At 59.3% G+C, this 456,561-nt stretch carries 418 protein-coding genes, 1 tRNA gene, 1 other RNA gene, 7 pseudogenes and 1 riboswitch (1 of these 428 cut by a window edge); of the genes and pseudogenes, 227 read left to right on the top strand and 200 right to left on the bottom strand.

Annotated elements, in window-relative coordinates:
* From AB7M29_RS02405 to AB7M29_RS02370, 8 genes are all read left to right on the top strand, one after another.
* Positions 1-1,023 carry the 3' portion of a serine/threonine-protein kinase gene (locus tag AB7M29_RS02405; RefSeq protein WP_454246250.1) on the top strand. 9 nt of this gene lie to the left of the window's left edge, so the window shows 1,023 of its 1,032 coding nt (coding positions 10-1,032); its start codon lies beyond the left edge, outside the window; its stop codon occupies positions 1,021-1,023.
* 28 nt (positions 1,024-1,051) lie between these two features.
* Positions 1,052-3,088, top strand: a complete 2,037-nt coding sequence (locus tag AB7M29_RS02400) for a type VI secretion system Vgr family protein (protein ID WP_454246249.1) — start codon at positions 1,052-1,054, stop codon at positions 3,086-3,088.
* Between the two features lie 40 nt (positions 3,089-3,128).
* A complete protein-coding gene (locus tag AB7M29_RS02395) occupies positions 3,129-3,872 on the top strand; it encodes a M23 family metallopeptidase (RefSeq protein WP_454246248.1) in 744 nt (247 codons plus the stop codon).
* 43 nt (positions 3,873-3,915) lie between these two features.
* Positions 3,916-5,502, top strand: coding sequence for a hypothetical protein (locus AB7M29_RS02390; protein WP_454246247.1), 1,587 nt, complete (start codon positions 3,916-3,918; stop codon positions 5,500-5,502).
* On the top strand, positions 5,489-6,106 hold the full coding sequence (locus AB7M29_RS02385) for a hypothetical protein (protein WP_454246246.1): 618 nt from the start codon (positions 5,489-5,491) through the stop codon (positions 6,104-6,106). The genes AB7M29_RS02390 and AB7M29_RS02385 overlap by 14 nt, the downstream gene beginning before the upstream one ends.
* A gap of 397 nt (positions 6,107-6,503) precedes the next feature.
* Positions 6,504-7,052 carry a hypothetical protein gene (locus AB7M29_RS02380; RefSeq protein WP_454246245.1) on the top strand — a complete coding sequence of 183 codons (549 nt, stop codon included), beginning with the start codon at positions 6,504-6,506 and terminating at the stop codon, positions 7,050-7,052.
* Between the two features lie 55 nt (positions 7,053-7,107).
* Positions 7,108-8,100: a hypothetical protein gene (locus tag AB7M29_RS02375; protein ID WP_454246244.1), complete on the top strand. Its 993-nt coding sequence runs from the start codon at positions 7,108-7,110 to the stop codon at positions 8,098-8,100.
* 56 nt (positions 8,101-8,156) lie between these two features.
* Positions 8,157-8,579 (top strand): hypothetical protein, encoded by a 423-nt coding sequence (locus tag AB7M29_RS02370; protein ID WP_454246243.1) that lies wholly within the window; start codon positions 8,157-8,159, stop codon positions 8,577-8,579.
* Between the two features lie 55 nt (positions 8,580-8,634).
* On the opposite strand, the gene AB7M29_RS02365 is transcribed toward AB7M29_RS02370, so the two are convergent.
* Positions 8,635-9,015 (bottom strand): DUF6124 family protein, encoded by a 381-nt coding sequence (locus AB7M29_RS02365; RefSeq protein ID WP_217856875.1) that lies wholly within the window; start codon positions 9,013-9,015, stop codon positions 8,635-8,637.
* 587 nt (positions 9,016-9,602) lie between these two features.
* Between AB7M29_RS02365 and AB7M29_RS02360 the strand changes: the two genes are divergently transcribed.
* Complete coding sequence (locus AB7M29_RS02360; RefSeq protein ID WP_217856874.1) at positions 9,603-9,986, top strand: helicase; 384 nt, start codon at positions 9,603-9,605, stop codon at positions 9,984-9,986.
* A 47-nt stretch (positions 9,987-10,033) separates the two neighbouring features.
* On the opposite strand, the gene AB7M29_RS02355 is transcribed toward AB7M29_RS02360, so the two are convergent.
* The 8 genes from AB7M29_RS02355 to exbB form a co-directional block, all read right to left on the bottom strand.
* A complete protein-coding gene (locus AB7M29_RS02355) occupies positions 10,034-10,798 on the bottom strand; it encodes a Fic family protein (protein WP_217856873.1) in 765 nt (254 codons plus the stop codon).
* On the bottom strand, positions 10,795-11,052 hold the full coding sequence (locus AB7M29_RS02350; protein ID WP_217856872.1) for a hypothetical protein: 258 nt from the start codon (positions 11,050-11,052) through the stop codon (positions 10,795-10,797). Before AB7M29_RS02350 ends, AB7M29_RS02355 begins: the two co-directional genes overlap by 4 nt.
* A gap of 214 nt (positions 11,053-11,266) precedes the next feature.
* Positions 11,267-12,667, bottom strand: a complete 1,401-nt coding sequence (locus tag AB7M29_RS02345; protein ID WP_454246242.1) for an aminoacyl-tRNA deacylase and HDOD domain-containing protein — start codon at positions 12,665-12,667, stop codon at positions 11,267-11,269.
* Between the two features lie 78 nt (positions 12,668-12,745).
* Complete coding sequence (recG, locus tag AB7M29_RS02340) at positions 12,746-14,821, bottom strand: ATP-dependent DNA helicase RecG (RefSeq protein WP_217856870.1); 2,076 nt, start codon at positions 14,819-14,821, stop codon at positions 12,746-12,748.
* Positions 14,822-14,830: 9 nt separating this feature from the next.
* Positions 14,831-15,760, bottom strand: coding sequence for a hydrogen peroxide-inducible genes activator (locus AB7M29_RS02335; protein WP_008007618.1), 930 nt, complete (start codon positions 15,758-15,760; stop codon positions 14,831-14,833).
* 266 nt (positions 15,761-16,026) lie between these two features.
* On the bottom strand, positions 16,027-16,773 hold the full coding sequence (locus AB7M29_RS02330; RefSeq protein WP_008007617.1) for an energy transducer TonB family protein: 747 nt from the start codon (positions 16,771-16,773) through the stop codon (positions 16,027-16,029).
* The gene (gene exbD / locus AB7M29_RS02325) at positions 16,770-17,198 is read right to left on the bottom strand and encodes a TonB system transport protein ExbD (protein ID WP_454246241.1); all 429 of its coding nucleotides are present in this window, start codon (positions 17,196-17,198) and stop codon (positions 16,770-16,772) included. Before exbD ends, AB7M29_RS02330 begins: the two co-directional genes overlap by 4 nt.
* A 6-nt stretch (positions 17,199-17,204) precedes the next feature.
* A complete protein-coding gene (gene exbB, locus AB7M29_RS02320; protein ID WP_217856869.1) occupies positions 17,205-18,158 on the bottom strand; it encodes a tonB-system energizer ExbB in 954 nt (317 codons plus the stop codon).
* A 190-nt stretch (positions 18,159-18,348) separates the two neighbouring features.
* Here exbB and AB7M29_RS02315 point away from each other — a divergent pair, with 190 nt between their 5' ends.
* Positions 18,349-19,206 carry an SDR family oxidoreductase gene (locus tag AB7M29_RS02315; protein WP_454246240.1) on the top strand — a complete coding sequence of 286 codons (858 nt, stop codon included), beginning with the start codon at positions 18,349-18,351 and terminating at the stop codon, positions 19,204-19,206.
* Between the two features lie 137 nt (positions 19,207-19,343).
* Here the strand turns inward: AB7M29_RS02315 and AB7M29_RS02310 are convergent, their stop codons facing one another.
* The 6 genes from AB7M29_RS02310 to AB7M29_RS02285 all read right to left on the bottom strand — a co-directional run bounded on the left by AB7M29_RS02310 (position 19,344) and on the right by AB7M29_RS02285 (position 24,634).
* The gene (locus AB7M29_RS02310) at positions 19,344-20,084 is read right to left on the bottom strand and encodes a hypothetical protein (protein ID WP_048396255.1); all 741 of its coding nucleotides are present in this window, start codon (positions 20,082-20,084) and stop codon (positions 19,344-19,346) included.
* Positions 20,085-20,139: 55 nt separating this feature from the next.
* Complete coding sequence (locus tag AB7M29_RS02305; RefSeq protein ID WP_003177257.1) at positions 20,140-20,520, bottom strand: RidA family protein; 381 nt, start codon at positions 20,518-20,520, stop codon at positions 20,140-20,142.
* 24 nt (positions 20,521-20,544) lie between these two features.
* Positions 20,545-22,650, bottom strand: coding sequence for a bifunctional GTP diphosphokinase/guanosine-3',5'-bis pyrophosphate 3'-pyrophosphohydrolase (spoT, locus tag AB7M29_RS02300; RefSeq protein WP_038980727.1), 2,106 nt, complete (start codon positions 22,648-22,650; stop codon positions 20,545-20,547).
* A 57-nt stretch (positions 22,651-22,707) separates the two neighbouring features.
* The gene (rpoZ, locus tag AB7M29_RS02295) at positions 22,708-22,971 is read right to left on the bottom strand and encodes a DNA-directed RNA polymerase subunit omega (RefSeq protein WP_007894670.1); all 264 of its coding nucleotides are present in this window, start codon (positions 22,969-22,971) and stop codon (positions 22,708-22,710) included.
* 167 nt (positions 22,972-23,138) lie between these two features.
* Complete coding sequence (gene gmk, locus AB7M29_RS02290; protein ID WP_052964483.1) at positions 23,139-23,759, bottom strand: guanylate kinase; 621 nt, start codon at positions 23,757-23,759, stop codon at positions 23,139-23,141.
* 11 nt (positions 23,760-23,770) lie between these two features.
* The gene (locus AB7M29_RS02285; RefSeq protein WP_454246239.1) at positions 23,771-24,634 is read right to left on the bottom strand and encodes a YicC/YloC family endoribonuclease; all 864 of its coding nucleotides are present in this window, start codon (positions 24,632-24,634) and stop codon (positions 23,771-23,773) included.
* A 269-nt stretch (positions 24,635-24,903) separates the two neighbouring features.
* Between AB7M29_RS02285 and rph the strand changes: the two genes are divergently transcribed.
* Positions 24,904-25,626, top strand: coding sequence for a ribonuclease PH (gene rph / locus AB7M29_RS02280; RefSeq protein ID WP_123720220.1), 723 nt, complete (start codon positions 24,904-24,906; stop codon positions 25,624-25,626).
* A gap of 29 nt (positions 25,627-25,655) precedes the next feature.
* Positions 25,656-26,024, top strand: coding sequence for a DUF4870 domain-containing protein (locus AB7M29_RS02275; RefSeq protein WP_217856866.1), 369 nt, complete (start codon positions 25,656-25,658; stop codon positions 26,022-26,024).
* 176 nt (positions 26,025-26,200) lie between these two features.
* Here the strand turns inward: AB7M29_RS02275 and AB7M29_RS02270 are convergent, their stop codons facing one another.
* Positions 26,201-26,980, bottom strand: coding sequence for an exodeoxyribonuclease III (locus tag AB7M29_RS02270; protein ID WP_007934608.1), 780 nt, complete (start codon positions 26,978-26,980; stop codon positions 26,201-26,203).
* 82 nt (positions 26,981-27,062) lie between these two features.
* On the opposite strand from AB7M29_RS02270, the gene pyrE reads away from it, so the two are divergent.
* Positions 27,063-27,707 (top strand): orotate phosphoribosyltransferase, encoded by a 645-nt coding sequence (gene pyrE, locus AB7M29_RS02265; RefSeq protein ID WP_007894680.1) that lies wholly within the window; start codon positions 27,063-27,065, stop codon positions 27,705-27,707.
* Between the two features lie 42 nt (positions 27,708-27,749).
* Here pyrE and AB7M29_RS02260 read toward each other — a convergent pair whose 3' ends face one another.
* The 7 genes and pseudogenes from AB7M29_RS02260 to coaBC all read right to left on the bottom strand — a co-directional run bounded on the left by AB7M29_RS02260 (position 27,750) and on the right by coaBC (position 33,501).
* Positions 27,750-28,133: a hypothetical protein gene (locus AB7M29_RS02260; RefSeq protein ID WP_217856865.1), complete on the bottom strand. Its 384-nt coding sequence runs from the start codon at positions 28,131-28,133 to the stop codon at positions 27,750-27,752.
* Complete coding sequence (locus AB7M29_RS02255) at positions 28,120-28,692, bottom strand: hypothetical protein (protein ID WP_038980739.1); 573 nt, start codon at positions 28,690-28,692, stop codon at positions 28,120-28,122. The genes AB7M29_RS02260 and AB7M29_RS02255 overlap by 14 nt, the downstream gene beginning before the upstream one ends.
* Before the next feature lie 17 nt (positions 28,693-28,709).
* On the bottom strand, positions 28,710-28,970 hold the full coding sequence (locus tag AB7M29_RS02250) for a zinc ribbon-containing protein (RefSeq protein WP_217856864.1): 261 nt from the start codon (positions 28,968-28,970) through the stop codon (positions 28,710-28,712).
* 203 nt (positions 28,971-29,173) lie between these two features.
* Positions 29,174-30,079 carry an acetylglutamate kinase gene (argB, locus tag AB7M29_RS02245; RefSeq protein WP_008007602.1) on the bottom strand — a complete coding sequence of 302 codons (906 nt, stop codon included), beginning with the start codon at positions 30,077-30,079 and terminating at the stop codon, positions 29,174-29,176.
* Between the two features lie 25 nt (positions 30,080-30,104).
* Positions 30,105-31,481, bottom strand: a pseudogene (locus AB7M29_RS02240) (phosphomannomutase/phosphoglucomutase); the annotation flags it as partial.
* A gap of 350 nt (positions 31,482-31,831) precedes the next feature.
* Complete coding sequence (gene dut / locus AB7M29_RS02235) at positions 31,832-32,287, bottom strand: dUTP diphosphatase (RefSeq protein WP_007894692.1); 456 nt, start codon at positions 32,285-32,287, stop codon at positions 31,832-31,834.
* Positions 32,288-32,292: 5 nt separating this feature from the next.
* Complete coding sequence (coaBC, locus tag AB7M29_RS02230; protein WP_007894693.1) at positions 32,293-33,501, bottom strand: bifunctional phosphopantothenoylcysteine decarboxylase/phosphopantothenate--cysteine ligase CoaBC; 1,209 nt, start codon at positions 33,499-33,501, stop codon at positions 32,293-32,295.
* Positions 33,502-33,636: 135 nt separating this feature from the next.
* Between coaBC and radC the strand changes: the two genes are divergently transcribed.
* Positions 33,637-34,311: a RadC family protein gene (gene radC / locus AB7M29_RS02225; protein ID WP_038980746.1), complete on the top strand. Its 675-nt coding sequence runs from the start codon at positions 33,637-33,639 to the stop codon at positions 34,309-34,311.
* 132 nt (positions 34,312-34,443) lie between these two features.
* On the opposite strand, the gene AB7M29_RS02220 is transcribed toward radC, so the two are convergent.
* Positions 34,444-36,030 (bottom strand): ABC transporter substrate-binding protein, encoded by a 1,587-nt coding sequence (locus AB7M29_RS02220; protein WP_454246238.1) that lies wholly within the window; start codon positions 36,028-36,030, stop codon positions 34,444-34,446.
* A 445-nt stretch (positions 36,031-36,475) separates the two neighbouring features.
* Here AB7M29_RS02220 and rpmB point away from each other — a divergent pair, with 445 nt between their 5' ends.
* Entirely contained in the window at positions 36,476-36,709 is a 234-nt protein-coding gene (rpmB, locus tag AB7M29_RS02215; RefSeq protein ID WP_007894701.1) for a 50S ribosomal protein L28, read from the top strand.
* Between the two features lie 11 nt (positions 36,710-36,720).
* Positions 36,721-36,876: a 50S ribosomal protein L33 gene (gene rpmG, locus AB7M29_RS02210; protein ID WP_007894709.1), complete on the top strand. Its 156-nt coding sequence runs from the start codon at positions 36,721-36,723 to the stop codon at positions 36,874-36,876.
* Positions 36,877-37,012: 136 nt separating this feature from the next.
* Here the strand turns inward: rpmG and AB7M29_RS02205 are convergent, their stop codons facing one another.
* Positions 37,013-37,375: a cupin domain-containing protein gene (locus AB7M29_RS02205; RefSeq protein ID WP_217856861.1), complete on the bottom strand. Its 363-nt coding sequence runs from the start codon at positions 37,373-37,375 to the stop codon at positions 37,013-37,015.
* A gap of 227 nt (positions 37,376-37,602) precedes the next feature.
* On the opposite strand from AB7M29_RS02205, the gene AB7M29_RS02200 reads away from it, so the two are divergent.
* Both AB7M29_RS02200 and AB7M29_RS02195 read left to right on the top strand, forming a co-directional pair.
* Positions 37,603-39,096 (top strand): aldehyde dehydrogenase, encoded by a 1,494-nt coding sequence (locus tag AB7M29_RS02200; RefSeq protein WP_454246237.1) that lies wholly within the window; start codon positions 37,603-37,605, stop codon positions 39,094-39,096.
* A gap of 186 nt (positions 39,097-39,282) precedes the next feature.
* On the top strand, positions 39,283-40,425 hold the full coding sequence (locus tag AB7M29_RS02195) for an MFS transporter (protein WP_217856860.1): 1,143 nt from the start codon (positions 39,283-39,285) through the stop codon (positions 40,423-40,425).
* An 88-nt stretch (positions 40,426-40,513) separates the two neighbouring features.
* On the opposite strand, the gene AB7M29_RS02190 is transcribed toward AB7M29_RS02195, so the two are convergent.
* A complete protein-coding gene (locus tag AB7M29_RS02190; RefSeq protein ID WP_454246236.1) occupies positions 40,514-42,097 on the bottom strand; it encodes a phospholipase D family protein in 1,584 nt (527 codons plus the stop codon).
* A 56-nt stretch (positions 42,098-42,153) separates the two neighbouring features.
* A complete protein-coding gene (locus tag AB7M29_RS02185) occupies positions 42,154-43,575 on the bottom strand; it encodes an aminotransferase-like domain-containing protein (protein ID WP_217856859.1) in 1,422 nt (473 codons plus the stop codon).
* Between the two features lie 179 nt (positions 43,576-43,754).
* Here AB7M29_RS02185 and AB7M29_RS02180 point away from each other — a divergent pair, with 179 nt between their 5' ends.
* A complete protein-coding gene (locus tag AB7M29_RS02180; protein WP_123720232.1) occupies positions 43,755-44,000 on the top strand; it encodes a DUF1127 domain-containing protein in 246 nt (81 codons plus the stop codon).
* Positions 44,001-44,144: 144 nt separating this feature from the next.
* Here the strand turns inward: AB7M29_RS02180 and AB7M29_RS02175 are convergent, their stop codons facing one another.
* Positions 44,145-45,458, bottom strand: coding sequence for an NAD(P)/FAD-dependent oxidoreductase (locus AB7M29_RS02175; RefSeq protein WP_454246235.1), 1,314 nt, complete (start codon positions 45,456-45,458; stop codon positions 44,145-44,147).
* A 148-nt stretch (positions 45,459-45,606) separates the two neighbouring features.
* Here AB7M29_RS02175 and AB7M29_RS02170 point away from each other — a divergent pair, with 148 nt between their 5' ends.
* On the top strand, positions 45,607-45,960 hold the full coding sequence (locus AB7M29_RS02170; RefSeq protein ID WP_007894729.1) for a YkgJ family cysteine cluster protein: 354 nt from the start codon (positions 45,607-45,609) through the stop codon (positions 45,958-45,960).
* 148 nt (positions 45,961-46,108) lie between these two features.
* Here AB7M29_RS02170 and AB7M29_RS02165 read toward each other — a convergent pair whose 3' ends face one another.
* The gene (locus tag AB7M29_RS02165; protein WP_003206849.1) at positions 46,109-46,597 is read right to left on the bottom strand and encodes an Lrp/AsnC ligand binding domain-containing protein; all 489 of its coding nucleotides are present in this window, start codon (positions 46,595-46,597) and stop codon (positions 46,109-46,111) included.
* 156 nt (positions 46,598-46,753) lie between these two features.
* Between AB7M29_RS02165 and dadA the strand changes: the two genes are divergently transcribed.
* The 7 genes and pseudogenes from dadA (at position 46,754) to AB7M29_RS02130 (ending at position 53,647) form a co-directional block, all read left to right on the top strand.
* Positions 46,754-48,058, top strand: a complete 1,305-nt coding sequence (gene dadA, locus AB7M29_RS02160; RefSeq protein WP_454246234.1) for a D-amino acid dehydrogenase — start codon at positions 46,754-46,756, stop codon at positions 48,056-48,058.
* Positions 48,030-48,383 (top strand): RidA family protein, encoded by a 354-nt coding sequence (locus AB7M29_RS02155; RefSeq protein ID WP_217856856.1) that lies wholly within the window; start codon positions 48,030-48,032, stop codon positions 48,381-48,383. Before dadA ends, AB7M29_RS02155 begins: the two co-directional genes overlap by 29 nt.
* A 98-nt stretch (positions 48,384-48,481) precedes the next feature.
* A complete protein-coding gene (alr, locus tag AB7M29_RS02150; RefSeq protein ID WP_217856855.1) occupies positions 48,482-49,555 on the top strand; it encodes an alanine racemase in 1,074 nt (357 codons plus the stop codon).
* A gap of 128 nt (positions 49,556-49,683) precedes the next feature.
* A complete protein-coding gene (locus tag AB7M29_RS02145) occupies positions 49,684-50,232 on the top strand; it encodes a cupin domain-containing protein (RefSeq protein WP_007894746.1) in 549 nt (182 codons plus the stop codon).
* A gap of 182 nt (positions 50,233-50,414) precedes the next feature.
* Positions 50,415-50,828 (top strand): c-type cytochrome, encoded by a 414-nt coding sequence (locus tag AB7M29_RS02140; RefSeq protein WP_367616756.1) that lies wholly within the window; start codon positions 50,415-50,417, stop codon positions 50,826-50,828.
* Between the two features lie 132 nt (positions 50,829-50,960).
* Positions 50,961-52,883 carry an acetyl-CoA hydrolase/transferase C-terminal domain-containing protein gene (locus AB7M29_RS02135; RefSeq protein WP_454246233.1) on the top strand — a complete coding sequence of 641 codons (1,923 nt, stop codon included), beginning with the start codon at positions 50,961-50,963 and terminating at the stop codon, positions 52,881-52,883.
* A 402-nt stretch (positions 52,884-53,285) separates the two neighbouring features.
* A pseudogene (locus tag AB7M29_RS02130) lies at positions 53,286-53,647 on the top strand (DUF6124 family protein).
* Positions 53,648-53,867: 220 nt separating this feature from the next.
* Here the strand turns inward: AB7M29_RS02130 and AB7M29_RS02125 are convergent.
* On the bottom strand, positions 53,868-54,791 hold the full coding sequence (locus AB7M29_RS02125; protein WP_454246232.1) for a hypothetical protein: 924 nt from the start codon (positions 54,789-54,791) through the stop codon (positions 53,868-53,870).
* A gap of 458 nt (positions 54,792-55,249) precedes the next feature.
* On the opposite strand from AB7M29_RS02125, the gene srmL reads away from it, so the two are divergent.
* A complete protein-coding gene (gene srmL / locus AB7M29_RS02120; RefSeq protein ID WP_454248691.1) occupies positions 55,250-56,398 on the top strand; it encodes a PheS-related mystery ligase SrmL in 1,149 nt (382 codons plus the stop codon).
* A 150-nt stretch (positions 56,399-56,548) separates the two neighbouring features.
* Here srmL and AB7M29_RS02115 read toward each other — a convergent pair whose 3' ends face one another.
* Positions 56,549-57,121 (bottom strand): xanthine phosphoribosyltransferase, encoded by a 573-nt coding sequence (locus AB7M29_RS02115; protein WP_095052388.1) that lies wholly within the window; start codon positions 57,119-57,121, stop codon positions 56,549-56,551.
* A gap of 69 nt (positions 57,122-57,190) precedes the next feature.
* Complete coding sequence (gene rep, locus AB7M29_RS02110) at positions 57,191-59,200, bottom strand: DNA helicase Rep (RefSeq protein WP_007894754.1); 2,010 nt, start codon at positions 59,198-59,200, stop codon at positions 57,191-57,193.
* Between the two features lie 263 nt (positions 59,201-59,463).
* On the opposite strand from rep, the gene AB7M29_RS02105 reads away from it, so the two are divergent.
* Entirely contained in the window at positions 59,464-61,137 is a 1,674-nt protein-coding gene (locus AB7M29_RS02105) for a putative bifunctional diguanylate cyclase/phosphodiesterase (protein WP_217856853.1), read from the top strand.
* 108 nt (positions 61,138-61,245) lie between these two features.
* On the opposite strand, the gene AB7M29_RS02100 is transcribed toward AB7M29_RS02105, so the two are convergent.
* Positions 61,246-62,643, bottom strand: coding sequence for a NorM family multidrug efflux MATE transporter (locus AB7M29_RS02100; RefSeq protein WP_454246231.1), 1,398 nt, complete (start codon positions 62,641-62,643; stop codon positions 61,246-61,248).
* Positions 62,644-62,800: 157 nt separating this feature from the next.
* On the opposite strand from AB7M29_RS02100, the gene AB7M29_RS02095 reads away from it, so the two are divergent.
* The 3 genes from AB7M29_RS02095 (at position 62,801) to AB7M29_RS02085 (ending at position 67,364) form a co-directional block, all read left to right on the top strand.
* A complete protein-coding gene (locus AB7M29_RS02095) occupies positions 62,801-63,721 on the top strand; it encodes a LysR substrate-binding domain-containing protein (RefSeq protein ID WP_048396276.1) in 921 nt (306 codons plus the stop codon).
* 185 nt (positions 63,722-63,906) lie between these two features.
* The gene (locus AB7M29_RS02090; RefSeq protein ID WP_454246230.1) at positions 63,907-65,883 is read left to right on the top strand and encodes a methyl-accepting chemotaxis protein; all 1,977 of its coding nucleotides are present in this window, start codon (positions 63,907-63,909) and stop codon (positions 65,881-65,883) included.
* 266 nt (positions 65,884-66,149) lie between these two features.
* Entirely contained in the window at positions 66,150-67,364 is a 1,215-nt protein-coding gene (locus AB7M29_RS02085; protein WP_454246229.1) for an aldose 1-epimerase family protein, read from the top strand.
* 6 nt (positions 67,365-67,370) lie between these two features.
* On the opposite strand, the pseudogene AB7M29_RS02080 reads toward AB7M29_RS02085, so the two are convergent.
* Positions 67,371-67,541 (bottom strand): annotated as a pseudogene (locus tag AB7M29_RS02080) (magnesium chelatase subunit ChlI family protein); the annotation flags it as partial.
* Between the two features lie 32 nt (positions 67,542-67,573).
* A complete protein-coding gene (gene pdxR / locus AB7M29_RS02075) occupies positions 67,574-69,073 on the bottom strand; it encodes a MocR-like pyridoxine biosynthesis transcription factor PdxR (protein ID WP_454246228.1) in 1,500 nt (499 codons plus the stop codon).
* 287 nt (positions 69,074-69,360) lie between these two features.
* Here pdxR and AB7M29_RS02070 point away from each other — a divergent pair, with 287 nt between their 5' ends.
* From AB7M29_RS02070 to glyA (AB7M29_RS02060), 3 genes are read left to right on the top strand one after another with little or no spacing between them, the layout of a single operon-like run.
* Complete coding sequence (locus AB7M29_RS02070; protein ID WP_454246227.1) at positions 69,361-70,611, top strand: benzoate/H(+) symporter BenE family transporter; 1,251 nt, start codon at positions 69,361-69,363, stop codon at positions 70,609-70,611.
* Positions 70,611-71,429: a YggS family pyridoxal phosphate-dependent enzyme gene (locus AB7M29_RS02065; protein ID WP_217856848.1), complete on the top strand. Its 819-nt coding sequence runs from the start codon at positions 70,611-70,613 to the stop codon at positions 71,427-71,429. Before AB7M29_RS02070 ends, AB7M29_RS02065 begins: the two co-directional genes overlap by 1 nt.
* A gap of 55 nt (positions 71,430-71,484) precedes the next feature.
* A complete protein-coding gene (glyA, locus tag AB7M29_RS02060) occupies positions 71,485-72,750 on the top strand; it encodes a serine hydroxymethyltransferase (RefSeq protein WP_217856847.1) in 1,266 nt (421 codons plus the stop codon).
* Positions 72,751-72,861: 111 nt separating this feature from the next.
* Here glyA (AB7M29_RS02060) and AB7M29_RS02055 read toward each other — a convergent pair whose 3' ends face one another.
* Positions 72,862-74,355: a YifB family Mg chelatase-like AAA ATPase gene (locus AB7M29_RS02055; RefSeq protein ID WP_217856846.1), complete on the bottom strand. Its 1,494-nt coding sequence runs from the start codon at positions 74,353-74,355 to the stop codon at positions 72,862-72,864.
* Positions 74,356-74,478: 123 nt separating this feature from the next.
* On the bottom strand, positions 74,479-74,664 hold the full coding sequence (locus AB7M29_RS02050) for a hypothetical protein (protein WP_454246226.1): 186 nt from the start codon (positions 74,662-74,664) through the stop codon (positions 74,479-74,481).
* Positions 74,665-74,914: 250 nt separating this feature from the next.
* Here AB7M29_RS02050 and AB7M29_RS02045 point away from each other — a divergent pair, with 250 nt between their 5' ends.
* Both AB7M29_RS02045 and AB7M29_RS02040 read left to right on the top strand, forming a co-directional pair.
* A complete protein-coding gene (locus AB7M29_RS02045; RefSeq protein WP_123499512.1) occupies positions 74,915-75,193 on the top strand; it encodes a type II toxin-antitoxin system RelE/ParE family toxin in 279 nt (92 codons plus the stop codon).
* A gap of 8 nt (positions 75,194-75,201) precedes the next feature.
* Complete coding sequence (locus AB7M29_RS02040) at positions 75,202-75,507, top strand: HigA family addiction module antitoxin (protein ID WP_030129123.1); 306 nt, start codon at positions 75,202-75,204, stop codon at positions 75,505-75,507.
* A 52-nt stretch (positions 75,508-75,559) separates the two neighbouring features.
* Here AB7M29_RS02040 and AB7M29_RS02035 read toward each other — a convergent pair whose 3' ends face one another.
* Both AB7M29_RS02035 and AB7M29_RS02030 read right to left on the bottom strand, forming a co-directional pair.
* Positions 75,560-76,087 (bottom strand): BRO-N domain-containing protein, encoded by a 528-nt coding sequence (locus tag AB7M29_RS02035; protein WP_217856845.1) that lies wholly within the window; start codon positions 76,085-76,087, stop codon positions 75,560-75,562.
* A gap of 450 nt (positions 76,088-76,537) precedes the next feature.
* Positions 76,538-76,798: an accessory factor UbiK family protein gene (locus tag AB7M29_RS02030; protein WP_008007559.1), complete on the bottom strand. Its 261-nt coding sequence runs from the start codon at positions 76,796-76,798 to the stop codon at positions 76,538-76,540.
* Positions 76,799-77,213: 415 nt separating this feature from the next.
* Here AB7M29_RS02030 and glnK point away from each other — a divergent pair, with 415 nt between their 5' ends.
* The 4 genes from glnK to sutA all read left to right on the top strand — a co-directional run bounded on the left by glnK (position 77,214) and on the right by sutA (position 79,993).
* A complete protein-coding gene (gene glnK / locus AB7M29_RS02025) occupies positions 77,214-77,552 on the top strand; it encodes a P-II family nitrogen regulator (protein WP_002555808.1) in 339 nt (112 codons plus the stop codon).
* 35 nt (positions 77,553-77,587) lie between these two features.
* Positions 77,588-78,925: an ammonium transporter gene (locus tag AB7M29_RS02020; RefSeq protein ID WP_454246225.1), complete on the top strand. Its 1,338-nt coding sequence runs from the start codon at positions 77,588-77,590 to the stop codon at positions 78,923-78,925.
* A gap of 214 nt (positions 78,926-79,139) precedes the next feature.
* Positions 79,140-79,565, top strand: coding sequence for a secondary thiamine-phosphate synthase enzyme YjbQ (locus AB7M29_RS02015; RefSeq protein WP_217856843.1), 426 nt, complete (start codon positions 79,140-79,142; stop codon positions 79,563-79,565).
* A gap of 104 nt (positions 79,566-79,669) precedes the next feature.
* Positions 79,670-79,993 carry a transcriptional regulator SutA gene (gene sutA, locus AB7M29_RS02010; RefSeq protein WP_030129119.1) on the top strand — a complete coding sequence of 108 codons (324 nt, stop codon included), beginning with the start codon at positions 79,670-79,672 and terminating at the stop codon, positions 79,991-79,993.
* Positions 79,994-80,196: 203 nt separating this feature from the next.
* On the opposite strand, the gene AB7M29_RS02005 is transcribed toward sutA, so the two are convergent.
* Genes AB7M29_RS02005 through lptM form a run of 6 tightly spaced genes read right to left on the bottom strand, consistent with a single transcriptional unit; the run spans position 80,197 to position 84,804 of the window.
* The gene (locus tag AB7M29_RS02005; RefSeq protein WP_454246224.1) at positions 80,197-80,901 is read right to left on the bottom strand and encodes an HAD family hydrolase; all 705 of its coding nucleotides are present in this window, start codon (positions 80,899-80,901) and stop codon (positions 80,197-80,199) included.
* Positions 80,898-81,797, bottom strand: coding sequence for a tyrosine recombinase XerC (xerC, locus tag AB7M29_RS02000; protein ID WP_217856841.1), 900 nt, complete (start codon positions 81,795-81,797; stop codon positions 80,898-80,900). The genes AB7M29_RS02005 and xerC overlap by 4 nt, the downstream gene beginning before the upstream one ends.
* A gap of 2 nt (positions 81,798-81,799) precedes the next feature.
* Complete coding sequence (locus tag AB7M29_RS01995; protein WP_123360915.1) at positions 81,800-82,525, bottom strand: DUF484 family protein; 726 nt, start codon at positions 82,523-82,525, stop codon at positions 81,800-81,802.
* A gap of 13 nt (positions 82,526-82,538) precedes the next feature.
* Complete coding sequence (gene dapF, locus AB7M29_RS01990) at positions 82,539-83,369, bottom strand: diaminopimelate epimerase (RefSeq protein ID WP_038980780.1); 831 nt, start codon at positions 83,367-83,369, stop codon at positions 82,539-82,541.
* 4 nt (positions 83,370-83,373) lie between these two features.
* On the bottom strand, positions 83,374-84,621 hold the full coding sequence (gene lysA, locus AB7M29_RS01985) for a diaminopimelate decarboxylase (RefSeq protein WP_454246223.1): 1,248 nt from the start codon (positions 84,619-84,621) through the stop codon (positions 83,374-83,376).
* A 9-nt stretch (positions 84,622-84,630) separates the two neighbouring features.
* Positions 84,631-84,804 (bottom strand): LPS translocon maturation chaperone LptM, encoded by a 174-nt coding sequence (lptM, locus tag AB7M29_RS01980; protein WP_123720251.1) that lies wholly within the window; start codon positions 84,802-84,804, stop codon positions 84,631-84,633.
* Positions 84,805-85,119: 315 nt separating this feature from the next.
* On the opposite strand from lptM, the gene cyaY reads away from it, so the two are divergent.
* From cyaY to rnk, 3 genes are all read left to right on the top strand, one after another.
* On the top strand, positions 85,120-85,452 hold the full coding sequence (gene cyaY / locus AB7M29_RS01975; protein ID WP_217856837.1) for an iron donor protein CyaY: 333 nt from the start codon (positions 85,120-85,122) through the stop codon (positions 85,450-85,452).
* Positions 85,453-85,456: 4 nt separating this feature from the next.
* Complete coding sequence (locus tag AB7M29_RS01970) at positions 85,457-85,675, top strand: DUF1289 domain-containing protein (RefSeq protein WP_052964523.1); 219 nt, start codon at positions 85,457-85,459, stop codon at positions 85,673-85,675.
* 304 nt (positions 85,676-85,979) lie between these two features.
* Positions 85,980-86,390 (top strand): nucleoside diphosphate kinase regulator, encoded by a 411-nt coding sequence (rnk, locus tag AB7M29_RS01965; protein WP_454246222.1) that lies wholly within the window; start codon positions 85,980-85,982, stop codon positions 86,388-86,390.
* 7 nt (positions 86,391-86,397) lie between these two features.
* Here the strand turns inward: rnk and AB7M29_RS01960 are convergent, their stop codons facing one another.
* From AB7M29_RS01960 to AB7M29_RS01950, 3 genes are all read right to left on the bottom strand, one after another.
* Positions 86,398-89,244: a class I adenylate cyclase gene (locus tag AB7M29_RS01960; RefSeq protein ID WP_217856836.1), complete on the bottom strand. Its 2,847-nt coding sequence runs from the start codon at positions 89,242-89,244 to the stop codon at positions 86,398-86,400.
* 194 nt (positions 89,245-89,438) lie between these two features.
* Positions 89,439-89,684: a TIGR02647 family protein gene (locus AB7M29_RS01955; protein WP_007894898.1), complete on the bottom strand. Its 246-nt coding sequence runs from the start codon at positions 89,682-89,684 to the stop codon at positions 89,439-89,441.
* Positions 89,685-89,993: 309 nt separating this feature from the next.
* A complete protein-coding gene (locus tag AB7M29_RS01950) occupies positions 89,994-90,278 on the bottom strand; it encodes a hypothetical protein (RefSeq protein ID WP_052964526.1) in 285 nt (94 codons plus the stop codon).
* A gap of 125 nt (positions 90,279-90,403) precedes the next feature.
* Here AB7M29_RS01950 and AB7M29_RS01945 point away from each other — a divergent pair, with 125 nt between their 5' ends.
* Positions 90,404-91,063 carry a glutathione S-transferase family protein gene (locus tag AB7M29_RS01945; RefSeq protein ID WP_217856835.1) on the top strand — a complete coding sequence of 220 codons (660 nt, stop codon included), beginning with the start codon at positions 90,404-90,406 and terminating at the stop codon, positions 91,061-91,063.
* Positions 91,064-91,156: 93 nt separating this feature from the next.
* Here AB7M29_RS01945 and argH read toward each other — a convergent pair whose 3' ends face one another.
* A complete protein-coding gene (gene argH / locus AB7M29_RS01940; RefSeq protein ID WP_454246221.1) occupies positions 91,157-92,551 on the bottom strand; it encodes an argininosuccinate lyase in 1,395 nt (464 codons plus the stop codon).
* A gap of 461 nt (positions 92,552-93,012) precedes the next feature.
* On the opposite strand from argH, the gene AB7M29_RS01935 reads away from it, so the two are divergent.
* The 7 genes from AB7M29_RS01935 (at position 93,013) to AB7M29_RS01905 (ending at position 99,439) form a co-directional block, all read left to right on the top strand.
* Positions 93,013-93,759 (top strand): LytR/AlgR family response regulator transcription factor, encoded by a 747-nt coding sequence (locus AB7M29_RS01935; protein ID WP_007899317.1) that lies wholly within the window; start codon positions 93,013-93,015, stop codon positions 93,757-93,759.
* Between the two features lie 136 nt (positions 93,760-93,895).
* Positions 93,896-94,837, top strand: a complete 942-nt coding sequence (gene hemC / locus AB7M29_RS01930) for a hydroxymethylbilane synthase (RefSeq protein WP_448094258.1) — start codon at positions 93,896-93,898, stop codon at positions 94,835-94,837.
* On the top strand, positions 94,834-95,601 hold the full coding sequence (locus AB7M29_RS01925) for a uroporphyrinogen-III synthase (protein ID WP_454246220.1): 768 nt from the start codon (positions 94,834-94,836) through the stop codon (positions 95,599-95,601). Before hemC ends, AB7M29_RS01925 begins: the two co-directional genes overlap by 4 nt.
* A 16-nt stretch (positions 95,602-95,617) precedes the next feature.
* The gene (locus AB7M29_RS01920) at positions 95,618-96,772 is read left to right on the top strand and encodes a uroporphyrinogen-III C-methyltransferase (RefSeq protein WP_217856832.1); all 1,155 of its coding nucleotides are present in this window, start codon (positions 95,618-95,620) and stop codon (positions 96,770-96,772) included.
* Positions 96,769-98,007, top strand: coding sequence for a heme biosynthesis HemY N-terminal domain-containing protein (locus AB7M29_RS01915; protein ID WP_454246219.1), 1,239 nt, complete (start codon positions 96,769-96,771; stop codon positions 98,005-98,007). Before AB7M29_RS01920 ends, AB7M29_RS01915 begins: the two co-directional genes overlap by 4 nt.
* A 242-nt stretch (positions 98,008-98,249) precedes the next feature.
* A complete protein-coding gene (locus AB7M29_RS01910; protein ID WP_052964532.1) occupies positions 98,250-98,801 on the top strand; it encodes a disulfide bond formation protein B in 552 nt (183 codons plus the stop codon).
* Positions 98,802-98,980: 179 nt separating this feature from the next.
* Positions 98,981-99,439 carry an Rsd/AlgQ family anti-sigma factor gene (locus AB7M29_RS01905; protein ID WP_007899333.1) on the top strand — a complete coding sequence of 153 codons (459 nt, stop codon included), beginning with the start codon at positions 98,981-98,983 and terminating at the stop codon, positions 99,437-99,439.
* 63 nt (positions 99,440-99,502) lie between these two features.
* Here the strand turns inward: AB7M29_RS01905 and AB7M29_RS01900 are convergent, their stop codons facing one another.
* A complete protein-coding gene (locus tag AB7M29_RS01900; protein WP_217856830.1) occupies positions 99,503-100,168 on the bottom strand; it encodes an FKBP-type peptidyl-prolyl cis-trans isomerase in 666 nt (221 codons plus the stop codon).
* Positions 100,169-100,360: 192 nt separating this feature from the next.
* Here AB7M29_RS01900 and AB7M29_RS01895 point away from each other — a divergent pair, with 192 nt between their 5' ends.
* The gene (locus AB7M29_RS01895; RefSeq protein ID WP_454246218.1) at positions 100,361-101,494 is read left to right on the top strand and encodes an AlgP family protein; all 1,134 of its coding nucleotides are present in this window, start codon (positions 100,361-100,363) and stop codon (positions 101,492-101,494) included.
* On the opposite strand, the gene AB7M29_RS01890 is transcribed toward AB7M29_RS01895, so the two are convergent.
* Positions 101,491-101,955: a TIGR02444 family protein gene (locus AB7M29_RS01890; RefSeq protein WP_217856828.1), complete on the bottom strand. Its 465-nt coding sequence runs from the start codon at positions 101,953-101,955 to the stop codon at positions 101,491-101,493. The two genes, AB7M29_RS01895 and AB7M29_RS01890, sit on opposite strands and share 4 nt — an antisense overlap.
* 50 nt (positions 101,956-102,005) lie before the next feature.
* Between AB7M29_RS01890 and AB7M29_RS01885 the strand changes: the two genes are divergently transcribed.
* The 3 genes from AB7M29_RS01885 (at position 102,006) to AB7M29_RS01875 (ending at position 105,381) form a co-directional block, all read left to right on the top strand.
* Positions 102,006-103,916 carry an ATP-binding cassette domain-containing protein gene (locus tag AB7M29_RS01885; RefSeq protein ID WP_123360932.1) on the top strand — a complete coding sequence of 637 codons (1,911 nt, stop codon included), beginning with the start codon at positions 102,006-102,008 and terminating at the stop codon, positions 103,914-103,916.
* Positions 103,916-104,497, top strand: coding sequence for a mechanosensitive ion channel family protein (locus AB7M29_RS01880; protein WP_052964537.1), 582 nt, complete (start codon positions 103,916-103,918; stop codon positions 104,495-104,497). Before AB7M29_RS01885 ends, AB7M29_RS01880 begins: the two co-directional genes overlap by 1 nt.
* Positions 104,498-104,748: 251 nt before the next feature.
* Complete coding sequence (locus AB7M29_RS01875; RefSeq protein WP_007899339.1) at positions 104,749-105,381, top strand: LysE family transporter; 633 nt, start codon at positions 104,749-104,751, stop codon at positions 105,379-105,381.
* 161 nt (positions 105,382-105,542) lie between these two features.
* Here AB7M29_RS01875 and AB7M29_RS01870 read toward each other — a convergent pair whose 3' ends face one another.
* From AB7M29_RS01870 to AB7M29_RS01855, 4 genes are read right to left on the bottom strand one after another with little or no spacing between them, the layout of a single operon-like run.
* Entirely contained in the window at positions 105,543-106,286 is a 744-nt protein-coding gene (locus AB7M29_RS01870; protein WP_217856827.1) for a penicillin-binding protein activator LpoB, read from the bottom strand.
* Positions 106,287-106,289: 3 nt separating this feature from the next.
* Complete coding sequence (gene lpoB, locus AB7M29_RS01865; RefSeq protein WP_008012492.1) at positions 106,290-106,877, bottom strand: penicillin-binding protein activator LpoB; 588 nt, start codon at positions 106,875-106,877, stop codon at positions 106,290-106,292.
* 37 nt (positions 106,878-106,914) lie between these two features.
* Positions 106,915-107,286 (bottom strand): YcfL family protein, encoded by a 372-nt coding sequence (locus AB7M29_RS01860; RefSeq protein WP_217856826.1) that lies wholly within the window; start codon positions 107,284-107,286, stop codon positions 106,915-106,917.
* 16 nt (positions 107,287-107,302) lie between these two features.
* Entirely contained in the window at positions 107,303-108,697 is a 1,395-nt protein-coding gene (locus AB7M29_RS01855) for a COG3014 family protein (protein WP_217856825.1), read from the bottom strand.
* A 318-nt stretch (positions 108,698-109,015) separates the two neighbouring features.
* Between AB7M29_RS01855 and AB7M29_RS01850 the strand changes: the two genes are divergently transcribed.
* Complete coding sequence (locus tag AB7M29_RS01850; RefSeq protein ID WP_454246217.1) at positions 109,016-110,914, top strand: FTR1 family protein; 1,899 nt, start codon at positions 109,016-109,018, stop codon at positions 110,912-110,914.
* Between the two features lie 105 nt (positions 110,915-111,019).
* Positions 111,020-111,475: a YaiI/YqxD family protein gene (locus AB7M29_RS01845; protein WP_008076086.1), complete on the top strand. Its 456-nt coding sequence runs from the start codon at positions 111,020-111,022 to the stop codon at positions 111,473-111,475.
* Between the two features lie 112 nt (positions 111,476-111,587).
* Here the strand turns inward: AB7M29_RS01845 and elbB are convergent, their stop codons facing one another.
* Positions 111,588-112,256, bottom strand: coding sequence for an isoprenoid biosynthesis glyoxalase ElbB (gene elbB, locus AB7M29_RS01840; RefSeq protein WP_052964543.1), 669 nt, complete (start codon positions 112,254-112,256; stop codon positions 111,588-111,590).
* Positions 112,257-112,370: 114 nt separating this feature from the next.
* Here elbB and AB7M29_RS01835 point away from each other — a divergent pair, with 114 nt between their 5' ends.
* Positions 112,371-113,606, top strand: coding sequence for a sterol desaturase family protein (locus AB7M29_RS01835; protein WP_217856823.1), 1,236 nt, complete (start codon positions 112,371-112,373; stop codon positions 113,604-113,606).
* On the opposite strand, the gene AB7M29_RS01830 is transcribed toward AB7M29_RS01835, so the two are convergent.
* Positions 113,587-114,219, bottom strand: coding sequence for a DedA family protein (locus tag AB7M29_RS01830; RefSeq protein WP_007899360.1), 633 nt, complete (start codon positions 114,217-114,219; stop codon positions 113,587-113,589). The genes AB7M29_RS01835 and AB7M29_RS01830 overlap by 20 nt on opposite strands.
* 474 nt (positions 114,220-114,693) lie before the next feature.
* On the opposite strand from AB7M29_RS01830, the gene hemB reads away from it, so the two are divergent.
* Positions 114,694-115,707 carry a porphobilinogen synthase gene (hemB, locus tag AB7M29_RS01825; protein WP_008076082.1) on the top strand — a complete coding sequence of 338 codons (1,014 nt, stop codon included), beginning with the start codon at positions 114,694-114,696 and terminating at the stop codon, positions 115,705-115,707.
* An 18-nt stretch (positions 115,708-115,725) separates the two neighbouring features.
* Positions 115,726-117,948, top strand: a complete 2,223-nt coding sequence (gene ppk1, locus AB7M29_RS01820) for a polyphosphate kinase 1 (protein ID WP_217856822.1) — start codon at positions 115,726-115,728, stop codon at positions 117,946-117,948.
* Between the two features lie 168 nt (positions 117,949-118,116).
* Here ppk1 and ppx read toward each other — a convergent pair whose 3' ends face one another.
* The 5 genes from ppx to AB7M29_RS01795 all read right to left on the bottom strand — a co-directional run bounded on the left by ppx (position 118,117) and on the right by AB7M29_RS01795 (position 122,714).
* Positions 118,117-119,619 (bottom strand): exopolyphosphatase, encoded by a 1,503-nt coding sequence (gene ppx, locus AB7M29_RS01815; protein WP_454246216.1) that lies wholly within the window; start codon positions 119,617-119,619, stop codon positions 118,117-118,119.
* A 244-nt stretch (positions 119,620-119,863) separates the two neighbouring features.
* Positions 119,864-120,601: an amino acid ABC transporter ATP-binding protein gene (locus AB7M29_RS01810; protein ID WP_008076079.1), complete on the bottom strand. Its 738-nt coding sequence runs from the start codon at positions 120,599-120,601 to the stop codon at positions 119,864-119,866.
* The gene (locus AB7M29_RS01805) at positions 120,588-121,238 is read right to left on the bottom strand and encodes an amino acid ABC transporter permease (protein WP_007899375.1); all 651 of its coding nucleotides are present in this window, start codon (positions 121,236-121,238) and stop codon (positions 120,588-120,590) included. Before AB7M29_RS01805 ends, AB7M29_RS01810 begins: the two co-directional genes overlap by 14 nt.
* The gene (locus AB7M29_RS01800; RefSeq protein ID WP_454246215.1) at positions 121,235-121,906 is read right to left on the bottom strand and encodes an amino acid ABC transporter permease; all 672 of its coding nucleotides are present in this window, start codon (positions 121,904-121,906) and stop codon (positions 121,235-121,237) included. The genes AB7M29_RS01805 and AB7M29_RS01800 overlap by 4 nt, the downstream gene beginning before the upstream one ends.
* A 22-nt stretch (positions 121,907-121,928) precedes the next feature.
* Complete coding sequence (locus tag AB7M29_RS01795) at positions 121,929-122,714, bottom strand: transporter substrate-binding domain-containing protein (RefSeq protein ID WP_454246214.1); 786 nt, start codon at positions 122,712-122,714, stop codon at positions 121,929-121,931.
* Positions 122,715-122,973: 259 nt separating this feature from the next.
* Between AB7M29_RS01795 and AB7M29_RS01790 the strand changes: the two genes are divergently transcribed.
* The 6 genes from AB7M29_RS01790 to AB7M29_RS01765 all read left to right on the top strand — a co-directional run bounded on the left by AB7M29_RS01790 (position 122,974) and on the right by AB7M29_RS01765 (position 129,098).
* Positions 122,974-123,681 (top strand): FadR/GntR family transcriptional regulator, encoded by a 708-nt coding sequence (locus AB7M29_RS01790; RefSeq protein WP_201061322.1) that lies wholly within the window; start codon positions 122,974-122,976, stop codon positions 123,679-123,681.
* 122 nt (positions 123,682-123,803) lie between these two features.
* Positions 123,804-124,133: a thioredoxin TrxA gene (gene trxA, locus AB7M29_RS01785; protein WP_007899382.1), complete on the top strand. Its 330-nt coding sequence runs from the start codon at positions 123,804-123,806 to the stop codon at positions 124,131-124,133.
* Positions 124,134-124,380: 247 nt separating this feature from the next.
* Positions 124,381-125,640 carry a transcription termination factor Rho gene (gene rho, locus AB7M29_RS01780; RefSeq protein ID WP_007899384.1) on the top strand — a complete coding sequence of 420 codons (1,260 nt, stop codon included), beginning with the start codon at positions 124,381-124,383 and terminating at the stop codon, positions 125,638-125,640.
* A gap of 142 nt (positions 125,641-125,782) precedes the next feature.
* Positions 125,783-127,249: a 4-hydroxy-3-polyprenylbenzoate decarboxylase gene (gene ubiD / locus AB7M29_RS01775; RefSeq protein ID WP_217856819.1), complete on the top strand. Its 1,467-nt coding sequence runs from the start codon at positions 125,783-125,785 to the stop codon at positions 127,247-127,249.
* Complete coding sequence (locus AB7M29_RS01770) at positions 127,249-128,217, top strand: CDP-6-deoxy-delta-3,4-glucoseen reductase (protein WP_217856818.1); 969 nt, start codon at positions 127,249-127,251, stop codon at positions 128,215-128,217. The genes ubiD and AB7M29_RS01770 overlap by 1 nt, the downstream gene beginning before the upstream one ends.
* Before the next feature lie 212 nt (positions 128,218-128,429).
* Positions 128,430-129,098, top strand: a complete 669-nt coding sequence (locus AB7M29_RS01765) for a gamma-glutamylcyclotransferase (RefSeq protein WP_038980835.1) — start codon at positions 128,430-128,432, stop codon at positions 129,096-129,098.
* On the opposite strand, the gene glpT is transcribed toward AB7M29_RS01765, so the two are convergent.
* Positions 129,074-130,423 (bottom strand): glycerol-3-phosphate transporter, encoded by a 1,350-nt coding sequence (gene glpT, locus AB7M29_RS01760; RefSeq protein ID WP_052964553.1) that lies wholly within the window; start codon positions 130,421-130,423, stop codon positions 129,074-129,076. The two genes, AB7M29_RS01765 and glpT, sit on opposite strands and share 25 nt — an antisense overlap.
* 219 nt (positions 130,424-130,642) lie before the next feature.
* Positions 130,643-131,620 (bottom strand): NADPH:quinone oxidoreductase family protein, encoded by a 978-nt coding sequence (locus tag AB7M29_RS01755; RefSeq protein WP_454246213.1) that lies wholly within the window; start codon positions 131,618-131,620, stop codon positions 130,643-130,645.
* Between the two features lie 150 nt (positions 131,621-131,770).
* On the opposite strand from AB7M29_RS01755, the gene AB7M29_RS01750 reads away from it, so the two are divergent.
* Entirely contained in the window at positions 131,771-132,178 is a 408-nt protein-coding gene (locus AB7M29_RS01750) for a flagellar basal body-associated protein FliL (protein WP_038980837.1), read from the top strand.
* Between the two features lie 132 nt (positions 132,179-132,310).
* Here the strand turns inward: AB7M29_RS01750 and AB7M29_RS01745 are convergent, their stop codons facing one another.
* Entirely contained in the window at positions 132,311-132,763 is a 453-nt protein-coding gene (locus AB7M29_RS01745; RefSeq protein WP_454246212.1) for an EVE domain-containing protein, read from the bottom strand.
* A gap of 200 nt (positions 132,764-132,963) precedes the next feature.
* Between AB7M29_RS01745 and AB7M29_RS01740 the strand changes: the two genes are divergently transcribed.
* Positions 132,964-133,113 carry a hypothetical protein gene (locus AB7M29_RS01740; protein WP_018927582.1) on the top strand — a complete coding sequence of 50 codons (150 nt, stop codon included), beginning with the start codon at positions 132,964-132,966 and terminating at the stop codon, positions 133,111-133,113.
* Between the two features lie 34 nt (positions 133,114-133,147).
* Here AB7M29_RS01740 and AB7M29_RS01735 read toward each other — a convergent pair whose 3' ends face one another.
* The 4 genes from AB7M29_RS01735 to AB7M29_RS01720 all read right to left on the bottom strand — a co-directional run bounded on the left by AB7M29_RS01735 (position 133,148) and on the right by AB7M29_RS01720 (position 134,571).
* Complete coding sequence (locus AB7M29_RS01735; RefSeq protein ID WP_217856816.1) at positions 133,148-133,753, bottom strand: 5-formyltetrahydrofolate cyclo-ligase; 606 nt, start codon at positions 133,751-133,753, stop codon at positions 133,148-133,150.
* Between the two features lie 85 nt (positions 133,754-133,838).
* A non-coding RNA gene (gene ssrS / locus AB7M29_RS01730) (6S RNA) lies at positions 133,839-134,017 on the bottom strand.
* Between the two features lie 30 nt (positions 134,018-134,047).
* The gene (locus AB7M29_RS01725; RefSeq protein WP_007942435.1) at positions 134,048-134,365 is read right to left on the bottom strand and encodes a cell division protein ZapA; all 318 of its coding nucleotides are present in this window, start codon (positions 134,363-134,365) and stop codon (positions 134,048-134,050) included.
* Positions 134,362-134,571: a TIGR02449 family protein gene (locus tag AB7M29_RS01720; protein ID WP_007899405.1), complete on the bottom strand. Its 210-nt coding sequence runs from the start codon at positions 134,569-134,571 to the stop codon at positions 134,362-134,364. The genes AB7M29_RS01725 and AB7M29_RS01720 overlap by 4 nt, the downstream gene beginning before the upstream one ends.
* A gap of 267 nt (positions 134,572-134,838) precedes the next feature.
* Between AB7M29_RS01720 and AB7M29_RS01715 the strand changes: the two genes are divergently transcribed.
* The 10 genes and pseudogenes from AB7M29_RS01715 (at position 134,839) to gcvP (ending at position 147,119) form a co-directional block, all read left to right on the top strand.
* Positions 134,839-135,393, top strand: coding sequence for a YecA/YgfB family protein (locus AB7M29_RS01715; protein ID WP_454246211.1), 555 nt, complete (start codon positions 134,839-134,841; stop codon positions 135,391-135,393).
* A 27-nt stretch (positions 135,394-135,420) separates the two neighbouring features.
* Positions 135,421-136,755 (top strand): Xaa-Pro aminopeptidase, encoded by a 1,335-nt coding sequence (gene pepP / locus AB7M29_RS01710; RefSeq protein WP_217856815.1) that lies wholly within the window; start codon positions 135,421-135,423, stop codon positions 136,753-136,755.
* Positions 136,752-137,939 carry a 2-octaprenyl-6-methoxyphenyl hydroxylase gene (gene ubiH, locus AB7M29_RS01705; RefSeq protein ID WP_217856814.1) on the top strand — a complete coding sequence of 396 codons (1,188 nt, stop codon included), beginning with the start codon at positions 136,752-136,754 and terminating at the stop codon, positions 137,937-137,939. Before pepP ends, ubiH begins: the two co-directional genes overlap by 4 nt.
* A 22-nt stretch (positions 137,940-137,961) precedes the next feature.
* A pseudogene (locus AB7M29_RS01700) lies at positions 137,962-138,057 on the top strand (tetrameric acyl-CoA thioesterase); the annotation flags it as partial.
* A gap of 9 nt (positions 138,058-138,066) precedes the next feature.
* Positions 138,067-139,284, top strand: coding sequence for a 2-octaprenyl-3-methyl-6-methoxy-1,4-benzoquinol hydroxylase (locus AB7M29_RS01695; RefSeq protein WP_454248690.1), 1,218 nt, complete (start codon positions 138,067-138,069; stop codon positions 139,282-139,284).
* Between the two features lie 221 nt (positions 139,285-139,505).
* Complete coding sequence (locus AB7M29_RS01690; RefSeq protein WP_123360961.1) at positions 139,506-140,510, top strand: extracellular solute-binding protein; 1,005 nt, start codon at positions 139,506-139,508, stop codon at positions 140,508-140,510.
* A gap of 177 nt (positions 140,511-140,687) precedes the next feature.
* The gene (locus AB7M29_RS01685; RefSeq protein WP_454246210.1) at positions 140,688-142,304 is read left to right on the top strand and encodes an ABC transporter permease; all 1,617 of its coding nucleotides are present in this window, start codon (positions 140,688-140,690) and stop codon (positions 142,302-142,304) included.
* 156 nt (positions 142,305-142,460) lie between these two features.
* Complete coding sequence (gene gcvT, locus AB7M29_RS01680; protein ID WP_217856812.1) at positions 142,461-143,543, top strand: glycine cleavage system aminomethyltransferase GcvT; 1,083 nt, start codon at positions 142,461-142,463, stop codon at positions 143,541-143,543.
* Positions 143,544-143,592: 49 nt separating this feature from the next.
* The gene (gene gcvH / locus AB7M29_RS01675; protein WP_454246209.1) at positions 143,593-143,976 is read left to right on the top strand and encodes a glycine cleavage system protein GcvH; all 384 of its coding nucleotides are present in this window, start codon (positions 143,593-143,595) and stop codon (positions 143,974-143,976) included.
* A 269-nt stretch (positions 143,977-144,245) separates the two neighbouring features.
* Positions 144,246-147,119, top strand: coding sequence for an aminomethyl-transferring glycine dehydrogenase (gcvP, locus tag AB7M29_RS01670; protein ID WP_454246208.1), 2,874 nt, complete (start codon positions 144,246-144,248; stop codon positions 147,117-147,119).
* A gap of 178 nt (positions 147,120-147,297) precedes the next feature.
* On the opposite strand, the gene AB7M29_RS01665 is transcribed toward gcvP, so the two are convergent.
* The 3 genes from AB7M29_RS01665 to AB7M29_RS01655 form a co-directional block, all read right to left on the bottom strand.
* Positions 147,298-147,618, bottom strand: coding sequence for a DUF2388 domain-containing protein (locus AB7M29_RS01665; protein ID WP_217857536.1), 321 nt, complete (start codon positions 147,616-147,618; stop codon positions 147,298-147,300).
* A gap of 101 nt (positions 147,619-147,719) precedes the next feature.
* Entirely contained in the window at positions 147,720-149,504 is a 1,785-nt protein-coding gene (locus AB7M29_RS01660; RefSeq protein WP_454246207.1) for a GspE/PulE family protein, read from the bottom strand.
* Between the two features lie 101 nt (positions 149,505-149,605).
* Positions 149,606-149,944 (bottom strand): hypothetical protein, encoded by a 339-nt coding sequence (locus AB7M29_RS01655; RefSeq protein ID WP_454246206.1) that lies wholly within the window; start codon positions 149,942-149,944, stop codon positions 149,606-149,608.
* A 126-nt stretch (positions 149,945-150,070) separates the two neighbouring features.
* Here AB7M29_RS01655 and AB7M29_RS01650 point away from each other — a divergent pair, with 126 nt between their 5' ends.
* Positions 150,071-150,535, top strand: coding sequence for an Lrp/AsnC family transcriptional regulator (locus AB7M29_RS01650; RefSeq protein ID WP_046045137.1), 465 nt, complete (start codon positions 150,071-150,073; stop codon positions 150,533-150,535).
* Positions 150,536-150,654: 119 nt separating this feature from the next.
* On the opposite strand, the gene AB7M29_RS01645 is transcribed toward AB7M29_RS01650, so the two are convergent.
* The gene (locus AB7M29_RS01645) at positions 150,655-152,022 is read right to left on the bottom strand and encodes a CYTH domain-containing protein (protein WP_454246205.1); all 1,368 of its coding nucleotides are present in this window, start codon (positions 152,020-152,022) and stop codon (positions 150,655-150,657) included.
* A 159-nt stretch (positions 152,023-152,181) separates the two neighbouring features.
* Here AB7M29_RS01645 and argE point away from each other — a divergent pair, with 159 nt between their 5' ends.
* Together argE and argA are read left to right on the top strand one after the other, a co-directional pair.
* Positions 152,182-153,351, top strand: a complete 1,170-nt coding sequence (argE, locus tag AB7M29_RS01640) for an acetylornithine deacetylase (protein WP_454246204.1) — start codon at positions 152,182-152,184, stop codon at positions 153,349-153,351.
* A 265-nt stretch (positions 153,352-153,616) separates the two neighbouring features.
* Complete coding sequence (argA, locus tag AB7M29_RS01635; RefSeq protein ID WP_217857531.1) at positions 153,617-154,915, top strand: amino-acid N-acetyltransferase; 1,299 nt, start codon at positions 153,617-153,619, stop codon at positions 154,913-154,915.
* 117 nt (positions 154,916-155,032) lie between these two features.
* Here the strand turns inward: argA and tauA are convergent, their stop codons facing one another.
* Positions 155,033-156,019 carry a taurine ABC transporter substrate-binding protein gene (gene tauA, locus AB7M29_RS01630; RefSeq protein WP_454248689.1) on the bottom strand — a complete coding sequence of 329 codons (987 nt, stop codon included), beginning with the start codon at positions 156,017-156,019 and terminating at the stop codon, positions 155,033-155,035.
* A 368-nt stretch (positions 156,020-156,387) separates the two neighbouring features.
* Here tauA and AB7M29_RS01625 point away from each other — a divergent pair, with 368 nt between their 5' ends.
* The 7 genes from AB7M29_RS01625 (at position 156,388) to AB7M29_RS01595 (ending at position 162,548) form a co-directional block, all read left to right on the top strand.
* Complete coding sequence (locus AB7M29_RS01625) at positions 156,388-157,746, top strand: OprD family porin (RefSeq protein ID WP_454246203.1); 1,359 nt, start codon at positions 156,388-156,390, stop codon at positions 157,744-157,746.
* Positions 157,747-158,040: 294 nt separating this feature from the next.
* Entirely contained in the window at positions 158,041-158,679 is a 639-nt protein-coding gene (locus tag AB7M29_RS01620; protein WP_454246202.1) for a peroxiredoxin, read from the top strand.
* A 351-nt stretch (positions 158,680-159,030) separates the two neighbouring features.
* Entirely contained in the window at positions 159,031-159,624 is a 594-nt protein-coding gene (gene ssuE, locus AB7M29_RS01615) for an NADPH-dependent FMN reductase (protein WP_217857527.1), read from the top strand.
* Positions 159,625-159,725: 101 nt separating this feature from the next.
* Positions 159,726-160,706, top strand: coding sequence for a sulfonate ABC transporter substrate-binding protein (locus AB7M29_RS01610; protein WP_454246201.1), 981 nt, complete (start codon positions 159,726-159,728; stop codon positions 160,704-160,706).
* Positions 160,707-160,712: 6 nt separating this feature from the next.
* Positions 160,713-161,495 carry an aliphatic sulfonate ABC transporter permease SsuC gene (gene ssuC / locus AB7M29_RS01605; RefSeq protein WP_454246200.1) on the top strand — a complete coding sequence of 261 codons (783 nt, stop codon included), beginning with the start codon at positions 160,713-160,715 and terminating at the stop codon, positions 161,493-161,495.
* Entirely contained in the window at positions 161,492-162,298 is an 807-nt protein-coding gene (ssuB, locus tag AB7M29_RS01600) for an aliphatic sulfonates ABC transporter ATP-binding protein (RefSeq protein ID WP_454246199.1), read from the top strand. The genes ssuC and ssuB overlap by 4 nt, the downstream gene beginning before the upstream one ends.
* A 34-nt stretch (positions 162,299-162,332) precedes the next feature.
* The gene (locus AB7M29_RS01595) at positions 162,333-162,548 is read left to right on the top strand and encodes a TOBE domain-containing protein (protein WP_003229256.1); all 216 of its coding nucleotides are present in this window, start codon (positions 162,333-162,335) and stop codon (positions 162,546-162,548) included.
* A 203-nt stretch (positions 162,549-162,751) separates the two neighbouring features.
* On the opposite strand, the gene AB7M29_RS01590 is transcribed toward AB7M29_RS01595, so the two are convergent.
* Together AB7M29_RS01590 and AB7M29_RS01585 are read right to left on the bottom strand one after the other, a co-directional pair.
* Complete coding sequence (locus AB7M29_RS01590) at positions 162,752-163,390, bottom strand: TetR/AcrR family transcriptional regulator (protein ID WP_217857523.1); 639 nt, start codon at positions 163,388-163,390, stop codon at positions 162,752-162,754.
* A gap of 241 nt (positions 163,391-163,631) precedes the next feature.
* Positions 163,632-165,008 (bottom strand): glutamine synthetase family protein, encoded by a 1,377-nt coding sequence (locus tag AB7M29_RS01585; RefSeq protein ID WP_007897683.1) that lies wholly within the window; start codon positions 165,006-165,008, stop codon positions 163,632-163,634.
* A 278-nt stretch (positions 165,009-165,286) separates the two neighbouring features.
* Between AB7M29_RS01585 and AB7M29_RS01580 the strand changes: the two genes are divergently transcribed.
* From AB7M29_RS01580 to AB7M29_RS01545, 8 genes are all read left to right on the top strand, one after another.
* The gene (locus tag AB7M29_RS01580; protein ID WP_217857522.1) at positions 165,287-166,063 is read left to right on the top strand and encodes a gamma-glutamyl-gamma-aminobutyrate hydrolase family protein; all 777 of its coding nucleotides are present in this window, start codon (positions 165,287-165,289) and stop codon (positions 166,061-166,063) included.
* A 37-nt stretch (positions 166,064-166,100) separates the two neighbouring features.
* On the top strand, positions 166,101-167,459 hold the full coding sequence (locus AB7M29_RS01575; RefSeq protein WP_217857521.1) for a glutamine synthetase family protein: 1,359 nt from the start codon (positions 166,101-166,103) through the stop codon (positions 167,457-167,459).
* A gap of 58 nt (positions 167,460-167,517) precedes the next feature.
* Positions 167,518-168,882 carry an aspartate aminotransferase family protein gene (locus AB7M29_RS01570; protein ID WP_217857520.1) on the top strand — a complete coding sequence of 455 codons (1,365 nt, stop codon included), beginning with the start codon at positions 167,518-167,520 and terminating at the stop codon, positions 168,880-168,882.
* A 182-nt stretch (positions 168,883-169,064) separates the two neighbouring features.
* A complete protein-coding gene (locus AB7M29_RS01565; RefSeq protein ID WP_217857542.1) occupies positions 169,065-170,162 on the top strand; it encodes a polyamine ABC transporter substrate-binding protein in 1,098 nt (365 codons plus the stop codon).
* A gap of 187 nt (positions 170,163-170,349) precedes the next feature.
* On the top strand, positions 170,350-171,447 hold the full coding sequence (locus AB7M29_RS01560; protein ID WP_050682232.1) for a polyamine ABC transporter substrate-binding protein: 1,098 nt from the start codon (positions 170,350-170,352) through the stop codon (positions 171,445-171,447).
* A gap of 61 nt (positions 171,448-171,508) precedes the next feature.
* The gene (locus AB7M29_RS01555) at positions 171,509-172,651 is read left to right on the top strand and encodes an ABC transporter ATP-binding protein (RefSeq protein WP_123720303.1); all 1,143 of its coding nucleotides are present in this window, start codon (positions 171,509-171,511) and stop codon (positions 172,649-172,651) included.
* A gap of 35 nt (positions 172,652-172,686) precedes the next feature.
* The gene (locus tag AB7M29_RS01550; RefSeq protein WP_177318856.1) at positions 172,687-173,568 is read left to right on the top strand and encodes an ABC transporter permease subunit; all 882 of its coding nucleotides are present in this window, start codon (positions 172,687-172,689) and stop codon (positions 173,566-173,568) included.
* Positions 173,565-174,455, top strand: coding sequence for an ABC transporter permease subunit (locus tag AB7M29_RS01545; protein ID WP_007897694.1), 891 nt, complete (start codon positions 173,565-173,567; stop codon positions 174,453-174,455). Before AB7M29_RS01550 ends, AB7M29_RS01545 begins: the two co-directional genes overlap by 4 nt.
* Positions 174,456-174,596: 141 nt before the next feature.
* Here AB7M29_RS01545 and AB7M29_RS01540 read toward each other — a convergent pair whose 3' ends face one another.
* A complete protein-coding gene (locus tag AB7M29_RS01540) occupies positions 174,597-175,238 on the bottom strand; it encodes an HD domain-containing protein (RefSeq protein WP_454246198.1) in 642 nt (213 codons plus the stop codon).
* Between the two features lie 267 nt (positions 175,239-175,505).
* Here AB7M29_RS01540 and AB7M29_RS01535 point away from each other — a divergent pair, with 267 nt between their 5' ends.
* Complete coding sequence (locus AB7M29_RS01535) at positions 175,506-176,471, top strand: GlxA family transcriptional regulator (protein ID WP_217857518.1); 966 nt, start codon at positions 175,506-175,508, stop codon at positions 176,469-176,471.
* A 135-nt stretch (positions 176,472-176,606) separates the two neighbouring features.
* On the opposite strand, the gene AB7M29_RS01530 is transcribed toward AB7M29_RS01535, so the two are convergent.
* Positions 176,607-179,018 carry a penicillin acylase family protein gene (locus tag AB7M29_RS01530; protein WP_454246197.1) on the bottom strand — a complete coding sequence of 804 codons (2,412 nt, stop codon included), beginning with the start codon at positions 179,016-179,018 and terminating at the stop codon, positions 176,607-176,609.
* A 103-nt stretch (positions 179,019-179,121) separates the two neighbouring features.
* The gene (locus AB7M29_RS01525) at positions 179,122-179,700 is read right to left on the bottom strand and encodes a DUF6436 domain-containing protein (RefSeq protein ID WP_038980891.1); all 579 of its coding nucleotides are present in this window, start codon (positions 179,698-179,700) and stop codon (positions 179,122-179,124) included.
* Positions 179,701-179,797: 97 nt separating this feature from the next.
* Between AB7M29_RS01525 and AB7M29_RS01520 the strand changes: the two genes are divergently transcribed.
* Positions 179,798-180,745 carry an alpha/beta hydrolase gene (locus AB7M29_RS01520; RefSeq protein ID WP_217857516.1) on the top strand — a complete coding sequence of 316 codons (948 nt, stop codon included), beginning with the start codon at positions 179,798-179,800 and terminating at the stop codon, positions 180,743-180,745.
* Positions 180,746-180,877: 132 nt separating this feature from the next.
* On the opposite strand, the gene AB7M29_RS01515 is transcribed toward AB7M29_RS01520, so the two are convergent.
* Positions 180,878-181,630 (bottom strand): DUF2059 domain-containing protein, encoded by a 753-nt coding sequence (locus AB7M29_RS01515; RefSeq protein WP_454246196.1) that lies wholly within the window; start codon positions 181,628-181,630, stop codon positions 180,878-180,880.
* A 133-nt stretch (positions 181,631-181,763) separates the two neighbouring features.
* On the opposite strand from AB7M29_RS01515, the gene AB7M29_RS01510 reads away from it, so the two are divergent.
* Both AB7M29_RS01510 and AB7M29_RS01505 read left to right on the top strand, forming a co-directional pair.
* On the top strand, positions 181,764-182,396 hold the full coding sequence (locus tag AB7M29_RS01510; protein WP_217857514.1) for a 2OG-Fe(II) oxygenase: 633 nt from the start codon (positions 181,764-181,766) through the stop codon (positions 182,394-182,396).
* A gap of 2 nt (positions 182,397-182,398) precedes the next feature.
* The gene (locus AB7M29_RS01505; RefSeq protein ID WP_454246195.1) at positions 182,399-182,884 is read left to right on the top strand and encodes a DUF523 domain-containing protein; all 486 of its coding nucleotides are present in this window, start codon (positions 182,399-182,401) and stop codon (positions 182,882-182,884) included.
* Between the two features lie 124 nt (positions 182,885-183,008).
* Here the strand turns inward: AB7M29_RS01505 and AB7M29_RS01500 are convergent, their stop codons facing one another.
* A complete protein-coding gene (locus AB7M29_RS01500) occupies positions 183,009-183,596 on the bottom strand; it encodes a transporter substrate-binding domain-containing protein (RefSeq protein ID WP_217857512.1) in 588 nt (195 codons plus the stop codon).
* A gap of 135 nt (positions 183,597-183,731) precedes the next feature.
* On the opposite strand from AB7M29_RS01500, the gene AB7M29_RS01495 reads away from it, so the two are divergent.
* A complete protein-coding gene (locus tag AB7M29_RS01495) occupies positions 183,732-184,157 on the top strand; it encodes a DUF4399 domain-containing protein (RefSeq protein WP_052964596.1) in 426 nt (141 codons plus the stop codon).
* A 77-nt stretch (positions 184,158-184,234) separates the two neighbouring features.
* Here AB7M29_RS01495 and serA read toward each other — a convergent pair whose 3' ends face one another.
* On the bottom strand, positions 184,235-185,464 hold the full coding sequence (gene serA, locus AB7M29_RS01490) for a phosphoglycerate dehydrogenase (protein ID WP_052964597.1): 1,230 nt from the start codon (positions 185,462-185,464) through the stop codon (positions 184,235-184,237).
* Positions 185,465-185,668: 204 nt separating this feature from the next.
* On the opposite strand from serA, the gene AB7M29_RS01485 reads away from it, so the two are divergent.
* The 4 genes from AB7M29_RS01485 to AB7M29_RS01470 all read left to right on the top strand — a co-directional run bounded on the left by AB7M29_RS01485 (position 185,669) and on the right by AB7M29_RS01470 (position 190,082).
* Positions 185,669-187,063: an FAD-binding oxidoreductase gene (locus AB7M29_RS01485; RefSeq protein WP_052964598.1), complete on the top strand. Its 1,395-nt coding sequence runs from the start codon at positions 185,669-185,671 to the stop codon at positions 187,061-187,063.
* 38 nt (positions 187,064-187,101) lie between these two features.
* Positions 187,102-187,767: a fumarylacetoacetate hydrolase family protein gene (locus AB7M29_RS01480; RefSeq protein ID WP_454246194.1), complete on the top strand. Its 666-nt coding sequence runs from the start codon at positions 187,102-187,104 to the stop codon at positions 187,765-187,767.
* A 269-nt stretch (positions 187,768-188,036) separates the two neighbouring features.
* Positions 188,037-188,966, top strand: coding sequence for an SdiA-regulated domain-containing protein (locus AB7M29_RS01475; RefSeq protein ID WP_454246193.1), 930 nt, complete (start codon positions 188,037-188,039; stop codon positions 188,964-188,966).
* 198 nt (positions 188,967-189,164) lie between these two features.
* On the top strand, positions 189,165-190,082 hold the full coding sequence (locus tag AB7M29_RS01470; protein ID WP_454246192.1) for an SdiA-regulated domain-containing protein: 918 nt from the start codon (positions 189,165-189,167) through the stop codon (positions 190,080-190,082).
* Positions 190,083-190,206: 124 nt separating this feature from the next.
* Here AB7M29_RS01470 and rpiA read toward each other — a convergent pair whose 3' ends face one another.
* On the bottom strand, positions 190,207-190,881 hold the full coding sequence (rpiA, locus tag AB7M29_RS01465) for a ribose-5-phosphate isomerase RpiA (protein ID WP_052964602.1): 675 nt from the start codon (positions 190,879-190,881) through the stop codon (positions 190,207-190,209).
* Positions 190,882-191,181: 300 nt separating this feature from the next.
* Here rpiA and ilvA point away from each other — a divergent pair, with 300 nt between their 5' ends.
* Both ilvA and AB7M29_RS01455 read left to right on the top strand, forming a co-directional pair.
* A complete protein-coding gene (gene ilvA / locus AB7M29_RS01460; protein ID WP_052964603.1) occupies positions 191,182-192,696 on the top strand; it encodes a threonine ammonia-lyase, biosynthetic in 1,515 nt (504 codons plus the stop codon).
* Positions 192,697-192,735: 39 nt separating this feature from the next.
* The gene (locus tag AB7M29_RS01455) at positions 192,736-193,161 is read left to right on the top strand and encodes a DUF2269 domain-containing protein (protein WP_454246191.1); all 426 of its coding nucleotides are present in this window, start codon (positions 192,736-192,738) and stop codon (positions 193,159-193,161) included.
* Positions 193,162-193,283: 122 nt separating this feature from the next.
* Here the strand turns inward: AB7M29_RS01455 and AB7M29_RS01450 are convergent, their stop codons facing one another.
* Entirely contained in the window at positions 193,284-193,940 is a 657-nt protein-coding gene (locus AB7M29_RS01450) for a histidinol-phosphatase (RefSeq protein ID WP_217857508.1), read from the bottom strand.
* Positions 193,941-194,083: 143 nt separating this feature from the next.
* Between AB7M29_RS01450 and AB7M29_RS01445 the strand changes: the two genes are divergently transcribed.
* Together AB7M29_RS01445 and ptsP are read left to right on the top strand one after the other, a co-directional pair.
* Positions 194,084-194,563, top strand: coding sequence for an RNA pyrophosphohydrolase (locus AB7M29_RS01445; RefSeq protein WP_007897732.1), 480 nt, complete (start codon positions 194,084-194,086; stop codon positions 194,561-194,563).
* 22 nt (positions 194,564-194,585) lie between these two features.
* Positions 194,586-196,865 (top strand): phosphoenolpyruvate--protein phosphotransferase, encoded by a 2,280-nt coding sequence (gene ptsP, locus AB7M29_RS01440; RefSeq protein WP_052964606.1) that lies wholly within the window; start codon positions 194,586-194,588, stop codon positions 196,863-196,865.
* Positions 196,866-196,997: 132 nt separating this feature from the next.
* Here ptsP and AB7M29_RS01435 read toward each other — a convergent pair whose 3' ends face one another.
* Complete coding sequence (locus AB7M29_RS01435; protein ID WP_217857507.1) at positions 196,998-197,744, bottom strand: NRDE family protein; 747 nt, start codon at positions 197,742-197,744, stop codon at positions 196,998-197,000.
* 134 nt (positions 197,745-197,878) lie between these two features.
* Between AB7M29_RS01435 and AB7M29_RS01430 the strand changes: the two genes are divergently transcribed.
* The 3 genes from AB7M29_RS01430 (at position 197,879) to AB7M29_RS01420 (ending at position 200,587) form a co-directional block, all read left to right on the top strand.
* Positions 197,879-198,661: a sulfite exporter TauE/SafE family protein gene (locus tag AB7M29_RS01430; RefSeq protein WP_217857506.1), complete on the top strand. Its 783-nt coding sequence runs from the start codon at positions 197,879-197,881 to the stop codon at positions 198,659-198,661.
* An 82-nt stretch (positions 198,662-198,743) separates the two neighbouring features.
* Positions 198,744-199,550, top strand: a complete 807-nt coding sequence (gene lgt / locus AB7M29_RS01425) for a prolipoprotein diacylglyceryl transferase (RefSeq protein WP_123500313.1) — start codon at positions 198,744-198,746, stop codon at positions 199,548-199,550.
* Between the two features lie 65 nt (positions 199,551-199,615).
* Entirely contained in the window at positions 199,616-200,587 is a 972-nt protein-coding gene (locus AB7M29_RS01420) for a thymidylate synthase (RefSeq protein WP_454246190.1), read from the top strand.
* 169 nt (positions 200,588-200,756) lie between these two features.
* On the opposite strand, the gene cadR is transcribed toward AB7M29_RS01420, so the two are convergent.
* Positions 200,757-201,206 (bottom strand): Cd(II)/Pb(II)-responsive transcriptional regulator, encoded by a 450-nt coding sequence (cadR, locus tag AB7M29_RS01415; RefSeq protein WP_217857504.1) that lies wholly within the window; start codon positions 201,204-201,206, stop codon positions 200,757-200,759.
* 85 nt (positions 201,207-201,291) lie between these two features.
* On the opposite strand from cadR, the gene AB7M29_RS01410 reads away from it, so the two are divergent.
* The 7 genes from AB7M29_RS01410 (at position 201,292) to AB7M29_RS01380 (ending at position 210,403) form a co-directional block, all read left to right on the top strand.
* Complete coding sequence (locus AB7M29_RS01410) at positions 201,292-203,571, top strand: heavy metal translocating P-type ATPase (RefSeq protein WP_454246189.1); 2,280 nt, start codon at positions 201,292-201,294, stop codon at positions 203,569-203,571.
* Between the two features lie 16 nt (positions 203,572-203,587).
* Entirely contained in the window at positions 203,588-204,451 is an 864-nt protein-coding gene (locus AB7M29_RS01405) for a LysR family transcriptional regulator (RefSeq protein WP_217857502.1), read from the top strand.
* Between the two features lie 240 nt (positions 204,452-204,691).
* A complete protein-coding gene (locus AB7M29_RS01400) occupies positions 204,692-205,768 on the top strand; it encodes a putative 2-aminoethylphosphonate ABC transporter ATP-binding protein (RefSeq protein WP_454246188.1) in 1,077 nt (358 codons plus the stop codon).
* Positions 205,768-207,492 carry a putative 2-aminoethylphosphonate ABC transporter permease subunit gene (locus AB7M29_RS01395; RefSeq protein ID WP_217857500.1) on the top strand — a complete coding sequence of 575 codons (1,725 nt, stop codon included), beginning with the start codon at positions 205,768-205,770 and terminating at the stop codon, positions 207,490-207,492. Before AB7M29_RS01400 ends, AB7M29_RS01395 begins: the two co-directional genes overlap by 1 nt.
* Positions 207,493-207,541: 49 nt before the next feature.
* Positions 207,542-208,567, top strand: coding sequence for a putative 2-aminoethylphosphonate ABC transporter substrate-binding protein (locus AB7M29_RS01390; RefSeq protein ID WP_038980913.1), 1,026 nt, complete (start codon positions 207,542-207,544; stop codon positions 208,565-208,567).
* 145 nt (positions 208,568-208,712) lie between these two features.
* Positions 208,713-209,867 carry a TIGR03364 family FAD-dependent oxidoreductase gene (locus tag AB7M29_RS01385; protein ID WP_454246187.1) on the top strand — a complete coding sequence of 385 codons (1,155 nt, stop codon included), beginning with the start codon at positions 208,713-208,715 and terminating at the stop codon, positions 209,865-209,867.
* The gene (locus tag AB7M29_RS01380; RefSeq protein WP_217857498.1) at positions 209,846-210,403 is read left to right on the top strand and encodes a phosphonate degradation HD-domain oxygenase; all 558 of its coding nucleotides are present in this window, start codon (positions 209,846-209,848) and stop codon (positions 210,401-210,403) included. The genes AB7M29_RS01385 and AB7M29_RS01380 overlap by 22 nt, the downstream gene beginning before the upstream one ends.
* A 148-nt stretch (positions 210,404-210,551) precedes the next feature.
* Here AB7M29_RS01380 and AB7M29_RS01375 read toward each other — a convergent pair whose 3' ends face one another.
* Positions 210,552-211,928, bottom strand: coding sequence for a GTPase/DUF3482 domain-containing protein (locus AB7M29_RS01375; RefSeq protein ID WP_217857497.1), 1,377 nt, complete (start codon positions 211,926-211,928; stop codon positions 210,552-210,554).
* On the bottom strand, positions 211,921-213,300 hold the full coding sequence (locus tag AB7M29_RS01370; protein WP_217857496.1) for a DUF2868 domain-containing protein: 1,380 nt from the start codon (positions 213,298-213,300) through the stop codon (positions 211,921-211,923). The genes AB7M29_RS01375 and AB7M29_RS01370 overlap by 8 nt, the downstream gene beginning before the upstream one ends.
* An 85-nt stretch (positions 213,301-213,385) precedes the next feature.
* Between AB7M29_RS01370 and AB7M29_RS01365 the strand changes: the two genes are divergently transcribed.
* Complete coding sequence (locus AB7M29_RS01365) at positions 213,386-213,898, top strand: dihydrofolate reductase (protein WP_454246186.1); 513 nt, start codon at positions 213,386-213,388, stop codon at positions 213,896-213,898.
* Positions 213,899-214,015: 117 nt separating this feature from the next.
* Here the strand turns inward: AB7M29_RS01365 and AB7M29_RS01360 are convergent, their stop codons facing one another.
* Complete coding sequence (locus AB7M29_RS01360) at positions 214,016-215,407, bottom strand: L-cystine transporter (protein WP_454246185.1); 1,392 nt, start codon at positions 215,405-215,407, stop codon at positions 214,016-214,018.
* A gap of 238 nt (positions 215,408-215,645) precedes the next feature.
* Between AB7M29_RS01360 and AB7M29_RS01355 the strand changes: the two genes are divergently transcribed.
* A complete protein-coding gene (locus tag AB7M29_RS01355; RefSeq protein ID WP_217857494.1) occupies positions 215,646-216,701 on the top strand; it encodes an HAD family hydrolase in 1,056 nt (351 codons plus the stop codon).
* 240 nt (positions 216,702-216,941) lie between these two features.
* Here AB7M29_RS01355 and ilvD read toward each other — a convergent pair whose 3' ends face one another.
* The 5 genes from ilvD to AB7M29_RS01330 form a co-directional block, all read right to left on the bottom strand.
* Positions 216,942-218,783, bottom strand: coding sequence for a dihydroxy-acid dehydratase (ilvD, locus tag AB7M29_RS01350; protein ID WP_217857493.1), 1,842 nt, complete (start codon positions 218,781-218,783; stop codon positions 216,942-216,944).
* 256 nt (positions 218,784-219,039) lie between these two features.
* On the bottom strand, positions 219,040-220,260 hold the full coding sequence (locus tag AB7M29_RS01345; protein WP_454246184.1) for an MFS transporter: 1,221 nt from the start codon (positions 220,258-220,260) through the stop codon (positions 219,040-219,042).
* Entirely contained in the window at positions 220,253-221,230 is a 978-nt protein-coding gene (locus AB7M29_RS01340) for a diiron oxygenase (RefSeq protein ID WP_217857491.1), read from the bottom strand. Before AB7M29_RS01340 ends, AB7M29_RS01345 begins: the two co-directional genes overlap by 8 nt.
* Positions 221,227-222,306, bottom strand: a complete 1,080-nt coding sequence (locus tag AB7M29_RS01335) for a SagB family peptide dehydrogenase (protein WP_454246183.1) — start codon at positions 222,304-222,306, stop codon at positions 221,227-221,229. Before AB7M29_RS01335 ends, AB7M29_RS01340 begins: the two co-directional genes overlap by 4 nt.
* Positions 222,307-222,741: 435 nt before the next feature.
* Complete coding sequence (locus AB7M29_RS01330; RefSeq protein WP_007897847.1) at positions 222,742-223,938, bottom strand: class I SAM-dependent rRNA methyltransferase; 1,197 nt, start codon at positions 223,936-223,938, stop codon at positions 222,742-222,744.
* A 321-nt stretch (positions 223,939-224,259) separates the two neighbouring features.
* Here AB7M29_RS01330 and AB7M29_RS01325 point away from each other — a divergent pair, with 321 nt between their 5' ends.
* The 3 genes from AB7M29_RS01325 to AB7M29_RS01315 are packed head-to-tail and all read left to right on the top strand — an operon-like array spanning position 224,260 to position 226,293.
* Positions 224,260-225,072, top strand: coding sequence for an HDOD domain-containing protein (locus AB7M29_RS01325; protein WP_217857541.1), 813 nt, complete (start codon positions 224,260-224,262; stop codon positions 225,070-225,072).
* Positions 225,073-225,102: 30 nt separating this feature from the next.
* The gene (gene mutM, locus AB7M29_RS01320; protein ID WP_454246182.1) at positions 225,103-225,915 is read left to right on the top strand and encodes a bifunctional DNA-formamidopyrimidine glycosylase/DNA-(apurinic or apyrimidinic site) lyase; all 813 of its coding nucleotides are present in this window, start codon (positions 225,103-225,105) and stop codon (positions 225,913-225,915) included.
* A 54-nt stretch (positions 225,916-225,969) separates the two neighbouring features.
* Positions 225,970-226,293, top strand: coding sequence for a multidrug transporter (locus AB7M29_RS01315; RefSeq protein ID WP_123361031.1), 324 nt, complete (start codon positions 225,970-225,972; stop codon positions 226,291-226,293).
* Positions 226,294-226,434: 141 nt separating this feature from the next.
* On the opposite strand, the gene AB7M29_RS01310 is transcribed toward AB7M29_RS01315, so the two are convergent.
* The 5 genes from AB7M29_RS01310 to AB7M29_RS01290 all read right to left on the bottom strand — a co-directional run bounded on the left by AB7M29_RS01310 (position 226,435) and on the right by AB7M29_RS01290 (position 231,095).
* Positions 226,435-226,686 (bottom strand): YfhL family 4Fe-4S dicluster ferredoxin, encoded by a 252-nt coding sequence (locus AB7M29_RS01310; protein ID WP_003195146.1) that lies wholly within the window; start codon positions 226,684-226,686, stop codon positions 226,435-226,437.
* Positions 226,687-226,834: 148 nt separating this feature from the next.
* Positions 226,835-227,314: a pantetheine-phosphate adenylyltransferase gene (gene coaD, locus AB7M29_RS01305; RefSeq protein WP_038980940.1), complete on the bottom strand. Its 480-nt coding sequence runs from the start codon at positions 227,312-227,314 to the stop codon at positions 226,835-226,837.
* Positions 227,315-227,429: 115 nt separating this feature from the next.
* A complete protein-coding gene (locus AB7M29_RS01300; RefSeq protein ID WP_454246181.1) occupies positions 227,430-229,025 on the bottom strand; it encodes a GMC family oxidoreductase N-terminal domain-containing protein in 1,596 nt (531 codons plus the stop codon).
* A gap of 65 nt (positions 229,026-229,090) precedes the next feature.
* Positions 229,091-229,636, bottom strand: a complete 546-nt coding sequence (locus tag AB7M29_RS01295; RefSeq protein ID WP_454246180.1) for a twin-arginine translocation pathway signal protein — start codon at positions 229,634-229,636, stop codon at positions 229,091-229,093.
* Between the two features lie 28 nt (positions 229,637-229,664).
* On the bottom strand, positions 229,665-231,095 hold the full coding sequence (locus AB7M29_RS01290) for a coniferyl aldehyde dehydrogenase (RefSeq protein ID WP_201061719.1): 1,431 nt from the start codon (positions 231,093-231,095) through the stop codon (positions 229,665-229,667).
* 146 nt (positions 231,096-231,241) lie between these two features.
* On the opposite strand from AB7M29_RS01290, the gene AB7M29_RS01285 reads away from it, so the two are divergent.
* Positions 231,242-231,913: a TetR/AcrR family transcriptional regulator gene (locus AB7M29_RS01285; RefSeq protein ID WP_008007386.1), complete on the top strand. Its 672-nt coding sequence runs from the start codon at positions 231,242-231,244 to the stop codon at positions 231,911-231,913.
* 45 nt (positions 231,914-231,958) lie between these two features.
* A complete protein-coding gene (locus AB7M29_RS01280) occupies positions 231,959-232,813 on the top strand; it encodes a sulfurtransferase (protein WP_217857486.1) in 855 nt (284 codons plus the stop codon).
* Positions 232,814-232,865: 52 nt separating this feature from the next.
* On the opposite strand, the gene AB7M29_RS01275 is transcribed toward AB7M29_RS01280, so the two are convergent.
* The 5 genes from AB7M29_RS01275 to AB7M29_RS01255 all read right to left on the bottom strand — a co-directional run bounded on the left by AB7M29_RS01275 (position 232,866) and on the right by AB7M29_RS01255 (position 238,251).
* Positions 232,866-233,708 carry an AraC family ligand binding domain-containing protein gene (locus AB7M29_RS01275; protein ID WP_454246179.1) on the bottom strand — a complete coding sequence of 281 codons (843 nt, stop codon included), beginning with the start codon at positions 233,706-233,708 and terminating at the stop codon, positions 232,866-232,868.
* 3 nt (positions 233,709-233,711) lie between these two features.
* Positions 233,712-234,722, bottom strand: a complete 1,011-nt coding sequence (locus tag AB7M29_RS01270; RefSeq protein ID WP_448725491.1) for a hydrolase — start codon at positions 234,720-234,722, stop codon at positions 233,712-233,714.
* 73 nt (positions 234,723-234,795) lie between these two features.
* Positions 234,796-235,413 (bottom strand): 16S rRNA (guanine(966)-N(2))-methyltransferase RsmD, encoded by a 618-nt coding sequence (gene rsmD, locus AB7M29_RS01265; RefSeq protein WP_063342248.1) that lies wholly within the window; start codon positions 235,411-235,413, stop codon positions 234,796-234,798.
* Entirely contained in the window at positions 235,413-236,903 is a 1,491-nt protein-coding gene (locus AB7M29_RS01260) for a M16 family metallopeptidase (RefSeq protein ID WP_217857483.1), read from the bottom strand. The genes rsmD and AB7M29_RS01260 overlap by 1 nt, the downstream gene beginning before the upstream one ends.
* On the bottom strand, positions 236,896-238,251 hold the full coding sequence (locus tag AB7M29_RS01255) for a M16 family metallopeptidase (protein WP_454246178.1): 1,356 nt from the start codon (positions 238,249-238,251) through the stop codon (positions 236,896-236,898). The genes AB7M29_RS01260 and AB7M29_RS01255 overlap by 8 nt, the downstream gene beginning before the upstream one ends.
* A gap of 344 nt (positions 238,252-238,595) precedes the next feature.
* Between AB7M29_RS01255 and ftsY the strand changes: the two genes are divergently transcribed.
* The 4 genes from ftsY to rpoH all read left to right on the top strand — a co-directional run bounded on the left by ftsY (position 238,596) and on the right by rpoH (position 242,777).
* The gene (gene ftsY / locus AB7M29_RS01250; protein ID WP_454246177.1) at positions 238,596-240,122 is read left to right on the top strand and encodes a signal recognition particle-docking protein FtsY; all 1,527 of its coding nucleotides are present in this window, start codon (positions 238,596-238,598) and stop codon (positions 240,120-240,122) included.
* Complete coding sequence (gene ftsE, locus AB7M29_RS01245) at positions 240,119-240,790, top strand: cell division ATP-binding protein FtsE (RefSeq protein ID WP_007897888.1); 672 nt, start codon at positions 240,119-240,121, stop codon at positions 240,788-240,790. Before ftsY ends, ftsE begins: the two co-directional genes overlap by 4 nt.
* A complete protein-coding gene (gene ftsX, locus AB7M29_RS01240; RefSeq protein WP_217857480.1) occupies positions 240,787-241,809 on the top strand; it encodes a permease-like cell division protein FtsX in 1,023 nt (340 codons plus the stop codon). The genes ftsE and ftsX overlap by 4 nt, the downstream gene beginning before the upstream one ends.
* A gap of 113 nt (positions 241,810-241,922) precedes the next feature.
* Entirely contained in the window at positions 241,923-242,777 is an 855-nt protein-coding gene (gene rpoH / locus AB7M29_RS01235) for an RNA polymerase sigma factor RpoH (protein WP_007897890.1), read from the top strand.
* Between the two features lie 106 nt (positions 242,778-242,883).
* On the opposite strand, the gene mtgA is transcribed toward rpoH, so the two are convergent.
* Positions 242,884-243,606: a monofunctional biosynthetic peptidoglycan transglycosylase gene (gene mtgA / locus AB7M29_RS01230; RefSeq protein WP_217857479.1), complete on the bottom strand. Its 723-nt coding sequence runs from the start codon at positions 243,604-243,606 to the stop codon at positions 242,884-242,886.
* Positions 243,607-243,680: 74 nt separating this feature from the next.
* Here mtgA and AB7M29_RS01225 point away from each other — a divergent pair, with 74 nt between their 5' ends.
* From AB7M29_RS01225 to trmB, 4 genes are all read left to right on the top strand, one after another.
* The gene (locus tag AB7M29_RS01225; protein ID WP_038980963.1) at positions 243,681-244,052 is read left to right on the top strand and encodes a DUF423 domain-containing protein; all 372 of its coding nucleotides are present in this window, start codon (positions 243,681-243,683) and stop codon (positions 244,050-244,052) included.
* Between the two features lie 90 nt (positions 244,053-244,142).
* Positions 244,143-244,343 carry a sulfur carrier protein ThiS gene (gene thiS, locus AB7M29_RS01220; RefSeq protein WP_454246176.1) on the top strand — a complete coding sequence of 67 codons (201 nt, stop codon included), beginning with the start codon at positions 244,143-244,145 and terminating at the stop codon, positions 244,341-244,343.
* 60 nt (positions 244,344-244,403) lie between these two features.
* Complete coding sequence (locus AB7M29_RS01215) at positions 244,404-245,198, top strand: thiazole synthase (protein WP_454246175.1); 795 nt, start codon at positions 244,404-244,406, stop codon at positions 245,196-245,198.
* Between the two features lie 9 nt (positions 245,199-245,207).
* Positions 245,208-245,933, top strand: coding sequence for a tRNA (guanosine(46)-N7)-methyltransferase TrmB (trmB, locus tag AB7M29_RS01210; protein ID WP_052964985.1), 726 nt, complete (start codon positions 245,208-245,210; stop codon positions 245,931-245,933).
* Positions 245,934-246,065: 132 nt separating this feature from the next.
* Here the strand turns inward: trmB and AB7M29_RS01205 are convergent, their stop codons facing one another.
* The 10 genes from AB7M29_RS01205 to AB7M29_RS01160 all read right to left on the bottom strand — a co-directional run bounded on the left by AB7M29_RS01205 (position 246,066) and on the right by AB7M29_RS01160 (position 253,063).
* The gene (locus tag AB7M29_RS01205) at positions 246,066-246,389 is read right to left on the bottom strand and encodes a DUF3392 domain-containing protein (RefSeq protein WP_217857476.1); all 324 of its coding nucleotides are present in this window, start codon (positions 246,387-246,389) and stop codon (positions 246,066-246,068) included.
* 9 nt (positions 246,390-246,398) lie between these two features.
* Positions 246,399-247,604: a radical SAM family heme chaperone HemW gene (gene hemW / locus AB7M29_RS01200; RefSeq protein WP_454246174.1), complete on the bottom strand. Its 1,206-nt coding sequence runs from the start codon at positions 247,602-247,604 to the stop codon at positions 246,399-246,401.
* The gene (rdgB, locus tag AB7M29_RS01195; RefSeq protein ID WP_454246173.1) at positions 247,601-248,197 is read right to left on the bottom strand and encodes an RdgB/HAM1 family non-canonical purine NTP pyrophosphatase; all 597 of its coding nucleotides are present in this window, start codon (positions 248,195-248,197) and stop codon (positions 247,601-247,603) included. Before rdgB ends, hemW begins: the two co-directional genes overlap by 4 nt.
* On the bottom strand, positions 248,194-248,628 hold the full coding sequence (locus AB7M29_RS01190; RefSeq protein WP_052964987.1) for a DUF4426 domain-containing protein: 435 nt from the start codon (positions 248,626-248,628) through the stop codon (positions 248,194-248,196). The genes rdgB and AB7M29_RS01190 overlap by 4 nt, the downstream gene beginning before the upstream one ends.
* Positions 248,629-248,654: 26 nt before the next feature.
* Positions 248,655-249,275, bottom strand: coding sequence for a methionine biosynthesis protein MetW (gene metW, locus AB7M29_RS01185; protein WP_052964988.1), 621 nt, complete (start codon positions 249,273-249,275; stop codon positions 248,655-248,657).
* Positions 249,276-249,282: 7 nt separating this feature from the next.
* The gene (metX, locus tag AB7M29_RS01180) at positions 249,283-250,422 is read right to left on the bottom strand and encodes a homoserine O-succinyltransferase MetX (protein ID WP_217857473.1); all 1,140 of its coding nucleotides are present in this window, start codon (positions 250,420-250,422) and stop codon (positions 249,283-249,285) included.
* Positions 250,423-250,602: 180 nt separating this feature from the next.
* The gene (locus tag AB7M29_RS01175) at positions 250,603-250,899 is read right to left on the bottom strand and encodes a DUF167 domain-containing protein (RefSeq protein ID WP_217857472.1); all 297 of its coding nucleotides are present in this window, start codon (positions 250,897-250,899) and stop codon (positions 250,603-250,605) included.
* Positions 250,899-251,486 carry a YggT family protein gene (locus AB7M29_RS01170; RefSeq protein ID WP_052964991.1) on the bottom strand — a complete coding sequence of 196 codons (588 nt, stop codon included), beginning with the start codon at positions 251,484-251,486 and terminating at the stop codon, positions 250,899-250,901. Before AB7M29_RS01170 ends, AB7M29_RS01175 begins: the two co-directional genes overlap by 1 nt.
* Positions 251,487-251,510: 24 nt before the next feature.
* A complete protein-coding gene (proC, locus tag AB7M29_RS01165) occupies positions 251,511-252,329 on the bottom strand; it encodes a pyrroline-5-carboxylate reductase (protein WP_217857471.1) in 819 nt (272 codons plus the stop codon).
* Between the two features lie 26 nt (positions 252,330-252,355).
* Positions 252,356-253,063, bottom strand: a complete 708-nt coding sequence (locus AB7M29_RS01160) for a YggS family pyridoxal phosphate-dependent enzyme (RefSeq protein ID WP_217857470.1) — start codon at positions 253,061-253,063, stop codon at positions 252,356-252,358.
* A gap of 56 nt (positions 253,064-253,119) precedes the next feature.
* Between AB7M29_RS01160 and AB7M29_RS01155 the strand changes: the two genes are divergently transcribed.
* Entirely contained in the window at positions 253,120-254,154 is a 1,035-nt protein-coding gene (locus AB7M29_RS01155; RefSeq protein WP_123500239.1) for a type IV pilus twitching motility protein PilT, read from the top strand.
* Between the two features lie 143 nt (positions 254,155-254,297).
* Here AB7M29_RS01155 and AB7M29_RS01150 read toward each other — a convergent pair whose 3' ends face one another.
* Positions 254,298-254,918, bottom strand: coding sequence for a C40 family peptidase (locus AB7M29_RS01150; RefSeq protein WP_217857469.1), 621 nt, complete (start codon positions 254,916-254,918; stop codon positions 254,298-254,300).
* 250 nt (positions 254,919-255,168) lie between these two features.
* On the opposite strand from AB7M29_RS01150, the gene AB7M29_RS01145 reads away from it, so the two are divergent.
* Entirely contained in the window at positions 255,169-255,600 is a 432-nt protein-coding gene (locus AB7M29_RS01145) for an NINE protein (protein ID WP_052964996.1), read from the top strand.
* 81 nt (positions 255,601-255,681) lie between these two features.
* On the opposite strand, the gene AB7M29_RS01140 is transcribed toward AB7M29_RS01145, so the two are convergent.
* From AB7M29_RS01140 to gshB, 7 genes are all read right to left on the bottom strand, one after another.
* Entirely contained in the window at positions 255,682-256,953 is a 1,272-nt protein-coding gene (locus AB7M29_RS01140; RefSeq protein WP_008007433.1) for a dihydroorotase, read from the bottom strand.
* Complete coding sequence (locus tag AB7M29_RS01135; protein WP_007897943.1) at positions 256,950-257,954, bottom strand: aspartate carbamoyltransferase catalytic subunit; 1,005 nt, start codon at positions 257,952-257,954, stop codon at positions 256,950-256,952. The genes AB7M29_RS01140 and AB7M29_RS01135 overlap by 4 nt, the downstream gene beginning before the upstream one ends.
* A gap of 27 nt (positions 257,955-257,981) precedes the next feature.
* Positions 257,982-258,485, bottom strand: coding sequence for a bifunctional pyr operon transcriptional regulator/uracil phosphoribosyltransferase PyrR (pyrR, locus tag AB7M29_RS01130; protein ID WP_052964999.1), 504 nt, complete (start codon positions 258,483-258,485; stop codon positions 257,982-257,984).
* A 99-nt stretch (positions 258,486-258,584) separates the two neighbouring features.
* On the bottom strand, positions 258,585-259,022 hold the full coding sequence (gene ruvX / locus AB7M29_RS01125) for a Holliday junction resolvase RuvX (RefSeq protein ID WP_007897947.1): 438 nt from the start codon (positions 259,020-259,022) through the stop codon (positions 258,585-258,587).
* Entirely contained in the window at positions 259,022-259,594 is a 573-nt protein-coding gene (locus AB7M29_RS01120) for a YqgE/AlgH family protein (RefSeq protein WP_052965000.1), read from the bottom strand. Before AB7M29_RS01120 ends, ruvX begins: the two co-directional genes overlap by 1 nt.
* Before the next feature lie 180 nt (positions 259,595-259,774).
* Positions 259,775-260,674 (bottom strand): TonB family protein, encoded by a 900-nt coding sequence (locus tag AB7M29_RS01115; protein ID WP_454246172.1) that lies wholly within the window; start codon positions 260,672-260,674, stop codon positions 259,775-259,777.
* A 342-nt stretch (positions 260,675-261,016) separates the two neighbouring features.
* Positions 261,017-261,970, bottom strand: coding sequence for a glutathione synthase (gene gshB / locus AB7M29_RS01110; RefSeq protein WP_454246171.1), 954 nt, complete (start codon positions 261,968-261,970; stop codon positions 261,017-261,019).
* A gap of 221 nt (positions 261,971-262,191) precedes the next feature.
* Between gshB and pilG the strand changes: the two genes are divergently transcribed.
* From pilG to AB7M29_RS01080, 6 genes are all read left to right on the top strand, one after another.
* Positions 262,192-262,596, top strand: a complete 405-nt coding sequence (gene pilG / locus AB7M29_RS01105) for a twitching motility response regulator PilG (RefSeq protein WP_038980984.1) — start codon at positions 262,192-262,194, stop codon at positions 262,594-262,596.
* 57 nt (positions 262,597-262,653) lie between these two features.
* A complete protein-coding gene (gene pilH, locus AB7M29_RS01100) occupies positions 262,654-263,019 on the top strand; it encodes a twitching motility response regulator PilH (protein WP_007897961.1) in 366 nt (121 codons plus the stop codon).
* A gap of 10 nt (positions 263,020-263,029) precedes the next feature.
* The gene (locus AB7M29_RS01095; protein WP_454246170.1) at positions 263,030-263,584 is read left to right on the top strand and encodes a chemotaxis protein CheW; all 555 of its coding nucleotides are present in this window, start codon (positions 263,030-263,032) and stop codon (positions 263,582-263,584) included.
* Between the two features lie 157 nt (positions 263,585-263,741).
* A complete protein-coding gene (locus AB7M29_RS01090) occupies positions 263,742-265,799 on the top strand; it encodes a methyl-accepting chemotaxis protein (protein ID WP_217857465.1) in 2,058 nt (685 codons plus the stop codon).
* Between the two features lie 51 nt (positions 265,800-265,850).
* Positions 265,851-271,754, top strand: coding sequence for an Hpt domain-containing protein (locus AB7M29_RS01085; protein ID WP_454246169.1), 5,904 nt, complete (start codon positions 265,851-265,853; stop codon positions 271,752-271,754).
* Positions 271,747-272,202 carry a chemotaxis protein CheW gene (locus AB7M29_RS01080; RefSeq protein WP_253546493.1) on the top strand — a complete coding sequence of 152 codons (456 nt, stop codon included), beginning with the start codon at positions 271,747-271,749 and terminating at the stop codon, positions 272,200-272,202. Before AB7M29_RS01085 ends, AB7M29_RS01080 begins: the two co-directional genes overlap by 8 nt.
* Positions 272,203-272,356: 154 nt before the next feature.
* Here AB7M29_RS01080 and AB7M29_RS01075 read toward each other — a convergent pair whose 3' ends face one another.
* Complete coding sequence (locus tag AB7M29_RS01075) at positions 272,357-272,734, bottom strand: DUF6124 family protein (protein ID WP_454246168.1); 378 nt, start codon at positions 272,732-272,734, stop codon at positions 272,357-272,359.
* Positions 272,735-273,219: 485 nt separating this feature from the next.
* Between AB7M29_RS01075 and AB7M29_RS01070 the strand changes: the two genes are divergently transcribed.
* From AB7M29_RS01070 to madM, 11 genes are all read left to right on the top strand, one after another.
* Positions 273,220-273,849: a nucleotidyltransferase domain-containing protein gene (locus tag AB7M29_RS01070; RefSeq protein ID WP_454246167.1), complete on the top strand. Its 630-nt coding sequence runs from the start codon at positions 273,220-273,222 to the stop codon at positions 273,847-273,849.
* Positions 273,812-274,237, top strand: coding sequence for a hypothetical protein (locus AB7M29_RS01065; RefSeq protein WP_454246166.1), 426 nt, complete (start codon positions 273,812-273,814; stop codon positions 274,235-274,237). Before AB7M29_RS01070 ends, AB7M29_RS01065 begins: the two co-directional genes overlap by 38 nt.
* A gap of 263 nt (positions 274,238-274,500) precedes the next feature.
* Positions 274,501-276,171, top strand: coding sequence for a malonate decarboxylase subunit alpha (gene mdcA, locus AB7M29_RS01060; RefSeq protein ID WP_217857460.1), 1,671 nt, complete (start codon positions 274,501-274,503; stop codon positions 276,169-276,171).
* Positions 276,171-277,046: a triphosphoribosyl-dephospho-CoA synthase gene (locus AB7M29_RS01055; RefSeq protein ID WP_454246165.1), complete on the top strand. Its 876-nt coding sequence runs from the start codon at positions 276,171-276,173 to the stop codon at positions 277,044-277,046. Before mdcA ends, AB7M29_RS01055 begins: the two co-directional genes overlap by 1 nt.
* Positions 277,046-277,345, top strand: coding sequence for a malonate decarboxylase subunit delta (locus AB7M29_RS01050; protein ID WP_454246164.1), 300 nt, complete (start codon positions 277,046-277,048; stop codon positions 277,343-277,345). Before AB7M29_RS01055 ends, AB7M29_RS01050 begins: the two co-directional genes overlap by 1 nt.
* Positions 277,338-278,201, top strand: coding sequence for a biotin-independent malonate decarboxylase subunit beta (locus AB7M29_RS01045; protein ID WP_454246163.1), 864 nt, complete (start codon positions 277,338-277,340; stop codon positions 278,199-278,201). The genes AB7M29_RS01050 and AB7M29_RS01045 overlap by 8 nt, the downstream gene beginning before the upstream one ends.
* On the top strand, positions 278,198-279,001 hold the full coding sequence (mdcE, locus tag AB7M29_RS01040; protein WP_454246162.1) for a biotin-independent malonate decarboxylase subunit gamma: 804 nt from the start codon (positions 278,198-278,200) through the stop codon (positions 278,999-279,001). The genes AB7M29_RS01045 and mdcE overlap by 4 nt, the downstream gene beginning before the upstream one ends.
* On the top strand, positions 278,995-279,615 hold the full coding sequence (locus AB7M29_RS01035) for a malonate decarboxylase holo-ACP synthase (RefSeq protein ID WP_454246161.1): 621 nt from the start codon (positions 278,995-278,997) through the stop codon (positions 279,613-279,615). Before mdcE ends, AB7M29_RS01035 begins: the two co-directional genes overlap by 7 nt.
* Positions 279,612-280,523, top strand: a complete 912-nt coding sequence (gene mdcH / locus AB7M29_RS01030) for a malonate decarboxylase subunit epsilon (RefSeq protein ID WP_454246160.1) — start codon at positions 279,612-279,614, stop codon at positions 280,521-280,523. The genes AB7M29_RS01035 and mdcH overlap by 4 nt, the downstream gene beginning before the upstream one ends.
* A gap of 66 nt (positions 280,524-280,589) precedes the next feature.
* Entirely contained in the window at positions 280,590-281,006 is a 417-nt protein-coding gene (gene madL, locus AB7M29_RS01025; protein ID WP_007897996.1) for a malonate transporter subunit MadL, read from the top strand.
* Position 281,007: 1 nt separating this feature from the next.
* Complete coding sequence (gene madM / locus AB7M29_RS01020; RefSeq protein ID WP_454246159.1) at positions 281,008-281,772, top strand: malonate transporter subunit MadM; 765 nt, start codon at positions 281,008-281,010, stop codon at positions 281,770-281,772.
* 108 nt (positions 281,773-281,880) lie between these two features.
* Here the strand turns inward: madM and AB7M29_RS01015 are convergent, their stop codons facing one another.
* On the bottom strand, positions 281,881-282,795 hold the full coding sequence (locus AB7M29_RS01015) for a LysR family transcriptional regulator (RefSeq protein WP_217857453.1): 915 nt from the start codon (positions 282,793-282,795) through the stop codon (positions 281,881-281,883).
* 157 nt (positions 282,796-282,952) lie between these two features.
* On the opposite strand from AB7M29_RS01015, the gene trhA reads away from it, so the two are divergent.
* Positions 282,953-283,570 carry a PAQR family membrane homeostasis protein TrhA gene (gene trhA / locus AB7M29_RS01010; protein ID WP_217857452.1) on the top strand — a complete coding sequence of 206 codons (618 nt, stop codon included), beginning with the start codon at positions 282,953-282,955 and terminating at the stop codon, positions 283,568-283,570.
* A 59-nt stretch (positions 283,571-283,629) separates the two neighbouring features.
* Here the strand turns inward: trhA and AB7M29_RS01005 are convergent, their stop codons facing one another.
* Complete coding sequence (locus AB7M29_RS01005) at positions 283,630-284,592, bottom strand: LysR family transcriptional regulator (RefSeq protein ID WP_454246158.1); 963 nt, start codon at positions 284,590-284,592, stop codon at positions 283,630-283,632.
* Between the two features lie 107 nt (positions 284,593-284,699).
* Here AB7M29_RS01005 and AB7M29_RS01000 point away from each other — a divergent pair, with 107 nt between their 5' ends.
* Genes AB7M29_RS01000 through AB7M29_RS00990 form a run of 3 tightly spaced genes read left to right on the top strand, consistent with a single transcriptional unit; the run spans position 284,700 to position 287,240 of the window.
* Positions 284,700-285,941, top strand: coding sequence for a D-amino acid dehydrogenase (locus tag AB7M29_RS01000; protein ID WP_454246157.1), 1,242 nt, complete (start codon positions 284,700-284,702; stop codon positions 285,939-285,941).
* A gap of 18 nt (positions 285,942-285,959) precedes the next feature.
* Positions 285,960-286,310 (top strand): RidA family protein, encoded by a 351-nt coding sequence (locus AB7M29_RS00995; RefSeq protein ID WP_038981012.1) that lies wholly within the window; start codon positions 285,960-285,962, stop codon positions 286,308-286,310.
* Between the two features lie 27 nt (positions 286,311-286,337).
* Entirely contained in the window at positions 286,338-287,240 is a 903-nt protein-coding gene (locus AB7M29_RS00990; RefSeq protein WP_401173673.1) for a transporter substrate-binding domain-containing protein, read from the top strand.
* Positions 287,241-287,372: 132 nt separating this feature from the next.
* Here the strand turns inward: AB7M29_RS00990 and AB7M29_RS00985 are convergent, their stop codons facing one another.
* Both AB7M29_RS00985 and AB7M29_RS00980 read right to left on the bottom strand, forming a co-directional pair.
* Positions 287,373-288,092, bottom strand: coding sequence for a 16S rRNA (uracil(1498)-N(3))-methyltransferase (locus AB7M29_RS00985; RefSeq protein ID WP_217857448.1), 720 nt, complete (start codon positions 288,090-288,092; stop codon positions 287,373-287,375).
* A 138-nt stretch (positions 288,093-288,230) separates the two neighbouring features.
* On the bottom strand, positions 288,231-289,637 hold the full coding sequence (locus AB7M29_RS00980) for an adenosylmethionine--8-amino-7-oxononanoate transaminase (protein ID WP_454246156.1): 1,407 nt from the start codon (positions 289,635-289,637) through the stop codon (positions 288,231-288,233).
* Positions 289,638-289,859: 222 nt separating this feature from the next.
* Between AB7M29_RS00980 and AB7M29_RS00975 the strand changes: the two genes are divergently transcribed.
* A complete protein-coding gene (locus tag AB7M29_RS00975; protein WP_217857446.1) occupies positions 289,860-291,635 on the top strand; it encodes a flavin monoamine oxidase family protein in 1,776 nt (591 codons plus the stop codon).
* A 97-nt stretch (positions 291,636-291,732) separates the two neighbouring features.
* On the opposite strand, the gene AB7M29_RS00970 is transcribed toward AB7M29_RS00975, so the two are convergent.
* Positions 291,733-292,662: a YncE family protein gene (locus AB7M29_RS00970; RefSeq protein ID WP_217857445.1), complete on the bottom strand. Its 930-nt coding sequence runs from the start codon at positions 292,660-292,662 to the stop codon at positions 291,733-291,735.
* A gap of 284 nt (positions 292,663-292,946) precedes the next feature.
* On the opposite strand from AB7M29_RS00970, the gene AB7M29_RS00965 reads away from it, so the two are divergent.
* Together AB7M29_RS00965 and AB7M29_RS00960 are read left to right on the top strand one after the other, a co-directional pair.
* A complete protein-coding gene (locus AB7M29_RS00965; protein ID WP_008007496.1) occupies positions 292,947-293,498 on the top strand; it encodes a cytochrome b in 552 nt (183 codons plus the stop codon).
* Positions 293,499-293,530: 32 nt separating this feature from the next.
* Positions 293,531-294,124, top strand: coding sequence for a YceI family protein (locus AB7M29_RS00960; protein WP_123719661.1), 594 nt, complete (start codon positions 293,531-293,533; stop codon positions 294,122-294,124).
* A gap of 251 nt (positions 294,125-294,375) precedes the next feature.
* On the opposite strand, the gene AB7M29_RS00955 is transcribed toward AB7M29_RS00960, so the two are convergent.
* The 4 genes from AB7M29_RS00955 to ahcY all read right to left on the bottom strand — a co-directional run bounded on the left by AB7M29_RS00955 (position 294,376) and on the right by ahcY (position 299,887).
* The gene (locus tag AB7M29_RS00955) at positions 294,376-296,241 is read right to left on the bottom strand and encodes a DEAD/DEAH box helicase (protein WP_454246155.1); all 1,866 of its coding nucleotides are present in this window, start codon (positions 296,239-296,241) and stop codon (positions 294,376-294,378) included.
* Between the two features lie 222 nt (positions 296,242-296,463).
* Positions 296,464-297,279: a substrate-binding periplasmic protein gene (locus AB7M29_RS00950; protein ID WP_217857442.1), complete on the bottom strand. Its 816-nt coding sequence runs from the start codon at positions 297,277-297,279 to the stop codon at positions 296,464-296,466.
* A 192-nt stretch (positions 297,280-297,471) separates the two neighbouring features.
* Positions 297,472-298,317, bottom strand: a complete 846-nt coding sequence (gene metF / locus AB7M29_RS00945) for a methylenetetrahydrofolate reductase [NAD(P)H] (RefSeq protein ID WP_038981031.1) — start codon at positions 298,315-298,317, stop codon at positions 297,472-297,474.
* A gap of 160 nt (positions 298,318-298,477) precedes the next feature.
* The gene (gene ahcY, locus AB7M29_RS00940) at positions 298,478-299,887 is read right to left on the bottom strand and encodes an adenosylhomocysteinase (RefSeq protein ID WP_007898042.1); all 1,410 of its coding nucleotides are present in this window, start codon (positions 299,885-299,887) and stop codon (positions 298,478-298,480) included.
* Positions 299,888-299,910: 23 nt separating this feature from the next.
* A riboswitch (S-adenosyl-L-homocysteine riboswitch) is annotated at positions 299,911-300,009 on the bottom strand.
* Positions 300,010-300,207: 198 nt separating this feature from the next.
* Here ahcY and AB7M29_RS00935 point away from each other — a divergent pair.
* Together AB7M29_RS00935 and AB7M29_RS00930 are read left to right on the top strand one after the other, a co-directional pair.
* Entirely contained in the window at positions 300,208-300,612 is a 405-nt protein-coding gene (locus AB7M29_RS00935) for an acyl-CoA thioesterase (RefSeq protein WP_030130199.1), read from the top strand.
* A 205-nt stretch (positions 300,613-300,817) separates the two neighbouring features.
* The gene (locus AB7M29_RS00930; RefSeq protein WP_454246154.1) at positions 300,818-301,702 is read left to right on the top strand and encodes a formate/nitrite transporter family protein; all 885 of its coding nucleotides are present in this window, start codon (positions 300,818-300,820) and stop codon (positions 301,700-301,702) included.
* A 114-nt stretch (positions 301,703-301,816) separates the two neighbouring features.
* On the opposite strand, the gene AB7M29_RS00925 is transcribed toward AB7M29_RS00930, so the two are convergent.
* Positions 301,817-302,986, bottom strand: a complete 1,170-nt coding sequence (locus AB7M29_RS00925; protein ID WP_008071958.1) for an MFS transporter — start codon at positions 302,984-302,986, stop codon at positions 301,817-301,819.
* Positions 302,987-303,282: 296 nt separating this feature from the next.
* Here AB7M29_RS00925 and AB7M29_RS00920 point away from each other — a divergent pair, with 296 nt between their 5' ends.
* Together AB7M29_RS00920 and AB7M29_RS00915 are read left to right on the top strand one after the other, a co-directional pair.
* A complete protein-coding gene (locus AB7M29_RS00920; RefSeq protein WP_454246153.1) occupies positions 303,283-304,116 on the top strand; it encodes an EamA family transporter in 834 nt (277 codons plus the stop codon).
* A gap of 49 nt (positions 304,117-304,165) precedes the next feature.
* Positions 304,166-304,552 (top strand): MAPEG family protein, encoded by a 387-nt coding sequence (locus AB7M29_RS00915; protein WP_217857438.1) that lies wholly within the window; start codon positions 304,166-304,168, stop codon positions 304,550-304,552.
* Positions 304,553-304,668: 116 nt separating this feature from the next.
* On the opposite strand, the gene mltA is transcribed toward AB7M29_RS00915, so the two are convergent.
* Positions 304,669-305,841 carry a murein transglycosylase A gene (gene mltA / locus AB7M29_RS00910; RefSeq protein WP_454246152.1) on the bottom strand — a complete coding sequence of 391 codons (1,173 nt, stop codon included), beginning with the start codon at positions 305,839-305,841 and terminating at the stop codon, positions 304,669-304,671.
* A 128-nt stretch (positions 305,842-305,969) separates the two neighbouring features.
* On the opposite strand from mltA, the gene AB7M29_RS00905 reads away from it, so the two are divergent.
* Positions 305,970-306,419, top strand: a complete 450-nt coding sequence (locus tag AB7M29_RS00905; RefSeq protein WP_052965033.1) for a c-type cytochrome — start codon at positions 305,970-305,972, stop codon at positions 306,417-306,419.
* Positions 306,420-306,484: 65 nt separating this feature from the next.
* Here AB7M29_RS00905 and AB7M29_RS00900 read toward each other — a convergent pair whose 3' ends face one another.
* The 4 genes from AB7M29_RS00900 to AB7M29_RS00885 all read right to left on the bottom strand — a co-directional run bounded on the left by AB7M29_RS00900 (position 306,485) and on the right by AB7M29_RS00885 (position 311,017).
* Positions 306,485-306,889 carry a DUF1090 domain-containing protein gene (locus tag AB7M29_RS00900; RefSeq protein WP_217857436.1) on the bottom strand — a complete coding sequence of 135 codons (405 nt, stop codon included), beginning with the start codon at positions 306,887-306,889 and terminating at the stop codon, positions 306,485-306,487.
* A gap of 90 nt (positions 306,890-306,979) precedes the next feature.
* Positions 306,980-308,659: an NAD-dependent DNA ligase LigB gene (ligB, locus tag AB7M29_RS00895; protein WP_454246151.1), complete on the bottom strand. Its 1,680-nt coding sequence runs from the start codon at positions 308,657-308,659 to the stop codon at positions 306,980-306,982.
* A gap of 153 nt (positions 308,660-308,812) precedes the next feature.
* On the bottom strand, positions 308,813-310,003 hold the full coding sequence (metK, locus tag AB7M29_RS00890; protein WP_217857434.1) for a methionine adenosyltransferase: 1,191 nt from the start codon (positions 310,001-310,003) through the stop codon (positions 308,813-308,815).
* Between the two features lie 18 nt (positions 310,004-310,021).
* Positions 310,022-311,017, bottom strand: a complete 996-nt coding sequence (locus AB7M29_RS00885) for an ArsR/SmtB family transcription factor (RefSeq protein WP_052965037.1) — start codon at positions 311,015-311,017, stop codon at positions 310,022-310,024.
* A 273-nt stretch (positions 311,018-311,290) separates the two neighbouring features.
* On the opposite strand from AB7M29_RS00885, the gene tkt reads away from it, so the two are divergent.
* From tkt to fba, 6 genes are all read left to right on the top strand, one after another.
* Positions 311,291-313,288 (top strand): transketolase, encoded by a 1,998-nt coding sequence (gene tkt, locus AB7M29_RS00880; protein WP_052965038.1) that lies wholly within the window; start codon positions 311,291-311,293, stop codon positions 313,286-313,288.
* A 150-nt stretch (positions 313,289-313,438) separates the two neighbouring features.
* A complete protein-coding gene (gene epd / locus AB7M29_RS00875; protein ID WP_217857432.1) occupies positions 313,439-314,497 on the top strand; it encodes an erythrose-4-phosphate dehydrogenase in 1,059 nt (352 codons plus the stop codon).
* Positions 314,498-314,522: 25 nt separating this feature from the next.
* Positions 314,523-315,686, top strand: a complete 1,164-nt coding sequence (locus AB7M29_RS00870) for a phosphoglycerate kinase (RefSeq protein ID WP_052965040.1) — start codon at positions 314,523-314,525, stop codon at positions 315,684-315,686.
* 34 nt (positions 315,687-315,720) lie between these two features.
* Complete coding sequence (locus tag AB7M29_RS00865) at positions 315,721-315,942, top strand: hypothetical protein (protein ID WP_454246150.1); 222 nt, start codon at positions 315,721-315,723, stop codon at positions 315,940-315,942.
* Positions 315,943-315,998: 56 nt separating this feature from the next.
* Positions 315,999-316,331: an MliC family protein gene (locus AB7M29_RS00860; protein ID WP_038981062.1), complete on the top strand. Its 333-nt coding sequence runs from the start codon at positions 315,999-316,001 to the stop codon at positions 316,329-316,331.
* 261 nt (positions 316,332-316,592) lie between these two features.
* A complete protein-coding gene (gene fba / locus AB7M29_RS00855; RefSeq protein WP_052965043.1) occupies positions 316,593-317,657 on the top strand; it encodes a class II fructose-bisphosphate aldolase in 1,065 nt (354 codons plus the stop codon).
* Between the two features lie 88 nt (positions 317,658-317,745).
* Here the strand turns inward: fba and AB7M29_RS00850 are convergent, their stop codons facing one another.
* Positions 317,746-318,216: a hypothetical protein gene (locus AB7M29_RS00850; protein WP_217857430.1), complete on the bottom strand. Its 471-nt coding sequence runs from the start codon at positions 318,214-318,216 to the stop codon at positions 317,746-317,748.
* Positions 318,217-318,565: 349 nt separating this feature from the next.
* Here AB7M29_RS00850 and AB7M29_RS00845 point away from each other — a divergent pair, with 349 nt between their 5' ends.
* A complete protein-coding gene (locus AB7M29_RS00845) occupies positions 318,566-318,703 on the top strand; it encodes a hypothetical protein (protein WP_217857429.1) in 138 nt (45 codons plus the stop codon).
* A 53-nt stretch (positions 318,704-318,756) separates the two neighbouring features.
* Here AB7M29_RS00845 and AB7M29_RS00840 read toward each other — a convergent pair.
* Both AB7M29_RS00840 and AB7M29_RS00835 read right to left on the bottom strand, forming a co-directional pair.
* A pseudogene (locus tag AB7M29_RS00840) lies at positions 318,757-318,957 on the bottom strand (fructose-bisphosphate aldolase); the annotation flags it as partial.
* A 255-nt stretch (positions 318,958-319,212) separates the two neighbouring features.
* On the bottom strand, positions 319,213-319,881 hold the full coding sequence (locus AB7M29_RS00835; protein WP_217857428.1) for a polysaccharide lyase family 7 protein: 669 nt from the start codon (positions 319,879-319,881) through the stop codon (positions 319,213-319,215).
* Between the two features lie 317 nt (positions 319,882-320,198).
* Here AB7M29_RS00835 and AB7M29_RS00830 point away from each other — a divergent pair, with 317 nt between their 5' ends.
* From AB7M29_RS00830 to AB7M29_RS00815, 4 genes are all read left to right on the top strand, one after another.
* Positions 320,199-322,322 (top strand): putative bifunctional diguanylate cyclase/phosphodiesterase, encoded by a 2,124-nt coding sequence (locus AB7M29_RS00830; protein ID WP_454246149.1) that lies wholly within the window; start codon positions 320,199-320,201, stop codon positions 322,320-322,322.
* Between the two features lie 45 nt (positions 322,323-322,367).
* Entirely contained in the window at positions 322,368-322,859 is a 492-nt protein-coding gene (locus AB7M29_RS00825; protein ID WP_454248688.1) for a M48 metallopeptidase family protein, read from the top strand.
* 251 nt (positions 322,860-323,110) lie between these two features.
* The gene (locus tag AB7M29_RS00820) at positions 323,111-324,037 is read left to right on the top strand and encodes a DMT family transporter (RefSeq protein WP_454246148.1); all 927 of its coding nucleotides are present in this window, start codon (positions 323,111-323,113) and stop codon (positions 324,035-324,037) included.
* Between the two features lie 124 nt (positions 324,038-324,161).
* Positions 324,162-325,832, top strand: coding sequence for a B12-binding domain-containing radical SAM protein (locus AB7M29_RS00815; protein WP_454246147.1), 1,671 nt, complete (start codon positions 324,162-324,164; stop codon positions 325,830-325,832).
* Between the two features lie 84 nt (positions 325,833-325,916).
* Here AB7M29_RS00815 and AB7M29_RS00810 read toward each other — a convergent pair whose 3' ends face one another.
* A complete protein-coding gene (locus AB7M29_RS00810) occupies positions 325,917-326,861 on the bottom strand; it encodes a class I SAM-dependent methyltransferase (RefSeq protein ID WP_217857424.1) in 945 nt (314 codons plus the stop codon).
* Positions 326,862-327,212: 351 nt separating this feature from the next.
* On the opposite strand from AB7M29_RS00810, the gene AB7M29_RS00805 reads away from it, so the two are divergent.
* The 3 genes from AB7M29_RS00805 (at position 327,213) to AB7M29_RS00795 (ending at position 329,427) form a co-directional block, all read left to right on the top strand.
* The gene (locus AB7M29_RS00805; RefSeq protein WP_454246146.1) at positions 327,213-327,929 is read left to right on the top strand and encodes a helix-turn-helix transcriptional regulator; all 717 of its coding nucleotides are present in this window, start codon (positions 327,213-327,215) and stop codon (positions 327,927-327,929) included.
* Between the two features lie 128 nt (positions 327,930-328,057).
* Complete coding sequence (locus AB7M29_RS00800) at positions 328,058-328,648, top strand: acyl-homoserine-lactone synthase (protein ID WP_217857422.1); 591 nt, start codon at positions 328,058-328,060, stop codon at positions 328,646-328,648.
* A 482-nt stretch (positions 328,649-329,130) separates the two neighbouring features.
* A complete protein-coding gene (locus AB7M29_RS00795; protein ID WP_090178776.1) occupies positions 329,131-329,427 on the top strand; it encodes a winged helix-turn-helix domain-containing protein in 297 nt (98 codons plus the stop codon).
* 121 nt (positions 329,428-329,548) lie between these two features.
* Here AB7M29_RS00795 and AB7M29_RS00790 read toward each other — a convergent pair whose 3' ends face one another.
* On the bottom strand, positions 329,549-330,001 hold the full coding sequence (locus AB7M29_RS00790) for a GNAT family N-acetyltransferase (protein ID WP_217857421.1): 453 nt from the start codon (positions 329,999-330,001) through the stop codon (positions 329,549-329,551).
* Between the two features lie 258 nt (positions 330,002-330,259).
* On the opposite strand from AB7M29_RS00790, the gene AB7M29_RS00785 reads away from it, so the two are divergent.
* Positions 330,260-330,997 carry a substrate-binding periplasmic protein gene (locus tag AB7M29_RS00785; protein WP_217857420.1) on the top strand — a complete coding sequence of 246 codons (738 nt, stop codon included), beginning with the start codon at positions 330,260-330,262 and terminating at the stop codon, positions 330,995-330,997.
* Positions 330,998-331,146: 149 nt separating this feature from the next.
* Here AB7M29_RS00785 and yccS read toward each other — a convergent pair whose 3' ends face one another.
* The 9 genes from yccS to betI all read right to left on the bottom strand — a co-directional run bounded on the left by yccS (position 331,147) and on the right by betI (position 345,205).
* The gene (yccS, locus tag AB7M29_RS00780; protein ID WP_052966700.1) at positions 331,147-333,330 is read right to left on the bottom strand and encodes a YccS family putative transporter; all 2,184 of its coding nucleotides are present in this window, start codon (positions 333,328-333,330) and stop codon (positions 331,147-331,149) included.
* Positions 333,331-333,553: 223 nt separating this feature from the next.
* Positions 333,554-334,732 (bottom strand): BaiN/RdsA family NAD(P)/FAD-dependent oxidoreductase, encoded by a 1,179-nt coding sequence (locus AB7M29_RS00775; RefSeq protein WP_123719641.1) that lies wholly within the window; start codon positions 334,730-334,732, stop codon positions 333,554-333,556.
* 159 nt (positions 334,733-334,891) lie between these two features.
* Positions 334,892-336,229 (bottom strand): ATP-dependent RNA helicase DbpA, encoded by a 1,338-nt coding sequence (gene dbpA, locus AB7M29_RS00770; RefSeq protein WP_454248687.1) that lies wholly within the window; start codon positions 336,227-336,229, stop codon positions 334,892-334,894.
* 248 nt (positions 336,230-336,477) lie between these two features.
* Positions 336,478-337,905 carry a multidrug transporter subunit MdtD gene (mdtD, locus tag AB7M29_RS00765; protein ID WP_217857417.1) on the bottom strand — a complete coding sequence of 476 codons (1,428 nt, stop codon included), beginning with the start codon at positions 337,903-337,905 and terminating at the stop codon, positions 336,478-336,480.
* Between the two features lie 174 nt (positions 337,906-338,079).
* Positions 338,080-339,429, bottom strand: a complete 1,350-nt coding sequence (locus AB7M29_RS00760; RefSeq protein WP_454246145.1) for a TldD/PmbA family protein — start codon at positions 339,427-339,429, stop codon at positions 338,080-338,082.
* Complete coding sequence (locus tag AB7M29_RS00755; RefSeq protein ID WP_454246144.1) at positions 339,429-340,871, bottom strand: TldD/PmbA family protein; 1,443 nt, start codon at positions 340,869-340,871, stop codon at positions 339,429-339,431. The genes AB7M29_RS00760 and AB7M29_RS00755 overlap by 1 nt, the downstream gene beginning before the upstream one ends.
* Positions 340,872-341,154: 283 nt before the next feature.
* The gene (betA, locus tag AB7M29_RS00750; RefSeq protein WP_454246143.1) at positions 341,155-342,858 is read right to left on the bottom strand and encodes a choline dehydrogenase; all 1,704 of its coding nucleotides are present in this window, start codon (positions 342,856-342,858) and stop codon (positions 341,155-341,157) included.
* 171 nt (positions 342,859-343,029) lie between these two features.
* Positions 343,030-344,502, bottom strand: coding sequence for a betaine-aldehyde dehydrogenase (betB, locus tag AB7M29_RS00745; protein WP_217857415.1), 1,473 nt, complete (start codon positions 344,500-344,502; stop codon positions 343,030-343,032).
* Between the two features lie 109 nt (positions 344,503-344,611).
* Entirely contained in the window at positions 344,612-345,205 is a 594-nt protein-coding gene (gene betI / locus AB7M29_RS00740; protein WP_454246142.1) for a transcriptional regulator BetI, read from the bottom strand.
* Positions 345,206-345,585: 380 nt separating this feature from the next.
* Between betI and AB7M29_RS00735 the strand changes: the two genes are divergently transcribed.
* Complete coding sequence (locus AB7M29_RS00735) at positions 345,586-347,535, top strand: BCCT family transporter (protein ID WP_454248686.1); 1,950 nt, start codon at positions 345,586-345,588, stop codon at positions 347,533-347,535.
* Positions 347,536-347,747: 212 nt separating this feature from the next.
* Here AB7M29_RS00735 and choV read toward each other — a convergent pair whose 3' ends face one another.
* The 3 genes from choV to AB7M29_RS00720 form a co-directional block, all read right to left on the bottom strand.
* Positions 347,748-348,926: a choline ABC transporter ATP-binding protein gene (gene choV, locus AB7M29_RS00730; protein ID WP_454246141.1), complete on the bottom strand. Its 1,179-nt coding sequence runs from the start codon at positions 348,924-348,926 to the stop codon at positions 347,748-347,750.
* The gene (gene choW, locus AB7M29_RS00725; RefSeq protein ID WP_030128579.1) at positions 348,923-349,768 is read right to left on the bottom strand and encodes a choline ABC transporter permease subunit; all 846 of its coding nucleotides are present in this window, start codon (positions 349,766-349,768) and stop codon (positions 348,923-348,925) included. The genes choV and choW overlap by 4 nt, the downstream gene beginning before the upstream one ends.
* 77 nt (positions 349,769-349,845) lie before the next feature.
* On the bottom strand, positions 349,846-350,796 hold the full coding sequence (locus tag AB7M29_RS00720) for a choline ABC transporter substrate-binding protein (RefSeq protein ID WP_007907523.1): 951 nt from the start codon (positions 350,794-350,796) through the stop codon (positions 349,846-349,848).
* Between the two features lie 437 nt (positions 350,797-351,233).
* On the opposite strand from AB7M29_RS00720, the gene AB7M29_RS00715 reads away from it, so the two are divergent.
* Both AB7M29_RS00715 and gbdR read left to right on the top strand, forming a co-directional pair.
* Positions 351,234-352,610: an L-serine ammonia-lyase gene (locus tag AB7M29_RS00715; protein ID WP_454246140.1), complete on the top strand. Its 1,377-nt coding sequence runs from the start codon at positions 351,234-351,236 to the stop codon at positions 352,608-352,610.
* Positions 352,611-353,142: 532 nt separating this feature from the next.
* Positions 353,143-354,246: a choline metabolism transcriptional regulator GbdR gene (gene gbdR / locus AB7M29_RS00710; RefSeq protein WP_007937970.1), complete on the top strand. Its 1,104-nt coding sequence runs from the start codon at positions 353,143-353,145 to the stop codon at positions 354,244-354,246.
* A gap of 125 nt (positions 354,247-354,371) precedes the next feature.
* Here gbdR and AB7M29_RS00705 read toward each other — a convergent pair whose 3' ends face one another.
* From AB7M29_RS00705 to AB7M29_RS00680, 6 genes and pseudogenes are all read right to left on the bottom strand, one after another.
* A complete protein-coding gene (locus tag AB7M29_RS00705; protein WP_017341203.1) occupies positions 354,372-354,635 on the bottom strand; it encodes a hypothetical protein in 264 nt (87 codons plus the stop codon).
* Between the two features lie 380 nt (positions 354,636-355,015).
* Positions 355,016-356,176, bottom strand: coding sequence for a gamma-butyrobetaine dioxygenase (locus tag AB7M29_RS00700; RefSeq protein ID WP_454246139.1), 1,161 nt, complete (start codon positions 356,174-356,176; stop codon positions 355,016-355,018).
* A 13-nt stretch (positions 356,177-356,189) separates the two neighbouring features.
* Positions 356,190-356,667: pseudogene (locus AB7M29_RS00695) on the bottom strand (thioesterase family protein).
* 165 nt (positions 356,668-356,832) lie between these two features.
* Complete coding sequence (locus AB7M29_RS00690) at positions 356,833-357,798, bottom strand: L-carnitine dehydrogenase (protein ID WP_454246138.1); 966 nt, start codon at positions 357,796-357,798, stop codon at positions 356,833-356,835.
* Between the two features lie 140 nt (positions 357,799-357,938).
* On the bottom strand, positions 357,939-358,826 hold the full coding sequence (locus tag AB7M29_RS00685; RefSeq protein ID WP_217857407.1) for a BKACE family enzyme: 888 nt from the start codon (positions 358,824-358,826) through the stop codon (positions 357,939-357,941).
* A 99-nt stretch (positions 358,827-358,925) separates the two neighbouring features.
* Positions 358,926-359,870 (bottom strand): choline ABC transporter substrate-binding protein, encoded by a 945-nt coding sequence (locus AB7M29_RS00680; RefSeq protein WP_454246137.1) that lies wholly within the window; start codon positions 359,868-359,870, stop codon positions 358,926-358,928.
* Positions 359,871-360,077: 207 nt separating this feature from the next.
* Here AB7M29_RS00680 and AB7M29_RS00675 point away from each other — a divergent pair, with 207 nt between their 5' ends.
* The gene (locus AB7M29_RS00675; RefSeq protein WP_217857405.1) at positions 360,078-361,022 is read left to right on the top strand and encodes a GlxA family transcriptional regulator; all 945 of its coding nucleotides are present in this window, start codon (positions 360,078-360,080) and stop codon (positions 361,020-361,022) included.
* Between the two features lie 138 nt (positions 361,023-361,160).
* Here AB7M29_RS00675 and AB7M29_RS00670 read toward each other — a convergent pair whose 3' ends face one another.
* From AB7M29_RS00670 to AB7M29_RS00660, 3 genes and pseudogenes are all read right to left on the bottom strand, one after another.
* Complete coding sequence (locus AB7M29_RS00670; RefSeq protein ID WP_217857404.1) at positions 361,161-361,577, bottom strand: DUF3010 family protein; 417 nt, start codon at positions 361,575-361,577, stop codon at positions 361,161-361,163.
* A 33-nt stretch (positions 361,578-361,610) separates the two neighbouring features.
* A pseudogene (locus AB7M29_RS00665) lies at positions 361,611-361,844 on the bottom strand (helix-turn-helix domain-containing protein); the annotation flags it as partial.
* 7 nt (positions 361,845-361,851) lie between these two features.
* Entirely contained in the window at positions 361,852-362,253 is a 402-nt protein-coding gene (locus AB7M29_RS00660) for a lysozyme inhibitor LprI family protein (RefSeq protein WP_038981114.1), read from the bottom strand.
* 247 nt (positions 362,254-362,500) lie between these two features.
* Here AB7M29_RS00660 and AB7M29_RS00655 point away from each other — a divergent pair, with 247 nt between their 5' ends.
* From AB7M29_RS00655 to AB7M29_RS00625, 7 genes are all read left to right on the top strand, one after another.
* Complete coding sequence (locus tag AB7M29_RS00655; protein ID WP_007907542.1) at positions 362,501-363,478, top strand: dipeptidase; 978 nt, start codon at positions 362,501-362,503, stop codon at positions 363,476-363,478.
* 78 nt (positions 363,479-363,556) lie between these two features.
* Positions 363,557-364,087, top strand: a complete 531-nt coding sequence (locus AB7M29_RS00650) for a DUF5943 domain-containing protein (RefSeq protein ID WP_052967365.1) — start codon at positions 363,557-363,559, stop codon at positions 364,085-364,087.
* 15 nt (positions 364,088-364,102) lie between these two features.
* On the top strand, positions 364,103-366,163 hold the full coding sequence (dgcA, locus tag AB7M29_RS00645) for a dimethylglycine demethylation protein DgcA (protein WP_217857403.1): 2,061 nt from the start codon (positions 364,103-364,105) through the stop codon (positions 366,161-366,163).
* 170 nt (positions 366,164-366,333) lie between these two features.
* Positions 366,334-368,283 carry a dimethylglycine demethylation protein DgcB gene (gene dgcB / locus AB7M29_RS00640; protein WP_123719625.1) on the top strand — a complete coding sequence of 650 codons (1,950 nt, stop codon included), beginning with the start codon at positions 366,334-366,336 and terminating at the stop codon, positions 368,281-368,283.
* The gene (gene etfA, locus AB7M29_RS00635; protein ID WP_038981121.1) at positions 368,283-369,503 is read left to right on the top strand and encodes an electron transfer flavoprotein subunit alpha; all 1,221 of its coding nucleotides are present in this window, start codon (positions 368,283-368,285) and stop codon (positions 369,501-369,503) included. The genes dgcB and etfA overlap by 1 nt, the downstream gene beginning before the upstream one ends.
* 15 nt (positions 369,504-369,518) lie before the next feature.
* Positions 369,519-370,289 carry an electron transfer flavoprotein subunit beta gene (gene etfB, locus AB7M29_RS00630; protein ID WP_030128552.1) on the top strand — a complete coding sequence of 257 codons (771 nt, stop codon included), beginning with the start codon at positions 369,519-369,521 and terminating at the stop codon, positions 370,287-370,289.
* Between the two features lie 21 nt (positions 370,290-370,310).
* On the top strand, positions 370,311-370,877 hold the full coding sequence (locus AB7M29_RS00625) for an N-acetyltransferase family protein (RefSeq protein WP_454246136.1): 567 nt from the start codon (positions 370,311-370,313) through the stop codon (positions 370,875-370,877).
* A 311-nt stretch (positions 370,878-371,188) separates the two neighbouring features.
* On the opposite strand, the gene AB7M29_RS00620 is transcribed toward AB7M29_RS00625, so the two are convergent.
* On the bottom strand, positions 371,189-371,419 hold the full coding sequence (locus tag AB7M29_RS00620) for a hypothetical protein (RefSeq protein WP_454246135.1): 231 nt from the start codon (positions 371,417-371,419) through the stop codon (positions 371,189-371,191).
* A gap of 513 nt (positions 371,420-371,932) precedes the next feature.
* Here AB7M29_RS00620 and AB7M29_RS00615 point away from each other — a divergent pair.
* The 3 genes from AB7M29_RS00615 to AB7M29_RS00605 all read left to right on the top strand — a co-directional run bounded on the left by AB7M29_RS00615 (position 371,933) and on the right by AB7M29_RS00605 (position 378,764).
* Positions 371,933-375,391 carry an alpha/beta fold hydrolase gene (locus tag AB7M29_RS00615; protein WP_217857401.1) on the top strand — a complete coding sequence of 1,153 codons (3,459 nt, stop codon included), beginning with the start codon at positions 371,933-371,935 and terminating at the stop codon, positions 375,389-375,391.
* Positions 375,392-375,624: 233 nt separating this feature from the next.
* Positions 375,625-377,493: a c-type cytochrome gene (locus AB7M29_RS00610; protein WP_454246134.1), complete on the top strand. Its 1,869-nt coding sequence runs from the start codon at positions 375,625-375,627 to the stop codon at positions 377,491-377,493.
* Positions 377,494-377,519: 26 nt separating this feature from the next.
* Positions 377,520-378,764, top strand: a complete 1,245-nt coding sequence (locus tag AB7M29_RS00605; protein ID WP_217857399.1) for a metallophosphoesterase family protein — start codon at positions 377,520-377,522, stop codon at positions 378,762-378,764.
* 123 nt (positions 378,765-378,887) lie between these two features.
* Here AB7M29_RS00605 and gbcA read toward each other — a convergent pair whose 3' ends face one another.
* Positions 378,888-380,183 (bottom strand): glycine-betaine demethylase subunit GbcA, encoded by a 1,296-nt coding sequence (gene gbcA, locus AB7M29_RS00600; protein WP_217857398.1) that lies wholly within the window; start codon positions 380,181-380,183, stop codon positions 378,888-378,890.
* Between the two features lie 286 nt (positions 380,184-380,469).
* On the opposite strand from gbcA, the gene gbcB reads away from it, so the two are divergent.
* The gene (gbcB, locus tag AB7M29_RS00595) at positions 380,470-381,570 is read left to right on the top strand and encodes a glycine-betaine demethylase subunit GbcB (RefSeq protein ID WP_123719621.1); all 1,101 of its coding nucleotides are present in this window, start codon (positions 380,470-380,472) and stop codon (positions 381,568-381,570) included.
* A 104-nt stretch (positions 381,571-381,674) separates the two neighbouring features.
* Here the strand turns inward: gbcB and AB7M29_RS00590 are convergent, their stop codons facing one another.
* Together AB7M29_RS00590 and AB7M29_RS00585 are read right to left on the bottom strand one after the other, a co-directional pair.
* Positions 381,675-382,499: an SDR family oxidoreductase gene (locus AB7M29_RS00590; RefSeq protein WP_052967375.1), complete on the bottom strand. Its 825-nt coding sequence runs from the start codon at positions 382,497-382,499 to the stop codon at positions 381,675-381,677.
* Positions 382,500-382,619: 120 nt separating this feature from the next.
* Positions 382,620-383,660 (bottom strand): threonine aldolase family protein, encoded by a 1,041-nt coding sequence (locus tag AB7M29_RS00585; protein WP_217857396.1) that lies wholly within the window; start codon positions 383,658-383,660, stop codon positions 382,620-382,622.
* Between the two features lie 131 nt (positions 383,661-383,791).
* Between AB7M29_RS00585 and AB7M29_RS00580 the strand changes: the two genes are divergently transcribed.
* The 9 genes from AB7M29_RS00580 (at position 383,792) to AB7M29_RS00540 (ending at position 394,736) form a co-directional block, all read left to right on the top strand.
* Positions 383,792-384,508 carry a TraX family protein gene (locus AB7M29_RS00580; RefSeq protein WP_454246133.1) on the top strand — a complete coding sequence of 239 codons (717 nt, stop codon included), beginning with the start codon at positions 383,792-383,794 and terminating at the stop codon, positions 384,506-384,508.
* Between the two features lie 307 nt (positions 384,509-384,815).
* Complete coding sequence (gene glyA, locus AB7M29_RS00575; protein WP_052967379.1) at positions 384,816-386,069, top strand: serine hydroxymethyltransferase; 1,254 nt, start codon at positions 384,816-384,818, stop codon at positions 386,067-386,069.
* A gap of 23 nt (positions 386,070-386,092) precedes the next feature.
* A complete protein-coding gene (locus AB7M29_RS00570; RefSeq protein ID WP_007947735.1) occupies positions 386,093-387,343 on the top strand; it encodes a sarcosine oxidase subunit beta in 1,251 nt (416 codons plus the stop codon).
* A 14-nt stretch (positions 387,344-387,357) separates the two neighbouring features.
* Positions 387,358-387,687, top strand: coding sequence for a sarcosine oxidase subunit delta (locus AB7M29_RS00565; RefSeq protein ID WP_007907563.1), 330 nt, complete (start codon positions 387,358-387,360; stop codon positions 387,685-387,687).
* A complete protein-coding gene (locus AB7M29_RS00560; RefSeq protein ID WP_454246132.1) occupies positions 387,684-390,701 on the top strand; it encodes a sarcosine oxidase subunit alpha in 3,018 nt (1,005 codons plus the stop codon). The genes AB7M29_RS00565 and AB7M29_RS00560 overlap by 4 nt, the downstream gene beginning before the upstream one ends.
* A gap of 166 nt (positions 390,702-390,867) precedes the next feature.
* A complete protein-coding gene (locus AB7M29_RS00555) occupies positions 390,868-391,500 on the top strand; it encodes a sarcosine oxidase subunit gamma (protein WP_454246131.1) in 633 nt (210 codons plus the stop codon).
* 110 nt (positions 391,501-391,610) lie between these two features.
* Positions 391,611-392,468, top strand: a complete 858-nt coding sequence (gene purU / locus AB7M29_RS00550; protein WP_007907570.1) for a formyltetrahydrofolate deformylase — start codon at positions 391,611-391,613, stop codon at positions 392,466-392,468.
* Positions 392,469-392,694: 226 nt separating this feature from the next.
* Complete coding sequence (gene fdhA, locus AB7M29_RS00545; RefSeq protein ID WP_052967383.1) at positions 392,695-393,894, top strand: formaldehyde dehydrogenase, glutathione-independent; 1,200 nt, start codon at positions 392,695-392,697, stop codon at positions 393,892-393,894.
* 236 nt (positions 393,895-394,130) lie between these two features.
* Entirely contained in the window at positions 394,131-394,736 is a 606-nt protein-coding gene (locus AB7M29_RS00540; RefSeq protein WP_217857392.1) for a DUF2780 domain-containing protein, read from the top strand.
* Position 394,737: 1 nt separating this feature from the next.
* Here AB7M29_RS00540 and AB7M29_RS00535 read toward each other — a convergent pair whose 3' ends face one another.
* Positions 394,738-395,622, bottom strand: a complete 885-nt coding sequence (locus AB7M29_RS00535; RefSeq protein ID WP_217857391.1) for an acyltransferase — start codon at positions 395,620-395,622, stop codon at positions 394,738-394,740.
* A gap of 271 nt (positions 395,623-395,893) precedes the next feature.
* Here AB7M29_RS00535 and rloA2 point away from each other — a divergent pair, with 271 nt between their 5' ends.
* The 5 genes from rloA2 (at position 395,894) to AB7M29_RS00510 (ending at position 400,299) form a co-directional block, all read left to right on the top strand.
* Positions 395,894-396,400: a retropepsin-like aspartic peptidase RloA2 gene (gene rloA2, locus AB7M29_RS00530; protein ID WP_454246130.1), complete on the top strand. Its 507-nt coding sequence runs from the start codon at positions 395,894-395,896 to the stop codon at positions 396,398-396,400.
* A gap of 59 nt (positions 396,401-396,459) precedes the next feature.
* On the top strand, positions 396,460-397,140 hold the full coding sequence (gene creB / locus AB7M29_RS00525) for a two-component system response regulator CreB (RefSeq protein ID WP_217857390.1): 681 nt from the start codon (positions 396,460-396,462) through the stop codon (positions 397,138-397,140).
* Positions 397,140-398,558, top strand: a complete 1,419-nt coding sequence (creC, locus tag AB7M29_RS00520; RefSeq protein ID WP_454246129.1) for a two-component system sensor histidine kinase CreC — start codon at positions 397,140-397,142, stop codon at positions 398,556-398,558. Before creB ends, creC begins: the two co-directional genes overlap by 1 nt.
* A gap of 203 nt (positions 398,559-398,761) precedes the next feature.
* Positions 398,762-400,138, top strand: coding sequence for a cell envelope integrity protein CreD (gene creD / locus AB7M29_RS00515; protein ID WP_454246128.1), 1,377 nt, complete (start codon positions 398,762-398,764; stop codon positions 400,136-400,138).
* Positions 400,135-400,299, top strand: coding sequence for a hypothetical protein (locus AB7M29_RS00510; RefSeq protein WP_454246127.1), 165 nt, complete (start codon positions 400,135-400,137; stop codon positions 400,297-400,299). Before creD ends, AB7M29_RS00510 begins: the two co-directional genes overlap by 4 nt.
* Positions 400,300-400,348: 49 nt before the next feature.
* On the opposite strand, the gene AB7M29_RS00505 is transcribed toward AB7M29_RS00510, so the two are convergent.
* From AB7M29_RS00505 to AB7M29_RS00470, 8 genes are all read right to left on the bottom strand, one after another.
* A complete protein-coding gene (locus AB7M29_RS00505) occupies positions 400,349-400,978 on the bottom strand; it encodes a glutathione S-transferase (RefSeq protein WP_217857386.1) in 630 nt (209 codons plus the stop codon).
* Between the two features lie 198 nt (positions 400,979-401,176).
* Positions 401,177-401,356: a hypothetical protein gene (locus tag AB7M29_RS00500; protein WP_123719606.1), complete on the bottom strand. Its 180-nt coding sequence runs from the start codon at positions 401,354-401,356 to the stop codon at positions 401,177-401,179.
* On the bottom strand, positions 401,353-402,483 hold the full coding sequence (locus tag AB7M29_RS00495; RefSeq protein ID WP_454246126.1) for a PepSY-associated TM helix domain-containing protein: 1,131 nt from the start codon (positions 402,481-402,483) through the stop codon (positions 401,353-401,355). Before AB7M29_RS00495 ends, AB7M29_RS00500 begins: the two co-directional genes overlap by 4 nt.
* Before the next feature lie 72 nt (positions 402,484-402,555).
* Positions 402,556-404,985: a TonB-dependent siderophore receptor gene (locus AB7M29_RS00490; RefSeq protein ID WP_454246125.1), complete on the bottom strand. Its 2,430-nt coding sequence runs from the start codon at positions 404,983-404,985 to the stop codon at positions 402,556-402,558.
* 272 nt (positions 404,986-405,257) lie between these two features.
* On the bottom strand, positions 405,258-406,229 hold the full coding sequence (locus AB7M29_RS00485; protein ID WP_217857383.1) for a FecR domain-containing protein: 972 nt from the start codon (positions 406,227-406,229) through the stop codon (positions 405,258-405,260).
* Positions 406,226-406,744, bottom strand: a complete 519-nt coding sequence (locus tag AB7M29_RS00480) for an RNA polymerase sigma factor (protein WP_038981164.1) — start codon at positions 406,742-406,744, stop codon at positions 406,226-406,228. Before AB7M29_RS00480 ends, AB7M29_RS00485 begins: the two co-directional genes overlap by 4 nt.
* A gap of 249 nt (positions 406,745-406,993) precedes the next feature.
* Positions 406,994-407,701 carry a 3'-5' exonuclease gene (locus tag AB7M29_RS00475; RefSeq protein ID WP_217857382.1) on the bottom strand — a complete coding sequence of 236 codons (708 nt, stop codon included), beginning with the start codon at positions 407,699-407,701 and terminating at the stop codon, positions 406,994-406,996.
* Complete coding sequence (locus AB7M29_RS00470) at positions 407,698-409,638, bottom strand: putative nucleotidyltransferase substrate binding domain-containing protein (RefSeq protein WP_050682164.1); 1,941 nt, start codon at positions 409,636-409,638, stop codon at positions 407,698-407,700. The genes AB7M29_RS00475 and AB7M29_RS00470 overlap by 4 nt, the downstream gene beginning before the upstream one ends.
* 264 nt (positions 409,639-409,902) lie before the next feature.
* On the opposite strand from AB7M29_RS00470, the gene AB7M29_RS00465 reads away from it, so the two are divergent.
* On the top strand, positions 409,903-410,349 hold the full coding sequence (locus AB7M29_RS00465; protein ID WP_052967397.1) for a response regulator: 447 nt from the start codon (positions 409,903-409,905) through the stop codon (positions 410,347-410,349).
* A 221-nt stretch (positions 410,350-410,570) separates the two neighbouring features.
* Here AB7M29_RS00465 and AB7M29_RS00460 read toward each other — a convergent pair whose 3' ends face one another.
* Positions 410,571-412,748 (bottom strand): malate synthase G, encoded by a 2,178-nt coding sequence (locus tag AB7M29_RS00460; RefSeq protein WP_454246124.1) that lies wholly within the window; start codon positions 412,746-412,748, stop codon positions 410,571-410,573.
* On the opposite strand from AB7M29_RS00460, the gene AB7M29_RS00455 reads away from it, so the two are divergent.
* Together AB7M29_RS00455 and AB7M29_RS00450 are read left to right on the top strand one after the other, a co-directional pair.
* Positions 412,731-412,997 (top strand): hypothetical protein, encoded by a 267-nt coding sequence (locus AB7M29_RS00455; protein WP_148710183.1) that lies wholly within the window; start codon positions 412,731-412,733, stop codon positions 412,995-412,997. The two genes, AB7M29_RS00460 and AB7M29_RS00455, sit on opposite strands and share 18 nt — an antisense overlap.
* Positions 412,998-413,235: 238 nt before the next feature.
* Positions 413,236-413,754 carry a glycine cleavage system protein R gene (locus tag AB7M29_RS00450; RefSeq protein ID WP_052967399.1) on the top strand — a complete coding sequence of 173 codons (519 nt, stop codon included), beginning with the start codon at positions 413,236-413,238 and terminating at the stop codon, positions 413,752-413,754.
* Positions 413,755-413,968: 214 nt separating this feature from the next.
* On the opposite strand, the gene rarD is transcribed toward AB7M29_RS00450, so the two are convergent.
* From rarD to AB7M29_RS00425, 5 genes are all read right to left on the bottom strand, one after another.
* Positions 413,969-414,856 (bottom strand): EamA family transporter RarD, encoded by an 888-nt coding sequence (gene rarD / locus AB7M29_RS00445; RefSeq protein ID WP_052967400.1) that lies wholly within the window; start codon positions 414,854-414,856, stop codon positions 413,969-413,971.
* A gap of 187 nt (positions 414,857-415,043) precedes the next feature.
* Positions 415,044-416,018 (bottom strand): serine/threonine protein kinase, encoded by a 975-nt coding sequence (locus AB7M29_RS00440; protein ID WP_217857378.1) that lies wholly within the window; start codon positions 416,016-416,018, stop codon positions 415,044-415,046.
* A gap of 210 nt (positions 416,019-416,228) precedes the next feature.
* Positions 416,229-418,130 (bottom strand): PhoX family protein, encoded by a 1,902-nt coding sequence (locus AB7M29_RS00435; RefSeq protein WP_217857377.1) that lies wholly within the window; start codon positions 418,128-418,130, stop codon positions 416,229-416,231.
* A gap of 68 nt (positions 418,131-418,198) precedes the next feature.
* Entirely contained in the window at positions 418,199-418,963 is a 765-nt protein-coding gene (locus tag AB7M29_RS00430) for a TOBE domain-containing protein (RefSeq protein WP_217857376.1), read from the bottom strand.
* A 63-nt stretch (positions 418,964-419,026) separates the two neighbouring features.
* On the bottom strand, positions 419,027-419,767 hold the full coding sequence (locus AB7M29_RS00425; protein ID WP_454246123.1) for a ComF family protein: 741 nt from the start codon (positions 419,765-419,767) through the stop codon (positions 419,027-419,029).
* A gap of 90 nt (positions 419,768-419,857) precedes the next feature.
* Here AB7M29_RS00425 and bioB point away from each other — a divergent pair, with 90 nt between their 5' ends.
* The 11 genes from bioB (at position 419,858) to AB7M29_RS00370 (ending at position 432,978) form a co-directional block, all read left to right on the top strand.
* Positions 419,858-420,913, top strand: coding sequence for a biotin synthase BioB (gene bioB / locus AB7M29_RS00420; protein WP_038981183.1), 1,056 nt, complete (start codon positions 419,858-419,860; stop codon positions 420,911-420,913).
* Between the two features lie 209 nt (positions 420,914-421,122).
* Positions 421,123-422,301 carry an 8-amino-7-oxononanoate synthase gene (gene bioF, locus AB7M29_RS00415; RefSeq protein WP_217857374.1) on the top strand — a complete coding sequence of 393 codons (1,179 nt, stop codon included), beginning with the start codon at positions 421,123-421,125 and terminating at the stop codon, positions 422,299-422,301.
* Positions 422,294-423,025: an alpha/beta fold hydrolase gene (locus tag AB7M29_RS00410; RefSeq protein ID WP_217857373.1), complete on the top strand. Its 732-nt coding sequence runs from the start codon at positions 422,294-422,296 to the stop codon at positions 423,023-423,025. Before bioF ends, AB7M29_RS00410 begins: the two co-directional genes overlap by 8 nt.
* Positions 423,018-423,830 carry a malonyl-ACP O-methyltransferase BioC gene (bioC, locus tag AB7M29_RS00405; protein WP_217857372.1) on the top strand — a complete coding sequence of 271 codons (813 nt, stop codon included), beginning with the start codon at positions 423,018-423,020 and terminating at the stop codon, positions 423,828-423,830. Before AB7M29_RS00410 ends, bioC begins: the two co-directional genes overlap by 8 nt.
* Positions 423,827-424,507, top strand: a complete 681-nt coding sequence (gene bioD / locus AB7M29_RS00400) for a dethiobiotin synthase (RefSeq protein WP_038981192.1) — start codon at positions 423,827-423,829, stop codon at positions 424,505-424,507. Before bioC ends, bioD begins: the two co-directional genes overlap by 4 nt.
* A gap of 120 nt (positions 424,508-424,627) precedes the next feature.
* Positions 424,628-424,924: a hypothetical protein gene (locus AB7M29_RS00395; protein ID WP_007904188.1), complete on the top strand. Its 297-nt coding sequence runs from the start codon at positions 424,628-424,630 to the stop codon at positions 424,922-424,924.
* A gap of 277 nt (positions 424,925-425,201) precedes the next feature.
* Positions 425,202-427,007, top strand: a complete 1,806-nt coding sequence (locus AB7M29_RS00390; RefSeq protein WP_454246122.1) for a phenylacyl-CoA dehydrogenase — start codon at positions 425,202-425,204, stop codon at positions 427,005-427,007.
* A 227-nt stretch (positions 427,008-427,234) separates the two neighbouring features.
* The gene (locus AB7M29_RS00385; protein ID WP_217857371.1) at positions 427,235-428,524 is read left to right on the top strand and encodes a GGDEF domain-containing protein; all 1,290 of its coding nucleotides are present in this window, start codon (positions 427,235-427,237) and stop codon (positions 428,522-428,524) included.
* Positions 428,525-428,614: 90 nt separating this feature from the next.
* Positions 428,615-430,411 carry an acyl-CoA dehydrogenase C-terminal domain-containing protein gene (locus AB7M29_RS00380; protein WP_454246121.1) on the top strand — a complete coding sequence of 599 codons (1,797 nt, stop codon included), beginning with the start codon at positions 428,615-428,617 and terminating at the stop codon, positions 430,409-430,411.
* A 265-nt stretch (positions 430,412-430,676) separates the two neighbouring features.
* The gene (locus AB7M29_RS00375; RefSeq protein WP_454246120.1) at positions 430,677-432,455 is read left to right on the top strand and encodes an acyl-CoA dehydrogenase C-terminal domain-containing protein; all 1,779 of its coding nucleotides are present in this window, start codon (positions 430,677-430,679) and stop codon (positions 432,453-432,455) included.
* Positions 432,456-432,819: 364 nt separating this feature from the next.
* Positions 432,820-432,978 carry a YqaE/Pmp3 family membrane protein gene (locus AB7M29_RS00370; RefSeq protein WP_007904205.1) on the top strand — a complete coding sequence of 53 codons (159 nt, stop codon included), beginning with the start codon at positions 432,820-432,822 and terminating at the stop codon, positions 432,976-432,978.
* A 106-nt stretch (positions 432,979-433,084) separates the two neighbouring features.
* Here AB7M29_RS00370 and AB7M29_RS00365 read toward each other — a convergent pair whose 3' ends face one another.
* The 10 genes from AB7M29_RS00365 to AB7M29_RS00320 form a co-directional block, all read right to left on the bottom strand.
* Entirely contained in the window at positions 433,085-434,917 is a 1,833-nt protein-coding gene (locus AB7M29_RS00365; RefSeq protein WP_454246119.1) for a S9 family peptidase, read from the bottom strand.
* Positions 434,883-436,025 (bottom strand): pyrroloquinoline quinone biosynthesis protein PqqE, encoded by a 1,143-nt coding sequence (gene pqqE / locus AB7M29_RS00360; protein ID WP_454248685.1) that lies wholly within the window; start codon positions 436,023-436,025, stop codon positions 434,883-434,885. The genes AB7M29_RS00365 and pqqE overlap by 35 nt, the downstream gene beginning before the upstream one ends.
* 4 nt (positions 436,026-436,029) lie before the next feature.
* Positions 436,030-436,305, bottom strand: coding sequence for a pyrroloquinoline quinone biosynthesis peptide chaperone PqqD (gene pqqD, locus AB7M29_RS00355; RefSeq protein WP_052967135.1), 276 nt, complete (start codon positions 436,303-436,305; stop codon positions 436,030-436,032).
* On the bottom strand, positions 436,302-437,054 hold the full coding sequence (gene pqqC / locus AB7M29_RS00350) for a pyrroloquinoline-quinone synthase PqqC (RefSeq protein WP_063342344.1): 753 nt from the start codon (positions 437,052-437,054) through the stop codon (positions 436,302-436,304). Before pqqC ends, pqqD begins: the two co-directional genes overlap by 4 nt.
* Before the next feature lie 147 nt (positions 437,055-437,201).
* Positions 437,202-438,113, bottom strand: coding sequence for a pyrroloquinoline quinone biosynthesis protein PqqB (pqqB, locus tag AB7M29_RS00345; RefSeq protein ID WP_048397792.1), 912 nt, complete (start codon positions 438,111-438,113; stop codon positions 437,202-437,204).
* 84 nt (positions 438,114-438,197) lie between these two features.
* Positions 438,198-438,272 (bottom strand): pyrroloquinoline quinone precursor peptide PqqA, encoded by a 75-nt coding sequence (gene pqqA, locus AB7M29_RS00340; RefSeq protein WP_009045898.1) that lies wholly within the window; start codon positions 438,270-438,272, stop codon positions 438,198-438,200.
* Positions 438,273-438,428: 156 nt separating this feature from the next.
* Positions 438,429-440,867 carry a pyrroloquinoline quinone biosynthesis protein PqqF gene (pqqF, locus tag AB7M29_RS00335; RefSeq protein ID WP_454246118.1) on the bottom strand — a complete coding sequence of 813 codons (2,439 nt, stop codon included), beginning with the start codon at positions 440,865-440,867 and terminating at the stop codon, positions 438,429-438,431.
* A gap of 38 nt (positions 440,868-440,905) precedes the next feature.
* Positions 440,906-441,700 (bottom strand): carbon-nitrogen hydrolase family protein, encoded by a 795-nt coding sequence (locus tag AB7M29_RS00330; protein WP_217857365.1) that lies wholly within the window; start codon positions 441,698-441,700, stop codon positions 440,906-440,908.
* 12 nt (positions 441,701-441,712) lie between these two features.
* A complete protein-coding gene (locus tag AB7M29_RS00325; protein ID WP_095052657.1) occupies positions 441,713-443,395 on the bottom strand; it encodes a flavin monoamine oxidase family protein in 1,683 nt (560 codons plus the stop codon).
* A gap of 221 nt (positions 443,396-443,616) precedes the next feature.
* Positions 443,617-444,078 carry an Lrp/AsnC family transcriptional regulator gene (locus tag AB7M29_RS00320; protein ID WP_007980298.1) on the bottom strand — a complete coding sequence of 154 codons (462 nt, stop codon included), beginning with the start codon at positions 444,076-444,078 and terminating at the stop codon, positions 443,617-443,619.
* Between the two features lie 350 nt (positions 444,079-444,428).
* On the opposite strand from AB7M29_RS00320, the gene AB7M29_RS00315 reads away from it, so the two are divergent.
* Complete coding sequence (locus AB7M29_RS00315; RefSeq protein ID WP_217857364.1) at positions 444,429-445,076, top strand: peptidase M41; 648 nt, start codon at positions 444,429-444,431, stop codon at positions 445,074-445,076.
* A 19-nt stretch (positions 445,077-445,095) separates the two neighbouring features.
* On the opposite strand, the gene AB7M29_RS00310 is transcribed toward AB7M29_RS00315, so the two are convergent.
* Positions 445,096-445,887 carry a helix-turn-helix transcriptional regulator gene (locus AB7M29_RS00310; protein WP_217857363.1) on the bottom strand — a complete coding sequence of 264 codons (792 nt, stop codon included), beginning with the start codon at positions 445,885-445,887 and terminating at the stop codon, positions 445,096-445,098.
* A gap of 139 nt (positions 445,888-446,026) precedes the next feature.
* Between AB7M29_RS00310 and AB7M29_RS00305 the strand changes: the two genes are divergently transcribed.
* Both AB7M29_RS00305 and AB7M29_RS00300 read left to right on the top strand, forming a co-directional pair.
* The gene (locus AB7M29_RS00305; RefSeq protein WP_217857362.1) at positions 446,027-447,130 is read left to right on the top strand and encodes a polyamine ABC transporter substrate-binding protein; all 1,104 of its coding nucleotides are present in this window, start codon (positions 446,027-446,029) and stop codon (positions 447,128-447,130) included.
* A 361-nt stretch (positions 447,131-447,491) separates the two neighbouring features.
* Complete coding sequence (locus AB7M29_RS00300; RefSeq protein WP_052967143.1) at positions 447,492-447,737, top strand: hypothetical protein; 246 nt, start codon at positions 447,492-447,494, stop codon at positions 447,735-447,737.
* A gap of 124 nt (positions 447,738-447,861) precedes the next feature.
* Here the strand turns inward: AB7M29_RS00300 and AB7M29_RS00295 are convergent.
* From AB7M29_RS00295 to rpsU, 5 genes are all read right to left on the bottom strand, one after another.
* Positions 447,862-447,938, bottom strand: a tRNA-Ile gene (locus AB7M29_RS00295).
* Between the two features lie 15 nt (positions 447,939-447,953).
* The gene (locus AB7M29_RS00290) at positions 447,954-451,700 is read right to left on the bottom strand and encodes a bifunctional diguanylate cyclase/phosphodiesterase (protein ID WP_454246117.1); all 3,747 of its coding nucleotides are present in this window, start codon (positions 451,698-451,700) and stop codon (positions 447,954-447,956) included.
* Between the two features lie 123 nt (positions 451,701-451,823).
* On the bottom strand, positions 451,824-453,671 hold the full coding sequence (rpoD, locus tag AB7M29_RS00285; RefSeq protein WP_123719577.1) for an RNA polymerase sigma factor RpoD: 1,848 nt from the start codon (positions 453,669-453,671) through the stop codon (positions 451,824-451,826).
* 67 nt (positions 453,672-453,738) lie between these two features.
* Positions 453,739-455,712, bottom strand: a complete 1,974-nt coding sequence (gene dnaG / locus AB7M29_RS00280) for a DNA primase (RefSeq protein ID WP_454246116.1) — start codon at positions 455,710-455,712, stop codon at positions 453,739-453,741.
* Between the two features lie 481 nt (positions 455,713-456,193).
* On the bottom strand, positions 456,194-456,409 hold the full coding sequence (gene rpsU / locus AB7M29_RS00275; protein ID WP_002551877.1) for a 30S ribosomal protein S21: 216 nt from the start codon (positions 456,407-456,409) through the stop codon (positions 456,194-456,196).
* Between the last annotated feature and the right edge of the window lie 152 nt (positions 456,410-456,561).

Raw genomic sequence — 456,561 nt, 5'->3', positions numbered from 1 at the left:
TTCATGCCACTGATCGACGACCTGCTGGTGACTGAGGAAGAAGCCAATAACCTGACTTACTTCGCCTTCGCCAAGCCTTTAAACGGAAAGCCTCTAAACGGAAAGCCGCGTAAGGCTGAGCCTGCGCTGGCGCCGACCCGGGCCAGCATCGGTGAACTGCCCGACGTGCTGGCGGGGCGTTACCGCATCGAGCGCCTGCTCGGTGCCGGTGGCATGGGCGCGGTTTACCGTGCACGGGATCTGCTGAGTGAGCAGTTCGGCGATCCCGACCCTTACATCGCGCTGAAAATCCTCAGCGAAGAATTTGCCGAATCGCCGGACGCCAGTGCCTTGCTCTACAGCGAGTTCGCCCTGACCCGACGACTGCGCCACGACAACGTGCTGCGACCGCACACCTTTGAAGTGGACACCGACTGCCAGCGCGCCTTCATCACCATGGAACTCATGCGTGGGCTGACCCTGGACAAATTACTCTGCGAGCGGCCCCTGGGCCTGCCGTGGAAAGAACTGCGTGACATTGCGCTGCCGCTGCTCGACGCGCTGGCCTACGCCCACGCTCGCGGCGTGCTGCACGGCGATATAAAGCCAAGCAACGTGATGCTCAGCGAAGAGGGCGTGCGCCTGTTTGACTTCGGCCTCGGCCAGGCGGAAGAGGGCATCTTGCCCGGCCTGCCGCACCTGAGCCGCAACCGCTTCAACGCCTGGACCCCCGGCTACGCCGCCCCCGAACTGCTCGAAGGCCAGACGCTGTCGGCCAGCGCGGACGTGTACGGCGTGGCCTGTGTGATCTACGAACTGGCGGGCGGCAAACACCCGTTCCGCCGCTTGCCCTCGACCGAGGCCCGCGCCGGGTACCTCGACCGAGAGCTGCACCCACCAAAGAATCTACCGAAACACTGCTGGCCAGCCCTGCACAAGGCGCTGGCTTTCGATGCGGCAGATCGAACGATCACTGCCGCCCAACTGCGTGACGCTATGGGCGCCACATCGTCTTGGCTGCAACGTCTGCGACTCCGGGCGTAACGGATGACTACCGAACAGGGAGCAAGCAATGTTCAACTCAGCTAACGAAACGCATTTCAGCCTCACAGTCGAAGACTATGCCGGCGACCTGCAAGTTCTGTCGTTCGCCGGCACTGAAGGCATCAGCCAGCCGTATCGCTTCGACCTGGAACTGGTCAGCGAAAATCCGGACCTGGACCTGGAAAAGCTCCTGCACAAACAGGCGTTCCTCGCATTCGACCCGAAGGGTTCCGGCATCCACGGCCAGATCTACCGCGTCGCCCAAGGCGATACCGGCAAACGCCTGACCCGCTACAAAGTCTCCCTGGTGCCGCAGCTGCAGTACCTGCATTACCGCACCAACCAGCGCATCTACCAGCAGATGTCGGCGCCGAAAATCATCGCGCTGATCCTCGAAGAACACGGCATCAAAGGCAACGCCTACAAATTCCAGTTGAGCCAGCCGTGCCCGGACCGCGACTACTGCGTGCAATACGACGAAACCGACCTGCACTTCGTCCAGCGCCTGTGCGAAGAAGAAGGCATTCACTACCACTTCCAGCACACCTCCAAAGGTCATTTATTGGTATTCGGTGACGATCAAACGGTGTTCCCGAAACTCGGCCAGCCCACCGCCTACGTCCAAGGCAGCGGCATGGTCGCCGACGAACCCGTGATCAAAGGCTTCAAACTGCGTCTGGAAACCCGCACCAGTCGGACTACTCGCCGCGACTACGACTTTGAAAAACCGCGTCTGCAACTGGAAGCTGCCTATAAACCTGATGTTCAGAGCGAAGAGCCGGACCTCGAAGACTACGACTACCCCGGCCGCTTCCTCGACCGCGCACGCGGCAAATTCCTCAGCCAGCGCGCCTTGGAACGCCACCGCGCCGACTACCAGCAAGCCGAAGGCCACGGCGACCAGACCACCCTCGTCAGCGGTCACTTCCTGGAAATCTCCGACCACCCGCGCACCGAGTGGAACGACCTCTGGCTGCTCACCGAAGTCGTCCACGAAGGCAAACAGCCGCAAGTGCTCGAAGAAGGCGTGACCAGCGACACCACCGACAACAAAGACGACTTCCACCAGGGCTACCGCAACCGCTTCCTCGCCACCCCATGGGCCGTGTTCTACCGCCCGGCCCTGGAACACCCCAAACCCCGCGTGCTCGGTAGCCAGACCGCCATGGTCACCGGCCCCAAAGGCGAAGAAATCCACTGCGACCAATACGGCCGCATCAAAGTGCAATTTCACTGGGACCGCGAAGGTTTGGCTGATGACAAAACCAGCTGCTGGATGCGCGTTTCTTCGAGTTGGGCGGGTGATCGATATGGCGCCGTCGCCATTCCGCGTATCGGTATGGAAGTGCTCGTCACCTTCCTCGAAGGCGACCCCGACCAGCCGTTGGTAACCGGGTGCCTGTATCACAAGGAAAACCTCGTTCCCTACGACCTGCCGGCGAACAAGACTCGCACCGTGTTCAAAACCCTCAGCTCACCGGGAGGCGGTGGGTACAACGAGCTGCGGATTGAAGACAAGAAAGGGGCGGAGCAAATCTTTATTCATGCCCAGCGGGATTGGGATGAAAACATTGAGCATGACCAGAGGATTCGGGTGGGGAATGAACGCCACGATACCGTGGAGAAGAACACCTACACCGAGCTGAAGGCTGAAGAACACCACACCACCATCGCCGACCGCAAGACTGAAGTGCGGATGGATGATCACCTGACCATTGGGCAGAACCAGCATGTGAAGTTGGGGACTGCGCAGTTGACCAGTGCGGGGAAAGAGATTCACCTCAAGGCTGGGGACAAGATTGTTATCGAAGCTGGAATGGAGCTCACGGTCAAGGCCGGTGGGAGCTTTATCAAGCTCGATGCCGGTGGTGTGACGGTTGTTGGGCCGGTGGTGAAGATTAATGCGGGTGGGTCGGCGGGGAATGGGACCGGGATTGGGATTAAGCCACCAGTGCTGCCGGGGGCGGCGGATAAGGATAAGGCGGGGAGTTTGATGGATCAGGCGTTGGGGAATGCGTCGCCTGAGAAGGTTAAGCCAACTATCGATTACCCGTTCTCGTTATGAATGGACGTATAAGCATCAATATGAACAAGGATTTTTCAGAATGATCATTAGCCCTCCCTTTATTCCAGCTCCAGTTGCGGGAGAGACCGACGAGGCCTTCCTGGCGCGCGCCATGGTGGGTGGTGTTCCTGGTGATGGTGGTTATCCGCTGAGTTTTGACCTGAATTGGCATGGCGGCATCCATTTGACTGCTCCCCAAGAGGGGGGGCGAGTATTGCCTGTGAGAGCAATATGCGATGGGACATTGGTGTATTTCCGCGACTCGGTTCCTGAGAGCGCAGACTCGGCTCATCCGCTAAATTTCCGTGGGGGATGGACTGATAAAGGTTGTGTGGTCCTGCGTCATGAGACTGAAATTGGCGAGGAAGAACAGTCGAAAGTAGTCTTCTATTCGATCTATATGCACCTATCGAAGATCAGTCTGAATGGCCCACAGATAGGAAAAGTGATCAGCAGAAAAGACGCCATTGGTGAAGCAGGCAGTATTTACGGAAGCAAGGGGCGGATTCATTTTGAAGTTATTGCGGATCAAAGTCAGATAGCCAATTTGACGGGTAGGGATACTCTCGACCTCAAATATCAAGCACAAAATGGGCGAAAAAATAGCTGCTGGGGGGATATGTACTTTTTCGTACCACCGGAAGTTTTGCTTTACAGCGCCCCTCCTAATGACCGCCGACAACCACTAAACAATGCTGCGGTAGCCTATCGGCCTCCGGTCATGCCCGTGACCGTGCCGCACAGCATCGTCTTCAGATTCTTCCGCTACAGTGGACGGATATGAACCTGCAGTAGCATCCATGCTTCAAGAAGGTATCTACGTGCGCATGCGTTACGAAAAAGGCGAATGCAAATTGACTTCCTTTTATTTGAGTGGACAGGAAATTGGCACTCAACCGGAGGATGCTGAGTATGCGTACAAACTTTACGACAAGGCTAAGCAGTACTACCCACAGTCTCCTAGTGCGGGGTATGAGTTGCTACGGTTTGGGCGTGTACTAGGACCTGATACTCTCCAGCCTGTTGATGCCGCACATTGGCGCCAAATCAAGTTTCCTGGGAAGGCAGGAGAACAGAGTAAGGCAGGTTGGGTAAACTTGAATGCCGACAGCGTGACTAAATTCAGCGATGCAGATTTCCCTCATTGGCAGGGGTGGCGCTTGGTTGATGACGATATGGATACAGATAGTCATTGCCAGTCGGATTTCATTAAGAGCCTCTTTGGTTTGGGGACAGAGACGGTTAAACATGACGCTGGTGATGCTGTTAGCATTGCGAACTCACCGGGTTACGCAGTTCTTTCAGCTGAAGAAAAACAAAATTTGTCAGAGCGTTACACAAATGAGCGTCAGTTGAGTATGTCTCGATTACGCTCGGATGATACACAGCAACTTCTAAAGCGCCTTATATGCAAGTTTCCAACCGAATGGACGGCGAACGACTTTGATACCCGTTATGGCTGGTTGCTGAAAGTAGCAGATGGTGGGCCGATGCCTCAGGAGCAATATGAAAAAATCAAAAGCCACCAGAAAGAATTAGCATTCTGGGAGCTAGCTAATTTGACTGGTATCGAAAGTAAACACTGGCACTTTCCTCCGCTTGAATTTGTTCGCGTATTCAGATCGTGCGGTTGGCTTAGTAGTGATGAACTGGCAAATGTTCTCAAGCCTTCTGATGCACTTGGAAGGCAACGCGCTGCTGGTTTAAGAGTTCAAATGAATAGGATGCTTTCGAAATACTTGATCAGCAGTTCAAAACTTAGAATGACTCATTTTTTCTCTCAAGTCGGAATAGAAACAGGGTGGTGGAGGTATCGAGAGGAAATCGGCGGCACACGATACTTCCGAACAATGTATGAGGTTATTACGCCAGCTGAAGCTGGAGAAGATTATGATAACGCTGTTACTAGAGTGCGTAATCTACCATCCGGTCGTCGGCCAGTAGAACTTCCCAACCCTGGACCAAATCCAAAGCCAACAATTAACCGAGCTGGTTATATGGCAGCGCGTCCTGGCCAAGTATTAACTAAGGCTGCTGGGATGGGCAATGGAGTGGCAAACGCCGCGAATGGTGGTATGGCAGGTGATGGTGACAGATTTCATGGTCGTGGCTTTCTGCAAATTACGGGAAGAAAAAACTATACGAGCTATGAAAAATACCGAGGGAAAGATTTCACAACTGATCCCCATTCGGCACTTCTCGCCACAGATGATTACAATGCTTGCGATGCATCTGGTTTCTTTTGGGTGAGGGAGAAAATCAGTAAACACGCGGATGGTGGCCCAAGCTCATCTGTTTCAACTGTAGTTGGCTCCGTCATTAATAGAGGTAACCCCAATAGTACTCCAGAACACAATGCCGAAAGGCAAAATGCACTTGTACCTATGTGGAGCGTGTTAAGTGACAAAATATAGAATCAACTTCTCTGTGTTAGGGGTGTTCTGCGTCGCGCTTGTTTCAACTTCAGTATTTGCTGAAGCGCAGCATTGTGCATTTGATGATTTGAGATTTAAGCTTGAGGTAGTTAGTTGTGCGTCGAAGGATAGTCTGAGTATATTGAAATTGGCGCCATCCGGTCAGCCTTCTTATGAAGCAAATCTTGAAAATCTTCCAACATATATTGTAAGTGGCAGTGACCTGGGTTTGGTGTTGAAGGCTGTGGGGAATGGCGCACAGTCACGATACAATAACTTGATTGAGTTACCCTATCCAGAAGCGATTTTGCACTACAATGATGCGTCCGCTGCGGCGAAACTGAAGTTGTCGGAAACTGGTTGGAAGTTGTTGGATATGAAGGATTTCGTATATGAGGGGCAGGGTGGGGAGGAAGGAGCAGGCGTAGTTTGCAGTACTCTTGAAAAACAGATGGACTCAAAGTATGTAGTTGTTTCGCAGTGTAATGCGTTTTATGAGGCTGATATATCGGATTTTAAAGTGTTGCTTGGATTGATAGAAGAAAAATGGGACAGGTTTATTTATGATTGGATTTGTTGCTTGTGTGGATGTGGTCGCCAATAAATAAATTAGCCCGCCTTGTAGTCTTTTTTGCGGGTTTTCCTCTTTCTGATGGGTGGGTCGTGCGCGTTCTAAATTTATTTTATGTTTTTGCCCTAGTGTTGACTTCAGTCTCTGCTCGAGCAGAGGGCACTATGGTCGCAACTGTACTCCAGGCTGATTTTGCTCGTGATCCTGAAGTCCGGTTGCTAGTAAGGGTTGCGGATGTCGGTGGAGGCGAAGTTTCGGCGCCAATGGCGAGCTGTAGCAATAAAATGAAATGGGGACAGACCACGTTTCAATAATGATCTGAAAAACGTGGTCTGTCTCCGTTCCCTCCCCCGCGACGCTCGCTTTGTCGAAGGCTACGCACAGTGCCTGGCAGGACAACAGGCCGGTTAACGGCGACAAGGAATACTCAATGAATCAGCTTTTTTTCGCTGGCGGCCTGTCATTGCTGCTCTCGTCCCCGGCTTTCGCTGCGCCAGCGGATGCTTATACCCAGCGCGATGTCATGCAGTGTGGCGGCGTCGAAGTGGTGCTGGTCTCGTCTTGCCGAACAGTAACGGTGGAAGACACGGAAACCAATGTCATCCCGGTCTGTTCCGACCAGACAATCAACATCGGCGGCAAAGTACTTCGGCGTGATATCGGCAAAGTTTTACAGCGCACGTCCGACGGTGCGAAGACGAAGATGTTGAACAACGTGGTGGTGGCGATGGATTGCGTGAAAGGAACCAAGGGCAGCCTGGTTTCAATTGGCGGTTATGGCGGATGCGGATCCTGCCCTGAATGGCGCGGGTACTACTCGACGACCGGACGGTTAGAGCATTACAGCTACAGCAATAGCTATCGGTCGTTTGGTTCGAAAGGCTCCTGGGAAGAGCTTATCAAGGCTTACGGTGTCACAAAGAGACAGCTGCAGGAAGAAAGTCCTGCGGTTAAAAGGATCAACTATGAGCGGCCTTAAGTCGGCGGCGCAAGTCTTTGAAGAATGATCAGCTCGTGGATCAACAGGGAAGTGAATGGAAGTGGCCAGGTTTTTTAGTTGTGTGTGCGTACTTGTATCAATCATCGGTTTTGCATCACAACCGGTGTCAGCCAATGACCTACAAACCATCGATCAAATGCATCCATCGGTGGTGGCTTCGGTGGGTGAGCAGAAAATCACGGTATTTTTCTTGCAGAACACGCTCAAAGGTCAGACGACAGGCGCGTACGTACCCAATGGTGAAGTTTTCTACGCAACGATGAGTGCTACAAAACCAGAACTCACTTATGTAGCGCCGGTCATTGGCGAACAGATAGTGTCGGTGTTCTTCTTCGAGCGTAAATTTCCTGAGCGAGCGGGGAAGTCCCTGTATGTGCTCACGAAAAACAAGGAGTCGGCCCGTTTCGAGGGCTACTCCTATTCGACGCTGGAGTTACCACTGATTAAGGACGGGGATCAGTTGTCGTTGCGGTTTTTTCGCGGTGACCCGCCAGATCCCGAATTGCAGGACTGTCGCGATGGGCGAGACCTGGAAGCGGGCGTAGATGTTGAATGTGCTTACAAGGATGCGGCGAGTATTAAAAAGCGTCTGGCAGACTTGGATGCAAAGATTATTGCGGATTCAAAAGTGGGACATGGCATCAACCAGGATCCGCGCAACATGAGTAATTCGGCCAATGTCACTTGTCCTTCGACCGAGTTCTCAACATTCCTCACAGCCTTTTCCGAACGTGCAGACGTGCAAAAAGCGTTCGTCCAACAGCCTCTGCAACTGGCCACGACCGTGGCAGGTGATCCGGAGCCCGAGTTGCAAAAAAGCAGCGTCAGCGGTGACCAGATCAAGTTTCCACTCATTCCGGATCGCGTGAAACGCGAAGCCCAAGGGCTGACGTTGACCGTCAAGCAGGAGCAGGGCAACCAGGCCACGGCGATTCTGCAGAAGCCGGATACCGATTATGTATTCGAGTATCGGTTTGTTCGTGGGCAGTGTTGGCGTCTTGAAGAGGTGACGGATTATTCGCTTTAGAAACGCCCGGGCGCATGGGTATGGACGTTTTCAACAGAGCGAGATCAGAGAGATTTGTGAAGAAGTTATTTTTGATGCTGTTGTTGGTGTTGCCGTTGACGGCCCGCAGTGAGGTCACAACACAGGTTTCTTGTTTCCGTTCGCTGGAAGGCAAAAACATCAATTTCGAATTCAGAACCTATTACGACTCGATCACCCAATGGAGCGGCGCGAGGGTTAGGTATAGCAAGTCGAAGAAGGCCATTCCTCTCGTCTATCGGAACACTGAGGAAGAAGTCATGACGGAGGGCGGGCCTTATCAGTTCACGACGACTTGGGTGGAGGTTTCTGACGGTGTGGTGACGGGGGAGTATGAAAGGGCGACTCAGGGGGCTCGGGTAAACTCGATGTACTACACGAATTACAAATCCGGTAAGAGGTATTCGTTCGATCAAGATATCAGCATGGAGGCGTCACCAGAGACAGGCTGTCAGTGGTGAGTCGAGATCATTGAGAAAGGGGACTCAACGTCCCCTTTTTCTTTCTGTGGTCCCTTTATGCCTTCGCCCGATACTCCGCTGGATTCGGCGAATCAATATGATCCAGTGCTCTCTCCACCAACAACTGCACCCCATCCGCCATTCTGCTGAGCGCCAGGGCGACTGAGCGGCGGGTGCCGTCGATGTCATCAGCTAGGTCGGCAGCGATGGCGCTGATGGACTTCAGGTCTTCGGAGGCGTTGGCCAGGAGGGCTTCGGTGTCGATATCGGGGGAGACTGTGAAGAGTTTGCCTTTACGCTTGGGTTTTTCGTTAGGCGGTGGGGCGAAATGGTGGTCGAGGGCGCGTTCGGCGGCTTCGTGGAGTTTTTTCGAATCGAAGGATTCGTAGGGGGATGTGGCTGGGTTTTCGGGAGGATTCGGTGTTGGCTTGATCATTAAGTGTTACTCCATGATTTAAGGAGCTGACACCATTTCGCGTGCACTTCGAAAGAGGTGGCAGCTGTGCATAGGTGTGCAAGACCGGTGGAGTCACCCGGCAGACCCGAAGGTCTCCCATACACAGCCGCCATAACGATTCGCGAGCATAGGAAAACGCTCGATGAATTGCCATAACCGAATGTGTACTCCACCGGACTTGCACGTCCGAATCACCGATTTTGCGGTGACGAACAGAGGTTATCGGTGATGGCCCAAGCCGCCTAGTTCATGAACAGCCCGGCGTTTTGAAGGAAATTTCCCAGAGATTTGAGGGCATCAAGATCAAAAGATCGCAGCCTTCGGCAGCTCCTACAGAATGTGTTTCTTCAGGTGTAGGGCGGGTGTTGGGTGTGACGCGGAGCGCCACGGGATGCAATCCCACGCAGGAGCGTGGGAACGATTAAGGTAGAGGCGGGAAAGCGTGACTTGGCGGTCATCATGCGGGAAAAGCGGTTCATCTTCTTCTAACGCAACCCGACAGTGGCGTTCTGGCTTGAAGCCGCTACACTGCGCCGGCCGTTCATTTTTCTCTTGAGGCTGTGCGCATGAAATTTCGTTTTCTTCTGTGGATGCTGGGTTTGTTGATGGGTAAGGCCAGTCGGACTAATCCTGCGTTTCAGCAGCAGTTGGGTGACAAGGAGCTTGTATTCCAATTACAGACCCTGGACGGGAAAGTGGCGCGGCATTTCTTTGTGAAGGACCAGCGCATTACCAGCAAGTCGGGCGTGTATGCCGAGCCGACGTTTGCGATTGCATTTAAGGACGCGGCGTATGGCTTTGCCACGATGCAGGCGAAGAACAAGCAGTTGGCGTTTATGACGGGGATCCAAGACAAGTCGATTCAGATCAAGGGCAACCCGGCATTGGTGATCTGGTTTCAGGGGTTGACCAAGTATTTGAAGCCGCGGAAGGCCAAGCCTAAGGCATAAGTCTTTGAGGTGGCTCGCCGGGATTTTTCGAGAGCAAGCTAGCCTCTTCAGCCATCCGACTCAGGAGGCCCGTGGGCGTCGAGTGGCTGGGTCCGGTATGTCTTGTAGATCTGCTGGACTTGCGGGTTGTCCAGGTTCTCGTAGGTGATGTCTTCCTTGTCCAGGCCATCCAGGCCTCTGATACCACCGATGGTCTCTGGCCACTCGTCACGACTGGATATATCGACTACGAACGGGTTGAGGTAGTTATCGAGATGCCTCTCGCGAGGCTCTCGGATCTCATCGCTGAGTGCCCGCAGGTAGTCGTCTTTGCTTGTCCTTGACCAATCGATGGCGAACTCGGCTCGATAACAGAGTTCCATGAAGACTAATAGAATCGTGCGCCCATTGCCGTCCAGGAAGGGGTGTGCGAAAGCCAGCTGACCCATCACTCCGCCGGGATGGGCTCTAAAGCGTTTCTTGTCTGCTGCTAGCTTTAGCGCATAGTCGATAGACATTTTGATGGAGTCCGGGCGCTCGAAGATGGTGCTGTGGGGATCGTCGAGGGAACCTTTGAAGACTGCCAGGTGAGGGACAAGCTCGTTCCGGTCTTTTCCTGCCCAGTGATAGAAGCCGGAGAACAGGATTTCGTGAACTTTGAGTACAGTCTTGTAATCGATTGGCTTTTTTTTAGCCAAATAGGCAAGCGCATCTTCGATACTCAATTCGAACGAAAGATGCTCTGACTCTTTTACTTCAGTGGGATCTTTCAGTTGCAGCGAGTTTTGAAGATATCCAGCAGTTTCGAAGTCGCCGAACGGATCAAAAGTCATGCGCTACGTTTCTGTGCACGCCTTTCCTGAAGATAGCGCCCTTGAAGCGCCAGGATTTCAGACTTGCTCAGAACGCCTTTTCTCTTGAGATTGACGAGCAACTGTTCGATGCCATCCAACTCGACGACATCGCCAGCCAAACGGGTAATGCTCACGGCCATACGACTCATGCCGTCACGTTCAGCAGTGACCTTGTTTTCTTTCGCAAGCTTACGAACTTGGCTTGCAACACTGACAGCAGCTGTTTGGGTCATCGGAAAGCCCTCTATTTGCCGTCAAATCATAGCAGGGCGCTTGCTTCCTGTCGTCGTTGGCTCAAAGGCCAAAATCTGTGGAAACAGGGCAATATTTGCAACCGAACAGGCCCAGAGTGGTGTATCTGGCTTACTTTTGGGTTGAAACAAGGGTTGCTGCGTGCTACAGGGATTTAGGTGATCCCTGTAGCAGCGTGGCTTGCCCGCGATGCTTTTAGGCCTGGCTGAATTGTGAGGCAAGTTCGCGAAGCAGCACTTCAGCCTCAAGCACTTTGCTGACCACATCGTTGGCTTTGTCGCGAGTCAGGCCTACGCGCTCCAGTAGGGCGTCGGGAATGTCTTCATCCGGACCAGAGCCAATCCCGCGACTACGCAGCAGGCGCACGGCCAGGCAGACGAGGTTCGGGTATTCGGCGTAGTCGCCGTCGTAGCTTGGGTCGTGCTGGAAGCGCAAGGAGGTGGCCAGTTCTTCTGGCATGTCCCAGTAGCGCATCAGCCATGAGCCGATCTGTTCGCGGCTGATGCCGAGCAGGTGTTGCTCGACGTAGCTGTGGCACAGGTGCGGGTTGACCTCCAGGTGGCGGCAGATCAGCGAGAAGTGCGGCGGGAATACGTGGGCCAACAGCAAGTAGCCGAAGTTGTGCAGCAGGCCGGCGAGGTAGGTCAGGCCGGCTTCCGGGCGCTGGGCGCGGGGCATGGCGCGGGTCAGGCCTTCGATGACGGCGGCGGTGTAGATCGATTGCTGCCAGTACGGCGTGGTGTGTTGCGGGTGGTCTTTGGGCAGGCTCAGGGTTTTGCCCAGGGCCAGGCCCAGCGCCAGATTGATCACCAGGTCGAAACCCAGTACCCGGACGATGGCGTCTTCCACTGAACGAATCTTGCCCGGCGAGGCGTAGTACGGCGACGCTGCCCAGCTGACGACTTGCGCGGCCAGGGCCGGGTCGGTTTCAACCACGCCGGTGATGTCGTCGATGGTGGCGTTGGGGTCGACGCGCAGTTTGATGATTTTCTGCGCGGTTTCGGCCAGCGGCGGAATCTCGATGGTCTCTTCCAGACGTTGCTGGATCCGCCGCGCGGTGAACGCTTGCACGGCCTGGGTGATTTCCTCGCGGTCATCGTTGGGGCGGTCGAGGTTTGGGCGGATGCGGTTCACGGCTTCGCCGAAGTTACCGGCGCTGGCCTTGGTCAGCATGGTTTTGAAAGCGTCGCTGGAGATTTCCAGCAGCACCCCCGGCTCGCCCGAGTTGATCAGCAACGTCGGTTCGCGCAGCAGGTTTTCTTCATACAGGCACGGCGAGCTGGTAAGTGCCGGCAGGCCGGGCAGCAGGCTCAGGCTGTGTTTGCCGAGCATTTTTACCAGACGTTCGGTGGATACAGCAGTCAACCGGCGGCCAGTGAGTTCGGCGAGGCGGTTGAGGTCCAGCAATTGGCTCTGGGGGAACAGCACCATGAGCGTGCCGACGGCATCGTCCAGCAAAACTGCCTGCACTTTACGCGCGGCATTCAGGCCGTGATGGTCGAGGACTTCTTCGTAGGCGATGTCCAGCTTGCCGAGCATCAGCCGAATAACAGACGGAGCGTGCGGGGTTTCGGGGGCGAGGGCAGCTTCTGTCATGGTCTGTATCCGTTTGCAAACAATTGCAGGAGTATAACCAGCTTGTTTAAAGCCAGGGTCCAGAAACTGCGGCAGTGCTCACACTTGGCCGTATTGCTGCCCATGGCGTAGCCAGCGGTCGAGCAGCGGGCTGACGTGATCCGGCCAACGCTCGAGCAAGGCCTGAGCAGCGTCGCGCACAGCGGGTAATAAATCGGCGTCGCGCATCAGGTCCGCGACCTTGAATTGCAGCAGACCGGTCTGGCGCGTGCCGAGCATTTCGCCGGGGCCGCGCAGTTCGAGGTCTTTTTCGGCGATGACAAAACCGTCGTTGGTTTCGCGCATGATGCCCAGCCGCTGACGGCCGATCTGCGACAGCGGCGGATGGTAAAGCAGCACGCAATGGCTGACGGCGCTGCCCCGACCGACACGGCCACGCAGTTGGTGCAACTGTGCGAGCCCGAGACGTTCAGGGTTTTCGATGATCATCAGACTGGCGTTGGGCACGTCGACGCCGACTTCGATCACGGTGGTGGCGACCAGCAGTTGCAGGTTGCCGGCCTTGAACTCGGCCATCACCGCGGCTTTCTCGGCGGGCTTCATGCGGCCGTGGATCAGCCCGACCTTCAACTCGCCGAGGGCGGCGGTGAGGTCTTCAAAAGTGGTTTCGGCAGCCTGACAGGTCAGCTCTTCAGACTCTTCGATCAGCGTGCACACCCAATAAGCCTGACGCCCTTCGGCACAAGCGCCGCGCACGCGTTCGATCACTTCGACGCGCCGGGTGTCGGTGACCAGCACCGTGTTTACGGGCGTACGGCCGGGCGGCAGTTCGTCGAGGATCGAGGTGTCGAGGTCGGCGTAGGCGCTCATGGCCAGCGTCCGGGGAATCGGTGTGGCGGTCATGATCAGCTGATGTGGACACATCCGCCCGCCGACGCCTTTCTGCCGTAATGCCAGGCGCTGCTGCACGCCGAAGCGGTGTTGTTCGTCGATGATCGCCAGCGCCAGGTTCTTGAACTGCACCTCTTCCTGAAACAGCGCGTGGGTGCCGACCACCATCGGCGTACCGCTGGCGATTTGCTCCAGCGCGGCGACGCGGTTTTTGCCCTTGAGCTTGCCGGCCAGCCACGCGACTTCAATGCCCAGCGGTTCGAGCCAGCGCTTGAAGGTGATGAAGTGCTGCTCGGCGAGAATCTCGGTGGGCGCCATTAATGCGACCTGATAACCGGCCTCCAGCGCTTGCAGCGCGGCGAGGGCAGCGACCACGGTTTTGCCGGCGCCCACATCGCCCTGAATCAGCCGCAACATGGGCTCATGCTGACTGAGGTCGTAAGCGATTTCGTTGCCGACCCGTTGCTGGGCGCCGGTCGGCGTGAAGCCGAGGTTGGCCAAATACTGAACGGGTAGCTTCGTGGCTTTTGGCATTGCCGGGGCACGCAGGGCACGCATGCTCTCGCGCAGGCGCTGCTGGGACAGTTGATGGGTCAGCAGTTCTTCGAAGGCCAGCCGATGCTGCGCCCAGTGATGACCGAGGGCGAGTTCGTCGACGTCGGCATCGGCGGGCGGGTGATGCAGGTAACGGATCGCATCGGCCAGCGGCGCCAGTTGATAGTCCCGGGCCAGTTCGGTCGGCAGCCAGTCGGGCAGGCTGCTGGGGCCGAGCAGGGTCAGGGTTTGCATGCACAACTGGCGCAAGCGCTGCTGGGTCAGGCCTTCGGTGAGCGGGTAGACCGGGGTCAGGGTTTCATCCACCGGCGGCGGCTCGTCGCCGGTGATGGCGCGGTATTCCGGGTGGTAGATCTCCAGCCCCGACGCACCGGGCCGCGCTTCGCCGTAGCAACGAATGCGCGTGCCGCGTTTGAGGCCTTCTTTCTGGGCGTTGCTGAAATGATAGAAGCGCAGGCTGAGCCCGCCGGTGCCGTCCTGCAGACGGACAACCAGGCTGCGGCGTCGGCCCATGACCACGTCGGCGCCGCTGATGGTGCCTTCGATCACGGCGTCTTGCCCGGGTCGCAAATGGCCGATCGGGACCACGCGGGTGCGGTCCTGATAACGCAGCGGCAGGTGGAACAGCACGTCCTGGAGATTCTCCAGACCGACCTTGGCCAGTTTCTCGGCCATGGCTTCGCCGACACCCTTGAGTGCCGTCACCGACACTTGCGACAACTCGGTCATGGCAGCGACTTAACCGGCCACCACCGGCGCTGGCGGCTTGGCCACCGAGCACAGGCGAATGGAGTCGGCGAGAATTTCAATCGCCTTCGGCCGCGGGAAGCTCGCGCGCCAGGCGATGGCCACGGTGCGGAACGGCACGGGCGCGCTCAATGGGCGCACTTCGATCACGCCGGGAGCGTAGTGGTGGCTGTCGACCGCCGACAGCGGCAGGATCGAAATGCCCAGGCCGGACGCGACCATGTGGCGAATGGTTTCCAGCGAGCTGGATTCCACCGTGGTGTGTTTGGCGCCGTCGTTGCCTTTGGCCAGGGTCGGGCAGGCTTCCAGCACTTGATCGCGGAAGCAGTGGCCTTCGCCGAGCAGCAGCAGGCTCTTGTCGTTGAGCAGGGCGGCGTCGATGGATTCTTTTTGGGTCCACGGGTGCTGGGCCGGCATCAAGACGTAGAACGGCTCGTCGTAGAGCTGCAAGGTCAGCACGTCGGCTTCGTTGAACGGCAGGGCGATGATGATCGCGTCGAGTTCGCCGTTGCGTAGTTTGTCGCGCAGCACGTGGGTGAAGTTTTCTTCGATGTACAACGGCATCTGCGGGGCGACCCGGTGCAGTTGTGGAATCAGGTGCGGGAACAGGTACGGGCCGACGGTGTAGATCGCGCCGACTTTCAGCGGGGCAGTCAGCTGGTTCTTGCCGGCTTGGGCCAGTTCACGGATGCCTTGGGCCTGCTCCAGGACTTTCTGTGCCTGGGCGACAATGCCTTCGCCGACCGGGGTCAGGCGCACGGCGCTCTTGCTGCGCTCGAAAATCAGCACACCGAGTTCGTCTTCAAGCTTTTTCACGCCCACCGACAGGGTCGGCTGGCTGACGTGGCAACGCTCGGCCGCGTGGCCGAAGTGCTGCTCTTGGGCGAGGGTAACGATGTAGCGTAATTCTGTGAGAGTCATAGCAAGCGTCCATGAAGTTGCGGGCCAAGCATACCGGCTGCAATCGATAGACGCACGTTATCAGACTGAGTGTGCTGAGTGACACAGGGCAATGCGTTTCCAGACATGCAAAAAGGCACCTTTCGGTGCCTTTCATGGATTTTGTAGCCGCCGAAGAACCTGTGGGAGCGGGCTTGCTCGCGAAGGCGGTGTGTCAGGCAGCATTAATGTCGACTGACACTCCCTCTTCGCGAGCAAGCCCGCTCCCACATTGGTTCGGCGGTGTCTTAGCGTCGGCGTTCCAGCGAGTAAACAAACGGTGCAACGATTTCGATGGAGCCGTTATTCAGCATGTCGGCCGGTGGCTTGGGCAGCGGTTGGGCGCGGCGGATCATTTCCAGGGTGGCCCGGTCCAGATCGGCGTTGCCGGAGCGACCCACCAGTTCGAACGACAACACGTTACCTTCCGCATCCACCACGAAGCGCAGACGGTTCAAGCCTTCCTTGCCCCGCTGCTGTGCACTGGCCGGGTACTTTTTGTACTTGGCCAGGTGCGCGAGCAGGGTGCCTTGCCAACTGGCCTTGGCCGCTTGCTGCGCCGGCGATGGACCGGGTGCCGGCTGAGCGGATTTCTCCGTCGGTGCCTGGGTCGGTTGCGCGTCGCTCGGTTTTTCCTCGGAAGGCTTTTCCTTCGGCGGTTCCGGCTTTTTCTCCACAGGCTTGGGCGGTTGAGGCTTCGGCTTGGGTTTGACCGGTTTCGGCACGGCAATCTCGGCCTTCGGCGCTTCAGCGAGTTTCGGCAGCGGCAGTTCTTCCACCGGAGCCGGAGGCTGTGGCGGCGTGATCACCTTTGGCGGTGCGGGCGGTGGCGGGGCCGGAACCGGCGCCAGCTCGACCATCATCGCTTGCGGCGGCAGCTCGATCGGCGGGCGCGACGTCCAGTTCAGCGCCAGCGCAATGGCCAGCGCATGGACGCCCAGCACCACGGCCAGGCTCCCGCTGTAACGCGTCAGCTTTTGGCGCGTGTTGATCATTTCTTGGCTGCCGTCTCAAGTCCGACCAGGCCGACCTTCAGATAACCGGCGGCGCGCAGGGCGTCCATCACGCTCATCAGGTCACCGTAGTCCACGCCTTTATCGGCCTGGAAGAAGATCGTCGTGTTTTTCTTGCCCTTCGTCTTGGCGTCGAGTGTGGCGCCGAGGGTTTCGGCCTTCACTTCGTCTTCGCCGAGGAACAGGCGCTGGTCAGCTTTCACGCTGAGGAACACCGGTTTCTCTGGCCGCGGCGCCGGTTTGGCGGTGGAAGCGGGCAGGTCGACCTTGATGTCCACGGTGGCCAGCGGGGCCGCCACCATGAAGATGATCAACAGCACCAGCATCACGTCGATGAACGGCGTGACGTTGATTTCGTGGTTCTCGGCGAGATCGTCGTCTGCGCCTTCTTTCAAATGCAGGCCCATGGCCGATTACCCCACTTTCACCATGTGCGGTTGCGAGCTGCGCTCGGTCGGCAGGTGGTCGAGATCACGGCTGACCAGCAGCAGGACTTCTGCCGAGGCATCGGACACTTGCGCCTTGTAACCGGCGATGGAGCGGGCGAAGACGTTATAGATGACCACTGCAGGAATCGCTGCAACCAGCCCCAGCGCGGTTGCCAGCAGGGCTTCGGCGATACCGGGAGCTACGACGGCGAGGTTGGTGGTCTGGGTTTTGGCGATGCCGATGAAGCTGTTCATGATGCCCCATACGGTGCCGAACAGGCCGACGAACGGCGCAGTGGAACCGATGGTGGCGAGTACGCCGGTGCCACTGCTCATGTTGCGACCGCATGCAGCGACGAGGCGCTCGAGGCGGAAGCTTACACGTTCCTTGATGCCTTCTTTTTCGCGGCTGTTGGCCGACAGGCGCATTTCTTCCAGCGCGTCGTGGACCAGCAGGTTGGCGAGAGTGCCTTCCTTGGCCGCCGTGGCGCTGGCTTCTTTAAGGGTGGCGGCTTTTTTCAGGTGGACGATTTCAGTGCGCAGACGACGCTTGGCGCCCATCAGCTCGAAGCCCTTGGCGATCCAGATGGTCCAGGTGATGATCGAGGCGATGGCCAGGCCGATCATCACGATCTTCACAATGATGTCGGCGTTCTGGTACATGCCCCACGGCGACAAGTCATGGGCCATGCCCAGCGTGTTGTCGGCTTCGAGGACTTCCGGCACGTCAGCGGCGTCTACGGCCTGGACCGGATCGGTCGCGGCAGGTGTCACAGCAGGCGCGGCGGGTGTTTGAGCGGCAGCAGGCTGTGTGGCCGGCGCTTGTGCGTCGGCGAAGGCGGCGGTCGGCGCCAGCATCAGGCTGAGCAGCAGGGCGGCCACCGCGCTCCAGGCGCGAGGTCGTTTGGTTGGCGAAGCGGGGAATTGATTGCGTGTCATGCTGGCCGGACCTGAAAGGAAAAAAACGGTAAATGTTCTTCCAGGCCTCGTGAGGCCGAGAACAAAAGTGACCCGCATTATTGCAAGTAATTCTTGTTAACAAAAGTAATAGAGTATCTTTTTTTCCTTCATTGCTAGCCGCGTGTGCTTTGCCGACGCTAGTCTGTAGCTTTGCGATAGGAGTTTTCTGATGTCCGCGCCTTCTGTTTTGATCGCCGGCTGCGGTGATGTCGGCAGTCGTCTGGCCACGCAATTGCTGAATTCAGGGTGGGAGGTTCACGGCTTGCGGCGTGACGTCTCACGCCTGCCCCAAGGGGTGATTGGCGTTGCCGGTGACTTGTTCAATAAAGACTGCCCGCCGACCTGGCCAATCGGAGCGGTGGATTACCTGATGTATTGCGCGGCGGCTACCGATCACGATGAGGCCGGATACCGCGCCGCTTATATTCAGGGTTTGCAGCACGTGCTGGAATGGCTGGGGGACTACGGGCAAGTGCCTAATCGGCTGCTATTCGTTTCCAGCAGCAGCGTTTACGGCCAGCAAGAGGGCGAGTGGATCGACGAGAACTCGCCGACCGTGGCGGCTGGCTATTCAGGGCGTGTGATGCTGGAGGCCGAGCAAGTGGTGCGTGATAGCGGCATCCCGGCGAGCATCCTGCGCTTGACCGGGATCTACGGTCCGGGCCGAGAGTTTCTGCTGACCCAGGTCCGTCGCGGTTATCGCGTGGCGATCGATCCACCGTTGTACGCCAACCGCATTCACGTCGATGACGCGGCGGGGTTGCTGGCGTTTCTGCTTGAGGCGGATTGGCGTGGCGTGGCGCTGGATGATGTCTATATAGGCGTCGACGATGCGCCCGCGTCATTGGCGGAGGTGGTGGGCTGGTTGCGTGAGTATCTGGGCGTGACCGAATGGGCCGAGGATGCCAGTGTGCGTCGTGCCGGCAGCAAGCGCTGCAGCAATGCCCGGGCGAAGGCGTTGGGTTGGGTGCCGAAGTATCCGAGTTTCCGCGAAGGCTACGCTGCGATCCTCGAAGGTCGCTGCTGATTTCCAGTCACAAACCAAATGTGGGAGCGGGCTTGCTCGCGAAGGGGTCATAACATTCAACATCATCGTTGACTGTTACACCGCTTTCGCGAGCAAGCCCGCTCCCACATGGATTCTGCGTTGGCCTTAGGGCCGGGTTACTGCTTTTCCAGCAACCATTTGCGATCACCCGGCGTAAACGAAGGCATCTCGTCCGCCAGTGCGGTATTCACGGTCTGGAAAATCTCCAGTTCCTTGCCCTTGCGCGCAAAGATCCAGGTATTGCCCTGGCCGTTTGCCTGCAGCCAGATGTTATCGTTGCCGCCGCTCATCGACGCGCAATCGCCCGCCAGGCACAGGGCATAACGATCCGCACCGGGCAGGCCGGCAACCTGGCCATCGGCCTGGAATTGCACGGTGTTGCCTTCGCCCGGGCCGCTGAGAATTTTCCAGCTGCCGCCCATATAGGCCGAATACAGTGCCCGCTCGAAACTCGCGCCAATCGGTGCGCCTTCCGGCACCGGGACCGCTGCACGGTCGAAGACTTGCTCCGGCTCGTTGTCGTTGGCGGCCTGGCTCAGTTGCTTGCCATCACGCTTCAGCTCGCTGGCGGAGCTGCCATAAAAGTCGACTTTCCAGGCGCCGGACTCTTCGCCCAGCAGCTTGCCTTCGACATTTTCAAAACCATTGGTGTAACGGGCCTGACCGGCCCTGGTGTTGACGTCCCATTCCAGATTCGGGCCATAGGCCTGGAGCGCTTCGCGCAGGGGGCCGCCTTTGGATGCAGCATCGATCGCCGACTGATTGATCCAGGTGCCGCTGATATCACGGTCGGCAGGGTCGCTGGCACAACCGCCCAAGAGAAGGGCGACCAGCGAGAGAGCTAGCGCTTGGCGCATGGTGGAATCCTTTCAGAACGAAATCGGCGCAACCTCTGGGGTTGCGCCGGACACATTACTCGATGACCAGAATGGCATCCATTTCAACCTGCGAACCCTTTGGCAGGGCTGCTACGCCGATGGCGGCGCGGGCTGGGTAAGGCTGGTCGAAGTACTTGCCCATGATCTCGTTGACCTTGGCGAAGTGGCTCAGATCGGTGAGGAAGATGTTCAGTTTGACGATGTCCTTGAACGAACCACCGGCCGCTTCAGCCACGGCTTTGAGGTTCTCGAACACCTGGACGGTCTGGGCTTCGAAGCCTTCGACCAGTTCCATGGTTTTTGGGTCCAGAGGAATCTGACCCGACATGTAAACGGTGTTGCCAGCCTTGATCGCCTGGGAATAAGTACCGATGGCGGCCGGGGCCTTGTCGCTGTTGATAACGGTCTTGGTCATGTATGACTCCTTGTGAAGGGTGGGCTACGCGCGCATGCGGGTGATGCGGATGACCCCGGTCAGGGCGCGCAGTTTCTTGATCACGCGGGCCAGGTGCACGCGGTCGTGCACACTGACCACCAGTTGGACCACGCTGATACGACCGTCGCGTTCGTCCATGCTGATTTTTTCGATATTGCCGTCGGCCGCGTTGACGCTGCTGGCCAGCAAGGCGATCAGGCCGCGCTGGTGTTCCAGTTCGACGCGCAGCTCGACGTTGAATTCGCCGGTGACATCCTTGGCCCACGAGAGCTGGATGCATTTTTCCGGGTTGTGGCGGATTTCGCTGATGTTGCGGCAGTTGTCCAGGTGCACCACCATGCCTTTGCCCGCGGAGAGGTGCCCGACAATCGGGTCGCCCGGGATCGGCGTGCAGCACTTGGCGTAACTGAGCACCAGGCCTTCGGTGCCACGAATCGCCAGCGGACCTTCCGGGCTCGGCAGCTGTTCGCCTTCGCCGAGCAGGCGGCGGGCAACCACGTAAGCCATGCGATTGCCCAGGCCGATGTCTTCGAGCAAGTCTTCGATGAGTTCGAGGCGATATTCGTGAAGCATCAACTGCACGCGCTCGACCGGGACTTTTTCCAGGGAGCTGTCGAAGCCGTTGAGCACCTTGTTCAGCAGGCGTTCGCCGAGGCTGATGGACTCGGAACGGCGTTGCAGTTTCAGCGCATGGCGGATGTGGGTTCGCGCCTTGCCGGTGACCACGAAGTTGAGCCAGGCCGGGTTCGGCCGCGCGCCGGGGGCGCTGACGATCTCGACCGTGGAGCCGCTTTGCAGCGGTTCGGACAGCGGCGCGAGACGACGATTGATCCGGCAAGCAATGCAGCTGTTACCCACGTCGGTGTGCACCGCGTAAGCGAAGTCGACCGCCGTGGAGCCTTTTGGCAGCTCCATGATCCGGCCTTTGGGCGTGAACACGTAGACCTCGTCCGGGAACAGGTCGATCTTCACGCTTTCGATGAATTCAAGCGAATTGCCGGCCCGTTGCTGCATTTCCAGCACGCCTTTGACCCACTGGCGGGCGCGGGCGTGAGTGCCTTTGGGCTGCTCGTCGCCGCTGGATTTGTACAGCCAATGGGCGGCGATGCCGTTGTTGGCCATCTCTTCCATTTCACGGGTGCGGATCTGGATCTCGATCGGTACACCGTGCATGCCGAACAGCGTGGTGTGCAACGACTGGTAGCCGTTGGCCTTGGGGATCGCGATGTAATCCTTGAAGCGACCCGGCAACGGTTTGTACAAATTATGTACAGCGCCTAGCACGCGGTAGCAGGTATCGACCTTGTCGACGATGATCCGGAACGCGTAGACGTCCATGATCTCGTTGAAGGCCCGACGCTTGCCGCGCATTTTCTTGTAGATGCCGTAGAGGTGTTTCTGACGACCGCTGACCTCACCCTGAATGCCGTCGATGGCCAGGCAGTGGCTGAGGGATTCTTCGATCTTGTTGACGATTTCCTTGCGGTTGCCCCGGGCGCGTTTGACCGCCTGGTTGATCCGAGCGGAACGCATCGGGTGCATGGCCTTGAAGCCGAGGTCTTCGAACTCTATGCGGATGGCGTGCATGCCCAGGCGGTTGGCGATGGGTGCATAGATTTCCAGGGTTTCCTTGGCAATCCGCCGGCGTTTTTCGCCGGACAGCACTTCCAGGGTGCGCATGTTGTGCAGGCGGTCGGCCAGCTTGACCAGGATCACGCGAATATCGCGCGCCATGGCCATGGCCATTTTCTGGAAGTTTTCGGCCTGGGCTTCGGCTTTGGTCTCGAAGTTCATCTGGGTCAGTTTGCTGACCCCGTCGACCAGTTCGGCCACGGTTTCGCCGAACTGCGCTTGCAGCGCTTCCTTGGCAATACCGGTGTCTTCGATCACGTCATGCAGCATGGCCGCCATCAGGCTCTGATGGTCCATATGCATGTCGGCAAGAATATTCGCAACCGCGAGTGGGTGCGTGACGTACGCCTCACCGCTGCGGCGGCGTTGGCCATCGTGGGCTTGTTCGGCGTAGAAGTACGCTCGGCGGACCAGATTGACCTGGTCCTTGCCGAGGTAGGTCGATAAGCGATCGGCGAGGGCGTCTATGCTCGGCATGATAATTCCTGCCGTTCGTTGTGACCCCGCGCCGTGCTACGTCGACCAGGCATGGACTTATACTGCCTCGTTGGACTCGTCCTCGAACGCTGCGAACAGCGGTTCGTCTTCGACGATTTCTGCGTTGGCGATGAACTCGTAGCTCATCAGGCCTTCGGCGATTTCACGCAGCGCTACAACAGTAGGCTTGTCGTTTTCCCACTGAACCAGGGGCTCTTTGCCGCCGGTGGCCAGTTGACGGGCACGCTTGGTGGACAGCATGACCAGTTCAAAACGGTTTTCCACGTGGTTCAGGCAGTCTTCAACGGTTACGCGGGCCATGGTATTCCTCGGAGCGAATGCAATATGCGCGCTGCCCGGGTGGGCGAGCGGACTCAACAGTTTAAAAAATCACCAGCGATTAGGGAAGCGCTGATTTTTTGACCAGGCTCTTCGACGCGCTATAAGTGCCAATGTAAAGCCCTTGCAGCGGTTTTGGGAAGAGCTGTTTAGTCGAGCAATTCAGCCAATAATTTGCCATGACGCTGCTGCTGACGCTTCTGATGCAGCTGATTGGCGCGGAAAATCGCCTTCAGATCGTCCAGTGCATGGGCGAAATCGTCGTTGATTATCAGGTAGTCGTAGTCGACGTAGTGGCTCATCTCGCTGACGGCTTCGCGCATCCGGCCTTCGATGATCTCGTCGCTGTCCTGGCCACGATTGGTCAGGCGCTGGTGCAAGGCCTGCAAAGACGGCGGCAGGATGAAGATCGAGCGCGCCTGGGGCATCAACTTGCGCACCTGCTCGGCACCCTGCCAGTCGATTTCCAGAATCAGGTCGTGGCCTTCATCCAGGGTCTGCTGCAGGTGGCTTTGCGAGGTACCGTAGAGATTGCCGAACACTTCGGCGCGCTCGAGGAAATCCCCGTGCTCGATCATCTTCACGAACTCGCTGCGTTCGACGAAGTGATAGTTCACGCCGTTCACTTCGCCGGGGCGCATGGCGCGGGTGGTGTGGGAGACCGAGACACGGATCTCCTGATCAGCGTCGGTCAGGGCCTTGACCAGGCTGCTCTTGCCCGCGCCCGAAGGGGCGGAAATGATGTACAGGGTGCCGGTGCTGTGGGTCATGTCAGGTTGCCTTACTCAATATTCTGCACTTGTTCGCGCATCTGCTCGATCAACACTTTGAGGTTGACCGCCGCTTGGGTGCTGCGCGGGTCGAAGGCTTTGGAGCCCAGTGTGTTGGCTTCGCGATTGAGTTCCTGCATCAGGAAGTCGAGGCGCCGACCGGCAGCGCCGCCGGATTTGAGCACCCGGCGAACTTCGATGATGTGAGTGCTCAGGCGATCCAGTTCTTCGGCGACGTCGCTCTTTTGCGCGAGCATGACCATTTCCTGTTCCAGTCGCTGCGGGTCGAGGTCGGCCTTCATGTCGGTGAAGCGGTCGAGAACTTTCTGGCGTTGGGTGGCGAGCATCTGCGGAACCAGCTCGCGCAGGATCACCACATCCCCTTCAATAGAGGTCAGGCGCTCGTTGATCAATCGCGCCAGCTCAGTGCCTTCGCGCTCGCGACCGGCCTTGAGTTCTTTCAGGCCCTGATGGAACAGCGCCAGGGCTTCGGCATTCAGCGCTTGCGGGTCGGCGGCATCGGCCACCAGCACGCCGGGCCAGGCCAGGACTTCCAGCGGGTTCAGTGCGGCCGGGTTCTTGATCAGGCTGGCGACCGTCTCGGCGGCAGCGACCAGTTGCGCGGCGCGCTCGCGGTCCATTTGCAGCGGTTTGCCGGTGCTTTCTTCGGTAAAGCGCAGGGTGCATTCGAGCTTGCCCCGGGACAGTTCCTGGCGCAGGGCTTCGCGGACCGCGCCTTCGAGGTCGCGGAAAGATTCCGGCAGACGCAGGTGGGGTTCCAGGTAGCGGCTGTTGACCGAGCGCAATTCCCAGCTCAGGGTGCCCTGGACGCCGGCTTTCTCGACGCGGGCGAAGGCGGTCATGCTGTGCACCATGGAGGTACCTCGCAATGCAGGTCGGCGCGTAACCCATGGTTCCGCGGACCCGCTATCTGTGAATTAAAGCCGACAGGCAGCAAAGGCGCAGGATTGTAGCGCAGTGGGGCGGATGCGCCCAAACACACGCTGTGACAAAGAGCTGCAGGCCGTCGGCTAAGCTCTATTCAGGGGCTTCAATCGTCGGGCGATTTTTTTAGAAGTGCCCACTCGCGGCCCGCGGCTCTATAATGCTCGGCAGTTTTCCGTCCTCCGTACAGGTAATCCCTATGAAACGTCCAAGTGGTCGCGCTGCCGATCAGCTCCGCTCGATCCGCATTACCCGCAACTACACCAAACACGCCGAGGGTTCTGTGCTGGTCGAGTTCGGTGATACCAAAGTCATCTGCACCGTCAGCGTCGAGAACGGCGTGCCGCGTTTCCTGAAAGGTCAGGGCCAGGGTTGGTTGACCGCCGAATACGGCATGCTGCCGCGCGCCACTGGCGAACGTAACCAGCGTGAAGCGAGCCGCGGCAAACAAGGCGGCCGTACTCTGGAAATCCAGCGTTTGATCGGCCGTTCCCTGCGCGCGGCGCTGGACATGACCAAGCTGGGCGACGTCACCCTGTACGTCGACTGCGACGTGATCCAGGCTGACGGCGGCACCCGCACCGCGTCCATCACCGGTGCGATGGTTGCACTGATCGACGCCTTGAAAGTGATCAAGAAGCGCGGCGGCCTCAAAGGCGGCGACCCGCTCAAGCAAATGATCGCTGCCGTTTCGGTGGGCATGTACCAGGGCGAGCCTGTGCTTGACCTCGATTACCTGGAAGATTCGGCTGCCGAGACTGACCTCAACGTGGTGATGACCAGCACTGGCGGCTTCATCGAAGTTCAGGGCACTGCCGAAGGCGCGCCGTTCCAGCCTGAAGAGCTGAACGCGATGCTGGCGCTGGCGAAGAAAGGCATGAACGAGATTTTCGAACTGCAGAAGGCTGCACTGGCCGACTGACCGGACCCGCTCCACGCAAGGAGGACGCCATGAGTGACGAGCAACTGCCGCTACCCACACCGAGCCGAGAGGTTCGTCAGTGGGCGATGTTTTGTCACCTGTCCGCCTTGCTGGGGATCTGGCTGCCGTTCGGCACGCTGATCGGGCCGCTGATTCTCTGGCAGATGAAGCGCGAGTCAGACCCGTTCATCGACGCGCAAGGCAAGGAAGCGCTGAACTTTCAAATCACCGTCGCCATTGCTTCCGCCATCTGCTTCCTGCTGATGGTGGTGATCATCGGGTTCTTCCTGTTTGGTCTGGTCGCGATCGGTGCACTGGTGTTGACGATCATTGCCGGCGTGAAAGCCAATGAAGGGTTCCCGTACCGGTATCCGTTTACTTGGCGCCTGGTGAAATAATAGCCAGCAAAGATTTCCTGTGGGAGCGGGCTTGCCCGCGATAGCGATCTGGCAGGCAACACATCTGTTGACTGTGACGGCCTCATCGCGGGCAAGCCCGCTCCCACAGAAAGCAAATCATTGCCCACAAAAAAGCCGACAGTGATGTCGGCTTTTTTGCATCTGCGAAAAGACGCTTAGATAGTCAGCGTCCAGTCGTAGTCCACGATCAGCGGTGCGTGCTGCGAGAACCGTGGCTGACGTGGCAGGCGTGCGCTGCGTACGAAGCGGCGCAGGCCCGGGGTCAGCAACTGGTAGTCGAAACGCCAGCCCAGGTTGAGCATCTCGGCCTGTTCGTTGTCCGGCCACCAGCTGTACTGGTCGCCTTCACGGCTGACTTCGCGCAGGGCATCGACATAACCCATGTTGCCGACAATCTCGTCCATCCAGGCACGCTCAGGTGCCAGGAAGCCCGGGGATTGCTGGCTGTCGCGCCAGTTCTTGATATCCAGCTTCTGTTGCGCCACGTACAGCGAGCCACAATAAATGTACTCGCGACGCTTGCGTCGCTGTTTATCCAGATAACGGGCGAAGTCGTCCATTAGCTTGAACTTCTGGTTCAAATCTTCATCGCCGTTCTGCCCCGAAGGGAGCAGCAAGGTCGCGATGCTGACCTTGTCGAAATCGGCTTGCAGGTAACGCCCGTAGCGGTCGGCCGTCTCGAAGCCGAGACCGCTGATGACTGCCTTCGGTTGCAACCGCGAATACAAAGCCACGCCACCTTGGGCGGGAACTTCGGCTTCGCAGGCATAAAGGAAGTAGCCATCCAGTTGGAAGGCTGGATCGTCCAGTTCAAAGGCGGAGGCGCGGGTGTCCTGCAGGCAGATGACGTCGGCATTCTGTGCTTGCAGCCAACTGAGCAAACCACGCTCGACTGCAGCCTGAATACCATTGACGTTCACACTGATGATCCGCATAAGTGGCCCCAAAAATCGCGTGCGGGTATGATACACGGCGTCTACCTAATTAGCTAAATCCGTGGTATTTGGGGTTTTTTTCATGCAAGCGTATCAACGCGACTTCATTCGTTTTGCCATTGATCGTGGCGTTTTGCGCTTCGGTGAGTTCACCCTGAAGTCCGGGCGCACCAGTCCTTACTTCTTCAATGCCGGCCTGTTCAACTCGGGTTCCGCCCTGGCGCAGCTGGGTCGTTTCTATGCGGCAGCCATCGTCGAGAGCGGTATTTCGTTCGATGTGCTGTTCGGCCCGGCCTACAAAGGCATCCCGTTGGCGGCGACTACTGCCGTGGCGCTGGCCGAACATCATGGTCGTGATCTGCCATGGTGCTTCAACCGCAAGGAAGCCAAGGCCCACGGCGAAGGCGGCAGCCTGGTCGGCGCGCCATTGACTGGCGACGTGCTGATCATCGACGACGTGATCACCGCAGGCACCGCCATCCGGGAAGTGATGCAGATCATCGCTTCCCAGGACGGCGCCAAGGCCGCGGGCGTGTTGATCGCCCTGAACCGTCAGGAGCGGGGCAACGGCGAATTGTCGGCCATTCAGGAAGTGGAGCGTGACTTCGGCATCCCGGTGATCAGCATTGTTTCGCTGAACCAGGTTCTCGAATTCCTGGCGGATGACCCGCAGCTCAAGCAACACCTGCCGGCAGTTGAAGCCTACCGCGCCCAATTCGGCGTCTAATAGAAAAGGCCCTGTTTACAGGGCCTTTTCTTTGGGTGGTACCTAGCGCAGGTGGCACCATTTGGCGATGAGCCGCACAGTCAGCCAAACGTTGAGCGCCGCAAACGCCAGAAGCGCGCAGGCCACAAGTACATAAAGCGTACGACCCACATCGAAATCCCACAGATCCAGCGTGCTGCTACGCGTGATCCGCACGGCGGCCGGCAAATTGACGTAAAACAGCGCCACGAAAGTGCAGGTCAGCGGTAATGCACAGCTGAAGAAAACACTTATGACCTGTTCCCGGCTGCGTTTTCTCGCCTGCGGACCTGATTGTTTTTCATCCAGTTCCAACGCTTCATGTAGCCTGGGCCACGCCAGATTGAACATGAAAGTGGTCAGGGTCAGCAGCAAACCGCTGACCGCGACGATGTCACTGAACGGCATTCAGACCAAGCGTCCTGCACAGCAAGTCGTGAGAGTCTTCGCTGATTTCGAACAGCCCGGCGCTGCCTTTGCGTTTGGTGATGGGCTTGAAGGTCGGCTCGTTCTGGGTGATCAGCATGTTCAGTTCATCACGAATGACGTCGGAGCTGATGACGACCAGGTAAACCGTCTGCGCATGGTCTGCGGTTTCGATCACGGCCCGCATGCTGTTCTGCAGGATGTCGTCGAGTTGATTGCGAAACCGCGAGACCGTGTTCTTCAGGAGCGTTTTGCTTTGGCTCTGGGTCAGTTGGAAGATCGTTGATATCTGCGATTCGGTCGGCAGCGTTTGCCCGAAGTAACTCTGAATCAGATACAGCAGACGATCCTGTTTCGCCTCATCGGCCCTGCTTGGCATGCCGCCTTCGACCAGCATTTTCAGGTATTCGGTCAGGCTCGCCTTGGCTATTCGCTGTAGGGCATGAGCGATTTCGTGGTCGGAAATCCTCAGCGTCTTTTTGACCGGTTCCTTTTGTTCCAGGTCGAAGGCCTGGGCGTCGATCGTGAACGAGATCTGCATGGCTCAGTCCTCCAGGATTATTCTTTGCTGGTGCTGCTGAGCGTCTCGGCCTTTTTGATCCTGACGGGTTTACTGGCTTTCTCTGGGTACGGATCACTAGCGGCATCGCCCTGACCGGTAAGAATTTTCCAGCCATGGCGGGTGTGTGGGGTTTTCCGGAGTTGCGGGCACGGCGGCATTGAGGTTTTGGCCTGGTTCGAATACTCATGACCGCAATCAACGCAGGCATAGGTGCCAGGTGAAACATCGCTGCCGTATGGGACATAGTCTTTTTGCATGAGGTAGATCTCCTGTGGGTTCAGGGAAAATCCTATGCAGATTGCATACTTCGCGATGTCAGACGTTTCGCTTAGTCAGGTCAGGCATTTCCTGCACGCATAAAAAAGATCGCAGACTTCGTCAGTTCCTACGGGGTTTTCGTACATCCGAAAATCCGCTTTTGTAGGAGCTGCCGAAGGCTGCGATCGTTTTAAGGCTTGAATCAGTGACGCTTGCGATTGCTGATCAAGGTGCCCACACCGGTGTCGGTGAAGATTTCCAGCAGAATCGCGTTCGGCACCCGACCATCGATGATCAACGAGCTACCCACGCCGCCCTGTACCGCTTCCAGTGCGCAACGAATCTTCGGCAGCATGCCGCCGTAGATAGTGCCGTCGGCGATCAGGTCGTCGACCTGCTGGGTCGTCAGGCCGGTCAGAACCGTGCCCGACTTGTCCATCAGGCCGGCGATGTTGGTCAGCAGCATCAGCTTCTCGGCTTTCAGTGCCTCGGCCACTTTACCGGCCACCAGATCGGCGTTGATGTTGTACGACTCGCCGTTGGCGCCGACGCCGATTGGCGCGATCACCGGAATGAAATCGCCTTTGACCAGCAGGTTCAGCAGGTCGGTGTTGATGCCGACCACTTCGCCCACTTGGCCAATATCGATGATTTCCGGCTGGGTCATTTCCGGCGTCTGACGGGTAACAGTGAGCTTTTTCGCGCGAATCAGCTCGGCGTCTTTACCGGTCAGGCCGATGGCGCTGCCGCCATGACGGTTGATCAGGTTGACGATGTCCTTGTTGACCTGGCCGCCGAGGACCATTTCCACCACGTCCATGGTCTGCGCGTCAGTCACGCGCATGCCATCGATGAAGTGGCTCTCGATCGACAGACGCTTGAGCAGGTCGCCGATTTGCGGGCCGCCACCGTGAACCACCACCGGATTGATGCCCACGGCTTTCATCAGCACGATGTCGCGGGCGAAGCCGGTTTTCAGCTCCTCGCTTTCCATCGCGTTGCCGCCGTATTTGATCACCAGCGTCTTGCCGACATAGCGGCGAATATAAGGCAGCGCTTCGGACAGGACCTTGGCGGTGTTGGCGGCGGCTTCGCGTTCGAGGGTCATTCAGGGCTCCGGGTACTTCAGAAGATCAAAACGGTAATTGGAGATCAGGTGCAACGCGTTTCAGCTGGACGTGGAACACATCCTTGATGCGCTGCAATTCAGCCTCGTCATCGGCCTCGAAGCGCAGCACCAGCACCGGTGTGGTGTTGGAGGCGCGAACCAGGCCCCAGCCTTTGGCATAGTCGACTCGCACGCCGTCAATGGTGGTCAGGTCGGCGCCTTCACCCCATTGCGCATCGTGCAGTGCGTCAATGATGCTGAATTTGCTCTCTTCGGTCACATGGATATTGATCTCTGGCGTAGAAATATCGTTCGGGAAGGTCGCGAACAGCTCTTCCGCGGTGGATTTTTCCTTGCTGAGGATCTCCAGCAGCCGCGCGGCGCTGTAAATACCATCGTCGAAACCGAACCAGCGTTCCTTGAAGAAGATATGCCCGCTCATTTCGCCGGCCAACAGGGCACCGGATTGTTTCATTTTCTTTTTGATCAACGAGTGACCGGTCTTCCACATCAGCGGCCGACCGCCGTATTCCTTGATCAGCGGGATCAGGCGACGGGTGCATTTGACGTCGAAGATGATTTCCGCGTTCGGGTTGCGCGCCACGACGTCGCGGGCGAACAGCATCAACAGGCGATCAGGGAAAACAATGCTGCCGGTATTGGTAACAACGCCTACACGGTCGCCGTCGCCGTCGAAAGCCAGGCCCAGGTCGGCGTTGGTTTCCTTGACCTTGGCGATCAGGTCCACCAGGTTTTCAGGCTTGCCCGGGTCCGGGTGGTGGTTCGGGAAGTTGCCATCGACTTCGCAGAACAGCGGGATGACTTCGCAGTTCAGGGCTTCGATCAGCTGCGGGGCGATCACGCCGGCCGCGCCGTTGCCGCAATCGACCACCACTTTCAGGCGGCGGGCGAGTTTGATGTCCTGGACGATTTCAGTGTTGTAGCGGTCGAGGATCTCGACCTTGGTGATGCTGCCCTTGCCGCTGCTCAGATTGTTGGTCTTGAGGCGTTCGTGCAGGGCCTGGATCTGTTCGTTGGCCAGGGTGTCGCCGGCAATGACGATCTTGAAGCCGTTGTAGTTCGACGGGTTGTGGCTACCGGTGAGCATCACGCCGGATTTGCCGGCCAGAACGTTGGCGGCGTAGTACAGCGCAGGCGTTGGCACCAGGCCGACGTCGCTGACGTGGCAACCGCTGTCGGCCAGGCCCTTGATCAGTTGCTCGACCAGTTCCGGGCCGGACAGGCGACCGTCGCGGCCGACTGAAACGTTCGGTTCATCCTGGGCCAGGCTCTGGGAGCCGATGGCGCGACCAAGCCAATAAGCTGTTTCAGCGTTCAAGAATTCCGGGACGGTGCCGCGAATGTCGTAGGCGCGGAAGATGCTGTCGGGGAACTTGGGTGCGACTTGGGCTGGGGTGCTCATCTGTAGGAATGCTCCATCTTGAAAGTGGCTGGACAAGCCTGCGAAAAATTCGTGGGCTGGCTCAAACTGAAGGGTATGACGGTGTTTTCCACCGAGAGTTCGTGGTGTGAAAAGGCCATGCCATCAGCATCAGCGAGCAATTGCCGTTCAATGCCTTGATTTTCAGTGGTAAACCTTCCTGATGACGACTGTGCAATTTTTGGTGAGGGAGCTTGCTCCCGCTTGAGTGCGTAGCACTCACAAAAATCGGTAATGACTCACAGAGTTTGGGGCCGCTTCGCTGCCCAACGGGGGCAAGCCCCCTCGCCACAAGGTTGCCATCTTTCGGATCAGTGGCTGCCGGAGTGGCCGAAGCCGCCGGTGCCGCGCTGGGTTTCGACGAACTCTTCGACCATTTCAAAATGGGCTTGAACTACCGGTACCAACACCAACTGGGCCAGGCGTTCGCCTACCACCATGTTGAAATCGGTCTGGCCACGGTTCCAGCACGACACCATCAACGGGCCTTGGTAATCGGAGTCGATCAGGCCGACCAGGTTGCCCAGCACGATGCCGTGCTTATGGCCCAGGCCGGAGCGCGGCAGAATCAAGGCCGCCAAGCCCGGATCGCCGATGTACACCGATAGGCCGGTAGGGATCAGCAGGGTTTCGCCCGGCTTGATGACGGTATCTTTTTCCAGCATGGCGCGCAGGTCGAGGCCGGCGGAGCCTGGCGTGGCGTACTGTGGCAGCGGGAATTCGGTACCGATGCGTGGGTCGAGGATCTTGGCTTGCAAAGCGTGCATGTAAATTAAACCTGGTTCAGACGTTCGGCGATAAAAGTGATCAGCTGGCGAGCGATTTTGCTCTTGCTGGTCTGGGCGAAGAGTGTGGCGTGCAGCTCACGGTCAATCACGCTGCAGGCGTTTTCTTCGCTGTTGAAGCCAATACTCGGGTTCGCGACGTCGTTGGCGACGATCAGATCGAGGTTCTTGTCTTTCAACTTGCGAGCAGCGTAATCGAGCAGGTGTTCGGTTTCGGCAGCGAAGCCGACACTGAACGGACGGTCGGGACGGGTGGCGATGGTGGCCAGGATGTCTGGGTTACGCACCATCTGTAGCAACAAGCCGTCGCCGTTCGTAGGGTCTTTCTTGAGTTTCTGTGGGGCGACGACTTCCGGGCGGTAGTCCGCGACCGCGGCCGAGGCGATGAACAGGTCGCAAGGGATCGCCGCTTCACAGGCAGCGAGCATGTCGCGGGCACTCACCACGTCGATGCGCGTGACGCGATCCGGGGTCGGCAGGTGCACGGGACCTGTGATCAGGGTCACGCGGGCGCCAGCTTCTACCGCGGCTTCGGCCAGGGCAAAGCCCATTTTTCCGGAGCTGTGGTTGGTGATGTAGCGCACCGGGTCGATGTTTTCCTGGGTCGGGCCGGCGGTGATCAGCACGTGTTTGCCGGTCAGCGCCTGGCGCTGGAAGCAGTCTGCCGCGCACTGGGCGAGGTCGGTGGCTTCGAGCATGCGACCCATGCCGACGTCGCCGCAGGCCTGGCTGCCGGAGGCTGGGCCGAAGACTTTGAGGTCGCGGCTTTCGAGGGTTTGCAGGTTGGCCTGGGTCGCCGGGTCGCGCCACATGGCCTGGTTCATCGCCGGGGCAACCGCGACCACCGCGTCGGTGGCCAGCACCAGCGTGGTCAGCAGGTCGTCGGCAATGCCTTGGGCCAGGCGGGCGATCAGGTCCGCGGTGGCGGGAGCGATCAGCACCAGGTCGGCCCATTTGGCCAGCTCGATGTGGCCCATCGCGGCTTCGGCCGCCGGGTCCAGCAAATCGAGATGGACCGGATGCCCGGACAACGCCTGCATGGTCAGCGGGGTAATGAATTCGCTGCCGCCACGGGTCATGACCACGCGCACTTCGGCGCCCTGGTCGATCAGGCGGCGAACCAGCTCGGCGCTCTTGTAAGCAGCAATGCCGCCGCCGACGCCCAGAACGATGCGTTTCCGATACAGCCGCTGCATAGGTCTGCCTTTCATTTCGTTGATGACTGCTTGGCGATACCCCCTCCCCAGGGATGAATTCGCCAGCAAAAAAGATGGGCTACGATATCACAGCGACCGCTATGGAACAGCGGCGCCCACATACATGGAGGTGCTATGAGCATTCGCGATTGGCCGGCGGCGGAGCGACCGCGGGAGAAGCTACTTGAGCAGGGATCGGCAAGTCTTTCAGACGCCGAGTTGCTGGCAATCTTTCTACGAACCGGCGTGTCCGGTAAAAGCGCGGTCGATCTGGCGCGACACCTGCTGCATCAATTTGGCAGCCTGCGCACCTTGCTGGAGGCCGATCAGCCGACCTTCAGCGGTCAGCTTGGCCTTGGGCCGGCAAAGTTCGCCCAGTTGCAGGCAGTGCTGGAAATGGCCCGGCGGCATCTGGCCGAGCGCTTGCGTCACAACTCGGTGCTGGAGAATCCATTGGCGGTGCGTGACTACCTCAAGTCGATGCTGCGCCATGAGCCTCACGAGGTGTTTGGTTGCCTGTTTCTCGATTCCAAGCACCGGGTGCTGGCCTTTGAGGCGCTGTTTCGCGGCTCCATCGACAGCACCAGCGTTTATCCGCGGCAGGTGGTCAAGCGCGCCCTGGCTCACAACGCCGCAGCGCTGATCCTGTGTCACAACCATCCGTCGGGTAACCCAGACCCCAGTCAAGCCGACCGAATGCTGACCAAGCGCCTGCAAGAGGCCCTGGATCTGATCGATGTGCGGGTGCTCGACCATTTCATAGTTGGTGACGGCGATCCGCTGTCCATGGCCGAGTATGGGTGGATGTAAGAGGCTAGAGGTAAGCAACCCCTGTGGGAGCGGGCTTGCTCGCGAAGGCGTCGTGTCAGTCGATATCAATGTCTACTGACAGACCGCTTTCGCGAGCAAGCCCGCTCCCACAGGGTTTTGTGGCGAGGCGGATTACTTGAGGCTGACCTTCGAGTAATCCTGACGACCGAACGGGCTGACCTGATAACCCTGCACATCCTTGCGTGTCAGCGCAAAGGCCGTCGGGTGCGCCAGTGGCAGCCACAACGCCTGTTGCTGGATCTGCGCCTGGGCCTGTTCGTAGAGCTTGGTGCGTACACCTTGCTCGCCGGTGGTCTTGCCGGCGCTGATCAGCTTGTCCAGGTCCTGGTTGCAGTAGCGGGCGAAGTTGGTGCCGGATTTGACCCCCGCGCAAGAAAACTGCGGCGTGAGGAAGTTGTCCGGGTCACCGTTATCGCCGGCCCAGCCCATGAACAACAGGTCGTGCTCGCCGGCCTTGGCGCGGCGAATTAGCTCGCCCCATTCGATCACGCGAATCTCTGCCTGGATGCCGATTTCCGCCAGGTCGGACTGCAGCAATTGCGCACCGAGGCTCGGATTGGGGTTCAGCAGGCTGCCGGAAGGGCGGGTCCAGATGGTGGTCTGGAAACCACTCTTGAGTCCCGCCTTCGCCATCAAAGCGCGGGCTTTCTCGACATCATGGGGATAGCCCGAGAGGTTTTTGGCGTAGCTCCAGGTGTTGGGCGGATATGGGCCATTGGCGGGTTCGGCGGTGTCTTCGAACACGGCTTTGACGTAGTTGGCCTTGTCGAACGCGAGATTGATCGCCTGGCGTACTTCAGGCTTGTCCAGCGGCGGATGTTGGCTGTTGATGCCAACGAAGGCGGTCATGAAGGCGTCCATCTTTTCGACTTTCAGGGTCGATTCTTTCTGCGCCGCCTGTACGTCCAGCGGTTTGGGCGACAGGGCGATCTGGCACTCGTTGCGGCGCAACTTCTGCAAACGCACGTTGGCATCGGGGGTGATGGCGAAGATCAGCGGGTCAACCGACGGCTTGCCACGGAAGTAATCCGGGTTGGCCTTGTAGCGAATCGAGGCGTCTTTCTGGAAGCGCGTGAAGATGAACGGGCCGCTGCCGATCGGCTGGCTGTTGAGTTTCTCCGGGGTGCCAGCCTTCAGCAGTTTGTCCGCGTACTCAGCCGAATAGATCGAGGCGAAACCCATGGTCAGGGTTGGCAGGAAAGTCGAGTCCGGGTGATCAAGGGTGAAGCGGATGGTAAGCGGGTCCAATGCGTCGATCTTCTTGATCAACGCCGGTAACTGCATCGACTGGGCGTGCGGGAAGCCGCTCTGGGCGACTTTGTGCCACGGGTTCGCCGGGTCGAGCATGCGGTCGAAGCTGAACTTCACGTCTTCGGCGGTCAGGTCGCGCGTCGGGTTGAAGTATTCGGTACGGTGAAATTTCACCTGCGGGTGCAATTTGAAGACGTAGGTCAGGCCGTCGGGCGTGACTTCCCAGCTGTCCGCCAGGCTGGCGACCACTTTGCCGCTGGCCGTGTCGAAGTCCACCAGGCGGTCCATCAGCACATCGGCCGAGGCATTGGTGGTGGTCAGCGAGTTGTATTGCACCACATCGAACCCTTCCGGGCTGGCTTCGGTGCAGACGCTCAAGGCGGCAGCATGGGCCAGGGGGCTCAGTAGAAGCGGGGCGAGCAGCAGCGGTAGGGCAGCGAGGCGCATGGTCGGATTCCTTTACAGATCGAAGGCCCATCTGCAAGTGCAGTCTGGAAAAGGCTTACCCTAGTGGGCTCTTTTGCAAATGACTATCCCCTTTTTCGTTTTAAGGGGACTATGTGCGCTTGTTTTCGGTGATGCGGGCCGAGGAAAACCCGGAATCGGTCGGTTTGCCGATTCTCTGCGACGAGCGGTCTTAATCGTCGACAGCCTTTATCCAAGGCGCCCGGCGCCAGGAAAAGGGGGAATTTATCAAGTTCGCGCACACGGAATGTTGTTGCTCTCCAGTCTTTCTGGTATAAAGCAGCGCTCTTTTCTAGGGGCCCGGTTCCTTCACTGTAGGTGTAGCCGGTAAGACCTCTAAAGAAACGCGGCGCCTGGCGCCAAATGACTGAGAGATTAAGCGGCCAACCCATGCCGGGTTGGGCATGTGGTTTTAGAGGGCTGAGGCATGTCGAGAGTATGTCAAGTTACCGGTAAGGGTCCGGTGACTGGGAATAACATTTCCCACGCAAACAACAAAACCCGTCGTCGTTTCCTGCCGAACCTGCAGCATCACCGCTTCTGGGTTGAAGAAGAGAAACGTTTCGTGCGTCTGCGCGTATCTGCCAAAGGCATGCGTATCATCGACAAGCGTGGCATCACTGTCGTGCTGGCCGAAATCCGCAAAGCCGGCAAGATCTAAGGGAGCTAATCATGCGTGAATTGATTCGTTTGATTTCGAGCGCCGGTACTGGTCACTTCTACACTACCGACAAGAACAAGCGCACTACTCCGGACAAAATCGAGATCAAGAAATTTGATCCGGTTGTTCGTAAGCACGTGATCTACAAAGAAGGCAAAATCAAGTAATTGATTTTTCCCTCTTACGAAAAAGGCCCGTATCGCGAGATACGGGCCTTTTTTGTTGCCTATGGGTTTAGTGTTGTCTGGCAGGGCCTCATCGCGAGCCTGCTCGCGATGAGGTTGGTGAGGGCAACACAAATCCTCAAGCCTTCTGTTCAAACACCACATAGATCTTGCGGCACGGCTCCAGCACTTCCCAGGTGCCTTTGAAACCGGCCGGAATCACGAAGCGATCGCCCACACGCAGAGTCTTGGCGTTGCCATCGGCGTCGCGCAGCACTGAAACCCCCTGAACGATTTCGCAGTATTCGTGCTCGGTGTAGTTCACTAGCCACTGGCCGACTTCGCCTTCCCAGACACCTGCACTCATCTGGCCGCACGGGCTGTTGTAGTGGTTGTACACCGCTTGCTCGGGGTCACCCTTGAGGACTTTTGCAGGGTCGGGCCGATAACGATCGGGCTGGGTGTTGGCCTGGCTGAAATCGACGATATCCTGAATGCTCATGCTGGTATTCCCCCGTGATTGCGCTGGAAAGTTGAAAGTCTATGTTTATTAAAATGAACATCGCAAGGCCGTTTGCCAGCCTTGTGTCAAATATATTGAAACATTACCGGCCGCTGGTTTAGGGTAACGGTTGCCTTGAGCCGAAAAGCAGGCTGGCCGGGCAGAATTCCTGACAGCACCCGCATAGAACGCGGGGCAGTCGTATTCAATAAGAGGAGGACACTCGAATGACCACCCTGACTCGTGCCGACTGGGAACAACGGGCTCGCGATCTGAAGATCGAAGGCCGCGCCTACATCAATGGCGAATACACCGATGCCGTCTCCGGTGAGACCTTCGAGTGCATCAGTCCCGTCGATGGCCGTCTGCTGGGCAAGATTGCCAGCTGTGACGCCGCCGATGCCCAGCGTGCCGTGGACAACGCCCGCGCCACTTTCAATTCCGGCGCCTGGTCGCGCCTGGCGCCGACCAAACGCAAAGCCACCATGATCCGTTTTGCCGGGCTGCTGAAACAGCACGCCGAAGAGCTGGCCCTGCTCGAAACCCTGGACATGGGCAAGCCGATCAGCGATTCCCTGTACATCGACGTTCCCGGCGCGGCGCAAGCCCTGAGCTGGAGCGGTGAAGCCATCGACAAGATTTACGACGAAGTCGCTGCCACCCCACACGATCAGCTGGGTCTGGTGACTCGTGAGCCGGTCGGCGTGGTCGGCGCGATCGTGCCATGGAACTTCCCGTTGATGATGGCCTGCTGGAAACTCGGCCCGGCGCTGTCCACCGGTAACTCGGTGATCCTCAAGCCTTCCGAAAAGTCGCCGCTGACTGCCATTCGCCTTGCAGCGCTGGCCGTTGAAGCCGGCATCCCGAAAGGCGTGTTGAACGTGCTGCCGGGTTACGGTCACACCGTCGGCAAGGCCTTGGCCCTGCATAACGACGTCGACACCCTGGTGTTCACCGGTTCTACCAAGATTGCCAAGCAACTGCTGATCTACTCCGGTGAGTCGAACATGAAGCGTGTCTGGCTCGAAGCTGGCGGCAAGAGCCCGAACATCGTGTTTGCCGATGCGCCGGACCTGCAAGCCGCCGCCGAAGCCGCTGCCGGTGCCATCGCCTTCAACCAGGGCGAAGTCTGCACTGCTGGTTCGCGCCTGTTGGTCGAGCGTTCGATCAAGGACAAATTCCTGCCGCTGGTGATCGAAGCCCTGAAAACCTGGAAGCCTGGCAATCCGCTGGACCCTGGGACCAACGTCGGTGCACTGGTGGACACCCAGCAGATGAACACTGTGTTGTCCTACATCGAATCCGGTCACACCGATGGCGCCAAACTGGTGGCTGGCGGTAAGCGCATTCTTCAGGAAACCGGTGGCACCTACGTCGAGCCGACGATTTTCGATGGCGTGAGCAATGCGATGAAAATCGCTCAGGAAGAAATCTTCGGTCCGGTGTTGTCGGTCATCACCTTCGACAGCGCTGAAGAAGCCATCCAGATCGCCAACGACACGCCATACGGTTTGGCTGCTGCAGTCTGGACTGCCGACATCTCCAAGGCTCACCTGACCGCCAAGGCTTTGCGTGCCGGTAGCGTGTGGGTCAACCAGTACGATGGCGGCGACATGACCGCGCCGTTCGGTGGCTTCAAACAGTCCGGCAATGGTCGCGACAAATCGCTGCACGCGTTCGACAAGTACACCGAGCTGAAGGCGACCTGGATCAAGTTGTAAAGTGAAGGGGCCCGGTAGTAAGTCGGGCTCCTGAACGACACAGATCCCCTGTGGGAGCGGGCTTGCTCGCGAAGGCGGTGTAACAGCCAACATCAATGTTGGATGTGATGGCCTCTTCGCGAGCAAGCCCGCTCCCACATTGCTTTGCGTGGTGCCTGAAAATAATAATCCACAGGAGTGTGGAACATGCGTTGGGCGACGTATTTCGCCGTTTTGGCGTCTGTCTTGAGTGTCGGCCTGGCCCTGGGTGTCAGCATGCCGTTGGTATCGCTGCGTCTGGAAGGCTGGGGTTACGGCTCGTTCGCGATCGGCGTGATGGCGGCGATGCCGGCCATTGGCGTACTGCTGGGGGCGAAAATTTCCAGCCACCTCGCAGCCCGTCTTGGCACGGCTAATCTGATGCGCCTTTGCCTGTGGGCCGGGGCGGTCTCCATCGGCTTGCTTGCGCTGTGGCCGAGCTATCCGATCTGGCTGGTGCTGCGGTTGATGATCGGGGTGATCCTGACCCTCGTCTTCATCCTCGGCGAAAGCTGGATCAACCAACTGGTGGTCGAGCAATGGCGCGGTCGGCTGGTGGCGCTGTATGGCAGTAGCTATGCGCTGAGTCAGTTGGCCGGGCCGTTGCTGTTGGGCGCATTGGGCACCGAGCACGATTACGGCTTCTGGGTTGGTGTCGGTTTACTGATGACGTCACCGCTCCTGCTGCTGGGTCGCGGCGGAGCACCCACCAGCGAAGCCTGCAGCGTAACCCTCGGTGACTTGTTGACCTTCTGCCGCGGCTTGCCGGCAATTGCCTGGGCGGTATCGCTGTTCGCGGCGTTTGAAGCGATGATCCTGACTTTGCTGCCGGTTTACTGCCTGCGCCAGGGCTTCACCACGGAAATCGCCTTGGCGATGGTCAGCACGGTGGTGGTGGGTGATGCCTTGCTGCAGTTGCCGATTGGTGCGCTGGCCGATCGCTTGTCGCGGCGTACATTGTTTACCGGTTGCGCGATGCTCTTGCTGCTGTCGAGCCTGGCGATTCCATTGCTGATCGACACGCTACTGATCTGGCCGCTGTGGGTGTTGTTTGGCGCCAGTGCCGGCGGGTTATTCACCTTGTCGCTGATCCTGATCGGCGAACGTTATCGCGACGATGCGCTGGTGCGGGCCAATGCTCATATCGCACAGTTGTGGGGAATTGGTTGCTTGATCGGGCCCTTGGCGGCCGGTGCCGGGAGCCAGTGGATCAGCGGGCATGCCTTGCCGTTGCTGATGGCGGCGGGCGCGTTGGGGCTGGTGATTCTGGTGTCGCGGCAAGGGGCGTTTGGTGTGGTGCAGCCGGCATAGATCAAAAGATCGCAGCCTTCGGCAGCTCCTACATTTGAAATGCGATCCCTGTAGGAGCTGCCGAAGGCTGCGATCCTGGCAATTTAAGCTACAACATCCGCTCCAGCCCAACCATGCTGCTGAGCCATGAATTGAAGTGTCTCCACCAACCTCCCGGTTCTTCGGTCAATGTGTGCTGCTTGCCGTCATCTTCGGTGACCCAGACGATCTGACCCTTTTCCAGTCGGGCATGATAGCTGAGGGCAGGCGCCATGCCCTCCAGTGCCAGTTCGCGCACCCGCCCGGCTAGTTGCGGGTTGTCCACCAATACCCCGACTTCGGTGTTCCACAGTACCGAGCGTGGGTCGAAATTGAACGAGCCGATGAAGGCTTTCTGTCGGTCGAAAATCATCGCCTTGCTGTGCAGGCTCGAGTCGGAACTACGGTAGGAGCTGCTCCCGCTGTGAAACAGGCTCGGTCCGCTGCCGCCATTGTCTCCATTGTCGCCGGGCTGGCGGCGTAATTCGAACAGCTGCACGCCATGCTCCAGTAAGGCTTTGCGATAAGGTGCGTAACCACCGTGCGTGGCCGGTACATCGGTGGCTTCCAGTGAATTGGTCAGCAAACTCACCGACACGCCTGCATCAGCGCGACCGGCCAGGTACACCAGCCCCGATTGGCCGGGCACGATGTAAGCCGAAACCATGATCAGCTCCTTGCTGACCCCATTGAGTTCGGGCGCCAACTGGGTGGTCAGCAACAAGTGCGGATCCGGCTCGCCCTTGGACAATACCTTGCTCGGTGCGTCCCACAACGCCTGGTTCCAGGCCCAGATCAGCTCCCGGCGCCAGACATCCAGGCGCGGGTGAGTGGTGTAGGCCATTAGCTGCTGATAAAGCGCGTGGTTCTGTTTGCGCGTTTCCTCCAGGGATTCGTCCAGCCGGGTCCGGGTGTTTTTCAGATCCCTGGCTGTCGGCTTGGTCGAGAGAAACTGCTCGATCGGCTTGCTCAGGGCGCTGTTCCAGTACTGGTCGAAGCTGTGCCCCAACTGCTCTGCAACCGGGCCGACACTGAGCATGTCGATGTCGGTGAAATTGAGGTTGGGTTCGGCATCGAAATATTCGTCCCCCAGGTTGCGTCCACCAACGATCGCCGCGCTGTTGTCCGCCACCCACAGTTTGTTATGCATGCGCCGATGTTGCTGCGACAGGTTGAAGAACCGGCCCATGGTTCGCGTAACGACGGTGCTGCGGCCAAGATGCAGCGGGTTGAACACGCGGATCTGAATCTTCGGATGTGCGGCGAGGGTCGCGATGATCCGGTCCAGACCATCGCTGGTGGTGTCGTCGAGCAGAATCCGCACCCGTACTCCGCGGTCAGCGGCCTTAAGCAGCTCGCTCACCAGTATTCGTGTGCTGATGCCGTCATGGACGATGTAGTACTGCAGATCGAGGCTGCTTTGGGCGTTGCGAATCAGCTCGGCGCGGGCGGTGAAGGCTTCGGCGCTATCGGAGAGTAAGCGAAAACCCGATTGGCCCTGATGGGGGGCGGCCTGGGCCTGGATCGAGCGGCCGAACGCCGAATCGGCCGCTGGCAGGGCCTGACTCGGTTCGCGAGGAACGTTGAGTGTTGTACAGCCACCAAAGAGCGAGGCGAGTAACAGAAGAGCAAGCAGGGGCTGTCTGATTCTCACGGAGCGTATTCCGGGTGGTGGCAGTTAGCATATGGACGCCGCTTCCCGAAGAAAGGTCAGTCAGTTTCCGCCAGCAGTTTGATCGCTGTCGCACCGACCTTGCGTACTGCTTCTTCGATCTGCGGGGTTGTTTTGGCAGCGTAGTTCATCCGCAGGCAATTACGGTATTTGCCCGAGGCGGAAAAGATACTGCCGACAGCAATCTGTACGCCTTGATCATGCAGCGCCCGATTGAGTTTCAGGGTATCGAAGCCCTCGGGCAGTTCGACCCACAGCATGAAGCTGCCTTGCGGACGGCTAGCCCGGGTGCCAGCAGGGAAATAGCGGGTCACCCAGTCGATCATCGCGTCGCGATTGCGCTGGTATTGCGTGCGCATCTTCCGCAAATGCGGTTCGAAGTGCCCGGCCTTGAGAAATTCGGCAATCGCAATTTGCGGTTGCGGCGCGGTGGAGCCGGTGCTGATGTACTTCATGTGCAGCACCCGTTCCAGATAACGACCCGGCGCGACCCAACCAATGCGCAGGCCCGGTGCCAGGGTCTTGGAAAAAGAACTGCAGAGCAGGACGCGGCCGTCTTCGTCGAAGGATTTGATCGTGCGCGGGCGTGGGTAGGTGTAGGCCAGTTCGCCATACACATCGTCCTCGATAATCGCCACGTCGAAACGCTGTGCGAGCGTCAACAGCGCACGTTTACGCGCCTCCGGCATGATGTAGCCCAACGGGTTGTTGCAGTTGGGGGTCAGCTGTATGGCTTTGATCGGCCATTGCTCCAACGCCAGTTCCAAAGCATCGAGGCTGATGCCGGTGAGCGGGTCGGTGGGGATTTCCAGGGCTTTCATGCCCAGGCCCTTGAGCGTCTGCATGGCGCCGTGAAAGCTCGGCGAATCTACGGCGACGATGTCACCCGGATCGCAAATGGCACGGATGCTGGTGGACAGTGCTTCATGGCAACCGGTAGTGATCACCAGATCGTTGGCGCTTAACTGGCAGCCGGAATCGAGCATCAGACGAGCGATCTGTTCGCGCAATTCAAGGGTGCCGTAGATGTTGTCGTAATACAGACCGGGCATATCCTGCCGCCGGCTGATTCGCGCCAGGTTGCGCAGCAGCGGTTTCATGGTCGGCGTGGTGATGTCCGGCATGCCGCGACCCAGTTGCACGACGTCCTTGCGCGGTACGGCGCGGATCAGTTCCAGCACTTGATCCCACTGCGAAATATCCACCGGTCGTTGGGCGGGCCGGCCAACCACTGGCAGCTCCGGCAGTTCGCGACTCACGGGGACGAAGTAGCCGGACTTGGGTTTGGGCATCGCCAGGCCAACGTCTTCCAGCACTCGATAGGCCTGCTGCACCGTGCTCAGGCTGACCCCGTGTTCGACACTCAGTGCCCGCACCGAGGGCAACCGGTCACCGGGACGATAGAAGCCCTGTTCGATACGAGTGCCGAGCAATTCGGCGAGGTTGACGTAAAGGGTCATGGCGCAGTCTCGGTGTGGGTGATTCGGTTAACCAGCACAGATGGGGCAAAAATATGTGATTCAGAGGCTTAAATGGAAAATCTGTATGGAATTAATACACCATCGTTGAATCTGTAATGCTTTTCGCCGTCCGCGCATCATGAAAGCTCTGGCTACCCAAGTAAACAGGAGCGACGAAAATGAACGGCTTGAGCGATGTGCGGCTGACGTTACACAGTCAGGAACTGGCGGCAGGGCAAAAAAACGGCGCACGCGAGGCGGTCATGCGCAACGCACCGTCCTGCCTGGGTCGCTGGGGCCTGTTCTGGCATCGTCTGCACACGCGCAAGGTGTTGCTGGAATTGACGCCGGAGCAGCTCAGGGATGTCGGATTGAGTCAGGAGCAGGCGTTGGAGGAGGGGCTTAAACCGTTCTGGCGGATCTGAGTTTTGCGGTGTTCTTTAAATCGATTCGCGAGCAAGCCCGCTCCCACATTTGATCGTCAACGAACGCAGATTTTGTGTTCGACAACGATTAAATGTGGGAGCGGGCTTGCTCGCGAAGGCGTCGATACAGACGCCGAAAATCTTTCAGACCAATTCTTTGAACCGATGCCACAACATCCCCAACGCCAACAACGGCGAACGCAAATGTTTGCCGCCGGGGAAGGTGATATGCGGCACCTTGGCGAACAGATCGAACCCTCCACTCTGCTGACCACTGATAGCTTCAGCCAACAACTTGCCCGCCAGATGCGTGGCGTTCAACCCATGGCCGGAATAAGCCTGGGCGTAATACACATTCGGCTGCTCCTTGAGCTGTCCGATCTGCGGCAGGCGATTGGCGCCGATGCCGATCATCCCGCCCCATTGATAGTCGATTTTCACCCCGGCCAGTTGCGGGAATACCGCCAGCATCTTCGGTCGCATGTACGCGGCGATGTCTTTCGGGTCGCGTCCTGAATAATGGCAGGCACCGCCGAACAGTAAGCGTCGGTCCGCCGAGAGTCGGTAATAATCCAGCGCCACCCGTTGATCGCAGACCGCCATGTTTTGCGGCAGCAGCGCGTGAGCCTGTTCTTCACTCAAGGGTTCGGTGGCGATGATGTAACTGCCGGCGGGCAGCACCTTGCCGCCGAGTTGCGGATTGAGATCGTTGAGGTAGGCGTTGCAACCCAGCACCAGCGTCTTCGCGTGAACTGAGCCCTGGGCGGTGTGGACTTTGACCTCGGGGCCGTAATCGATGCGGGTCACCGCCGATTGTTCGAACAGCTTTACGCCCAATTGTTGGGCGGCGGCCGCTTCGCCGAGTGCCAGGTTCAATGGGTGCAGATGCCCGGAGCCCATGTCGATCAGACCGCCGACATAGCGGTCGGAACCCACCACGCTGTGTATTTCATTGGCTTGCAGCAAACGGGTTTCGTAACGGTAACCGAGGCTGTGTAGCTCGATGGCGTCTTCGGCGAAGCCTTCCAGGTCTTGAGTCTTGTTGGCGAGGTCGCAGTAACCCCAGGTCAGGTCGCAAGGGATCTGAAAACGCTCGATCCGCTGTCGGACGATTTCCACCGCTTCCAGGCCCATCAGTTTCATGTGACGCACACCGTCTGCACCGATCACGTTGGCGAATTGGTCGAGGCCATGGCCGACGCCGCGAATCAATTGCCCGCCATTGCGCCCGCTGGCGCCCCAACCGATCTTGTGTGCTTCCAGCAGCACCACGCTGAAGCCGCGTTCGGCCAGTTCAATCGCGGTGTTCAGCCCGGATAACCCGCCGCCCACCACACATACGTCCGCAACCAGCTCACCTGTGAGCACCGCAAAATCGGGTTGCGGCAAGCTGCTGGCGGCGTAATAAGAGGCCGTGTGTTGATGGCTCGGGGCTGGTTGCTGAACGGGGGCGTTCATGTGCGTCATCCTGAGTTCGTGTGTTTGAAAAAGTTGACGGAGCATAAGCCGCCGTTTCGGCCACGGGCAACACCGGTCGGTTGGCGCTGTCTGGATCGGGGTTTTTGCGTCAGAATCCCGGTCTATTCCGCATTCGGTCACCGCTTCGATGAGTTGCAACAGTCAGAAAATTCGCACGCTGCGCCAGCAGATTCCCTCTTTCGAGTGCGTGCCCGGCTGCCATGACTGCTGTGGGCCGGTGACCACCTCGCCTGAAGAAATGTCCCGCCTGCCGCGCAAGACCCGGGCCGAGCAGGATGCAGCGATGGATGAACTCAATTGCGTCCATCTAGGGCCCAACGGCTGCACGGTGTATGACGAACGACCGCTGATCTGTCGGCTGTTCGGTACCACCAAGACGTTGCCATGCCCCAACGGACGGCGACCGGTGGAGCTGATCCATCCGCGGGTCGAGAAGCAGATTCATGAATACATGGCCAGCACCCGGCAGGTGTTGGTCTAGCTAGACCGAGGCGCGGCCTTCGCGAGCAAGCCCGCTCCCACACTTGATCTTTGCCGTACACAAATCCATGCCCACTGAATATCTAATGCGGGAGCGGGCTTGCTCGCGAAAGCTATCGCCCTGACAGCCATTTCCTCAAGGCAGCCCCTCAATCCGGAATCGGCAGGTTCAAGCTCTCTTTCACTTCTTCCATCACGATATAGCTCTTGGATTCGCGCACATGCGGTAGCTTGAGCAGGATGTCGCCCAGCAGTTTGCGGTACGAGGCCATCTCGGAAATCCGTGCTTTCACCAGGTAATCGAAGTCACCTGACACCAAATGGCATTCCAGTACGTGGGGCAGTTTCAGCACCGCGCGTCGGAACTCTTCGAAAGTATCGCCGGATTTGTAGTCGAGGCTGATCTCGACGAACACCAGCAGGCTACCCTTGAGGTGCTGCGGATTCAGGCGGGCGTTGTAGCCCATGATGATCCCTTCGCGCTCCAGTCGCCGTACCCGCTCGGTGCAGGGCGTGGTGGAGAGGCCGACCTTTTCCCCGAGCTCGGTGAAGGAAATACGCCCGTCCGCTTGCAGGATCCGCAAGATGTTGCGGTCGATCTTGTCCAGCTCACGTTTGGTCTGAGTGTTGGTCCGCATAGGGGATGCGCCTCCGTGAAAAGGGTTTTTGCCGAGAATTGTCGCCAAATATAGGCACTTATATAGTGAAAAGCACTGGCTAATCTTTTTTAAACTGCCCGCATCTTCGGTCTGCACAATAAACGTCAGCGGTAAGCCGCGATGAGGGATATGAAAATGCGCGTTCTGGTCTTGGGTAGCGGCGTCATCGGTACCGCCAGTGCCTATTATCTGGCACGGGCCGGCTTTGAGGTGACGGTGGTTGACCGTCAGCCAGCGGCGGCCATGGAAACCAGTTTCGCCAACGCCGGGCAGGTTTCGCCGGGTTATGCCTCGCCGTGGGCCGCACCGGGCGTGCCGCTCAAAGCCATCAAGTGGTTGTTGCAGCGTCACGCACCGTTGGCGATCAAGGCCACTGCCGACATCGACCAATACCTATGGATGGCGCAGATGCTGCGCAACTGCACCGCCAGCCGTTACGCAGTGAACAAGGAGCGCATGGTGCGCCTGTCCGAGTACAGTCGCGACTGCCTCGACGAATTGCGCGCCGAAACCGGTATTGCCTACGAAGGCCGCAGCCTGGGGACTACCCAGCTGTTCCGCACCCAGGCGCAGCTTGATGGCGCCGCCAAAGACATCGCCGTGCTGCAAGAGTCCGGCGTGCCGTTCGAATTGCTCGACCGCGCCGGCATTGCCCGGGTCGAACCGGCCCTGGCCAGTGTCACCGACATCCTCGCCGGTGCCTTGCGCCTGCCGAACGACCAGACCGGCGACTGCCAGATCTTCACCACCCGCCTGGCCGAGATGGCTACGAAACTGGGTGTGGAATTCCGTTTCGGCCAGGACATTCAGCGCCTCGACTTCGCCGGTGATCGCATCAACGGCGTATGGATCGACGGCAAGCTGGAAACTGCCGACCGCTACGTGCTGGCGTTGGGCAGCTACTCGCCGCAATTGCTCAAGCCGTTGGGCATCCGGGCTCCGGTGTATCCGCTCAAGGGTTACTCGCTGACCGTGCCGATCATCAATCCGGCGATGGCCCCGACGTCGACCATTCTCGACGAGACCTACAAGGTCGCGATCACACGTTTCGACAACCGCATCCGCGTCGGCGGCATGGCGGAAATTGCCGGTTTTGACCTGTCGTTGAATCCGCGTCGACGCGAAACCCTGGAGATGATCGTCAACGACCTTTATCCTCAGGGCGGCGATCTGCCTCAGGCGAGCTTCTGGACCGGCCTGCGTCCGACCACTCCGGACGGCACCCCGATTGTTGGCGCCACACCGTTCAAAAATCTGTTTCTGAATACGGGCCACGGTACGCTCGGCTGGACCATGGCCTGTGGCTCCGGTCGTTTGCTGGCCGATCTGATGGCGAAGAAAACGCCGCAGATCAGCGCCGAAGGTCTCGATATTTCCCGTTATAGCAACAAACTTCAGGAGTCCGCAAAACATGTCAATCCAGCGCCAGCTCACCAATGAGCGCATGAGCCAGATCGTTGTCCACAACAGTACCGTGTATCTGGCAGGGCAGGTCGGCGATGACATGAGCGCCGGGATTGAACAGCAGACCCGTGAAACCCTCGCCAACATCGAGCGCTTGCTGGACCTGGCCGGGACCGACAAGAACCGTCTGCTGTCGGTGACGATTTACCTGAAAGACATCGACGCGCACTTCGAAGGCATGAATTCGGTGTGGGACCAGTGGCTGCCGAAAGGCGTCGCCCCGGCCCGCGCTACCGTTGAATCGAAGCTGTGCGAACCGCAAATCCTGGTCGAGCTGTCGGTTGTTGCCGCGCTGCCATAACGCTCAGCCAGAAAGATCCCTCTCCCGGTGCTGTTGGCGGTTCACGCTGTCAGCCAGCGCCGGTTTTTTTTCAAATGACCGACTAGAAGTCTGCCGCCATGCGTCCAGCCCGTGCCCTGATCGACCTTCAAGCCCTGCGCCACAACTACCGGATCGCCCGTGAAGTCACGGGGGCCAAGGCCCTCGCGGTGATCAAGGCCGATGCCTATGGCCATGGCGCGGTACGTTGCGCCCAGGCTCTGGAAACCGAGGCGGACGGGTTTGCCGTGGCGTGCATCGAAGAGGCGTTGGAGCTGCGTGCCGCCGGCATTCGTGCGCCGGTGTTGTTGCTCGAAGGTTTTTTCGAAGCCGATGAGCTGTCGCTGATCGTCGAGCATGACTTCTGGTGCGTGGTGCATTCGCTGTGGCAGCTCGAAGCCATCGAAAAAGCCGCGCTGAGCAAACCGATCACGGTATGGCTCAAGCTCGACTCGGGCATGCATCGGGTTGGCTTGCACCCGGCGGATTACCAGGCGGCCTATCAACGGCTGCTGGCCAGCGGCAAAGTGGCAAAGATCGTGCTGATGAGTCACTTCGCCCGCGCCGATGAACTGCACTGCCAGACCAGCGCCGAGCAGGTCGCGGTGTTCGAGGCGGCGCGTCAGGGGTTGTCGGCTGAAATCAGCCTGCGTAATTCGCCGGCGGTGCTCGGTTGGCCGCAGATTCCGAGCGATTGGGTGCGCCCGGGCATCATGCTCTACGGCGCAACGCCTTTCGAAGAGGCCAATGCCGTGGCGTCCCGCCTGCAACCGGTGATGACCCTGGAATCGAAAGTGATTTGCGTGCGTGAACTGCCGGCCGGCGAGCCGATTGGTTACGGCGCGAAATTCGTCACCCCCAAGCCGATGCGCGTTGGCGTGGTGGCAATGGGTTATGCCGACGGCTATCCACGTCAGGCTCCGACCGGTACGCCCGTGATGGTCGCCGGGCAGCGCAGCCAGTTGATTGGCCGCGTGTCGATGGACATGCTCTGTGTCGACCTGACCGATGTGCCGCAAGCCGGTCTCGGTTCGCCCGTCGAGTTGTGGGGCAAAAATATCCTCGCCAGTGACGTTGCGACGGCAGCGGGCACGATTCCTTACCAGATCTTCTGCAACCTGCGTCGAGTGCCGCTGCTCTATTCCGGGGCCTGACGAAAAACGTTCCCGACCGAAAGTCGCTTCGCCAAACAGGATTCAGGTCCAAGTGTTGTAAATACTGAACGCTGTCGCCATGATAACGCTCAATATTCCTGCAACCTGAATCCCTGGAGGCTCCAGCATTGGACGTCGGTGAACGACTGCAATCCATCCGTAAGCTCAAAGGTCTTTCCCAGCGTGAGCTCGCCAAACGCGCGGGTGTTACCAACAGCACCATTTCGATGATCGAGAAGAACAGCGTCAGCCCCTCGATCAGTTCGCTGAGGAAGGTACTGGGCGGGATTCCCATGTCCATGGTCGAGTTCTTTTCCGAAGAAATCCTGCAGGAAAAACCGACTCAGATCGTCTACAAAGCCCACGAGCTGATCGATATTTCCGATGGGGCAGTGACCATGAAACTGGTCGGTCGGGCTCACCCGAGCCGGGCTATCGCGTTCCTCAACGAAATCTACCCGCCAGGCGCCGACACCGGTGACGAGATGCTCACCCATGAGGGCGAGGAAACCGGAATTCTGGTGGAAGGTCGGCTGGAGCTTGTGGTCGGGCTCGAAACATTTGTGCTCGAAGCCGGCGATAGCTACTACTTTGAAAGTACCAAGCCGCACCGCTTCCGTAATCCGTTCGATGCCCCGGCGCGACTAATCAGCGCAGCCACTCCAGCGAATTTCTAAGAGAAGAGGCGTCCTGCCCGGATTGTGGAGACGCCCATGCTGTATTCCCATCCCACGACAAGACCCCTTCGACTTTGGGGTTGTTTCAGTGTGACGGGCTTACCGCTATACTTGCGCCCGCCTGCGAACCGTGGCCGTGGGCGTGACTAGCCACCATTGAGGGTGTACGCGTGAACCTAATTATGAAAATGCTGGCCGCACCAGCAACCGTATTGGCCCTTTGGGCAGTCAGCGCACAGGCAGCGACCAACGACGATATCGCTAAACGTCTTGAACCCGTCGGCCAGGTTTGTGTGCAGGGCAAAGAGTGCAAGGGGATGGAAGTCGCTGCTTCTGCGGGTGGTGGTGATGCCAAAACCCCAGACTCAGTGATTGCAAAACATTGCAACGCATGCCACGGCACCGGCCTGTTGGGCGCACCGAAAGTCGGTGATGCTGCAGCCTGGGGCGAGCGTGCCAAGAAAGAAGGCGGCCTTGATGGCTTGCTAGCGAAAGCAATTTCCGGCGTCAACGCGATGCCACCAAAAGGCACTTGCGCCGATTGCTCTGATGGCGATCTCAAGGGCGCCATCCAGAAGATGTCCGGTCTGAAATAACCCCGTCTTCAACGAAAAGCCGCTTTCGAGCGGCTTTTTTGTGCCTGCGATTTTCCCCTGAGGCTATTCTTTGCGGCAAAGACCCGGCAAGCTCGGTCCAACCCCAATTCATGGAACGGGCGGGAGGATCAGATGGTGCAGTTGTGTTCTATCGAACAGGCGGTCGATGATGTCCTGGCGCGGTTGCCTGCGCATATCCACATGGGCTTGCCCCTGGGGCTGGGCAAACCCAATGACTTCGTCAACGCGCTGTATCAACGGATCGCGCAACTGCCCGAGCGGCAACTGACGATTTACACCGCCCTGTGCCTCGGACGCCCGCCATTGGGCGATGGCTTGCAAAAGCGCTTCCTCGAACCCTTCATCGAAAGGGTGTTCGGCGATTATCCGGAGCTGGACTTTCTCGCCGACCTGCATCGCGACAGCCTGCCGGCCAACATTCACGTCCATCAATTCTTCCTGCAGCCAGGCAGCCTGCTTAACAGTGCATCGGCCCAGCAGGATTACGTCAGCAGCAATTACAGCCACGCCGCCCGGGACATCAATGCCGCTGGCTTGAATCTGGTCGCGCAACTGGTCGCCAGCCACAGCGAGCATCCCGATCGCCTGAGCCTGAGCTGCAACCCGGACATCACCCTCGACCTGTTTCCGATGATCGCCAAACGCCGGGCGGCGGGGGAGACGATCCTGATGGTGGGCCAGGTACACAACGATTTGCCGTACATGCCCGGCGATGCGGAAATCGGCATCGACAGCTTCGACCTGCTGATCGACGCGAAGGACAGCACCACGCTGTTTTCCACGCCGAATATGCCGGTGGGTTTTCAGGATCATTTCATCGGCCTGCACGCCAGCACGCTGGTGCGCGACGGCGGTACCTTGCAGATTGGCATCGGCGCCATGGGCGATGCCCTGACGGCAGCGTTGCTGGCGCGGCAGGCTGACAGTGACGGTTATAAGGCGTTGCTGGCGGATCTGAATCTCAGCCAGTGGGCGCAGTTGATTGAGCGTGAAGGAGGCATCGAACCGTTCGCCAAAGGCCTTTACGGTTGCAGCGAAATGTTCGTCAACGGCTTGCTGGTATTAGCGGACGCCGGGATCGTGCGGCGCAAGGTCTACCCGGACGTGCCGACCCAGCAGCAGGCAAATGCCGGAACGCTGGACGAGGCCGCGCAGACTGATGGCATCTCGGTGCATGGCGGATTTTTCCTCGGGCCGCGCAGTTTCTATGAACGCCTGCGGGAGATGCCTCAAGGCAAACGGCTCGAATTCAACATGACCCGCATCAGCTACATCAACGAGCTCTACGGTCAGGAAGAACTCAAACGCTTGCAGCGCCTCGATGCGCGCTTCATCAACACTGTCTTCACCATGACCTTGCTCGGCGCCGGCGTGGCCGATCAACTCGAAGACGGGCGGGTGCTGAGCGGTGTCGGCGGGCAATACAACTTCGTCGTCCAGGGCCATGCGCTGGAAGGTGCGCGTTCGATCCTGCTGCTGCGCAGTTGGCGCGAGTCGGGCGGTGAAGTCAGTTCGAATATCGTCTGGCAATACGGTCACTGCACGATCCCGCGGCACCTGCGGGACATCGTTGTCACCGAGTACGGCATCGCCGATTTGCGGGGCAAGACCGACGCGGCGGTGATCGAGGCATTGCTGAATATCAGCGACTCACGTTTCCAGCCAGGGCTGATCGAGCAGGCGCAGAGCGTTGGCAAATTGCCGAAGCATTTTCGCCTCGATCCGCGTTTCGCCGACAACAGCCCACAGCGTTTGCAGGCCATTCAGGGGCGGCATTTGAATCTGTTTCCGGAATATCCGCTGGGCTGTGATTTCACCGCTGAGGAACGGGACTTATTGCGGGCGCTGAACTGGTTGAAGAGCAAGTTCAAGCTCACGGAGATTCTGGAATTGGGCAAGGCTGCGCTGGATGCGCCAGCGGCTTCGGAATTCCCGGTGCATCTGGAAAGGATGCAGCTGACGAAACCGGAAGGGCTGAAAGAGGATTTGTTTCAGCGGCTACTGCTCACTGGCCTGAAGGCTACCGCGCAGTAACAGCCACCACAAAAACCTGTGGGAGCGGGCTGGCCCGCGATATAGGAGTCAGCTCGAAGTGCCTGTTTAAAGGTGTTTAGAGTTACTTCCTGAAAGCTACAGCACCTTGCGGCATTGCCTACGACTACGCCAGAATCCGCCGGCTTGTGCGTTATGAGCACCCTCGGTAACTTGATTTCCGTCACTGATTCCCAGTGATCGGGTTTAGTAGCCCGTGGTATGAGAAGGTCGCACGAGCGTCCGTCAGACAGGTATTTCCATGCCTGTATTTGATGGTGGCTGTGCGTAGGGCGCCCTCGGGTGCGCCGGCTTTCTTCTTTTCCCCGGTCTACTAACCTGCGTACAGCCGCCACCCCCTCGTATTAGTAGCGAGGCGTGGCTGCCCATTAGGAAAAGAATACTATGTGCAAAATTACGCCCAATCCGCCAGACGCCGATCCGGCATCCCCCTACGAATCACTCGATTCAAGAAAACTCCACGAAGCCGCCGACCGCGCCCTCGATCACTACCTAAACCCCCCATCCTCAAATCCCCGGTCGCCCGCAAACCGAGCACCATGTTCATGGTCGCGCCGGATATCAGAGATGAAGACCTGCTGACGCATACTTGCGAATCACTCGCCTCGGCCAGCGTCATGACCAGCGACTTCGCGGGTTACCTGGAAGGACCACATCGGCACACGGCGATGGCGATTCAACAGATCATCATGTTGGCGGAACTGGCAGTGAATAGGATGCTCGATAACGTCAAGGTGTCCAAGTAACCAGCGGGAAACCGTGTAATCGTTCATCGCGAGTAGGCTCACCCCTACTTGGATCTCCAGAGAACACAAATTTTGTGTCCGGCGAACATCCAAATTAGGAGTGGGCTTGCCCGCGATAGCGATGTATTCAGCAACGCGAGGGGGCGCACATGCGCAGGCGTTGTTGCGACAGAGATATAGAACAGATGTTTTTAACGTTATCGGGTTGCTATTGAATTAATTAGTGTATTGGGTTTACGTTCACGGAAGGACTAAGGAAGTCTATGTGGTAACCGGAAGACCCATCACCAATGGCTAAATGAACCCCGCTGATGCCTTCATTCATTTGTGAGTTGATCTTGTAATCAATATTTGATGCGATAGCCTCGTTTACCCCGATGGCGAACTCCGTCAGTTGAAGTCCACGAGAACCAGCCGCAAGATCCAGAAGCTTTATGTGCTCCTCATTTTTTACCTTTAGTGAAGTGATGGTGTTGTCTTTTATTGATAAGAGTGCACCTTCTTCCGAAATTCGATCACTCAGCCATCTAAGGGAGGTTTTCAAACCATCTGGCAGTATCGGATTAGGTTTTCTAAGTACTGTTAATATTCCCGCGATTTTTAATGTGCCGGTAAAAGAAAACGGACAGGGCTCCTGTGGGTTCATGTGCACGTAATGAACTTCAAAAAACTCTGCCACGGACTGAACAAAATCGTGAGACACGTCTTCGGCAAGTAGTGCGTAAGGCTGGGCGTGCGGAAAAACCGAGACCTGCGCATCGGCGTCGTTACCAGACAGGAGAAATGACTCATTTGAATTGAGCATGTTTAACACGGATCGCTGTGTACATAAGGCATGTTCAAAATTGCAGCTCAGCAAAAGCTTCAGGCTATAAAGCGCCGCAGCTACAGTGGGCTCGAACACTTGAGTTGCGCAGAAAACGCTTTTCTTGCTCTCCGTGTTTTTTGCTAGATCAAACGTCATTTTTGCAGCGTCGTTGCTAAAGGAAAAAACAATACTGTTTTTTGGTAATTTCTCTAGCTTTGAAATATTGGCCGTATTGAACCCTAGAAGCGCACATTCTCTGAGGAAGTGCTCTGAGTCCGCAATAATTGATAATTCCTCATGGCCGAAGAGTGTCGATATCCTATTCGGTGGTGACATACAATCCTCCTGGTTTTTTCAATGTGCGGCAAAAATGCTTGCCGCACATTGGTGTTATTTACTCTTCTGTGTGAGCCCAAGCCAATGGAGCCCACCCAAAATTATCCGGACCAGAAGTGATCCGGTTAAGCTTTTCTTCGACGTTTTTTTCATTTTTCATCTGATCATCCTTTTTCATTTTTTTGGTTTTTGCTCCCCGAACTGCTTGGGAGTGGAATAATTAATACAGAATTTTCTAATGTATTAAATGATTTGTTGGGCGATTTTTAGAATAAATTTATCTGCCAGGGTTTTCGGAGGGTTTAATTCGGTTATTTGTGTGGGGCGCATCTGTAGTCTTGGTCTGAAAATCCGATATCTGTCATTTTTTTGTTGTGGTAGTTGATCGTGTGTCGTTAGATTTATTTATGGGCTTGCTTTTTTGGCTCGTTGTTCAACTGTGGATCGAGGGTTATATAGTGCGCGCATCAAAGAAATATCTGACAGATACGTCTGTCCATCAGGCCCTATTATTGGATGATCTAACCGAAACAAAAGATCCCGATCACGCCGTCCGATTGCTGCTAAATGAAATCCTCAAAGGACTCTCTGAAAAAGGTTGGCCTCAAGCGCAACTACAAACCGGGCCGAGGATTGTGTCCGCTGAAGAAAATTACGGTTTACTCGGTTATGACCCGGCAGAGGTTACGCTGGGGAGTGAACACACCCGTTGGGTCGATGAGCACTCGCTGTTGCGAACACAAACCACCAGCCAGATCCCGGTAGCGCTTCAGCGAGCGGCTCAGATGCGCCAGCCGGGACAGACGATATTATTGGCAGCGCCAGGTATTACTTTCCGTCGTGATAGTCGGGATCGTTGGCATTGCGCTGAACCGCATCAAATGGACATTTGGGTGCTGGGTGATCCGGAACTGGCAACGCACGAACATCTGTTGCGTTTGGTCGGCGATATCCTTAAGTCTGCCGTTCCTGACAAACGTTGGGTCTATAGCGATAGTCCGCATCACTACACAGAGGGCGGAATCGAAGTGAATGTCTTGAATGATGGGGCTCCGGTGGAGGTGCTGGAGTGTGGTCGTATTGCGAGGTCTTTGTTGGAGCGCTTGAACATAGACCCGCTGCATCATGGAGGGTTAGCGCTCGGGATGGGGCTGGATCGCCTGACGATGTTGCGAAAAGGCATTCCAGATATTCGCTTGCTACGCGATCAGAACATGCGAGTGCAGGCGCAGATGTATGATCTGAATCCATGGACGGCGGTATCTCGTTTGCCGTCTATTGCTCGTGACATTTCGTTGGCGGTAACACCGGGGCTGAGCGAGGAAGTGTTGACCGAAAGAATGTTGCAGGCGGCCGGCGACTGCTCTGACTGGATCGAGGAGATGCAAGTTCAGGGGCGGTGGGAGTTCTCGGATTTACCCGCGCAGGCAATTGAGCGGCTCGGGCTGCTGCCGGGCCAGGAAAACGTGCTTTTACGCGTGGTGCTGCGCGATTGTTCGCGATCAATCACTACCGCTGAGGCGAACGCCTTGTATGCGGACATTCAGGCGGCGATGCATGAAGGAGCGCCTGGGGCGGGTTACAGAATGGACCTGCCAAAGGCTTGAAACCGAGGTGTTCGAGTAATAACTGAATCGCCGCGTTATTGTCATCTCGGAACGCCACCCGGAGCGAGCTCTCTCCCACAGTTGACCGAGTTATCCAAGCGGACGCGGTTTAATGTGGGAGCGAGCAGGCAGGAGATGCGGTGTGGCGGTTTAATCGATGAAGGTTACAACGCCATCCTTCAGCGACTGCACCCGCGCCAACGATTCAACGCGATAACCCTGAGCATCCAGTTCCGCACGACCACCCTGAAACGATTTCTCGATCACGATCCCCAAGCCCGCCACGGTCGCGCCGGCCTGTTTGATGATCGAGATCAGCGCTTGCGAAGCCTTACCGTTGGCCAAAAAGTCATCGATGATCAGCACGCGGTCGCTGCTGGTCAGGTGGCGCGGGGAGATTGCCACGGTGCTTTCGGTTTGCTTGGTGAACGAGTAAACGGTCGCCGACAGCAGGTTTTCAGTCAGGGTCAGGGACTGATGCTTGCGGGCGAAAATCACCGGCACGCCAAGGTTCAGGCCGGTCATGATCGCCGGGGCAATGCCCGAGGCTTCGATCGTGACGATCTTGGTGATGCCCGAATCCTTGAACAGCGTGGCGAATTCGTCGCCGATCAGCTTCATCAGGGCCGGGTCGATCTGGTGGTTCAGAAAGGCGTCGACTTTCAGAACCTGGTCGGAAAGCACGATGCCTTCTTCGCGAATTTTCTTGTGCAGTGCTTCCATGAAGCGTTCCTCTACTGGCGCCAAGTGCGCCTAGCTTGTAAATAGTGTTCGGTTAAAAAGTGCTCAATTCTAGCGCTTTAACATCGCGCGTATATCCGCCAATGCGGTATTACCGCGAACGGCTTTGACTTCAACGGGAGTGTCGTCATTACCTTCCCAGGCCAGGTCGTCCGGCGGCAGTTCATCAAGGAAACGGCTAGGCGCGCAGTCGATGATCTCGCCGTATTGCTTACGCTTGGCGGCGAAGGTGAACGCCAACGTCTGACGCGCTCGGGTAATCCCGACGTAGGCCAGGCGGCGTTCTTCTTCGATGGTGTCGGCTTCGATGCTGGAGCGGTGCGGGAGAATTTCCTCTTCCATGCCCATGATGAACACGTAGGGGAATTCCAGACCCTTGGAGGCGTGCAAGGTCATCATCTGCACACCTTCGGCGCCATCCTCTTCTTCCTGCTGACGCTCCAGCATGTCGCGCAGGACGAGTTTGCCGATGGCGTCTTCGACGGTCATCTCGCCTTCTTCGTCTTTCTCCAGCGTGTTTTTCAGCGCCTCGATCAGGAACCAGACGTTACCCATGCGGTAATCGGCGGCCTTGTCGCTGGAGCTGTTGGTGCGCAGCCAGTTCTCGTAGTCGATGTCCATGACCATGCTGCGCAGGGCGGAGATCGGGTCTTCGCCGGCACACTGCTCGCGAACCTTGTCCATGAAACGCTTGAAGCGCGACAGGCGATCGGTGAAGCGTGTGTCCAGATGCTCCCCCAAACCGATTTCGTCGGTGGCGGCGTACATCGAGATTTTTCGCTCGGTGGCGTAGTTGCCCAGCTTCTCCAGCGTGGTCGAACCGATCTCCCGGCGTGGGACGTTGATCACCCGCAGGAAGGCGTTGTCGTCGTCCGGGTTCACGATCAATCGGAAGTAGGCCATCAGGTCTTTCACTTCCTGACGTCCGAAAAAGCTGTTGCCACCGGACAGGCGATACGGAATCTGGTGGTGCTGCAGCTTCAGTTCGATCAGCTTGGCCTGGTAGTTGCCGCGATACAGGATCGCAAAATCGCTGTATGGCCGATCCGTGCGCAGGTGCAGGGTCAGCAATTCGACGGCCACGCGCTCGGCTTCGGCGTCTTCGTTGCGGCAACGGATCACGCGGATTTCGTCGCCGTGGCCCATCTCACTCCACAGCTGTTTTTCGAACTCGTGCGGGTTATTGGAGATCAGCACGTTGGCGCAGCGCAAGATACGGCTGGTGGAGCGGTAGTTTTGCTCGAGCATCACCACTTTCAGGGACGGGTAATCGTCCTTGAGCAGCATCAGGTTTTCCGGACGGGCGCCGCGCCAGGCGTAGATCGACTGGTCGTCGTCGCCCACCACGGTGAACTGGTTGCGTTTGCCGATCAGCAGTTTCACCAGCAAATACTGGCTGGCGTTGGTGTCCTGGTATTCGTCCACCAACAGGTAGCGGACCTTGTTCTGCCATTTTTCCAGGATATCGTCGTGTTCCTGGAACAGTTTTACCGGCAGCAGGATCAGGTCGTCGAAGTCCACCGCGTTGAACGCCTTGAGCGTGCGCTGGTAGTGGGTGTAGACGATGGCAGCGGTCTGTTCCTTGGGATTACGGGCGTTTTCCAGGGCTTCAGGCGGCAGGATCAGGTCGTTTTTCCACGAGCCGATCATGTTCTTGATCTCGTCGACGCCGTCGTCGCCCGAGTATTCCTTCTGCATGATGTCGGTCATCAGGGCTTTGACGTCGGTCTCGTCGAAGATCGAGAAGCCCGGTTTGTAGCCTAGCCGCACGTGTTCCTTGCGGATGATGTTCAGGCCCAGGTTGTGGAAGGTGCAGACCGTCAGGCCGCGGCCTTCGCCACCTTTGAGCAGGGTGCCGACCCGTTCCTTCATCTCGCGCGCGGCCTTGTTGGTAAAGGTCATGGCGACAATGTATTGGGCGCGGATGCCACAGCTCTGGATCAGATGCGCAATTTTGCGAGTGATCACGCTGGTCTTGCCGGAGCCTGCGCCGGCGAGCACCAAAAGAGGGCCGCCGACGTAGCTCACGGCTTCTTGCTGCCGGGGATTGAGTCGGGACATACGAAATCAGGGAGTCATTAGCGAAATGGGCCGGCATTTTAACAGGCTCAGCGAATTGTGCTGCTCTCTCCGACTTGTGACCCAACACGCTATCTCTATTTGCCGGTTTTGCTACTTTCACGCAGGATGCGCAGTGAATTTGCGTCTAATGTTCGTATTCAATACGCCAAAGTCGTGTTTGATAACCGATGTCATGTTGTCATTGGTTATCTGCGCGGCATAATGCCCGCCGCCTACATCTTTGCAGAGTCTAGGGAGCTAGCTTGTCTACGCCTGTCGAACCCTTGCGTTTGCTGCTACTGGCCGAAGAGCCGGCGTGGGCAGCGTTGTTGCGCGAGTGTCTGGCTCCGATGGGGAGTTCGGCTGTGCTGCTCAGCGCGCCGAGCTGGGAGTCGGTCAGCAACCTGTTTGATGACAACCGCAGCGCGGTGTTGTTGACGATTCCTGCTCTCCAGCCGGCACCCGGCCGTTGCAATCTGCCGACGGTGTTGCTGCTCGAACACGAGCCGCTGGCGCCGCCCGACGGTGTGAGCGACTGGCTGGTGCGCAATCTGCTGGATCCCGGCATGTTGCGCCGCTGCCTGCGCCATGTGCGTGAGCGCGGCGTGCTGGAAAACACTTTGCAGCGCCTGGCCGAGCAGGACCCGTTGACCGGTATCGCCAACCGTCAGGGTTTCCAGACCTTGCTGGCGGCGCGTCTGGCCGAAAACGAAGGTCGCGGCCTGGCCCTCGGTCACCTCGACCTCGACAACTTCCGACACGCCAACGACGCCCTCGGCCACCAGGCCGGCGATCGGTTGATCCTGCAAGTGGTCTCGCGGCTGAAAAGCCAACTGGAGGCCAGCGATCAACTGGCGCGGCTGGGCAGCGATGAATTCGCCCTGCTGATCGACACCCGCCGCGCCCCTCAGCGCGCCGAATGGATGGCCGAACGCATTACCGAAGCCCTGTCCGAACCCTATTGGGTCGACGGCGAAAGCCTGTTGATCGGTTCCAGCCTTGGCATCGCTCACGCACGAGCGCAGGCCGGCCCCGACCCGTTGATGTGGCACGCGCACATCGCCATGCAGCAGGCCAAGAGCACTCAGGGCTGCACCTTTCACATCTTCAACGAACGGATCAATCGCAATGCCCGCAGCATCGCCGACCTCGAAAGCGAGCTGCGCCGGGCCTTGCGTCGCGATGAGCTGGAATTGCATTACCAGCCGCGCCTGAACCTTGAGGACGGCCAGATTGTCGGCCTCGAAGCGTTGGTGCGCTGGCGTCATGGCGAACGCGGCTTGCTGCCCCCCAGCGAATTCGTGCCGCTGGCCGAGCAAAGCGGCTTGATCGTGCCGTTGGGTTACTGGGTGATTTCCCGGGCCTTGCGAGACATGCAGGCGTTACGCGAACGAGGTCTGCCAGCGCTGCATATGGCAATCAACCTGTCGTTCCGGCAGTTTCAGGACAGCCAGTTGCTGTCGACCCTGAGCCGGCTGATTGCCGAGCGAGGCGTCGAGGCGCAATGGCTGGAATTCGAACTGACCGAAACCGCGGTGATGCGTCGCAGCGATCTGGTCAAGCAGACCATGGACGCTCTCGGACGTTTGGGCGTGCGCTTCTCGCTGGACGATTTCGGCACCGGGTTCTCTTCGTTCGTGCACCTCAACAGCCTGCCGATTGCGTTGTTGAAGGTCGATAAGAGCTTTGTCGGCGGCATGGAAGAACGGGAAGAGAATCGCAAGCTGGTCCACGCGATGATCAACCTGGCGCACAACCTCAACCTCGAAGTGGTTGCCGAAGGAGTGGAAACAGCGGAGCAGCTGGATTTGTTGCGCGGCTTTGGTTGCGATCAGGTGCAGGGGTATCTGATCAGCAAGCCGTTGCCGTTGGCAGAACTGGTTGAGTATTTGACCTTTGGCAGCAGTCAGCAGCCTGCACTGGAAGTCGTGGTTTAAACTCGGACAAATGTGGGAGCGGGCTTGCTCGCGAAAGCGGTGTATCAGTCACCGTAGATGTCGACTGACACACCGCTTTCGCGAGCAAGCCCGCTCCCACAGGGGATCTCAGTCAGGCTGAGCGACCTGGAAATTCTGCTCTGACGTCGGTTCCCGCCGAATCATCCGCTTCATCTTCCACTCAAACGCCAGCGTCAGGCTCACCGCCGCACACGCCAGCCCCAGTGCCAGACCCCACCAGACCCCCGTTGGCCCCCAATTCAAATGGAAGGCCATCCACCAGGCGGCCGGTGCGCCGATCAGCCAATAGCAACCCAAACCCACCAGGAACGTGGTCTTGGCATCCTTGAGCCCGCGGATGCAGCCCATGGCGATGGTTTGCGTGCCGTCGAACAGCTCGAACCACGCCGCTACTGCCAGCAGGCTCACAGCCAGGTTGATGACTTCGCGGAACGCCGGGTCGTTGTGGTCCAGGAATAAGCCGATCAACTGATGCGGCAGCAGCCAGAAGACCATGGCAAACCCCAGCATCGACGCAGCGCCGAAGGCGATCCCGACCCGTCCGGCCAGTCGCGCATCGAGCAATTGCCCGGCGCCGTAATGCTGGCCGATGCGCATGGTGATCGCGTAGGAAAGCCCCGCCGGAATCATGAACGCCACCGAGACGATTTGCAGGGCGATCTGGTGCGCCGCCAGTTGCGTACTGCCCATGGTGCCCATGCACAGCGCGGCGAAGGCGAACAGGCCGACTTCCACCGCATAGGTGCCGCCAATCGGCAGGCCCAGGCGCCACAACTCCTTCAAGTACTGACGGTTGGGCCGCGACAGACCCTGACGCAACGGATAGGCGTTGTAAGCCGGATGCCGACGAATGTGCAGCGCGAGCGCCAGCGCCATGAGGTTCGCAACGATCGCCGTGACCAGGCCGATGCCCACCAGGCCCATTTTTGGTAGGCCGAACATGCCGGTGATCAACGCATAGTTGAGCAGGAAGTTGGCCACGGTGCCGGCGAGGCTGATGACCATCACCGGCGTCGCCCGGCCGATGGCGCTGGTGAAGCCGCGCAGCGCCATGAAGCTCAGATAACCGGGCAGGGCGAACGGCAGAATCAACAGAAACTGGCCGGCAGCCTGGACGTTGGTTTCGGTCTGACCGAACAGCAGCAACACCGGTTTCAGGTTCCACAGCAGCAAGCCCGCCACCAGCGCCATCAACCATGCCAGCCACAACCCGGCCTGGGTCAGCCGCGCGGCGCCAATGATGTCGCCCGCGCCCTGACGGATCGCCACCAAGGTGCCGACGGCGGCGATCACGCCGATGCAGAAAATCGACACGAACGAATACGTCGCCGCACCCAGACCGCCACCGGCCAGTGCTTCGGGGCTCAGGCGCGCCATCATCAATGTGTCGGTGAGAACCATCAACATGTGCGCCAACTGCGAGGCAATCAACGGCCCCGCCAGCCGCAGGATGGCCCAGAGTTCAATACGCGCTGGATGCTGCATGATCATCACGCTCGAGTGTCAGAGATAACAGGAAGCGTCGATTCTCGGCGCTCTGCGGGGTTTTCACAAAGGGATAAAAAGGATGGGTGGCATGATTAAAACTCATGCTGGGGAGTTTCTGATAAGTTGGTGCAATCGCGCTATAGGAGCTTTCCTGATGTCTCGTCGTCTTCCTCCCTTGTATGCCCTTCGAGCATTCGAAGCGGCGGCGCGGCATAGCTCGTTTACCCGCGCCGCCGAAGAACTGTCGATCACGCAAAGTGCGGTCAGTCGGCACATTCGTACGCTCGAAGAGCATTTCGCCTGTCGGCTGTTTCATCGCAGCGGGCGCAACCTGCAACTGACTGAATCGGCGCGGCTGATCCTGCCCGGCATTCGCGAAGGCTTCACCGCCCTCGAACGGGCCTGCAATACGTTGCGTGCCGAGGACGACATCTTGCGCATGAAAGCCCCGTCGACCCTGACCATGCGCTGGCTGTTGGCGCGGCTCAGTCGTTTTCGGCACTTGCGACCGGGAAACGAGGTGCAATTGACCAGCGCCTGGATGGACATCGATAGGGTGGACTTCAACCACGAACCCTTCGATTGCGCCGTCATCCTCAGCAACGGGCATTTTCCACCGGACTGGGAGGCGACTTTCCTGTTCCCCGAAGAGCTGATTCCGGTAGGCGCGCCGAATCTTCTGAAGGATCAACCGTGGGACGTTGCGCGCCTGGCCAGTACCGAGCTGTTGCACCCGACGCCGGACCGTCGCGACTGGCGCAACTGGCTGGAGCGCATGGGCCTGACCGATCAAGTCTCGCTCAAGGGCGGGCAGGTCTTCGACACGCTGGAGCTGGGCATGATTGCTGCTGCCCGGGGTTACGGCGTGTCCATGGGCGATTTGCTGATGGTGGCGGAGGATGTTGCGCAGGGACGTCTGAGTTTGCCGTGGCCGACGGCCGTCGCCAGTGGTGAGAATTATTACCTGGTCTGGCCGAAAACCCGCCCCGGCGGTGAGCGTTTGCGCCGCCTCAGCGATTTCCTGCAAGGCGAAGTCCGGGCCATGGAATTACCGGATGTCGAACGCCTGGGGTGAATCGATGGAGCCGCTGCAATGGCGGCCTTGAGCCATATCCCCGTTAATTACTCAAGTATTCAGCTTTGCCGCCGAAAATCTGCTGATGGCACCGTCGTGCAGGTTCCATGTTTTCCCCACAATCAGAAATTTTGCCGAGTGTGCGATGCGATCAAAATGATCCGGCCACTGGGTCAGGAGCTGTCATGTCTCAACCTCGTGCTCGGATTGCCTCACAGCTGGGTCTTGCGCTTGCCGTGATTCTGGCGATTGTCATCAGTGGCAGTACAGTATTCGCCCTGCGCTCGCTGGACACCGCCAACCTTGCCACCCGCGAAGAGCATCTGGCCAGTGAGGCCCGCTTGCTTGCCGATCAGCTGAGCACCTTTCACGGCACCCTGCGTGAAAGCACCCAGCGCTTGGCCGGCCTGTTCGAGAAGCGCTTCAGCGCCGGTTTGAGCGTGCATCCGGATGAGCCGGTGACAGTGGCGGGTGTGCAGACCCCGGGCCTGCACTTGGGCAGTGAAGTGTTGAACAACAACTTCGCGGAAGTCGACGAATTCAAGCAGATGACTGCAGGTGTCGCGACCGTGTTCGTGCGCAGCGGTGAAGAGTTCATTCGGGTCAGCACGAATGTCACCAAACAAGACGGCAGCCGCGCCATTGGCACTCTGCTCGACCACGCGAACCCGGCTTACGCCCGTTTGATGGCGGGGCAGAGCTACGTGGGTCGAGCTTTGCTTTTCGAACGCTTCTACATGTCGCAGTACACTCCCGTACGCGACAGCAGCGGTAAGATCATTGCCGTGCTGTACGTAGGATTCGATTACACCGACGCGCAGAACGCGCAGTTCGCCAACCTCAAACGCTTCCGCATCGGCCAGACCGGTTCCCTGGCGTTGCTGGATGAACAAGGCAAATGGCTGGTGCCGATTGCCGGTGTAGAAGCGCTGGATCAAGCGGTCCCGAGCATCTTCGGTCTGGCCAAGACACCGGGCAAAGGCGACTTCTGGAGCGACAAGTCGCAAGACTTTTACAGTGTTGCCGTGCCGTTCGAAGGCGGGCCGTGGTCGGTGGTGGCGAGCATGCCGAAAACCGAAATCCGCGCCGTGACCTGGAGCGTCGGCATTCAATTGGCGATCGGCAGTTTGCTGGCGATGTTGCTGGCGGTCGGTGCGGCGGTCTGGTTGCTGCGCAGCAAACTGGCCCCGCTGGGTAATCTGGTGCGTCAGGCCGAAGCCTTGGGCGCTGGTGATTTGAGTGTTCGCCTCAACGTGTCGAGCAATGACGAAATCGGCCAACTTGCCCGCGCCTTCAATCAGATGAGCCAGGCCCTGTCGACCATGGTCGAGCACATCCGCAAGGCCTCGGGAGAGGTCAACAGCCGTGCCCAGGCGTTGTCCGGTTTGTCCGGTGGCGCCTATGAAGGGATGGAGCAGCAGTCCGGCGAAATCACCAGCATGGCCGGCGCCGTAGAAGAATTCAGCGCCACCTCGCTGAACATCGCCGACAACATGGGCAACACCCAGCGTTTGGCGCAGGAAAACGCACAGCAAACCCAGATCGGTCGTACGTCGATGGACGAAGCGTCCTCATCCCTGGAGCAAATCGCCGGTGCGCTGAACAGCACCGCGACGGTGATCAATACCTTGGGGCAGCGCTCCCAGGAAATCGGCGGCATTGTTGGGGTGATTACTTCGATCGCCGAACAAACCAACCTGCTGGCGCTCAACGCCGCCATCGAAGCCGCCCGCGCCGGTGAACAAGGTCGTGGGTTTGCGGTGGTGGCCGATGAGGTGCGCAACCTGGCCTCACGCACCCGCCAAGCCACCGACGAAATCTCCGGGATGATTCAAAGCATCCAGCAGGAAACCGGCAACGCCATCAGCACCATGGAGCAAGGCAACGTGCTGATGCAGGAAGGCCTGTCGCGCAACGCCAACGTCGCCTCGGCACTGGCGCGGATCGATGAACAAAGCCGATCGGCCGGTCAGCAATTCGCCGCCATCACCACCGCGACCCAGGAACAAAGCAGTACCGCGACCTTGCTCAGCAGCAATCTGCAAAGCATCGCTTTGGCGAACAGTGAACAGCGCGAAGTGGTGTCGAACCTGGCTGTGACGGCCAAAGAGCTGGAGAAGCTGGCGGCGGATTTGCGGCATGAGGTTGACCGGTTTCGTTGAGTCGCCTCTGAAATAGTCTTCGCGAGCAAGCCCGCTCCCACAGTAGATCTGCGGTGAACACAGTATGTGTGAACACCCGAGATCAAAATGGGAGCGGGCTTGCTCGCGAAGGGATCGACCCAATTCCCGATTTGTCTCAATGCTGTGTATCAATTACTCACTAGTAGTCTTCCTTGGCATTTAGCACCAGTGTCTCGATTTTTATGCTTGCTGAAACGTTTCTTCAAGTCTATAAAATTGGCACAACTCCAAGAAAGGCTGCTGCCATGACCCCGCTCAAACTCTTCGTTGCCCTCAGCGCACTGTCCGCTGCCTCCCAAGCCATGGCCTGGGACTACGTCCTGCTCGACACCGACAAAGCCGCCCAGAACTGGCAAATCACCAGCCAGCAACTCGGCGTAAAAACCGACAAACCCTTCAGTGTGACCCTGCGCACCTTGCATGGCGGCCGGCAGGAAGGCGTCAGCATCGTCGATATCGATAACGGCACGATGAAACTTTCGGTGGTACCGACTCGCGGCATGAACGTCCTGCAGGCCTCGGTCGGCGATATGCGCATGGGCTGGGATTCGCCGGTCAAGGAAGTGGTCAATCCATCCTTCATCGAACTCAACGGCCGTGGTGGCCTGGGCTGGCTGGAAGGTTTCAATGAGCTGGTCACCCGCTGTGGCTACGAATGGGTCGGTCATCCCGGTATGGACAACGGCGAACTGCTGACCCTGCACGGTCGCGCCGCTAATATCCCTGCGAACAAAGTTACCCTGCACATCGACGAAAAACCGCCGTACGCCATCACTCTGCGCGGCGAGCTGAAAGAGCAGGCATTCAAGAAAGTCGACTTCTCCGTCGCAACCGAACTGGTTACCGAACCCGGCAGCGTAGCGTTCGCCCTCAACGACACCCTGACCAACAACGGCGACTATCCGAAGGAATACCAGGCGCTGTATCACAGCAACTTCAGCACCCCATTCCTGGAACAGGGCGCTCGCTTCGCCGCGCCGGTGAAACAAGTGTCGCCGTTCAACGACAAGGCCAAGGGCGATCTGCCCGACTGGCAAACTTACCGCGCACCGACCAAGGACTACGACGAAACGGTCTACAACGTGGTGCCGTATGCCGATGCCAAGGGCGATACGTTGACCGTGCTGCATAACAAGGCCGGCAGCTTGGGCGTTTCGGTCGGCTTCAACACTCAAACACTGCCCGTGTTCTCCCTGTGGAAGAACACCGATACCCAGGGGCAGGGCTATGTCACAGGGCTGGAGCCGGGGACGAGTTTTTCCTATAACCGCCGGTATCAGCGGCCACTGAACCTGGTGCCGACGATTGGGCCGAAGGAACAGAAGCAGTTCGGGATCAGCTACAGCTTGTTGGCGGATAAGGCGGCTGTGGATAAGGCGTTGAAGCGGGTGAGCGAGATTCAGGGTGGGCGGGAGACTGAGGTGCGGCAGACGCCGTTGGTTGATCTCACCAAGGGGTGATGCCTGCTAATTTGTGCTCGGCCGGTATTGCAGTGCCTCGGCCAAGTGCTCGCGGGTAATTCCATCGACTTGCTCAAGGTCCGCCAGGGTGCGCGCCACTTTGAGCAGTCGATGGGCTGACCTCAGCGACAAGGTCAGCCGTTCACGCGCCGTTTCCAGCCAGATTTGGTCAGCAGTGACGGGAATCGCGCGAGCCCTCCCAAAATGCCCTACCGGGTTTTCAGTGCATTGGCCAGGCGCAGCATGGCCGCTTCGATTTCATAAGCGGTCAGCGACGAGTAACCCAATAACCAGCCTTGTTTCTTCTCCTCGCCGGCGTACAACCGGCTCAGACCGGAAAGCTGAACGCCCGCGCTGGCTGCTTGGCGGATGGTTTTTTCTTCAGACCAGCCATCGTGCAGCAGGCAGGGAATTTGTAGCCCGCCAGGAGGGCGCAAGGCGGTAACGATGCCGTCCAAGTGCTTACCGATCGTGTCGAGCATGATGGAGCGGCGTCCGGCATACAGCTTGCGCATGGCTCGGACGTGGGCGTTGTAATGGCCGTCTTCCATAAAGCGCGCCAGGGTCAGTTGCAGGATTTGTGGTGTATGGCCGTCAATCATGCTGCGGGCGTAGGTGAAAGCCTTGATCAGCTCGTGGGGGAGTACCATGTAACCCATTCGCAAACCGGGGTAGAGGGTCTTGCTGAAGGTGCCGATATAGAGCGTACGCTGATACTTGTCCAGGCCCTGTACGCAGGCGGTCGGTTGCCCGTCGTAGTGAAACTCGCTGTCGTAATCATCTTCGATGACCCATTTGCCCTTCTCCGCTGCCCAGTTGATCAACTCAAGACGACGCTCCAGCGGCAAGGTCGCGCCGGTGGGGTATTGATGAGAAGGCGTGACATAAACGCAATTGGCGCCGCTGCGGTCGGCGTAAAGCAGGTCGGTGCGTATGCCCAGTTCGTCGACATCGATGGGAAGAACGTTGGTCTCGGCGGTTTCAAAGGCTTTCTTGGCGCCATAGTAACCCGGGTTTTCCAGCAGGATCGGTTTGCCGACGTCCACCAGCAACTGCGCACACAGAAAAAGAGCCTGGCGAGTGCTGCTCAATACCATGATCTGGTCGGGGGAGCATTTGGCCCCGCGCTCGAGGTTCAAGTAGGTGGCGATGGCCTTGCGCAGCGGCTCGGCGCCTTGCGGATCGCCGTGCAATAACACGTTGGCGCGATAGTCCTTCATCACTTGGCGTTGCAGGCGCTCCCAGACATCGGTGGGGAAGGTGCGGGTTTCCGGCAGGCCGGTCGCGAATGCCTTGATTACCTGCTGATCGTTCACGCCGCCACTGTCGAAGATCATCCGCCCGCGCTGGCTCAATCCCGCCCCCGGTGCCGCCTGACTGCTTTTGACTTCCTGCGCCTTGATGCGTCGGCGCGCTGCGCCGCGCAATTCGGTGCCCAGCGTTTCACAGACATAACTGCCAGCCCCTTCGCGCCGCACGATAAAACCGTCGCGGTGCAGTTGCACGTAGGCGTTTTCAACGGTGTCGCGGGCAATCCCGAGTGACTTGGCCAGGACCCGGCTCGCGGGCAGCTTCAAGCCTGGGGCAAGGGCGCCATCGAGGATCAATGCACGCAGTGCGCGCTGAATCCGCTGATGCAGATTCAACAGCTGAAACTCAACATCGTTGAGGCGCATTTTCAGCGTTTCCAGCTCGAACGTTTTCGCCATGCGGTCTGCCTGATCTTAGTAAATTGGCCTGCAAAGGCAGGCCAGTCTATCCGTAGAATCCGCCCCTCGTCACTGCCTTTGCGCTCGGTGATCGGTCGATGCATTGAGCGACTTCATGAAGAATTTTGCCCGCGGGCTGAGGCAGGGATCGCTTTCAGTCACAGCAAGCGGTCTGGTAGTGGTCTGGCCTTCTGCGAGAAAGTGTAGGGGCAAAGCATGCCATTTCAACGTTATAAATCCGCCCTTATCCGGGACAGGCACCTCGTTTTGCAAGGAGCAAAGCCATCATGTCGTCTTCAGCATTGCCATCGCCCCTGCGTCTACGGGACCTTCTGCATCCGATTGTCGCCGGGCTGATTTCAGTCATCGTCAACTATGGCGGCACTTTCATCCTGATCTTTCAGGCCGCCAAAGTGGCCGGGCTCAGCCCAGAGCTGACGGCGTCGTGGGTATGGTCGGTGTCGATTGGCGTGGGCATTACCGGGCTGTTTCTGAGTTGGGTGAGCCGTGAGCCGATCATTACCGCCTGGTCGACACCCGCGGCGGCTTTTCTGGTCGTCGCGCTGTCCACCACGCCTTACGCCGAGGCGGTGGGTGCGTACATTATTTCGGCCGCCGCCTTCGTGCTGCTGGGTTTGTCCGGTTGCTTCGAAAAACTCATCCGCCTGATTCCGTCGGGTGTGGCTGGGGGCCTGCTGGCCGGTATCTTGCTGCAGTTCGGAATCGGCGCGTTTGGTGGCATGAGTCTTGACCCAGTGTTGGTCGGGTTGCTGATTGCCGCTTACGTTGTGCTCAAGCGCTTTACCGCGCGCTACGCGGTGGTGGGCATTCTGGTGCTGGGGCTGGCGTTTCTTCTGACGCAGGGCCGTGTAGAACTGTCGGGGCTGGCGCTGCAATTCGCGGCACCGGTATTCACCCAGCCTGAGTTTTCGATCAATGCACTGCTCAGTGTGGCACTGCCGCTGTTCCTGATCACGCTCACCGGCCAGTACATGCCGGGCATGCTGGTGCTGCGCAACGATGGCTTCAGCACCAGCGCTAATCCTATCCTGACTGTCACAGGGCTGGGCTCCTTGCTAATGGCGCCCTTCGGTTCTCACGCCTTCAATATCGCGGCCATCACGGCGGCCATCTGCACCGGCAAAGAAGCCTCGGAGGATCCGCCCAAGCGCTGGATCGCCGGGGTTGCTGCGGGACTGTTCTACATCCTCGTAGGGATTTTCGGGGTGACCCTCGCTGCAGTGTTCATGGCGTTACCGGCCACCTTCATTACGACGCTGGCCGGGCTGGCCCTGCTCGGCACTATCGGCGCGAGCCTGGCCAGCGCCATGGCTGACGTCAAAACCCGCGAAGCCTCGCTGATCACCTTTCTGGCGTCCGCCGCGAACATCACCTTGCTGGGGATTGGTGGGGCGTTCTGGGGATTGCTGATCGGTCTGGCGGCTTACGCCTTACTCAATGGCCGCTTACCGCGTCGCGAGACGATGGTCATTCCGGCTGCCGACGCTGTTGTGACGACCAAAGGAGCCACCCACTGATGTTTGATCAATTGGAAAAAACCGTCACCCTGCACGAGCGTCATGGCCGTTACCCACAGGCCACCAGCGTCGAGGACTTTCGCCGCAACCTGGCAGCCGTGCAGCAGCGGATCGCTAACGCCTGTCAGCGGGTTGGACGTGATCCGGCGAGTGTGCGCCTGCTGCCGGTCAGTAAAACCTTTGACGAAGCTCATCTGCGTCTGGCCTACGCTGCCGGCTGCCGGCTACTGGGTGAGAACAAAGTGCAGGAAGCGCAGCGCAAATCGCAGGCCATGGCCGATCTGGCCGACTTGCAGTGGTCGGTTATCGGCCACCTGCAAACCAATAAGGCCAAGCAGGTGGCGCGTTTTGCCAGTGAGTTTCAGGCGCTGGACAGCCTGCGAGTGGCCGAGGCCCTGGATCGTCGCCTGCACATCGAGGGGCGCCAGCTGGATGTGTTCGTTCAGGTCAATACCTCCGGCGAAGCCAGCAAATACGGCTTGGCGCCCGAAGCCGTCGCGGACTTTTTGTCCGCCCTGCCGGCGTTCCCGGCGTTACGGGTGCGTGGGTTGATGACACTGGCGCTGTTTTCGGCCGACGTGCTCCGTGTCCGCCCTTGCTTTGTACGGCTGCGCGAACTGCGCGAGCGCTTGCGCCAGCGCGCCCCGGCGGGCGTCGGGCTGGAGGAACTGTCCATGGGCATGTCCGGTGATTTCGAAGTCGCCATTGAAGAGGGGGCCACCGTGGTGCGTGTTGGTCAGGCCATCTTCGGCGCACGTGCCATGCCGGATGCCTACTACTGGCCGACCGCGGATGCCCGCCCGGGAAGTGATGAGTAGTCGTCGCTGACATTCCCCTTAACATCTTGATCCAGCTCTACAGGAAGCCAATCCGATGTACGACTCAACGCTGACCCTTAAAGCATTCGACGCCGAGCTGTGTGAGGCGATTCATAACGAAGAACATCGTCAGGAAGACCACGTCGAACTGATCGCTTCCGAAAACTACGCCAGCCCTCTGGTGATGAAAATCCAGAGCACCGTGCTCACCAATAAATACGCCGAAGGCTATCCAGGCAAGCGCTACTACAGCGGCTGTGAGTATGTCGATGTGGCCGAGCGTCTGGCCATCGAACGGGTCAAGGCCCTGTTCAGCTGCGACTATGCCAACGTGCAGCCACATGCGGGTGCCCAGGCGAACGCCGCGGTATTCCTGGCATTGATCAATCCCGGCGATACGGTGATGGGCATGAACCTGGCTCAAGGTGGACACCTGACCCATGGTAACCCTTCAAACTTCTCGGGCCGTCATTACAAGATCGTTCCTTATGGCCTTGACCCGGAGACGGGCTTTCTCGACTACGACGAGATGGAACGTATCGCCCTGGAAACCCGGCCGAAGATGCTGATTGGTGGTTTTTCTGCCTACTCCCGGTACAAAGACTGGGCGCGCATGCGGGCCATTGCCGACAAGGTTGGGGCCATTTTCTGGGTCGACATGGCCCACGTCGCAGGGTTGGTCGCCGCGGGAGAATACCCGGACCCATTGCCGCATGCCCATGTGGTCACCAGCACTACACACAAGACCCTGCGGGGCCCACGGGGTGGCTTGATTTTGTCCAAGGGGCAAGATGAAGCATTCTACAAAAAGCTCGATTCTGCGGTATTCCCGGGTGTCCAGGGCGGCCCATTGATGCACCAGATCGCCGCCAAGGCCGTCGCTTTCAGGGAAGCACTGAGGCCCGAGTTCAAAACCTATCAGGCACGGGTGGTGATCAACGCCCGGGCCATGGCGGCCGTGCTGCAAGAGCGGGGTTACAAGATCGTCTCCGGTGGCACCGATAACCACATGATGCTAATCGACCTGTCCGACAGGCCCTATACCGGCAAGGAAGCCGATGCGGCCCTGAGCAATGCCTACATCACCGCTAACAAGAACTCGGTGCCCAACGACCCGCGCTCACCGTTCGTGACCTCCGGGCTGCGCATCGGTACCCCGGCCATCACCACCCGTGGTTTCGGCGTGATCGAATGTGAACAATTGGCGGGCTGGTTGTGCGACGTACTGGACGCCCTGGAAAACGGCGACAGCGAGAGGGTCGGGCGCCACGTGCGTGAACAGGTGGTGGAGCTCTGCCGCCGTCATCCTGTCTATCGTTAACCCTGTTACTCCGGGCTATTGCCAGGCTGATGTCATCATTGGGCGAAAAACCAGGCGCGCGGCAAGACGCCTGGGACGAATGGGTGCATCCGATGCCAACCTGTTGCGTCTCTAGCTGGGTGCTGATGGCCGATATTGCAGTGCTTCGGCTACGTGGCTGCGACCGATAGCGTCTACTTGTTCCAGATCCGCCAGGGTACGGGCGACTTTCAGTAGGCGGTGAGCCGCACGAAGCGAAAGAGTTAGTCGCTCGCAGGCGCTTTCCAGCCAACCTTCATCTGCTTTGGATAACGCGCAATGCTGGCGTAGCCCTGGCAGGTCGAGAAAGGCGTTGGCGCAGCCCTGACGCTGTTGCTGACGCTCCCTGGCCTGGGCGACCAGGGCAGAAGCGCTGGCCGTGTCGTCACCGGCCTTGATCGGGTTCAGTGCCGTGCTTTCCCGGGCTACGGTCAAATGCAGGTCGATGCGGTCCAGCAAGGGCCCGGACAATTTGTTGCGATAGCGCTGAACCATGTCCGGTGTACAGGTGCAACGGCCGCTCGGCTCGCCAAGATATCCACAGGGGCAGGGATTCATCGCGGCGACCAGTTGAAAGCGCGCCGGAAAGCGCACGCGGTCCTTGGCGCGGGAAATCACGATGTGGCCGGATTCCAGTGGCTCTCTCAGTACCTCCAACACCTTGCGATCAAATTCCGGGAGTTCATCGAGGAAGAGCACGCCATGGTGAGCGAGGGTGATTTCGCCCGGTTGTGGTTTCGAGCCACCGCCCACCAGTGCTGGTCCTGAAGCGGAGTGGTGTGGCTGTCGGAAGGGGCGCTGTGGCCAATGACTCAACGGCACGCAACTGGCGACCGATTGAATCGCCGCCACTTCCAACGCCTCACTCTCGATCAATGGCGGTAGCAGCCCCGGCAGACGACTCGCCAATAACGTTTTCCCCGTCCCCGGCGGTCCGCTGAACAGCAAGTTATGAGCTCCCGCCGCTGCAATCAGCAAGGCGCGTTTGGCCGCGAGTTGCCCCTGCACTTCATTCAAATCGGGGTAGGGTTTGCTGGCGTAGAGCAAGCCATTGGAAGCGTAGGGTTCGATGGGCGTGTGGCCATTGAAATGCGCGACCGCCTCCAGCAAATGATCCACCGCAATCACTTTCAATCCCGAAGCCAGGCAGGCCTCCTCGGCATTCGCTCGCGGCACCACCAGCGTGCGCCCGGCCTTGCGCGCTGCCAGCGCCGCCGGCAACACACCCCGAACCGCCCGCACCGCCCCCGACAGTGCCAACTCTCCCAGGCACTCGACGTCATCCAGCGTCAACGTTGGCACTTGCACACTGGCCGACAGAATCCCCAAGGCAATCGCCAGATCGAACCGCCCGCCGTCCTTTGGCAGATCGGCAGGGGCGAGATTCAAGGTGATGCGTCGCGCCGGAAATTGCAGCCCTGAATTGATGATCGCGCTGCGTACTCGGTCCTTGCTTTCCTTCACGGCGGCTTCGGGCAGCCCGACCATGGTCAGCGACGGCAAGCCGTTGGCCAGATGGACTTCTACGGTGACGGCGGGCGCTTCCACACCGACCTGGGCGCGGCTGTGGACGATGGAGAGGGACATGGTCGTTCCTTGAGCTGTACGGGAACCGCTTCCTGCGGTTTTTTGAAGGGTAGCCGGGGAGTGAGGGTTTAGCGTGGCGGCAAGGGAAGGAAACTTTCGCAGGATGTTGCGAGTGTTGGTGAGCTAATTCGGGAGCTTCGTCAGGCTCGTACCTGCAAGCCAGCCACTCGGTTCAAGTTCTTTGCCCTGAGCAGCGGCGACATCCAAAAAGCGGCGTTGATTGGCCGATACGCTCCCGGCTAACCGGAGTGCCTCAGCATGATATTCAGCGGCGAGTATCAGTTTGGCTTTTTGTTTTTTAGATTTCATAGCGACCTTTTGGATTCGTAGATTGGTTTTTTTTGGGGTCAGTTAGCTTAAGAGGTAGACACGGTTTTGATGCAATGGGAATTGGCGCTTGTTTTTGTAGGACTCGGCTGGATTTCGAAAGCCTTCTGAAGGACTCAGGTAGTCCTTTTCCTAAAGTTTTGAGAGGGGGCCAAGAATCGCAACACCGCGTTTGCATTAGTGAATTCAGGTTATACACTCAAGATTAATGCATAACGTTAAGCTTTAAATTATGATCGTTAGCTTTAAGTGTTCTGAGACCGAGTACCTGTTTCGCAACGGAAAGACCCGTATGTGGTCAGCCATTCTGAGTGTCGTGGAACGAAAGCTGACGATGCTTGATGCTGCTGCCGTGCTGATGGACCTTCGATCACCACCAGGCAATCGATTGGAGGCGCTGGAAGGAGATCGAAAAGGTCAGCACAGCATCCGCATCAACGCTCAATGGCGAATTTGCTTTGTTTGGGGTCTTAACGGGCCAGAGAATGTCGAAATCGTCGATTATCACTGAGGTGAGTAATGACTAAGAATGGTATGCGCCCGGTTCATCCTGGCGAGATCCTCAAAGAGGAATACCTGGAGCCTCTGAGCCTTACGGCTGCGGCCTTGGCCAGAGCGTTGAGCGTTTCGACGCCTACGGTGAACGACATCGTGCTTCAGCGTCGAGGTGTCAGTGCCGATATGGCTCTAAGGCTATCTATCTGCCTGGACACGACTCCCGAGTTTTGGCTGAACCTGCAATCGACATACGATTTGCGAAAAGCCGAGATCGAACGAGGGGCTGCGATCCGGGATCAGGTTGAGCGTCTTCCGCACTGTGCTTGATCCTCTGCTCCTGAACGAACCCCACGCTACGAACGTGGGGTTTTTTTGTCGTTCAGAATGCCTGAAGTATTCGCGACGCACGTTTCCACCACGGCGCATTGACCGAATGCTGTGGCTGTTCTCGATCTGGCAGGATCTGCGGAACATCCTGCAATCGAATCCACGGCTGGTTATTCCAGTGCAGCAAACTCAACGACATTTCCGGCCAATTCAGCAGGCTCAGGATCGGGCGCTCTGTTGAGGTGGGTTGTTGGGCGTCTCTGAGCGCCGGCACCACGTCGTGGGTCAGCCATTCGCGCAGGCCTCGGTATTCGGGGCAGTAGTGGTAGACCAGTAATGCGTAGACACCGGATTCGCTGATCAGCAGTGTGTTTTCGACGGTGCCGTGGATGAGTGTCTGCAGATTCTGGTGCTGGTCGGGATCGAGTTTGCGTAGTGCTCGTTCGTCGAGGAAGAGCCTGAGCAATCGACCGAGGTCGCGGGCGCTGAACCAGGGTTGGTTTTCCAGGAGGAGGGCGTGGAGGTGGAGTTTGTGGCGGGTGAAGATGTGGGGGGTCAGGTAAGTGTCATCGCTATTCATTGATACAGCTCCTTTTGCTAAAGGGGCTGCCGTCAACCGTCGCCAAACGATTGGGTGGCAGCTGTACGCGGGTTGGCGAACCGGAGCAAAAGGAACCCGGCAGACCCGAAGATCTCCCACGCACAGCCGCCATGACTCGATATGGCGGAAATAAACCCGCCATCGGATGGTCGTTGTGCGCCTTAAGCTTCCGGGTCGCCAAACCCAGTGCTGAACATTCAGCAGAAGTGAGCTTAAGAACCGGGGCTTCACGGCGCAATCGGACGGCGGTGCTGATCTTTGTAGGAAGTTGCCGGGATGTTTGCGGGGCTTAAGATCAAAAGATCGCAGCCTTCGGCAGCTCCTACAGAGGTGGTCGTTCCAACGAGGGGCTGCTGGAACATCGTGGTGACTCTATCGCGAGCAGGCTCGCTCCCACATAGACCCCATTGTCAAAGGGGATCGGCGGGGTTACTCGGTCGGTGGATTGAGCTTCGCTTCCAGCTCCGCCACTTTCGCTTCAAGGCTCTCCAACCGTGCGCGGGTCCGCGCGAGCACAACCATCTGGCTATCAAACTCTTCCCGGCTCACCAAGTCTAGCTTGCTGAAGCCGCTCTGCAACAGAGCCTTGAACTGGCTTTCGATTTCGCTTTTCGGCAGTGGGGTGTCGCCGCTGAAGAGGCGGGAGGCGGTGCCGCTCAGGGCGTCGAGGAAGTCTTTGGGCGCGAGCATGGGAAATGTCCTGTCAACAATGGCGGGCAGTGTATCACGCAGTGTCTATAGTCAATCTCGGCGACTGCGATGCACGCTTTTCGCGCATATGGGTGGACGGCCGCGCACTGTTGTTGTGCGTAACTGTTGCGTCAATTGAGCGAAAGGGTCTGCGGCAGCGGCCAAGCACTTGAAATCAATGGGTTTTGGATAGATGGCAAGCTTTCTGCTTAGTCGCTGGTGACCCATGCACTGATGCAGTCGCTGTGACGAATGCAGTGCGCCAAGCGGAACGGGGGAAGTTTCGTGCGGAGTGGTTCGCTGGCGTCGGACGGGCAGGTAGGCCGACGATGCGTTACAAAGCCAGGCACTGCGCTTAGACTTGAGTCGGGTTTGTTTTCCTGGGGCAAGTCCACCAATTCGGGAGAGAGTTTTCATGAAGCTAGTCACTGCCATCATCAAGCCGTTCAAACTGGACGACGTGCGCGAGTCGCTGTCCGAGATCGGCGTGCAGGGCATTACCGTTACTGAGGTCAAAGGCTTCGGTCGGCAGAAGGGTCACACCGAGCTGTACCGCGGCGCGGAGTACGTGGTCGATTTTCTGCCCAAGGTGAAGATCGATGTCGCCATTGACGACAAGGATCTGGACCGGGTTATCGAGGCGATAACCAAGGCCGCCAACACCGGCAAGATCGGTGACGGCAAGATCTTCGTGGTCAATCTGGAACAGGCGATTCGCATCCGTACCGGCGAAACCGATACCGACGCAATCTAAGCCGCCACAAACCCAACGCCCCAGGAGAAAACAATATGACTCTGCGTAAATTCGCAGGGCTAGGAGCCCTGTTGTCCCTCGTAATGCCCGGCCTGGCCATGGCGGCAGACGAAGTGGCGGCCCCAGTCCTCAATTCCGGCGATACCGCCTGGATGATGACCTCGACAGCCCTTGTGCTGTTCATGACCATTCCCGGTCTCGCGCTGTTCTACGGCGGCATGGTTCGCTCGAAAAACATTCTTTCCGTGATGATGCAGTGCTTCGCCATTACCGGTCTGATCAGCATTCTGTGGGTCATTTATGGCTACAGCATTGCGTTCGACACCACCGGCATGGAGCAGGGCGTCGTCAACTTCAACTCGTTCTTCGGCGGCATGGGCAAGGCATTCCTCGCCGGTGTCACGCCTTCGAGCCTGACCGGCCCCGCGGCGTTGTTCCCCGAGGCGGTCTTCATTACCTTCCAGATGACTTTCGCCATCATCACCCCAGCGTTGATCGTCGGTGCTTTCGCCGAGCGGATGAAGTTCTCCGCCATGCTGATCTTCATGGGCATCTGGTTCACCCTGGTTTACGCACCGATTGCGCACATGGTCTGGTCCGGCAACGGCGGCCTGATGTGGGACTGGGGCGTACTCGACTTCGCCGGCGGCACCGTGGTGCACATCAACGCCGGTGTGGCCGGTCTGATTGCCTGCCTGGTGTTGGGCAAGCGTAAAGGTTTCCCGACCACCCCGATGGCTCCGCATAACCTCGGCTACACCCTGATGGGCGCCGCGATGCTGTGGGTCGGCTGGTTCGGCTTCAACGCCGGTTCTGCTGCCGCCGCTAATGGCACCGCCGGCATGGCGATGCTGGTCACCCAGATTGCCACCGCTGCTGCGGCGCTGGGCTGGATGTTTGCCGAGTGGATCACCCACGGCAAACCAAGCGCACTGGGTATCGCTTCGGGTGTTGTGGCCGGTCTGGTTGCAATCACTCCGGCAGCCGGCACCGTGGGCCCGATGGGCGCGCTGGTGATCGGTCTGGCGGCGGGCGTGGTGTGCTTCTTCTGCGCCACCACCCTGAAACGCAAACTCGGTTATGACGATTCCCTGGATGCCTTCGGTGTGCACGGAATTGGCGGTATCCTCGGCGCGATCCTGACCGGTGTGTTCGCGGCACCGGCCCTTGGTGGCTTCGGCCCAGTGACCGACATTGGTGCACAAGTCTGGATTCAGTGCAAAGGCGTGGGCTTCACGGTGATCTACACCGCGATCGTCACTTTCATCATCCTTAAGGTCCTGGACGCCGTCATGGGTCTGCGTGTCACCGAGGAAGAAGAAGCTGTCGGCATCGATCTGGCGCTCCACAACGAACGCGGCTACAACTTGTAAGCACGCGCATAAAAAAATTGCCCGGCTTGCCGGGCATTTTTTTGTCTGGAATTTGTCAGTGGAGGAAGGGCTGAAAGGTTTTTTCTGACACGTTCAGTCGCGTTTGCGACGGGCGTTTTTCTACGGCCAATGGCTTACACGATTGAAGGAATATTAGGGCCTTTGTTTTTTCACAGAGCGCGCTAGAATGCGCCCCGAACGTGCGGAGAACTGTATGTGGCAACAGACTCTGATTACCCTGCGGGCACGGCCCCGGGGCTTTCATCTGGTAACGGATGAATTACTCGCCGGCTTGCCTGAACTCAAGGCGTGTCGGGTCGGTCTGTTGCATTTGTGGCTACAGCATACCTCGGCGTCGTTGACCATCAACGAGAACGCCGATCCGGCGGTACGTCGCGACTTCGAACGATTTTTCAATCGTCTGATCCCACAAGGAACAGACGGCTATGAGCATAACGACGAAGGCCTGGACGACCTCCCGGCGCACTTCAAGGCCAGTGTACTTGGCTGTCAGCTCTGTTTGCCGATCTCGGCAGGCCGACTGGCGTTGGGGACCTGGCAAGGTGTTTATCTGGGCGAGCACCGTGATCACGGCGGTGCCCGTAAAGTCCTCGCCACCGTGCACGGTGAAGGGGCATGAAAACCGCTGGTTACCAGCGGTGGTTGATTTTTTTCCGGCAGCCGTCGACAGACGGCAAAGCTGGGCTATAACTAATCTGCTTTTCGCAAGTCATGAGGTAGAACATGAGCGACGATGATCTGGAAAACGACGACCTCGAAGTAGGCGACGAAGACGAAACCGAAGAAGGCCTTGAAGCGGCGGCAGAAGACGTCGCTGAAGATGACGGCGGTGATACGCCCGTTCCGACTGCCAAAGGCAAGGCCAAGGCTGCGGTATCGGTCGATGAGCTGCCGAGCGTCGAAGCCAAGAACAAGGAACGCGACGCCCTGGCCAAGGCCATGGAAGAGTTTCTGGCTCGGGGCGGCAAGGTGCAGGAAGTGGAGGCCAATGTGGTCGCCGATCCTCCCAAGAAGCCTGATAACAAGTACGGCAGCCGGCCTATCTAAGCGCCTGCTTCTTGCTTGCTGAAAAAGCCCGCCGTCGCTGCGGGCTTTTTCATGGGTGGAACAAAAGTCTTGGGCAGGGCGCGATCCAATGTGGGAGCGGGCTTGCTCGCGAAAGCGGTGTGTCAGCCGACATCAATGGTGGCTGATGCGGCCCCTTCGCGAGCAAGCCCGCTCCCACAGTGTATTTGTGTACTTACACAGGATTAGTGTTGGGCGTTCCACCGCGCCAACAACCCCGGCAATTCGTTCAGGCTCCGAATCTCGGCATCCGGCGCCTTCTCGGCTTCCCACACCTTGCCCGCCGGGTTAAACCAGATTGCCCGCAACCCCGCCTGCTGGGCGCCGGCAATGTCATCGCCGGGATGGTCGCCGATATGCACTGCGGTTTCGGCGGTCGCGCCGCCCCGCTGCAGCGCTTCATGAAACAGTCGTGCATCGGGCTTGGCGATGCCGATGTCTTCGGCGCACAGGGCAAACTTGAAGTAATCCGCCAGCCCCAATCGACGCACATCGGCATTGCCGTTGGTCACCACGCCAAGCGCATAGTGATTGGCCAGAATTTCCAGGGTCGGTTGCACCTCCGGGAAGATCTCCAACTGATGCCGCGCATGCAGAAACACTTCGAAACCCTGATCAGCAAGATCGAACGCTTCGGTGTGTCCATAACCGGCTTCTTCCAGCGCATGGAACAACACCCGCCGACGCAGGGCACTGATGCGATGCTTGAGGCTCGGTTCGTTGCTCAGCACTCGCTCGCGAATCGACCACAGATGCTCCACCGGCACCGCGCCCAGGTTCGGTGCATGCTCGGTCAGCCATTCACGCAATATGGCTTCGGCGCTGACGATCACCGGGGCGGTGTCCCACAGGGTGTCGTCGAGGTCGAAGGTGATCAATTGGATGGTCATGAATCATCGCCTTTAATGCGTTTGGCCCGTGGATGGGCGCTGTCGTAGACCGTCGCCAGGTGCTGGAAGTCCAGGTGGGTATAGATCTGGGTGGTCTTGATGTCCGAGTGGCCGAGCAGCTCCTGCACCGCGCGCAAGTCCTGAGAGGACTCCAGCAAATGGCTGGCGAAGGAGTGTCGCAACATGTGCGGGTGCAGGTTCTGCCCCAGTTCGCGCTCGCCGGCGGCCTTGACCCGTACCTGAATCGCCCGAGGGCCGAGGCGCCGGCCTTGCTGGCTGACAAACACCGCGTCGTCCGCCGGGTTGGTCATGGCTCGTAGCGGCAGCCACAACTCCAGCGCTTCGCGAGCCTTTTTGCCCACTGGCAACAGTCGAGTCTTGCTGCCCTTGCCGAGCACCTGGACCATGCCGTCAGCCAGGTCCAACTGATCAAGATTGAGCCCGGTCAGTTCGGAGAGGCGCAGGCCAGAGGAATAGAACAGTTCCAGAATCGCCTGATCCCGACGCGCCAGAAAATCATCCTCTACCGCGCCCTCAAGCAGTTGCAGTGCGCGATCAGTGTCGAGGGTCTTCGGCAGGCGACGTTCGCCCTTGGGCGGTGCCAGGCCATTGGCCGGGTCGTGGTCGCACAGACCTTCGCGGTTCAGATAGTGATAGAGCCCGCGCACTGCCGACAGCAGCCGCGCCAGACTGCGGGATGATTGGCCTTGGGAATGCAGGCGAGCGATCAGGCTGCGCAGGCGCTGGATGTCCAGCGCGGCCCAGCTGTCGATGTTCTGTTTGACACACCAGCCCAGCACTTTGTCGAGGTCGCGGCGGTAGGCGTACAGTGTGTGCGGCGACACCTGCCGCTCACTGCGCAGGTGTTCGCAGTAAGCGCCCAGTTGTCGTTCCATGGTCAGCGTACCGAGCGCAGGGAGCTATTGACCCGTGGCAGCACGCGGCCCATGACTTCGGCGATGTAACTCAGGAACAGCGTGCCCACCGAGCTCTTGTAGTGCTGCGGATCACGGCTGGCGATGGCCAGAACGCCGTGGATGCCCTGGTGGCTGATGGCGACGACGGCGGTGGAGCCAATTTGCTTGCGCTGTTCTTCACCGAACAGGAAGTCCAGTTCATGCTCACGCAGGCTGCCGCTGACGCTCTTGTCTTCCGAGAGCAAGCCGCCGATGGCCGTTTGCGCGTCGGCATGCGTCACCCAACGGCCCACCGGCATCGGGTTGTCGCCCAGCAGAATCAGGCTGACGAAGGGCACCTGGAAGTCTTGCCGCAGACTGTCTTCAACGCTGATCACCACATCTTCCAGGCTGGTGGCGTCCATCAGCGCGAGAATCAGGCGGCGGGTCTTGTCGAAGAGTCGATCGTTGTCGCGGGCCACGTCCATCAATTGCGAGAGGCGGTGGCGCATCTCGATATTGCGGTCGCGCAGAATCGTCATCTGGCGTTCGACCAGCGAAATGGTGTCGCCGCGCTGGTGCGGAATGCGCAGGGCCGGCAGCAGTTCTTCATGCTCGATGAAGAAATCCGGATGAGCCTCCAGGTACGCGGCAATCGCCGCCGCCTCAAGGCTTTCGGAAGGAGATTCGTCGGGCTGTAGGGCGGGAACCTGAGGCTTGTCGGTCATGGATTTGGCTCACTCAAAGACGCACTTGTCCTTCGTATACGCGCACTGCCGGGCCGGTCATCATGACCGGTTGGCCAGGGCCTGCCCATTCAATGGACAGACGCCCGCCGGGCAGGTCGATCAATAGCGGCGAATCCATCCACCCCTGGCTGATCGCGGCCACTGCAGCAGCACAGGCGCCGGTTCCGCATGCCTGGGTTTCCCCGGCCCCGCGTTCCCAGACGCGCAACTGCGCGCGGCTCCGGTCGATGACCTGGAGAAAACCGACATTGACCCGCGCCGGGAAGCGCGGGTGATGTTCGATTTTCGGCCCCAGTTCATGCACCGGTGCGTTGTTGATGTCGCTGACCCGCAACACGGCATGGGGGTTGCCCATGGACACCGCGGCCAGTTCGACCGTGGTGCCGTCGACGTCGACTTGATAGCTCAAGGCCTGGCTCGGGGCTTCGAACGGAATCTCAGCCGGTACCAGGCGCGGGGCGCCCATGTTGACGCTGATCTGGCCATCGTTGCGGATGTCCAATTCGATGATGCCGCTTTTGGTCTCGACGCGAATCAGCCGCTTGGCGGTCAGGCGCTTGTCGAGCACGAAGCGGGCGAAACAGCGCGCACCGTTGCCGCACTGTTCCACTTCGGAGCCGTCGGCGTTGAAGATCCGGTAGCGGAAATCCACGTCCGGGTTGCTGGGCGCTTCGACGATCAGCAACTGATCGAAACCGATCCCCGTGTGCCGATCGCCCCATTGCTTGGCGTGTTTTGGCAGGATGTGCGCGTGCTGGCTGACCAGGTCGAGAACCATGAAGTCATTGCCCAGGCCGTGCATCTTGGTAAAACGCAGCAGCATGGTTTTACTCCGGCAGCAGGCTTTCGCCAGCAAACAACTCGGCTACCGTCTCACGGCGACGCACTTCAAATGCCTGATCACCGTCCACTAACACCTCAGCGGCACGGCCGCGGGTGTTGTAGTTGGAACTCATGACAAACCCATAGGCACCGGCCGAATGCACGGCCAACAGATCGCCTTCTTCCAGGGCCAGCTTACGATCCTTGGCCAGGAAGTCGCCGGTTTCGCAGATCGGGCCGACGATGTCGTAGGCACGAGCGGCGCTGTCGCGCGGGCGCACGGCGGTGACGTCCATCCAGGCTTGATACAGCGCCGGGCGGATCAGGTCGTTCATGGCCGCGTCGACGATGGCGAAGTCTTTGTGCTCGGTGTGCTTGAGGTACTCGACCTGGGTCAGCAGCACGCCGGCGTTGGCGACGATGAAGCGGCCCGGCTCGAACACCAGCGCCAGGTCACGACCGTCGAGACGTTCGCGCACGGCTTTGATGTAGTCGGCAGCCAAGGGCGGCTCTTCATCGCGATAACGCACGCCCAAACCACCACCGAGATCGATGTGGCGCAGGTAAATGCCGCAATCACCGAGGCGGTCGACCAGGCCCAGCAGGCGGTCGAGGGCGTCGATGAACGGCGGCAGGGTGGTCAGTTGCGAACCGATGTGGCAATCGACGCCGACCACTTCCAGGTTAGGCAGTTGTGCGGCACGGATGTACACGTCTTCGGCGTCGGCGATGGCGATGCCGAACTTGTTTTCCTTGAGACCGGTGGAGATGTACGGGTGAGTGCCGGCATCGACGTCCGGGTTCACGCGCAACGAGATCGGCGCGCGAACGCCCAGCTCGGCGGCCACCACTTGCAGGCGTTCGAGCTCATCGGTGGACTCGACGTTGAAGCAATGCACGCCGACTTCCAGCGCCCGACGCATGTCGTCACGGGTCTTGCCGACACCGGAGAACACGATCTTGTCAGCAGTGCCGCCAGCGGCCAGTACGCGTTCCAGTTCGCCACGGGAAACGATGTCGAAACCGGCGCCCAAACGCGCCAGGACATTCAGTACACCCAGGTTGGAGTTGGCCTTGACCGCAAAGCAGACCAGGTGCGGCATGCCGGCCAGCGCATCGGCGTAAGCCAGGTATTGGGCTTCGATGTGGGCACGGGAGTAGACGTAGGTCGGTGTACCAAAGCGTTCGGCGATGGCGGACAGTGCAACACCTTCCGCGAACAGCTCACCGTCACGGTAGTTAAAAGCGTCCATAGCGTTCCCTTAGTAGACGTCGTGCTTGTGTGCCTTGGAGGCAGGCTGCTGTTGCGAGGACTTGGCCTGCTCGGCAGGATCCTGGTTCTCATCAGGCAGGTACAGCGGGCCTTTTTGACCACAGGCCGACACAAGACAGGCAACCGCGACGAGCGCAGCAAGGGAAGAGATCAGGCGCTTCATGGCGAAATCCTTGAAAATGCGTTAATTGCGCCGGAGTATACCGGCCACCCGGCAGCTTGCCTATGCGACGCGCCTCCCGTCCGGCGGGCCTTTGCCTGATGCCGGCCAGCCAGGTGCATTCCATTGTGGGAGCGAGCCTGCTCGCGAAGGCGTAGTGTCAGTCATCATTGATGTTGAATATGATGACCTCTTCGCGAGCAGGCTCGCTCCCACAGGTTTCGTGATCGCCATGGGTCGTTATCCTTTGCAATCACCGGGGCTCGCCCGTATCTTGCGGCGCTTGAGCGTGAGTAGACACTTTTTGAGGTTCCCGCAATGAGTTTGACTGAAGCCCGTTTCCACGACCTGGTCGATGCAACCCAGCAGTCGCTGGAGGATATTTTCGACGAGAGTGGCCTGGATATCGATCTGGAGAGCTCGGCCGGTGTGCTCACCGTCAAATTCGAAAACGGCACCGCGCTGATCTTTAGTCGCCAGGAGCCATTGCGTCAGCTGTGGCTGGCGGCGGTATCCGGCGGCTTCCACTTTGATTACGACGCAGAAAGCGAGCGCTGGATGTGTGACAAGAGTGAAGAGCAGCTCGGTGAGATGCTTGAGCGCATCGTCAAGCAGCAAGCCGATGTCGAACTCGATTTCGAAGGTCTGTGAGATCGTGACCCAGCCTGCGCCCGTTCGTCCGCCCAAACCGCTTTACAGCAATGTCAGCCCGGCGGTGCCTTCGCCGTGCAGCGGTGTGTGTCGGCTGGATGAACAGAAGGTCTGCCTGGGGTGTTTCCGCCATGTTGAAGATATTCGCGAATGGCGCTCGGCGGATGATGAGCGGCGGCGGGTGATTTGTGCGCAGGCTGTTCAGCGAAAATCTGCGATCTGATCACTCTATTGGGTAGCGATGCTTACCTGTGGCGAGGGGGCTTGCCCCCGCTGGGTCGCGAAGCGGCCCCAAAAAGCTAACGACTGCTGCGCAGCCGAACGGGGCGGTGCGGCGTTCCGACAAGCCCCCTCGCCACAAAGTTACTCGCCAACCCTAAAGAGGGCGTTCAGCGGCCTGACTTGTATATTTATTGAGCTGTGATAGTGTCCAGAGACGCCTCAACCCATCGAGGCTCGTGAAAACCCCGCCTTTTTCTGGCGGGGTTTTGCTTTTTTCGTGCAGAAGAAAGGAGTCTGCCCTGATCATGACCGCACCTTCCATCACCCTTACCCGTCTGGACGTACAACGTCTGGAGCGCCTGATCGACAGCCTGGATGACACGCTGCCGGGCGTTATCGCGCTGCAAACCGAACTGGATCGCGCCGATACTCTGGTCGGTCACGATGAAGTGCCCGCCGATGTCGTGACCATGAATTCCCGTGTGCATTGCTGTGAAGAGAGCAGCGGCAAGGACTATCACCTGACGTTGGTTTACCCCAAGGATGCCAACGCCGACGAAGGCCGGATTTCCATTCTGGCGCCGGTGGGCAGTGCTTTGCTCGGTCTGAAGGTTGGCCAGCACATCGACTGGCCGGCACCAGGCGGCAAGACCCTCAAACTGACCCTGCTGGAAGTTGAATCGCAGCCTGCTCATGGCGGCGACTTCCCGGAATAACATCCCTTCAGACCTGCTCGAGTGCCTCGTTCAGTGCGCGCTCCAGGTCGGCCTTGTAGCGCAGATACAGCTGGCTTGAACCCTGACCATCACCGAGCAGGCCCGACAGGTCCAGGTCGGTGATGTAGCAGCGATATCGTTCGGCCTCGCGGCGCTGCTCGACGATTTCCCGGGCGACTACACTGAACAATTGGTCGCCATATTCCAGCTCTGAAAACTCCCGCTGATTGCAATACAACGTGACCTGTACCTGTCCAGGTGCGGCTTTGCCGACGATCGCCTGCACGTCATAGAACGGTTTGTTGACCGGGGTTTGCGGCGCCGGCAGGGCTTCGACCCGACGCGCCCGTGCGGTACCTGAAGGCAACAACTGGTAATACAAAGTGTCCAGGCTCAGTGGCTGGGCTGCGTCCATCGGCAGCAAGGCATCGCGCCGGTACTGGATCGATTGCAGGAAGCGTTGCAGCGGCACCAACAGGCTTTGCTCGTCGTGATAAGGCAAACGCTGCTGCCACAGGGCATTGAATTCATCCAATACATACACATCGGCCTGGTGTTCGTTGATCCGGTAGAACACCTGAACGCAGTCGGGTTGCCCCATGGGCAGGATCAACGCCAGATCGTGGTCTTCCAGTGCCATCGGGTCCAGATGAAACGGGCTGTAGCTGGCTAGTTCTTCGCCGAGGTAGTCGAACAGCGCCGGCAGGGTGGCGAGGGCGACGTGATTGACCTGCCCGGGCATCAGCTCCAGCACGTGGTAATGCTGCTGGACCTGAATCAGGTAACGATGATTGAGTTTGCTCAGTAGCAGGTTGTGCGCGGTGTCGAGGATTTCTTCGACCCGCCGGGCAATGAATTGCGCGCGGTTGTGGCAGAAACAACGCACCCGCAGTTTGGGCTGTTGTGGCCCGTCCGGCAGGTTGTTGAGGTAATCGCGCAGGCAGTCGAGCAGGGCGTGGGGGCCATCAAATCGGCTGACCAGCACCTCGTTCCAGCTGTTGAGCGTGACCTGATCCAGGGTCAGCACCAGGTTTTCCCGCACGCCGGCATAGCTCAGGGAATCGGTGCGTTCGGTAGTCATCAGAATATTCAGGTCGCGATGGTGCTTGAGCGGATCGATGCCGACATTCACCAGAATCAGTACTTCGCTCGGCACACTGGCGCGCAGCAAAGGCTCTTCGGAGACAGTAGTCAAAGGCAGGGCGATGCTTTGTTGCAGGCTGCCGAGCAGGTTGAACAGTTCGAACTCGCTCAAGTCGCTGGTGCCGGGGTGCAGGGCCAGGCGGGTGCTGCTGTCGATCACGCCGTTGCGGTGGCACCAGGTGAGCAGTTCCAGTAACTGACGGCTGCGCTTGATCGGCGCGAAATGCTCCCACTCGTGGGCGGCCAGGCTGCCGTTGTACAAACCCCATTGGGTTTGCCCCGGTTCTTTCTTGTTGGGTGCCTGCACCAGCGTCAGGGTGTCTTCGGCCAGATCGGGAGCGATGCCAGGGTTGATGAATTCGACCTTGTCGGCCTTGCGCTCGAAGGCCGCATACAGCCGCCGGCCCAGCACATTGAGGTCGCGCTTGTTGATCAGGCTGACGGTCTGCTCATTGCGGGCAAACTGCGTCAGGAAGCGGTAGCTGTAATTCAGCTCGCCCACCAGGGCTCGGCGTTCGGCGCTGACCTGGCGGACTTTCCACTGGCTGCGGCTGTCGAGCAATGCGAGCTGACGCTGATCCCAATGCCATTCGTTGGCCAGGCGTTCGAGCAATGAACGCTGCCAGCTCTGGGTACGACTGCTGCTGCCAGTGAGCTTGCGGTTGACCTTCAAGTACAGCGCGCGGCGTACCAGCTCCAGTCGTTCCGGTTCGCCCCGGGCCGTGAGGTACTCCTCGATGCGCCGGTAAACCACGACGTATGGATCCAGTTCATCGAGGTCCAGTTGATTGGCAAACACCGCCTGCTTGAAGCGCAGGCTCAGGCACTGGACCTTGGGGTGTTCGCTGGCGTAGACCTCGGTCAGCAGCAGTTTGAGCACCGATTTGTAGGGTGACTCGATGCCTTTGAACAACTGCCAGAGCCCGGCACCGATGAACTCCCCTGGCGGGATATACGAAAGATGCCCCAGGTCCAGAGTCTCGTCGGCACGGATGAAGCGCTTGGATAACAGCGTGTGGGTGTAGCGGTCATACGCCGCCTCTTCGTAAACCGGCACCAGCCACCAGATGGGTGTGCGGCCGGCCAGCCAGATCGCGGTGCGGTAGAACTCGTCCAGCAGCAGATAGTGCTGGGTGGTGCCGCAGTCTTCTGAACTCAGTTGGGTATCGCGCTCGCCGAGCACGAAGCGAGCAGGGTCGATCAGAAAGAAATGCGCCTCGGCACCCTGGCTGGCGGCCCATATCTCAAGCAACTGGCATTTCTTGCGCAGCTCTGTGAGCTCGCTTTCGCTCAAGTCCGGCCCGTGACAGACCCATACGTCCATGTCGCTCTGATCGGCTTGGGCCAAGGTGCCGAGGCTACCCATCAGGAACAGACCGTGAATCGGTCGTGGCGGATTGCTGCCGTGGCGCGGCTTGTAGGAAAACGAGCGCGTCAGGCGCTGGGCTTCTGCGAGGGCGTTGGCGTCTGGTTCGAAATTCGACAGCCCGGCCGGGGTGCTACCCGAAACGTAACCCGGCAATAGCGGATGATTAACGTGGAAAAACAGCGGCAGCAGGGTCAGAACCGTTTGCTGGCGGGTCGACAACCCTTCCATGGCACGGGCCATGCGACCCTCGTTGAGCTTCAGAAAACGGGCGCGCAGCTGGCTGAGAACCTTGCGGTCGATTCCCTCGTCCAGATCGGGGCGGATTTCATGGGTACGGGTCATGTCAGCTCAATCCGGCTCGCGGGGCTCGGACGTGGAGGGCTCGGGATGAGGGGCAGTTTAGCGCCTCGGCCCCGGGACTTTTAAGCTGATTTTGTATTTCTGGCGTCAGGTTCCTATCGCAGGGCGACAGCGGGCACCAAAGTGTGCCCGCGGAAATCCCGTGACAGAGGTTTCCGTGGGCGATGCGGTGAGGCTCAGGCTGTTTCGCGCACGGACAGAATGGTTAGAACGGTTTGCACATTTTGTGCAGCGTCACGCCCTAGGCTGGTCAGATAACCGCCATCGGGCTGGGTGATCAATTCTTTGTCGAACAGTCTTTGGGCAGCGGCAATGGCTTTCGGGGCAGCGGTCTGATGAATTTTCAAACCTTCCTGGGAACTGTCCAGGTTGAAGAGGGCGAGGATTTCCAGTTCGGCAACCAACTCAGGGGTAAGCGACATAAGGACTCCAGACTTTCTAGGAATTGGACGATAGCGCTCCTAAGGTGATCCCACTCGCGCAGCATGTCCAGTGCTCGTAACAGGGTTTTTTCGCCTTGGGGTGGTTTCCAGTTTAGTCAGCGTCTGGGGGAAGGCGGTATTGATTGGTGACAATCTATGTGGAGGCGGGCTTCTATGGCGAAAGGGCTTGTCTGTGGCGAGGGGGCTTGCTCCCGTTGGGTCACGAAGCGGCCCCAAAAGCTTTGCGACTGCTACGCAGCCGAACGGGTGCAAGCTCCCTCGCCACAAAAGCCCCGTGACAGGGCTGGCTTATTTCTTTTCCGGCGGCAACTCTGGCAGAGCGCGCAGCGCAGCTTCGTACCATTCGGTATTGAACGCGCGGTCTTCTTCGAGGATCGCGTCGATTTCCACCGCGAGCACGTGGGCCATCAGGCTGAGGATTTCTTCACGCTCGTAGCCTACCAGGGTCAGCTTGTTGAAGGTCGCCTTGGCTGCTGGCGGGTTATCGCTTTCGATCTGGTTCTCGATCGCTTCGATCAGCGTCGTTTCAGTGAACTCTTCTTCATCGTTGTCGATATCGTTTGGCTCGCTCATGGCAGGCTCCTCAAGGAAAGGCAGCCAGTTTACCTGCATTCAGCGCTGTGATGCTGCTGGCAAGAAGTGCCCCGGCGTTCTATAACTGGCGCTGCCAACCCCCTGCACGGCCTGGAGGCTAAGTAATGCTCAAGCTTTATGGATTTTGCGTCAGCAACTACTACAACATGGTCAAGCTGGCGTTGCTGGAGAAGGGACTGCCATTTGAAGAAGTGCCGTTTTACCCAGGCACTACCCCCGAGGCGCTAGCCATCAGCCCTCGTGGAAAGGTTCCAGTGCTGGGCGTCGAACAAGGTTTCATCAATGAATCCAGCGTGATTCTCGAGTACCTCGAGCAGAGCCAGAAAGGCACGCCGCTGCTGCCGAGCGATCCTTACGAGCGAGCGCAGGCCCTGGCTTTGGCCAAGGAAATCGAGCTGTACATCGAACTGCCAGGACGCGCCTGTTACCCCGCGGCGTTTTTCGGCATGACGGTACCGGACGCTATCCAGGAAAAGACCAAGGCTGAGTTACTGCTGGGGTTTGCCTCGCTGGGCAGGCACGGCAAGTTCGCCCCTTATGTGGCGGGTGACAGCCTGAGCGTGGCCGACCTGTATTTCCTCTACAGCGTGCCGTTGGCGCGTGCCGTGGCGCAGAAGCTGTTTGATATCGATCTGTTGGCCGAGATGCCGGCGGCCAGGGCGCTGCTGGAGCGTCTGGAGCAGAATCCGCATGTGCAGCGGATCGCAAAGGACAAGGACGCGGCGATGCCAGCGTTTCTGGAGATGGTCGCGTCCAAAAAGTAGACGTGTAACGATCTTGAGAATGCCTTCGCGGGCAAGCCTCGCGCTACAGGACAAACACAGTCCCTGTAGGAGCGAGGCTTGCCCGCGAAGCTTTTAACGGCTGGCGAGCAATGCCTGACCGCGAGCAACAGCCTTCTTGACCTGCGCCGGTGCAGTCCCGCCGATGTGGTCACGGGCATTCACCGAGCCTTCGAGGGTCAGCACGGCAAATACGTCCTGCTCGATCTGATCGCTGAACTTGCGCAGTTCTTCCAGGCTCATTTCCGCCAGGTCCTTGCCGCTTTCCACGCCGTACTTCACGGCATGGCCAACGATCTCGTGGCAATCACGGAACGGCAGGCCACGGCGCACCAGATAGTCAGCCAGGTCGGTGGCGGTGGAGAAACCGCGCAGAGCCGCTTCGCGCATCATCGCGTGCTTGGGCTTGATCGCCGGGATCATGTCGGCAAAGGCCCGCAGCGAATCGCGCAGGGTGTCGGCGGCGTCGAACAGCGGTTCCTTGTCTTCCTGGTTGTCCTTGTTGTAGGCCAGTGGCTGGCCTTTCATCAGGGTCAGCAGGCCCATCAGCGCGCCGAATACCCGGCCAGTCTTGCCGCGAACCAGCTCCGGCACGTCCGGGTTTTTCTTTTGCGGCATGATCGAGCTGCCGGTGCAGAAACGGTCCGGCAGATCGATGAACTGGAACTGCGCGCTGGTCCACAACACCAACTCTTCGGAGAAACGCGACAAGTGCATCATTGCGATGCTCGCGGCCGAGCAGAACTCAATGGCGAAGTCGCGATCGGACACGTTGTCCAGGGAGTTACCGCCGACAGCGTCGAAGCCCAGCAGTTGAGCGGTGTACTCGCGATCGATCGGGTAAGTGGTGCCGGCCAGTGCGGCGCTGCCCAGCGGCATGCGGTTGGTGCGCTTGCGGCAGTCGACCAGACGCTCGTAGTCGCGGCTGAGCATTTCGAACCAGGCCTGCATGTGATGCCCGAAGGTCACCGGCTGCGCGGTTTGCAGGTGAGTGAAGCCTGGCATGATGCTTGCGGCTTCGCGCTCGGCCTGCTCCAGCAAGCCTTGTTGCAGGCGGGTGATTTCGCTGAGGATCAGGTCGATCTCGTCACGCAGCCACAGGCGGATGTCGGTGGCGACCTGGTCGTTACGGCTGCGGCCGGTGTGCAGCTTTTTACCGGTGACGCCGATGCGGTCGGTCAGACGCGCCTCGATGTTCATGTGCACGTCTTCAAGGTCGATGCGCCAGTCGAACTGGCCGGCCTCGATTTCACCCTGGATGGTGTTCAGGCCATCGATGATGCTGTCACGCTCGGCATCGGTCAGCACGCCGACCTTGGCCAGCATGCTGGCGTGGGCGATCGAGCCCATGATGTCGTGGCGATACAGGCGCTGGTCGAAGGTGACGGAGGCGGTGAAGCGGGCGACGAAGGCGTCGACGGGTTCACTGAAGCGGCCGCCCCAGGACTGATTGGTCTTGTCAGTGCTCATGAATTCGCTCGTATCGGCTTGAAGAAAGATGGCGTGAAACGCTGATGCGGATAATAACAGGGTTGCCAATCCTGTCGCTGACACTGGTCGACAGGTTTTTTTCTCATCGGGCGACCCCTGCTTGCAGCAAGCGATACGGAAATTGCGCAACGATATTTTTCAATTGAGCAATATCGTCCCGGCAACCGTCTACAGTTGGACAGAGGATCAGCGCACTTCTCGATGCTGCAGCTGACTATAGAGAGAAGAGGGGTGTTCATATTGTGTATCAGCAAACCCTACGGCGATGCCTCGCCAGTGCGGGCCTGGGCCGCCAGTCACGCGGCAGATAAAAATTTAGCCGTCGGTCTCGCGGCACTTTTTGGCCCTCGCGCTAGTCTTAGCGTGGATCGCGGTGACGGACGTCACTTCACCTGTCTACGCTATCCTTGTGCGAGACTCACGCAGGAATCCAGCGCAATATGAATGTCCTGATCGTTGATGACGAACCCCTGGCCCGCGAGCGCCTGAGCCGAATGGTTGGCGAACTCGAGGGATACAATGTCCTGGAGCCCAGCGCCACGAACGGCGAAGAGGCGTTGGCACTGATCGACAGTCACAAACCGGATATCGTGCTGCTCGATATTCGCATGCCGGGCCTCGATGGCCTGCAAGTGGCTGCACGATTGTGCGAACGCGAAACCCCGCCCGCCGTGGTGTTCTGCACCGGGCCCGATGAATTTGCCGTGGAAGCCCTACAGGCCAGCGCCGTGGGTTATCTGGTGAAGCCAGTGCGCACAGAACAGTTACACGAAGCATTAAAGAAAGCCGAGCGACCCAATCGTGTCCAACTCGCGGCCTTGACTCGCCCGGCGGCCGAAACCGGTAGCGGTCCGCGCAGCCACATCAGCGCCCGCACCCGAAAAGGCATCGAGCTGATTCCGTTGGGTCAGGTGGTCTACTTCATTGCCGACCACAAGTACGTCACCTTGCGTCATGAAGGCGGTGAAGTGCTGCTCGACGAACCACTCAAGGCCCTCGAAGACGAATTTGGCGACCGTTTCGTGCGGATCCACCGCAATGCACTGGTTGCTCGCGAACGCATCGAGCGGTTGCAACGCACGCCCCTGGGGCATTTCCAGCTGTTTCTCAAAGGCCTGAACGGCGATGCCCTGATCGTCAGTCGACGCCATGTGGCCGGCGTGCGCAAAATGATGCAACAGCTTTAATCCGCCATTCAGGGCGGATTTCTACCCTATTACCGGACATTGAGGGCCAGGGAGGCCACGCAGTTTCTGATACAAGTCAAAGTGGATTTGGCTGAGCTGTTATTATCTGCCGTATCTATTCAGTACGGATTGATCCATGTCCTCTCGCGAAATCCGCATCGCCACCCGCAAAAGTGCTCTCGCCCTGTGGCAGGCCGAATACGTCAAGGCTCGTCTGGAAGAGGCCCATCCGGGCCTGCTCGTGACGCTGGTTCCCATGGTCAGTCGAGGCGACAAGCTGCTCGATTCGCCGCTGTCGAAAATCGGCGGCAAGGGCCTGTTCGTCAAGGAACTGGAAACCGCGCTGCTGGAAAACGCAGCCGACATCGCCGTGCATTCCATGAAAGACGTGCCGATGGACTTCCCCGAAGGCCTCGGTCTGTTCTGCATCTGCGAGCGCGAAGACCCGCGCGATGCATTTGTCTCCAACACATACGCCAGCCTGGATGAGTTACCGCCAGGCAGCATCGTCGGCACCTCCAGCCTGCGTCGCCAGGCGCAATTGTTGGCCCGCCGCCCGGACCTGGAAATCCGCTTCCTGCGCGGTAACGTCAACACTCGCCTGGCCAAGCTCAATGCCGGCGAATACGACGCCATCATCCTCGCCGCAGCGGGTTTGATTCGCCTGGGCTTCGAAGACCGCATCACTTCGGCCATCAGTGTCGAAGACAGTCTGCCGGCCGGTGGCCAAGGCGCAGTCGGTATCGAATGCCGTAGCGCCGACACTGAAATCCACGCGCTACTGGCGCCGCTGCATCATCAGGACACGGCCATTCGTGTGACTGCCGAACGTGCTCTCAACAAACATTTGAATGGCGGCTGCCAGGTGCCGATCGCTTGCTACGCCGTGCTTGAAGGCGAGCAGATCTGGTTGCGTGGGTTGGTGGGTGATCCGAGCGGTGGCCTGTTGCTCAGCGCCGAGGCCCGGGCGCCACGGGCTGATGCCGAGGCTTTGGGTGTGCAAGTGGCCGAAGACCTGCTGAGCCAGGGCGCTGCGGACATTCTGAAAGCAGTCTATGGCGAGGCAGGTCACGAGTGACTGGCTGGCGCCTGTTGCTGACGCGCCCTGCGGATGAATCGGTGGCGCTTGCCCGTGTGCTGGCCGACGCGGGGGTTTTCAGCAGCAGCTTGCCGCTTTTGGATATCGAGCCGATTCCCGCCTCTGACACAATGCGCGAAGTGATTCAGAACCTGGATGGCTATTGCGCGGTGATCGTGGTCAGCAAGCCGGCCGCCAGAGTCGCTGTCGATCTGCTCAATCAGTACTGGCCGCAGCCACCGATTCTGAAGTGGTTCAGCGTGGGCGCGGCGACCGCGCAGATCCTCGAGGATAACGGGCTGGATGTGAGCTTCCCGGTCGACGGCGACGACAGCGAAGCCTTGCTGGAGCTTGCGTCGTTGCGCGAGGCTGTCAATCGACCCGATCCGCGAGTGCTGATCATGCGCGGAGACGGTGGGCGTGAGCTGCTGGCTGAGCGTTTACGCGAGCTTGGTGCTAGTGTCGAGTATCTGGAGTTGTACCGACGCGGTTTGCCGCAGTACCCGTCGGCAACGCTGCCTGACCGGATCAAGGCGGAACGCTTGAACGGGCTGGTGGTCAGCAGTGGACAGGGTTTTGAGCACCTGCACCGATTGGCTGGCGATACCTGGCCGAGCATGGTGCGGCTGCCGTTGTTTGTTCCAAGCCCCAGGGTCGCCGAGTTGGCACGCGCCGCCGGGGCCCAAACAGTTGTGGATTGTCGTGGCGCCAGTGCCGCGGCATTGCTGGCGGCGTTACGGGAACACCCCGTGCCCGTTTTCTAATGCAAAGGATGGATACGTGAGCGAAACAGCCTTGCCTAAAGATGACGTCCGGCCCGTGCTTGATGCACCGGCTGATGCACCGGTTGAAACTGCGCCACCTGCTGTTGAGCAGCGCCGAGGCAATGGGTTGGCAATCGTCGCGCTGCTGTTAGGCGCTGCCGGTGTTGCCGTGGGCGGTTGGGGAGTCTGGCAGGTGCGTCACCTGCAAGCCAATAACCAGCAACAGTTGAGTCAGGTTCAGGCGCTGAACGATCAGGCCCAGAGCCTGAAGCTCAACGAGCAACGCCTGACGGCTCGCCTTGAGCAAATGCCGGCCGCCGAGGAACTCGACGCGCGCAGCCGCTTGGTCACTCAACTTCAAGGCGATCAGCAACGCTTGAATCAACGCCTGGAAACCGTCCTCGGCGCGAGCCGCAAGGACTGGCGTCTGGCTGAAGCCGAGCACTTGCTGCGTCTGGCCAGCCTGCGTCTGTCGGCGTTGCAGGACATCAGCAGCGCCCAGGCCCTGGTGCAAGGCGCCGATGAAATTCTCCGTGAACAGAACGACCCGGGGGCTTTCGCCGCTCGCGAGCAAGTGGCCAAAACCCTGGTAGCCCTGCGCAGTACCGAACAGCCGGATCGCACTGGGTTGTTCCTGCGACTGGGGGCCTTGCGCGACCAGGTGATCAACCTCACCGAGCTGGCGCCTGAGTACAAGGACCGTGGCGAATCCCTGCTGGGCCTGACCGCCGATGGCGACGGTGCCAGTCGCTGGGCACAATGGTGGGATCAGATCTCGCGTTATATCCGCATCGATTTCAACGCCGACAAGAATGTCCGGCCGTTGTTGGCAGGGCAGAGCCTGAGCCAGGTGCGTCTGGCCCTGAGCCTGGCGCTGGAGCAGGCGCAATGGGCCGCGCTCAATGGCCAGGCCGCGGTTTACACCCAGGCGCTGGCCGAGGCGCGGGACGTGCTCAAGGGCAACTTCAACCCGGACAACCCTCAGAGCAAAATCATGCTCGAGCAGGTGGTCGAGTTGAGCAAGCAGCCGGTCACGGTGGTCACGCCAGATCTGACGGGCACGTTGAGTTCGGTGCAGGCCTATCTTGAGCGGCGCAACGTCAACGCCGAGGAGTCGGTGAAACCTCTGGCCAAACCTGCCGCGAGCACGATGCAGGAGGCCACGCCATGAAGCGCCTCTATGTGATCGTGTTCGTGGTCATCGCTGCCGCCGCCGCGCTGGGATTGGCGATTGCCGAGCATTCCGGCTACGTGCTGATCGCCTACAAGAGCTTCCGTTACGAATCGAGCCTGTGGGCAACCCTGGCTCTGGTGGTCGTGCTGTGGCTGGTGTTCTGGGGCATCAAGGCGTTGATCGAGCTGGTGACGACTTCCGGTGGAGTGGTCAATCCATGGTCACGGCGCAATCGCAGTCGGCGGGTGCAAGTAGCGATCGAGCACGGTCAGCTGGATTTGGCCGAGGGCCGTTGGGCCAGTGCGCAGCGTCATCTGTATCGCGCAGCGGAAGCCGAGCGGCAGCCGTTGCTCTACTACCTCGGTGCCGCCCGCGCCGCGAACGAACAAGGTCACTACGAGGAAAGCGACAACCTGCTGGAGCGCGCCCTCGAGCGGCAGCCCCAGGCCGAGCTGGCAATTGCCTTGAACCATGCCCAATTGCAGACTGATCGCGGCGACACTGAAGGCGCGCTGGTGACCCTGCAAGCCATGCACGAGCGTCATCCTCATAACGTCCAGACCTTGCGCCAGTTGCAACGCCTGCTTCAGCAGCGGGGCGACTGGTCGGCAGTGATTCGCTTGTTGCCGGAGTTACGCAAGGACAAGGTATTGCCACCGGCCGAACTGGCTGAGCTGGAGCGCCGGTCCTGGGGTGAAAATCTTTCGTTGGCGGCACACCGGGAAGAGGACGGAACGGTCGGTTTGCAATCGCTCAATCGCGCCTGGCAGCAACTCACCGCCGCTCAGCGCCAGGAACCGCAACTGGTGCTGGCCTATGCCGAGCAATTGCGGCAACTGGGGGCGCAGGTCGAGGCCGAGGAGGTCCTGCGTGCAGCCCTCAAGCGCAAATACGACAGCCATCTGGCACGCCTGTACGGGCTGGTTCGCGGCAGCGATCCGGCCAGGCAACTGCACACCGCCGAGGGTTGGCTCAAGGATCATCCCGCCGACCCGAGCCTGTTGCTGACGTTGGGCCGTTTGTGTCTGCAAAGCAGTCTGTGGGGCAAGGCCAGGGATTATCTGGAGAGCAGCCTGCGTGTACAGCGCAACCCTGAAGCCTGCGCCGAACTGGCGCGGTTGCTGGCGCAACTGGGTGACACCGAACGCAGTAATCAGCTGTTCCAGGAGGGCTTGGGTCTGCTTGATGAACGCTTGCTGGCGGCACCGCTGCCGGTGCCGGCTCACGCCTGATTCCCGCCCCTGTAGCAGCAGGCTGCGCCAGCTGCTACAGGGGCGGGAATCGCTTCGAATCCGCCACTGTTTCAGCGTTGTAGTCCTTTGCCGGCAAAGTCCTACAGAGGACTACATCAAATCCTCTCGACCCTGTCGGGAATTCCCTACACTTCTGGTGAAGTGTCCGTGGTGGTCTGCCTTGAAAGGCTGCTGCGCTTTCCTCTACCGTAACCGCCTGTCTCTACTGTTACGGAAAAGCCATGTCTTTGGCCTGCTCACGCTCCTTGTTTTTCATGGTTTTCATTGCAGGTGCCCTGGCCTTGGGCGTTTCCTATTACCTGGAATATGCGGTCGGCCTCAAGCCTTGCGGGTTGTGCCTGTTGCAGCGGGTTTGCCTGGCGCTGCTCACGGGTGTCTGCCTGGTGGCTTCAGTGCAGGGGCCTGGCCGCTTCGGGTCGTTCCTGTATTGGCTTCTGGGTCTGCTCTGCAGTCTGGCGGGGACCATCACTGCATGGCGGCAGGTGGTGTTGCAGAGCGATCCGGTGCATCAGCTATCGGCGTGCTCGACTGACCTGGCCGATCTGTTCGCCAGTACGCCCTGGCTGTGTGTCGTGCAGCGAATGTTCAAAGGAACCGCCGATTGCGCGGAAATTTCCTGGACGCTGTTCGACCTGAGTATCCCGGAGTGGAGTCTGCTGTTCTTCGTTGCGATGATGATTCTGGGCGGGCATCAGTTGCTGCGCCTTGTCTGGATCGCGTGTCAGCGACCGCTCAGCGGCGAGTCGTCGCACCGGGTACTGGCGGGCGATTAAACACTTGTATGAACTTTATCTCCTGCGTACCTTGAAGCCATAGGCGCGCGGGCATAATCTGGCCCGCACGTGTCATTGGATTTATGTTGCTCGAATGACGCTCTGCCTGGTCGATTCTTGATCTTCAAGTGTGCGACAGGTGTAGAGCAGCATGACCCACAAGGGAAGAGAGAATCACCATGCTCGAAAGTTGTCAGAATGCTCAGGAACGTTGGGGTGGAGTGCATCTGCTGATCGATCGCTGGTTGCAGGAGCGTCACGAACTGGTTCGGGCCTATGACGCTCTCGGCGCCAAGCCCGAAGCTCTGGGCGAGAACCGAAAACCGTTGCAGGAATTCTGCGGCGTGCTGGTCGACTACGTGTCTGCCGGGCATTTCGAGATTTACGAACAGCTGACGGGCGAAGCCAAGGCGTTCGGTGATACTCGCGGTCTGGAATTGGCCGAGACAATTTACCCGCGCATCGACGTCATCACCGAGAAGCTGCTGGCGTTCAACGACCTGTGTGATGCCGGCAAGTGTGTCGCGGAGAAATTCAAGGAGCTGGGTGGCTTGTTGCACGAACGCTTCGAACTGGAAGACTGCCTGATCGAAGTGCTGCACACCGCTCACAAAGAAGAGGATTCGGTTCAGGCCTGAACCTTATCCAGCAACACCCTCAAAAACGGTGCGCCAATGCGCGCCGTTTTTCGTTTCCGGCTTTCAGCTTGTAGCACCACGCAATTCGACCTCGAATACCAGCGGCGTGAATGGCGCGATCAGGTCGCCGGCACCGTCGGCACCGTAGGCTTGGGCCGATGGAATCACCAAGCGCCATTTCGCACCGACCGGCATGTTTTGCAGCGCACTGCGCCATCCGCTGATTACGCTATCAAGACTGAACCACTGCGGCTGGCTGTTCTGGTCGAACACCGAGCCGTCAGGCAGGCGTCCGACATACAGCACCTGGACCTTGCCATTTGGACCGGCCTTGGCACCGGTGCCCGGCGCCAACTCTGTCAGCAATATTCCATCTGTCAGTTCGCGAACGCCGGGTTTGGCTTTTTCCTCGGCGAGAAAACGTCTCTCGTTTTCTAAAGCCAATTCGCTTTGCGGCACAGGCGATTGCATGGCAACCCGGGCTTCATGCTCAGCCAGAATCTGTTCGATCCGCTCATCTTTCAGTGCCAGCGGCTTGCCCTGATAGGCTTGTTGCAAACCTTCGAGCAGGGCCTGAAGTTGCAGGTCCGGAACTTCCTGGCGCAAGCGTTCGCCAAGGCTTGCACCCAAGCTGTAAGCGAGATCGTGAGCGTCATTTGCGGCGTTTTTTTCGGCGGCCTGGGCCACGGAAAAAAACACGCACAGCGATAAAAAAAAGTAGCGCGACATGGGCACTCTCCGACCTGAGATGCGCAGGATTATGCCAGTGCGAATGCGCTCGAAGGTGAACTGGTTTTACCTAAGCGCAGAACTTTTTTGATTCGTTGCAACGGAGTGCTTTAGATACTGTCAACATGCCCTAGCGGCGGTAGCAGCAGAGGTCTAGTATGAGCCGCATTCACGTCAGCCAGGAGGTAAACCATGTCGGCCACCAAGAAGCCTGTAAATACTCCGTTGCACTTACTCCAACAACTCTCGGGCAGCTTGCTCGAGCATTTGGAAAACGCTTGTTCCCAAGCTATGGCTGATGCTGAAAAACTGCTCGCCAAGTTGGAAAAGCAGCGCGGAAAAGCGCAGGAAAAACTGCACAAATCCCGGACCAAATTGCAGGACGCTGCGGCGGCCGGCAAAGCCAAGGCGCAAGCCAAGGCCAAAGATGCGGTGAAAGAACTTGAGGACTTGCTCGATGCCCTCAAGGATCGCCAGTCCGAAACGCGCAGCTACATCCTGCAACTCAAACGCGACGCTCAAGAAAGCCTGAAACTGGCCCAGGGTGTCGGTCGTGTCCAAGAGGCTGTCGGCAAGGCGTTGTCCCTGCGTTCGGCCAAGCCAGCTGCGGCAACTGCGAAGAAAGCCGCTGCCAAACCAGCTGCTGCAAAAGCACCGGCCAAGCCTGCTGCCAAAGCCCCGGTGAAAGCCGCAGCCAAGCCAGCCGCAAAACCGGCGGTGAAAAAACCAGTCGCTGCCAGTGCTGCAAAACCAGCGGCTAAAACGACGGCTGCCAAACCTGCCGCCAAGCCAGCTGCTGCCAAAACAGCTGCCGCTAAACCAGCTGCAAGAACCACGGCTGCCAAACCCGCCGTGGCAAAAACCGCAGCGGCAAAACCAGCGGCTAAATCTGCTGCCAAGCCAGCCGCTAGAACTGCCGCCGCTAAACCGGCTGCCAAGCCAGCCGCCAAACCTGTCGCGGCTAAAACCGCCGCAGCCAAGCCAGCTGCAAAACCAGCTGCTAAACCCGCTGCAAAAGCTGCGGCCAAACCCTCCGCTAAACCGGCTGCCAGAACTGCTGCTGCGAAACCTGCTGCCGCTGCCAAGCCAGCCACTGCTGCAAAACCAGCCGCTGCAAAACCGGCTGCAAAACCAGCAGCAAAACCGGCCGTGAAAAAGCCAGTCGCCGTTGCCAAACCGACTGCTGCGTCAGCGATCAAGCCAGCAACTCCGGCCCCGGCTTCTTCGGCTTCGCCCGCGCCTGCAGCAACCACCTCGACCACCACGTCTGCGCCAACGCCAGCCGCGTCGTCGAGTATCAGCACCACCCCAACCAGCGCTTCCTAAGTGCCGGTTACCGCGACGCGCAGCTGATGCAGCGCGTCGCGGTCCAGGTTGGCGGCGCCCCCCGCCATACCTTCCAGCCAGGCCGAGAGATCGGTCGCCTCATCCTGCGGCCATCTCTTTGCCGACCGCTCCAGTCGCAACAACAACTGTCGCTCAGCTTGCAGTTCCAGGGTTTTGACTTGTTCGCGCAACGTATTCAGTTCGGCATCCTCGGCCGCGCCGGCTTTCCATTGCCTGCGCAACGCCCGTAGCGGTCGCACGACCTCCGCGTCCCAAGGCTCGGCCACGTAGCGAAGTTGCTGTAATCGTTGCCCATTGCAGGCGACACCTCGCTGTCCCAGCCACAATCCACAGAGCAGCAGGCACACGTTCACCCCTGCCGACTGTAATTGCAGGCAGGCAGCTTCAACGCCGGGACGGGCGTAAGTGCCAAGGGAAAAGCTCCACAGGTCAGAGGACATAGTGCTACTCGCGCCAGTTGCGAGCGAAGCTGGTAGACTCCGCCGCCATTATGATTCGACTTCAGAACCTGACTTTACAGCGTGGCCCGCAACGTCTGCTAGAAGACGCCGAGCTGACCCTGCACGCCGGCCACAAAGCCGGCCTCATCGGTGCCAACGGCGCCGGCAAATCGAGCCTGTTCGCCTTGATCCGGGGCGAACTGCACCCGGACTCGGGTGATTGCTTCCTGCCGGCCGACTGGCGCATCGCCCACATGCGCCAGGAAATCGAGACGCTCGAGCGCATCGCGGTCGACTACGTGCTCGATGGTGACCTGCGCCTGCGCGAGGTGCAACGCGACCTCGCCGCAGCCGAAGCGGCCCATGACGGTGCCGCTCAGGCCCGCCTGCACTCGGAACTCGACAGCGCCGACGGCTACACCGCCGACGCTCGGGCTCGAAAGCTGCTGGCCGGCCTTGGGTTCACCAATGAGCAGATGGATCGGCAAGTAGGAGATTTCTCCGGTGGCTGGCGGATGCGTCTGAACCTGGCGCAGGCTTTGATGTGCCCTTCGGACCTGTTGCTGCTCGACGAACCGACCAACCACTTGGACCTCGACGCCATCATCTGGCTCGAAGAGTGGCTTAAAAGCTACCCCGGCACCTTGATGCTGATTTCCCACGACCGGGACTTCCTCGATGCCGTGGTCGATCACGTAGCCCACGTCGATCAACGCAAGATCACCCTGTATCGCGGTGGTTATAGCGCCTTCGAACGCGCCCGTGCCGAACGACTGGCCCAGCAACAACAGGCCTACGAGAAGCAACAGGCGCAACGTGCGCACATGGAAAGCTACATCGCCCGCTTCAAGGCCCAGGCCACCAAGGCCCGTCAGGCCCAGAGCCGGATCAAGGCGCTGGAGCGGATGGAAGAGCTGTCCGCCGCGCACGTCGATTCTCCGTTTGATTTCGTCTTCCGCGAATCGACGAAAATTTCCAGCCCGTTGATCGATCTGTCGGATGCTCGACTGGGTTACGGCGACAAAGCCATTCTGGAGAAGGTCAAGCTGCAACTGACTCCCGGCGCACGGATCGGTTTGCTCGGCCCGAACGGCGCGGGTAAATCGACCTTGATCAAAAACCTCGCCGGTGAGCTTGAGCCGTTGGCCGGTCGCCTGACGCGCGGTGAAAACACCGTCGTTGGCTACTTCGCCCAGCATCAGCTCGACTCCCTCGACTCCAAGGCCAGCCCGTTGCTGCACTTGCAGCGCCTGGCGCCGACCGAGCGTGAGCAGACCCTGCGCGACTTCCTCGGTGGTTTCGACTTCCGCGGCGCGCGTATTGATGAGCCGGTACTGAATTTCTCCGGCGGTGAGAAGGCGCGTCTGGCCCTGGCATTGATCGCTTGGGATCGACCGAACCTGTTGCTGCTCGACGAACCGACCAACCACCTGGACTTGGAAATGCGCTTGGCGCTGACCATGGCCTTGCAAGAGTTCAGTGGCGCGGTACTGGTGGTCTCACACGATCGCCATCTGCTCAAAAGCACTACTGACAACTTCTATCTGGTGGCAGACGGCAAGGTTGAGGAATTCGACGGCGACCTGGAAGACTACGCCCGTTGGCTGGTCGAATACCGTCAACGCAATGCCCCGGTCAGCAATACCCCGGTCAATCCGGACAAGACCGACAAGAAGGCCCAGCGTCAGGCTGCTGCTGCGTTGCGTCAGCAACTGGCACCGCACAAGCGTGAGGCCGACAAGCTTGAAGCCGAGCTGGGCAAGCTGCACGAGAAGCTGGCGAAGATCGATACCAGCCTCGGCGACAGCGACATTTACGAGCCGATGCGCAAGAACGATTTGCGTGATCTGCTGGCTGAACAAGCCAAGCTGAAGGTGCGTGAAGCCGAACTTGAAGAAGCCTGGATGGAAGCGCTGGAACTGCTGGAAAGCATGCAGGCGGAGCTGGAGGCACTGTCCTGATGGAAGCCTTCAAGCTGCCTTTGCCGGCTGGGTGGGGCGAGCCGCTCTGGCTGGTCGCGCAAATCCTGCTAATCCTGCTGGCCGGCTATATCGCCCAGCGTGTCGTCGCTAAATGCCTGACTCGATTGGGTGAGCGCTACCCGTTTCCGCCGCAGTTTTTCATGCCGCTGCGCGGCGGTTTGCGCTGGCTGATCATGGGCAGCGCGCTGATCTTCGTGCTCGAACGCCTTGGCGTGTCGGCCACGGTGCTCTGGACGGCGTTGTCCGGTTTCGTTGCGGTGGCCGCCGTGGCGTTTTTCGCCATGTGGAGCGTGCTGTCCAACCTGCTGTGCGCGATCCTGATTTTCACCGTCGGCCCATTCCGTATCGGCGATGTGGTCGAATTGGTGGATACCACCGACAAGCCCGGCGTCAAAGGCCGGGTGGTGGCGATCAATCTGCTCTACACCACGCTGATCGAAGCCGAAGAACTCGGTACCGGCAGCGCCATGGTGCAAGTGCCCAATAGCCTGTTCTTTCAGCGTTCGGTTCGACGCTGGCGCGGCACTGATGTGTTCTCTTCGAACGGGTTTGAAAAATAGGCTCTGAATTCCTGCATCGATGTCGCCTGATATACCGCTTTCGCGAGCAAGCCCGCTCCCACACTAGATTGATGTGGATCACAAATTTTGTGTCCACTGGAGATCCCATGTGGGAGCGGGCTTGCTCGCGAAGGGGGCCTCAAGCCGTAAACGCTGGTCGGCAGTCGCCATGTCCTACAAAAAATCGGTAGTCATCGGCCCAAAGGCGCATTAGCTTAGACGTCTGTCACGAGTCTGAGTCGAGGTGTGCGATGGTGCTTCAAACATGGCTGGCGTTTTTTGCCGCCTGCTGGGTGATCAGTCTTTCTCCCGGCGCCGGCGCCATTGCGTCGATGTCCAGCGGTTTGCGCTACGGTTTCTGGCGCGGTTACTGGAACGCATTGGGCTTGCAACTGGGCCTGGCGTTGCAGATTGCGATTGTTGCTGCCGGTGTGGGGGCGATCCTCGCGGCCTCCGCCACAGCCTTTTACGCGATCAAATGGTTTGGCGTGGCCTATCTGGTCTATCTTGCGGTCAAGCAATGGCGCGCGCTGCCCAACGACATGAGCGACGACGCTGCCATCCGGCAGATCGGCAAGCCGATGGCGCTGGTATTCCGCGGTTTTCTGGTCAACGTCAGCAACCCCAAGGCCTTGGTGTTCATGCTCGCGGTGCTGCCGCAATTTATCGACCCCCACGCGCCGCTGGTGGCCCAGTACCTGATCCTCGGCGTGACCATGATCTGTGTCGACCTGATCGTCATGGCCGGCTACACCGGGCTGGCGGCCAAGGTGCTGCGTTTGCTGCGCACACCCAAGCAGCAAAAACGCATGAACCGCACCTTTGCCGGGCTGTTCATCGGCGCGGCGGCCTTTATGGCGACCCTGCGCAAAGCCGCGGTGTAAAACCTTCAGGCACAAAAAAGGCGACCCTCACAGGTCGCCTGATCGTTCCCATGCTCTGCGTGGGAATGCCTCAACGGACGCTCCGCGTTCGGCTCTTTGGGACGCAGAGCGTCCCTGGCTGCTGCATTCCCACGCGTAGCGTGGGAATGATCAGAGCCTACTCAGTGCAGAATCACCGGCGCCGTATCCCGCGGCAGGTTATTGCGCAGCGGCGCCTGCCCCGGCTGCTCATAGCCACCGCCACCGAGCTGTTGGCTCAGTTGCGCAGCCACATCCTCACCCAGTGCCTTGGACACATCACGTACCACCCGTGGGCGGTTCAGCGAAATCTTGATATCCCGGCCATTCACCAGTTTGGTGTCCTGACCTTCGCCCATCGCCGTGAAGGCCGAGGTGATCTCATAGGTCTTGGTGTTGATCAGACTGAAATCCGCCACCAGCGTCAGCCCCAGCACTGCCGAATAGCTGTCGGTGTTGGCCAGTTCGTTCATGTCGCGGGTGAAGTCGATGTCTGACACGGTGCCGAACAGCACGTAGTCGGCACCCTTGAAGCTACCGGCCTTGATCCGCTTGATCACGTCATACACATCACCTTTGGACGAGGCTGTATAAGGCGTGCCCTGCACCAGCTGGAACATGCCGGTGCGCAGAATCTCGCCCTTGATGTCGCCAGTGAATTTACGCAGCTCGCCTTGCTCGATGTAGCTGCTGGTTGCTTCGTACTCTTCGTAACTGGACGAACCACTGGCGCCGTAATAGCTCTGGCTGTGGTTGCTCTGGGCCGAAACAGTGTGGACGTATTGTTCCACCCGTTCCTGATACGCCAGGTCCGCTACTGCGACTTTCGGGGCCGCTTGCACGCTGAACGCGCAAGCCAGGGCCATCATGCCAATCCATGTGCGCATCGATTAACGCTCCGTGGTTTTGCGAATCTCTTTTTCGTCCATCCACTCGGCCAGACCGCTTTCTACATCGATCAACTGCAGGCTGAATTTGTAGAAGACGTCCTTGTAATCGCTGCTGCGCTTGACGATCGAGCTGATCGAACCTTCGATGCGATACTTGGCTGCGATCATGTTGCCAGTCTTGGCCACGGTGCTTTTCTTGTACAGGCCGCTCTGGTTTTGTAGCTTGAGCTGGTCAACCTGGCTTTGCATGGCAGTGTTGTCGCTGGCGAAGCGGGCGACACCGGTCTTCATCAACTGGGTCTTGATGCTGGTGGTGATTTCGCGGGTATCGATGTACTCGCTGGTCTTGTTCTTCACGTCGTAAACCTGAACCACCGGACGGCCTTGCAGGATGCCGGACTGGGCCAGGGAGCGCGTCATGGATTCGGCGATCATCTGCAGGTCGGTGGAGCCGAACTCGTTGGTCACGGTTTCCACGGCCTTGGTGTCGCCGTAGCTGATGTTTTTACTGCCCAGGGTCGGCGAAGTGTTGGCGCAACCGCTGGCCAGGAGGGCGATGACGGCGATGAACGAAAAGCGTGCAAACATGGGAATGCTCTCTAGAACTGAACGAATGGTGTAGGGCTTAAGGCGTTTTGATTTCGAGACGGAAATCCACGGCTTTGGTGGTTGGCGCAATGGCCTGAATGAAACGGGTCTGCTCGCCATACATCATCTGGCTTTTCCAGGTTTCTTCTTCGGCAACCGGGAAACCTTCAGGGCCGAGCCAGGCAAAACGGTAGTAGAAGGTCTTGTTGTTGTAGCTGGTGTTGCTCAGCTGCGCATTGACCGTCATGAAGCCGTTTTCCCGGGCCACGCGCATGGCGCCGACCACGATGTTCTTGAGCTTGCCCATGGCCACGACCTTGCTGGCAGCGCTGCCTGGCTCTGGCGGTGGCGGGGTGGCGCAGCCGGCCAACAAGGCGAGGGCGACGACAGCGATGAATTTGAAGCGCATGCAAAAGACTCCGTTCTTAAGGTTGTTTGAGGCTGGCCACGGCGGTCGGGTTGGCGCTCGGGATCACGTGCGCAGCCAGGCCGCTGGCGAATACTTGATTGCCCACGGCGCGCAGAGTGATGACCTGAAAGCGCTGATCGACGGTGACCTTGACCACCGAGCCGCCCACGGCGCTCGGCAGCGTGACGCTGTGTTCGCCTTTCTTCAAGCGCAGACGCACTACCTGAGTGTTGTCCGGCAGCGTACGCCACGTACGGGTATCGGCGCCTTCGAGCACGGCTGAAGAAATACCGACTGCAAGACCCGCCAGCGGGTTGGTTTCGTTGATCTGCTTCTGCGCCACGCCACGGGTGATCGCCCGCACAGTAGTGCGCAAGATGATGCCCGGCATGTCATCACGTAGCGCACGACGGGACATGGCGGTGGTGCTGTTGAGTTGAGTCAAGTTCAGCTGCTGACCATCCACGCCGATCTGGGCGAAGGTGGCAGTGGAGCTATCCGGCTTGATGATCGGAAACGACAGCGGTGTGATCACCACGTTGTTGCTGATCGGCAATGGCAGCGGAATGCGGATCGAATCGCGGGACGGCGCCAGGCCGCTTTGCACGACGATCAGGATGTCGCTGTCATCGTTCTTGGCCGGTTTGTCGAGATTCACGAGCGCCTGTTCCAGCAGTGGCGTGTTCGGACGCAATTCGGCGGCTTTGCGATAACCCGGCGCCGCCAGATCTTTCTCGCCCAGAGCTTCATAGACGAAGCCGGCCAGGTAATGGCTGAACGCGCTCTGATAGCTGTTTTTCAAACCGACCACTTCTGGCGCGTCGAGGCTGGCCACCGGGTAACCCTGAAGATCCTTGTACTGGGTTTTGACGCCTTCTTTCTCGGCTTGCTCTTCGCTCTTGAGGTATTCCTTGTCACGCAGGTCGGCGATCACCGCTTCACGCTCGTGAGTTTTCTTGATGGCGGTGCGCGCGCCGTCGAAGTCATTCACCGCCAGCAGGTTGAGGGCCATCTGCGTGGTCAGCATGACTTTTTCGTAGTCGTAGCCTTCGTAGCGACGAACCTTGTCGTTGACCAGGAAACTGCCGAACTGAGCCAGGTATTTGTCGGTATCGAGTTTGACCGCGTCTTCCCACTTGCCCACCACCTGATCGGCACTGGTCCAGGCGTTCTGGCTGCCGGACAAGTCGCCTTTGGCGCGCAGCAGTTCACCTTTCTCGAAGTAATAGAGCAGGTCTTTGTCTTTGCTGGTGTTGTTCTTTTCCAGCAGGGTCAATGCGGCGTCGACGTTGCCGGAAGCCAATTGCTGGTTGGTTTGTGCAAGTTCCGAATCGTAGTTACGAAAGGCCGAGCAGCCGGAAAGCAACGTGACAGCGCTGAGCGCGATCAAGGTGGGGGCACGGAATGCCATAAGGGGTACGTCTTCCCTGAATATAAGCAGCCGCGTGCTGGTCGGGCTGTTGGGACCCATCGGCAGGGTTGTTGGCCTCCTGCCAATTCCTCATAAAAAAAGGAGCTTAAATGCCATATCGCAATAACGACGGCGCGGCATTATAAACAGGGATGCCGGCTATGTAATGGCTTTTTAATTACATGATTTCACAACGTGCCACTACTTATTTCAGGCCTGGTACCTCAGCGCTTCGCGCTGGAAATACCAACAAAGCTTGAGTGAAACTCATTGGGAGTGAACAATGTGTTACTTCGTATTTCCATTTGAGATTTATTCATGATTGCCTCCTCTCGTTTTCTGGCGTGGCTCGTGCTGCCGGTGATCGCGTTTTGCAGCTTCAATGCGCTGGCCGAAACCACGGAAGGTGCGCCCAAGGCCCTGCATTTGCTCGATTACATTGGCGCTGATTACCCGGCGACGGTCGAGGCGGGCAAAGTCATTGATGAGTCTGAATACCGCGAACAGCAGGAATTCCTGAAGGTATTACAAGGCTTGATCGCCGATTTGCCGGCCAAACCCGAACGCGCAGAGCTGGAGCAGGGCGTCAGCAGCCTTGGCGCTGCGATCGCCGCCCGCAAGGACGGCGCGGATGTTGCCCGTCAGGCGCGGCAGCTGGGGGCAAAACTGGCGGTGACCTATGAGGTCAGTCAGGCCCCGGTCATCACCCCGGACCCGACTCGCGGCGCGCCGCTGTATGCCCAGCAATGCTCGGTGTGCCATGGCGATGCGGGCGCCGGTGACGGCCCGGCGGGTGTCGGCATGACGCCACCGCCGGCCAATCTGCGCGATGCCGTGCGACTGGACCGTCTGAGCCTCTATGCGATCTACAACACGCTGGGCATGGGCGTTGAAGGCACCGACATGCCGGCCTTCGCCGATCAGCTCGATGATCGCCAGCGTTGGGACCTGGCGACCTACATCGCCAGCTTCAGCGCCGATCCGGCCGCGGCAAAATCCGGGAAAACCTACAACATCGCCGATCTGGCACGTCAGACGCCCGCCGAAGTGCAGGCCGCCGAGGGTCCGCAAGCGGCCGCGACCTTCCGCGCGCAACGAGCGCAGCCGCCGCAGGTCAAGCGTGGCCCGGGGCAGTTGCTGGAATACACGGCCGCTACGTTGGACAAGAGCATCGCAGCCTACCGCGCCGGCGATCACGATCAGGCCTACGACCTGTCGGTGGCGGCGTACCTGGAAGGCTTCGAGCTGGTCGAAAGCTCTCTGGACAACGTCGACGCCAACGTGCGCAAAGACACCGAGAAGTCCCTGATGGCGTACCGTCAATCGTTGCAAGATGGCTTGCCGGTGGCCCAGGCCGAGCAGCGTCTGGAGGCGGCCAAGGCCAAATTGAAAGAGTCCGCTGGCCTGCTCGGCAGCGATGGCTTGAGCTGGTCGCTGAGCTACATTTCCGGCCTGTTGATTCTGTTGCGAGAAGGTCTGGAAGCGATTCTGGTGCTCGCGGCGATCCTCGCGTTCCTGCGCAATACCGGTCAGCAATCGGCGGTGCGCAGCGTCAACATCGGTTGGGGCCTGGCGCTGCTGGCCGGGCTGGCGACCTGGGCGGTGGCGGCGTATGTGATCGACGTCAGCGGTGCCCAGCGTGAACTGCTGGAAGGCGCGACGGCGTTGTTTGCCAGTGTCATGGTGCTCTGGCTTGGCGTGTGGATGCACGACCGTCGCCACGCAGCGGCCTGGCAGGATTACATCAAGAGCAGCCTGGTGAGTGGCGGCGGGCGTTTCGGGTTTGCGATCCTGGCGTTCTTCTCGGTGTATCGCGAGTTGTTCGAAGTGATCCTGTTTTACGAAACCCTGTGGTTGCAGGCCGGGCCGGCAGGGCACAACGCCGTCATGGCGGGCGGGGCGACGGCGCTGGTATTGCTGATTGGTCTGGCTTGGGTGATTTTGCGCGGCTCGGCGAAACTGCCGCTGGCGTTGTTCTTCGGCATCAATGCCGGGCTGCTGTGCGCGTTGTCGGTGGTGTTTGCCGGCCATGGTGTGAAGGCGTTGCAGGAAGCCGGGATCTTCGGCACGCGACCGGTGCCGTTCTTTGACTTCGACTGGTTGGGGATTCACGCTGATGCGTATTCGCTGAGTGCCCAGGCCGTGGCGATCATTGCGATCATCGTGCTGTACAGCCGTAGCCGGATGGCCGAGAAGCGGCGGGTGTCGGTTTCTTAAAAGCATTCGCTGCGCTCACAATCGCGAGCAGGCTCGCTCCCACAGGATTGCGTATAACCTGTGGGAGCGAGCCTGCTCGCGATTTTTTTGGAAGAGGAAAACACTATGCGCGTGTGGATCGATGCCGACGCTTGCCCGCGGGCAGCCAAGGATCTGGTGGTGAAATTCGCCCTCAAGCGCCAATTCGAAGTGGTGCTGGTGGCCGGTCAGCCGCAGATCAAACCGGGCCTCGCCCTGGTGAAGCTGATCGTGGTGCCTAGCGGCCCGGATGCCGCCGACGATTACCTCGTGGAACACGCGGTGCCAGGCGAACTGGTGATTTGCAGCGATGTGCCGCTGGCGGACCGGCTAGTGAAGAAGGGCGTTGCGGCGCTGGATCCACGGGGCAAGGAGTTCGATGCGCAGAACATGGGCGATCGACTGGCGGTGCGTAACCTGTTCACCGATCTGCGTGAGCAGGGTCAGATGAGCGGGGGGCCGGCACCCTTTGGCGAGCGCGAGAAGCAGGCGTTCGCCAATGCGCTGGACCGGATACTTACCCGGTTGTCGCGCAAGTCTTAAGCAAGACGGTGGTCCCTGTGCGAGCCTGCTCGCGATGGGGTCGGCACATTCAACATTGATGTCGACGGTTAGACCGCTATCGCGAGCAGGCTCGCTCCCACATTGAACAGTGTTACTCGTCGTTTTCGTGGGTCAGTTCCAGTACGCGGTCGACCAGTTTGTTGATGCCGGAAGCAGCCTCGCTGATCGATTGCGCCAGCATGTACGCCGGAGTGCTCACCAGCTTGCGCGCCTTGTCTTCGACGATGTCGGTCACTGCGCACTCGGCATGGGTGGCGCCCATTTTGTTCATCGCGGCGGCGGTATCGGCATCGTTGCCGATGGTGCAGGTCACACCCGGGCCGTAAATCTTGGCCGCCAGGGCTGGCGAGATGCAGATCAGCCCCACCGGTTTGCCGGCTTCGGCGAACGCTTCGGTCAACGCCAGGACGTCAGGCTGAACGCTGCAACCGGCGCCTTCGACGGCAAAGTTCGACAGGTTCTTGGCCGATCCAAATCCGCCAGGAACGATCAGCGCATCGAAGTCTTCGACGCTGGCTTCGCGAATGTCCTTGATATTGCCCCGGGCGATCCGCGCCGACTCCACCAGCACGTTGCGCGCCTCGGGCATTTCTTCGCCGGTCAGGTGGTTGATTACATGCAACTGCGCAATATTAGGTGCGAAACACTGCACCTGGGCGCCGCGCTGGTCCAGCCGCAGCAGGGTGATCACGCTTTCGTGGATCTCGGCGCCGTCGTACACGCCGCAGCCGGAAAGGATCACTGCAATTTTTTTGCTCATGGGCTTTTCTCCAGATTCATGGCGTTAAATGTCCACTAATTTGTCACTCGTTGCCATAGGGTTAATACGCGGCTACACCTAATCTCTGCTGAACGATTCTGATCAGGGCGCGTCATGGACTTCATTCTGTATGCGGTGCCGTTTTTCTTTGTGCTGATTGCGGTCGAGTTGCTGGCCGACCGTTGGCGCGGAGTGAGCAATTACCGCGTGGCAGACGCGATCAACAGCGTCAGCACTGGTGTGCTGTCGACTACCACGGGCCTGTTGACCAAAGGCGTCGGCCTGGTGACTTATGCCTTCGCCCTGAAGCATCTGGCCGTGATTGAGCTGTCGGCCGACAGCGTTTGGGTCTGGGTGTTTGCCTTCGTCTTCTACGACTTCTGCTATTACTGGCTGCACCGCATGGGCCACGAACGCAACATCCTCTGGGCTGCCCACTCGGTGCATCATCAGAGCGAGGATTACAACCTCTCCACGGCCTTGCGCCAGACCAGCACCGGGTTTCTGCTGAGCTGGATTTTCTACCTGCCCATGGCCGTGCTCGGTGTGCCGCTGGTGGTGTTCGTCAGCGTTGCGGCGCTGAATCTTCTGTACCAATTCTGGGTGCATACCCGGCACATTCCCAAGCTCGGCTGGTTCGAATGGTTCTTCGTCACGCCGTCCAATCATCGGGCTCACCATGCACAGAACGCTCTCTACATGGATCGCAACTACGGCGGGGTGTTCATTATTTGGGACCGTCTGTTTGGCTCGTTCCAGGAAGAGGACGACAACGAACCGGTGATTTTCGGCGTAACCACGCCACTGGCAAGCTGGAATCCGTTATGGGCGAACGTGCAGTTCTATGCGCAGCTGTGGGATGACGCCCGGCGCGCCGAAAACGGGTGGGACAAGCTGCGGATCTGGTTCATGCGCACCGGTTGGCGGCCTGCGGATGTGGCGGCCAAGTACCCGATGAACAAACCGGACCTGAGCCAGTTCCGCAAATTCGAGGTACGGCTGGATGGACGCCAGCAGTGGTATGTGGCGCTGCAATTTTGCGTCTACATCGCCTTGGGCAGTTACTTGATGAACCTGGAGCAGAGCCTGCCGACTTCTGCCCTGGTGTTGGGCTGGGGCGCCGTCGCACTGGGGCTGTTTGTGTTGGGCGTAGCCTTGGAAAATCGCCCGCAGGCACTGAAGCTGGAGCTGTTGCGGCTGGCGTCGAACTTGCCGCTGGTGTGGCTGGCGCCAATGGTCGGGCTATGGCCGGGCAGCGCGGTGGGCTGGGTGTGGCTGCTCAGTTACAGCCTGCTCAGCGCAATCGGTCTCTACTGTTGTAGAAACCGCTTCACTCGATGGGCGTCGTAGGTTCGCTGGACTTGGCCTGTTCGGCTTTCAACGCTTGCTCGTCGGCATAGATCTTCTTCGCCAGACGGGCATTCTTGAAGCGCCGCCGCAGCCACAGGCCAAAGCCCAGTACCAGCAGGGCGCCCAGCACCCACAGCTCGTACTTCTTGATACTGCCAAGCATGCCTTCGAGTACCGCGCCGAAGTGATAAGAGGCGGCGGCCAGCGCAGTGGCCCAGATCGCTGCGCCAATCCCGTTGAGCAGCAGGTAACGTCCCGGCGGATAGCCCGACAGACCGATCGCCACCGGCATTACGGTGCGCAACCCGTAGACAAAACGGAAGCTCAGCACCCAGATGTCCGGGTGCTTGCGAATATGTTCCAGCGCCCGATCACCCATCAGTTGCCAGCGCGGTTTGCGGGCCAGCAATTTGCGCCCGTGCTTGCGCCCCAGGAAGTACCACAGCTGATCGCCGGCATAACTGCCGAAGAACGCCACGACCACCACCAGGTTGATGTCCATGTATCCGCGGAACGCGAGGAAGCCTGCGAGCACCAGAATGGTTTCGCCTTCGAAAAACGTGCCGAGAAAAAGGGCAAAATAGCCGAAGTCATGCAGAAATTGTTGGAGCATTGTCTGGGTGCTGGCGAAATGAACGCGCAGCCTAACCCTTCGTGCACATTCATGAAAGTGTCCAAATGTGTCTCGACGTGAACATTTCCTACAAGGACAATGGAATGCGGCTATAGGGGGCGTTCTCAATTAGTTTCCCCACCGCGCCGGGTCTGCTGTTGTGCAGGGCAAGGCGCGAGAAGCGTGGTTTGGTCATTCCAAATAAGCTTCGAGCAACGCAGCCCTGCACAACAGCAGGCCCTGCCCTTCGGGTTGTGCCTTAAAGCGGGCCAGGCTGCGTTGCAGGCCTTGGAAAGGGAATAACCATTCCCAGCGGCCTGCGCCTTGCCTGGCCCGCATTAAGGCGACAACGCGGCAGGGAAACTAATTGAGAACGCCCCTAGTCACAGGGGTGCACATAACTGTAATACGTTCGTCATAATGGCCGCTTATAACTGTCACGCTCGCCCGCCAGCGCGGGCTCAGGAGTCTGCCGTGAGCTTTACCCCCGCCAACCGTTTGTTTCCTGCAACCCGCCTGCGTCGCAATCGTCGTGATGATTTCTCGCGTCGACTGGTCCGTGAAAACGTACTGACCGTCGACGATCTGATCCTGCCGGTGTTCGTGCTGGACGGTGAAAACCGTCGCGAAGCGGTGGCCTCGATGCCGGGCGTCGAACGCCTGACCATCGATTTGTTGCTTGAAGAAGCGGCGAAGTGGGTCGAGCTGGGGATTCCGGCACTGGCATTGTTCCCGGTGACACCACCAGAGCTCAAATCCCTGGACGCCGCCGAAGCCTGGAATCCCGACGGCATTGCCCAGCGCGCCACCCGAGCGCTGCGTGATCGATTCCCTGAGTTGGGTGTGATCACCGACGTCGCTCTGGACCCGTTCACCACCCACGGTCAGGACGGCATTCTCGACGAAGAAGGCTACGTGCAGAACGACATAACTGTCGACGCACTGGTTAAACAGGCCCTGTCCCACGCCGAAGCCGGCGCTCAAGTGGTGGCTCCGTCGGACATGATGGACGGTCGCATCCAGGCGATCCGCGAGGCGCTTGAGCTGGCCGATCACGTCAACGTGCGGATCATGGCTTACTCGGCCAAATACGCCAGCGCCTATTACGGCCCGTTCCGCGATGCGGTGGGTTCGGCGCTGAACCTGGGCAAGGCCAACAAGGCCTCCTATCAGATGGACCCGGCCAACAGCAACGAAGCTCTGCACGAAGTGGCAGCGGACTTGTCAGAAGGCGCGGACATGGTCATGGTCAAGCCAGGCATGCCGTATCTGGATATCCTTTACCGGGTTAAAGAAGAATTCAAAGTGCCGACCTTTGTCTATCAGGTCAGCGGCGAATACGCCATGCACATGGCAGCGATCCAGAATGGCTGGTTGAGCGAAGGGGTTATCCTCGAATCCCTGACCGCTTTTAAACGTGCAGGCGCTGATGGCATCCTGACTTACTTTGCCGTCCGCGCTGCTCAATTGTTACGAGAGCAAAAATAGCCCTCCCAGGAACATTCGATGAATACCGAAGGACTCACTGAAGTTGCCGTAAAAGACGCTCAACCTGTGGTGGAGCAAATCGCCGAAACCCCGCCGGAGCTGGAGCCTGCTCCACCCGCGGTGGTGGCCGAGCCCGCCGTGGCGGCGCCAGCGATTGCCATTCCCGGCCTGGATGACAGCAGCCTGTACATCCATCGTGAGCTCTCGCAACTACAGTTCAACATCCGTGTGCTGGAACAGGCGCTGGATGAGTCCTACCCATTGCTGGAGCGGCTGAAGTTTCTGCTGATTTTCTCCAGCAACCTGGACGAGTTCTTCGAGATTCGTGTGGCCGGCCTGAAGAAGCAGATCACCTTCGCCCGTGAACAGGCTGGCGCCGATGGCTTGCAGCCGCATCAAGCTTTGGCCCGCATCAGCGAGCTGGTGCACGGCCACGTCGATCGCCAATACGCGATCCTCAACGACATTCTGTTGCCGGAACTGGAAAAACATCAGGTCCGCTTCATCCGTCGTCGCTACTGGACCACCAAGCTCAAGACCTGGGTTCGTCGTTATTTCCGCGACGAGATCGCACCGATCATCACCCCGATCGGCCTCGACCCGACGCACCCGTTTCCGTTGCTGGTGAACAAAAGCCTGAACTTCATCGTCGAGCTCGAGGGCATTGACGCCTTCGGTCGCGACTCCGGTCTGGCGATTATTCCGGCACCGCGTCTGCTGCCGCGGATCATCAAAGTGCCGGAAGAAGTTGGTGGCCCCGGCGACAACTACGTGTTCCTGTCGTCGATGATCCACGCTCACGCCGATGACCTGTTCCAGGGCATGAAGGTCAAGGGCTGCTACCAGTTCCGTTTGACCCGTAACGCCGACCTCTCGGTCGACACCGAAGATGTAGAAGACCTGGCCCGCGCCCTGCGCGGCGAGTTGTTCTCCCGTCGCTACGGTGACGCGGTGCGGCTGGAAGTGGCCGATACGTGCCCGAAACACCTGTCCGATTACCTGCTCAAGCAGTTCAACCTGCACGAGACTGAGCTGTATCAGGTCAACGGCCCGGTCAACCTGACCCGGTTGTTCAGCATCACCGGCCTGGACAGTCATCCGGAGCTGCAATACACCCCGTTCACCCCGCAGATCCCGAAACTGCTGCAAAACAGCGAGAACATTTTCAGCGTGATCAGCAAGCAGGACATCCTGCTGCTGCACCCGTTCGAATCGTTCACCCCGGTGGTCGACTTGCTGCGCCAGGCGGCCAAGGACCCGCACGTGTTGGCGGTTCGTCAGACGTTGTATCGCAGCGGCGCCAACTCCGAGATTGTCGATGCGCTGGTGGACGCTGCGCGTAACGGCAAGGAAGTGACGGCGGTAATCGAATTGCGCGCGCGGTTCGACGAAGAATCCAACCTGCAGCTGGCCAGCCGTCTGCAAGCGGCCGGTGCGGTAGTGATTTACGGCGTGGTCGGCTTCAAGACCCACGCCAAGATGATGCTGATTTTGCGCCGCGAGGCTGGTGAGATTGTCCGCTACGCCCACTTGGGTACCGGCAACTACCACGCAGCCAACGCCCGTCTGTACACCGACTACAGCCTGCTGACCTCCGACGACGCCTTGTGCGAAGACGTCGGCAAACTGTTCAGCCAGTTGATCGGCATGGGTAAAACCCTGCGCATGAAGAAACTGCTGCATGCGCCGTTCACGTTGAAGAAGGGCATGCTCGACATGATTGCCCGGGAGACGCAGTTCGCCCTCGACGGCAAACCGGCGCACATCATCGCCAAGTTCAACTCGTTGACCGATCCGAAGGTCATCCGCGCGTTGTACAAGGCCAGTCAGTCCGGGGTGCGTATCGATCTGGTGGTGCGCGGCATGTGCTGCCTGCGCCCGGGCATCGCCGGCGTTTCCCACAACATCCACGTGCGCTCGATCATCGGTCGCTTCCTGGAACACACCCGGGTCTTCTACTTCCTCAACGGCGGCGAAGAGCAGATGTTCCTGTCCAGTGCCGACTGGATGGAGCGCAACCTCGACAAGCGCGTCGAGACTTGCTTCCCGGTCGAGGGCAAGAAGCTGATTTTGCGGGTCAAGAAAGAGCTGGAGCTTTATCTGACCGATAACACCCACAGCTGGAGCCTGCAGGCGGACGGTCGCTACATCCGCAACACGCCGACCGGCAACCAGAACCCGCGCAGTGCCCAGGCAACCTTGCTTGAGCGTTTGGGCAGCCCGATTCTGGCTGTTCGTTAACGCGCAAAAACTGTGGGAGCGGGCTTGCTCGCGAAGGGGGCAGCACATTCAGCAAGGATGTTGACTGACACACCGCTTTCGCGAGCAAGCCCGCTCCCACATGGGATTTGCGTCGTTTGCTGAATCGCGGGCACAAAAAAGGCCTTCCGAAGAAGGCCTTTTTTAATTTCAGCGCACGTTCAGCACGAAGCCGACGCGGGTCAGCCACTCCGCTTCCAGGGCGAAGTCGGCCTGGGTCAACTGGTTGTCGTCCAGCCAGTGCTCCGGGAATAACACATCAAGGCTGTCGCCGTTGGCGTGCAGCACCACTTGTGGCATCTCCTGGGTACCGCGGATGTGGTGGAACAGAATCGCAAAGCGCAGCAGCACGCACAGGCGAATCAGCTTGATGCCGTCGTCACCGAAGTCGGCGAACTTGTCTTTGGGGATGTTGCGTCGGTGACCGCGCACCAGTAGCGCGAGCATTTGCTGGTCTTCGCGGGAAAATCCGGCCAGGTCCGAGTGCTCGATCAGGTAGGCGCCGTGCTTGTGGTACTGATAGTGGGCGATGTCCAGGCCCACTTCGTGGACTTTGGCTGCCCAGCCCAGCAATTCGCGCCAGACGCCGTCGTTCAGATCCCAGTCTTCAGCCACTTGATCGAAGGCGTGCAGTGCCTTGCGTTCGACTCGTACGGCTTGTTCCAGGTCGACGTGGTAACGCTCCATCAGCGAGCTGAGCGTGCGCTCACGGACGTCTTCGTGATGATGACGGCCCAGCAGGTCATAGAGCACTCCTTCGCGCAGGGCGCCTTCACAGTGATCCATACGTCGAAGTTCGAGGGAGTCGAAGATCGCTTCGAGAATCGCCAACCCGGCGGGGAAGATCGCCCGGCGGTCGGGCTTGATGCCTTCGAAATCGATTTTCTCGACATCGCCGAGTTTGAACAACTTGCGCTTGAGCCAGGCCAGGCCTTCGGCATTCACTTCGCCAGTGCCATGCCCGCCGGCCTTCAGCGCCAGGCCAATGGCGCGAATGGTGCCCGAGGAGCCGATGGCTTCATCCCAGGTCAGGCGGTGCAGGGCGTGTTCGATGCTCATGATCTCCAGCCGTGCCGCGGTGTACGCTTGGGCGTAGCGGGCCGGGGTGATCTTGCCGTCCTTGAAATAGCGCTGGGTGAAGCTGACGCAGCCCATTTGCAGGCTTTCGCGCAGCAGCGGCTCGAAGCGCTGGCCGATGATGAATTCAGTACTGCCGCCGCCGATGTCGGCCACCAGGCGCTTGCCCGGGGTGTCGGCGAGGGTGTGGGAGACGCCGAGGTAAATCAGGCGCGCTTCTTCTCGGCCGGAGATGACTTCTACCGGGTGACCGAGGATTTCTTCGGCGCGATGGATGAATTCGGCGCGGTTACGGGCTTCGCGCAGTGCGTTGGTGCCGACGATCCGCACGGTACCGGGCGGCATACCGCTGATCAGTTGGGCGAAACGCTTCAGGCAATCGAGCCCGCGCTGCATGGATTCTTCGCTGAGTTGACGTTCTTCGTCGATGCCGGCGGCCAGCTGAACCTTCTCCCCGAGACGTTCGAGAATCCGGATTTCGCCGTTCTGGGCCTTGGCCACGACCATGTGAAAGCTGTTGGAGCCCAGGTCGATTGCGGCGATCAGGGACAGATTCTTGGCTTGGGATTGCGGCATGGTCAGGGGGTCTCGGTCGATAACCTCGACATCCTGCCACGATCAAACGCTGCCGCCAACGCGTAGGAGCTGTCGAAGGCTGCGATCTTTTACCACGGGGCACTTGCGGCGTTGCGGATGGCCCCTTCGCGAGCAAGCCCGCTCCCACATTGGTTCGGTGTCGTTCGCAGGATTGTAGGTAACACAAAATCCCAGTGGGAGCGGGCTTGCTCGCGAAGACGGCCTGTCAGCCACTGAAAATCGCTCAGCCTGCCGCCTCGACCGTCCCAATGAAATTCGCCAGCTCCGCCGTCTGCGGGTTGGCAAACAACACCTTCGGATCCCCCACCTCATGCACCTTGCCGTGGTGCATGAACACCAATTTGTCACCAACCTCGCGGGCAAAGCGCATTTCATGGGTGACCATGATCAGCGTCATGCCCTCCTTGGCCAGTTGCCGGACTACGCTGAGCACCTCGTTGACCAGTTCCGGGTCAAGTGCCGAGGTGATCTCGTCGCATAACAAGACCTTCGGCGACATCGCCAAGGCACGAGCAATCGCCACCCGCTGTTGCTGGCCGCCAGACAGTCGATCCGGGAATGCATCGAACTTTTCTCCCAGCCCGACCCGTTCCAGCATCTGCCGCGCCAGTTCGGCGGCTTTGGCTTTCGGCACTTTCTGCACCACTTGCGGCGCGAGCATGACGTTTTCGCCGACGGTCAGGTGCGGGAACAGGTTGAATTGCTGGAACACCATCCCGACTTTCTGCCGCAGGCTGCGCAGGTCGGCGCGGGCGGCGTCGAGGTATTCGCCGTCGACTTCGATCACGCCGTCATTGATCGACTCCAGGCCATTGAGGGTACGCAACAAGGTGGATTTGCCCGAGCCGCTGCGGCCGATGATCGCCACCACCTGGCCTTCGTCGACACTCAGGTCGATGCCTTTGAGCACATGGTGGTCGCCGTAATATTTATGTAGGGCGGAAATTCTAAGCAGAGGCATGCAGTCTCCTTTCCAGGTAGCGCGCACTGAGGGACAAGGGGTAGCAGAGCAGGAAGTAACCGAGCGCCACCAGGCCGTAGACCATGAAGGGTTCGAAGGTTGCGTTGGCGAGCATGCCGCCGGTCTTGGTCAGTTCGGTGAAGCCGATGATCGAGGTGACGGCGGTGCCTTTGACCACTTGCACCGAGAAGCCCACGGTCGGCGCCACGGCGATGCGCAGAGCTTGCGGCAAGATCACGTAACGCAGTTGCTCCAGCGGGTTGAGCGCCAGGCTCGACGAGGCTTCCCACTGGCCGTTGGGGATCGAGTCGACGCAACCGCGCCAGATCTCCGCCAGGTAGGCGCTGGTGAACAGCGTCAAGGCAATCGCCGCAGCCATCCACGGTGAAATCTCCACACCGGCCAACGCTACACCGAAGAACACCAGAAACAGCTGCATCAATAGCGGCGTGCCCTGGAACAGTTCGATGTAGGTGCGGGCGAAGTGGCTGGGCAGGGATTTTTTTGAAATCCGCATCACCATGATCAGCAAACCGATCAGCCCCCCGCCGATAAACGCCACCAGCGACAATGCCAGGGTCCATTGCAGGCCCGTGAGCAGGTTGCGCAGGATGTCCCAGAAGGTGAAATCGCTCATTGGCTGCTGCTCCTAGCTATGTAGCGCCGGCCGATCCAGTTCAGCAATTGGCGGATCAGCAGCGCCATGCACAGGTAGATCAGTGTGGTCAGGGCATAGGTTTCAAAGGCGCGAAAGTTGCGCGATTGAATGAAGTTGGCGGCGAAACTCAGCTCTTCGGTGGCGATCTGCGAACAGACCGCCGAGCCGAGCATCACGATGATGATCTGGCTGTTCAGGGCCGGCCAGACCTTGCCCAGCGCCGGCAACAGAACCACGTGACGGAAGGCTTCGAAGCGCGTCATTGCCAGGGCGGCGGCGGCTTCCAGCTGCCCGCGGGGGATCGCTTGAATGCCGGCGCGGATGATCTCGGTCGAATAGGCGCCAAGGTTGATCACCATCGCCAGCACCGCCGCCTGCCATTCGGAAATCTGCAGGCCCAGCGACGGCAAACCGAAGAAGATGAAAAACAACTGCACCAGGAATGGCGTGTTGCGGATCAACTCGACGTAAACCCCGAAAATGCCGGCGAACGGGCGGATGTTCCACGCCCGCACCAGAGCCCCGACGATGCCTAGGCCGACCCCGAGCACCGCGCCAATGGCCGTCAACTCAAGGGTGAACAGCGCACCGCGCAGCAGCAGATCGGTGTTTTCCACCACCGGCAAGAAATCGAACTGATAAGCCATAAATCGTCTCCCGCGCGAACGATCAGAGATCGGCCGGCAGCGGCTCTTTCAGCCAGGTTTGCGAATTCTTTTCCAGCGCACCGTCAGCCTTGGCCGTGGCGAGGATGTCGTTGACCTTGCCCAGCAGCGCCGGCTCGTTCTTGTTCACGCCAACGTAAACCGGCGAATCCTTGAGTTTCACTTTCAGGGCTGGCACGCGTTTCGGGTTTTTTTCGCTGATCGCCACCATCACCACGTTGCCGCTGGCGATCAGGTCGACCTGGCCGGCGAGGTAGGCGGCGATGGTCGAGTTGTTGTCTTCGAAGCGTTTGATGGTCGCGCCTTCGGGAGCGACTTTGGTCAACTCGATGTCTTCAATGGCGCCACGGGTGACGCTGATGGTTTTGCCCTTGAGATCGTCCATGCCCTTGATGGCGGCGTCTGGTGGGCCGAACACGGCGAGGTAGAACGGTGCGTAGGCACGGGAGAAGTCGATGACTTTTTCGCGCTCAGGGTTCTTGCCGAGGCTGGAAATCACCAGGTCGACTTTGCCGGTGGTCAGGAACGGAATGCGGTTGGTGCTGTTGACCGGGGTCAGTTCGAGTTTGACCTTGAGTTGGTCGGCCAGCAGTTTCGCGGTGTCGATATCGAGGCCGCGAGGTTTCATGTCCGGGCCGACCGAACCGAACGGTGGGAAGTCCTGGGGCACGGCGACTTTGAGGGTGCCGCGCTTGACCACATCCTCCAGACCGTCGGCGTGGGCGGGTGCCTGGCTCAGCATCAGGCTGGCAAACAGGGCTGCGAGGAGGACGCTGTAACGCTGGGTCATGGCAAATCTCCGGATCGGCGGGAAGTGATTTCTGCGGATCGACAGAGCACGGGCCATGCCAAGATTGGGTTTTGGGGGGCGCAGGCCACGGTTTTGCTGGTGTCGTTCGGTCTTACTGGTCTGAACAGTTGAGTGGCATTTCGCACCCTGATGGCGCACCCGTGAAAATTCCCGAACCCCCATGGGGCACGACTTGCCGGACGTCGCGAATAGCTTTACAACTAGCCGCTCATTGGCCTGGCTCGTCTGAAAAAAAACCATGAACTCGATCTCCCGCGCCGTACCCGAAGTGGCGCTGCAAGCCATACGCAAACTGATCACCGAGCAAGGTTTCGGGGCGGGGGATGCCTTGCCCTCGCAACGGGACCTGGCGGTGCAATTGGGGGTCAGTCGGGCATCATTGCGTGAGGCGTTATCGTCCCTGAGTGCGCTGGGCGTGATCAGTATCCAGCCAGGCAAGGGCGTGTTCGTGCAGTCACCGGTCGATCTGCCCCGTGGCGATGCGGCGCCGGGCTGGCCGTTCGCGGCTCAGGCATCGCCGCTGGACATCTTCCAGTTGCGCTACGCGCTGGAAGGTTTTGCCGCCGGGCTGGCGGCTGTGACCCTGAGCACCGATGAGCTCGATGCCCTGGAAGACAATGTCGCCGCCATGCGCAACGAACTGCGTGCCGCTGATTTCGATGCAGCGGCGCGACTGGATTTCGAGTTTCACCGGCGCATTCTTCTCGCCAGCGGCAATCAGGCGATGTTGAGCATCCTTACAGCCAGCGCCGACATCTTCCTGGAGAGCCAGAAGCTACCGTTCATCCGGGCCGAACGCGCCATGGAAACCTGGCAGGAACACCGTAAAATCCTCCGCGCGCTGGCTCGTCGGGCCTCTGGCGCCGCGCAGAAGGCGATGCAAGAGCATGTGCGCAACGCCGCCCTGCGCACCGGAATTGCTTTCGTCGCTCCCGCCACCTCATGACTTGAGCTATACCCAAACTCATGGACCACCATAGCGAGACTCAATCATCTGCGGCTTCCTGAACACGGGAAGGGCGGCTATGATGGGCCACGTTTTTTATTGCTTACAACCCGGAGACATCCATGAGCAGCGATCTTATCAAGCACGTCACCGACGCTAACTTCGAAGAAGAAGTACTGAAGGCTGCTGGCCCTGTGCTTGTTGACTACTGGGCTGAGTGGTGCGGCCCTTGCAAAATGATCGCCCCGGTTTTGGACGAGATCGCTGGCACCTACGCTGGCAAGCTGACCGTTGCCAAGCTGAACATCGACGAAAACCAGGAAACCCCGGCCAAGCACGGCGTACGTGGTATCCCGACACTGATGCTGTTCAAGAACGGCAACGTCGAAGCCACCAAGGTCGGCGCGCTGTCGAAGTCGCAACTGGCTGCTTTCCTCGACGCCAACATCTAAGCGTTGTTATAAAGCGTCATGAAAAGGCCCCGCATAATGCGGGGCCTTTTCGTTATTGAGGGCTAGACGCTCCGAAACTCAGGTGGTACATTCGGCCCCGCACTGGTTTCTCCACTGCCCCCTGCTAGCCGTCGCCGACGCACTCCTTTTCGAATAAGTACGCGATCCTGTCGCCTTCTCTGCGGCGCGGCCTCATTAAGCCAAAAGCTTAATTTCCCCCCTCCATAAATGATTACGTCATTCCTATATGAATCTGACTGAACTCAAGCAAAAGCCGATTACCGAACTGCTCGAATTGGCCGAACAGATGGGCATAGAAAATATGGCCCGTTCGCGCAAGCAGGACGTGATTTTCTCCCTGCTCAAAAAGCACGCTAAAAGCGGCGAGGAAATCTCCGGTGATGGCGTGCTGGAGATTCTCCAGGACGGCTTCGGCTTCCTGCGCTCCGCTGACGCTTCCTATCTCGCCGGCCCAGACGATATCTACGTCTCGCCGAGCCAGATCCGCCGCTTCAACTTGCGCACCGGTGACACCATCGTTGGCAAGATCCGCCCTCCAAAGGAAGGCGAGCGGTATTTCGCGCTGCTCAAGGTCGACACGATCAACTACGATCGTCCCGAGAACGCGAAAAACAAGATTCTCTTCGAGAACCTGACCCCGCTGTTCCCGACCGTGCGCATGAAGATGGAAGCCGGCAACGGTTCCACCGAAGACTTGACTGGTCGTGTCATCGACCTGTGCGCCCCGATCGGTAAAGGCCAGCGCGGCCTGATCGTTGCACCGCCGAAAGCCGGTAAAACGATCATGCTGCAGAACATCGCGGCGAACATCGCACGTAACAATCCTGAAGTTCATCTGATCGTATTGCTGATCGACGAACGTCCGGAAGAAGTGACCGAAATGCAGCGCACCGTTCGCGGCGAAGTGGTTGCCTCGACGTTCGACGAGCCGCCAACCCGCCACGTGCAGGTTGCCGAAATGGTGATCGAGAAGGCCAAGCGCCTGGTCGAACACAAAAAGGACGTGGTGATCCTGCTCGACTCCATCACCCGTCTGGCGCGTGCCTACAACACCGTGATCCCGAGCTCCGGCAAGGTACTGACCGGTGGTGTCGATGCCCACGCCCTGGAGAAACCAAAACGTTTCTTCGGCGCTGCACGGAACATCGAAGAAGGCGGCTCGCTGACCATCATCGCTACCGCGCTGGTTGAAACCGGCTCGAAGATGGACGAAGTGATCTACGAGGAATTCAAAGGCACCGGCAACATGGAACTGCCTCTGGATCGCAAGATCGCCGAAAAGCGTGTGTTCCCGGCCATCAACATCAACCGTTCCGGTACTCGCCGCGAAGAGTTGCTGACGGCCGACGACGAGCTGCAGCGTATGTGGATCCTGCGTAAGCTGTTGCACCCGATGGACGAAGTCTCTGCCATCGAGTTCCTGGTCGACAAGCTGAAACAGACCAAGACCAACGACGAGTTCTTCCTGTCGATGAAGCGCAAGTAAATCGCAGAAAGTCAGCAAAAGCCGGGGAAACCCGGCTTTTTGCTATCTGATTTTTGATGAACCGGCAGTTCGTGGTTCTGAATAGAGGGGTTCGGCGCTAAACTGCCTGCCCCGAACGCCACGGCCAACACGAGGCTCACGCATGCAGTATCGCGACTTGCGCGACTTTATCAGCGGCCTGGAAAAGCGCGGCGAACTCAAGCGCATCCAGGTTCCAGTGTCCCCAGTGCTCGAAATGACCGAGGTCTGCGATCGCACGTTGCGCGCCAAGGGCCCGGCGCTGCTTTTCGAAAACCCTACCGGTTATGACATTCCAGTACTCGGCAACCTGTTCGGCACCCCCGAGCGCGTGGCGCTGGGCATGGGCGCAGAAGCGGTCAGCGAATTGCGCGAAATCGGCAAGCTGCTGGCGTTCCTCAAGGAGCCCGAGCCGCCGAAGGGCCTGAAGGACGCCTGGTCGAAGCTGCCGATCTTCCGCAAGATCATTGCCATGGCGCCGAAAGTCGTCAAAGACGCGATCTGCCAGGAAGTGATTATCGAAGGCGACGATGTCGATCTGGCGATGTTGCCGGTACAGACTTGTTGGCCGGGCGACGTCGGTCCGCTGATTACTTGGGGCCTGACCGTCACCAAGGGGCCGAACAAGGATCGCCAGAACCTCGGCATCTACCGTCAGCAAGTGATCGGCCGCAACAAGGTGATCATGCGCTGGCTGAGCCATCGTGGCGGCGCGCTGGACTACCGTGAGTGGTGCGAGAAACACCCTGGCCAGCCGTTCCCGGTCTCTGTGGCCCTGGGCGCTGACCCGGCAACCATTCTTGGCGCCGTGACGCCGGTGCCGGACAGCCTCTCCGAATACGCTTTCGCCGGTCTGTTGCGCGGTAACCGCACCGAGCTGGTGAAGTGCCGCGGCAATGACCTGCAAGTGCCGGCCACCGCCGAGATCATCCTCGAAGGCGTGATCCATCCGGGCGAAATGGCCGATGAAGGTCCATACGGCGACCACACCGGCTACTACAACGAAGTCGACAGCTTCCCGGTGTTCACAGTCGAGCGCATCACCCACCGGATCAAACCGATCTACCACAGCACCTACACGGGTCGTCCACCGGATGAGCCGGCGATTCTCGGGGTGGCGCTGAATGAAGTGTTCGTGCCGATCCTGCAAAAGCAGTTTCCGGAGATCACCGACTTCTACCTGCCGCCCGAAGGCTGTTCGTACCGCATGGCCATCGTGACCATGAAGAAGTCGTATCCCGGCCATGCCAAGCGGGTAATGCTCGGTGTCTGGTCGTTTTTGCGACAGTTCATGTACACCAAGTTCGTTATCGTCACCGACGACGATATCAACGCACGGGACTGGAACGACGTGATCTGGGCCATCACCACGCGCATGGACCCCAAGCGTGACACGGTGATGATCGACAACACGCCGATCGACTACCTGGACTTCGCCTCGCCGGTCTCCGGCTTGGGCTCGAAGATGGGGCTCGATGCCACGCATAAATGGCCAGGCGAAACCACTCGCGAGTGGGGCCGGGTTATCGTCAAGGATGAAGCCGTTACCCAACGGATCGATGCCATCTGGAATCAGTTAGGAATAGATTGATGCGTGTAACCTTGCAGCCCTCCGGAGCAGTGCTAGAGATTCTGCCCGGCGAGCGTATTCTCGATGGCGCGCGGCGCCTGGGCTATGAATGCCCGCAGAGCTGTCGCAACGGCAATTGCCATGTGTGCGGCGCGTTGCTGGTGGAAGGGCGGGTCGAACAGGCCGGCGATGTGCGCGACCACGGCGAGTTCTACACTTGCATTGCAGAGCCGCTGGAAGACTGCATCGTGCTGTGGGATGGCGTGCTCGCGCTGGGAGAGTTGCCGGTGCGCAGCGTGTCGTGTCAGGTCATTGAATGTAGAGACGTCGGCGGCGATACCTGGCGCGTGCGTCTGCGTGCGCCTGCGGGCAAGTCGCCGCGCTATCACGCCGGTCAGTACCTGATGATCGAGCGTGAGAACGGCGAGAAGTCCGCCTTCTCCCTGGCCTCTGCACCGCATTCCGGCCGCGATCTGGAAATTCACGTGCTGGCGCGCGAAAGCAGTGCGCTGAGCCTGATCGAACAGCTTCAGCGCAACTCGATGGTGCGCATCGAGATGCCATTCGGCGACACCCATCTGGCGGAATTGCCGGACGGTCCACTGGTACTGATTGCTGCCGGTACCGGCATGGGCCAGATCCACAGTCTGATCGAACATTGCCGGGCCACGGGTTTCAAGCATCCGGTGCATCTGTATTGGGGTGTGCGTCGTCCCGAAGACTTTTATGACATTGAGCATTGGGACGAATGGTTGAAGCTGCCCAATCTGTTCCTGCATAAAGTCGTCAGCGATCAATGCGGCTGGGGAGGGCGCTGCGGCATGTTGCATGAGGCGGTGTGTGAAGACTTCCCTGATCTGAAAGCCCTGCACGTCTACGCCAGCGGCTCTCCGGCGATGGTCTATGGCACGCTGGATGCGCTGGTCGAAGCGGGGATGGATGCCCATCAAATGCGCGCGGATGTTTTCGCTTATGCGCCCCGATCTTGATCCTCGATTTTAAATCGTTATAACTCCCCATATAGCCGATCGGTATTTATAGATTTATATAAATGCCGGTAGGTTATATCTCATTCAGGCAATAAGTTTCAGAGCGCCGCCATGGCACTTAAATTGCCTTAAAACATATGTGCCTTATTGTTACAGCGGTGCGTTCTATTAAGTAATTCTTTACCCGCGCGGGGAGCTGAACGCTATTCGCCATGAGCGCCATTGAATCTGCTTTTTTGAATCTGGCTTACCCTCCGCGGCTCGATCTGGGGCCGCAGCTCACGCACGAACAATTACTCGGCTCAATGCAGGCGACCATGGCACGCCACAAGGGTGGGCCGGTCTGGTTGTTCGCTTATGGTTCGCTGATCTGGCGTCCTGAATGTGCGGCGGTTGAGAGAGTGCGCGGTCGCGTGCATGGCTACCATCGCGGTTTATACCTATGGTCCCACGAACATCGCGGTACGCCGGAAGTGCCCGGGCTGGTGTTTGGCCTGGATCGCGGCGGCTCATGCAGCGGGTTTGCCTATCGCTTGCCCGAAGAACAACTCGAAGCTTCGCTTTATGCGCTCTGGCAGCGTGAAATGCCATTTCCGTCCTATCGCCCACATTGGCTTAACTGCCGTCTTGAAGACGGAAGCCAGGTTCAGGCATTGGGATTTGTATTGGAGCGGCACCTGCCCAGCTATGCCGGCAACTTGCCGGATCATGTGCTGAGCCAGGTGTTCGAAAGCGCTTGCGGGCGTTATGGCACCACTCGCGAGTATGTCGAGCAGACTGCGCACGCCTTGCGTAGCCACGCCATGCCAGACCGGAATCTGGAGGCGCGGCTCAAGCGCTGCAAATCAAAGGCCGATCAGGCGATCGCTTCGCGGCTCTGACTGGCGACGTTCTTGTGACCCAGGGTGGGTGCAAGGAACGCCATCGCCAGCAGGCAGGCGACGACCAGCAGGATGAAGCCGCCATCCCAGCCGAAATAGTCCACCGTGTAACCCATCAGGGCGCTGGCCGCGACTGAACCACCCAGATAACCAAACAGACCGGTAAAACCGGCAGCCGTGCCCGCTGCTTTCTTGGGTACCAGCTCCAGCGCTTGCAGGCCGACCAGCATCACCGGGCCGTAGATCAGGAAGCCGATCGCGAATAGCGAGATCATGTCGACCATCGGGTTACCCGGCGGATTCAGCCAGTAAACGATCGTTGCAACGGTCACCAGTGCCATGAACACCATGCCCGTCAGGCCACGGTTGCCCCGGAAGATCTTGTCCGACATCCAGCCGCACAGCAGCGTGCCGGGAATGCCTGCCCACTCGTACAGGAAGTAAGCCCAGGACGTCTTGTCGAAGTCGAAGTGCTTGACCTCTTTAAGGTAGGTCGGCGCCCAATCCAGAATGCCGTAGCGCAACAAGTAGACGAAGACATTAGCCAGCGCGATGAACCAGAGCATTTTGTTGCGCAGCACGTATTTGACGAAGATGTCCTTGGCGCTGAATTCTTCTTCGTGGCTGGCGTCGTAGCCTTCCGGGTAATCGTTCTTGTACTTCTCGATGGGCGGCAAGCCCGTCGATTGCGGGGTATCGCGCATGACAATGAAGGCAAATACAGCGACCAGCAACGCCACCGCAGCCGGCACATAGAACTTGCTGTGCCAATCGTTGAACCAGCCCATGCCGAGTATCGCCAGCGGACCAATCAAGCCGCCGCCGACGTTATGCGCGGTGTTCCATACCGAAACCACACCGCCGCGTTCTTTCTGCGACCACCAGTGCACCATGGTGCGCCCGCTCGGTGGCCAACCCATGCCTTGCGCCCAGCCGTTGATGAACAGCAGGATGAACATCATGGTCACGCTGGACGTCGCCCAGGGTGCGAAACCGAATACGAACATCACCCCGGCGGACACGATCAGGCCAAAGGGCAGGAAGTAACGAGGGTTGGAGCGGTCGGACACAATCCCCATCAAAAACTTGGAAAGGCCGTAGGCGATCGCAATCGCCGACATCGCCACCCCGAGTTGGCCTTTTGTATAGCCTTGGGCGATCAGATCCGGGAATGCCAGGGTGAAGTTCTTGCGCAGCAAGTAGTAACCCGCATACCCAATGAAAATCCCGGCGAAGATCTGCCAGCGAAGTCGTTTGTAGGTGTCGTCTATTTTTTCTTCAGGCAATGGAGCCTGATGTGCGGCAGGACGAAAGAAAGCAAACATTCAAGAGCTCCAGATTTCTTGTTTTGACTGCGGATGCGAATGTTACAGTTTCGTTACCGAAAATAGCACCGCTTCACATCGGCCAAACAGGGGAAATGTTGGAGATCGCATGTTCTTTTATGAACATGTCGCTCATATATAAATGCAGGACGGTATGAGGATGGCGGAACCGGGTCGCAGGGCTAGGACCCGGTTTAGATCAAGTAGGTGAGTAAACGATCAGCGAACCTGAACCACCACTTTCCCGACCGCCTTGCGCTGGCCAAGATCATTGATGGCCTGCGCCGCATTGCTCAGGGGATAAACCTGGGATACCAGCGGCTTCAACTTGCCTTCGGCAAACCAGCCAAACAGTTGCTGGAAATTTGCCGCGTTGTCCTGTGGCTGACGTTGGGCGAAGGAGCCCCAGAACACCCCGATTACTGCGGCACCTTTGAGCAGCGCCAGGTTTACGGGTAGCTCGGGGATTCGTCCGCTGGCGAAACCGACCACCAAAAGACGGCCGTTCCAGGCGATGGCGCGGATGGCCTGGTCGAACAGGTCGCCGCCCACCGGATCGTAGATCACGTCGGCGCCCTGGCCATCGGTCAGGCGTTTGATCTCGTCCTTGAGGCTGGTTTCGCTGTAGTTGATCAACTCATCGGCGCCGGCGGCCTTGGCTACCGCGAGTTTTTCCGCGCTGCTGGCGGCGGCTATGACGCGAGCGCCCATGGCTTTGCCGATTTCCACGGCGGCGAGGCCGACGCCACCGGAAGCGCCGAGCACCAGCAAGGTTTCACCGGGTTGCAGGTTGCCCCGTTGCTTGAGGGCGTGCATCGAAGTGCCGTAGGTCATGCTGAATGCGGCAGCAGTGTTGAAGTCCATCGATGACGGGATCGGCAGCACGTTGTAGCCCGGCACCGCGACCTGCTCGGCAAAGCTGCCCCAGCCAGTCAGGGCCATGACCCGGTCACCGACCTTGAGGTGACTGACCTTTTCGCCCACCGAGCTGACCACCCCGGCCGCTTCGCCCCCCGGCGAAAACGGGAAGGGCGGTTTGAACTGGTATTTACCCTCGATGATCAACGTGTCCGGGAAATTCACCCCAGCCGCGTGCACGTCCAGCAGGATTTCATTCTTCTTCGCGACAGGACTGGCGACGTCTTCCAGCACCAGCGATTCGGCAGGGCCGAAGGCTTTGCACAGCACGGCTTTCATCAGGGCTATTCCTTTGGGAGTGATGGCCGATAAGTGTAGGTGTGTGAGTCATTGGGTCAACGAGCATGCCCGACCCTGATAGTCAGCCATAAGCTTGTGCTTGAGCGGCGGGTCGTTATGCTTGGCCGCAAACCGGATAAGGAGCGAATTGTGAAAGCGTGGATCATGTTGTTGCTGGCCCTGTCTCTGCCTGTGGCAGCGATGGCCGAAGAAGCCAAAGAAGGTGAAGCCCCGAAGGTCAATTACATCACCCTGAGCCCGCCATTCGTGGGCAACTATGGGCTGGACGGCACGCCGAAGCTCAAGGTCTACAAGGCCGATGTGGCGTTGCGGGTGACCGGTGAAGAAGCGACCAAAGCGGTGAAGGCCAATGAGCCATTGATCCGCAATCAGCTGGTGGCGTTGTTTGCGCAGCAGACCACTGAAGCCATGAACAATGTTGAAGCCAAGGAAAAACTGCGTCAGGAAGCCTTGAAGCAGACTCAGCAAGTGATGAACGACGAGACCGGCAAGCCGGTGGTTGAGGATTTGTTGTTCAACAACCTGATCATTCAATAAGTCTTTTGCTGTCCGGGCTAACCCTTTCGCGAGCAAGCCCGCTCCCACAGTTGACCGCGTACTTATCCAGCAACTCGGTTTAATGTGGGAGCGGGCTTGCTCGCGAAGGCATTCTTGCTGTCGCTACATCGCTCATGCCCGTAATGCAATCACCGCCGCCCACTGCTCGGCTGTCACTGGCATCACCGACAGCCGCGAACCCTTCTGCACCAGTGGCATCTCGGCCAGCGCCGTTTGCTGCTTCAGATAATCGAGCTGCAGCACCTTGGGAAACGTCTCGATATGCGCAACATCAATCGCGCTCCAGGCGTTTTTCTCGGCAGTGGCCTTCGGGTCGAAGTAATGACTCTCAGGCTCCAGCGCCGTCGGGTCCGGGTACGCGGCTTCGACAATCTTGCCGATCCCGGCAATTCCCGGCTCCGGGCAGCTGGAGTGATAGAAGAAAAACGCGTCACCCACCGCCATGGCCCGCAGGAAGTTACGCGCCTGGTAGTTGCGAACCCCGTCCCAGCGCGCTCGGCCAAGCTTCTCCAGGTCTTTGATCGAGAGTTCGTCGGGCTCGGATTTCATCAGCCAATAGGCCATGGTTTTGCTCCTTGCGAGGTGAGTGGGCAAGTGGTCGGGCAATTTTATGACAAACCGACGGTCGGTTGACGCCAGCGTTTGCGTGTAGGTTCACGTTGTCGCAAAATGCCGGCCTTCTAAGCTTGACGCTGCTGCACGGCCTACACCTACAACGGAAACCGCTGCTGTCATCGTGTTGATGTGCCTTTGGGGGGCAATCGATGAAACGCAAACCGGATTTACTATGGATTTTGGTAATTTTATTCGGCCTTGGTGTCGTGACCACCGGCTATGCCCAAAGCCTGTGGAACAACAAACCCGATGCTCCCGTCGAGATCGCACAGCAACAGCCGTCGGCCTTCAAGCGCTGAACCTGTCTTTCGACGCCGCTGAAATCAGTGGCGTCTAGTCCGCGAAATACCACGCCTTGTCCGTGACCGTTCCCTGCAGCGGTACATCCCAGCTCGCCTGAGCCAATCGTTGAACCTTCTGACATTCATGGGCCAGGCCCAGCAGCGTCGGCTTGCGCCAGTTTTTGCGGCGCGCCAGGTACGCCAGGCTTCGATCGTAGAAGCCACCGCCCATTCCCAGGCGTCCGCCGACATCGTCAAACCCCACCAGCGGCAACAACACCAGGTCCAGCGCCCAGACTTTGCGTTGTCGAGCAATGTTGTGCCGAGGCTCGGGGATGCGAAAGCGGTTGGGTTTAAGCTTTTCGCCGGGATGAATCCGCTGGAACACCATTTTGGTTCGCGGCCAGGCACTGAGCACCGGCAGATAAATCGCCTTGCCCCGACGTTGCGCGGCACGCGTCAGCAGGTGCGGATCGATTTCACCGTCGTTGGGCAGGTACAGAGAGATGTGTTTTGCGCGGCGGAACAGCGGGTGCTGGGCCAATTGCTTATACAGCCCGCGAGCGGCCTCGCGCTGCTGACAGGGTGTCAGTGCGCGGCGGGCCTTGCGCAGCATGCGTCGAAGTTGCGGGCGGGGCAGCAGCGCAGGTTCGGTCATGGATTCAGGCTTCGCAAGTGCGAGTACTAAAGCGTACCCGTAAAAAAGCCGATGCCGGTATTTAAACCGGCATCGGACTGGAATCAGGCTCCCCGGATGAACCGCTGTCGACTTAGCCCTTGAACCCGAAAGTTCAAGGTGGAAGATGCAGTAGGCTTTAAGGCTTTCCGTCTAGCGGACATGCACACCAGCCCAACGTGCAACCTCCAGGGTAGTGCGAATCGGCTCAGGGACGTCGTCAACTGGCAAGCACCCCAGGGAGTGATGCGAGTATACCCCAAGCGGTCACGCGAATCAGCCCTTGGTGACATCCGGATCGGTTGCCAGTACCAGATCGACGCGGTCCAGCAGGTCGCGAACCTGCTCACGGGTCGAGCCGCTGGCCTGTACATCCGGGCGTTCTTCCTTGTGCAGAAGATCGTGCGTGATGTTCAGCGCGGCCATCACGGCGATGCGGTCGGCGCCGATGACTTTGCCGCTGCTGCGGATTTCGCGCATCTTGCCGTCCAGGTAACGGGCAGCGCTCACCAGGTTGCTGCGCTCTTCCTGGGGGCAGATGATCGAATATTCTTTGTCGAGGATCTGCACGGTAACGCTATTGCTTGAACTCATGAGTCTTGCTCCAGGGCCTTGAGGCGCGAAATCATCGATTCGACCTTACGCCGGGCGATTTCATTTTTTTCAATGAGGTGCGCGCGTTCCTCGCGCCAGCTCTTTTCCTGAGCTAATAGGAGTCCATTCTGACTCTTTAGTTGCTCGACTCGAGTAATTAGCAGTTCGAGTCTGGCCATCAGCGCTTGCAGGTCGGTGTCTTCCATTGTGTCCACTGGTTGTGTCTGATGGGTGGCAGGCTCTGTACAAAACTGCCTGCGCGTCGATCATGCTGCGTTAAAAACAGGCTCGCAATGCTCATGTAGGGCCCTACACTCCGCTTGCTCGCCTGTTTTTGCCTTGCCTGATCGCCGCTCGGCGAGTTTTCGTACAGGCCTGGCTGGCGGACAGCCTTTAATAGTCTTAGCGAGTCTGTCGATGTAGGATACAAGGCCTTCATTCTAGACATAGCGCCGTCTGGCGCCTAGCTGCCCATGCCCATTCAGAATTCTCCGTACCAAGCCTTTGCCACCCTGCTGAGCACCAGCGGCCATCCCGTCTCGCCTGCCGAACTGCATGGCCTGTTGCTCGGCCGCAGTTGCGCCGGTGCCGGCTTCGAGTCCGACAGCTGGTTGGCAGACGCCGCCGAGCTGCTCGAAGGCGAGCCACAAGACAACGTTCGCAACGCCTTGATCGGCCTGCAAGAGATGGTCAAGGGCGAGCTTACCAGCGACGACATGACCGTTGTTCTGCTGCTGCCGACCGACGACGCGCCACTCACCGAGCGTGCGGCTGCACTGGGCCAGTGGTGCCAGGGCTTCCTTACTGGCTTCGGTCTGACCCGCCGTGAATATGCCTTGAGCACTGAAGCCACTGAAGTGCTGCAGGATCTGGCCGCTATTGCCCAGGTACAGGACGCGCTGGAAGAGTCCGACGACGGCGAAAGCGACTACATGGAAGTGATGGAGTACCTGCGCGTCGCTCCGTTGCTGCTGTTCACCGAAACCAAGAAAACCGACGAAGCGGCTGCCAAACCGTCGTTGCATTAATCGCGTGCAAGGGAAAGCCATCTGCCCATGATTCATATCCCGAAATCGGAATACAGCCGTCGCCGCAAGGCGCTGATGGCGCAGATGGAACCCAACAGCATCGCCATCCTGCCCGCCGCCGCGGTGGCCATCCGCAACCGCGATGTCGAGCACGTCTACCGTCAGGACAGCGACTTCCAGTACCTCAGCGGTTTCCCCGAGCCTCAAGCCGTCATCGTCTTGATGCCCGGCCGTGAGCATGGCGAATACGTGCTGTTTTGCCGGGAACGTAATGCCGAACGGGAATTGTGGGATGGCCTGCGCGCCGGCCAGGAAGGCGCGATCCGCGACTTCGGCGCCGACGACGCATTCCCGATCACCGACATCGACGACATCCTGCCGGGCCTGATCGAAGGCCGTGACCGGGTGTACTCGGCCATGGGCAGCAACCCGGAATTCGATCGGCACCTGATGGACTGGATCAACGTGATCCGCTCTAAAGCGCACCTCGGCGCCCAGCCGCCGAACGAATTCGTTGCCCTGGATCATCTGCTTCACGACATGCGCCTGTATAAATCGGCGGCAGAAGTGAAGGTGATGCGCGAAGCCGCACGGATTTCCGCTCAGGCACATATTCGTGCGATGCAAGCCAGCCGTGCCGGTTTGCATGAGTTCAGCCTTGAAGCCGAGCTCGATTACGAATTCCGAAAGGGCGGGGCGAAGATGCCGGCCTATGGGTCGATCGTCGCGGCGGGGCGCAACAGCTGCATCCTGCATTACCAGCAGAATGACGCGGTGCTCAAGGACGGCGATCTGGTGCTGATCGACGCTGGTTGCGAGATCGACTGCTACGCCAGCGACATCACCCGCACCTGGCCGGTCAACGGCAAGTATTCACCAGAGCAGAAGGCGGTTTACGAGTTGGTGCTGGCTTCCCAGGAAGCAGCGTTTGCCGAGATCGCGCCGAACAAACACTGGAATCAGGCGCACGAAGCCACGGTCCGGGTAATTACCGCCGGCCTGGTGAAGTTGGGCCTGTTGCAGGGCGACGTCGACGAGTTGATCGCCAGCGAAGCCTATAAAGCGTTTTACATGCACCGCGCCGGCCACTGGCTGGGTATGGATGTGCACGATGTTGGCGAATACAAGGTCGGCGGCGAATGGCGCGTACTGGAAGTCGGCATGGCGCTGACGGTCGAACCGGGCATTTACATTGCTCCGGACAACCAGAGCGTGGCAAAGAAATGGCGCGGTATTGGCGTACGCATCGAGGACGACGTGGTGGTCACCAAAACCGGTTGTGAAATCCTGACTAACGGCGTGCCGAAAACGGTCGCCGAAATCGAGGCCTTGATGGCCGCAGCACGGACACAAGCGGCATGAGTCGAGTCAATCTGGCAATCATCGGTGGTGGTCTGGTCGGCGCCAGTTTGGCGTTGGCGTTGCAGGCCGGGGCCAAGGCCCGTGGCTGGAAGATCGTGCTGATCGAACCGTTTGCCCCCGGCGACACTTATCAACCGAGTTATGACGCCCGTTCTTCGGCGCTGTCCTTCGGTGCCCGGCAGATTTATCAACGGTTGGGCGTGTGGCAGGAAATCTCTCGCCGCGCCGAGCCGATCAAGCAGATTCATGTCTCCGACCGTGGGCGTTTCTCCACCGCGCGGCTGTCGGCGATGGAAGAGGGCGTTCCGGCGCTGGGTTATGTGGTTGAAAACGCCTGGCTTGGCCAATGCCTCTGGCAAGGTCTGGACAAAGACGTGATCAGTTGGCGTTGCCCGGCGGAAGTCACCCGCATGGAACCGCTGACCGACGGCTATCGCCTGACCCTTAACGATGAAACCATCCTGGAATGCGACCTTGCGGTGCTCGCCGATGGTGGCCGTTCCGGTTTGCGTGAGCAACTGGGGATTGGCATCAAGAAACGCCCGTACAACCAGAGCGCGCTGATCGCCAACATCACCCCCAGTGAAGCGCACAACGGCATGGCCTTCGAGCGTTTCACCGACGATGGCCCGATGGCCTTGCTGCCGTTGCCGGACAATCGTTGCGCCTTGGTCTGGACCCGTCTGGGCATGGACGCGCAACGGCTGGCGGCCCTGGATGACCGCAGTTTTCTCGGCGAGTTGCAGGGCATCTTCGGTTATCGCCTCGGCACGTTGAAACAGGTGGGCGCACGGCATTTGTATCCGCTGTCGCTGATCGAAGCCGAGGAACAAGTCCGCCCGCATCTGGCGATCCTCGGCAACGCCGCCCACAGCCTGCATCCGATCGCCGGGCAGGGTTTCAATCTATCGTTGCGTGACGCCCAGGCGCTGGCCGACAGTTTGTTGGGCAGCGAGACCGGGCCCGGCGATTTCGCCACCTTGCAGGCTTATCGCGAGCGTCAGCGTCTGGACCAGAGCCTGACCGTGGGTTTTTCCGATCAGGTCACCCGCTTGTTCGGCAGCACTCAGCCGCTGGTTTCCCTGGGCCGCAACATTGGGCTGCTCGGCCTCGATCTGCTGCCGCCGGCCAAGCGCTGGTTCGCCCGGCAGGCCATGGGGTTGGGTACGCGTCCCGATGATTAAGCGAAAACCGGGCAGGGTGCACCTGCAAGTCGATATTCATGACGGCGCGAGCACTTGGGTGACGCGGGTCGAGAAAAACCTTTATGTGCGGCTCAAGCCGCAAGCGAGACAGGCTTAAAGCATGGAAATGCGCGCAGATCTGCTGATTGTCGGGGCCGGAATGGTCGGCAGTGCCCTGGCGCTGGCGTTACAAAACAGTGGGCTCGAAGTCCTGCTGCTGGACGGTAGCCCCCTGAGCGTCAAACCTTTCGATGGGCAGGCTCCGTTCGAACCGCGGGTGAGCGCCTTGTCGGCTGCCAGCCAGCGAATACTCGAACGCTTGGGCGTCTGGGATGGCATTGTCAGCCGGCGCAGTAGTCCGTACACCGACATGCACGTCTGGGATGGCAGCGGCACCGGGCAAATCCATTTCTCGGCGACCAGCGTCCATGCCCAAGTGCTCGGGCATATCGTCGAGAACCGCGTGGTTCAGGACGCTCTGCTCGATCGACTGCACGACTGCGATCTCGGGATGCTGGCGAATGCGCGTCTGGAGCAGATGCGCCGCTCCGGTGACGACTGGCTGCTGACCCTGGCCGACGGCCGAACCTTGCGAGCGCCTTTGGTAATTGCGGCGGATGGCGCCAATTCGGCCGTTCGGCGCCTGACCGGCGTTGCGACTCGCGAGTGGGATTACATGCACCACGCGATCGTTACCAGCGTGCGCAGCTCAAAACCTCATCAAATGACCGCCTGGCAGCGATTCACCGACAATGGCCCGCTGGCGTTTCTGCCGCTGGAACGGGACGGTCAAGGGGATTGGTGCTCGATCGTCTGGTCGACCACGCCCAGCGAAGCCGAACGCCTGATGGCGCTGGACGACGAAGGCTTCTGCAAGGAGCTGGAACGGGCCTTCGAGGGTTGCCTCGGCACAGTGCTCAGCGCTGACCCGCGTTTGTGCGTGCCGCTGCGTCAGCGTCATGCCAAGCGGTATGTGGCTGAAGGCCTGGCGCTGATCGGCGATGCGGCCCACACCATCCATCCGCTGGCCGGGCAGGGCGTGAACCTCGGTTTCCTCGATGCCGCAGTATTGGCCGAAGTGCTGTTGCAAGCGGCTGCACGCGGCGAGCGGTTGGCGGATGTGAAAGTGCTCAGTCGTTATGAGCGTCGGCGCATGCCCCACAACCTGGCGTTGATGGCGGCGATGGAAGGGTTCGAGCGACTGTTCCAGGCCGATCCGTTGCCGGTGCGCTGGTTGCGTAATACCGGGTTGAAGATGGTCGATCAAATGCCCGAGGCCAAGGCGTTGTTCGTGCGTGAGGCGCTTGGGTTGATTGGGGATCTGCCGGCGTTGGCCAAGGCCTGACATCATCGCTGCAGCTGATGGCCTCTTCGCGAGCAAGCCCGCTCCCACATTTGAAATGCATTCCAATGTGGGAGCGGGCTTGCTCGCGAAGGCGGCGGCACATTCAACGCACATCCCAAACCGTGCAACATCCGGTAACGCCTCCACTCACTGTTCGATTGAGAAGCGAAATGTGAGTCCTTATCATTTGCCCTCACTTCCCCATTCGAGAGACCGCTTCCATGTTGGCACCCAAGCGTCTACTGACCGCACTGGCCCTGACCCTGATTGGCAGCACCGCCGCCCAGGCCGCCGACGAGGTGGTGGTTTACTCCTCGCGTATCGATGAGCTGATCAAGCCAGTCTTCGATGCCTACACCCAGAAAACCGGCGTGCAGGTGAAGTTCATCACCGATAAGGAAGCGCCGCTGATGCAGCGGATCAAGGCCGAGGGCGAAAACGCCACTGCCGACCTGCTGCTGACCGTCGATGCCGGCAACCTCTGGCAGGCCGAGCAGATGGGCATCCTCCAGCCGTTCACTTCCAAGGTGATCGACGCCAACATCCCGCTGCAATACCGTGCGTCCTCCCATGCCTGGACCGGCCTGAGCCTGCGGGCGCGGACCATCGCCTACTCCACCGACCGGGTGAAACCCGGTGAGCTGACCACCTACGAAGCGCTGGCCGACAAGCAATGGGAAGGCCGCCTGTGCCTGCGCACGGCGAAGAAGGTCTACAACCAGTCCCTGACCGCCACCATGATCGAAGTCCATGGCGCCGAGAAAACCGAGAAAATCCTCAAGGGCTGGGTCAATAACCTGTCCACCGACGTGTTCTCCGACGACATTGCCGTGCTGGAAGCGATCAACGCCGGTCAGTGCGACGTCGGTATCGTCAACACTTACTACTACGGCCGTCTGCACAAACAGAAGCCGGACCTGCCGGTGAAGCTGTTCTGGCCGAATCAGGGCGACCGTGGCGTGCACGTCAACCTGTCGGGCATTGGCCTGACCAAACATGCGCCGCACCCGGAAGCCGCCAAGGCGCTGGTGGAGTGGATGACCACGCCTGAAGCGCAGAAGATTTTCGCTGACGTGAACCAGGAATTCCCGGCCAACCCTGCCGTTCAGCCTTCAGCTGAAGTAGCGAGCTGGGGCAAGTTTGTGGCCGACACCTTGCCGGTGGAAATTGCCGGCAAGCGTCAGGCTGAAGCGATCCGGATGATGGATCGGGCTGGCTGGAACTGAGTCTGTCGATATACTGCGCCACAGAATGAAGTCGGCGGCGTCTCTGCCGGCCTGATCGTTCCCACGCTCTGCGTGGGAATGCATCCACCGACGCTCCGCGTCGAGGCGTGACGCAGAGCGTCACAAGATGTGTGCCCACGCAGAGCGTGGGCACAATCATTTAAACGAGAGCTTTCCTTGGCCCACCCCGCCCAACGCCGCTGGTATCCCCTGGTCTTCGCCATTGCTGCGCTGGTCCTGCTGCCCCTGAGCGTCCTGCTTCTCTCCTGGCAAACCATCGATCAGCAGATCTGGTCCCACCTGTGGGACACCCAGATGCCGCGACTGCTGGGCAATACACTCACGCTGGTCCTCGGCGTCGGTTTTGGCGTAACGCTGCTGGGCGTCAGCCTGGCCTGGCTCACCAGCCTCTGCGAATTCCCCGGGCGGCGTTGGCTGGATTGGGCGTTGATGCTGCCCTTTGCGATTCCTGCTTATGTGCTGGCATTTGTCTTCGTCGGACTGCTGGATTTCGCTGGCCCCGTGCAAACCTTGCTGCGCGAATGGTTTGGCAGCGGTTTGAGGCTGCCGCGAGTGCGCTCCACCGGCGGTGTGATTCTGGTGCTGGTACTGGTTTTCTATCCCTACGTTTACCTGTTGGCGCGTACCGCATTCCTGGCCCAGGGCAAAGGTTTGATGGAAGCGGCGCGAGTCCTCGGGCAATCCCCGTGGCAGGCGTTCTGGCGAGTGGCGTTGCCCATGGCACGTCCGGCCATCGGCGCGGGAGTGGCGTTGGCGCTGATGGAAACCCTGGCGGATTTTGGTGCGGTGTCGGTGTTCAACTTCGATACGTTCACCACCGCTATCTACAAGACCTGGTACGGCTTTTTCAGTCTTTCCACTGCCGCGCAACTGGCCAGCCTGTTGCTATTGGTGGTGATGGTCGTGCTGTATGGCGAGCGCCGTGCCCGCGGGGCCAACCGGGCGAGCAACGAACGGCCACGGGTCAAGGCGTTGTATCACCTGCGCGGGGTCAAGGCGCTGGCGGCCATGAGCTGGTGCGGCCTGGTCTTCGCCTGCGCCTTCGTCATTCCCGTGCTGCAACTGGTGGTGTGGTTCTGGCAACGCGGGCGCTTCGATCTGGATGAGCGCTATACCGGATTGATCATCCACACCCTTTATCTGGGCGGCATGGCGGCGTTGATCACTGTTGGTGTCGCTCTGGTGCTGGCCTTTGCCCGTCGATTGGCGCCGACCCGGGCGATCCGCTCCGGCATCAGTCTGGCCAACCTTGGCTACGCCTTGCCGGGCTCGGTGCTGGCGGTGTCGATCATGCTGGCGTTCAGTTACCTGGATCGCGAACTGGTGATCCCGCTGTCGGGCTGGCTTGGCGGCGCGAGCAAACCGTTGCTGCTAGGCAGTCTGTCGGCGTTGTTGCTGGCCTATCTGGTGCGTTTCATTGCGGTGGCCTATGGACCGCTTGAAAGCAGCCTGGCGCGAATACGGCCCTCTTTGCCCGAAGCAGCACGTAGCCTTGGCGTTAGTGGGCCACGACTGTTTTTCAAAGTGTATCTGCCGCTGCTGCTTCCGGGCACGTTGAGTGCGGCGTTGCTGGTGTTCGTCGATGTGCTCAAGGAAATGCCCGCGACCCTGCTGATGCGCCCGTTTGGCTGGGACACGCTGGCAGTGCGTATCTTTGAAATCACCAGCGAGGGCGAGTGGGCGAGGGCCTCGTTGCCAGCATTGACCCTGGTGTTGGTCGGGCTGTTACCGGTCATCGGATTGATCCGACGTTCGGCGCATCGAAACACGTAGGTGTCAGTCCTACACCTTGCGGCTACAATGCGCGGCATTCGGTGCGGTCCGTCTTTCAGACCGGGTGGCTGAAACGGCTGAAAGTCTTTTATTTCAAGGCATTTCCCCCCGTGCAGCGCCTGTCCGCACCTTCGCCACGCCCGGAAGGAGAAACCCATGGGACAGCGTACGCCTCTGTATGACCTTCATCTCGCCCTCGGCGCGAAGATGGTCGATTTTGGCGGTTGGGATATGCCTCTGCATTACGGCTCGCAGGTCGAGGAACACCATCAGGTGCGCCGCGACTGCGGGGTTTTCGATGTATCCCACATGACCGTGATCGATGTTGACGGCCCCCAGGCCAAGGCCTGGCTTCAGTATTTACTGGCCAATGACGTCGAACGTCTGCACAGCCCCGGCCGTGCCTTGTACAGCGCCATGCTCAACGAGCACGGTGGCATCGTCGACGACATGATCGTCTACCGTCTCGAGGACGGTTATCGCCTGGTGGTCAACGCCTCCACCCGCAATCAGGACCTGGCCTGGATGCAGGCGCATCTCGGTGACTTCGAGGTGCAGCTCAACGAGCGCTCCGAACTGGCGATGCTGGCCATTCAAGGGCCTCACGCCCGGCACAAGATTGCCGAACTGGTGACTCAGTCCCGTGGCACGCTGATTCAGCAGCTCAAATATTTCGAAGGTCAGACCGACGGTGACTGGTTCATCGCGCGCACCGGTTACACCGGTGAGGATGGTCTGGAAATCGTGCTACCGGCCGATCAGGCTCCGGGCTTCTTCAACGATCTGGTGGGCGCGGGTATTTCCCCGATCGGCCTCGGCGCCCGCGATACCTTGCGTGTCGAAGCCGGCATGAACCTCTACGGTCAGGACATTCATCAAGAAGTTTCGCCATTGGCCTCCAACATGGCTTGGAGCATTGCCTGGGAACCGGCCACGCGCCAGTTCATCGGCCGCACAGCCCTGGAAGCGGAAAAGGCCAGCGGCGTGCAGCACAAACTGGTGGGTCTGGTCCTTGAAGAACGTGGAGTTTTACGGGCGCATCAAGTGGTTCGCATCGCCGATGTTGGCGAAGGGGAGATCACCAGTGGTAGTTTCTCTCCTACGCTTAGCAAGTCGATAGCACTGGCGCGCGTGCCGGTGGCCACCGCCGACCGCGCTGAAGTGGAAATCCGTGGCAAGTGGTACCCGGTTCGAGTGGTCAAACCGACCTTCGTACGCCACGGCAAAACTTTGATCTAACTTTTTTGGCGGGCAATAACCGCTGACATTTTTCTTGAGGACACAGAACATGAGCGAAATCCCTGTCGACCTGCGTTATGCCGAAAGTCACGAATGGGCCCGTCTAGACCATGATGGCGGCGTGAAAGTGGGTATTTCAGACCATGCTCAGGAAGCCTTGGGTGACGTAGTGTTCGTTGAGCTGCCGGAAATCGGCAAAGTGTTCGCTGCCGGTGAGGCTGCGGGTGTAGTGGAATCGGTCAAGGCTGCGTCGGATATCTACTCGCCAGTCTCCGGCACAGTCATTGCCGTTAATGAAGAGTTGGCCAACAACCCGGAACTGGTCAACAGCGCGCCTTATGACAGCTGGTTCTTCAAGCTCGAGCCAAGCGATACCTCTGAGCTGAACAATCTGCTCGACCCGGTGGCCTACAAGGCTGCTATTGGCGAGTAAGCCTTAGCGTTACCCCAAAAGCCCCGATTTTTCGGGGCTTTTTTGTCTCTGCTAACTTGATGCGCTGGAGATTAAATGTGGGAGCGGGCTTGCTCGCGAAAGCGATTAATCATTCAACGTATATGTCGACTGACCCACCGTTTTCGCGAGCAAGCCCGCTCCCACAGGGTATGTGTCAACTTTCCCACAGGTTCGCTGCTGGCAGCGACTGCTATGCTGGTTTGACCGCATTGCATCGACGCCGAGCGCCAGTAAAGAGAGAGCCCGTCATGTCCCAGTTGCCGTCCTTGAGTCAGTTACGCGACCCCAATACCTTCCTGCGCCGCCATCTGGGCCCCGATGCCGCCGAGCAGCAGGCGATGCTCGACAGCCTTGGTCTTGGCAGCCGGGTCGAACTGATCGAGCAGACGGTGCCACCGGGAATCCGCCTCAACCGGCCACTGGACTTGCCGCCGGCCCTCGACGAAGAAGCCGCGCTGGTCAAGCTGCGGGGCTACGCCGAGCAGAATCAGGTCTGGACCAGCCTGATCGGCATGGGATACCACGGCACCCTCACGCCGGCGGTCATCCTGCGCAACGTGCTGGAAAATCCCGGTTGGTACACCGCCTATACGCCCTATCAACCAGAGATCGCCCAAGGCCGGCTCGAAGCGTTGCTGAATTTCCAGCAGCTGACCATCGACCTGACCGGCCTGGAACTGGCCAACGCCTCGCTGCTGGATGAGGCCACGGCGGCAGCGGAGGCCATGGCCCTGGCCAAGCGCGTGGCCAAATCCAGAAGTAACCTGTTTTTCGTCGATGAGAATTGCCACTCGCAAACCATTTCCGTGGTGCGGACCCGGGCCGAAGGGTTCGGTTTCGAGCTGATCGTCGACGCTGTGGATAACTTGAAACAGCACCAGGTGTTCGGCGCGCTGCTGCAGTATCCCGACACCCACGGTGAAGTGCGCGATCTGCGTCCGTTGATCGATCATCTGCATGCCCAACAAGCCCTGGCCTGTGTGGCGACCGATCTGCTAAGCCTGCTGTTGCTGACCCCGCCGGGTGAACTGGGCGCCGACGTGGTGTTCGGTTCGTCCCAGCGATTCGGCGTGCCCATGGGGTACGGCGGCCCGCACGCGGCGTTTTTTGCCAGTCGCGACGAATACAAACGGGCGATTCCCGGGCGGATCATCGGCGTATCAAAAGATGCGCGCGGCAACGTCGCTCTGCGCATGGCCCTGCAAACACGTGAGCAACATATCCGCCGGGAGAAAGCCAACTCCAACATCTGCACCGCTCAGGTGCTGCTGGCCAATATCGCCAGCTTCTACGCGGTCTACCATGGCCCGGAAGGGCTCAAACGGATTGCCCAGCGCGTCCACCGGCTGACCTGCATCCTCGCCGCCGGACTGGAGCGTCACGGCATTACCCGTCTCAACCAACACTTCTTCGACACCCTGACCCTGGAGGTCGGTGGCACTCAGACTGCGATCATCGAAAGTGCCCAGGCGGCGCAGATCAACTTGCGTATTCTCGGCCGTGGACAGCTCGGCCTGAGCCTCGACGAAACCTGTGACGAAACCACCGTGGCGAAGCTGTTCGATGTGTTTCTCGGTGCCGATCATGGGCTCAACATCGACGACCTGGACGCTGAAGCGCTGGCATCCGGCATTCCTGCCGGGTTGCAGCGCAGTACGCCGTATCTGCGTCATCCGGTGTTCAACGCTCATCACAGCGAAACCGAAATGCTGCGTTATCTCAAGCAGCTGGAAAACAAAGACCTGGCGCTCAATCAATCGATGATTCCGCTGGGCTCTTGCACCATGAAGCTCAACGCTACCAGCGAGATGATCCCCATCACCTGGCCGCAGTTCGCCAACCTGCATCCGTTCGTGCCCAAAGAGCAGGTGGTGGGTTATTCCTTGATGATCGAGGAACTGGAGCGCTGGCTCTGCGCGATCACCGGTTTCGATGCGATCTGCATGCAACCCAACTCGGGCGCTCAGGGTGAGTACGCCGGGTTGTTGGCGATCCGCAAATATCACGAGAGCCGCCATCAGGGCGCGCGGGATATCTGCCTGATCCCGTCCTCGGCCCACGGCACCAACCCGGCCTCGGCGCAAATGGCCGGAATGCGGGTGGTGATCGTCGAGTGCGACGAGGGGGGTAATGTCGATCTGAATGATCTGAAGGAAAAGGCCACGGAGGCGGGGGACAAACTCGCCTGCCTGATGGCGACTTATCCTTCGACCCACGGGGTCTACGAGGAAGGCATCAGCGAGATCTGTGAAGTTATCCACAGCCATGGCGGTCAGGTGTACATGGATGGCGCCAACCTCAATGCGCAGGTTGGATTGGCAAGGCCGGCTGACATCGGTGCCGACGTGTCGCACATGAACCTGCACAAAACCTTCTGCATTCCCCACGGCGGTGGCGGACCGGGGATGGGCCCGATCGGCGTTCGGGCGCACCTGGCACCGTTCGTCGCCAATCACCCGGTGGTGCCAATCGAAGGTCCGCTGCCGGAGAACGGCGCGGTGAGCGCGGCCCCTTGGGGCAGCGCAAGCATTCTGCCCATCAGCTGGATGTACATCGCCATGATGGGGCCGCAACTGGCGGACGCGAGCGAGGTGGCGATTCTCGCCGCGAATTACCTGGCGCAGCATTTGGCTGGTGCGTTTCCGGTGCTCTACACCGGGCGCAACGAGCGAGTGGCCCACGAATGCATTCTCGACTTGCGACCGCTCAAGGCACAGACCGGGATCAGTGAAGAGGACGTTGCCAAGCGTCTGATGGACTATGGCTTCCATGCGCCGACCATGTCGTTCCCGGTGCCGGGGACGTTGATGGTCGAACCGACCGAGAGTGAGCCGAAGGCGGAACTGGACCGTTTTATTGGCGCGATGCTGAGTATCCGCGCGGAAATCACCGAGGTGCAGAACGGCAACTGGCCGGCAGAGGACAACCCGCTGAAACGTTCGCCGCATACCTTGGCCGACATCACCGGGGTTTGGGAGCGGCCGTACAGCATCGAACAGGCAGTGACGCCGGATGCTCACACCAAGGCCCATAAGTACTGGCCGGTGGTGAACCGTGTGGACAATGTCTATGGCGACCGCAATCTGTTTTGCGCGTGTGTGCCGGTGGATGAATACCGCTGAAGTAACGGAACACGCAAACCCCAATGTGGGAGCGGGCTTGCTCGTGAAAGCGGTGCAACATTCACAATTGATGTCGACTGAAACACCGCTTTCGCGAGCAAGCCCGCTCCCACAATGGATCGCATTTCGGGCAAAAAAATGCCGCTCATGAGAGCGGCATTTTGTTCAGCAACGAACCTTATTTCGAGGCGATGGCATTCTTCGCCAGGATTGCGTTTGCCAATTCCATGTCCGTGGCTTGCAGGCCAGGGTTATCGGCGCGGACTTTCTGTATCGCAGCTTCCAGATAGGGGCCGCGAATTACGCCGTCACTGGCGACAAAGCTGCCGGCGTCGTCCTGGGCGGCGACGACCAGCTTGTGATCCCTGGAGGTCAGGTAGGACGTACCGGTGGTGGCACCGGAAGTAAGGACGTTACGCCAAAAGCTGTCATCAGCCATCGCCGAACCGACTGGAAGGGACAACACGGCGAAGGTAACAACAGCAAGTTTGAGACGCATAAAAGGTGACTCCACTGGATTAACTGCGGGCTTTGATTGCCAATAACCCAATCCAGTTCCGTGACGTTAGTCGGCCTGGAGTGTGTAGCGGTTGCAATGGCCTACTTCTGCTCACTCTGCGGCGTCACTCGCAACACCTCTTCGATCGTGGTCAAACCCGCCGCCACTTTCTGCGCCCCCGACAGCCGCAAACTGCGCATGCCTTCCTTGAAGGCCTGACGGCGGACCGCCAGCAAATCGGTATCAGGGTTGATCAGCGCTTTAATGCCGTCAGTCAGCTGCATGATTTCGTACACCCCGGCGCGGCCGCGATAGCCGGTTTCGCGGCATTCCAGGCAGCCGATGGCGCGTTGTGCGTTACCTGGCAGTGGCGCTTGCCAAGGCCGGGTCAGGGTTTGCCAGTCGTCCTCGCCCAAAGTTAATGGCGCCTTGCAATGCGGGCAGAGGGTCCGGACCAGACGCTGAGCCATGACCCCGAGCACCGTGGCCTTGATCAGGTAATGCGGCACGCCGAGTTCCAGCAGGCGGCTGATGGCGCTCGGGGCGTCGTTGGTGTGCAACGTCGACAACACCAAGTGGCCGGTGAGTGCGGCTTGAATCGCCATTTCGGCGGTTTCGAGGTCGCGGATCTCGCCGATCATGATGATGTCCGGGTCTTGCCGCATCAGCGCACGCACGCCGGCGGCAAAGGTCAGGTCGATGTTGTGCTGGACCTGCATCTGATTGAACGCCGGTTCGACCATTTCGATCGGGTCTTCAATGGTGCAGAGGTTGACCTCCGGCGTCGCCAGTTTCTTCAGGGTGGTGTACAGCGTGGTGGTCTTGCCTGAACCGGTCGGCCCGGTCACCAGAATGATGCCATTGGGCTGGCGGGTCATGTCTTGCCAGCGACGCAGGTCATCGGCGGAAAAACCCAGCTGATCGAAGTCCTTGAGCAGCACTTCCGGGTCGAAGATCCGCATGACCATTTTTTCACCGAACGCCGTCGGTAATGTCGACAGCCGCAATTCGACTTCGCCGCCGTCCGGGGTTTTGGTTTTTACCCGGCCGTCCTGGGGTTTGCGCTTTTCTGCGACGTTCATCCGCCCCAGGCTTTTCAGGCGGCTGACGATAGCCATGGTCACTTGCGGCGGGAATTGATAGACGTTGTGCAGCACGCCGTCGATGCGAAAGCGCACCGTGCCTTGCTCGCGTCGGGGTTCGATGTGGATATCGCTGGCCCGTTGCTGGAACGCGTACTGGAACAGCCAATCGACGATGTTGACGATGTGCGCATCGTTGGCGTCCGGCTCCTGGTCGCTGGCGCCGAGGTTGAGCAACTGTTCGAAGTTGCCCAGGGTGCTGGTCTGTTGATCGGCGTTGGTGGCGCCGCTGACCGATTTGGCCAAGCGGAAAAACTCCACGCTGAAGCGCTGGATGTCCACCGGGTTGGCCACCACGCGCTTGATCGGCAGCTTCAGCACGTGGGTCAAATCGGCTTCCCAGCTGCTGACGAAGGGCTGGGCGCTGGCCACGGTGACGGCGTCGCGGTCGATGGACACCGCCAGAATCTTGTGGCGTTGGGCGAAGGCATAGGACATCAACGGCGTAATGGCCGCGACATTGATTTTCAGCGGGTCGATGCGCAAGTAAGGCTGACCGGCCTGCTGAGACAGCCAGAGCGTCAGGCTTTCCAGATCGAGGTGTTTGCCGGGACGGCTGAGGTCGTCCAGGTGTTGGCTGGCGATGAACTCCAGCGGGTGCTGCTGACCATTTATGGCGTGACGGCGGCGGGCGTTGAGTGCGTGTTCGGCCGAGTCCTGACTGATAAAGCCTTGGGCGACCAATTCACGCAGCAAATCATTGAGGTCCAGCCAGCGGTCCTGAGTGGCGAGTTGAACGGACATGCGGGCTCCTTATGAACAACCGTTCGCAAAGGATAGTCGCGCACCCGTAGACCGTTGGGCCACTACCCGACCAAGTCGTGTCGGGTTTTTTCAGGGGTTTTTTAACCAGCTGCCTGAGCCGGCTCTCCCCACGCAGAATCAGCCGCTTGCAGGTTCACCGAGCAGACGCTGATCAGGTTACGTAATTTTTCCGCGATTACTTGAGCACGGTGCCAGCTCAGGCCGTCCATGACGATGTCGATCGACAGCAGATCGTCCATACGCTGCACGTTGACCTGCTGCGGCGTCAGAAACTGCAAGGCGAACAAGTTGAGCGCCCGACACAGCAGATCCGGCTCGGCCTCGGCCAGTAATTGATATTGAACGCGGCAGTGGGCGTTGCTGACGTTCCAGGCATCGGCGCGGGCGGGCGGGGTATTTACGGCTTCTAAGTGCGGCATGGTCGTGCTCCAAAATCACTGGAGGAATTTTTACATTCGGTGCCGGACATTTCTTATCTATGATTGGGCTTACTGATCATTTATCGAATCAATCAATTCGATTTAGTACAAACCACAGGTTTTTTTATGCACAGCGAGCTGGATGGCTACGACCGCAAGATTCTCGCGTTGCTGCAAGAGGACGCTTCGCTCTCCAGCGCGCAGATCGCCGAACAGGTGGGGCTTTCACAGTCGCCGTGCTGGCGGCGGATTCAGCGGATGAAGGAGGAGGGGATCATTCGCGGTCAGGTGACGTTGCTTGACCGCAAGAAAATCGGCCTTAACACGCAGATTTTCGCCGAGATCAAACTCAACGCCCACGGACGTTCGAACTTCACTGAGTTCACCGAGGCGATTCGCGGCTTTCCCGAAGTGCTGGAATGTTATGTGCTGATGGGGTCGGTGGATTTCTTGCTGCGGATCGTCACGGCGGACATCGAGGCTTATGAGCGCTTCTTCTTCGAGAAGCTGTCGATGGTGCCGGGGATTCAGGAGGTCAACTCGATCGTGGCGTTGTCGGAAATCAAATCCACGACGAGTTTGCCCGTCTGAAGCTTTTGCGGTGAATGTGCTGGCCTCATCGCGGGCAAGCCCCACATTGATCTTCAGCGTCCACGAATACGTGAGCGACAGATAACCCTGTGGGAGCGAGCCTGCTCGCGATGGCGGTATCACAGACGCAGCAAAGTCTTCCAGGCGCGATTCTGATACACCGCAATCGCCTGGTGCTTACGCGCATCCAGCGATTCATCGGTGATCGGCTCGTTGGCCAGTTGCGTCAGTTTGTTCAGCTCACCGTACAAGCGATCCATTTCCGGGATCTCCAGCACGCCACGTGCATGATGCAACCAGGACTGGATGCGCTCGATACGCGGCAGTTGCTCAGCCAAGTCTTCCGGCTGTTGCTGGTAACGCTGCAATTGCAGCGAGTTGGCTTCTTCGCCCAGCATGCGCGGCAGCCAGCTGCCCAGTTGTGCAGCGCCCTGGCGATTGCCGCGGGTGTTGCGATCGGCGGCCCAGGCGCGGGCCAGCAACCAGCGTGAAGTGTTCAGGGAGAACAGGCCCCAGCGCACGTCTTTCAGTTCTTCGAGGAACTGCTCCGGCGCGGCTTTGCGCACGTCTTCGTCATCGAGGCCGGCTTGTACCAGCGGGCGCCAGTCTTCCAGCAGGGCATCCAGCGCGACCCGCAGATCGTGAGTCGACTGACGCGGTGCGGCCTGACCGAGGCTGCTGATCAGCGCGCGCATTTCAGCGAGGTTCTCGACCCAGTCCTGCAACAGGCGCCAGTGGCCATTGAAGCGATATTGCTCGGCCAGACGTTGGCTGCTGCTCAGCAAATGCCAGCTCAGGGCGGCGAACGCATCGTCCAGCGGCATTTCGGCGGTGATCTGCGGCGCCGGCAAGCTCAGCGAGTAGCTGTTGGCATCGAACAAGCGATAACCGCGTTCGGCCTTGCTGATGTCACATGGCATCAGCGCCAGGGTGGCGGCCAGTTCGGCGGCCAGTTCCAGCAACGCGGCCGGTTCGCCTTCGCGCAGTTCCAGTTCAAGCTCGCAGATTTCTTCTTTCTGCTTGCCGACCGCCACGTGGCCCAGGTCCAGCGCGGCTTCGATGACCACTTTGGTCTTGCCACGGCCCCAAGCGATTTCCGCGCGTTCGCGAACGAAATCGGTGGTAAAGATGGCTTTCAGGGTTTTCTTGTCCAGCTCGGCCAGCTCTTCGGGCCAGCATTCACCGTCGAGTTTCTTTACGTCGAGTTTGGCTTTGGGCAGGGACCAGTCGTACTCGTGACGCTCGGACAGACCGGCGACGCTCTGGCCACGGGTCTTGAGGGTCTGAATCACTTCTTCGCCATCGCGGCGCAGGCGCAGGGCAACCTTGGCGCGGGCCAGGTCGCGCTCAGGCGTGTCGAAGTACTGGTTCATCAACTCACGGCGTTCCCAGCCACTTTTGTTGCGTTTTTTCAGTAACGGGTGCTCGCGCAGAGCGGCGAGGGTTTCGCGGCTGACGCGGAGTTTGATTTCGGTTTCTTTCTGCATGGCCGGAAAATCCAGGATCGGGAGCGCAGCCGGGGGAATGTGTGGCTGCCAAGGTCGTGCAGTGTACAGGACTGATCCGTCCTACGCGCCGTAGCGGTTTATTCCTGTCGCCGGATGGTTCTATGATGGACTTCAATTCGGGAGTGTTGGGAGTCAGCGATGCCTTTGCCGTCCATGAAAGATCAGTTCGCTGCGCTGATCGCCGCGCCATCCGTCAGCTGTACCCAACCCAGCCTGGATCAAACCAATCGGCCGGTCATCGACTTGTTGGCGACATGGCTCGGGGACTTGGGTTTTGCCTGCGATATCCAGCAGGTCAGCCCCGGCAAATTCAATCTGCTGGCCAGTTTTGGTTCCGGCCCCGGCGGCCTGGTGCTGGCCGGTCACAGCGATACGGTGCCGTACGACGAGGCGTTGTGGCAGACCGACCCGCTGAAACTGACGGAAGTGGACGGTCGTTGGGTCGGCTTGGGCAGTTGCGACATGAAGGGCTTTTTTGCCCTGGCCATCGAAGCCGTCAAACCCCTGCTCGACCAACCGTTCAAGCAACCCTTGCTGATCCTCGCCACCTGCGATGAAGAAAGCTCGATGTCTGGCGCTCGCGCTCTGGCCGAAGCCGGGCGGCCATTAGGTCGCGCGGCGGTGATCGGCGAGCCGACCGGGCTGAAGCCGGTGCGGATGCACAAAGGCATCATGATGGAACGCATCGATATCCTCGGCCAGAGTGGCCATTCCTCGGACCCGCGCCTGGGCCATAGCGCCCTTGAAGCCATGCACGATGCCATCGGCGAACTGCGCGGCTTGCGCCTGGCGTGGCAGCGCGAATTCCGTAACCTGCAGTTCAGCGTGCCACAACCGACGATGAATTTCGGCTGCATTCACGGCGGCGATAACCCCAACCGCATCTGCGGCCAGTGCTCGCTGGAGTTCGACTTGCGTCCGTTGCCCGGCATGGACCCCAAAGCCCTGCGCGCGGCGATTTTGCAGAAGCTCGATCCGATTGCCGAACGGCATAAGGTGAAGATCGATTACGCGCCGCTGTTCCCCGAAGTGCCACCTTTCGAGCAAGCCGAGGACTGCGAATTGGTGAAGGTCGCTGAAAAGCTTACCGGCCATCGCGCCGAAGCAGTGGCATTCGGCACAGAAGCGCCTTATCTTCAGCGCCTTGGTTGTGAAACGTTGGTATTGGGACCGGGCGACATCACCTGCGCCCACCAACCGGGGGAATACCTCGAAATGTCACGTTTGCAGCCTACCGTGCATCTATTACGACAACTGATTGAACATTACTGCCTGACACCGGCCAAAACGGCGATGCCAGTCAGTTGAGCGCAACCAATGTGGGAGCGGGCTTGCTCGCGAATAGGGAGTGCCAGTTGATATTAATGTGTCTGATACGCCGCCTTCGCGAGCAAGCCCGCTCCCACAGGTTCTGTGTTTTGGCTGGCTAACCGTATAAATTGCCGATGTCCCAACCCGTATTCATGAGGAGAGCGCGCGTGTCGCCAAGCCTGTTCCGACGATAACCATCAGCCCGCTGTGCGTTTACTGCTTTACCCTTTTTTCGGCTGCTATTTATTACAGGCCCAGGTTCATGCCCGAATACGTCAATTGGCTTCGCCACGCTTCGCCTTACATCAACGCCCACCGCGATTGCACCTTCGTCGTCATGCTGCCCGGCGACGGCGTGGAGCACCCGAACTTCGGCAACATCGTCCACGACCTGGTGCTGCTGCACAGCCTGGGCGTGCGTCTGGTGCTGGTTCACGGTTCGCGTCCGCAAATTGAAACCCGCCTCGCTGCTCGCGGCCTGACCCCGCATTACCACCATGGCATGCGCATCACCGATGCGGCGACGCTTGAGTGCGTGATCGATGCAGTCGGCCAACTGCGCATCGCCATCGAAGCGCGGCTGTCCATGGACATGGCCTCATCGCCCATGCAGGGTTCGCGCCTGCGGGTGGCCAGCGGCAATCTGGTGACTGCACGGCCGATCGGCGTACTTGAAGGTGTCGACTATCACCACACCGGCGAAGTGCGCCGGGTCGACCGCAAAGGCATCAATCGCCTGCTGGACGAACGCTCCATCGTGTTGTTGTCGCCATTGGGTTACTCGCCGACCGGTGAGATCTTCAACCTCGCCTGCGAAGATGTCGCTACCCGCGCCGCTATCGATCTGGGGGCAGACAAGCTGCTGTTGTTTGGCGCGGACCCTGGTCTGATCGACGAAAATGGCCGGCTAGTCCGCGAACTGCGTCCGCAGCAAGTGCCAGCGCATTTGCTGCGTTTGGGCAGCAATTATCAAGCGGAGCTGCTGGATGCGGCCGCTGAGGCGTGCCGGGGCGGGGTGGCGCGCAGTCACATCGTCAGCTACGCCGAAGATGGCGCGCTGTTGACCGAACTGTTCACCCGTGACGGTGGCGGTACGCTGGTGGCCCAGGAGCAATTCGAAGTTGTGCGCGAGGCAGCCATCGAGGATGTCGGCGGTTTGCTGGACCTGATCAGCCCGCTGGAAGAGCAGGGCATTCTGGTACGGCGTTCCCGCGAGGTGCTGGAGCGTGAGATCGAGCAGTTCAGCGTGGTCGAACGCGAAGGCATGATCATCGCCTGCGCCGCGCTCTATCAGATCGCCGATTCGGATGCCGGGGAGTTGGCGTGTCTGGCGGTGAACCCGGAGTACCGCCATGGCGGTCGTGGCGATGAACTGTTGGAACGCATCGAAACCCGCGCCCGGGCACAGGGTCTGAAAACCTTGTTCGTGCTGACCACCCGGACCGCCCACTGGTTTCGTGAGCGGGGCTTCGTGCCAAGCAGCGTCGAACGCCTGCCGTCGGCGCGGGCATCGCTTTACAACTACCAGCGTAATTCGAAGATCTTCGAAAAAACCCTCTGAACCGGGCGACCCCAAACCCAGCAGGAGCGAGGCTTGCCCGCGAATTAGGCGACTCGATTTATCGGTTGTCCTTGATGACGCCGCGGGCAAGCCTCGCTCCTACAGGGGGGCGGGGTGTTATTCAGTGACATATTTCGCGCTGACATACGGCGAATAATCCGGCAGCACCGTCTCGACCTTCCCTTGCTCCTTCAAAAACTTTGCCGTCTCACCAATCGCCTTGGCTGTGCCACCGTCCAATAGCGCGGTGGTCTGTTGTGCCTTGGCATCCGGGAATGTGGACCCGGCCAGCAGTTCCGGTACATCGGCGGCATTGGCACCGGTCAATTTGGCGATTTTTTGCACCGGTGCCGAATCGGCGGTCCAGCTGTCTTTATGGGCAGCATAGTCGGCGAATGAATCCAGAGTGACCTTGGCAAATCGGGCCACGACATCAGGATGCTTCTCGGCGTAATCCTTGCGAGCGACCCACACCTCGAAGGTCGGCGCGCCCCATTGGCCGACCTGCGCCGCGTCGGTCAATGTCTTGCCGGTCTTGCGGATTTCCCCCAGCGCCGGCGACCAGACAAACGCGCCATCGATGTCGCCACGCTTCCAGGCTGCGGTGATTTCCGCCGGTTGCAGGTTCACCACTTTGACTTTAGAGGCGTCCAGGCCCCAGTGCTTCAGGGCGCCAAGCAGGCTGTAGTGGGAGGTTGAAACGAAGGGCGTGGCGATGGTTTTGCCGATCAAATCTTGCGGTTTATCAATGCCGCTGCCGTTGCGCACCACAAGGGCTTCGGCAGCGTTGATCTGAGCCGAAACAATGAACGCGACAATCGGCAGGTTACGCGATGCGGCTGCCGCCAGCGGGCTTGAGCCGAGGTTGCCAATCTGCACATCACCGGACGCAATGGCGGTGACCACTTCCGGGCCACTGTTAAAGCGACGCCAATCGATTTTCTGGCCAATGGTTTTCTCGTAAACACCATCAGCCTGAGGGACTTTGCTCGGGTCGATACCGGTTTGATAACCGACGGTGAGAGTCGCCGCGTGAGCGGAAAAAGAAAATATCAGCGATACACAAAATGTAACAAATTGACTAGATAGTGCGCGTTTGGCCATCATGGCGTCGCCTTTTCGATAGTGATTGACGTATGGGGAATACGCCAACGCTAATCGATCTAAAAAAAGGCTAATAAATACCATTTAGTAATTAGCTTATGAGCCGATACCTTTTGTCCCGGTTCGGATCATGGCTCGAGAGCTATATTCCTAAATGGAATTAAAAAGAATGAAATAATTCTTTTTGGGTTTATGAGGAACTCATTACCCTGCAGGGACCAAATCACTGCGATTAGACCTTGGTCGCAGACACATATGGTTACGATTGACTTGTCAGTCACGGTCTGGCGCTAATCGCGCATCTGTGGATCTAGGGCGTTAGACCCGAGACCAAAGAACACAAAAATTAGAACGAGAGGAGCGAAACAATGAAGAAGTCCACCTTGGCCCTGGCTGTGGCCGTAGGGGTTTTGGCGCAGCAGGCAGGCGCCGCCGGTTTCATCGAAGACAGCAAGGCTACATTGGGGCTGCGCAACTTCTACATCAACACGGATAACCGCGATTCGGGCACCAAAGCTGCTGGCGCTCAGAACAAGAACGAAGAATGGGGCCAAGGCTTCGATCTGCGTTTCACCTCGGGCTACACCCAAGGCACCGTTGGCTTCGGTATTGATGCTATCGGCCTGCTGGGCGTGCGTCTGGATTCGGGCGGCGGCACCAACGGCGCCACTGCTACCTCTTATGGTGGCACTGTATTCCCAAGCAAATCCAACGGCGAAGCGGTTGATAACTTCTCCAGCCTGGGCCTGACTGCCAAAGCCAAGATCTCCCAGACCGAACTGAAATTGGGCACTCTGCAGCCAAAACTGCCAGTGATCGTGACCAACGACGGCCGTCTGCTGCCGCAAACCTTCCAGGGCGGCCAGATCACCTCGAACGAAATCAAAGACCTGACACTGGTCGGCGGTCAGATCGAGCACGCCAAGGGCCGTAACTCCAGCAACAACGAAGAGTTGTCGATTGCTGGCGCGAACTCTCCCACTGCTTCCGGTCGTGACAGCAACAAGTTCATCTACGGTGGCGGTGACTACAAAATCACCAAAGACCTGACTGCCCAGTACTACTACGGCAACCTGGAAGACTTCTACAAGCAACACTTCCTGGGTCTGGTTCACAACTGGTCGATCGGCCCTGGTGTATTGAAGTCTGATTTGCGTTACTTCAACAGCTCCGATGACGGTGCCAACGGCCACGACTCGGCTTATTTCAGCACCGGTAACGATGAGGGCTTCCGTTCCGGTCGAGGTAAAGTCGACAACAACCTGTACAGCGGCCTGTTCCTGTACTCGGTTGCCGGGCACACCTTCGGCGGCGGTTATCAGGTCAGCAATGGCAGCAGCGACTTCCCTTGGCTGAACCAGGGTGACGGCTCGTCGGCTTATCTGACTACCGACAGTCAGATCGCCAAGTTCGCCCGTGCCGGCGAACGTACCTGGCAAGCTCGCTACTCGTATGACTTCGCCAAGGTTGGCCTGCCAGGCGCTACTGCCGGCATCATTTACCTGCGTGGCGACAACATTGATACCGTTGGTACCAATGGTCGTGAGAACGGCTCCGGCCGTTCCGAGTGGGAGCGCGATCTGACCCTGGCATACGTAGTGCAAGGGGGGCCGTTGAAAAACCTGGGCTTCATGTGGAAGAACGCCATGTGGCGCAACGACATTCCAGGTCAGCGCGACCAGGACGAAAACCGTCTGATCGTCAGCTACTCGATCCCGCTGTTGTAACAGCACTCGCGTAACCGACGTAAAAAAAGCCCCGCCCGGCATCTCGCTGGGCGGGGCTTTTGCGTTTTCAAGGCGGGCTCACCCCCGTAAACCCTCCTCGAAATTCCCCTCTTTTTGCAGCAACTCAAGGCCTTCTCGAACCTTGTAACCGATGTTCATACCGATGGCCGTTCAGGTCCAGTGAACAGATTTTTAATATTCTTATTAGATCTAAATAAATCGATATTTATTCTTTTTAATTAATATCGAACGCAGGCACAGTTGGGCTCAACAAGCACTCACAAGGAGCAGCACATGAGCCTCAGACTTGGCGATATCGCCCCCGATTTCGAACAGGATTCCAGCGCCGGCACTATCCGTTTCCACGAATGGCTGGGCGATAGCTGGGGCGTGTTGTTTTCCCATCCGGCGGACTTCACGCCGGTGTGCACCACCGAGCTGGGCTTAACCGCCAGGCTCAAGGATGAATTCACCCAGCGCGGCGTCAAAGCCATTGCTCTATCGGTAGACCCGGTGGACTCGCATCACAAGTGGATCGAGGACATCAACGAAACCCAGAACGCCATCGTCAACTTCCCGATCCTCGCCGATGCGGACCGTAAAGTGTCCGACCTGTATGACCTGATCCACCCGAATGCCAACGACACCCTGACCGTACGTTCTCTGTTCGTGATCGATCCGAACAAGAAGATTCGGCTGACCATTACTTACCCGGCGAGTACTGGCCGTAACTTCAATGAAATTTTGCGGGTGATCGATTCGCTGCAGCTCACCGACGACTACAAGGTGGCGACCCCGGCCAATTGGCAGGACGGTGATGAAGTGGTGATCGTGCCATCGCTCAAGGACGAAGACGAAATCAAACGACGTTTTCCCAAAGGCTATCGCGCAGTGAAGCCATACCTGCGTCTGACGCCGCAGCCGAACAGGTAATCATCCGAATTTTGCGGTGGGGCTGAAATCGCTATCGCGGGCAAGCCCGCTCCCACAGTGGATTGGGGAGGGTCAGAGGTGTGTGGCAGACCTAAAACCCTGTGGGAGCGGGCTTGCCCGCGAAGGCGGCAGACCGGCCAGTGAAAATTTCATGTCATCCACAAAGCAGGGGTTTTCAGGCCGTTTCGACGGCCTTTTTTTTCGCCTGAAAAAGGCATTCTTTATATTTCCATAAAGAATAACCAAATGAATAAATATGATTTATGGATATATAAATCAACTGTTAAGGTCACTCCATCAACGCGAGATCGCCAGCCGCGAATCGCCAACATCGCTTAAGGAATTGTCTGAATGCTGGTCGTCTCACTTGGTGGCAGTCCCAGCCCACGCTCCCGTTCCGGAGTTTTGCTGGAGCGCTCGCGACGCTGGTTGCAAGAGCAAGGGGTGGAAGTGGTGAGTTACCAGGTACGGGACTTCCCGGCCGAAGATTTGCTGCATGCCCGCTTCGACAGCCCGAAGGTGATCGACCTGCTGCAACAGATTGAAAACGCCGATGGCTTGCTGATCGCCACGCCGGTTTACAAAGCGTCGTTCTCCGGTGCGCTGAAAACCTTACTCGATCTGCTGCCCGAACGTGCCTTGAGCCACAAGGTGGTTTTGCCGATGGCTACCGGCGGTAGCATCGCCCACATGCTGGCGGTGGATTACGCGCTCAAACCGGTGCTGTCGGCGTTGAAAGCCCAGGAAATGCTGCAGGGGATTTTCGCCGTGGACAGCCAGATCGCTTACGGCGAAGGCAGCGCCCAGGCGCAGTTGGCGCCGGAGCTTACGCAACGATTGTTTGAAGCGCTGGAGCAGTTTTTCAGCGCCATGGCTCGTCGGCCCAAGCCGCTCGATCCGAACCTGTTGAACGAACGTTTGTTGAGTGCTCGCTGGAGCATTTAAGCCAGCACTCAAGCCATACCTGAATTTGAAATACTCACCTTACTCAGCCGCTAACGGTCAAGCAGGTGCAGCCAAAACCCAACTGCAAAAAGGAGAGCGCTATGCGCACTGTCATTTTGCGTCGTGGTCTGGTCGCTCTGTTTGCTGCGGCTGTGTCCTTCGGCGCCATTACTCAAGCTCAGGCGCTTTCTACCCATGAAGGCGTGCTAAGAATCGGTTATCAAAAGTACGGCACTCTGGTGCTGCTCAAAGCCAAAGGTACTCTGGAAAAACGCCTCGCCGCCCAAGGCGTGGACGTGCAATGGACTGAATTCCCCGGTGGCCCGCAACTGCTCGAAGGCCTGAACGTCGGCTCCATCGACTTTGGCGTCACCGGTGAAACGCCACCCGTGTTCGCTCAGGCGGCCGGCGCCGATCTGCTCTACGTGGCCTATGAACCACCAGCGCCCCACAGCGAAGCGATCCTGGTGCCGAAGGACTCGCCGGTCAAATCGGTGCAGGACCTCAAGGGCAAGAAAGTCGTGCTCAACAAAGGCTCCAACGTGCACTACCTGTTGGTGCGTGCGCTTGAAGACGCCGGCCTCAAATACACCGACATCCAGACCGTGTTCCTGCCGCCAGCCGATGCCCGCGCCGCGTTCGAGCGTGGCAGTGTCGATGCCTGGGTGATCTGGGATCCGTACCAGGCTGCCGCCGAACAGCAACTGCAAGCACGCACTCTGCGCGATGGCAAAGGCCTCGTCGACAACCACCAGTTCTACCTGGCGACCAAACCTTACGCGCAGAAAAATCCTGAAGTGATCAAGGCTCTGGTGGAAGAAGTACGCGCGGTTGGCGAATGGTCCAAGGCCAATCCCGAGGGCGTGACCAAGCAAGTTTCGCCACTGCTCGGCCTGCCAGTGGACATCACCCTGACCTCGGTGAAACGCCAGGGCTACGGCGCGCTGTTCCTTACGCCGGAAGTCGTCGCTGCCCAGCAAAAAATCGCCGACAGCTTCTACCAGCTCAAGCTGATTCCCAAACCCTTGAGCATCAAAGACGTGATCTGGACGCCACCGGCGGCCGTTGCCAAAGCGCCGTAATTCGCCATGAAGAAAATCATCCACAACCTCGCGCCTTGGGCGTTGCCGGTCTTGTTGCTGGCGGTATGGCAGTTATCGGTGTCGGCAGGCTGGTTGTCGACGCGGATTCTGCCGGCACCGATCGCGGTGATCGAGGCCGGTGTGAGCCTGGTCAGCAGCGGTGAAATCTGGACCCACCTGGCCATCAGCGGCTGGCGTGCGGCGCTCGGTTTCGCCATTGGCGGCGGCATCGGTCTGACCTTGGGCTTCATCACCGGCTTGTCGAAATGGGGCGAACGCCTGCTCGACAGTTCGGTGCAGATGATCCGTAACGTACCGCACCTGGCACTGATTCCACTGGTGATCCTGTGGTTCGGCATCGACGAGTCGGCGAAGATTTTTCTGGTGGCGTTGGGCACGTTGTTCCCGATCTACCTCAACACGTATCACGGTATCCGCAACGTCGATCCGGCACTGGTGGAAATGTCCCGCAGTTATGGCCTGTCCGGCTTCGGCCTGTTTCGTCAGGTGATCCTGCCGGGTGCACTGCCATCAATTCTGGTCGGTGTGCGTTTTGCCCTGGGCTTCATGTGGCTGACATTGATCGTCGCGGAAACCATTTCGGCGAGCTCGGGCATCGGCTATCTGGCGATGAATGCCCGGGAGTTCTTGCAGACCGACGTGGTGGTACTGGCGATTCTTTTGTACGCAGTGCTCGGCAAGCTGGCCGACCTTGCGGCGCGTGGGCTTGAACGTGTGTGGCTGCGCTGGCATCCGGCTTATCAGGTTGCCAAGGGAGGTGCCGCATGACGGCTCAACAACCTCCACGCTTGCTGCGCGGGATTCCGCTGGTGGTGCGCAGGCTGCAAAAAACCTTTGGTTCACGGCAAGTGCTGCGGGACATCGATCTGCACATTCCGGCCGGGCAGTTTGTGGCGGTGGTCGGGCGTAGCGGCTGCGGCAAAAGTACCTTGCTGCGTTTGCTCGCCGGTCTCGACAAGCCCACCGGTGGTGAGCTGCTTGCTGGCGCAGCGGCACTGAGTGATGCGCGGGAAGACACCCGGCTGATGTTCCAGGAAGCACGTCTGCTGCCGTGGAAAAAGATCATCGACAACGTCGGTCTCGGGCTCAAGGGCAACTGGCGGCCGCAAGCATTGCAAGCGCTGGAAGCGGTCGGCCTGGCGGATCGCGCCAACGAGTGGCCGGCAGCGTTGTCCGGCGGGCAGAAGCAGCGTGTGGCCCTGGCTCGCGCGTTGATCCATCAACCGCGCTTGCTGTTGCTCGACGAACCGCTGGGCGCATTGGATGCCCTAACTCGAATCGAAATGCAGCAACTGATCGAACGGCTCTGGCAACAGCATGGTTTCACCGTGTTGCTGGTGACCCACGACGTCAGTGAAGCGGTGGCGATTGCCGATCGGGTGATCCTGATTGAAGAGGGTGAAGTCGGCCTCGACCTGCATGTGGAACTGCCGCGCCCTCGGGTCCGTGGCTCCCATCGGCTGGCGGCTCTGGAAACCGAAGTGCTCAACCGCGTGCTGTCCCTGCCTGGCCAACCGCCGGAACCGGAACCTGTTTCACCACTGCCTACGCAATTGCGTTGGGCTCAATAACTTAAAGATTCATCCAACGACAGGAATCAACATCATGACTATCAAAGCCATCAACGTTCGTAACCAGTTCAAAGGCTCGATCAAGGAAATCGTGCTGGGTGACGTGCTGTCGGAAATCGACGTGCAGACCGCCTCCGGCATCGTCACTTCGGTGATTACCACCCGTTCGGTGAAAGAGCTGGAACTGGTGGTCGGCAGTGAAGTGATCGCGTTTGTAAAATCCACCGAGGTGTCGATCGCCAAGTTGTAAGCGTGTGTGCAAACAACAACCCCGGAGGGTGTGAACCCTTCGGGGTTTTTTATGCGCGTGATTCAGTGAGTTCGGCGGTACGGCCTTCGCGAGCAAGCCCGCTCCCACATTTGATCTTCAGTGGACACAGATTCTCTGTACGACAGAAATCCACTGTGGGAGCGGGCTTGCTCGCGAAGGGGTCAGTGAAGCCTGCGAGGATATCAGGCTGTAATAGCGCGCTTGGGCAGGTAGGGTGGCAAATACAACCCAAGATAAGCATCAAACACCCGCATCCCTTCTTCAGCCATGCGCGGCGTGATCTGCCCATGCTGTTGCACCGAGCGTGCATACACCCGATCCCCCAGCTCCATGGCCAGCGCAAACACATCGACATCACTTGGCAGGGTCGGCAGTTCGAAGTGGTGGTCGAACAACTTGTGCATCAGGTCGCCGAGTTCGATGTCGTGCTGGCGGTCAGCCTGGGTGACTTCGGTCAGGCCATGCTGGGCGAGGATCAATTGGCGGGCGGCGGCGTCTTCGTCGTAGATGGCGAGCATGCGTTGTTCCACCAGTCGCGACAAATCGCGCCAGCCGTTGAGGGCATGGTGGTCGATAGGCGCTTGGAGACAGGCGCGGAACGCGGCGTGGATGTCGGCGGTCAGGGCTTCAAGCAGGGCCGGGACGCTGGCGAAAAAATGGTAGACGGAGGAGGGCGGGATCTCCGCGCGTTCGGCGACGCTGTAGATCGACAGGCTGGCCACGCCCTCGGCGGCCAGCAGCGTGCGGGCGGCATCGAGTATCGAATCGATCCGGGCCTGACTGCGGGCGCGGGGTTTGCGTGGGGTGGCGGTGCGCGTCATTGAAGTCTCCTGCAGGGCAGCGGGCATTGTACGAGCAGGCATCTATGTTGTCTGCCAGGACGCCATCGCGAGAAGGCTCGCTCCCACATTTGATTTGTGTTGAATGCGAATTTTGTGTTCACAGAAAATCCCTGTGGGAGCGAGCCTGCTCGCGATGAATCCAACCCGGTTCCACTGAAAAAAACCATAAAAAAACGCCGCAGGCTTCAATAGCCGGCGGCGTTGTTTTTACTGCAACCGCTTACACGGTATGCAGGTACCAGTTGTACTCGAGGTCGGAGATGGAGTGTTCGAACTCCTCCAGCTCGCTCTCTTTACAGGCCACGAAGATATCGATGTATTTCGGATCGATGTACTTGGCCATGACTTCGCTGTCATCCAGCTCACGCAATGCATCACGCAAATTGTTTGGCAGGCTTTGCTCGTTTTGCTCGTAGGAGTTGCCTTCCACGGGCGCGCCCGGCTCGATCTTGTTGGTCAGGCCGTGGTGCACGCCCGCCAAAACCGAAGCCATCAACAGATACGGGTTGGCGTCGGCGCCGGCGACACGATGCTCGATGCGCACGGCATCGGAGGAACCGGTCGGTACGCGGATGGCCACGGTGCGGTTGTCCAGGCCCCAGCACGGCGAATTCGGCACGTAGAACTGTGCGCCGAAACGACGGTAGGAGTTGACGTTCGGGCAGAGGAAAGCCATCTGCGCCGGCAGGGTCTCGAGCACACCGCCGATCGCGTGACGCAGTGCGGCGTTCTGCTCGGGATCCTCGCTGGCAAAAATGTTTTTGCCATCTTTATCAAGAATCGAGATGTGGACGTGCAGACCGTTACCTGCCTGGCCCGGATAAGGCTTGGCCATGAAGGTGGTGTCCATTTCATGGTCGTAGGCGATGTTTTTGATCAGACGCTTGAGCAGGACCGCATAGTCGCAGGCCTTGATCGGGTCAGCCACGTGGTGCAAGTTCACTTCGAACTGTGCCGGGGCACTTTCCTTGACGATCGCGTCGGCAGGGATGCCTTGCTCTTTCGCACCTTCCAGAATGTCCTGGAGGCAGTCGACGTATTCGTCGAGGTCGTCGATCAGGTAGACCTGTGTCGAATGCGGGCGTTTGCCGGAGATCGGCGAGCGTGGCGGTTGTGGGCGACCGTTCACGTTCTCCTGGTCGATCAGGTAGAACTCCAGTTCGAACGCGGCGCAGATGGTCAGGCCCATCTCGTCGAACTTGGCTACGACTTGTCGCAGGACTTCGCGCGGGTCGGCGAAGAAAGGATCACCTTCGAGTTCGTGCATGGTCATTAACAGTTGCGCGGTCGGGCGCTTCTGCCAGGGCTCATTGCACAGGGTGTCGGGGATTGGATAACAGATTCGGTCAGCATCGCCGATGTCCAGGCCCAGGCCGGTGCTTTCCACCGTCGAGCCATTGATATCCAGAGCAAATAGAGAGGCCGGCAGGTTGATGCCTTTCTCGTAAACCTTGTGGAGGCTGGTGCGTTCAATGCGCTTGCCGCGCACCACACCATTCATATCCGCAATCAGAAGGTCAACGTACAGAACCTCAGGATGTTCCTTAAGGAACGCGTTCGCTTCGTTAAGCTGAACGGCACGCGGGGGTACCGACATGATGCAACACCTTTGTTGTTAAAAATATCAATCATTGATCTCTTCGGATTCCAGTCAACCCGAACGGCATGCCGAAGTCAAGCAAGGCCTTTTTTGCCCTAAAAAAGCACTCGCGAGGCTTTTTTGAGGCACTTTGGGGCGTTTTTTTGCCTTCGTCCTTCTTGGCGCCCGCGAGCTTGAGCGGGCCGTGTTGTATTTTTTACGGGGGTGTTGTGTAAAAAAATGAACAAGGCTAAGCTCGATTTAAACCCATAACAGCAATAATACCGGGGTGCTTCATGTCTCGCCTGCCGTTAATCGGCGTCACCGGCTGCTCAAAGCAGATCGGTCTGCATGCTTATCACATCAGTGGCGACAAATACGTACGCGCCGTGGCATCAGCTGCCAAGGGCCTGCCGTTGATTCTTCCATCCCTGGCGGATCTACTGACATCGTCCGATATTCTGGACGCTCTGGACGGCATTCTCTTTACAGGCTCTCCATCTAATATAGAACCGTTTCACTATAACGGCCCGGCCAGTGCGCCAGGTACTGCTCATGATTCTGCACGCGATGCCACCACTCTCCCGCTGATCCGCGCCGCTGTCGAGGCCGGTGTTCCCGTGCTCGGCATTTGCCGCGGCTTCCAGGAAATGAATGTGGCGTTCGGCGGCAGTCTGCATCAGAAGGTTCACGAGGCCGGTCCATACATGGATCACCGTGAAGACGACAGCCTGCCGCTGGAAGGGCAGTACGCGCCAAGTCACCCGGTGCACGTCCAACCGGGCGGTGTATTGGCCAGGCTCGGCCTGGCGAGCGAGATTCAAGTCAATTCGATTCATGGTCAGGGTATAGAGCGTCTGGCGCCGAGTCTTCGTGTGGAAGCCGTGGCGCCTGACGGGTTGATCGAAGCCATCTCTGTTATCGAAGGCAAGGCTTTTGCTTTAGGTGTGCAATGGCATCCCGAATGGCAGGTAAGCTTGAATCCTGACTACCTTGCGATTTTCCAGGCATTTGGCGATGCCTGCCGCAAGCACGCACTACAACGCGACGCCGATGCGTCAAACAACGCCTGACTTATAAGAGTCAGGAAACTCAGCCTAAGAGGCATTTATGAGTAACAACCTCGACCAGCTCACCGATTGGTTGAAAGACCACAAGATCACAGAAGTCGAATGCATGATTGGCGACCTGACGGGCATCACCCGGGGCAAGATCTCGCCGACCAACAAGTTCATTGCCGAAAAAGGCATGCGCCTGCCCGAAAGCGTTCTGTTGCAGACCGTGACCGGCGACTACGTCGAAGACGACATCTATTACGAACTGCTCGACCCGGCCGACATCGACATGATCTGCCGCCCCGACCAGAACGCGGTGTTTCTGGTGCCTTGGGCCATCGAGCCCACTGCGCAGGTGATCCACGACACCTACGACAAGCAGGGCAATCCGATCGAGCTGTCGCCGCGCAATGTGCTCAAGAAGGTACTGAAACTCTACGCCGACCACGGCTGGCAGCCGATCGTGGCGCCGGAAATGGAGTTCTACCTCACCAAGCGCAGCGATGACCCGGATTACCCGCTGCAACCGCCGATTGGCCGCTCTGGTCGTCCGGAAACCGGTCGCCAATCCTTCTCGATTGAAGCGGCGAACGAATTCGATCCGTTGTTCGAAGACGTCTACGACTGGTGCGAACTGCAAGAGCTGGACCTCGACACGCTGATCCACGAGGACGGCACCGCGCAGATGGAGATCAACTTCCGTCATGGCGATGCCCTATCCCTGGCCGACCAGATTCTGGTGTTCAAACGCACCATGCGTGAGGCCGCGCTCAAGCACAACGTAGCGGCGACCTTCATGGCCAAGCCTATGACCGGCGAGCCGGGTAGCGCCATGCACTTGCACCAGAGCATCATCAGCATCGAGACCGGCAAAAACGTTTTCTCCAATGAAGACGGGACCATGAGTCAGCTGTTCCTCAATCACATCGGCGGCCTGCAGAAATTCATTCCTGAGCTGTTGCCGTTGTTCGCCCCCAACGTCAACTCGTTCCGCCGCTTCCTGCCGGATACCTCGGCACCAGTGAACGTGGAGTGGGGCGAAGAAAACCGCACCGTGGGCCTGCGGGTTCCGGATGCCGGGCCGCAGAACCGTCGGGTGGAAAACCGTCTGCCGGGTGCCGATGCCAACCCTTACCTGGCCATCGCCGCCAGCCTGTTGTGCGGCCTTATCGGCATGGTCGAAGGGCATAACCCGAGTGCTCCGGTCGTGGGTCGTGGTTATGAGCGGCGCAACCTGCGCCTGCCACTGACCATTGAAGACGCCCTGGATCGCATGGAAAACAGCAAGACCATCGAAAAGTACCTGGGTAAGAAGTTCATCACGGGTTACATCGCGGTCAAGCGGGCCGAGCATGAAAACTTCAAGCGCGTAATCAGTTCGTGGGAGCGGGAGTTCCTGCTTTTCGCCGTCTGATGCGCCGGGCGCCGCTGCGCTTGGCGGCGCCCTCCACTCGAATCCAAGGAGAATTCGCATGACCAGCAACAACCCGCAAACCCGTGAATGGCAAGCCCTGAGCAGCGATCACCACCTGGCCCCGTTCAGCGACTTCAAGCAGCTGAAAGAGAAAGGCCCGCGGATCATCACCAGCGCCAAGGGCGTGTACCTCTGGGACAGCGAAGGCAACAAGATCCTCGACGGCATGGCCGGCCTGTGGTGTGTGGCGATCGGCTACGGTCGCGATGAACTGGCCGATGCCGCCAGCAAGCAGATGCGCGAACTGCCTTATTACAACCTGTTCTTCCAGACGGCTCACCCGCCGGTGCTGGAGCTGGCCAAGGTCATTGCCGACGTTGCGCCTGAAGGCATGAATCACGTGTTCTTCACCGGTTCCGGTTCCGAAGGCAACGACACCATGCTGCGGATGGTTCGCCACTACTGGGCGATCAAAGGCCAGCCGAAGAAGAAAGTCATCATTAGTCGCAAGAACGGCTATCACGGTTCTACCGTGGCCGGCGCGAGCCTGGGTGGCATGACGTACATGCACGAACAGGGCGACTTGCCGATCCCGGGCATTGTCCACATTGCCCAGCCGTACTGGTTCGGCGAAGGCGGCGACATGACGCCGAACGAGTTCGGTATCTGGGCGGCCAATCAGCTGGAAGAGAAGATTCTGGAAGTCGGCGTCGACAACGTCGGTGCCTTTATTGCCGAGCCGATCCAGGGCGCCGGCGGCGTGATCATTCCGCCAGACAGCTACTGGCCGCGCATCAAGGAAATCCTCGCCAAATACGACATTCTGTTCGTGGCCGACGAAGTGATCTGCGGTTTCGGCCGTACCGGTGAGTGGTTCGGAACCGATTTCTACGACCTCAAACCCCACATGATGACCATCGCCAAAGGCCTGACCTCCGGTTACATCCCGATGGGTGGCCTGATCGTGCATGACGATGTGGTCGAGGTGCTCAACGAAGGGGGTGATTTCAACCACGGTTTCACTTATTCCGGGCACCCGGTGGCCGCTGCGGTGGCGCTGGAAAACATTCGTATCCTGCGCGACGAAAAAATTGTCGAGCGCGTGCGTACAGAAACGGCACCTTATTTGCAAAAGCGTCTACGGGAACTGAGCGATCACCCGTTGGTGGGGGAAGTGCGTGGGGTCGGTCTGTTGGGGGCCATCGAACTGGTTCAGGACAAAGCCACCCGCAAACGTTACGAAGGCCGTGGCGTCGGCATGATCTGCCGCACGTTCTGCTTCGAAAACGGCCTGATCATGCGTGCCGTCGGCGACACCATGATCATTGCTCCGCCACTGGTGATTACACCGGCTGAAATCGATGAGTTGGTAACAAAAGCACGCAAGTGCCTGGACCTGACCCTGAGTGCGTTACAGGGCTAAGTGCTAGGCTCTGAGCGAGGTGCGAAGTGTGCACTTCGCTCAGTGCAAACAAAGGATGGGTCTTTCCTTGAAAGCCTGCCTTGGATCTTGCCAGACTACCGGTTGTTCGGATGCCCAGTAACAGGCCGCTGAGCACGTGGTTAAAAAGAAAAATTGGAGCATTACCCATGAAGGCATTAGGTATGAAGATAGCTGGCAAGACCCTCCTCGCCATGTCCCTGATGGGCGTGATGGCGGGTGCCGTTCAGGCTGACGACAAGGTGCTGCACGTGTACAACTGGTCCGATTACATCGCACCGGATACCGTCAAGAAGTTCGAAGCCGAGTCGGGTATCAAAGTCGTCTACGACGTGTTCGACAGTAACGAAACCCTTGAAGCCAAGTTGCTGGCAGGCAAGTCCGGCTACGACATCGTCGTGCCGTCGAACAACTTCCTGGCCAAGCAAATCAAGGCGGGCGTTTACCAGAAGCTGGACAAGTCCAAGCTGCCTAACTGGAAGAACCTGAACACGGACCTGCTCAAAGCGGTATCGGTGAGCGACCCGGGTAACGAACACGCGTTCCCTTACATGTGGGGTTCGATCGGTATCGGTTTCAACGCCGAGAAGGTCAAGGCTGCACTGGGGGCCGATGCGCCAACCAACTCCTGGGACTTGCTGTTCAAACCTGAAAACGCTGCCAAGTTGAAGTCGTGCGGTATCAGCTTCCTCGATTCGCCAACCGAGATGATTCCGGTGGCGTTGCATTACCTGGGCTATCCAACCGACAGCCAGGACAAGAAACAACTGGCTGAAGCCGAAGCGCTGTTCCTGAAGATTCGTCCTTCGGTGGGCTACTTCCACTCGTCCAAGTACATCTCCGATCTGGCCAACGGCAACATCTGCGTCGCCGTGGGTTACTCGGGTGACATCTACCAGGCCAAGGCTCGCGCCGCTGAAGCCGGTGACAAGGTGAAAGTCAGCTACAACATTCCGAAAGAAGGTGCCGGCAGCTTCTACGACATGGTCGCCATCCCTAAAGATGCCGAAAACGTCGAAGGCGCCTACAAGTTCATGACCTTCCTGCAGAAGCCGGAAATCATGGCTGAAATCACCAACGCGGTACGTTTCCCGAACGGTAACGCGGCGTCTACTGCATTGGTCGATAAAGAAATCACCAGCGATCCTGGCATCTACCCGCCAGCGGAAGTACTGGCCAAGCTGTACGCGATTGCCGACTTGCCGGCCGCGACCCAGCGGATCCTGACTCGCAGCTGGACCAAGATCAAATCCGGTAAATAAGCCGATTTGAGGCAACTACCTGTTGCCGTCGTCGCGCGACGGCGGCAACAGGAATAATTAAATGACAGAAAGTTTTGCTGGAACGGTTTTTCGAGGGTAAGTTGCGCGCCGGTTTTGTTGCCAGGCAGCCATGGCTGTCATGTAACGCGGGGCAACTTGGGCCCAACTAATTTTAGAGGACCTCCACTTGCCTATTTTTTCTTTGTTGCGCAATGCCCTGCTGGTCGGCGCCGGGCTGACACTTGCTGTCAGTGTTCAGGCCGCTGGCACGGTGCATATTTATAACTGGTCGGACTACATCGGTGAAACCACCCTGGCCGACTTCCAGAAAGAAACCGGTATCAAGCCGGTGTATGACGTATTTGATTCCAACGAAACCCTGGAAGGCAAGTTGCTGGCCGGGCGTACCGGTTATGACGTGGTTGTGCCGTCCAACCACTTCCTTGGCAAGCAGATCAAGGCCGGGGCTTTTCAGAAGCTCGACAAATCGAAGCTGACTAACTATTCCAACCTCGACCCGGTGCTGCTCAAGCGCCTGGAGCAGAACGATCCGGGCAATCAGTACGCCGTGCCGTATCTGTGGGGCACTAACGGCATCGGTTACAACGTCGACAAGGTCAAGGCAGTGCTGGGCCTCGACAAGATCGATTCGTGGGATGTGGTGTTCGAGCCGCAGAACATCAAGAAGCTGCACAGCTGTGGCGTGGCGTTCCTCGACTCCGCCGATGAAATGATGCCCACGGTCCTCAACTACATGGGCCTGAACGCCAACAGCACCAACCCTGAAGACTACAAAAAGGCTGAAGCCAAGTTGCTGGCAGTGCGGCCTTACGTGACGTATTTCCACTCATCCAAATACATCGCAGACCTGGCCAACGGTGACATCTGTGTGGCGATCGGTTTCTCCGGCGATATGTTCCAGGCCAAGGCCCGCGCGGCTGAAGCCGGCAAAGGCATGAACATCGCCTACTCGATTCCGAAAGAGGGCGGCGCGCTCTGGTTCGACATGCTGGCGATCCCCAAGGATGCCGCCAACGCCAAAGAGGCCCATGCCTTCATCAACTATTTGCTGAAACCCGAGGTGATTGCCAAGGTCAGCGATTCCGTAGGCTATGCCAACCCGAACCCCGGGTCGGACAAACTGATGGAACAGTCCATACGCACCGACGCATCGGTATATCCACCGCAAGCGGTCCTCGACAAGACATACGTATCCATCGAGTTGCCACCGAACATTCAACGTTTGATGACGCGCAGCTGGACCAAGGTCAAGTCGGGCAAATAGCTTCAAACTATCCAGGTTCGCCACGTTGAGCGAACTGCAAATTCTGTTGGGAGTTTCGTAAATGGCAGTTGCCTCCGGCGCCTATAAGAAAGCCCTCGAGGGCGACCAGACACCTAAACAGGTGCTGGTCAAAATCGACCGGGTCACCAAAAAGTTCGACGAGACGATTGCCGTGGACGACGTGTCCCTGGAAATCAAGAAAGGCGAAATCTTCGCCTTGCTCGGCGGCTCGGGTTCGGGCAAATCCACCTTGCTGCGGATGCTGGCAGGTTTCGAACGGCCCACGGAGGGGCGCATTTACCTCGACGGCGTAGACATCACTGACATGCCGCCGTACGAGCGACCGATCAATATGATGTTCCAGTCCTATGCCTTGTTCCCACACATGACCGTGGCGCAGAACATCGCCTTCGGCCTCAAGCAGGACAAGCTTCCCGCCGCTGAAGTCGATGCACGCGTGGCCGACATGCTCAAGCTGGTGCAGATGAGCCAGTACGCCAAGCGCAAACCCCATCAGTTGTCCGGCGGTCAGCGTCAGCGTGTGGCGCTGGCGCGTTCGTTGGCCAAACGGCCGAAGCTGTTGCTGCTCGACGAACCGATGGGCGCGCTGGACAAGAAACTGCGTTCGCAAATGCAGCTGGAACTGGTCGAGATCATCGAGCGGGTCGGCGTGACCTGCGTGATGGTGACCCACGACCAGGAAGAGGCCATGACCATGGCCGAGCGCATCGCGATCATGCACCTGGGCTGGATCGCCCAGATCGGCAGCCCGATCGACATCTACGAAACCCCGACCAGCCGTCTGGTCTGCGAATTCATCGGCAACGTCAACATCTTCGAAGGCGAAGTGGTGGACGACGCCGAAGGCCATGCGCTCATCACCTGCAAGGATCTGGACCGCAGCATCTACGTGGGTCACGGCATCAGCACCTCGGTGCAGGACAAGTCCGTCACCTACGCGATCCGTCCGGAAAAACTGCTGGTGACAGCCGACATGCCGACCTGCGAATACAACTGGTCGAGCGGCAAGGTGCATGACATCGCCTACCTCGGCGGCCACTCGGTGTTCTACGTCGAATTGCCGAGCGGCAAACTGGTGCAGTCCTTCGTCGCCAACGCCGAGCGCCGCGGCCAGCGGCCAACCTGGGGTGACCAGGTTTACGTGTACTGGGAAGACGACAGCGGCGTGGTACTTCGCTCATGAACCTGCGCAAACTCAAACGCCGGCTCAATCGAATAATTCCCGGTGGCCGTCAGCTGGTCATCGGGGTTCCGTTCATCTGGCTGTTTCTGTTCTTCATGTTGCCGTTCTTCATCGTTCTGAAGATCAGCTTCGCCGAAGCCGACGTGGCCATTCCGCCGTACACCGAGATCTACAGCTTCATCGACCAGAAGCTCCAGGTGCTGCTTAACCTGAGCAACTACGCGATGCTCGGCGATGACGAGTTGTACATCGCCGCTTACCTCGGCTCATTGAAGATGGCGCTGATCAGCACCGTCCTCTGTTTGCTGATCGGCTACCCGATGGCCTACGCCATTGCCAGCGCCCGCAAAGAGCTGCAAACGGTGCTGGTGCTGCTGATCATGATGCCGACCTGGACCGCAATCCTGATCCGCGTTTACGCGTGGATGGGCATTCTCAGCAACAACGGTCTGCTCAATGGTTTTCTGATGAGCATGGGCTGGATCGACGAGCCGCTGCAGATCCTCAACACCAACCTCGCGGTCTACATCGGGGTCGTTTACTCCTATCTGCCGTTCATGATCCTGCCGCTCTACGCCAACCTGGTCAAACACGACACCAGCCTGCTGGAAGCCGCGTCGGACCTTGGTTCGAGCACCTTCAACAGTTTCTGGAAGATCACCGTGCCGCTGTCGAAAAACGGCATCATCGCCGGTTGCATGCTGGTGTTCATCCCGGTGGTGGGTGAGTTCGTGATCCCGGAACTGCTCGGCGGTCCGGAAACCCTGATGATCGGTAAAGTGCTCTGGCAAGAGTTCTTCAACAACCGTGACTGGCCGGTGGCATCAGCGCTGGCGGTGGTGATGCTGGCGATCCTGATTGTGCCGATCATCCTGTTCAACCGTAGTCAGGCCAAAGAAATGGAGGGCAAGGAATGAAGCGCTTCCGTTTCTCAAGTTTCATGCTGGTAGCGGGTTTGCTGTTCATCTACGCGCCGATGCTGATCCTGGTGATCTACTCGTTCAACGCCTCGAAACTGGTGACGGTGTGGGGCGGCTGGTCGATCAAGTGGTACGTGGGGTTGATGGACAACACCCAACTGATGGGCTCGGTGGTGCGTTCGCTGGAAATCGCCTGCTACACGGCGATTGCAGCGGTGGCACTGGGGACGCTGGCGGCCTTCGTGCTGACGCGTATCACCCACTTCAAGGGCCGCACGCTGTTCGGTGGTCTGGTCACCGCACCGTTGGTGATGCCGGAAGTGATCACCGGTCTGTCGCTGTTGCTGCTGTTCGTGGCCATGGCGCAGATGATCGGTTGGCCACAGGAGCGCGGCATCGTCACCATCTGGATCGCCCACACCACGTTCTGTGCGGCATATGTGGCGGTGGTGGTGTCGGCGCGCTTGCGTGAGCTGGACCTGTCCATCGAAGAGGCGGCCATGGACCTGGGGGCGCGGCCGTGGAAGGTGTTCTTTCTGATCACCATTCCGATGATCGCGCCGTCGCTGGCGGCGGGCGGCATGATGTCGTTTGCCTTGTCGCTGGATGACCTGGTGCTGGCGAGCTTCGTGTCCGGTCCGGGTTCCACGACCCTGCCGATGGAAGTGTTCTCGGCAGTGCGCCTGGGCGTGAAACCCGAGATCAACGCCGTGGCCAGCCTGATTCTGCTGGCGGTGTCGCTGGTGACTTTCCTGGTCTGGTACTTCAGTCGTCGTGCCGAAGAGATTCGCAAGCGTGCGATCCAGCAGGCCATCGAAGAAGGCGCCGCCGATTCCTGGAAACAACCGGACGTGCGCCGGGCGCAGGCGCCGGAAGCGGCTTGAGCCTGATGCCGGGTTGACCACGCATGTGTGGCCAACCCAAATCCACTGTGGGAGCGGGCTTGCTCGCGAAGACGGACTGACATTCAACATCCATGTTGACTGACCCACCGCTTTCGCGAGCAAGCCCGCTCCCGCAGTGGTTTATGCCAACCAAGGTGATTTGCGGATGATCTCGACGAAGTTCATCGGCTTGAAGCCCGGCTCGCTGTCCACCAGTACATCCGCGTTCACGGTGCCAAACGTGCTGTCCGGCTTATGTTTGAAGCCATTGGCGAACGCACACAGAATGCACTCCTTGAACCCTTCACCCCGTGGATGCGCATGCACCACTGCTTCACGCTGCACGGTGGAAAACGCCGCGTAGTCGATGCCCAGCACATCCATCTCGACGCCGGCCGTCACCAGCGCCACATTGGGACGCAGGTGTTGCGGCACGCCCGGTGTGGTGTGCAGGGCAATCGACAACCACACCTGTTCGATATCGTCGCCAGACAACCCGTAGGGTTTGAGGAACGCTTTGGCTGCGTTGGCACTGTCGACTTCGAATCGCTCATCATCGCTGCGGTGACCTTCCACCAGACCCAAGTCATGGAACATCGCGCCGACGTACAGCAGCTCCGGATCATAAGCCAACTGCTTGCGCTCACCGCTCAAGGCGCCGAACAGAAACACCCGGCGTGAGTGGTGGAACAGCAGGTCGGACTCGACGTCGCGAATGTATTCAGTGGTGGCCCTGGCCAACGCGCTGTCGGGGATTTTGATACCGGCGATGACGCTGCTCATGGTGCTGTCCTCATGGGGAACGCCGTGGCGGCGCTGATGGGGTCAGTCTGTTCGCGCAGCCGAAACCGGACAATCGATCCATGGCTGCGATCCCGGCCAATGAGCCTGCATATCGCGCCAACCTCGCTTGTTGGGCTTGGATTGGCTAGGGTTGAGGGTGATCAGCCAGAAAAGATCGCAGCCTTCGGCAGCTCTACAGGGGTGCGCAATCCCATGTAGGAGCTGCCGAAGGCTGCGATCTTTTCAATGTGAAGGTGAACTTGAACCATGAGTAAAACCATTGCCATCGTGGTGTTCCCAGGCGTCCAGTCACTGGATGTCACCGGCCCCCTGGATGTGTTTTCCGAAGCCAATCGTTTCCTGGCCCCGCAGGATCACTATCGGCTGGAGGTGATCGGTGTCGAGCATGGGGTGATGGCGTGCTCCAACGGTTTGTCACTCAATGCCCACCGGCATTTCAGTGAAGCGCTGGAGGCTTATGATTTGCTGTTGGTGGCGGGCGGGCCGCAGTTGCCGTTCATGAATTTTGGCGCGGCGTTCGATACCTGGCTGCGCGATGCCTGTGCGCTGGCGCAACGCTTTGGCTCGATCTGCAATGGCGCCTTCATGCTTGCCCGGGCCGGATTGCTCGATGGGAGAACCGTCACCACTCATTGGGGCGATGCCGCGGCGCTGGCGCAGCTGTGCCCGTCGACTCAGGTCGAGGCTGATCGCTTGTACGTGCAGGACGGCGAGCTTTACACCTCGGCCGGGGTTACGGCGGGGATCGATTTGTCGCTGTATTTGCTGGCCCGGGATCACGGGCCGGACGTGGCACTCAGCGTGGCCAAGCGGTTGGTGGTGTTCACTCAGCGCTCGGGCGGGCAATCGCAGTTCAGCCCGTTCCTCACGCCCCATGCCGAACCGACGTCGGCGGTGGCGATGGCTCAGCTTTACGTATTGGCCAACCTCAATGGCGACCTGACCATTGCTGATCTGGCCAACGCCGCCAACATGAGCACGCGCAACTTTTCCCGGGTGTTCGCCAAGGAGGCGAAAATCACCCCGGCGGAATTCGTCGAACGGGCGAGGGTGGATGCGGCACGGGTGATGCTCGAAAGCACCCATGCGCCGCTGAAAACCGTGGCGTATCAGTGCGGGTTTCGCGATGCCCAGCACATGCGCAGTGTGTTCAACCGCAGGCTGGGAGTGACACCGCAGCAGTTCAGGTTGAATTTTGCGGTGATGGTTTAGCGGCATTTTGTGTTGCTTGTCATGGCCCCTTCGCGAGCAAGCCCGCTCCCACAGTTGACCGAGTTGTTCAGACAGGCACGGTCTAATGTGGGAGCGGGCTTGCTCGCGAAGGCGTCAGTCGGGCCAACAAAAAATCTATTGCCCCGAACGCGCTGGCAACAGCTTCAACGTACTACGGGTATTGGCCGTCACTTCTTCATCATTGAAATGCGCCTGGTAGTAAACCCCCTCGATATACGCCTCGGCCTGGTCGGCATAGTGGCTGTCGAACGGCACGCCGCTCTGGCCGACCGGGTTGATGGTCAGGCTGTGGGCCGGGTCGGCGAAGTCGATCAACCGCCGGGTTGACGGGCCGTAAGTCACAGGCCACGGCGCCGGGCCGATCTTGGCCGAGAGGTTGTTCGGCACTTCATGGGTGCCGGGCGCCGCGAAGGGCCCGACGTTGAAGATCCGCTCCAAAGGTTTCTGCGTCCCCAGCGGATGGCCGTGAGTCAGGGTGTGCGCTTTGCCCCACTTCCATTGTGTGGAATCGGCGCCCAGAGTGGTCTTGAGGTGAGCCATGCTCGCTTGCCAGGCAACCTTGACCGTATCGGCGCGGGTTTCCTTGCCGGGGGTGTTGCGGTTGTCCCACCACGGTGAATCGGCGGAGGCTGCCAGGCGCGGCAGTGCGGCATCGATCACCCGGGTCGGGAGCAGTGTTTCGAAGAAGTCATTGCCCAGTTCATCGCGCATTGCTGCGTCGGTGAGATTGAACAGGAACTGGTTGAACAGGGTGGCGCTGACGGAGTCCAGCGGATAATCGCCGCTCCACTGCGCCAGTTGTTCCACCATCTTGAGCTCGGCGGGATTGCTCACCACTTCACGCAGTACCGGCAGCAACGGCGCCAGCAAACGCGGACCGTAGTCAGTGGTGGTGCCCAGTTGCAGCTTCTGGTTGGAGTCGTTGTCCCACTTCACGTTCTTGTCGCTGAGCTGACGATTGAGTTGCTGACCGCGATCGGCGAGGTTGTAGTAACCGGGAATTTCCATGCCGGTAGGCGACACCGGTTGGAAGTTGGCCGAGACAATGTAGCCTCGCGCCGGGTTCTCTTCCTGTGGGTTGGCACTGAACGGGTAAAAACCTTCCTTGTCCGCCTGAGGGGTGCTGCCGTCGAGGATGAAATCGGGCTTCACCCCGGCCGGGCGCTTGGGCAGCAATGCCGAGGCCCACCAACCGATGTCGCCCTTGGCGTTGGCGTAGACGATGTTCAAACCCGGAGCCTGAACCTTGGCCGACGCGGCGCGGGCCTTGGCCAGGGTGTCGGCGCGGTTGAGCTGATAGAAGCCGTCGAGGATCGGATTCGGCGTATCGAGGAAGGCCCACCACATGGCGACCGGCGTCTTGCCGGCGGCAGTGCCGAGTGCATCGTTGATGATCGGGCCGTGGGGCGACTGGCGCAGGCTCAGCGTGACCGGTGACTGGCCTTTGACCGCGATCTGTTGTTCGGTGTTGACCAGGTCGACCCATTGGCCGCGATACCAGATCTGGTTCGGGTTGTCCGGGTTGACCTTCTCTGCGATCAGATCCAGGTCGTCGTTCTGGAACATCGTCAGGCTCCAGCCGAAGTCCAGGTTGTGGCCAAGAAACGCAAACGGCACCAGTGCTTGATGGTAACCATAAAGCTCGAAACCCGGCGCTGACAGGTGCGCTTCGTACCACACCGACGGAGCCGAGAAGCGAATATGCGGGTCACCGGCCAGCAGCGGCTTGCCGCTTTTGCTGCGGTTGCCGGAAATCACCCAGGCATTGCTGCCTTCGAATTGTGGCAGGCCATTGTCGGCCAGGGCCTGCTCACTCAAACGGGCGAGGGCGTTCAGCCCCTTCCAGTCATTGACGGTGAGGGCCGGTGCAGGGTTGGCGCGTCTTTTGGCCAGCACGCCCTTGGGCTGCCAGTCGAGATCGAAGATATTCAGGTACTCGGCGCCCAGTTGGTCACGCACGTAAGTCAGCAACGGTTCGGTGCGAAACGCCGCAGCAAAGCTGTAGGCCATGTAGCCGGCGATGCTGATGCTGTCTTCGGCGGTGAACGGGCGCTTGGGGATCCCCAGCACGTCGAACTCTACCGGCGCAGCGTGGCTGTCCTGATATTGATTGATGCCGTCCAGATAAGCTTGCAGGGCCTTCCACGCCGGCGACTGATGATCCAGCGCGGCCACGTAGCTTTCAGCCCGTTCGCGGATGCGCAGGCTGCGAAACAGTTTGTCGGTGTCGATCAGTTTCGGACCGAGGACTTCGGCCAATTCACCACGGGCCAGGCGCCGCATGGCTTCCATCTGAAACAGTCGGTCTTGGGCATGTACATAACCAAGGGCGCGGTAGAGGTCGGTTTCGTTTTCGGCACGGATATGCGGCACACCGCGCACGTCGTAATGCACGGTCACCGAACCTTGCAGGTGCTGCAACTCCACCTGGCCCTGGCGCGTCGGTTGCTTGCTGTACACATACCAGCCGCCCCCGGCGACGAGCACGACGATCAGCAAGGCAAGTACGGTCAGGACGCGTTTCATGGTGACTCCTTGTTCTTTCGGGATTGCCGCCCGTGTGGGCTGCAAACGTGTAGCACAGACCTCCTGTGCCGGGCATTGCGGTCCTGGAAAAGTCAGGAATGCCTTACTTAACCTCCGCAGGCCACGGGCAGTAGCAACCCACCGCTAGCGTGTGGGTGGCGTTCACCGCCCGGCCTTCATTCAGCGCTTGCAGAATGGGCTCGATAAAACTGTTGCTCGAATTGCAGGTCAGGCCTTCGCTGTACGGACCGAAATACGCCAGCCTGCCACTGCGGTCCCAGATCGCCACCGCCGGGCTGGCGGGGATCTGTTCGGAGCCTGGCAGGACATTGATGGTTTTGAGGCGACTCAACGTGCTGGGCAATTGACCGTGGCTGCCGGGCTTTTGGACCGCATAGAACTCGACGCCCTGCGGTACATACTGCTCAACCAGTTCGGTCAGGTGTTGTTGGTTGCCGACATTGCACGGGCAGGCCGGGTCCCAGAAGTGCACCAGGCGAATGGCGCCGGGGCCGGCAAGTTCGTCCGGCAGGCGCAAGGGGTCGCCGGAGAACACCGCAGTGTGCGAACTGAAGGCGCGCAAGTAGCGCCCCTGAAACCAGTCATAGGCGGCCCACAGCACGCCGGCACACACAAGGGCGAGCAGGCTGGCAAGCAGTGTGGTGCGGTAGGCAGGACGCATGGGTTTCAATCCTCGAAGGTCGGCTAGCTTGCCATGCTTGCTGCAACAGATGAATATCGCAGGCCTATAAAGTCCGTTTCGCGCTCTGGAATAGCCCATGTCTGCCACTTTCGACCCCGATCATTTGCGTGCCAGCCTGCGGCCATTGGCCGAGTGGCAGCCGCTGTCGACGGAGGCCATGGCCTATCAGCATTTTTATGGGCTGGATTTTCCCCAGCGAACCTTGCGCAGTGGCCTGGGGCGTTTCGAGGTCGATGGCTATGAAGTGGTCAGCCAGCTCTGGTGGCCCGAGCGGGCGAAGGCGACGCTGTTTCTGTTTCACGGTTTCTACGATCACACCGGGCTCTATCGGCATGTGATCGAGTGGGCGCTGGACCAGGGTTTTGCAGTAATCGCCTGTGACCTGCCGGGGCATGGCTTGTCCAGTGGCGAACGGGCGAGCATCAAGGATTTCGCCGAGTATCAGAACACCCTGCAAGGGCTGTTGGCCGAGGCGCAATCGCTGGACCTTCCGCAGCCTTGGCACCTGTGCGGACAAAGTACCGGCGGAGCGATCGTGATCGATCATGTGCTCAATCAGGGCGCAAGCAGTCCGGCCCAGGGGCAGGTGATCTTGCTGTCGCCACTGGTGCGGCCGCGAGCCTGGGGCTGGTCGCAGCTCAGTTATTACTTGCTCAAGCCGTTCGTCAAAGGCATCGCCCGGCGTTTCAGCGAGAACTCCAACGACCCTGAATTCCTGACGTTCCTGCAAGCCGATCCGCTGCAACCGCTACGTCTGCCCACGGCCTGGGTCGGTGCGCTGGGACGGTGGATCAAGCGTATCGAAGCGGCACCGAAGAGCCCGCGGCAGCCGCTGATCGTGCAGGGGCAGGCGGACATGACCGTGGATTGGGAGCACAACCTTGACGTATTGCGGGGCAAGTTCGATCGGCCTCAGGTGCTGATGTTGCCTGAGGCACGGCATCATCTGGCAAATGAGACGCCGGGGTTGCGGGAGGAGTATTTCGGGTTTTTGAGCAAGGGGATGAAGGGGCGGAATCTCTAGCGGTCGTTCGGGCCTCTTCGCGAGCAAGCCCGCTCCCACATTAGATCTCCAGCGGATACAGAATTTATGTACGCCAGAGATCAAGTGTGGGAGCGGGCTTGCTCGCGAAAGCGATCTTCCAGACGCTGAATATTATTGACTGAGGCTCGACGTACTCTGCCCCACCGCCAACCCCGCCCGAATCGCCGCCAATGCCGCTTGATAGTAAGCCTTGCCTTCCGTGGACTCGGCAAACGTGGCGAACTCTTCCAGCTCGTCATCTGACAGGTCGCGATAGACATACAGCAGCGTGTTGTTCAGGTCGGCGCCGATCTGCTCCATCAGGCGCTGGCGCTGGCCGTTCAACATGCCTTGAGCCTGACCGCCACCGAGCAGGCCGGGGATCATCGAGCTCAGGCTGTCGGCCGCCACGCCCGCAATCGCCAGGCTGACTTCAGCGCCGGCCTCGCGAGCGGGCAGGGCCTGGGCCAGGTGACCGATGATGAGTTGACGGGTATCGCTGGCCTGCATTTTCGGCAAGCCCTTGGCGTTTTTCGCCAATTGATCGCGACGGGTCGCCAGCAGTTCGGCGGCGACAATTTTCTTGCCCAGGGGCGATTGAAAGAAGGTCAGTGCAGGTTTCGGATCGGCAAGCTTTTTGCGCAGCTGCGCTTCGGCACGCTGGTCCATGGCCTTGGGGGCGAAACGCTGATTACTGTTGTTGACCAGGGCCTGAAACACCGCCGGCGGCAGGCTATTCTGGTAACGCTGCTGAGCGGCGGAGAGAGCATCGTTGAAATGCGCGCGTTGTTCTGGCCAACCGGCGACCTTGTACAACTGGTCGTGGCCGTCCGCCCAGGCGGGCAATACGCAGAGCATTAACAGTGAAAAAAGCAAGCGACGCATAGGGACTCCTGTCAGCAGGCGACTATTCTCCGTGCGGCATTCGTACTTGTCGAGAATTCGTATCAGGTTGCGTGCCTTATCCGACCAATCCTCCGCTGCGCGGCTCTGTCGGATTTGCGGGCACAGGAATACTATGCGCGCCATGCAAATATCCTCTGATCATCCGCTGCTGTTACGTATCGTCGACGACCTGGCTGAGCGCGGCTGGTCGCAGCAGAATATTTTCCTGCCTCTGGATCTGACCCGGGCGCTGGCGGCCGAGTGCCGCAAACGTGCCGCCGAGGGCGAACTCGCCCCGGCCGCCGTGGGGCGCGGGCCGTTTTCGGAGATCCGCGAGGGCATTCGTGGTGACCATATCCAGTGGCTCGAACCCGGTCAGGCCGAGGCTTGCGACAGCTATCTGGGATTGATGGACAGCCTGCGTGAGGCGATGAATCGCAGTTTGTTTCTGGGCCTGGAAGATTTCGAAAGCCATTTCGCTCTGTATCCGCCTGGCGCTTTCTACCTCAAGCATGTCGACCGGTTCCGCGATGACGACCGGCGCATGGTCTCGGCGGTGATCTACCTCAATGACGACTGGCTGCCCGAGCATGGCGGTCAGTTGCGCATGTACCTGGACGAAGGCATCGAACACGATGTGGTGCCCACCGGCGGATGCCTGGTGGTATTCCTGTCGGGCGAAGTCCCCCACGAAGTCCTGCCCGCGACCCGCGATCGCCTGTCGTTGACGGGCTGGTTCCGCCGTCGTGGCAACGAGCCGTTCTGATCATGCAAAAGATTCTGGTTAGCCGCTGTTTGCTCGGTCACCGCGTCCGTTACGACGGTGGCGCCAGTGGGCCATTCAATTTGTTGGAACAATGGATTGCCGAAGGCCGGGTGGTGCCGTTGTGCCCGGAAGTCGCCGGTGGTTTGCCGACGCCAAGGGCCGCGGCGGAGATTCCGGGCGGGCAGGGTGGTGAAGTGCTTGATGGCCTTGCATCGGTCATCACCACCGAGGGCGAGGACGTCAGTGCCGAGTTTCTTTCGGGGGCTTATCAGGCGCTGGAACTGGTGCAACAGCACGGCATCCGCATTGCCGTGCTCAAGGCCAACAGCCCGTCTTGCGGGAATCTGTTGACCTATGACGGGACCTTCAGTGGCGTGAAGATCAGCGGCGAGGGTGTCACCGCGGCATTGCTCAAGCGCAATGGCGTTCAGGTGTTCAGTGAGTTGGAATTGGCCGAAGCGGCGGCAGCCCTGGCAACCCTGAACTAACGACCTGCCTAAAACCCATGTGGGAGCGGGCTTGCTCGCGAAGAGTGAGTGTCAGTCGACATCAATGTTGCCTGACACACCGCATTCGCGAGCAAGCCCGCTCCCACATTAAATCTTCAGTGCCTTATGGCTTCGGCGCCACGCTCGTATCCGCCCCCAACCACTTCTGCGACAACGCTTCCAATCGGCCATCCCCCTTGATCCGCTGCAAGGCGTTTTCGAGGCTGGCATGAAACGCCGGGTTACCCTTCTGAAACGGAATCGCCAGGCTCACCGGCGGGCCGGCCTTCGGTTCTTCTTCCTTCAGCGTTTGCACCAACACTAGCGGGCGCGGCTGCTCTTCTTTCTGCGCGAGCAATTGTGCATCGGCGTAGCTGTAAGGTTCGGTGAAGTCGAAACGATCCTTAAGGTCCGGGGTCTGTGCTATGTGATTGATGGCCACGTCGTATTTGCCGCTTTCGACGCCGGTCAACAGATCGCCGGAATCGGTGACGACGAAGTCGGCCCGTACATCCAGCTCATCGGCCAGCAGTTGACCCAACTCGACTTCGAAGCCGGTCAGTTTGTCGTCATCCTTGAAATTGAAGGGCGGTGTATTAGCCTCAAGGGCAATACGCAATTCGCCGCGGTCGTTTACATCGTCCATCAGTTCGGCATGAGCCAAAGGGCTAAAAAGGGGCAGCAGGCAGATCAGGCCAGGCAAAAAGCGCATGGTCACTCCTTTGAATTCATTTATCGCGACGCGCTGTTCAGGCTCGCTTTGCTATGGTTGTCGTGTGCCTTCGACAACGAATGGCCGTGAAGTTGTCACGGTCGAGCGAATTTTACGGAAAAACTGGAGAAGAGAATGAAAACCTTTATGTCACGAGCCGCACTGGCTGGCCTGTTGCTGGGTGCATCGATGCTGGCAACGGCTGCCACACCTGCTCCCAAAGGTGCACAAGCGTTCATTGTTTCCCCGGAAGACGGTGCGACTGTGGGGCAGGAATTCAAGGTTAAGTTTGGCGTGAAGGACATCTCACTTGCCCCGGCTGGTGATCCAACCAAAAACACCGGTCATCACCACTTGCTGATCGATGTCGACAAGCTGCCTGCCGAAGGCGCACCGATTCCGACAGATGCCAACCACATGCACTTCGGCAAGGCGCAAACCGAGGCCACCATCAAACTGGCACCGGGCAAGCACACCTTGCAGCTCGAGCTGGGCGACAGCGGTCACATGCCGTTCGATCCACCGATCGTTTCGAAGAAAATCACCGTGACTGTGAAGTAACTTTTCCACAGCCATGAAAAAGCAGCTGTGAAAAAGGGAGCTCCGAGGAGCTCCCTTTTTTGTCGCTCAAAACGCGATCAGAACAACACGCGGCAACGAATGGTGCCGTTGATGTGCTGCAGCTTCTCCTGCGCCATTTCCGAGTATTCGGCATCGACGTCGATCACGACATAGCCGACTTTCTCGTTGGTCTGCAGGAACTGACCGGAAATGTTGATGCCGTTTTCGGCGAAGACCTTGTTGATCTCGCTCATCACACCCGGAATGTTCTCGTGGATGTGCAGCAGACGGTGCTTGCCAGGGTGAGCCGGCAGCGCCACTTCCGGGAAGTTCACGGACGATACCGAAGTACCGTTGTCGCTGTACTTGACCAGTTTTTCCGCCACTTCCAGACCGATGTTGGCTTGCGCCTCAGCGGTGGAACCACCGATGTGCGGGGTCAGGATCACGTTGTCCAGGCCACGCAGCGGGCTTTCGAACTCTTCTTCGTTGGAGCGCGGCTCCACCGGGAATACGTCGATGGCGGCGCCGATCAGGTGCTTGTCCTTGATCGCGTCCGCCAGGGCGTCCAGTTCAACAACAGTGCCGCGAGCAGCGTTGATTAGAATGCCGCCCTTCTTGATGGCGCGGATTTCTTTCTCGCCGATCATCCACTGGGTGGCTGCGGTTTCCGGAACGTGCAGGGTGACGATGTCGGACATGCCCAGCAGCTCGGTCAGACTGGCAACTTGCGTTGCGTTGCCCAATGGCAGCTTGGTCACGGTATCGTAGAAATACACCTGCATGCCCAAGCCTTCGGCCAGAACCGACAGCTGAGTACCGATCGAGCCGTAACCGACGATACCCAGTTTCTTGCCGCGGATTTCGAAGGAGTTGGCCGCGCTCTTGATCCAGCCGCCACGGTGGCAGGAAGCGTTCTTCTCTGGGATGCCGCGCAGCAACAGGATCGCTTCGGCCAATACCAGCTCGGCTACGGAGCGAGTGTTGGAGTACGGCGCGTTGAATACTGCGATGCCGCGTTCGCGAGCCGCGTTGAGGTCGACCTGGTTGGTGCCGATGCAGAAACAGCCGACAGCCACCAGTTTCTTCGCGTGATCGAAGATCTCTTCGGTCAGTTGAGTGCGGGAGCGAATGCCGATGAAGTGAGCATCAGCGATCTTTTCCTTCAGCTGGGCTTCCGGCAGAGAACCTGTGAGGTACTCGATGCTGGTGTAGCCCGCCGCCTTGAGGACGTCGACAGCCGATTGGTGGACGCCTTCGAGAAGAAGGAACTTGATCTTGCTCTTATCGAGAGAAGTCTTGCTCATCTGCGTAAACCTGTGTCCCGGAGAAAAATGGCAGGAAATGGTCAACAGATGCTGACCCGGACGGCAAGAAAGCCGTCGCCGCAGAACAGCCTTTGGGCACTATCCTGCGGGGTCGGTATGCTAGCATATGCACCCCGCTAAACACTCATTCCTGCGACGTGAAGCGTTCTCAGGATGACCATGAATTGTTCGAGAGTTCTGTCGATGACCAATCCTGCCCTGATTGATGAGCTGAAGACCCTGGTTGAGCCCGGCAAGGTGCTGACCGACGCCGACTCCCTGAATGCTTACGGCAAGGATTGGACCAAGCATTTCGCCCCCGCCCCGACCGCTATTGTGTTTCCCAAGACCACCGAGCAGGTCCAGGCCATTGTCCGTTGGGCCAATAACCACAAGGTGGCGCTGGTGCCATCCGGCGGTCGTACCGGACTTTCGGCTGCGGCCGTGGCAGCCAATGGCGAAGTGGTTGTGTCCTTCGACTATATGAACCAGATCCTCGATGTGAACCTGACAGACCGCACGGCCGTTTGTCAGCCAGGCGTGGTTACCGAGCAATTGCAGAACAAGGCCGAAGAGCACGGACTGTACTACCCGGTGGATTTCGCTTCGGCAGGTTCCAGCCAGATTGGCGGCAATATCGGCACCAATGCCGGCGGGATCAAGGTCATTCGCTACGGCATGACCCGCAACTGGGTAGCCGGCATGAAAGTCGTCACCGGCAAGGGCGATCTGCTGGAACTGAACAAAGATCTGATCAAGAACGCCACCGGCTACGACCTGCGTCAGCTGTTCATCGGCGCTGAAGGCACGCTGGGTTTTGTGGTCGAAGCCACCATGCGCCTGGACCGTGCGCCGAAAAACCTCACCGCGATGGTCCTCGGCACCGCCGATTTTGATTCGATCATGCCGGTGTTACATGCATTCCAGAGCAAGCTTGACCTGACCGCCTTCGAATTCTTCTCCGATAAAGCCTTGGCCAAGGTTATGGCGCGCGGCGATGTGCCGGCACCGTTCGAATCCGATTGCCCGTTCTACGCGCTGCTGGAATTTGAAGCGACCACTGAAGAAGTGGCCAACCACGCCCTGGAAACCTTCGAGCACTGCGTCGAGGAAGGCTGGGTGCTGGACGGCGTGATGAGCCAGAGCGAAACCCAATTGCAGAACCTGTGGAAATTGCGCGAGTACATCTCCGAAACCATTTCCCACTGGACGCCATACAAAAACGACATTTCGGTCACTGTGTCGAAAGTCCCCGGGTTCCTGAAGGAAATCGACGCGATCGTCGGCGAACACTACCCGGATTTCGAAATCGTCTGGTTCGGCCACATCGGCGACGGCAACCTGCACTTGAACATCCTCAAGCCGGATAACCTGAGCAAGGACGAGTTCTTCGCCAAGTGCGCGACCGTCAACAAGTGGGTGTTCGAAACCGTCGAGAAGTACAACGGTTCGATTTCCGCCGAGCATGGTGTGGGCATGACCAAGCGTGACTATTTGACCTACAGTCGCTCGCCGGTTGAGATCGAGTACATGAAAGCCGTCAAAGCGGTATTCGACCCGAACGGCATCATGAACCCGGGCAAGATTTTCGCTGTTTGATTCTTCGAACGTTAAGAGCACGAAGCAGGAGTCGGTCCATGAGCTATCAGCACCAGTATGTCGACGGTACGCGTATTCATTTCCCGCTGGGGAAAGTGGTATGCATCGGCCGCAACTACGCCGAACACGCCAAGGAGCTGGACAATCCGGTGCCTACTGAGCCACTGCTGTTCATCAAGCCGGGCAGTTGCGTGGTGCCGCTGGAAGGCGGTTTCAGCATTCCGACCGAGCGTGGCTCAGTGCATTACGAAGCAGAAATCGCCGTATTGATCGGTAAGCCGTTGTCGACCAAGCCGAGCCGTGAAGAAGTGCTGGATGCTATCTCCGGCATCGCCCCTGCACTGGATCTGACCTTGCGCGACAAGCAGGCCGAGCTGAAAGCCAAGGGCCTGCCGTGGGAAATCGCCAAGTCTTTCGACGGGGCGGCAGTGCTTGCGCCGTTCGTGGCTGGCAGTACCTTCGCCGACCTGACCGACATTGGCATCCGCCTGACCATCAATGGCGAAGTGCGCCAGGATGGCAACAGCAAGGACATGCTGAATCCGATTGTGCCGATGATCCAGTACATGGCCGGTTGCTTCTCGCTGCAGGCCGGTGACGTGATCCTCACGGGTACGCCGGTGGGCGTTGGCCCGCTGAATGTCGGTGACGAACTGGTGCTCGAACTGCCGGGCGCCAGCCGCTTCACCAGCAGCGTCCGCTGACCCGACGCAAAACCCTGTGGGAGCGGGCTTGCTCGCGAAGATGCCGTCAAATCCAACATCAATATTGGATGACAGACCGCATTCGCGAGCAAGCCCGCTCCCACATTGGTTTGTGATCCTTCCCGCAAATTGCATCTGCCCACACAGGGCTTTACCGCCATTTCCCGTTTTTTTCACATCTTGTCCGGATAATTCCGGGGCTTCTGGCGTCTGAGCCAGTCCCAATTGTGCTATTACCCATAGCCTGAATTTCTGGAACGTATCCCTGCATGAGCACCCAACCGCTGCCCAAGCTGAAAACTGCCCGCCGCTCGCGCTTTGTCATGCGTTGGTATTCCTGGCTTTTGCTGGTAGCGGCTGCTGTGTATGGCCTCGTGTTTGCGATGCACTGGGATGATCGCGGCCTGCTCTGGGTGATGGAGCGTTTCGAAAGCCCGGCCGAGCGAAAAGAGAGTATCTGGCTGCCGGATTACCGGGCGGTGATCGACGCCAAACTGCTGCCGGGCATGGAGAAGGACGAAGCGTCGGACGTGTCTTATGACCCGCAGACCAAAACCCTGTTTGCGGTGATGGGCAAGAACCCGTTTCTGGTCGAGCTGACGTTGCAGGGCGATGTGTTGCGCAAAATGCCGCTGGTGGGTTGGAGCAACCCGGAAGGGGTAACGGTCATGGGCAATGGTTTGCTGGCGATCACCGATGAGCGCGCGCACCTGCTTACCATCGTCAAGGTCGATGCCGATACTCGCGAACTGAATATCGCCAGTTTCCCGAAATACGACCTGGGTCCGTCAAAAGACCAGAATAAAGCCTTCGAGGCGATCGTCTGGGATGCGCGCAACCAGCAACTGCTGCTGGGTGAAGAGCGTCCACCGGCGCTGTTCAGCTGGAAAAGCGACGGCAGCCAAATCCTCAAGGGCGACAAGCAAAAGCTGTCCAGCGACGAACTGGATATCCGCAACCTGTCGGCCCTGGCCATCGATCCGCGCACCGGCCATACTTTGGTGCTGTCCGCCGATTCTCATTTGCTGCTGGAATTGGACGAGAAAGGCGAGCAGGTCAGCTTCATGACTTTGCTCGGAGGGTTCAATGGTCTGAAGAAAACCATTCCCCGTGCCGAAGGTGTGACCATGGACGAAGCGGGCACGCTGTACATGGTGAGCGAGCCGAACCTGTTCTATCGGTTCGAAAAACAACGGTAGGAGCTGCCGAAGGCAGCGATTTCTTGATCTTTTGGCGCAGGCAAGATTGTTGAAGATCAAAAGAGCGTCCGAACGCGGCCCGAACCTTCGGCCGCTCCTACGAGTTCGGTAATTGTGGTCGAAGGCCACTGGCCATTAAGCTTGAATTCATACTGCCGTGGTATTTCATCCACCCGTCTTGTTTCCGAGCTCGCCTGAATGCGCCGACTTGCCCGTCCCAAACCCCTGATGCTGATCCTGTCGGTGATTGCGCTGATCGTGCTGATTGCCGTCGGCCAGTACCTGCGTCTGTTCGAGCGCACCTGGTTCAATGTGCAGGCGTTCTGGCAGCCAATGAATGCCCAGTCCATTGGTCTGGATCAGTATCAGGTAGCAATCGAGGCGCAAGTCATCGATGGCCTGGACGACGATGTTTCGGCGCTGACCTTCGATCCCGTGCGTAAAAGCCTGTTCACCGTTACCAACAAAAATGCCGAACTGATCGAATTGTCTCTGGAAGGCAAAATTCTGCGGCGTGTGGCGCTGATCGGGTTTGGCGACCCGGAGGCGGTGGAGTTCATCAGTGCTGACACTTACGTGATCACCGACGAGCGCCAGCAACGGCTGATCAAGATTCATCTGGAGAAGGACACGACGTTCCTCGATGCCGCGGACGCCGAGCAGATGACCCTCGGCGTGCACATGAGTGGCAACAAAGGGTTTGAAGGGTTGGCCTATGACTCGGTGGGCAAGCGCTTGTTTGTCGCCAAGGAGCGCGATCCGATGCTGATTTACGAAGTGCAGGGCTTTCCGCATTACAACCCGGAGAAATCCTACGCGGTGCATGTCGTGAACAACCCAAAACGCGATGCCGGGATGTTCGTGCGAGACCTGTCGAGCCTGCAATACGACGAGCGCAGCGGCCATCTGCTGGCGCTGTCCGATGAGTCGCGACTGATTCTGGAGCTGGATGTCGATGGGCGGCCGCTGACCACTCTGTCACTGAGCAAGGGGCGTCAGGGATTGCAGAAGACTGTGCCGCAAGCGGAAGGCATCGCCATGGACGACGACGGCACCTTGTACCTCGTCAGCGAGCCGAATCTTTTCTACGTCTTCAAAAAACCAGCACAATCCTGACAGACACTACAAAACAAATGTGGGAGCGGGCTTGCTCGCGAAAGCGCTCTGTCTGCCGACATCTCTATCGGCTGACACGGCCTCTTCGCGAGCAAGCCCGCTCCCACACTGTTTGGTGTCTGCCTTATTGGGCGCGCAGGGTTTTCACGCCTTCGCTCGTCCCCAGTAGCAGCAAATCAGCCGGGCGGGCTGCGAACAAGCCGTTGGTGACCACGCCGACGATGGCATTGATCTGTGTTTCCAGCTCCACCGGGTTGGTGATCTGCATGTTGAACACGTCGAGGATGATGTTGCCGTTGTCGGTCAGCACGCCTTCACGGTAAACCGGGTCGCCGCCGAGCTTCACCAGTTGGCGGGCCACGTGGCTGCGGGCCATCGGGATCACTTCCACCGGCAGCGGGAATGCACCTAGGACCGGCACCAGTTTGCTGGCGTCGGCGATGCAGATGAAGGTCTTGGCCACGGCCGCCACAATCTTCTCGCGGGTCAGGGCCGCGCCACCGCCCTTGATCAGGTGCAGGTGCTCGTCGCTTTCATCGGCGCCGTCGACGTAGAACTCCAGGTCGCTGACGGTATTGAGCTCATACACCGGAATGCCGTGGCCCTTGAGGCGGGCGGCGGTGGCTTCGGAGCTGGCGACCGCGCCATCGAATGCGCCTTTGTGCTTGGCCAGGGCATCGATGAAGCAGTTGGCGGTGGAGCCGGTGCCGACCCCGACGATGCTCTTGTCATCGAGTTTCGGGAGGATGAAGTCGACGGCGGCCTGGGCTACGGCCTGTTTGAGTTGATCCTGGGTCATGCGGGCTCCGAAGTGCCGAAAGGGGAACGAAAGGCCGGCATTATAGGCCTCGCGATAGTGCAGGGGGAAACACTCCTGTGGCGAGGGGGCTTGCCCCCGTTCGGCTGCGAAGCAGTCGTAAGGCTGTCGAATGCGGTGTATCTGGAAGAGTGCTGGGGAGCGCTTCACGCTCCAACGGGGGCAAGCCCCCTCGCCACAGGTATTACTCCGGTTTCAAAACCATCTGTTTAGTGTGGTCGCCCGCCCAAAAGCCGGGTTAGACTCCTTGGCCCTGCCCAACCCGCTCAGTGATGCTTTCCGATGCTCGAACAGTACGTCAAAAAGATCCTCACCTCGCGCGTTTATGACGTTGCCGTAGAAACCCCATTGCAGACTGCCCGCCAGCTCTCCGAGCGGCTGGGCAACGATATCTGGCTCAAGCGTGAAGACTTGCAGCCGGTGTTCTCGTTCAAGATTCGCGGCGCTTACAACAAGTTGACGCAATTGAGCGATGAAGAGCGCGCTCGCGGCGTGGTCACCGCGTCGGCGGGCAACCATGCGCAAGGCCTGGCCCTGGCGGCCAAGGTTCTGGGCGTGAAAGCGACCATCGTGATGCCCAAGACCACCCCGGAGATCAAGGTCGAAGGCGTGCGCTCGCGCGGCGGCAAAGTGGTGCTGCACGGGGATTCGTTCCCGGAAGCCTTGGCCTACTCGCTGAAACTGGTCGACGAAAAAGGCTACGTCTACATTCACCCTTACGATGATCCCCACACCATTGCCGGGCAGGGCACGGTGGCCATGGAGATTCTGCGCCAGCACCCGGGGCGTCTGGATGCGATCTTCGTTCCGGTGGGCGGCGGTGGGCTGATCGCCGGGATCGCGGCGTACGTGAAATACCTGCGCCCGGACATCAAAATCATCGGCGTCGAACCGGATGACTCCAACTGCCTGCAAGCGGCCATGGCGGCCGGCGAGCGGGTGGTGCTGCCGACCGTGGGTCTCTTCGCCGATGGCGTTGCAGTGGCGCAGATCGGTCAGCACACTTTCGATATCTGCAAAGATTATGTAGACGAAGTCATCACTGTCAGCACCGACGAGATCTGCGCGGCAATCAAGGATATCTACGACGATACCCGCTCGATCACTGAACCTGCTGGCGCCTTGGGCGTGGCTGGGATCAAGAAGTACGTCGAGCAACGCGGCGTCACCGGCCATACGTTTGTGGCCATTGATTCCGGAGCCAACGTCAACTTCGACCGCTTGCGCCACGTGGCCGAGCGCGCTGAACTGGGCGAGGGTCGCGAAGCCATCATTGCCGTGACCATTCCCGAGAAACCGGGCAGCTTCAAGGCGTTCTGCGAAGCCATCGGCAAGCGTCAGATCACCGAATTCAATTACCGCTACAACACCGGCAGCGAAGCGCACATCTTTGTCGGCGTGCAGACGCACCCGGAAAACGACCCGCGCAGTGCGCTGCTCGCCAGTCTCACCGAGCAGGGTTTCCCGGTGCTCGACCTGACCGACAACGAACTGGCCAAGTTGCACATTCGCCATATGGTTGGCGGGCGTGCCGCCCAGGTTGTCGATGAAGTGGTGCTGCGTTTCGAGTTTCCGGAGCGTCCGGGTGCGTTGTTCAACTTCCTCAACAAACTCGGCGGACGCTGGAACATTTCGATGTTCCACTACCGCAACCACGGCGCGGCCGATGGCCGGGTGGTCGCGGGCCTGCAAGTGCCGCACGACGAGCGTCATCTGGTACCGGCCGCGCTGGAAGAAATCGGCTACCCGTACTGGGACGAAAGCGACAACCCGGCCTATCAGCTGTTTCTCGGCTGAGCGGCTACGCTGATCGGCAGGCTATAAGGAAATCGAACAATGGAAACGTTAACCGCCCTGAAAGTGGCGCACATGGTTGCAACGGTGGTGTTGCTGGTGTGCGCGCTGGGTTTGGGGATCTGGGTCTGGCGCACACGCCGTAACGGTGATGCGACGGCTCACGCCCGCACCTTGCAGCGACCGCTGGTGTTCATCTGGCTATTGATGGGCCTGGCATTGCTGAGCATGCCATTCACCGGTTGGTGGATGGTGCATCTGGTGGGCTGGCCGTTGGGGCAGACCTGGCTGCTGGCTTCCAGTGTGCTCTATACCGTGGCGGCCCTGGGTTGGTTCTGGCTGGTGGTGCGGCTGAACAAGTTGCGCAAGGCGCCGGCGGGGAACGGCAAATTCACCTTTGCCCTCGCACTGTTCAGCTTTGTTTGTTTCATCGCGATTGCGGGTTTGATGGGAGCCAAGCCGGTTTAAGGCTACAGACCGAGTCGGCCCCTTCGCGAGCAAGCCCGCTCCCACAATTGATCTCGGCTGTACACAAATCCTGTGTCCACTGAAGATCAATTGTGGGAGCGGGCTTGCTCGCGAAGGCGATATCAGCCGCGCAACGAAATTACCGGCCAACCCCGCTTCTCAGCCTCGGCCCGCAGATTCACGTCCGGGTCGACCGCGATCGGGTTCGTCACCCGCTCCAGCAGCGCCAAGTCATTCATCGAATCGCTGTAGAAATAGCTGTCTTCCAGGTTATGGCCAGTCTCTTCCAGCCAACGAAGTAACCGGGTCACCTTACCTTCCCTGAAACACGGAACATCGGTGCTGCGCCCGCTGTAACGGCCGTCGATCATTTCGCATTCGGTGGCGATCAGGGTCTCAACGCCTAAACGTGCTGCAATCGGCCCGGTCACAAAGCGGTTGGTGGCGGTGATGATCACCAGCTTGTCGCCGGCCTCACGGTGTCTGGCCAGCAGTTCGATTGCCTTGGGCAGCACGATCGGTTCGATGCAGTCACGCATGTAGTCCAGATGCCATTGCTCCAGTGTGGCCATCTCGGTGCGGCCGAGAACTTCCAGGCAGAAGTTCAGGTACGCGTCGTTATCCAGCTTGCCGGCCAGGTAATCCTGATAAAACTCGTCGTTGCGTGCCTTGTAGGCGACGGCGTCGAGGAAACCGCGTTCGCACAGATAATCGCCCCAAGCGTGGTCACTGTCACCGCCCAGAAGCGTGTTGTCCAAGTCGAATAAAGCCAGCCGCATTGCAGTTACTCGCTGAAAAGTCTGTAGAAAGGTGTCCAGAATACGGACTTTTCACAAGAGTGCACATAAGGTAGGTCGGCTCGTTGCTGCTTTCACAACCTTTGTGGAACAATGCGGCGATATGCGTTTGCGAGGTTGTTGCCGTGATCGACCCCGATGGTTTCCGCCCCAATGTCGGGATCATTCTGACGAATGATGCTGGCCAGGTGCTATGGGCTCGCCGTATCAATCAAGATGCCTGGCAGTTTCCACAGGGAGGGATCAACCCCCAGGAGACGCCGGAAGACGCCTTGTACCGCGAGTTGAACGAAGAAGTGGGCCTGGAGCGCGAAGATGTTGAAATACTCGCCTGCACCCGGGGCTGGTTGCGCTATCGTTTGCCGCAACGTCTGGTCAGGACGCACAGCCAACCGCTGTGCATCGGCCAGAAGCAGAAATGGTTTCTCCTGCGCCTGATCTCCAACGAGCAGCGGGTGCGGATGGATTTGACCGGTAAACCGGAATTCGATGGCTGGCGCTGGGTCAGTTATTGGTATCCGTTGGGCCAGGTGGTGACATTCAAGCGCGAGGTTTATCGCCGCGCTCTCAAAGAGCTTGCCCCGCGCCTTTTAGCGCGCGACTGACGACGGAGTTCGACCCCGAGCCATGCTCAATACGCTGCGCAAGATCGTCCAGGAAGTTAACTCCGCCAAGGATCTCAAGGCGGCGTTGGGGATTATTGTGTTGCGCGTCAAAGAGGCCATGGGCAGCCAGGTCTGCTCGGTCTACCTGCTTGACCCAGAGACCAACCGCTTCGTGCTGATGGCCACCGAGGGCTTGAACAAGCGCTCGATCGGCAAAGTCAGCATGGCACCCAACGAAGGTCTGGTCGGTCTGGTCGGCACGCGTGAAGAACCCCTGAACCTCGAAAACGCCGCGGATCACCCGCGCTACCGTTACTTCGCCGAGACCGGTGAAGAGCGCTACGCATCGTTCCTCGGGGCGCCGATCATTCACCACCGTCGCGTCGTCGGCGTGTTGGTCATTCAGCAAAAAGAACGCCGCCAGTTCGATGAGGGTGAAGAAGCCTTCCTCGTGACCATGAGCGCGCAGCTCGCCGGCGTTATCGCCCACGCCGAGGCCACCGGTTCGATCCGTGGCCTGGGCCGTCAGGGCAAAGGTATCCAGGAAGCAAAGTTCGTCGGTGTACCGGGTTCGCCGGGCGCGGCGGTCGGAACCGCGGTCGTCATGCTGCCGCCGGCCGATCTGGACGTGGTGCCGGACAAGACGATCACCGATATCAACGCGGAACTTGGCCTGTTCAAGACCGCCATCGAGGGCGTGCGCGCCGACATGCGTGCCTTGTCCGCCAAGCTGGCCACCCAGCTGCGGCCTGAAGAGCGGGCGCTGTTCGACGTTTACCTGATGATGCTCGACGATGCCTCGCTCGGCAGCGAAATCACCACCGTGATCAAGACCGGTCAATGGGCTCAGGGCGCGTTGCGTCAGGTGGTCACCGAACACGTCAACCGTTTCGAGTTGATGGACGACGCCTACCTGCGTGAGCGGGCCTCGGACGTCAAAGACCTCGGTCGGCGCTTGCTGGCTTATCTGCAGGAAGAGCGGCAGCAGACCCTGGTTTACCCCGACAACACCATTCTGGTCAGCGAAGAACTGACGCCGGCAATGCTCGGCGAGGTGCCGGAAGGCAAGCTGGTCGGTCTGGTGTCGGTACTCGGTTCCGGCAACTCCCACGTGGCGATTCTGGCGCGCGCCATGGGTATTCCGACGGTGATGGGCCTGGTCGACTTGCCGTACTCCAAGGTCGACGGCATCCAGATGATCGTCGACGGCTACCACGGTGAGGTCTATACCAACCCGAGTGACGTGCTGCGCAAGCAGTTCGCCGAGGTGGTCGAGGAAGAGAAACAGCTGGCCCTCGGTCTGGATGCATTGCGGGACCTGCCGTGCATAACGGTCGACGGTCACCGCATGCCGCTGTGGGTCAACACCGGTCTGCTGGCGGACGTGGCGCGGGCGCAGAAGCGCGGTGCCGAGGGCGTGGGTCTGTACCGCACCGAAGTGCCGTTCATGATCAATCAGCGCTTCCCTAGCGAAAAGGAGCAGCTGGCGATTTATCGCGAGCAACTCGCCGCGTTCCATCCGCAACCGGTGACCATGCGCAGCCTGGACATCGGCGGCGACAAGGCGCTGTCGTACTTTCCGATCAAGGAAGACAACCCGTTCCTCGGCTGGCGCGGCATTCGCGTGACCCTCGACCACCCGGAAATCTTCCTGGTGCAGACCCGCGCCATGCTCAAGGCCAGCGAAGGCCTGAACAACCTGCGCATTCTGCTGCCGATGATTTCCGGCACCCATGAACTGGAAGAAGCCCTGCATCTGATCCACCGGGCCTGGGGCGAAGTCCGCGACGAAGGCACCGATGTGCCGATGCCGCCGATTGGCGTAATGATCGAGATTCCGGCGGCGGTGTATCAGACCAAGGAACTGGCGCGGCAAGTGGACTTCCTGTCGGTCGGCTCCAACGACCTGACCCAGTATCTGCTGGCCGTGGACCGCAACAACCCGCGGGTGGCCGACCTTTACGACTACCTGCACCCGGCGGTGTTGCAAGCCTTGCAGAGCGTGGTGCGCGATGCCCATGCCGAAGGCAAGCCCGTGAGTATCTGCGGCGAAATGGCCGGTGACCCGGCGGCGGCGGTGTTGTTGATGGCAATGGGCTTCGACAGTCTGTCGATGAACGCCACCAACTTGCCGAAAGTGAAGTGGATGCTGCGTCAGATCAACCTGAGCAAGGCCAAGGAATTGTTGGCTGAGCTGATGACCATCGACAACCCGCAAGTTATCCACAGCTCGCTGCAGTTGGCGCTGAAGAACCTTGGGTTGGCGCGGATGATTAATCCGGCTTCGGTTAAAACCCTCTAAACCTGATCCGGCCCCATCGCGAGCAGGCTCGCTCCCACAGTTGATTTCTGTCGTGCACAAAATCTGTGTTCACAGAAAATCCAATGTGGGAGCGAGCCTGCTCGCGATGGGGCCGGCCTAGGCTAAACCCGTCTAAATCCTGACCTCCACTTCCCCCAAATGCCCCCCATACGGCCCGAAACTCCTTTCGACCATATGCCGCCCCCCATCCGCCTGAACAATCAACGCCGTGCTCGCCCGTGTCCCGTAAGTCGGGCTCTTGATAAACACGCTCGACAACAACGTCTCGGTAGCCTGCCCCACGCCAGTGTCCGGCAGTTCGGCAAGCGGCGCCGTCTGCGGGTCGTTGAGCAAGGCCAATAGCGCCTGCGGCTGCGGATCGCCCAACACCTCGCTCAATGCCGCCTTGGCCTTGAGTACTTTCGGCCACGGCGTATCCAGCCCCGCGTTCGATAACCCATAAATGCCCGGTTGGAGCATGACCGCCTCCGTCTCCCGGGCATTGAAGTGCCATAGCTCATTGGTATTGCCGATTAGCAGATTAAACCCGGAATATTCCTGCGAACGTGCAACAACGTCGCTCAAGTAGTCGTCAATCGACATGTCCCCGCTGAGAAACTGCGCCACCAGTTCACCCCGCGATTTGCGTGCTGGCGGTTGAAGGGGATCACGGATGTTGGTCAGCGCGGCGAAGCGCCCGTTGGCGCCGACACCGAGCCATGTACCGCCAGCCTCAAGGTCGCGACCGGCATACACGTGCGGGGCTTGCGGCCATTGCGCCAGGGGCAGGCTGGGCCGGGCATAGAATTCGTCGCGGTTGGCCGCCACGATCAGTGGCTGGGCATGGCCCGGCCGCCAGGCAAAAACAATCAGGCACATAAGGTGGTCCTTGTGTGTTTTTTGCTCACTCTACGCAGACATCGCTCATCGATCCATCGCCATCCACAGTGGAGCCCGAGGCCATGCTTCCGTTACCATGCCGCTCCTGATTCGGGATGCTTGGGGATGCGGCCATGGAATTTCTGCTCTATCTGGCGCTGGGCGCCTGTGCGGGCGTGCTGGCCGGGCTGTTCGGGGTAGGCGGCGGGATCATCATTGTCCCGGTGCTGGTGTTCAGTTTCACTTTGCAGGGATTTGATGCGTCGATCCTGACGCATCTGGCAGTCGGCACCTCGCTGGCGACGATCATCTTTACGTCGGTCAATGCGGTTCGCGAGCACCACCGCCGCGGCGCTGTGCGTTGGCCGATTTTTGCCTGGATGACCCTCGGCATTCTGATCGGTGCCGGTTTCGGCGCGCTGACTGCCGAAGCGATTTCCGGGCCGAATTTGCAGAAGATCATCGGGGTATTTGCGCTGATCATCGCCGTTCAACTCGCTTTGGACTTCAAACCCAAGGCCAGCCGGACGGTGCCAGGCAAAGTCGGTCTGACGGTGGCTGGCAGCATCATTGGCTGGGCCTCAGCGATTTTCGGGATTGGCGGCGGCTCGTTGACCGTGCCGTTCCTGACCTGGCGCAGCGTGCCGATGCAGCAGGCGGTGGCCACTTCGTCGGCCTGTGGCCTGCCAATTGCCCTGGCCAGTGCATTAAGTTTCATGATTCTGGGGTGGCACGATCCACTGCTGCCGGCCCATAGTCTCGGTTTTGTTTATTTGCCGGCGCTGCTGGGGATCGCCCTGACCAGCATGGTTTTCGCCCGCCTCGGTGCGCGACTGGCCCACAGGCTGTCGCCGCGCTTGCTGAAAAGACTGTTTGCCGCTTTGCTGTTTTGCGTCGGCTTGAGCTTCTTGCTCTGACGCGCAGCGCAATCCTGGCTTAATCCTGGCGTGACAGCGTCGCCCGGGAATTTGAAGGTTTCAACTCTAACGAGGAGTCGCAATGCTGCCTTACCCGCAGATCGACCCGGTGGCCCTGGCCATCGGTCCGCTGAAAATCCACTGGTACGGCCTGATGTACCTGATCGGCATCGGCGGCGCGTGGTGGCTGGCGTCACGCCGGCTGAACCGCTTCGACCCGACCTGGACCAAGGAGAAACTCTCCGACATGGTGTTCTGGATGTCGATGGGCGTCATCGTCGGTGGCCGTTTGGGTTATGTGCTGTTTTACGATCTGAACGCCTATCTGGCCAACCCGACCCTGATCTTCGAAGTGTGGAAGGGCGGCATGTCGTTCCACGGCGGGTTTATCGGTGTGATGCTGGCGGCGCTGTGGTTCGGTAAAAAGAACGGCAAGTCGTTCTTCCAGCTGATGGACTTCGTCGCGCCGATGGTGCCGATCGGCCTGGGTGCCGGGCGCATCGGTAACTTCATCAACGCCGAGCTGTGGGGCAAGGCGACCGACGTGCCGTGGGCGATGGTCTTCCCGACCGATCCGGCGCAACTGGCGCGTCATCCGTCGCAGCTGTACCAGTTCGCGCTGGAAGGCGTGGCGCTGTTCGCGATCCTCTGGCTGTTCTCGCGCAAGCCGCGGCCGACCATGGCGGTGTCCGGGATGTTCGCGCTGTTCTATGGCATCTTCCGTTTCATCGTCGAATTTGTTCGCGTGCCGGACGCGCAACTGGGTTATCTGGCCTGGAACTGGCTGACCATGGGCCAGGTGCTGTGCGTACCGATGATTGTCGGCGGGCTGTTCCTGATCTGGCTGGCTTATCGACGCGCCCCGGCGGCCCCCGCAGCTGCTGTATAAGAAGCAGGCGCTATAAATTCGAACCCGGGGGGCTTTGGCCCCGGGTTCAAGGACACAGGTAATTCATGAAGCAATATCTCGAACTGGTCGCCCACGTCATCAAGAACGGCACCAAACAGGCCAACCGCACCGGCGTGAACACCATCAGCTTTCCGGGCGCGATGCTGCGCTTCGATCTGCAGGAAGGTTTTCCGGCGATCACCACTCGCAAGATGGCTTTCAAATCCGCCATCGGCGAGATGTGCGGTTTTCTGCGCGGGGTGAACAACGCCGCCGAATTCCGGGCGCTGGGCTGCAAGGTCTGGGACCAGAACGCCAACGAAAATGCGCAGTGGCTGGCCAACCCGTTCCGTCAGGGTGAAGACGACCTCGGCGAGATCTACGGCGTGCAATGGCGCAAATGGCCGGCGTACAAGCAAATCCCGGTCAGCAACCAGGCCGCCATCGAGCAGACCCTGAGCCAGGGTTATCGCCAGATTGCCGAAGGCGAAGAAGACGGTCAGGCCTACGTGGTGCTGTACAAGGCGATCGACCAGATCCGCCAGTGCGTCGACACCATCATCAAGGACCCGGGCAGCCGTCGCATCCTGTTCCACGGCTGGAACGTTGCGCAGCTCGACGAAATGGCCCTGCCGCCGTGCCACTTGCTGTACCAGTTCCACCCGAATGTTGAGACTAAAGAGATCTCTTTGACCCTCTACATTCGCTCCAACGATCTAGGGTTGGGCACGCCGTTCAACCTCACCGAAGGCGCCGCGCTGCTGAGCCTGATCGGTCGCCTGACCGGTTACACCCCGCGCTGGTTCACCTATTTCATCGGCGACGCCCACGTCTACGAAAACCACCTGGACATGCTCAACGAACAGCTCAAGCGCGAGCCGTTCCCGATGCCGAAACTGGTGATTTCCGACCGCGTGCCGGAGTTTGCCAAGACCGGTGTTTATCAGCCGGAGTGGCTGGAGTTGATCGAGCCGGGCGATTTCTCGCTGGAAGGCTATGAACACCACGCGCCGATGACCGCGCCGATGGCGGTCTAAAGCGTCACACGGTCTCCCTGGATCTCTGATATTCACCAGCGGTGAGTTCACAGAAGATCCAATGTGGGAGCGGGCTTGCTCGCGAAGGCGGTGGATCAGTCGACATCAATGTTGAATGAATGAGCGCCTTCGCGAGCAAGCCCGCTCCCACAGGGGATTTGTGGTGTTCTTAGTGGCCGTGACTGCGCCCGACATGGGAATGCTCGATCTCCGTCGCCACAACCCCGCCGCTCACTTCCAACCGCTGCAAAATCCCGCACTGATCGATATCCGGCCCTTCGCTGCAGCGTTGGCGCAGGTCGAGCAGTTGTGTCTGCAAGGCCAGCAAACCATCGATTCGAGCCTTCACATGATGGATATGTTCGTCGATCAACGCGTTGACGTTTTCGCATTGATCCTGCGGGCTGTCACGCAGGGCCAGCAGGCTGCGGATTTCCTCGAGGGTCATGTCGAGGGTGCGGCAATTTCGGATGAAAGTCAGGCGCTCGGCGTGGGCCTGGGTGTAGACGCGGTAATTGCCGTCGCTGCGGGCCGGTTCTGGCAGCAGGTTTTCGCGCTCGTAATAGCGGATGGTTTCCACGGCGCAGTCGGTGAGTTTCGCCAGTTCTCCGATTTTCATCGCGACAATCTCCAAAAGGGTGCTTGACCCTATAGTGGCTACAGGGTCTTTACTTGGCAACAGGCACCTTCATGGACGCGACCCAATGAGCGATTCTCTTCACACCCACAAACCCAAGGCCGGGCACGATCACAGTCACAAGCTGCAGCCTGTGCCCCAGCATGGCCATGGAAGCCATGGGGATTCCTGCTGTTCCTCCAAAGCAGCGGCACCTTCGCGGATTGTGTTGAGCGAGACGCCGACCGCCAGTGCTCGCCTCAGCAGTTTCCGCATTGAGGCGATGGACTGCCCGACCGAGCAGACGCTGATCCAGAACAAACTCGGGAAGCTGTCGGGTGTGCAGCAACTGGAGTTCAACCTGATCAACCGGGTGTTGGGCGTGACCCATGACCTGCCAAGCACCATGCCGATCATCGACGCGATCAAGTCGCTCGGCATGCACGCCGAGCCGATGGAGCAGGGCGCCGAAGCGCCGGCGTCGAGCCCTAAACCTGCGAAAAAGCCTTGGTGGCCGCTGGCGTTGTCCGGCATCGGGGCGCTGGCCGCTGAGCTTATCCACTTCACCAATGCGGCGCCGAACTGGGTGGTGGCGATTATTGCGCTGATCTCGATCCTCAGCGGTGGCCTCAGCACCTACAAGAAGGGCTGGATTGCCCTGAAAAACCTCAACCTGAACATCAACGCGCTGATGAGCATCGCGGTGACCGGCGCGATCCTGATCGGCCAATGGCCGGAAGCGGCGATGGTGATGTTTCTGTTCACCGTGGCCGAGTTGATCGAGGCCAGGTCTCTGGACCGGGCGCGTAACGCCATCGGCGGGCTGATGCAGATGGCCCCCGAGCAGGCCACGGTGCAGCAGGCCGACGGCAGTTGGGTCGCCCAACCGGTTAAAAACATTGAACTGGGTGGGCGAGTGCGGGTGCGTCCTGGTGAGCGAATCGGTCTGGACGGCGTAGTGCTGTCCGGCAACTCGACCATCGATCAGGCGCCGATCACCGGTGAAAGCCTGCCGGTGGAGAAAACCATCGGCGACAAGGTGTTCGCCGGCACCATCAACCAGTCCGGTTCGCTGGAATGCACCGTGACTGCCGAGGCCAGCCACTCAACCCTGGCGCGCATCATTCATGCGGTGGAACAGGCCCAAGGGGCGCGGGCGCCAACCCAGCGTTTCGTCGACGCCTTCTCGAAAATCTACACCCCGGCGGTGTTCATGCTGGCCCTGGCCGTGGCGGTGATCCCGCCACTGTTCATGGATGCGATGTGGTTCGACTGGATCTACCGGGCGCTGGTGTTGCTGGTGGTCGCCTGCCCGTGCGCACTGGTGATTTCCACCCCGGTGACCATTGTCAGTGGCCTCGCGGCAGCGGCGCGCAAAGGGATTCTGGTCAAGGGCGGCGTTTATCTGGAGCACGGCCACAAACTCGATTATCTGGCCCTCGACAAGACCGGCACCCTCACTCACGGCAAACCGGTGCAGACCGATTATTTGTCCCTCGACCCAATCGCTGATGAAATAGCCCCGGCCATTGCGGCGGCACTGGCCGATCGTTCGGATCACCCGGTGTCGCTGGCCATCGCCAATGCGGCTGTGGATGCAGTTATGGATAGCCAACGCGCGCCGCTGATTGTGGATAACTTCGAAGCCCTGGCGGGTCGTGGTGTGCGCGGCGAAATCAACGGTGAGCTCTACCACTTGGGCAACCACCGCCTGGTGGAAGATTTGGGCCTGTGTTCGCCAGCGCTGGAAGAGAAACTGTTTGCTCTGGAGAAACAGGGCAAATCCGTGGTGTTGTTGCTCGACAAGTCGGGTCCCTTGGCGCTGTTTGCCGTTGCGGACACAGTGAAAGCGTCCAGTCGCGAAGCGATCCAGCAGCTGCATGAGTTGGGCATCAAGACCCTGATGTTGACCGGCGACAACGTTCATACCGCTCAGGCCATCGCCGCCCACGTAGGCATCGATCAGGCGCAGGGCGATCTGTTGCCGACCGATAAGCTGCAAGCCATCGAAACGCTTTATGTCCAAGGCCATCGGGTCGGGATGGTCGGCGATGGTATCAACGACGCCCCGGCACTGGCGCGGGCCGAGATCGGTTTCGCCATGGCGGCCGCCGGCACCGACACCGCGATTGAAACCGCTGATGTCGCCCTGATGGACGACGATCTGCGCAAGATTCCGGCATTCATCCGCCTGTCGCGGCAAACCTCGAATATCCTCAAGCAGAACATTGCCCTGGCATTGGTCATCAAAGCGATCTTTCTTGGGGTAACCTTCGCCGGGATCGCCACCATGTGGATGGCGGTGTTCGCCGACATGGGCGTGAGCCTGTTGGTGGTGTTCAACGGTTTGCGCCTGTTGCGCAAATAGACGATGAGGGAAGGGTGTGCTGAGTGCCGAGCTGAAGGCGTTTTACATGGTTGCCCGGTTGGGCAGCATTACCTTGGCGGCGAAAAAGCTCGGCCTGAGCCAACCGACGGTGACAACCCAGATTCGGCATCTGGAAAGCCAGTACTCGGTTGAGCTGTTCTATCGTGGCGGCCGCCGCCTCAGCGTCAGCGACGAAGGCGCGCGGTTGCTGCCGATGGTCAAGGCGCTGTTGCAGCAGGAAGCCGATATCGAGTTCTTCCTGCGTAACAGCGGTCAGGTCCAGGGCACGTTGCGCATCGCTGCCACGGCGCCGTATTACATCCTCGATCTGGTGAAGACCTTTCGCGAGCGCCTGCCGCAGGTGGAGGTGTCGGTGGAAATCGGCAACTCCCAGCAGGTGCTCGAAGCACTGGAGGATTACCGGGTCGATGTCGCTGCGTCCTCGCAGTTACTGGACGATGCGCGACTGATCCGCCGGGTGCTAGGCAGCGATCCACTGGTACTGGCGGTGCACCGCAATCATCCGCTGGCGGTGCATGACCATGTGCCGCTCAGTGCGCTGGCAGGACATACCTTGTTGATGCGTGAATCGGGCTCGACCACTCGGCGCTTGACCGAAGAGTTGCTGACCAGCGCCGGGGTTAGCTTCGGCCCGCTGCTGGAGATTGGCAGCCGGGAGTCGATTCGTGAGGCGGTATTGCGCAACATCGGCATCAGCATCATCGCCCGGCAGGAAGTGCCGCATGATCCGCAATTGCGGGTGCTGACCATCGAAAATGCGCCGCAGATTCCTGAGTACCTGTACTGCCTCAAGGAGCGAAAAGGTGCGCGGCTGCCGGCGGCGTTTCTGGGATTGGCGCAGGAAATGGCCCCGGCTTAAGTCCTGCGGTGACTGTGCCGGCCTCTTCGCGAGCAAGCCCGCTCCCACATTTGATTTGCGTCGAACACAGATCAACTGTGGGAGCGGGCTTGCTCGCGAAGGCGCCAGATCAAACAACACAGAACCTGAATTCCCAACCCAAATCCCCAAATACCACTATCGGCCGTTTTTGCCTCGTTGCCACATGACGGACGCATTGCAAACCTAGGATGGCCCTCATCTGCTTGATGAGGTCTGTCCATGAACCACTCGATTGCAACTGCCCTGACCAACCCCGGCGCGCCGATGAAAGTGCGCGGCGTGCAGAAACGCTTCGGCGCGTTTACCGCGCTGGATAACGTTTCCCTCGACGTGGCGGCCGGTGAGCTGGTGTGCCTCTTGGGGCCGTCTGGCTGTGGCAAAACCACCTTGCTGCGCTGCATCGCCGGCCTTGAGCAACAAGACAGCGGCGAGTTGTACCTCGGCGATCGCGACGTTTCCCACCTGGCACCTCAAGCCCGGGACTACGGCATTCTCTTTCAGTCCTACGCTCTGTTCCCCAATCTCAGCGTCGAAGCGAACATCGCCTATGGCCTCGCCGGTAGCAGTCGCGATGAAGTGCGCCAGCGCGTCGGTCAGATGCTGGAACTGGTCGGCCTGATCGGCAGTGAGAAAAAATACCCCGGTCAGTTGTCCGGTGGTCAGCAGCAACGTGTGGCACTGGCTCGAGCCCTGGCACCGGCCCCTTCGTTGTTGCTGCTGGACGAACCGATGTCGGCGCTTGACGCCCGGGTCCGCGAGCATCTGTGCACCGAACTGCGTCAATTGCAGCGCAACCTCGGTGTCACCACCCTGATGGTCACCCACAATCAGGACGAAGCCATGCTGATGGCCGACCGCATCGCCGTGATGAACAACGGCAAGGTCGAGCAGTACGCCACGCCACAGGAAATCTACGACCGCCCGGCCACACCGTTTGTGGCCGAGTTCGTCGGTCAGGGCAACTGGCTGCCGTTCCGCCGTAGCAGCGACAGTCATGCCCAGGTCGGCGGGATGAACATGCGCCTGGCTGAAGGCAGCGCTAAAACTGCCTCGGGTCGTTTGTTCTGCCGCCCTGAGGCCATTAACGTCAACCCGCCGGTGCATGAAGAAAACCTGTTCCCGGCCAAGGTTCGCGAGATCACCTTTCTCGGCAACCGCTGCCGCATGAGCTTCGAACTCGATCAGCTGCCGGGCCATGCGCTACTGGCGGAACTGGCGCCGGAAGCCATGCCGCGTCTTGGCGCGCAGCAGATCATGGTCGCCTTGCCTCCGCGCAGCCTGCAGGTGTTTGCCTGATGAGCGCGAACGTCGCGCTGCCGATACCGCACAAGCAGGTTCGGCAGACCTCCCGTGCCGAGATCGGCGACCGGCTGTTCGTGATCGGTGGCAAGGTCCTGCTGCTGGTGTTGCTCGGCGTTGCGGTGTTGATGCCGTTACTGGCGATCTTCTGGCGCGGTTTCAGTTCTGAAGCCGGGCAGGGCGGTGGTCTGGTGGCTGCCCGTGAACTGCTGACCAGTGCGAATTTCCACTGGTTGCTGGGCAACAGCCTGAAAGTGTCTGTCAGCGTCGCGGCCATCGTCGTACCGCTGGCCTATCTGTTTGCCTACGCTCTGCAACGTACGTTGATTCCCGGTAAAGGCATCTGGCGCGGTATGTCACTGCTACCGCTGATGGCGCCGTCGATGCTGCCGGGAATTGCGCTGGTTTATCTGTTCGGCAATCAGGGCATGCTGCGTGGTTTGCTCTCGGACAATATTTACGGCTTCTGGGGCATTGTTCTGGGCGAGGTCATCTACACCTTCCCACACGCCTTGATGATTTTGCTGTCGGCGCTGTCCCTGGCGGATGCGCGACTGTTCGATGCTGCTTCCAGCATGGGCGCTAGCCCGGCGAAAGCTTTTCGCAGCATCACTTGGCCGGCGACCCGTCAGGCGGTGTTCGCTGCGTTCTGCCTCGTCTTCACCCTGACCATCACCGACTTCGGCGTGCCCGTGGTGGTCGGTGGCGACTATCAAGTGCTGGCGCTGGAGGCCTACAAAGCCGTGGTCGGCCAGCAACAATTCGGTCGCGGCGCGCTGATCGGTATGGTCTTGCTGCTGCCGGCGCTGTTCAGCTTCGGCGTCGACGCCTGGCTGCGTCGGCGCCATGGCGATTCCATGAGCGGTCGGGCGCAAGTGTTTCAACCGGCTCCGTCGAAGCTGCGCGACGGTTGTTATCTGGCCATCGTGCTGTTGATCTGCGCGGTATTGCTGCTGGTGTTCGGCATGGCGGTGTACTCGTCGCTGGTGAAATTCTGGCCGTACAACCTGTCGCTGTCGCTCAACCATTACCAGTTCAACGACACCGCGGGCGGCGGCTGGCTGGCCTACGGCAACAGCGTGAAGATGGCGTTGTGTACGGCGTTGATCGGCAGCGTGCTGATCTTCACCGGTGCTTACCTGATGGAAAAAACCAAGGGCCAGCGCGGGCTGAATCTGACATTGCGCATGCTCAGTTTCGTACCGATGGCAGTGCCGGGTCTGGTGCTGGGTCTGGGTTACGTCTTTTTCTTCAACCTCACCGGCAACCCGCTGCATGTGCTCTACGGGACCATGACCCTGCTGGTGGTCTGCACCATTGCTCACTATTTGACCACCGCTCAAATGACCGCCACCACCGCGTTGCGCCAACTCGATGCCGAGTTCGAAGCCGCCGCGCTGTCGCTCAAGGCGCCGCTGTACCGGCACTACCTGCGGGTCACCGTGCCGATCTGCCTGCCGGCGTTGCTGGACATCGTGCGCTACCTGTTCGTCTCGGCCATGACCACCGTCTCGGCGGCGATCTTCCTCTACAGCCCTGACACCATCCTCGCGGCAGTGGCGGTGCTGAACATGGACGACGCCGGTAACGTCGGCGGCGCGGCGGCGATGTCGACCCTGATTCTGTTCACCTCGGCGGGCGTGTCCCTGCTGCTGGCCTGGGCTTCGCGCGGTTTGTTGCGTCGCTCCCAGGCTTGGCGGCAGACCGCGCCTGGCAATTGATTCGCTGCTCCTAAACCAAAAAGCCCTCAACTCAAACAGGAAAACGATCATGTTCAAGCCTTTGGCCCTGGCCGCTGCTGTCCTCACCGCTTTCAGCCTGAACGCCTTTGCGGCGAAAACCGAGTTGACGGTGTACACCGCCCTCGAAGCCGAACAACTGAAGACCTACAAAGAGGCCTTTGAAAAGGCCAACCCGGACGTCGAGATCAAGTGGGTGCGCGATTCCACCGGCATCATCACCGCCAAACTCCTGGCCGAAAAAGCCCGCCCGCAAGCTGACGCGGTGTGGGGCCTGGCGGCATCGAGCCTGGCGATTCTCGATCAGCAAGGCATGCTGCAAAGCTACGCACCGAAGGATCTGGGCAAGATCGGTGGCAACTATCGCGACGCGGCCAACCCGCCAGCCTGGGTCGGCATGGACGTCTGGGCCGCGACCATTTGCTTCAACACCGTCGAGGCCGAAAAGCAGGGTTTGAGCAAACCCGTGAGCTGGCAGGACCTTACCAAGCCTGAGTACAAAGGCAAGATCGTCATGCCCAATCCGGCCTCATCCGGCACCGGTTTCCTCGATGTCAGCGCCTGGCTGCAAACCTTCGGCGAGAAGCAGGGCTGGCAGTACATGGACGACCTGCACCAGAACATCGGCCAGTACGTTCACTCTGGCTCCAAGCCGTGCAAACTCGCCGCCGCCGGGGAATTCCCGATCGGTATTTCCTTCGAATACCCGGCCGTTCAATTGAAACGCCAAGGCGCGCCGCTGGACATCATCCTGCCCAAAGAAGGCCTGGGCTGGGAGATCGAAGCGACCGCCGTGATCAAAGGCACACCGCACGAAGACGCGGCGAAGAAGCTGGCTGATTTCTCTGCAAGCCCGGCGGCGATGGAGCTTTATAAAGAGAACTTCGCAGTGCTCGCGCAACCGGGTATCGCCAAGCCGCAGACCGAACTGCCGGCGGATTATGAGCAGCGTTTGATCAAGAACGACTTTGCCTGGGCCTCGAAGAATCGCGACCAGATCCTCACCGAATGGCGCAAGCGTTATGACGGCAAGTCCGAGAAAGTGGCTGCCAAGTAAATCTTCGTAGGCTGACAGGGCCTCTTCGCGAGCAAGCCCGCTCCCACAGTAGATCTCCAGCGGACACTAAATTTGTGAACGACACAGATCAGATGTGGGAGCGGGCTTGCTCGCGAAGGCGGTCTCGAATTCAGGACATCTCTTGATGACACACCACAACGACATGCTGATCGTAGGCGCCGGCATTCTCGGCCTGTCCCACGCCTATGCCGCTGCCAAACGCGGCCTCAAGGTCAAAGTCTTCGAGCGCAGCGAAACGCCACTCGGCGCTTCAGTGCGAAACTTCGGTCAGGCACTGGTCACCGGTCAACCCCCGGGCCCAATGCTTGAACTGGCCAAGGCCAGCCGCGACATCTGGGGTCAATGGGCACAATTGGCGGGCCTGCAACTCAAGCGCAACGGCTCATACCTGTTCGCCCGCACCGAAGCGGAAGAACACCTGCTGGAAGCCTTCTGCGCCGGTCGCGCCAGGGAGCACGGTTACCGCGTCCAATTGCTGCGCGGTGCGGCATTGCGCGATTTATACGGCGACCAGTTCAGCCATCATCGTGCCGCGTTGCACGGCATGGACGACCAGCAACTGTATTCGCGCGAAGCGATTCCGGCGTTGATCGACTACCTGCGCCGCGAATTGGGCGTCGAGTTTCACTTCTCCACGCTGGTGCGCGACATCGAGCCGGGGCGCTTGCACAGCACCGCCGGCACCTTCAGCGCCGAGCAGATCATCGTCTGCTCCGGCCACGACTATCAAACGCTGCTGGCCGAGCCGATTGCCGAACTGAATCCGCAAATCTGCCGCCTGCAAATGCTTCGCGCCCGCCCGCAGATCAACCTCAACCTGCAACACGCGCTGCTCACCGGCCTGAGTTGCGTGCACTACGGCGCCTTCGCCGATCTGCCGGAGGCCGCAGCGGTGCAGGCGCAGATTCGGAGCGACGCACCCCATCTGCATGAAAACGGCATTCACCTGCTGATCAGCCCGACGCCTTACGGTGAATTGATCATCGGCGACTCTCACCATTACGGCAGCGACCCATCACCGTTCAATGCCGAGCAGGTGGATGACTGGATGATTGAACTGGCCGAGCAGACGTTGGGCTGCAAGGTGCGCGTGGTCGAACGCTGGCAGGGCGTCTATGGTTCACGCGGACCGGGGCCGTTTTCCTTTCTGCGTCCGATGCCGGGTGTGAGCGTGGCGCTGATGCACACCGGTGTCGGTATGAGCGTCGGGCCGGCGATGGCCGAACGTAACGTTGCGACGTTATTGGGAGACAGTAGATGGACCGTCATGAGCAAGTGATCGCCGAGGTGTTTGGTCTGTACGAACGTTTTGGCGACAACGATTACATTGGCGAACCGGTGTCGCAGATCGAGCACATGTCTCAGGCGGCGGAACTGGCGATGGCCGAGGGGTTCGATGATGAAGTGGTGCTGGCGGCGTTCTTTCATGACATCGGGCATATCTGCGCCGAGGGTGCCGAGAACATGGGTGGTTTTGGGATCGTCAGCCACGAGCGGCTGGGGGCGGATTACTTGCGTCGCGCCGGCTTCAGCGAACGCCTGGTGCGGTTGGTGGAATACCACGTTCAGGCCAAGCGTTATCTGACACTCAAAGAGCCCGGGTACTACGAGCGTTTGAGTGAAGCCAGTCGGCGGACACTTGAGTATCAGGGCGGGGTGATGACGGCTGTCGAGGCTGAGGCGTTCGAGCGGGATCCGTTGTGTGCCGTCAGTTTGCGGATGCGTCAGTGGGATGAGTCGGCGAAGGAGATGTGGGTGCCGGTGATTGATCTGGGCATCTTGAAGGAAAAGGCGTTGCGGCTGTTGGTGGCCTAGGACAGTGAGACCGAGGGGCGGCCTTCGCGAGCAAGCCCGCTCCCACATTTGATCTTCAGTGATGAGAGATTTTGTGTACGACGCAGGTCCAATGTGGGAGCGGGCTTGCTCGCGAAGGGGCCCGCCTGAACAGCACATCACTCGGGCTCTACAACTGCTGCGCCAACACCTCAACCTGCTCCTGCCGCTCCCCCTGACTCAGCTTCGAATTCGGATTAAGCGACGACCACTGCGGATGCGCCCGCGCCTTGTTCAGCGCTTCCGGCAGTTTGCCTTCGCGCCAGGTTTTGTCCTGCGGCGTGGCGACCTGAATGCTGTCCATCGCCGCGTGCCCACGGGAATTCAGAGCCTGCAGCAATTGCCGCTGGCGCAACGCCAACAACCGCAGCACGCCGTCGTCGACAGTCAGTTCTCGCTGCCCTTTGATCTTGCCCAACAGGCGGTTGCCGTAACTACGGGCAGTTTGCAGGGCGCCACCGGCAATCGCACCGGCCAGTGCCGCAGCGCCGAGGGTCAGGCCGCCCACCAGCAAATCAACCCCGGCCCCGGCCGCCGCGCCGGCTGCGATACCGCCGCCGACCCGCACACCGAGCTGTTTCAGGGTTTCCGGGTTGAACAGGTCATCGCCCCAGCGGCCATCGAGCAGCGGCAAGTCACTGGCCGCCGCATCTTGTGGACGGAAGGCGTAGAGCTTGAGCAAGGCCTCGACACAGCGTTGTTCGCGCTGACGCACGGCTTTGCGTAGTTCGCTGATTGCTTGCTGTTCCTGCGCCGCCTCGCTGACCACACTGCGGCGGCAGGCGGCGCAATCGATCAATAAATCGGCAATCAGTCGCGCTGCACTCTGCTGACGGGCCAGGCGTTGGGCCTGCTGGTCGGCGATCAAACGCTCCAGTTGTTCGCGGGAGTTTTCCAGCAGCAGTGCGAGGCTTTCATAGAGTCGACGCTCGCCATCTTCAGGTGGCGCGACGCTGTCGAAACGCACCAAAGCATGTAAGCCGAGACGTGCCAGGGCTTCACGCCAATCAGGTTCGCGATGCTGGGCGCTGCTGACAAAATTCAACACCGGCAGCAGCGGTTTGCCGCAACTGGCCAACACTTCCAGTTCGTCGCGGTACTTGGCCAACACCGGCTCTCGGGCGTCGATCACATAGAGACCGGCGTCCGAGGCGAGCAATTGCCGCAGCACTTTGGCTTCCTGTTCGAAGCGCTGCCGGGCTTCGCTGCCCTCAAGAAAACGCGCCAGTCGTGCCGGGCCGTCGAGACGTTCGCCCGGCCGCTCCAGGCGCTCAAGGTAGTCGAGCAGGGCGATGGCGTCTTCCAGGCCGGGAGTGTCGAAGAGATCAAGCAATGGCTCGCCGTCTACCGACAATCGCGCGCCTTCTACGTGGCGAGTGGTGCTGGGACGATGGGACACTTCGCCGAAGCCGACGTCTCGCGTCAGTGTTCGCAGCAACGAGGTTTTGCCGACATTGGTGTGGCCGACCACGGCGAGCTTCAATGGCTTATTCCAGGCATCAGTCATGACCCGTCTCCAGCCAGTTCAACGGCGCGCAATCGGCGAATGGCAGGTCCAGTTGTTGTAGCGCGACATGCCAGTCGCCCAGGCGTTCGGCATCCAGCGCTTCGCCGGGCGGCGCTTGCAACAACCACACGCGGGTGGCGCTGGCGCTGCGAGCCAGTTCCGCAATCAGCGCCAGGCTGCCACGGTCCGGCGAACGCCGTGGGTCACAGGCGATGGCCAGACGGGCCGGGGGAAAGCGGCTCAGCTGTTCGAGCAGTTTGTGCCGGGATTCACGGCTGTCGAGGATGCCGGCGTTGTTGACGTTTTTGGGCAACTGCGGCGGCCAGGGACGTTGGTCGTCTAGCTCGATAGCTACCAACAGCGCGCCATCGCTTTGCAGGTCGCTGGCAGTGTTTTCAACCCGATGAAGTTGTTCTGGCGCGGCATCGCTGATGCCCAGGCGTTCGCTGGTGGGCATCAGCCGTTCGCGCAGTTGGGCATAGCCGGGCAGGTTCAAATCCAGATGCAGGGCTGCTTGGCCGGTTTTCCAGCGCCACAGGCAGAACAATGCGAGCAACAATCGCGGCAAAACGCCGTACACCAGCAGCACCCCAACCAGCCACGCCGCCCAGGCCTGGCGGGCGCTTTCGATGTTCAGCGCGGCATCGCCGCTGGCGCGGATCATCTCCACGCTGGGCACGCTGAAACCGAGTAAGGCCGGCAGGGCGCCGAGGGCTTGGGTCATGGCGACGAAGGTGTCGCCGCCGAGAATGGTGGTCTCCCAGACGAAGCCGTAGCGCCGGGTCGCCATCAGTATCAGCACCATCACTAAAGCACTGAGCATCGCCAGCAACCACAATCCGTTGACCAGCACGCCCAGCGCCCAACGATTGAGTTTCTGCCGTTGCAGCAACAGCAGCAGGGCCGGCGCCAGTTGCGCGGCGTTGGCATCGCGGGCGAGTTTTTCACTGAGCCACAGCCATAAGCGTCCAAGGGCGGCGCCTTGTTCACCGGCGAACACCAGGCCCAGGGCCCAGCTCAGCAATAAAATCAGATTCAGCCCGAGCAGGCTGCCCAACGCCCAGAACACATTGACTGGAGTCTGGCCGTCGCCTAGCGCGGCAAACGCCAGGCCGGCGCCGCTGATCACCGCCAGCACGGCCAGCACGATCAGCGCCAGTCGCGCACCTTGCAGCCAATGTTTGAGGGCGTGGGTCTGTCCGTCGCGCTCGGCCAGCCACAGGGCGCGGCGTTGAATACGCGTCGGCAGGTCGCCGCCGGCGCTACGGGCGATTCGATTGGCTTCCAGATCGTCCAAGGGGCCCGCGTGTTCTTCACGCAGGCGCACGGTTTCGCTCAGCCAGAGGTTTTGCAGTGGAGTCAGTTCAGTCACGCGGCTTCCCGTCGCTTAATTGAGCGGTGAGCATAACCGCTGTGACGCTTATCGGGGTAAGGGAGGCTCTGGTATCCTCGCCGACATGACTAAATCACTCCCCCTCAGCCTGATCGCAGCCCTCGGTGAAAACCGTGTGATCGGCGTCGACAACAGCATGCCCTGGCACTTGCCGGGGGACTTCAAATACTTCAAGGCCACCACCCTCGGCAAGCCGATCATCATGGGTCGCAAGACCTGGGATTCCCTCGGTCGCCCGCTGCCGGGTCGGTTGAACATCGTGGTCAGCCGTCAGGCGGATTTGCAGCTGGAAGGCGCGGAGGTTTATTCGTCGCTGGAGGCAGCGGTGGTTCGGGCGCAGCAATGGGCGAACGAGCAGGGCGTCGATGAGGTGATGCTGATTGGCGGGGCGCAGTTGTATGCGCAAGGTCTGGAGCAGGCCGATCGGCTATACCTGACCCGCGTGGCGCTGAGCCCGGAAGGGGATGCGTGGTTTCCGGAGTTTGATTTGAACCAGTGGAAGCTGGTGTCGAATGTTCCGAACCCGGCGGAGGGTGACAAGCCGGCGTATAGCTTTGAGGTGTGGGAAAAAGCTTAAAAGCTTCGCGAGCAAGCCCGCTCCCACATTTGATCGCGGGTGTTCATAAATGCTGTGTACACCGCAGGACTAATGTGGGAGCGGGCTTGCTCGCGAAAGCGGTCTGTCGGTCGCTCATCAAGCCTGAGCCAACGCCCCATGCTCATCCGCATCCAGCAGCCCTTTATCCGTTTGCTGCATGATCTGGCTGGTGATCGCCCCAGCCGTAATCGAACCACTCACGTTCAACGCCGTACGACCCATATCAATCAGCGGCTCAACCGAAATCAGCAACGCCACCAGTGACACCGGCAAACCCATGGCCGGGAGCACGATCAGCGCGGCGAAGGTCGCGCCGCCACCGACCCCGGCCACACCTGCCGAACTTAGCGTCACAATCGCCACCAACGTCGCGATCCACAGTGGGTCCAGCGGGTTGATGCCCACGGTCGGCGCGACCATCACCGCCAACATTGCCGGGTACAGACCGGCACAGCCGTTCTGGCCTATGGTCGCGCCGAACGAAGCGGCGAAACTGGCGATGGACTGCGGAATACCCAAACGGCTGGTCTGGGCTTCGATGCTCAGCGGAATGGTGGCGGCGCTGGAGCGGCTGGTGAAGGCAAACGTCAGCACTGGCCAGATCTTGCGGAAGAAGCGCAGCGGGTTGATCCCGGCGGCTGACACCAGCAGGCCATGGACCACAAACATCAAGCCCAGGCCGATGTAGGACACCACCACGAAACTGCCGAGCTTGATGATGTCTTGCAGGTTGGAGCCGGCAACCACTTTGGTCATCAGCGCCAATACGCCGTACGGGGTCAGCTTCATCACCAGGCGTACCAGACGCATCACCCAGGCTTGCAGGGTGTCGATGGCATTGATCACTTTCTGACCTTTCTCGACATCATCCTTGAGCAGTTGCAGTGCGGCGACCCCAAGGAATGCCGCGAAGATCACCACGCTGATAATCGAAGTCGGCTTGGCGCGAGCCAAGTCGGCGAACGGGTTCTGCGGGATGAACGAGAGCAGCAACTGCGGCACATTCAGGTCCGCGATCTTGCCCGCGTAATCGCTCTGAATGGTTTGCAGGCGAGCCATTTCCTGGGTGCCGGCGACCAGGCCTTCGGCGGTGAGGCCGAACAGGTTGGTCAGGCCGATGCCGATCAGCGCCGCGATAGCGGTGGTGAACAGCAGCGTGCCGATGGTCAGGAAGCTGATCTTGCCCAGCGACGAAGCGTTGTGCAGGCGCGCCACGGCGCTGAGGATCGAGGCGAACACCAGCGGGATCACGATCATTTGCAGCAACTGCACGTAACCGTTGCCCACCAGATCGAACCAACTGATCGAGGCTTTCAGTACCGGGTTGCCCGCACCATAAATCGTATGCAGAGCGACACCAAATACCACGCCCAGGACCAGCGCCAGCAGAACCTTTTTGGCCAGGCTCCAAGTGGTGTGACGGGTTTGCGCCAGGCCAGAGAGCAAGGCGAGGAACACCAGCAGATTGAGGATCAGCGGCAGATTCATAAGAGCTCCAATAACTTGTGCCAACTGCATTCCGGCGCAGCTGCGGACCGGCAAGCGTAACAGCTTGATATGTAATGAATTAATATCAAAAACATCGGTTGTCTGTCGTTTTTGGAATAAGTGGCTGACGCTGTGGGGAATGCCTCTGACGGAATCAGGATGTAAGCGGTCGCGGGCAGGCGAGGACTGTCATACAGATTTGTTAGCGTCGAGATCTTTGAATCAGGGAGAAACGCCGATGAAGTTCGCACCGAAATTTCTGGCTGCCGTATTCTGCTTGGGCCTTGCCGGCCAAGCATTCGCTACTGACCTGAAACACTGGCCAGCCGATCAGGCCAAGGCATTGGACGCGATGATCGCGGCCAATGCCAACAAAGGTAACTTCGCAGTGTTCGACATGGACAACACCAGTTACCGCTACGACCTCGAAGAGTCCTTGTTGCCGTTCATGGAAAACAAGGGCCTGATCACCCGCGAGAGTCTCGATCCCTCCCTGAAACTGATCCCGTTCAAGGACACCGCCGACCATAAGGAAAGCCTGTTCAGCTATTACTATCGCCTCTGCGAAATCGACGACATGGTTTGTTATCCATGGGTCGCCCAAGTGTTTTCCGGCTTCACGCTTCAAGAGCTCAAGGGCTACGTCGATGAGCTGATGGCGTCTGGCAAACCGGTGCCGAGCACTTATTACGAAGGCGATGTGGTCAAGACCATCGACGTCAACCCGCCGAAAATCTTCACCGGCCAGAAAGAGCTCTACAACAAGCTGATGGAGAACGGCATCGAGGTCTATGTGATGACCGCCGCCTCCGAAGAACTGGTGCGCATGGTCGCCTCCGATCCGAAGTACGGCTACAACGTCAAACCGCAGAACGTGATCGGCGTGAGCCTAATGCTCAAGGACCGCAAGACCGGCGAGTTGACCACGGCACGCAAGCAGGTCACTGCCGGCAAGTATGACGAGAAGGCCAACCTGGGCCTCGAACTGACCCCGTACCTGTGGACCCCGGCCACCTGGATGGCAGGGAAACAGTCGGCGATCCTGACGTACATCGATGAATGGAAAAAACCGGTCCTCGTGGGCGGCGATACCCCGACCAGCGACGGCTACATGCTGTTCCACAGCGTCGACGTGTCCAAGGGCGGCATCCATTTGTGGGTTAACCGCAAAGACAAATACATGACCCAGATTAACGGCATGATGGCTAAAAACGCAGCAGCCCAGGCGAAAGAAGGGTTGGCGGTGACGGCAGACAAGAACTGGGTGATCGTGAAGCCTGAAGAGATTCAGTAAGACCGAGTCCCGGCCAAGCTCACTCTCAAAGGCAACATAGAACAAATGTGGGAGCGGGCTTGCTCGCGAAGGCGGTCTGACAGTCAACATCGATGTTGAATGTTATGGCCTCTTCGCGAGCAAGCCCACTCCCACAGTTGCTTCGGATTGCCTGCAATATTTGTGAATGGCTGTTGCCCGAGTTGTTCGCAAAAAAATGCCCCGCACTTGGCGGGGCATTTTTGTTTCTGCGACTGAGGCTTACAGCCCGTCGAGCATCGCCTTGTTACGTACAGCACCCTTGTCGGCGCTGGTAGCCAACAGGGCATACGCTTTCAGCGCAGTGGTCACTTTACGTGGACGCACTTCCACCGGTTTCCAGCCTTTCTTGTCCTGCTCGACACGGCGCGTGGCCATTTCTTCATCGCTGATCAACAGGTTGATCGAGCGGTTCGGAATGTCGATCAGCACCTTGTCGCCATCCTGCACCAGACCGATCGCGCCGCCGGCAGCAGCTTCTGGCGACGCGTGGCCGATGGACAGGCCCGAAGTGCCGCCGGAGAAACGGCCGTCGGTGAGCAGGGCGCAGGCTTTGCCCAGGCCTTTGGATTTCAGGTAAGACGTCGGGTACAGCATTTCCTGCATGCCCGGGCCGCCTTTCGGGCCTTCGTAACGAATGATCACGATGTCGCCGGCCTTCACTTCGTCGGCGAGGATGCCGCGTACGGCGCTGTCCTGGCTTTCGAAGATCTTCGCGTTGCCTTCGAAGACGTGGATCGACTCGTCGACGCCGGCGGTTTTCACCACGCAGCCGTCCAGAGCGATGTTGCCGTACAGAACGGCCAGGCCGCCTTCTTTCGAGTAAGCGTGTTCGACACTGCGGATGCAGCCATTTTCACGGTCGTCGTCCAGGGTTTCCCAACGGGTCGACTGGCTGAATGCGGTTTGCGTCGGGATGCCCGCCGGGCCGGCCTTGAAGAAGTGATGCACGGCTTCGTCGGTGGTCTGGGTGATGTCCCACTTGGCGATGCCTTCAGCCAAGGATTTGCTGTGCACGGTCGGCAGGTCGGTGTGCAACAGACCGCCACGGGCCAGGGAGCCGAGGATGCTGAAGATCCCGCCGGCACGGTGCACATCTTCCATGTGGTACTTCTGGATGTTCGGCGCGACTTTGCACAGTTGCGGCACATGACGGGAGAGACGGTCGATGTCGCGCAGGTCGAAATCGATCTCGGCTTCCTGGGCTGCGGCCAGCAAGTGCAGGATGGTATTGGTGGAACCGCCCATGGCGATGTCCAGGGTCATGGCGTTTTCGAACGCCTTGAAGTTGGCGATGTTGCGCGGCAACACCGACTCATCGTTCTCGCCGTAGTAACGCTTGCACAGCTCGACGATAGTGCGGCCAGCTTGCAGGAACAGTTGTTCGCGGTCGCTGTGGGTGGCCAGGGTCGAACCGTTGCCCGGCAATGCCAGGCCCAGGGCTTCAACCAGGCAATTCATCGAGTTGGCGGTGAACATGCCGGAGCACGAACCGCAGGTCGGGCAAGCGCTACGCTCGTACTCGGCGACTTTCTCGTCGGATGCGCTGGAGTCGGCGGCGATCACCATGGCATCGACCAGGTCGAGACCGTGGCTGGCCAGTTTGGTCTTGCCGGCTTCCATCGGGCCGCCGGACACGAAGATCACCGGGATGTTCAGGCGCAGGGACGCCATCAGCATGCCAGGGGTGATCTTGTCGCAGTTGGAGATGCAGACGATGGCGTCGGCGCAGTGGGCGTTGACCATGTATTCGACGGAGTCGGCGATGATCTCGCGGCTCGGCAGCGAATAGAGCATGCCGTCGTGGCCCATGGCGATGCCGTCATCCACGGCGATGGTGTTGAATTCTTTGGCGACGCCGCCGGCCCGTTCGATCTCGCGAGCGACCAGTTGCCCCAGATCCTTGAGGTGCACATGGCCCGGTACGAACTGGGTAAAGGAGTTGGCAATGGCGATGATCGGCTTCTTGAAGTCGTCATCTTTCATCCCCGTGGCGCGCCACAGTGCGCGGGCACCGGCCATGTTGCGGCCGTGGGTGGATGTTTTCGAGCGGTAATCAGGCATGAAGCACTCCGGGCGGCTAATCAGGTATCAAAAGGGAAGTGAGCTTCTATTGACGTCTGGAACACTCAGAAATGGCCGTGTGTCCGGAAGTTGCCGATAACTTTGCGGGATCGCCGCGCGCTTCAGCTTGAGCTCATAAACCCGCCGGGGATGAATGGCGATGAATCTCGCGATTCTACACCGCTGGCGTCAGGAGGGAATGCCGGAAAGTGTTGAACCAGCGCTGATGGCGCATGTGGGGTGACGATCGGCGGGATTATTCGACGCTTGGGCTGGCTCTTGGGCTTTTGGCTCGGCGATTGATACCACTGTTCAGCGCCAGTGCCGCGCTGCTCAAAATGATGAAGCTGTATCCAAGAGTGGATTGCAGATTGGTCGGGCTCAGGCTGATGAGCGCACTGATCAATCCGCCGCAGATGAACGTCACCGTGCTGCCGGCCGATGCCGAGGTTCCTGCATTTTCAGGGAACAGGCTCATGGCTTTGGAACTGGCGGCTGGTCGAGTGATGGTGGTGCCGGCGGTACAGATAAGCATCGGTACCAGGACGGTGATCGGGGACAGGGCAAAGTGGCTCGCGAGGTAAAGCATGATGAGGCCAGACAGCAGGATCAGGCTCAACCCGCTGATGATTTGATGACCGGGACTGATGCGCTTACCCAAGAGAGTCGCCACCATGCCGCCGACAATGTAGGCGCCGCCGTATATCAACAGAATCAGCGAGAAGTCATAGGCCGATAACTGGAGTTGATCCATGAAAATCAACGGCGAAATGACGATGAACGAAAAATGGCAGGCGAAAGCAAAGGCTGAGATCAACCAGTAGGGCAGGAAGTCGGCATCACGCAGGACCCGACCATAAGACTGGAGGATATTCGGCCGGGCTCCAGTTGCCGCCGGGCGGGTGTTTTCGAGAAACAGACAGGCTTTGAGCAATACCACGCCAGCCAGTGCGATAAACACCCAGAAGCTGCCCTGCCAGCCCAGCGTGGCTTGTAGGAATGTACCGGCCAGCGGCGAGACCGAGATGAAAATGCCGCTGGCGGTGACCATCAGGATCCGCAACCGGATACGTTCCTCACCCTCGAACAGATCCTGAACCAGCGCTTGTGACAGCACGAAACACCCGCAGCCCAAGGCTTGAATGACACGGAACAGCAGGAAGCAGGTGTAGTCCGTGGTCAATATGCAGCCCACTGCACCCAGTATCGAAACGGTTATTCCGGCGAGCAACAGTCCTTTGCGCCCGATCACATCCGACAGCGGCCCGATCAGCAGTTGAGAGGCCGCTATACCGAGCGCAAACAGACTGACCGACAGCGCGATATCGGCGCGCGTGTTGCGAAAGTGCTCAGCCAGCGCAGGGAACGAGGGAAGCAGGACATCCAGCGGGAACACGCCAAGCAGCACCATGGCCAACAACAGGCTGACCTTCCCTCGACGGTGTCTGGAGGTTGCCGCAGAGTGCCCTTCATCCATCGATAAGTCCTGCCTTCCTGAACAGTTGCTGGTTGTAAGGCAGGTCGAAGAAACCGGCCTTCTTCAAAGCCTGAAGCGTCGCCCCGGTGCCGGATCGCGCACGTAGAAGGGTGGCTTGCGGGCTGGTCAGTTCGCCAAGCACTTGCGTGACGGAGGTCTCGTCGAGACCTGCGCCCTGCAGGCTTTCCCGCATCCACCGCTCATCGACCTCAAAGAAAATCCGGATACTGTCCAGTAGCAGCCTGGCGGCGAACGCGCGTTGACGGCTGTTCAGCGTCAGCCACAGGTAATGGAACACTTCAGAAAAATAGCGACTGTGGCGCGCCTCGTCCGACAGATGATCCCTGAGCATTGCCTGCACGCTGGACACCAAGTCGTCACGGCAAACGTCGAGCAGTTCTCTGGCAATGATCGTCTCCGATACGAACCCGACGAGAAACCAGGCCAGCGCCCGGTGTTTGTCAGGTGCGCGCTCGAGCAGGGTGTTCAATCGCGTGATGCGCTGCGGCATGACCGGGCGCAGGTTGATCCCGTAGAACCCGGCAATCTGCTCGGCAAGGTTATTGGAGAACAGGGCGTGATAACCCTCGTCGGTATAAAGCTGAAGCGCAGCGGTCTTCATCCGTGGAGGAATGTTGACCTTCAATTCACCGTGGATGATGGTCTCCACGGAACGGTTGACGATGCGGTGTTCGAGCACGGTGGTGTAGTCGAGGAAGTACACCAGATGATTGGCCGACAGCCGATGGATGACGGGTGGACCTAGCGCTTTGATAGCCGGGTGATTCAGGTAAGCCAGCAAGCCTGGGGGAAACCAGTGACGTGTTTCCAGTTGCTGTTCCAGGTCTGGCGGTAATAGATAGTCATGCTCGCTGGTTCGCACCGATGCGCGGGTATTCCAGTCGCCGAGGGTGAAACGCAGCGCCCAGGAAACGGTGTGGTCTGACGGAGCAATGATGGGGGCGGTCATTGTTGCGGCTCCCGACTGCTCAGCAGATCCTTCAATTCCTTGCACATCACTTGTCCGTCGCTGTGGCCACAGCCAACAAAAAACAAGGGTTGTTCTGCGTTGTTCTCGAGCCCCAGTAATGCTTCGACCTGATCGTCCGTCAGTGCTCCGGTCAGCCACGTGTTCAAGCCCAGTGCAGTGGCCACCAGTTGAAAGGTCTGGGAAATATGCCACGCCTCTACGAAGGCCATCCGGTAGGCTCGTGAGTGTTCATATTTCCACCACAACTTGTCGAAGCGAGCGCTAATGAACAGGCCCACGGGCAGGTTATTGATGAAGTGTTGTCCACACAGCAACTGCCCCAGTGGCGAGTCAGGTGCCGGGTTGATGAAGCTCAGTGCATGGTCGGTGGGATGGTAGGCGTAGAGCCCTGGTTTCAGGCCGCTGACGTTTTGTACATGAAGAAAGCCTTCGCAGGCATTCAGCCCGCCGCCGGACGGACTGCTGCGTCGGGCACCGAGGCCTTCGACAATGGTTTCGTCGACGTCATTTTCGCGCTCATGCAAGTAGCCCAGGGACAGGTAAAGCAGTGTGCCGACATCTTTCAGTGAAACCGCTTCATCCGTGAAGGTGCGGCAGGTTTTTCGGCCTATCAGGACGTTGGCAAGAGAACCCTCCGGCAGGCAGAAAGGTTTTGGCAGGGCAATTAGTTCGCGTGCCTGGCGTTCTGTGAGTCTGGCGTCCGGCGCGGGTGCGTCCAGGACTTCGGTGCAATGATCCAGATAGTATCTCGACCATTCATGAATATTCTGAGGAGCATGTTCGCAGGGAATGTTCTTGGTGCCGATATGGAATATTTTCGACAATTCATCCCAACCCCATTCAATAGTGTCTTGTATTGATGTGGTCAGTATTCCGGAGTTTAGAAGTTGAGTGTCTACTATGCTGCTGTCGTTATACAGTTTGGGGTTGCTTATAAGTTGTGCAAGCCGGGTTGAATATTCCAGATTAAGTTCAAATTGTTTGTGATTCTTGTAATCCCAGACTATTAGGCTAGGCGTACGAGGAAGTATGAACACGTATGGATTTATCTGCATGATGGACGCTCGCTCTGGGCATAGCTATAGAAAACGCTGGGTAGCCGGCACTCCCCAGCGTTTCATTTACTTAGCGGGTTTTTGGCGCAACCAGAAAAGCCAGGTTGGCGATTTTGTTTGTTTCCAGAGTAATTGCTTTCATGTTTTTTGACTCCTTGTCATTGATCGTGAGTGTCACTTCGCGGTGACAACTCAATCATAGGCGGTAATGAGCCCTTATCAAGGGGATATTAAGTAGGAATATTCTAGTAATTTTGTCGGAGCGATCTGGGGGGGAGCAAGTTTGTAAGTTATATTCTTTTAAATAAAAGATGCAGGGAAACGTCCTGCAAGTCAGTAGGACCGCAAGAGTAAGAAGCAGAGGCTGATGAGTGGATGGTGTGGCGTTAGAACGGCTGACGGAGAGCCTGTTGGCTCCCCGTCGAACCAGCGTACTCAGCTGTTTGGCAGCAGACGGCAGGTGATGCTCTTGATGTAGCGGGTCTCGGCAATGGCCGGGTGTACCGGATGATCCGGGCCCTGACCGCCGCGCTCCAGCATCTGGATGTTGCGGTCCAGGTGACGGGCGCTGGTCAGCAGAATGTTCTGCAGATCGTCTTCCGGCAGGTGCATCGAGCACGAAGCGCTGACCAGGATGCCGTCCTTGCTAAGCAGGCGCATGGCTTGCTCGTTCAGGCGACGGTAGGCGCCTTCACCGTTTTTCATGTCTTTCTTGCGTTTGATGAAGGCAGGAGGGTCGGCCACGATGACGTCGAAACGCTCTTCGCTGGCTTTCAGTTCCTTCAGGGCTTCGAACACGTCGCCTTCGATGCAGGTCATTTTTTCGGCGACGCCGTTTAGTGCGGCGTTGCGCTCGACGCCGTCGAGGGCGAAGGCCGAAGCGTCGACGCAGAACACTTCACTGGCGCCGAAGGCTGCCGCTTGAACGCCCCAGCCGCCGATGTAGCTGTACAAGTCCAGTACGCGTTTGCCTTTGGCATAAGGTGCCAGACGCGCGCGGTTCATCCGGTGGTCGTAGAACCAGCCGGTTTTTTGCCCCTGGATGACTGGCGCTTCGAATTTCACGCCATTCTCTTCCAGCGCGACCCATTCCGGCACCAGGCCGAATACGGTTTCGACATAGCGGTTGAGGCCTTCGGCATCACGAGCAGCGGAGTCGTTCTTGAACAGAATGCCGCTTGGCTTGAGCACTTGGGTCAGTGCCGCGATCACGTCGTCTTTGTGAGCTTCCATGGTTGCCGAGGCGATCTGGACTACCAGGATGTCGCCGAAACGGTCGACTACCAGGCCTGGCAGCAGGTCGGAGTCGCCGTAGACCAGGCGATAGAACGGCTTGTCGAACAGGCGATCGCGCAGGGACAGGGCAACGTTCAGGCGATGCACCAGCAGCGACTTGTCCAGCGGCAACTTGATGTCGCGCGACAGCAGGCGGGCGCAGATCAGGTTGTTCGGGCTCATGGCAACGATGCCCAGCGGCTTGCCGCTGGCGGCTTCGAGGATCGCCTGGTCGCCGGCCTTGAAACCGTGCAAAGGCGTAGCGGCTACATCGATTTCGTTGCTATAGACCCACAAGTGGCCGTTCCGCAGGCGACGGTCGGCGTTGGCTTTGAGGCGCAGGCTAGGCAGGGACATGACGTCGCTCCGGAAAAAAGAGCGGGAGTATAGCGTGTTGAGGGAGTGGCGGGTTTGGTGGTCGATGAAACGCGGATGAGGGCAGTCAGTAAGGTGCGGAACCTGTGGGAGCGGGCTTGCTCGCGAAAGCGGGGTGCCAGGCAGCATTAATGTCGACTGACACGCCGCTTTCGCGAGCAAGCCCGCTCCCACATGAATGCGCTTGACTGACTGTCGGATCCATCTTTTTAAGGGTTAGAATCCCCGCCTGACCCGGAGTGCGTACTTATGTCCCAAGAGCTGACGACCGAACAGATTCAACAGTCCCTGCAAGGCATCAGTGTGCCACCCCAGCCGCAGATCATGGTGGATCTGCAGATGGAGCAGTACATGCCCGACCCGGACCTGGAAGTGATCGCGAAGCTGATCTCCCAGGACCCAGGCCTGTCCGGCGCCTTGCTGAAAATCGTCAACTCGCCGTATTACGGCTTGAGTAACAAGATCACCGCGATCCAGCGGGCAGTGAACCTGTTGGGCAGCCGTTCGATCATCAACCTGATCAATGCGCAGTCGATCAAGGGCGAGCTGAACGACGACGCGATCGTCACCCTCAACCGTTTCTGGGACACGGCGCAGGACGTGGCGATGACGTGCCTGACCCTGGCCAAGCGCGTCGGCGTCCAGGCCGGTGATGAAGCCTATGCGCTGGGCCTGTTCCACGATTGCGGCATTCCGCTGATGATCAAGAAATTCCCCGACTACATGAAAGTGCTGGAACAGGCCTATGGCAACGCCAGCGCCGAATGCCGGGTGGTGGATACCGAGAACAAGCAATACAACACCAACCACGCCGTGGTCGGGTATTACACCGCCAAATCCTGGCGCCTGCCGGAACACGTCACTCAGGCCATTGCCAACCATCACAACGCCCTGGCCATTTTCAGCGATGAGTCGTCGCGCAACACGCCGCTGAAAAACTTGCTGGCGATCCTGAAGATGGCCGAGCACATTTGCGCCTCCTTCCGGGTGCTGGGCAACCAGTCTGAAGACCATGAATGGAACAGTGTCGGGCCTCTTGTGCTCGATTACATGGGTCTATCGGAATACGATTTCGAAACCCAGAAACAAGAGATTCGCGACCTCGCCTCTCGTTGAGTGTCGAACCTCACCTGATTCGAGAGCCCCATGCCTGAATTGCCGGAAGTCGAAACCACCCGCCGCGGAATTGCACCGCACCTGGAAGGCCAGCGCGTCAGCCGGGTGATCGTGCGTGAGCGCCGTCTGCGCTGGCCGATCCCCGAAGACCTGGATGTGCGGCTGTCCGGCCAGCGCATCGTGCTGGTGGAGCGGCGCGCCAAGTACCTGCTGATCAATGCCGAAGTCGGCACGCTGATCAGTCATTTGGGGATGTCGGGGAATCTGCGGCTGGTGGAAGTCGGTATGCCGGCGGCCAAGCATGAGCATGTGGACATTGAACTGGAATCGGGCCTGGCCCTGCGCTACACCGATCCGCGGCGGTTTGGCGCGATGCTCTGGAGCCTGGACCCGCTGAACCACGAACTGCTGATTCGCCTCGGGCCGGAGCCGTTGACCGATCTGTTTGACGGCGAGCGGCTGTTCCAGCAATCCCGCGGGCGTTCCATGGCGGTCAAGCCGTTCATCATGGATAACGCGGTGGTGGTCGGCGTCGGCAATATCTATGCGACCGAAGCGTTGTTTGCGGCCGGCATCGACCCGCGCCGTGAAGCCAAGAGCATTTCCCGGGGGCGCTATTTGAAGCTGGCGATCGAGATCAAACGCATCCTGGCCCTCGCCATCGAGCGTGGCGGCACCACGTTGCGGGACTTTATCGGTGGCGACGGCCAGCCGGGCTATTTTCAGCAGGAACTGTTTGTGTACGGCCGTGGTGGTGAACACTGTAAGGTCTGTGGCACAGGGCTGCGGGAAGTCAAGCTTGGGCAGCGCGCCAGCGTCTTTTGTCCGCGCTGTCAGAGCTGATATCGGCTACGGTCTATAGTCAGTGTTCTCACTGCCTAGCCGAAGGACCGTGCCATGAATCTGTTTCGAACCCTTGTCGTTGCGCTGCTGCTGAGTGTCGGTGCGTCCGCGCTGGCGGCCGAGAACGGCAGCGGCGATCCGCGTTACACCATCCAGAACCCGCCAGCCTACGCCATGCTTGGCGATTTACTGATTGCCCGACCGTTATTGGTGGTGGCAACGGTGATCGGTGCCGGGGCATTTGTGGTGTCGTTGCCGTTTACCGCGCTGGGTGGCGGTATTGGCGATGCAGGGCAGGCGTTGGTGGTCGATCCGGCGAAAGCCGCATTTGTGCGGTGCCTGGGGTGTATCGGGGAGGGGTTTGAGCAGCGGGAGTGAGGCAGTTAAGTTTTCGGTGCTGCTGATGACGCCTTCGCGAGCAAGCCCGCTCCCACATGGGATTTGTGAACGACGCAGATTCAATGTGGGAGCGGGCTTGCTTGCGAAGAAGCCCGGGAAGACAACACAAAACGGTCAGACTCAAGCCTTACCGGTAATCTTGCGATATTTTTCCATCAACTGTTCTTCAGTCTCCGGATGAGCCTCGTCCAGCGGGATGCAATCCACCGGGCAGACCTGCTGGCACTGCGGTTCGTCGTAGTGGCCGACACATTGTGTGCACAGGTTCGGGTCGATCACGTAGATCTCTTCGCCCTGGGAGATGGCGGCGTTCGGGCACTCGGGTTCGCAGACGTCGCAGTTGATGCAATCGTCGGTGATGATCAGGGACATGCTAACTCCAGCCGGGGCGGCAGGCCCGGGCGCAATAAATCAATGCGCACAATTGTGCCGCATTGGCGCCCGCAGTGCACGCGGGCGCGATCAAGTGCAGCAATCGAAGATTGCGGTAGCCGTAAAAGATCGCAGCCTCCGGCAGCTCCTACTTTTTAAAGCGTAGGGTGAGGGCGTCGGCCACCGCCGGGTGGACGAACTTGGTGATGTCGCCGCCCAGGGCTGCGATTTCACGAACCAGCGTCGAGGAAATGAACGAATAACGCTCGGACGGGGTAAGAAACAGGCTTTCCACATCCGGCGCCAGTTGGCGGTTCATGTTGGCCAGCTGGAATTCGTATTCGAAGTCCGATACCGCGCGCAAACCACGCAGGAATATGTTGGCGTTCTTCTCTTTGGCGAAGTGCGCGAGCAACGTCGAGAAACCGACGACTTCAACGTTCGGCAAATGTTTGGTGACCTCGCGGGCCAGCTCCACACGTTGTTCCAGGGGAAACAGCGGGTTTTTTTTCGGGCTGGCGGCGACGGCGATGATCACATGATCGAACAGGCGCGAGGCGCGTTCGACCAGATCGCCATGGCCCTTGGTAATAGGGTCGAAGGTACCTGGGTACAACACTCGGTTCATCGCGTCGTCCTGGCGGGAGTCCGTTGGGGAGTCGGATGGTATCGCAGCCTTCCCGGTCGGCCAAGTCGCCTTTTGGGTAAGAAAGCACTATAGACGATGGGAATATTCCGCGTTTTCATGGGTTTTTCAAACGTTCGGCCAGCGAAGTCGCCAATTGAGCCGTCAGTCCGTAGACCGACAATTGTGGGTTTGCGCCAATGCTGGTGGGGAAAAGCGAGCCGTCATGAATCGACAGATTGCGCAATTGGTGATGTCGGCCGAGGCTATCGGTCACGGTGTTTTTCGGGTCTTCACCCATGGCACAACCGCCCATCACATGAGCACTGCCCAGGCGCGTGCGGTACAACTCAAGGCTCAAATCGTCGATTAATGCGCGCGCTTCGGTGAGGGTTTTCACGTAACGAGCGTCGGCGTGCATCGGCATCACGGCGTTGGCGCCCCCGGCGAACTGGATCTCGGCCATGCTGTGGAAAGCCCGGCGCAACCCGTCCCAGGCATACGGTGAAACCTGATAGTCGAGCACCGGTGTGCCGTCACCGCGCAATTCAACGCTCCCGCCAGGGCTGTCCGGGTGAAAACCGTCCCGCAGCAACGCCAGCATGGCGTGGGTATGCGGCAGGTTTTCCATATGTCGGGCGCTTTCCGTGCCAAAACCGCCGAGTAATGTGCTGGCCAGCGCCGGGTGGAGCGGTGGAACTTCAAGTTTGTAGGACATCTTGCCAGTGGTGCCATCCTGCCACTGGAAATGGTCGGAATAGATCGACTGCGGCGCGCCGTAGAACGGGTTGATCACTTCATCAAACAGCCCGGCGGACATGTTTACCAAGTGTAGGAATGTTCGTTTACCCAGTCGCTCGTGAGGATCCGGCGCTTCGGAGCGCAATAGCAGCGCCGGGCTGTTGATCCCGCCGCCAGCCAGCACGTAATGCCGCGCCTTGACCGTAATCGTGCGTCCGGTAGGCGCAACGCAACGCTCATCCATCGCCACACAGTGTAGCCCCGTAACCTTGCCGTCTTTGATCGACAGCTTTTCGGCGCGGGCCAGATAGAGCAGCTCGCCACCTTTCTCCAGGGTCGCCGGGATGGTCGTGACCAGCATCGACTGCTTGGCGTTGGTCGGGCAACCCATGCCGCAGTAGCCGATGTTCCAGCAGCCGCGCACGTTGCGCGGAATCACATGCCAGGCGTAGCCAAGTTGTTCGCAGCCTTTGCGGATGACGTCGTTGTTGGCGTTGGGCGGCACCATCCACGGGGCGACACCCAGGCGTTGTTCCATTTTCTCGAACCAGGGCGCCATCTCGGCCGGTGTGTGGCCTATGACGTCGTGTTCTTTAGCCCAATGGTCGAGGGTCGGATCCGGGGTGCGAAAGCTCGAGGTCCAGTTGATCAGCGTAGTGCCGCCCACCGCCCGACCCTGGAGGATGGTGATCGCGCCGTCCTTGCTCATGCGCCCGATGCCTTCCTGATAGAGGCTGGTGTAGGCCTGGTCTTCGAGCATCTTGAAGTCGCTGCTGGTCTTGAGCGGGCCTTCTTCGATCAGCAATACCTTGTAGCCGGCGGCGCTGAGGATTTCGGCGGTGGTCCCGCCGCCGGCGCCGCTGCCGATGATCGCCACGTCCGCTTCGAGGGTCAGGTCCTGGGTCAGCCGGGCGCCGTTGTAGGTTTTCCAGCCACGGGCCAGGCCTTCGCGGAACGGATCGGGTACGGGCATGTTTGGGGTTCTCTTATTATTTTGGATTCGGGGGGGAGCCTGCTCGCGATAGGGTCGCCACGATTTCAAACGGTGGGCGGCCCCGGATACCCGCAATGCACCCACGACTCCGCCCGGCTGTACCACGCCATCATCACCATTTGCAGCAACGAGCTATGGCCCATGCGCAGCAGGCTCAACGAGCTGTTTTCCCAACGGTCGAGAAAGTGGCGGATCTCGCCGGCACTGGCGTTTTCCCAACTGCCCCAGATCCCGGTCAATGGGCCGCGAGTAATGCTCATCCCCAACACATCGAACAATTGCCGGGTCAGTTTGAGCATTTCCGGCGACAAGTGATTCAGGCCGTTATCCAGGCAGTGCAGGGTCTCGGCGACAGCGGCCGGCATTTTTTCGACGGCCACGGCACCGTCGAGCATCACCGGGATCACCGCCCGCAGAAACAGCACGTCGCCGCTGTGCAGAATCGCGAAACCGCTGGCCGGGTTGCTCGACGAGCAGCCGCTGAGGCTCGCGCCTAATCCGGCCGTGGCCAGAAAGGCACTGGCGCCGAGGCTGAATTTAAGCAGGCCGCGTCGTGACAGCGCGGGTGTGTCGGACAGGCTTGGGCTCATTATTGTTATTACCCGGCGGTGATGATCGTTAGCGGATAAACAGCTTCTGGATCAGTTTCTGAATGGATTTACCGTAGGGCGGATAGATCAGCTTCGCCGCATTGAAACGCTGTTTGATCAGCACGCCTTTGGCCTTGCTGAAGGTCAGGAAACCTTCGTGGCCGTGGTAGTGACCCATGCCCGAGGCACCGATGCCGCCAAACGGCATGTCGTCCTGGGCAACGTGCAGCAAGGTGTCATTGAGGCAAACGCCACCGGAATGGGTTTCGTGGAGGACGCGGTTTTGCTCGCGCTTGTCGTAGCCGAAGTAATACAGCGCCAGCGGACGAGGGCGTTGGTTGATGTAGGCAAATGCTTCGTCGAGATCCTTGTACGGCACGATCGGCAGCAACGGGCCGAAGATTTCGTCCTGCATCACCGTCATGTCGTCGCTGACGTTGAGCAGCAGGCTATGACTCATGCGTCGCCCCTGGCCTTGATCGAACAGCGGAATCAGCAGCGCGCCCTTGCTGGTGGCGTCGCTGAGGTAGCCGTTGAGCCGTGCCAGCTGCCGGTCGTTGATAATGGCGGTGTAGTCCTTGTTGTCGGCCAGCGTCGGATAAAACCCGCGAACCGCCTGACGATAGGCTTCGACGAAAGAGCCGACGCGGTCTTCCGGCACCAGCACATAGTCCGGAGCGACACAGGTTTGCCCTGCATTGAGGGTCTTGCCGAAAGCGATGCGTTCGGCGGCGTCCTTGAGCGGCACATCGCGGGAAACGATGGCCGGGGACTTGCCACCCAGTTCGAGGGTCACCGGGGTCAGATTCTCGGCCGCCGCGCGCATCACGTGTTTGCCGATGCTGGTGGCGCCGGTGAACAATAAATGATCAAAACGCAGCCGCGAGAACGCCACACCGATATCAGCCTCGCCCAGCACCACGCAGACCAGGTCCTGAGGAAAAACTCGCCCCAGCAATTCCTTGAGCAGCAAACCGGTGGCAGGGGTCGATTCGCTGAGTTTGAGCATCACCCGATTGCCTGCCGACAACGCCCCCACCAATGGCCCGATGGCCAGGTAAAGCGGGTAGTTCCACGGCACGATCACTCCGACCACGCCCAACGGCTGATAAACCACTTTGGCCGATGCTGGCTGAAAGGCGAGGCCGACTTTGCGTCGCGAGGTTTTCATCCAGCCTTTGAGGTGCCGGCTGGCGTAATGAATGCCGTGCAGGCTGGGCATCAGTTCGGCGAGCAGGGTCTCATCGGCGCTGCGGTGGCTGAAGTCCTGGCTGATGGCGTCGATCAGGGCCTGACGCTCATTGCTCAGCAGGTCCTTCAACGCCTTTAGCCATTGCTGGCGCTGAGCCGCGGGTGGCATCGGGTTGGCTGCATACGCCGCGCGTTGAGCGTCGAACAGGGCTTGGAGTTCGTCCAGAGGCTGCTGCAGGTTCTTCAGGTAGGCGATGTCAGCAGGCATGGTCGGCTCCGGATTTATTGTAATGGGGAACTTTTTAGAGTCTATGCTCTAGAAAGTCAAATGACGCTCTGGTACAGCTTTGTTTTATCCATGCGTGGATAGGTCGTAAGATGCCCCTCATCGCACTCTGAATTAAAGCTCAAGCCATGGCCCCTCGGATCAAAACCAGCGAGCGCATCGTGCAGAACAGCCTGGAGCTGTTCAATCAACAGGGCGAGCGCAGTATCAGCACCAACCACATTGCTGCCCATATGGAGATTTCCCCGGGCAACCTGTACTACCACTTCCCCAACAAGCAGGCGATCATCGCCGTGTTGTTCAGTGAGTACGAAAACCTGGTGGACAGCTTCCTGCGCCCGCCCCAGGGCCGCGCCGCGACAGTCGAAGACAAGCGCTTCTACCTCAAGGAATTGCTCTCCGCCATGTGGCGCTACCGCTTCCTGCATCGCGACCTCGAGCATTTGCTCGACAGCGATCCCGAACTGGCCGCCCGTTACCGGCGCTTTTCCCAGCGCTGCCTGATCCAGGGCACACACATCTACGCGGGCTTCGTCGAGGCCGGCATTCTGTGCATGGACAAGGTTCAGATCGAATCCCTGACCCTCAATGCCTGGATCATCCTCACGTCGTGGGTGCGTTTTCTGTGCACCACGCGCGAAAACTCCAACCATCTGAGCGAACAGGCGATCAAACGGGGCGTGTATCAGGTGCTGGTGCTGGAGGCCGGGTTCGTCACGGATCAAGCTCACGATGCGGTGAATGCACTGTTCGAAGAGTTTTATGTGCCGCTGGCCCAGGCGTTGGAAGAAGTGGGATAAAGAGTGCAGTAGGATTGCAGACAGACAAAATCACAGGAGCTCGTTATGCCCATTGCGCAACTGATCAGCCCGCAAGCGTTGGACCTGAAAAAGGAGACGCCGGGGCTGGTGATTCTGGATTGTCGTTTTGCCCTCGAAGACCCTGATTACGGGCAGCGCAGCTACGCCGAAGGGCATATTGCCGGATCGAGCTTTGCCGATCTTGAGCGTGATTTGAGCAGTGCAGTGGTCAAGGGGGTTACCGGGCGTCATCCATTGCCTGAACCCGCCGACTTGATCGAACGCTTGCAAGCCTGGGGCATCAACGCCGACAGCGAAGTGGTTTTGTACGATGACGGTCCCGGCGCCTACGCGGCGCGGGCCTGGTGGTTGCTGGCGTGGCTGGGCAAGCGCGATGGCGTGTTCATTCTCGATGGCGGGCTGAAAGCCTGGCACGCCGCCGGATTGCCCCTGAGTCTTGATCCGCCGTCGGTTACCCGTGGCACCTTTACCGGGACGCCGGATGCTTCGTTGGTGCTCAGCGCCGAACAACTCCAGCAGCGTCTCGGCCAGCCCGCGCTGACCTTGCTCGATGCCCGCGGCTTGCCGCGCTTCAAGGGCGAAGTGGAACCGATCGATCCGGTTGCCGGGCACATCCCCGGCGCACAATGTGCCGCGTTCACCGATAACCTGGGCAGCGACGGGCGGTTCCTGCCGGCCGAACAGCTCAAGCAGCGGTTTGCCGCGAAGCTCGGTGATCGTTCACCGACAGAGTTGGTCGCGTATTGCGGTTCCGGTGTGACCGCCTGCCACAACTTGTTCGCTCTGTGCCTGGCGGGTTATCCGTTGGGGGCGTTGTATGCCGGGTCGTGGAGCGAGTGGATCAACGATCCTGCGCGAGGCGTCGCCAAGGGCGAGTAAACGCCAAACCAATGTGGGAGCGAGCAAGCCCGCTCCCACATTTGGATCTTCGTCATCCATAACCAGGCAGCTGCCGAGCGCTGCGATACGCCCCCGGTCCTACGCCGTAAACCTGTTTGAATTGCCGACTCAGATGACTCTGGTCGGCAAAACCCAGCTGCGTCGCGACTTCCAGCGGCAGGCAGCCGCGCTGTAACAGCGCCCGTGCCCGGGCGATACGCTGCTGCATCAACCAGGTGTGTGGCGGCATGCCGGTGGCTCTGCGGAACACTCGGGCGAAGTGGAAGGGCGACAGGTTCACCGTCGCCGCCAGTGCTTCCAGCGAGGGCGGCGCCGCCAAGCGTGATTGCAGCAGCTCCTTGGCCAGGGTCACCGCCCGGTGTTCCTTGCCAGGTTTTCTGGCGATCGGAACGGCTGCGTGACGTTGCAACAGCGACAGCATCATTTCCCGCCAGGCCGTTTGCTGCTGCAGGGCCGTGGACGGACTCTCCAGCAAGCAATGCAGTTGGCAGAACCCCTTCACCAGATCCGGATCGCGATACAACGTGGCGCCAAACGCTGGCAGGGTATCGGTCGGCAGTTCGAGCTCATCCAGCAATGAAAGAATCTGCCCGCTGTCGGGATAAAACGCCCGGTACAACCAACCGTCTTCCGTACCTTTGTGGCCGGTGTGCAGTTCATCCGGGTTGATCAGCACCAGTGTGCCACTGCCGGCCAGATGTTCGACGCCTCGATAGCGATAACGCTGGGCACCGGCCATGATCATGCCGATCACATAGCCGTCATGCACATGGGGGGCGAAGCGCTGTTCGATGTAGCGTGCGGACAACAACTCGACCCCGGCCAACGGCGCCGTTTGCCAGAAGTGGATCGACTCGCCCTGATCCGAACCCATGCTCTACTTGCGCCCTGTGGTGGCGAGCCATTGGGGAATGCGCCGTTCCAGGTAGTAACCCGGTTGCCGGAACGAGCCCTCGACGAAGCCGACATGCCCGCCCTTGGCCTGCAACTCGAATTGGGTGCAGGCAGACAATTCGTCGGCTTGCGGCAGGCTATGAGGAAAGACAAATGGGTCGTCGGCCGCCTGGATAATCAGGGTCGGTGTGCGAATTTCCCCAAGGAAATAACGACTCGAAGCACGACGATAATAATCCGCGGCATCGGCGAAACCATTCAGCGGCGCGGTGACCCGGCCATCGAACTCCCAGAAGGTGCGCATATTCTCCAGCGAGCCCAGCGCCGCCAATGCAGCCAAGCCATCCTGATGCCCTTCATGCTGGAATCTGCGCTGCTTGTTCTTGATGTAGGCGACCATCTCCCGCATGAAATGCGCTTGATAGAATTTTGAAAAACCCTGGCTGATACGATCGGCACATTGATCGAGCCGAAACGGCACCGACACCGCCACCGCGCCGAGTACACCGCTGTTGCTACCGGTTTCGCCCAGGTGTTTGAGCAACACGTTGCCACCCATGGAATAACCGACCGCATACAGCGGTGCGAGGGGGCGTTGGGTCCGCAGGTGCTTGATGGTTTCGGCCAGGTCTTCACTGGCCCCGGAATGGTAACTGCGCGGCAACAGATTGGGTTCGCCGGAACAGCCTCGCCAGTTCAGCGCGACACTGGCCCAACCCTGGGCGCCCAGTGCCTTCTGTACGCCGGCCACGTAAGGTGAATTCGATGAGCCGGTCAGGCCATGCAGCACCAGCACCAGTGGCACATTTGCGCTGTGGGGGCCATGCCAGTCCAGATCAAGGAAATCACCGTCTTCGAGCCATAAGCGTTCGCGCTCGCGGTCCAGGTGTGTGGTTTTGCGCCATAGCGGTCCCCACAAGGTTTGTAAGTGCGGATTGCCCAGGCCGTAGGCGGGGTTGAAACGGGGGGTGAAATGTTCTGGCAGATGGGACACGATTGCTCTCGATGCAGCGGTGCTTACCCGCAGCGTTAACTGACTGAGCTTCGCACCGTTTTTACAGGCCGGACTAACCGGCGATCCCTGCCATACGTTGCCACAACGCGTAATACACCCGTCCGGATTTTTGCTCCCGATGCAGGCGCCAATTTTCTGGCAAACCCAATATCGACGGTGCCGTTTCGCTTTCAGTGTAGACCCACGCATCGTCACTCAGCCAATGACGCTCTTCGAGCAAAGTGCAAACGGCCGGCAACAGATTCTGATTAAACGGCGGGTCGAGAAACACCAGGTCGAATGCCGTTGCCGGTTGGGTTTCCAGATAGCGCAACGCGTCGGCAGTCTGTACCTGGCCGGTGGTGCAGCGCAGGGTGCCCAGATGTTCCTTGATGCTCGCTACCGCGATGTTGCTGGCATCCAGCGCCTGGCCCATTGCTGCGCCACGGGACAAAGCCTCGAGAAACAACGCGCCGCTACCGGCAAAGGGGTCGAGTACCTTGGCCCCGGCGACATAAGGCGCGAGCCAGTTGAACAGGGTTTCACGGACTCGGTCCGGCGTTGGGCGCAAGCCTGGCGCATCGGGGAAGCTCAGCTTTCGGCTGCCCCATTCACCGCCGATGATGCGCAGTTGATTCACGCCATTATGCACGTTGTGAACAGGTTTTTTAGGGCGCGATGGACGGGCCATTAATGCTCCGGAACCCCGAGCGGTTGCTCGGCAGGTTTGTCAGATGGGGCCGGTAACGGCTTTTGTGGCACGGTCGGGCCAGCGCTGACGATGACCAGTTTGTCCGTGCTCAGGTGTTTGTTCAATGCGGTTTTGACTTGCTCGACGGTCAGGCTCTGGGACTGCTGCATGAAGTCTTCCAGGTAGCTCAGCGGCAAGTTGTAAAAACCCATGGCGCCGAGCTGCCCGACGATATCGGCGTTACTGGCGGTGGACAGCGGGAAGCTGCCGGCCAATTCACGCTTGGCGTCGTCGAGTTCTTTCTGGGTAGGGCCGGTTTTAAGGTAGTCGGCGAGCACGTCCTGCACCAGTTTCAGCGTGCCTTCGCTCATCTCGGCGCGGGTTTGCAGGTTGATCATGAACGGGCCGCGAACCTGCATCGGGCTGAAACCCGAATACACGCCATAGGCCAGGCCGCGCTTCTCGCGCACTTCACTCATCAAGCGGGTGCCGAAACCACCGCCGCCAAGGATCTGATTGCCCAGGGACAGCGCTGCGTAATCCGGATCGTCACGGTCGATGCCCAGTTGCGCGATCATCAGGTTGGTTTGCTTGGACGGAAACTCGATATGGCCGATGCTGGACTTGGGGTCGGTCGGTTGCTCGATTTTCGCCAGGGCCGGCCCTTTTGGCAGATCGGCGGACACTTGTGCGGCAACCGCCTCGGCGTCGGCGCGCGACAAATCGCCCACCAGCGCAATCACCACGTTACCGGCGGCGTAGGCTTTCTGATGGAAGGCCCGCAACTGCGCCAAGGTGATCGGTGGAATGCTTTTCGCCGTGCCGTCGCTGGAATGCGCGTACGGGTGATCGCCATACAAGCGGTTCATCAGCTCCAGGCTGGCGAGTTTGCCGGGGTTCTGTTTCTGGTATTCGAAGCCGGCCAGCATCTGGTTCTTGATGCGGGCAAACGAGTCGGCGGGGAAGGTCGGTTTGCCGACGACTTCAGCAAACAGCTTCAAGGCAGGCTCGCGTTTGTCCGCGGCACTGAGGCTGCGCAGCGAGGCAATCGCCATGTCTTTATAGGCACCGTTACCGAAGTCGGCCCCCAGGCCTTCGAAGCCTTGGGCGATAGCGCCGACGTCTTTGCCGGCCACACCTTCGTTGAGCATGGCGTTGGTCAACAGTGCCAGGCCGGGTGCATCGCCATCCTGGCTGCTACCGGCGGCGAAAGTCAGGCGCATATCGAACATCGGCAGCTCACGGGCTTCGACGAACAGCACCTTGGCGCCTTCGGCGGTGTTCCAGGTCTGCACGTTCAGCGAGCGATGGCTTGGGGCCTTGCCGTCGAGTTCTGCCAACGATTGCAACTTCTGGCTGGACTTGGCTTTGTCGAGGGCTTCGCTGGCGCTGGTTTCGTCAGACTTGGAGAAATAGAAGGCGGCAGACCCGAGCAGTGCAATGACGACCAGGCCGATCAGGGCCAGGCGTGGTTTTTTACGCTCACTCATGAGTCGTCTCCTCTGGCAGTACATGGGCGACGCTGAGACGTGCGCGGGTGAAATACAGCTTGGCGGCCTTCTGGATGTCTTGCGGGGTCACGCTTTCCAGGTCGGCGAGTTCGGTGTCCATCAGTTTCCAGGACAAGCCGACGGTTTCCAGTTGGCCGATGGCGGTGGCCTGGCTGGTGATCGAGTCACGCTCGTAGACCAGGCCGGCAATGACCTGCGCTCGCACCCGCTCCAGTTCTTCAGTGGACGGCGCCGTGGTTTTCAGCTGTTCAAGCAGTTTCCACAGGCCGGCTTCCGCCTGGGCCATGGTTTTCTTCTTCTGAGTGTTCGGCGTGGCCGACAAAGTGAACAGGCTGTCGCCACGGGTATAGGCGTCGTAGCTCGACGAACCGCCGGACACCAGCTCTTCACCGCGTTCCAGTTGCGTCGGGATCCGGCCGCTGTAGCCGCCGTCGAGCAGTGCGGAGATCAGGCGCAGAGCGTTCACCGAACGCTTGTCTTCGGCGGTGGCGATGCTCGGTACGTTGAAGGCCAGCATCAGGCTCGGCAATTGGGTCTGCACATGCAGGGTGATTTTCCGTTCGCCGGGCTCGGCCAGCTCCAGCGGGATTTTCGCGGGTGGCACGTCGCGCTTGGCGATCGGGCCGAAGTAACGCTGGGCCAGGGTTTTGACTTCGTCCGGAGTCACGTCACCAACCACTACCAGGGTAGCGTTGTTCGGCACATACCAGGATTGATACCAGTGGCGCAGTTCTTCGATCTTCATGCGGTCGAGGTCCGCCATCCAGCCGATGGTCGGCGTGTGATAACCGCTGGCGGGGTAGGCCATGGCCATGAAGCGCTCGTAGGCCTTGGACATCGGCTTGTCGTCGGTGCGCAGGCGACGTTCTTCCTTGATCACCTCGATCTCGCGGGTGAACTCGTCGGCTGGCAGGCGCAGATTGGCCATGCGGTCGGCTTCCAGCTCGAAGGCCACGCCCAGACGGTCACGGGCCAGCACTTGGTAATACGCGGTGAAGTCGTCGCTGGTGAAGGCGTTCTCTTCGGCGCCGAGGTCGCGCAGGATCAGCGACGCTTCGCCGGGGCCGACTTTCTCGCTGCCCTTGAACATCATGTGTTCCAGCGCATGGGACAGCCCGGTCTGGCCCGGGGTCTCATAGCTTGAGCCAACCTTGTACCAGACCTGGGAAACGACGACCGGCGCACGATGGTCTTCGCGCACGACGACCTTCAAGCCGTTGTCGAGGGTGAATTCGTGGGTGGGTTGTGGATCGGCAGCCAGGGCTGAAAGTGGCAGACAAACTGTGCTGAACAGCAGGCCTGCAGCGCGGCGGGCTAGAGCATTCATTCGTTTTTAAACCTTTGGGGCTGCCCGCTTGGTCTTAGCCTAGGCGGGCGAGGAGGTGCTAGGATACTGATCCGTTTTACTGGCGGCCACGCCTATCAGGCCTTTGATCGGTCAGTAGGTTGTTTGGGTTTGCGGCTTGGGCTTTGAGTTTGTCAGCTAAACTCTGCGTTTTCGCCGACGATGCCGTTCCAGTCCTTAGTATTAATCAACCTTTGAGGTGCCGTTGGCACCTCGACAAAATGTTGCGCGTGAACAAGCTGGATGAATCGCAGTCTGTTCTGCATCGAATTATTTATTGCCGAGGCGCTCTTTGGCGCGTCGCTACCGTGAGATAGCCGTCCTCCATGTTTGGTTCCAACGACGACAAGAAGACCCCAGCTGCGGCTGGTGAGAAGAAAAGCCTGTTCGGATGGCTGCGCAAAAAGCCGCAGGAACCCGTTGTCGAACAGCCACAACCACTTCCTGAGCCAACACCGGCGCCGGTCATGGATGAAGTGCCTGCGCCGATCGCCGAGCCGGTGCTGCAATCTGCGGCCGAGCCTGAGCCTGAGCCTGAGCCTGCGCCTGAAACCGAAGTCGTGGCCCCATTGCCGCTGACGCCAGCCGCTGAGCCGTGGCTGACATTGCCGGTGGCGGAAGAGCCGGTGGCGCTGGTCGAAGATGAGCAAGCAGCTCACTTCACTCCGCCGATTCCGGCCCCGACTGCGTTTGCTCCAGAACCGGTTCAGGCGCCAATGGTTGAGCCGGTCATTGAACCTGTGTTCGTGGCCGAGCCTGCGCCGGTTGCTCCAGAGCCAGAAGTATCGGTATTTGTTGCTCCTGCTCCGGTTGCTCCGATTGTTCAAGCACCTGCACCTGCACCGGTCATCGTTCCTGTTGTCGCCACGCCCGTTGCTCCAGTGGAAACTCCGGTCGAGCCTGTGCGTACCGAAGAGTCCAAGGCCGGTTTCTTCGCTCGCCTCAAGCAAGGCTTGTCCAAGACCAGCGCCAGCATTGGCGAGGGCATGGCCAGCCTGTTCCTCGGCAAGAAAATCATCGATGACGAGTTGCTCGAAGACATCGAAACCCGTCTGCTGACCGCCGATGTCGGCGTCGAAGCGACGTCGGTGATCATTCAGCGCCTGACCCAGAAAGTCGCCCGCAAAGAGCTGGCCGATGCCGATGCGTTGTACAAATCCCTGCAAGCCGAACTGGCAGCGATGCTCAAGCCCGTCGAGCAGCCGCTGAAAATCACCTCGCAGAACAAGCCGTTCGTGATTCTGGTGGTGGGCGTCAACGGCGCCGGCAAGACCACCACCATCGGCAAACTGGCGAAGAAGCTGCAACTGGAAGGCAAGAAAGTCATGCTCGCCGCCGGTGATACTTTCCGCGCCGCTGCGGTGGAGCAGCTGCAGGTCTGGGGTGAGCGCAACAAGATTCCGGTGATCGCCCAGCACACCGGCGCCGATTCGGCTTCGGTCATCTTCGATGCTGTACAGGCCGCCAAGGCCCGTGGCATTGACGTGCTGATCGCCGACACCGCCGGTCGTTTGCACACCAAAGACAACCTGATGGAAGAACTGAAAAAAGTTCGCCGGGTTATCGGCAAGCTCGACGCCGATGCGCCGCACGAAGTGCTGTTGGTGCTCGACGCCGGTACCGGCCAGAACGCCATCAACCAGGCCAAGCAATTCAACCAGACCGTCGAACTGACTGGCCTGGCGCTGACCAAACTCGATGGCACTGCCAAGGGCGGGGTGATTTTCGCCCTGGCCAAGCAGTTTGGCTTGCCGATTCGCTATATCGGCGTCGGCGAAGGCATCGACGATTTGCGTACTTTTGAAGCAGAACCCTTTGTCCAGGCATTGTTTGCCGAGCGGGAGCGTTCATGATTCGTTTCGAACAGGTCGGTAAACGCTACCCGAATGGTCACGTCGGCTTGCATGAGCTGAGCTTTCGAGTCCGTCGGGGCGAATTCTTGTTTGTCACCGGCCATTCCGGCGCCGGTAAAAGCACCTTGTTGCGGCTGTTGCTGGCCATGGAGCGTCCGACCACCGGCAAATTGCTGCTGGCAGGGCAAGACCTGAGCACCATCAGCAATGCGCAGATTCCATTCCTGCGCCGTCAAATCGGCGTGGTGTTCCAGAATCACCAACTGCTGTTCGATCGCACGGTGTTCAACAACGTCGCATTGCCGCTGCAGATCCTTGGCCTGTCCAAGGCCGAAGTCGCCAAGCGCGTGGACTCGGCCCTGGAGCGCGTGGCGCTCTCGGACAAAACCGATCTCTACCCCGGCGACCTGTCCACTGGCCAGCAACAGCGCGTCGGCATCGCTCGCGCCATCGTTCACCGTCCGGCCTTGCTGCTGGCGGATGAACCGACCGGTAACCTCGACCCGCGTCTGGCGGCAGAAATCATGGGCGTGTTCGAAGACATCAACCGTTTGGGTACCAGCGTGCTGATCGCCAGTCACGACCTGGCACTGATTGCCCGCATGCGTCACCGCATGCTCACCCTGCAGCGTGGCCGATTGATCGGCGATGGGGAGGCTGGCGTATGAGTGCAACACGTAGCCCCAAGGTTTCCGAGCGCGTAGCCCCGAAACCCGCCGATCCGCAGCCGCAGAAGAAAAAGCGCGACGATGACGATGGCCCGGATTTCTCTACGCTGTTCCGTGCCTGGGTCGAAAGCCATCGTGCCAGTCTGCTGGACAGCTTGCGCCGCTTGGGTAAACACCCGATAGGCAGCTTTTTCACCTGCATGGTGATGGCAGTTGCCCTCAGCTTGCCGATGGGCCTGTCACTTTTGCTAAGTAACGTCGAGCGTCTTGGCGGTTCCTGGCAGCGTGCGGCGCAGATTTCCCTGTACCTGCAACTCGATGCCAGCCCTGAGCAGGGCGAGTCGTTGCGTGAGCAGATCAAGGGTATGCCGGGTGTGGCCGAGGCCGAATACGTGGGTCGCGATCAGGCGCTGGAAGAGTTTCAGCAGCAGTCCGGACTGGGCGAAGCGCTCAAGGAACTCCCGGAAAACCCGCTGCCGGGCGTGGTCCTGGTGACCCCGAACGAGGTCGACAAGCCCACGCTTGAAGCATTGAGACAAAAACTTTCCGAATTGCCGAAGGTACAACAGGCGCAACTTGATCTAGTCTGGGTCGAGCGTCTGGCAGCCATCCTCAAGCTGGGCGATCGTTTTGTCTTCGGTCTGACGGTGCTTTTGGTTTCTGCATTACTTTTGGTGATAGGCAATACCATTCGTCTTCATATTGAAAACCGCCGCACAGAGATAGAAGTGATTAAACTCGTCGGCGGCACTGACAGCTATGTGCGCAGGCCCTTTCTGTATATGGGTGCACTTTATGGCTTCGGTGCGGGGATTTTTGCCTGGGGTGTATTGGCGTTCGGCCTGAACTGGCTGAACGACGCGGTGGTTGGGCTGGCCGGTTTGTACGGCAGTGATTTTGCGCTGGCCGGAGTGCCAGTTGCCGACGGTCTATCGCTCTTGCTTGGCGCGGTGCTGTTGGGGTATATCGGTGCATGGATTGCAGTCGCACGCCACCTGCGGGAGCTTGCGCCAAAGTAATATCATTTTGCTCGTATTGACCTTTCAGCGTTTATGGGAACTTGTCTTTTGGTTTCCGGTCAATTTTCGCAGTGCTGAACTGCACGAGTTATGTAAGTCGGAGGTTTTTTCGTATGACCAATTCTTTGCAGCCTGCATATGCTCTGGTCCCGGGTGCGAACCTGGAGGCCTATGTGCACACGGTGAACAGCATTCCATTGCTGACACCGGAGCAGGAGCGTGAACTGGCCGAGAGTCTCTATTATGAGCAGGATTTGGGGGCGGCTCGGCAGATGGTGCTCGCCCACCTGCGTTTTGTCGTACACATTGCCCGTAGCTATTCCGGCTACGGCCTGGCCCAGGCTGACCTGATCCAGGAAGGCAACGTCGGCCTGATGAAAGCGGTCAAGCGTTTCAACCCGGAAATGGGTGTACGCCTGGTGTCCTTTGCGGTGCACTGGATCAAGGCGGAAATCCACGAGTTCATCCTGCGCAACTGGCGGATCGTGAAAGTCGCGACCACCAAGGCTCAGCGCAAGTTGTTCTTCAACCTGCGCAGCCAGAAGAAGCGTCTGGCCTGGCTGAACAACGAGGAAGTCCATCGCGTGGCGGAAAGCCTCGGCGTAGAGCCGCGGGAAGTGCGCGAGATGGAAAGTCGCCTGACTGGCCATGACATGGCTTTCGACCCGGCTGCGGAAGCGGACGACGACAGTGCATTCCAGTCGCCGGCCAACTATCTGGAAGACCACCGGTACGACCCGGCCCGTCAACTGGAAGACGCCGATTGGAGCGACAACTCCAACCACAACCTGCACGAAGCGCTTGAAGTGCTGGACGACCGCAGCCGCGACATCCTCTACCAGCGCTGGCTGGCAGAAGAAAAAGCCACGCTGCACGACCTAGCGCAGAAGTACAACGTGTCGGCCGAGCGTATTCGTCAGCTCGAGAAGAGCGCGATGAACAAGCTCAAACTGTCGATCGCCGCGTAACCTGCGCACCGGCAATAAAAAACGCCCCGATCATTGATCGGGGCGTTTTTGTTGGTGCCCAATATTCCTGTTAACCACAGAACCAATGTGGGAGCGGGCTTTAGCGTTATTGAGACCAAGGCGCCCGGCGCGAAACGTTGAGCCCGAGCAGATAACTGTCCCCACCCAACTGACTCATCTGTTGGCGAATCCACCCGGCCCGTCTTGCAACGTAAGAGGTTGGATGGCTGGCGCTCCACACCCGCGGGTTCGGCAGTACCGCCGCCAGCAAACTCGCCTGCTGTCGGGATATCGAGCGAGCGCCCACACCAAAATGATGCCGGGCGGCCGCTTCGGCGCCAAACACGCCTTCATCCCACTCGACGCTGTTGAGGTACACCTCAAGAATCCGCTGCTTGGGCCAGAACACCTCGATCAGCCCGGTAAACCAGACTTCCAGGCCTTTGCGCAGCCAGCTGCGGCCAGACCACAGAAACAGGTTCTTCGACACTTGCTGGCTTAGCGTGCTGGCGCCACGAATCGAGCCACCGCGTTCGTTATGCGCAAACGCCGCCTGAATCGCGCCGATATCAAAGCCCCAATGCTCGGGAAACTTCTGATCCTCACCGGCAATCACTGCGACTTTCAGGTCGTCGGAGATTTCGTCCCAGGGTTTCCAGGTGCGTTGCAGGTCGATGGGTTCGCCGTCGAACCAGGATTCGACCTTGCGCTCGACCATCAGCGCCGTTCCCGGTGGTGGCACCACCCGAAACAGCAACACCAGCAATACGCTGCCGCCCGCGAACCAGAGCAGGGCCTTCGTGAAACGGCGGAAAATTAACTGCAGCATAGAGATGGCTTGGCCGAACCCGTTGAGCCGGCCATTATACAGACCCTGTTGATCGAGTCTGACTGGAGTTCTTCATGTTGCGTGGCTTCCTGATGCTGGCTGCTTTTTTCGGCTTCACCGGAGTTGCCTTGGGCGCATTCGCTGCCCATGGCCTGAAAAGCCGCCTGAGCGCCGAGTACCTGGCGATTTTCCATACGGGTGTCACCTATCAACTGGTGCATACCTTGGCGCTGCTGGGTGTAGCGCTGCTCGCTACGCAGATTCCCGGTCGACTGATTACTTGGGCCGGCGCATCATTTGCTATTGGCATTCTGTTGTTTTCCGGCAGCCTGTACCTGCTGACGATAACGGGCATAAGCAAGCTCGGGATCGTTACGCCCTTCGGTGGCCTGGCGTTCCTGGTCGGCTGGGTTTGCCTGGGGCTTGCCGCTTGGCGGTTGAGCTGACCACGCGGTCCATTTCGTGACGAATGGCTTGGGTCGGCCTGACTGATCGGGCTAGAATGCCAGCCCCTAAAAATGATGGCGGCATTCGGTATGCGCATTCAATTGAACGGCGAATCCCTTGAACTGCCCGACGGTGAAACCGTTGCGGCCCTGCTGACCCGTCTGGAGCTGACCGGGCGCCGGGTGGCGGTCGAGCTCAATCTGGATATCGTCCCGCGCAGCCAGCACGCTGAAACCACGCTGAACGACGGCGATTCCATCGAAGTGGTCCATGCCATCGGCGGCGGCTAGTCGTCCGGCCCTAATGGGCACAGAATTCTGCAAGAACCTCACCCCTACAGAGGATTTCCCATGAGCATCGTTCGTAGCGACAAGCCTTTCGTCCTGGCCGGTCGTACTTACCAGTCGCGTTTGCTGGTAGGCACCGGCAAGTACCGCGACATGGAAGAAACCCGCCTGGCCATCGAAGCCTCGGGTGCCGAGATCGTCACCTTCGCCGTGCGCCGCACCAACCTCGGCCAGAACCCGGGCGAACCGAACCTGCTCGAAGTCCTGTCACCGGATCGCTACACCTTCCTGCCTAACACCGCCGGCTGCTTCGACGCTACCGAGGCTGTGCGTACCTGCCGCCTGGCCCGTGAGCTGCTCGGCGGCCACAACCTGGTGAAGCTGGAAGTGCTGGCGGATCAGAAAACCCTGTTCCCCAACGTGATCGAAACCCTCAAGGCCGCCGAAGTGCTGGTCAAGGAAGGTTTCGACGTGATGGTGTACACCAGCGATGACCCGATCATTGCCCGTCAACTGGTGGAGATCGGCTGCATCGCGGTCATGCCGCTGGCCGGTCTGATCGGCACAGGCCTGGGGATCTGCAACCCGTACAACCTGCAGATCATCCTCGAAGAAGCGAAAATTCCGGTGCTGGTGGATGCCGGTGTCGGTACTGCCTCCGACGCCACCATCGCCATGGAACTGGGTTGCGAAGCGGTGCTGATGAACTCGGCCATCGCCCATGCCCAGCAGCCGATCATGATGGCCGAAGCCATGAAACACGCCATCGTGGCGGGCCGTCTGGCCTACCTCGCCGGCCGCATGCCGAAAAAACTCTATGCCAGCGCCTCCTCGCCGCTGGATGGTCTGATCAAGTAAGAGCCATTGATGACTGAATCAAACGACACGCCAATCCAGACGGAAGAAGGCGAAGAGCGCCAACACCGCCGCATCAAGAGTTTCGTGATGCGCGCCGGGCGCATGACCGAAGGCCAGCAACGCGGTCTGGACCAAGGTACGCCGCTGTTCGTACTGCCTTTGGCCGATGCGCCGGTGGACTTCGATCAGGTGTTCGGCCGCTCGGCACCGCGCTCGCTGGAAATCGGCTTCGGCATGGGCCATTCGCTGCTGGAAATGGCTGCGGCCTCGCCGGAGCAGGATTTCATTGGCGTTGAGGTTCACCGTCCGGGTGTCGGCGCGCTGCTCAATGGCGTGCTGACTCAGGGCCTGACCAACCTGCGCGTCTACGATTGCGATGCGATCGAAGTGCTCAACCGTTGCATTGCCGACAACAGCCTCGATCGCCTGATGCTGTTTTTCCCGGACCCGTGGCACAAGAGCCGTCACCACAAGCGTCGTATCGTTCAGGCGTCATTCGCTGAACTGGTGCGCAGCAAGTTGAAGGTCGGCGGTGTGTTGCACATGGCCACCGACTGGGAACCGTACGCCGAGTACATGCTGGAAGTGATGAACGTCGCCCCGGGCTATCGCAACCTTGCCGAAGACGGCAAATGCGTCCCGCGCCCGACCGAACGCCCGATCACCAAGTTCGAACGCCGCGGCGAACGTCTTGGGCATGGCGTGTGGGATCTGAAGTTCGAAAAACAGTCCTGAGCCCTACGCAATACCAAATGTGGGAGCGGGCTTGCTCGCGAAGGCGTCGTATCAGTCAACATCACTGTTGAATGATCTACCGCTTTCGCGAGCAAGCCCGCTCCCACATTTGTTTTGTGTTGTGCTTGGAGATCAGCGGCGATCAGCTACAACGCCAATCAACACCAGCACCACCAACAGCACCGGTGCCAGGCTGTAGTTGTTGAACTGGCCGAGGCCTTTGATGATCCATGGCGTTGCATAGATCAGCGCCACGCCGCTGCCGACCATGCACAGCAGGGCCATCAGCGGGACGCGCAGGGCGCCGGCGATGCTGCCCAGGCGTTGGTCGACCCAGCCTTTGATGTCGGCGCCAAACAGCACCAGCAAACAGCCCACCAGCGCCAGAGAGATTTCCGACAGGTTGCTACGGCTCCAGCGGGACACGGTGGCGAGCAGGTCGAGTACCAGATCCATTCGATTTCCTTATGTCAGAAAATTCTGCAGCAAGTCATTGAGAAAGAGTTGTCCGCGCAGCGTGGCCGCCAGACGTGACGGTTCGACCTGCAACAAGCCACTTTGTTCGGCCTCGCGACGGCCTTCGGCGAGGCTTTCCAGGGGCAGCCCGGTGCGCTCCGGATACAATCGCGCTTCGACGCCCTCGGTCAGGCGCAAGGCGTTCATCAGGAACTCGAACGGCAGTTCTTCGTTGGTCAGGGCTTTCTCGCCGGCCTGGAAGCTTTTGGCCGGGTTGAGGTAGTCCTTCGGCAGGCGGGTCTTCCAGGTGCGCACGATGCGCCCGTCCGGATGGCTGAGCTTGCCGTGGGCGCCGGCGCCGATGCCGATGAAGTCGCCGAAACTCCAGTAATTGAGGTTATGCCGCGCCGCACGACCGGGCTGGGCATAGGCCGAAACTTCGTATTGCGCGTAACCGTGTTCGGCCAACAGTGCCTGACCGGCCTCCTGAATATCCCACAGGGTGTCGTCTTCCGGCAGCGTCGGCGGCTGGTTCCAGAACACCGTGTTCGGTTCCAGCGTCAGCTGATACCAGGATAAATGGGTCGGCTTCAGGGCAATGGCCTGGCGCAGATCGTTCAGGGCATCGTCCAGGGACTGATCGGGCAAACCATGCATCAAGTCCAGATTGAAGTTGTCGAAGCCGGCCTGACGGGCCATGTCGGCGGCACGAACTGCTTCATCACCGTTGTGAATCCGCCCCAGTGCCTTGAGTTTCTCTTCCTGAAAGCTCTGGATGCCGATCGACAGGCGATTGATGCCCAGCGCCCGGTAGGCGCGGAATTTCTCCTGCTCGAACGTCCCGGGGTTGGCTTCCAGGGTGATTTCGATGTCATTGGCAAACGGAATACGTTGCTCTACACCCTTGAGCAAACGGCCCAGAGCCTCGGCACTGAACAGGCTCGGCGTGCCGCCACCGAAGAAGATCGAGCTCAGCTCACGGCCATAAACCGCATGCAGGTCCTGATCGAGGTCGGCCAGCAGGGCGTCGACATATTCTTCTTCCGGCAGCACGGGGCTGGCGGTGTGGGAGTTGAAGTCGCAATAAGGGCATTTGCGTACACACCACGGGATGTGGATGTACAACGCCAGGGGCGGCAGCACGGGCAGGGCCGCTCGAGGCGATTGTGCGGCGCCGCCGAAAATCAGCGGCGACGCGGACGAGTCATGGGTCATTTCAGGCCCAGACGCTGGCGCAGCAGATCCATTGCACGGGCGCGGTGGCTGATGAGGTTCTTGTCACTCGGGCTCAGCTCGGCGCTGGAGCATTCACGCTCCGGCACCCAGAACAGCGGATCGTAGCCAAAACCGTGTTCGCCGCTGGCCTGGGTCAGGATGCGCCCATGCCACAGGCCTTCGCAGAGAATGGGCAACGGATCGTCGGCATGACGCACCAGCGCCAGCACACAGACAAACTGCGCACCGCGCTCGGCTTCGGGCACCTCTTTCAACACGTCGAGCAGTTTGGCGTTGTTCGCCGCATCGCCTTTGCCGTCGGCGTAACGGGCCGAATAGATACCTGGCGCACCGCCGAGGAAATCCACCGCCAGCCCCGAATCGTCGGCCAAGGCCGGCAAACCGGAAATGCGCGAGGCATTGCGGGCCTTGAGAATGGCGTTCTCGACGAACGACAGGCCGGTTTCTTCAGGCTCGACGCTGCTGAACTCGCCGATCGAGCGCAAGTGCACCGATTCGCCGAGCATGGCCTGGAGTTCCTTGAGTTTGCCGGCGTTATGGCTGGCCAGTACGAGTTGCGTGAAATTCATCATTGGCCGGGGAAAAGCTCTTGTTGGAAGCTGATGGTGTTGGTTTTGTCGCCGGTCTGCACCTTGATGTCAAAGGTGCGGATTTCCTGCTGATCCACCGGGAACTGGGCGATGTAGTACACCGCGCCTGTTTCAGTGATCTGTTTGAACTTCAACGGAATGCTTTGGCTGGTCAGGTCTTTGACCGTGCCGCTGACCTGAGCCGTCTGTGGTTTACCTTCCTTGAGTACCGAAACGTTGATCACGCCCTGATTCTTGCTGCGGGTCAGCTCGGCCGCCTTGGCGATATCCGGTGTCAGGAAAGTGGAATTGAAGGTGTTGTAATGCACCGTCACGTCGCCAAAGGTTTCCTTGCGCTCGCCCTTGATGACGTCGGCGGCCATGGCGGTGACGCTCAGGCAGGCAGTAAGTAAAAACAGTGCTAGACGACCCATGATCGTTCTCCTCGAAGTGTCGTGATTCAGACCGCGACCTTGTGGTCCGGCAGACCGGGGCTGCTGACGCGATAGATGCCGATCTCACCTAACAGATTAGGCCATAGCTTACTGGCCCACCCATGCCGATGCTGTTGATCCACGGCAAGCCGATCAATGACCTTGGCTTCACGTTCGCGACACAGCGCTTCAAAGTCTTCGAAAGTGCAGAAGTGGATGTTCGGCGTGTTGTACCAGGTGTATGGCAGAAACTCCGAAACCGGCATCCGGCCCTTGCTCGCCAGGTACCAGCGGCAGCGCCAGTGACCGAAGTTGGGGAAGGTGATGATGCACTGGCGACCGACCCGCAGCATTTCGTCGAGGATCCTGTCCGGGTAGTGCACAGCTTGCAGGGCCTGGGTCATGACCACGATGTCGAAGCTGTTGCTGGCAAAGTTGCCCAGGCCCTTGTCCAGATCTTGCTCGATGACGTTGATGCCCTTGGCCACGCACTCGGCGATGTTGTCCGGGTCGTTTTCCAGGCCATAGCCGGTGACCTGTTTGTGATCACGCAGCCAGGTCAGCAACTCGCCGTCACCGCAACCGAGGTCGAGCACGCGGCTGCCGGCGGGGATCCATTCCTGGATGATTTCCAGATCGGCTCTCATGTCTTCCTCAAAGCGCTATACGGTTCATGTAATTGCTGAAGGCCTGCAAATAACGCGGGATCGGAATCAGGAAGGCATCGTGGCCTTGCGGAGCGTCGATCTCCAGGTAGCAGACGTCTTTTCTGGCCGCCATCAGCGCGTCCACCAGTTCCCGCGAGCGGGCAGGGGAGAAGCGCCAGTCGGTGGTGAAGGACATCACGCAGAACCTGGCCTGGGCATTGGCGAAGGTTTTCGCCAGGTCATTGTCGAAGTTCGCCGCCGGGTCGAAGTAGTCCAGCGCCTTGGTCATCAGCAGGTAGGTGTTGGCGTCGAAACGTCCGGAAAACTCCTCGCCCTGATACCGCAGGTAGCTTTCGACCTGAAACTCGACGCTGTGGAAGTCGTAGTTGAGCTTTTCGCTCTTCAGGCCGCGACCGAATTTCTCGCCCATGGAGTCGTCGGACAGGTACGTGATGTGCCCGACCATCCGCGCCAGCATCAGCCCGCGCTTGGGGATCACCCCCGCTTCCTGGAACGAACCGCCGTGGAACTCCGGGTCGGTGAGGATCGCCTGGCGTGCGACTTCGTTGAATGCGATGTTCTGCGCCGACAGTTTCGGTGCCGAGGCGATCGCCAGGCAGTGCCGCACGCGGTCCGGGTAGGTGATGGTCCACTGCAAGGCCTGCATGCCGCCGAGGCTGCCGCCGATCACCGCCGCCCATTGGCGGATGCCGAGCAGGTCGGCGAGGCGTGCCTGGCTGTGGACCCAGTCTTCCACGGTCAGCACAGGGAAGTCGGCGCCAAACGGCTTGCCGGTTTCCGGATTGATGCTGCTGGGGCCGGTGGAACCGTTGCAGCCGCCCAAGTTGTTCAGGCTGACCACGAAGAACTTGTTGGTGTCGATCGGTTTTCCGGGGCCGATGCAGCTGTCCCACCAACCGGGTTTGCGGTCGTCGGGGCTGTGGAAGCCGGCAGCGTGATGGTGACCGGACAAGGCGTGGCAGATCAGCACCGCGTTGCTCGCCGTAGCGTTCAGCGTGCCGTAGGTTTCGTATATCAGGTCATAAGCGGGCAACGAACGTCCGCAGGCCAAGGCCAGGGGTTCACTGAAGTGCGCCACTTGCGGCGTCACCAGACCAACAGAATCGGGGGGGAAGGCAGCTGGCATCGACCCTGCTCTCATTGAAATGAGGCGTAAGTCTAAAGACCGGTGGGGTTAGCGGCAAGCAAAGGCCGGGCCTGTTTTTTCCCCAGGTAGACCGAGGCGCGGCAATCGCGAGCAGGCTCGCTCCCACAGGGACGCATTCCATTGTGGGAGCGAGCCTGCTCGCGATGAGCGATGACACGGTCAGCCTGCCGGGCGCACCAGATCCTGCAAATCCGGCAGCTTCTTCGGCGAGCAAATCCGCACCCGTTTCTGCCGGTTCAGCTCCCCGCTGAGCAAACTCACCTGACTCTTGGAAACCCCGAACGCCTTGGCCAGAAACGCCATCAGATACGCATTGGCCTTGCCTTCAACCGGCGGTGCGGTCAGGCGGATCTTCAGGCGATCGCCATGCAGCCCGCAGAAATCATCGCTGCGGGCCGCAGGTTGCAGGTGACACTCCAGAATCAGGTCATCACCGTCCCAGCGAAAGTAGCTCATCAGATCAGGCCGAGCAGCCCCTGTGGCATGAGGGCATAGTACGCAAGGCGCGGGATCAGCCAGCTTTGCACCAACTGGATTGCGATAAACGCGAAGATCGGCGAAATATCGAGACCGCCCAGGTTCGGAATGATCCGACGGAACGGCGCAAGCACTGGTTCAGTAATCTGCGCGACCAGCTCTGCGCCTGGATTGTGACTCCCCGGGGCGACCCAGGACAGAATCACACTGATGATCATTGCGTAGAACAGAATACTCAAGAACAGCGAGAAGATTGCGATCAGTGCCCAAGGCACCAAGAACAGCCAGTCAACCATGAAGCCTTTGAGCAGCAGGATGACCGCTATCAGCACCATCTGCACGATCAGCGCCAGTACCAGTGACGACATGTCCAGCCCGAACATGCTCGGGATTACCCGGCGCAGAGGCTTGAGCAACGGTTGAGTGGCTTTCACGATGAACTGGCAGAGCGGGTTGTAAAAATTCGCCCGAACCAATTGCAGGATAAAGCGCAGCAGTACGATCAGCAGGTACAGGCTGCCCAAGGTTTTAATTACGAAGATGGCAGCGTCATTGAGTCCGAGCATCATTGATTCCTTTGTAAGAGCTGATTAGCGGCCGAGTTGCTCAGCCATCTCGGCCGAGCGGTGCGCAGCGGCGCCGAGTGCTTTTTCTACCAGGGCTTCGAAGCCGCCAGCCTGGAATGACTTGATCGCCGCTTCGGTGGTGCCCGCAGGCGATGTCACGCGACGACGCAGTTCAGCCGCGTCGACATCGCTTGCGACTGCCATGTGTGCAGCGCCCAAAGCGGTTTGCACGGTCAGTTGTGCGGCGATGTCCGCTGGCAGGCCGAGCTTCACACCTGCAGCGGTCATGGCTTCGATCAGCAGGAAGAAATACGCAGGGCCGCTTCCGGAAACGGCGGTGACCGCGTCCAGTTGCTGTTCTTCTTCCAGCCACAGGGCAATGCCAACCGCCGACAGCAGCTCCTCAGCCTGTTGGCGTTGTTCGGAGCTCACCTCGCCGGTGGCGTACAAGCCGCTCACGCCCTGGCGCAGCAGCGCCGGGGTGTTGGGCATGCAGCGCACGATAGGCTGGGCGCCAAGCCAGTTGTTCATGCTGGCGCAGGTGATGCCGGCCGCAATCGAGACCACCAGTTGATTTGGCTTGAGGCTTGGGCGAATGGCTTCGCAAACGGCTTTCATCGCCTGCGGTTTGACCGCCAGCACGATCACGTCCACGCCCTGAATGGCTTCGGCGTTCTCGGCAAACACTTCGATGCCGTGTTCGGCGCTCACGCGGGCACGGGTTTCTTCACCCGGATCGCTGGCGCGGATTTGCGCGGCGTCCAGACCTTTGGCGCGCAGGCCGCCGATCAGGCTGGCGGCCATGTTGCCGGCTCCGATAAAGGCAATACGAGTCTTGCTCATGTCAGGTCCTTATAGAGAGAGGTGAGTCAGCCACGGTGAGGCTGACTATGCACTTGTTGAGAGCCGCGGGCGCCAAACAGGGCCGTACCGATACGAACCCAAGTGGCGCCCTGGGCAATGGCCGACTCGAGGTCGTGGCTCATGCCCATGGAAAGTGTGTCGAGTGGCAGATTCAGGCTGGCTTGCAGGCTCTGCACGGCAGCAAAGGCTGCATCCTGGGCGGCGCGATCTTCAGTCGGCTCGGGAATCGCCATCAGCCCGCGCAATTTCAGATGCGGTAGAGCGCTGATGGCATCGACCAGGGCGGGCAGGTCGGCCGGGGTGCAGCCGGACTTGCTGGCTTCGCCGCTGACGTTGACCTGGATGCAGATGTTCAATGGAGGCAAATCGGCAGGGCGTTGTTCGGACAGGCGTTGTGCGATTTTCAAGCGATCCACGGAATGCACCCAGTCGAAATGCTCGGCGATAGCGCGAGTCTTGTTCGATTGAATGGGGCCGATGAAGTGCCAGATCAAGGGCAGGTCGGCCAATTCGAGCTGTTTGCTCAAGGCTTCCTGCAGGTAGTTCTCGCCAAAATCGCGCAGGCCGGCGGCATACGCTTCCCGCAGGGCTTCGGCGGGCTTGGTCTTGCTCACGGCTAGTAGCTGGATGGTGTGCTCGTCGCGCCCGACGGCGAGCGCGGCAGCACGGATGCGTGAACTAACCTGAGCAATGTTGTCTGCTATCGTGGACATCAAGAGGCGCCAGCGGTCTGAAGGTTCGCGGCATTCTACTGGAATTGAGGAGCGCTATGGATATCACTGAGCTGCTGGCTTTCAGCGCCAAACAAGGCGCGTCTGACCTGCACCTGTCCGCCGGCCTGCCACCGATGATCCGTGTCGATGGCGATGTGCGACGCATCAACCTGCCGGCCCTGGACCACAAGGAGGTGCATGAGCTGATCTACGACATCATGAACGACCTCCAGCGGGTGGACTTTGAGAAGCATCTTGAAACCGACTTTTCCTTCGAAGTGCCCGGCGTGGCGCGTTTTCGGGTCAATGCCTTCAACCAGAATCGCGGTGCCGGCGCGGTATTCCGGACCATCCCGTCCAAGGTCTTGAGCATGGACGATCTGGGCATGGGGGAAGTGTTTCGCAAGATTACCGAGGCGCCCCGGGGCCTGGTGCTGGTGACCGGTCCGACCGGTTCCGGCAAGTCCACTACGCTGGCGGCGATGATCGATTACCTGAACAACCATCGCCATCACCACATCCTCACCATTGAAGACCCCATCGAGTTCGTCCACGAATCGCGCAAATGCCTGATCAATCAGCGCGAAGTCCATCGCGATACCCGCAGCTTCGCCACGGCGCTGCGCTCAGCCCTGCGCGAAGACCCGGACGTGATTCTGGTAGGGGAAATGCGTGATCTGGAGACTATTCGGCTGGCATTGACTGCCGCCGAGACCGGTCACCTGGTGTTCGGCACGTTGCACACCACTTCGGCGGCGAAAACCATCGACCGGGTGGTGGACGTGTTTCCGGGCGACGAGAAATCAATGGTGCGCTCAATGCTCTCCGAATCGTTGCTGGCGGTGGTGTCGCAGACATTGATCAAGAAAATCGGTGGCGGACGAGTTGCCGCCCACGAAATCATGCTTGGCACTTCAGCGATCCGTAACCTGATCCGCGAAGACAAGGTGGCGCAGATGTACTCGTCAATTCAGACCGGAGGGTCGCTGGGGATGCAGACACTGGATATGTGCCTGAAAGAGCTGGTGACCAAGGGCGTGATCAGCCGCGAGCATGCGCGGGAGAAGGCGCGGTCGCCGGATAATTTTTAAGGGGGAGTTGTAGCGCTTTCATAGACGCCTTCGCGAGCAAGCCCGCTCCCACATTGGAACGCATTCTAATGTGGGAGCGGGCTTGCTCGCGAAGAGGCCATCATGTTCAAAGCAGATTTCGGGTCTGCTCCGGAGCGCTCAAATCAACGCTGAACAACCCGCAATGCGTTCTGTTCTTTCGGCAGAACCCGCTTGGCAACCACGTAGTGGCTTTCCCAATACGGTTTCTTCAGGGTGTCGATGCTCACCGACTTGCCACGGCGTGGTGCGTGGATGAAGCGGTCGTTGCCCAGGTAGATGGCAACATGATTGACCCGGCGGCTCTTGAGTTTGAAGAAAATCAGGTCGCCAGGCTTCAGATCGTTGCGATCGACCTTCTCGCCATGACCGCTGGCCATGGCGTTAGAGGTACGTGGCAGATCAAACGTGGCGTCGTTGAACGCGTATTTCACCAGACCGCTGCAATCGAACCCTTTACTTGGGGTGCTGCCACCCCAACGATAAGGCGTACCGAGCACGTTTACCGCGCGGCTCAGTACGTTGCTGCTTTCCTTGGTCGCCATCGGCGGGACCAGCGTGCTGTTTACGCCGCTCAGTTGGCTGGAGCGTTTTACGGTCTGTTTGTTTTTGCTCGAAGGAGCAGAAGCATGGGATTTTGGGGTGTAACCATTAACGTTGGGAAGACGTTGCTCACGATTGGTGGCGTGGGCGGCCAGGGGCAATAATAGGCAAATGGTTAGCCATGTCTTGAAAAATGGACGCATTAGGCAAGGCTCATATGTGTGAACGCGCAACTTTATAACAGCTTTTTTTGCCCTTCCGAGGCCGTTGGTCGATTCAGACTGGGGGGCGCGGAACTAAAAAGCGGCAAAATTGACGCGAGTTGTCTGACAAAAGTCAGGTATTACAAGGCTTTGACAGGAATGAAGGTAGCATTTGCCGTATGTCGGCCACCTGTAAAAAAGTCACAAAGAATTCAAGAATATTTCTCTATCGTGTGAGTCGAGGTCATCCATGAACACCTATCAACAACCCGCTTCACAGCAAGACACACACAGCAAAGTGATCGGTTACCTGTTGTGGATTTTCGGTTTTACCGGGGCTCACCGCTTCTATTACGGCAAGCCGGTGACCGGGACGATCTGGTTTTTTACCTTCGGTTTGCTGGGTATCGGCTGGCTGATCGACCTGTTTCTGATCCCCGCCATGGACCGTGAAGCGGACCTGCGCTTTACCGCCGGCCCCATCGAATACAACGTCGCGTGGATTCTGCTGACGTTTCTCGGGGTTTTCGGTGTGCACCGGATGTATCAGGGGAAGTGGATCAGCGGGTTGCTGTACCTGGTGACGGGCGGGTTGTTCTTTCTGGGGGTGTTGTATGATTTCTGGACGTTGAATGACCAGATTTCTGTGCGCAATGCCCAGAATAGAGGCGCCTTCCAGTAAGTCATCGCGAGCAGGCTCGCTCCCACAGGGTTATGCGGTCCTTGTGGGAGCGAGACTGCTCGCGATAGCAGCGACGCGGGTTTAAGCCTGGTGGCTGATCCGCCCATCCACCAGGGTGTAACGCACCACACCGGGCAAGCTATGGCCAATGAACGGGCAGTTTTCACCCTTGGACAGCCAGGTCTCACCGGCCACGGTCGAGGCCGCAGGGTCGAACAGTACGATATCTGCAGGCCCACCCACCGCCAGCTTGCCCGCCGGCAAGCGCAACGCTTCGGCAGGACCGGCGCCCAAGCGTGCGAGCAGCGTCGGCAAGTCGAGCAAACCGTCTTCCACCAAGGTCATCGCCAGCGGCAGCAGTAGCTCAACACTGCTGATACCCGGCTCGGTGGCACCGAACGGCGCCAGTTTGGCATCGCGTTCATGGGGCTGGTGATGGCTGGAGATGGCCGAGACCACCCCCGACTTCACCGCTGCCCGCAGGCCGTCGCGGTCAGCGCGGGTGCGCAGCGGCGGCTGGACGTGATAGAGGCTGCTGAAGTCGATCAGCGCTTCGTCGGTGAGAATCAGCTGATATAGCGCCACGTCCGCCGTGACCTTCAGGCCACGGGCCTGGGCCTGGGCGATCAGGGCCACACCGCGGGCGCTGGTGAGCTGGCTGAAGTGCGCACGCACGCCGCTTTGCTCGACCAGCAGCAGATCCCGGGCCAGAGCCACGGTTTCGGCGGTTTCTGGAATGCCCGGCAAACCGAGGAAACTCGCTGTCGGGCCTTCGTGAGCCAAGCCCCCTTCGGCCAGATCATGGTCCTGCGAATTGAAAATCACCGTCAGGTCGAACGTCGCCGCGTATTCCAGCGCCCGGCACAGGGTGCGGGTATTGCGGAAACTCTCCAGGCCATTGCCGAAGGCTACGCAGCCGGCATCGCGCAGCGCAACGAGCTCTGCAAGCTGCTCGCCGTCCAGGCCTTTGCTCAGGGCGCCGATCGGGAAGACTTTGGTGTTGCCGGCTTCGCGAGCGCGGTCGAGGATCAGTTCGGCCACAGCCGAAGTGTCCAGCACCGGTTTGGTTTTGGGTGGGCAGCACAGGCTGGTCACGCCACCGGCAGCAGCTGCGCGGGTTTCGCTGGCGATCGAGCCTTTGCGGCTGTAGCCCGGCTCGCGCAGGGCGACGTTCAGGTCAACCAGGCCCGGGGCCGCCACCAGGCCCTTGGCGTCGATGGTGTCTACTGCAACGAAACCGGCCGGAGCGGCGCCAAGGGCGACGATCTTGCAGGCTTCAACGTGGATATCAGTCACTTGATCCAGGCCGCTGGCCGGATCGATAACGCGTGCGCCGAGAATGCTGAGCTTCACTGGGCGTTCTCCTGCTCGAATTGGCGCTGGGCAGTTTGCCCGCTCATGGCCATGGACAGCACGGCCATACGAATCGCGATGCCGTAGGTCACCTGGTTGAGGATCACCGAGTGCGGGCCGTCGGCCACCGCCGACTCAATTTCCACCCCGCGGTTGATCGGCCCCGGGTGCATGACGATGCAATCCGGTTTGGCCCCGGCCAGGCGCGCGGTGGTCAGGCCGAACAGGCGGTAGAACTCGCCTTCGCTCGGCAGCAGGCCGCCGGTCATGCGTTCACGCTGCAGGCGCAGCATGATCACCACGTCGACGTCTTTCAGGCCTTCGGTCATGTCGGTGTAGACCTTCACACCGTATTGCTCGATGCCGATCGGCAGCAGGGTTTTCGGCGCGATCACGCGGATGTCCGGGCAGCCAAGGGTTTTCAGGGCCAGCATGTTCGAGCGCGCTACCCGCGAGTGCAGGATGTCGCCGACGATGGCCACCGAAAGGTTTTCGAAACCGCCCTTGTGCCGACGAATAGTGAGCATGTCGAGCATGCCCTGGGTCGGGTGGGCGTGACGGCCGTCGCCGCCGTTGATAATCGCCACTTGCGGGCAGACATGCTCGGCGATGAAGTGCGCCGCGCCGGAATCACCGTGACGCACGACGAACATGTCGGCGGCCATGGCTTCCAGGTTGCGCAAGGTGTCGAGCAGGGTTTCGCCCTTGCTCGCCGACGACGTGGACACGTTCAGGGTGATCACGTCGGCCGACAGCCGCTGAGCTGCCAGTTCAAAGGTGGTGCGGGTGCGGGTGGAGTTCTCGAAGAACACGTTGCACACGGTCTTGCCGCGCAGTAACGGGACTTTCTTTACCGCCCGGGCGCCGACTTCGAGGAACGAGTCGGCGGTGTCGAGGATTTCCGTCAGCAGCTCGCGGCGCAAACCGTCGAGCGAGAGGAAGTGGCGCAGCTGGCCCTGATCATTGAGCTGCAGCGGGCGCTTGGTTTCTAGAGGCGTCATCGCGAGGGGGACTCTCAATAGGGCGAATTAAAGGGCGAGGTCTTGAAGTTCGAGCTTGAGTTCCGGGCCGGACAGCTTCACCCGTTCGTGGGCCGCCAGCGACAGGGTCGCGCCAACCACGTTCGGGCGGATCGGCAACTCACCGGCGTCCAGGTCCAGCAGGCATACCAGCGTCACACTGGCCGGGCGGCCGTAGTCGAAGAGTTCGTTCATCGCGGCGCGGATGGTCCGACCGCTCATCAGCACGTCATCAATCAGTACCAGGTGTTGGCCTTCGATCTCGAACGGCAGCGCCGATGGGCGTACTTGCGGATGCAGGCCGTTCTGGCTGAAGTCATCGCGGTAGAACGAAACGTCCAGGGTGCCCAGGGGCGAATCGCTGCCCAGTTCATCGAGCAACGCCTGCGCGACCCAGACGCCGCCGGTCCGAATACCGATGTAACGCGGTTCGTTGATGCCACGGTTTTCCAGATAAGCCTTGAGGCGGATCGCCATCTGGCTGATCAGTTCGGCGGGATTGGGCAGGCTCATGATTTGCTCCTTCTTTGTCCCGAGCCGGATGTTGCTTGAGTGGTGGCTCGGGTTGTAGCTAAGGGAGACGCCGCAGCGGCTCTTCAGAATTAGGTGCGGTCAGGATTCGAACAGCGCGGTGTTTTCGTCGAGCCAGCCTTGCAACAGCAGCGCGGCGGCGATGGCATCGACCGGGTTGTCGCGGTAACTGCCTTTCTGGCCGCCCCGGACCAGGCGTTCGCCCTTGGCCTCGAAGGTGGTCAGGCGCTCGTCATGCGTATAGAAGGGCAGGTTGTAGCGTCCGTTCAGGCGTCGGGCGAACTTCTCGGCCCGAAGGCACATGTCGCTGGGTGTGCCGTCCATGTTCAGCGGCAGGCCGACCACCACAGCGTCGGGTTTCCACTCTTTAATCAGGGCTTCGACCTGATTCCAGTCAGGAATGCCGTTTTGCGCCTTCAAGGTGCACAGCTCGCGGGCCTGGCCGGTAATCACCTGACCGACCGCAACGCCAATCTGTTTGGTGCCGTAGTCGAAACCCAAAATCAACCGCAGGGCCATCAGGCGTGCCCCGCCTGGCTGGTGAGCAGGCTGAGGTTGACGCCCAAGTGTTTGGCCGCCGCTTCAAGACGCAATTCGCTGCTGGTGTTGAACAGGATGTCGGCATGGAACGGGCAGGTCAGCCAGGCATTGTCGGCCAGTTCGGCTTCCAATTGCCCGGCTTCCCAACCGGCGTAGCCGAGGGTGATCAGGCTTTTCGCGGGGCCGACGCCGTCGGCGATGGCGAACAGCACGTCCTGGGAGGTCGACAGGGACAACTCGTCTTCCAGATCAACGGTCGCCTGAAAAGATTTACCCGATGGGTGCAGGACAAAACCGCGATCGGTTTGCACCGGGCCACCAATAAAGATCGGCACATGCTGGCAGAGCAACGGCGGTTCGATATCGGGGCGCAATTGCTCGAGGATATCGGCCAGGTTCAGGTCCTGCGGGCGGTTGACCACCAGCCCCATGGCACCATTGGCCGTGTGCTCGACGATGTAGGTCAAGGTGTGCGCAAAGTTCGGGTCGGCCATGTGAGGCATGGCGATCAGGAAGTGATGCTTGAGGTAGCTGGGGCTGACGTTCTTCATGAGCGCTAGTGTGGCGTTGGAGGGGCGAACTGACAAGCCGAGGATGCCGCAATTTGGCAGTCGGCACAGACCAAATGTGGGAGCGAGCTTGCTCGCGAAGAGGGCGGTACATACAACATTGATGTCGACTGCCCCGACGCCTTCGCGAGCAAGCCCGCTCCCACAGGGGTTTTGTGCTGGTCAATTACTGGAGAGCTTGTCCCCACGCGCAAACTTCCAGGTGCGGATGATTTCCAGACGGTCAATGTCTGACAGATCCCCGGTAAACGGTGCAAACGGCGCCGCCAGCCTTACGATGCGCTGCGCCGCCTGGTCCAGCAGGGGCTGGCCGGAAGATTCCAGCACCAGCACTTCATACAGCGAGCCGTCGCGGTTGATCGAGACCATCAGTCGCAAATTGCCGTAAATCTGTTTGCGCCGGGCTTCGTCGGGGTAGTTGAGGTTGCCGATGCGCTCGACCTTCTTGCGCCATTCATCTTTGTACCAGGCACCCTTGTCGCGCATGGTCGATGCGGCGCTCAAGCGGTGAATGCGCGGGCGCTTGGCGTACAGCTGTTGTTCGCTGGCCAGTTCCGCTTCCAGGCTGGCGATGTCGCTGGACAGCTGCGCGCTGTCGAACGTCGGTGCCGCCACTTGGGGTTTGGTCAGGGGTTTGGGTTCTTCAGTCTTGGTTGCGGCTTTTTTCGGTTTCGGCGCGACGGTGGTCACAGACGCCTTGGGCGCGGCTTCCTGCACTTGAGGCTTGGCCGCCGGCGGAGGGGTGACTTGCTGCACCTTGTTGTCCTGGAATGGCGCGACCTCAGTGGTCTTGGGAACCGCCTTTTTCTCCAGGGTACCGCTGCCTTCCTGATTTTCCTGGGCGAGAAAATCAGCTTTATCAGGCTTCTTTTCGCTTTTGAAAGTGGCGAGGGTAATTTCCAGGGTTCTACTGATTTGCTTGGGTTCGACCATGGAGAACCCGACGCCCAACAGCAAGGCCAGGTGAATCAGCGCCGCCAGAAACAGGGTGAAACCGAGGCGATCAGCCGGACGCACGCCACGGTGGGCGAGTTCAGGGGGCAGATCGGACGGGAGTGTCATAACAAGAAAACCAACATCGCGTTTTTTACAAGCCGGGGATGATAACGCAATGTTGGTTGTTTCTGAGGGTCTGTTGACGTTTGGTAGCGGCCGCGACGGATGCCCACTGGGTGCAGGGCAAGGCGCGAGGAACGCAGTTTGGTTGTTCCAAATAAGTTCCGAGTAACGCAGCCCTGCACCCAGTGGGCCCCGTCCCTTCGGGTTGCGTGCCAAAGTGCGCGAGGCTGCGTTGCGGGATTTGCCAAGGGAACGACCATTGGCGGCATCCCGCGTCTTGCCTCGCGCACTTTGGCCCAGCAACGCGGCTCGCTACCAAACGTCAACAGACCCTCCTGTTCTCGATCAACGAGTCTTGAGCTTCTGATCGATGGCATCCATCAAAAGGCCACCAATGTCGGTGCCGAATGCGTTATCGATCTCGCGAATGCAGGTCGGGCTGGTGACGTTAATTTCGGTCAGATGCTCACCGATTACGTCGAGACCGACGAACAGCAGGCCCTTCTCACGCAGGGTCGGGCCGACTTGCGCGGCGATCCAGCGATCTTTCTCGGTCAGCGGTCGGGCTTCGCCACGGCCACCGGCAGCGAGGTTGCCACGGGTTTCACCGAGCGCGGGAATCCGCGCCAGGCAGTAATCCACCGGCTCGCCGTCGATCATCAGGATGCGCTTGTCGCCATCAACGATTGCCGGCAGGTAACCCTGAATCATGATCTGCTGACGGCCATGCAAGGTCAGGGTTTCGAGGATCACCGACAGGTTCGGGTGGCCAGCGGTGTGACGGAAGATCGACGAGCCGCCCATGCCGTCCAGCGGCTTGAGGATCACGTCGCCGTGATGGTCGGCAAATTCACGCAACACGTCCGGGCGACGGCTGACGATGGTCGGCGGCGTGCACTGCGGGAACAGCGTGGCGAACAGCTTTTCGTTGCAGTCACGCAGGCTTTGCGGCTTGTTGACCACCAGTACGCCGGCATTTTCCGCTTGTTCCAGCAAGTACGTGGAATAGACGAATTCCATGTCGAACGGCGGATCCTTGCGCATCAGGATCACGTCCAGATTGCTCAGCAGCGCGTCGCTTTCGGCGCCCAGTTCAAACCATTTTTCCGGGTTGGCGAACACCTTCAGCGGACGCATCCGCCCGCGAGCCTCGCCTTCGGCCTGATACAAATCGCGCTGTTCCATATAGAACAGTTCCCAGCCACGCTTTTGCGCGGCCAGCAGCATGGCCAGCGAGCTATCCTTTTTATAGGAGATGCTGGCGATAGGATCCATGACAATCCCGACGCGAACGCTCATGGGGTTTTCCTCGAAATTGGGGTGGAAAGTGTTGTGAAAAAGTGGCGTCAGAGTGGCGCTGAGTGTGTTCCCGGTCAAGGAAAAACCACCGCCAGGGTCGCCCGATAGATTGGAGGGGGAGACTGTGCTAAAAAGGCTCGGCCCTTGATCAATAAGGGTTTTGAGCGATCAATGAACCGTAAACGGACAATTTGATTCACAAAGGCGACGGTAGAGCCACTATGGAACAGCATTCCAGCGCCTTGAAGGTCATGGTGATCGATGATTCGAAAACGATTCGTCGCACCGCCGAAACGCTGTTGAAAAATGTGGGCTGTGAAGTCATCACCGCAATCGATGGTTTCGATGCCCTGGCCAAGATTGCCGACAATCACCCCGGCATCATCTTTGTCGACATCATGATGCCGCGTCTGGATGGTTATCAGACCTGCGCTTTAATCAAGAACAACAGTGCGTTCAAGTCCACGCCAGTGATTATGCTGTCGTCCAAGGACGGGTTGTTCGACAAGGCCAAAGGCCGGATCGTCGGTTCCGACCAGTTTTTGACCAAGCCTTTCAGCAAGGAAGAACTGCTGAACGCGATTCAGGCCCATGTACCGGGCTTCGCCGCCGTTTCGCCGCAGTAGGACACGCACAGTGACGCTCGGCCATGGGGCCCGGTGTCGACAAGAATGGGGAAGACCATGGCACGTATTCTGATCGTCGATGACTCGCCGACTGAAATGTACAAATTGACCGGCATGCTCGAAAAGCACGGTCATGAGGTGTTGAAAGCCGAAAACGGCGCCGACGGCGTGGCCCTGGCCCGTCAGGAAAAACCCGACGCGGTGCTGATGGACATCGTCATGCCCGGCCTTAATGGTTTCCAGGCGACCCGTCAGCTCACCAAAGACCCGGAAACCGGGCACATTCCGGTGATTATCATCACCACCAAGGATCAGGAAACCGACAAAGTCTGGGGCACGCGCCAGGGCGCCAAGGACTACCTGACCAAACCGGTCGACGAAGACACCCTGATCAAAACCCTGAACAACGTGCTGGCCGGTTGATCGTCCGGTCATGACCGAGTCGCTGACGGCTTTCGAACTGCTGCTGCAGATTGACCAGCGCTGTCGTCTGCTGGCGGCAGACCTGCCGTCCCAGCCGACCCGACAAGACAGTTGGAGCGGCATCGGCTTTCGCTTGGGCGAGCATTGGTACGTCGCGCCCATGGGCGAAGTCAGCGAAGTCCTGCACGAACCGCGCGTTACACAATTACCGGGGGTCAAACCCTGGGTCAAGGGCGTGGCTAACCTGCGCGGGCGCCTGCTGCCGATCATGGATTTGCATGGCTTTTTTTATGGTTATGAACCCGGCCATGAACTGCCTGCCTTGCGCAAGCAACGGCGGATATTGGTGGTGGAGCACAAAGACGTGTTTGCAGGGTTGATGGTCGATGAGGTCTTCGGCTTGCAGCACTTTGCCCAGGACAGTCTGGAGCCGGTGCCGGCCGATGACTTGCAAGGGCCGATGTCGGCGTTCGTCAAAGGCCGGTTTCAGCGTGAGCAGAAGTGGCAGGTGTTCAGCCCGTTTGCGTTGGCGCAGTCGCAAGGATTCATGAACGTCGCCGTATAACCGGCGCGACGCCGATTTAATGTGGGAGCGGGCTTGCTCGCGAAAGCGGTCATTCATTCAACATTGATGCTGACTGACCCATCGCCTTCGCGAGCAAGCCCGCTCCCACAGGGTTCTTCGGCAAGGTTCACAGATGCTGGTTAACAGGCGAAGACCGATGATAAAAGCTAAAACAGGCAAGCCAGAAGGGTCGCGCAGTCGGTCGCAGATCATCGTGCTGTTCATCGCGCTGATTGTCTTCATCATGCTGCTGTTCGCCAACTTCGCGTACCTCAACACCCAGGCGAATTACGACAAACAGTACATCGGCCACGCCGGTGAGCTGCGTGTGCTGTCCCAACGCATCGCCAAGAACGCCACCGAAGCCGCCGCCGGCAAGGCCGCGGCGTTCAAGTTGCTCAGCGATGCACGCAACGACTTCGCCCAGCGTTGGGGCTATCTGAAGAAAGGCGATCCCTCCACCGGCCTGCCCCCGGCACCGTCCACCGTGCGCCCGGAAATGCGCGCCGTGCAGCTGGATTGGGAGCGTCTGCTGAAAAACACCGACGCCATCCTCTCCAGCGAACAGACCGTTTTGTCCTTGCATCAAGTCGCCGCGACCCTGGCTGAAACCGTGCCACAGTTGCAGGTCGAGTATGAAAAGGTCGTCGAAACCCTCCTGCAACGTGGCGCCCCCGCCACTCAGGTGGCGATGGCCCAGCGTCAGTCGCTGTTGGCCGAGCGAATTCTCGGTGCGGTGAACACCGTGCTGTCCGGCGATGAAAATTCGCAGCAGGCGGCCGACGCTTTCGGTCGCGATGCGGCACGTTTCGGCCTAGTGCTCAACGGCATGCTTCAGGGCAATGCGGCACTGAAAATCAGCCAGGTCGAAGACCGTGATGCGCGCGCCCGGTTGACCGAGATTTCCGAACTGTTCGAATTCGTGTCGGGTTCGGTGGACGAAATCCTCGAAACCTCGCCGGAGCTGCTCAAGGTCCGCGAATCGGCCACCAACATCTTCACCCTGTCGCAAACCCTGCTCGATGAAGCCTCGCACCTGGCCAGCCGTTTCGAAAACCTCGCCGGCGGGCGCAACACCGATACCATCGGCGGTTACGTGCTGGGTTTGCTCGCACTGACATCGATCATCCTCATCGGTCTGGTGATGGTGCGCGAAACCAACCGTCAACTGCGTGAAACCGCTGAGAAGAACGAGCGCAACCAGAACGCGATCATGCGTTTGCTGGACGAAATCGAAGACCTCGCCGACGGCGACCTGACCGTGACCGCCTCGGTGACTGAAGACTTCACCGGGACCATCGCTGACTCGATCAACTATTCCGTCGACCAACTGCGCGATCTGGTGGCGACCATCAACCTCACCGCCGGCCAGGTCGCCGCCGCCGTGCAGGAAACCCAGGCCACCGCCATGCACTTGGCCCAGGCCTCGGAGCATCAGGCGCAGCAGATTTCCGAAGCCTCCACGGCCATCAACGACATGGCCCAGTCCATCGATCAGGTCTCGGCCAACGCCGCTGAGTCCTCTGCGGTGGCCGAGCGCTCGGTGGAGATCGCCAACAAGGGCAACGAAGTGGTGCACAACACCATCCATGGCATGGACAATATTCGCGAGCAGATTCAGGACACCGCCAAGCGCATCAAACGGCTGGGGGAGTCTTCTCAGGAAATCGGCGACATTGTCAGCCTGATCGATGACATTGCCGACCAGACCAACATCCTCGCCCTCAACGCGGCCATTCAGGCGTCCATGGCCGGTGACGCCGGGCGCGGTTTTGCGGTGGTGGCCGATGAAGTGCAGCGCTTGGCCGAGCGCTCGTCAGCGGCGACCCGGCAGATCGAAACACTGGTGCGGGCGATTCAGACCGACACCAACGAAGCTGTGATTTCCATGGAGCAGACCACCACCGAAGTGGTGCGCGGCGCGCGTCTGGCGCAGGATGCCGGGGTGGCCCTGGAAGAAATCGAAGGTGTATCGAAGACCCTCGCGGCATTGATCCAGAGTATTTCCAACGCCGCGCAGCAACAGACTTCGTCGGCCGGCCAGATTTCCCTGACGATGAACGTGATCCAGCAGATCACCACGCAAACCTCGTCCGGCTCCACCGCCACCGCCGAGAGCATTGGCAACCTGGCGAAAATGGCCAGCCAGCTGCGGCGTTCGGTGTCCGGTTTCACCTTGCCGGACGCTAAAGCGCAGACTGCGGACAAAGCTTGAACCGACTACGGGTGTTTGCTTTTTTTGACTGGAGCGGTGATTGGAGTGGTTATGGGTGATCGGCACGACTATGTGGCCCTCGAGTGGGTCAAAGGCGAGATTGCCGAAACGCTGAAACAGGCTCATCAGGCGATCGAAACCCTGATCGACGACCCGCAGGCGACGCACACGCTGAGTGAGTGTCTGGCCTGTGTCCATCAGGTACACGGTAGTTTGCAGATGGTCGAGTTTTACGGCGCGGCCCTGCTCGCCGAAGAGATCGAGCAGCTGACCAGCGCCTTGCAGCAGAACCGCGTCAGCCATCGCGACGAGGCGATCCATCTGTTGCTGCACGCCTTGGGACAATTGCCGACCTACCTCGACCGAGTGCAAGGCGCCCGTCGTGACTTGCCTTTAGTCGTGTTGCCATTGATCAACGACCTGCGCAGTGCCCGCGGCGAAAGCCTGCTGTCGGAAACCAGTTTGTTCAGCCCACAACTGCCGGAGCTGGCGCCCCTGAGCCCGCAAGCCCTCGCAGTGCTTGAACCGTCCGACTTGCCGAATGTGCTGCGCAAATTGCGGCAGATGTTGCAGATGGCCCTGGTCGGTTTGTTGCGCGAGCAGGATGACGAAACCCATTTCGGTTATCTGGCCAGGGTGTTTGCGCGTCTCGAAACGCTGTGCGGCAATGCGCCCCTGAGCCCGTTATGGCACGTCGCTTCGGCACTGGTCGAGGGCATGCGCAATGGCTCGATCGCCAACAGCCCGGCGTTGCGTAGCTTGTTCAAGGACGCCGACAAAGAGCTCAAGCGTTTGCTCGAACAGGGCATGCCCGGCATCAATCAACCGGCACCGGCAGAGCTGCTCAAGAGTTTGTTGTTCTATATTGCCAAGGCCGAACACCCCACCGGGCAGATGCTGACCATGAAAGATCGCTACTCACTTGACGATGCGCTACCCGACGGCGCGATGGTCGATGAAGAACGGGCACGGCTGGCCGGCCCTGACCGCGACGCCATGCGTTCGGTATTGTCGGCGCTGTGCGAAGAGTTGGTGCGGGTCAAGGAGCGCCTGGACCTGTTCGTGCGCAGCGACCGCCAGCACACCTCGGACCTCGAAAACCTGCTGGCGCCCCTGCGGCAAATCGCCGATACCTTGGCGGTGCTCGGTTTCGGCCAGCCGCGCAAGGTCATCATCGATCAATTGGCGGTGGTGCTGAGCCTCGCTCAGGGCCAGCGTGAACCCAACGACGCGACCCTCATGGACGTCGCCGGGGCCTTGCTCTACGTCGAAGCGACCCTGGCCGGCATGGTCGGTACCGTGGAGCCGGAAAGCCAGGAAGACAGCCGTCTGCCGACCACCGACCTGACGCAGATCCATCAGATCGTGATCAAGGAAGCGCGCATTTGCCTGCAACAGGCCAAGGACATGATCGTCGACTACATCGACGCCGACTGGGACCGCCAGCATTTGCAACCCTTGCCGGCGTTGCTGACCCAGGTGCGCGGTGCGTTGGCGATGATTCCGTTGGCCCGTGCGGCGAGCCTGGTCGAGACCTGCAACGGCTTCATCCGCGAGCATCTGCTGGTGGACCCGGACCAGCCCGGCTGGCAGCAACTGGACAGCTTGGCCGACGTGATCACCAGCATCGAATATTACCTGGAGCGCCTCAGCGACGACCCTGAAGCACCGGGAGAACACCTGCTCGACGTCGCGGAAAAAGGCCTGGCCTCACTCGGCTTCTTCCCCAGCGAACAGCAGGTGCCGATGCTCAAGGATGTACTCAGCCCCAGTGAAGCCCTGGTTATGCAGGACATGCAGGAACTGGACGACCCCGAAACCGTTCAGTCTCTGGCCGATGTGTTGGCCAGCCCGGTGTCATCCGTCAACCCGCCAGCCCTGACCACGCCGGGTAGCCTGTTGCCGCCCCCCGCCGGTGAAGAACCGGTAGACGATGAGCTGCGGGAAGTCTTCCTCGAAGAGACTGACGAGGTGCTGGAAATTCTCGAGGAGTATCTGCCGCGCTGGTCGGCCAACCCCGACAGCACATCGGTCTTGAGTGAATTGCGCCGGGCCTTCCACACCCTCAAAGGCAGTGGCCGGATGGTCCGTGCGCTGGTGCTGGGTGAGTTGGCCTGGGCGGTAGAAAACCTGCTCAACCGCGTGCTTGAGCATAGCGTCTCCCCAGGGCCGGCGGTGCAACAACTGGTGGGCGATGCGCTGAAGCTGCTGCCGGAACTGGTGGCCGAGTTCGCCGCCAATGCCCAGCGTCAACGCAACGATGTCGATCAACTGGCCGCCCGCGCCCATGCCCTCGCCAAGGGTGATAAACCGGTGTCCGATGAGGACGTGCAGGATGTCACGGCGCTCGATCCACTGTTGCTGGAGATCTTCCGCAACGAAGCCGAAACCCATTTGAGCAGCCTCAATCGCTTCCTCGACCAAGCCTCCGAACACGTACCGCTTCAGGCCAGCGACGAGTTGCAGCGGGCGTTGCATACGCTCAAGGGCAGCGCCTCGATGGCCGGCGTACTGCCGATTGCCGAGTTGGCGGCGTCGCTGGATGAACTGACCCGGGAGTACAAGGCGCACCGGATTGCCCTCGATCTGGACGAAGTTGAATTGCTGCTGGAAGCCGAAGGGCTGTTCCGCCTTGGGCTGCGACAACTCAAGAGCGACCCGCTGGCTGAAATCCCCGACGCTCGCTCGCTGATCGAGCGAACCAAGGCATTGCTGGCCGAGCGTCTGCAAAACCTGTTGAGCACGCCCAATACGAAGCAGCGCATCAAGCGCGATCCGCAACTGATCAACAACTTCCTCGCCCAGGGCATGGACATCCTGCTGGACGCCGAAAGCCTGTTACAGCGCTGGCAGCAACATCCCGGCGAGCGGCAGGAACTCAGCGCGCTACTGGATGAATTGACCACCCTCGGCGAAGGCGCGCACCTAGCCGATCTGCATCCGGTGGATGAGCTCTGCGAAGCATTGCTCGACCTTTATGGCGCGGTGGAAGAAAGCAGCCTGGCGGTCAGCGACAGGTTTTTCCACGATGCGCAAAGTGCCCATGAAGCGCTGATCAACATGCTCGATGAACTGGCCGCCGGCCAGGAAGTCACTGCGCAACCGGAGCGCGTTCGGGCTTTGCGCGGCTTGCTCGATGAGAGTCTCGATCCATCCTCCATGGGCCTGATTCGCAGTGACGGCAGCCGCACCCTGAGCATCCGCGAACTGGGCAGCGCCACCGCCGAGCTGGAGCAGAGCGCGACGCAGGTGGAGCTGGACGACGAAATCGTTTCGATCTTCCTTGAAGAAGCGGTGGATATCCTCGAAAGCGCCGGCCAGGCCTTGCAACGTTGGCTGAGTGACCCGGACAACGCCGCGCCGCTGTTGTCCTTGCAGCGCGATTTGCACACCCTCAAGGGAGGTGCGCGGATGGCCGAGGTCGAGCCGGTCGGCGATCTGGCCCATGAACTTGAAAGCCTTTACGAAGGCCTGGTGGACCGCCGTTACAGCCACAGCGAAGCACTGGCGCAGTTGCTGCAACAGAGCCATGACCGACTGGCCATGTTCCTTGATCAGTTGCAGCACAACCGTCCATTGGGTGATTCGGGTGAGTTGATCGCGGCCATTCGTGAGTTTCGCCAAGGCAATGCCGGCAGCGTCGAGGTGGTCGAACCAGCGGTCAGCAATGACTCGGCGGGCCATGATCCCGAGCTTCTGGATATCTTCCTCGAGGAAGGTTTCGACATCATTGAAAACTCCGGCGCGGCACTGTTGCGCTGGCAGGCCGAGCCGTCGAGTCGCCAGGAAGTGGAAACACTGTTGCGCGATCTGCACACCCTCAAGGGTGGCGCGCGGATGGTGGAGATTGTGCCGATTGGCGACCTGGCCCATGAACTGGAATTCCTCTACGAAGGCTTGTCGGCGGGCGTGCTGCAACCCACCGCTGAGTTATTCTCGCTGTTGCAACGCAGCCATGACCGACTGGCGCAGATGCTCGACGCCACACGCGCCGGTCAGCCATTGCCGCCGGCCGATCGGCTGATCGATGCGATCAAGAATTTCAGCCATCCGGCGGTGCCCGAAACATCGGCACCCATGACTCTACCCGTAGCGGCCAAAGCCGAGCCAACCGCGCTGCAACCGGAAGGCACCGATACGGTCAAGGTTTCGGCGGAGTTGCTCGACGACCTGGTCAACCTGGCCGGCGAAACTTCAATCTTCCGTGGGCGCATCGAACAACAGGTCAACGACGCACGGGTGGCCTTGAACGAGATGGAAACCACCATCGAACGCATGCGCGACCAGTTGCGCCGCCTCGATACCGAAACCCAGGGGCGGATTCTCAGCCGTCAGCAAGTTGAGGCTGAACGCCTGGGCTACGAAGAATTCGACCCGCTGGAGATGGACCGTCACTCGCAGTTGCAACAGTTGTCTCGGGCGCTGTTCGAGTCTGCCTCCGACCTGCTTGACCTCAAGGAAACCCTCGAGCGGCGCAATCAGGACGCGGAAAACCTGCTGCAACAGCAAGGCCGCATCAACACCGAATTGCAGGAAGGCCTGATGCGTACGCGCATGGTGCCGTTCGAGCGAATGTTGCCGCGTTTGAAGCGCATCGTTCGTCAGGTCGCCAGCGAACTGGGCAAGGACGTGGACTTCATCGTCGGCAACGCCGAAGGCGAGATGGACCGCAACGTCCTCGAACGCATGGCCGCGCCGCTGGAACACATGCTGCGCAACGCCGTCGATCATGGCCTGGAATCGGCCGAGGTGCGTATCGCGGCGGGTAAACCGGCCCAAGGCAAGATCACCCTGGATTTGTCCCGAGAGGGCGGCGACATCATTTTCGACATCCGCGACGACGGTGCCGGCGTGCCTTTGGACGCCGTGCGACGCAAGGCGATCAAGCGCGGATTACTCCACCCGGACAGCGATATCAGCGACCGCGACGTGCTGCAATTCATCCTGCAACCGGGGTTCTCCACCGCCGAAAAAATCACCCAGATCTCCGGGCGTGGCGTGGGCATGGACGTGGTTCACGAAGAAGTCCGGCAGCTCGGCGGCAGCATGATCATCGACTCTGTGCCAGGGCAGGGCGTGCATTTCCGGATTCGCCTGCCGTTCACCGTGTCGGTCAATCGCGCGCTGATGGTGCAGTGCGGGGAGGATCAATACGCGATCCCGCTGAACACCATCGACGGCATCGTTCGGGTGTTGCCCAACGAACTCGAAGGGCATTACCGGCTCGATCCGCCGACCTACGAATACGCCGGGCAACGTTATGAGTTGTGCTATCTCGGCGAGCTGCTGAAAACCAGCACCCGCCCGAAACTGCTGGGCCAGAGCCTGCCGTTGCCGGTGTTGCTGGTGCAGTGCAACGAGCGGCACGTCGCGGTGCAAGTGGATGCCATGGCCGGCACCCGGGAAATCGTGGTCAAAAGCCTTGGCCCGCAGTTCGCCGCGGTGCAGGGTTTGTCCGGCGCGACGATTCTCGGCGATGGCCGGGTGGTGCTGATTCTCGACTTGCTGGCGCCGATCCGTGCGATGCAAGCGCGGGTGCCGCAACGACCAGTGACACAGGACGTAGAGCCCGAATCGCAACGGCCGCTGCTGGTGCTGGTGGTCGACGATTCGGTCACCGTGCGCAAGGTCACCAGCCGTCTGCTGGAACGCCACGGCATGAACGTGCTGACCGCCAAGGACGGTGTCGACGCCATGTTGCTGCTCGAAGAACACATGCCCGACCTGATGCTGCTGGACATCGAAATGCCGCGCATGGACGGCTTCGAAGTGGCGACCCAGGTACGCGCCGACGAGCGCTTGCAGCATCTGCCAATCATCATGATCACCTCTCGTACCGGCCAGAAACACCGCGACCGCGCCATGGCCATCGGCGTCAATGACTACCTCGGCAAGCCATACCAGGAATCGGTGCTGCTCGACAGCATCGCCCGGTGGAGCAAAACCCATGCATGAACACCGCTCCAGCAACCTCACTGGGCTTTTATTGCCCTTGGCTGATCGCAACCTGATCCTGCCTAACGTCGCCGTCGCTGAGCTGATCGACTATCAGCCGGGGGCTTTCGATCTCGATACACCGCCGTGGTATCTGGGGCGGGTGACATGGCGGGAACGGCAGATTCCGCTGCTCAGTTTCGAGTCGGCGTGTGGCAACAAAGTGGTGATCGGTGAGCGAGCACGGATCGTCATCCTCAACGCCCTCGGCGGGCGGCCTGAGCTGAAGTTCATTGCGCTGCTGGTGCAGGGGATTCCGCGGTCTTACAAGCTGGATAGCCAGTTGAGCTATGTCGATGTGCCGTTGTGTTCACTGGAACAGGCGGCGGTGCAGGTTGGGGAGCAAGTGGCGAAGGTGCCTGACTTGCTCGCGCTGGAGGAGCTTCTTGTAAGCGCAGGTCTGGTCTGACCGGACCCCTGTGGCGAGGGGGCTTGCCCCCGTTGGGTTGCGAAGCAGCCCCAAAACCTGCAACCGAGCTGTATCAGGTAAACCGAGAACAATGGTTTTACGACTGCTGCGCAGCCGAACGGGGGGCAAGCCCCTCGCCACAGGGGTTTGTGCGTTAAACCCCGGCCTGAGCCTTCATCTGCAACGACTCATGATGATCCAGCACCCGCTCCACCAACAACTGCACGCCATCTGCCAAACGGCTGAGCGCCAAGGCGACAGAGCGGCGTGAGCCTTCCACATCGTCCGCCAGATCGGCAGCAATGGCGCTGATGGACAGCAGGTCTTCGGAGGCATTGGCCAGAAGGGCTTCGGTGTCGATATCGGGGGAGACGGTGAAGAGCTGGGACTTACGACGTTTGGCCGGTTTTTCGTGGGGTGACGGGAAGTAATGGGAGAAGGCGCGGTTGGCGGCTTCCTTCATTTTTTCTGCATCGAGAGATGCTTGGGAATCGGTGTCGGTTTCCGGGGGATTGGGAGTAGCTTTGAACATAGTGATTCTCCGCTTATGGTTTGGAGCTGGCCCTTTCGGTTTCCGAACGAAGGGGTGGCAGCTGTACGCAGGCTGGAAACCCGGGAAACGGCAACCCGGTTGACCCGAAGGTCTCCCGCGCACAGCCGCCATAACGGAGTGCACACTTTAAAGGTGCGCAAGCATACGTCATGAGTGGCGCTTTCACGCCGTTTGCTCGTCGGGGTTTCCAATCCCGGTCGCTGAATTGGCAGCGACCGACAAACAATAAAGATCAACGCAAAACCGCACCAGTCGGCGGGTTCCGGCATTGCTGTAGGCAGCGACGCCAGACTGCGTAGCCTCTCACCGTTCCTGCGGACAAACTTTTAAACACAAAACCCCAAGCCGTCGGACCTCCCTGTGGTGAGGGGGCAAGCCCCCTCGCCACAAAGGTTTCTGCATTATGTTGAAGATTCCCAAAAAGGGACCTATCGTTCCTTTTTTGGGACTTATCGGTCGTTGCCGTGAAAAACCTGTCACTAAGTGAAGCCTTGTTCACCACCACCCAGCAAAAAGTGCTCGGCCTGCTGTTTGGTAAACCCGACCGAAGTTTTTACGCCAACGAGATCGCCCGCTGGGCTCAAGTGGGTAAAGGCAGCCTCATGCGCGAGCTGGATCGGTTGCAGCGGGCAGGCGTGCTGACCATGACCCGTCAGGGCAACCAGACCCACTATCAAGCCAATCCCGACTGCCCGATCTATGCGGAACTGCTGGGCATTGCCCGCAAAACCTTTGGTATTGCCGAGCCTCTGCGTCAGGCGCTCCAACCCTTTGTCGAACAGATCACCTGGGCATTTGTGTACGGCTCTATCGCCAAGGATCAGGCAAACGCATCCAGTGACATTGATCTCATGCTGATCGGCGAGGGCCTGCACTACAGTGAAGTGATGGAGCGGCTTATACCGATGGAAGAGCAGTTGGGCCGCGTCCTCAACCCGACGCTCTACACCCCCGACGACTGGGCCGCAAAACTGGCGGCTGAAAATAGTTTTGTCGTGCGGGTAGCGCAGCAGGACAAAATCAATCTGATGGGGGGAAACCCTTTGGAGTCCAAGGATGGGCAGCAACGAGAACCTGGAAAACCTGTTACGTAGCGGTGGACTGAAAGCTGAGCCGCCGGATCGCAAGGAATGCGAAGGGCTGATGCGTTCGGCTGTGGATCGATTGAAAGACGCGCAAACGTCTTCGCTTTCCTTCGCGAGTCGTTTCGACCTGGCTTACAACGCTGCCCATGCCCTTGCACTGACGGCTCTTCGCTTGTGCGGCTACCGTTCAGACAAGCGATATCTGGTGTTTCAGTGCCTGGTTCATACCACTGATATTGGCAAAGTACAGGTTCGGCTATTCGCCCTGTGTCATGAGCGACGAAACCTGGCGGAGTACGAAGGCTATATGGATGAAGATCCGGCGTTGTTGGCGCAGCTATTGGAAAGCACCGAGCAGCTGCAGATTCGTGTGCAGCAGCAGATGACCGGAGTGTAATGCTCTGCCATTGAAAACTGCGGGGATTGTTCTGGCCCCTTCGCGAGCAAGCCCGCTCCCACAGGTATTGTGGGTGACTCAGGATTTGAGCACGACACGGACACTGTGGGAGCGGGCTTGCTCGCGAAGGCGGTCGGCACGGGCAACGAATCCCTCCCGCCAACCATTACCCTGACCGTAACGATCCAACACTCTGCTTGATTGATGCCCCCCACCCAACGCTCCTAAGGTGACTCCCACGACAGCGAACCCGTGGAGTGGTCATGACAACAACAATATCCCCCGACTCGCGATGGACGCGGCGGCGCAGCGAAAAGCAGCGGCGTCTCGAGCTGGTGCGGGGTTTCGCCGACGGTGTGGTGTTGCCCACCGACAAGATCGTTGCGGCGCTGGAGGCGTTGATTCTGCCTGGCGACCGTGTGGTGCTGGAGGGTAATAACCAGAAGCAGGCGGATTTCCTTTCCCGCTCCCTGGCCAAGACCGATCCGGGCAAGCTGCATGACTTGCACATGATCATGCCCAGCGTCGGGCGTTCCGAGCACCTGGACCTGTTCGAGCGCGGTATCGCCCGCAAGCTCGACTTCTCGTTCGCCGGCACCCAGAGCCTGCGCATCAGTCAGTTGCTCGAAGACGGTTTGCTGGAAATCGGCGCGATCCACACCTATATCGAGCTCTATGCGCGGCTGGTGGTCGACCTGATTCCCAACGTCGTGCTCTCGGCCGGTTTCATGGCCGACCGCGCCGGCAACATCTACACCGGACCGAGTACCGAAGACACCCCCGCGTTGATCGAACCTGCCGCCTTCAGCGACGGCATCGTCATCGTCCAGGTCAATCAATTGGTGGACGATGTCAGCGAACTGCCCCGCGTCGATATCCCTGCGTCCTGGGTCGATTTTGTGGTGGTGGCCGACAAGCCGTTCTACATCGAACCGCTGTTCACCCGCGACCCACGACACATCAAGCCTGTGCACGTGTTGATGGCGATGATGGCGATCCGCGGGATCTACGAAAAACACAACGTTCAATCGCTCAACCACGGCATTGGTTTCAACACCGCGGCCATCGAACTGATCCTGCCGACCTACGGCGAATCCCTCGGTTTGAAGGGCAAGATCTGCCGCAACTGGACGCTCAATCCTCACCCAACCCTGATCCCGGCCATCGAAAGTGGCTGGGTCGAAAGCGTGCATTGTTTCGGCACTGAGCTGGGCATGGAAAACTACATCGCCGCTCGACCGGATGTGTTCTTCACCGGCCGCGACGGCTCGCTGCGTTCCAACCGGATGTTCTGCCAACTGGCCGGGCAATATGCGGTGGACCTGTTCATCGGCGCGACCCTGCAAGTCGACGGCGACGGCCATTCCTCCACCGTGACTCGTGGACGGCTGGCCGGTTTCGGTGGTGCGCCGAACATGGGTCACGACCCGCGCGGTCGCCGCCATGGCACGCCGGCCTGGCTCGACATGCGTCACGACGATGCACCCGAAGCGCTGCTGGAACGCGGTAAAAAACTCGTGGTGCAAATGGTCGAGACCTTCCAGGAGGGCGGCAAACCGACCTTCGTCGAAACCCTCGACGCGGTGGAGGTGGCGAAGAAAAGCGGCATGCCGCTGGCGCCGATCATGATCTATGGCGACGACGTCACCCATCTGCTCACCGAAGAAGGCATCGCCTATTTGTACAAGGCCCGTTCCCTCGAAGAACGTCAGGCGATGATCGCCGCCGTCGCCGGGGTGACCGCCATCGGCCTGCGCCACAACCCGAAAGACACCGCCCGCATGCGCCGCGAAGGCCTGATCGCCTTGCCCGAAGACCTCGGCATCCGCCGCACTGACGCCACCCGCGAGCTGCTCGCAGCGAAAAGCGTGGCCGATCTGGTGGAGTGGTCCGGTGGCCTCTACAACCCGCCCGCCAAGTTCAGGAGCTGGTAATGCACGCATTCAACCTGCAACCGAAACCTTTAACCCTGACTGAGCGGCTGGCGGATCTCGCGGTGGACGCGCTGATCGACGAAGCGGATCTGTCGCCGAAACCAGCGCTGGTCGATCGTCGCGGCAATGGCGCGCACACCGATTTACACCTGAGCCTGATGCACGCCTCGGCGCTGTCGCTGTGGCCGGCGTTCAAGGCAATGGCAGAAGCGGCCATCGAGTTTGGCGAAGTCGGTTTACCCCTGCGCGAAGCCCTCGGGCGGATTGGCCGTGACGGTGAGCAAATGATGCTCGCCACCACCAACGGTGTGAATACTCATCGTGGGGCGATCTGGGCGTTGGGGCTGTTGGTCGCTGCAACGGCGCTGGAGTGCACGAATACCCCAGCAAGCGCCGTGACCTTGCGCGCTGCACGTCTGGCCTTGCTCGACGACCGTTACGCGCCGCGTCCTCTGAGCCATGGCGCCCAAGTCGCCCAGCGTTATGGCGCTCGCGGTGCACGCGAAGAAGCACAGCTTGGTTTCCCTGCAGTGATTCAACGCGCACTGCCGCAACTCAAACTCAGCCGCGCCGCCGGCCATGGCGAACAGAACGCTCGGCTCGACGCCTTGCTGGCGATCATGACCCATCTCTCTGACACCTGCGTGCTCTACCGCGCAGGCGAAACCGGCCTGCAGACCATGCAACTCGGCGCTCAAGCGGTACTCGACGCCGGCGGCAGTGCGAGCCTGGCCGGCCGTCGCCGTTTGCATGAGCTGGACCAACAATTAATCGCGTTGAATGCCTCGCCCGGCGGCGCTGCGGACTTGCTCGCAGCCTGCCTGTTTATCGACCGTATCGACTCGGGCGACGGCATCTTCCAGGGAGCGTTTTGATGGAAACCTTATCCTTTGAGTTCCCCGCCGGGCAGCCGCCTCGGGGCAGGGCGCTGGTGGGCTGTGTGGGCTCGGGCGATCTGGAAGTGCTGATCGAACCGGGGATGGCCGGCAAGCTGACGATTCAGGTGCAGACCTCGGTCAACGGCAGTGAACAACGCTGGCAGCATCTGTTCGCGCGGATGTTCGACGGCCAGACACCGCCCGCGATGGCGATCGATATCCACGATTTCGGCGCCACTCCCGGCGTGGTGCGTTTGCGCCTGGAACAAGGCTTCGAGGAGATCAGCCATGACTGACAGCGCAGCGCTTCTCAACCCATACCTACAGAGACGCAGCTTCGTCGAACTCGGCGCCCGGCAACGGGCCAAAGCTTTGCTCGACGCGGGTACTTTTCGTGAACTGCTCGACTCGTTTCAGCGCGTCATGTCGCCATGGCTGTCGCGCCAGGGCGTGGTGCCGCAAGCCGATGACGGCGTGGTGATCGCCAAGGGCAGCCTCGGCGGTTTGCCGGTGGTGATCGCGGCCATCGAAGGCGCGTTTCAGGGCGGCAGCCTGGGTGAAGTCGGCGGGGCGAAGATTGCCGGTGCGTTGGAACTGGCCGCCGAGGACAACCGCAAAGGCATTCCCACTCGCGCCGTGTTGCTGCTGGAAACCGGTGGCGTGCGTTTGCAGGAGGCCAACCTAGGGTTGGCGGCGATTGCCGATATTCATGCGGCGATTGTCGATTTACGCCAGTACCAGCCGGTAGTCGGCGTAGTCGCCGGCAGCGTCGGTTGCTTTGGCGGCATGTCGATTGCCGCCGGGTTGTGCAGCTATTTGCTGGTGACTCAGGAAGCGCGCCTTGGCCTCAACGGCCCGCAGGTGATTGAGCAGGAAGCCGGGCTTGAGGAATACGACTCCCGCGACCGGCCGTTTATCTGGAGCCTGACCGGTGGCGAGCAACGTTTCGCCACTGGGTTGGTGGATCGCTATGTCAGCGATGACGTGGTGCAGATTCAGCAGCAGGTCGGCGAATTGCTCAAGCAGGGTTTGCCGGCGCAGCAACGTAGCCGCCAGGCCGAATGGTTTCTGCAACGGCTGGCCAGCCTGGACGCCGAACCACAAATCGAGCCGTCGACGGTTCGCGATCTGTATCAAGGAGAGCGCTCATGAGTTCGTATTCCCTGAGAGGCTTGAACTGGTTCAACGCCCTGAGTGCCGGCGCGAAACCGGTCGAGGGTTTACCGGCGTCGTTGAAAGTCGCCGATGGTTTATTGGGTGAGCAGCCTGCGCGTTTTATCGCGGTGGTGGCCGATCCCGACAACCGCTTCGTCCGCGCCCGCAATGGCGAGGTCGGTTTGCTGGAAGGCTGGGGCCTGGCCAAAGCGGTGGATGACGTTATTGCTGCGGATAACGACAAACCTCAAAAACGCGCCTTGATCGCCATTGTCGATGTGCCGAGCCAGGCTTACGGCCGACGCGAAGAAGCCCTCGGCATTCATCAGGCCTTGGCCGGTGCGGCGGACAGTTATGCCCGCGCCCGACTGGCCGGGCATGCGGTGATTGGTTTGCTGGTGGGCAAGGCGATGTCCGGGGCGTTTCTCGCTCATGGTTATCAGGCCAACCGGCTGATCGCGCTGCGCGATCCGGGCGTGATGGTGCATGCGATGGGCAAGGCGTCGGCGGCGCGGGTGACATTGCGCAGTGTCGAAGAACTTGAAGCCTTGGCCGCCAGCGTGCCGCCGATGGCCTATGACATCGACAGCTTTGCCAGCCTGGGTTTGCTTTGGGAAACCTTGTCGGTGGATCAGATCGAACAACCGACGACGGCGGATCTGGCGCGGGTGAATGAGTGTCTGGTTCAGGCGATTGAAAATGTCGAAGCCGGTCATCGCGATCTGAGTAGTCGCTTGGGTGCGAACAATCGTGCCGCGTCGAGCAAGGTTCGCCAACTGTTGAGAGAGCAGTGGTGAACACGTTTCTGGCCCACGACCTGCTGTGGGGGATGACCCCGGAGCAGTTGCCTGCGGATGCGCCTACGTGGGTGATCGAGTCGATCAGCGCGGGTCAGCCGGTGGTGGTTCGGCGCGCGATAACTGCGCCGGATCAAATCGCGGTCGGCGTGCGCGGACGCTTGCGTGAACAGCGTTATGCAACGTCGATGGCGATCACAGCGATTTCGCGTCGGGTAAGGCCGGAAGAGCTGTGTCATGTCGAGACGGTTCGGGATCTGCCGGCGTTGCGAGCGCTGGCGCAACTGCGGCCGATACTCGACACCTGCGGTTGGGTGTGGGGTGTCAGCGGCAGCGCCGGGTTTGAATTGGCCAGCGGTTTTGCGGCGTTGCATGAGCGCAGCGATCTCGATTTGATTCTGCGTACACCGCAACCGTTGAGCCGACTTCAAGCGCAAGAGTTGGTGACGCTTCTCGGCACCGCTGAATGTCTGGTCGACATGCAATTGCAGACGCCGAATGGCGCCGTGGCTCTGCGCGAATGGGCCGGCCCGTCGCAACGGGTGCTGCTCAAAAACGCTCAGGTCGCCTGCCTGGTCACCGATCCCTGGAACCCGCAGGAGCAAGCAGCGTGAGCAGTTTGCTGGTGTTTCCCGGCCAAGGCGCGCAGCAACCGGGCATGCTCCATCGTTTGCCTCGGGAAACGCTGATCGAGGCGAGCGAGGTGCTGGGTGAAGATGTTTTGTTGCTCGATTCTGCCGAGGCGTTGCAGTCGACGAGGGCGGTTCAGCTGTGCCTGCTGATCGCCGGAGTGGCCGCTTCACGTCAGTTGTTATTGAGCGTGGATTACGTGGCCGGATTGTCCATCGGCGCCTACCCGGCGGCGGTGGTCGCCGGCGCCTTGAGCTTCAGTGATGCACTGCATCTGGTCAGCCTGCGCGGCGAACTGATGCAGCAGGCTTATCCTCAGGGCTATGGCATGACCGCGATCATCGGTCTGGATCTGGCGACGGTGGAAGGTTTGCTGGCGCAGGTTCATAGCCTCTACACGCCGGTTTACCTGGCCAACATCAACGCCGATAACCAAGTGGTCATTGCCGGCAGCGATGGTGCGATGAAAGCCGTTGCCGAGGTGGCGAAAGGTTGTGGCGCCGGTCTGGCCAAACGTCTGGCTGTCAGCGTGCCGTCCCACTGTCCGCTGCTGGAAGCTCCGGCGAAAATCCTGGCCGAAGCCTTCGCCAAGGTGCAATTGAAAACGCCGATTCTGGGTTATCTGAGCGGCAGTCGCGCCCGGCCTGTTATCAATCCCGAGGCGTTACGCGACGACCTGGCCTTCAACATGTGCCGCGTGGTGGATTGGCGCGGCACGGTGCAAAGCGCTTACGAGCGTGGCGTACGTCTACAGATCGAACTGCCGCCCGGTGCGGTGTTGACCGGATTGGCGCGCCGGGTGTTCGAGCAGGGCACCGTGATTGCCTTCGACGGTGCGCGGCTTGATACCTTGCAGGCGCTGTTGCGTGAGGAGGGAAGCCGCCAACCCTAGATCACCGACTCAGGCTGCGAACGACAAAAACAACAATTCCGACGATGCACTTTGAGGACTACAACAATGATTATTTACGGTGTGGCGCTGTTGGCGATCTGTACGCTGGCAGGGGTGATCATGGGTGACATGCTCGGCGCGTTGCTGGGCGTTAAATCCAACGTCGGCGGGGTCGGGATCGCGATGATCCTGCTGATTTGCGCGCGGTTGTGGATGCAAAAACGCGGCGGCATGACCAAGGACTGCGAGATGGGCGTCGGCTTCTGGGGCGCCATGTACATTCCGGTAGTGGTGGCGATGGCCGCGCAACAGAACGTTGTTACCGCTCTGCATGGCGGCCCGGTGGCGGTGTTGGCGGCGATCGGTTCGGTGGTGCTCTGCGGCTGCACCATTGCGCTGATCAGCCGGACCCACAAAGGCGAACCCTTGCCCGATGAACCGGCGGACATAACGTCGGTTGGCGCACCGGCAGGAGGTCGCTGATATGTGGGATCTCATCGAGAAAGGTCTGGAACATAACGGGTTGGTGACAGCGTTCGCGTTCGTTGGCGTGATCATGTGGGTGTCGGTGGTGTTGTCCAAACGCCTGACCTTCGGACGAATTCACGGCTCGGCGATTGCCATCGTCATCGGCCTGGTGCTGGCCTGGGTCGGCGGCACCATGACCGGCGGGCAAAAAGGCCTGGCGGATTTGTCGCTGTTTTCCGGCATTGGTTTGATGGGCGGTGCGATGTTGCGTGACTTCGCCATCGTTGCCACGGCGTTTGAGGTGCAGGCCACCGAAGCGAAAAAGGCCGGGATGATTGGCGTCATCGCGCTGCTGCTGGGCACGATCCTGCCATTCATTGTCGGGGCGAGCATTGCCTGGGTGTTCGGTTATCGCGATGCGGTGAGCATGACCACCATTGGCGCGGGCGCGGTGACTTATATCGTCGGGCCAGTGACCGGGGCCGCGATTGGTGCCTCGTCCGATGTGATGGCGTTGTCGATTGCCACCGGGCTGATCAAGGCGATTCTGGTGATGGTCGGTACGCCGATGGCTGCGCGCTGGATGGGGCTGGATAACCCTCGCTCGGCGATGGTGTTTGGCGGCTTGGCCGGGACTGTCAGCGGTGTGACCGCCGGATTGGCGGCGACGGATCGGCGGCTGGTGCCGTATGGCGCGTTGACGGCGACGTTCCACACCGGGCTTGGGTGCTTGCTTGGGCCTTCGTTGCTGTACTTCATTGTTCGCGGGATTGTGGGGTAAGCCAGTAGATCGCTGACTGTTCCGGCGCCATCGCGAGCAGGCTCGCTCCCACATTGGAATGCATTTCCCTGTGGGAGCGAGCCTGCTCGCGATAGCCGCGACACGGTCTCAGGCCTGCCGATTGGCATACATCCGACACTCCGCCAGCAACGCCAGCAAATTCGGGTCACGCTCCTTGGCCTTCAGAAACACCACGCCGATGTGCTGCTGCAACCGATACTTTTCCTGCAACGGAATCAGCTTCACCCGGTTCTCATACACCGCCGCAATCCTTCCCGGCAGCAACGCATAACCGACCCCGGAGCTGACCATGCTCAGCAGGGTGAAGATGTCGTTGACCTGCATCGCCACCTTCGGCTCGAACCCCGCCTGCTTGAACACCCGAATACCGTCCTGGTGTGTGGCGAAGCCTTGGGTCAAGGTGATGAATGTCTCGTCGCGCACCTCGGCCAGATCGACTTCGGTCCGCTGGGCAAAGGGCGAATCAGCTGGGGTGGCGAGGAAGATGTCATCGGAAAACAGCGGAATATGCTCGCAGTCCGGGTCATTCACGCTGTCATCCAGCGACACCAGGATCGCGTCGACTTCCATGTTCTTGAGCTTGTACAACAGGTCGATGTTCGAGCCCAGGATCAGGTCGATATTGAGTTCACTGCGGCGGATTTTCAGGCCCATGATCAACTGCGGGACGGTCTTCACCGTCAGCGAATACAGTGACCCAAGCTTGAAGCGCTCAGCCGAGAACCCGGCCGCTTCGCGGGTCAGGCGCACGCTTTCGAGCACGTCCTGAATCAGCTTCTGCGCCCGTTCTTCCAGCACATAAGCGCTTTCGAGTGGGGTCAGGTTGCGGCCTTCGTGTTTGAATAGCGGGCAACGCAGGGCGCTTTCCAGAGAATGGATGGCGCGATGCACGCTAACGTTGCTGGTTTGCAACTCGGCGGCGGCGCGGGCCAAGTTGCCGGTGCGCATGAAGGCCAGGAACACCTCGAGTTTTTTCAGGGTCAACTCTTCATCGATCAACATGGGCGTGACTCTTATTCGAATCGCTCGATTGTGCCCAATTGGCTGACGTTTGGCTCGATGGCTTTTTGTAGGAGTGGCGCTATACGGAAACATTGCGCTTTTAACCTTGAGGCCTGAGCCTTGCACGCTGCGGTAACGAATTTGAGGTGAGCAACACATGTATCACGGGGAAAGATTGAATGCCTGGACGCATCTGGTCGGGGCGGTGGCGGCGTTTGTCGGGGGCGTGTGGCTGCTGGTGATCGCCAGTATGGACGGCAGCCCGTGGAAGATCGTCAGCGTGGCAATTTACGCGTTCACCTTGCTGGTGCTCTACAGCGCCTCGACCGTTTACCACAGCGTGCGCGGGCGCAAGAAAACGATCATGCAGAAGGTCGATCACTTTTCGATCTACCTGCTGATTGCCGGCAGTTACACGCCGTTCTGCCTGGTGACCCTGCGCGGGCCGTGGGGCTGGACGTTGTTCGGGATTGTCTGGGGGCTGGCGCTGATAGGCATCCTGCAAGAGATCAAACCGCGCTCGGAAGCGCGGATTCTGTCGATCGTGATTTACGCAGTAATGGGCTGGATCGTGCTGGTGGCGGTCAAGCCGTTACTGGCGGCGCTGGGGCCAGTCGGCTTTACCTGGCTGGCGTCGGGCGGGGTGTTGTACACCGTGGGGATAGTTTTTTTTGCCCTCGATAATCGCTTGCGGCATGCGCATGGGGTCTGGCATCTGTTTGTGATTGCCGGGAGCGCGCTGCACTTTGTGGCGATTCTGTTTTATGTCTTGTAGATCGCGTTGCAGCTATTTGCAAAACCTGTGGGAGCGAGCCTGCTCGCGAAAGCGTCAGGTCAGTCGACATCATCGCTGACTGATCCACCGCATTCGCGAGCAGGCTCGCTCCCACAGGGACACAGGCGATCCAGTTGCGCCTGCGCCCGTCGGCTGAACACCTGCAACAAGTCGCTCAAGGTGTGTGGCGGCGGTTCGTCGGCGCGGGTGACTGCGTACAGGGTGATCGGTAGCGCCGGCGCCAGGGGGCGAATCGCTGTGGTGGCGGGGGACGCGCCGAGTGCGGTGAACGGGTCGATCACTGCTAGCCCGGCACCGGATTCAACCATCGCCCGCGCCAGCGAATAAGTCTGCACCGCGATGCGTACCTTTGGCGGCGGATCGACCGCCTCAAGGTAGCTGTCGAGTCTGGCGGCCAGCGGGTCGGCGCTGGACAGGCCGATCAGCGGTGCACCGGCCAGTTCGATCAACGGCAGTGGTTTACCGTGAGTGTCGTCGGCCCAAAAACCTTTCGGCGCTAGCGCCACCAGCATCCCACAGGCCAGGGCCTGCGCTTTCAGGCCCGGATGATCGGGCAGTTGCAACGTCAGGACGACATCCACTTCGCGCATCAACAGGTTCTGCATCAGCTCGCGGCTGTGGGCGCTGGACAGTTCGCAGGCGATTTCCGGGTAGCGTTGCGTCCATTCGTTGATCGCTGGAGGCAGCAGCGACAAGGCCAGCGCCGGGATCGCGCCAATCCGTACGCTGTGGCCGGGCTCGCGGCGCAGGCTCTGGGCCAGACGTCGTACGCCTTGCAGGCTTTCGGTGACCTTGTCGACCTCGCGCTCAAGCTCCAGGGCTTCGGGCGTCGGCTGCAATTTACCGCGCACCCGCAGGAATAACGGAAAGCCCAATTGCTGTTCGGCGTGTTGCAGCACTTTGCTCACCGCCGGCTGCGACACGTGCAGCAACTGGGCGGCGCCACTGACCGAACCGGTCTGGCGAATGGCCTGAAAAATCTCGATGTGTCGCAGTCGCATGGCAAGTCCATAACCTTTGTTTATGGGTCAGGCATCTTTATGCATTGTTCAACGGCTGTCACCTGGTCCTAACCTGAAGCACGTTCCAACAACGCTTAAGGACAGACATGGCTCAGCGGGTTTGCATCATCGGTGGCGGCGTCATCGGGCTGACAACGGCTTACGCACTGGTTCGCGACGGCATCGACGTGACGCTGATCGAGGCCCGGGATTCGTTTGCCAGCGAAACCAGTTTCGCCAACGGCGGCCAGTTGTCCTACCGCTATGTCGCGCCACTGGCCGATGCTGGCGTACCGTTGCAGGCGCTGGGCTGGATGTTGCGCGGTGACTCGCCGTTGAAGCTGCGTCCGCGTTTGGACCCGGCCCAATGGCGCTGGATGGCGTCCTTTCTGGCGTCCTGCCGTCGTTCGGTGAATCAGCGCAACGGCGCACACCTGCTGCGCCTGGCGCTGCTGAGCCAGGCCACGCTGCAAGGCTGGCGCGACGAAGACCGCCTCGACGGTTTCGATTGGCGGCGCAACGGCAAACTGGTGACGTTTCGTGAAGCCGCAAGCTTCGAGCATGCGCGCCAAGGGCTGGCTGATCCGCGACAGCAACAGGTGTTGTCCCGGGCCGAGTGCGCGCAACTAGAGCCGGCACTCGCCGAGGCGCCGTTTGTGGGCGCGATCTACACACCCGATGAAGAAGTCGCCGACTGCCATGCGTTCTGCCAGCAACTGGTGGCCCGGCTAAAGGCGTCGGGGCATTGCGAGTTTTTGCCGGGGCGCACGGTCACCGGCATTCGTCACGCGGACGGCGCGGTGCAGGCCATCGAAATGGACACGCAGATATTGCCAGTCGAGCAACTGGTGATCGCTGCCGGTCATCGCAGCCCGGCGCTGGCGTTGCCGGGCATGAACCTGCCGCTGTACCCGCTCAAGGGCTACAGCCTGAGCATGCCGATCCGCGCCGAACATCGCGCGCCGGAGCTGAGCATCACCGATTACAACCGCAAGATCGTTTACGCCCGCATCGGTGCACAACTGCGGGTGGCGGCGATGGTCGACATTGTCGGCTTCGACCCGGCGCTCGATCCCAAGCGTCTGGCGCTGATCAAACGCCAGGCGCAGGAAACCTTACCCAATGCCGGCGATTACGACGCCGCCATCGCGTGGGCCGGCATGCGCCCGGCGACCCCCAGCGGCGTGCCGTTGATTGGTGCCACGGCGTACCGCAACCTCTGGCTCAACCTCGGCCATGGCGCCTTGGGCTTTACTTTGGCCTGCGGTAGCGCGCGGCTGCTGAGTGAGTTGATTGCCCGGCGCGCACCCTCGATCGAAATGCAGGGCCTCGCACCCCGCGTCGCCTGACTGGAAAAGGAAGAACCGATGAGCATCAAGCGTTTCAACAGCAACAGTCGACTCTCTGGCGCCGTGACCTTTGGCGAGCTGGTGTTTCTATCGGGACAAGTCCCGGGCGACAGCCGCGACGCCGCCGGCCAGACCGCAGAGGTTCTGGCGAAAATCGACGGGTTGCTGGCCGAGGCTGGCAGCGACAAGGATCACTTGCTCAGCGCGACCATTTACTTGAGCGACATTGGCCGTGATTTCGCCGCCATGAACGAGGTCTGGTCACAATGGCTGTCGCCGGATAAGGCGCCGACCCGCACCACATTGCAGGCGCAACTGGCCCGTCCAGAGGTTCTGGTGGAAATCACCGTGATCGCCGCCCGCCGCTAATCACCCTACCCACAACGGAGAATAACAATGCAAAAAATCACGTTGATCGGCTGCACCCTTGGCCTGCTGCTCGCCAGTCAGGTCCAGGCCAACGAAGCGCCGCTGACCGGCACGCTGAACAAGGTCGCCAATGCCAAGAGCATCACGCTGGGTTATCGCGACGCGTCGGTGCCGTTCTCTTACGTGGGTGATCACACGGGGCAGCCGATGGGCTATTCGGTGGACCTGGCGAGCAAGATTGTCGAGCGCATCAAGCAAAAACTCGAGCTGCCGGATCTGCAGGTGAAGTACAACCTGGTGACCTCGCAAACGCGCATTCCGCTGGTGCAGAACGGCACGGTCGACCTTGAGTGCGGCTCCACCGGCGTGACCGCCGAGCGCATGCAGCAAGTGGCGTTTTCCTATGGATTCATCTACGTGAAGGGGCAATTGCTCACGGCGAAGGACAGCGGCATCAAGCGCTTCGCCGACCTGCGCGGCAAGAACGTTGTGACCACCGCCGGCACCACCAATGAGCGGTTTCTGAAGAGCTACAACGTCGATCACAAGATCGATATGTTCGTGATCAGCGCCAAGGACCACGGCGAAGCGTTCCAGATGCTGCAGTCAGGGCGGGCGGCGGCGTTCTATATGGACGATGCGTTGCTTTACGGCGAACGGGCCAAGGCCCGCGATCCGCATAAGTGGGTCGTGGTGGGCGAGGAGCAATCCCGGGAAATCTACAGCTGCATGGTGCGCAAGGGCGATCCGCAATTTCTCGAGTTGGTGAATTCGACGCTTGCTGATTTGTACAGCTCAGGGGAAATCAACGGCATCTACAACCGCTGGTTCCAGCAGCCGATTCCGCCTAAAGGTTTGAACCTTGAGTTTCCGATGACCAGCGAGTTGAAGGCGATTATCGCCAAGCCGGTGAGTGATCCGGTGCAGTAGTTCCTGAACGATCAGATTCTGTTTTGTGTCTTGTAGATCGCGTCGCCGGCCTTCGCGAGCAAGCCCGCTCCCACATTTGATCTCTGAACGACACAGATCAAGTGTGGGAGCGGGCTTGCTCGCGAAGAGGCCCTAGAAGTCGCCCCACAACTGCTGGGCTACCGCCAACGCCACCACCGGCGCGGTTTCGGTGCGCAACACGCGAGGGCCGAGGCGGGCGGCATGAAAGCCGCCGGCCTTGGCCTGCTCGACTTCAGCGTCGGACAACCCGCCTTCCGGGCCGATCAGAAACGCCAGTGTCGCCGGTTTCGCATGGCTCACCAGCGGCTCGGCCACCGGGTGCAGCACCAGCTTCAATTCGGCCTCCGTCTGCTTCAGCCAATCGGCCAACAGCAGCGGCGGATGAATCACAGGCACCGATGAGCGCCCGCACTGCTCGCAGGCGCTGATCGCCACCTGACGCCAGTGCATCAGGCGTTTGTCGGCGCGCTCGTCCTTGAGGCGGACTTCGCAGCGGTCGGTGAAGATCGGGGTGATTTCGCTGACGCCCAATTCGGTGGCTTTCTGAATCGCCCAGTCCATCCGCTCGCCACGGGACAAGCCCTGGCCGAGATGGACCGCCAGCGACGACTCGACCTGCCCGGCGAAGCTGTCATCGATGTTCACCACGACGCGCTTCTTGCCGACGTCCGCCAGCGTGCCGCGAAACTCATGGCCCGAGCCGTCGAACAATTGCACCGCATCACCCTCGGCCATGCGCAGCACGCGGCTGATGTAATGGGCCTGGGCCTCGGGAAGCTCGTGTTCGCCGATGCTCAAGGGGGCGTCGATAAAGAAGCGGGACAGTCTCATCAATGGTCTCTGTAATTCGTCTGAACTGATCGTTCCCACGCTCTGCGTGGGAATGCCTCACCGGACGCTCCGCGTCCGCTTTTGGGACGCAGAGCGTCCCCGGCTGCGTACCCACGCAGAGCGTGGGAACGAGAGAAACTAGCCCGGATCACGGTAACCCGGATGAAAGTCCTGCGGCACTGCCACGCTGATGCTGTCACGGGTGGCGATGTCGATGCCTTCGCTGGCCACTTCGGCCAGAAAATCGATCTGCTCCGGAGTAATCACGTACGGCGGCAGGAAATACACCACGCTGCCCAAGGGCCGCAATAAAGCACCACGCTCCAGCGCATGCTGGAACACCTTCAAACCGCGACGTTCCTGCCACGGATAAGCAGTCTTGCTGGCCTTGTCCTTGACCATCTCGATGGCCAGCACCATGCCGGTCTGACGCACTTCGGCAACGTTCGGGTGATCGGCCAGGTGCGCGGTGGAGGAGGCCATACGTTGGGCCAGGGCCTTGTTGTTCTCGATGACGTTGTCTTCTTCGAAAATATCCAGCGTCGCCAATGCCGCCGCGCACGCCAGCGGATTGCCGGTGTAGCTGTGGGAATGCAGGAAGGCGCGCAGGGTCGGGTAGTCGTCGTAGAAAGCGCTGTAGACCTCATCGGTGGTCAGGCAGGCCGCCAACGGCAGGTAACCGCCGGTCAGGGCCTTGGACAAACAGAGGAAGTCCGGGCGGATGCCGGCCTGTTCGCAGGCGAACATCGTTCCGGTGCGGCCGAAGCCGACGGCGATTTCATCGTGGATCAGGTGCACGCCATAACGGTCGCAGGCTTCGCGCAGCAACTTCAGGTACACCGGGTGATACATGCGCATCCCGCCGGCGCCCTGAATCAGCGGCTCCAGAATCACGGCGGCCACGGTGTCGTGGTTGTCGGCCAGCGTCTGCTCCATGGCGGCGAACATATTGCGCGAGTGTTCTTCCCAGCTCATGCCCTCGGGACGCAGGTAGCAGTCGGGGCTCGGCACCTTGATGGTGTCCATCAGCAGGGCTTTGTAGGTTTCGGTGAACAGCGGCACGTCGCCCACCGCCATCGCCGCCATGGTCTCGCCGTGGTAACCGTTGGTGAGGGTGACGAAGCGCTTCTTGTTCGGCTGGCCGCAGTTGAGCCAGTAGTGAAAGCTCATTTTCAGCGCGACTTCGATGCACGACGAACCGTTATCGGCGTAGAAGCACCGGGTCAGGCCTTCGGGCGTCATCTTCACCAGACGCTCCGACAGTTCGATCACCGGCTGATGGCTGAAACCGGCGAGGATCACGTGTTCCAGCTGATCGACCTGATCCTTGATGCGCTGGTTGATCCGCGGGTTGGCGTGACCGAACACGTTGACCCACCAGGAGCTGACCGCGTCGAGATAGCGTTTGCCTTCGAAGTCTTCCAGCCAGACGCCTTCGCCGCGTTTGATCGGGATCAGCGGCAGCTGTTCGTGGTCTTTCATCTGGGTGCAGGGATGCCACAACACCGCGAGATCGCGTTGCATCCACTGATTATTCAGGCCCATGTTCAGTCTCCTCGAGGCAGCTCGCTGGGTGCGCGGGCAAACAATCGCGCAAGCCTATGCAATGCGCGTCATCGGGACAACCCATTGTGTCGATTGAGCTACTTTGTATAAGGAGATAGACGTCGCTGGCGGCGTTTTGATGGCTGACGTATTCTTCGCGGTTCTTTGAGTCGTCTGACTCGTAAAACCGCTATTTCCTCGTGTATTTCCGGAGTTCGCTGAATGTCTGCTGGTTGGCTGCGCGCCTGTGCGCTGGTGATGTTGGGGCTGTTCAGCGTTTCGGCGCTGGCCAAGGATAAAACGGTGATCGTGATCGGCGGCGGGCTTTCGGGCCTCACCGCGGCGTACGAACTGCAGAACAAAGGCTGGCAGGTCACCCTGCTGGAAGCCAAGCCGACGTTGGGCGGTCGCTCCGGCATGGCCACCAGTGAGTGGATCGGCAACGACAAGACCCAACCGGTGCTGAACAAGTACGTCTCGACGTTCAAGCTGACCACCACGCCAGCCCCTGAATTCGTGCGGACCCCGAGCTACCTGATCGACGGTGAATATTTCACCGCCGCCGATCTGGCGACTAAACAGCCGGCCACCGCCGAAGCGCTGAAACGCTACGAAAAGACTTTGGATGATCTGGCGCGTTCGATTGAAGACCCGCAGAACCCGGCCGCCAACAGCACGCTGTTCGCCCTGGACCAGATCAACGTGTCCAACTGGCTCGATCGCTTGAATCTGCCAGCCACTGCGCGTCAGTTGGTGAATCAGCAGATTCGTACCCGCTATGACGAACCTTCGCGCCTGTCGCTGCTGTACTTCGCACAACAGAGCCGCGTCTACCGTGGCGTTGCCGACCGTGACCTGCGCGCCTCGCGTCTGCCTGGCGGCAGCCCGGTGCTGGCCCAGGCTTTCGTCAAGCAGCTGAAAACCATTAAGACCAGCTCCCCGGTTTCGGCCATCAGCCAGGACAAGGACGGCGTGACCGTCAAAGTCGGCAGTGTTGGCTATCAGGCGGACTACGTTGTGCTGGCCGTGCCGTTGCGTGCACTGAACAAGATCCAGATGACCCCGGCGCTGGATGCCCAGCACCTGGGCGCCATCAAAGGCACCAATTACGGCTGGCGTGACCAGATCATGCTGAAGTTCAAGACGCCGGTGTGGGAAAGCAAGGCGCGTATGTCTGGCGAGATCTACAGCAACACCGGTCTGGGCATGTTGTGGGTCGAGCCGGCCATGAAGGGCGGCGCCAACGTGGTGATCAACCTGTCCGGCGACAACGCGCGGGTGATGCAGGCTTTCGGCGACAAGCAGATGGTCGATCAGGTACTGATTCGTCTGCACGCCTTTTATCCACAGGCACGCGGTTCGTTCACCGGTTATGAAATCCGTCGCTACAGCACCGACCCGTCGATGGGTGGCGCTTACCTGGCCTTCGGCCCTGGCCAGATGAGCAAGTACTGGCGTCTGTGGGAACGCCCGCTGCAACGTGTAGCCTTTGCCGGCGAACACACCGATACCTTGTACCCAGGCACTCTGGAAGGCGCATTGCGCACCGGTCAGCGTGCAGCCAGTCAGGTAGAAGACCTGGCGGCAGGCAAGTCGTTTGAACCGGCGAAAGTTGTTCCGGCGGCGACCGCAGCAGCGGCCGGTGCAGTGGCGGCGAAGAAAGGCAACTTCTTCACCAACCTGTTCGGTGGCTCTGACGACAAACCGGCCCCGGCCAAGGCGCCGGAACCAGCGGCACCAGTTGCTCCGGCACCTGCCCCAGTACCTGTGCCGACTCCAGCGCCAGCACCGGTTGAGGCGCCGAAGCCTGCGGCACCGGTGAAAGCAGAGCCTGCCAAGAAAGCACCGGCCAAAGCGCCAGTGAAAAAGCCTGCTGCCAAAACCGAGACCAAAAAAACTCCGGCCAAGGCGACGGCGAAAAAGACTGAGCCGGTGAAGAAACCAGCGGTCAGTACTGCTGCGAAGACCCCGGCGACAACTGAAACCAAGGCGCAGTAAGCGCTGGAATCAAAAAAAAGCGCGGCAGTGATGCCGCGCTTTTTTTATGTCTTGCGTAGGTCGCCGGCTAAAGCCGGCTGCTGATTTTGCTTTGACGCTAAGCTAGATCGACCCTATGTACTTTGTCGCTTTGGTAGTCGCTGATATAGGCGCGGTTGCGTTGATCAATAACCATGTCATACGGTTCGGAAGCATCAGGAATGGAAACCCGGCGAACAATCTCATACGTGACGGTATTGATTTCAACGACCTCTTTTTTGGTTTGATCAACGGCATAAGCGTTTTTTTTGCCGAATACTATTTTCCCTTCGCAAGTCACAAAATCGAAATGCCTGGTGGTCGATAACTTAGGGTCCAGTACGGTCAGTTTTTGAGCGTCAAGACACACGATATACACTTCTCTGTCGTCGGGACTGACGGTAACCGCTGACGGATACTGTTCGGTTTTGATGATATCGAGGACTTTGAAAGTCTTGCTGCTGATGATCGTTAGTGCGTCCTGATAAGGGCCACCAGGAGAGTTTGTGCTGGAAATATAAAGACGCGAATCGTCCTGGCTGATATCCACACTTATGGAGGGAGAGGGTAATCCTCGCACTCTGCGCACCGCATAAGTGCGGGTATCAATAATTGCCAGCCACTCTTTATCTTGTCGAACGGTGACGTAAACATGCTTCCCGTCTCGGCTCACGACGATTCCCCGAGGATATCTTCCCACCGTGACGTTACCCACCGCATAGGTTTCAGTATCAATAACCGAAACCGAACTTGAACCGTAGTTGGTCACGTAAGCTCTTTTCCCTCCATGGGCCAGGACGATGTTTTGGGGATAATGCTCGACGGCGATGGTGCGGATTACCTTTCTGTTCCGGGTGTTGATCACTGACACATTGCCTGAAATGTAATTGCAAACAAAAACCCGTGATCCGTCGTTGTTGATGGCTATCCCTCGTGGCCCTTCCCCTACGGGTATCGAATTGGATAGGTTTCGCGTAGTCGCGGGGGATGAACTCGAATGGTGACTCATGGTAGAACTCCTGTTCAGACGCTCGGACAATCGCCCGAGATCAGGTTCATCAATGACCTGTAATGGTGGCTACTGTCAGATATGACAGTTCTGACGAGTGGTAAAGGCTTTTTGGAAGCGAATATGGGACAGCGTCTGTAGGTTTTTTCTTCTGGTTAACACTCACTTAACATCTCGACCCCAAGGTCATGATCGTATTTTTCGATGTTTCAGAGCGAAATTTTCCGCTTTAAGTCGATAGATAACTCGATAGTCTTGGGCGCAGTTCTTACAGGATTTGGGCAATGCAGCTACGTAACTCTTCTTCCCGCTACGGGTGGGTCAGCATCTTCGTGCACTGGGGTGTGGCGCTCGCGGTCTTCGGCCTGTTCGCATTGGGGCTGTGGATGGTCGGTCTCGACTACTACAGTTCCTGGCGCAAAGATGCGCCGGATCTGCACAAGAGCATTGGCCTGGTGTTGTTCGCAGTCATGTTGCTGCGGGTGTTGTGGCGCTTCATCAGCCCACCTCCACCGCCCCTGCAAAGTTATAGCCGCATGACACGTCTTGGCGCCGTGTTCGGCCATGCCTTCCTCTATCTCGGGCTGTTCGCTGTGATGATTGCCGGTTACCTGATTTCCACCGCAGACGGTGTCGGGATCCCGGTGTTTGGCCTGTTTGAAGTTCCTGCACTGGTTTCCGGACTACCGGACCAGGCAGATACCGCTGGTGTGATCCATTTGTACCTGGCCTGGGCGCTGGTAATTTTTTCCGGCCTCCATGCGTTGGCAGCATTGAAACACCACTTTATTGATCGTGATGCGACCCTGACGCGAATGTTGGGACGCAAAGCCTGATGTTCAACCTCGACTCCAAAGGAATAGAAAGCATGTTGAAAAAGACGCTCGCCGCTCTGGCAATCGGTTCTGCTCTGCTGTCGGCTAACGTGATGGCGGCCGATTACGTTGTCGACAAAGAAGGCCAACACGCCTTCGTTGATTTCAAGATCAGCCACTTGGGTTACAGCTACATCACCGGTACCTTCAAGGACATCGACGGCAAGTTCAGCTTCGACGCCGCCAAGCCTGAAGACAGCAAGATCGAATTCAATGTACGCACCGCCAGCGTGTTCACTAACCACGCCGAACGTGACAAGCACATCGCCAGTGGTGACTTCCTGAACGTGGGCAAATTCGCCGACGCCAAGTTCGTCTCCACCAGTGTTAAATCCACCGGTAAAAACGCCGCTGGTAAAGACACTGCCGACGTAACCGGTAACCTGACTCTGGCTGGTGTTACCAAGCCCATCGTGGTCAAAGCCACCTTCCTGGGTGAAGGCAAGGATCCATGGGGCGGTTACCGTGCCGGCTTCGAAGGCACCACCAGCATCAAGCGTTCCGATTTCGGCAAACAGAAAGACCTGGGTCCACAGTCCGACGCGGTCGAGTTGTACATTACGTTTGAAGGTGTGAAAGCGAAGTGAATTTCGCTGCTTGAACAAAAACGCCCCTGATCTCGCGATCCGGGGCGTTTTTTATTGCCGGGCAAAATCTGCACTGGCACCGCAAATCCAATGTGGGAGCGGGCTTGCTCGCGAAAGCGGTCGAGCATTCAGCATTAATGTCGACTGAACCACCGCCTTCGCGAGCAAGCCCGCTCCCACAGGTTTCTTCGCCAGCATAAAAAATGCCCCTGATCTTGCGATCCGGGGCATTTTTCATGGCTTTGAAAAACTCAGCGATTGCGGGTCAGCAAGGCTGGTTTTTCGCCGCGCGGACGGCCTGGGAGTTGATCAAGTTGCTCAGGTGTCGGGAAGCGATCGCTTTTCGACTCCTTATGAATGATCTTCGGTGCCGGGCCGCGCGGGTTCTGCACGGCCGGTTCCGAACGAGGCTGCTCGTCACGGGCCGGGCGGCGGTTGCGGGACTCTTCGCGACGGGCCTGGCCGTCACGTGGAGCACCGTTGCGTGGACCGCTGCGCTTGGCCGGTGGGGTGCCGGTGGTTGCGCCGCTGCTGCTACGCGGACCGTTCTGGCGACCTTGTGGCTGACCGGTGCGCGGGGCACTGGCGCCTGCGCCTTGTGCCGGAGCACCCGGACGGCGACCACGGCCCTGAGCAGGTTTGGCTTGAGGCACGTAGTCGACGCGGTTACCGAAGTTATCGATATCGTCGTCCAGGAACTCGTCTGGAGCACGGTCGGCGGCGGCGCGAGGTGCCGGACGCTGTTGCTCACGGGCCGGGGTGCCTTCGCGAGGCTTGTGCTCACGGGCAGGGCGATCGCCACGGCCAGTGGTAGCGGTTTTTTCCTTGCCGCCCTTGTCCTTGCCTTTGTCTTTACGACCGCCACCACCACCACTGCCGTTCGGACCATCGCCGCGCGGGCCACGTGGATTGCGCGGGTTACGCACATCCGGACGCTCGCGGACTTCAGGTTTCTCGGCTTCCACAGCGCTGGAATCGAAGCCCATCAGGTCGCCGTCGGCGATTTTCTGCTTGGTCATGCGCTCGATGCTTTTCAGCAGCTTTTCTTCGTCCGGAGCAACCAGCGAGATCGCCTCGCCCGAACGACCGGCACGGCCGGTACGACCGATACGGTGCACGTAATCTTCGTCGACGTTCGGCAGTTCGAAGTTGACCACGTGAGGCAACTGATCGATGTCCAGGCCGCGAGCGGCGATGTCGGTGGCGACCAAGATGCGCACTTCACCGGCCTTGAAGTCGGCCAGGGCTTTGGTGCGCGCGTTCTGGCTCTTGTTACCGTGGATCGCGACGGCGGTGAGGCCGTGTTTGTCCAGGTACTCGGCCAGGCGGTTGGCGCCGTGCTTGGTGCGGGTGAACACCAGCACCTGTTCCCAGGCGCCCGCGGTGATCAGGTGAGCGAGCAACGAACGCTTGTGGCTGGCAGCCAGGCGGAATACGCGCTGTTCGATCCGCTCGACCGTGGTGTTCGGCGGCGTGACTTCAATGCGTTCCGGGTTATGCAGCAGCTTGCCGGCAAGGTCGGTGATGTCTTTGGAGAACGTCGCCGAGAACAGCAGGTTCTGGCGTTTGCTCGGCAGACGGGCGAGGACCTTTTTCACGTCATGGACAAAGCCCATGTCGAGCATGCGGTCGGCTTCGTCCAGCACGAGGATTTCCACGTGGGACAGATCCACACTGCCTTGGCCGGCGAGGTCGAGCAGGCGACCCGGGCAGGCCACCAGCACGTCGACACCGCGGGACATGGCCTGAACCTGTGGGTTCATGCCGACGCCGCCGAAGATGCAGGCGCTGACGAACTTCAGGTCACGGGCATAGACCTTGAAGCTTTCGTGCACCTGGGCCGCGAGTTCGCGGGTTGGGGTCAGGACCAGTACGCGCGGTTGGCGCGGGCCGTGACGCTGGGATTTGTCCGGGTGACCGTTGGGAAACAACCGTTCCAGAATCGGAAGGGCGAAGCCGCCGGTTTTACCAGTACCTGTCTGTGCCGCAACCATCAGGTCGCGACCTTGCAACACGGCGGGAATGGCCCGCTGTTGCACCGGAGTAGGCTCGGTATAGCCCGCTGCCTCGATGGCGCGGACTAAAGCCTCGGAGAGACCGAGGGAAGCAAAGGACATGAGTAATCCTGTTTTAGTTAGGGCTTGGCCCAATGGGAGTCTTGCCTGGCGCGAATCGCGTTTAAGAGGACGCAATCCCGTCCGGTCCTGCTGGGCCTCGAAGGCTCGTCTGGAGCGCTCGCGCGGGCTGAAAAGCTGCGCTGTAGCGGGATCGAGATGCCTTGAACAAGTCCGAGCGTCCGGGCGTGAGCCTGGCGGGAAGGCCGGAGTATAACAGAGCAATCACTGCGCGCCGCTTTCCTGCTGCTCAACGGTTTTTCCGCCGGTTGCGGTGGCGCTGGCGGCCCGTACTTCAGGGGCAGGGCTGGCGCCATAGCGGGCGCTCAGTTCGGCGTAGGCCGGCTCGCGCTTGAAACGTTTGAGCTCGGCACCGAAACGCTGCACCAATAAATCCATCCCCGCATTGCGGCGTACCGCCAGAAACTGACTTTGCTGGCTGATGATGATCGGGTTCTCGGTGATCTTGTCGCGGATATTCAGTTGATCGAGCAAATGCTGGCCAACCCGGCGATCAGTGATCAGCAGGTCGATGCGACCGCGCACCAGTTTGCCGAAGTTGGCTTCATGGGTGGGTGCCGGCTCTTGGGTGAATAGCGTCGATTCGCTGAAGTCCTTGCTGTACAGGTAGCCCGGCGAGGTGCCGATGGTCAGGCCTTTCAGATCGTCCAGCGTGCGAAACGGATACGGTCGCTCGTTGGCATAGAACATTACGAATTCGACTTGCGAGAGCGGTTCGCTGGGGTAGAGCAGGGTCGCGTCGCGTTCATCACTATGGAAAATATCCAGCACGCCATCCGCCTGGCCTTGCTCTAGCATCGACAGGCAGCGTTTCCATGGCAGGAACTGCCATTCCACGTCGATCCCGAGGCGTTTGAAGACAATGGCGGTGGTTTCGTAGTCGAGCCCCAGAGACTTGCCGTTTTCCTCGTACACGTAAGGTGCCCAGGGTTCGGTGACAATACGCAACTTCTCGCCCCGAGCGGTGAAGCTCAGGCAAGTGAACAGAAGCACGGTCAGTAACTGAGCGATCAGGGGCATGGCTTGAGATTACGACGAGAAATCATAAAGAGCCAGAAACCGGATCCAGAAGCTCTTTCTCAGGATATGACTGCACAATAAAGGGGCGCCGGAAAGCAAAAGATCGCAGCCTGCGGCATTTCCTACAGGGGGATACGTACCTCTGTAGGAGCTGACGAAGGCTGCGATCCTTTGATCTTGCTTTAATGACGATTAACGCGGCAACTTCAGGTTATTCCACACCGCCAGACTCGGCTCAGCCTGGTTCAGCGTGTAGAAATGCAACCCTGGAGCGCCACCCTGCAGCAGGCGTTCGCACATTTCGGTGATGACTTGCTCACCAAAGCCTTGAATGCTTTGGGTATCGTCGCCGTAGGCTTCCAGTTGCTTGCGGATCCAGCGCGGGATTTCCGCACCGCAAGCGTCGGAGAAACGCGCCAGCTTGCTGTAGTTGGTGATCGGCATGATCCCCGGCACGATCGGTATGTTCACGCCTTTCGCCCGTACACGCTCGACGAAGTAGAAGTAGCTGTCGGCGTTGAAGAAGTACTGGGTGATCGCACTGTTGGCGCCGGCGTTAGCCTTGCGCACGAAGTTGTTGAGATCGTCTTCAAAGTTGCGCGCTTGCGGATGCATCTCCGGGTAGGCGGCGACTTCGATGTGGAAATGATCACCGGTTTCTTCGCGAATGAATTCAACCAGGTCATTGGCGTGACGCATCTCGCCGCTGGCCATGCCCATGCCCGAGGGTAGGTCACCGCGAAGCGCAACGATACGCGTGATGCCGGCTGCCTTGTACTGGCTCAGCAGGCCGCGCAGGTCGTCCTTGCTGTCGCCCACGCAAGACAAATGCGGTGCGGCAGGGACTTTGACTTCGCTTTCAAGCTGCAACACGGTGTTGAGGGTACGATCACGGGTCGAACCACCAGCGCCGTAGGTGCAGGAGAAGAAGTCAGGGTTGAAGGTCGCCAGATGACGGGCAGTGGCGATCAGTTTTTCATGCCCAGCATCGGTCTTCGTAGGGAAGAACTCGAAGCTGTAGCGACGGTCTTGGGACATGGTCATATCCTTGGAAACACGTAAGCCGGACGCTTGCACATCCCAATGTGGGAGCGGGCTTGCTCGCGAAGGCGGTGGGTCAGACGACATTAATGTTGAATGTTAAACCGCCTTCGCGAGCAAGCCCGCTCCCACAAGGGAGAGCAGGCAGCAGGACCAATCAGTAGCGGTAAGCGTGCGGCTTGAACGGGCCTTCGACGGTCACGCCGATGTAGTCAGCCTGTTGCTTGGTCAGTTGAGTGACCACGCCACCGAAACCGCGGACCATTTCCAGGGCCACTTCTTCGTCGAGTTTCTTCGGCAGTACTTCAACGGTCAGGCGCTCGGCTTTCTGGGCTGGCGACAGGTCGGCGTACTTCTGGCCGAACAGGAAGATCTGAGCCAGAACCTGGTTGGCGAACGAACCGTCCATGATGCGACTTGGGTGGCCAGTGGCGTTGCCCAGGTTAACCAGACGGCCTTCGGCCAGCAGGATCAGGTAGTCGTCGTTCTGAGCATCGAAAGCGCCCGGGCCGGTACGGTGAACCTTGTGAACCTGTGGCTTCACTTCTTCCCATGCCCAGTTCTTGCGCATGAAAGCGGTGTCGATTTCGTTGTCGAAGTGACCGATGTTGCAGACAACAGCGCGCTTCTTCAGGGCTTTGAGCATGTTCGCGTCGCAAACATTGACGTTACCGGTGGTGGTCACGATCAGGTCGATCTTGCCCAGCAGCGCTTTGTCGATGCTCGCTTCGGTACCGTTGTTGATACCGTCGATGAACGGCGAAACCAGTTCGAAACCGTCCATGCAAGCTTGCATGGCGCAGATCGGGTCGACTTCGGAGACTTTAACGATCATGCCTTCCTGACGCAGGGACTGGGCCGAGCCCTTGCCCACGTCACCGTAACCGATGACCAGCGCTTGCTTGCCGGACAGCAGGTGGTCGGTACCGCGCTTGATCGCGTCGTTCAGGCTGTGACGGCAGCCGTACTTGTTGTCGTTCTTGCTCTTGGTCACCGAGTCGTTAACGTTGATGGCCGGGATTTTCAGCTCGCCCTTGGCCAGCATGTCCAGCAGGCGGTGAACACCGGTGGTGGTTTCTTCGGTGACGCCGTGGACGCGGTCCAGGATCGCCGGGTATTTCTTGTGCAGCAGCTCGGTCAGGTCACCGCCGTCGTCGAGGATCATGTTGGCATCCCAAGGCGCGCCATCTTTGAGGATAGTTTGCTCCAGGCACCACTCGTACTCTTCTTCAGTTTCGCCTTTCCAGGCGAAAACCGGGATACCGGCAGCAGCGATAGCGGCAGCGGCCTGGTCTTGAGTCGAGAAAATGTTGCAGGACGACCAACGTACTTCGGCACCCAGGGCAACCAGGGTTTCGATCAGCACGGCAGTCTGAATGGTCATGTGGATGCAGCCGAGAATCTTCGCGCCTTTGAGCGGCTGCTCGGCGGAGTATTTGCGGCGCAGACCCATCAGGGCTGGCATTTCGGATTCGGCGATGATGGTTTCGCGACGGCCCCAGGCAGCCAGGGACATGTCGGCGACTTTGTAATCGTTAAAATCTACAGGCGTGATAACAGCGCTCATGATGAGCCTCCATTCGTAATGTATGCGAATGGGCGCCGTTGTGCGTTTAGTGTCTGGCGGTGGCCAGTCAACGCCCCATCCGAGCCTGACAGGTCGAACCTGCTGCAGCGCCCCTCGGACAGGTGGCGGGAAAACGGTAGCAACCGAAGATGACCGTTTTGAAACGGTGGCGATTATAGCTGTGTAGACGATACTTCCAAAGCGTTTCTGCAGGTCAATGCCCGAACGGTAATCGAGACCATAGTCGATGCGTAATAGAGCTCTAGTCCGGGCTCTGCCATGATGGCCGGCATCAATCGGCAAGACGGTCAGGAGTGAGTATGAATTTCCACACCCGCAAATGGGTAAAACCCGAAGACCTCAACCCCAACGGCACGCTGTTCGGCGGCAGCCTGTTGCGCTGGATCGACGAAGAAGCGGCGATCTACGCCATCGTCCAGCTGGGCAATCAGCGCGTGGTCACCAAGTACATTTCCGAAATCAACTTTGTCAGCGCCTCGCGTCAGGGCGACATCATCGAGCTGGGCATCACCGCCACCGAGTTCGGTCGCACGTCGATCACGCTGACTTGCGAAGTGCGCAACAAGATCACCCGCAAGAGCATCCTGACGGTGGAAAAGATGGTCTTCGTGAACCTGGGCGAAGACGGCCTGCCCGCGCCGCATGGCCGGACCGAGATCAGGTACGTCAAAGACCAGTTCAAGGATGACGTCATCGGCGAATGAGATCGGCGGCGCGGCCTTCGCGAGCGGGCTCGCTCCCACATTTGATCTTCAGCGAACACAAACTCGATTAACGACTGAAATTCACTGTGGGAGCGAGCCTGCTCGCGAAAGCGGTCTACTGGTCAATGATGATTTAGCGGACCACTGAACAGCTCCGAACCCCGCGTGTCGTAATTAAACGACACGCCACTGGTTCAGGAGCTTTATGGACACGCCCAAAGACGGCAAGACCCCGGACCTCTCGGCGAAAGAACAGCACGAGGTTGACAAGAACCAGCCACCGCGCGCGGCGGTGCTGCACGAAATCATTCGCACCCAAGGTGATCAGGAGCTCGAGCGTAGCGTTGCGGCGCTGTGGTGGTCAGCACTGGCTGCGGGTTTGACCATGGGCTTGTCGCTGATGGGCATGGGGCTGCTCAACTCGCGTCTGCCGGACGGCGAAGGCTTCAAGGTGATCGCCAGTTTCGGCTACTGCGCAGGTTTTCTCGCGGTGATTCTGGCCCGTCAGCAACTATTCACCGAAAACACCCTGACTGCCGTATTGCCGATCATGAGCAAGCCTACGCTGGGTAATTTCGGTCGGTTGTTTCGGCTGTGGTCGGTAGTGTTGGTGGGCAACCTCTGCGGCACCTTGCTGGTGGCGTACGTGATGCTGCACCTGCCGATTTTCGACACCAAGACCGATCTGGCCTTCCTCGACATCGGGCGCAAGGTCATGGAGAACGACGCGAGCAAGATGTTCGCCAAAGGCATCATCTCCGGCTGGATGATCGCCACCATGGTCTGGATGATCCCGTCCATGGAAAGCGCCAAGATGTGGATCATCATCCTCATCACCTATTTCATGGCGCTGGGAGATTTCACCCACATCGTTGTTGGATCGGTCGAGGTCTCGTATCTGGTGTTTGCCGGCGAGTTGCCCTGGAAGGATTTCTGGCTGGTGTTCGCAGGACCCACGCTGGTGGGGAACATCATCGGTGGCAGTTTTATCTTCGCGCTGATCAGTCATGCGCAGATTCGCAGTGAAATCGGGCCGCCGAAGAAGAGCACGGATCAAACGCCGGATCCACGCAAGCCTAAAGATGAGTGAAGTGAGCTACACCGCGTAAGCTTCATCGCGAGCTGGCTCGCTCCCACCGGGAAATACGCTGTCCAAGTGGGAGCGAGCCAGCTCGCGATAGCGGTTTGCGCAAAATGCAGTCAATCAGCCGGACACATTGACCGCGACAGCACTGCGTCGTTGCAGGTAGATGAAAAACAGCGCCGTCAGTACCGTCAACCCGCTGACCAGTGCACCGGTCCACGGCAAGTCCGCCAGGTCCGCGCCACTGGCTACAACCAGCCCGCCAATCCATGCCCCGGCAGCGTTGCCGAGATTGAATGCGCTTTGATTCAATGTCGACCCAAGGTTCGGCGCTTCATGAGCCTGATCGATGATCAGCAATTGCAGGATCGGGCACAGCGCGAACGCGAAGATGCCCCACAACACCAGCGTGATCGCCGCCGGGATCACTGAATGACTGGTCTGACTGAAAGCGGCCAGCACGACGACCACAGCCAGGGCCATACCCACCAGAGAGGGCAGCAAACGACTGTCCGCCAGTCGGCCGCCAAGCATGCTGCCCGCCGTCAAGCCCACCCCGAACAACAGCAGCATGATGGTCACGCCATGCGGGCTGACACCGGTGATGTCTTGCAGAATCGGCGCGATATAGGTGAACACGCTGAACAGACTGGTGGACGCCAGCACGCTCATGCCCAGCGCCAGCAGCACGTTGACCTTGCCCAGCACTTTGAACTCGCTCGCCAGGTTGGCTTTGTCCATGGGGATTTCCTTGGGTAGCCAAACCCACTGCGCGATTGCCGCAATCACACCAATCACCGAGACCGCCCAAAACGTCGAGCGCCAGCCGGCGTACTGCCCGAGCGCGGTGCCCAATGGAACGCCCAGCACGTTGGCCAGCGTCAGACCGGTGAACATCATGGCAATGGCTTGGGCTCGTTTGTTCGGTGCCACCAAACCGGCGGCGACCACCGAGCCGATGCCGAAGAACGCACCATGGCACAGCGCGGTGATCACCCGTGCGGCCATCAAAGTGGCGTAGTTCGGCGCCAGGGCGCAGAGGATATTGCCGAGAATGAACATCAGCGTCATGCCCAGCAGTGTGGCTTTGCGCGGCATGTTGGCGGTGCCGACCGCGAGGATCGGCGCACCGAACACCACGCCCAGGGCGTAACCGGTGATGAGCAGGCCCGCGTGAGGAATGCTCACGGCGAGGTCGCGGGCGACATCGGGCAGCAAGCCCATGATGACGAATTCAGTGGTGCCAATGCCGAAGGCGGCAACGGCCAGTGCAAGCAAGGCGAGTGGCATGCGCAAGGTCTCTGTCGGTAGTCTTGACGCTTTGATCAGGCATACGCAGGCCGACGACCGTTCTCGGTGAGAGCGGGCAGAGGCAGGAATTATTGGAATTAGTGTGTGCGCAACTGAGTGCGGCGTGGTCGCTTGCAGTATAAACAGCTGCGGACATATGGCGAATCAATTCTCTGCCCCGTGATGTAGGAGCTGCCGCAGGCTGCGATCTTTTGATTTTGCTTTTGAAAGATCAAAAGATTGCAGCCTTCGGCAGCTCTTACGGGGGAGGGTGGGGGCAAAATAAGGAGAGTGCCGTGCTCGCGACGGTTCTGGTGTTGGTGGCGGCGCTGTTGCACGCGGCGTGGAATACCCTGATCAAATTCAGCGCAGAGCGGCTGTTGGTGGTGGCCTGCATGGACAGCGTGGCGCTGCTGTTTGTCGCCCTGATGCTGCCCTTCGTGGCGCTGCCGCCACTGGAGATGTGGCCGTGGATTCTCGCGTCAGCGGCATTTGAGTTGCTCTATCGCTACCTGTTGATCCAGGCCTATCGGGTTGGCGATCTCGGCTTGGTCTATCCCTTGATGCGTGGCCTGTCGCCACTGGTGGTGCTGGCACTGACGCTGATCTTCGCCGGGGAAGTGCTGACGGCTCAGCAGATCTTCGGGATTTTGCTGATCCCGTTCGGCATGTTGTGCCTGCTCTGGCAGGGCGGTGGCGGGGTGCGTCTGCCGTGGTCGATGCTACCGGTGGTGGCGCTGATCGGATTGTGCATCGGTTGTTACACCTTCATCGATGGTCAGGCCCTGCGACGCTGGTCCCATCCGCTGGACTACCTGGTGTGGGTCACCTTGCTCAGCGCCTGGCCGTTCCCATTGCTGGCGCTGGTGCGCAAGCGCCCGGCGTTCATGCTGTTCTGGCGCGAGCAGTGGCGATTGGGCTTGGCGGTCGGGTTTTGCGTTCTGTTCAGTTACGCTCTGGTGTTGTGGGCGATGCAGCTCGGCTCGATTGCCGAAGCTGCGGCGTTGCGCGAAATCAGCGTGATTCTGGTGGTGCTGTTCGGTATGCGCTACCTGAAAGAACCTTTCGGCAGGCCTCGGCTCTTAGCCTGTGGGCTGGTGCTGATCGGCATATTGGTGATGAAGTTTTAGTCGCCCCTGATGGAATTCGATTTTCTATAACTGAAGAAGGAACTGCGTTATGACGGTTGCTCTGTGGTGCATTTTGATTGCGATCTGCTTGCCATATCTATGCACAGGCGTCGCCAAGTTCAGCGGCGGCAAGTTCGGGCTGAAACAGAATCACGACCCGCGGGCGTTTCTGGATTCGCTCGAAGGGATGGCCAGGCGTGCGCATTCGGCGCAGTTGAACAGCTTCGAAGTGACTCCGGCGTTTGCTGCAGCGGTAATCGTCGCGCACCTGGCCGGTAATGCCGATCTGGTGACGATCAATGTGCTGGCGGTGTTGTTTATCACCAGTCGGCTGCTGTACATCATTTGCTATCTGGCGGACTGGGCGATTCTGCGGTCGCTGGTGTGGGCAATTGGCATTGGGTTGATTGTCAGTTTCTTTGTTGTGTCGGTTTAAAGGCAAGATCAAAAGATCGCAGCCTGCGGCAGCTCCTACATTGACCGCGTTCGCCGCAATATCTCGGATGAACATCGATCCCTGTTGGAGCTGGCGAAGCCTGTGATCTTTTGCTTTTAAAGTTTGTCAGCTACCTGCGGCACTTGTGGCAACGCCGCCCCTTTAGGCCAAAGCATCCAGATCTGCCCCTGCTGTTTCATGTCGCCGGCCAATTGCCCGGCCGCTTCGCCCGTGCCCCAGAACAGGTCTGCGCGGACCTCGCCGGCAATTGCGCCGCCAGTATCTTGCGCGGCCACCGGGCGTACCAATGCGCTGCCGTCCGGGCGTGTGGTCGATAACCACAACAGGCTGCCGAGTGGAATCACCTTGCGGTCCACCGCCGCGCTGTAACCTGCGGTCAGCGGTACGTTCAGCGAGCCGCGCGGCCCTTCGTTGCTGTCAGGGTTGCGGGTGAAGAACACGTAGCTGGGGTTGCTGCCGAGCAGTTCGGGAATGCGCATCGGATTGGCCTTGGCCCAAGTGCTGATAGCGCCCATGGTCACGTCTTCTTTCTTCAGCTCACCCTGGTCCACCAGCCAGCGGCCGATGGGGCGATAGGGGTGGCCATTCTGGTCGGCATAACCGATGCGCAACTGACGACCGTCATCAAGCTGGATGCGACCTGAGCCCTGAATTTGCAGGAACTGCAGGTTCATCGGGTCGGTCAGCCAGGCAATCACCGGTGCCTTCACGCCTTGGGTTTCAATGGTTGCCGCATCGTCGTACGGCTTGAGCACGCGACCTTCGAGTCTTCCGCGCAGGCGTTTGCCTTTGAGTTCCGGATAGATACTGTCCAGAGAGACGATGATCATATCCTCGGGTACACCGTACACCGGGATGTTGGCTTCCTCGGTCTGAGTCAGGCTACCGGGGTACACCGGTTCGTAGTAACCGGTAATCAGGCCGTTGGGGTTGTCATTGGCGGCACGCAGGCCATAGACGTCCAGGTTCTGTTTGAGGAAACCGCGGATGTCATTGGCGGTTGGCTGCACATTGGCGGAAGCCGCACAGATGTCGCCCCAGACAGGGTCGGCCTTGAGTCGGGTGCAGGCGCTGCGCCACGAGCCGAAGCCTGCGACGAGGTCATTGTCGGACACCGCCGGAAGCGCTTCCCAGGTGGCGCTGGAGTAGGTCGCCAGTGCGTGGGTTTTCGGTTTGCTGCTGTCGCCGCCGGTACAACCTGCCAGCACGGCCACCATTGGAAGCGTCCAGGCCAGATTGTGACGCCATGCCTTGAAACGGCTGTTCATGGAGTAATTCCTTTGTCGGTTGCCTGAGTGCTCCATGCGCTCAAACAACCCGTATTGATAATAGGGCTATTGGTCTTTGCCGATGACGCGAGGATACTGGCCGCCGTTTCCAGTGACCTGAAGCCACCATGACTCTTAAAAGACTTTCTGTTGTATTGCTGGCCTGCCTGACCTTGTCCGCCTGCGGTGGTGTCGACCCGAACTCGCCGCTGGGTCAGCGCAAGGCGATCTTCAAGCAGATGCTCAAGACCGGCGAAGACCTGGGCGGCATGTTGCGTGGGCGTATTCCGTTCGATGGCCCGAAATTCGCCGACGGCGCGGTGAAGCTCGACGCATTGTCCCATGAGCCGTGGAAACATTTCCCGCAGGTGCGCGAAGAGGATCACACCAGCGCCAAGGATGATGTCTGGCAGAAGCAGGCACGCTTCCAGGAAATGGCCCGCACCCTTGAAGGCGCCACCGGTGAACTGGTGATTGCCAGCAAGGTTCAGCCCTACAAGGTCAGCAACCTGGGGCCGGCGGTACAGAAAGTCGAAGATGCCTGCAGTGCGTGTCATAAAGAGTTTCGGGATCATTGATTCCAGAAAATACTGCAGGGTGGGAGCTGCCAAAAGCTGCGATCTTTTGATCTTGAAAGATCTTGTTACTTATCCAGCTCATCCAGCTCATCCAGCGCTTCCTGCAATTCCTTGCGCGATTGAGCCAGTTTGTCTTTGCGCTTGTTGATCTTCTCGGCGTCGCCTTTTTTCATCGCCTTCTCGAGGTCGGCCTGGCGCGTGCTGACTTCGTGCTTGGCGTCGAGCACCTTGTTTTCCCGTTCCTTCTTCAAGGAGGCGTCGGTGCAATGGGCAGTGACTTCGCTCAGGGCGGTTTCCAGACCAGCCTGTTGATCGGCGTTGCCGCGGGACTTGGCCAGTTCGATCTGGTTGATGATGCCTTGTTTTTTGGCGGCGCAGCCGGTCAGGCCCGGGGCATCTTCGTCGGCCATCAATGGAGCGGCCATCACGCTGCACAGGGTCAACACGGCGAGCGGTGAAAGAAGTTTCATAAAAGCTCCAGGTGAAAAATTCGATATAGCGATGGGCTGTTTGAGCGCATCGGCACCTTTGGGTTCCCGGTTCTCAGACCGGGCTGGCGTCTAGAAACCGTCAATCCCGGCAACACGTAATGTCTCACTCAAGGCGAGGACCTGCGGGTCGCGGAAAAATGCGCTCAATTGCGCTGCGCGCCCCGGGCCGATGCCAGCTTCGGCCTGCCATTGTTCGGTGTTTCGTTGTGCCAGCGCCTGCCATGAGTCGGCGAGGCGTGCCTGGCCAGTCGGCGGCAAACCCAGCGCTTTGAGCCAGCGAGCGAATGGGCGTTGCCGGGCGCTGTTGAAACTGTCCAAAAGACGAGCACTGCTGCGCTCACCGAAGCCGTCAATGTTAGCAAGCTCTTGCCCATCGAGGGTCATCCAATCGAGCAGACTGTCGAGGCGTTCGGCCTTGAGCAGTTTCTCCCAGGTACCTGGTCCGACATGAGGCAATGCCAGGCCTTGTTTACCACTGAGCCAGCTCAGTCGTGCGAGGAATTGGCTTTCGCAGCCGGGTGTCGGTTGCCAGCAGCTTAAGGAATGAAAGTCGGCCGCCAGCGGTACATTCAATTCCGGGCGTTCAGTACTGCGCAATACGACCCCGTCGAGCCTGGGGATGGTTAGCCCCGCCAGGCTGATGGCGACCTGATCGCCGGGCCGAATGTCCAGCGCTTCCCAGCGTTGCAGGGAGCTGGCACTCACGCGTTTGATCTGTCGGTCATCAAGCATCACCGGTACCAGATCCAGCACCGGTGTGATCCGGCCGGTTCGTCCAATCTTGAAGTGGACCTTGCGCACCTCGGCCAGCGCCTGGGCAAAGGGGTATTTCCAGGCGACGCTCCAGTAAGGCGCTTTCGCCTGCCAGCGCTCGGCCGGTGGGCGTTGGCTCTGGCGCAACACGACCCCATCGCTGGCAAAGGGCAGGGGCGCGCGATACCAGTGATCCCGCCAGCGCTTGGCATCGGCAAATGCCTTGATCGGCTGACTGTATGGCGTTGTGCTCGGGAACCCCAACTTATCCAGAGTCGTCACCCGGTCGGGCAGATTTTTCGGGCCTTGCGGCCAGTCCCAGACAAACAACCCGATACCAGTCGCTTGCTCTGGGCTTAGTGCCTTGCGCGCCATCAACCCGGCCACCGTGGCGCGGGCATTGAGGCTGCCGGCCTGGGCTTGTACGTGCTCGGTCAGGCGCCAATAGAGTTCGCCTTGCAACAACAAGTCCAGCGGCTGCGGAAGCTTTTGTGGGATGGCGGCGATCTGGCGTGCCGAGGCGGTCCAGTCCTGGCCGTTTACCCCATCCCCCCGACTGATCGCCCGGTGCAACCAGCCGTTGCGATAGATCAACGTCACCGCCACACCATCAACCTTGGGCTGAATCCAGACCTCGCCCCGATCTTTCAGCCAGGCTTCGACGGCGCGCCCATCGTGCAGTTTTTCCAGGCCGGTATGGGCGATAGGGTGAGCAACCGTGCCGCCGGCCGTACGCAACGGTTCGGCGGAGGGGCCCGCATCAAAACACTCGCGCCATTCGGTCAGTCGCGCACGGGATTGATCATAGAGTTCATCGGCGATCAGCGACTGGCCTTCACGGTGGTAGCTGTCGTCCCAGCGATCGATTTGCAGTTGCAGGGTGATGATTTCTTCCTGCGCGCGGGCCGGTGTCCAGTCAGGGCATTCGGCGGCTTTGACGGTCAGGCAGGTGAAGGTCAGCAGGAAGCAGAGAAACAGGCGCAGGTTGGGCAGCATCGAGAGCGTCCTTGCTCGGTGGGATGCTTTCAAGGCTAGTCAGTTTTCGGGTGTGGGGTGCAAAGGTGTAATTCTGTGTGTTTCCAAGTGCTTCCTCATGAAAAAGCCCCGCACGGCGAACCGTGCGGGGCTTTGGGTGCCGCAGGAAAAGTCTTACAGGCCAGCCGCGACACGCAGGTCTTCGGCGCGGTCGGTTTTTTCCCAGGTGAAAGTGGTGAACGTATCGTCGCCCACAGTCTTGGTGGCTGGAGTGCGACCGAAGTGGCCGTACGCAGCGGTTTCCTGGTACATCGGGTGCAGCAGGTCGAGCATGGTGGTGATTGCGTATGGACGCAGGTCGAACACTTCGCGAACCAGTTTGACGATCTTGTCGTCGCTGATTTTGCCGGTGCCGAAGGTGTTCAACGAAATCGACGTAGGCTGAGCAACACCAATCGCGTAGGAAACCTGAATCTCGCAACGCTCGGCCAGACCGGCAGCGACGATGTTCTTGGCCACGTAACGACCGGCGTAGGCCGCCGAACGGTCAACCTTCGATGGATCCTTGCCGGAGAATGCGCCACCGCCGTGACGGGCCATGCCGCCGTAGCTGTCGACGATGATCTTGCGGCCGGTCAGGCCGCAGTCGCCAACCGGGCCACCAATGATGAATTGGCCGGTCGGGTTGATGTGGAACTGGGTGTCTTTGGACAGCAGTTCGGCAGGCAGTACGTGCTTGACGATCAGTTCCATCACGCCTTCGCGCAGGTCTTTGTACGATACGTCAGGGTTGTGCTGGGTCGACAAAACAACAGCGTCGATACCGACAACCTTGCCGCCTTCGTAACGGCAAGTCACTTGCGACTTGGCGTCCGGGCGCAGCCAAGGCAGCAGGCCGGATTTACGGGCTTCAGCCTGGCGCTGAACCAGTTGGTGCGAGAAGGTGATCGGTGCTGGCATCAGCACCTCGGTTTCGTTGCTGGCGTAGCCGAACATCAGGCCCTGGTCGCCGGCGCCCTGGTCTTCAGGCTTGGCACGGTCAACGCCTTGGTTGATGTCAGGGGACTGCTTGCCGATGATGTTCATCACGCCGCAGGTTGCGCCATCGAAGCCGACATTGGAGCTGTTGTAGCCGATGTCGAGAATCACGTTACGGACGATGTCTTCCAGATCGACCCAGGCCGATGTGGTGACTTCACCTGCGATGATTGCCACGCCGGTTTTTACCAGAGTCTCGACCGCTACACGGGCGAATTTGTCTTCAGCAATGATGGCGTCCAGCACCGCATCGGAAATCTGGTCGGCGATTTTGTCCGGATGCCCTTCAGACACGGACTCGGAGGTGAAGAGGGAGTATTCGCTCATCTCGATTTTTTCCTGAATTTACCGATGGTGAGTGTCGCCAGCCGGTCGCTGAAAATGGCGGACCTGAATCTGGAAACCATTACGTAAGCCTACATAGAGGCTTTCCCCGGGAACGAGTCCCGCAGCGGTGGCCCAACGGGCCAGATCGTCCTGTTCAAACCCCAACCATAGATCACCGCAGGCCTCCCTGGCCCAACTCTGGTTGTGGCTACATAACTCTGTCACGAGCAGGCTACCGCCCGGTTGCAGCAAGTCGGCCATGCGCTTGAGTGCTTCGGCCGGCGCGGCGAAATGGTGCAGTACCATGTTCAGTACAACGCAATCAGCCTTAAGGCTTACACCGTTCAATGCATCGGCCAATTGCAGGCTGACGTTAGCCAGCATTTCACGTTCACAGACCTGACGGGCCAGATCGAGCATCGCCGGGCTGTTGTCCAGTGCGGTGACTTGAACGAAACGATGCGCCAGTTCCGGCAGAAAACCGCCATCGCCTGGGCCCACTTCGATAGCTGTGGCGCCGGGGCCGAAACCCAGCTTGTCGAGCAGTGCCACCACGCTTTCGCGGTATTGCGGCAGGCCGGCGATCAAGTCTTGCTGGGCGCGAAACTTCTCTGCGACCCGTGAGAAAAAGTCCTGGCTGGCCGCCGCCCGTTGCCCATGGACCTGACCGATCCGCGACTGAACGTCAGTCGGCAGGGTCAGGTTGTCCACTTCTTCCAGCAGCGCGGTATGCAGTTTGCCGCCCAGCAGATCGGTGTGGGGCAGGGCGCGACGGTAGAAAATCGCATTGCCTTCACGACGGGTCGCCACCAGATCGGCCTGGGCCAAAACCTTGAGGTGATGACTCATGCCGGACTGACCGATGCCGAAGATCTGCGCCAGTTCCAGTACGCCGAACGAATCGTTGGCCAGCGCGCGCAATACATTCAGCCGCAGAGGATCGCCGCCGGCCTTGCACAGGGCCGCCAGCTCATCGCAATCGTCATGTCGAATGGAAGGTGCGCGTAAATTCATAAGGCCAGCAGTCTAGTGACGCTCAGAAATCACTGCAAGAGCAATATCAAAAAGTTTTGATATTGCTCGATAGATGGCACTTCTCAGCGTTAGGTTCAGTCAGCAAGCGAACGGCGGAAAGGTTTCACCAGTCGAATACGTCGTTATCCATTGGAAAAACGTCTTCGGATGACTATCTGTCATTGCCCCGAAGGCGGTCGGTGAGGGAAAATGCTCGCCTTTTTTCCGTTTCGTTTTATTCACTCTCGATTCAATATCCGCAGGAGAACAGCGATGCCCAGCCGTCGTGAGCGTGCCAACGCCATTCGTGCCCTCAGCATGGATGCCGTGCAAAAAGCCAACAGCGGCCATCCCGGTGCCCCTATGGGTATGGCGGATATCGCCGAAGTACTTTGGCGTGACTACCTGAAGCACAACCCGAGCAATCCATCGTTCGCCGACCGTGACCGCTTCGTGCTGTCCAACGGTCACGGTTCGATGCTGATCTACTCGCTGCTGCACCTGACCGGCTACGACCTGTCGATCGATGACCTGAAAAACTTCCGCCAGCTGCACAGCCGCACCCCGGGTCACCCGGAATTCGGTTACACCCCGGGCGTTGAAACCACCACCGGTCCACTGGGCCAAGGCCTGGCCAACGCCGTGGGTTTCGCCCTGGCAGAAAAAGTCCTGGCGGCGCAGTTCAACCGTCCAGGCCATAACGTCGTCGATCACCATACCTACGTGTTCCTGGGTGATGGCTGCATGATGGAAGGCATTTCCCACGAAGTCAGCTCCCTGGCCGGTACATTGGGCCTGGGCAAACTGATCGCCTTCTACGATGACAACGGCATCTCCATCGATGGCGAAGTCGAAGGCTGGTTCACCGACGACACGCCGAAGCGTTTCGAGGCCTACAACTGGCAAGTGATCCGCAACGTCGACGGTCACGATCCGGAAGAAATCAAGATCGCCATCGATACGGCGCGCAAAAGCGAGCAGCCGACGCTGATCTGCTGCAAGACCACCATCGGTTTCGGTTCGCCGAACAAGCAAGGCAAGGAAGATTGCCACGGCGCCCCATTGGGTGACGCGGAAATCGCTCTGACCCGTGAAGCACTGAAGTGGAACCACGGCCCGTTCGAAATCCCGGCCAACATCTATGCCGAGTGGGATGCCAAGGAAGCCGGTCGCGCTGCCGAAGCCGAGTGGGATCAGCGTTTCGCTGCTTACTCCGCGGCTTTCCCGGAGCTGGCCAACGAATTGGTTCGTCGTCTGAGCGGTGACCTGCCGACTGACTTCGCTGAAAAAGCTTCTGCTTACATCGCTGAAGTCGCCGCCAAGGGCGAAACCATCGCCAGCCGTAAAGCCAGCCAGAACGCCCTGAATGCGTTCGGCCCGCTGCTGCCGGAACTGCTCGGCGGTTCGGCTGACCTGGCCGGTTCCAACCTGACCCTGTGGAAAGGTTGCAAAGGCGTCACCGCCGAAGACGCCAGCGGCAACTACATGTACTACGGCGTTCGCGAGTTCGGCATGAGCGCGATCATGAACGGCGTCGCCTTGCACGGTGGTCTGGTGCCTTACGGCGCGACCTTCCTGATGTTCATGGAATACGCCCGCAACGCAGTGCGCATGTCGGCGCTGATGAAGAAACGCATCATCTATGTGTTCACCCACGACTCCATCGGTCTGGGCGAAGATGGCCCGACTCACCAGCCAATCGAGCAGCTGGCCAGCCTGCGCTGCACGCCGAACCTCGACACCTGGCGTCCAGCCGATGCCGTTGAATCGGCAGTGGCCTGGAAATGCGCTCTGGAGCGTGATGACGGTCCGTCGGCACTGATCTTCTCCCGTCAGAACCTGCAGCACCAAACCCGTGATGCCGTGCAGATCGAGTGCATCAATCGCGGCGGCTACGTGCTGAAAGACTGTGCAGGCGAGCCTGAGCTGATCCTGATCGCCACCGGTTCGGAAGTCGGCCTGGCCGTTCAAGCCTTCGACAAACTGACCGAGCAAGGCCGCAAGGTGCGTGTTGTTTCGATGCCGTGCACCAGCGTCTTCGAAGCCCAGGATGCTGGCTACAAACAAGCGGTTCTGCCGTTGCAGGTCAGCGCCCGTATAGCCATCGAAGCCGCCCACGCAGACTACTGGTACAAGTACGTGGGCCTGGAAGGCCGCGTGATTGGCATGACCACCTACGGCGAGTCGGCGCCTGCGCCTGCCTTGTTCGAAGAGTTCGGCTTCACCCTGGAAAACATCCTGGGTCAGGCTGAAGAGCTGCTGGAAGACTGATCCAGAAGTTGCTTCGTCTGGACGGCCGTCTTCGCGAGCAAGCCCGCTCCCACATTGGAATGCATTCTCCTGTGGGAGCGGGCTTGCTCGCGAAGGCAATAGTCCAGACAACGCTGCAATAACGGATTCACCACGGTAATCGAGAACCCCATGCCTCAACCGCGTCCTTACAAAGTTGCACTCAACGGCTACGGCCGGATTGGTCGTTGCGTCTTGCGTGCGTTGTTTGAGCGAGGCTCGACGGCCGGGTTTGAAATTGTCGCGATCAACGATCTGGCCGACATGGCCAGCATCGAATACCTGACACGTTTCGACTCCACTCACGGGCGCTTTCCCGGCGAAGTGAGGGTCGATGGCGATTGTCTGCATATTAATGGCGATTGCGTGAAGGTCCTGCGCAGTGCCACCCCCGAAGGCATCGATTGGGCGTCGCTGGGCGTCGATCTGGTGCTGGAGTGCTCCGGCGCTTACCACACCCGTCAGGATGGCCAGCGTTTTCTCGACGCTGGTGCGCCACGGGTGCTGTTTTCCCAGCCGATGGCCAGCGAGGCGGATGTCGACGCCACCATCGTCTACGGTGTGAACCAGGATTGCCTGACCGGCGATGAGCTGCTGGTGTCCAACGCCTCCTGCACCACCAACTGCGGCGTGCCGCTGTTGCGCCTGCTGAATCAGGCCATTGGTCTGGAATATGTGTCGATCACCACCATCCACTCGGCGATGAACGATCAGCCGGTGATTGACGCCTATCACCACGAAGACCTGCGCCGCACCCGTTCGGCGTTCCAGTCGGTGATTCCGGTGTCCACTGGTCTGGCGCGAGGCATCGAACGCCTGCTGCCGGAACTTGCCGGGAGAATTCAGGCCAAAGCCGTGCGGGTGCCGACGGTTAACGTGTCCTGCCTCGACATTACGATGCAGACCGTAAGTGATACCGACGCCACCGAGGTCAACCGGATTCTGCGCGAGGCCGCCACCCATGGCCCGCTCAAGGGCCTTCTGGCCTACACCGAGTTGCCTCACGCCAGTTGTGATTTTAATCATGACCCGCATTCGGCCATCGTCGATGCCAGTCAGACCCGCGTTTCCGGCCCTCGGCTGGTAAACATCCTGGCCTGGTTCGACAACGAATGGGGTTTTGCCAATCGAATGCTGGACGTTGCTACACACTATCTGCAAACAGCTATTTCCAAAAAACCTGCTCTCTAAAACAGCTATCCAGGAATTGCGACCCATGACCGTGTTGAAGATGACCGACCTCGATCTGCAAGGTAAGCGCGTACTGATCCGCGAAGACCTCAACGTCCCAGTCAAGGACGGTGTTGTCACCAGCGATGCGCGAATCCTGGCTTCGCTGCCGACCATCAAGCTGGCCCTGGAAAAAGGCGCGGCCGTGATGGTCTGCTCGCACCTTGGTCGTCCGACCGAAGGCGAGTTCTCGGCCGAGAACAGCCTCAAGCCAGTCGCTGACTACTTGAGCAAGGCGCTGGGCCGCGAAGTGCCGTTGGTGTCCGATTACCTGGGCGGCGTCGACGTGAAAGCCGGCGACATCGTGCTGTTCGAAAACGTGCGCTTCAACAAGGGCGAGAAAAAGAACGCTGACGAACTGGCCAAGCAATACGCCGCCCTGTGCGACGTGTTTGTGATGGACGCCTTCGGCACCGCTCACCGCGCCGAGGGTTCGACCCATGGCGTGGCCAAGTTCGCCAAAGTCGCCGCCGCTGGCCCATTGCTGGCCGCCGAACTGGACGCGCTGGGCAAAGCCTTGGGTGCCCCGGCGCAGCCAATGGCCGCTATCGTTGCCGGTTCCAAAGTGTCGACCAAACTCGACGTGCTCAATAGCCTGAGCCAGATCTGCAACCAGCTGATCGTCGGCGGCGGCATTGCCAATACCTTCCTGGCCGCTGCCGGTCACCCGGTCGGCAAGTCCTTGTACGAGCCGGACCTGCTGGACACCGCCCGTGAAATCGCCGCCAAGGTCAGCGTGCCACTGCCGGTGGACGTGGTGGTTGCCAAGGAATTCGCTGAAAGCGCGACCGCGACCGTCAAGCTGATTGCCGACGTGGCCGCAGACGACATGATCCTGGACATCGGCCCACAGACCGCGGCGAATTTCGCCGAGCTGCTGAAGTCGTCCAAGACCATTCTGTGGAACGGCCCGGTGGGCGTGTTCGAATTCGACCAGTTCGGTAACGGCACCAAAGTGCTGGCCCAGGCCATCGCCGAAAGCTCGGCGTTCTCCATCGCTGGCGGCGGCGACACCCTGGCAGCCATCGATAAATATGGCGTTGCCGATCAAATCTCCTACATTTCTACCGGCGGCGGCGCGTTCCTCGAATTCGTCGAAGGCAAAGTGCTGCCGGCCGTTGAAGTCCTGGAAAGCCGGGCCAAGGCCTGAGGCCGCCCATTTGACCAGGCAAAGGAGTGTTCACATGGTCAGGACCCTAGTGCTGTTGATCGCCGCGGGTATGCTTGTGGCTTGCGGGAGTAACCCGAAAGCCACGCCGGAACCCGCGCCGCAAACACAGGAAAAAGGCTGCTACCAGGCCGACTGGCAGGCAGAAACCAACCCGGTGATCAACAAGCGTTCCGGACCGGATGGCCTGGACAAATACGAGACACAGGCCCCGGCCAAGGAACATGGTTGCCCTTGAGGGGTCTGACTCTTTACTCAAGGCTGGCGGCGTGCGCCGTCAGTCGAGGAACACGGATGAAACGCTTTATCGCCGTTGCGGCACTGGCATTGCTGGCAGGTTGCGCCAATTTGAACCTGTTCAACGCCGCCGAGCCAGCGGACAGCTGGACCACCTGGACCTGCGACAGCCAGGCCAAAGTGCTCTGGCGCTACACTGACGTCAGCCGAAAGGAAGTCGACGTTCGCCTGGGCGGTGCCGATCAGGTCTACCGCTTGAAGCTTGAACCGGGCGCCGAAGGTTCGCTGTACAGCAACGACATGCTGGCGTTTCACGTAAAAGGTGAGGAAGGCCTGGTGTACTGGGTCGCCACCAATGATTTGATCGGACGCGGTTGTAAAGCCGAGTAAGACGATTGATCTGATTCACAGCGATCCAAATGTGGGAGCGGGCTTGCTCGCGAAGGCGGTAGATCAGCTTGCATAGATGTTGAATGTATAACCGCATTCGCGAGCAAGCCCGCTCCCACAGTGGTTCTCTGTAGTTCTTGAGATTTTGCAGCACCGAATTCGCAGCCCGGGCCAACCCCCGATCTGCAATAACTTGAATAGCCGCCGCCGCTACGGCAGGCTGGCACGATTAACGACCCTCAACCGGGAGAGACACACACAATGGCACTTATCAGCATGCGCCAGATGCTGGACCACGCAGCCGAGTTCGGCTACGGCGTTCCAGCTTTCAACGTCAACAACCTTGAGCAGATGCGCGCCATCATGGAAGCCGCTGACAAGACTGACTCCCCGGTGATCGTCCAGGCTTCGGCCGGTGCTCGCAAATACGCAGGCGCCCCGTTCCTGCGTCACCTGATCCTGGCGGCAATCGAAGAATTCCCGCACATCCCGGTGTGCATGCACCAGGACCACGGCACCAGCCCTGACGTCTGCCAGCGCTCCATCCAACTGGGCTTCAGCTCGGTGATGATGGACGGCTCCCTCGGCGAAGACGGCAAGACCCCGACCGACTACGACTACAACGTCCGTGTTACCCAACAAACCGTAGCCATGGCTCACGCCTGCGGCGTTTCGGTAGAAGGCGAGCTGGGCTGCCTGGGTTCGCTGGAAACCGGCATGGCCGGTGAAGAAGACGGCATCGGCGCCGAAGGCGTTCTGGATCACAGCCAAATGCTGACAGACCCGGAAGAAGCCGCTGACTTCGTCAAACGCACCCAGGTCGATGCCCTGGCCATCGCCATCGGCACCAGCCACGGCGCCTACAAGTTCACCAAGCCACCTACCGGCGACGTGCTGGCCATCGACCGCATCAAAGAAATCCACAAACGTATCCCGAACACCCACCTGGTAATGCACGGTTCGTCTTCGGTTCCGCAAGAGTGGCTGGCGATCATCAACCAGTACGGCGGCGACATCAAAGAAACCTACGGCGTACCGGTTGAAGAAATCGTCGAAGGCATCAAGCACGGCGTACGCAAGGTCAACATCGACACCGACCTGCGCCTGGCATCCACCGGCGCAATGCGTCGCCTGATGGCTACCAACCCTAGCGAGTTCGATCCGCGTAAATTCTTCGGCGCGACCGTGACTGCGATGCGTGATGTGTGTATTGACCGTTATAACCAATTTGGTACAGCGGGCAACGCTTCGAAGATCAAGCCGATCTCGTTGGAAGCGATGTACCAGCGTTATCTGAAGGGTGAGTTGAACGCTAAGGTTAATTAAGCCCTGAGCGTTAGACCGCGTTATGAAAAACCCGCCGAAAGGCGGGTTTTTCAATTGGGCAGGTGTAGATAAGGCTGTACTCTTCTTCTTATGACTTCTGTTTTTGACGTCTTGTTGGTTCAGCTACTTCAGGTAAAGCACCTTGACTTATCCCCTGTAAATCGAAGGCGCCATCCTTAATCTCTAATAGAGTGTCACCATCTTCTCGACTGCCCGCAACGCCGGAAAATACTCCTTCGAAATTTGCAGTCCGAGGATTAGATTTCCCTAAAGTGAAATGACCACCCTTAATCCATCCGCCAGCAATACTAGGGCCATCAGTGCTCATGAGTAGCGCAAGGCCAGTGAGTCCATTTTTACCAAACTCATGACTTCCCGTTAATGTTGTGGGGAAGTTTATTCTCAGCGTGTAGTATTGATCCGATCCATCATCAATAGTAGTGCCATGTATTGTGCAGGTTTCATCTTGCCAGTATAGATTAGGTTTTAAATTAACTAACTTGCCGTCGATGGTGGCGAAAAATTTTCCTTTCGTACCATTTTTATCATAGCTGTTCATCGTGCTAACCCTTTGCGTGGAGTGGTCTAATCATGCTGAGTCCTCCAGCTGGCAGAGAACAACTGTCAATTCTGATAGTTGTTTAGATGTTTTGGTAATTAGAAAAATTGATCTTGGCTCTGAATGAATCGCTATATTTGACATGGTGCTGTTGGGTCGGGGGTTAAGGCGCAAACCTGTGGGCAAGACGGGCATTTTATTGGGGTGACAAGCACAGATCATCGTTTTGTCTCGTCTTTGTTTGGGGCGTTATTGCCAATGTATCTAAAGGACTGTCATATCTGACAGTAGACAGCCTTTATCGATACTCTCAGGATAAAAACTCCACCCTGTAATGGAGTACGCAGTCATGAGCACCAAGGATGTAAAACCAAAAGCGAAAGGTCCTGCGCCTGTCACCAACCCAGCTGTGCCACAACAAGAACCGGAAAGTATCAAAAACTCTAAAGGACCCGCGCCTTACACGCTTCCAAAAGAGTCAGAATAAGCACGTAATAAAAAACCCGCAGAAATGCGGGTTTTTTAATGCTTGGAAATTGATTACTGAGCCTTGAGAGAATCAAACCCACGCTGTTCAATCACCCCAAACACATCGGCAATGTCCTGGATCATGATCCGGGCGATGTTGGTGACGGTGTTGATATTGTTCTCGGCGTAGTCAGGCAGGCTAGTGCAAGCTATGAGGTTCAAGTATTTGAGGACGGCGTTGAGGCGTTCGCTGACGCATTTGTGGAGTTCGCGGGGATGCAACTTTTTGTGGCTAGGGGCTTGCCCCGTTTGGCGGTGCGGTCGTCGTGAACCGGGCGGTGCGGTGTGTCTGGGGAATTGGGTGGCAGGGTTTGGGCTGCTTTGCTGCCAGGAGCAAGCTCCCTCGCCACAATGGGTGGATTCCTACATGGTTTTCGGAGCTGAAGATCAAAAGATCGCAGCCTTCGGCAGCTCCTACAGGGAGCGCGTAACTCGTAGGAGCTGCCGCAGGCTGCGATCTTCTAGGGATCAGGTATCGTGATCAATATCCAGCTTGCTGAACGTCGCTTCCCCTCCTTCGCTGGTGTACCCGGTATTGTCCTGCACATAGACACCGGCCTTGAAGTACAGCGGTTTATCACGCCACATCGCGCTGATGTCGGTGTCCCACTGGTAGCCCGCCGCGCTGATGCCCAATGCACCGCCGGGGCTGAGGTGGATGAGGTAGGAAAATTCCCGATCGAGTTTTACGCCAGTGGCGATGGTGATGACCCGGGCGGTGTCGTCGTCGGGGTGCATGCGGACTTTGGCGACGATGTTTCCGGTTTCGCTGGAGTCCTTATATTGATACTCGAGCTTCACCATGGGCTTTTGGCTTTTGTAGGCATGGATCTGGCCAATGACGATCTTGCCCGTGCTGGGTACCTTGCTGACCGTAAGGGTTGCACGCAGAAAGTTATCCGCGTCGGGGTAGTACCAGTTTTTCAGCGTGCCATTGCTGTAGGTTTCGCGGAGTTCGGTGCGAGGGTAAACCGCGTTTTCGGTGCGGGTGCCGGTTACCGGGGACCAGAAAAACAAGGTGCCGGTGTCGGAGTGGAAGTATTGATCCTTGAAGCCGTCCACCAGTTTGGTTGTTTCAACGGTGTATGGCGGACTGCCGACAGGAACGCTGAGGTTCCAGGTTGCGAGATCGATCATAATTCAAGCTTCCACTTTTTTCTGTACGCACGTGCCAGAAGCTCTAGCGCGCGCCTTCGGGCCGTCTTTATAAGCGTAGAACGGTTGTTTGTTAATGCCCGTTTGGCAGATGGTTGACGTCAACATCCTGTCGAAATGCCATCTTTCCCGGTTTACGGGGGCTGTAGGACTGACCGTTAGTCGGCTATGTGAAACTTTACTGAAGTGACGGCACTCCGGTACCTTCTGCTTTCGCGTATCCGGGTCTAGAGTGAAGTCGCACTATGTGTCCGGTTTTCACAAGAGACCGGCCTGAGGTCCCGAACAAGAGATGCAGCATGGAATGCGCACAACCTACGCCAGCTGAAGGCAACTCAATCCTTTTAATTGTTGATGACTACCCCGAAAACCTGATCAGCATGCGCGCGTTGTTACAGCGCCAGGACTGGCAGGTCATCACCGCGGCTTCCGGCTTTGAAGCGCTCAGCCTGTTGCTCGAACACGACGTCGACCTGGTGCTGCTGGATGTGCAGATGCCAGGTATGGACGGTTTCGAAGTAGCGCGCTTGATGCGTGGCAGCCAGCGAACCCGTCTCACGCCGATCATTTTCCTGACCGCCAACGAACAATCTCAGGACGCTGTGATCAAGGGCTACGCCAGTGGTGCGGTGGATTACCTGTTCAAACCGTTCGACCCGCAAATTCTCAAACCCAAAGTCCAGGCCCTGCTCGAGCATCAGCGTAATCGCCGTGCCTTGCAGCAGTTGAGCCATGACCTGGAGGTCGCCCGTGCCTTCAATGCCTCGGTGCTGGATAACGCCGCCGAAGGCATTCTGGTGGTGGGGGAGGATGGGCTGATTCGCTTTGCCAACCCGGCGATGTCTCGCCTGCTCAATGCCACGGTGCATGAACTGCAAGGCAAAGAGTTTCTGGATTTCCTGCAAAAACCGCACATCCCGATCTGGGCCGACTCCGAATTGTTTGCCGGCTACAAACGCGGTGAAACCCTGCGCCTGCACGATGCGTTGCTGCGTACCGCGCCCGGCCAGCAAGTGCCGGTGGCGTTGTCCTGCGCGCCTTTGCCCACCGAACAACAGGCCATGGTGGTGACGGTGCTGGACATGTCGGTGGTGCGCCATCTGCATCAGCAGCTGGAGTTTCAGGCGGTGACCGATCCGCTGACCGGGCTGCTCAATCGCCGGGGTTTCTATCAGACCGCTGAAAACCTGCTGCTGCGCGGCGAACGCTCCGATAGCACCTGGGTGCTGTTGTACCTGGACCTCGACGGCTTCAAGCGGGTCAATGATTCCCTGGGCCACGATGCCGGCGACCGGGTGCTGCGTTGGGTGTCCGAGCAGTTGAAGGCGTGTCTGCGGCCCTTCGATATTCTGGCGCGGATGGGTGGCGATGAGTTCACCGCGCTGCTGGATCTTGAGCTCCCCGAGCAAGCGGCGAAGATTGCCGAGAAGCTCATCGAGCGAGTGTCGATCTGTCAGCAAATCGACGGCATGGACATCGCCTTGGGCGCCAGTATCGGCATCGCCACTTATCCCGACTGCGGGGCCAATCTCGATGGGTTGATGCGCGCGTCCGACATCGCCATGTACGAAGCCAAGCGTGCCGGGCGTCAGCAATATCGCTTCTACGATCACGAAATGAATGGCCGGGCGCGCTCGCGACTGATGCTCGAAGAGAGCGTGCGCACGGCCATCGAGAACCGCGATTTCAACCTGGTGTATCAGCCACAAGTGGCCATTGCCGACGGGCAGATTCGCGGGTTCGAGGCGTTGCTGCGCTGGCAGCACCCGAGCGTCGGCGATGTACCGCCGGGGCTGTTTTTGCCGTTGCTGGAAGAGGCGCGGTTGATCAGTCGTCTTGGTAGCTGGATTTACCATCGCGGGGCCAAGCAACGAAAAGCCTGGGAAACGTTGTTTGCCGAAGACTTGGTGCTGGGCGTCAGTTTGAGCAGCACGCAATTCGGTTTGCCTAATCTGGTCACCGAGTTGCGTCAGGTGCTGCAGCGCCATGGTTTGAAGCCGCGGCAGCTGGAGGTCGAGGTCACGGAAGAGGCCTTGATGCTTAACCCTGACGAAACCCGCAAGCAGCTGCGTTTGCTGCGCAATTTGGGAGTGCGGGTGGCGCTGGATGATTTTGGTTCGGGGGCTTGTTCGCTGGCGCACTTGCGCGACCTGGAACTGGACACGCTCAAACTCGACCGGCATTTGATCGCCCGGTTGCCGGGTTCCGAGCGGGATGCAGCACTGGCACGCAGTGTCATCGATTTGTGCAAACAGTTCGGCCTGTTAGTCATCGCTGAAGGGGTGGAGACGGTGGCGCAATATGAATGGCTGCAAGCCAACGGTTGCCAGTATGTGCAGGGGTTTCTGGTCGCGCGGCCGTTGATGGCCGAGGACACCCGTCATTTTGTCGAGCCGTTCGACTGGAGCGCGCTGACGAGTTGAATTCGTTACACTGACGATCTTTTCGTGACCCGTGTTGCCGCCCCAATGACCGCGTTGAAATACCTCCAAGCCTATCCTGCTACGTTGCAGGACCAGGTGCGACAGCTGATCGCCGAAGGTCGGCTGGGCGACTACCTGAGCCAGCGATATCCGGAAAAGCACGGGGTGCAGAGCGACAAGGCGCTGTACACCTATGCTCTGGACCTCAAGCAGGAATACCTGCGTAACGCCCCGGCCATCGACAAGGTGTTATTCGACAACCGTCTGGACCTGACCCACCGCGCGCTCGGCCTGCACACTGCGATTTCCCGGGTGCAAGGCGGCAAGCTCAAGGCCAAGAAAGAAATTCGCATCGCCTCGTTGTTCAAGGACGCGCCCTCCGGGTTTCTGAAAATGATCGTGGTGCATGAGCTGGCGCACTTCAAGGAGTCGGATCACAACAAGGCGTTCTACAAGCTGTGCGAACACATGTTGCCGGGGTATCACCAGGTGGAGTTCGATTTGCGGGTGTACCTGACGTGGCGGGATATGCGGTAAAAATCGATAGGTGTCAATAAAATCAAACTCTGCGATGTGGACTCCGCACATTCCAGAGGGCATGCGGACGAGCCTCGGAAGCTAAACTGAATTGCGCAGTGAAGGCAACTACCTAAATCAATAGTTCTGAAGCAAGGTGTTCCCTGATACCTTTTTCAACTATGCCCTACCCACCGTAAATCACTGCTGTTCCCATTTTTTGCCGGAGCGCGTTCAGCGTTGCCGCCAAATTTACGCAAGGGGCAAGTTGGATGACGTCAATATTCGAAAATATGAAGGCAATGATGTGTCTGACGATGGCGATGGCGTTGTGGGCCAGTGCTTTTATTGCCTTAAAAATAGCACTTGAAGAGGTGCCTCCATTTTTGCTTATTTTTTCTCGATTGGCACTCGGAAGCCTATTTTTCTTGATGTTATGGAAATATAAGGGGCAGGCAAAAATAGAAAAGAAGGACTACGTGTATTTGTTGATAATGGGCGCGCTCGAACCGTGTCTGTATTTCATCTTTGAAACAATGGCCCTTCAATATACAACAGCGTCCCAAGCGGGTGTCGTATTTGCCTTTCTCCCGATATTTATTATTGCCTTCGGTTTTTTTGCACTTCGAGAAAAACCCAGTGTCTCGCAATGCTTGGGTGGGGTTGTCGCCACTCTCGGCGTCATCTTATTATGTTTGACGGGTACGAAGAGCGAGGCAGCTATTGCGCCAGTGAAAGGTAACTTTCTGGAATTGTTGGCGATGGCGTGTGCAGCCGTATACACCGTTATGTTGAAGAAATTGTCTGGGCAATACTCTCCATTCTTATTGGCGGCACTGCAAAGTTTTATAGGGACTGTGTTTTTTCTTCCTTTTGCCATTTATGAGTCGGATATTCCCCGCGAAGTCAGTGTGCACGTTTTATTGGCGGTTCTCTATCTTGGAACCATAGTGACGGCCGGTGCCTATACTTTTTTTAATATAGGTATTTCCAAGGTGAGTGCTTCCGAGGGGGGGATGTACTTTAATCTCATCCCTATGTTCACGTTGCTATTTTCTGTTTTGATCCTTAATGAGAACGTCGATTGGACGCAAATGATGTCCATGATGTTGGTTATCTTCGGTGTGTCCATCGGATTAATTGATCATCGTTTCTTTTTGACGCGCTTGCGTCGTAAGACACTGTTTATTCGTGAGTGATGCATACGCTGGATCAGATTGTTATTCAAGTCTGATAAAACCAATCCCGAACTCATCCTGTTCTGCCCCTTGTTCATTTCAAGGGGCTGGCTTCTTGGTGGAATAACACAAGGAATATAGAGCTATGTTGACGGTTACCCTTTTTTCGGTTCCCGCGCCAGGACAATGTGTCAAAGGCGATGATCGTTTTCTTGGCACGGTGAGGACGAGTATGCATAAGGCGCCTTTAACGGCGCTGGCAGCAGGATTGAAAGAAGCCATGCTGGCACGCGGTGTCATTGTTGATGTGCGAATATGTGACATGCAAACACAAGGCGCGCTGCGGGTTGAAGACAGACTCAAAGAAAAGTACGGAGAACTTTGTTTCGGTGATCTGGTGCTGGAAAAGTACCGGGTAGGCTTACCGTTCAATGCCGTTATAAAAGAAATCCAGGAATCGGATGTTATTGGAGTTAATTCTAATTTTACTCATTCTCGTCGAATTGTCGTTGACTTCATACAGTACTGTAAAGAGCAGAATCCTGATGCCGTTATTGTGCTGGGCGGAACCGACGCCACTGTAGAACCGGACTATCATGTTGCCGTTGGCGCTGATGTGGTCGTTAAAGGCGAAGGAGAGCTTTGTTTTGCCGATTTGCTGGAATGTGTCGATAAGGGTAAGGGTTATAACGCGGTCCCCAATATCGCCTATCGTGCCATGGATGGTGAAATTGTTCACACAGTCAAATCGTTCTTAACAAAAACGGGAGCCTATGATGTCAACGATATGCCTCCTCCCAATCTGGATATTGTCGATTTAGAGTGTTACTCGGATACCGGTGAGGGTAAACCACCCTACGGTATTGAAGGGCCCTTTATCAGTGTGGAAACTTCTCGTGGATGTGCGCAAGCTTGTTCATTTTGTGCAACACCGACGACCAAAGGCCGGTTCAGGTTTATGCAACTTGAAAAAATAAGACGGCATTTCGATTATTTCAAAAGCAAGGGGATCAGAACGCTCTTGTTTCAAGAGGATAACTTGTTGTCCCGTATTCATCGTTCTACCTCAGGGAAGCAAGTATTCTCAACGGGGCGGGATGAGTTGTTTGATATGTTTAACCTTGCAAGAGATATGGGGTTTAGCTGGGAATTTACCAATGGTATCGAATTGGGGCAGTTTGAATATCAAGGTGTCGTCGACCGTGAATTGATTCGTGTCATGTTTGACTCCGAATTTGTCAATGGTGAATTGGTGGGTTGCTATCGTGCAACATTACCGCTGGAAAATTTGACGGATGACTGTTCGAAATTATTCAGGAAGCTAAAGCCACTGGGTGTTATCAAGGATGTTATTGAGGAAATCGTTAATACTGGAATTCATTCGCTTTCGTTCAATGTGATTATTGGTCGGCCCGAGGATGATGAACAAAGCTTGAGCCTGACTTATCTCCGCTCGCTGCAGATTCGTACGCTGTGTAAGGCGTTTAATCCACAGGTTCAGGTTTATTTCAATATATATATTCTTTCGTTGCTGCCTGGCACCGTTGACTTCAGGCGTTACAAACAGAATCTTGAGTTTGATCTGACGCAAGATCCCGAAGTCATTACCTTTTATCTCGGTTCCCTGAAGACCCAGTTTTTTTCCCCCCTGGAAATCACGCAAGCGCGCGGTGCCATGGCCAAAATGCTTAATAGTGACGCGTTAATTGATGATTACGATGAGGTGCATTACCTCTCGAGCGAGCGATTCGAAGACCTTTTCACACACGCATCGTTCGAGGATGAGGCTACTAACATCATCGCAATAAGTGCTTGATCTGCTCAAGGTTGGCTACCCATGACCGCCCCGCACTTCTTTGATACGAAGTGCGGCGGCTGGTTTGTTATCTGTACCGTCCTGCTACTGACGTGTGTTGACCACCGCGAGAATATGATTGGCAAAATCCAGGTATTTCGGATTGAGGCCGGTTCTTGCTTCCAGAGCGAGAAGATCATCCATTGGAAGAGAGCTGGTGTGCTTTTCATCACCTAGCCATCCAGGATCCGGCAGGAAGCGCGATATCAGCACATCCAGTGCAACGAAGTCATAGCTCACGGGATGCCCGCTCAACAGTTCATCCAGCTGTTTGCGTGAAATCAGGTTAGAGCGTACGACATGGAAGTGACCCTTGCGGTCCAGGGCATAGAGATGCTCGTCGCGCCTTTCATAATGCAAGATCTCAGACATTGGGGCGGCGTAGAACGTTGGGCGACTGAAGGGCGGCTTGACCGAGAAGTAAAGAAAGCCGGAACTGTATTCGATAAGCTCTGAAATACAGAACGCCAGGTGTTCACTCGGTACATGATTCAAGACAGTGTGAAGGCACAGGGTCAAATCATAAGTTGTATGTCGAAGCGAGTGCGCCAGTCCCTTTGTCAAATCACACTGTGTGTAAGTCACTGACAGTGCAACAGTACCCTTGCGCGCTGCTATATAAGCTGAAAACATATTTTCGGCCTGCAGCAGCATGTCCGCAGACAAGTCCAGACATTCAATATCTATGGCGATATCTTGTTGCAGGCAATAGTTTGCGATTCTGATGGCCCATATTCCATCGCCACAACCCACGTCCAGCAGTTGAAGGGCTCGGGATTCTCCGGATTTTTCTTTTTCAAGAATGATCGCATCAATGGATTCCTGCAGGGCTTGCCAAGTTTGCAAGTCGCTCCAGGAGAAAGGGTGGTCGGCCTTGCAGGCCTTGAGGTCGATAGTCTCTTCAAGTGTCGAAGTGCCGTTGGCGTATTGCGTATAACTTGCCGAAAACCGGCTGTAAAAATCACTGACGTTCTGAGTGGAAGTGGTCATAGGTCACAGGGTCTCGATGATGATAAAAAATACTGATTGAACTTAACAAGCAAAGCGAACCATGAACACTATCTGTTTTGATAGCTAATGCGGACGCTTTAAGGTTGACAGTTTTTGCATCAACTGCTTGCTGGTTTGGCTTCTTGTTCTCGAAAGCTACTGAGGCTGCCAAAGTGCATCGCAAAAAACTTCAACGATGCTCGATAGGGCAATGTCAAAAAAAATATTAAAGTTAAGGTAATTTATTTGCAGTATTTTCAAGGTGTTGGCCCTGTTGCTTGTCGGCTTAGGTGGATTGAGAATGTAACAACGTGCGTGATAGTATGCGGCGCAAAGGGAGAGGTATTGGAAATGGATTTTCTCGAGAGAGTAGTGCAGTTAGAATCAGCAACGAACATTGAAAGTTGGCATAGCCTGATTATCGAGGCAGCCCATTTTATGGGCTTTGAGCAAACACTTCTTGGCATTATCGACAGTGCTCAGTCTCCGCTGCATGAAGCAATCATTTTGACCAGTTATTCCTCGATTTGGCGTGATAGATACGACGCCCATGGATATGCTGATATAGATCCTGTGGTTGCACACGCGCGAAGTAGTGTCAGGCATGTCATCTGGCACGACGATTTGTATGTGACACCCCGGCAGAAGTGCTTTCTGGAAGAAGCCAAGTCTTTCAATTTTAAATCGGGTGTGACATTTCCGCTTCATGGCCCAGCTGCCGAGTTTGGGATGTTAAGCCTGCAAGTTGATGCTGAGAATGCGGATGCCGAAAAGTTCATTCACAGTAAATTGATGGAGATCAGTTTTTTAAAGGATTCGTTGTTTCAAAAGGCACTTGGTTTTATAAGGAACCATAAGGCTGAGCCTGATATCATGCTTTCTCCACGTGAAATGGAAATTTTAAAGTGGAGTGCGATCGGGAAGTCTACATGGGAGATTTCGAAAATCTGCAATTGCTCTGAGGCGAATATTGACTATCATATTAAAAGCATAAGGTCAAAATTTAAAGTTAATACCCGGCGTGCCGCTGCCGTTAAAGCGATAGCGCTAGGACTTATAACCGTATGAAAGGCAGGGCGGTTTGCCTTTACGGTAGCAGAATATTTTTCCTCAAGGAACTACTGTATTAGATAGGTGAAAACCAAGTTGAAGTTGAATAGTTTTGTCTGGCTAGCCAGTCAATTGAGGAGCTGTTCATGCAGTATGAAATCGCCCGACGTACAGAGTTCGATGGCTCAAAACTTCAAGCCATGCACACGTTGCGTGCCCAAGTATTCAAATATAAAAAAGGTTGGGATGTCACTCTGATTGCCGGTATGGAAATCGATGGATACGATGCGCTTAATCCGTTTTACATGCTGATCAATAGCCAAGCTCAACCGAATGATGTCCAAGGATGCTGGAGATTGTTACCTACGACCGGTCCTTACATGCTCAAGGATACATTTCCTGAGCTTCTTGCCGCGACGGCTCCTGAAGCCAGCGATGTGTGGGAACTCAGTCGATTCGCTGTCGCTGCAGGGCAACAGTCAACAATGCAGTTTTCAAATTTAACCTTCGAGGCGATCAAGGAAGTCATTTCTTTTGGTATCCGTAATGGTATAAAAACGTATGTGACGGTAACGACAGTAGGTATTGAACGGATGTTGTTGAAGGCGGGGCTGGAGATCGGTCGTCTAGGCACACCATTGCAAATAGGGGTCGAAAAGGCTGTTGCATTGACTATCGATCTTGGCGAACTTACTCGTAAGGCTTTAGGGTTGAATGGTGTCGTTCAGTACCCATAAAAAGGTGTTCTACCTATTATTCATTCAGGTAGTTATGGTCGCTTGAGTGGGAGGTTGTCAGGTGTGGCGATCAGATCGCATGCTGCGTAAAATCCTTGGACAATTCGGTGTTTTGCACGGTATTCACACAGTATCAGGGACGTCGTGAGCAAATGGACATCGGATGATGGAGATTTTACTACCATCCTCCTTCCCCCCGAGCGTAGGCGAACGCATGCGCCAGGTTCAAATACAGTCATATTGTTGTTCTCCCAAAACGATATTTAGCTCTTCGCCAGTGCTTTAAAAAGGCTTCAGTGGCGCACAATGAAGAGCGCATAGATTAGTTAACTGGAATCTAGTCCGAGAATTCGGTGAATGTACACTATCAATACAGATAGTCTGCAGCGATTGCGGGGTGGTCTTGTGATTGGGGTTAATGGCTTGTTATCGTTCTTCAAGCCTGCGATCTTTTGGGGTCATCAGGGGACGGGGAATAGCGGATGGACGTGAGCAAGACTAAAAGCAGTTTTTACCGCCGGTTGTACGTGGCGTACCTGATCGACAGCGGACTGGCCAGCAGCGTGCCGGCATTGACTGAAGTGACCGGCATGCCCCGGCGCACGGCCCAGGACACCATCGCGGCGTTGGCGGATCTGGATATAATTTGTGAATTCGAGCAAGAAGAAGGCGCACGCAACCATGCGGGGCGCTATCGGATTCGCGAGTGGGGAGCGATTGATCGAGGGTGGATCGAGCGTAATCTGCGGCAGATCAAAGCGGTGTTGGAATACCCCTGAGATTTTGTGGTGTTGCGGCTGACGCCTTCGCGAGCAAGCCCGCTCCCACACGGGATTGCCCGTGAATACAAAATACATGCATATCGCAGATGTGGGAGCGGGCTTGCTCGCGAAGAGGCCTTTATGGGCGACGCATCCCAATATGCGGAATGTCATCCTCCAAATACTCTTCACCCACCACCACAAACCCGTACTGCCCGTAGTACCCTTGCAAATGCGCCTGAGCCGAGAGGTAGATCGGCACATCAGGCCAGCGTTTGGCGGCCTGTTTCAACGCCTGGCTCATCATTTCATGTCCAAGCCCTGTGCCGCGTGCAGCGGGAGCAATGATCACCCGGCCAATCACCACGTCACCGCCCTGTAGCTCCGGGTCGAGCAATCGCAGGTAAGCCACCAAACGGTCTCCGTCCCAGCCCATCAAATGGCAGGTGTCACCTTCCAGGTCCTGTCCATCGATGTCCTGATAAATGCATTTTTGCTCGACGATGAACACCTCGGCGCGCAACTGCAAAATGGCATAAAGCTGTTCTTTACCCAGATCGCTGTGGTGTTTGCAGACCCAATCGACTGTCATCTTCAGATTCCTTGAACAACGTTGCTTCGATACTAAGCGTCCTGACGCGGGATGTCTTGATGGCAGCGAAATCTGTGACAAAGGCCAAAATGCCATCATTCATTTCTCGCGAGATTGTCTTCTTTGTGTAATCTGCGATTCAGCGCTGTGCAATGTGGTCGATAAGCAAATGTTAGGACCTGGGTTTCGCGGTAGAGGGGCTTGGGAGTTTTGGCTGAAGAACACGTCGGGCAGCCCGCCCGCTAAGGATTTTCTGGCATGCCGCGATTGCATCGAGCATTTGCTTTGATTGGATTGCTGTTGCTGACACAGGCTGCGGCAGCGCAAAAGCTGCGTCTGGTCGCCGATGCCTGGCCACCCTTTACCGACGCCACGCTGGTCAATGGCGGATTGGCCACGGACATCGTCAGCACCGCGCTGGCCCGGGCCGGTTATGCCAGTGATTTCGAGCAGGTGCCGTGGGCGCGAGCCTTGTTTGGGGTAGGCGAGGGGCGTTACGACGTGCTGGTCAACGCTTGGTACACCGACGAGCGCACGAAACTGGGGCAGTTTTCCGGCGAGTACCTGCTCAACCGCGTGCGCTTTCTCAAGCGCAAAGACACGCCGATCGAATTCAGCAACCTGCAACAACTGCACACCTACCCGATAGCGGTGGTACGAGGCTATGCCTATTCGCAAGCATTCGACGACGATGTGTCGCTGCAGAAAGTCCCCGTGCATAACTTCGCCATGGCCGTGCGTATGGTCGCGGCCGACCGGGTCAAGCTGACCCTGGAAGACGAGTTTGTCGCCCGGTATTACCTGGCTCGGGAATCATTCAAGGTACGCAATGCCGTGGAGTTTTTGCCCAAGCCATTGAGCGAGAACAGCCTGCATATTCTGGTAAGCCTGAAGAACCCCCAGCATGAACAGATCGTCGCCGGTTTCGACCGTGAGATTGCGGCGATGAAGGCTGATGGGAGTTATGAGAAATTGCTCAAGCAGCATGGGATGTAACTGCCGGGTATTGTGGTGTGGCCGATGACGCCTTCGCGAGCAAGCCCGCTCCCACATTAGTTCTGCGGTGAATATAATTTTGTGAACACCACAGATTAAATGTGGGAGCGGGCTTGCTCGCGAAGAGGCCCGCCCGATCAGCAAAAATCTCAAGCCTCGCTAGTGTCCTTGATGAGATGCGCCGCCAACGTCCGCAACGGCCCCAGTTGCCGGCAAATCAACGCCAGTTGCGTCTGCACCAACCGCTGCCCTTCATCGAGCTCATCCGGCATCTGTTCAAGCTCATTGGCCTGCGCTTCTTCCTCATCACTCTGAATCGCAATCGGCTGTTTGCTTGCCAGGCCTTGGGCGATTTCGTCGAGGCTGGCAGCCAGTCTCACGCCGGCACCGTCGATCAAATGCTCGCGCACGTCTGACGGCAGTTGGGTTTCGCGGTGTGCTCCCAGCCCCGACAAATAGCTGAGCAAGGTGTGCGACAGCACCAGGAAGCGGAACCCGACATCCGCTTCTTTGCGGAAGTGCCCCGGCTCCATCAGCATGTTGGCCAGCGTGGTCGACAGCGCGGCATCGGCGTTGTGGGCGTTGCGTCGGGCCAGGCGATAAGCCAGGTCGTCGCTTTTACCGGCGGCGTATTGCTGCATGATCTGGCGCAGGTAAATGCTGTTGCAGGTGAGGGTGTTGGCTAGCACTTTGTTCAAGCGTCGGCCTTGCCAGTCCGGCAGGAACAGGAATACCGCCAGCCCGGCGATGAGACTGCCGAGCAAGGTGTCGAACAGTCGCGGCAGCAGCAGCCCGTAACCATCGCCCACCTGGTTGAAGCAGAACAGCACCAGAAGCGTGATCGCGGCAGTCGCCAGCGTGTAGCGAGTGGTGCGGTTGGTAAAGAACACCACCCCGGCAAGGATGGCGAAGCTCGACTGCACCAACGGATTTGGAAACAGATCGAACAACGCCCAAGCCACGGTCAGGCCGATGGCGGTGCCGACAATCCGTTGCCCGAGTTTGCGGCGGGTGGCGCCGTAGTTCGGCTGACAGACAAACAGCGTGGTGAGGATGATCCAGTAACCTTGCGAGGGGTGGATCAAATGCACCATGCCGTAGCCGATGCTCAACGCCAAGGGCAGGCGCAGGGCATGGCGGAACAGCAAGGACGTCGGCGTCAGCTGCGTGCGTAAGCGTATCCAGACATCTTTGAGGCTACGCGGTGAACGGTCCAGCAGGCTGCTGTCGGTGGCATCTGCGAGCGCATCGGGGTTGCTGGCGTCGCTGAGCAAACGGTCGAGGGTGCCGAGGTTGGCCGCCAATGCTCGCAATGAACGCAGCAGACCGCGCCAGGCCGGATTGCTCTGGATACGCAGGTGTTCAAGGGATGCATGCAGGTCGCTCAGGGCCTCGGCGAAGCTTGCGTCATAGATAAACGGCTGGCGCATCTGGATCGATTCGGCCAGCGCGCGGCAAGCCTTGCCTTGCTGGCGCAGCAGGCGCTGACAGCGGAACAGCACGTCGCTGTGGAAGAACGCTTCGGCCAGCGCGTTGTAGGGGTAGTGGGAGGAACTGGCGCGCTCGTGGATGTCCTGGGCGAGGAAGTACAGCTTCAGATAACGGCTGACTTTCACACCCGGCCGACCGTCGCCGACCCGATGCAGAATGATTTCCTTGGCGGCGTTCAAGGCCGCCACCACCCGACCGTTCTGCTGTGCCAGTTCCAGCCGCTGTGCTTCCACGTCCATCTGCCGGATCGGTTCGAACAGCGACGATTTGAGTTTCAGGTAATAACCCAGTTCGCGGAAGAGTCGTGCCAGGCTCTGCTGCACTGGCTGGTTGGAAAACAGCGCCTGCCACAGCACGGAGAGCAAGCCGTACCAGGCCGCACCGGCCACCAGCAGCACCGGCTCGTGCCAGAAATCGGTGACCGCGCCGCCGCGCTGGTCCACGCCGATCATGGTGTAGACCGACAGAATCAGCGTCGCCGAAGCAATTGCGCCATACCGTTCGCCCAGCGCGCCGAGCATGGTCAGGCAGAAACTGGCCAGTGCAAAGGCGATGATAAAGAGGATGGGATAGGGGAAGAGCAGCTCGACGGACAGGGCGGCGACCATAAAACACACCAGCGTCACGGCCAGCGCGTTTAGGCGACCCTGCCAACTGTCGTCGGTTTCGGCCAGGGCGCTGGCGATGATCCCCAGGAACAACGGGATCAACAGCCCCATCTCGTCCAGGTACCAACACAGCGCCATGCTGCCGGTCAGGGCGATGAATACCCGCACGCTGTAGCTGAATTTATCCAGCGCCCAGAGGCGACGCAGAGACTGCCGAAATGTGGTCGATGACATGAAGTGCGAAGGCCTTCCGAGGCAATGACGCTAAATTGAGCCACTAATGACGTCGACGCAATGGCGCCGATCACATCTGACAGCAAAATCTGTTCCTGACCAGTCACCATAGATTCAATGTGGGAGCGGGCTTGCTCGCGAAGAGGCCAGTACATTCAACATCGATGTTGACTGTCAGACCGCCTTCGCGAGCAAGCCCGCTCCCACATTTAATTTGTGTTTGTCAGACGAATTGCGCGGCAGCGTAGCCGGAGGCCCAGGCCCACTGAAAGTTGAAACCACCCAGATGCCCGGTGACGTCGAGCACTTCACCAATGAAATACAGACCCGGGCTTTTCAGCGATTCCATAGTCTTGGACGACACTTCGCGCGTGTCGACGCCACCCAGGGTCACTTCGGCAGTGCGGTAGCCTTCAGTGCCGGCCGGCACGACTTTCCAGCTCGCCAGTTTCTCGGCGATGTCCGCCAGTTCGGCGTGGGTGTACTGCTTCATCGGTTTGGAGACGAACCAATTGTCCGCCAGCAGATTGGCCATTTTCTTGGTGAAGATTTCACCGAGCAGGGTTTTCAACTCGCTATTCGGGCGTTCGGCCTGCTGCTGTTGCAGCCAGCTCGGCACGTCGTGATCCGGCATCAGGTTGATTTCCACCGTGTCGCCGGATTCCCAGAACGACGAAATCTGCAAGATCGCCGGCCCGCTGAGGCCGCGGTGAGTGAACAGGATGTTCTCGCGGAAACTCTGGTCGTTGCAGCTCACCAGGCAATCCACCGACGTACCGGACAGCTCGGTGCAAAGCTCCTTGAGCTGATCGGTGATGGTGAACGGCACGAGGCCGGCGCGGGTTGGCAGCAGGTCGTGACCGAACTGCTTGGCCACTTGATAACCGAAGCCGGTGGCGCCGAGGGTCGGAATCGACAGGCCACCGGTGGCGATCACTAGAGACTCACAGGTAATTTGGTCGAGGGTGGTTTGCAGCAGGTAGCCGCTTTCCATTTTTTCGATGTGCTGGATCGAGGTGTCCAGGTGCAGGCTGACGCCGACTTGATCGCACTCGTCGAGCAGCAGGCCGAGGATGTCGCTGGATTTGTTATCGCAGAACAACTGGCCGAGTTTCTTCTCGTGGTACGGCACGCCGTGTTTGGCCACCAGACCGATGAAATCCCACTGGGTGTAGCGCGCCAGTGCGGATTTGCAGAAGTGCTCGTTCTGCGAGAGGAAATTGCTCGGTTCGGTGTACATGTTGGTGAAATTGCAGCGCCCACCGCCCGACATGAGGATTTTCTTGCCGGCCTTGTTCGCATGGTCGAGCAACATCACCTTGCGCCCGCGCCCGGCGGCGGTCAGCGCACACATCAACCCTGCGGCGCCAGCGCCAATGATCACGACTTCGGTAGAGCGCAAAACGGTGTCCTCACACAAATTTTAAATTCACCGGCAAACCAATGTGGGAGCGGGCTTGCTCGCGAAGGGGCCAGTACATTCAACATAGATGTTGTCTGTCAGTCCGCTTTCGCGAGCAAGCCCGCTCCCACATTTGATCTCTGTCAGCCAGACGATCGCTTACAAGATGCGCACGCGCAACGAACGGCCTTTGATTTTACCGTCGTTCAGGCGTTGCAAGGCTTGCTTGGCGATCCCGCGTTCCACGGCCACATAGGCCTGGAAGTCGAAAATCGCAATCTTGCCGACCTGGGCGCCCGGGATGCCGGCATCGCCGGTCAGTGCACCGAGAATGTCGCCCGGACGTACCTTGTCTTTACGGCCCGCACCAATGCACAGCGTGCTCATCACCGGCAGCAGCGGTGCGCCGCCCTGGGACTTGAGGTTGTCCAACTGATCCCAGCTCAACGGCGACTTCTGCAATTGCTCGATGGCCTGGGCGCGGTGCGCTTCGGACGGGGCGACCAGACTGATCGCGATGCCTTTCTCGCCCGCACGGCCGGTACGGCCGACACGGTGAATGTGGATTTCCGAGTCACGGGCCAGTTCGACGTTGATCACCATGTCCAGCATATCGATGTCCAGACCGCGAGCGGCGACGTCGGTGGCAACCAGCACCGAAGTGCTGCGGTTGGCGAACATGGCCAATACCTGATCGCGGTCACGCTGTTCCAGATCACCCTGCAGACCGACGGCGCAGATGCCTTTGGAGGTCAGGTGATCAACAGTTTCCTGAACCTGCTGCTTGGTGAAGCAGAAGGCTACGCAGGAAGCTGGACGGAAGTGCGCGAGGACTTTGACCACCGCGTCCATACGCTCTTCCGGAGAGATTTCGTAGAAGCGCTGCTCGATCTGCGTATCGTCGTGGAACGCCTCGGCCTTCACGATCTGAGGGGTGCGCATGAATTTCGACGCCAGTTGCTTGATGCCCACCGGGTACGTGGCGGAAAACAGCAGGGTCTGACGGCGCTCCGGGGTCTGGGCAATGATTTCTTCGATGGAATCGTAGAAACCCATGTCGAGCATGCGGTCGGCTTCGTCGAGGATCAGCGTGTTCAGGCCATGGAGCACCAGCGAACCCTTGCGCAAGTGCTGCTGGATGCGCCCCGGAGTGCCGACGATGATGTGTGCGCCGTGCTCCAGCGAGCCGATCTGCGGGCCGAAAGATACGCCGCCACACAGGGTCAGGACCTTGATGTTGTCTTCGGCACGGGCCAGACGACGGATTTCCTTGGCAACCTGGTCAGCCAACTCGCGAGTCGGGCAAATGACCAGCGCCTGACAACCGAAGAAGCGCGGATTGATCGGGTTCAGCAGGCCGATACCGAAGGCGGCGGTTTTGCCGCTGCCGGTCTTGGCCTGGGCGATCAGGTCCATCCCCTTGAGGATCACCGGCAAGCTTTGCGCCTGGATCGGCGTCATCTGGGCATAACCGAGGGAGTCGAGGTTAGCCAGCATGGCGGCGGACAGCGGCAAAGTATTAAAAGCGGTGGCGATGGTGGTCACGGGACTGGCCTGCAAAACAAAATGTCGCGCAGTGTATCAGTCTCGTGGCCATTCGCCCGTAGTTTCCAGACGAGAAGTCGCCGAGCGCAGACCAGGCAAGGCGAAAATAGGCGAGAAAGCGGAGTTGGCTTTAGCCAATGAGCATTTCGAGCCTGTTTTCAACGCAGCATGGTCGAGCGCAGGCACTTATCGTCTGGAAACTAAGGCTCGATGTGTTCTTCCGGACCCCTGACGCGCCGTCCGTCAGTTCTAGACAGCTGCGAGAAGATCGTTGCGGCCAGCATCGCCATGATTCCGACCGTCACAAACGTCAGCTGAAATGCGCCCAGAACCGTGCCCACGCCGTCATTGCCGATTTCTGCCGTGAAGCCACCGAGCAGGGCACCGGCGCAGGCCACTCCGAGGCTCAGAGACAATTGCGCGACCACCGACAGCAAACTGTTACCGCTGCTGGCGCTGGCGTCGTCGAGGTCGATCAGCGTGACGGTGTTCATCGCGGTGAACTGCAAGGAGTTGATCGCTCCCAGAACCGCCAACTGAGCCAGCAACAGCCAATACGGCGTCTGCTCGCTGACCAGTCCCATGCTCGCCAGCATGATTCCCAGTGCCAGTGTGTTGCCGGTCAGCACGCTGCGGTAGCCGAAACGTTCGATCAGCGGTCGCGCCACCGATTTGGCAACCATCGCGGCCGCGGCCAGGGGCAGCATGCTCATCCCGGCCTGAGACGGCGAATAACCCAGCGCCACTTGCAGCAGCAACGGCACCAGAAATGGCAATGCGCCGCTGCCCAGCCGAGCAAACAGGTTACCGAGGATGCCCACGGCAAACGTCCGGGTCTTGAACAGCGATGGCGCAAACAGTGGATTGTCGATGTGCCCGGCCCGCAGCCAATACGCCGCCAGACACGCCATGCCGCCAAACAGCAGCAACATCACCCGCAAGTGCGGCAGGTGCAGTTCGCCGAGGCCTTCCATGGCGATGGTGATCAGCACCATCGCCGCGCCGAACAGCAAAAAGCCCAGGCTATCGAAGCGGGTGCGCTCACTGCCGCGCAGGTCGGGAATGAATTTCCATACCGCGTAGCAACCGAGGACACCCACCGGCAAATTGATCAGAAAGATCCAGTGCCAGGTCAGGTATTGCACCATCCAGCCGCCCATGGTCGGGCCGATCAGCGGGCCGAGCAGGCCGGGGATGGTAATGAACCCCATGATCCGCACCAGCTCCGAGCGCGGATAGGCGCGCAGCACCACCAATCGACCGACCGGCAGCATCAAGGCGCCACCGAGGCCCTGAATCACCCGGGCGCCGATGAGCATGCTCAGGGTGTTGGACAAGGCGCAGAGCAATGAGCCGAAGCTGAACAGGAGGATCGCACCAAAGAAGATTTTCCGGGTGCCGAAGCGGTCGGCGATCCAGCCGGAGGCGGGGATCAGTAAGGCGACGGTGAGCATGTAGGCGATGATGACGCCCTGCATGCGCAGCGGGTCTTCGGCCAGGTCGCGGGCCATGGCGGGGAGGGCGGTGTTGAGGATCGTCCCGTCGAGGGACTGCATGAAGAAGGCAATGGCGACGACCCACGGCAACCAGCGGGCGGTGACAGCGTCGAGAGGTGGGCGGTTGGGCATGGGACCTCTTTGTCAGGTAGTGCTCGGTCCCTGTGGCGAGGGGGCTTGCCCCCGTTCGGCTGCGTAGCAGTCGTAAATCCGGTGAATGCGGTCTGTCTGACGGAGCGCGTTTGCCGGTCTGGGGCCGCTTCGCAGCCCAACGGGGGCAAGCCCCCTCGCCACAAGGTTTTGTGTTTACAGGGTCAGGGTCAATCGGCTGACGAGCGCACCGGGCAACAACGCCGAGGCCGTGGCCCGCTGACTGTAGGTGCTGGCCGACAACATCAGCTCACGTTCCTCGGTCAATGCTTCCAGCTGCGAACCGAGCAGGCTGTAGACGCTGTCATCGAAACGCATGGTGCTGACCGGTGCCTGAATCTCGCCGTTCTCGACCCAGAAGGTCGCAAACCGTGTCATGCCGGTCAGGCGCGCCGCCGGTTGGTCCGAGTAGTTCAGGTACCACAGGTTACTGATGTAGAGCCCGGTGCCGAGGCGCTTGAGGATGTCCGCCTGCTCCAGGTTGCCGCCTTGCATGACCAGCGCTGTCGGGTATTCATGGCTGCTGGCGCCGTTGGCAGTGAGGTCGTATTCAGCGGCGCTGCGGGAACTGATCAGACGGGCATTGGCCATGCCTTTGGCGATCAGCCCCAGGTCATCGCGAGGATAACCTTCGTCGGAAAACGCTGGGCTCAAGGAACCGCTGACCTGCTCACTCAACCATACGTTGGGGCTGAAGCAGGCTTCGCTGGCGTAGAACTTCTGCAATGGGCTCTGTTTGCTGGCAATCGCCTGGGCCGAAAACCCGCCCCAGCTCAACATGCCCATGATTTCTTCCAGCGCTGCCGGCGCCAGGTAGGCGCGGTATTCGCCGGGCGGCAGGGTGCGCAATGGCCGACCCAGAAACGCCAATTGCTCGCGGGCCTGCTGGAAGCGCCTGGCAAACCCTTCGCTGTTCCAGTCGTGCCCGGCATAACTGGCTTTCACCGCCTGACCGTTTTCATGGAACAGGCTGAAATCGAAGTTGAAGCTGTTGGCCTGATGCCAGCCGAACGCGCCCGAAGAACTGGCGAAACCGCGACTGATCGGCCCAGCGGCGTAGAAACCGACCAGGTCCAGACCCTCGGCAGCCTGAGTGATTTCAGCGACCACCTGCTCGGTGTCCGGCAGGGGATGATCCTGCACGTTGTTGCTCTGCCAGTCGTTCTGGTTAAGCAGCAGGTATGGATCCTGAGGCAACAGTGGCAGGGTTTCGCGCAACTGTTGCAGACCTTCGGCCAGACGCTGAAGATCGGCTTCGGGGTCGCCCGACAGCGTGATATTCAGATCGGCATGACGACCATCGTTAATCAGTTTGAACCCGACACTCGCCTGCTGCACCTGCCCGGCCTGACGGACCTTGGCGTGGTTGAAACGCACGAAAGCCGACGACTCGGCGGCGTAGCTGAGGGTGAATTGCTCTGGCGTGCGCAGTGCACCGCGCAGCCAATTGACCAGGTCCTTGAATGACTCGGCCTGGCTATTTGAAGTGCTCGTGGAAGTACTCATCAGGCGTCTCCTCCAAACACATCCACATTGCTGAACACACAGGCCGGCGACGCATGGCCGACGCGGATCACCTGGTTCGGTTCGCCCTTGCCGCAGTTCGGCGTGCCTAGCACTTTGACGGTGTTGGCATCGCCGACAGCGCTGAGGCTTTTCCAGAATTGTGCGGAAATCGCCCGGTAGTTCGGGTTCTTCACCACACCCTTGAGTTCACCGTTTTCGATCAACTGGCCCCATTCGCAACCGAACTGGAACTTGTTGCGCGCATCGTCGATGGACCAGGAACGGTTGGTGCTCATCAAAATGCCGTGCTCGATATTGCCGATCAGTTGTTCCAGTGGCTGATCGCCGGGCTCGATGTTGAGGTTGGCCATGCGGTCTATCGGTGGACGGTTCCAGCCGCAGGCGCGGCTGTTGGCAACGCCGTCCATGCCGGCACGGAATTGCGACAGTGCGCCGCCCAATGGCCGCAGCAACAAACCTTCTTTAATCAGAAATTGCTTGCTGGCGGCGCTGCCATCGTCGTCATGCCCGTAGCTGGCGAGCTGCTCGGGGATGTCCGGGTCGAACGTCACGTTGAGCAGTTCGGAGCCGTATTGCAGGCTGCCGAAGTCTTCTGCCTTGACGAAACTGGTGCCGGCGTAATTGCGCTCATCGCCCAGGATGCGGTCCAGTTCCAGCGGGTGACCGATGGACTCGTGGATCTGCAGCATCATTTGGTCAGGCATCAGCAACAGATCGCGTGGGCCTTGCGGGGTGTTCGGTGCCAGCAGCAATTGCAGTGCCTGAACGGCGACTTTCGGGCCGGCACCGATCAGGCCGCAACGGCTGATCACATCAAAGCCGCCCTGCTGGCCGAAGTTCTCGCGGCCCAGGCTACGGGTCTGGCTGTCGCTGCCGTCGTAGGCGGTGACGTCCACGCTCGGGTAGACGAAACGCTGGGCCTGACGCAATTCGGCACCGGCGCTGTTGAGGTAGATTTGCTCGACGTTGGTGATGCCGATGCTCGCCTGCCAGTTCACCAGTCGCTCGTCCTTGGGCACGGCGGCGGATTCGGCGCCGAGTAATTGGTAGCAATCGCTCAGGGACGGAAAGGGCTGGTCGAAGTTGGGCGAGAAATAGTCGGCGCGGTCGCTGGAGACCGCTTGCTCGCGCAGGTCGAGCAGGGCGTGAGGCTTGAGTCGACGGGCTTGTTGCTCGGCTTTCTCCAGCGCGGCTTGCAGGCCGGATTGGGACAGGTCGTTGGTGGCGGCATAGGCTTCGACACCGTTGACCCGAACGGTCAGCATCGCGCCTTCGTCACGGCTCAGGCTCGGCGGTTCGGCGACGTTCTTGCGTACCGACAGGTACTGGCCGGACTCGCGCACATAACGCAGCGAAAAGAATTCAGCGCCCGTGCGCAAGGCAGCAAAACGCTGCTTGAGCTGGGGGTGGAAATCGAACATTCGGGAACCTCCTTGGTATGGAGTTGCGATGTATCGGTATTGCGAGGGGGTGAAGCGTTGGCGTGGCGCTAGATTAGGCCTGGGCGGGGGGTAGATCAAGGGCGGAGCGGTGTAGGGAGGGGTTGCCCGGTGTATGGCATGAAGTTATGTGTTGTTTGGTCGGGCCCCTTCGCGAGCAAGCCCGCTCCCACATTAGATCGGTAGTGAACACAGATTTTGTGAACATCGGAGATCAACTGTGGGAGCGGGCTTGCTCGCGAAGGCCGCGCCTCGGTATTACGACTTACTGAGCAGTCAGGCTCACATCCCGCAACGGCTTGCCACGCACCGGCGCATCGCCGGCCACGAAGTAAGCGGCCTTGCTACGCGGCAATGGCTTGCGACCGCGGATCTTGTCGGCGATTTTCTCGGCCATCATGATCGTTGGCGCGTTCAGGTTGCCGGTGGTGATGATCGGCATGATCGAGGCATCGACCACGCGCAGGGCTTGTATGCCGTGCACACGGCCTTCGCCATCGACCACGGCCATTTCGTCGGTGCCCATCTTGCACGAGCAGGACGGGTGGAACGCGGTTTCGGCGTGCTCGCGGATGAACTTGTCCAGCTGCTCGTCGGTTTGCACGTCGATGCCCGGGCTGATTTCACGACCACGGAAGGCGTCCAGTGCAGGCTGTTGCATGATTTCACGGGTCAGGCGGATGCCGTCGCGGAATTCCTGCCAGTCCTGCTCGGTGGCCATGTAGTTGAACAGGATGCTCGGGTACTCGCGTGGATCCTTGGACTTGGCCTGGATGCGACCACGGCTTGGCGAACGCATGGAGCCCATGTGCGCCTGGAAGCCGTGCTCTTTCACACCGTTGCTGCCGTTGTAGTTAATCGCCACCGGCAGGAAGTGGTACTGAATGTTCGGCCAATCAAATTCCGGACGAGTGCGGATGAAACCACCAGCCTCGAACTGGTTGCTGGCGCCGATGCCGGTGCCGTTGAACAGCCACTCGGCACCGATGGCCGGCTGGTTGTGCAGCAGCAGCGACGGGTACAGCGAAACCGGTTGGGTGCAGGCGTATTGCAGGTACAACTCAAGGTGATCCTGCAGGTTTTCGCCAACGCCCGGCAGGTCGTGGACCACCGGGATGTCGAGCTTCTTCAGCAGCTCGGCCGGGCCGACGCCGGAGCGTTGCAGAATCTGCGGCGAAGCGATGGCGCCGGAGCACAGCAGCACTTCCTTGCGGGCGCGGGCTTCAACGCGCTCTTCAGCGGCGCCGATCAGGTAACGCACGCCGACCGCACGCTTGCCTTCGAACAGGATCTTGTCGGTCAGGGCGTGGGTGACGATGGTCAGGGTCGAGCGCTTCTTGGCGACGTCCAGGTAACCGCGAGCGGTGCTGGCGCGACGGCCGTTCGGCGTCACGGTGCGGTCCATCGGGCCGAAACCTTCTTGCTGGTAGCCGTTCAGGTCTTCGGTACGCGGGTAACCGGCTTGCACGCCGGCTTCAACCATCGCGTGGAACAGCGGGTTGTTGCCGGCTTTCGGCGTGGTCACGCTGACCGGACCGTCGCCACCGTGGTAGTCGTTCGGGCCGATGTCACGGGTTTCAGCCTTGCGGAAATACGGCAGGCAGTCGAGGTAGCTCCAGTCTTCCAGACCGGGCAGCTTCGACCAATTGTCGTAGTCCATCGCGTTACCACGGATGTAGCACATGCCGTTGATCAGCGAAGAACCACCCAGGCCCTTGCCGCGACCGCATTCCATCCGGCGACCGTCCATGTGTGGTTCTGGATCGGTTTCATACGCCCAGTTATAGCGACGACCTTGCAGCGGGAACGCCAGGGCGGCCGGCATTTGCGTGCGGAAGTCGAGACGGTAATCCGGGCCGCCCGCTTCGAGCAGCAGGACGGTGACGCCTTCGTCTTCAGTCAGACGGGTCGCCAGGGTGTTACCGGCCGAGCCGGCACCGATGATGATGTAATCGAATTCTTGGGACATTGAATGCACCCTCTTTGAAGTTGGTCAGGTCAGGCGAGTGCTTCGCACTCGATCGCGGGCAAGCCACGCTCCCACAGGGATCGGGGGCACCGCAGATTTGGCGAACGACGCCAAACCTGTGGGAGCTGGCTTGCCTGCGATAGCGATCTCGCAGGCGAAGCAAATACCGCCTTAGAAAACCGAGGCGTAATCGCCCAGTTCGACCTGTACCGATTTGATGCGTGTGAAGTTGTTCAGCGAGCTGATACCGTTCTCACGGCCAACACCCGACTGCTTGTAGCCGCCGACCGGCATCTTGGCGTCGGACTCGCCCCAGGCGTTGATCCAGCAGATACCGGCTTCCAGTTGATGGATCACACGGTGAGCACGGTTCAAGTCTTTGGTGACAACGCCTGCCGCCAAACCGAACTCGGTGTCGTTGGCACGACGGATCACTTCTTCTTCGGTTTCGTAGGTCAGGATGCTCATCACCGGGCCGAAGATTTCTTCGCGAACGATGGTCATCTCGTCGGTGCAATCGGTGAACACGGTCGGAGCCACGAACGCGCCTTTGGCGAATTCGCCGTCGGTCAGACGATCGCCGCCGCACAGGACGCGAGCACCTTCTTCCTTACCTTTGGCGATGTAACCCAGCACGCTTTCCATGTGGGCGAAGCTGACCAGCGGGCCGAAGTTGGTGTTCTCGTCTTCCGGGTTGCCGACGCGAATGCGTGCAACGCGCTCAACGATCTTGGCTTCGAACGCGGCTTTCAGGTGGCTCGGTACGAACACGCGAGTGCCGTTGGTGCAGACCTGACCGGAGCTGTAGAAGTTGGCCATCATCGCGGTGTCGGCGGCGCGATCCAGGTCGGCGTCGTCGAAAATGATCAGCGGAGACTTGCCACCTAGTTCCATGGTCACGTCTTTCAGCGACGAAGCGGAAGCGCTGGCCATGACCTTCTTGCCGGTGTCGGTGCCGCCGGTGAAGGAGATTTTTTCGATGCGTGGGTGTTCGGTCAGCCAAGTGCCGACTTCACGGCCACTGCCGGTCAGCACGTTGAACACGCCAGCCGGAACGCCAGCTTCGGTGTAGATCTCGGCCAGTTTCAGCGTGGTCAGGGAGGTGACTTCGCTTGGCTTGAAGATCATCGCGTTACCGGCCGCCAGGGCAGGTGCGGATTTCCACAAAGCGATCTGGATCGGGTAGTTCCATGCGCCGATACCGGCCACGACACCCAGCGGCTCGCGACGGGTGTAAACGAAAGACGTGGTGCGCAGCGGAATCTGCTCGCCTTCGATGGCCGGTACCAGGCCTGCGTAGTACTCCAGCACGTCAGCGCCGGTGACGATGTCGACGTAACGGGTTTCGGAGTACGCCTTGCCGGTGTCCAGGGTTTCCAGGGCGGCCAGTTCATCGTTGCGCTCGCGCAGGATGTCGACGGCACGACGCAGGATGCGCGAACGCTCCATGGCAGTCATCGCGGCCCAGATTTTCTGACCTTTTTCGGCGCTGACCACAGCGCGCTCAACGTCTTCCTTGGTCGCACGTTGTACGGTTGCGAGGACTTCACCGTTAGCCGGGTTAATGGCTTCGAAAGTGGCGTCGCTGCTGGCGTCGGAGTAACCGCCATCGATGTAGAGTTTTTGCAGTTCGAAACGGGCCATAAAGTCCTCGCAAGAGCATAAGTTGGTTGGCGTTAACCACTGGGGCGTGCCGTGTGGCGTTGGCGACGCTGATCAGTAGCGGTTCAGGGGTTGAGCAATTATGTGTGCTCTAACTCACCTGCTTGGCCAGTTGGAAATCCATGTATTCGTAAGCGATCTGGTGCGCCTGCCCGGTGTCGAAAGCATCTCCCGACAGCGCGCCGCGCAACCACAAACCGTCAATGAGGGCTGCCAGGCCGCGGGCGGCGCTGCGCGCTTGATCAAGCGGCAACACACGGCGGAACTGGCAGCACAGGTTGGAATACAGACGGTGATCGTTGATCCGCTGCAACCGGTGCAAAGACGGGTGGTGCATGCTGGTGGCCCAGAAGGCCAGCCAGGTTTTCATTGCCGGGCCATTGACCTGGCTGGCGTCGAAGTTGCCTTCGATAATCACCTGGAGGTGAGCCCGTGGGCTGGTGTCCTCCAGCGCCTGACGGCGCGCGGTGACGTTCTCGCTGAGGACGCTCATCAGATACTGCGCCGTGGCGGCGATCAGGCCGTTCTTGTCCTTAAAGTAGTGACTGATGATGCCATTCGAGACACCGGCCAAACGGGCGATCAGCGCAATGCTGGCGTCCCCCATGCCGACCTGATCGACGGCCTGCATCGTGGCATCGATCAATTGCTGGCGGCGGATGGGTTGCATACCGACCTTGGGCATCTTGCACATCTCCTTAGGCCTTCCCGTAGACGAAAAACGGCTACCGGGTTGAGGGCCAGTCTATTTTGTTTTGATTGAACGTTCAATCAACAAAGAATAAGATCTGCGACAAATCGTCGCTGCTTACAGATTTTTCCTACGTGTAAATGGCGATAAACCGACATCCAAAAATGCTCGAAACCTATACGCGCAGGCGTTCCAGGGGTTTCGGGCTTTTTTCGGGGTGTCTTTATATCACCCACTGGTCGGCTGCCAACTAACCGATTGGTCGGGTAACGCGTTGCCTTGTGTTCTTCTCTCGCACTGCCTGGAGCATCTGTGCCATGAGTTCTGCCTCTCTAATAAAGACCCCACCCGAGAAGGTGACGGTCAACGGTTGGGTGTTTTACACCTCTACCGCGCTGATCCTGCTGTTGACCGCCATTCTGATCATCGCCCCGCAAGAGGCCGGCAGAATGCTCGGCATTGCCCAGGCCTGGTTGTCCCGCAGCTTCGGCTGGTACTACATGGTGGTGATCGCCGCTTATCTGGTTTTTGTGGTTGGCCTGGCGTTTTCGTCCTACGGCAAACTCAAATTGGGCAGCAAGGACGACACCCCGGATTTCAGCTATGGCGCCTGGGCGGGGATGCTGTTCTCGTCGGGTATCGGCATCTCGTTGCTGTACTTCGGTGCTTCCGAGCCGCTGGATCATTACTTCAATCCGCCGGAAGGCGTGGCCGGCAGCAACCTTGCGGCCCGTCAGGCAGTGCAACTGACATTCCTGCATTGGGGCCTGCATGGCTGGGCGATTTACGCGCTGGTCGGCCTGGCCGTGGCGTACTTTGCTTACCGTCATAACCAGCCGCTGGCGTTGCGGTCGGCGCTGTATCCGCTGGTCGGCGAGCGTTGGGTCAAAGGCGCGGCCGGTCATGCGGTGGACGGCTTCGGCATGTTCGTGACCCTGCTGGGGCTGGTGACGAACCTGGGGATTGGTTCGCTGCAAGTGTCGTCGGGACTGGAAAACCTGTTCGGCATGGAGCACAGCAACACCAACCTGCTGATCGTGATCATCGTGATGAGCACCGTGGCGACCATCGCCGCTGTGTCCGGCGTGGAAAACGGCATTCGCCGTTTGTCCAACCTGAACATCGTGCTGTTCAGCGGTCTGCTGATTTTCGTGCTGCTGTTCGGCCCGACCCTGCACCTGCTCAACGGCTTTGTGCAGAACATCGGCGACTACCTGAACGGCGTGGTGCTGAAGACTTTCGACCTCTATGTGTACGAAGCCGACAACGCCAAATCCGAGCGCTGGCTGGGCCTGTGGACCCTGTTCTACTGGGCCTGGTGGATTTCCTGGGCGCCATTCGTAGGGATGTTCATCGCGCGTATTTCCCGTGGTCGTACGGTGCGTGAGCTGGTGGCCGGCGTGCTGCTGATTCCGCTGGGCTTCACCTTGGCGTGGCTGTCGATCTTCGGCAACTCGGCCCTGGACCTGGTGATGAACCATGGGGCGGTGGAACTCGGGAAGACGGCGCTGGAACAGCCGTCGATGGCGATCTACCAGTTGCTTGAGCATTATCCGGCGTCGAAGATCGTGATTGGCGTGTCGATTTTTGTCGGCTTCGTGCTGTTCCTGACCCCGGCGGATTCCGGCGCGGTGATGATGGCCAACCTTTCCTGCAAGGGCGGCAACGTTGACGAAGATGCGCCGCACTGGCTGCGGATCTTCTGGTCGGTGGTGATCACCCTGGTGACCATCGGCCTGCTGTTTGCCGGTAACTTCGAAGCCATGCAAACCATGGTGGTGCTGGCGGGGCTGCCGTTCTCGGTGGTGCTGGTGTTCTTCATGTTTGGCTTGCACAAGGCCATGCGCCAGGACGTGCAAATCGAACAGGAGCAAGCGGAACTGGCAGCGCGTGGTCGTCGTGGTTTCAGCGAGCGCCTGACCCAGCTGGACCTGCAGCCGAACCAGTCGATCGTACAGCGTTTCATGGACAAGCGCGTCAGCCCGGCGCTGGAAGATGCAGCTGTGCTATTGCGTGCTCAGGGCCTGGATGTGCAGACGTTGCTGGGCAAGGCCAAGCGTTGCATGGGCGTGCGGATCGAGATGGAAGAGGGCAACCCTTTTGTCTACGAAGTGAGCCTGGACGGTTATCTGGCGGCGGCGAGTGACACGGTCTCGGCTGAAAGCGCCGATGAACCGCGCGCACGTTACTACCGCGCCGAGGTGTACCTGCACAACGGCAGCCAGGACTACGACTTGATGGGCTTCACTCAGGATCAGATCACCCGTGACGTGCTCGATCAGTTTGAAAGCCATCGGCAACTGCTTGGTCGGGTTTATAGCTAAGAAGTGAGTGGCGCGGTGTTCCAGTGACACCGCGTCATATTTTTCGCGAGCAAGCCCGCTCCCACAGGTAACCGAGTTCTATCAGGGACATGCGGTCGAATGTGGGAGCGGGCTTGCTCGCGAAGGGGCCATCAGCCGCACAGCTGCATGCCCCGATATCCCGCAAACAAAAACGCCGCGATCTCTCGCGGCGTTTTTGTGTCTGCAGCTTTTTACCCCAGGTTCTTGCCGAGCAGCGCGTGGTACAGCTCGCTGTCGCCAAGGATCCCGACAACCTTGTTGTTGTCGTGCAGCACCAGCTTATTGCCGGTCTGGTAACGAATCTGCAGTGCATCGCGCATGCCGATGTTGGAGTCCACCAGCGTTGGTCGACGAGCCAAACCTTCAACCGCTTGCCCCGGTATCCAGTTCTGCAGGTCCAGGCTCGAGCCGTTCTGGCGTGCGCCTTTGATGGTGTTGCCTTCGGCCAGGTCCAGCCACGAATCGCCGCCCGGATCCAGGCACACCGAACCGTTGATGCGTTTGCAGTTGTCCAGGGTGCGCATCAGGCTGCGACCGCACAGTACGTTCAGCGGATTGGTGTGGGCGACAAAGGTTCGCACGTAATCGTCCGCAGGGTTCAGCACGATCTCTTCTGGCTTGCTGTACTGGACGATCCGACCGTCTTTCATGATCGCGATACGGCTGCCGAGCTTCAGGGCTTCATCGAGGTCGTGGCTCACGAACACGATGGTTTTGTTCAGCTTGCTTTGCAGTTCCAGCAGTTCGTCTTGCAGGCCCTGGCGGATCAGCGGGTCAAGGGCCGAGAACGGTTCGTCCATCAGCAGAATGTCGGCGTCCATCGCCAGTGCGCGGGCCAGGCCCACACGTTGCTGCATACCGCCGGAAAGCTCATCGGGTTTCTTGTTGCGCCATTGGGTCAGGCCCACCAGTTCGAGTTTTTCATCGACCAGTTTTTTCCGTTCCTTCTCCGGCCGGCCCTGCATTTCCAGACCGAAGCTGATGTTCTCGCGTACCGTCAGCCAAGGCATCAGAGCGAACTTCTGGAACACCATTGCGATACGCTTGGTGCGCATCATTTTCAGTTCTGCCGGAGTGCAGGAAGCGATGTCGATCTGCTTGCCTTCGTGCTCGACGAACAACTTGCCACGGCTGACGGTGTTGAGGCCGTTGATGCAGCGCAACAGGCTGGATTTGCCGGAGCCGGACAGGCCCATCAGTACGCAGATTTCACCTTTTTCGACGTCCAGCGTGGCTTTTTCAACGCCGACGATTTGCCCGGTCTTTTTCAGGATCTGATCACGGGTCATGCCCTGGTCGAGGAGTTTGAGTGCCTCGCGTGGGTCTTTGGAGAAGATCACGTCCACGTCTTCGAAGCGAATAATGCTCATGCGTCACCCCCTACTTTAGCGTCGGGTTGTTTGCAGATACGGTCGAGCATGATCGCCAGCAGTACGATCGCCAGGCCTGCTTCGAAGCCCAGTGCGATATCAGCAGTGTTCAGTGCGTTGACCACGGGTTTGCCCAGGCCGTCGGCGCCCACCAGTGCCGCAATCACCACCATCGACAACGACAGCATGATGCACTGGGTGATACCGGCCGCGATGCTTGGCATGGCGTGGGGCAGTTCAATCCGTGAAAGCAGTTGACGGCGCGAGCAGCCGAAGGCTTTGCCGGCGTCCATCAATTCCTGCGGAACATCGCGAATACCCAGGTAGGTCAGGCGGATAGGCGCGGCAATCGCGAACACCACCGTCGAGATCAGACCCGGGACCACACCCAGACCGAAGAGGGTCAGGGTAGGAATGAGGTACACGAAGGTCGGCACGGTCTGCATCAGATCGAGCACCGGCCGCATCACTGTGTAGAACATCGGTTTGTGCGCGGCGACGATGCCCAACGGCACGCCGATCAGCACGCACACCAGGGTGGCGAACAACACCTGGGCGAGGGTTTCCATGGTTTCCTGCCAGTACCCCAGATTGAGGATCAGCAGGAAGGAGGCAATGACGAAAACGGTCAGGCCCCATTTGCGTTGGATGAAGTGTGCCAGTAGCGCGATGAGGCCGATCAATGCCAGCGGGTTGAACCAGGTCAGCGCAAAAGTCACGCCGTGGATCATCGTTTCCAGTGACACGGCGATTGCGTCGAAGGTGCTGGCGCCGTTTTGCGTCAACCATTCAACGAAGCCCGCGATGTACTGGCCTAAAGGTATTTTCTGATCAATCAGCATGGTAGTGAACGTCCGCATGCAAGGAAATAAACAGCCCGGGCGAGCGAACTCGCCCGGCGTAAGCGATGCTTCCTAAATCAAGGCTGCGCGAGCTTGGCTTTCACGGCCTCCAGGCCTGGTTTACCGTCAATGGTGGTCACGCCAGCGAGCCAGGTATCGAGCACCTGTGGATTCTTTTTCAGCCAGGCCTTGGCGGCCGCGTCAGGCTTCATTTTGTCGTCCAGGACGTTGCCCATCAGCGTGCTTTCCATGTCGAGGGTAAAGACCAGGTTTTTCAGCAACTGACCCACGTTGCTGCATTCCTGTGCGTAACCCTTGCGGGTGTTGGTGTAGATGGTCGCCTGGCCGAAGTTCGGGCCGAAGTATTCGTCGCCGCCGGTCAGGTACTTCATCTTGAATCGAGTGTTCATCGGGTGCGGTTCCCAGCCCAGGAACACCACGGCGGTGTTGCGGCGCTGGGCGCGATCGACTTGCGAGAGCATGCCTGCCTCGCTGGACTCGACCACCTTGAAGCCGGCGTCTTTCAGGCCGAAGGCGTTCTTGTCGATCATGCTCTGGATCAGGCGGTTGCCGTCGTTACCCGGTTCGATGCCATAGATCTTGCCGTCGAGTTCTTTCTTGAACTTGGCGATGTCGGCGAAATCTTTCAGACCTTTGTTATACAACTCTTCGGGGACGGCGAGTGTGTATTTTGCGTTTTCCAGATTAGCGCGCAGCGTGTCCACGGTGCCGGCATCGCGGTAGGCCTTGATGTCGTTTTCCATGGTCGGCATCCAGTTGCCGAGGAACACGTCCATGTTTTTGCCGTCGGCCAGGGACTTGTAGGTCACCGGCACGGAAATCATCGTGGTCTTGGTCTTGTAGCCCAAGGCATCGAGAACGACGCTGGTGGTGGCGGTAGTGACGGTAATGTCCGTCCAGCCGACATCGGAGAAGTTTACGGTGCTGCATTGGGCCGGTTCTGCGGCTTGAGCCAGAAACGGCAGACTCAGCATGGCGGCCAACAACAACGATGGGGAACCTTTCATAAGGGGCGACTCCTTGGTGTTTTTTTTGGCAGTGTTCCGACTGGACCACCGCACTTATCTGTTGCGGTTGGATGGCGTTTTGGAGACATCTCTACCACGGCGCCTAGCAATCGAGTCGATACGATCATGTACCAGTGAAAATCTGACGCCTACAGGGTGCGTCGTATCCAGTACAGGGATGGTCGCATCCAGTGTCGGTAACGTCGTTTACAGCTTTTTTCAGCCCGTTTTGCCTCGCTGATCCGCAAAAAAACGGCGAAAACATAGCGTAAGCGGCCTGCGGCGCTGGCGGGCATGAGTGCGTCGGTGTGAGACGTTGAACGACATGACAAAAGCCTGATGATGCGGCCATCTCGGCGGATTGCAGCTTGAGCGTAGCAGCTCCGTCACTGGGCGCTTTTGCGCCTGGAGCAGGCACATCCAGGAGTTCAGCAGTAATGGCTATCAGCGTTTTCGACCTGTTCAAAATCGGCATTGGCCCTTCCAGTTCACACACCGTCGGGCCTATGCGAGCTGCGGCGCTGTTCGTGCAAGGTTTGCGTGAGCAGGGTCTTTTGGAACAAGTAAGGCGTGTCGAAGTTCAGCTTTATGGTTCGCTATCTGCCACCGGCATCGGTCACGGCAGCGATAACGCCGTGATCATGGGGCTGATGGGCGAGTGGCCGGACGCGATCGATCCGTCGCAAATCGGCATCCGCATCGAGGCCCTGCGTGAAACCAACACGCTACTGCTCGATGGGCGCTTGTCGGTCCCGTTCATCTGGGCCCGGGACATGCGCCTGATCGACGAGAACCTGCCGTTCCATCCCAACGCCATGACCCTGGTTGTCGAAGGCGATCACGGTGAACTGCATCGCGACACCTACTATTCCATCGGTGGCGGTTTTGTCGTCGATGAGGCACAGGCTTCCAGTGGCGTGGTGGATCTGGATCGCACCGTGCTGCCTTACGACTTCTCCAGTGCCGTCGAGCTGCTCAGTCTCTGCAAGCAGCACAACCTGCGCGTTGCAGAGCTGATGATGGCCAACGAGAAAGTCTGGCGCAGCGAAGAGGAAATTCGCGCCGGCCTGATGAAACTCTGGCGCGCGATGCAAGATTGCGTGGAGCAAGGGCTCAAGCACGAAGGCATCCTGCCCGGCGGCCTGAATGTGCGTCGTCGCGCAGCCAAACTGCACCGCAGCCTGCAAGAACTGAACAAGCCCAACGTGATCGGCTCGACGCTGAGCGCCATGGAGTGGGTGAACCTGTTCGCCTTGGCGGTCAACGAAGAAAACGCTGCCGGCGGGCGCATGGTTACGGCGCCGACCAATGGCGCGGCGGGGATCATTCCGGCGGTGCTGCACTACTTTATGAAATTCAGCGAGGCAGTGACCGACGCCAACGTGGTCGATTACTTCCTCAGTGCCGCGGCGGTAGGGATTCTGTGCAAGAAGAACGCCTCGATCTCCGGTGCCGAAGTCGGGTGCCAGGGTGAAGTCGGTTCGGCCTGCGCCATGGCGGCGGCCGGGTTGGCGGAGATTCTTGGTGCCACCCCGGAGCAACTGTGCAACGCGGCGGAAATCGGCCTGGAACATAACTTGGGCCTGACCTGCGACCCAGTGGGTGGCCTGGTGCAAGTGCCGTGCATCGAGCGCAATGCGATTGCCGCGGTGAAAGCGATCAACGCGGCGCAGATGGCGCTGCGGGGCGATGGTCAGCACTTTATCTCGCTGGACCGGGTGATCCGCACCATGCGTGATACCGGTGCCGACATGCACGACAAATATAAAGAGACATCGCGCGGTGGTTTGGCGGTTAGTGCGGTTGAGTGTTGAATCAGTAGTACCGAGTCGCCTGCTTCGCGAGCAAGCCCGCTCCCACATTGGATTTGTGCACGACGCTGATTAAATGTGGGAGCGGGCTTGCTCGCGAAGGGGCCAGACCAGTCAAAACTGCGCGCTAAGTGAACACTCGATTCAAAACGCGCCACCTTTTAGAGCGTCGTAAACAGACAAGCCGGTCTTCCCAGTTCAGGGATCCAACTCAAGCCTGACCGTCCGTCACCCGTGCTTGCGGTGACACTCTCCCCTGGAGCGTCGCAGCCCTGTTTCCACAAGTGCTACCGATTTGCTCACAGGCAACGGGGTAGCGGGTTTGCGGCCTCTAATGGCACTTATGACCTCTTATCTCTGCGCGCCATATCTAGACGCATCGCGACGTCGTTTTCAGGAGTTATTGAACACGCATTCAAGTTTAGGCATGGCAATTGCTCTGTCATTACAAAGCCCGTCTCCCACGCGAGAACGATGGCAATAAAAAGAGCCTCCGCCTGAGGCCATCACCCGCTTTGTGTGAGGAGATACCGCGATGACGACGTTCAACTCCGGGGCCCAACCCCAGAACCGTGCGCCTCAATCCATCGGCTTTTTGCTGCTGGACAATTTCACGCTTATTTCTCTGGCCTCCGCAGTAGAACCTCTGCGCATGGCCAACCAATTGTCCGGCCGCGAGCTGTATCGCTGGACCACACTCACCGTCGATGGCGGTCAGGTCTGGGCCAGTGACGGACTGCAAATCACCCCCGACGCCTCCATGCACAAAGCGCCGCCCCTGGACACTGTCATTGTCTGCGGCGGTATCGGCATTCAGCGCACCGTAACCCGCGAGCATGTGTCGTGGCTGCAAAGTCAGGCGCGTCAGTCCCGTCGTCTCGGCGCGGTCTGCACCGGCAGCTGGGCCCTGGCGTGCGCCGGTCTGCTGGACGGTTTCGATTGCAGCGTGCACTGGGAATGCCTGGCGTCGATGCAGGAAGCTTTCCCGCGGGTGGCCATGAGCACCCGGCTGTTCACCCTCGACCGTAACCGTTTCACCAGCTCCGGCGGCACCGCGCCGCTGGACATGATGCTGCACCTGATCAGCCGCGATCACGGTCGTGAACTGTCGGCCGCGATCTCGGAAATGTTCGTCTACGAGCGCATCCGCAACGAGCAGGATCACCAGCGCGTGCCGCTCAAGCATATGCTCGGCACCAACCAGCCGAAGCTGCAGGAAATCGTGGCGCTGATGGAAGCCAACCTTGAAGAGCCGATCGACCTCGACGAACTGGCGGTGTACGTCGCCGTTTCGCGTCGTCAGCTGGAGCGGTTGTTCCAGAAATACCTGCACTGCTCGCCGTCGCGTTACTACCTGAAACTGCGCCTGATTCGCGCTCGGCAGCTGCTCAAGCAAACGCCGATGTCGATCATCGAAGTGGCGTCGGTATGTGGTTTCGTGTCTACGCCGCACTTCTCCAAGTGCTACCGCGAATACTTCGGCATTCCGCCGCGTGACGAGCGCGTGGGTTCCAACACCACACAACAAGTGGCGATGATGCCGCTGCCGCAAGCCTTGGTGCTGTCGCCGTTGTCCGGGCCGCTGTCGGCGTTGAGTCAGGCGCGCAATGAGTCGACGTTTGCCAGCGTAAGGCTCTAAACCGCGCGGGCTATTGTGGCGAGGGGGCTTGCCCCCGTTGGGTCGCGCAGCGGCCCCAAGATTTTACGACTGCTGCGCAGCCGAACGGGGCGATGCGGCGTCCCGACAAGCCCCCTCGCCACAGGTCAGGCGCTACGGCTTTGCTGGTACTCCGCCAACGCAGGCAGCAATTGCTTGTCGATCGCCTGGCGCACGGCCGGCAGGATGGTCGCGCTGCTGGTGTACATCTGCTTGACCATGGTCCGCAGCGTCATCGCCCGCTCATCGTTCAAGCCTCGCACTGCACACTCGCAAGCCTGCTCGGCTGTAGAGCCATTCGGTACTTGAAAACCCAACGATTTCAGCTGGCCCAACAGGTCTTCCTGGTCAATCAAATCGGCGTGCATCATGACGCAATCCTTCTTCAGGGAACGGTGTCGTGGCTCGATTCTGGTAGGGGCTGGGGATGGCGGCAAGGACGATTTGTCGCAATGGCCGCAATACCTATGAACAGGTCGCTTTCGGCTAACTTGCGAGCGATGGGAGTGGGCACACTGGACTCAGCTGGCTCCACGAAGGTTTGGTCACCCTCGCGCAACAGCTCCTCAACAGTACCCACCTCTGCCCCGATCCTGTCACGGCTTGATCGGGGTTTTTTTTGGCTGTGAATCAGGGGTTGTCGGGTGTCTGGGCCGACGCCTTCGCGAGCAAGCCCGCTCCCACATTTGATTTGTGAACGACGCAGATCAAATGTGGGAGCGGGCTTGCTCGCGAAGAACGATGACGCGGTCTACCGCTGCAACACCAAAATCCGCGACAACAACTCATCCCTATCAACATAACAACCCTGGAAATGCCGGGCGCCGGTAGCGGGGTCGAAAGCGTTGCGGGCGTGGAGGGTGCGGCGGTTGTCGAAGCACCACATCTCGCCGGGATTGAGCCGGGTCATCACCCGGAACCGCGCCTCGCGGGTCATCGCAATGAAGCGTCGGTAAGCGCGATACAGCTTGGGCATTTGCTCGACTGAAGCATCGAACGGCCCACGCAGAAAGTTCGCCATGCGGATTTCCGACACTTGCCCGAAAGAGTCCAGAGCGATGATCGGCGCCAGACAGCGGTAGTCGCTATGGCGGTCCTTGTTGCGGAACTCCACGGGGATTTCACACAAGGCCTGAAACGCCTCGGGATCTTCCCGACGCAAGGCTTCAGCGATGGCAAAACCGTCGACGAAAATGCTCTCGCCACCGTCGGCGTCATTGACCAGGCAATGTAGAAATTGCAGCCCCGGTTGCAACTCTCGGGTCGGCAAGTCGCTGTGCAGCGGCAGGTTGAAGGCGGTGTAGGCATTGCTGTCGGCGTCGGCCTTGGATTGCACGTTGAACAGCACGCCGAAATTGCTCTCGCGGATGAAGGAGATCCGCTGTGCGATCAGCTTCAGCGAGCCCGGCTCAGTCGGTACGCCGCGAACCTGGGTCAGGCCGATGTCGCGCACGGCCAGTAGCCATTGCAGCAAGGCTTCGTTGTCGTTCATCAACGCCTGATAGTCGAATACTGGAAGCTTCAGGTGGCTGTCCCACAACTTACTTTTCGGTTTGGCGGCGCGGCGTTCGGCGCGGGACTCGTCATCGTAGGCGTGGGCTCGCAGCCAGCCCGGGTCGAAGCGGCTGAGATGGCCGCCCTGCCAATCGACACACAGGCAACCTTCGGCATCGATTCGCGCACTGTCGGGGATCAGATTTTCCGCGACATCGACGATTTCCAGCACTTGCTCGCGGGTCACCGTGTAGACGCACTGCGGGCACGGGCAGTTGTCCCGTAGCCATTGATGATGAAAAGGGCTGACCCTTCCGTCCGCCCACTGCACTTGAATGCGGTCCGCCAGGGTGTGCACGGCGGTCAACGCGCTGATCAACGGGTAGGTGCGGAAATCGGCAAAAGCGGCGGTGTTCATGGCGAGCTCCTTGTTATTTTTCGGGCGGTAAAGCGATTACCCGGCCAATGAAGGCGGGGTGCGGACAGGTCGGCTTGCTCGGCGACAATGGCTTGCAGTTTGCTCAAGGTTTCTTCGCTGAATGGTGCGGATCGCGGTCCGGCGAGGTCGACGTGCAGCAGCATTTGTTCATTGCCCGCCAGCTCCTTGTCACCGCCTACCAGATGCAGGCTGTGGTAGAGGTGCAGGCGCTTGCGGTCATGGCCGATGATCTGGGTGTGCACTTCGACGTCGGCATCGAGCTTCACTTCGTGCAGATAGTTGAGGTGCAGTTCGAGGGTGAACAGCGAATTGCCGCTGGCTTCGCGGTTGTTGCTGTCCATGCCCAGTCGATCCATCAGCGCGTCGGTGGCGTAGCTGAAAATCAGCAGATAGAAGGCATCGCGCAGGTGGCCGTTGTAGTCGACCCAGTCGGGGATGATTTTGGTTTGGTAGGTGGTGAGGGTGGGCATGATGTAGGTTTCCAACATGAGTGGTGACTGGACTGCCGTCTTCGCGAGCAAGCCCGCTCCCACAGTGATTTGAGGTGTAAATACAATTTATGCCACCCAGTAGATCCCTGTGGGAGCGGGCTTGCTCGCGAAGGGGCCAGACCTGCTGACCCATAAGCTTGAGGATTATTCGCTGAACGCCATCCCATGCTTCTCTTTGGTGGTTTTCACCGCCTCCAGCACCGCCAGCAAGCAATCATCACGATAGCGCTCCAGCGCCGAGATGCTGTGCTTGCCCAGCTGCTCGCCGGTGCCATCCACCACGTCATCGATCAATTTCTCGGTCAGCTCCGGCGCCGGCAGATACGTCCACGGCAACTGCAACGCCGGCCCGAATTGCGCCATGAAGTGCCGCATGCCTGCGTCGCCACCTGCCAGGGTGTACGTCAGGAAAGTACCCATGAACGACCAGCGCAGGCCTGCGCCAAAACGAATTGCATCATCGATTTCACCGGTGGTCGCCACACCGTCGTTGACCAGATGCAACGCCTCACGCCACAACGCTTCGAGCAAACGGTCGGCGATAAATCCAGGCACTTCCTTGCGCACATGCAGCGGGCGCATCCCTAAGGATTCGTAGACTTTCATTGCCGCCTGAACCGCTTCCGGCGCGGTATTTTTGCCTCCGACCACTTCCACCAATGGCAGCAGGTAAACCGGGTTGAACGGATGCCCGACCACGCAGCGTTCCGGGTGGGTCGAACTCTCGTAGAACTCGCTCGGCAACAGCCCCGAAGTACTGGAACCGATCAAGGCATTGGGCTTGGCCGCCGCGCTGATTTTGCTGTGCAGTTCCAGTTTCAGGTCCAGTCGTTCTGGAGCGCTTTCCTGGATGAAATCCGCGTCGCGAACGCATTCTTCGATGGTGGCGACAAAGCGCAGACGATCCTGCGACGCGCCGGGTGCCAGGCCTTGTTTCTCCAGTGCGCCCCAAGCATTGGCGACGCGTTTGCGCAGCGCCGCTTCGGCACCGGGCGCCGGGTCCCAGGCCACCACATCGAGGCCGTGGGCGAGGGCGCGGGATACCCAGCCGCTGCCGATGACACCGCTGCCCAGGGCTGCGAAGGTTTTGATATCAGTGATAAAGCTCATGGCGACGTCCTAAAAGAATTCGGTGATCCCTTGTGGGAGCGGGCTTGCTCGCGAAAGCGGAGTGTCAGTCGACAGAAATGTCGGATGTGACGGCCTCTTCGCGAGCAAGCCCGCTCCCATAGGTGAGGTGTAGGTTCGGGTTAACCGCGCTTGGTCAGGCCCATTTTTGTCCGGCCTTCAGCAGGGGTCAGAACGCGGGCGCCGAGGCGGCTGAGGATCTCCGAGGCGCGTTCGACCAGTTGGCCGTTGGTCGCCAAAACACCCTTGTCCAGCCACAGGTTGTCTTCCAGGCCGACCCGCACGTTGCCGCCGAGCAGCACCGCTTGCGCCGCCATTGGCATCTGCATGCGACCGATGCCGAAACCGGCCCAGACCGCGTCGGCTGGCAGGTTGTCGACCATGGCTTTCATGGTGGTGGTGTCGGCCGGCGCGCCCCACGGGATGCCCAGGCACAGCTGAAACAGCGGGTTATCGAGCAGGCCTTCCTTGATCATCTGCTTGGCGAACCACAGGTGGCCGGTGTCGAAGATTTCCAGCTCAGGCTTAACGCCCAGCTCTTGAATGCGTTTGGCGCCAGCGCGCAGTTGCGCCGGGGTGGACACGTAAATGGTGTTGCCGTCACCGAAGTTCAGGGTGCCGCAATCCAGGGTGCAGATTTCCGGCAGCAATTCTTCGACGTGGGCCAGACGGGTCAGCGGGCCGACCAAGTCAGTGTTCGGGCCGAACTCCATCGGGTTCTCGCCCGCGCCGATTTCCAGGTCGCCACCCATGCCGGCGGTGAGGTTGACGATAATGTCGACGTCCGCCTCGCGGATGCGCTCCATCACTTCGCGGTACAGCGCCACGTCACGGCTGAATTTGCCGGTTTCGGGGTCGCGAACATGGCAGTGGACCACGGTGGCGCCAGCCTTGGCGGCTTCCACGGCGGCCGCGGCGATTTGTTTCGGGGTGACCGGCACGTGTGGGCTTCTGGCGGTCGTGTCGCCAGCACCGGTGAGTGCGCAGGTGATGATGACGTCGTGGTTCATGAGGCGGTTCCTTACAGGCGTGATTTTAGGTGTGGCTCAGGACGTGACGATTCCGTTCGCAGCCCACATCGGGCTGCGAATCGGTGATTCATTTCAGGTTTATTTACTGGTCAGTTTCAGGTTTTCAGCAGCCGGTTTGCCGTCGAAGGTGGTCACGCCTTCGAGCCAGCGTTGCTTGTCTTGCGGGTGATCCTTGAGCCATTGCTTGGCCGACTCGAAGGCGTCCTTGTGATCGAGCAGCGGTTGCATCATTCGGCTCTCGTCTTCGGCGGTGTAGGTCAGGTTGCTCAGCAAGCGACCAATGTTCGGGCATTGCTCGGCATATTTCGGCGCGGTGACCGTCCAGACGGTGGCCATGCCTTCGTTCGGGCCGAGGGCGTCTTCACTGCCGGTGAGGTAGGTCATTTGCACGTTGACGTTCATCGGGTGCGGCGCCCAGCCGAAGAACACTACGGCTTCCTTGCGCCGCACGGCGCGATCCACCGCCGCAAGCATGCCGGCTTCGCTGGACTCGACCAGCTGGAACTTGCCCAGGCCAAACTGGTTCTTGGCGATCATCGCCTTGATCTGAGTGTTGGCGCCCGAGCCAGGCTCGATGCCGTAAATCTTGCCGCCCAGTTCTTTTTCGAATTTGGCGATGTCAGCGAAGGTTTTCAGGCCTTTGTCGGCGAGGTAAGTCGGCACGGCGAGGGTGGCGCGAGCATCCTTGAGGCTTGGCGCTTCAAGCACTTCGACCTGCTTGGCATCGACAAACGGCGTGATGGTCTGCGTCATCAGCGGGTTCCAGTAACCGAGGAACAAGTCCAGGCGTTGATCGCGAATGCCGGCGAAGATGATTTGCTGGGAGGCGCTGGTCTGTTTGGTGGTGTAGCCGAGGCCATCAAGCAATACTTGGGTCATGGCGCTGGTGGCGATCACGTCGGTCCAGTTCACTACGCCCATGCGCACGTTCTGGCACGACGCGGGTTCGGCCGCCATGACGCTGGCGCTCAAGAAAGTGGTACCGCTGAGTGCAAGAACACAGCTGCTGATCAGTCGTTTCATGTCGGGTTCCTCGGCAGGTCGTTATTGTGGGTTCCGGTGTCTGATGCGCCGGTGATCTCAAGTTACGCAGCAAAGGCCCTGTAAAAACGCACTGCGGCGACCAGCTCTTGCACTGCAGCGACCTGCGCGCTTGAATGCCGGTTGCAAGTGGCGTATCAACGTCCACACGCTTCCCGCCCTCTCGCTACCTGCCATCGAGTGCGCTCCATGTCCCAGGATTTCTACTTCTTGTTGATGCCGGGTTTTTCGGCGATCGGTTTCATCTCGGCGATCGAGCCGCTGCGGGTCGCCAATCGCTTTCGCGGCGAGCTGTATCGCTGGCATGTGTTGAGCGTTGACGGCGGGGCGGTGTTGGCCAGTAACGGCATGTCGGTCAACGCCGATGCAGCGCTGGAACCCCTGAAGAAAGGCGCGACCTTGCTGGTGGTCGCCGGTTTCGAGCCGCTGAAATTCACCACCCCGGCGCTGGAGCACTGGCTGCGCCGCTTGGACAACGAAGGCGTGACCCTCGGCGCCATTGATACTGGCAGCTTCGTCCTCGCCGAAGCCGGCCTGCTCGACGGCCATCGCCTGACCCTGCACTGGGAAGCTATCGATGCCTTCAAGGAGTCTTATCCACAGCTCAGCGTCACTCAGGAGCTGTTTGAGATCGACCGTCGGCGCATTACCTCCGCCGGCGGCACGGCTTCCATTGACCTGATGCTCGACCTCATCGGCCAGGCCCACGGCCCGGAACTGGCGATCCAGGTCAGCGAACAATTCGTACTCGGGCGCATCCGCCCGCGCAAAGACCACCAGCGCATGGAAGTCGCCACGCGGTATGGCATCAGCAACAAGAAATTGGTGCAGGTGATCGGGGAGATGGAGCAGCACAGCGAACCGCCGCTGAGTACGCTGGCGCTGGCGGAATCGATCAAAGTGACTCGGCGTCAGCTGGAACGCCTGTTTCGCCTGCATCTGAACGACACGCCGAGCAATTTCTATCTGCGGTTAAGGCTGGAGAAGGCGCGGCAGTTGCTGCGTCAGACGAACATGAGTGTGTTGGAAGTGAGCATCGCGTGCGGGTTTGAATCGCCGTCGTATTTCACCCGCAGTTATCGGGCGAGATTCGAGCGCTGCCCGCGTGAGGACCGACGTACGGCTAAAGCGTAATTCTGACGACGCCCGAGAAACCTGTGGGAGCGGGCTTGCCCGCGATGGGGCCGGCACATTCAATGTTGATGTTGACTGACACACCGCCATCGCGGGCAAGCCCGCTCCCACAATGATCGGTATTGATGAGACAAAATGTTACTTCTTCATCAACACCGAGCACGCCGCTTTGTAGGCCTCATGCTGATACTTGTTCAGCGTCTCCGGCAGTGCAAAATCGAACTTCTTGTTCTGCGCATTGATGGTCTGCGGCGACAGCAGCGTCACCTCGCAATTTTCCAGCAGCTGGAAAATCCCCTCAATCTTGAACGTAGTCGGCCCACCGGCGAACTCGCCTTTCTTGCTGCGCTTCTTGATCGCGATCCGGTCAATGGAATTCTCGCGAACAAACGACGCCACCTGAGCGGCGAAGACTTTGACATTGGCGGCTTCGTCGTCCTCGTCGAGGGCGATTTTCTTGGTGTTCAGTTCGACATGGCTCAGGGCCTGGCCGTCGAGGGAGGCCACGGCGATGATCGCTTCACTGCCTTTGATTTCGATGCCGCAGATTTTCATTTCAATCCCTTTTTCCTGATGCTGGCGTTCAGCTTACAACTCTAGTTGGTTGGCAGTGATGCCAAAAGCTGCGGCAATTTTTTCACGGGTTGCCTTGCGGGGCTTGGCGACCGTCTCTTGCTGGGCGAAAGCCGGTTGGGAAATGCCCATGCGCTTGGCAACTTCATCCTGCGTAAGGTTCAGGTGTTCGCGCCAGGCGCGAATAGGAAGTGCTCCATCGACGATGCGGCTCACTACTTCGTGGGGGATCAAATAATTCTCCATTCTTATGTCTTTATTCCTGCCCAATCGACTCCAAAAACTCCGACCGCTCGTCACTCATGCGCGCCACGCAATCGTTCTGCGCAATGGTGAACGCTTTGCTACCACTGGTCGCCGGAAATGCGTCCACTGCGCAATCGGCGTCCCGGGTTTTCAGCCATTGCTGTTGCGCGGTTTTGATTTTGGCGGTGATGTCGGTCAGTTGCGCCTTGTTGTTGCCGTAAAGCGTTTGCATGCGCTCGGTGAGGCTTTGGTAGTTGTCGCTCAGCAGCTGTTCGGCGGTGGTTCTGCTATAGGCCGAGCATTCCAGGGTCTGGATTTCGTTTTCGACGGCGTCGCAGGGGTTGTCGTCGGCCTCTTCAGCTGCTTGTACGCCAGTCGCTATCAGTGCCAAAGCCAGGAAGATCGATTTCATTGCGCCGCCGCCCCTTAATCCAGTCATGCATTCAGTAAAACATCAGTGATGCGGCGAATTCTGGCCCAAGCGGGCGACGTTGGATAGGTAGGCAATGACGCCTGTTGACGACCCTTTGTCGCGGATTGACGCTTTCGGCAATTCCCCTGTCGTTTTTGCACCCGGCTGCCCCGGCCCTCAGGCATATGCTGGCCCCAAAGCGCCGGCACACGATTCGGCGCATGAATCGCTAATAGGGGACAGCCTGATGAGCCCAGCCGAATTGCACGCCGACAGCATCGTTATCGACGGGCTGATTATTGCCAAGTGGAACCGCGAGCTGTTTGAAGACATGCGCAAGGGCGGTCTGACCGCGGCCAACTGCACCGTGTCGGTGTGGGAGGGCTTCCAGGCCACTGTCAACAACATCGCCGCCAGCCAGAAGCTGATCCGCGAGAACAGCGACCTGGTGATTCCGGTGCGCACCACCGCCGATATCCGCAAGGCCAAGGAGCAGGGCAAGACCGGCATCCTCTTTGGCTTCCAGAATGCTCATGCGTTTGAAGACCAGATCGGCTACGTCGAGGTCTTCAAGCAGCTCGGCGTCGGTATTGTGCAGATGTGCTACAACACCCAAAACCTGGTTGGTACCGGTTGCTACGAGCGCGATGGCGGCCTGTCGGGTTTCGGTCGTGAAATCGTCGCCGAGATGAACCGCGTCGGCGTCATGTGCGACCTGTCCCACGTCGGCTCGAAAACCTCCGAAGAAGTCATCCTCGAATCCAAGAAGCCGGTCTGCTACTCCCACTGCCTGCCGTCGGGTCTGAAAGTTCACCCGCGCAACAAATCCGACGAAGAGCTGAAGTTCATCGCCGATCACGGCGGTTTCGTCGGCGTGACCATGTTTGCGCCATTCCTGGCCAAGGGCATCGATTCGACCATCGACGATTACGCCGAAGCCATCGAATACACCATGAATATCGTCGGCGAAGACGCCATCGGTATCGGCACCGACTTCACCCAGGGCCATGGCCAGGACTTTTTCGAATACCTGACCCATGACAAGGGCTACGCCCGCCGCCTGACCAGCTTCGGCAAGATCATCAACCCGCTGGGCATCCGCACCGTGGGCGAGTTCCCGAACCTGACCGAGACCCTGCTCAAACGCGGCCATTCCGAGCGGGTGGTGCGCAAGATCATGGGCGAGAACTGGGTCAACGTCCTCAAAGACGTTTGGGGCGAATAAGCCACCGCACCTCTGAATCCTTTCCCCCGGCCGTCCGTGCCGGGGGCAACACAACGAATTTTCTGGAGTTAAGTTTCCATGGCCAAGATCGCCCCGCAATTGCCAATCGAAGTCGACAGCGAAACCGGTATCTGGACTTCCGACGCCCTGCCGATGCTGTACGTACCGCGTCACTTCTTCGTCAACAACCACATGGGCATCGAGGAAGTGCTGGGTGCCGACGCCTACGCCGAAATCCTCTACAAGGCCGGCTACAAGTCCGCCTGGCACTGGTGTGAAAAAGAAGCTGAATGCCACGGCCTGGAAGGCGTCGCAGTGTTCGAGCACTACATGAAGCGTCTGTCGCAACGCGGCTGGGGCTTGTTCAAGATTCAGGACATCGACCTCGACAAAGGCACCGCCAGCGTCAAGCTCGAACACTCCGCATTTGTCTACGTGTACGGCAAGGTCGGGCGCAAGGTCGACTACATGTTCACTGGCTGGTTCGCCGGCGCCATGGACCAGATCCTGGCCGCTCGCGGCAGCAAGATCCGCACTGTCGCCGAACAAGTCTACGGTGGCTCCGAAGAAGGCCACGACGACGGTTTGTTCACCGTCAAGCCGTTGTAAGTCGAGGACCCCGCCATGGCTTTCGAAGCAATGTTCCAGCCGATCCAGATCGGCAAACTGACCATCCGCAACCGCGTGCTCAGCACCGCGCACGCCGAGGTCTACGCCACCGACGGCGGCATGACCACCGACCGGTACGTCAAGTATTACGAAGAGAAAGCCAAGGGCGGGATCGGCCTGGCGATTTGCGGCGGTTCCTCCAGCGTGGCCATCGACAGCCCGCAAGGCTGGTGGAAGTCGGTCAACCTGGCCGACGACCGGATCATTCCGCACTTCCAGAACCTGGCCGACGCCATGCACAAGCATGGCGCCAAGATCATGATCCAGATTACCCACATGGGCCGTCGTTCCCGCTGGGACGGCGAGCATTGGCCAACCCTGCTGTCGCCGTCGGGCATCCGTGAACCGGTGCACCGCGCGACCTGCAAAACCATCGAGCCGGAAGAAATCTGGCGGGTGATCGGCAACTACGCAAGCGCAGCCGCACGGGCCAAGGCCGGTGGCCTGGACGGCGTCGAATTGTCTGCCGTGCACCAGCACATGATCGACCAGTTCTGGAGCCCGCGAGTCAACAAGCGTACCGATGAATGGGGCGGCAGCTTCGAAAACCGCATGCGTTTCGGCCTGGAAGTGATCAAGGCTGTGCGCAAGGAAGTCGGTCCGGATTTCTGCGTCGGCATCCGTCTGTGCGGTGACGAATTCCACCCGGATGGTTTGTCCCACGAGGACATGAAGCAGATCGCCAAGTACTACGACGACACCGGCATGATCGACTTCATCGGCGTCGTGGGCTCGGGTTGCGACACCCACAACACCCTGGCCAACGTTATTCCGAACATGAGTTATCCACCGGAGCCATTCCTGCATTTGGCCGCCGGTATCAAGGAAGTGGTGAAGGCTCCGGTTTTGCACGCACAGAACATCAAGGATCCGAACCAGGCGACCCGTATTCTGGAAGGCGGTTACGTCGACATGGTCGGCATGACCCGCGCCCACATCGCTGACCCGCATTTGATCGCCAAGATCAAAATGGGCCAGGTCGACCAGATCAAACAATGCGTCGGCGCCAACTACTGCATCGACCGTCAATACCAGGGCCTGGACGTCTTGTGCATCCAGAACGCCGCGACCTCCCGTGAATACATGGGCGTGCCGCACATCATCGAGAAATCGACCGGTGTGAAGCGCAAGGTCGTGGTAGTCGGTGCCGGTCCTGCCGGGATGGAAGCGGCTCGCGTGTCGGCCGAACGTGGCCACGACGTGACCCTGTTCGAGAAAAAAGAATTCATCGGCGGGCAGATCACTACCGCGTCGAAAGCTCCGCAACGGGATCAGATTGCCGGCATCACTCGCTGGTTCCAGTTGGAACTGGCGCGTTTGAAAGTCGACCTGCGCCTGGGCGTGGCGGCGGATGCGGCGACCATTCTCGACCTGCGTCCGGATGTAGTGGTGCTCGCCGTCGGCGGCCATCCATTTTTGGAGCAGAACGAACACTGGGGCGCGGCTGAAGGCCTGGTGGTCAGCAGTTGGGACATCCTCGACGGCAAGGTGGCACCGGGCAAGAACGTGCTGGTCTACGACACCATTTGCGAGTTTACCGGGATGTCGACGGCCGACTTCCTCGCCGACAAGGGCAGCCAGGTCGAGATCGTCACCGACGACATCAAACCGGGCGTGGCCGTTGGCGGAACGTCGTTCCCGACTTACTACCGCAGCATGTACCCGAAAGAAGTGATCATGACCGGGGACATGATGCTGGAGAAGGTCTACCGCGAAGGCGACAAGCTGGTGGCGGTACTGGAAAACGAATACACCGGCGCCAAAGAGGAGCGGGTGGTCGACCAGGTGGTCGTCGAGAACGGCGTGCGTCCGGACGAAGAAATCTACTACGCGCTGAAGGAAGGCTCGCGCAACAAAGGCCAGATGGACATCGAAGCCCTGTTCGCGATCAAGCCTCAGCCTTCGCTGAACCAGGCGGGCGACGGCTACTTGCTGTTCCGCATCGGCGACTGCGTGGCCCAGCGCAACACCCACGCGGCGATCTATGACGCGTTGCGGTTGTGCAAGGATTTCTAAGAGCTTGTGGATAACCCTGTGGGAGCGGGCTTGCTCGCGAATGCAATCTGTCAGCCGACATTGATGTCGACTGACCCAACGCTTTCGCGAGCAAGCCCGCCCCCACAGGAATCGAGCAAGGCATCCAGGTAGTTTGGCCTGCAAGACCCTGCGGTCTTTGGGAGCTCCACATGTTGAACACCCTTCTTCCAATCCTGTTGTTCGCTGCCTTGGGCCTGGCTGTCCTGGGCGCGTTGCGGCGGGTGGCTATGTGGCGTCAGGGCCGGGCTTCGAAAGTCGACCTGATCGGCGGTCTGTTCGCCATGCCCAAACGCTACATGGTCGACTTGCACCACGTCGTCGCGCGGGACAAATACATCGCCAATACCCACGTCGCCACGGCCGGTGGTGCAGTGGCGTCCATTGTGCTGGCGATTCTGGTTCATGGCTTTGGCCTGCATAACCGCATCCTCGGTTATGCACTGCTGCTGATGTCGGCGGTGATGTTTGTCGGCGCGATCTTTATGTTCCTGCGCCGTCGCAACCCACCGGCCCGGCTGTCCAAAGGCCCGTGGATGCGCTTGCCGAAAAGCCTGATGGCGTTCTCGGCATCGTTCTTCCTGCTGACCCTGCCGGTCGCCGGCATCCTTCCGGAAAACTTCGGTGGTTGGGTGGTGGCTGCGATCCTCGGCGTCGGCGTGCTTTGGGGCGTGTCGGAACTGTTCTTCGGCATGACCTGGGGCGGGCCGATGAAGCACGCCTTCGCCGGTGCCTTGCACCTGGCCTGGCACCGTCGCGCCGAACGTTTTGGTGGTGGTCGTTCCACCGGTTTGAAGCCGCTGGATCTGAATGACCCGAACGCGCCGCTGGGCGTGGAAAAACCCAAGGATTTCACCTGGAACCAGCTGCTCGGCTTCGACGCCTGCGTGCAGTGCGGTAAATGCGAAGCTGCGTGCCCGGCGTTTGCCGCCGGCCAGCCGCTGAACCCGAAAAAACTGATTCAGGACATGGTCGTTGGTTTGGCTGGCGGTACTGACGCCAAATTCGCTGGCAGTCCGTATCCGGGCAAAGCCATTGGCGAACACAGTGGCAATCCGCATCAACCAATCGTCAACGGTCTGGTGGACGCTGAAACCCTGTGGTCCTGCACCACTTGCCGTGCCTGCGTCGAGGAGTGCCCGATGATGATCGAGCACGTCGACGCCATCGTCGACATGCGTCGCCATCTGACTCTGGAAAAAGGCGCGACCCCGAACAAGGGCGCCGAAGTTCTGGAAAACCTGATCGCCACCGATAACCCGGGCGGCTTCGCGCCAGGTGGGCGGATGAACTGGGCGGCGGATTTGAACCTGAACCTGCTCAGCGAGAAGAAATCCACCGACGTGCTGTTCTGGGTCGGCGACGGTGCCTTCGACATGCGCAACCAGCGCACCCTGCGCGCCTTCGTCAAAGTGCTGAAAGCGGCCAAGGTCGACTTCGCAGTGCTGGGTCTTGAAGAGCGTGACAGTGGTGACGTGGCACGACGCTTGGGCGACGAAGCGACCTTCCAGCTGTTGGCCAAACGCAACATCCAGACCTTGGCCAAGTACAGCTTCAACCGCATCGTCACGTGCGACCCGCACAGTTTCCACGTGCTGAAAAACGAGTACGGCGCCTTCGACGGTAACTACCTCGTGCAGCACCACAGCACTTACATGGCGGAGATCATTGGCGAAGGCGCCCTGAACCTCGGCCAGCACAAAGGCAGCAGCGTGACCTATCACGACCCGTGCTACCTCGGTCGCTACAACGGCGAATACGAGGCACCGCGTGAAGTACTGCGCGCCCTGGGCATCGAGATCAAGGAAATGCAACGCTCCGGTTTCCGTTCTCGCTGCTGCGGTGGCGGTGGCGGTGCACCGATCACCGACATTCCGGGCAAGCAGCGGATTCCCGACATGCGCATGGAAGACATCCGCGAAACCGGCGCCGAACTGGTGGCCGTGGGTTGTCCACAGTGCACTGCGATGCTCGAAGGCGTGGTCGAACCGCGCCCAATGATCAAGGACATTGCCGAACTGGTGGCCGATGCGTTGCTCGAAGACGCAACGCCGGGAAAGCCATCGGCACCGGCCAAACGTGAACCTGCGGAGGTGCATTGATGAGCGACATTATCCGCCGCGACCCACGCGCCGAATGGATCGCCCGCAACCGCTTGCACCCGCTGCATGCGGCCATGCAACCGGCGCAACACAGCTGGATGGGGCCTAACGGCCTCATCCGCAAAAATCCTCACGGGATCGGTTTTATCGGCCCCAACGGCATCAAACGGATTGACCGTAGCGGCGCTCAGCAGGGCGGGGCGACTAAACGCTCGGCCGCGGTTGAAGTGCAGTTGCCGCTGCATCAAGTGGCTGCACCCGCGTTCTACATCAGCGTGGTGCCGGACATGGTTGGTGGCCGTTTGAGCAGCCACGACCGCGACTTGCTCGGCCTGGCCCATCAGTTGGCCGGCAAGGACGGCGCGGTACTGGCCGTGGTCTTCGGTGAGCACAAGGAAAACGCCTTCGCTACAGCTGGCGTGGATCGCTTGCTGGTGCTTGAGGGCGACGAATTCAGCGGTTATGCACCGGAACAACGCGTCCAGGGCCTGCGGGCTGTGGATAACCAGTTCAGCCCCCGTCACTGGTTGCTGCCGGACAGCCGCAGCGGTGGTGGCGAACTTGGTCGGCGCTTTGCCGCCGCGTTGGGCGAACGCCCGGCCACGCGGGTCTGGCAGGTCAAGGATCAGGAGTGCATCGGCCGCGCCGGTGCTGGGTTGCAAGACCTGGCGCGTCCAGTCGCACGCTTGATTCTGGCCGCTGCCGAATGCGCTGAACCGGTCAGCGAAACCCGTCACGAGGCCTTGCCAGTGGAGTTATCCACAGCGGTCGCACGCAGCCTGTCGCGGATCGAAGATCTGGGCGCGGTGGCGGTGGACCCGGCAGCGATTCCGATGGCCGAAGCCGAATTCATCTTCTCCGGCGGCAACGGGGTCAAGGACTGGGGACTTTTCCACAGGACTGCCGAGGCGTTGGGTGCGACGGAAGGTGCGTCACGAGTGGCGGTGGACGACGGCTTCATGGCCCGCGACCGTCAGGTCGGTGCGTCTGGCACTTGGGTCACAGCACGGGTTTACGTGGCGGTGGGCATTTCCGGGGCGATCCAGCACCTGCAAGGCATCGGTGCCTGCGACAAGGTGGTGGCAATCAACCTCGATCCTGGCTGCGACATGATCAAACGGGCCGACCTGTCGGTGATCGGCGAGAGCGCCGAGATTCTTCAAGCCTTGATCGATGCGGTAGAGGCTTACCGCAATGAAGCCAAGCGCGATGCGGCTTAAGGAAAGGAAAGGGTTATGAGCACGAAAATCATCAGCCTGGTGTCCATCGGTGCCCACCCGACCTCCGGCCGGCCACGCCGCGCCGAGCAGGATGCGCGGGCGGTTGAACTGGGTTTGCAACTGGCTGGGGATAACCTGCAAGTGCTGCATGCTGGCGACGTCGCGGAACCGGCACTGCGCGCTTATCTGGGCATGGGCCTGGAACAGCTGCATGTGCTGGAGCAACCGGAAGGTGCTGACGCGCTGCCAGCATTGACCGCGTATTTGCGCGATGCCGGGGCGCAAGTAGTGCTGACCGGCAGTCAGGCGGAAACCGGTGAAGGCTCGGGCATGTTGCCGTTCCTGTTGGCGGAAAGCCTTGGCTGGCCGCTGGTGGTGGGGTTGGCGCAGGTCGAATCCATCGACGGTGGTTCGGCGCTGGTGCTACAGGCCTTGCCTCGTGGACAGCGTCGTCGCCTGAAAGTACGCCTGCCGTTTCTGGCGACTGTGGATAACGCAGCGCCCAAGCCTCGGCAGAGTGCTTACGGTCCGGCACGTCGAGGGGTATTGCAGGCAGATGAAGTCGAGGTGATCGACGATGAGCTGCTGGCAGTGGCTACGCTGCAACCGGCCAAACCACGGCCCAAACGCTTGAAAGTGATCAAGGCCAAGAGCGGTGCAGACCGCATGAAAGCCGCGACGGCCAAGGCCAGTGGTGGAGGCGGACAGGTGCTCAAGGGCGTGACCGCACAGGCGGGTGCCGAAGCCATTCTCAAGTTGCTGATCGAAGAAGGCGTGGTTCGCTAACGGTCCTGTGGAGCCCGGTAAATGGCAGTTGAGTTTCGTTCGGCCCTTCGCGCGGATGCGCGGGAGATTGCTCGCTTGTTTCAGATTTCATCAGAAGGTGCGGCGGATTACATCTGGAGCCAACTGGCGCAGCCTGGCCAGGACCTGCTGGAGGTCGGCGCCAGTCGTTACGCACGTGAAGACGTTGATTTCTCCTATCAGAACTGCCTGATCGCGCAGGCTGAGGGAAAGGTCATCGGCATGCTGCACAGCTACGCGATGCGCCACGATCCGCAGGCCGCTCCCGTGACCGATCCGGTCCTGGCGCCGTATGCCACGATGGAAATCCCCGACACCCTTTATATTTCGAGCCTGGCCCTGCATGAGGGCTGGCGCAATCACGGGTTGGGCAAACAATTCCTCGCCTATGCCTACGACCGCGCCAACCGGTTGGGGCTCAACGGCTTGAGCCTGATTGACTACGCGGTGAACACCGGCGCCCGGCGGTTCTATGAGCGCCATGGTTTTCGGATCGTCGATACCTGCCAGATCACGCCGCATCCGATGATTAGGGTCACTGGGGAAGCCTATTTGATGTATCGGCCTTGAGGCTGAGCCCTGTTCGTGTGGGAGCGGGTTCAGTGTCGAACACTGATTATGTGCACACCAACGTTACCCACAATCCCTGTTAGCGCTTCTGTGGATAACATGTTCGCCCCTCGCTACATCCCATGCCCATCAAGCCCTCCAGCCTTCCGTACAAAAAACAACCAGCCTAACTCTCGGTTTTTTCGAGCTTTTTCCACAGAACAGCTTCGCTCGTAAGCCGATACTTGCCCCCAATCTCTGTTGGCGCTTCTGTGGATAAGATGTTCGCTGTCCGCTACAGGCTATATAAACCGTGGCTTTCAGTGAGTTGATCAAATAATGCTCAATTGACCCTTTTCTCCCCCTGATCCTTCCGCAAACCCCGAATTCTCGCGGCTTTCAGCGGTTTTCCACAGAACCTGCAAAGTTGCCCCCAAAGTCTGTTGGCGCTTCTGTGGATAAGGTGTTCGCCATCCTCTAGGCGCCATATAAACCGTGGTCTGCAGACTTATGATCAAAAAACGATCAATGCTTGCATAAAACCCTGCTTCTGGATAAGTCACGGTTTTTCTTGGTTTTTTGTGAATAAATTTGGGCCGTCATCCACAGTTGTCCCCAATAGCTGTGGGTGGAGATGTGGATAACTTGTTCGCTAAACCCTACGAGCCACGGCGCATATAGTCCGCAACGCGATAGATCAGATTTCATACAGTTCTAAGTCACTTCCTTGACTTCGATCTGTCGGCTGTCTTCACTCTCAGGGCACAAGGACAGCCGTCACTTATCCACATCTGGTTCAGGGAGAACGCGTGATGGATAGCCAGCCACATCGCTCGCAGCCACATTCGCACCCCAGCCCCTGCATGACCTGTGTACCGACACCCGCCACCTTGCTGCGTAAACGGATTCACCGTCGCGCCACCAATCAGCGCGCTCGTCTATAGCGCCTGAAGCCTTTCCCCATCCCCTGACGCCGCTGCCATTGAGGCCCGACCGTGCCCGGTGACCAGGCGTTCGTTCGTCTATCGATTGCAGGCAACCACAGAGTTGCCCATCTGCCTGAGAGGAAATGACCCATGACACGGATCGCCACGCCCATCAGTGATATCAAGGAACATTACGACGTGATCGTCATCGGCTCCGGCTACGGCGGCGGGATCGCGGCGTCGCGCCTGTCCCGGGCCGGCAAGCGAGTGTGCCTGCTGGAGCGAGGCCGGGAAATCCAGCCCGGCGAATACCCCAATACGATGCTGGCGGCCACTGAAGAACTGCAAGTCCATGACCCGGACGGACACATCGGTTCGCGCACCGGGCTGTTCGACCTGCACGTCAATGCCCAGCAGAACGTGGTGGTCGGTTGCGGCCTGGGCGGCACGTCACTGATCAACGCCAACGTCGCCCTGGAACCGGAACCTGGTGTGTTCGACGACCCACGTTGGCCGCTGGCGGTGCGTGAACACCGCGACACGCTGCTCAAGGATGGATACGCCCGGGCTCGGGAGATGCTCAAGCCCAATCCTTACCCAGGCACTTCGCCGGTGTTGCCGAAACTGGAAGCCAACAAAAAGTCTGCGGACTACCTCAAGCAAGGTGCGCATTTCTACAAGCCGCCGATCAACGTGACCTTCGACAAACTGCCGAATAACCTCAACCATGTCGGCGTCGAGCAATTACCGTGCAACCACTGCGGCGACTGCGTGTCGGGCTGTAACAACAAGGCCAAGAACACCACGCTGATGAATTACCTGCCGGATGCCTGGAACCACGGTGCGGAAATTTTCTGCCAGACCGAGGTGCGGCATCTGGAGCGCGACGCCGACGGCGACGGCTGGATCGTACATTTCCAATACCTGGACAGTGGCCGTGAGAAGTTTTCGGCACCGACGCTATTCGTCAAGGCTGACGTCGTCGTGGTTTCGGCGGGCACGCTGGGTTCCACCGAAATTCTCCTGCGTTCTCGCGACAAAGGTCTGGCGACGTCCAATCAGCTCGGCGAGAACATGAGCGGCAACGGCGACATTCTCGGCTTTGGCCATAACTGCGACCAACCGATCAACGGCATCGGTTTCGGCGCGAATCCGGCCAATGAAATGAAACCGGTCGGCCCATGCATTACCTCGATCATCGACATGCGCACCGAAGGCGACTGGCGCAGCCGCATGGTCATCGAGGAAGGCTCGATCCCCGGCGCCCTCGGTCGGCCGATGGTGCCGAGCATGGCCGCGTTCGCCGGGTTGATCGGCAAGCCCTCCGATGACAGTTTCAGCGGCAAGCTCAAGTACGCAGAACGCGAAACCGAGAGCTTCCTGCGTGGCCCGTATCATGGCGCCCTGCACAACATGCAGACCTACCTGATCATGAGTCACGATGACGGCAAGGGTCGCATGGTGCTCGACAGCAAGGACCAGCTGCGCATCGACTGGCCGGGTGTTGGCGAGCAGGAAAACGTCAAACTCGGTAATGAGCGGTTGCACCAGAGCACCAAGGCGTTAGGCGGGATTTGGGTCGAGAATCCGATCTGGACCGAGCTGCTCAAACACAGCATCGTTTCCGTCCACCCGTTGGGCGGTTGCGTGATGGGCGAGGACGCGGAGCAGGGCGTGGTCAACCACAAGGGCCAGGTGTTCAGCAGCACCAGTGGCACCAATGTCTATGCCGGGTTGTACGTGACCGACGGCGCAGTGATTCCGACCTCCCTGGCGGTCAATCCGCTGCTGACCATCTCTGCCGTGAGCGAGCGCAACATGGGCTTGCTGGCGGCCGATCGCGGTTGGCTTATCGACTACACGCTGCCCTCGGCGCCGCGCAAACAGGTGGCGCCGCCGACTCTCGGGGTGCAGTTCACCGAAACCATGAAGGGCTATTTCTCCAAAGACTTCACTCAGCCTCAAGGCACCGATCTCAAACTCTACGAGGCGGCGGCCAAACGCGGCGAGTCGGAGAACTCGCCGATCGAGTTCACACTGACCATCACCGCCAACGACCTCAACCGCATGATCAAGGAGCCCGAGCACGCCGCGACGCTGGTCGGTACGCTCAATGCGCCGGGCCTGTCGCCGGAACCGCTGACCGCCAGCAATGGCGTATTCAATCTGTTCGAGGAATATCAGGAACAGGTCGGCGTGCGGCACATGAAATACGACATGAAACTGACCGCCGAGGACGGCAGCGATTATTACTTCAGCGCGTTCAAGACGGTACCCGAAGACAATGGCGTGCTGAATGTCTGGCACGACACCAGCACCCTCTACGTGACGCTGTATCGCGGGTCGGACAAGACCGGTGAGGTGATGGGTTCGGGTGTAATGCACATCCATCCAGTCGATTTCGCCAAGCAAATGACCACCATGAAGGTGCTCAACGCCCGCAACGAACGCGAGCGCATCGACGGGCTGGCGCGGTTCGGCAAGTTCTTCGCCGGCATTTTGTGGGAGAGTTACGGCGGCGTGTTCGCGGGTGACATCTACTTCAACGCTGATGCACCGCCACGGCAGAAACGCCCATTGGATGCGCCGATCCCGAGCGTGCAATTCTTCCAGACCGAAGACAACGTCCAGCTACGCCTGACCCGCTATCAGGGCGGCAGTAAAGGGCCGGTGATGCTGGTGCATGGCTTGGGCGTGGGCTCGAATATTTTCTCCACCGACACCATCCAGACCAACCTGCTGGAGTACCTGTGCAAGCACGAGTACGACGTCTGGCTGCTGGATTTGCGGGTGAGCATTCTGTTGCCCGCGAGCAAGAAGGAATGGAACGGCGATCAGATTGCGCAGTACGACTTCAAGGCTGCCATCGCACAGATTCAGCAGGCAACCAAGGCGGCGGACGTGCAATGCGTGGTGCATTGCTACGGGGCGACGACTTTCTTCATGTCGTTGTTGGCCGGGTTGCAGGGCGTGCGTTCGGTGGTGTGTTCGCAGATCGCCGCGGATACGGTGGTCGCCACGGCAACCGGGCTCAAGGCCGGTCTGCACCTTCCGGGGATGCTCGACGCCATCGGCATCAAATCCCTCACCGCCTATGCCGACAACAAGGAGAGCTGGTTCAACAAGCTCTACGACAAGGCCCTCAACGGCTATGCCCGCATCGAAGCTCAAGGCTACTGCACCAACCCGGTGTGCCATCGCATCACCTTCATGTACGCGTCGCTGTACCGCCACGACACGCTCAACGAGACTCTGCATGACAACCTGCATGAACTGTTTGGCGAATCGAACATGCAGACCTTCGAGCACTTGGCGTTGATCCTGCGCAAGGGCCATCTGGTGGACTTCAAGGGCCAGGACGTCTACATGCCGCACTTCGACCGGCTGACCATGCCGATCTGCTTCATCAGCGGCGAAGACAACCAGTGCTACCTGCCGGAGAGCACGCTCAAGACTTATGAGCGCGTATGCAAAGCCCATGGACCGGAGCGCTACAGCCGCCATGTGGTGCCGGGTTACGGGCATATCGACTGCATGTTCGGCAAGAATGCGGTGCTCGATGTGTACCCGATCATCCTGCAACACCTGGAGAAAACGGCCCTCGGCTAGCACTGCTTACCTGTGGCCTGGGGCTGCTGTGGCGAGGGGGCTTGCCCCCGTTGGGCCGCGAAGCGGTCCCAAATCGGCAAATGCGGTCATTCAGGAAAACCGCGATTGCAGGTTTCACGACTGCTTCGCAGCCGAACGGGGGCGAGCCCCCTCGCCATAAAAGTCTCTAGCCACAGGTATGTGCCCACTCAAGATTTTTGTTGGTGGATTGGGACAAAAAGGAAATGGATGCTATGGACAGTTACATCCGCTGGTTTCAACGCTTCATCTGGCTAGGCATTGTGATGAACATGGTCTTCGCGATTCCGGCGCTGTTTGCGCCGGCGTTGCTGACTTCGATGCTCGGGATGCCGCCGCAGCTCTCCGATCCGTGGCTGGAAAACGCCGGCATGCTGCTGGTGGGGATCAGCCTGTTCTACATGCCGTCTGGCTTCAACGCACCAAGATACGTCGTGCATTCATGGCTGTGCGTATTGTCGCGACTGATCGCCGTGGCGTTCTGGATCTACCTGATCAACACCAGCAGCCAGGCACAGGTATTTGTGCCGATGCTGCTGGGTGATCTGAGCATGTTCCTGATCCTCGGGATTCTGTTGTACCGGGGCAGCGCGCCGGCCAATCGGCCCTTGGCGTTGCTTCGCGACGGCTGGCATGAGTGGCGCGCAGCGTGGGCGAGACGCTGGCAGCGACACAGCTTCAAGGTTGCCACGCTGGTCGTGGTGCTGGCGCTGGGGTTTATCGGCTATGAGACCTGGTACCAGATGCTGCGGGTGGTACCGGAAGAGCAATACGCCTCCAATGAGGATCACTACAAATACGGCGCCATCGGCCTGGGCATCGAAGCGCGGATTCCCTATTACCTGTTCGCCGTATTGCCGCAAATGTGCCCGGATAAACTGCCGAAACCCGGCGGCTATGAAGTCTTCGGTTTCCTCTACGAGAATGGCAAGGACCTGCCGATCGGCATGGCCAAGCGGCAGATCGGTTACCCGACCGTGGAGCCCAACTGCGCCCTGTGCCACACCGGTTCCTACCGGGCCAATACCAGCGACGTCGCCATCCCGGTGGCTACCGCGCCGGCCAATACCCTGCAACTGCAGGCCTTCCAGTGGTTCGCCTACAATTGCGCCAGCGACCCGAAATTCACCCCAGACGCGGTGATGACGGCGATCAACAGCAAGTTCCAGCTCGGGTTTTTCGAGCGCTTGTACAACCGCTACGTGATCATTCCGATGGCCACCAGCGCGCTGGTCAAGCAGAAACAGGCCTATGCCTGGCAACGCCTGCGCGCCCCACAAGGGCCGGGGCGCACCGACACCTTCAACCCGACGAAAATGGTGGTGTTCGGCTTCCCGGATGACTCGACCATCGGCACGGTCGACTTGCCGCAAGTCTGGAACCAGAAGCCTCGGGAGTCGCTGTACCTGCACTGGGACGGCAACAACAACGACATCCATGAGCGCAACTACGCGGCGGCCATGGCCGTGGGCGCAACGCCGGAGTCGGTGCTGCCGGCCAGTTTCAACCGGGTGACCAACTGGTTGCTGGGCCACCAAGCACCCACATGGCCGTTTGCGCTGGATAAGGCCAAGGTCGCACAGGGCAAACCGGTCTGGGAAAACAACTGCGCTGGTTGCCATGATTTCGGTCGCACCGACACCGGTCAGGTCACCACCAACATTGAGGAACTGGGCACCGATCCCCATCGGCTAAACTCGTTCACCAATGGTTTAGTGACGGCTTTCCATGGCTTCAAGAAATCACCGTTCGACTTTGGCGCCTATCGCAAAACCCAGAGCTACAGCAACACGCCCACCGACGGCGTCTGGTTACGCGCGCCGTATCTGCATAACGGTTCGGTACCGACCCTGTGGGACTTACTGCAACCACCGGAAAAGAGGCCGCTGGTGTTCTTCACCGGCTCCGATGTGTACGACCCGGACAAGGTCGGCTTCGTCACCAGTGGCGCGCAGATGAAAGCCTCGGCGGACTTCAAATACGACACCCGTCTGGAGGGCAACCACAACGGCGGCCACCTGTACGGCACCCAACTGTCGGAACTCGATAAGCGGGCGCTCATCGAGTTCATGAAAACCCTGTAATTCCACTACGGATGGAGGAACACGACATGTCATTGGTCAGTCATTGGGAACACGAGTACGACAAGGTCAAGCTGCGCTTTCACGGCTTGTTCACCCGCCTGGAAATGGCCTGGAAGAAGCTCGTCAGCGAGCTTGAACCGGAGGAGTTCGAAGCCATCGTCGCGCTGCTGCAACGGGGTCACGATCAGGCGCACTACGTGCTCAAAAACGGCGACTTGCCCGACGATCAACCGAGTGTGCCGTGGGAGTTGGCCCACGGTTTGTCGATCCTGCATATCGGTAACGCCACTCCCTTGCCGCAATCGGAAGACGAGCTGCAAACCCGAGTGCTCAAGGACGGCAGCTTGCTCGGTTGTCGCAAATGGGAACTGCTGGATCTGTTGTGGAGCGAGGCGCTGCTCAAATGGATCGAGAACCTTCGGCATCACGCATCGTTCGCCACCAACCCGGCGCTGATGCGCATGGACAGTGACGTGACCCTGGCCATCGCCGGCGACTGGGGCACCGGGCCGTTCGACAGCCATGCCCCGGCGGTGTCAGTGGCCAATCAGATGCAACTGGCCCAGGCCGATTTCACCGTTCACCTAGGGGACGTGTATTACGCCGGCACCCACTCCCAGGAAGACGTCGACATGGTCGGCTGGCCCATGGGCAAGCATGGCTCGTTCACCCTCAACTCCAACCATGAGATGTACAGCGGCGCCCATGGCTATTTCAAGGAGCTGGCCAAGCGTTTCCCGGCGCAGCAGGGCACCAGTTATTTTGCGTTGTACAACGATGATTGGCTGGTGATCGGCCTCGACACGGCTTACGCCTCGGATCCGATCAACCTGTACATGGACGGTGCGCTGAACAAGGAGCAGATCGACTGGATGAAAGGGCTGCCTCAGCGCAAGAAAATCATGGTGCTCAGTCATCACCAGGGCTTCGACATTTCCGGGCACAACAAAACGGCGCTGTATCAACCGGTATGCGATGCCTTGGGCCGCGAGCCGGATTACTGGTATTGGGGGCATTTGCACAACGGCATCTGCTACGCCACTCAAGGCGGGTTGCATGCGCGCTGCGCCGGCCATGGGGCGATTCCCTACGGCAATGCCAGCGAGTTGAACGGGCACTCGCGGGTGTTGTGGTCGGAAACGCAAAATGCGCGGGATGAGGCGTACCCGGATCGGGTGTTGAACGGTTATGTGAAAGTGCGGCTGGTGGGGGAGAACATCGAAGAAACGTTTATTGGGGAGGATGGGTCGGTGCGGTGGTCTTCGAGTTGATTGGGTGAATGTGCGACCGCTTTCGCGAGCAAGCCCGCTCCCACATTAGATCGGTGGCGTACACAAAATCTGTGAACGACCCGGTCAACTGTGGGAGCGGGCTTGCTCGCGAAGCTTTTGCTCTTAGCCTTGAACCGGAACACCTTTGAGGTATGGCGCAGGTTCGGCCCCCAGGTTGTTCAGCAACCGCTCGCTGTACCAATCCACGAAGTTCACCACGCCAAACTCATAGGTCTTGGAGTAAGGCCCTGGCTGGTACGCGGTGGAGTTGATCCCGCGCTGGTTTTCTTCGGCCAGGCGACGGTCCTGGTCGTTGGTCGCATCCCAGACCTGGCGCATGCGCTCCACGTCGTAGTCCACGCCTTCGACCGCGTCCTTGTGGACGATCCACTTGGTGGTGACCATGGTTTCCTGAGCGCTGATTGGCCACACGGTGAACACGATGATGTGGTCGCCCATGCAGTGGTTCCACGAGTGCGGCAGGTGCAGGATGCGCATCGAGCCCAGGTCCGGGTTTTTGATCCGGCCCATGAGTTTGGCGCAGCCCTGTTTGCCGTCCAGAGTCATCGACACGGTGCCCTTGAGCAGCGGCATGCGCACGATGCGGTTACGCAGGCCGAAACTGGCGTGGGCGTAAGGGATCTTCTCGGCTTCCCAGGCTGCAGCGGAGGCAGCGACGTGGTCCTTGAAGGCCTGGTCGGCACGCGGGTCGGTGACGTCGTCCCATTCCAGCAGGGTTTTCAACAGTTCCGGGTGCGACGCGTTGCAGTGGTAGCACTCGCGGTTGTTTTCCAGCACCAGTTTCCAGTTGGCCTTTTCGAACAAGGTGGTCTGGATCGCCACCTTGGTGTTCTCCATGTCGTACGGTTCCATGTAATGGTTCAGCGTCGACAGGAAGTCATCAATGGCCGGCGGGTTTTCCGACAGGCTGATGAAGATGTAACCGCCAGCGGTTTTCACGTTCACAGGCTTCAAGCCGTACTGCTTCATGTCGAAGTCGGCGCCCATTTCGGTGCCGGCGAACAGCAGACGACCGTCTAGCTCATATGTCCACTGGTGGTAGTGGCAGACCAGTTTGGCGACTTTGCCTTTTTCACTGGTGCACAGCCGCGAACCGCGGTGACGGCAGACGTTGTGGAACGCATGGACCACGCCGTCGGCACCGCGAATCACGATGATCGGGTTCTTGCCGACTTGCAGGGTCAGGTAGTTGCCCTTGGTCGGGATTTCGCAGGTCATGCCGGCGATCAACCACTCTTTCAGAAAGATTTCCTGCATGTCGATATCAAACAGCCGCTCGTCAGAGTAAAACGGCTGCGGCAGCGAGAAAGTACGCTCGCGCTCTTGTAGCATCTGCGCGGTGGCCTTGCGTGCGGGTTCCAGCGGATCGCCCAGGCTGATTTTTGCGGTGACGTCCATCGATTTGATCCTCATGGCCATTCTGTGTGGCCGGCGAAATAGTGGCTGATACGGTTTGCTACGCAAGGTGTAAAGGTTGTGACTTGGTATGGGGCGAGTGTGGGGCCGGCGCTCGCCAGAACCTTATCCATGGGCGACATGGCCCAATCTGTTCCCGACGCGCAACCCCCGGTAATTGGGGGCTGGTCGCGATAAGTATGTGAATGTCGCAGATAGGTAAATGGAGGGGCTGCGCTATACGCAGAATCGCCAACATGAAGGCCGGCAGTCGGCCGTGGAGATCAGCATGTCCAACAGCTTCCTGAACCCGGTAACCACCCAGACCTGGGCCAATGGTCGACATATTGTCCGTTGCGTCAAAGTCATCCAGGAAACCTGGGATGTGCGCACCTTCTGCTTTATGGCCGACCAGCCAATCCTGTTCTTTTTCAAGCCCGGGCAGTTCGTCACCCTGGAGCTGGAAATCGACGGCGTGCCGATCATGCGCTCCTACACCATTTCCAGCTCGCCGTCGGTGCCGTACAGCTTTTCGGTGACCATCAAGCGTGTGCCGGGGGGCAAGGTGTCCAACTGGCTGCACGACACCCTGCATGAAGGCCAGGAGCTGGCGGTGCACGGGCCGGTCGGGCTGTTCAACGCCATGGACTTCACCGCGCCGAAAGTGCTCTACCTCAGCGGTGGCGTTGGCATCACGCCCGTTATGTCGATGGCTCGCTGGTTCTATGACACCAACGGCAACGTCGACATGGTGTTTATCCACAGCGCCCGTTCGCCCAAAGACATCATTTATCACCGCGAGCTGGAACACATGGCGTCGCGGATCGACAACTTCAGCCTGCACCTGATCTGCGAGAAGCATGGTCTGGGCGAGCCGTGGGCCGGTTATCGCGGTTACCTGAATCACAAGATGCTCGAATTGATGGCGCCGGACTTCCTTGAGCGTGAAGTCTTCTGCTGCGGCCCGACCCCATACATGAACGCGGTCAAGCGCATGCTCGAGACGGCCGGTTTCGACATGACGCGTTATCACGAGGAATCCTTTGGTGCGACACCAGCGGAAGCCCGTGCCGACGCGGTGGAACAAGCCGAAATCGCAGCAGATGCACCGGAAGTCGACGTTGCCGACCTGCATCAGGTCGAATTCACCGCGTCCGGCAAAAGCATTCGCGTGGCGCCGGGCGAAACCGTGCATGCGGCGGCGGCCAAGCTTGGCCTGCTGATCCCGAAAGCCTGCGGGATGGGGATCTGCGGGACCTGCAAGGTGATGAAGCTGGGGGGCGAGGTCGAAATGGACCACAACGGCGGGATTACCGAGGAAGACGAAGCCGAAGGGTTCATCCTGTCGTGCTGCAGCGTGCCGAAGGGCGATGTGCGGATCGAGTTTTGAACCTGTGGGAGCGGGCTTGCTCGCGAAGACGGCAGCGCAGTCAACATTGATGTTGCCTGACACACCGCTTTCGCGAGCAAGCCCGCCCCACAATGGTTGGTATTTCAGTCCACAAATAAGTCTGGCATCAGCTTGTCTTGGGTGCCGGGCTCAAAGCGATAATGATCGAATTCGGTCACACCATGCTCCCGCAGAATCTCCTCATCAATCAGCAAGCGCCCGGTAATGCTGCGGCCACTGCTATCCAGAATTGCGTAAGCAGCATCCGCCATAATCGCCGGCGTGCGCGCATGCTTGAACGACTCGCGTGACCCCAGCTGAAACTCGATGGCGGCAGTGGCGATCATGGTCTGCGGCCACAGGGAATTGACGCTGATGCCGTAGGAGGCGAATTCCTCATTCATGCCCAAAGTCAGCATGCTCATGCCGTATTTGGTCACCGTGTAAGGGCTGTACTGGGCGAACCACTTGGTGGCCAGGTTCAGCGGTGGTGACAGGTTGAGAATGTGCCCGGCGGATTTTTTCAGATAGGGCAGGGCAGCCTGACTGCAAAGGAGCACGGCGCGGGTGTTGATCTGGTGCATCAGGTCAAAGCGCTTGAGTTCGATGTGCTGTACGCCTGTCAGCTTGATCGCCCCGGCATTGTTGATCAGCGCATCGATGCCGCCGAAATGCTCAGAGGCGTCGGCCAGGGCCTGGCGCACGGCAATTTCATCACGCACATCCACCTGCAAGGCCAACGCCTTGCCGCCCGCGGCTTCAACTTCTGCCGCTACGCTGAAAATGGTGCCAGGCAGTTTGGGGTGAGGGGTGGCACTTTTAGCGGCAATCACGATGTTGGCCCCGTCCTTGGCTGCCCGCAGCGCAATCTCACGCCCAATGCCACGGCTGGCGCCGGTAATGAACAGGGTTTTGCCTTGTAGTGACATGCGTACGCTCCTGATTGTTGTTATCTGAGCGGATCGAAACGGCTCGCCAGTCAATGTAGACCAACTCCCCGAAACTGATCATTCCCACGCAGAGCGTGGGAATGATCAGCCTGGTGGGTTTCAGGCTGCCATCACTTCCCGAATATCCGTCGCCAATTCGCGCACGCGGTCTTCTTCGGTGTCCCACGAGCACATGAACCGGGCGCCGCCGTTGCCGATGAAGGTGTAGAAGCGCCAGCCCTTGGCAGTCAATGCGGCAATGGCCGGTTCCGACAGTTGCAGGAACACGCCGTTGGCCTGCACCGGGAACATCAGTTCCACGCCAGGAATGTCGCTCACCAGTTCGGCCAGCAACTGCGCGCAGTGGTTAGCGTGACGGGCGTATTTGAGCCAGGCGTCGTTTTCCAGAATCCCGACCCATGGGGCCGAGAGGAAGCGCATTTTCGACGCCAATTGCCCGGCCTGCTTGCAGCGGTAATCGAAGTCTTCAGCCAGTTTGTGGTTGAAGAACAGAATCGCTTCGCCCACCGCCATGCCGTTTTTCGTGCCGCCGAAGCACAACACGTCAACGCCGGCCTTCCAGGTCAGGTCGGCTGGTGAGCAGCCCAGATACGCACAGGCATTGGAGAAACGCGCGCCGTCCATGTGCAGGTTCAGGCCCAGTTCTTTGCAGGTGGCGCTGATGGCGCGGATTTCGGCCGGGGTGTACACGCTGCCGACTTCGGTGGCCTGGGTCAGGGTCACGACGCGCGGTTTCGGGTAGTGGATATCCTGGCGCTTGAGGGCGATTTCACGGATCGATTCCGGCGTCAGCTTGCCGTTTTCAGTGCGGGCAACGAGCAGCTTGGAACCGTTGGAGAAAAACTCCGGCGCGCCGCATTCGTCGGTTTCGACGTGGGCGGTTTCCGAGCAGATCACGCTGTGGTAACTCTGGCACAGTGACGATAGAGCCAACGAGTTGGCGGCGGTGCCGTTGAAGGCGAAGAACACTTCGCAGTCGGTTTCGAACAGTTTGCGGAATTGATCCGCTGCGCGTGCGGTCCACTCATCGTCGCCATAAGCGCGCTGGTGGCCGTGGTTGGCCTGTTCCATGGCAGCCCAGGCTTCAGGGCAGATACCGGAATAGTTGTCGCTGGCGAATTGTTGGCTCTTGTCGGTCATGGCCGGCTTCCGTAATCGAGGCGCTTATGGTGAAGAGCTTCGTGGTCAATGATGGTGCGCACTTTACCGAAGATCGTCCGGGGAGCACACGGGATGTTGCTGTCAGAAAAATACACGGTTGACGGGCAATTATGCACATGACTCAACGGGATGGGGCGCTGGATCTGCTCAAGTGGCTGGCGCTGCTGAGCATGGTGCTCGATCACCTGCGATATGTCGGTTATTCCGTCGATCTGCTGTACGTGCCGGGCAGGTTGGCGTTCCCGTGGTTCTGTCTGGCGATGGCGGCGAACCTGTCGCGAGTCCGTGCAGTAACGACGGATGGCCAGTGGCGTTACCTCGGTTGGTTGTTGCTGTTTAGCGCTATAAGCGAAATCCCCTACCGGATGTACATTCCTGATCCCAATACCTTAAACGTGTTGCCCACGTTGATTCTGGGGCTGTTGGTCGCGCTTGGCTGGCAGAACCCGATGCTTCAATCGCGGCTATTGGCGGCCGGTGCACTTTTGCTGGCAGCACTGTTCCCGGAGCGACTGATGTTCGGTTTCTTCGGTGTGCTGTTGCCGCTGGCGATGTTGCTGGTGTTCAGGCGTCCCTGGTATTTCAGCCTGCTGCCGGGGCTGGTCTGCCTGGCGGCCAATCAGTGGCAAGTGCTGTATTACGCCGCCCGGCTTCACAGCAATGCAGCCATATTCGGCATCGCCGCTTGTCTGATTGCGCCATTGCTGGGGCTACTGCTATTGCGACACGCCCAAGGCATCCGGCCACCGCCGATGCGGCGTTGGGCTTACGCGCTCTATCCCGCGCATTTCCTCGTGCTTCTGGCCTTGCGCCAACTCATCGCCTGACCCCCAATGCAGGAGCTGCATAACCTTGTGAGAGCGGGCTTGCCCGCGATGGCGGCATCACATCCAGCATAGATGTCAGCTGACCCACCACTATCGCGGGCAAGCCCGCTCCCACAGGGGATCCTTTCTGATTTGAAGATTGTGTCCGGTCAGGCTTTTCGGCCCATGTCGTAAACGCACCTTTGCGTGGCGTCCGTAGGCATTTGGCCTGTCTGCGCCGGTCATACCATCGCATCCAAAGGGCACTGCCGTAACGCCAGTGCCTTACCGAGACGAATGGCGCATAGATGCCGCTGGGAGAGACGCGATGTTCAGCAAGCAAGACCAGATCCAGGGTTACGACGATGCACTGCTGGCGGCGATGAATGCCGAGGAGCAACGTCAGGAAGATCACATCGAGCTGATCGCGTCAGAGAACTACACCAGCAAGCGCGTCATGCAAGCGCAGGGCAGCGGCCTGACCAACAAATACGCCGAAGGCTATCCGGGCAAGCGCTACTACGGTGGCTGCGAGCACGTCGACAAGGTTGAAGCCCTGGCCATCGAACGCGCCAAGCAGCTGTTCGGTGCCGATTACGCCAACGTCCAGCCGCACTCCGGTTCCTCGGCCAACAGCGCCGTTTACCTGGCCCTGCTGCAAGCCGGCGACACCATTCTCGGCATGAGCCTGGCCCACGGTGGTCACCTGACCCACGGTGCCAAGGTGTCGTCCTCGGGCAAGCTGTACAACGCCGTGCAGTACGGCATTGACACTAAAACCGGGCTGATCGACTACGACGAAGTCGAGCGTCTGGCTGTCGAATGCAAGCCGAAGATGATCGTTGCCGGCTTCTCGGCCTACTCCAAGACCCTCGACTTCCCACGTTTCCGTCAGATCGCCGACAAGGTCGGTGCGCTGCTGTTTGTCGACATGGCTCACGTCGCAGGTCTGGTCGCTGCCGGCCTGTACCCGAACCCGCTGCCGTACGCTGATGTGGTCACCACCACCACCCACAAGACCCTGCGCGGTCCTCGTGGCGGCCTGATCCTGTGCAAGTCCAACGAAGAAATCGAGAAGAAGCTCAACGCGGCAGTGTTCCCGGGTGCCCAAGGCGGCCCGCTGATGCACGTGATCGCCGGTAAGGCGGTGTGCTTCAAGGAAGCGCTGGAGCCTGGCTTCAAGGCTTACCAGCAACAAGTGATCGACAACGCCCAGGCCATGGCCGGCGTATTTATCAAACGCGGCTACGATGTAGTGTCCGGCGGCACCGATAACCACCTGTTCCTGGTCAGCCTGATCCGTCAGGGCCTCACCGGCAAAGAGGCGGATGCAGCCCTCGGTCGCGCCCACATCACCGTGAACAAGAACGCTGTCCCGAACGATCCACAGTCGCCGTTCGTGACCTCCGGCCTGCGCATTGGCACCCCGGCGGTAACCACTCGCGGCTTCAAGGTTGCCCAGTGCGTTGAACTGGCTGGCTGGATCTGCGACATCCTCGACAACCTCGGCGACGCCGATGTCGAGGCCAATGTCGCGCAGCAAGTGGCAGCCCTGTGCGCGGACTTCCCGGTTTATCGCTGAGCGCGGTTTTGGAGTAAATGACTATGCAACGCTATTCGGGCTTCGGCCTCTTCAAACACTCCCTCAGCCATCACGAAAACTGGCAGAAGATGTGGCGCACGCCGACCCCTAAAAAGGTTTATGACGTGGTCATCGTTGGCGGTGGCGGGCATGGTCTGGCGACCGCCTACTACCTGGCCAAGGAACACGGCATCACTAACGTGGCTGTGGTCGAGAAAGGCTGGCTGGGCGGCGGTAACACCGCGCGCAACACCACCATCGTCCGCTCCAACTACCTGTGGGACGAGTCTGCGCACCTGTATGAACACGCCATGAAACTGTGGGAAGGCCTGTCCCAGGACCTGAACTACAACGTGATGTTCTCCCAGCGTGGCGTCTACAACCTGTGCCACACCCTGCAGGACATTCGTGATTCCGAGCGTCGGGTCAGCGCCAACCGTCTCAACGGTGTAGACGGCGAACTGCTCGATGCCAAACAGGTAGCCGACGAGATTCCGTACCTCGACTGCTCCAAGAACACTCGCTACCCGGTGATGGGCGCAACCGTCCAGCGTCGCGGCGGCGTGGCCCGTCACGATGCCGTGGCGTGGGGCTTTGCCCGTGCCGCCGACGCCTTGGGCGTGGACCTGATTCAACAGACCGAAGTGATCGGCTTCCGCAAGGAAAACGGCGTGTGCATCGGTGTTGAAACCAACAAGGGTTTCATCGGCGCCAAGCGCGTCGGTGTGGTCACCGCCGGTAACTCCGGGCACATGGCCAAACTCGCCGGCTTCCGTCTGCCGATCGAATCGCACCCGCTGCAAGCGCTGGTGTCCGAGCCGATCAAGCCGATTATCGACAGCGTGATCATGTCCAACGCCGTGCACGGTTACATCAGCCAGTCCGACAAGGGCGACTTGGTGATCGGCGCCGGTATCGACGGCTACAACGGCTACGGCCAGCGTGGTTCGTACCCGGTGATCGAGCACACCATTCAGGCCATCGTCGAGATGTTCCCGGTGCTCTCGCGCGTACGCATGAACCGTCAGTGGGGCGGCATCGTCGACACCACGCCGGATGCCTGCCCGATCATTTCGAAAACGCCGGTACCGAACATGTTCTTCAACTGCGGTTGGGGCACCGGTGGCTTCAAGGCAACACCTGGCTCGGGCAACGTGTTTGCCGCAAGCCTGGCCAAGGGTGAAATGCACCCATTGGCCGCACCTTTCTCCATCGACCGTTTCCACAACGGTGCGTTGATCGACGAACACGGCGCTGCTGCGGTTGCCCACTAACAGGAGAAATCCCCATGTTGCATATCTTCTGTCCTCACTGCGGCGAACTGCGCTCCGAAGAGGAATTCCACGCATCCGGCCAGGCGCACATCCCGCGCCCACTGGATCCGAACAGCTGCACCGACGAGGAGTGGGGCGACTACATGTTCTTCCGCGATAACCCTCGCGGTCTGCACCACGAACTGTGGGATCACGTCGCCGGTTGCCGTCAGTATTTCAACGTCACCCGTGACACCGTGACCTACGAGATTCTCGAAACCTACAAGATCGGCACCAAGCCGCAGTTCACCGACAAGACCGACAGCCCGAAAGCGGCCGCCACGGCTCTGGGAGAGAAGGTATGAGCCAGATCAATCGCCTGTCCAATGGCGGACGCATCGACCGTAACAAAGTGCTGAGCTTCACCTTCAACGGCCAGGTTTACAAAGGCTTTGAAGGTGATTCCCTGGCCGCCGCCTTGCTGGCCAACGGTGTCGACATCATCGGCCGCAGCTTCAAGTATTCGCGCCCACGCGGCATCTTCGCCGCCGGTGCCGAAGAGCCGAACGCTGTGCTGCAGATCGGTGCGACCGAAGCCACGCAAATCCCGAACGTGCGCGCCACGCAACAAGCGCTGTATCAAGGCTTGGTCGCCACCAGCACCAACGGCTGGCCGAGCGTGAACAACGACATGATGGGGATTCTCGGCAAGGTCGGCGGCAAGCTGATGCCGCCGGGCTTCTACTACAAAACCTTCATGTACCCGCAATCGTTCTGGATGACCTACGAGAAGTACATTCGTAAGGCTGCCGGCCTTGGCCGCTCGCCGACCGAGAACGATCCGGACACCTACGACTACATGAACCAGCACTGCGACGTGCTGATCGTCGGCGCTGGCCCTGCGGGTCTGGCGGCTGCACTGGCGGCTGCCCGTAGCGGTGCGCGTGTGATCCTGGCCGATGAGCAGGAAGAGTTCGGCGGCAGCCTGCTCGATTCCCGCGAAAGCCTCGACGGCAAGCCTGCCACCGAGTGGGTCGCCAGCGTCATCGCCGAGCTGAAAAACACCCCGGACGTGCTGCTGTTGCCGCGCGCCACGGTCAACGGTTACCACGACCATAACTTCCTGACCATTCACGAGCGCCTCACCGATCACCTCGGCGACCGCGCCCCGATTGGCCAGGTGCGTCAGCGCATCCACCGGGTTCGCGCCAAACGTGTAGTGCTGGCGACCGGTACTCACGAGCGTCCACTGGTTTACGGCAACAACGACGTGCCGGGCAACATGCTCGCCGGCGCTGTGTCGACTTACGTGCGCCGTTACGGCGTGGCACCGGGCAAAAAGCTCGTGCTGTCGACCAACAACGATCACGCTTACCGCGTAGCGCTGGATTGGCTCGACGCCAGTCTGCAAGTGGTGGCGATCGCCGATGCCCGCAGCAACCCTCGCGGTGCGCTGGTGGAAGAAGCGCGCGCCAAAGGCATTCGCATCCTGACCGGCAGCGCCGTGATCGAGGCCCGTGGCAGCAAACACGTCACCGCCGCTCGCGTTGCAGCGATTGATGTAAAGGCACACACCGTGACCAGCCCAGGCGAGTGGCTCGATTGCGACCTGGTCGCCAGTTCCGGCGGGTACAGCCCGGTGGTTCACCTGGCGTCGCACTTGGGTGGCAAGCCGATCTGGCGTGAAGACATCCTCGGTTTCGTACCGGGCGAAGCACCGCAAAAACGCGTGTGCGTCGGTGGCATCAACGGCGTCTACGGCCTCGGCGATTCGCTGGCCGATGGTTTTGAAGGGGGCGCTCGCGCCGCCAGCGAAGCCGGTTTCAGCGGGGTCGAAGCCACCTTGCCGAAAGCCTTGAGCCGTCTGGAAGAACCGACGTTGGCGCTGTTCCAGGTGCCGCACGAAAAAGCCACCGCACGGGCGCCGAAGCAATTCGTCGACCTGCAAAACGACGTCACCGCTGCCGCCATCGAACTGGCGACCCGCGAAGGCTTCGAGTCGGTCGAGCACGTTAAACGCTACACCGCGCTAGGCTTCGGCACCGATCAGGGCAAGCTCGGCAACGTCAACGGTCTGGCCATTGCCGCCCGTTCGCTGAACGTGACCATCCCGCAGATGGGCACCACCATGTTCCGCCCGAACTACACGCCGGTAACCTTCGGCGCCATAGCCGGTCGTCACTGTGGGCACATCTTCGAGCCGGTTCGTTTCACCGCGCTGCATCATTGGCACGTGAAGAACGGCGCCGAGTTTGAAGACGTCGGTCAGTGGAAACGTCCTTGGTACTTCCCGAAAAACGGTGAAGACCTGCATGCAGCCGTGAAGCGCGAATGCAAAGCCGTGCGCGACAGCGTCGGCCTGCTGGACGCTTCGACCCTGGGCAAGATCGACATCCAGGGCCCGGATTCGCGTGAGTTCCTGAACCGCATCTACACCAACGCCTGGACCAAACTCGACGTGGGCAAGGCCCGCTACGGCCTGATGTGCAAAGAAGACGGCATGGTGTTCGACGACGGCGTGACTGCATGCCTGGCCGACAACCATTTCGTGATGACCACCACAACCGGCGGCGCTGCACGCGTGCTGCAATGGCTGGAAATCTACCATCAGACTGAATGGCCAGACCTGAAGGTGTACTTCACTTCCGTGACGGATCACTGGGCAACCATGACCCTGTCGGGGCCGAACAGCCGCAAGCTGCTCAGCGAAGTCACCGACATCGACCTGAGCAACGAAGCCTTCCCGTTCATGACCTGGAAAGAAGGTCTGGTCGGTGGTGTACCGGCGCGGGTGTTCCGGATTTCGTTTACCGGTGAGCTGTCGTACGAAGTCAACGTGCAGGCCGACTACGCCATGGGCGTACTCGAGAAAATCGTCGAGGCCGGCAAGAAGTACAACCTGACCCCGTACGGCACTGAAACCATGCACGTACTGCGGGCCGAGAAGGGCTTCATCATCGTTGGCCAGGACACTGACAGCTCGATGACCCCGGACGACTTGAACATGGGCTGGTGTGTCGGTCGCACCAAACCGTTCTCGTGGATCGGCTGGCGTGGCATGAACCGCGAAGACTGCGTGCGTGATCAGCGCAAACAGCTGGTCGGTCTGAAGCCGATCGATCCGACCAAATGGCTGCCGGAAGGTGCGCAACTGGTGTTCAACACCAAGCAAACCATCCCGATGACCATGGTCGGTCACGTGACTTCCAGCTATCTGCACAACTCCCTCGGCTATTCGTTTGCCATGGGTGTGGTCAAGGGCGGCCTGAAGCGCATGGGTGAGCGGGTGTTCGCACCGCTGGCCGACGGCAGCGTGATCGAGGCGGAAATCGTTTCTTCGGTGTTCTTCGATCCGAAGGGTGATCGCCAGAACGTTTAATGGCCTCGGGTCCTGTGGGCGGGCAGTTGCACCGAGTCGTCTGATTCGCGAGCAGGCTCGCTCCCACAGGAGATCGCGTAACCCTTGTGGGAGCGAGCCTGCTCGCGATGGCGGCGGCACAGCCACCACAAGGGCCGGAACCAACAGAATTCAAGACAGGTGCTTTATGACCGCAGCCAATGTTTACCAACAACGCCCAACCACCGGGGCCAAGGCCGAGTCGTCGCTGCATCATGCCGACCTTGCCAGCCTGGTGGGCAAGGGTCGCAAGAACGCCGGCGTGATCGTGCGTGAGAAAAAACTCCTCGGTCACCTGACCATCCGTGGCGATGCCCACGATCCTGCGTTCGCCGCTGGCGTGCACAAGGCCCTCGGCCTGGAACTGCCAGCCGCGCTGACCGTGGTGATCAAAGGTGAAACCAGCCTGCAATGGATGGGGCCGGATGAATGGCTGCTGATCGTGCCGACCGGCGAAGAATTCGCTGCCGAGAAAAAACTGCGTGAAGCACTGGGTGACCTGCACATCCAGATCGTCAACGTCAGCGGTGGCCAACAGATCCTTGAACTCAGCGGCCCGAACGTGCGTCAGGTGCTGATGAAATCCACCAGCTACGACGTGCACCCCAACAACTTCCCGGTGGGCAAGGCTGTGGGCACGGTGTTTGCCAAGTCGCAATTGATGATTCGCCATACCGCCGAAGACACTTGGGAACTGCTGATTCGCCGCAGCTTCTCGGATTACTGGTGGTTGTGGTTGCAGGATGCGGCCGCTGAATACGGGCTTAGCGTTCAGGCGTAATTGTGGTGAGGGAGCTTTTGTGGCGAGGGGGCTTGCCCCCTCGCCACAGGCAAGCCCTTACTCACAGAGTTCTCTCTGATCACAGATGTTGCAGCAGGAGTCACCGCACTATGAGCCGCGCCCCAGACACATGGATTCTGACCGCCGATTGCCCTAGCGTCCTCGGCACCGTGGATGCGGTGACCCGCTTTCTGTTCGAGCAGGGCTGCTACGTCACCGAGCACCATTCCTTCGATGACCGGCTCTCGGGTCGTTTCTTCATTCGCGTGGAATTCCGTCAGCCCGACGGCTTTGACGAACAGGCTTTCCGCGCAGGTTTGGCAGAGCGTGGTGACGCCTTCGGGATGGTCTTCGAGCTGACCCCGCCGCACCACCGGCCAAAAGTGGTGATCATGGTCTCCAAGGCCGATCACTGCCTCAACGACTTGCTCTACCGCCAGCGCATCGGCCAGTTGTCGATGGACGTGGTCGCCGTGGTCTCCAACCACCCGGACCTCAAGCCGTTGGCCGACTGGCATCAGATTCCGTACTACCATTTCCCGCTGGACCCGAACGACAAACCGTCGCAGGAGCGTCAGGTCTGGCAGGTGGTCGAAGAGTCCGGCGCTGAACTGGTGATTCTTGCCCGTTACATGCAAGTCCTGTCGCCGGAGCTGTGCCGCAAACTCGATGGCAAGGCGATCAACATTCATCACTCCCTGCTGCCGGGCTTCAAGGGGGCCAAGCCGTATCACCAGGCCTACAACAAGGGCGTGAAACTGGTTGGCGCCACGGCGCACTACATCAACAACGACCTGGACGAAGGCCCGATCATCGCCCAGGGCGTGGAGGCTGTGGATCATAGCCATTACCCCGAAGATTTGATCGCCAAAGGGCGGGATATCGAAGGGCTGACGTTGGCACGGGCTGTTGGTTATCACATTGAACGACGCGTGTTTTTGAACGCGAACAGAACGGTCGTTCTTTAGATTTTTGGGGCCGCTTCGCGACCCATTCGCGAGCAAGCCCGCTCCCACAGGGATTTGTGTCAGGCACAGATCTCAGACACACCCTAAATCCAATGTGGGAGCGGGCTTGCTCGCGAAGAGGCCCTCTCAAACAACACAAGACACACAGGCAATAACCCGAGCAATCAACGCGCCGCCGATCCATGGCGACGCGACCGCTACATAAAAACAACAGCGAGGTGAAAGCATGTCTGGCAATCGTGGTGTGGTGTATCTCGGCAATGGCAAAGTCGAAATACAAAAAATCGACTATCCGAAAATGCAGGACCCGCGCGGCAGGAAGATTAACCACGCCGTCATCCTGCGTGTGGTTTCCACCAACATCTGTGGTTCCGACCAGCACATGGTGCGCGGCCGTACCACTGCTCAGACCGGTCTGGTGCTCGGCCACGAGATCACCGGTGAAGTGATCGAGAAGGGCAGCGACGTCGAGAACCTGCAAATCGGCGACCTGGTGTCCGTACCGTTCAACGTAGCTTGCGGGCGCTGCCGCTCCTGTAAAGAGATGCACACTGGTGTCTGCCTCAGCGTTAACCCGGCGCGTCCGGGCGGTGCCTATGGTTATGTCGACATGGGCGACTGGACCGGTGGCCAGGCTGAGTACGCGATGGTGCCGTACGCCGACTTCAACCTGCTGAAACTGCCTGATCGTGATCGCGCGATGGAAAAAATCCGCGACCTGACCTGCCTCTCCGACATCCTGCCGACCGGTTACCACGGCGCAGTGACCGCCGGTGTTGGCCCTGGCAGCACGGTGTACATCGCGGGCGCCGGTCCGGTTGGTCTGGCGGCTGCCGCTTCCGCTCGCCTGCTGGGCGCTGCAGTGGTGATCATCGGTGACGTCAACCCGATCCGTCTGGCTCACGCCAAGGCTCAGGGTTTCGAAATTGCCGACCTGTCGACAGACACCCCACTGCACGAACAGATCGCCGCGCTGTTGGGCGAGCCTGAAGTGGATTGCGCTATCGATGCGGTGGGCTTCGAAGCTCGCGGTCACGGCCATGACGGCGTGAAACACGAAGCTCCGGCGACCGTGCTCAACTCCCTGATGGGCGTGGTTCGCGTGGCCGGCAAAATCGGCATCCCTGGCCTGTACGTGACCGAAGACCCGGGTGCTGTGGATGCGGCCGCGAAAATGGGCAGCCTGAGCATCCGCTTCGGTCTGGGCTGGGCCAAATCCCACAGCTTCCACACCGGCCAGACGCCAGTGATGAAGTACAACCGCCAACTGATGCAGGCGATCATGTGGGATCGCATCAAGATTGCCGACATCGTGGGTGTTGAAGTCATCAGTCTGGATGACGCGCCACGTGGTTATGGCGAGTTCGATGCGGGCGTGCCGAAGAAGTTTGTGATCGATCCGCACAAGTTGTTCAGCGCGGCGTAAGGCTTCACGCAAAGCAAAACGGCGACCTTCGGGTCGCCGTTTTTTTATGCGTCACACTAACCCTGAGGCGGGAGCGGCAATGCCATTCATCGCACAGGTCCGGGGTTTCACGTTTCATCACTGCCACTTGGGTAAAAATGCCGCGCAAACGAGGAACATGCCGGCATATACCGGGTCAAATCGGCAGTTTTACCGCCCGTTACCGGGTGGTTTTCATGGCGCAAGAGGATGTCTGGATGAAAGTTTCACGCGGTTTTGCACTGGCATCGCTCATGGCTGTCGCTTCGTTGACGACGCTGGCCGCCAGCCCGGCCTTTGCACAGTTCAGCCTCAGCGATGCGGCCAATGTGGTTTCAGCGATGCAGGGCAACCAAGGTGACCAAGGCAATCAGGGTGATGGCGCTGTGGCGGCGGCACCCAAGGCGGCCGGTTTGCTCAATACCCTGGGCTCGCAGCTCAATGTCACCCCGGAGCAGGCTGTCGGCGGTGCCGGTGCGATGCTGGGGCTGGCCAGGAACCAACTCAGCGGCCAGGACTTCTCCGAGCTGAGTAAAAACGTGCCGGGCCTCGATCAGATCGCAGGCAACAGCGCCATCGGTGGCCTGAACGGTTTGGGCGGGCTGCTCGGTGCGGGGTCGGACAAGAATGCGTTGCTCGATGGCTTGCTGGGTAACGTCAAGGACACCAACGACCTGAACAACGCCTTCAGCGCGTTGGGCATGGACAGCGGCATGATCGGCCAGTTTGCGCCGGTGATCCTGCAATACCTCGGTCAGCAAGGCGTCGCCGGTTCGCTGCTGCAAAACCTCGGCGGGATCTGGGGCGCGGGCACCGGTAGCTGAGTCAGCCTTCAGCGCGTAGCTCTTTGATGCGCCGGTCCTTCTCGATCCAGAGCTGGTTGACCCAGTTCTGGACCTTTTCGCGAAACGTCGGATCGTTTTCGTAATCGCCTTGCCACAGCGCCGGGTCCAGTTCGCGGGTCTGGATGTCGATGATCACCCTCGGCACGTTGCCGCTGATCAAATCCCAAAATCCCGGAATCTTCTGCTGTGGGTACACCACTGTTACATCGAGAACGGCATCCAGCTGTTCACCCATCGCCGCCAGCACAAAAGCCACGCCACCAGCCTTGGGCTTGAGCAGGTGGGTGAACGGTGATTGCTGCTGGGCGCTTTTCGCTGAGGTGTACCGGGTGCCTTCCAGATAATTGACCACCGTCACTGGCTGACGCTTGTACAGCTCGCAGGCTTTTTTGGTGATTTCCAGGTCCTTGCCGGCCAGCTCCGGGTTTTTCGCCAGAAACGCCTTGGTGTAGCGCTTCATAAAGGGATAGTCCAACGCCCACCAGGCCAGGCCCAGGAACGGCACCCAGATCAGCTCTTTCTTGAGGAAGAATTTGAAGAACGGCGTGCACCGGTTAAGCGTCTGGATCAGTGCCGGGATATCGACCCAGGACTGATGGTTGCCGATCACCAGGTACGAGGTGTCGCGGCGCAGATCATCGCCGCCGCGAATGTCCCATTGGGTGGGAATGCACAGTCGGAAGATCAGTTTGTCGATTTCGGCCCAGGTTTCGGCAGTCCACATCACCGTCCAGGAGGCGTAATCGCGAAAGCGCCCGGGCAGGAGTAATTTCAGCAGGGCGAACACCATCAAAGGCCCGAACAGCACCAGGGTGTTAAGCAACAGCAGCAGGGTAACGAAACAGCCGGTGAGCAGGCGGCGCATAAGTAACTCTTGAAAGCGTTTGGGCGCGCCATGATAAGCAGCTTCAGGCGACAGGCCAAATGGGTGGTGACGAATGTTTCACGTTTGTGGCGGTATGCTGGACTGACATAGCGATCGTTCCCACGCTCTGCGTGGGAATGCCTCAATGGACGCTCTGCGTCCGCTTTGGGACGCGGAGCGTCCCGGGCTGCACTCCCACGCAGAGCGTGGGAACGATCTATTCGATAACGGTCTAAAATTCCGCTGCCCACTCTTCAAGGAAGCCCCCTACGTGAAATCTCTCCTTGCACTGCTTTCCCTCGTGGCCCTTCCAGTCCTGGCCGCTGAGCCGACTCTGTACGGGCGTTACGAATACATCGCGTTGCCGGAAATCGGCGGCGAAGTCCTCAAGGCCAAAATGGACACCGGCGCCCTGACCGCGTCGCTGTCGGCCAAAGACATCGAAACCTTCACCCGCGACGGCGACGAGTGGGTGCGTTTCCGCCTCGCCACCAAAGGCGCCAGCAACAAGATCTACGAACACAAGGTCGCGCGGATCAGCAAGATCAAGACCCGCTCCGAAGAAGACGACGATGACAAGGAAGCGATCGAACCCACCAAACGGCCAGTGGTTGATCTGGAACTGTGCCTGGGCAACGTCAAGCGCACCGTCGAGGTCAACCTCACCGACCGCAGCAGCTTCAATTACCCGTTGCTGATCGGCGCCAAAGCACTGCGTGAATTCGGTGCGGCAGTGAACCCGGCACGGCGTTTCACGGCAGACAAACCCGACTGCTGATTGACGGCGAATCAGCCTTGGGGCACCGTTCGCCCACTTAACTAGCGGGCTCGGACGCCATGCCTCATATCCTGATTGTCGAAGACGAAGCGGCGATTGCCGACACCCTGATTTTCGCCTTGCAGGGCGAGGGCTTTACCACCACCTGGTTGAGCCTTGGCGCGGCGGCGCTTGAGCATCAGCGCGCCACGCCGGCCGACCTGATCATTCTCGACATCGGCCTGCCGGACATCAGCGGCTTCGAGACCTGCAAGCAATTGCGGCGTTTCAGCGAAGTGCCGGTGATTTTCCTCAGCGCCCGTGATGCAGAGATCGACCGCGTGGTCGGTCTGGAGATCGGTGCTGACGATTACGTGGTCAAACCGTTCAGCCCTCGGGAAGTGGCGGCGCGGGTCCGGGCGATTCTCAAGCGCATGGCGCCACGACCAGTGGCGGAGGCGGCGTCAGCGCTGTTTCGCATCGACAGCGAACGGGTGCAGATCAGCTATCGCAATCAGCCCTTGAGCCTCACTCGCCACGAGTTTCGTTTGCTGCAATGCCTGCTGGAGCAACCTGAGCGAGTCTTCAGCCGCGAGCAATTGCTCGATGCGCTGGGCGTGGCCGCCGATGCCGGTTACGAGCGCAGCATCGACAGCCATATCAAGAGTGTGCGCGCCAAATTGCGCCAGGTGAAAGCCGATGCCGAGCCGATCCAGACCCACCGCGGCCTCGGTTACAGCTATAGCCCGGGGCACAGCTGATGCCATTGGGGATCCGGATTTTTCTGGTCTACGTGCTGTTCATCGGCCTGACCGGCTATTTCGTGCTCAACACCGTGATGGAAGAAATCCGCCCCGGCGTGCGCCAGTCCACCGAAGAAACCCTGGTGGACACCGCCAACCTGATGGCCGAGATCCTGCGGGACGACTTCAAGGCCGGCACCCTCAGCCAGAACCGCTGGCCCGAGTTGCTCAAGGCGTACGGGGAGCGGCAACCGAAGGCGAATATCTGGGGCCTGCCGAAGAATCAGGTCAACCACCGGATTTACGTCACCGATGCCAAGGGCATCGTGGTGCTGGATTCAAGCGGCGTCGCGGTGGGCCAGGACTATTCGCGCTGGAACGATGTCTACCTGACCTTGCGCGGCGAGTACGGCGCTCGTTCGACGCGCAGCAGCCCGGATGATTCGAACTCGTCGGTGATGCACGTCGGGGCACCGATTCGCGACAACGGCCAGATCATCGGTGTGGTGACGGTGGCCAAGCCCAACAGCTCGCTGCAACCTTACGTTGATCGCACCGAGCGGCGATTGCTGATTTATGGCGCCGGGCTGATTGGCCTCGGTTTGCTGTTCGGAGCGCTGTTGTCCTGGTGGCTGAGCGCTGCACTGCGGCGGTTGACGGCGTATGCCCAGGCAGTCAGCGAAGGTCGTCGGGTCGAGGTGCCGCATTATCGTGGCGGCGAGCTGGAGCAACTGGCCACGGCGGTGGAGCAGATGCGCACCCAGCTCGAAGGCAAAGCCTACGTCGAGCGTTATGTGCACACCCTGACCCATGAATTGAAAAGCCCGCTGGCGGCGATTCGTGGCGCGGCGGAGTTACTGCAAGGTGAGATGCCGCTGGCTCAGCAGCAGCGATTCGTCAGCAACATCGACAGCGAAAGTGCACGCATGCAGCAGTTGATCGAACGACTGTTGAACCTGGCGCAGGTGGAACAGCGCCAAGGGCTGGAAGAGCGGGTGGCCGTGCCGTTGGCGGATTTGGTCGATGAGCTGTTGAGCGCGCAGGCTGCGCGAATCGAAGGCAAGCAATTGCGTGTGGAACTGCACATTGCAGCGGATCTGAACCTGCTCGGCGAACCGTTTCTGTTGCGTCAGGCGCTGGGCAATCTGCTGGAGAATGCCTTGGACTTCACACCGGCTCGAGGCGTGCTGCGATTCAGCGCTGAACGACTCGGTGAGCAGATTGAGTTCAGACTGTTCAACCAGGCCGAGGCGATTCCCGGCTATGCATTGCCGCGTTTGAGCGAGCGCTTCTACTCACTGCCGCGTCCGGACAGTGGGCGTAAAAGTACGGGGTTGGGGCTTAACTTCGTTGAAGAGGTGGTCAAGTTGCATGGCGGTGCGATGAGCATCGGTAATGTCGACGGCGGTGTAGAGGTCACGTTGCGCCTGCCTTAGGATCGAGTCGTGGCATTCGCGAGCAAGCCCGCTCCCACACTGGATCTCCTGTGAACACAAAAAAGGAGCCCATCGCCGATTAACTGTGGGAGCGGGCTTGCTCGCGAAGAGGCCGGCCCAGTCTCCACAAAGTCTCCACATTCCCCCCATAAAACTCCCATACACAGACTCCAGACTTTCCCCATCCAAACAGGGAGAGTCCCATGAACCGTAGCCTGACCCTAAAACTCGGGGCAATTGCCCTTTTGATTCTGTTGCTGCTGATCCCGTTGCTGATGATCAACGGTGTGATCCAGGATCGGCAACAACTGCGCGACGGTGTCCTCGAAGACATCGCCCGCAGCTCCAGCTACAGCCAGCAACTGAGCGGCCCGCTGATGGTGGTGCCCTATCGCAAAACGGTACGTACCTGGAAAACCAACGAAAAAACCAACCAGCGTTACCAGGACGTCGGCGAGGAGCGGGGGCGTTTGTATTTCCTGCCGGAGCGCTTTGAACTGGACGGCCAGGTCCAGACCGAACTGCGCGCCCGGGGTATCTACGAGGCGCGGCTGTTCCACGCCGATAACCGCATCAGCGGGCACTTCTCGGTCCCGGCACAACTGGGCATCAAGGAGGACTTCGCCGATTACCGCTTCGACCAGCCGTTCCTGGCCGTTGGCATCAGCGACATTCGCGGCATCGAGAATGCCCTGAAACTCGAACTCAATGGCCAGAGCCTGGACTTTGTACCGGGTAGCCAAGTCGGCTGGTTGGGCGAGGGTGTGCACGTGACGCTGCCAGCGCTGGACACCCAACAGGCTACGGAACTGGCCTTCGGTTTCGACTTGCGCCTGCAAGGCACCGGCCAGTTGCAGATTCTCCCGGTGGGCAAGACCAGCAAGGTTTCACTGGCCGCCAATTGGCCTCACCCCAGCTTCATCGGCAACTACCTGCCGGCCCAGCGTGAAATCACCGATCAGGGTTTCACTGCCAATTGGCAAACCTCGTTTTTCTCCACCAACCTGCAAGAGGCCTTGAACAGTTGCGTATCTGGCGGCGAGTGCGAGGCGTTCAGCGGTCGCAGCTTCGGCGTGAGTTTCATCGACCCGGTGGACCAGTACCTGAAAAGTGACCGGGCAATCAAATACGCGCTGCTGTTCATCGTGCTGACCTTCGCGGGTTTCTTCCTTTTCGAAGTGCTGAAAAGCCTGGCGGTACACCCGGTGCAATACGCGCTGGTCGGCGTGGCGCTGGCGTTCTTCTACCTGTTGCTGTTGTCGCTGTCCGAGCACATTGGCTTTGCCTTGGCATATCTGCTGTCGGCGAGTGGCTGTGTGTTGTTGATCGGTTTCTATGTCTGCCATGTGCTGCGCAGCGTGCGTCACGGCTTGAGTTTTTCGGCAGGGCTGGCGGCGTTGTATGGCTTGCTTTACGGCTTGCTGAGTGCCGAGGATTACGCGCTGTTGATGGGCTCGCTGCTGTTGTTCGGGCTGCTGGGCGTGTTCATGGTACTGACCCGCAAGCTGGACTGGTACGGGATCGGGATCGGGCAGAAAACCGCCAAGCCGCTGGCGTTTGATATTGGAGCCGTGGAATGAGCCGGTCGTTGGGGTTGCGCGAGGATCAGCGGGTGGGAGAGGTGCTGGCGACGCGGATTGCGGGGTTGTTTCCGTTGGATCCGGTGTGGTGCATTCGCGAGCAAGCCCGCTCCCACACTCGATCTCCTGTGAACACCAAAAAGGTGCCCATCGCCGATTAACTGTGGGAGCGGGCTTGCTCGCGAAGAGGCCGGTACAGCCAGCGAATATCTAAACCTTGGGCATCGTCGCAATCATCGAAGGCCGCTGGCTCACTTCAAAATACCAGTCCGCCAGCTTCGGGTTCTCTTTGCGCCATTCCAGATCCGGATGGCGCAGATCCAGATAACCCAAGGCACAGGCCACACTGATCGCCGCGACATCGAAATGGCTGGTCAGCTCGGCAATCGCGTCGGCTTCCAGCAGCGCCAGGGCGCGACGAATTTTGTCGCGCTGTCCGTCGAGCCATTCGTCCCAGTGCTTTTCCGGGACGCGCAGGGCCACTTCATAGCGAATCATCACTGCGGCATCCATGATCCCGTCGGCCAGGGAGGCCAGGGTCAGGCGCCGCCAGCGCGCCGAGCCGTCGCGAGGGATCAGCGGATTGCCGACATGCTGATGATCGAGATAGTCGAGGATCACCCGGCTGTCGTACAACACATTGCCGTCGGCCAGACGCAGGGCTGGAATTTTGCCTAGCGGGTTGTCTTCGTTGAGGGCCGGATCCGGGCTGACCGGCGTGAGCTGACTGGCTTGCAGCGCCACGCGGTTCGTTTGACCGGTTTCGTGCAGCAGCACCATGACTTTGCGAACGAAGGGCGACGCAGGGTTGTGGAACAAGGTCATGCTGGGGGCGGACATGGCAACGATCTCGATCATGGGCAGTGTCGGCAGCATAGCGCTTTAATGCTTGAGCTCAAGCGTGAGCTCACGGATGAGCACGGAACGAAGTGTGGGAGCGGGCTTGCTCGCGAAAGCGGAGTGTCAGGCAACATAAATGCTGACTGATACACCGCTTTCGCGAGCAAGCCCGCTCCCACATTTTTGGTTTTGTGCCATTCAGTGGCGTTGCAAGAGCCCGCGCAGGGCGAGGACGGCGGGGATCCCCAGCCCGAGCCAACTCAATGCATCCCACACGCCATCGCCCAGCAACGCGGCAAACAGCCCCGCGGCGCTGAGCAGGGCAATGACAGTGGGCGTGGCGAAGACCTTCCAGAAATTCGACTGTCTCGGCCTCATGTCGGGCACTCCGCGTTTTCGAGCACAGGTTTCGCGACCTTGCGCCGCACTACCCACAGATAAACCCCACTGCCGAGCACGATGATGGTCAACACATCGAGGCTCGCCCAGAGGATTTTCATTGGCATGCCGCCGTAATCACCAAAGTGCAGCGGCTGCGACATGCCCATGGCGTCCATGTACCACGGCCGTTCGGCCACTGCCGTGACTTGCAGGGTGCTGGCGTCGATCAACACCGGCGTCAGCAGGTGCGAAGTCAGTTGGGTGCTGCCTTTCATGAACACGGCGTAATGGTGTTCGCTGGAAAACCGCGTACCGGGGAAGGCGATGAAGTCGGGCTGCATGCCCGGCGCGACGTCTTTGGCGATGTCGAGCAGGCGGGTCGCAGGCGCCAATTGAGTCAGCGGCGGCGCATCGCGGTAAGGCGCGATCATCGCGCTCAGGCTGTCGTTGCGCCACGCGGCGATCAGCAAGTCGGCGCAGGCACTGATCACGCCGGTCACGCCGACCACCAGCGCCCAGGTCAGCGTCACCACGCTGATCAGGTTATGCAGGTCGAGCCAGCGCAGGCGGGTGGATTTGTCGTGGCGCACGGTCGCGAACTTCAAACGTCGCATGAACGGCAGGTACAGCACCGTTCCGGAAACAATCGCCAGCACAAACAGAATCCCCATGAACGCCAGCAGCAACTTGCCCGGCAGGCCAGCGAACATGTCCACGTGCAGGCGCAGCATGACCATCATCAGCCCGCCGTTGGCCGATGGCATTTCCAATGCTTCGCCGGTGCGAGCGTCGAGCATGAAGGTGTGGGACGCGTTCGGCTCGGTACCGGCGGTGGGCGCCATGATTGTGATCACGCCGTTGGGGTCTTCTTCGTCGTAGCCGAAATACTGCATGACCTCGCCAGGACGATGTTTTTCAGCCGCTTGCACCAACTGCTGCAAATTCAGCTGCGGGGTATCGGCCGGCATGGATTTCAACTCGGCGGCATCGCCCAGCAGATGGTCGATCTCGTGGTGAAAGATCAACGGCAGGCCGGTGAGGGCCAGCATCAGCAGGAAGACCGTGCAGATCAGGCTGGTCCAGGTGTGAACGAATGACCAGCGGCGGATGGTTTTGCTTTTCATTTCATGGCCTTCAGAAAGACCCAAGCCGTCCTCGAAGGACGGCCTGGTCGTGGCGCGTGTCAGTTCAGACGATTACCACTTGTACGTAGCGCTGGCGACGACGCTGCGTTGGTCACCGTAGTAGCAGTAGAAGCTGTCGCAAGTGGAGATGTAGTCCTTGTCGAACAGGTTGGTGGCATTCAGTGCCAGTGATGCACCTTTCAGACTGTTATCCAGACGGCCCAAGTCGTAATGGACCGCCGCGTCGAACACCGTGTAGGCATCAGCCTTACCCAGCCAGGTGTTGCCCTGGTCGCCATAAGTGTTGCCGGTGTAACGTGCGCCGGCACCGATGCCGAAACCATCCAGCACACCGTTGTGCCAGGTGTAATCGGCCCACAGCGACGCTTGCTGGTTAGGCATCAGTTGCAGGCGATTGCCCTTGAAGTCACCCTTTTGCACTTCGGACTTGGCCAGGGTGTAGGCGGCGATGACTTTCAGGTTGTCGGTGACGTCGGAAACGGCTTCCAGCTCCAGGCCTTTGACCTTCACTTCGCCGGTCTGGCTGGTAATCGAGACGTTGTCCGAGTTGGTCGTGGTTACGGAGACGTTTTTCTGGGTCAGGTTATAGACCGCAGCCGTCAGCAGGGTGTTGCTGCCCGGCGGTTGGTATTTGATGCCCAGTTCCCATTGCTGGCCTTCAGTCGGCTTGAACGACTCGGTCGGCGATGCCGTCGCTTTGCTGGTCGGCTGGAACGACTCGGCGTAGGACAGGTAGGGCACGAAGCCCGAGTCGAACACATAACTGATCGCTGCGTTACCGCTGAATTTCTTGTCCCGTTCGGTGTTGGTGGCATCACCCTTGTTGAAGAATTTGGTGCCTGTGTGGATCCAGTCCTCACGACCACCGAGGGTCAGACGCCATTGGTCGAGAGCCATTTGGTCCTGGACGTACAAGCCGGTCTGGTAGGTCTTCTGGTCATAGTCATAGAACGCCGTCGAGCGTGACGGGCGACCGATTGGCAGGCCATAGATCGGGTTGTTGACGTTAGTGGTCAGACCGTCACCGAAGATCGAGGTGTAGTTGGTATTGGTGCGCTGGTGATCGAGGCCGATCAGCAGGGTGTGACGGATGTCGCCGGTCGCGAAGTCGCCCTGGAAGTTGTTGTCCACGGCGAACTGGCTGATGTCCTCGTCGACACTGGTGCTCGAGCGGCCAACGTTGCCCTCGGCATCGACTTGGGTGAACGGGTAGGCGCCGGGGGTAAGAGCCTGAAAGGACAGGTCCGTTTTGGTGTACCGCAGGTTCTGCTTGAACTGCCAGACATCGTTCAAGCGATGTTCAAAGGCGTAGCCCAGCGCGTAGTAGGTACGGTCGTAGTATTCCCAGTCCGGGTCACCGAGGTTTTTGTGATGGGAGATATCGCCGAGCGGCGAATGGATCTTCGTGCCTTGCACTGGCAGGAACTGGCTGGTGATGCCTGTGTCGTCGCGGGTAAATTGCGTCAGCAGCGTGAACTTGGTGTCAGGGGCGATGTTCCAGGTCAGGCTCGGCGCGATGTTGTAGCGCTTGTTGTCGATGTGATCGACCTGTGTGCCGCTGTCGCGCAATACACCGCTCAGACCATAAAGAAACCGGCCTTCGTCATCGATCTTGCCGGTGCTGGCGAAGTTAATCTGGCGATGATTGTCGCTGCCATATTGCACCTGGATTTCGTTGCTCGACTCGGCGCTGGGACGGCGGCTGACCATGTCCAGCAGGCCGCCTGGCGGGGTCTGGCCGTAAACCGAAGAGGCCGGGCCGCGCAGCAGGGCGAGGCGATCGAGGTTCCAGGTTTCCTGTTTCGGGTTGGCGTACACGCCTTTTGGCAGTGGCAGGCCATCGAGGAATTGCGTCGGTTCGAAACCGCGCACAAGCAACCAGTCGGCGCGGGTGTCGCTGCCATAGCTGCTGGCGACGATGCCGGGCATGTAGCGCACGGCGTCATCGAGGTTTTGCACACCGCGATCTTCCATTTGCTGGCGGGTGGCGACGGAAATCGAACGCGGCGCTTCGACCAGCGCGGTGTCGGTCTTTGTGCCAGCGGCGGTACGCGTGGCAACGTAACCTTCGACCGGGCTCCAGGCAGTTTCCGCATTTTCCAGGCCAATGACGGCGGTTTCGGGCAAGGCCATCACACCTTCAGGTACGGCCACCAGGCTATAGGTGCCGGCGCTGCTCTGTTCCAGTTGCAGACCGGTGCCGCGTAAGGCTTCCCGCAGGGCGCCGGTGGCGTCGAACTGGCCCTTCACCGGGGCCGAGGTCTTGCCCGCTGCCAGCGACGGATTCAACGACAGTGCCAAACCGGCCTGGCTGGCGATCTGGTTCAGGGTGCTGGCCAATGGCGCAGCCGGCAGGTTGTAGGCGCGAACGCTGGACGCCTGTTCGGCGGCAATCAGTGGACCGCTGGCCAAAGGGGCGCAAAGGGCAATGGCGACCGCCAGCAAACGAGGGCGCAACACGGTGTCTAGCGAACGGGGCATACAGCGGCTCCTGAATGGAAATATTTCTCAATTGCCTAGGTGCCGGACGAGAATCCAAAAGTGATAGAGCGAGATGAAAATAATTTCGATTCAGCCCTTCAATTGGTAGTGAAGACTTACTGTGGCGAGGGGGCTTGCCCCCGTTCGGCTGCGAAGCAGTCGCAAAATCATTGAATGCGGATTATCAGGAAAAATGCGGGGGACCGCTGCGCGACCCAACGGGGGCAAGCCCCCTCGCCACAGTGCCCGCTCCCACAGGATCTGCGCTGAATTCAGGGCTTGGCGTCAGCCTTCGCGACCGTTACCCACCATGGCGTGTGCTGTTCGATCTGCACCGGCAGGGTCGGCAAAAGTGCACTCAGCGCCTTGTCGGTATCGTTCAAGGGGAAGCTGCCGGTGATGCGCAGGTCGGCAATCTCCGGTGTGACGCCAAGATGTCCGCGACGATAGCGACCGAGTTCCTCGACCAGATCCTCCAGCCGCGCGTTGTCCACCACCAACATGCCGCGGGTCCAGGCATCGGCGCCGAGGTTGAGGGCGATGATGGGGCCCAGGCCATTGCTGCGCATCAGCACTTGCTGGCCTTCGCGCAGAATCTGTTCCTCGAGGCTCGATTCGGGATGGGCGGCGACCGCTGATTTCAATACGCTCAGGCGCGTGCCTTCTTCTTCACGCTTGACCAGGAATCGTGTCCCCAATGCGCGCATGCTGCCTTCGCGGGTCTCGACGATAAACGGCCGGGCATCGCCATGGCCGGTTTCGACGAGGATTTCTCCTTCCTGAAGAACGATCAACCGCTGCTTCTCATCGAAGCGCACATCCACTGCGCTATGGGTGTTGAGGTTGATCAGCGTACCGTCGGTCAAGCGCAGGGTGCGCTGCTCGCCGGTGGCGGTGCGCTGGTCGGCCAGCCAATAGTCGATGGGCAGATAACGATCACCGGCGAACAGGGCCAAGCCGATCACCGCCACGATGCTGGCCAGGCCGCTGCCGAGCTTGCGCACCCGGCGTCGGATGCTTTCGCGCGATTGAAGCAAGGCTGTGCGGGCTGGACCGTTGGCGACGCTGAAACGCTGGTCGAGCATGCCCAACTGACGCCAGGCCCGAGCATGTTCTTCGTGTGCGGCGTGCCATTTGGCGAACTCTTCGCGCTCGACTGCGTTGCCGGAATCCAGCGACAGTTGCCAGGCAATCGCGGCATCCAGCACTTGCGCCGACACAGGTTTGGAGCTGGCCGGGCTCATACCGGCTCACCGTACAACGCGATGTAGCACTGACGAATGCCTTGGGCCAGGTACTGACGAACCCGCGGCACCGACACGCCCAGACGCTGAGCGATTTCGGCGTGGCCGAGGCCATCGAGACGGTTGTAGAGAAACGCCGCCCGGGCCTTGCTCGAGAGCTTGCCCAACAGGCGGTCGATGGCTTTGAGGTCTTCGAGGATCAGTTGCTGTTCTTCCACCGACGGTTGTTCGCCTTCGGGGATCAGCATCAATTCGGTGAGGTAGGCCTGTTCCAGCGCGGCGCGGCGGAAATAGTCGAACAGCAGGCCCTTGGCGATCGCCACCAGAAACGCCCGGGGTTCGCGAGGCTCCTTGAATTCATCACGGCCCAACAAGCGCACGAAGGTGTCCTGACTCAGGTCTTCGGCCCGTTGTGGGCAGGCCACGTTGCGCCGCAGCCAGGCCAATAGCCAACCGCGATGGTCGCGATACAACGCACCAACGAGCTCACTCTGGGGGCTTTGGACTGACGACACGCAACATCACCGATTGGGAAGTGTTAAGTAACGAGAATTGTTCGCGATTGTGGCAGAGGCGGGGGAGGTAAGCAATTGGCGCTGGTCGGGTGGTTTTTGCGGGGGGAATGTCCAGTCAGACCGAGTTATCGTTCATCGCGGGCAAGCCACGCTCCCACAGGTTTTGTGCCGTTTGCGAAATCGGCGGACGACGAAAAACCTGTGGGAGCGTGGCTTGCCCGCGATGGGGCCCGAACAGTCACCGAAGATCTAGAACGAAGGCGCTTGCCGCCGCCGCTTCCACTGACTCAGCCGCTGCTGCAAATTCAACGGGCTATGAATCTGCTGCTGTCGCGCCCGGCTGAATAAAATCAGCACCAGCTCCGCCGTCGCCAAGGCATCGGCACTGGCGTTATGCCGTTCGAAGACCTCCAGCTTGAACCAGTCGATCCACTCGTCCAGCCCGGCCTCGCGAAAGTGCGCCTGCGGGCACAGCAGCGGCGCGATGTCTGCCACGTCCAGAAACGGATGCTGCAACTTGTAACCCAGATGTTCTTTCAGCGCGCGCCCCAGCATGTGCTGATCGAACGGCGCATGAAACGCCAACACCGGACTGTCGCCGACGAACTCCATGAATTCGAGCAGAGCCTGCGCGGGGTCGCTGCCGGCGGCAATGGCGCTGGGGCCCAGACCGTGAATCAACACGCTGGGGCCGAGTTTGAGTTCGGTGCATTGCAGCGTGCGCTCGAATTGCTGGCTGAAGTCGATCGCCCCGTCCTCGATCACCACCGCGCCGATGGACAACAGCCGATCCTTGTTCAGGTTCAGCCCGGTGGTTTCCAGGTCGAGTACCACCCAGCGTTGCTCGCGCAGGCTGCAATCACCCAGCTCGGCCACGGCAGGCAAGCGCTCCAGACGTTGTTGCAGTTCGCCGGGCAAAATGGGGTTTACCGGCCGCAGCCATGAAAACAGGCTCATAACTGATACCGCAGGGTCAGGCTGCTTTGCAGGCGTTGGGCCTGGCGCAGGGATTCACGCAGGATGCGTCGGTCCAGATGATTGAGGCTGTCAGGATCGACACGGTTGGAGTAGGGCAAATTCTCCCGGGTCTGTAGCTGATGTTGCTGCATGCGGGTTTGCTGGATGAAGTGATACGCCTCTTCATAGGCTGCACCGTCCAGCCGTTCGATGACCTCTTTGTCCACCAATTGGCGAAAGCGCTCCAAGGTATTGTTGGTATCGATGCCATGGGCCAGGGCCAGCACTCGAGCCCCATCGACGAAAGGGGTCAAGCCCTGGAGTTTCAGGTCGAGGGTGGCTTTCTCGCCATTCTTGCGAGCCAGCACGAATTCGCGGAAGCGTCCCACGGGCGGACGGTTGCGCAGGGCGTTTTCGGCCATCATCCGCTGGAACAAGCGGTTGTCGCCGACTTGATCGAGAATGCCTTGACGCAGCTGCTCGCAGCCTCGCTCGTCGCCCCAGACCACGCGCAGATCGAAGTAGATGCTCGACCCCAGCAGGTTTTCCGGTGTCGCCTCGCGGATAAACGCCGCAAAACGTCGCGCCCATTCGGCCCGGGACAAACACAGCTCGGGGTTGCCGGCCATGATGTTGCCCTTGCACAGGGTGAAGCCGCACAGCGCCAGGTTCTGATTGATCTGCTGGGCGATGGGCAGCAACTTGCCGCGAATCTCGGCGGCGTGGGCCGCGTCGCGGGCTTCGAACAGAATGCCGTTGTCCTGATCGGTGTGCAGCGTCTGCTCGCGGCGGCCTTCGCTGCCGAAACACAGCCAACTGAACGGCACGCCGGGGTCACCTTTCTCGGCGAGCACCAGTTCGATCACCCGGCACACGGTGTGGTCGTTGAGCAGGGTGATGATGTGGGTGATCTGGGTCGAGGACGCGCCGTGGGCCAGCATCCGCTCCACCAATTGGCCGATCTCGCCGCGCATCGCCACCAGGTTTTCCAGCTTCTGGGCACTGCGAATGGTCCGTGCCAGGTGCACCAGGTCGACCCGTTGCAGGGAAAACAGGTCACGTTCCGAGACCACGCCGCACAAGCGCTGGTCCTTGACCAGGCAGACGTGGGCGATGTGGCGCTCGGTCATGGCAATCGCGGCATCGAAGGCGCTGTGATCCGGCGTCAGGTAAAACGGCGCCCGGGTCATGTGCCCTTCAATGGCTTCATTGAAATCGCTGGTGCCGTTGGCCACCACATGTCGCAAGTCGCGCAGGGTGAAAATGCCCAGCGGCGCCTTTTGCTCATCGACTACCACAATGCTGCCGACTTGCTGATCGTGCATCAGCGTCACGGCTTCACGCAGAGGCGTGATCGGGCTGCAGGTCACCGGGTGACGCATGGCCAGTTCGCCCAGCCGGGTATTGAGCGAGTACTGGGTGCCGAGGGTTTCCACGGCTTTTTGCTGGACTTGCTGGTTGACCTGATCCAGCAAGCTGCTGACACCGCGTAGGGCAAAGTCGCGAAACGGGCTGGAAAGTGCGAACAGTTTGATGAACGCCAGCTTATTCAACTGTAGGCAAAAGGTATCTTCGGCCGCCAGATGTTCGGTGCGAGTCGCCCGTTCCCCCAGTAGCGCGGCGAGGGGGAAACACTCGCCGGTGGTGATTTCGAAGGTGGTTTCGGTCCCGCCCTTGGCCGTGTGCGGACGTTCGCCCACGACTCGGCCTTGTTTGACGATGTAGAAATGCTCAACCGGGCCGTCCGCCGGTTTGATGATGCTTTCGCCGGGGGCATAAAAACGCAGCTGACATTGCTCGACCAGATAGGCCAAGTGGGCGTTTTCCATCTGATTGAATGGCGGGAAGCGCTGTAGGAATTGCAAAGTGCCCTGGATGTTCTGCAACACCGCGGTTTTCCCTGCCTGGGTGAAGGCGTCCGCTTTACTCATAACCATTACCGCAGTCTTTTTCTGATTGTTGTGTCGGATCGTTGTGTCAGATCGTTACAGGCATGGTCGGCCCCTGCGGGCAGGGTGCCCATTGGACGTAAGTCTAGGTAGGCAGTGCCGCGTTCGGGATATGGGAAATGTCTGACACAATTGCGGGAAAAACCTCCTACATTATCTATTGGAATAGTTTCCGACGAAGTGCACATTGAAGTCTGCTTAGCGATGTCTGACCACTGTGTCAGGGATCGAATCGAAAACGTTGAGAAAGCCATGTCCGACCACGATATTTTGAGTGATGCCGAGCGCGAAGCGCTCAGTGCCGTCATGTTGGAACCAGACTTGCCGCCTCAGCGGGTGCTGATCGTCGATGACGATAAGGACTCCAGGGAATTGCTGTCGGAAATCCTGGGGCTTGACGGCATTCACTGCATGACGGCAGCCAGTGGCGAAGCGGCGCTCAAATTGCTGGAGGCGAAGCCATCGATCGGGCTGGTAATTACTGACCTGCGGATGAGACATGTCGATGGTCTGGAACTGATTCGTCAGGTGCGGGAATCGGCTCGTGCGGCGTTGCCGATCATCATCGTCTCCGGCGATGCGGACGTGAAGGATGCGATCGAAGCGATGCACCTGCACGTAGTGGACTTTCTGCTCAAGCCCATCGATAGCGGAAAATTGCTTGAATTGGTCAAGCATGAGCTGGGGATGGATGTGTAGCGGCTCTCAGTTGTGGCGAGGGGCTGTTGTGGCGAGGGGGCTTGTCGGAACGCCGCACTGCCCCGTTCGGCTGCGCAGCAGTCGTAGATTCTCACTGAAAAATGCAGGGCCGCTTCGCGACCCAACGGGGGCAAGCCCCCTCGCCACAGAAGTAGCATGCACAAATAAAAAAGCCCTGATCTTTCGATCAGGGCTTTTTCATGTCCGGCGTCAGCGTTTACTCAAAGGCCATTGGCAGCCTTGAACTCGCGACGACGACGGTGCAGAACCGGCTCGGTGTAGCCGTTCGGCTGTTTGGTACCTTCGACCACCAGTTCGACCGCCGCCTGGAAGGCGATGTTGCTGTCGAAATTCGGTGCCAGCGGACGGTACAGCGGGTCGTTGGCGTTCTGACGGTCAACCACCGGCGCCATGCGCTTGAGGCTTTCCAACACCTGATCTTCAGTGACGATGCCGTGGCGCAGCCAGTTGGCGATGTGCTGGCTGGAAATACGCAGCGTCGCACGGTCTTCCATCAGGCCGACGTCATTGATGTCCGGCACTTTCGAGCAACCCACGCCCTGATCGATCCAGCGCACCACGTAGCCAAGAATGCCCTGGGCGTTGTTGTCCAGTTCGTTCTTGATCTGCTCCGTGGTCCAGTCTGGATTGACGGCCAACGGGATGGTCAGGATGTCGTCCACCGAAGCACGAGCACGTTTGGCCAGTTCGGCCTGACGGGCGAACACGTCAACCTTGTGATAGTGCAACGCGTGCAGCGCGGCGGCAGTCGGCGATGGAACCCAGGCGGTGTTGGCACCGGCCATCGGGTGGGCGATTTTCTGTTCGAGCATCGCGGCCATCAGGTCCGGCATGGCCCACATGCCTTTACCGATCTGTGCGCGACCTTGCAGGCCGGTGCTCAGGCCGATGTCGACGTTCCAGTTCTCGTAGGCGCTGATCCATTTTTCAGCCTTCATGTCGGCCTTGCGCACCATCGGGCCGGCTTCCATGGAGGTATGGATTTCATCGCCCGTGCGGTCGAGGAAACCGGTGTTGATGAACACCACGCGCTCGGCGGCAGCCTTGATGCAGGCCTTGAGGTTGACCGTGGTACGGCGCTCCTCGTCCATGATCCCGACTTTGAGGGTGTTGCGCGGCAGGTCGAGGGCGTCTTCGATGCGACCGAACAGCTCGTTGGTGAACGCAGTTTCTTCCGGGCCGTGCATCTTCGGCTTCACGATATAGACCGAGCCAGTGCGGCTGTTCTTGCGCGAGCTATTGCCGTTGAGGCTGTGAATCGCCGCGAGGCAAGTCACCAGGCCGTCGAGAATACCTTCCGGTACTTCGTTGCCGTCTTTATCGAGGATCGCGTCGATGGTCATCAGGTGACCGACGTTGCGCACGAACAGCAGCGAGCGACCGTGCAGGCTCAGTTCGCTGCCATCGAGGGCGGTATAGGTGCGGTCGGCATTCATGGTGCGGGTAAAGGTCTGACCGGCCTTGGAGACTTCTTCCGACAGATCACCCTTCATCAGGCCGAGCCAATTGCGGTAGATCACCACTTTGTCATCGGCATCGACCGCGGCAACCGAGTCTTCGCAGTCCATGATGGTGGTCAGCGCGGCTTCCATCAGGATGTCTTTGACACCGGCAGCGTCGGTCTGGCCGACCGGGGTGCTGGCGTCGATCTGGATTTCGAAGTGCAGGCCGTTGTTTTTCAGCAGGATCGCGGTTGGAGCCGCTGTATCGCCGTGGAAACCGATCAGTTGGGCATCGTCGCGCAGGCCGGTGTTGCTGCCGCCTTTAAGGGCGACCACCAGTTTGCCGTCAATGATCTTGTAGCCGGTGGAGTCAACGTGGGAGCCGGCAGCCAATGGCGCGGCTTCGTCGAGGAACGCACGGGCGAAGGCGATGACTTTGTCGCCGCGAACCTTGTTGTAGCCTTTGCCTTTTTCCGCGCCATCCGCTTCGCTGATGGCGTCGGTGCCGTAGAGCGCGTCATACAACGAACCCCAGCGAGCGTTCGAGGCGTTGAGCGCAAAGCGCGCGTTCATCACCGGTACTACCAGCTGTGGACCGGCCATGCGGGCGATTTCGTCATCGACGTTTTGCGTCGTTGCCTGGAAATCGGCCGCTTCTGGCAGCAGATAACCGATGTCTTGCAGGAAGGCTTTGTAGGCCACCGCATCGTGCGCAACACCTGCACGAGCCTGGTGCCAGGCATCGATACGTGCCTGGAAATCATCGCGTTTGGCGAGTAGGGCTTTGTTCTTCGGCGCCAGGTCATGGATGACCTTGTCGGCACCGGCCCAGAACTTATCGGCGGTGAGGCCGGTACCGGGAATGGCTTCGTTGTTCACGAAGTCGAACAGGACTTTGGCGACCTGCAGGCCACCGACTTGAACGTGTTCAGTCATTGCTTGCCTCACTCTGCTCAGCTATTTCGCTTTTCAGCTCTTCAATTTAACAATGAAGCCTCTGGCCATTTAAACCACAAACCCATCTACCAGTACATGCCATTGCTGGCGGCTGGGTTCGATCCGATCAACGGCTTTGCGGCCTTGCTGACAGGGCTTTCAGGGGTTGCGGCGGCACCTGCGGCAGACATCGATCCAGCGTTATGTAGTGCGCGCTGCGGCATACTACATGATGAATTGCGGTTGTGAAAATTAGACTAATTACGTCGTTCTGCGACCCCAAGACGCATTGCAGTCACGCCGGGGCACGGGATGTTCTCAAAAAACTATTGGATTGTTCCAGTTAAATATAAAAACTTGTACACGATTTATGGTTTGGCAGGATTGTTGGTGGTGCCCCATTCGCGGGCAAGCCGATTCAGCGCAAGATCAACCCTTGCCTATACTTGTTTTTCTATAACAAAAGTCATGACCAGAGGGCTGCGCCATGGACCATCTCGTACTCACTGTAATTGCTCCAGACAAGCCCGGGCAGGTCGAGCGCATTGCTCAATGCATTGCCGAGCACGGCGGTAACTGGCTGGAGAGCCGCATGTCGCGCATGGCCGGACAGTTCGCGGGGATTCTTCGGGTGGGTGTGCCGGCCGAGGCCTACGACGAACTGGTAGACGCCCTACAGAGATTGGCGGATCAAGGGATCCGCGTGCTGATCGCAGAAAGCGGCATCGAACAGTCCTGCACCTGGAAGCCGATTGCCATGGAACTGGTGGGCAATGATCGTCCGGGCATTGTGCGAGACATTACGCGTCTGCTGAGTGAGCAGGGCGTGAACCTTGAGCAGTTGGTGACCGAAGTTCGACCGGCGCCGATGAGCAGCGAGCCGCTGTTCCATGCCGAGGCTATTCTTGCGGTGCCACTGACCTTGTCGCTGGAGGTGCTGCAATCGCGTCTGGAAACCCTGGCGGACGATCTGATGGTCGAATTGGTGCTGCGCAGCGAACCCTGAAAGGTTATCCAAGTTATACGTGCACCTGCCTGTGGATAACCTGTAGAGACACCTGGCCAGGCCACGTCGGCCGGGGCTCTTCAGGATCTGATCAAAAAACCAGCAGTTTCAGTGACTTGCGCACAAACGCCGGGGATCACACTGTGGATAACCTTGGGAAGGATGGATGCAGGCCACGGGATACGTGGCCTGTAGAGGTTTGTACGTTTTCTGATCAGCTGCGGCGGCGCAGACTTATCCACGCGTCCACGCTGTAAACCGCCAGACCGGCCCAGATAAAGATGAACGCCACCAGCGTGCTGGACGATAAGTGCTCGCCAAACAGCAGAACGGCTTGTAGCAACACCAGCGTCGGCGCCAGATACTGGAGAAATCCGAGGGTGGTGTAGGGCAAGTGCCGGGCGGCGGCGTTGAAACACACCAGCGGCACCAGCGTCACCGGACCTGCAGCCACCAGCCACCAGGCTTCAGAGGTGGTCCAGAATTCGGCTTGCGCGCTGCTCGCCGTCGGATTGAACAGCAACCAGGCGACGGCAATCGGCACCAGCATCCAGGTTTCCACCACCAGCCCCGGCAGCGCCTTGACCGGTGCCTGCTTGCGGATCAATCCGTAGAAGCCGAAGGTCAATGCAAGCACCAGCGACACCCACGGCAGACTGCCGACTTGCCACACTTGCTGCGCAACACCAACCGCCGCCAGGCCAACCGCCAGCCATTGCATGCGCCGCAGCCGTTCGCCGAGGATCAGCATTCCCAATAGCACGTTTACCAGCGGGTTGATGTAGTAACCGAGGCTGGCTTCGAGCATGCGCCCGTTGTTCACCGACCAGACGTAGGTCAGCCAGTTGGCGGCGATCAACGTGCCGCTCAGGGCCAGGATTGCCAGCCGTCGCGGGTTGTCACGCAGCTCGCGCCACCAGCCGGGATGCTTCCAGACGAGCAGCAGTAAAGCACCAAACAGCGCGGACCACAGCACTCGGTGGATGATTATCTCCACGGCGGGCACGTTGGCGATGGCTTTGAAGTAGATCGGGAACAGGCCCCAGATGATGTAGGCACTCAGGCCCAGGATGTACCCGCGACGCGGGTTGGCGGCTTGCATGAGAATCCTTGCTTAGGCAGCTAACAAAGAGGGGATTGTAAGGAGAATTTGCAGGATGTGCTGTGAACCTTGTGGGAGCGGGCTTGCTCGCGAAAGCGGTCATTCAGTCAGCATCTCTGTTGAATGTGAAACCGTATTCGCGAGCAAGTCGAATCGTCGCACCGCCGCTCCCACATTGGATTTGTGTTCAGAATAACTTCAGCGGTTCTTCGTTGAGTGCGGCGAGTTGCTCACGCAGCGCCAGCACTTGATCGCCCCAATAGCGTTCGGTGCCGAACCACGGAAAGCTGCGAGGGAAGGCCGGGTCGTCCCAGCGACGGGCGAGCCAGGCGCTGTAGTGCATCAGGCGCAAGGCGCGCAGGGGTTCGATCAGCGCCAGTTCCCGCGGATCGAAGTCGTGAAATTCGTTGTAACCGTCCATCAATTCCGACAACTGACCGAGACATTCCTGACGATCACCCGCCAACATCATCCAGATATCCTGCACCGCCGGGCCCATGCGGCAGTCGTCGAGGTCGACGATATGGAACATCTCATCGCGGCACATCATGTTGCCGGGGTGGCAATCGCCGTGCATGCGGATGTTCTGGTGCGGCGTAGTCTTGTAGACCTCTTCGACACGCTTGAGCAGGTCGCGGGCCACGGACTCGTAGGCCGGTAGCAAACTTTTGGGTACGAAGTTGCCTTCGAGCAATGTCGTCAGCGAGTCCTGACCGAAGTTCTTCACTCCCAGCGCTTCGCGGTGTTCGAACGGTTTTGTAGCACCGACCGCGTGCAGCCGACCGAGCAGTTGGCCCAGGCGATACAGCTGATCGAGATTGCCCGGCTCCGGCGCACGGCCGCCACGGCGGGGGAACAGGGTGAAACGGAAGCCGTTGTGTTCGTGCAGGCTGGCGCCGTTGTGGATCATCGGCGCAACCACCGGTACGTCGCACTCGGCGAGTTCGAAGGTGAATTGATGCTCTTCGAGAATCGCTTCGTTGGTCCAGCGCTGCGGACGGTAGAATTTGGCGATCAGCGGCTCGGAGTCTTCGATGCCGACCTGATAGACACGGTTCTCGTAGCTGTTGAGCGCCAGAATGCGTGCGTCGCTGAGAAAGCCGATGCTTTCGACGGCATCGAGCACGAGGTCTGGGGTGAGCGTTGCAAACGGGTGGGCCATGCTGACTCCTGCGCGCAGCAGGCTGCCGCGTCCGGCCAAACATGGTAGCGCAGACGGGGCTTCTTTAGGGGGTTGGGCTTGAGATGAGTGTTGTCTGGGCTGACGCCTTCGCGAGCAAGCCCGCTCCCACATTAGATCTAAGGTGTGCCGCAATTTGCATTCACACTGAAGATCCACTGTGGGAGCGGGCTTGCTCGCGAAGAGGCCTTATCAGGCGCCGACGATCCCGCCATCCTCTCGGGTAATCGCCATCACCGAAGACCGCGGCTTGCCGTTGGGCTGGTGCTCAGGGAACGTCGACCCACCGTTTTCCCCCGGATGCTGAATCCCGACAAACAAGGTTTTCTGATCCGGCGAGAAGCTGATCCCCGTCACCTCGCAGCCCACCGGCCCGACCATGAAGCGGCGGATCTCGCCGGTCACCGGGTCGGCACAGAGCATCTGGTTATTGCCCATGCCTGCGAAGTCGCCTGCGTTGCTCGAATCGCCATCCGTGAGGATCCACAAACGCCCGGCCTCGTCGAAGCCCAAGCCGTCCGGGCTGTTGAACATGTTCTGCGGGGTGATGTTCGACGAACCGCCCTTCGGCGTACCGGCGTGGACGCCCGGGTTGCCGGCGACCACAAACAGGTCCCAGGCAAAGCTATTCGAGCCGTGATCGTCGCGGTCGGTGCGCCAGCGCAGGATCTGCCCGTAGACGTTTTTCTCGCGCGGGTTCGGCCCGTCCACCGGTTGCCCTTCTTCGCCGCGTTTGGCGTTGTTGGTCAGGGTGCAATAAACCTGGCCATCCTTGGGGCTGACGACGATCCATTCCGGGCGGTCCATGCGCGTGGCGCTCGCAACGCTGGCTGCGAGACGTGCGTGAATCAGCACTTCGGCCTGATCGGCAAAACCGCTGCTGGCATCGATGCCATTCTTGCCGTGGGTCAGTTCGATCCACTGGCCCTGGCCTTTCGGGTGATCAGCGTTGCCGTCGCCCGCGTCGAAACGCGCCACGTACAAGGTGCCGTGATCCAGCAGGTCGCGGTTGGCTTTGGGGTTTTTGTGGTTGATCTTGTCGCGGCTGACGAATTTATAGATGAACTCGCCACGTTCGTCGTCGCCCATGTACACCACGGCGCGACCGTCATTGGTTTCGGCCAGTGCGGCGTTTTCATGTTTGAAGCGACCCAGCGCGGTGCGTTTGACCGGCGTCGACTGCGGATCGAACGGGTCGATTTCCACCACCCAGCCATGACGATTGAGTTCGTTGGGGTTTTTCGCCAGGTCGAAGCGCGGATCATGTTGATGCCAGTTGATCTCTTTACTGGCCGCCACCGCGCCGTAGCGTTTCTGCGCGGCATCGAATTTCTGCTCGGCATTGCTGCTGCCGAAGCAGTCGGTGAAGTTCTCTTCGCAGGTCAGATAAGTGCCCCACGGCGTCTTGCCATTGGCGCAGTTCTGGAAGGTGCCGAGGACTGTCTTGCCATGTTTGTCGGCGCTGGTTTTCATCAGCTCGTGACCGGCCGCCGGACCGCTCAGGTGCAACGGCGAGTTGCCGTGAATGCGGCGGTTGTAGCGCGAGTCCTGGACGAACTGCCACTGGCCGTTCTTGCGCTGCACTTCGATGACCGACACACCTTCACAGGCCAACGCCTTGCGCACCTCTGTAGCCGATTGCGGCGCGCCGCGATGTGGGAAGAGGTAGTGGTAGTTGGTGTATTCGTTGTTGATCGCCATCAGCGCCCGGTCCTTGTCATCGGGGAACTCGAACAGACTCATGCCGTCGTTGTTGTCGCCGAACTGGACTTCCTGCGCCTCGGCCGTGCCGTTGCCGCTCGGGTCGAACGCCGGGCCATTTTTTTGCAGTGGTTGACCCCAGCTGATCAGTACCGAAGATTTGTAGCCCGGCGGCAGGGTGATGGCGTCGGTCGTGGCGGCAGCGATGCTGTCGAAGCCCAACAGTTTGCTGGAGCCGGCGCTGACGCTGGCGGCCAGCACACTGCGACTCAGCAAATTGCCACCGAGAAACATCGCTGCACCGCAGAGGGCGCCAGCGCTGATGAAGCCACGACGGCTGAGGCCAACCATCTTTTCGAGGTCGGTGGGTTGGTTGTCTTCTAATAAGCTCACATCAGGCTCCCTGCGGGTTTTTGCAGTCACCTTAATGGTGGTCGATGAAGGTTTTGTTGCAGCGCTGATCAGAGCGGTGTGCCCAGCAGAATATTGGACGGTGCGAATTGCACAAGAACCGGTTTGCCAGCGGCGAGTTCGAGGGTTTTCAGGTGCAGCGGCTCGGCCAGGGCGCAAAGTGTCTGGCCATTGGGCAGACCGATGCGCACTTCGCTGGGACCGTCTTGGGCGTCGAGGATTTCTTCAACTGTGCCCTTCAGGCAATTGTTGCCGGGCGCCGCGGCTTGATCGATGCCCAGCAGTTCCAGCCAACCGGCCTTGATCAGTGCCACCACCTCGGTGCCAGTTTGCAGTTCCAGGCGCAAAGTGCTGTCGTGGGTGATCTGCGCATCGATACGCAAGCCTTCGGCCAGTTCAAGACGGATGCGGTCGTTGCGCCCCTGTGCATCGATCGCCACGACCTTGCCGTGTAGTTGGTTGCGTGCGCTGGTTCTGAGCATCAGGCGACCGAGCAGGTCCAGGTCACTGGCCTCTTCGGCGGCTTCCAGCACCTGAGCCTGCAAGGCTTGGAGCTTTTGATACAGGCGCAACACGCGTTCGCCTTCGCTGGACAGTTTGGCGCCGCCACCGCCCTTGCCGCCGACGCTACGCTCCACCAGCGGTTTCTGCGCGAGATTGTTCAGCTCGTCGATGGCATCCCACGCCGCTTTGTAACTCAGGCCCGCGCTTTTCGCTGCGCGGGTAATCGAGCCTTGTTCGGCGATGTGTTGCAGCAACGCGATGCGCTGCGGGCGACGGACAATGTGCTGGGACAACAACGTAGGCAAGGACATGGCGAGACGCTTTGGGCTGTGACGATGGATAGGACGTTGGCGGCTTGAAGTGCGGGAGTCAAGTCAGCCCTCATCGCCAGGTTTGGGTGTACGGGCCAGGCAGTAGACATCGACCCGCGCGGCGCCCGCATCCATCAACAAGCGAGCCAGGGCCTGGGCGGTGGCGCCGGTGGTCAGCACGTCGTCGATCAAGGCGAAGTGGCGGCCCTTGATCGAGGCCGTGGACGCCAGGGCAAAGGCATGGCGCAGGTTCTTTTTACGGGCGTCGGCATTCAGCTCTTGTTGCGCGCTGGTGTCCTGGATTCTCAGCAATAGCGTTTCATCACAAGGTATGTCGAGGCTGACGCTGAGCCAGCGGGCGAGCATCGCTGCCTGGTTGAAACCGCGCTGACGCAGGCGTTTGGAGGCCAGCGGTACCGGTATCAGTGCATCGGGCCGGTCCAGATCCTCATCGAAACGATGTTGCAGGAATTGAGCGAGAAGTTCAGCGAGCAAGCGGCCAAATGGCCACTTTGCGCTGTGCTTGAAACGAGTGATCAAAGTGTCAACGGGAAAGCTGTAAGTCCAGGGTGCGGCAACTCGCTCAAACGCTGGCGGTTGTTTCAAGCATTGGCCGCACGTCATGCCCGTGGCGGGCAATGGCAGGGCGCAGGTTTGGCAGTGCTCGCCCAGCCAGGGCAACTCGGTTTCGCAGGCCATGCAAATTGGCGTGGTGTCGTCTGCGGCTTCTGCGCAGAGCAAACAGGTTTGTTTGTTTTTTAACCAGATGTAAACCCGCCCTTCGTATCGTGGTTGACAGCGCATCGCTCTTCCTTAAATATGCCGAACATCCGTGTCGCGTCTGTGGGTATTCCATTCCCCAGCCGCTTGCCAAGCATAAACAAGGAAACGCCCATGAGCGCCAGCACCACTGCAACCCTGCGTCATGACTGGTCTTTGGCCGAAGTCAAAGCACTTTTCGTTCAGCCATTCAACGACCTGTTGTTCCAGGCGCAGACGGTGCACCGCGCGCATTTCGACGCCAACCGCGTCCAGGTCTCGACGCTGCTGTCGATCAAAACCGGTGCTTGCCCGGAAGATTGCAAATATTGTCCGCAGTCCGGTCACTACAACACCGGCCTGGAAAAAGAAAAACTGATGGAAGTGCAGAAGGTCCTCGAAGAGGCCGCTCGCGCCAAGGCCATCGGTTCGACCCGTTTCTGCATGGGCGCGGCGTGGAAACATCCGTCGGCCAAAGACATGCCGTACGTGCTGGAAATGGTCAAAGGCGTGAAAGCCATGGGCCTGGAAACCTGCATGACCCTCGGTCGTCTCGATCAGGACCAGACCGTCGCGCTGGCCGAAGCCGGCCTGGATTACTACAACCACAACCTCGACACCTCGCCGGAATTCTACGGCAGCATCATCACCACCCGTACTTACAGCGAGCGCCTGCAAACCCTGGCTTACGTGCGTGATTCGGGGATGAAGATCTGCTCCGGTGGCATTCTCGGCATGGGCGAATCTCTCGACGACCGCGCCAATCTGCTGATCCAGCTGGCTAACCTGCCTGAGCATCCGGAATCGGTGCCGATCAACATGCTGGTGAAAGTCGCCGGGACGCCGCTGGAAAATGCCGACGACATCGACCCGTTCGACTTCATCCGCATGCTCGCTGTTGCTCGCATCCTGATGCCGAAATCCCACGTGCGCCTGTCCGCCGGCCGCGAAGCGATGAACGAACAGATGCAGGCTCTGGCGTTCTTCGCCGGTGCCAACTCGATTTTCTACGGCGAAAAACTGCTGACCACCGCCAACCCGCAGGCGGACAAGGACATGCAGCTGTTCTCGCGTCTGGGCATCCTGCCGGAAGCGCGCGAAGAGCACGCCGACGAAGTGCATCAAGCCGCCATCGAACAGGCACTGGTGGAGCAGAAGAGCAGCGAGCAGTTCTATAACGCTGCTGTCTGATCCAGCACAAATCGAATGTGGGAGCGGGCTCGCTCGCGAAGGCGTCAGTACAGCCGACATCAATGTTGAATGTCACACTGCTTTCGCGAGCAAGCCCGCTCCCACATTAACCGCGCTCAACCTGTGGGAGCGTGGCTTGCCCGCGATGGCCGTGACTCGGTCTCCAGACAAGTCAGTACAGCTCCCCACATCTGACCTTCGAGGCCTGCATGTCTTTCGATCTCAGCGCGCGCCTTGCTGCCCGTCGTGCCGAAAACCTTTATCGCCAGCGCCCGCTGCTCGAAAGCCCGCAGGGCCCGGAAGTGGTGGTCGATGGTCAGCCGTTGCTGGCGTTCTGTAACAACGACTACCTGGGCCTGGCCAATCACCCGCAAGTGATCGAAGCCTGGCGCGCGGGCGCGTCGCGTTGGGGCGTGGGTGGTGGCGCTTCGCATCTTGTGATCGGCCACAGCGGCCCGCATCACGCACTGGAAGAAGCCCTCGCCGAGTTCACCGGCCGCCCGCGAGCGTTGTTGTTCACCACCGGGTACATGGCTAACCTCGGCGCGGTCACCGCATTGATCGGGCAAGGCGATACGGTGCTGGAAGACCGCCTCAATCACGCATCGTTGCTGGATGCGGGGTTGTTGTCCGGTGCGCGCTTCAATCGTTATCTGCATAACGACGCGGCCAGTCTGGCCAAGCGCCTCGAGAAGGCCACCGGCAATACGCTGGTGGTCACCGATGGCGTGTTCAGTATGGACGGTGACATCGCCGACCTGCCGGCGCTGGCACGGGAAGCCAAGGCCAAAGGCGCATGGCTGATGGTCGACGACGCTCACGGTTTTGGTCCGCTGGGTGCCAATGGCGGCGGGATCGTCGAGCATTTTGGTCTGAGTCAGGAAGACGTGCCGGTGTTGGTCGGCACCCTCGGCAAGGCTTTCGGTACAGCCGGTGCTTTTGTGGCTGGCAGTGAAGAGTTGATCGAAAGCCTGATCCAGTTCGCTCGCCCTTACATCTACACCACCAGCCAACCACCGGCGCTGGCTTGCGCGACGTTGAAAAGCCTGGAGTTGCTACGCAGCGAACACTGGCGACGTGAGCATCTGCAGACGCTGATTCGCCAGTTCCGCCAAGGCGCCGAACAGATTGGCCTGGAGTTGATGGACAGCTTCACGCCGATCCAGCCGATCATGATCGGCGATGCCGGGCGCGCGGTTCGACTGTCGCAGATGCTGCGCGAACGCGGACTGATGGTGACTGCGATTCGTCCACCGACTGTGCCTGCGGGTAGCGCACGTTTGCGCGTCACCCTGACCGCCGCTCACAGCGAGGCGCAGGTACAGCTATTGTTAAATGGACTGGCCGATTGTTTTCAACAACTGGGACCGGAGCCAAGCCATGCGTGATCGTCTGATTCTGCTGCCGGGTTGGGGGCTCGGGATTTCGCCGCTGGAACCCTTGGCAGCCGCCTTGCAGGGTTTGGATGAGCACCTGCATGTCGAGATCGAGCCGTTGCCGGAGCTGGAATCGAGCGACCTTGAAGAATGGCTCGATGAGTTGGACTCGACGTTGCCACAGGATGCCTGGCTCGGTGGCTGGTCATTGGGCGGCATGCTGGCGTCCGAATTAGCGGCGCGACGCGGTGACCGCTGCTGCGGCCTGGTGACGCTGGCGAGCAACCCTTCCTTTGTCGCCCATGAACAATGGTCGAGCGCGATGCCCGGTGAGACCTTCGATGCGTTTCTGGCCGGCTGCAAGGCTGACTCGCGCATGACGTTGAAACGTTTTTCGCTGCTGTGCGCCCAAGGTGCCGAAGACCCGCGCGGGATATCACGACTGTTGCTCGCTGGCGCACCGCATACGTCTTCGCCGGTGTTGATGAGCGGCCTGGAGTTGCTTGCCCAACTGGATACCCGGCAAGCGTTGCAAGCGTTTCGTGGGCCACAATTGCATTTGTTTGGCGGCCTCGACGGGCTGGTCCCGGCCGAAGCGGCGGGGGATTTGCTGGCACTGCTGCCGGATGTCGAAATCGGTCTGATTGAACAGGCCAGTCACGCGTTTCTTCTGGAAGACCCTCACGGTGTGGCGGGGGCGATTCAGGCCTTTTTGCATGAGTTCGGTGATGACTGATTTATCCCTTCCCAACCTGCCCGGCGGCTTGCCCGACAAACGCCAGGTGGCGGCGTCCTTTTCCCGTGCGGCGGCGAGCTACGACAGCGTGGCCGAATTGCAGCGCGACGTGGGCAGCGAGTTGTTACGTCGGTTGCCGGAAGATTTTGTCCCTGCTCGTTGGCTGGATATGGGCTGCGGCACCGGGTATTTCAGCCGAGCCTTGGCGGAGAAATTTGCTGCGAGCGCTGGCGTGGCGTTGGACATCGCAGAAGGCATGCTCAATCACGCCCGTCCCTTGGGCGGCGCGACTCATTTCATCGCGGGCGATGCGGAGCGCTTGCCGTTGCAGGACTCTACCTGCGACCTGGTCTTCTCCAGCCTGGCGGTGCAATGGTGCGCGGATTTCGCCTCGGTGCTCAATGAAGCGTATCGGGTACTGAAACCGGGCGGAATTTTCGCGTTTGCTAGTCTGTGTGTAGGCACTCTGTACGAATTGCGCGACAGCTGGCGTCAGGTGGATGGCATGGTGCACGTCAACCGCTTCCGCGAGTTCGGTGTTTACCAACAGCTTTGCGCGGGCAGCGGCTTGAAGGTCGTCAGACTCGAAACGCAGCCGCATGTGTTGCATTACCCCGATGTCCGCAGCCTGACCCATGAGCTCAAGGCACTTGGGGCGCATAACCTGAACCCCGGTCGGCCAGGCGGTTTGACCGGCAGGGCGCGGATCCTCGGCCTGATCGAGGCTTACGAGCAGTATCGTCAGGCACAGGGACTGCCGGCGACTTATCAAGTGGTTTACGCCGTGTTGGAGAAACCCTTATGAGCGCAGCCTATTTCATCACCGGTACTGACACCGATGTCGGCAAGACCACCGTCGCCGCAGGTTTGCTGCATGCCGCGCGATTAGCGGGTTTGAGCACTGCGGCAGGCAAGCCGGTGGCCTCTGGTTGCGACCTGACGCCCAAGGGTTTGCGTAATGCCGATGCGTTGGCACTGTTGGCCGAGTGCTCGATACCGTTGACCTACGATCAGGTCAATCCGGTCGCGTTCGAACCGGCGATTGCACCACACTTGGCAGCCCGGGAGGCTGGCGTAGCGTTGACCGTGCAATCGCTGCTGACACCGATGCGGCAGATTCTCGATATGCAGGCGGACTTCACCTTGATTGAAGGCGCTGGCGGCTGGCGAGTGCCGTTGGCAGATCAGGACAATCTGTCGGACCTGGCCATGGCACTGGGTCTGCCGGTGATCCTGGTGGTCGGCGTGCGCTTGGGTTGCATCAATCATGCGCTGCTAACGGCCGAGGCGATCGCACGGGATGGTTTGCAGCTGGCAGGGTGGGTGGCCAACATCATCGATCCGAAGACTTCGCGCCTGGAAGAGAACCTCGCGACATTGGCCGAGCGCATCCCCGCGCCGTGCCTGGGGCGAGTGCCAAAACTCAAATCGGTGACAGCCGACGCAGTGGCTGAACATCTGCAGCTGGATCTGCTGGACTGAGATTGTTGGCTGGGGTTTTACCTATGGCAAGGCACTGTGCCATTAGTGTTTTTGTCGGGCCTTTTGTCGGCGTGTCTGGTTCAATGGCCGCTGTTGATCCTTTGTAGGACGAGTTCCCCCATGGAAATCTCAGGAAACACCGCTTTTTATGCCGGTCTGAGCACTATTCAGACAGGGCAGAATCGAGTCGATCAGGCTTCGGGTCAGATCGCCAACAACACCATCGAGCGTTCGGTCACCAGTCAGTCCTCTGAGATTCAGGTTGATCGTCTGCGTTCGGTAGACCGCAGCCAGCAATCGGATCTGGCCAGCAACATGGTCGAGATGTCTCAGGGTAAATTCCAGGTGGAGCTCGGCGTCAAAGTCGCCAAGGCATCCGATGAAATGCTCGGTACGCTGATCGATACCTACGCCTGATCCCTCGTTGTATCCGCTACTCCAACGCCGCGCCTGTTCGCGGCGTTTTTCTGCGTAAGTCCTTCTGCCTCAACTAATCTCTCCTACATGGCGTGTTGCTCAGTCAACGACGTTGCGCAACTGTGTGGCCGAGGTTTTCATGGTGCGATGACGAACGGCAAAAGATCGGCGCTTGACAAGAATTGGGCGTAAACGTATGTTTCAAACAACTGTTTGACCGTCACAACAAATCAACGCGGTCGTTCATTCCCGGTTACATCAGCAGAGGTTTATCGCTATGCCTGACTACAAGGCCCCCTTGCGTGATATTCGCTTCGTTCGTGACGAACTGCTCGGCTACGAAGCGCACTATCAGAGCCTTCCGGCTTGTGCAGACGCAACTCCGGACATGGTTGACGCCATTCTCGAAGAAGGCGCCAAGTTTTGTGAGCAGGTGCTGGCTCCGCTGAACCGCGTGGGTGACATCGAAGGCTGCACCTGGAGCGAGTCCGGCGTTAAAACCCCGACCGGTTTCAAAGAAGCCTACAAGCAATTTGTCGAAGGTGGCTGGCCCAGCCTGGCTCATGACGTAGAGCACGGCGGCCAAGGCCTGCCTGAGTCTCTGGGTCTGGCTGTCAGCGAAATGGTTGGCGAAGCCAACTGGTCGTGGGGCATGTACCCAGGCCTGTCCCATGGCGCGATGAACACTATTTCCGAACACGGCACGCCTGAGCAGCAAGATGCTTATCTGACCAAGCTGGTTTCCGGCGAATGGACCGGCACCATGTGCCTGACCGAACCGCACTGCGGCACCGACCTGGGCATGCTGCGCACCAAGGGCGAGCCTCAGGCCGACGGTTCCTACAAAGTTTCCGGCACCAAGATCTTCATCTCGGCCGGTGAACACGACATGGCCGACAACATCGTTCATATCGTTCTGGCACGTCTGCCGGATGCACCGGCCGGTACCAAAGGCATTTCCCTGTTCATCGTTCCGAAATTCCTGCCAAACGCAGACGGCTCGATCGGCGAACGCAACGCTGTGACCTGCGGTTCCCTGGAACACAAGATGGGCATCCACGGTAACGCCACCTGCGTGATGAACTTTGACGCGGCCACCGGTTACCTGATCGGCCCGGCGAACAAAGGCCTGAACTGCATGTTCACCTTTATGAACACCGCCCGTCTGGGAACTGCGCTGCAAGGTCTGGCGCACGCCGAGATCGGCTTCCAGGGCGGCCTGAAATACGCTCGCGATCGTCTGCAAATGCGCTCCTTGACTGGCCCGAAAGCGCCGGACAAAGCCGCTGACCCGATCATCGTTCACCCTGACGTACGTCGCATGCTGTTGACCATGAAGGCTTTCGCCGAAGGCAACCGTGCGATGGTTTACTTCACCGCCAAGCAGGTCGACATCGTCAAGTACGGCGTCGATGAAGAAGAGAAGAAGAAAGCCGACGCACTGCTGGCCTTCATGACTCCGATTGCCAAAGCCTTCATGACTGAAGTCGGTTTCGAATCCGCTAACCACGGCGTGCAGATCTATGGCGGTCACGGCTTCATCGCCGAGTGGGGCATGGAGCAGAACGTTCGCGACAGCCGCATTTCGATGCTGTACGAAGGCACCACCGGTATCCAGGCACTCGACCTGCTGGGCCGTAAAGTGCTGATGACTCAAGGCGAAGCACTCAAAGGCTTCACCAAGATCGTCCACAAGTTCTGCCAGACCAACGAAGGCAACGACGCGGTCAAAGAGTTTGTCGAGCCATTGGCTGCGCTGAACAAAGAGTGGGGCGAGCTGACCATGAAGGTCGGTATGGCCGCCATGAAAGACCGCGAAGAAGTCGGCGCGGCATCGGTGGACTACCTGATGTACTCCGGTTACGCCTGCCTCGCCTACTTCTGGGCTGACATGGCGCGTCTGGCTGCCGAGAAACTGGCTGCCGGCACCACCGAAGAGGCGTTCTACACCGCCAAGCTGCAGACTGCGCGCTTCTACTTCCAGCGTATCCTGCCGCGTACCCGCACTCACGTTGTAACCATGCTGTCGGGCGCCAACAACCTGATGGACATGAAAGAAGAAGACTTCGCACTGGGTTACTAAGCCCTACGCAGTCCTTCACAAAGCCGCTGCTTCCTCGGGAGCAGCGGCTTTTTTGTGTCTGAGGCAAACGGGCTGCGCCTGTAAATATTCCTGACTAAAACGCTAAGAAGAACGCCATTGCTGCCGTTAAAGAGGATGGCGATGTGACACACGTCACATTGCACGTGCTTAGCTGCTTTGAATGCAGGCACAATGCCATCTTTGTTTGCCGGGTCGGAGCTTTACCCTTGCCGCGTTCTTCCGCTGTACGTTTCAGTCATTTTTTGCCATCGCTGCTGTTGTTGTTTGCGGGGCTTGCGGCTGCCTACGTCAAGGATCTCAACGTCTTCTTCACTTCGCTGTTCAACGTGCTGCCTACGCTGGTGCTGTTGCTCGGCGGGGCGTATTGCGCGGTTTACCGACGTCAGCGTGAACTGTTTCTGATGGTCACGGTATACACCGCCTACTTTCTGCTCGACACCCAGACCGACTATTACCGCGACAACGGCAAAGTTCGTGAAGACGCCGCCGTGGTCTTCCATCTTTGCTGTTTGTTGCTGCCGTTGCTCTTTGGCTTGTTCGCCGCTTGGCAAGAGCGTACTCATCTGTTCCAGGACATGGTGGCGCGCTTCGCCGTGTTGCTGGCGTTCGGCAGCGTGGCATTGGGGCTGGAACAAAGTTACCCACAGGCGCTGCTGATGTGGCTGTCGGAGATCCGCTGGCCAGCCCTGCATGGTGCCTGGATGAGCCTGATCCAGTTGTCCTACCCGGTATTCATCGCCTCTTTCCTGTTACTGGCCTGGCAATACTGGCGCAATCCAAGACCCTTGCATGCTGCGCAATTGGTGGGGCTGTTGGGATTGTTCTGGATGTTGCCGAAAACCTTCATCCTGCCATTCACCCTGAACATCATGTGCAGCCAGGTGATGTTGATGATCGCCGCGGCGGTTGCCCATGAGGCCTATCAGATGGCCTTCCGCGATGAGCTCACTGGCCTGCCGGGCCGCCGCGCCCTGAACGAACGCATGCAACGGCTGGGGCGCAATTACGTGCTGGCCATGGGCGACGTCGATCATTTCAAGAAATTCAACGACACCCACGGCCACGATGTCGGCGACCAAGTGTTGCGACTGGTCGCCAGCAAGCTGTCGAAAATCAGCGGGGGCGGTAGGGCCTATCGCTACGGCGGTGAAGAATTTGCTCTGGTGTTTGCAGGCAAGACCCTCGAAGAGTGCATGCCGCACCTGGAAGTCATTCGCGAATCCATCGCCACCTACAACATCCAGCTGCGCAATCAGGATAGCCGTCCTCAGGATGACCAACAGGGACGCCAGCGCCGCGCAGGCTCGGGCGCCTCGAGTGTATCGGTCACCGTCAGCATCGGTGTCGCCGAGCGGCTGGAACAGCGCTCGCCGGAAGAAGTGCTCAAATCCGCTGACCAGGCGCTCTACAGCGCCAAGGGCGCGGGGCGAAACTGTGTGATGGCTTTCGGTCAGAACCGTCGTGGCGCGGTGCGCATGGACGCCGCTGCGGGTTGAGTGATGATGGCGCATTCAGCGTCTGGACTGTGATTGTGAGGCGTGGTGCGCGGCAGTAGGTTTGAGCAATCTGCTGCCGGAGAAATGACCATGCCCGAGTACAAAGCTCCCCTGCGCGATATGCGCTTTCTGATCGACCACGTCTTCGATTTTCACAGCAACTACGCCGCGCTGGGCGCCACCGATGCCAGCCCGGACATGATCAATGCGATCCTTGAAGAAGGCGCGAAATTCTGTGAGAACGTTCTCGCTCCGCTGAACCGCAGCGGCGACGAAGAAGGCTGCCATTTCGACAACGGCGTGGTCACAACGCCTACAGGTTTCAAGCAGGCTTTCGCGCAATACGTTGAAGGCGGCTGGCATGGTCTGGCGGCAGATCCGGCTTACGGCGGCCAGGGTTTGCCAAGTTCTTTGGGGTTGGTCATCAGCGAGATGGTCGGTTCCAGCAACACCTCCTGGGGCATGTACCCCGGCCTGACTCACGGTGCGATGTCGGCGATTCACGCCCATGGCACCGAAGAACAGAAACAAACCTATCTGAGCAAGCTCACTGCCGGCCAATGGACCGGCACCATGTGCCTGACCGAAGCCCATTGCGGCACCGATCTGGGCATCATCAAGACCCGCGCTTTGCCTCAGGCCGATGGCAGTTACGCGATCTCCGGCAGCAAGATCTTTATCTCCGCCGGCGAGCACGACATGAGTGACAACATCATTCACCTGGTGCTGGCTAAACTGCCGGATGCTCCTGCCGGTACCAAGGGCATTTCGCTGTTTATCGTTCCTAAATTCCTACCTAATGCCGAGGGCGACGCGGGCGAGCGCAATGGCGTTTCCTGCGGTTCGATCGAGCACAAAATGGGCATCAAGGCCTCGGCCACCTGTGTACTGAATTTCGACGACGCCAAGGGGTTCTTGATCGGTGAGCCAAACAAGGGGCTGAACTGCATGTTCACCATGATGAACCACGCGCGGCTCGGCACCGGTATGCAAGGTTTGTGTCTGGGTGAGGCGAGCTTCCAGGGCGCGATCAAATACGCCAACGACCGCCTGCAAATGCGCTCGCTGACCGGCCCGAAAGCACCGGAAAAAGTCGCCGACCCGATCATCGTTCATCCCGATGTACGCAGGATGTTGCTGACGATGAAGGCCTTCAACGAAGGCAACCGGGCGTTGACCTATTTCACCGCGCAGTTGCTGGACGTTGCGCATCTGAGCCCGGATGAAACGGCGCGTCAGGATGCCGAAGACCTGTTGGCATTCCTGACGCCGATCTGCAAAGCCTTCATGACCGACACCGGGCTGGAGGTGACCAACCTCGGCATGCAGGTATTTGGCGGTCACGGTTTCATTCGTGAGTGGGGCATGGAGCAGTTGGTTCGCGACTGCCGGATCGCGCCGATCTACGAAGGCACCAACGGTATTCAGGCGCTGGACTTACTTGGGCGCAAAGTCCTTGGCAGTCAGGGGAAACTGCTGCGCGGCTTCACCAAAATTGTCCACAAGTTCTGTGCGGCAAACGCTGAACATCCGCAACTCGCCAGCTATGTGGCGCAGCTCAATGGTCTGAATCAGCAGTGGGGCGAGTTGACCACCAAGGTCGGCATGGCAGCGATGAAAAATCCGGATGAAGTCGGTGCCGCTTCGGTGGATTACTTGATGTACAGCGGCTACATCATCCTCGGCTACCTGTGGCTACGCATGGCGTTGGTAGCTCAGGCGCAGCTGGAGTCGGGCAGCGGCGATGCCGATTACTGCCGGGGCAAACTGGCGACCAGCGAGTTTTACTTCAAACGTTTGCTGCCACGTACCGCCGCTCATCGGGCGGCCATCGAGGCGGGCAGCGATTGTCTGATGAAGCTGCCGGCGGAGTTGTTTGCGCTCTGACGGTTAGGCTTGAAAAGCTTCGCGGGCAAGCCTCGCTCCTACGGTTTTATGTCGTTCACCTGAAATGCGTGCGACACGACCTGGAGCGAGGCTTGCCCGCGAATGCGTTTGGGCGGACCTAAGACATCCGCCTGATCTTCAGTGACTAAAAATAACAAAACAGTCATGAGTTGACCCTATGTGTCGTAAAAGTTGTTGGGGTACACTCAGACCAACGAAATCACTATTCCTACGAACCACCTGTTTAGATCTTGCGAGGTTTGCCATGGCTGACTACAAAGCGCCCCTGCGCGATATGCGCTTCGTCCTCAATGAAGTTTTCGAGGTCGCCAAACTGTGGGCCGAACTGCCTGCGCTGGCCGAGACCGTCGATGCGCAAACGGTCGAAGCCATTCTCGAAGAAGCCGGCAAGGTCACCAGCAAAAGCATCGCGCCGCTGAGCCGTGCAGCTGACGAAGAAGGTTGCCGCTGGGCTGACGGTGCCGTCACCACCCCGGCCGGTTTCCCACAGGCTTATCAGACTTACGCTGAAGGCGGTTGGGTGGGTGTCGGGGGCGATCCGACCTACGGCGGCATGGGTATGCCCAAGGCGGTTTCGGCGCAGGTCGAAGAAATGGTCAACTCCGCGAGCCTGTCGTTTGGTCTGTACCCGATGCTGACTGCCGGCGCTTGCCTGTCGATCAACGCTCACGCCAGCGAAGAGCTGAAAGCCGCGTACCTGCCGAACATGTACGCCGGTGTCTGGGCCGGTTCCATGTGCCTGACCGAGCCGCATGCCGGTACTGATTTGGGGATCATCCGCACCAAGGCCGAGCCTCAGGCCGACGGTTCCTACAAAGTCAGCGGCACCAAAATCTTCATCACCGGCGGTGAGCACGACCTGACCGAGAACATCATCCATCTGGTACTGGCCAAACTGCCGGACGCGCCAGCGGGGCCGAAAGGCATTTCGCTGTTCCTGGTGCCGAAGTTCATGGTCAATGCCGATGGCAGTCTGGGCGCACGCAACCCGGCGAATTGTGGTTCGATCGAACACAAGATGGGCATTCAGGCATCCGCGACCTGCGTGATGAACTTCGACGAAGCCGTCGGTTACCTGGTTGGTGAGCCGAACAAAGGCCTGGCGGCCATGTTCACCATGATGAACTACGAGCGTCTGGGCGTCGGTATCCAGGGCCTGGCCACTGGCGAGCGCTCGTACCAGAACGCTATCGAATACGCTCGCGACCGTCTGCAAAGCCGCTCGCCAACCGGCGCGCAGAACAAGGACAAAGTGGCTGACCCGATCATCGTCCACCCGGACGTGCGTCGCATGCTGCTGACCATGAAAGCCTCGAACGAAGGCGGCCGTGCCTTCTCCACTTACGTGGCGATGCAGCTGGACACCGCCAAGTTCAGTGAAGACGCCACCACCCGCAAACGCGCGGAAGATTTGGTGGCTTTGCTGACCCCGGTGGCCAAGGCCTTCCTGACCGACTTGGGCCTGGAAACCACGGTGCACGGCCAGCAGGTATTTGGCGGTCACGGCTACATCCGTGAATGGGGCCAGGAACAACTGGTGCGCGACGTGCGTATCACCCAGATATACGAAGGCACCAACGGTATTCAGGCGCTGGACCTTGTAGGACGCAAGATCGTTGGTAGCGGCGGGGCGTTCTACAAATTGTTCGCCGACGAGATTCGCCACTTCACCGCGACTGCCGATACAAACCTGGCGGAGTTCACCAAGCCGTTGAATGATGCGGTGGATACCCTCGACGAACTGACTGAGTGGTTGCTGGATCGGGCGAAAAACAACCCGAACGAGATCGGCGCGGCGTCGGTCGAGTATCTGCAAGCATTCGGTTACATGGCCTACGCCTACATGTGGGCACTGATGGCCAAGGCAGCCTTTGGTAAAGAAGCGCAGGACGATTTCTACGCGAGCAAACTCGGTACAGCGCGGTTCTATTTCGCACGTCTGCTACCGCGTATTCATTCATTGAGTACGTCGGTAAAGGCGGGCAGCGAATCGCTGTTCCTGCTGGACGCAGGACAATTCTGATCCTTTGACGTTGTGTAAGCATTCTCTTACATAACGTGCTGCTGTTTTCCCATAGGCGAAGATTGGATCCAGAGCTAATCTACTTCACATGGACGTCGCGCAGGAAGCGCAAAGCAACAACACGGACACGTAGGATTCTGCCAGGATGGCGGAGTGAAATGGATGTCAGGGAAACAGTCTGCAAAGCCCCGCTTCGGCGGGGTTTTCTTTTGTCTGCGAAAAAGTACTCAGCTCATTAAGGCTGAAGGCATGTAGCAGGTTTAGCGTGTAGGGTATGAGCTGAATTCGCACTGAACCCTGACGAACGGTACAGGTCGATTAGCTATATGGCTCACACGAGCCAACTTCAATCAGGAGCTACCCCATGGACTTTATTCGAATCATCATTGCCATTCTGTTGCCGCCACTGGGTGTGTTTCTGCAAGTCGGTTTCGCTGGGGCATTCTGGCTGAATATTCTGCTGACGTTGTGCGGTTACATTCCAGGAATCGTGCATGCGGTGTACATCATCGCCAAGCGCTGACATTCACGGCGTCAGGTAAATAGCATTCGCGGGCAAGCCTCGCTCCTACAGGGATAACACAATACCCGTAGGAGCGAGGCTTGCCCGCGAAGGGCGCGACGCGGTTTCAGCCCGCGAGCGCCATCACCCTTTGATAAAACAACCACTCCTGCTCCAGCGCATGGGCCTGATTGCCTGCCTTGCGAAAGCCGTGGCGCTCGTCGGCGTAGTAATGCGCTTCGACCAGAATGCCGTTGTCCTGTAGCGCAGTGACCATGTCGCGGGTCTGTTGCGGCACCACCACGGCGTCCAGTTCACCTTGAAAGAAAATCACCGGAACGCTGATGTTGTTCGCGTGCAGCAATGGCGTGCGTGCGGCGTAGCGTTCGGCGTCCAGCACCGGGTCGCCGATCAACCAGTCCAGATAATCACCTTCGAACTTGTGGGTGGCGTGGCCTAGCGCAACGGGATCGCTGACGCCATACAGACTAGCGCCCGCACGGAAGACCTTGTGAAAGGCCAGTGCGCACAACGTGGTGTAGCCACCGGCGCTGCCTCCACGGATAAACGCTTTGTCGCCGTCGATCAGCCCCCGATCGGCGAGGTAGGCCACCACCGCACAGGCATCTTCCACATCCACGTCGCCCCAGCTCAAATGCAACGCTTGGCGATACGCGCGGCCATAGCCGCTGCTGCCTCGGTAATTGAGGTCGGCCACGGCGAAGCCGCGTTGTGCCCAATACTGGATTCGCGGGTCGAACATCGGGTAGCAGGCCGAAGTCGGGCCGCCGTGAATGAACACCACCAACGGCGCTTTCGTGTCGCCGGTCATCGCCGGGTAGAAGAAACCATGGGCCTCGCCCGAACCGCTTGGATAGCGCAGGGTTTGCGGGCGGCTGATCTGTTCGGCGGGCAGCGGTGCGATACCGCCGGCCAGAACGTTGACCTGGCGTGTTTCACGGTCGATGGCAATGATTGCCGACGAACTGACCGGCGAAGCGGCGATGCAGTAGATGAACTGTTGATCCTGTGCGAGATGGCGGAAGCGGCTGTAGTCGCCCGTGAAATCGTCACGGGAACCATCGCCATGACAAAGCCCCAGTCGACCAAACCCGCCCTCGGTCCAACTCGCCAGATAAGTGTCTTCGCCCAACGGCAACCACGTGCAACCACCCAGTTGCCAAGGCGCCGGTCCATGGTCGACGGCAGCACTCGGGAGTGGACGCAGACCGTTGCCCGACTCCATCCACGGCTGCCAGAAACCGCCGCGATCCGTCAGACAAAACAGACGGCCGCTGTCATCGAATCGTGGTTGTTGCAGTGACTCCTGGGCACCGTCACCCGCCACACAGCGTGGTTGTGCAAAGGTGTGATCGCTCTGGCGCTTGGCAACCATCAGGCGAGTAGCGGTCCAGGGCTGATCCGGGCGATTCCACTCGATCCAGGCCAGACGTCGACCGTCAGGGCTCACGGTTGGAGCCGCGTAGAAATCGGCGCCTTCGGCCAGCAGATGACGTTGGCCGTCAACCAGATCGATAGCCACCAGGCGATGTCGATCGCGGTGCTCTTCCACCGCCAGCACTTGCCCGTTGGAGAAGTGCAAATCGCCGTAGCGGCATTCACTCGAAGTCAGCACCTCAGGCGCCTCACCGGTCAGTGATTGCCGGTACAGCTGCTGGTCTGCCTCGTTGACGAAAACAAGCCCATCATCGGTCAGACAAAACGCACCGCCGCCATATTCGTACACCCGGCTGCGCACACTGAAGGTAGGCGGTGTCAGGCAATGAGCCTGGCCGTCGCGCCACTGCCAGATCCGGCAGGCGGCGTCCTCGGGGCGGTATTCGTTCCAGAACAGGCCATGCTTGCCGACTTGTAACTCGGCGAAGTCGATGCCGGCCGCGACAGCCCTGGCGGCGCTTAAGGGTTCAGCTTTTGGCGATGAGGCGTGAGTTTCGTTCATTGCGAAAGGCCAGTTGTTCAATGGTCTGGGTCGCGTGTTCGGCCTCTTCGCGGGCCTTGAGAATCACGCCGTGATGTTCCGACTTGCTGCACACCGGGTCGGCGTTGCTCGCGTCACCCGTGAGCATGAACGCCTGACAGCGGCAGCCGCCGAAGTCCTTTTCTTTCTCGTCGCAGGAGCGGCACGGCTCGGGCATCCAGTCGTAACCGCGAAAGCGGTTGAAGCCGAACGAGTCGTACCAGATGTGCTGCATGCTGTGGTCGCGCACGTTAGGAAACTGCACCGGCATCTGTCGGGCACCGTGACAGGGCAGGGCGGTTCCGTCCGGTGTGACTGTCAGAAAAATGCTGCCCCAGCCATTCATACAGGCTTTCGGACGTTCTTCGTAATAGTCCGGCGTAACGAAAATCAGCTTGCACGGATGCCCTTCGGCTTCCAGTTTGGCGCGGTATTCGTTGGTGATGCGTTCGGCGCGAACCAATTGTTCTTTGGTCGGCAACAGGCCAACCCGATTGAGCTGGGCCCAGCCGTAGAACTGGCACGTCGCGAGTTCGACGAAGTCCGCCTCAAGGGCGATGCACAGCTCAATGATCCGGTCGATCTTGTCGATGTTGTGCCGATGGGTGACGAAGTTCAGCACCATCGGGTAGCCGTGAGCCTTCACCGCTCGAGCCATTTCGAGCTTTTGCGCGAAGGCCTTTTTTGAGCCGGCCAGCAGGTTATTCACTTGCTCGTCGCTGGCCTGAAAACTGATCTGGATGTGGTCCAGACCGGCCTTCTTGAAGTCGCTGATTTTCTGCTCGGTGAGACCGATGCCAGAGGTGATCAGGTTGGTGTAAAAACCCAGCTTGCGTGCCTCGGCGATCAGTTCGGCGAGGTCTTGGCGCACCAGCGGCTCACCGCCGGAAAAACCCAACTGCGCCGCGCCCATCTCCCGGGCTTCGCGAAAGACTTTGATCCACTGCTCGGTGGTCAGCTCTTTGCCCTGCTCGGCGAAATCCAGTGGATTGGAGCAGTACGGACATTGCAGCGGGCAGCGATACGTCAGCTCGGCCAGCAACCAAAGGGGCAGGCCGATTTCGGGCTTGAGCGGTAACTTGTCTGACACGGAATCAGGCAAGTTCGATCCAGTGCTGAGCACGGGCGACCTCCATGAATTGCTCGATGTCGTCACCGAGCTCAGGCACGTCGGGAAACTGCGCGCCCAGTTCGGCGATAATCGCCGCGACATCCCGCTGACCATCAATCAAACCGCCAATCAGCGCAGCGCTGTCGTTGAGTTTGATCATGCCTTCCGGGTAGAGCAGCACATGGCCTTTTTGCGCCGGTTCGTACTGGAAGCGGTAGCCGGTGCGCCATGTCGGGGTTTTGCTGCGATCGAAACTCATAAGGTAATTCCTTTATGCCAGACCCGCTGTTCGGTCACGCTGTGGTACGGCGGGCGGTTCAGTTCGTAGGCCATGCTCATGGCATCGAGCATGCTCCAAAGAATGTCCAGTTTGAACTGGAGAATTTCCAGCATGCGCTCCTGGCCTTCCCGCGTAGTGTAGTGCTGCAAAGTGATCGCCAGACCATGCTCCACATCCCGACGAGCCTGGCCCAGACGTGTACGGAAATATTCGTAACCGGCCGGGTCGATCCACGGGTAATGCTGCGGCCAGCTGTCGAGGCGCGATTGGTGGATCTGCGGCGCGAACAGCTCGGTCAGCGAACTGCTGGCGGCTTCCTGCCAACGGGCGCGGCGGGCGAAATTGACGTAGGCATCCACGGCGAACCGCACGCCAGGCAGCACTAATTCCTGAGAGCGCAGTTGATCCGGGTCGAGGCCTACCGCTTGCCCAAGACGCAGCCAGGCTTCGATGCCGCCCTCTTCGCCGGGGGCGCCGTCGTGGTCCAGCAGACGCTGAATCCATTCGCGACGAATCTCGCGGTCCGGGCAGTTGGCCAGGATAGCGGCGTCCTTGAGCGGGATGTTCACCTGATAGTAAAAGCGGTTGGCGACCCAGCCCTGGATCTGCTCGCGGGTCGCCCGGCCTTCATACATCGCCACGTGATACGGGTGATAGATATGGTAGTAGGCGCCCTTGGCGCGCAGGGCCGCTTCGAATTCGGCGGGGGACATTGCGGTGTCAGTCATTGCGGTTCTCCGGGGTACAACCCTAGATGTGTAGTGCTTGTACGGGCTTCATCGCGAGCAGGCTCGCTCCCACAGGGGGCAAGTGGTAACCCAATCCAGTGTGGGAGCGAGCCTGCTCGCGATAGACCGCGCAGCGGTCTTGGTTTCCTACAACACAATACTCATACCGTCATACGCCACTTCAACCTCGCGCCGAACCAGCTCCGCGCGCTCCGGCGAATCCTCGTCGAGAATCGGGTTGGTGTTGTTGATGTGGATAAGTACTTTGCGCTGCTTGGGCAACTGTTCCAGTACTTCGAGCATGCCGCCGGGGCCGTTCTGCGCCAGGTGACCCATCTCCCGGCCAGTGCGCGTGCCGACACCACGGCGCTGCATTTCGTCGTCGTCCCACATCGTGCCATCCACCAACAGGCAATCGCTGCTGGCCATGATTTTCATCAGCGCTACGTCGACCTTGCCCAGGCCCGGTGCATAGAACAGTTTACCGCCGGTGCTCAGGTCTTCGACGATCAGGCCGATGTTGTCGCCCGGGTGCGGGTCGAACCGATGCGGCGAGTACGGTGGTGCGGCGCTACGCAGGGGCAGCGGGGTGAAGCGCAGGTTCGGGCAGGCCGGGACGGTGAAGCTCTGATCGAGTTCGATACGGTTCCAGTTCAACCCGCCATTCCAGTGAGTCAGCATGGTGAACAACGGGAAACCGGTGCTCAAATCTTCGTGGACCATGTCGGTGCACCAGACCTGATGCGGGCAACCTTCGCGCAGGCTGAGCAGGCCGGTGGTGTGATCGATCTGGCTGTCCATCAGGATGATTGCACTGATGCCGGTGTCACGCAGCGCGCGACCTGGCTGCATTGGAGCGAAGTTCTGGAGCTGGGCGCGGATGTCCGGCGAAGCATTGCACAGCACCCAGTTCACGCCGTCATCGGAAATCGCGATGGACGACTGGGTACGCGCCTCGGCCCGCAGGCTGCCGTCGCGAAAACCTGCGCAATTCACGCAGTTGCAGTTCCACTGGGGGAAACCGCCGCCGGCGGCGGAACCTAGAATCTGGACAAACATGGCCGCTCCATCATTGAAAGCTGAAAATAAAAACGCCCCGGCGAGCCGAGGCGTAGCACTGCATTCTCTACCAGACGGCAGAGCTTAGCGGCTTGCGAAGTACATGGTGACTTCGAAGCCGATACGCAGGTCGGTGTAAGCAGGTTTGGACCAGGACATAGAAGCGCTCCTTCAGGTGGATGGGACAGTTGAGACCTATACATATAGTCCACCTCCAGTCGGAGATGTTCAGATAGTTAGGCGGCTATGTTACTCAAAATTACAGAGCGATTGGCCACGAATCTTTGAGAAAGCTAATTGCAGCACCGGTAATGATCATTTTGCCACTTGCCAAGGCGTAGATGGGGCCGGTCCGCTGGCCAGACAGCGCCATCCACCGTCGGCCCGATTCAGTCGTTGTACCGCCGCCAGCAAGGCTTCGCGGTCGCTCATCAGAATCGCTTGAGGCAGGCGTTTCAGGTAATCCGACGAGTGGCCGGCCAGTTGGCCTTGCCAGAGCAGCTCAGTTGCTTGGGCGTTGGGCAGGGCGGTGCTGTCGAATTGATCGGCCAAGGCTTGGCGCTGAGCGATGAAGGTCGCGTTATCGATGCTTTCGATCATCCCTTCCGATTCGCTGAGGAACTGTTGGATGTGCTCCAGCAAATCCAGAGGCGCGACACTCGGTGATTGCACACCGAACAGCAGCCCGGTCTGGCCGTTTATCTGGCGTAGCCCGCTGAATACGGCGTAACCAAGCTGTAGCTCCACCCGCAGGCGCTGGTAGAACGGCGTCTGGCTTACGTGTGCGAGCAAACGCCAGGCGGCCTCATCGGCGATGTCATGGGTTGCTGTCGGGCAGAAGAGTAGCAGCGCGTGTTCGCTGGAGCCGGTATCGACGGAGTTCCAGAGATGCTGTGAGCGAATCGATGGAGGCGGCGTCAGTTGACTGTCCGCAGTGCCGGGAATACGACTCAAGGCAAGCCCCATCGCCGCTTGTGTCTGGGCAGACAGGCCTGCCGCCAGGCCATCCCAGCGCGCGCTCGACCAGAGTTGCTGCAAGTCATCTGAGGCTTCGGTGTGCTCAAGGCATAGCTCGGGCAGCGCCTTGAGCAATTGTCGAATCGGCATCAACGCAACGGCCGCCAGCTCTTCCTGTGAGAAATCGGCATCAGGTTTTGTCAGTTCCTTCAGCGCGTGTTCGAGGACTGTCGGCATCGGTTCCTGCAGGCCCGTCATTTTCAGCAGCCATTCATTACCCGAAGCGCTGAAGGAAAAGTCCACACCGGCCTGACGCGCATCTTCGCGCAGCATCCGCAGGTTGTTTTCCAGATTCGACTGAAGGCGGCTGTGAGGTGCGAACTCCAGGCGCCAGCGCAGATAAACCGCACCTTCATCCGTGTTATCCGGCAACGCCTGACTGAACTGCATCGGCGATCGTTCGCGGCGACTGCGTGAGCGATCCTGGGCAAAAGTCCGCAGGCCGCGATGGGCGCTGGTCTGGCCGCGAATCAATCCGGCATTCGAGGCTGGAGTCTCGGCGCGCAAAAACGGGTTGGGTGTCGGCAGTTGCCATTGGCCGGTGAAGTTATCCACAGCGCCGATTTGTTTGAGGATTGCCTTGAGGGCGACAACGCCCTGTTCGGATAGCCCGGCTTCAAGCTGTTCGCTGTCTCGTTGGGCCCGTTGCAGGGCGGCGCTGACTTGCTGTTGGCGCTGTAGCAGGGCTGCATACTCTTCGCGCAGTTCGGCCCAATCCTGATGAGAGGCAAAAAAGCCCAGCCAATCCAGGAGCCGTTCGCGGATCACGTTGTCCGTTTGCGTTGCGTTGGCGGGCCGGGTGAATTCGATGTGCAGCAAAGCTTGGCCAGCGTAGTGATAGAGCAGCGCGGCTTTCAGGTTGTCCGCCAGCCCATGCTCTCGCAGCTGCGCCAACAGGCCGCCGGGTTTTTCGGCGTTCAGCCAGTGGCACAGGAACGCCAGCGCTTCGGGCGTTGAGTCGGGCAGCGCTTGGAAGGTGAACAGTAGATCAAGCCGACGTTCTCCTGCCTGTTGATAACTATTGTCAGAAGAATCCATCAACAAGGTGGGCTTTGTCTGAGGGACTTTTTCGCCGGGGGTAATAGCAACCGCAAACGCCTGCGCCATTTCCTTCAACTCATCGAGACTCTGTGGCCCGGCCAGGCTCAGTGTCATCTGCCCGGTCTGGTAAAACCGATGATAGAAGTCCTTCAACGCTTGTTGAAATTCGGGCTGCGGTACCGGCAGGCTGTAGCGGTTTCCAGCATGAAACGCCCGCAATGGATGAGCCGCCGAGAGCCCGTCGAACAAAGCAAATTGCTGCTGGGCTGTCGCATCCCGCGACCAGGCGACAAATTCGGCATGCAGCACTTCCCGTTCCCGGCGCTGATCGTCCAGATTCATACGCGGATGAGCGAGCATATCCGACAGACGCTCAAGTCCACCCTTAAACGCCTGAGGCGGCAGCTCGAAAAAGAAGTCCGTCGTACGTTCGCTGGTTCGCGCATTCACCTGCCCGCCATGACCTTGCACGTAGGCCATCAACCCCTGCTCTGCGGGAAAGCGCTCTGTACCCAGGAACAGCAAATGCTCAAGAAAGTGCGCCAGCCCCGGCCAGGCCAGTGGCACGTCGTGACTGCCGGCAGCGACCCGCAACGCAGCGGCGCAGCGCTTCAAATCGGGAGCATGACGCAGCGTCACCCGCAGGCCATTGGCGAGGGTTTCAGTGTGGAGGCGAGGGGGATTCAGCGCAGGCATGAGCACTTCCAGAACAGAGAAGCGCTAATGCTAGCGGATTAGGGCTTGTTCAGCTCGCCGTATAGCTCGGGACGGCGGTCGAGGAAGTAACGATTGGCGGCGCGGGAATCAATCATCATCTGACGATCCAGTTCACCGACAATCAACGCTTCATCAAGTCCGGCCTGGGCGATGCGGCTGCCATCCGGCGCGGCGATGCTGCTTTGGCCGCAATACTGGATGTCGCCTTCGTGGCCGCAGTAGTTGGCGTAGGCCACATAACACTGGTTTTCGAAGGCTCGGGCGCGGACGGTGACATCGGCGATGAAATCGTAGGGAATCATGTTCGCCGTCGGCACCAAGATCAGCTCGGCACCGGCCAAGGCCAGACGCCGGGCGTTTTCCGGGAACTCCAGGTCGTAGCAGATCAAAAAGCCAAGCTTCCAGCCGTTGAGTTCAACCAGCGGAAACTCATCCGGCCCGGGGCTGAACATCGAATGATCGAGGTCGCCGAACAAGTGAGTCTTGCGGTAGTTGCACAACCGTTCGCCATCGGCGTCGATCAACTGCACGGCGTTGTAGATCTGCCCGTCTTCGGTGCGCTCCGGGTAGCCATATAAAATGGCAATCCCCGTCGCTTTGGCAATGCGCGCGATTTGCTGCGCCGACTCACCGTTGTGCACCTCCGCCAGCACGCTGACCGCATCGATGCCGATGTTGTAGCCGGTCAGGAACATCTCCGGCAGCACCAGCAAGTCTGCGCCCTTGGCCTCCAGCGCCAGTTGATGCAGGCGTTGCAGGTTACCTGCGACATCCAGGGGCAGCGGTGGACATTGGTAAAGGGCTACGCGCATTTCGGATTCCTCTTACTCGGGCAGGGCGATCGGACCGATCTCGTTAAACACATCTCCTGGACCCGGGTTTTCGGCGTGAGTTTCACCGCCGAAGTGTTTCATGATCCCCCATACCGCGTTGAGCGACGTCTGCACCGCACCTTCGACCCAGGCCGGCGTCCACGAAACGTCATCGCCGGCGATGAAAATCCCGCGCTGCTCGGGCGGCATGTCGTCCTGCATGAAGTGCGCGTACATGCGCTGGTTGTAGCGGTAGTGGCCGGGCAGGGCGCCTTTGAAAGCCCCGAGGAAGTGCGGGTCGGCTTCCCACGACACGGTGATCGGATCGCCGATGATCCGCGCGGCGATGTCGACTTTCGGGTAGATCTTCTTCAACGCGTCCAAGGCCAGCTTCACGCGTTTTTCCACTGGGTGCGGGAGCATTTTCAGCGCGTCGCTCATCCACGAGTACGACAGGCAAATCACCCCCGGCTTGTCGTCGCCATTGTCGAACAGATAGGTACCCCGAGTCAGGCGATCGGTGAGGGTCATACTCATCAGGTCGCGACCGGTTTCCGGGTCCTTGTCCTTCCAGAATGGGCGATCGACCATCACGAAAGTCTTCGATGATTGCATGTAGCGGGTGCGGTCCAGGGCCATCCACATCTTTTGCGAGAACAGGCTTTCGTCGCATTCGATCTGGGTGGTCAGCAGCCAGCTCTGGCAGGTAGTCAGTACTGCCGCGTATTCGCGTGTGTCGCCGTAGTTATCGGTAACGGTAAAACGCCCGTTCGGTGCATGGGCAATTTTTTTCACGCCGGAGCGCGGCGCGCCACTGTGCAGCGAGCTGAGACTGGTGCCTTCAGGCCAATGCACGCAACGCTCCGGTACATGGCGCCAGATGCCCAGCGGCACCTGCTCCACACCGCCGACTACCAGGTGCTGGTGATCGTCACAGTTGGTCATCACCACGCGGAAGATTTCCAGCATCGAGTTGGGGAAGTCCGAGTCCCAGCCGCCGGTGCCGAAACCGACCTGGCCGAACACTTCGCGGTGATGGAACGAGAGCTTGGCGAAGGCTTCGGAGGTGGCGACGAAATCATAGAACGTGCGGTCGTCCCACAGCGGCACCAGGGTGTTCCATAGTTCCTTGAGGCGCGGCACGTCACGGTCGCGGATTGCTTGCTGGATATCGGAGAACTGCGAGCCGGCTTCCAGAGCATCGGCCCAGGCGTCAGCGACTTCCTGGAACAGTGCAGGAAGATCCGCCAGTTTCTGTGCGTAATGAGTTTTGCCTTCCAGATCGATTACCGTGCTACCCGACGCAGGCGTCAGCGGGTTCGGGAAGGGTTTGGTCTGGAGGCCGAGCTTGTCGACGTAGTGATAAAACGCGGTCGACGACACCGGGAAACGCATACCGCCGAGCTCGGCGATGATGCCTTCAGCGCCGTTGAATGCCTGGGAGCGCAGGCGACCGCCCATCTTCGAGGCTTCGTAAACAACGGGTTTGAGGCCCAGCTTCATCAATTCGTAGGCAGCCACCAGGCCTGCAATGCCAGCCCCGACAATCGCCACTTCGGCACCGTGATTGTGCGCCGGAATGCTGCCCAGCCCGGCCGGGTGTTCGATCCAGTCGTCGAAGGCGAAAGGAAAGTCCGGGCCGAAAACGGTGACCGGTTTTTTACCGTCTGCAGGATGGCGATTGTTCTTGTTCATGGCTGACCTTGCTGGCGACCTGACGCAGCGTGCGCGTCTGAGTATAGGAAAAGATGGCAGCCATTCTAGAGAGCGTAGAACACGTTAATAAGACGCAATGTGTCGTCATTTTGCTAGTTGTCTGATCAATATGACGATGAATTGCTACACACTGGTCAGTATGGGAGCGAGTCTGCTCGCGATGAGGCCCGATCAGACAATGAAGAGTTACCGGTTGAAACTCAAACCGGCTGCCCCCGATCAATCTTGCTGCTCAAGATGATCGAAGTCGTCGTCTTCTCCACGCCATCCACACTGCCAATCTGATCCAGCAACTGATCCAGCTGCTCCGGCGAGTCGGTGCGCAACCACGCCACGTAATCAAATTCACCACTCACCGCGCACAACTGCTGAACCTGCGCCATGGCGCTAAGACGACGCAGCACTTCCTTGCCGGACCGCGGTTGCACCGTAATCCCGACGTACGCCTGCAATCCGCCATCCACCACGCGCTGCCCCAGGCGCACACCGTAACCGGTGATGACTTTGGCCTTTTCCAGCCGTGCCAGACGCGACGTCACCGTAGTACGGGCGATACCCAGTTGCCGGGCGAGCATGGCCACGCTTTCGCGGGCATTGATCTGCAGGGCCGCGATCAATTGGCGGTCGATTTCGTCAAGAACGGGCGGGCGAGTGTCAGGCAAAGGGGCATCTCCAGCGGCACAGAGCAATGGGCGGCCATGTTACAGGCACATCCTGCGCGGTGCTTGTGGCGGTTGTCTGAACTGGCATCAGTTACGCGCAAGCCCGCTCCCACAGCCAGGCGACGGTCTCATCACGCAGTCGGGCATTTTTGTGCTTTCGCTGGGGCAATAGTTCGGTGTCTTCAAGGCTGGCAATCTCGCCCGGCAGTGTAGAGACGGCAAGTACGTTGTAATTGCCGTACACGGCTGGAGTAATGATGCGAAACGGGTTCTACATCGATAGCATGGACACGAGCCGTTACTCTCATAGTCGAATACGCAACGGAGGGCATTGACGGGAGATGATGGGAATGATGAAGAAGATGCCTCCCGCTATACGGGAACATGCATTGCAGATTGCGAATCACGAAATGGGGCACTACGTGATTGCCCGAGCCTTGGGCTTTGAAACGGGTGATGTGACCCTGAAAGTCACCATGGACTTGAGGCATCAGGCTGGGGCTTCCATTATCTTGACGCGGTCAATTTCCTCGATAGAAGAAATGAAGGAACATTTGGAAGGTCGGCTGATAGTCCTTTTTGCTGGCGCTATGAGTCAGACCTTACCTGCAAAGCATTCAGCCAGGAAACTCGTCGATAAAACGAAAGCGACAGCCATCCTGAATGGAGAGCTTGGGGCGGAACAGGATTACGCAAAAGTAAGGGAGTTACGGCACTTGCTGCGAAATATCTCCTACCCCGATACGGATCCAGCGTCGTCCGAGCGCATAACTGCCGAGCTTAAAGAGATTACTGATCGTTTATGGCTGCGGACCCAACAAATCGTAGAGGCATTGGCCGACACGATTACCGGCTTGGGCGCGGCGCTGGTAGATGGCATGGTCATTGTGGAGCAATGGGGGAGGCCGGCGGATACCTATGAGGTCGTGTTGACGGGGGAAATGCTTGAACGGTTGCGGCCTGTGCAGGCCATTCCATCGTTGAGTGTTTGGGCCTGAAAAGTGCCAGGCGCTGACTTCAATTTGCAGGGCAGATATCCTGTTTTGGCATAAAAAAACGAGCAAACAATTCGGGTTGTGATTTGATGTTTAATTTGGCGTAAATATTTCGGCGGTGAACTTTTATTGTTTCTGCCGACAGGGAAAGTTTTCCTGCTATCTCTTTGTTAGAGAAGCCGCTAAGTAATAATTTGAGGACGTCCTTTTCGCGCGTTGTTATTTGTGTGCCTAGCTGGAGAATCGCTTCTGGCCATGGAGTTGGTTCAGGGGAATCTTTTTCTACGTCAATCTCAAAACACATGCGTTGATGCATTAATGCAGTTACCCATGGTTTGATAATATCAAGTATTGTTATTTGTTCTTGGTTGAAGCGGGCGTTACTACCAAAGGAAATGCATAGCGTTCTATCGGAGTCAAGCTGGACATTGTACTGCGCTTCATCTACAGAAATATACTGTGCGAAGTATTGGTGATAGTACTCAGTCTCAAGGAAGTGCTCCGGTGCAATATCCAGCATGTGAAAGAAACCGCTCTGCGGGTTTTCTCGATTAGCTATATAAAATGGATCCAGCATATAAAGTCCCTTCACGTAGCGATGAATAAAGGCATCTACCTCTTCTGTATCTGCTATTTCAGGGAGACTAACAACTTGTACTTGTTGATTGCTAAATATTAATACGACCCAGTTATCGATCTGCACATATTCATTTAACGTGCGAATAAGTGAGCTCCAGAATTCTGGACGGTTCAACTGCATGATCAGCTTTCCAATCGATCGGTGCCAAGCCAGGCTATGAAGGTCGAGTGGCATTTTCTACCCCTTTAGGGTTAGGGATTCGTAGGTCGCAGGTAAGTATTCGTAGGTATTTACTATTCGTCAATGCCGGGTATATTCACGATCAGGATTCACGATGGCCATGAGGGCATGTCGTCTTGACAAGGATAGTTGTATGAGCAAATCACCTTTGCGAACCATTTTTGCAGCCTCGCTTCTCTGTGCAGGGATCAGCACATCAGTGGGGGCTGTAGAGCCTGGGGTGTATCTGTATAACTGGTTCGGGCTTATCGCACCGGAGACCCCAAAGGAGTTTGAGCAGGAAACCGGCACCAGCATCCATATGGACGCGTTCGACAGTGCTGAAATCATGCAGAGCAAAGTGATGGCTGGGCGCACGGGGTACGACGTGGTTGTGGCTACCTCCAACGTGTTGCCAAGCCTGATCCAGGCGGGAGTACTTCAGCCGTTGGATCGTAATCAGCTGAGTAATTTGTCACACATCGACCCTGATATCTTGTCCCAGGTTGCGGTCAATGACCCTGGTAATCGCTACGCTGTTCCCTATTTATGGGGCACCACCGGCATTGGCTATGACGTTGATAAAGTCAAAGCGGCATTAGGTGATAATGCTCCGGTGAATAGCTGGGACTTGATCTTCAAAGAAGAAAACATCAGCAAACTCAAGTCGTGCGGTGTGGCAATGCTCGATTCTCCAAGTGAGATCATTTCAATTGCTTTGCATTACCTTGGGCTCCCTAGCAACAGTAGGAATCCGGATGATTACCAGAAAGCTCAAGCCCTGTTGTTAAAAATCCGTCCCTACGTCCTCTATTTCGACTCATCCAGAATCGACTCTGACTTGGCTGATGGCAATATTTGTGCAGTTGTAGGTTGGGCCAATGGTGCCCTTGCTGCGCAGGCCATCAACGAGAAGGCTAATACTGGACGCAAGATTGCATACAGCCTTCCTCGCGAGGGAGCGCTGGTTTGGTCAGAAAATTTGGTTCTGTTAAAAGATGCTCCCCACCCAAAGGAAGGCATGGCATTTATTAATTATATGTTGCGGCCAGAAGTTATTGCCAAGAGCTCAAATCACACGTTGTATCCTAACGCTAATAAAGATGCCACAGAGTTTGTTGAGCAGAAGCTGCGCGACAATACTTGGATTTATCCAGACAAAAAGACCGTTGCTACACTTGTTCCACTTGAGCCGCTGCCATTGAAGTTGGAGCGAATCCGCACTCGGGTTTGGACCAAAGTGAAGAGTGGTACGTGATCTGACTTGGTTGTCGTCTTTGATGTTCTATGGGGGGTCTTTATTTTATGTGAGGGGGCTATGGGCGTTTACAGAGAAATTAAAAGCGAAATTAAAGAATTGATAGTGCTGATAAAAATGATTGAGAGATATGAGTCGCTAATTGCACGTAGTTCTATGTCGCTGGATAAACAGTCAGTTGGTTTTAATGAGCGGCGGTGGAGCCGTATTGAAGAATTGCTCCGTAAGTATGATGTGGGTTTATAGTTTTTAAAGAAAATTAATCTGGTTCTGTGTATGTGAAATCACGTAGGGAGCAGGGGCAGCCCGTATCAGCCGACTTACTTAGGGGGCACAGAGGTTCCAGGGAGGGAGAAAAATCATGTACCAGGGTGATTGCCAATGCTACTTGGAGTCGGACGAATACAAAGCCTACAAGGAGATTGAGGAGCAGATCGGCCACTGCACACCCGAACAAGCCTGGGCCATGTATTACGTCTCGGTCGGGAGGGTGCGTGAAAACATCGCCATGGCGGTGATGGAACACATCGCCAGGGGTAACAAGGCACTGCTGGTTGAGTTCCCCGAACTTGCACCGGCTGAAAAGGGAGCTCACCAAGCGAGCTAAGGCGGATCACTTAAGCCTTTACAGCGAAGGAGTCACCAGTCCTGGATCGCGACGGTGTCCATAGGGCTGTATCAACGGTGGCCACCCAGAAACACGAAAGCCGCGCAGTGCGCGGCTTTGAGTATGGTGGGCCCAGTAGGACTCGAACCTACGACCAAGGGATTATGAGTCCCCTGCTCTAACCAACTGAGCTATAGGCCCTCAGTAGGCCGCGGATTATAGCGATGGTTTCTCAGCTGTGCTATCCGAAAAATCCAATATGGCTGTACGAAGAAACGTCGCAGCGAATTCGTCGGGGGGAAGTGGCAGGCTGACGATGTAACCCTGGATCTGTTCACAGCCCTCCGCAGCCAGGAATTGCTGCTGCGCCTGGGTTTCGACGCCCTCGGCGATGACGGTGAATTGCATGCTGCGGCCCAGGGCGATGATGGCGCGAACGATCGCCGCGTCATGCGGATCGTCTGGCAGGCCGCGGACGAAGGATTGGTCGATCTTGAGAATGTCCAGCGGCAGGCGTTTGAGGTAGCTCAGGGACGAATAGCCAGTGCCGAAATCGTCGATCGCCAGTTGCACGCCCAGGCGTTTGAGTTGATGCAGCACCGCCAGCGCCTCTTCGGCCTGGCTCATGATGAAGTTTTCAGTGATTTCCAGTTGCAGGAAGCCGGGGTTGAGGTGGTTGTCCTTGAGCAGTTGTTCGATCCGGCCAAGCAGATTCGGCTGGCGCAGTTGCGCGCCCGCGAGGTTGACTGAGAGTGGGCCCAGGCACTCATAGACCTGATTCCACTCGTACATCTGTCGGCAGGCGGTCTCAAGTACCCAATCGCCGATTTGCAGGATCATGCCGTTTTCTTCGGCCAAGGGAATGAAGTGCTCGGGAGGTACATCACCGAAGGTGGGGTGATGCCAGCGAATCAGCGCTTCGGCGCCAACCACTCGATAATCGTCCAGACTGATTTTGGGCTGGTAGTACAAAAACAGCTCATTGCGCTCGATGGCGCGCCGCAGTTCATGTTCCAGCGCCACGCGCTCGCTGGCTTGGGCGGTGAGGTCGCGGGTGTAACTTTCAACCCGGTTACGGCCCTTGGCCTTGGAGCGATACATCGCGGCATCGGCGTTCTTGACCAGCGTAGCGACGTCGCAGCCGTCCTTGGGATACAGGCTGGTGCCGATGCTGGCGCTGATGAAAAACTCGTGCTCGCCGGCCTGGAAAGGGGCGGAGAAGCAATTGAGCAGCTTGGTGGCAATGTTGTCGGCATCGCTGGACTGTTGCAGACCGGGGAGCAGGATGATGAATTCGTCGCCACCCAGCCGCGCCACGGTATCGATATCGCGCAGTTGCTCCTTGAGGCGCACGGCAATGCCTTTGAGCAGCAGGTCGCCAACCGGGTGGCCGAGGCTGTCGTTGATGTGTTTGAAACGGTCCAGATCCAGGAACAGCACCGCGCCCTGGCCCCCGTTTTCCTGCTGGCTGTTCAGTGCAGTCAACAGCCGACTCTCGAACAGCGTGCGGTTTGGCAGGCCCGTCAGCGGGTCGTGGTGCGCCTGGTAGTCGAGTTTGGCCTGCGCGTGCTTGAGGCTGGAAATGTCCGCGAACACCGCAACAAAGTGGGTGATGAGTTTGTCCCGGTTGCGCACCGCGCTGATGGTCAGCCAGCTCGGGTAGAGCTCGCCGTTCTTGCGCCGGTTGGAAATCTCGCCTTGCCAATGACCGTCGGCGGTCAATTGATGCCACATCGCCGCATAAAATGCGCTGTCGTGCAGGCCCGATGCGAGCAGGCGAGGGGTGTGGCCCAGCGCTTCGCTCTCGCTGTAGCCGGTAATTTCGGTGAATGCACGATTGACCGCGCTGATGTGCTGTTGGGTGTCGGTGATCAATACACCCTCGGCGGTGCTCTCGAACACCGTGGCGGCCTGTTGCAGTTTCTCCTGCATCAGATGTCGCTCGGTAATGTCCCGGGCGATGGTCAGCATGCAGGCCTCATCGCCAATGGGCAACGGCCGGCTTGAAACCTCACAGAGCCGGATCTGCCCGTCTTTGCGGCGGATGTGGCAACTGAAGTCGCGGACAAAACCATCCCGGTGCAACCGCTCGAGCATCTGTTTGCGTTCGTTGAGATTGACCCAGATTCCCAGGTCCAGGGCCGAGCGATCCACGGACATCGCGCTATTGAAGCCGGTAATACGGCTGAAGCCCTCGTTAACCTCCAACAGCAAACCGTCGCTCTGCCGGGACAGGAGCAAGCCGTCGGGGGAGGCATGAAAGGCCTTGGCGAACTTCTCTTCGGAGGTTTGCAGTTGTTGCTGGGTTTCCTTGAGTTGGCTGATGTCCCGCACAACGACCACCAGGGCCGGGGTGGTATCGAGATCGAAAGGCTCGGCAGAAATCAGGCCGGTAAACACCTGACCATTGCTGCGGCGAAAGGGCATCTCCAGGTTGCGGATGCTGCCGGCCTGCAACCGCTGCAACAAACCTGGCCCCACACCGGGTACACCCCAGATGTTCAGGTCGGTGGCGGTCTGGCCTATGACGTCTTCGGCCTTGAGGCCGATCTGTTCTTCGAACGCTTCATTGACCTCCAGCAGACAACCGTCGGAAAGCCGTGCGATCACCAGAATATCCGGACATTGCTGGAACACTGAAGCGAACTTTTGTTCCGACAGGCGCAGCGCCTCTTCGGTGCGCTTGGCTTCGCTGATATCGATCATCAGCCCACGCAGTACTGGTTCATGGGCGTGCTCGATCAGGCTGACGATATCACGGACCCAAAGGCAACGGCCGTCGGCGGTGATGACCCGGTAATCGACGCTGTGATCGCGTCCGGCCGCCACTTCACGGTCGCAGAAGGTCTGGGTCCGGGTCAGATCCGCGGGGTGGATAATGTTGCGCCAGAAGCCCGGAATCAGCCAATGGGGCAGGGGATAACCAAGGAGATCCTGAGCGTGAGGTGACACGTAACTGTAGGTGTAATCGCTGATCCGGGCTTCCCAGGCGATAGCCGAAAGACTCTCCACCAGCCCGCGGTAATGGTATTCGCTGCTGCGCAGCTCCTGTTCCAGAGCGACCCGACGAGCAATTTCCGAACTGAGTCGGCGGTTGATCCGGATAACCACTGCCAGCACGATCATCAGAAACAGTAATCCTGGCAGGCCGTACATCAGCACATCGAGCCAGAACGTTCGATGGTCCAGAACGTTACCGACCCAATGTTCCTGGATGGCACTGATTTCACTCGGGGTCATGTCTGCCAGGACTTTATCGAGGATGCTGACCAGCAGCTTGTTGTTCGGGGGCACGGCCATCGCCAATTGGTAGCGATAGGGTGTTTCACCGCTGACGTAGAGCCCGTCGAGCTTGAGCTGGCGCAGGCTCCAGACGCTGGAGGCGAGATCGCCCACGACGGCGTCCACGGCGTCGGTAGCCAGTGCCTGCAGCGCCGAGCTGACATTGGGCATCGCTACCAGATTCAGGTCGGGATGGTGGGTGCGCAATAGTTCATGGGGGGCATAGTTTTCCACCACAGCGATCTTCAGCCCGTACAGGTCTTCGATTTTGCGCGGTTGGGCACCTCCGACGTGAGCCAGAATGACAATCGGAAAGTCGAGATAGGGGCGTGTGAACGACAGATATGTCTGGCGCTCGGGAGTCGACATGATGCCTGGCAAGATGTCTAGCTTGCCTTGTTTGGCCTGCTGCAAGACTTCAGTCCAGCTGACCGGCTCGATGGGCGTGAGTTTGATGGCCAGCCGTTGACGGATGACGTTGATGTAGTCCGCTGCCAGGCCCTGATAACGCCCGTGTTCGTCGCGAAATTCAAACGGCGGCCAGGACGCGTCCACGCCCAGGCGCAATTCCGGGTGAGCCGTTAGCCAGCTACGTTCTTCGTCGGTAAGAGTCAACGCGCCAGCCGTTGCGGTCCAGGTCATCAGCGACAGCAAAAAAAGCACGGTTGGCCATCTGGGCATAACGGTCTCGTTATGGCTTGGGGGAATGTTTCGAGTGTAGACGGGCTATGCGGCGGGGGGGATGTACGGGGCATTTAATCTGTATAAAGCAAAACCCCCGGCCTGGGCCGGGGGTTCTGTGGATCACTCGTCGAGGAAGGAGCGCAAATGCTCGCTTCTCGTCGGGTGGCGCAGCTTGCGCAGTGCCTTGGCTTCGATCTGACGAATCCGTTCACGGGTCACGTCGAACTGCTTACCAACCTCCTCGAGGGTGTGGTCGGTATTCATGTCGATACCGAAGCGCATGCGCAGAACCTTGGCTTCACGGGCAGTGAGGCCGGACAGGACTTCGCGAGTCGCTTCTTTAAGGCTCTCAACAGTGGCGACATCGATTGGCGACTGCATGGTCGAGTCTTCGATGAAGTCACCCAGATGAGAATCTTCGTCATCACCGATCGGGGTTTCCATGGAGATCGGCTCTTTAGCGATCTTCAATACCTTGCGGATCTTGTCCTCAGGCATTTCCATGCGTTCGCCCAGCTCTTCCGGGGTCGGTTCGCGACCCATTTCCTGCAGCATCTGCCGGGAAATACGGTTGAGCTTGTTGATCGTCTCGATCATGTGCACCGGAATACGGATGGTGCGTGCCTGGTCGGCGATCGAGCGAGTGATCGCCTGACGGATCCACCAGGTGGCATAAGTCGAGAATTTGTAGCCGCGGCGGTATTCGAACTTGTCTACCGCTTTCATCAGACCGATGTTGCCTTCCTGGATCAGATCGAGGAATTGCAGGCCACGGTTGGTGTACTTCTTGGCGATGGAGATCACCAGACGCAAGTTCGCTTCAACCATCTCTTTCTTCGCGCGGCGGGCCTTGGCCTCACCGATCGACATGCGACGGTTGATGTCCTTGATCTCGGCGATCGTCAAACCGGTTTCGGTTTCCAGCGCGGTCAGCTTCTGCTGGCAACGAATGATGTCCGGTTGCAGGCGACCAATGGCTTCAGCGTATTTGCTTTTGCCTTTGGCCAGTGCATCGGTCCAGCTTTCGTCGACTTCGTTGCCCGGGAACTGGCGCAGGAAGTCGGCACGCGGCATACGGGCATCACGAACGCACAGTTGCATGATCGCGCGCTCTTGCTGACGCAGACGATCCAGGGCACTGCGAACACGCTCGACCAGGCCTTCGAATTGCTTCGGCACCAGTTTGATCGGCATGAACAGCTCAGCCAGGGCGATCAGCTCGGCGATTGCCAGCTTGTTGCCACGACCGTGCTTTTTCAGGGCCTTGCGAGTGATTTCCATCTGATCGGCGACAGCACCAAAGCGCTGTGCGGCGATGACCGGATCCGGACCGCTTTCGGCTTCTTCTTCGTCGTCGGTCGCTTCGGCGTCATCGTCGTCGGTGTCGTCATCCGCTTTCACGGCTTTCGGGTCGACAGGCGGTGGCACTTCCGCTGCAGGCGGCGCAATGCCGTCGTCCGGGTCGATATAACCGCTCAGGACGTCGGACAGGCGGCCACCTTCGGTGGTGACGCGAGTGTACTCGGAGAGAATATGGTCAACCGTGCCAGGGAAGTGCGCGATTGCGCCCATCACTTCGCGGATGCCCTCTTCAATACGTTTGGCGATTTCGATTTCGCCTTCACGTGTGAGGAGCTCTACCGTACCCATTTCACGCATGTACATGCGCACTGGGTCGGTGGTGCGACCAATGTCGGTCTCGACCGCTGCCAACGCTGCTGCTGCCTCTTCGGCGGCGGCTTCGTCGGTATCGGCGTCGGCCAGCATAAGGGAATCCTTATCTGGCGCAACCTCGAATACGTTGATCCCCATGTCATTAATCATGCGGATGATGTCTTCCACCTGTTCCGGATCTGAAATATCCTCCGGCAGGTGGTCGTTGACCTCCGCGTAAGTCAGGTAGCCCTGCTCACGACCAAGTGTGATCAACTCTTTGATACGAGACTGCTGTTGCGCTTTTCCGGACATAACACCCTATCCACTGAAGGTCTTGGCGGGCAAAAAACAAGCCGAGGATTATACCTGAGCTATGACCTCACGCGCCAGTTGAGGTCGGGCTTGATGCGGAAACATTGCGACTTAAAAGGTCGCGCAGTTGATTTTTCTCTTCGGTGCTCAATTCACTTTGACGTGCTTTTCGAAGAAGTTGTTCCAGGTTTCGCTCGCGTTGGCGGGCTGACAAGCTAGTAATGGTGTCGAAAAACTGTTGTTCAAGGTTATCTCCATCAATCAGCCACTCCTTTTCTGCCAGCGCTTTGAGCAGTCGGCCTTGTTCGGTGCCGTGCCAGCGCGCAATCAGTTGAAATGAGTTTAGCTTGGGATTCTTCTGTACGGCTTCGAGCAGGGCGACCAACAGTTGCGTGTTGGTATGGTCCTCGGCAGCGAAGTGCCCGGCATCCTCGACTTTCTCAGCCAGTTGCGGGTGATGCAGCAGCGTGCGCAAGGCAGCCAGGGTGGGCGGCTCTACAGCGGCCGGAATCCGTGGCGCGCGCGGTTGATCGCGATCGCCGCCACGTTTGCCGTTTTTGTCCCATGGTTTCTTGTCCCATTTCTTGCCGCCTGCGCCAGGTTTCTTCGGCGTCCATTCCTGCTGCGGCACATACATCTCTTGTGCCTGCGGCTGATGGTAGTCGCTGTAATCCGGCATGGCGTCGTAATCGATGCCCGGATCGTAAGCCGGTGGCGCTTCCTGAGGCTGAGGCGTGCTTTGCACGAGTTGGCTCACGGCTTCACCGCTAAGCCCGGTGATTTCGCTCAGGCGCTGGCGCATCAAGATGCGCAGGTTGGCCCCCGGGACTTTGTCGATCAGCGGCGCGGCGAGGGTGGCCATGTGGGCCTTGCCTTCGAGGGAGCGCGGGTCCGATTCTTCGGTCAGCTGTTGAAAAAAGTAATCGGCCAGCGGCTGGGCGTGCTGATTGATTCGCGCGCGGAAGGCGTCAGTGCCCTCGGAGCGGACCAGGGTATCCGGATCCTCTCCCTCGGGCAGGAACAGAAAGCGCGCCCGGCGCCCGTCCTGCAGGCATGGCAGGGTTGCTTCCAGCGCCCGCCAGGCGGCATTTCGGCCCGCCTGGTCGCCATCAAAGCAGAACAGCACGCTGGGCACGACGCGAAACAGGCGCTTCATGTGCTCTTCGCTGGTGGCGGTGCCCAGAGTTGCAACGGCGTTGCGCAGGCCTTGCTGGGCGAGGGCGATGACGTCCATATAGCCTTCGACGACGATGATTTCGTCGAGGTTGCGGTTGTTCTTGCGTGCTTCATAAAGGCCGTAGAGTTCCTGGCCTTTATGGAAGACCGGAGTTTCCGGTGAGTTCAGGTATTTCGGCTTGTCGTCGCCCAGCACCCGGCCGCCGAAGGCGATGATGCGCCCGCGACTGTCGCGGATCGGGAACATCACGCGATCGCGGAAGCGGTCATAGCGCTTGCCGGTTTCGGCGTTCTCAATCAGCAGGCCGGCGTCGATCATGGCCTTTTGCTGCAGGGTATCGCTGCTCAAGTGCTTGTACAGATTGTCCCAGCCAGGTGGGGCAAAACCGAGCCCGAAATCCCGGGCGATTTCTCCCGTGAGTCCACGACCCTTCAAATAATCCACGGCAGCTTTACGCGACGGATGGCTTTTCAGGGCTTGACGATAAAAATCGGCGGCGGCGGTAAGCAGCGGATACAGCGGCGAATCGGTGGGCTGCCGCGGTTTGTGCGGTCGGCCACTTTCTTCGCGGGGAATTTCCATGCCGGCGGCTTTGGCCAGTTCTTCGACAGCCTGGACGAAATCCAGGTTGTCATGGTCCATCATGAAGCCGAGGGCGTTACCGCCGGCGCCGCAGCCGAAGCAGTAATAGAACTGTTTGTCGGGGCTGACGCTGAAGGAGGGGGTTTTCTCTTTGTGAAACGGGCAGCAGGCAGTGTAGTTCTTGCCGGCTTTTTTCATTTGCAGGCGCGAGCTGACCACGTCGACGATGTCGGTGCGGTTCAGAAGGTCGTCAATGAAGCTCTGGGGAATTAGCCCGGCCATGGCGTTCTCGTCATCTGCGCTGAAATGGACCCAAAACGAAGGGCGGCCGAACGCGGGTCGTTGTTTGAGGCGCGCAGGGTGTGCGGCTCGACCGGTGTCGTCTGCGTATCGCTGTCGGGAAGTGTATCTGCCGAAAATCCACTGACGTTAGTACCAATCAGTATTCGACTATTTGAAAGTGTTTCGCTGAATCCGGCGACGGCCAGTCGTTGGCCTCGGATAGCTCATAAGCGGGCACGCAAGAAGGTGCCTTGGGCTGATCGTCGTGAGAGGAGTCAGTGGGTGTGCTCGTCAGTAGCCTTGGAAGGCTCGTCAGAAAAGACGTGCACCGCTGGCAAAAGAGCCAGGTCTGACGCTGTGAAGCAGATTTGTCTCGGTCGCGTCTGCGGCTTCGACGGTGAAGCATCAAGCGTTTTCCGCAAATGCCATTAGCCCGGCTGAGGGCCGGGCTTGGCAGAAGCTTGCTACGATCGTCTGTGTATTAGTACAGACGAACGGCGCGGCGCTGTTCGCGCTGAACTTTCTTGGCGTGACGCTTAACAGCGGCTGCTGCTTTACGCTTACGCTCAGAAGTTGGCTTCTCGTAAAATTCGCGGCTACGAACTTCAGCCAGTACACCGGCTTTTTCGCAGGAGCGCTTGAAACGACGCAGAGCTACGTCGAAGGGTTCGTTCTCTTTTACTTTGACGGCTGGCATCCAGAGCTACCTTCATTCATTACCGGGGTCAACATCCTCGCGGCAAAAGAGCACTTGAAGACGTCGGTTTTTAAGGGTTGCGGATGTTAACCCCTCATCGCTCGGAATGCAAAGCCTCTGATCGAAAACCGCTGGTCGGGGCATCACGCGAA

Source organism: Pseudomonas sp. F-14 TE3623, assembly GCF_053629015.1.
Note: the sequence above shows the minus strand (reverse complement) of the source record. Positions and strands in the feature narration are given on the sequence as shown.

Coding starts and splice junctions, on each gene's coding strand:
- AB7M29_RS02400 (WP_454246249.1), top strand. CDS start 1,052: ATGTTCAACTCAGCTAACGAAACGCATTTCAGCCTCACAGTCGAAGAC.
- AB7M29_RS02395 (WP_454246248.1), top strand. CDS start 3,129: ATGATCATTAGCCCTCCCTTTATTCCAGCTCCAGTTGCGGGAGAGACC.
- AB7M29_RS02390 (WP_454246247.1), top strand. CDS start 3,916: ATGCGTTACGAAAAAGGCGAATGCAAATTGACTTCCTTTTATTTGAGT.
- AB7M29_RS02380 (WP_454246245.1), top strand. CDS start 6,504: ATGAATCAGCTTTTTTTCGCTGGCGGCCTGTCATTGCTGCTCTCGTCC.
- AB7M29_RS02375 (WP_454246244.1), top strand. CDS start 7,108: ATGGAAGTGGCCAGGTTTTTTAGTTGTGTGTGCGTACTTGTATCAATC.
- AB7M29_RS02365 (WP_217856875.1), bottom strand. CDS start 9,015: ATGATCAAGCCAACACCGAATCCTCCCGAAAACCCAGCCACATCCCCC.
- AB7M29_RS02360 (WP_217856874.1), top strand. CDS start 9,603: ATGAAATTTCGTTTTCTTCTGTGGATGCTGGGTTTGTTGATGGGTAAG.
- AB7M29_RS02355 (WP_217856873.1), bottom strand. CDS start 10,798: ATGACTTTTGATCCGTTCGGCGACTTCGAAACTGCTGGATATCTTCAA.
- AB7M29_RS02350 (WP_217856872.1), bottom strand. CDS start 11,052: ATGACCCAAACAGCTGCTGTCAGTGTTGCAAGCCAAGTTCGTAAGCTT.
- AB7M29_RS02345 (WP_454246242.1), bottom strand. CDS start 12,667: ATGACAGAAGCTGCCCTCGCCCCCGAAACCCCGCACGCTCCGTCTGTT.
- recG (WP_217856870.1), bottom strand. CDS start 14,821: ATGACCGAGTTGTCGCAAGTGTCGGTGACGGCACTCAAGGGTGTCGGC.
- AB7M29_RS02335 (WP_008007618.1), bottom strand. CDS start 15,760: ATGACTCTCACAGAATTACGCTACATCGTTACCCTCGCCCAAGAGCAG.
- AB7M29_RS02330 (WP_008007617.1), bottom strand. CDS start 16,773: ATGATCAACACGCGCCAAAAGCTGACGCGTTACAGCGGGAGCCTGGCC.
- exbD (WP_454246241.1), bottom strand. CDS start 17,198: ATGGGCCTGCATTTGAAAGAAGGCGCAGACGACGATCTCGCCGAGAAC.
- exbB (WP_217856869.1), bottom strand. CDS start 18,158: ATGACACGCAATCAATTCCCCGCTTCGCCAACCAAACGACCTCGCGCC.
- AB7M29_RS02315 (WP_454246240.1), top strand. CDS start 18,349: ATGTCCGCGCCTTCTGTTTTGATCGCCGGCTGCGGTGATGTCGGCAGT.
- AB7M29_RS02310 (WP_048396255.1), bottom strand. CDS start 20,084: ATGCGCCAAGCGCTAGCTCTCTCGCTGGTCGCCCTTCTCTTGGGCGGT.
- AB7M29_RS02305 (WP_003177257.1), bottom strand. CDS start 20,520: ATGACCAAGACCGTTATCAACAGCGACAAGGCCCCGGCCGCCATCGGT.
- spoT (WP_038980727.1), bottom strand. CDS start 22,650: ATGCCGAGCATAGACGCCCTCGCCGATCGCTTATCGACCTACCTCGGC.
- rpoZ (WP_007894670.1), bottom strand. CDS start 22,971: ATGGCCCGCGTAACCGTTGAAGACTGCCTGAACCACGTGGAAAACCGT.
- gmk (WP_052964483.1), bottom strand. CDS start 23,759: ATGACCCACAGCACCGGCACCCTGTACATCATTTCCGCCCCTTCGGGC.
- AB7M29_RS02285 (WP_454246239.1), bottom strand. CDS start 24,634: ATGGTGCACAGCATGACCGCCTTCGCCCGCGTCGAGAAAGCCGGCGTC.
- rph (WP_123720220.1), top strand. CDS start 24,904: ATGAAACGTCCAAGTGGTCGCGCTGCCGATCAGCTCCGCTCGATCCGC.
- AB7M29_RS02275 (WP_217856866.1), top strand. CDS start 25,656: ATGAGTGACGAGCAACTGCCGCTACCCACACCGAGCCGAGAGGTTCGT.
- AB7M29_RS02270 (WP_007934608.1), bottom strand. CDS start 26,980: ATGCGGATCATCAGTGTGAACGTCAATGGTATTCAGGCTGCAGTCGAG.
- pyrE (WP_007894680.1), top strand. CDS start 27,063: ATGCAAGCGTATCAACGCGACTTCATTCGTTTTGCCATTGATCGTGGC.
- AB7M29_RS02260 (WP_217856865.1), bottom strand. CDS start 28,133: ATGCCGTTCAGTGACATCGTCGCGGTCAGCGGTTTGCTGCTGACCCTG.
- AB7M29_RS02255 (WP_038980739.1), bottom strand. CDS start 28,692: ATGCAGATCTCGTTCACGATCGACGCCCAGGCCTTCGACCTGGAACAA.
- AB7M29_RS02250 (WP_217856864.1), bottom strand. CDS start 28,970: ATGCAAAAAGACTATGTCCCATACGGCAGCGATGTTTCACCTGGCACC.
- argB (WP_008007602.1), bottom strand. CDS start 30,079: ATGACCCTCGAACGCGAAGCCGCCGCCAACACCGCCAAGGTCCTGTCC.
- dut (WP_007894692.1), bottom strand. CDS start 32,287: ATGCACGCTTTGCAAGCCAAGATCCTCGACCCACGCATCGGTACCGAA.
- coaBC (WP_007894693.1), bottom strand. CDS start 33,501: ATGCAGCGGCTGTATCGGAAACGCATCGTTCTGGGCGTCGGCGGCGGC.
- radC (WP_038980746.1), top strand. CDS start 33,637: ATGAGCATTCGCGATTGGCCGGCGGCGGAGCGACCGCGGGAGAAGCTA.
- AB7M29_RS02220 (WP_454246238.1), bottom strand. CDS start 36,030: ATGCGCCTCGCTGCCCTACCGCTGCTGCTCGCCCCGCTTCTACTGAGC.
- rpmB (WP_007894701.1), top strand. CDS start 36,476: ATGTCGAGAGTATGTCAAGTTACCGGTAAGGGTCCGGTGACTGGGAAT.
- rpmG (WP_007894709.1), top strand. CDS start 36,721: ATGCGTGAATTGATTCGTTTGATTTCGAGCGCCGGTACTGGTCACTTC.
- AB7M29_RS02205 (WP_217856861.1), bottom strand. CDS start 37,375: ATGAGCATTCAGGATATCGTCGATTTCAGCCAGGCCAACACCCAGCCC.
- AB7M29_RS02200 (WP_454246237.1), top strand. CDS start 37,603: ATGACCACCCTGACTCGTGCCGACTGGGAACAACGGGCTCGCGATCTG.
- AB7M29_RS02195 (WP_217856860.1), top strand. CDS start 39,283: ATGCGTTGGGCGACGTATTTCGCCGTTTTGGCGTCTGTCTTGAGTGTC.
- AB7M29_RS02185 (WP_217856859.1), bottom strand. CDS start 43,575: ATGACCCTTTACGTCAACCTCGCCGAATTGCTCGGCACTCGTATCGAA.
- AB7M29_RS02180 (WP_123720232.1), top strand. CDS start 43,755: ATGAACGGCTTGAGCGATGTGCGGCTGACGTTACACAGTCAGGAACTG.
- AB7M29_RS02175 (WP_454246235.1), bottom strand. CDS start 45,458: ATGAACGCCCCCGTTCAGCAACCAGCCCCGAGCCATCAACACACGGCC.
- AB7M29_RS02170 (WP_007894729.1), top strand. CDS start 45,607: ATGAGTTGCAACAGTCAGAAAATTCGCACGCTGCGCCAGCAGATTCCC.
- AB7M29_RS02165 (WP_003206849.1), bottom strand. CDS start 46,597: ATGCGGACCAACACTCAGACCAAACGTGAGCTGGACAAGATCGACCGC.
- dadA (WP_454246234.1), top strand. CDS start 46,754: ATGCGCGTTCTGGTCTTGGGTAGCGGCGTCATCGGTACCGCCAGTGCC.
- AB7M29_RS02155 (WP_217856856.1), top strand. CDS start 48,030: ATGTCAATCCAGCGCCAGCTCACCAATGAGCGCATGAGCCAGATCGTT.
- alr (WP_217856855.1), top strand. CDS start 48,482: ATGCGTCCAGCCCGTGCCCTGATCGACCTTCAAGCCCTGCGCCACAAC.
- AB7M29_RS02140 (WP_367616756.1), top strand. CDS start 50,415: ATGAAAATGCTGGCCGCACCAGCAACCGTATTGGCCCTTTGGGCAGTC.
- AB7M29_RS02135 (WP_454246233.1), top strand. CDS start 50,961: ATGGTGCAGTTGTGTTCTATCGAACAGGCGGTCGATGATGTCCTGGCG.
- AB7M29_RS02125 (WP_454246232.1), bottom strand. CDS start 54,791: ATGTCACCACCGAATAGGATATCGACACTCTTCGGCCATGAGGAATTA.
- AB7M29_RS02115 (WP_095052388.1), bottom strand. CDS start 57,121: ATGGAAGCACTGCACAAGAAAATTCGCGAAGAAGGCATCGTGCTTTCC.
- rep (WP_007894754.1), bottom strand. CDS start 59,200: ATGTCCCGACTCAATCCCCGGCAGCAAGAAGCCGTGAGCTACGTCGGC.
- AB7M29_RS02100 (WP_454246231.1), bottom strand. CDS start 62,643: ATGCAGCATCCAGCGCGTATTGAACTCTGGGCCATCCTGCGGCTGGCG.
- AB7M29_RS02095 (WP_048396276.1), top strand. CDS start 62,801: ATGTCTCGTCGTCTTCCTCCCTTGTATGCCCTTCGAGCATTCGAAGCG.
- AB7M29_RS02090 (WP_454246230.1), top strand. CDS start 63,907: ATGTCTCAACCTCGTGCTCGGATTGCCTCACAGCTGGGTCTTGCGCTT.
- AB7M29_RS02085 (WP_454246229.1), top strand. CDS start 66,150: ATGACCCCGCTCAAACTCTTCGTTGCCCTCAGCGCACTGTCCGCTGCC.
- pdxR (WP_454246228.1), bottom strand. CDS start 69,073: ATGGCGAAAACGTTCGAGCTGGAAACGCTGAAAATGCGCCTCAACGAT.
- AB7M29_RS02070 (WP_454246227.1), top strand. CDS start 69,361: ATGTCGTCTTCAGCATTGCCATCGCCCCTGCGTCTACGGGACCTTCTG.
- AB7M29_RS02065 (WP_217856848.1), top strand. CDS start 70,611: ATGTTTGATCAATTGGAAAAAACCGTCACCCTGCACGAGCGTCATGGC.
- glyA (WP_217856847.1), top strand. CDS start 71,485: ATGTACGACTCAACGCTGACCCTTAAAGCATTCGACGCCGAGCTGTGT.
- AB7M29_RS02055 (WP_217856846.1), bottom strand. CDS start 74,355: ATGTCCCTCTCCATCGTCCACAGCCGCGCCCAGGTCGGTGTGGAAGCG.
- AB7M29_RS02050 (WP_454246226.1), bottom strand. CDS start 74,664: ATGAAATCTAAAAAACAAAAAGCCAAACTGATACTCGCCGCTGAATAT.
- AB7M29_RS02045 (WP_123499512.1), top strand. CDS start 74,915: ATGATCGTTAGCTTTAAGTGTTCTGAGACCGAGTACCTGTTTCGCAAC.
- AB7M29_RS02040 (WP_030129123.1), top strand. CDS start 75,202: ATGACTAAGAATGGTATGCGCCCGGTTCATCCTGGCGAGATCCTCAAA.
- AB7M29_RS02035 (WP_217856845.1), bottom strand. CDS start 76,087: ATGAATAGCGATGACACTTACCTGACCCCCCACATCTTCACCCGCCAC.
- AB7M29_RS02030 (WP_008007559.1), bottom strand. CDS start 76,798: ATGCTCGCGCCCAAAGACTTCCTCGACGCCCTGAGCGGCACCGCCTCC.
- glnK (WP_002555808.1), top strand. CDS start 77,214: ATGAAGCTAGTCACTGCCATCATCAAGCCGTTCAAACTGGACGACGTG.
- AB7M29_RS02020 (WP_454246225.1), top strand. CDS start 77,588: ATGACTCTGCGTAAATTCGCAGGGCTAGGAGCCCTGTTGTCCCTCGTA.
- AB7M29_RS02015 (WP_217856843.1), top strand. CDS start 79,140: ATGTGGCAACAGACTCTGATTACCCTGCGGGCACGGCCCCGGGGCTTT.
- sutA (WP_030129119.1), top strand. CDS start 79,670: ATGAGCGACGATGATCTGGAAAACGACGACCTCGAAGTAGGCGACGAA.
- AB7M29_RS02005 (WP_454246224.1), bottom strand. CDS start 80,901: ATGACCATCCAATTGATCACCTTCGACCTCGACGACACCCTGTGGGAC.
- xerC (WP_217856841.1), bottom strand. CDS start 81,797: ATGGAACGACAACTGGGCGCTTACTGCGAACACCTGCGCAGTGAGCGG.
- AB7M29_RS01995 (WP_123360915.1), bottom strand. CDS start 82,525: ATGACCGACAAGCCTCAGGTTCCCGCCCTACAGCCCGACGAATCTCCT.
- dapF (WP_038980780.1), bottom strand. CDS start 83,369: ATGCTGCTGCGTTTTACCAAGATGCACGGCCTGGGCAATGACTTCATG.
- lysA (WP_454246223.1), bottom strand. CDS start 84,621: ATGGACGCTTTTAACTACCGTGACGGTGAGCTGTTCGCGGAAGGTGTT.
- lptM (WP_123720251.1), bottom strand. CDS start 84,804: ATGAAGCGCCTGATCTCTTCCCTTGCTGCGCTCGTCGCGGTTGCCTGT.
- cyaY (WP_217856837.1), top strand. CDS start 85,120: ATGAGTTTGACTGAAGCCCGTTTCCACGACCTGGTCGATGCAACCCAG.
- rnk (WP_454246222.1), top strand. CDS start 85,980: ATGACCGCACCTTCCATCACCCTTACCCGTCTGGACGTACAACGTCTG.
- AB7M29_RS01960 (WP_217856836.1), bottom strand. CDS start 89,244: ATGACCCGTACCCATGAAATCCGCCCCGATCTGGACGAGGGAATCGAC.
- AB7M29_RS01955 (WP_007894898.1), bottom strand. CDS start 89,684: ATGTCGCTTACCCCTGAGTTGGTTGCCGAACTGGAAATCCTCGCCCTC.
- AB7M29_RS01950 (WP_052964526.1), bottom strand. CDS start 90,278: ATGAGCGAGCCAAACGATATCGACAACGATGAAGAAGAGTTCACTGAA.
- AB7M29_RS01945 (WP_217856835.1), top strand. CDS start 90,404: ATGCTCAAGCTTTATGGATTTTGCGTCAGCAACTACTACAACATGGTC.
- argH (WP_454246221.1), bottom strand. CDS start 92,551: ATGAGCACTGACAAGACCAATCAGTCCTGGGGCGGCCGCTTCAGTGAA.
- AB7M29_RS01935 (WP_007899317.1), top strand. CDS start 93,013: ATGAATGTCCTGATCGTTGATGACGAACCCCTGGCCCGCGAGCGCCTG.
- hemC (WP_448094258.1), top strand. CDS start 93,896: ATGTCCTCTCGCGAAATCCGCATCGCCACCCGCAAAAGTGCTCTCGCC.
- AB7M29_RS01915 (WP_454246219.1), top strand. CDS start 96,769: ATGAAGCGCCTCTATGTGATCGTGTTCGTGGTCATCGCTGCCGCCGCC.
- AB7M29_RS01910 (WP_052964532.1), top strand. CDS start 98,250: ATGTCTTTGGCCTGCTCACGCTCCTTGTTTTTCATGGTTTTCATTGCA.
- AB7M29_RS01905 (WP_007899333.1), top strand. CDS start 98,981: ATGCTCGAAAGTTGTCAGAATGCTCAGGAACGTTGGGGTGGAGTGCAT.
- AB7M29_RS01900 (WP_217856830.1), bottom strand. CDS start 100,168: ATGTCGCGCTACTTTTTTTTATCGCTGTGCGTGTTTTTTTCCGTGGCC.
- AB7M29_RS01895 (WP_454246218.1), top strand. CDS start 100,361: ATGTCGGCCACCAAGAAGCCTGTAAATACTCCGTTGCACTTACTCCAA.
- AB7M29_RS01890 (WP_217856828.1), bottom strand. CDS start 101,955: ATGTCCTCTGACCTGTGGAGCTTTTCCCTTGGCACTTACGCCCGTCCC.
- AB7M29_RS01885 (WP_123360932.1), top strand. CDS start 102,006: ATGATTCGACTTCAGAACCTGACTTTACAGCGTGGCCCGCAACGTCTG.
- AB7M29_RS01880 (WP_052964537.1), top strand. CDS start 103,916: ATGGAAGCCTTCAAGCTGCCTTTGCCGGCTGGGTGGGGCGAGCCGCTC.
- AB7M29_RS01875 (WP_007899339.1), top strand. CDS start 104,749: ATGGTGCTTCAAACATGGCTGGCGTTTTTTGCCGCCTGCTGGGTGATC.
- AB7M29_RS01870 (WP_217856827.1), bottom strand. CDS start 106,286: ATGCGCACATGGATTGGCATGATGGCCCTGGCTTGCGCGTTCAGCGTG.
- lpoB (WP_008012492.1), bottom strand. CDS start 106,877: ATGTTTGCACGCTTTTCGTTCATCGCCGTCATCGCCCTCCTGGCCAGC.
- AB7M29_RS01860 (WP_217856826.1), bottom strand. CDS start 107,286: ATGCGCTTCAAATTCATCGCTGTCGTCGCCCTCGCCTTGTTGGCCGGC.
- AB7M29_RS01855 (WP_217856825.1), bottom strand. CDS start 108,697: ATGGCATTCCGTGCCCCCACCTTGATCGCGCTCAGCGCTGTCACGTTG.
- AB7M29_RS01850 (WP_454246217.1), top strand. CDS start 109,016: ATGATTGCCTCCTCTCGTTTTCTGGCGTGGCTCGTGCTGCCGGTGATC.
- AB7M29_RS01845 (WP_008076086.1), top strand. CDS start 111,020: ATGCGCGTGTGGATCGATGCCGACGCTTGCCCGCGGGCAGCCAAGGAT.
- elbB (WP_052964543.1), bottom strand. CDS start 112,256: ATGAGCAAAAAAATTGCAGTGATCCTTTCCGGCTGCGGCGTGTACGAC.
- AB7M29_RS01835 (WP_217856823.1), top strand. CDS start 112,371: ATGGACTTCATTCTGTATGCGGTGCCGTTTTTCTTTGTGCTGATTGCG.
- AB7M29_RS01830 (WP_007899360.1), bottom strand. CDS start 114,219: ATGCTCCAACAATTTCTGCATGACTTCGGCTATTTTGCCCTTTTTCTC.
- ppk1 (WP_217856822.1), top strand. CDS start 115,726: ATGAATACCGAAGGACTCACTGAAGTTGCCGTAAAAGACGCTCAACCT.
- ppx (WP_454246216.1), bottom strand. CDS start 119,619: ATGCCGCAATCCCAAGCCAAGAATCTGTCCCTGATCGCCGCAATCGAC.
- AB7M29_RS01810 (WP_008076079.1), bottom strand. CDS start 120,601: ATGCCTCTGCTTAGAATTTCCGCCCTACATAAATATTACGGCGACCAC.
- AB7M29_RS01805 (WP_007899375.1), bottom strand. CDS start 121,238: ATGAGCGATTTCACCTTCTGGGACATCCTGCGCAACCTGCTCACGGGC.
- AB7M29_RS01800 (WP_454246215.1), bottom strand. CDS start 121,906: ATGGCTTATCAGTTCGATTTCTTGCCGGTGGTGGAAAACACCGATCTG.
- AB7M29_RS01795 (WP_454246214.1), bottom strand. CDS start 122,714: ATGACCCAGCGTTACAGCGTCCTCCTCGCAGCCCTGTTTGCCAGCCTG.
- AB7M29_RS01790 (WP_201061322.1), top strand. CDS start 122,974: ATGAACTCGATCTCCCGCGCCGTACCCGAAGTGGCGCTGCAAGCCATA.
- trxA (WP_007899382.1), top strand. CDS start 123,804: ATGAGCAGCGATCTTATCAAGCACGTCACCGACGCTAACTTCGAAGAA.
- rho (WP_007899384.1), top strand. CDS start 124,381: ATGAATCTGACTGAACTCAAGCAAAAGCCGATTACCGAACTGCTCGAA.
- ubiD (WP_217856819.1), top strand. CDS start 125,783: ATGCAGTATCGCGACTTGCGCGACTTTATCAGCGGCCTGGAAAAGCGC.
- AB7M29_RS01770 (WP_217856818.1), top strand. CDS start 127,249: ATGCGTGTAACCTTGCAGCCCTCCGGAGCAGTGCTAGAGATTCTGCCC.
- AB7M29_RS01765 (WP_038980835.1), top strand. CDS start 128,430: ATGAGCGCCATTGAATCTGCTTTTTTGAATCTGGCTTACCCTCCGCGG.
- glpT (WP_052964553.1), bottom strand. CDS start 130,423: ATGTTTGCTTTCTTTCGTCCTGCCGCACATCAGGCTCCATTGCCTGAA.
- AB7M29_RS01755 (WP_454246213.1), bottom strand. CDS start 131,620: ATGAAAGCCGTGCTGTGCAAAGCCTTCGGCCCTGCCGAATCGCTGGTG.
- AB7M29_RS01745 (WP_454246212.1), bottom strand. CDS start 132,763: ATGGCCTATTGGCTGATGAAATCCGAGCCCGACGAACTCTCGATCAAA.
- AB7M29_RS01740 (WP_018927582.1), top strand. CDS start 132,964: ATGAAACGCAAACCGGATTTACTATGGATTTTGGTAATTTTATTCGGC.
- AB7M29_RS01735 (WP_217856816.1), bottom strand. CDS start 133,753: ATGACCGAACCTGCGCTGCTGCCCCGCCCGCAACTTCGACGCATGCTG.
- AB7M29_RS01725 (WP_007942435.1), bottom strand. CDS start 134,365: ATGAGTTCAAGCAATAGCGTTACCGTGCAGATCCTCGACAAAGAATAT.
- AB7M29_RS01720 (WP_007899405.1), bottom strand. CDS start 134,571: ATGGAAGACACCGACCTGCAAGCGCTGATGGCCAGACTCGAACTGCTA.
- AB7M29_RS01715 (WP_454246211.1), top strand. CDS start 134,839: ATGCCCATTCAGAATTCTCCGTACCAAGCCTTTGCCACCCTGCTGAGC.
- pepP (WP_217856815.1), top strand. CDS start 135,421: ATGATTCATATCCCGAAATCGGAATACAGCCGTCGCCGCAAGGCGCTG.
- ubiH (WP_217856814.1), top strand. CDS start 136,752: ATGAGTCGAGTCAATCTGGCAATCATCGGTGGTGGTCTGGTCGGCGCC.
- AB7M29_RS01695 (WP_454248690.1), top strand. CDS start 138,067: ATGCGCGCAGATCTGCTGATTGTCGGGGCCGGAATGGTCGGCAGTGCC.
- AB7M29_RS01690 (WP_123360961.1), top strand. CDS start 139,506: ATGTTGGCACCCAAGCGTCTACTGACCGCACTGGCCCTGACCCTGATT.
- gcvT (WP_217856812.1), top strand. CDS start 142,461: ATGGGACAGCGTACGCCTCTGTATGACCTTCATCTCGCCCTCGGCGCG.
- gcvH (WP_454246209.1), top strand. CDS start 143,593: ATGAGCGAAATCCCTGTCGACCTGCGTTATGCCGAAAGTCACGAATGG.
- gcvP (WP_454246208.1), top strand. CDS start 144,246: ATGTCCCAGTTGCCGTCCTTGAGTCAGTTACGCGACCCCAATACCTTC.
- AB7M29_RS01665 (WP_217857536.1), bottom strand. CDS start 147,618: ATGCGTCTCAAACTTGCTGTTGTTACCTTCGCCGTGTTGTCCCTTCCA.
- AB7M29_RS01660 (WP_454246207.1), bottom strand. CDS start 149,504: ATGTCCGTTCAACTCGCCACTCAGGACCGCTGGCTGGACCTCAATGAT.
- AB7M29_RS01655 (WP_454246206.1), bottom strand. CDS start 149,944: ATGCCGCACTTAGAAGCCGTAAATACCCCGCCCGCCCGCGCCGATGCC.
- AB7M29_RS01650 (WP_046045137.1), top strand. CDS start 150,071: ATGCACAGCGAGCTGGATGGCTACGACCGCAAGATTCTCGCGTTGCTG.
- AB7M29_RS01645 (WP_454246205.1), bottom strand. CDS start 152,022: ATGCAGAAAGAAACCGAAATCAAACTCCGCGTCAGCCGCGAAACCCTC.
- argE (WP_454246204.1), top strand. CDS start 152,182: ATGCCTTTGCCGTCCATGAAAGATCAGTTCGCTGCGCTGATCGCCGCG.
- argA (WP_217857531.1), top strand. CDS start 153,617: ATGCCCGAATACGTCAATTGGCTTCGCCACGCTTCGCCTTACATCAAC.
- tauA (WP_454248689.1), bottom strand. CDS start 156,019: ATGGCCAAACGCGCACTATCTAGTCAATTTGTTACATTTTGTGTATCG.
- AB7M29_RS01625 (WP_454246203.1), top strand. CDS start 156,388: ATGAAGAAGTCCACCTTGGCCCTGGCTGTGGCCGTAGGGGTTTTGGCG.
- AB7M29_RS01620 (WP_454246202.1), top strand. CDS start 158,041: ATGAGCCTCAGACTTGGCGATATCGCCCCCGATTTCGAACAGGATTCC.
- ssuE (WP_217857527.1), top strand. CDS start 159,031: ATGCTGGTCGTCTCACTTGGTGGCAGTCCCAGCCCACGCTCCCGTTCC.
- AB7M29_RS01610 (WP_454246201.1), top strand. CDS start 159,726: ATGCGCACTGTCATTTTGCGTCGTGGTCTGGTCGCTCTGTTTGCTGCG.
- ssuC (WP_454246200.1), top strand. CDS start 160,713: ATGAAGAAAATCATCCACAACCTCGCGCCTTGGGCGTTGCCGGTCTTG.
- ssuB (WP_454246199.1), top strand. CDS start 161,492: ATGACGGCTCAACAACCTCCACGCTTGCTGCGCGGGATTCCGCTGGTG.
- AB7M29_RS01595 (WP_003229256.1), top strand. CDS start 162,333: ATGACTATCAAAGCCATCAACGTTCGTAACCAGTTCAAAGGCTCGATC.
- AB7M29_RS01590 (WP_217857523.1), bottom strand. CDS start 163,390: ATGACGCGCACCGCCACCCCACGCAAACCCCGCGCCCGCAGTCAGGCC.
- AB7M29_RS01585 (WP_007897683.1), bottom strand. CDS start 165,008: ATGTCGGTACCCCCGCGTGCCGTTCAGCTTAACGAAGCGAACGCGTTC.
- AB7M29_RS01580 (WP_217857522.1), top strand. CDS start 165,287: ATGTCTCGCCTGCCGTTAATCGGCGTCACCGGCTGCTCAAAGCAGATC.
- AB7M29_RS01575 (WP_217857521.1), top strand. CDS start 166,101: ATGAGTAACAACCTCGACCAGCTCACCGATTGGTTGAAAGACCACAAG.
- AB7M29_RS01570 (WP_217857520.1), top strand. CDS start 167,518: ATGACCAGCAACAACCCGCAAACCCGTGAATGGCAAGCCCTGAGCAGC.
- AB7M29_RS01565 (WP_217857542.1), top strand. CDS start 169,065: ATGAAGATAGCTGGCAAGACCCTCCTCGCCATGTCCCTGATGGGCGTG.
- AB7M29_RS01555 (WP_123720303.1), top strand. CDS start 171,509: ATGGCAGTTGCCTCCGGCGCCTATAAGAAAGCCCTCGAGGGCGACCAG.
- AB7M29_RS01545 (WP_007897694.1), top strand. CDS start 173,565: ATGAAGCGCTTCCGTTTCTCAAGTTTCATGCTGGTAGCGGGTTTGCTG.
- AB7M29_RS01540 (WP_454246198.1), bottom strand. CDS start 175,238: ATGAGCAGCGTCATCGCCGGTATCAAAATCCCCGACAGCGCGTTGGCC.
- AB7M29_RS01535 (WP_217857518.1), top strand. CDS start 175,506: ATGAGTAAAACCATTGCCATCGTGGTGTTCCCAGGCGTCCAGTCACTG.
- AB7M29_RS01530 (WP_454246197.1), bottom strand. CDS start 179,018: ATGAAACGCGTCCTGACCGTACTTGCCTTGCTGATCGTCGTGCTCGTC.
- AB7M29_RS01525 (WP_038980891.1), bottom strand. CDS start 179,700: ATGCGTCCTGCCTACCGCACCACACTGCTTGCCAGCCTGCTCGCCCTT.
- AB7M29_RS01520 (WP_217857516.1), top strand. CDS start 179,798: ATGTCTGCCACTTTCGACCCCGATCATTTGCGTGCCAGCCTGCGGCCA.
- AB7M29_RS01515 (WP_454246196.1), bottom strand. CDS start 181,630: ATGCGTCGCTTGCTTTTTTCACTGTTAATGCTCTGCGTATTGCCCGCC.
- AB7M29_RS01510 (WP_217857514.1), top strand. CDS start 181,764: ATGCGCGCCATGCAAATATCCTCTGATCATCCGCTGCTGTTACGTATC.
- AB7M29_RS01505 (WP_454246195.1), top strand. CDS start 182,399: ATGCAAAAGATTCTGGTTAGCCGCTGTTTGCTCGGTCACCGCGTCCGT.
- AB7M29_RS01500 (WP_217857512.1), bottom strand. CDS start 183,596: ATGCGCTTTTTGCCTGGCCTGATCTGCCTGCTGCCCCTTTTTAGCCCT.
- AB7M29_RS01495 (WP_052964596.1), top strand. CDS start 183,732: ATGAAAACCTTTATGTCACGAGCCGCACTGGCTGGCCTGTTGCTGGGT.
- serA (WP_052964597.1), bottom strand. CDS start 185,464: ATGAGCAAGACTTCTCTCGATAAGAGCAAGATCAAGTTCCTTCTTCTC.
- AB7M29_RS01485 (WP_052964598.1), top strand. CDS start 185,669: ATGACCAATCCTGCCCTGATTGATGAGCTGAAGACCCTGGTTGAGCCC.
- AB7M29_RS01480 (WP_454246194.1), top strand. CDS start 187,102: ATGAGCTATCAGCACCAGTATGTCGACGGTACGCGTATTCATTTCCCG.
- AB7M29_RS01475 (WP_454246193.1), top strand. CDS start 188,037: ATGAGCACCCAACCGCTGCCCAAGCTGAAAACTGCCCGCCGCTCGCGC.
- AB7M29_RS01470 (WP_454246192.1), top strand. CDS start 189,165: ATGCGCCGACTTGCCCGTCCCAAACCCCTGATGCTGATCCTGTCGGTG.
- rpiA (WP_052964602.1), bottom strand. CDS start 190,881: ATGACCCAGGATCAACTCAAACAGGCCGTAGCCCAGGCCGCCGTCGAC.
- ilvA (WP_052964603.1), top strand. CDS start 191,182: ATGCTCGAACAGTACGTCAAAAAGATCCTCACCTCGCGCGTTTATGAC.
- AB7M29_RS01455 (WP_454246191.1), top strand. CDS start 192,736: ATGGAAACGTTAACCGCCCTGAAAGTGGCGCACATGGTTGCAACGGTG.
- AB7M29_RS01450 (WP_217857508.1), bottom strand. CDS start 193,940: ATGCGGCTGGCTTTATTCGACTTGGACAACACGCTTCTGGGCGGTGAC.
- ptsP (WP_052964606.1), top strand. CDS start 194,586: ATGCTCAATACGCTGCGCAAGATCGTCCAGGAAGTTAACTCCGCCAAG.
- AB7M29_RS01435 (WP_217857507.1), bottom strand. CDS start 197,744: ATGTGCCTGATTGTTTTTGCCTGGCGGCCGGGCCATGCCCAGCCACTG.
- AB7M29_RS01430 (WP_217857506.1), top strand. CDS start 197,879: ATGGAATTTCTGCTCTATCTGGCGCTGGGCGCCTGTGCGGGCGTGCTG.
- lgt (WP_123500313.1), top strand. CDS start 198,744: ATGCTGCCTTACCCGCAGATCGACCCGGTGGCCCTGGCCATCGGTCCG.
- AB7M29_RS01420 (WP_454246190.1), top strand. CDS start 199,616: ATGAAGCAATATCTCGAACTGGTCGCCCACGTCATCAAGAACGGCACC.
- cadR (WP_217857504.1), bottom strand. CDS start 201,206: ATGAAAATCGGAGAACTGGCGAAACTCACCGACTGCGCCGTGGAAACC.
- AB7M29_RS01410 (WP_454246189.1), top strand. CDS start 201,292: ATGAGCGATTCTCTTCACACCCACAAACCCAAGGCCGGGCACGATCAC.
- AB7M29_RS01400 (WP_454246188.1), top strand. CDS start 204,692: ATGAACCACTCGATTGCAACTGCCCTGACCAACCCCGGCGCGCCGATG.
- AB7M29_RS01395 (WP_217857500.1), top strand. CDS start 205,768: ATGAGCGCGAACGTCGCGCTGCCGATACCGCACAAGCAGGTTCGGCAG.
- AB7M29_RS01390 (WP_038980913.1), top strand. CDS start 207,542: ATGTTCAAGCCTTTGGCCCTGGCCGCTGCTGTCCTCACCGCTTTCAGC.
- AB7M29_RS01385 (WP_454246187.1), top strand. CDS start 208,713: ATGACACACCACAACGACATGCTGATCGTAGGCGCCGGCATTCTCGGC.
- AB7M29_RS01380 (WP_217857498.1), top strand. CDS start 209,846: ATGGACCGTCATGAGCAAGTGATCGCCGAGGTGTTTGGTCTGTACGAA.
- AB7M29_RS01375 (WP_217857497.1), bottom strand. CDS start 211,928: ATGACTGATGCCTGGAATAAGCCATTGAAGCTCGCCGTGGTCGGCCAC.
- AB7M29_RS01365 (WP_454246186.1), top strand. CDS start 213,386: ATGACTAAATCACTCCCCCTCAGCCTGATCGCAGCCCTCGGTGAAAAC.
- AB7M29_RS01360 (WP_454246185.1), bottom strand. CDS start 215,407: ATGAATCTGCCGCTGATCCTCAATCTGCTGGTGTTCCTCGCCTTGCTC.
- AB7M29_RS01355 (WP_217857494.1), top strand. CDS start 215,646: ATGAAGTTCGCACCGAAATTTCTGGCTGCCGTATTCTGCTTGGGCCTT.
- ilvD (WP_217857493.1), bottom strand. CDS start 218,783: ATGCCTGATTACCGCTCGAAAACATCCACCCACGGCCGCAACATGGCC.
- AB7M29_RS01345 (WP_454246184.1), bottom strand. CDS start 220,260: ATGGATGAAGGGCACTCTGCGGCAACCTCCAGACACCGTCGAGGGAAG.
- AB7M29_RS01340 (WP_217857491.1), bottom strand. CDS start 221,230: ATGACCGCCCCCATCATTGCTCCGTCAGACCACACCGTTTCCTGGGCG.
- AB7M29_RS01335 (WP_454246183.1), bottom strand. CDS start 222,306: ATGCAGATAAATCCATACGTGTTCATACTTCCTCGTACGCCTAGCCTA.
- AB7M29_RS01330 (WP_007897847.1), bottom strand. CDS start 223,938: ATGTCCCTGCCTAGCCTGCGCCTCAAAGCCAACGCCGACCGTCGCCTG.
- mutM (WP_454246182.1), top strand. CDS start 225,103: ATGCCTGAATTGCCGGAAGTCGAAACCACCCGCCGCGGAATTGCACCG.
- AB7M29_RS01315 (WP_123361031.1), top strand. CDS start 225,970: ATGAATCTGTTTCGAACCCTTGTCGTTGCGCTGCTGCTGAGTGTCGGT.
- AB7M29_RS01310 (WP_003195146.1), bottom strand. CDS start 226,686: ATGTCCCTGATCATCACCGACGATTGCATCAACTGCGACGTCTGCGAA.
- coaD (WP_038980940.1), bottom strand. CDS start 227,314: ATGAACCGAGTGTTGTACCCAGGTACCTTCGACCCTATTACCAAGGGC.
- AB7M29_RS01300 (WP_454246181.1), bottom strand. CDS start 229,025: ATGCCCGTACCCGATCCGTTCCGCGAAGGCCTGGCCCGTGGCTGGAAA.
- AB7M29_RS01295 (WP_454246180.1), bottom strand. CDS start 229,636: ATGAGCCCAAGCCTGTCCGACACACCCGCGCTGTCACGACGCGGCCTG.
- AB7M29_RS01290 (WP_201061719.1), bottom strand. CDS start 231,095: ATGCCTGCTGACATCGCCTACCTGAAGAACCTGCAGCAGCCTCTGGAC.
- AB7M29_RS01285 (WP_008007386.1), top strand. CDS start 231,242: ATGGCCCCTCGGATCAAAACCAGCGAGCGCATCGTGCAGAACAGCCTG.
- AB7M29_RS01280 (WP_217857486.1), top strand. CDS start 231,959: ATGCCCATTGCGCAACTGATCAGCCCGCAAGCGTTGGACCTGAAAAAG.
- AB7M29_RS01275 (WP_454246179.1), bottom strand. CDS start 233,708: ATGGGTTCGGATCAGGGCGAGTCGATCCACTTCTGGCAAACGGCGCCG.
- rsmD (WP_063342248.1), bottom strand. CDS start 235,413: ATGGCCCGTCCATCGCGCCCTAAAAAACCTGTTCACAACGTGCATAAT.
- AB7M29_RS01260 (WP_217857483.1), bottom strand. CDS start 236,903: ATGAGTGAGCGTAAAAAACCACGCCTGGCCCTGATCGGCCTGGTCGTC.
- AB7M29_RS01255 (WP_454246178.1), bottom strand. CDS start 238,251: ATGAATGCTCTAGCCCGCCGCGCTGCAGGCCTGCTGTTCAGCACAGTT.
- ftsY (WP_454246177.1), top strand. CDS start 238,596: ATGTTTGGTTCCAACGACGACAAGAAGACCCCAGCTGCGGCTGGTGAG.
- ftsE (WP_007897888.1), top strand. CDS start 240,119: ATGATTCGTTTCGAACAGGTCGGTAAACGCTACCCGAATGGTCACGTC.
- ftsX (WP_217857480.1), top strand. CDS start 240,787: ATGAGTGCAACACGTAGCCCCAAGGTTTCCGAGCGCGTAGCCCCGAAA.
- rpoH (WP_007897890.1), top strand. CDS start 241,923: ATGACCAATTCTTTGCAGCCTGCATATGCTCTGGTCCCGGGTGCGAAC.
- mtgA (WP_217857479.1), bottom strand. CDS start 243,606: ATGCTGCAGTTAATTTTCCGCCGTTTCACGAAGGCCCTGCTCTGGTTC.
- AB7M29_RS01225 (WP_038980963.1), top strand. CDS start 243,681: ATGTTGCGTGGCTTCCTGATGCTGGCTGCTTTTTTCGGCTTCACCGGA.
- thiS (WP_454246176.1), top strand. CDS start 244,143: ATGCGCATTCAATTGAACGGCGAATCCCTTGAACTGCCCGACGGTGAA.
- AB7M29_RS01215 (WP_454246175.1), top strand. CDS start 244,404: ATGAGCATCGTTCGTAGCGACAAGCCTTTCGTCCTGGCCGGTCGTACT.
- trmB (WP_052964985.1), top strand. CDS start 245,208: ATGACTGAATCAAACGACACGCCAATCCAGACGGAAGAAGGCGAAGAG.
- AB7M29_RS01205 (WP_217857476.1), bottom strand. CDS start 246,389: ATGGATCTGGTACTCGACCTGCTCGCCACCGTGTCCCGCTGGAGCCGT.
- hemW (WP_454246174.1), bottom strand. CDS start 247,604: ATGACCCATGACTCGTCCGCGTCGCCGCTGATTTTCGGCGGCGCCGCA.
- rdgB (WP_454246173.1), bottom strand. CDS start 248,197: ATGATGAATTTCACGCAACTCGTACTGGCCAGCCATAACGCCGGCAAA.
- AB7M29_RS01190 (WP_052964987.1), bottom strand. CDS start 248,628: ATGGGTCGTCTAGCACTGTTTTTACTTACTGCCTGCCTGAGCGTCACC.
- metW (WP_052964988.1), bottom strand. CDS start 249,275: ATGAGAGCCGATCTGGAAATCATCCAGGAATGGATCCCCGCCGGCAGC.
- metX (WP_217857473.1), bottom strand. CDS start 250,422: ATGCCAGCTGCCTTCCCCCCCGATTCTGTTGGTCTGGTGACGCCGCAA.
- AB7M29_RS01175 (WP_217857472.1), bottom strand. CDS start 250,899: ATGAGCTACTTTCGCTGGGACGGTGATGACCTGATTCTGGAGTGTCAC.
- AB7M29_RS01170 (WP_052964991.1), bottom strand. CDS start 251,486: ATGCTCGGACTCAATGACGCTGCCATCTTCGTAATTAAAACCTTGGGC.
- proC (WP_217857471.1), bottom strand. CDS start 252,329: ATGAGCAAGACTCGTATTGCCTTTATCGGAGCCGGCAACATGGCCGCC.
- AB7M29_RS01160 (WP_217857470.1), bottom strand. CDS start 253,063: ATGTCCACGATAGCAGACAACATTGCTCAGGTTAGTTCACGCATCCGT.
- AB7M29_RS01155 (WP_123500239.1), top strand. CDS start 253,120: ATGGATATCACTGAGCTGCTGGCTTTCAGCGCCAAACAAGGCGCGTCT.
- AB7M29_RS01150 (WP_217857469.1), bottom strand. CDS start 254,918: ATGCGTCCATTTTTCAAGACATGGCTAACCATTTGCCTATTATTGCCC.
- AB7M29_RS01145 (WP_052964996.1), top strand. CDS start 255,169: ATGAACACCTATCAACAACCCGCTTCACAGCAAGACACACACAGCAAA.
- AB7M29_RS01135 (WP_007897943.1), bottom strand. CDS start 257,954: ATGACGCCTCTAGAAACCAAGCGCCCGCTGCAGCTCAATGATCAGGGC.
- pyrR (WP_052964999.1), bottom strand. CDS start 258,485: ATGAGCCTGCCCAATCCCGCCGAACTGATCAGCCAGATGGCGATCCGC.
- ruvX (WP_007897947.1), bottom strand. CDS start 259,022: ATGGCCCTGCGGTTGATTTTGGGTTTCGACTACGGCACCAAACAGATT.
- AB7M29_RS01120 (WP_052965000.1), bottom strand. CDS start 259,594: ATGAAGAACGTCAGCCCCAGCTACCTCAAGCATCACTTCCTGATCGCC.
- AB7M29_RS01115 (WP_454246172.1), bottom strand. CDS start 260,674: ATGACACTCCCGTCCGATCTGCCCCCTGAACTCGCCCACCGTGGCGTG.
- gshB (WP_454246171.1), bottom strand. CDS start 261,970: ATGAGCGTTCGCGTCGGGATTGTCATGGATCCTATCGCCAGCATCTCC.
- pilG (WP_038980984.1), top strand. CDS start 262,192: ATGGAACAGCATTCCAGCGCCTTGAAGGTCATGGTGATCGATGATTCG.
- pilH (WP_007897961.1), top strand. CDS start 262,654: ATGGCACGTATTCTGATCGTCGATGACTCGCCGACTGAAATGTACAAA.
- AB7M29_RS01095 (WP_454246170.1), top strand. CDS start 263,030: ATGACCGAGTCGCTGACGGCTTTCGAACTGCTGCTGCAGATTGACCAG.
- AB7M29_RS01090 (WP_217857465.1), top strand. CDS start 263,742: ATGATAAAAGCTAAAACAGGCAAGCCAGAAGGGTCGCGCAGTCGGTCG.
- AB7M29_RS01085 (WP_454246169.1), top strand. CDS start 265,851: ATGGGTGATCGGCACGACTATGTGGCCCTCGAGTGGGTCAAAGGCGAG.
- AB7M29_RS01080 (WP_253546493.1), top strand. CDS start 271,747: ATGCATGAACACCGCTCCAGCAACCTCACTGGGCTTTTATTGCCCTTG.
- AB7M29_RS01075 (WP_454246168.1), bottom strand. CDS start 272,734: ATGTTCAAAGCTACTCCCAATCCCCCGGAAACCGACACCGATTCCCAA.
- AB7M29_RS01065 (WP_454246166.1), top strand. CDS start 273,812: ATGGGCAGCAACGAGAACCTGGAAAACCTGTTACGTAGCGGTGGACTG.
- mdcA (WP_217857460.1), top strand. CDS start 274,501: ATGACAACAACAATATCCCCCGACTCGCGATGGACGCGGCGGCGCAGC.
- AB7M29_RS01055 (WP_454246165.1), top strand. CDS start 276,171: ATGCACGCATTCAACCTGCAACCGAAACCTTTAACCCTGACTGAGCGG.
- AB7M29_RS01050 (WP_454246164.1), top strand. CDS start 277,046: ATGGAAACCTTATCCTTTGAGTTCCCCGCCGGGCAGCCGCCTCGGGGC.
- AB7M29_RS01045 (WP_454246163.1), top strand. CDS start 277,338: ATGACTGACAGCGCAGCGCTTCTCAACCCATACCTACAGAGACGCAGC.
- mdcE (WP_454246162.1), top strand. CDS start 278,198: ATGAGTTCGTATTCCCTGAGAGGCTTGAACTGGTTCAACGCCCTGAGT.
- madL (WP_007897996.1), top strand. CDS start 280,590: ATGATTATTTACGGTGTGGCGCTGTTGGCGATCTGTACGCTGGCAGGG.
- madM (WP_454246159.1), top strand. CDS start 281,008: ATGTGGGATCTCATCGAGAAAGGTCTGGAACATAACGGGTTGGTGACA.
- AB7M29_RS01015 (WP_217857453.1), bottom strand. CDS start 282,795: ATGTTGATCGATGAAGAGTTGACCCTGAAAAAACTCGAGGTGTTCCTG.
- trhA (WP_217857452.1), top strand. CDS start 282,953: ATGTATCACGGGGAAAGATTGAATGCCTGGACGCATCTGGTCGGGGCG.
- AB7M29_RS01005 (WP_454246158.1), bottom strand. CDS start 284,592: ATGCGACTGCGACACATCGAGATTTTTCAGGCCATTCGCCAGACCGGT.
- AB7M29_RS01000 (WP_454246157.1), top strand. CDS start 284,700: ATGGCTCAGCGGGTTTGCATCATCGGTGGCGGCGTCATCGGGCTGACA.
- AB7M29_RS00995 (WP_038981012.1), top strand. CDS start 285,960: ATGAGCATCAAGCGTTTCAACAGCAACAGTCGACTCTCTGGCGCCGTG.
- AB7M29_RS00990 (WP_401173673.1), top strand. CDS start 286,338: ATGCAAAAAATCACGTTGATCGGCTGCACCCTTGGCCTGCTGCTCGCC.
- AB7M29_RS00985 (WP_217857448.1), bottom strand. CDS start 288,092: ATGAGACTGTCCCGCTTCTTTATCGACGCCCCCTTGAGCATCGGCGAA.
- AB7M29_RS00980 (WP_454246156.1), bottom strand. CDS start 289,637: ATGGGCCTGAATAATCAGTGGATGCAACGCGATCTCGCGGTGTTGTGG.
- AB7M29_RS00975 (WP_217857446.1), top strand. CDS start 289,860: ATGTCTGCTGGTTGGCTGCGCGCCTGTGCGCTGGTGATGTTGGGGCTG.
- AB7M29_RS00970 (WP_217857445.1), bottom strand. CDS start 292,662: ATGAGTCACCATTCGAGTTCATCCCCCGCGACTACGCGAAACCTATCC.
- AB7M29_RS00965 (WP_008007496.1), top strand. CDS start 292,947: ATGCAGCTACGTAACTCTTCTTCCCGCTACGGGTGGGTCAGCATCTTC.
- AB7M29_RS00960 (WP_123719661.1), top strand. CDS start 293,531: ATGTTGAAAAAGACGCTCGCCGCTCTGGCAATCGGTTCTGCTCTGCTG.
- AB7M29_RS00955 (WP_454246155.1), bottom strand. CDS start 296,241: ATGTCCTTTGCTTCCCTCGGTCTCTCCGAGGCTTTAGTCCGCGCCATC.
- AB7M29_RS00950 (WP_217857442.1), bottom strand. CDS start 297,279: ATGCCCCTGATCGCTCAGTTACTGACCGTGCTTCTGTTCACTTGCCTG.
- metF (WP_038981031.1), bottom strand. CDS start 298,317: ATGTCCCAAGACCGTCGCTACAGCTTCGAGTTCTTCCCTACGAAGACC.
- ahcY (WP_007898042.1), bottom strand. CDS start 299,887: ATGAGCGCTGTTATCACGCCTGTAGATTTTAACGATTACAAAGTCGCC.
- AB7M29_RS00935 (WP_030130199.1), top strand. CDS start 300,208: ATGAATTTCCACACCCGCAAATGGGTAAAACCCGAAGACCTCAACCCC.
- AB7M29_RS00930 (WP_454246154.1), top strand. CDS start 300,818: ATGGACACGCCCAAAGACGGCAAGACCCCGGACCTCTCGGCGAAAGAA.
- AB7M29_RS00925 (WP_008071958.1), bottom strand. CDS start 302,986: ATGCCACTCGCCTTGCTTGCACTGGCCGTTGCCGCCTTCGGCATTGGC.
- AB7M29_RS00915 (WP_217857438.1), top strand. CDS start 304,166: ATGACGGTTGCTCTGTGGTGCATTTTGATTGCGATCTGCTTGCCATAT.
- mltA (WP_454246152.1), bottom strand. CDS start 305,841: ATGAACAGCCGTTTCAAGGCATGGCGTCACAATCTGGCCTGGACGCTT.
- AB7M29_RS00905 (WP_052965033.1), top strand. CDS start 305,970: ATGACTCTTAAAAGACTTTCTGTTGTATTGCTGGCCTGCCTGACCTTG.
- AB7M29_RS00900 (WP_217857436.1), bottom strand. CDS start 306,889: ATGAAACTTCTTTCACCGCTCGCCGTGTTGACCCTGTGCAGCGTGATG.
- ligB (WP_454246151.1), bottom strand. CDS start 308,659: ATGCTGCCCAACCTGCGCCTGTTTCTCTGCTTCCTGCTGACCTTCACC.
- metK (WP_217857434.1), bottom strand. CDS start 310,003: ATGAGCGAATACTCCCTCTTCACCTCCGAGTCCGTGTCTGAAGGGCAT.
- AB7M29_RS00885 (WP_052965037.1), bottom strand. CDS start 311,017: ATGAATTTACGCGCACCTTCCATTCGACATGACGATTGCGATGAGCTG.
- tkt (WP_052965038.1), top strand. CDS start 311,291: ATGCCCAGCCGTCGTGAGCGTGCCAACGCCATTCGTGCCCTCAGCATG.
- epd (WP_217857432.1), top strand. CDS start 313,439: ATGCCTCAACCGCGTCCTTACAAAGTTGCACTCAACGGCTACGGCCGG.
- AB7M29_RS00870 (WP_052965040.1), top strand. CDS start 314,523: ATGACCGTGTTGAAGATGACCGACCTCGATCTGCAAGGTAAGCGCGTA.
- AB7M29_RS00865 (WP_454246150.1), top strand. CDS start 315,721: ATGGTCAGGACCCTAGTGCTGTTGATCGCCGCGGGTATGCTTGTGGCT.
- AB7M29_RS00860 (WP_038981062.1), top strand. CDS start 315,999: ATGAAACGCTTTATCGCCGTTGCGGCACTGGCATTGCTGGCAGGTTGC.
- fba (WP_052965043.1), top strand. CDS start 316,593: ATGGCACTTATCAGCATGCGCCAGATGCTGGACCACGCAGCCGAGTTC.
- AB7M29_RS00850 (WP_217857430.1), bottom strand. CDS start 318,216: ATGAACAGCTATGATAAAAATGGTACGAAAGGAAAATTTTTCGCCACC.
- AB7M29_RS00845 (WP_217857429.1), top strand. CDS start 318,566: ATGAGCACCAAGGATGTAAAACCAAAAGCGAAAGGTCCTGCGCCTGTC.
- AB7M29_RS00835 (WP_217857428.1), bottom strand. CDS start 319,881: ATGATCGATCTCGCAACCTGGAACCTCAGCGTTCCTGTCGGCAGTCCG.
- AB7M29_RS00830 (WP_454246149.1), top strand. CDS start 320,199: ATGGAATGCGCACAACCTACGCCAGCTGAAGGCAACTCAATCCTTTTA.
- AB7M29_RS00825 (WP_454248688.1), top strand. CDS start 322,368: ATGACCGCGTTGAAATACCTCCAAGCCTATCCTGCTACGTTGCAGGAC.
- AB7M29_RS00820 (WP_454246148.1), top strand. CDS start 323,111: ATGACGTCAATATTCGAAAATATGAAGGCAATGATGTGTCTGACGATG.
- AB7M29_RS00815 (WP_454246147.1), top strand. CDS start 324,162: ATGTTGACGGTTACCCTTTTTTCGGTTCCCGCGCCAGGACAATGTGTC.
- AB7M29_RS00810 (WP_217857424.1), bottom strand. CDS start 326,861: ATGACCACTTCCACTCAGAACGTCAGTGATTTTTACAGCCGGTTTTCG.
- AB7M29_RS00805 (WP_454246146.1), top strand. CDS start 327,213: ATGGATTTTCTCGAGAGAGTAGTGCAGTTAGAATCAGCAACGAACATT.
- AB7M29_RS00800 (WP_217857422.1), top strand. CDS start 328,058: ATGCAGTATGAAATCGCCCGACGTACAGAGTTCGATGGCTCAAAACTT.
- AB7M29_RS00795 (WP_090178776.1), top strand. CDS start 329,131: ATGGACGTGAGCAAGACTAAAAGCAGTTTTTACCGCCGGTTGTACGTG.
- AB7M29_RS00790 (WP_217857421.1), bottom strand. CDS start 330,001: ATGACAGTCGATTGGGTCTGCAAACACCACAGCGATCTGGGTAAAGAA.
- AB7M29_RS00785 (WP_217857420.1), top strand. CDS start 330,260: ATGCCGCGATTGCATCGAGCATTTGCTTTGATTGGATTGCTGTTGCTG.
- yccS (WP_052966700.1), bottom strand. CDS start 333,330: ATGTCATCGACCACATTTCGGCAGTCTCTGCGTCGCCTCTGGGCGCTG.
- dbpA (WP_454248687.1), bottom strand. CDS start 336,229: ATGCTGGCTAACCTCGACTCCCTCGGTTATGCCCAGATGACGCCGATC.
- mdtD (WP_217857417.1), bottom strand. CDS start 337,905: ATGCCCAACCGCCCACCTCTCGACGCTGTCACCGCCCGCTGGTTGCCG.
- AB7M29_RS00760 (WP_454246145.1), bottom strand. CDS start 339,429: ATGAGTACTTCCACGAGCACTTCAAATAGCCAGGCCGAGTCATTCAAG.
- AB7M29_RS00755 (WP_454246144.1), bottom strand. CDS start 340,871: ATGTTCGATTTCCACCCCCAGCTCAAGCAGCGTTTTGCTGCCTTGCGC.
- betA (WP_454246143.1), bottom strand. CDS start 342,858: ATGTCCCAAGAATTCGATTACATCATCATCGGTGCCGGCTCGGCCGGT.
- betB (WP_217857415.1), bottom strand. CDS start 344,502: ATGGCCCGTTTCGAACTGCAAAAACTCTACATCGATGGCGGTTACTCC.
- betI (WP_454246142.1), bottom strand. CDS start 345,205: ATGCCCAAGGTCGGTATGCAACCCATCCGCCGCCAGCAATTGATCGAT.
- choV (WP_454246141.1), bottom strand. CDS start 348,926: ATGAGCATTATTCGCTTCGAAGACGTGGACGTGATCTTCTCCAAAGAC.
- choW (WP_030128579.1), bottom strand. CDS start 349,768: ATGCTGATTGATCAGAAAATACCTTTAGGCCAGTACATCGCGGGCTTC.
- AB7M29_RS00720 (WP_007907523.1), bottom strand. CDS start 350,796: ATGAAAGGTTCCCCATCGTTGTTGTTGGCCGCCATGCTGAGTCTGCCG.
- AB7M29_RS00715 (WP_454246140.1), top strand. CDS start 351,234: ATGGCTATCAGCGTTTTCGACCTGTTCAAAATCGGCATTGGCCCTTCC.
- gbdR (WP_007937970.1), top strand. CDS start 353,143: ATGACGACGTTCAACTCCGGGGCCCAACCCCAGAACCGTGCGCCTCAA.
- AB7M29_RS00705 (WP_017341203.1), bottom strand. CDS start 354,635: ATGATGCACGCCGATTTGATTGACCAGGAAGACCTGTTGGGCCAGCTG.
- AB7M29_RS00700 (WP_454246139.1), bottom strand. CDS start 356,176: ATGAACACCGCCGCTTTTGCCGATTTCCGCACCTACCCGTTGATCAGC.
- AB7M29_RS00690 (WP_454246138.1), bottom strand. CDS start 357,798: ATGAGCTTTATCACTGATATCAAAACCTTCGCAGCCCTGGGCAGCGGT.
- AB7M29_RS00685 (WP_217857407.1), bottom strand. CDS start 358,826: ATGAACCACGACGTCATCATCACCTGCGCACTCACCGGTGCTGGCGAC.
- AB7M29_RS00680 (WP_454246137.1), bottom strand. CDS start 359,870: ATGAAACGACTGATCAGCAGCTGTGTTCTTGCACTCAGCGGTACCACT.
- AB7M29_RS00675 (WP_217857405.1), top strand. CDS start 360,078: ATGTCCCAGGATTTCTACTTCTTGTTGATGCCGGGTTTTTCGGCGATC.
- AB7M29_RS00670 (WP_217857404.1), bottom strand. CDS start 361,577: ATGAAAATCTGCGGCATCGAAATCAAAGGCAGTGAAGCGATCATCGCC.
- AB7M29_RS00660 (WP_038981114.1), bottom strand. CDS start 362,253: ATGAAATCGATCTTCCTGGCTTTGGCACTGATAGCGACTGGCGTACAA.
- AB7M29_RS00655 (WP_007907542.1), top strand. CDS start 362,501: ATGAGCCCAGCCGAATTGCACGCCGACAGCATCGTTATCGACGGGCTG.
- AB7M29_RS00650 (WP_052967365.1), top strand. CDS start 363,557: ATGGCCAAGATCGCCCCGCAATTGCCAATCGAAGTCGACAGCGAAACC.
- dgcA (WP_217857403.1), top strand. CDS start 364,103: ATGGCTTTCGAAGCAATGTTCCAGCCGATCCAGATCGGCAAACTGACC.
- dgcB (WP_123719625.1), top strand. CDS start 366,334: ATGTTGAACACCCTTCTTCCAATCCTGTTGTTCGCTGCCTTGGGCCTG.
- etfA (WP_038981121.1), top strand. CDS start 368,283: ATGAGCGACATTATCCGCCGCGACCCACGCGCCGAATGGATCGCCCGC.
- etfB (WP_030128552.1), top strand. CDS start 369,519: ATGAGCACGAAAATCATCAGCCTGGTGTCCATCGGTGCCCACCCGACC.
- AB7M29_RS00625 (WP_454246136.1), top strand. CDS start 370,311: ATGGCAGTTGAGTTTCGTTCGGCCCTTCGCGCGGATGCGCGGGAGATT.
- AB7M29_RS00615 (WP_217857401.1), top strand. CDS start 371,933: ATGACACGGATCGCCACGCCCATCAGTGATATCAAGGAACATTACGAC.
- AB7M29_RS00610 (WP_454246134.1), top strand. CDS start 375,625: ATGGACAGTTACATCCGCTGGTTTCAACGCTTCATCTGGCTAGGCATT.
- AB7M29_RS00605 (WP_217857399.1), top strand. CDS start 377,520: ATGTCATTGGTCAGTCATTGGGAACACGAGTACGACAAGGTCAAGCTG.
- gbcA (WP_217857398.1), bottom strand. CDS start 380,183: ATGGACGTCACCGCAAAAATCAGCCTGGGCGATCCGCTGGAACCCGCA.
- gbcB (WP_123719621.1), top strand. CDS start 380,470: ATGTCCAACAGCTTCCTGAACCCGGTAACCACCCAGACCTGGGCCAAT.
- AB7M29_RS00590 (WP_052967375.1), bottom strand. CDS start 382,499: ATGTCACTACAAGGCAAAACCCTGTTCATTACCGGCGCCAGCCGTGGC.
- AB7M29_RS00585 (WP_217857396.1), bottom strand. CDS start 383,660: ATGACCGACAAGAGCCAACAATTCGCCAGCGACAACTATTCCGGTATC.
- AB7M29_RS00580 (WP_454246133.1), top strand. CDS start 383,792: ATGCACATGACTCAACGGGATGGGGCGCTGGATCTGCTCAAGTGGCTG.
- glyA (WP_052967379.1), top strand. CDS start 384,816: ATGTTCAGCAAGCAAGACCAGATCCAGGGTTACGACGATGCACTGCTG.
- AB7M29_RS00570 (WP_007947735.1), top strand. CDS start 386,093: ATGCAACGCTATTCGGGCTTCGGCCTCTTCAAACACTCCCTCAGCCAT.
- AB7M29_RS00565 (WP_007907563.1), top strand. CDS start 387,358: ATGTTGCATATCTTCTGTCCTCACTGCGGCGAACTGCGCTCCGAAGAG.
- AB7M29_RS00560 (WP_454246132.1), top strand. CDS start 387,684: ATGAGCCAGATCAATCGCCTGTCCAATGGCGGACGCATCGACCGTAAC.
- AB7M29_RS00555 (WP_454246131.1), top strand. CDS start 390,868: ATGACCGCAGCCAATGTTTACCAACAACGCCCAACCACCGGGGCCAAG.
- purU (WP_007907570.1), top strand. CDS start 391,611: ATGAGCCGCGCCCCAGACACATGGATTCTGACCGCCGATTGCCCTAGC.
- fdhA (WP_052967383.1), top strand. CDS start 392,695: ATGTCTGGCAATCGTGGTGTGGTGTATCTCGGCAATGGCAAAGTCGAA.
- AB7M29_RS00540 (WP_217857392.1), top strand. CDS start 394,131: ATGAAAGTTTCACGCGGTTTTGCACTGGCATCGCTCATGGCTGTCGCT.
- AB7M29_RS00535 (WP_217857391.1), bottom strand. CDS start 395,622: ATGCGCCGCCTGCTCACCGGCTGTTTCGTTACCCTGCTGCTGTTGCTT.
- creB (WP_217857390.1), top strand. CDS start 396,460: ATGCCTCATATCCTGATTGTCGAAGACGAAGCGGCGATTGCCGACACC.
- creC (WP_454246129.1), top strand. CDS start 397,140: ATGCCATTGGGGATCCGGATTTTTCTGGTCTACGTGCTGTTCATCGGC.
- creD (WP_454246128.1), top strand. CDS start 398,762: ATGAACCGTAGCCTGACCCTAAAACTCGGGGCAATTGCCCTTTTGATT.
- AB7M29_RS00510 (WP_454246127.1), top strand. CDS start 400,135: ATGAGCCGGTCGTTGGGGTTGCGCGAGGATCAGCGGGTGGGAGAGGTG.
- AB7M29_RS00505 (WP_217857386.1), bottom strand. CDS start 400,978: ATGTCCGCCCCCAGCATGACCTTGTTCCACAACCCTGCGTCGCCCTTC.
- AB7M29_RS00500 (WP_123719606.1), bottom strand. CDS start 401,356: ATGAGGCCGAGACAGTCGAATTTCTGGAAGGTCTTCGCCACGCCCACT.
- AB7M29_RS00495 (WP_454246126.1), bottom strand. CDS start 402,483: ATGAAAAGCAAAACCATCCGCCGCTGGTCATTCGTTCACACCTGGACC.
- AB7M29_RS00490 (WP_454246125.1), bottom strand. CDS start 404,985: ATGCCCCGTTCGCTAGACACCGTGTTGCGCCCTCGTTTGCTGGCGGTC.
- AB7M29_RS00485 (WP_217857383.1), bottom strand. CDS start 406,229: ATGAGCCCGGCCAGCTCCAAACCTGTGTCGGCGCAAGTGCTGGATGCC.
- AB7M29_RS00475 (WP_217857382.1), bottom strand. CDS start 407,701: ATGAGCCTGTTTTCATGGCTGCGGCCGGTAAACCCCATTTTGCCCGGC.
- AB7M29_RS00470 (WP_050682164.1), bottom strand. CDS start 409,638: ATGGTTATGAGTAAAGCGGACGCCTTCACCCAGGCAGGGAAAACCGCG.
- AB7M29_RS00465 (WP_052967397.1), top strand. CDS start 409,903: ATGTCCGACCACGATATTTTGAGTGATGCCGAGCGCGAAGCGCTCAGT.
- AB7M29_RS00460 (WP_454246124.1), bottom strand. CDS start 412,748: ATGACTGAACACGTTCAAGTCGGTGGCCTGCAGGTCGCCAAAGTCCTG.
- AB7M29_RS00450 (WP_052967399.1), top strand. CDS start 413,236: ATGGACCATCTCGTACTCACTGTAATTGCTCCAGACAAGCCCGGGCAG.
- rarD (WP_052967400.1), bottom strand. CDS start 414,856: ATGCAAGCCGCCAACCCGCGTCGCGGGTACATCCTGGGCCTGAGTGCC.
- AB7M29_RS00440 (WP_217857378.1), bottom strand. CDS start 416,018: ATGGCCCACCCGTTTGCAACGCTCACCCCAGACCTCGTGCTCGATGCC.
- AB7M29_RS00430 (WP_217857376.1), bottom strand. CDS start 418,963: ATGTCCTTGCCTACGTTGTTGTCCCAGCACATTGTCCGTCGCCCGCAG.
- AB7M29_RS00425 (WP_454246123.1), bottom strand. CDS start 419,767: ATGCGCTGTCAACCACGATACGAAGGGCGGGTTTACATCTGGTTAAAA.
- bioB (WP_038981183.1), top strand. CDS start 419,858: ATGAGCGCCAGCACCACTGCAACCCTGCGTCATGACTGGTCTTTGGCC.
- bioF (WP_217857374.1), top strand. CDS start 421,123: ATGTCTTTCGATCTCAGCGCGCGCCTTGCTGCCCGTCGTGCCGAAAAC.
- AB7M29_RS00410 (WP_217857373.1), top strand. CDS start 422,294: ATGCGTGATCGTCTGATTCTGCTGCCGGGTTGGGGGCTCGGGATTTCG.
- bioC (WP_217857372.1), top strand. CDS start 423,018: ATGACTGATTTATCCCTTCCCAACCTGCCCGGCGGCTTGCCCGACAAA.
- bioD (WP_038981192.1), top strand. CDS start 423,827: ATGAGCGCAGCCTATTTCATCACCGGTACTGACACCGATGTCGGCAAG.
- AB7M29_RS00395 (WP_007904188.1), top strand. CDS start 424,628: ATGGAAATCTCAGGAAACACCGCTTTTTATGCCGGTCTGAGCACTATT.
- AB7M29_RS00390 (WP_454246122.1), top strand. CDS start 425,202: ATGCCTGACTACAAGGCCCCCTTGCGTGATATTCGCTTCGTTCGTGAC.
- AB7M29_RS00380 (WP_454246121.1), top strand. CDS start 428,615: ATGCCCGAGTACAAAGCTCCCCTGCGCGATATGCGCTTTCTGATCGAC.
- AB7M29_RS00375 (WP_454246120.1), top strand. CDS start 430,677: ATGGCTGACTACAAAGCGCCCCTGCGCGATATGCGCTTCGTCCTCAAT.
- AB7M29_RS00370 (WP_007904205.1), top strand. CDS start 432,820: ATGGACTTTATTCGAATCATCATTGCCATTCTGTTGCCGCCACTGGGT.
- AB7M29_RS00365 (WP_454246119.1), bottom strand. CDS start 434,917: ATGAACGAAACTCACGCCTCATCGCCAAAAGCTGAACCCTTAAGCGCC.
- pqqD (WP_052967135.1), bottom strand. CDS start 436,305: ATGAGTTTCGATCGCAGCAAAACCCCGACATGGCGCACCGGCTACCGC.
- pqqC (WP_063342344.1), bottom strand. CDS start 437,054: ATGACTGACACCGCAATGTCCCCCGCCGAATTCGAAGCGGCCCTGCGC.
- pqqB (WP_048397792.1), bottom strand. CDS start 438,113: ATGTTTGTCCAGATTCTAGGTTCCGCCGCCGGCGGCGGTTTCCCCCAG.
- pqqF (WP_454246118.1), bottom strand. CDS start 440,867: ATGCCTGCGCTGAATCCCCCTCGCCTCCACACTGAAACCCTCGCCAAT.
- AB7M29_RS00330 (WP_217857365.1), bottom strand. CDS start 441,700: ATGCGCGTAGCCCTTTACCAATGTCCACCGCTGCCCCTGGATGTCGCA.
- AB7M29_RS00325 (WP_095052657.1), bottom strand. CDS start 443,395: ATGAACAAGAACAATCGCCATCCTGCAGACGGTAAAAAACCGGTCACC.
- AB7M29_RS00315 (WP_217857364.1), top strand. CDS start 444,429: ATGATGAAGAAGATGCCTCCCGCTATACGGGAACATGCATTGCAGATT.
- AB7M29_RS00310 (WP_217857363.1), bottom strand. CDS start 445,887: ATGCCACTCGACCTTCATAGCCTGGCTTGGCACCGATCGATTGGAAAG.
- AB7M29_RS00305 (WP_217857362.1), top strand. CDS start 446,027: ATGAGCAAATCACCTTTGCGAACCATTTTTGCAGCCTCGCTTCTCTGT.
- AB7M29_RS00300 (WP_052967143.1), top strand. CDS start 447,492: ATGTACCAGGGTGATTGCCAATGCTACTTGGAGTCGGACGAATACAAA.
- AB7M29_RS00290 (WP_454246117.1), bottom strand. CDS start 451,700: ATGCCCAGATGGCCAACCGTGCTTTTTTTGCTGTCGCTGATGACCTGG.
- rpoD (WP_123719577.1), bottom strand. CDS start 453,671: ATGTCCGGAAAAGCGCAACAGCAGTCTCGTATCAAAGAGTTGATCACA.
- dnaG (WP_454246116.1), bottom strand. CDS start 455,712: ATGGCCGGGCTAATTCCCCAGAGCTTCATTGACGACCTTCTGAACCGC.
- rpsU (WP_002551877.1), bottom strand. CDS start 456,409: ATGCCAGCCGTCAAAGTAAAAGAGAACGAACCCTTCGACGTAGCTCTG.